This is a genomic window from Lysinibacillus sp. FSL L8-0312 (genome assembly GCF_038003285.1).
GTDB lineage: Bacteria > Bacillota > Bacilli > Bacillales_A > Planococcaceae > Lysinibacillus > Lysinibacillus fusiformis_D.
Map to the genome: position 1 here is coordinate 57,672 of NZ_JBBOOV010000001.1, position 461,373 is coordinate 519,044.

Here is a 461,373-nt window from a genome sequence, read left to right on the forward strand (position 1 = left end):
CGAGAAAAACGGGAAAAACGTTGCAGGTACACCGCCTCTAGGTCCGTTGGATGAATTTGAAGTACAAGAAAAAGATGGCTATTTAATGATTGGTCCAGCAAAAGCAAATACTCTAGTTAAATAAGTAAGGGGGTACGACAACAGTGCTAAATAAAATTTATGATTGGGTCGATGAACGCCTAGATATTACACCGATTTGGCGTGATATTGCCGACCACGAAGTGCCAGAGCACGTTAACCCTGCACATCATTTTTCAGCATTCGTTTATTGCTTTGGTGGATTAACATTCTTCATCACAGTAATTCAAATTCTATCTGGTATGTTCCTAACAATGTACTATGTACCAGACGTTGTGAATGCCTGGAAATCAGTTTATTATTTACAAAACGAAGTAGCATTTGGTGAAATCGTACGCGGTATGCACCACTGGGGAGCTTCATTAGTTATCGTAATGATGTTCTTACATACACTTCGTGTATTCTTCACAGGTTCTTATAAAAAACCTCGTGAGTTAAACTGGATGGTTGGTGTAGGTATTTTTGGTGTAATGATGGGTCTTGGCTTTACAGGATACTTATTACCATGGGATATGAAAGCATTATTCGCTACTAAAGTAGGTATCGAAATTGCTGCATCTGTACCGTTTATCGGTGGGATGATTAAAATATTATTAGCGGGTGACACTACGATTCTTGGTGCTCAAACGTTAACTCGATTCTTTGCGATTCATGTATTCTTCTTACCTGCAGTATTGTTTGGGTTACTTGCAGCGCACTTTATCATGATTCGTCGTCAAGGAATTTCAGGACCGTTGTAATTGTCTTGACGGTTCGATGATCTTTAAAAGGAGGGGACACTATGCATCGCGGAAAAGGAATGAAATTTGTCGGCGATTCTCGTATTAAAGCGAATCACAGAATGCCGAATGTTCCAAAGGATTATTCCGAATATCCAGGTAAGACGGAAGCTTTCTGGCCGAACTTCTTACTGAAGGAATGGATGGTAGGTGCTGTATTTTTAATTGGATACTTATTATTAACTGTCGCTCACCCGTCACCACTTGAAGGGCCGGCAGATCCAACTAGAGCATATACACCGCTACCGGACTGGTACTTCTTATTTATGTATCAACTTTTAAAATACTCATTTGCTTCTGGTCCATACAATGTAATCGGAGCTATTGTAATTCCAGGTCTTGCATTTGGAGCGCTATTATTAATGCCATTTTTAGACAAGGGTCCAGAACGTCGTCCATCTAAACGTCCATTACCAACAGCGTTCATGTTATTAACTTTAGCTGCTATGTTCTACCTAACTTGGGAGTCAGTTGTTAACCACGACTGGGAAGCTCAAAAAGCTATGGGTGCGATTGTAGAAACAGTTGAGTTCGATAAAGAATCAGAAGGTTATAAAGTTTACGCTGGTTCAGCATGTATTACATGTCACGGTGAAGGTTTAGAAGGTGGAGCTGGAGCGCCTACTCTAATGAACACAGGTTTAACTGCTGATCAAATTAAGGACATTGCTCATAACGGTACTGAGAGCGGTAAAATGCCACCAGGATTATGGACAGGTTCAGATGAAGATCTTCAAAAACTTGCTGAATTCATCGAAAGTTTAAAAGCAGAGTAATAGTAAAAGAGTCAGGGAACTGGCTCTTTTTTTCTACCTTGTTATACTATTGGGACTGAGAGCCAAGTTAAAAGGTTCCCTGGTATAAGAATTTTTAGCGAAAAATGTCGAAAAATATTATTTTGTCTGGATTCAGCAAGTATTAGTTGTATCGAAAGTGAAGCATCAGCGGCAAAATTAATGGGACAAATAAGCGCATTAAATCAACAAACTAACACATATTGATGGTGAGGAACAATTGAAATGTAGAGGGATTGCTCTAGGATTTCAGAACAATACATAACGAATGTTTTTTAAGAACGGAAGGAGTTGACTTCATGCAACTAACAAGAGCAAATATTTGGTATCTTCTGACCCATAAATCATTCTTATTAGCACTGCTCATTATTAATCTATTAGGGACAATTTACGGCTATTATTGGTACGGTTGGCAGCTGGCTATTACCAAGCCGATTTTTTATATTTTTGTTCCTGATAGCCCGACAGCTAGCCTATTCTTCTGTTTTGTGCTGATAGCATGGATTATAGGAAAAAGCTGGCCACTAATGGAGGTGCTCGCTCTCGTTACATTGGTGAAGTATGGTCTTTGGGCAGATGTTATGAATATTTGGACATTGATTGAAACTGGTACCATTGGCTGGCAGGGCTGGATGTTAGTTGGATCGCATTTTGCTATGGCAGTCCAAGCTATACTTTATTTGAAGAAGTATGTCTTCACTTATTGGCATGTAGCTATAGCAGCAGTGTGGACATTGCATAATGATGTCATTGACTATGTGTTTGGTCAAATGCCTATGTATCGAGATTTAGCTCAATACACAAGCTATATTGGTTACTTTACGTTTTGGTTATCCATTGCGTGTATTTTTCTTGCGATTTTCTCAATTAGGCAGCGCAAATATTTGCCGAATTAAGGTATAAATTATAGAATTATAGTATTGAGGTAGAAAGGGGTTAGAAAATTGTCAACTAGCATGTATATTGTTTATTTTGCCATTATTATGCTGCTCCCACTTTATGCACAGATGAAGGTAAAGGGGACGTATAAGAAGTTTGCAAAACAACGTACAATGAAGGGGCAGACTGGTGCAGAGGTAGCGCGTGCGATTTTAGATGCGAACGGCTTATATGATGTACGAGTTGTGCCAACGCAAGGTGTGTTGTCTGATCATTATAATCCGGCAACAAAAACAGTTGCTTTATCAGAAAGTAACTTTTATGAAGCGAGTGTTGCAGGTGCTGCGGTTGCTGCCCATGAGGTAGGTCACGCCATCCAACATAAAGAAGCTTATTCTATGCTTACATTACGTAGTAAGCTCGTTCCCGTAGCAAATATTTCGTCTAATATGTCTTGGATTTTTGTAATGATTGGTATTTTTGCAAGTAGTACGAATTTCTTGCTGTTAGGTATCATATTATTAGCAGCAGGTGTTGTTTTCCAATTAGTGACACTGCCAGTGGAATTCGATGCTTCAAAGCGTGCCTTAGTTCAAATGAATTCATTAGGTATTGTTACAAATGAAGAAGAACGTCCGGCACGAAAAGTGTTAAGTGCAGCAGCGCTAACATATGTAGCGGCGGCAGCAGTAGCCGTACTTGAGTTATTACGTTTAGTGTTAATTTTTACAAATATGCGTAGCGACGACTAAGAAAAAACTTGTTATAGTGGTACACCACTATAGCAAGTTTTTTATCTTCGTATGCTTAATGCAGTGGCTGCTTTTGATCGTCTAAGGTGAAGCCTTCCCCAGCCACATCTCGTACTTCTATAATGGAAACAAAGGCGTGCGGGTCGACTTCATGCACAATTGATTTTAATCGTACAACTTCATTGCGGCCAATGACACAATAGATCACTTCTTTAGGCTGTTTGGTAAAATGACCATGACCTTCTAAGATCGTTATCCCTCGCTCCATTCGTAGCGCGATCGTTTCAGCAATTGCACCAGACTTTTCAGATATAATAAGAGCACCACGTGCAGCGTAGGCACCTTCTTGGACAAAGTCAATAACACGAGCACCTACAAATACAGCAACTAGTGTATACATCATCGATCGAGCATCTAAGAACGTTAGCCACGAAAGGATGATGACAATGGCATCGAAGACAAACATAGTTTTCCCCATACTCCAGCCAAAATATTTATGACCAAGCCGAGCCAAAATATCGACTCCACCTGTAGTGCCGCCAAAGCGAAAAACAATACCAAGTCCAAGTCCGACGAAGACACCAGCAAAAAGTGCCACAAGTAACATGTCATCCTCTAAATGAATGGTAAATTGGTATTTTTGAAAAATCTTTAGAAAAAGAGAGACAGATAAAGTGCCGACAAGTGTATAGACAAATGATTTCTTTCCAAGCAATCGATAACCTATGATAAACATGGGAATATTTAATAATAGGTTCATTAAGGCGGGGTCCCATCCTAATGTAAAGTACAGTATGAGTGTAATCCCACTTAGCCCACCTTCACCCAGCTGATTTTGGATGTTGAAGTGAACAAAGCCGAAGCTAAAAACGGCGGCTCCGAGCATAATTGCGATAATATTACGAATTTTAATCTGTTTTAGCATTTGACCTCCTGTAGTTCCAAACAAATGAAGTAATGTTATCTATTATCTGACATTTTATTGGTTTTGACAACAATGGTGTAAATTTTATAGGATGGTAAATAGGAGCGTGATGATAATGACAGATCAATTAACAATGCAAGCATTGCAACAGCGTGTTGATGATTATATAGGACAATTTAAAGAAGGCTATTTCCCACCATTTGAGCTACTTGCGCGTTTAACAGAAGAATTAGGTGAACTGTCACGTGAGGTTCAGGATGTATATGGCCAAAAAAAGAAAAAAAGCACAGAGGACACAAATAGCATTGAAGAAGAGCTAGGAGATTTTCTCTTTGTACTAGTATGTTTTGCAAATGCACAAGGTATTAAACTAGATGAAGCACTTTTACGCGTCATACATAAATTTGAAACTAGAGATAAGGATCGTTGGACTAGAAAGGATGAAGAATGATGTCGATTCGTGTAGCCATTGCGGGTGCAAGAGGAAAAATGGGGGCTGAGGCTGTACATACGGTCATGAAACATGACAAAATGGAATTAGTAGCTGTACTAGATTATAAGGAAGTAGGAAAAACATTAGCTGATTTAGACATGTTTCCAGCAAGCTATACGGTACCTATATTTACTGAAATGCATGACCTTGTAGAAGTCACTGCACCAGATGTATTAGTAGATTTAACCAACCCACATGCAGTCTATAAGCATACTAAGGAAGCATTGAATTTAAATGTACGACCTGTAATTGGTACAACAGGATTTACAGATACACAACTAGAAGAATTATCAGCCATGGCCAAAGAAAAAGAGTTGGGTTGCATTATTGCACCAAACTTTGCGATTGGCGCTATCCTAATGATGAAATTTGCAAAAGAAGCGGCCAAATACTTACCAGATGTAGAGGTTATTGAAATGCACCATGATCAAAAGCTCGATGCACCATCTGGGACAGCGTTAAAAACAGCACAGCTAATACAAGAGGCCCGTATGCAAAAGACTCAAGGACACCCAGAGGAACAGGAAACCATTAAAGGTGCAAGAGGTGGAGACTTTGATGGCATGCGCATTCACTCCGTTCGTTTACCTGGTTTAGTGGCACACCAGCAAGTATTATTTGGAGGAGATGGGCAGCTACTGACGATTCGCCATGATTCATTAAACCGAAACTCCTTCATGTCAGGCGTTGCATTTTGCATAGAAGAGGTTATGAAAATGGATCAGCTTGTTTATGGTTTAGAAAACATCATCTAAAGATTGGGATGGAAGCTATATGAAAATCGCATTGATTGCACATGATCGTAAAAAAGACAATTTAGTACAGTTTGCTATTGCTTACAAAGATATTTTACTTGAACATACGCTATATGCTACTGGAACAACGGGACAACGTGTCATTGAAGCTACTGGTTTAGAAGTCACACGTTTTCGTTCGGGGCCGCTTGGTGGCGACCAACAAATTGGTGCTATGATTGCCAATAACGATATGGACATGGTTATTTTTTTCCGTGATCCATTAACAGCACAACCACATGAGCCAGATGTTTCTGCACTTATCCGTCTTTGTGATGTTTACCAAGTGCCACTGGCAACAAATATGGGAACAGCAGAAATATTATTAAAAGGCCTACAAGAGGGCTTTGTGGATTGGAGACTGATACAAGAAAGACGTAACTAATAAAAGACGTGATTTAGAAAGGATGATCATCGAATGAAAAAGCTAAAAATCGGCATTACCTGTTATCCTACAGTTGGTGGCTCTGGTGTCATTGCAACAGAATTAGGCAAAATGCTTGCAGAAAGAGGACATGAAATTCATTTCATCACCTCAAGCGTACCATTTCGATTGAATAAAATTTATCCAACCGTCTTTTTCCATGAAGTCGAAGTTAATAATTATTCAGTGTTTCAATATTCTCCATACGATATTGCATTAGCGAGTAAAATGGCAGACGTCATTAAGGATGAAGAGTTGGATGTGTTGCATGTGCATTATGCCATCCCACATGCGGTATGTGCGGTATTAGCACGTGAAATGAGTGGTCGAGATGTTGGCATCGTCACAACCCTTCATGGCACAGATATATCGGTGCTTGGGCAAGATTCTACGTTGTCACAAGCCATTAAGTATGGAATTGATAAATCTGATATTGTGACAACGGTGTCACATGCATTAAAAGAACAAACCTATGAATTGATTGATACAGTAAAACCAATTGAAACGATTTATAACTTTGTGGATGAGCGTGAGTACTATCCTCGTAATTCAGGAAATTTAAAAGAGCAATTTGGTATTCAAGAAGATGAAAAAGTGCTTATTCATGTGTCAAACTTCCGTAAAATTAAGAATCTTCCGGATATTATAGATGCCTTTATGAAAATTCGGGCTAATATGAAGGCGAAACTCTTATTGGTAGGAGATGGTCCAGAAAAGCATCGTGTCATGGATCAAGTAAAGGAAAGTCTGTATATGAAGGATGTTTTATTTTTAGGGAAACAGGAAAATTTAGCAGAATTATATGCGATTAGCGATATGAAACTACTACTTTCACAGCAGGAATCGTTTGGACTGGTTTTATTAGAAGCAATGGCTTGTGGCGTACCTTGTATTGGGTCAAATGTAGGCGGTATACCAGAAGTTATTGAACATGGTGTAGATGGCTATATTGTGGAATTAGGGGACACAGATGCAGTTGCAGCGTATGCGACCCATTTACTGCAGGATGAAGAGCTATTATTGCGTTTCCGGGAAGCGGCCATCCGTGCAGTAGATAACAAATTCCACTCATCTAAAATTGTTGAACAATATGAAAAAATGTATGAGAAGGTTGCGGAAAGAAATCATGCAAAACAATAAAGAATGGCAGGCAGCCTATTCAGTCATTGAACAACTAGAACAGGCTGGCTATGAGGCAGTTATTGTGGGTGGCGCTGTAAGGGATACTTTACTTAATCGCCCAGCTCATGATGTAGATGTTGCTACAAATGCCTTGCCTGAAGAAGTGAAATCGGTATTTCCACGAACTGTAGATATTGGGATTCAGCATGGGACGGTACTTGTTATCGTACCCGCTGGACCTGTTGAAGTGACTACCTATCGGACAGACGGGGAATACACGGATCACCGTCGTCCAGAAAAAGTACAATTTGTACGTTCACTGCAAGAAGATTTACAACGTCGAGACTTTACGATGAATGCCATTGCAATGCGTCTTGATGGCTCTTATGTGGATTATTACGGTGGTTACCAAGATATTGAAAAGCATATGATTCGAGCAGTAGGAGATGCACAACAACGTTTTTCAGAAGACGCTTTACGCATGCTGCGAGCGGTACGCTTTTCAGCACAGCTTGATTTTGCCATAGCAGCAGATACAATGTCTGCGATTCAAACTAGAGCATCTGATATTGCTTTTATCGCAAGGGAACGGATCAAAGCAGAGCTCGATAAGCTATGGGTAGGACAAGCAGTTTTTGGTGGTATTCAAAAATTAGAGGAAAGTGGTTTGGCTGCCTATTTACCAGGTGACTTTCAGGCTGAGTATTGGCGTGGCTTTCATACAGAGGACAAGCTCTTGGGCTGGGCTTATTTTGCCTTACTGCAAGGGACAGATTGGCGAGAGATAGTGAGAGATTACCGCCTATCTAATAAAGAAATGGCGTTTGTCAAATCGGTTTTGAGCGCATATGAAGCGTTAAAAGAGGGATGGACAAATACCCATTATTTTATGTACACAGCACAAGAGTTAGAGGCTGCCCAATATTTTGCACGGCTTCGCCAATTGGACGCAGCGCTACCACAGCTGTCTATTCGAGAATTACAGGCAATGCTGCCCATTCAGCAAAAGCAAGATTTAGTGGTGAATGGGGCGGATTTATTAAAATGGTCTGGAAAAAAGGGTGGACCATGGCTAAAAGATGCATTGGAGGACATGTTGAGCGCTATTATTCATCATGAACTCCAAAATGATCGACAACAGATTAAAAACTGGCTAGAGCAGCACTATTTCTAGGAAAGCGGGGCTGACTTATGGCTAACACAATATACAACAAGCAGCCGTCTCAGAAACATGGGACGGCTTTTATCTTTGGTGGTCATTTAGACTGATTTACAGTATGATAAAGACAAAATAGGTTACATAAAAAATAGCATAGTTGACTAAAGGATTGATGTGAAGATGACAATTTCCATGAAAGACGAAATTTTAAAAAGAATACTGGCTGCTGATGGTGAAGCAGTTTCAGGTCAGGAATTAGCAGATTCTTTGGGTGTCTCTCGGACGGCTGTCTGGAAGCATATGCAGACATTGCAGGAGGAAGGGTATACATTTGAAACCATCAAGAAAAAGGGGTATGTATTGACGGGTGTACCTAATAGCTTGAATCCAACCCAAATTGAGCTCTTTTTAAAGACAGCGCATTTTGGACGTGAAATCCATTATTATGATGTGGTAGATTCTACACAAACGATTGCGCATAAGCTAGCTCAAGAAGGAGCCCCACACGGTACGATCATTATTGGTGAGGAACAAACAGCGGGGCGTGGCCGTATGGCGCGTCCTTGGGAATCTGCACATGGTACTGGGATTTGGATGACCATTATTGTACGACCTGATGTTACCCCCCAACAGGCATCCTCCTATACACTTGTGGTGGCAGTAGCAGTTACAATGGCTATCAAAACATTATATAAGCATGTAGAACCAGCCATTAAATGGCCCAACGATTTATTAATTAATGGCAAAAAATGTACAGGTATTTTAACGGAGATGCAGGCAGAGGCTGATCTTGTGCAAGCTTTACTTGTTGGGATTGGCATAAATGCGAACCAAGCAGCAGCTGATTTTTCACCTGATATAGCAGATATAGCTACTTCATTACGATTAGAGGCTGGAGAAGAAATCAACCGCGCAGCCCTTGTGGCATCTATCTTGCACTATTTAGAACAATTTACAGAGTTATATGTGAAAGAGGGCTTCGCGAGTATCAAAACGCTATGGCAGCAATTATCCTGTACAATTGGTCAACGTATAGAGGTGAAGACATTACGTGAACGTTTTGAAGGGATTGCTAGTGGAATTACAGATGATGGCGTTTTACAGCTTACTCAGGACAATGGGATAATCCGAACGATTTATGCAGGGGACATTAAAATATTATAGAAAAGAAGCTGCAAGGAATTTTTCTTGCAGCTTCTTGAATTCAACTTTACTTCAGTGATACATCTAAATCACCATGTGATAAGGAAACATGCAGTTGATGGTCACCATTAGTTACTTGCGTCACCTTGCCACTTTGTTCTTCACCATCCATCGTAATATCACCGAAACTAGTTTTTAAGTCATAGCCTAAATCACTTTGTTTGTTTTGTAAGTGAAGTGTCATATCGCCAAAGCTAGAAGAAATGGTGGATTGACCATTTAATGTACCATCTATAGTGATGTCACCATGCTCACTTTCAATGCTAATGCCGTTACTAGCATATTGTTGGAGCGTCAAATCACCAAAGGACTGTGTAATCTCTGTTTTGTCACCAGTCGTGTTAGTGAAGGTAATATCTCCGTAATCTTGCATGAGTTGAAGCTCCTCATAATGTAATCCACGAACAGCTGTATCACCAAAATCACTGTCTATTACAACTGACTCTACTTTTGTATCTTTCGGGACATAGAGCTTGATAGAGGGAGAAGAAAAGTTATTAAAGCCAAATTGAAAACCATCCCTTTTCTTCGCCTTTGTTTCAATCGTTAAAACACCATTGTCTATATGATAGGTTACGTCTTGCTGCTCAAAGACCTGTGTCTCTAATCTATAGTCGTTATCTCTCGCAATAATTTCAATATCTCCATAGTCATTCACTATATTAATACTTGTAAACGTATCTAACTCATGTGATTGACTCACTAGATTTGTATGGCTTGGGACGTGAAGACCGTCGGCATCTTTGAAAATAAGCCAGCGACCGCCCGAAAAATAACCAACCAATGCAAGTAAAATACCTAATGCAATCATTGTCATGGCGATAAGGGTATTTTTAGATGTCATTTAGAAGCCCCCTTTCCGTTTTTTCGTTATTTTGTGGAATAGTCTTCCTAATGCTTCAACAGAAACAAGAACCGTTTTCTTAATAAAACGTGTGACAAAAGGAAAGAGTAGGACACCTAAGCCCGTTACAACCAATCCCGCACCCATAAAGAGCAGTGCAGTAGGCCAATGCTCTGTTAAAATCAAGAAGCCTGAAATAAGGGCTACGATGCCACCAGCAAAAATACTAATGACTGTCGCGATAATAGCCAGGATCAAGCTGACGATGACTGCGCCGAATGAAAAAATAAGTGCAATAGCTGTTGCCAGTAATGGCAGTGAAAGTGGCGCAGACAATATGGCTAGAATAATGAGCCAAATGGCTGACATATTCTTTTTCGTTGATTTGGCTGAGGAGGTTTCCAAATCCTTTAGTGCGAAATCAGCTAATATTTGTGAGGCGACATGAGAAGGGGAGCCAAGTTGCGACATGACCTGTTGCTCATTTTCCTCTCCAGCTTCCGCAAAGTATTCTTCATAATAAGTAAGTGCAGCATCTAACTCATGCGCAGGAAGCCGACGTAATTTTCCTCGTAGCTGTTTCAAATAGCTTGCTCTATCCATCTAAATTCCCTCCTAAAAGTACACAATCAACCTTTTCCTTATACACTTGCCATTCTTTTAATAGCTCTAATAATCGTATACGTCCTTGCTCTGTAATTTGATAATAGCGTCTATTTCTACCTTGATAGGGCTGATCGTATGTTGTTAAGTAATGTGCTTTTTGTAAGCGGCGTAATACTGGGTACAGTGTAGACTCCGAAATCTCCATGACCGATTGTACTTGCTGTGTTAAAGAATAGCCATAGGCGTCCTCTTTATCGACGATAGCCAATACACAAGCATCAAGTAAAGCTGAACCAAGCTGAAATGTCATCTCTCCACCTCACATATAGTACCTATACTTCATTTTATATTATATGACGTATAGTATGTGGATAGTATATGACGTATAGCATTAATTGTCAATTCTAATAAAAGATAAATTTTACCAATGTCGTTAAACGATGATATTGTAAAAAAATAATATTTGAAGATTAGTAGGAGAATCTGTTATAGTATGAGCTGAAGGGCAGTATCCATTGTGAACGGCACCTTCAAAAGCGCAAGATCCCATATTAACCAATATCTGCCTTGATCTTTTTAGACAGGGACGGAAGAAAACGATACGTTCAAATAGCTTTCTTTTTGTAAGCTATTGCCTCTTGATGAGGTTTTTCCAATGAACGAAACACTACCCTTCTGTCCTTTTTCGGCACAGAGGGGTTTTTCTGTTTTCTTCCCTTAAAAAAGGAGGACTACAACATGAAAACGACGACAGATTTTTTAAAGATGAAAGCAGCAGGCGAAAAAATCGTAATGGTGACGGCCTATGATTATCCGGCTGCTACATTCGCTGAAGACGCTGGTGTCGATATGATACTGGTCGGTGATTCACTTGGAATGGTCGTGCTTGGCTATGATTCTACAATGCCAGTGACTGTAGCGGATATGATTCATCATGCTAAAGCGGTTCGACGTGGAGCAAAGGATACGTTTATGGTCGTGGATATGCCATTCGGTTCTTATCATGGCGATGTCAATGAAACATTAACAACAGCCATTGCGATGATGCAACAAACTGGGGCTGATGCCTTAAAGGTAGAGGGAGCGGGTGAGGTTATTGCTGTCATTCGTAAATTAACATCAGCTGGTATTCCTGTCGTTGCTCATTTAGGTTTATTGCCACAGTCAGCAGGGGTGCTAGGCGGTTATAAAGTACAAGGAAAAACGGCTGAACAGGCTGCCACGTTAATTGAAGAAGCAAAACAATGCGAAGAAGCGGGTGCTTGTGCAGTCGTATTAGAATGTATCCCTCACCAGCTGACTGAGGTTGTCTCCGCTAGTTTAATGATTCCGACCATTGGCATTGGTGCAGGAGTAGAAGCTGATGGACAAGTGCTGGTGTATCATGACATGTTAAGCTACGGCTCACATCATGTGCCGAAGTTTGTTCAACAATTTGCCGATATGGGCAAAGAAGCAAGCGCTGGCATGGTTCGCTATGTTGAAGCTGTGAAAGCAGGTACTTTCCCTGCACCAAAGCATTTCTTTACGATGAAAGAAGAAGCATTAGATAAGTTATATGGGGGCGTCCAAGCATGAGAGTCGTAACTACCATACAAGCATTAGCTGAAGAAATAAACGCAGCCAAGCAGGCTCATCAAACCATTGGACTTGTTCCGACGATGGGCTATTTACATGAAGGTCATTTAACATTGGCACAAACAGCTCGTGCTGAAAATGATGTAGTCGTTATGAGTATATTCGTCAACCCAACACAATTTGGACCAAATGAAGATTTTGAAAGCTATCCTCGTGATTTACCTAGAGATACTGCATTGGCACAGTCTGTTGGTGTTGATATTATGTTTGCACCAAGTGTGGAAGAAATGTATCCCCACGATGGTGGCATCCGTATACAGGCTGGTGAGCAAGCAACCATTCTTTGTGGTGCGAGTCGTCCAGGCCATTTTGATGGCGTGTTACAGATTGTCTCGAAATTATTTCACTTAGCACAACCAACTCGGGCTTATTTTGGACAAAAGGATGCACAGCAAGTTGCCATTATTGCAACGATGGTACGTGATTTTAATTTCCCATTAGAAATACGTGTTGTCCCAATTGTCCGTGAGGAAGACGGTTTAGCGAAATCTTCTCGCAATGTCTATTTAAGTGAGACAGAGCGACAGGAGGCCCCAGCCATCTATGAAGCATTACAATTGGCACGTGATAGCTTTCTAGCGAATGGTGATGCTGTGCGTGCACTGGCTAAAGCAAAAGCTCATATTCATGCACGAACGCATGGTCAGATTGACTATATCCAAATATTAGCTTACCCAGATTTAACACCCGTGACTGCTACGACACAGCAAGCTCTGTTGGCAGCAGCTGTCTATATAGGTAAAACACGCTTAATCGATAATTGTATCTTTACTGTGAAAGAAGGACTGTAAATATGTTACGTATGATGATGAATAGTAAAATCCACCGTGCAACAGTGACACAGGCGGATTTAAATTACGTCGGCTCCATAACAATTGATGAAGATATTTTAGATGCAGTAGGTATGCTAGCAAATGAAAAAGTACATGTCGTGAATAATAATAATGGTGCTCGTTTTGAAACATATATCATTGCTGGTGAACGAGGTTCAGGCGTAATTTGTGTGAATGGTGCAGCAGCGCGACTTGTGCAACGTGGCGATATTGTGATCATTATTTCCTATGTCTATGTGGATAATCATGAAGCCAAAGAGCATAAACCAACAGTGGCCATTATGGGAGAGGGCAATACTATTAAAGAAATGATTGCACATGAGCCAGAAGCAACAGTGATGTAGTGAAGTGAGTAGCATTCATTAAGATGGACGCAGCAATTTATAATTTGATATTAGATAGGAGGATGGCAAAGTATAGCCGATCCTCCTTTTTTCTGTATTCGTATCCATTACAAAAGTTTTGGAAAAATTTTTCTTTTCTTACTATTAAACTAGTTTTAAGATTATAATTTTGTAAAAAAATTCGAATGTTCTAGTATTTTGTGTCATATTTATGTAGAATTTAGTTGTTAGTACATCATTTTACTAGTGGAGGTATCATTTGTAATGGAAAATAAACGTAACAAATTTTTAACAGCAACTGCCGCAGCGTTAGCTGTAACAGCGGTAGCAGTAGCACCAGTATCGGCAGCAAGTCCTTTTTCAGATGTAAAAGAAAGTCATGCAGACTTTGATGGCATCGCTACTCTTTATGCAGCGGGGATTATTAGCGGATACCCAGATGGTACATTTAAACCTGATACAAATGTCACACGTGGACAAGCTGCTAAAATGATTGCAGGTGCCTTAAAGCTGGATACGAAAGATGTTGAGAATCCTAACTTTACGGATATTGGTGCATCCAATCCATATTATGGTTCCATTGCAGCGCTTGTAGAGCTAAAAGTTATTTCAGGCTATGGGGACAAAACATTCCGTCCAAACCAAACAATTACACATGGTGATTTAGCAAAAATCTTGTCGTCTATTCCAACATTACCAGAGCTAGAAAGTGTAAAAAACCATGCGGCTAGCGAAAATGTTACACGTGGACAGCTAGCAACTGTGATTGCAGAAGCCCTAACAAAATCAACGCCAGAAGATGGATTTACTTTATCAATTTTACATGTAAATGATACACACGCTCGTGCAAATGAACTACCTAAATTAGCAACAGCTGTAAAGGAGCAACGTGCAGCAAAGGAGAATGTTCTAACATTACACGCTGGTGATGCATTTAGCGGTACACTATACTTTAACGAATTCCATGGACAAGCAGACTTAGCATTATTAAATGAAATCGGCTTTGACGCCATGGTATTTGGTAACCACGAATTTGATTTAGGTTCATCACCTGAAGGCCATCAAGCACTAGTAGACTTTATTAAAGGTGCTAAATTCCCATTTGTGGATGCCAATACAGATTTCTCAGCAGATGACAAATTCACTGGTTTATTTACAGATTTAATTTCAAGTGAGCCTGAAAACGGTAAAATTTATTCAGGTATCGTGAAAGAAATCAATGGAGAAAAAGTAGGTATTTTCGGCTTAACGACAGAAGAAACGAAAGATATTGCTTCTCCAAACAAAGTGAAATTTACAAACTATATCGAGGAAGCGGAAAAAGCAGTGGCTGCCTTTGAAGGAATGGGCGTCAACAAAATTATCGCTTTAACACATATCGGTTATAATGATAACCCTAATGTGGATAATGATATTTTACTAGCACAAAACGTACCAGGCATTGATGTCATTGTTGGTGGTCATGATCATACAAAATTAGAGGAACCATTTGTAGTTGACACAAACACTGTTGGCGAAGCAAAAGATGCTACATTAATTGTACAAGCAAATGAGTATGTAAAATATTTAGGTACACTCGATGTAACATTTGATGGAGATGGTGTTGTCACAAAGTATAAAGGTGAATTAATTGACCTTGGTAAAGTAGCGGAAGATAAGAAATTAGTGAAGCTGCTTGCACCATATAAAGCAAAAGTAGATGAAGTGAACAACAAAGAAATTGGTGTAACACTGAAAGAAGCATTAGCCAACCCTCGTTCAAGTGAAACTAGTCTTGAAAGTGTGCGTAGCAATGAAACAGCTCTAGGTAATATTATTACTGATGGTATGTTAGCAAAAGCACAAAAATTTACAGATAAAACAGTTGTAATGGCATTGCAAAACGGAGGAGGTATCCGAGAAGCAATTCCAGCAGGTAATATTACTGTTGGTCAGGTTATTACAGTCTTACCATTTGGTAATACATTAGCATTAATGGACGCAACTGGTGCTGAGCTAAAAGCTGCGTTTGAAGTATCATTGAAAAATGTACCGAATGAAAATGGTGGCTTCCTGCACATCGCTGGGGCAAAATTACAATATGATTCATCGAAAGAAGCAGGCTCACGTGTTGTATCTGTGGAGTACTTCGACAAAGCGACAGGTAAGTACGTTCCGTTGCAGGATGATAAACGGTATACAGTAGCAACGAATGCATACACGGCTAAAGGTGGAGATGGCTTTGATATGTTTGCGAAAGCATATGAAGAAGGTCGTGTTACAGATTTAGGCTTGTCTGACTGGGAAAACCTTCAAGAGCAATTACTATCCCTAAAAGAAGTGAAAACAACAACAGAAGGTCGTATTGTTGACCTAGCTAAAAAACAATAAACTTCTGATTGATTAGGTAAACAGGTAATCGTATTTTCTTTTACGCAACCTTAGGGGCTTCCTCTAAGGTTGCGTTTTTTGTATGGATGAAGTGGCTCACCGAAGGAGGAGAAAGGATGCCGTAAAGACAAATCTATGATAAAATTCAACTTATCTAATGTGAACTGTGAGTTGAGATGTATGATGGAAAGTCAAAAATATGCAATTGTAGATTTGGAGACAACTGGTCATTCACCAGCAAATGGAGACCGGATGATTCAAATCGCGATTGTTATTATGAAAGATTGGGAAATTGAGCGTACCTATACGAAGTTCATTAATCCAGGAAAAACCATTCCATCTTTCATTCAAGATTTAACGCATATCACGGATGAAGATGTTAAGGATGCCTTACCATTTGAGGCACATGCGGATTACATATATGAACTCTTAACTGATTGTGTGTTTGTCGCACATAATGCAGATTTTGACTTATCCTTTTTACAAGCAGAATTTAAACGTGCCGGACTATTGAAGTGGCAGGGTAAAAAAATGGATACGGTGGAGCTAGCTAAAATTTTGTTTCCGATGTCCCTCAGCTTTAAGCTAGGGGATTTAGCAGCAGATTTAAATATCGAGCTAGCCAATGCACATCGAGCAGACGACGATGCTCTTGCTACGGCAGAGCTATTCAAATATTGCTGGAAGGAGCTGTTAAATCTCCCACAGCTAACGCTAGAGCAGATGCACAAGCGTTCATTTCGCATGAAATCAAATATTGCTCAGCTTTTTTTCGAGGCATTACAAATTAAACGTCAGCATCTGACAGGTCATGAAAATGTGCATTATTACCGCAATTTTGCCATTTGTAATGGTCGTAATCAGCATGAGAATGAATCACAAACGATGGACTATCCGCAAACGGTGGATGAAAAAAAGGCATTCATGGCAAAGGCACTCCCAAATTTTGAGGTAAGACCTGCACAATTTGAGATGATGGACACGATTTGGCAGGCATTACATGAACAAAAAGAGTGTGTGATTGAAGCTTCTACAGGTATTGGCAAAACCGCTGGCTATTTACTTCCTGCGATTTTGTATGCACGAGCTGTCCATAAAAAGATAGCCATTAGCACCTATACTTCTCATCTACAGGAACAGCTTGTAGAGGAAGAGCTACCTAAGATTGAAAAAATTCTTGGGACAAAAGTGAATTTATGTGTGCTAAAGGGAATGCAACATTACATTGATCTGGAACGCTTTGAGCAATGTATGGCCCATGCTGATGAATCCTATGATGATACATTTACTATTTTACAAATACTTGTTTGGCTGACAAAAACAGAGACAGGTGTGTTAAGTGAGCTCAATGTTTCTGGTGGCGGCCAACTGTTTTTAGAGAAAATCCGCAAAATACCGAGTGACAAGCCTTCAAAGGGCTTTGATTTCTATGAACGAGCGTTAAAGAATAGCACTGTTGCGGACTGTATTGTGACGAATCATGCCATGGTATTGAGCGATTTAGTGCGTCAAACACCGCTCTTTACACAAATTGATGGCTGGATTATGGATGAGGCACATCAATTTATTCAGGCAGCAATGCAGCAAGATGAGGTTGTCTTCTCCTATACACAATGGAAGTATATTTTCGGCCAAATCGGCACGATGGAGGACAGTGCTTTATTTCAACAGTTTTGCCAGGCAGCAAAGAAAAAACAGCGAGTAGCTATGCAAAATTTACAGCGACTGGATGCACAATTTATCCGTCTACAACGAACATTTGATGAAACAATTCAGCAAGCGATTCAAAAAATGCAACAGCAAGTTAAAGGGAAGCAAACTGGTAGTAAATGTACCTTGTTTTTAGAGGATGTTTCATTGGCGAAAGAGCCATTTGCACTAGTCAGTAAACTGACACAGCAATGGTTGGATCTAGCTAGTGGAATTACGCAGGCTTTCGAAAATAATATCGAGCAATTAGATAAAAATGACCTTTTTGTATTGTCTGAATGGCAGTATTGGATTCGAGAAGTGAAAATAAAAATTGCAGAATGGGAAGATATTTTTCTCTCCCCGCAGGATGGCAATTCTGTTTGGTTAGAATTTGATGTACGAAGTGTTCCAGGCAGTCTCCATGTCTTTAAAAAGCCCGTCAATGTCACACCAATTATTGAACAAGTGTTAGCACCTCTACGTCAGCAAGCAAGTATTGTTTGGACATCAGGTACATTAACGGTACCTGGCAATGAACGTTTTATTACACGTCAGCTAGGCATCTCAAATGAAGTCAAAGTTATGAAACTACAAGCACCACCAGCCTATTATGCGGGCGCTAAGGCATTTATTGTAACTGATATGCCAGATATTCAGCATGTCAGCCAAGAAGAATACATTGAGGCTGTTGCCCATGCTATTACACGGACAGTTCGTATGACAGAGGGGCGTTGCTTTGTGCTCTTTACGGCACAGGATATGCTACGAAAAACGGTCGAGCTTATTCAAGATAGTGAGCTTTTAGATGACTATATGCTTTTTGCACAAGGTGTGACAGGCGGTAGCCGTATGCGCATTTTAAAATCATTCCAAAAATTTAGCCATGCCGTGCTTTTTGGCACAAATAGCTTTTGGGAGGGTGTGGATGTGCCAGGGGATGCCCTTGCCTCTGTCATTGTCGTACGCCTACCATTTTCTTCACCAGAAGAGCCCGTCTTTAAAGCGAGAGCAAAGCATCTAACAGCTCAAGGCCGTAATTCCTTTACAGAGCTTTCCTTACCAGAGGCCATTATGCGCTTTAAGCAAGGCTTTGGTCGATTAATTCGTTCTTCACAAGATAAAGGTGCGTTCATTGTACTAGATCGTCGTATTACTAGTAAGTCCTATGGAAAAGAGTTTATTAAGGCATTACCGCCCATCGACGTAAGGAAATTACAGCTACCCGAATTGTTAAAAGAACTAAATCATTGGCAAAAATAACAGTAACCCCTTTTAGCATAAGCTAGAAGGGGTTTTACTATTGTATTGAGGGGTTTGATAATATTATTTTGCTATCATAATCACTGTTGCTTATTTTTATTTTACACATAAAAAAAGGTTGGCGTTTCGAACAATCTCAGTAATATAGTTCATGACGATTTCCGTTGCTTGTTGAACATCATAGCCATTATTGGGTTTATTACAGTGGTCATTTGGCAACGTGTAACGAAAGAAAAACGACAAGAGATTGCCTTCCAGCGTAAGCATGCAAAGGAACAGGTGCTTACTTAATGTAGTTTGATTTGAAATAACATGAAAAGACGTCAGGACAAAGCGATTGTTTTGGACGTCTTTTTTGTATGCCCCTATTGCGTCCAACGAGACCATAATAGCAAGATTGAGGACGAAATAAGTGGAGAATTCCTGATAATATGAGGTCAATCAAACAGTATGGAGGCTTTCGCTATGTCAAAAATTCAGGAATTCAATGATTTACATTGTTCACAAGAGCTGTTGTTTTTAGGAAATGCTTGGGATGTATTATCGGCATTAGCATTAGAAAAAGCAGGTTTTCAGGCGATTGGCACAACTAGCTGGGGTATAGCGAATTCATTAGGCTATGCTGACGGTGAATGGATAGACTTTCAACACCATCTAAATATTATTCAAGCTATTGCAGAGCAGGTGAACATCCCCGTATCTGCGGATATTGAAGCGGGGTATGGTCATGATGAACAAAGTATTATCGACAATGTGTTAAGAACAGCTGATGTTGGAGTAGCAGGAATTAACATCGAGGATTCCTTTAAAAAGCAAACTGGATTAAGAAATATAACAAAACACTGTCACCTGCTAACAAATATGAGGGCAAGGCTAGATAATCATGGCTATAAAGATTTCTTTATTAATGCAAGAACAGATACGTATTTGCTGCTAAAGCATCCGTTCGAGGAAACCATGATGAGAGCACAAGCTTATAGCGAGAGCGGAGCAAGTGGGGTCTTTATCCCAGGCTTAATAGATATCAATGAAATAAGTGCTATCACAAGCAATGTAGATGCACCCATCAATCTTCTTTCTTTACCAGGATTGACAAATTGCCAACTATTAAAAGAATTAGGGGTAAGGCGTTTGAGCTTTGGCAATGCACTTTCAGATAAAATCATTGCCTATTTATCACAGCATGCTGCACAATTAGTAAAAGACCAAGATACTTCTTCTTTATATGTGTAATCTATGAAATCGAGGTGGTTCATTCGTGGACAATCCAATCAATTTATCCTTTGAGGAAAAGTGGGAAAAAATCATAGCATGTGATCAAACCTATGATGGGCTATTTTATACGGCAGTTAAAACCACTAAAATATATTGCCGTCCTTCCTGTAAATCAAGAAAACCGAAAAAGGTGAATGTTGAATTTTATGAAGATATTCAAGAAGTAGAAGCAGCCGGGTATCGTGCATGTAAACGTTGTCAGCCTGAAATCGAACATTCACCACATACCCAATTGATTAAAAATATTACAGCATTTATCATCAACGAGTATAAACAAAAGCTGACATTACAGGATATGGCGGCGCATGTCGGCATCAGTCCATTTCATCTTGAACGATTATTTAAACAAGAAACAGAAGAGACTCCCAGAACATATCTAGAAAAAATAAGAATTGATAAAGCTGCCCACTTATTAAAGCATACAGATGCTACAAATTTAGAAATTTGCTATGAAGTAGGATTTCAAAGTCCATCCAATTTTTATAAAGTTTTTCGACGGTTGAAAAATTGTTCACCTACACAATATCGACACCTTTCATAGAAAGGAGACCTATTATGAATTGGATAAATGCCGATTGTTATGTAGTCATCGAACCACCAAAAGAATTCAATTATATGGAATGTTTGCTGTTCTTAAAGCGCTCCAATCAAGAAAATTTGCATCATATAAAAAAGGACACACTCTTCAAATTATTAAAGATAAATGAACGGCTTATTTTATGTACCGTCACCGAGCAAGACAATAAAATAAAAGTATCCTTTCTGATGAATCAGCCAGCTGTCCATGAACGAGCAATCATCGTACAATATATAATAGAGTGGTTTGATTTAAACAGGAACTTGCAGGACTATTACCAGATGGCTGAACAGGATCCCATCTTATGTTCACTTACGAAAAAATATAGTGGATTACGTTTAATCGGAATTCCTGATTTATTTGAAGCACTGGTGTGGGCTATTATTGGACAACAAATCAATTTAACATTCGCTTATACGTTAAAAAAACGATTTGTAGAACATTTTGGAGAGCATGTTCACTTTAAGGGACAAAGCTACTGGCTCTTTCCGACACCAGAAAAAATAGCAGCCATTCAGGTAGAGGACTTGAGAAGCCTTCAATTTACATTGAGGAAATCAGAGTACATTATTGATATTGCGAAAAGTATAGCAAATGGCCAATTGACAAAAGATTTATTGCGTCAAAAAGACAGCTACGAGGATATGAAAAAAAGTTTAATGGCTATTCGAGGCATTGGTGCATGGACAGCCGACTATGTGTTGATGAAATGTTTACAAGAGCCATCCGCTTTCCCCATTGCGGATGTTGGATTGCATAATGCAATAAAAACACAATTAGCATTAGAGCGAAAACCAACGCTTGAGGAAATTCATCACTATGCGAAACATTGGCAAGGCTGGCAAGCTTATGCCACCTTTTATTTATGGAGGTCACTAATATGAAACGGTATAAATTAGATTACAAATCGCCCATTGGAATTATTGAAATCGAAGGTAGTGAAACAGCTATTGATGGGATTAATTTTGCAGAGCGAGGGGAGATTGTCAATGTCCCTCAACAAGATACTCCTCAAGTGCTACTAACATGTGCTAAGCAATTGCATGAGTATTTTATTGGTGAACGTCATGCATTTTCATTTCCCTACACCTTTAAAGGTACTGATTTTCAGCAAGCAGTTTGGCATGCCTTACCTAGTATAGGCTATGGTGAAACAGCTTCTTATAAAGATATTGCAATGGCCATTAATAATGAAAAAGCTGTAAGAGCTGTCGGTAGTGCCAATGGCAAAAATAACATAAGCATTGTTGTTCCTTGCCATCGAATTATTGGCTCCAATGGAACGTTGACAGGGTATGGTGGCGGGATGTGGCGCAAAGAATGGTTACTTCAGCATGAGCAAACCTATAAAAATCCATCCAAGTAATGTTCGTTCATCGTCGTACCTTTCTTTGGGATAATAGCATCACTGCAATTCCATGCTGTATAAAAAAGTAGTTATTGCAAAAAATAAGACCGTCAAAATGGCGGTTTTAATGACTAGTCTTTGTCATTTTATCGCTTCTTATGACATCTCCCTGCTGAAAATTTAGCTTGGAGTAAAGACGATAAAGGAGGTGTACGCATGAGCGTGCTTTATAGAATTGCCTTAGTATTAGTCATTATAGGTGCAATCAACTGGGGACTCATTGGATTCTTTAGATTTGATTTAGTTGCTTATTTGTTTGGTGGACAAACTGCGGTCTTATCTCGATGGATATATGCCCTTGTTGGACTTGCAGGTCTAATCACCATACCAATTCTTGTGAAACGATTTGAAGACGAGGATGATGTAGATACATTCACTCGTATGGACAGAAATCCTAGCTATGGCATGGAGGCTGGGGAGGAAGCGGATTTCACTGGAGTAACAAAGACAGAAGTGAAAAAAGTGGAGAAAAAAGAGAACGACTAATCAATCTGCAAAAACTGGTGACCAATTTGGTTCGTCAGTTTTTTTATATAGAGCAAAAACATTCGCATGGCTCCTTTAAGAAGCAACACGAATGTTTATTTTAGTGATTAGTCTTGATTACTCGGAAAAGCAAAGGATGAGGTTACATCATTTCCTTGTTCCACCCATCTTTCTGATATGGTTTTCGTTTTTGTGAAGAAACGTACTTGGTCAGGGCCAAACATATGCCCTTCACCGAATCTTGAACGTTTCCAGCCACCGAAATTGTGATAGCCTACTGGAATAGGAATGGGCACGTTGACACCTACCATTCCAACTTCAATTTCAGTGGTAAATTTCCGAGCAGCCGCACCATTGTTTGTAAAGATTGTCACACCATTCCCTAATTCATGGGCATTAATAAGAGCAATTGCCTCATCCAATGTAGCTACTCGAACAATATTCCGTGCAGGTCCAAATACTTCTTGCTCATAAATTTCCATCCCAGGCTTTACGTGATCGAGTAGGGTAGGACCCAAGTAGAAACCATTCGATTGCTTGGCGATATTAGGATTTCTTCCATCACAGACAATTGTAGCACCTTCTTCCACGCTACGATCGATAAAACCAATAATGGCATCCTTGGACTGCTGTGTAATAACTGGTCCAAAATCGACTTCGGAGTCTGTATACGGACCCACTTTTAATTTGGCAATTTTATCAGCAAGAATACTGACTAATTTATTGGCTGTATCCTCACCTACAGGAATAATAGTTGAAATCGCCATACAACGCTGAGAGGCAGCTCCAAAGGCAGCACCTAGAAAGGCATTGGCAACGTGCTCTAAGTCAGCATCTGGCATAACCACCATATTATTTTTACCACCACCTAACGCTGTCACACGTTTCCCATGTTTAGAGGCTGTGGCATAAATAGCTTCTGCGACGGGTGTAGAGCCGACAAAGGAAATTGCTTCAATGGCTGGGTTGCATAACAGCTCATTGACAGCCTCTTTATCGCCATTAATGACAGTCCAGACACCATCTGGTAAACCAGCTTCTTTCCATAGCTCTGATAAAAATAGAGCGGAGCAAGGAACACGCTCTGATGGCTTTAAAATCACACAATTTCCTACGGCTATCGCCATGCTTGTAATGGCTAGTGGAACCATGGCAGGGAAATTAAATGGCGAGATAGCCGCCACTACGCCTAATGGTACTTTCATCGAATAGGCATTGATATGACCACCTACATTAACGGAATATTCACCTTTTAGTAGATGTGGGGCATTAATAGCTAAATCTACTGACTCTAAACCTCGTGTAATTTCGCCTTTTGCATCCTCCATTGTTTTGCCACTTTCAGTACAGATCATATCGATTAACTCATCCATATTTTCTGTTAATAGTTGGCGAAACTTTAGGACGATTTCTGCTCGTTTCCCAATAGATAAAGCACGCCAAGCTGGGAAGGCAGCTTTGGCAGCAGTAATCGCTTCCTGCACCTCCGCTGTTGTTGCTAAAGGAACACGAGCGATGACAGTGCCAGTACTTGGGTTGTGAACATCTGATAACTGGCCACTTTTCCCTAAAATCGTTTGTCCATTGATAAAATGACCTAGCTCTTTTATGTCGGTATTCGTTACCATCTAGCTATTCCTCCTACAGTTTAATAGATTGTAATGCCTGCACAAATTTTTCAATAATAAAATCTTTCTCATCTGAGGAGATAATCAGTGGCGGAGATAATGTCAATACATTATTGAAACCTGCAACGGTTACACCATTTTTCCCAATGATTAATCCGAGTTCCTTACATTGCGCAATCACTTTGTTTACAAGCGTAACATCGAGTGGTGTTTTGCTGTCTTTATCTTGAACAAGCTCAACGCCAATCAATAAGCCTTTCCCACGAATATCCCCAACATATGGATGTTCCTTTAATTGCTCCTGTAAGGTAGCCAGAAGTGTTGCTCCTAGCGAAGCGGACTGGGCAAATAAATCTTCCCGCTCCATTATTTCAATATTTTTTAGTGCTACGGCACATGCCGCTGGTGATCCACCGAATGTGTTGACATGGCGGAAAAAGTCATATTCCTCACTCCCTGCAAAAGCCTCATAAATTTCACGGCGAACAGCTGTAGCTGACAGAGGCATATAAGCACTTGTTAAGCCTTTCGCCATTGTCACAATATCAGGCTGGATGCCGTAATTTTGAAATCCAAAAGCTTTGCCAGTACGTCCAAAACCACAAATTACTTCATCGACAATAAGCAATGCACCATGCTTTTCACAAATAGTTTTGACCCCTTGTAAGTAATGGTCATGGGGCATAAGCACGCCACCACCAGTGATGATCGGCTCCATAATGATAGCTGCAATGGAATCGGACATTTCCCATGTCATAAGATGATCAATCGCTTGAACGGATGGTAATGCACAAGGGTCCTTACTTTTAATATGGTCTTCATTTGCACGATACGTATCAGGCGGTGTGACATGAAGAAAACCAGGTGCCAGTGGCTCATATTTATATTTTCGCTGAGCTTGTCCAGTAGCTGCCAAAGCACCCATTGAGCTCCCATGATAGGCACGATAACGAGAAATAATTTTCGTTCGATTGGCATGACCTTTTTGTTGATGATATTGTCTAGCGATTTTGAAGGCAGCCTCATTTGCTTCAGAGCCACTATTGGAGAAAAAGACGACATAATCATCTTCTAAAAACTCACTAATTTTTTCGCTTAATTTAATGGCAGGGATATGCCCTACAGATAATGGTGTATACGTATTTTCAAGCAATTGCTCATAGGCAACTTTGGCAATGTCCTCTCGTCCATAGCCAACATTCACACACCATAAACCAGCCATAGCATCTAAATAGCGTTTTCCTTCAATGTCGGTAATCCATGCTCCTTTAGACGATTGGACAATCATCGTTGCATTCGGATTGTATGGCTTCATAGAGTGCCAAACAAATTGTTCATCTTTCACTTGCCAATTTGGGCTTGTTACATTAGTCACGAAGCTTCACTCCCTCTGTATAGGTGGTTGAATAGCATGCATATGTTTGTATCAGATGTGGACAACGAAAATGCACAGTTGACCCCATTTGTACTTTATATGTATGCCCTAAGTGTTTTAGAAGGGGTATTTATCTTGATTGAACTGAAGATTTCCTCCTACACTGAGGGAGATGAGTGTTTGCAGTGGGTGTTCAATCAATCGCTGAAAGAAAAGAACACCGTCAAAAAACACCACGTTCTGTGGCAATGACGGTGTGACCAATATCATGTTGCCTCACAATCTCAGGAGGATGTCGCAAATTTTGTAGCCGAGTTTTTTTGAAAAAATAGCAGAAGCAAAAAGATTGAAAAATCAGATAATTAAGTAATCTACTGATGTGTTAAAACATCCTCAATTAAAAAAGCAATATACAGGTTAGTTTTCGTAAAGGGATTACTTAAGTCCATGTCCAATAGCATTTCGATTTTCTTTATTTTATAAAGAACCGTATTACGATGAATAAATTGACGTTCACTAATCCTACTTGTACTGCCATTTTCCTCAACAAATATGCGTAAAAAAGGAACGTAATCTGTGTTGTGCAATTCATCATAGCGATAAAGCTGTCCTAAAATATCCTGACTGAAAGACTTCATCAAGGGCTGATTTTGCACAGCCATAAGTATTTTATAGGCACCAATTTCTTGATATTTGTATAAGTAACGGTTGTTATGAAGCTGTGCTAAATGAATGACAGTTAATGACTCATCATAGCTTTTACGAGCATTTTCTAGCTCTTTATAATAGTTCCCTTTTCCGATAATAATATCTAAGAAACCGTTTTTTAAGGTGATTTTTTCATAGATTTCTTCCACGACTTTTGAGAAGGGTACATTCGGTGTTATGATTTGAGCTTTATCAATTAGAAAAATGAGGTGATTTTTATGCTTTAATTTTAAGAAGCGTTGATAGCGATTTTGAAAAGCGAATTGCATCATCACCTCATAACGGTCAATAGAGGCTTGGGTGCCAATGGTTGTGCAAGTAATGATCGCTAATTCTCTCCCGTGGGGAAATCCTAGCTGTGCTAGTTGATCTTTCATCGTGTTAGCGTTTTGTTTGTAGTGAAATAGTAGATTGAAAAGTACCTTTTCTTCGATGGAGAGCTCTTGATGATGGTTGGCAATAAATTGAAAAGTAGTTTTTAATAGATCGGCAATACGATAATTCCATGGCATTTGAAAAATAGGGAAATCATGTTGATTAGCGAAAGAGATGACGGCTTCAGGAATATCAGGAATGAAAGGCCCTGTATTAATGATAAAGCCAGCTACTTTTTTGGTGTAGGCTTGTTTGACAAGCTGTTCTAAGGAAGCTGCTTGTGCATCTAAATGAATGCCTGTTGTGACGACTAATTCATTAGGTCTACAAAACATGATTAAATCACTGCTCTCCACAACGTTAATACCAGTAACTCTGCGATACGTACCACTATGTCCAGCGACTAATGTGAGCATTGGGAATTGAACACCCTCTACAATTTTACGAATCGTCCCCATATTTACCCCCCTTAATTATGAACATAACTTACCATATATGATGTGCAGTTGCACATATTTTTTTAGTTTACTATCCATATCTCACAAGTTTTATTTATTTTAGAATGTTTAATAACTACTGTGAAAGAGAGGACTTGCATATGTATAAATGTAATAGTAGACGATTGCAAGAGTTAATTGAACAATTTAGTCAATTTGGAGCCACTGACAATGGTGGTGTCACACGTTTGTCTCTTTCGGATGAGGACGTTTTAGCAAGAAACTATTTTTGTAAGTGTTGTGAGGCGTTAGGTATGAACATTCAGGTAGATGATATGGGGAATATTTATGCCACGCTTCCTGGGAAAAAGAATGTGCCGCCCATCGTTATGGGTTCCCATCTAGATTCTGTTGAAAAAGGTGGGAGATTTGATGGCGTGTTAGGCGTACTAACAGCTATCGAGGCCATTCGAACAATAAAGGAAAATGACATTGAAGTGGATATTCCACTCATGATTGTCAATTTCACGAACGAAGAGGGGGCACGTTTTGATCCAGCCATGATGAGTTCAGGGGTCATCACCTCGAAGTTTGATAAAGAAAAAATGCTGCAATCCACAGATAAAAATGGCATTCGCTTTCAAGAAGCATTACAAGCAAGTGGCTATGAAGGAGAGCAGGTCAATCGTCTAAAAGAAGCACTGGCTTATATTGAATTGCATATTGAGCAAGGGCCAGTACTAGAGGCAAAAAAACGTGAAATTGGTGTTGTTGAAGGTGTACTAGGTATGGTCTGCTACGAAATCACCATTACGGGGCAATCGAATCACGCAGGGACAACGCCAATGTCAATGCGCAAAGATCCGATGATTGTTGCATCGACGATCATAACAGAGCTCCATGAGCAATTAGGCAAGGTGGATGAACAGCTTGTGTTTACCTTTGGTCGTATGCATGTTTCTCCAAATATTCATACAGTTATCCCGAATAAGGTGACATTTACCATTGATTCCCGTCACCAAAAGCCAGAGGTCATGCAACTGGTTGAGGATATTCTCAATGCACTTCCAGAGACAGCAGGCGGATGCCATATTCAGCCTGTCAAGCTATGGGGAAGAGATACCGTGCATTTCGATAGCGCCATTTGCAATGAAGTAGAAAGAGCATGTCAAAGCTTTGGTTACTCAGCTCATCGTATGTTTAGCGGCGCTGGTCATGATGCACAGTATATGGCAAGTATGGTTCCTTCCGCGATGATTTTTGTCCCAAGTATCGAAGGCAAGAGTCATTGTGAAGAAGAGGAAACAACCTTTGAGGATTGTGCAAAGGGAGCAGATATTCTACTAGAAACGGTGTTAACGCTACAAACAAAGTTTAGTCTGGGCGAGACATATACACTGCATTAAACATCAAGGATTCTCTAATTTTGTGATGAAGGGTGAGGGGCACAATGAAAAAAATCATTAAAGGTGGACGAGTTGCAACTGCTGCTGACGTATTTGAGGCAGATATTTTAATTGATAACGGTAAAATTGTTCAGATTGGACAAAATTTAACGGATGCTAATGCTGAAATAATTGATGCAACAGGTAAGTACGTATTACCTGGTGGCATTGATCCCCATACGCATTTAGATATGCCATTCAATAATACGGTGACAGATGATGATTGGAAATCAGGTACAATTGCAGCGGCCTATGGTGGGACAACTACTATTTTAGATTTCTGTTTAACAGCTGGGGAAGAAAAATTGTCTACAGCGGTGGAGAAATGGCATGACAAGGCTAAAGGAAAGTCAGCTATTGATTATGGTTTCCACCTAATGATTGGCGACTTAACACCTGAAACGGAAGCTGAATTACCGAAGCTACTGGAGCAAGAGGGCATTACCTCTGTAAAAGTCTTTATGGCGTATGCAAAAGAATTCCAAGCAACAGATCGTACTTTATTTAAAGCCTTTAAAATCGCTAAAGATCTTGGTGCTGTGGTGATGGTACATTGTGAGAATGGCTCTGTTATTGATGAGCTGGTAGAAGAAGCTCGACGTGCTGGTCATAAGGAACCCATTTATCATGCACTGACTCGTCCAGCCGAATTAGAGGGAGAGGCAACAAAGCGTGCCATCGAATTAGCCCATATTGCTGGAGCAAAGCTCTATGTGGTGCATGTGACATGTAAAGAAGCAGTGGATGAAATTATTGCTGCTCGTGAAAAAGGCTATGACGTCTATGGTGAAACTTGTCCGCCATATTTAACACTCGATCAATCAGCCTTAGCACAGCCAGGCTTTGAGGGAGCCAAATATGTATGGTCGCCACCACTTCGTCCGAAGTATCATCAAGAGCATTTATGGCATGCATTAAAGGCGAAACAGCTTCAGACCATTGGCTCAGATCAATGCTCCTTTAGCTTTAAGGGCAAAAAGCAGCTAGGCTTAAATGATTTCTCGAAAATTCCAAATGGCGGGCCATTCATTGAAGATCGATTCAGTATTTTATATTCGGAGGGCGTAGCAAAGGGGAGAATTTCAATCCATGAATTTGTGGATATGATTTCTACTAGTGCGGCAAAAATATTTGGCTTATTCCCGCAAAAAGGAACGATTGCGATTGGTTCTGATGCGGATATCGTTATTTTTGACCCAGAGGCAAAACGCCAAATTTCGGCTAAAACGCATCATATGAATGTTGACTATAACCCATATGAAGGCTGGGAAGTGACAGGGGAGCCTGTTAGTGTCCTAGTCCGAGGGGAATATGTCATTAAAAATAAAGAATTTGTAGGCATACTTGGCAGTGGACAATACATTAAACGTCCATTAAGAACAGTAGTTGCGGAAGCGTTAAATATTTAGCTTCCTTCAGTAGACGACCGATTGTTTTGACTGGAGAACAAAACAATCGGTTTAGTAATTGATTCACGGAAAAAATGCTCACATGAGGGGGATGTGGAAATGGTTCCGATTCAAGAAAACGCGATGACCATACAGCTTAGACGTAATTTCATGGAATTAAAAGGAAAGATGACAAAGAATGAGGCTATTGAGGAAGCCAATCGTTGTCTATATTGCTATGACGCTCCATGTATTAAAGCCTGTCCAACAAGTATTCAAATCCCGAATTTCATAAAAAAAATTGCATCTGGTAATATGAAGGGTTCTGCTACGACTATATTAGAAGCAAATCCTATTGGTGCAAGCTGTGCGAGGGTTTGTCCAACAGAAGAACTATGTGAAGGGGCGTGTGTCTTAAATTCTTCAACAAAGCCAATTAAAATTGGTGAGTTACAGCGTTATGCAACGGATTGGGCAATGGAAACAAATGCCCAGCTATTCCAACCAGGCCAGCATAATGGACAGAAAGTAGCCATTATTGGAGCAGGCCCTGCTGGTTTATCGGCAGCACGTGAACTCAGCCGCTTAGGCTATCATGTAACGATTTATGAGGCGGAGGCAAAGGCTGGAGGTTTAGGTAGCTATGGCATTGTAGCGTTCCGTTTACCAAATGAAGTTGTAGATTGGGAAGTGGACCAAATTGAACAGCTCGGTGTGGACATTCAAACCAATACAGCTGTAGGTGTGGATATTACAGCAGCTGAAATTTTGGCGCAATATGACAGTGTGATATTAGCTGTCGGTATGGGGGCTGTGCCGAATCTGGGCATTAAAGGTGAAGAACTAGAAGGTGTACATGATGCCATTGACTTTGTGCGAAAAACAAAAATGGGACCGCTTACAAATGATATTGTAGGAAAACGAGTAGCTGTGATTGGAGCAGGAAATACAGCCATTGATGGTGCTACAAGTGCAGTGCGCTTAGGTGCTGACAATGTGCAAATTCTGTACAGAAGAACGCAAAAAGAAATGACAGCGTACAAATTTGAATATGAATTTGCTAAGCAGGATGGCGTGGAATTTAAATGGCTAACTGCACCGAAGAAAATTATTGGCAATGAAGCGGGCAAGGTGACAGGCATTGAATGTGTGAAAATGAAGCTTGGTGAGGCTGGTGCTGATGGGAGACAACGACCAGAAGAAGTTGAAGGCTCCAATTTTATCATCGAAGTGGATGCGGTGATTAAAGCCATTGGACAAACGCGTTTTGTATCGTTAATTGAAGCCTTTGGTTTAGCCCATACAAATGGGGTTGTCGATATTGATGAAACGACAATGCAAACGTCTCATGACAAAGTATTTGCTTGTGGAGATGTTGTCTTTGGTAATGGACAGGGGGAAGCGATGGTGGTGACCGCTGTACAACAAGGAAAAGATGCAGCATACAAGATTCATGAACGTTTAAGAAAACCAAGTGAGATTGCATAAAGTGAACCTTCAATCCGTGGAGGTTTTTCATCCTCCACGGATTGTTAGTTTCACCAATCGGGTTTTTACAGGCTGTTGATTCAGCATTTGAATATTTGGGCATACCTTTACATTCTGAAGTCGGGGTCTTACAGCTTATACCTGATGCTATGCTTTCGGTACAAAATAGCTTGTTAATAAGGGATAGAGGGGGAACTTATATGGCTGACTTACGCATTAATTTAGCGGGTATCAAATCACCTAATCCATTTTGGCTAGCATCCGCACCACCAACGAATTCAGGTTATCAAGTACAGCGTGCATTTGAAGCAGGCTGGGGTGGTGCTGTTTGGAAAACATTGGGGGAACCAATTTTAAATGTGTCCTCTCGTTTTGCAGCAGTTAGTTTTAATGGTCAACGTGTCGCAGGTTTCAACAATATTGAGTTAATTACAGATCGACCATTAGAAGTAAATTTACAAGAAATATATGAGACGAAAAAGAGATTTCCGAATCATGCGATTATTGCCTCGTTAATGGTAGAGCCAAAGCAGGAAAAGTGGCATGAAATTGTGAAACGCGTAGAAGATGTGGGGGTTGATGGTCTTGAGCTTAACTTTGGTTGTCCACATGGGATGGCAGAACGAGGCATGGGTTCTGCCTCTGGTCAAGTCCCAGAGTTGGTGGAAAAACAAACGTACTGGGTAAAGGAAGCAGCGCGTACACCTGTTATTGTGAAGCTAACACCAAACATTACAGATATTACTGTAACGGCGGAGGCAGCGACAAGAGGTGGAGCAGATGCAGTTAGTATGATTAATACGATTAATAGTTTAGCAGGTGTCGATTTAGATTCGTGGAATACAGTGCCTAATGTAGCTGGCAAAGGGGCACATGGTGGCTATTGTGGTCCAGCAGTTAAACCGATTGCCCTCAATATGGTTGCAGAATGTGCCCGTAATCCATTAGTCAATGTACCGATTTCGGGCATTGGTGGTATCTCGAACTGGCAAGATGCAGCAGAGTTTATTTTAATGGGTGCCACAGGCGTCCAAGTATGTACAGCAGCGATGCATCATGGTTTTAGTATTGTGGAGGATATGATTGATGGACTGAATAATTATTTAGATGATAAAGGCCTAGCTTCGGTCATGGATTTAGTAGGTCGCTCTGTGCAAAGATATTCAAGCTGGGGTGATTTGGATTTAAATTATAAAATTGTTGCAGAAATTAATAATGATGTTTGTATCAATTGTAATAAGTGCCATATTGCGTGCGAGGATACTTCCCATCAATGTATTGATCTCTATACAGAGGGTGATCGTCCAATGCTAAAGGTTCGTGAGGAAGACTGTGTCGGCTGTAACCTATGCTCCATTGTTTGTCCTGTCGACGGTGCCATTACAATGGTAGAACGTCCATCAACGATTCCGCCAATGACATGGAATGAACGTCAAGCCCTTCTGAGCAGTCTGTCAAAATAATGGCCTCTTTAGCTCAATACTGAATATAAGATAAAAGATGATTAAAATCGAAATTCCACCTTCCTTCAGCATTTGGTGGAGGAAGGCATAACTTCAAGTAGGTTGTCACGGAAATTAGAGAAAAAGGAGAGAAGTAGGATGGAACGTGAAGGGAATTATTTGAAATCCCCAGATTTACTTCCAGTGACACATCAACAAAGAAATATTGGAACATTTGGTTTTGCAGTGATTTGGATTGGCATGGCGATTGTTCTAGCAGCTTTTGCCATTGGTGGCTCAGCCATTATGAACTTATCACTACCAATGGTTATTGTAGCAACATTGGTAGGCTCTTGTTTAATCGGTGTCTTTATGACGTTAATTGGTGATATAGGAATTGAGCATGGGCTATCATTCCCAGTCTATATGCGTGCACCTTTTGGCACATTCGGTACACATATACCTTCCCTTGTACGTGGTGTCACAGCTGCTTGTTGGTTTGGTCTTAATACGTATTTCGGTGCTTTAGCGATAAATGGTATTTTAAATTTAATGTTTGGCTTTAATAATTGGTTTATCTGTTTCCTTGTATTTGCTGCTCTTCAACTTTTTAATACATCCCTAGGTATTAAATCCATTGAGCGCTTTGCTGATTTAGCAGCACCTGTCATTATTTTAATTTCTTGTTGGATGTACTACACATTAGCAGATAGTGCAACGTCACAAGGAAAAAATATTTGGACGTGGGTGGAAACCCCAACAACAGGCATTGCTGCTTTTACCGCTTTTATGGTAGTCGTGATGGCAAATATGGGCTTTTGGGCAACACTCGCAGCCGATATGCCTTCCCTATCTCGTTTCTTTAAGGCACCTAAAAATGAGCGAAATTGGTTTAAGCGTAATAAAACACAGCTTGTTGGCTCATTAATTGTTATGCCAATTACCAATACATTCATTGTCGCAATTGGAGCAGTTTGTTATATGGCTGTTGCATCGGCTGATCCGATCAACGCCCTACAACAAAGTGCAAGCGGCTTTATTTTAGGTATTTTATTGTTGATGATTGTGTTAGCGCAATGGTCGACTAATACCTCTGCCAATGTTGTGCCAGCTGCGACGATTTTCTCTAATATTGGCGGTCCTAAAGTACCGTTTTGGGTAGGGGTTGTCATTGCAGGAATTATTGGTATTATTGCACAGCCTTGGAGCCTATTTGATGTGATGGTCAATGTCCTATTAATAATTGGCGGTATTTTAACGGCCATTGTAGGTATTTTATTTGCTGATTATTACCTAATTCGTAAACGCCGTGTTCATGTTAAAGAGCTTTATGAGTTAGATGGGCAATTTAAATATTATAAGGGCTTTAATATGGCCGGGTTAATTGCCTGGGTCATTGGGGGAGCGGTCGCGAATATTTTTGCAACTTATTCCTCTTTAGTAGGATTTGTTGTTGGAGCGGCTGTATATTATGTATTAGCGAAGTATTGGTGGTTTAAAAAGTATCCACAGGCGGAGCTAGAAGACCCGAGTGATGCCAAATATTTAGGCATTACAGTCGGGCATAATTTGGATGAACTATTTGGGCAACCAGCATCTGCTCCAACGTCGGCCCTAGAGGAGGAAGAACTTGTGGAGCAACCAGATCCTCTGTTAGAAATGAAGGGCGCCGAGTAAGATAGACTACATCAAGACATTTTCAAAAGAAGGTGAGGTGATGACATGTCTGAATTCCAACAAAGCACAGAGGAAATCCAAAAAGTAGATCATTATTTAGATAGTGGCTTTAAAATCAAATATGTCTACGAAAATTTAAGTGGGATGTTTGTAGAATTTGCTCGTCAGGAAGAAGTGACATTGTTGCAAATTCTGACAGCGGATGCACGTAAATACTTCTCTGCAAAATTACAAGAACAAACATTATTACAATAATGACCTACACTCTATTCCTTTCAATGAGATGGGAATAGAGTTTTTTGTATCTTTTGAAACGATGCGAGGGTTCCAAAGAGCTTCTAGCTATAGACAAGAAAAAAAACCCTTTCGTACAATGAGGTCTAGTCAATCAACTTCGTACGAAAGGGAATCCAAATGGATTATAAAAGTTTAGCACACAACATGGAATTGTAAGTATTAAATCGTCTTTGCTCCCCAGTATAGAAGACAGATTATTTATGGGCAAATCAAAGCAGATATAGGTAAAGTTTTACGCCAGATGGTAAGCATAAGAAAGCTACTCCTGCTAGAAGCAGTAATACTAAAAGCCTATACATTTCATTACTTATTCCTTTGTTGCTTTAAACATATAGCCGCTATAAGATTTGTAGATAATCATCACAATACCCATTAGCATAAAATTTGATATTAGTGAACTTCCACCATAGCTTAAAAATGGCAGTGTCATACCAGTTACTGGTAGAAGCCCAATGGTCATACCAATATTTTGGGTAATTTGGAAGGCCAATAAGCTAGAAATTCCTGCACCCATCAGTGTCATAAATGGGTCTCTTGCTTGTACTGTAATAACAACAATACGGTAAATAACAAAAAATAAAAGTGCAATTATAAATGATCCTCCAATAAAGCCTAGCTCTTCGGCAATATTCGCAAAAATAAAATCAGTATGTTTCTCCACGACATAAACATTATTGTTCATGTATCCTTTCCCAGTAAACTCACCTGTACCAATTGCTAAAAACCCCTGCCTCGTTTGATAAGAAGAATCTGGATATTCATATGGCTGTAACCAACCATGAATTCGAGAAATTTGATGCCCTGATAATTTATTTAAAATTTTATCTGTAAAAAAATCGTGGGATTTTATATATAAAAGTACCACAACACTAATAATTGATAGAGGGACGGCTGTAAAGATGACAAGCAATTTTCTTTGTATACCTGAAAAGAAAATCATTGGTAAAATCATCGACATATAAAGCATGACCATGCCTGTATCAGGTTGCTTGTAAACGGCGAGCATCGGTGGAAGAGATATAATAGCAATTATGAAGAGAAGCCTCATATCCGTGAAAAAGGTAGGACGTTCGTATTTCTCTCGATGTGCGACGATAACCTTGCTGACAACGATTAAAAAGGCGAACTTTAAAAACTCTGACGGCTGAAATGATCCTAGCAAAGGAATTTGGTACCAGCGCTTCGCCTCGTTTATAGTTCTAGCTATACTTTCAGGTGCAATGAATAAGCTAAATGTTAATAACACCATTATCCAATAAAACGGCCAGCCAATTTTTTTAAGCTGTTCAATATCAAGTATGGCTATCCCATACATAGTTAAAAATCCGATTATGTAATAAATAAACTGCTTTATAATAAATGAGCTTGAATACTGTTCGAACACCGTACTACTGGAATGGACAAAGAGACAACTAATCATACCTAGTAGCATCAAGCTAATTACTAAACTTTTATCCAATTTATTGAAATGTAACATTCAAATATCTCCCCTTTGTTAGAAGCAACTATTAACGATAACGATTGGTAACTATGGAAGGTTGCGACATAACGGGGTAATAAATTTGACTTCAGATTATTTTGCTTAACTATTCATCCAATTTCCACAAAAATAGAACAAGTGATTTCTAGCTATATACTTTAATTATTGGTGATATATGGATAACTGTTTTTTGATACATATGGGAAAGACAAGCTACTTGTACTATCGAATGGATTATTAGGTATTTTTAATGTTGATAATTTAGGGAAAAGTTATACTAGCCTATTAATCAAATTAAGCGTTAAAAGAAGTCTCTACTAACCTAGTGGAGACTTCTCTTAGTGTGGAAAAACAAAACAGTCAATTGAAAGGGAGAAATGGATTTCCGTTGCAGGCTACTTGCTTTCCTGTGGGCGAGCGCCGAGCCGCTTCCTCCGCTACCGCTCCGTTTAGAGGCTCGCCTGTCTCGCTATCCCACGGGAGTCAAGTAGCCTTCCACTCCAGCCCACAAAAGTGTTACCTTTTTAGCGAAATTTTCAAATAAAGTGAAGGTGTTCACTACTTTTTATGAAGAGGTGTTGTCACGCATCACTTCTCCATATTGAAAATAAGAGCTTATTCCCTCTAAAAATAATGGGCTATTTAATCGCTATATTACTATGAAAAAAGTAAAGGCACTTTGCAGAATGGTTGATTGTAGTGGAGCCAGCGTCACTCCTAGGGGATTTAGCGTCACAGATGAGACCCTGGAGCGAGCGTAAGTGAGTGAAGCGGCTCATCGGACGCCCCCTGGAAAGGGCGCTGACGGAACGGAAATCAACCTCTCACCTTGCAAAGTTGCTTTTTCTGCCGTTGACATCATCTTTTTTCAACAACATGAGAAGTCTCTACTAACCTAGTGGAGACTCCTTTGCGTTATTTAGTAAAGTTATAAAATGAAAGAGCGGTATGAGCTAAATCTATCAAAATATCATTATTTTTTGTTTTTCCTAAAAATACATTTGTCTTTTTTAGAAAAATTGATTATGATTTTAAAGGTATTCAACGTAGAGAGAACATCAGAAAAGAGGCGTTAACGAGTGGCCAATAAGGAATTAAAACGAGGATTAGAAGCACGTCATATCCAAATGATTGCACTTGGCGGTACGATTGGTGTAGGGCTATTTATGGGCTCGGCCAGTGCAATTCAATGGACGGGACCTTCTGTACTCCTTGCCTATGGTATTGCAGGTATTTTTATTTTTTTCATTATGAGGGCAATGGGTGAGATGCTTTATATGGAGCCGAGTACAGGCTCTTTTGCAACGTTTGGCTATAAATATATCCATCCTTTAGCGGGGTATTTAACAGCGTGGAGTAACTGGTTCCAATGGGTTATTGTTGGGATGTCTGAAATTATAGCAGTCGGAACGTATATGCAATACTGGTATCCAGAATTACCAGCGTGGATACCAGGTCTTATTGCGATGATTATTTTAGGTTTGGCGAACTTTATTTCTGTCAAATCATTTGGGGAATTTGAATTTTGGTTTGCGATGATTAAAATTGTCACAATCATTTTAATGATTGTAGCAGGTGTAGGGCTGATCTTCTTTGGCTTTGGCAATGATGGTATTGCCATTGGTTTATCTAATTTGTGGAGTCACGGTGGCTTCTTTACAGGTGGCTGGACAGGCTTCTTCTTTGCCTTATCTTTAGTTGTTGCTGCATATCAAGGGGTAGAGCTTATCGGGATTACGGCTGGAGAAGCAAAAAATCCACAAAAAACGATTACTAATGCCATTCAAAGTATCATTTGGCGTATTTTAATTTTCTATATCGGTGCAATCTTTGTCATTGTGACGGTGTATCCTTGGGATGAGCTTGGGACAATAGGTAGTCCATTTGTAGCGACATTTGCTAAAGTAGGTATTACAGCTGCCGCAGGTATCATTAATTTTGTTGTAATCACAGCAGCTATGTCAGGCTGTAACAGTGGGATTTATAGCGCTGGACGTATGTTATATACTCTTGCGATGAATGGACAAGCACCAAAATTTTTCGCCAAGCTTTCAAGGAATGGCGTACCTTTATTTGGAACAGCAGGTGTGTTAGTCGGGTTATTCATTGGTGTCATCCTAAGCTATATTGCTCCTGAAAATTTATTTGTTTATATATATAGTGCGAGTGTTTTACCAGGAATGATTCCATGGTTTATTATTTTAATCAGTCAAATTCGCTTTAGAAAAGAGAAGGGTATGCAACTGGCTAAGCATCCTTTCAAAATGCCTTTCGCACCCATTACAAACTATGTAACGATTATCTTTTTAATCATGGTATTAGTTGGTATGTGGATTAATGATGATACACGTATATCATTAATTGTTGGTATTATTTTCCTAATCCTCGTAACAATTAGCTACTATGTGTTTGGGATTGGCAAAAACCGCTACAGTAAAGATTCTATAGAATAAGCTAGAGGGATGTATCTCAACGTGAGATGCATCCTTTTTTCTGTCTATTTTTACTAGCACAATTTTTACATAAATGAACGGATAAAAGCCAAACTACTAAAAAATGAATGACAATGACTGGTATTCATCGGAATTAAAGGGGTTGAAAGAAATGAACGAGATACCGGAACAAATTGTAGCTAAATTGACGCAGGAGATCAACGAAATTGATGATGTAAAACTGAAAATGGTGGCGACAGAAGAGGGAGATGTCACGGTCATTTATTTCTCCTCGCTCATTGAAAAAATGACCTTACAAACCATGGTGACGATTCCGTTGGCTAATAATTTAAAACAAATTCATCAAGTCGCTCAATATGTGGACCCAAAGGATGTCCAGGGAGCCGTTAAAAAATTGAATGCTGGGCAAACCCTCCTTTTTTTTCATGAAACGAATGCGTTGTTAAGCGTGGATACGTATAGTGCACCGACAAGGGCCATTACAGATACTGAAACGGAGTCCACAGTAATCGGTCCACAGGATGCATTTACAGAATCATTAGAAACAAATATTTCATTGGTGAGAAGACGCATACAAAGCGCTATGCTTAAAAACGAAAACCGTGTTGTCGGGTCTGAAGCCAATATTAAAATCTCGATTATGTATATGGATAATATTGTGAGTCATAAAAATTTAGAGGATTTAAGAAATCGGATAGATCAAGTAGATTATCCATTATTTACGGATATATCTGTGCTGAAGCAATTAATTGAGGATAATCCTTTATCACCCTTTCCGCAATATTATATGACAGTTCGTCCAGATAGTATTTGCCGTTATCTTCTAGATGGTAGAATCGTCGTTTTTATGGATAATAGTCAGTTAGCAATTGTTTGTCCTACGTCTTTTTTTGAAATGTTTGTGTCGATTGAAGATTATTACAACCGATGGACAACGGCAACTTTACTAAGGATGTTACGCTTTTTTGGTTTTTTCCTAACAATTATGATTACCCCCATGTATATATCAGCTCTAACCTTTCATCCAGAAATATTGCCCTATGAATTATTATTAAATCTTCAAGAGTCGAGGAGTAAAGTACCATTTCCACCGCTGATTGAAGTGCTATTTATCGAGCTGATTATTGAAGTGTTACGAGAAGCGGGTTCTCGAATGCCAGCCAAAGTCGGTCAAACAATTGGTATCGTAGGAGGTATTGTTATTGGTACTGCTGCTGTAGAAGCGGGATTACTCAGTAATATTCTCATCGTGCTAGTTGCGACATCTGCCTTATTATCGTTCCTACCGCCGATTTTCTTAATGAGTAATACTAGTCGGTTTGTGCGCTATATTTTTATTTTATCAGCGGGGCTCTTTGGCTTATTTGGCCAGATGCTCGCCTTTGCCTGGTTAATTCATCATTTATTAAGTTTAAAATCGTTAGGGACGCATTATATGACTCCAGGCATTCCAAGAAAGCCAAGCGATTTATTGGATGGTGTCATCCGATTTCCAACTAAATACCTAAAAAGTAAATCAGGTCTTTCAAAAGCACAGAAAAAATAGAACTAGAGGAATGAGGTGGTCAACTTTGAGTACAACGAAAGACAAAGTGTTAAATCGCTATCATGTCATTTTTTTAGCTCAAAGTGTAATGCTTGGTACGGGTATCCTTTCACTACCTCAAAAATTAAGTTCTATGGGATATTCTCAAACATTTATGCCACTTTTATATGGTCTGATAGCAACTCTTACACTGTTTGCAATGGTATGGCTGTGTTCAAAATTTCCTAATGATGATTTATTTAAGATGAACGAAATACTTTTAGGAAAATATATCGGGAAAACCATCAATTTTTTCATCATTATACAATGTATTGTTTTTAGTGCAGGGATTATAAGTAACTATATGCATTTAATACAAAGTACAGCGTTACAGGAACAAACGATTACATTACCTGTACTTTGCTTTTTACTTTTGCTTATTTACATCGTAAACGGCGGTATAAAATCAATTGCAAGATTTTGTATCATGACATTTTTTATTACGATTTGGATGTTCTATTTTACACGGTGGGCGATTGAAAAAGGGAGTGTAAGTCATCTTCTACCTCTCTTTAATTTTACGACTAAAGAGTTTTATGCAGCATTCAAGCAAGGCTATTTTTCATTTCTTGGATATGAATTAATTGTATTTTATTTTCCTTTTATCATTGATAAAAAGAAGGCTTTTCGTCATTCCTTATTAGGCGTTTGGATTAGTGTTTTTTTATGTTTTATCACAACGCTTATTAGTGTGATGTATTATTCGGAATGGCAATTGAAAAATGTAGAGTTTTCGGTGTTGAATTTATTTAAAGCAGGGGAATTTACCTTTATAGAGCGTATTGATATTATTGGCATTACACTTTGGGTATTTCTGATTTTAACTTCTATGACTGCTTATGTATGGTGTGCGAAACAAGGTGCCCATGCATTATTTCCGTTACCTAAAAAAAAGAAGAATTATTACTTATATATGATTACCTGTCTGATTTTTGTCATTATTAAAATGCCTGTTTCGCGAGAGGTTCAGGATAAATTATTTATGGCAAGTAACTATATAGGGTATATCTTAATTATTTGGCCACTATTTTTAATCATGATCTACTTATTTAGGAAAAAGCAGGTGCAAGTATGAAAACACGTCTATGTATACTCAGTTTGATTGTTTTAATTTTACTTGTGGGCTGTTCTCGAAAAGAACTAAAAGTGCCATTAGAGGATATTGGCATGGTTGATTCGATGGCATTTGATTACATTGATGAAAATGAGATGAGGCTTACAGTGGCTATTCCTCAATACTCTCCAGAGGCAGAGCAGGATACGCAAAATTTTTCCATTACGACAGATCTAGTGTCCAGTGGCATAGTCAAAATAGAAAAACAATCAGATAAAAAGATTGTTTTCAATCAATTACGTGTGGTATTAGTCAATGAGGATTTTGCACGAAAAGGAAATGTCAGAAAGATTATTCAGCATTTATATCGCAATGCAGAGGTGGGAAATAAAGTGCTCATCGCTGTTGTAAAAGATAACGCAGAAGCTATTCTAAAGGGAGATTATCCTGATAAACCTAATATTAACTTTTATTTAAATGATCTATTAGAACCTAGTATTAATACAGCCTTTAATCCAAACACCAATATCCATGATTTTATGTATACAATTACGAATCCAGTAATTGATACCATTTTACCTTATATTGAAAAGCGAGGGGATAAATTAGAGGTGGAAGGCGTTGCAATTTTCAAAGGAAATCAGATGCATGAACTGATTAAACCAGAGGAAGCACTGGTGATTCAAGCTTTGAATGGACGGAAAAATCTTGCTCCGTTACACTTGGACTTAAACGCAGGGCATGGGGAAGAGAAACTCATGATTGATTTAATTGAAAGCAGTGTAAAAAAAGAGAGTAATCAAAACGTGAATTCACCAAAATTAACGATTTTCTTAACAATCAAGGGTACATTAAGCGAGTATAAGGGTAAAAGAGAATCTCATTTGTTTACAGTTGAAAGCATTAGTAATTTAGAAAAAGATGTGAATAAACAGCTTGAACAGGATATTGGTGATTTTTTAGAGCGATTAAATAAAGCAGAGGTGGACCCGGCTGGCTTAAGTGAAGAATTTAGAATGTACTATCATGGGAAATGGACGACGAAAAAAACGAGGGCGCTTATTAGTAAATTAGACGTTAAAGTCCATGTAGAAACGTCCATTATTAGTACAGGTACATTAAAATAAATGGAGGCCAATTCGTCAAGAATTGGCCTTTGCTATTAGGATGTTTTCCGCATAATAAAGCTTAAATGTCTTCCTGCTTGTTTGTCCTGACGGTAGGAAAAGCCATTTGGGCTAAGGAACGTACAAGTTTCATCAATTTGAATTTGATGAGCTGGAATACCAGCAAGCTCACATTGTTTTTTTACTGTTTGCTGATTATCAATATGATATTTATTCGTTTCTGCATTGTAGTACATAAAGTCTTCCGCATAACCAAGGCTGTGAAACTTTTCGTAGACATCTGCGTCCACCTCAAACTTTTGCTGACTCAGCGCCATACCAATTTGGACATGAAAATCCTCTGGTCGACATTGTTCTTCATTCATCAGATGCTGAAACAATTTGGGCGTTATTTCTTTGACAGTTCCTTGCCAACCTGAATGAATAACGCCAACTAGTCCGTTCACAGCATTATAAAAAATAACGGGAACGCAATCAGCCGTAAAACTACATAATAATAAATTCGGCTCTATGGTATAAAGGGCATCGGTATTTTTAACTGCTGTATCGATTTGCTCAGCACCTCGCCCTTTATCAGCTAATGTGACTTTATGAAAGTTCGCACTATGTGTTTGCTCGGTGCAAATAAAATGCTGCAAATCACAGTTCAACGTAGCGGCTAAATGTTGCCGATTGTCGATGATAGCTTGAACATTATCACAAATATGCAAAGCCATATTGTTTTGCTCTAGTTCCATGTCATCTTTCAAGGTAGTCCCAGCGATAAATTGTTCATTATCCACATAAATTTTTGTTTTCATTCAATCACCTCGTTTTACTATATAGGATTACTTATGGAATGTATAGGTTGCATCTATTTGATATTTAGCTACCCCTTTACCCTTCTATTAAACTTTTAGACATAATGAATCGTTTTCCTCACATATAGTAGGAGGAATGCTATATAGGGGAGAGAACGAACATTGACTGAACTAAACCTATTATTAATTTGCCAATTAGGAATGGGTCTGTTTTGGATAATTACATACATACTCGTGATTTATAAAGGGTGGCAAGATAAAAAATATGGAATGCCTATGGCCGCTATTTGTGCCAATATTTCATGGGAGTTTATCTTTGCTTTTATTTACCCACAAAATGATCTCCAGCGATACATTACACTCATTTGGCTTGTATTGGATATCTTTATTTTAATGCAGTTTTTACGCTATGCGCCAAGTGAATATCGTAGGATACTTACTAAAAAAATATTGTATGGCTCCTTTTTGGTTACGTTTCTTTTCAGCATGTTGATGATTTTTGGCATCGTCTATGAGTTTCAGGATTTTGAAGGGAAGTACACAGCATTTTTCCAAAATCTTATGATGTCAGGGTTATTTATCGCTTTATTGTTGCAAAGAGGGAACTTAGCCGGTCAATCAATGGGAATTGCCGTCTGTAAAATGGTAGGTACATTGTTTGCTGCGGTTGGCTTTTATCTCTACTTCCGTACGCCATTGATTACCATTATTTCCATGGCAACGCTCTTTTATGATGGGCTCTATATTCTACTAATTTATCGATTAAAACGTAAACAATTAGCAAAATAGGCTATTTTGAGTCATTTTAAATAGCTGAATGTATTAGTAATGTATGCCAATTACAAAAAGATTGCAACTTGATGACAAAGCATATGATGAAAAATAGCGTAATAAAGGGTTTTGTTCGTTTGTGTTGTGTCGATGTCATACAATTGTAAAAATCCTTCCAAATATTTTGTGATGATTATGGCTCTGAAACTATTTACGATAATAGTAGAGCAAACAGGAAGGATGATGAACATGTTCAAAAAAATAAAAAAAGCAACACTCGCTTCAGTAATCGCAGCTTCATTATTAGTACCAGCAGCGGCAATGGCAGCCGAATCCTATACAGTGACATCTGGTGACACACTTTGGAAAATAGCGTTGAAAACTGAGACAGGCGTACAAGAATTAATAGATGCCAATCCACAGCTTGCCAATCCGAATCAAATTTCCCCTGGGCAAAAAATCAATATCCCTGTAAAGGAACAGGCCACGGTTGAGCAAGAGGTTGTTAAACTTGTTAATGCAGAACGCGCCAAAGCAGGTCTGCCAGCATTACAGGAAAATTGGGAGCTATCCCGAGTAGCCAAATATAAATCTCAAGATATGCATGATAAACAGTACTTTGACCATACAAGCCCAACATATGGCACACCTTTTACCATGATGAAAAACTTTGGTATTACGTACAAAGCTGCTGGTGAAAATATTGCAAAAGGTCAACGCTCAGCTCAAGAAGTTGTAACAGCTTGGATGAACAGTGCAGGACATCGTGCCAATATTCTCAATAAAAGCTATACCCATATCGGTGTAGGCTATGTGCAGGATGGTCATTATTGGACACAAATGTTTATTCAAAAATAAAATAGGACACTGTTCTGTACTTGAGCTTTTTTACAAGAGTTAAAAATGATAGAGCATCTACTGGCTCATTTGATAGCTAGTAGATGCTCTTTTTTTACGTAAACTTTGAACGTCATTTCTGTTGCTTCGCGAGTAATTTCCCTTTCTTCACGGGAATTCATCTTGCTTATCGACAATAGGCCGTGCTAATTAGTAGAAATAACTTTTCATGCGATACGGCTGAAAGTTAGTAATTAAAATTCCGATGATTTCTCTATAAATTAGAATGGACGAGGGTTTTCAGTTAAGATTCTATATTAAAAGTTGCACAACAATATATTAACCCTGTTCTAAAATTAGGACAGGGTTAACATTATTTTATTGTCCTTCACCATATAGGTGTTTCTCATTTACATAAAATAATTTGACGTAAAAAAGACTGTTTTTTAGCAATACATCGGTCAACTATCTCGAATCCAGCTTCTTCAATTAAGTCATCAATCGTATCAATTGTGGCAATAATAATTTTATTTGAAATTCGTCGAGCGTGCTTTAGTATCTCACTTTGTTCTTCCCTTGATGCGTGAGTAAATAAGTTATATGGTAAATCAACAATCGCTACATCATAGTGCTCCGTTACCTCTGAAATCGGTCCTAGTGTAATTTTACCTTCTAGTCCGAAATAAGTGATATTACTTCTGGAACCCTGACATACATGATAATTAATGTCTCGACCTTCAATATCAATTCCCATTGAAAGTCCCTCTATTATGACAGTTCCTATTCCACAACAGGGATCGATAGCACGTACATTTTCTATATGTGGAACTGCAATATTAGTAATAGCACGAGCAACTCTTGTGCTCAATGCGGTTGAATAATTGTGTGGCTTCTGTTTATGTTTAAGCCAAATGGGTTCACTTTTTGTATAGTTGCCAAAATACCAACGACCGTCTAACGTAATAATCCCCAAGATAATTTCTGGATTGTCTAAATCTGGTTCTCCGTTAATCGACAATCCAATTTCTCTTTCAATTTTACGACGCTCTGCATGGTTTATCTTATTAGTAGTATTTATGACCATTTTATTTAAACTAATTACTTTGTAAGTGTTTTCTCCTACATTGAAATGCTTAAGACGATCCTTTAATACGTCTAAATCATTCTCTTCATATAATATCTCAAGTCTCTCTTCAATAAATGGGCTACGGCTTGGATCAATTTTAACATCGCTAATTAAATAGTTTGAGTCAGAATCTTTTCCAAAAAATGAGCGCATCTCCATTCTACATAAATCATATTCATCAATATGATGAATATAAGTGTAGATATACTTATCACGTATTTTTAAATCATTAGTCAATTTATTTTTCTTCCTTTAAATTCCAGATTTTATTTATGGGAAATGTAGTTATAAGTAGTGTTTTAATATAAAACAAAATTTAGTCATTTATTTTAATCTAAAGAATCATTCTACTAAACTTTAGCCTTATTTGCCATTTTATTTCTTTGAGAAATAATGTTTTTAGGCTGTATAAATGATTCATGCGGAATAATCTTATCTAAATTAAGATAGCGAAGAGAAAATAGCTGCACCAAATAGTACTTACAATCCTCTATCGTCTAAAGGTTTATTCAATCATAAAATTTCACAGGTAATGGTGGCCTTCATATAGTGTGTTTTTGCAGTATTGACAAATAAAAATCATCAAAAAACAACACACTATGAGCAATCTACGAATAAGATGTCTCTGTAGTATGAAGATAGAGGTAGGTGTTCATGGTTGAGAAAGAAGTGGCTGGCTCTATGCGGCATTATCTGTACGCTTGGGCTAGTAGGATGTCAGGACAAAGCGGCAAACGATAACAAGCTAGAACAAGAAATTCAACAACATGAAGAAGCTCAGCAGTCTGTTACGTATGAACAAGAGCACCCAATTGAGCCTATTGTAGAGCTTATTGATCCCGTAACACAGCAGATGGTTCAAACAATCTCTCCTAAGGAATTTGGCTTTGACACAGATCCGCAAGCTTATTACCAGCAGCTAGAACAATTAGCAAAGGAATTGGCGAGAGGAACAGACACAATGACTGGCTATGATCAACGAATGGTGCTCGATCGATTGGGAGAAGAAGGGCAAGTAATCAAAGGAAGACCGCAAACTATTTTAAAAGAAAGCGAATTAGTAGAGCGAATTCTAGAGGCTTCAACGACGGGTGGTCAAGTGGAAATGCCGCTCTATGTAACAGAAAGTGGCTATTATTTAGAGGATCTTCCTTTATTAGAGGAAATCGTTGTTGCATCCTATACGACATATTTCAATAGCACAGATAGTGGAAGAAATAAAAACATCGAGCTGTCGGCTAGGGCGATCAATAATGTCATTGTAGGTAGTGGGGATTATTTTTCTTTTAATACGATTGTGGGTCCGAGGGATGAAGCGAATGGCTATCAACCTGCACCGGAAATTATTAATAAGAAGGTAGTCATGGGGATTGGCGGTGGAATCTGTCAAACGTCTTCAACACTGTTTAATGCTGTCGATCAAATTTCAATTAACTATGTGGAGCGTCATCACCATTCCTTAGATGTGGGGTATGTACCTAAAGGAAGAGATGCTACTGTTTCCTACGGCAGTTTAGACTTTAGGTTCCAAAACACGAATGATGTACCATTTTTAATAAAGGCTACCTATGGCAATGATTTTCTAACAATTGAAATCAGAACGGCAGCGAAATATGTAGAAAAATTGACAAAGTCATAATGGCATGACAAGACACCACTGGACGTTGGTGTCTTTTTTTAAGTGACATGATATAGTTAAATTGAGATATTTTACAAAAGCTTTGGGAGAAGGGGGAAGACAATGCATCCAAAACTACAGGCAGCGATTGATTCGATTGATTTATACCAAGCAACTTATCCAGAGGATGCTTGTGTCATCGTGGCAGATAGAGAGAAAGTTCTTGCCTATAAACCGGGGAAACGTGTTGATTTAAAAGTAGGGGTTGGTGAACCAGTACATAAATATCGAGGGACTGCAACGGAAATAGCCTTAAGCTCAGGCCGCTTTGTGAAAGAAGAGCGCGGGGCGGAAGGGTTTGGCATGGCATACATTGCCTCTGCACAGCCTATTTTTGACGGAGGTCAGGTAATTGGTGTAGTAAGTGCCATTATTTCCAATGAAAAAATGGATAGTATGCGCTTGTTGGCAACTGAGCTTTCAAGTGCTGTTGAAGAAATGACGACTACCAATGAAGGATTAGCTACTTCCAGTATGGATGTGTCCAATCGTTTAGAGGAATTATCGAACTTCTCGGAATCGATGGCAAGTGATATTAAGCAGATTAATGACATTGTGAATTTAGTAAAGGATTTGGCTATGAAATCCAAAATTCTCGGCTTGAATGCATCCATTGAAGCAGCACGTTCAGGTGAGCATGGTCGTGGCTTTGCCGTGGTTGCTTCAGAAATACAAAAAATGTCCCAAAGCAGTACAGAAAGTGCTGATAGCATTACAGTGCAACTAGAAAATATTAAACAATCCATCGATCAAGTCAATGCGTCAGCAAATCAAATTTCTGCGTTTACACAGCAATTTGCTGCGAGTATGCATGAATTAACAGATGCCTATAAAGGGGTTAATAGCACGGCAGAAAAGCTCATGCAGATTAGTGAGATGAAAGGATAATAATATAAAAAAAGGATAATAGACAGGTAACATGCTATTATCCTTCCCCATAATTAAATAATCTCTAAAATTTCCTGTGGTGTAGCGACCTTATATTCAGGATTTTCGTTTTGCACGACCTCTATGGCATCATAGCCCCATTCTACCCATACAATCGGGACACCTGCTTTCTTACAAGCCACGATATCCCTTTGTTCATCCCCAATATATAACACGTCAGCTGAGTTGACATTTGAGTCCTTTAAAAACTTTTTCATCACTTTATCCTTGCCAAAAATTCGATTGGAGCAAAGAACATCTGCTACACAGTGAATACCGTTCATTTTAAGAAATGCTAAAATATTTTCCTTAGAATTAGAGGAAATAATAATGATTTTATAGCCTCTCTTATCAATTTCCATCAGGACTTCCTTCATTCCATCAAAAAGATGAACATCATTTAATGATTGACGATACAATTTATAAAATTGCGGTAAAATCATGGGCAATTTATACATTGGGAAATCAAATAATTTACTGCGTTCAGAAATCGATAATTTTTTCAGTGTATCAATTTCCTTTAATTCGATGCCTTTAAATTTATATTTTTGCGCTAATGTATTCCATGCTGATGCAAACACTGCGGTTGAATCTGCCAGTGTTCCATCAAAATCAAAGATAATATGCTTCATTGCCAATTTTCTCCTTTTCCATCTCGTTGTAATTGACGTTTTATCTTAATTCAGCAAGTGTTTTTTGTACCAAAAGTGAAGCAGTACTTTAGAGAAAGAAAAATATTTGTGTTGTTTTCTCCAATGGGTGTTCAAATGCCCGCTAAAAAAGCTGAACTCAGGCTAAGAATGCCACATCTTGTGCCATATCTGAGTAATCATCATCATGTTAACCCGAAGCCTCGGCGGAAGTCACTGATTTTGAAGTTGACCTGCACGATGCAAGTCAGTTAACTGTCACAGGACGTGATGGTCTGAGGTTAACATTCTACTCATCAGCTCGAAAAAACGGGGCGCAAAGTTGATCTGCGCGAAAATGCAGAATCAGCGGCAATTACGTCAAAGGCGTAATTGATGTTTAAAGATATGACATAGGATGGGCGACCTAGTGTAGTGCATCATGAAACAACAACTATTTTGAGCGTACGTAAACATCTTATGGTAAATATTATCAGAAAATACTGCGATTGCAACGGAAATGACATAACAAAAGGAGGTGCCTTAAAATTCCTTCGAGACACCTCCCTTCTATACTTAAATTATTGAGTTTTTTTCAAAAAGAAAGAGAGTATGACATTGATGATTGCCAGAGCAAAACTGATTGCAAAGACAAATGCAGAGCCTGAAGCCGCCGCCTCTTGAGCATTAGTTGTACTGTCAGTTAAGAATTGCTGTTGCTTAGCTGAGAACAACGAGACCATTACAGCAATGCCTATGGCACCTGATACTTGTTGAGAGGTTTGTGTAATCGCAATACCATCAGGAAAATATTGTCTTGGCAAAGCATTGAGCGTATTCGTTTGGACAGAGGCTAATACCATACCAACCCCAAGCATCATGATGATATGTGTTAACACTAATGCCCAAGTAGCTGTTTCGGTACCATTTAAAGCATAAAGTCCATAGCCAATCACAACAAGTATGGTTCCGGGGGTAATGATTGCACGTGGTCCGTATTTATCGAAGTATTTACCGATGGTTGGTGCTAATAGGCAGTTTAGTAGACTACCAGGGAGCATCATTAAACCTGTTACAAAGGCCGATACCAAAAGTGCCGTTTGCATATACATCGGGAGCACCACTAGCATAGACAGCATATTGAAGAAGGTAATCATATTCATCAGAAGACCCAATACGAACATTGGATACTGGAAAGCTCTCAAATTTAACATAGGATGGTCCATTTTTGATTGACGCAACACAAATAAACATAAGGCAATTACACCTAGTAAAATGGTGCTAAGTACGTTGATGCTTGTCCAACCCAATTCTCCACCGCTACTTACACCATAGACGATGCCACCAAAGCCAATCGTAGATAAGATAATAGACCATATATCTATAGCAAGCTGCTTTCTTTCATTCACATTGGGAATAAAGATAAAACCAAAAATGATCGAGAATAATAAGAAGGGGACAGTAACCCAAAATATCCAGTGCCAGGATAGCGTGTCTAAAATCATCCCTGCTAATGTCGGGCCGAAAGCGGGTCCTGCTAAAATGACGAGACCCATCATCCCCATAGCACTACCACGTTTATTAGCTGGAAAAATCGTGAAAATCACATTTTGCGTTAATGGTAATATAATCGCTAAACCTGCAGCTTGAATAACACGTGCTATAAGTAAGACAGCAAAGATTGGTGCAACAGCGGCAAGTATGGTACCAATTATGGAAAAGAGTAAAGAGATTATAAACATTTGGCGAGTGGTAAATTTTTGCATTAAAATGCCTGTAACAGGTACTAAAATGCCTAATGTGAGAAAATAGCCTGTTGCTAGCCATTGGATAGTTGTGGCATCCACGCTGAAAAGTTGGCTAAGTTCCCCTAGTGCAATATTTAATGCTGTCTCACTAAATAGCCCTACAAAGCCGGCTACTAAGAGAGCAGCCATAATTGGACCTGTTTTTATTTCCTTATTCACTGTAAAAACTCCTTCAAAAATGTTCAACTTTCATAGAATGTATAAAAACAGAATATTCGGAAAAATAAAGTTGCGATGCTTCTACTATTTCATGTTCTGCATTATAAAAAAGTCTATGAAGATATAATCGTGATGTCGATTATCAGCGATCATGATTCCTTTTAGCTAGTACACCTCCGCGATACTAATTGCTCTGTTTTTTACTATAGCAAAAAAAAATTCTCAAATGTAAGTACTAATTTGAGCAATTACTATACGATTTCATCATTTAGACACATTTTTTTGAGATAGCATTCATTTTTTGAAGGAGAGGAGGAGATTTGTCCAGACCTCTCACAAATGAGTGATAGGTCTGAACTCTTTTATGAGAGCTTTTCGGTTTTTTCACGTGTTCGAATTAAGTAATAGGCATTGACGGAGGAGGCGATCGGAATAATCAGTGCAATACCGATGCCAGCACAAAAAATAGTCGTCATTTCAGCACTAAAAACCTTGGAGTTGACGATTTCACCAATCGAATAGGAGAGATCTTTGAACCATATTAATAAGCTTAAATAGCCACCAAAGAAAGCGAAGAATAACGTATTCGTATCGGTTCCTAAAATATCTCTCCCGATATTTAAGCCGGATGTAAATAATTTCTTTCTACTAATCGAAGGGTTACGATAAAAAATCTCATGCATGGAAGTAACAATGGAAATAGCGACATCCATAATTGCTCCAATCGTACTCATAATAATGACGGAGGCACCAATCTGCACAAAATCAACACCAATATAAAGGGAAAAGATGCTTATTTCTTCTGTTGATTCTTCACCAAATCCTTGAATCATCAACTTTTTCGTTACAAATGTAATAAAAAGAAGTAAGACAACAATCGTCACCATAGTAGAGATAAATGCTGTAATGGTTTTACTGTTTGTTTTATTGATATAGAAAAGGCTAATACAACTAATAATTGTACAGGCAACGAACGTTAAGATGATGGGGCTATTTTTAGGGTTGGTCATTAAAAAGATCGTCACAAAGAGCACACCGAAATTTAGGAATAAAGAAAGAAACGAACGTACACCTTGCTTCCCGCCAATTGCGACCATCAATAGACATAAAATAAAAGCTAATAACACAATTACATTCATTCTTGAACCCTCTTTCGATTAATGAAAAATAGAGCAGTATACTGACTGATCGGAATCGTGAGGACAACCCCAATACCACCTGCTAAGGCGCGAGCTAATTCTAAAGAAAGATTCAAGGACAGCGTGAGTCCTAAAGTAGAAGAATTTTTCAAATAGAGAATAACCATCGGTATGGAGCCGCAAAGGTAGGCAAAGAACAAAATACTCGTAATGGTGCCCATAATATCTTTCCCGATTTCATGCCCTGAAGATTTAAGTGCCTTCACAGAAATAGTAGGGTCTTGTTCATATAAAGCAAAGATTGAAGAAGCCATCGTAATAGAGACATCCATGACAGCCCCAAGTGAGCCAATAAATAAGCCAGCCATAAAGACTGTACGATAGGGGCGTGTTAAAAATTGCATTTCTTCATAGCGAAGACCGTTTTCACCAGTTAACCACATCACGACAGAGCTAATGATGAGTGCCATAACGGTTCCTAAAAGTGTAGACACAATAGCTGCATACGTTTTCGTGTTCAAGCCGCTAATCAGTAACAACGAAATGATCGTAAATAGAAGAGCGCAAATACCACTGATGACTAACAAGCTCAGGTTACCATGTTTCACATATAAATCTAACGCGAATGATAAAATCAATGCATTAACAATTAAACTAATGATGGAAAACAAGCCTTGTCTTTTTCCTATAAGGAGTAAGACAAAAATAAAAATCCACGCAATCATGAGAAGGGTTTGATCTCGTTTTAAATCGAGAATGGTCCCAGTTAGCCCTGACTGTGATGCGTGATTATCTATGGAGACAAAGATTTCATTGCCCACACGGTATTCTTGATCGAAAGCTCCAGAGGCGGAATAGTCATTCGTCAAATGGATGGATTGCCCTTTATGTGGTCCATTTTGTATCACGGCTGTAATATGCTGTGTAAATAAATAATCATCATTATCATACATATCTGTCATTGGTTCTGATTCTGCTACATCAGCTTTTATCACCTCAGCAATCGGTCGATCATAAAATGATTCATTATGATGAACGAACACAATCGAAAGCACGCAGCAGAGCATTAATAAGGCATAGAAAATACCTTGCTTCAATGGGATGTTTTTAAAAAATAGCAAGTAAATGACCTCCAAAGTGCTGGACTGAATTGTCACTTGTAAAGGAACGTTTTAGTGAAAGGGAAGTTCCATGCACAGTTTAAATGTTATCAGTTTAATGATTTCGTTTACATTTATCAAGTCATTGTTATATTAAGCTGAAGACTCCCTTGCTGACGAGTGATTAAACACCTGATAACACCATCAAAAAACGCCGCCTCCTGTGGCAATAATATTGCATGTAGCCTCAATGCCTCAGGCGGACGTCACAAACGCGAAAAACCTGGATGCATTGTTGATCTGCTATAATTCTTTTTGAAAAATTTTTAAAAAGAAGGATGGATAATAGAATAAAATAGTGTTATCGTAAGATTAGCTAAATAAAAAATCCTTCAGGGTAGGGTGAAATTCCCGATCGGCGGTGATGAAGTAATTCAAAGTCCGTGAGCGCAAGCTGATTTGGTGCAAATCCAAAACCGACAGTTATAGTCTGGATGGGAGAAGGGTAAAAATGCGAGCTTTTTAAATTGATTGTAATTTAGAAGGTTTATTTTCCTATGCATTTATTACACTACTTCCCACAAGCTTGTTGGGAAGTTTTTTTATTTAGTGCCAATCGAATAGAAGATGTTCTTCGGGGTAGGGTGAAATTCCCAATCGGCGGTGATGAAGTAATTCAAAGTCCGTGAGCGCAAGCTGATTTGGTGCAAATCCAAAACCGACAGTTATAGTCTGGATGGGAGAAGAACAAATGAGATGACAGTCTATGGAAAAAATAGTTTTCAATTAGGCTTATTTGTTGATGTCTTATTACTCCCAAACCCCTTTGCTGAAAGGGGTTTTTGTTTTTTATCGATAGCTAGAGAAGGAGGAGACGGATAAAACTAGAGAAGTGACGGATAGACCTTCGAAACTGATGGATAAGACTTCAAAAGTGAAGGATAGAAACCTAAATCAATGAAAAGTAGGTGATGGAATGTTTACAGGGCTTGTAGAGGATATTGGCATTTTAAAAGCCATGCAAAGCGATAGGGACAGTATGAAAATAACAGTTCAATCAGCCAAAATAGCAGAAGATGTCAAGCTTGGAGATAGTATCGCGGTTAATGGTGTTTGTTTAACGGTGACATATTTTACGGAACAGATGCTTACGATGGATGTGATGCCTGAAACAGTCAACGCAACCAATTTACAGCAGCTCGTGGTAGGGGATTCCGTGAATTTAGAGCGTGCCATGCCTGCTAATGGGCGATTTGGCGGTCATTTTGTTGCTGGACATGTGGATGGGGTCGGTAAAATTTTGTGCAAACGTCCAGTAGCCAACGCAGTCTATATCGATATCGAATTGTCAGAGGAACTAACCAAATTTTGCATTCCAAAGGGTTCTATTACGATTGATGGCACAAGCTTAACCCTTTTCCATGTTGACACGAACAGTGTCACGATTTCACTAATTCCCCATACGTACAAAGAAACCGTATTAGGCATGAAGAAGGCTGGAGCGATTGTGAATATCGAAACAGATTTAGTTGGTAAATATATTGTACAGCACCTGAAAAAAGGGCAAGCAACACCAATCATTACGAGAGATTACTTAGCACAACATGGTTTTTAACAAACTGAACGAGGAGATGACAAAAGTGCTATATGCAATTGAAGAGGCCATTGAGGATTTAAAGCAAGGCAAAATGATTGTAGTGGTTGATGACGAGGATCGGGAAAATGAAGGAGATCTTCTGGCACTCGCTGAATTCATGACACCAGCAACTATAAACTTTATGGCAACCTATGGTAGAGGATTAATTTGTACACCGATTTCACAGCAGCTTGCACAACAGCTAGATTTACATCCGATGGTTCAGCACAATACGGATAATCACCAAACAGCGTTTACCGTAAGTATCGACCATGAGGATACAACGACAGGAATTAGTGCCTATGAACGAGCATTTACGATACAAAAAATGATTGAAAAGCAAGCAAAGCCGATTGAGTTTCGTCGACCTGGTCATGTTTTTCCGCTCATTGCCAAAGATAATGGTGTTTTAGAGCGAAGAGGGCATACGGAGGCGACTGTCGATTTGGCAAAGCTTTGTCATAGTGTGCCAGTGGGTGTTATTTGCGAGATCATGGGCGATGATGGTCATATGCTACGCTTTGAGGAATTGATAAAGTACGCAGCACAGCATGACTTGAAAATGATATCAATAGAGGCACTTGTAGCATACCGCAGTCAATTGCTGACAACTGAAAATAAAATTTCTATTTAAAAAGGAGAAAGAACAATGGGTCAAACATTTGAAGCACAATTAATTGGAACGGGTTTAAAAATTGCAGTTGTGGTAGGTCGATTTAATGAATTCATCACAAGCAAATTATTGGACGGTGCAATGGACGGCTTAACACGACATGGTGTTGATGAAGCGTCTATTGATGTTGCTTGGGTTCCAGGAGCTTTTGAAGTTCCTTTTATTGCGAAACAACTAGCAGAAACAAAGAACTATGATGCCATTATTGGTTTAGGTACGGTTATTCGCGGCTCCACAACACACTATGATTATGTTTGTAATGAGTCAGCAAAAGGTATTGCCAATGTATCGTTATCAACCAATGTACCTGTTATTTTCGGTATTGTGACGACGGAAAATATTGAGCAGGCGATTGAACGTGCTGGTACAAAATCTGGTAATAAAGGATACGATGCTGCCATGTCTGCCATTGAGATGGCTAATCTAAAGAAAATGATTGGATAATGACCAAATGTTTCTTTGAATATTTTGCACAGCCATGGGAAAAATATGCTTAAGTGTATTTATTGAAGGTAATCGTTTTTCATAAATGTACTAATCTGGAGATGGCTCAGTAGGAGATGAGAAGTATTTCATCAATGGAACAAATGATCAATTTGAAAATGTTGAAATCACTATTTCAACGCTCTGCTGATGTGATTTTTCAACAATATAAATTTCAGCAATATACAGTACATTTGATAACTTGTGATGCAATGATCAACGAACAAATACTTCAGACGGTAGTTGTTCAGCGAGTCCAATCCTTATTAAGTGATGTCGCTGATGACATGTTAGAGGAACAAATCGACCAGCATTTACACATTCCCTATTTACAAAAGGTTTTAACGCAAGAGGATGCCATAACAAGAGTCTATAAAGGGCATGTATTATTGTATTTTGAAGAAAATCAATTACTATTTTCTAGTGATATTTCTAAAAAACCGAATCGAGAGCCCGGAGAAACATCGCTAGAATTAGTGGTCAAAGGGCCAAGAGATGACTTTATAGAAGATGTTTTTATTAATATTGCTTTATTAAGAAAGCGTTTGCCCACTAATTCTTTTAGTGTAGAAACATTAGAAATTGGGAGACGTTCCAAAACCACTGTAGCGGTACTCTATATGGATGACATTGTGAATTTAAATATGCTAGAACAAATCCGTCTACAATTACAAAAGATTGATACGGATATTGTTGTCAATGGTGATTTATTGATGGAAGCAATTGAACAAACAGCCAAAGTACTGCCCAGGCATGATTATACCGGGAGACCGGATTTTGCTATGCAGGCATTAATTAGGGGAAGAATACTAATAATGATTGATGGTGTTTCCTACGCATTGATCACACCTACGAATATAATGTTGCTCTTTAAATCGGGTGAGGATAATGATTTTCCTGTCATTGTCAGTTCAATGGAAAGATTGCTTCGTATTGTTGGGATATTAATTAGTATGCTAACACCAGGCTTTTGGCTTGCGCTGACGACGTATCATCAAGAACAACTTCCTTTTCTTCTTCTAGCAACAGTTGTTGAGTCGAGAACGGGACTGCCATTCCCAACGATTCTTGAAATACTAATGATGCTATTTATGTTTGAATTGTTTCGTGAAGCCAACTTACGTCTTCCGAGTGCAATTAGTGGATCAATTAGTGTTGTGGGAGGTTTAATTATCGGAGATGCAGCGATAAAAGCTGGCGTTACGAGCCCTTCAATGATTGTTGTCATTGCAATTTCGAGTATTGCGGCTTTTACATTGGTTAACCAATCATTTGTAACAGCCATGAGTATTTTTCGACTAATCATTATTATAGCCTCTGCCTTTTTTGGATTATTTGGTTTTTTTATTGCAGTATTTTTCATCATCTTATACGCAGCGAATATGCGTGTGCTAGGTGTACCCTATTTAAATTTTAGTGCACATTTGAAGAAGGAAAATCTAAAAAAATCATTATTAAGACTTTCATCAAAGGGCTACAGTAGACGACCTTCCTTTTTAAAGCCACAGGATCGAACACGTACTTCGAATAAAAAATAAACAAATTTCAATGAAGATCAGGTATTGTAGTAGGTACCTGATCTTTTTGTGACTTTTGCTTTAGGAAGGTATTACATTAGCCTATAGGATAGGAAATGAGACATAAAATGTTATTAGTTACCTTTTTAGTTTACTTTCTTGTAAAGGATTATTAAACTATTGGTTACGGTGTGTAATTTTAGTAGAGTTCAAGTAAAATGGATTTTCTGTTTTCATTTCTGTAGGATAATCAAGAAATGTTCACTTTACAAACAAAAAATAGAGTTAATTATTATATAATGATATTCCAGAATATTTATAGGTGAGGAAGTCCCGTTTTATATGAAAAATCGAAAAATAAAACTAATATTAATTCTATCAACGCTTTTATTATGTTTGTTTACAAGTTTAAACATCATTACATCCTATGTGAAAATTAAAAAGACCGTTGAAGAGTCAATTGCCAATCAAAGCTTAGAGGCTGCCAATTCCATTGCTTCTTCTATTGATACAGCTGCTTATCAGCAGTTTTTGAAGAATCCACAGAAGAATGATTATTATTGGGAAGTAAGAAGCTATTTAAATGATGCCAGAGTAAAACTTGGTGCATTGTTTGTTTATACGTTGAAGGTGGATAATCCAGAAGTATCAAGTGCGATGATTATGGGGCTGCCAAATGAACTGAAAAAAGGCTTTGATATAGGAGAGGTTTGTACTGTCCCAGCAAAGCAAGTGGCAAAAGCCTACAAAGGTGAAACCTATGTTACAGAGGTGATTCATGATTCTGTACATGGTTCTTATTTATCGGTTGGTACACCTATCAAAGATGAGAATGGTAAAATTATTGGGTATCTAGGCATTGATATCAGCGCAGACACATTAAATGGCATTAAGGGAAAAGTCATTGAAGACAATTTATTTATTTTTATTTTTAATGGTGTATTTATTTTAATTGTCATTGGTTCTTTTTTATTTTTACAACGATGGTATCAAAAAGAGGTAGCGAAAGAAGTCGGCGCTACAGAGGACACATATCAAGCAGAAATTAAAACTTTGATTACTTCGGTATCATCATTACGTCATGATTTCACTAATCATATTCAAGTGCTACATGGTCTTTTACAATTAGAAAAAACAGAGCAAGCAAAACAATATTTGTCTTCACTATCTAAAGAAGTTCAAGCGATTAAGTCTTTAAAATTAAATATTGACCACCCAGGTCTGTCCATCTTATTACAAACGAAAAAATTAACCGCTCAAAATCATAATATTGATATGGACTTTACCATTTCTCAAAATGACTTTAATAAGATTAAAACGACAGATTTAATCAAGATTCTATCCAATTTAATTGATAATGCCATTGATGCTGCGGTTGAATTACCTGAAGGACAACGTAAAATTATGATTTGCTGTACAGCTGATGAAGTACAGTATGAATTTAAAATTACTAATACAGGGCCAAATATTGTGGATGCTGACCACATATTTAAGCAAGGGTTTTCAACGAAAAGGCATGAGCAGGGTCGCATAAGAGGACAAGGGTTATTTATTGTGAAAGAAATTGTCCATAAATACAATGGTCATATTTCAATCGACTCATCGAAACATTTAGAAACAACTGCTATTGTCCATATTCCCATTAAATAACTGAAAATAGGCTTCCTACAAATTGTAGGGAGCTTTTTTCTATTTGTTAGACATACATTACAAAATAGAAAGTGTTATGATGAAGGGGATGAAAAAAATGGAAAAGGATCTCCTGACGTTATTGAGAAAGGGTGGGCTTCATTTATATGCAAGGCATGGAACGGCCACAGTTGGTGTAGATCAGGCATATGGCACGTTTCACAGTTGCCGCTATCAAAGAAACCTATCAGAGCATGGTCGTAGGGAGGCTGTTTACTATGGTCAAATGCTGCGTTATTGGCAAATTCCCATCCTTTCGCCCATTACAGCAAGTCCGTTCTGTCGAACAAAGGAAACGACTCTACTTGCATTTCCAACTAACGGTGTACAAATTGACCCTTTTTTGTTTGAGATCTTCATGTTAGGTGGCAATCTTACCAGTGCTGAGCAAACTAGCATTTTAACGACACTGACATCCAAGCTGGAAATAAAACCATCACAAGGCATGAATAATGTAATGATTGGTCATAGCTTTCCGAGAGACGTGGGCCTTGGCATCCTTTCGAATATGGGGACGGTTGTCATCAAGCCTAAAGGTCCAGGGCGTGGGTATGATATCGTGAAAAAACTAACCTTAGAAGATTTAGCGACATTAGATTCCATTTGAGAAGAGGGAAAATATGAAGGTCAAAACAGTTGAACAATGCACATTAGAGGAAGTATTGAAAGCATGGAACAAAGGCTTCGAAGGCTATTTTGTGGATATCCATATGACGGCCGAAATGTTTTTACATCGACTGGTTGGGGAGGGGCTGTCTCCTAAACATTCCATTGTCATTTTTGACCAAGATGAACCGATTGCGATTGTTATGAACGGTTTCCGTATCATAAATGGCAAGAAAACAGCTTGGAACGGTGGTACAGGTATTTCCCCAGCCTATCGTGGTAAAGGCATCTCACGTTTATTAATGGAGGAAACCTTAGCTATCTATAAACGAGAACATGTAGAAATCGCTACGCTGGAGGCAATTAAAGAAAATCAGGTAGCTATTGCTTTGTATGAAAAATATGGCTATGAGGTTGCTTCTTCATTATTATTTTTAAGTGGCGAATATGGAGCGAACGTAGAGCCTACAGCCGCCACTCACGTTGCAACCATTCGCCCTGAGCAGCTAGCATATCTCTCTTTTTATCAGGAAGATGTTCCTTGGCAGTGTGGCTGGCAGAGTGTGAAGCAGGGGGAAGCCAAGGTTTTCTATAATGACAACAATGAAGCCCTAGGCTATATGCTATACAAAACCGTGTGGAATGACAGCGGTGAGATGGAGCGTATTCTACTCTATCAATTGGTGATCCTAGCAGAAAGTCATATAGATTTAATACCGCAATTTTTAGCCAGCGTCACAACACATAAAGTTCAGATAACGACAGTGAACTTTTTAGCAAGCAATCCAGCAACAAGCTATTTATTAAAGAATGGGCTTAAGGTGACAACAGAGCAGGTACAGATGACAAGGAGATTCTAGGCATGGTTGCCAACCTCCTAAAAATCCAGTATACTAATGCGATAAAGAATGGAAATAAAGGATGAATGAGATGACTTTTGAAGAAGTATTACCACGCTTAAAAGCAGGAGAAAAAGTAATTCGCAATGGCTGGGGTGGTGCTGAGCTATATGTGAAGCTGGTTGGTCAAAGCCAGCATGATGGTGAGACATTGAATCCTTATTTTTTAATTAACGTTCGTGGTGAGGGCTATACAATGTTCACACCTACAGTATGTGATCTATTAGCGGAAGATTGGATAATCGTAGAATCGTAATGAGTGAAGTCATCTCTTCTAGTGAGATGACTTCTTTCTGTAAGGAGACACAATATGAAGTTTGATGAATATAGAGAAAAGACGGTTTTTATTACGGGGGCTGCTTCAGGCATTGGACATGCTCAAGTTATTGCATTTTTAGAAAATGGAGCAACTGTTTTTGGATTGGATGTAGAGGAGCAGGGGTTAATACAGTTACAGCAGCAATATCCTGATCGTTTTGCCTATAAGGTTGGCTCTGTAAGTAGCCAACAAGATGTGGAGCAGTCGTACAAAGAAGCTATTTCACTATTTGGGCAAATTGATATTTTATGTAATACTGCTGGGATTTTAGATGGTTTTGCGAAAACTTTGGATACAGACGAAGCGCTGTGGGATAAAATTATGAACACGAATGTGAAGGGCACGTTTTTTGTGACGAACATGATCTTACCACATATGGTAGAACGTGGCACTGGTACAATCGTCAATATGGCGTCGATTGCTGGACTTGTTGCTGGTGGTGGCGGTGCAGCCTACACAGCTTCTAAGCATGCCATTGTCGGTTATACGAAGCAGCTAGACTTAGATTATTGTCGAGCGGGTATTCGTGCGAATGCGATTGCGCCTGGAGCCATTCAAACACCGATGAATAAGGCTGATTTTGAAGGGGTCGGGGAAATGGCTGAATGGGTAGCTGAAGAAACGCCAGCAGGTCGATGGGCACAGCCTTATGAGGTGGCGAATTTGACTTTATTTTTAGCAAGCTCGGCTGCCGATTATATTCATGGGGCAGTGATGCCGATTGATGGTGGTTGGCTGACAAAATAGCATTGTTCAATTCGATATTCTTCTGCTATAATACGCAGGTAAGCAAAAACGGCTTGCACTACGGCACTTCAGATAGGGCGTGAAGCTCTCTTCCTTTGGTCGTAGTTATTACTAAAATAGCAACTAGCTATTTTACAAAGGAGAATAAAATTGAATACATCTATTGTAAAAGATTCTAGCCGTGTTTCTGTAAGTGAACTTACAAAAACGGCACTTGTTGCAGCCCTTTACGTCGCTGTAACAGTTATGTTGTCAGTCATTAGCTTTGGCGCTGTTCAGCTACGTTTGTCAGAAATGTTTAATTATCTGGCACTGTACAATAAGCGCTATGTGGTAGCGGTGACGATTGGCGTCATACTTGCAAACTTCATGTCGCCAACATGGATTTTAGATGTGCCAATCGGTGGAATTGCGACCTTTCTTGTCTTATTACTTTGTAGAAGCGTCACAAAACATATGACAAATGACATTGCAAAAATGGTTGTTACTGCTTTGATTTTTGCTGTCTCCATGTTTACGGTGGCTGGTCAATTAACTATCCTTTACGATCTACCATTTTGGGCGACCTGGTTCACAGTGGGCGTTGGGGAATTATTGTCTATGACTGTTGGTGGACTGACTATTTACTTATTAAATAAAAAAATTGATTTATCTAAATAAATTTGATGAATAAAAAAGACATTATCAGCGTAAGGGTGAGAGTATCGAATTTAGAATAACTCTAACACTTCTGCTGAGTTATCCGTTCAAAACTACCACTTTAGCTATTACTTCATCTACTTAATATAGTATTTTTCACTGAATATCAAAAAAGCCTCTTTGCCCGGATTCTGTCTAGCATTTTTCAGAACAAAATCCGGGCTTTTATTTATTTCCTCACGACCTAGGATATCCCAAATAGCAAACCAATAGCTAACACCTTATAAGCCGATTTTAGCTCACTTCCAAGCTACTTATGCCAAACAACATATCCAACTGCTAGAGCACAATTACCTTATTTCTATGATCCTTAAGCGGATAAGCGCATTTTACATATTATTAAACTGACTTTCACAACGACTTGATTGCTATCGATGCTTGTCAGACCAATCATTTGTGGGAGGGTCTAGAGACAATGTATTGCGCAGCACACAAAAAGAAAGGACTCCCGATGATCCATAAAGAAGCATTGGGAGTCCCTACTATAAAGAAATTCTTTGTCCTATTGATTAATTGGAGTGTCTTGAGACGGCTCAACATTGATATTATCAGGTTTTGCCAGAAGCTGCACCGAATTAATAGACGAGTTTGATAGTATATAATTTCCATTTACCACAGCTAAAACCTTAGCAACGTATTCTGTGGAGGAAGTGAGTGGGTTACCAAATGCATCCAATTCTATGCTTAGATCTTGACTTACATTGGAGAGCCCATTTTGATAAATTCTAGTACTATTATCATTATTCATTGCATTACTTTCTTTGAAACCATCTGCTGCATCTTTAGGTAACATAAACACTCTATACTCCGTTACGTTTTGTCCGTTTTTGACATCGAAGCTAATTTTAATATCGGAATATTTATTTTTGTCCCCTTGAACACTCAGTTTCACATTCTCCACCGCTACAGGTGCTGAATGATCCACTAAAGTAATAGCAGAAGATGCGAACGATAAGTTATACATTGCCTTGGAATTTCCATTACCTATGGACAATATATACACGCGATATTCTTGGCCATTTGTTATAAGTTTTCCATCCGTATCTTTACTACCAGTTCCCAAACTCATACTATATTGGCCTTTATTTATATCTGTATAATCAGTGACTTTAAGAGCTGCGTTCACATCAAAGCCATTTGCTTTTGATGCGGGTACGACAAGAATACGGTAATTACCTATATTGGATTCATCAGAAGGCTTCGAGAATGATATTTGTAAATCTCGACCATCTCCATAATCCCCAATATCGCTTACATTAATATTACTTACCGCCTGAACAGCTTTACTTTTACTAAGTGTAATCACAGGCGAAGCAGAGGATAGGGCATAAGTATTTGGAGTATTTCCATTGGCTACAGTTAGTACATAGACGCGATAGCTAGTTCCTTCCGTAATAAAATTACCGCGCACATCCCTAACTCCATCCAACGTTCTAGTTGCAGCTATATTCCCACCTTTGCCTTCTGTAATGTAATAATTGCTACTATTGGCTTGTGAAAGATTAAAGCTGCTGTAATAAGCTGTAGGTACGATTAGAATTCGATAATGATTGACATTTGCTTCATTAGAGGGCTTCGTGAACGTTACTTGCACATCACGCCCATCTCCATTATCAGCTATATCCGCCACATTCAGATTGGTTACAGCTTGCACATTAAAATTCTTATTTAGCGTAATCGTAGACGTCGGTGCAGATAGTGCATTGCTTCCTATTCCATTCGCTACAGTTAAAACATAGATACGGTAGCTAGTACCTTCTTTGATCGTATTACCGCGCACATCCCGAGTATTTTCAGCTAACGCCTGCTCATATGTGGACTTTCCAGATTTGTAGACAGTCGTGTAATTGTTGCTGGATACATTATTTGCTTCCGTCAGACTGAAGTTATTGTAATAAGCTGTAGGTACAACTAGAATCCGATAGTGACTAATAATTGACTCATCTACGGCCTTATTGAAAGAAACAAAGAGGTCACGCCCGTTGCCATAATCACTTACATCGCTTGCATTGAGATTCGATACTGCACCCGCATTGCTGCTAAATAGCGTAATCGTATTGGAGGCTGAAGACAACACGTTATTCGCTGAGTTATTTGCTACAGCCATAACGAATACACGATAGCTAACTCCATTCTGAATGGGATAACCATCAGTATCTCTTGCCCCTGAAGAGAGCACCTGCGTAATATTGTAGCCTGTCTTGTTCACTTGTGTGTAATAAGTGTTAGATAAACTGTTCGCCTTCGTCAATGTAAAGTTCGAATAGTTGTTAGCTCTTACAACAAAAATTCGGTAAGCGTTGATATTAGATTCATTGGACACATTATTGAAGCTAACTCTCAGGTCTCGACCATCCCCAAAGTCATTGACATCACTCACTTGTGTAATAATCGGAGTAGACATTGTATTTTGACTAAGTGTTACTGATGATGAGGCAGACGACAGTTTATTGCCTACTGAATTCGTATTACTTACAGACAGAACGACCGCTGTATAAGGTACGTTATTTCTAATGAACTCACCAGAGGTATCACGTGCTGAGGAAGACAAAGTTCCTACCAACGTACTGCCGTTACTTCCCGATTTATTCACTGTTGTATAGTAGCTGCTTGATAAATTATTCGCAGTAGTAAGACTAAAATTGCTAGCATCCTTGGTTTTTACGATAAACACACGATAATTGGAAATATTGTTATCATTCTGCGGACGAGTGAAGCTAACTGAGACATCGCGTCCATCGCCAAAATCGTTAATATCGTTAATCTTTACATTTGTTACCTCTGTAACAGAAGACAAATTGGTTAAGGTCATCTTCGGAGAAGAAGTCGATAAAACGCTAGAATAAGAACCTTTCCCAACAGCAAGTATACGAACCACATAAGGCTGATCATTTCTAATGTAGTCTCCGTCCACATCTCGTGAATTCTGCGATAAATTGATGGTACGGTTCGAACTTGAAGTAGTTACCACTGTATAATTAGAAGGGGAGACTTTCAAGGCAGATGCTAAATTAAAGCTTTTTGAAGCCTTCACAACCATAATGCGATAATGATCGACGTATGATTCTGTAGACGATCTGGAAAAGCTAACCTCCATGTCACGTCCATCTCCCTGATCATTAACATCGCGAACGGATACATGGCTCGCAGGAGCAATACTGATATTGCCTGGAATGTTTGGATTGCTTGGAGTGTCAGATTGAATCGTTACGGTCTGATTTACTGAGTTCCAGTCAACATCCTGACCAAGCGCTTCACTAACGAAGCGGACTGGTACCATTGTTCTGCCTCTTAAAATTTGTGCTGGTACATCAAGCGTAACTGACTTGCCATTAATAGTAGCTACCTTCGATTTCATCTTGAGCACTACTGTTGTATCTTCTTTATACCCTGTTACCGTTTGATTCTTTGAATCCCAATTTACACTGGCACCTAATGCCTCAAAGATTGCTCTAAGTGGCAGCATAACACGCCCTTGAATCATCGCTGGCGGTTGATCGGTCTTCAATTGAACCCCGTCCACAGTAATTGTGATGGCTTTTGCCGCTTGTGCGGTTGCCGGTTGCAGCAATAGCGGTACAATAAGCATTGCTGCGAAAAATAAAGTCCATATTTTTTTCATAAATTCCACCCTTCTTCATGCCATATGACTGACGCAGCATGACAATTAATTTAACGTATCAAAGGGCTAAAAGTTTCATCCTTTTACCTCGTAAAGAAAATTTAACCATTTTAGGCTATATCGATGCTATTTTCTGATTCACTTACCGTAACAAAGATTGAGAATTTTGAGGGGAGGTGCCCAACTATTCGGTGCAGGAGGATCGGTTAATAACGAGGATTATACTTAGAGTCTTTACGAAACAAAGGAAGCAACTCCCTTGCCCATAGTCGTTTCCACTAAAGGTTGTGGATTCTATCATCAGTTTCATTTTGTCAACTGAATCAGAGGTGTTTGACGTGACTATAGATAAAAGAATTGCCGAGAAATATCATATACTATGGCTTGAACTATAGAAGGGTTTACTTTTTAGTTTTTATTCCACTGTCACTGAAAGTTCCTTGACAAGTAGCGAAGAGGAGCCATAGCCTTTTGGCAGGAAGTAAAGCTCAGAGCTAGCTTCTTTGATATCATTTAAGAACTCGAAAAAATTTCCGGCTATTGTCATTTGCTTAACAGGGGAGGCAATTTTTCCATTTTGAATATGAAACCCTTTTGCAGCGACTGAAAAATCACCCGTAACCGTATTCGTACCAGAGTGAAGCCCAGATAATTCAGTAATAAATACTCCGTTACTAACCGAGTGGATTAACTCATCAAGAGATTTCTCGCCAGTTGAAATATATAAAATTTGGGGCGCAATCGTTAACGTTCCTTTGTAAGAATCTTTATGGGCATGCCCTGTTGTTTCACAGTTATCCTTTTTAGCTGTTTTCCTGTTATGCAAAAGTGTTTGGAGTGTACCCTCTAAAATAATTTCCTGCTCTTTTGTTGCAACACCTTCACCATCAAAGTTTGCTCCAGACAATGCGGCAGGATGGAATGGCGTACTCAGCAATGTAACTGCTTCTGATGCCACTTTTTGTCCGACTTTTCCTTTTAATAGAGATTGATCTTTTTGAGCATTTTCAGCTGATAGTATTGGCATAAAAGTGTCTAATAAAGAGGCTGATGCATCAGAGCGGAAAACGATTGGATATTTTCCACCTGGAATCGATTTTTCACCTAAATTGGCAAGGGCTTCCTCAGCTGCTTCTTTTGCAATATCATCAACATGAAGAGAATGGAAATCACGTGTCATTTTCAAATAACGGCCTGTTTTCATTTCTTCACCCTCCTTTACAACTGTGGAGAGGAAAATCACTAAGCCGTTCTCTTTATGTGATAAGTCAAGATTTTTACTATTTACTAATGAACGTTCAGCTGTATATTCTTGCAGTAAACAATAATCAAGAGCAATGATGCGTGAATCGTATGCACGAATCTTTTCTTCGATGGAACGAAGAAGCTCTATTTTTTCTGGAATTCCGATAGTCTCTAATTCTTCATTGTAATATTCATAAGATGGGTATTCAGAGCTACCATCAAAAATAGCTATGCCCTCATCCTCATCAAGTATGTTTGCATTTGCTTTGGCGCTATTGATTAAAAAGGAAATCGAATCATCGTCTAACTTTTCCGTATAGGAATAGCCCACTTTTCCGTTGTAAAGTCCTCGTAGACTTAGACCTCCGTCTTCAGATATTTCGTAGCTATCAATCTCGCCCTTGTAGAGCGTGCATCCAATAGATTTATTTTGTTCATAATAAACCTCAGCTTCTATAAAGCCGGCTTCTAGCGCCTTGTCTAATAGTCTTTCTTGAAATTTAGCAATGTTCATCAATTATTCCCCCTTCGTTCCACCAACTGTTATTTCACTTACGCGTATCATTGGCTGACCTACATTGACAGGAAGGCTCCCGCTAAGTGAACCACACATACCTGCTCCATGGGCGAGATTATTACCTACTCGATCAACAAGCTGCAATGTTTTTGCGCCATTGCCTATGAGTGTCGCGCCACGTACAGGGCGTTCAATTTTTCCGTCTTTGATGATATAGGCCTCCATTACCGCAAAATTATAATCGCCAGTAGCAGGGGAAACTTGTCCACCTCCCATATATTTTGCATATATACCATACTCTGTCGATGAGATAATATCGGCTGGTGTCGATGTGCCTGGTGCGATATACGTATTTGTCATCCGTGATGTAGGATTAAATCGATAGGATTGTCGACGAGAAGAGCCTGTGGGCTGAGCATTCATGCGTCGAGCATTAAATTTATCGATTAAGTAGCCCTTTAAAATACCATTTTCAATTAAAACATTCTTCCTTGTTTTTTCTCCTTCATCATCAATATTTAGAGAGCCCCACTCGTTCGGTAGTGTGCCATCATCGATATATGTAACAATTTCAGGAGCAACTCTTTCACCGATACGATTGGCGAAGACCGAATTGTTTTTGGCAACAGCAGTTGCTTCTAAGCCATGTCCACAAGCCTCATGGAAAATGACACCACCAAATTCATTATCAATAATGACAGGGAATTTACCGCTTGGACATTCATCTGCGTGAAGCATTGTGACAGCGATACGTGCAGCTTCTCCTGCATAATGGTTAAGGTCTAGCTTTTCAATAAATTCAAAGCCTGCATGTGCACCTGGGCCATAGAATCCTGTTTGTACTTCAGTCCCTTCTGTAGCCGTCGCTTGCATACTAAGTCTACTGTGAACTCGCGTATCCTCTACAAATTTACCCTCTGAATTTGCGATCAGGACGTTTTGTTGCTCATCAAGATATCGAACTTTTACTTGGTGAATCCGAGGATCATAATGTCTTGCAATAGCGTCTGCTTGTCGCATGACCGCTGTTTTTCTTGTGTGCTCCACTGTATGAGGCATGTGGAGAATTTGATGAATAGGCGTGATGATCTCTTTGTGAAGAGGGTGAATGGTACCCGATCGACCACCTTTGATGGCTAGGGCTGCACGTTCTGCTGCTGCTAGTAAACCTTCCTCAGAAAAATCATTGGTGTAAGTATAGATGCTTTGAAGTCCTGAAAAAATACGGATGCCGATTCCAAAATCACGCCCAGAAATACTTTGTTCAATCTTGCCACTTTGTAAGACAAAGTCATTTACATATTTATCTTCAATAAAAATTTCAGAAAAATCCCCACCAGTTGCTAGCGCGGCTTCAAGTACATTTTCAATAATGGATTGTTTAATCATATATCTTCCTCCTTTTCTTGATTGTACCAAATAGTTAAAAAATTCTGTATTATACTATCTTCTCAGATTTGAAGTTATGGTCACATAAAATTATGTATAGTACTTAAAAAATTTTTTTATGACATATTTCTCTAACCATTTCACCACACTAACGGAAAGAAAGAGGAAGGTGAAGAAATGCAACAACCATATAATGTCGGTGATATCGTTTATATTTTTTATCGGAATCCTCATATTCAGGATGTAGCGAATATACAGGAAGCCGCAGTGGTTTATCATCCAGAGCAACCAGAGGAGCTGGCTCTATTTTTATTTGAAACATATTATCCAATTTCAAATGATATGTTAATTTTTTCAAGCGAGATGGCGGCTGAGCAAGCCTATCATCAGTATTTTCATTGAGGGAGGGCTACTATGATCAAACCGTTTATCCCTCAGCTCGTCTATTTTGAGCCTGATGCGCTCCAGTATCCATTAGGTCAGGAGCTAAAAGAAAAATTTGAACAAATGGGGATTGAAATTCGCTATACGACTTCGCACAATCAAGTAAGAAATCTTCCTGGCGACAATGATTTTCAAAAGTATCGAGTAGCGAAATCGACATTAGTAGTAGGCATTCGAAAAACGTTAAAGTTTGATACATCTAAGCCCTCAGCAGAGTATGCGATTCCGTTTGCAACAGGCTGCATGGGGCATTGTCATTATTGTTATTTACAAACAACAATGGGCAGCAAACCTTATATTCGTACGTATGTGAATGTTGATGAAATTTTAGAGCAAGCAGATCTTTATATGGCAGGACGAGCTCCTGATATCACACGTTTTGAGGCATCCTGTACTTCAGATATTGTAGGGATTGATCATTTAACACATACGTTGAAGCGCGCTATTGAACATTTTGGACAAAGTGAGTTAGGCCAATTACGATTTGTGACGAAGTTCCATCACGTAGATCACCTATTGGATGCCAAACATAATGGTAAAACGAGGTTCCGCTTTAGCGTCAATGCCGATTATGTCATTAAACATTTTGAGCCAGGAACATCACCATTAGTGAAGCGTATAGAGGCTGCGGGGAAAGTGGCAAGGGCTGGATATCCGCTTGGATTTATTGTTGCCCCAATCTATCTTCATGAGGGCTGGCAGGAGGGTTACTATGAGATGTTTGAGCGTTTGGATGCGGAATTGCCAAAGGATGTACGTGACGACATCACATTTGAGTTTATTCAACATCGTTTTACAAAGCCTGCCAAACGCGTAATTGAAAAAAATTATCCCATGACGAAGCTAGAACTTGACGAAACAGTGAGAAGGTATAAATGGGGGAAATATGGGATTGGTAAATATATTTATCAAAAAGAAGAAGAGGAAGATATAAAGGAACACTTGTATGGCTATATGCAAAAATTCTTCCCTCAAGCAAAATTAGAATATTTCACATGACAATAAGAGGGAACAATGTGTTCTCTCTAACTTATTATTTGTGTATGTTAAATCATCTGATAAATCCAATAATGAAAAAATACCACATTGTCTCTGATTCACGGTAATTAATGACTAAATCATTTGTAGTATTCTTGTAAACTAAACGGCAGTTACAGAGTAAAGTTCATCGCCATTAGATAGTAATCAGGTCCAGAAAAAATAAAGATTAACTGTAAATCTGTGATGGCTAGTCCTGTTTCTTCTGGCCTCTCTCCTTTGTTAAGCTATCCATTAATTCCATCAAGTCACCTGGAAGCCCCAACCACTATATGAATTTATTTAGAAAATTCTTCTTATTTATTGTGCTTGTATAATCCAAATGTCAATGGTAACGCTAACGGAGATCGAATAAGAAGGGGAGAGTACTGGATGGATTCATTTCAAGTAAATTGTTGGTCTGAATATGACGAACTGAAGGTTGTGATGCTTTGTGCACCTTCGATAGTAGATGTAACAGATAGCACAATAGCGGAGCAGGTTGGATGGAGTGATACAGTCAACCATAATAAGGCGATGGACAATTTCATAGCACTCAAAACTATTTTAGAAAACGCTGGAGTAAAGGTTCTAGATTATGCAAATGAGCTAGCCCATGAGCAGCAATTGTTAAGTGAACAGCTTATAAATCGTTATTTTGTGCGTGATCTTGCCTGTGTCATTGGTAATCGACTTTTACCTGGAAGGGCTGAGAGCTCATTAAGGAGACCAGAATATCCTCTAGCCCATGCTCTTTTAGAGAAATGGTTTCCTCAACAATTTACGGCACAATCGCAAGCACTTCATTCATTTGAGTGTGGTGATCTGTTGATTTTAAACAAGGATGCTGTGCTCATTAATCTCGGAATGAGAACGACATTAGAGGCCATCGACAAGATAAAAGAAAGCATTTTTCAAGAGGGATTTTCGGAAATTGCTGTTATTGATTTACCGAAAAGTAATGACACACTGCATTTAGATATGAATTGTAATGTTGTGAACGTTAATTTGGTCATCGCTAAAAGCTTTGTGCGCCTTTTTCCAGTACAGGTATTGACAGCACAAAGCAGCCGTTTCGACATGATTGAGCCATTTTTAAAGCGTCATGGTTTTGATGTTTACTGGCGTGATACCTATAAGACAATACCAGATATTAATTTCATCAACCTTAATCCAGAAACACTATTGATTAGCAAGCAGGCGACGAAACAGCAATTCTTGGCGCATCCGCTTCTAAAGAAAAAGAACGTGCTTGAAGTCGACGTCACAGAGCTTGAAAAGGGTGGCGGTGGCATTCGTTGTATGACATTGCCATTAGTAAGAACGTAACGAAGGACTGATAAACATGACTTCTACTTCAAATAAAGGAAGGTTGTCTTGGTGGCAACTTTCGCTTCTCGGTATCGGTTGTACACTGGGAACAGGCTTTTTTCTTGGGACAAGTATGGCCATCCATAAAAGTGGATCGGCTGTGCTCATTCCTTTTTTGTTAGCAGCTATATGTACGTATATTGTGTATGAGGCACTTGTCAAAATGTCTGTGGAAAACCCTGATAAAGGCTCCTTCCGTACTTATGCCAAGCAGGCTTTTGGGCGATGGGCAGGATTTAGTAATGGCTGGGTGTACTTAATTTCCGAGCTATTAATCATGGGTAGCCAGCTGATGGCACTCGGTATATTTACGAAGTTTTGGTTCCCAGCGTTGCCACTCTGGGTTGCTGCATCGATTTATGCTGTCCTTGGCTTAGTCGTCATTCTTACTGGCATGAAGGGCTTTGAAAACTTTCAAAATATTTTCGGGGCATTAAAAGCCGCTGCGATTGTCATGTTTATTATCGTAGCGATCATCATCATCATAAGAGCTACACAATCAGCTCCAATCGAATCATTACAGTCAAATTATGAAGGATTTTTCTCACAAGGAATCAAAGGAATTTGGCTTGGCCTGCTCTATGCATTTTATGCCTATGGTGGAATTGAGGTGATGGGTTTAATGGTCATCGATTTAAAAAATCCAAAAGAGGCGCCAAAAGCAGGGAGAATTATGCTCATTGTCATTACTATTATTTTTATCATGGCTATTGCGCTTGCGTTGGCACTTGTTTTCTGGAAAGACTTTTCGATAGATGAAAGTCCTTTTATTACAGCGCTTCAAGGTTATCATATCCCTTTTGTGGCAGATATTTTTAACGGTGTTTTAATCATTGCTGGTTTTTCAACAATGGTTGCTTCGCTTTACGCGGTCATAACCATTCTCACTACACTTGCCGAGGATCATGATGCGCCTGCCATCTTAGCAAAAAAGGGGAAGATGAAAATTCCTTTTCCTGCCTTTTTATTTTTAACAAGTGGCTTAGTAATTACGATTGTCATTGGTTTTTTGATGCCCGAAAAAATCTTTGAATATTTGATAACGGCAGCAGGTTTAATGTTGATCTATAATTGGCTCTTTATTTTAATAACATATAGAAAGCTAATGGAGCTATCGAGGTGGGAGCAAATTAAGAACAGTCTTGGCATGTTGCTTATTGCTGTAACCGTGTCTGGTACTTTAGGCGAAAAAACGAGCAGACTCGGTTTTTGCGTGAGCCTGCTCTTTATTGTCCTAATCGGTGTGGCGACCTGGATCGTTGTGAAAAGGCAAAAAAACATTGCGTAATGTCCTATTTTCCTGTGACATCCGTAAAAAAGGGCATTCGGATGGACTATGATTGTCATCACTTAAAAAATATTGCTTCCATTCATAGCTATCCTCTTGACCATACCATTTTAAATCTGGATGCCCTGGAATCTCGTCATATTCTGCGATGCGCTGGCGGATAAGTTTTTTGATTTTTCGTCCAAATGCAGTAGCGTCGTTTATATCGTCAAATATCCAACGTGGCTGAATAGCCATTAGCAAAGTAGAAAAGTGACGACTCTTCCGCAATTGATGAGCTGGTGTTGCACAAGAAATAAAATAGGGTTCTCCATTAAAGCAAAACTCCCATTCATGATGGTCTGGATTTGTCGGTATTGCCTCAGGCCAATCCAACTCATCCATATTGGTTAAAATGTTTAAGATGGACCAAAATAATTGCTGGTAATCCGCCACCTTATAGCTATCAAGCATATCATGAGGGGTATGGAAGAACACCGTGAGCGTTGTATATTTTCCAAAAGATCTTGCTGTGTTCCCATATTCCTTTAAGCATTCAGCTAACATCTGAATCGATTGCTCCTCCCGTGGATCCCCTATAAAGCTATAGCGTAAATGGTTCGATAAAAACCCCATTCTGGCTGGTACACAAGGAAACGTATTCCCTTCATCGGCAATTGTGGCAGCAAAGTCAGTATAGGCTGACTGTTGCCACAACGGCAATGTCTCCAAATGTTCCTCAATCCACTTCCGATCAAACACGACTACTTCCACTGGAAACTCCTCCTTTTACTCACATTTATTCTATTAAAGAAAAAGCAAATGGGTTACGACTCTGTGCAGTGTGCAAGGATGTTCTTTTTAAGGAGATTTTTAAAGATTTAAGGTAAATCATCAATAGTCAATTTTTAGTTAAGGGATTGCTTTGATTAAGGGAATAGCTAAAAATCATCGTTTTTTGCAGAGGTTTGGGCTGTTGCGAGCGCTTCGGGCAAAGGAAAGAACGGTTTTAAAGCAAAAGAGAGCACTTCGAGCAAAGATATGAGTGGAATTGAGCCAAAAGAGAGCACCTCGAGTAAAGGGATGAGCGGTGTTGAGTCCAGGGTGAGCGCTTCGAGTCAAGGAATGGGCGGTATTGAGCCAAGAGAGCGCTTAAATCAACGTTAAGAGCGACTTTAACCTCAGAAAGAGTGATTCAAGCCGCTAACACACAATCGAGGCTTAGTCTTTTTGTTGAAAGACCTTTTGCTCAAGGATGGTTAGGGCATGCTGGATGTCCTTTAAATCATCCGATGTGGCATGCTGAATAAGCGCTAAAAAGCGTTCCTCAATACAGGCGAATGCCTCTGCCATCATTTTTTCACCTTCGGGTGACAGGCGTACATATTGCTTTCTTCGATCCTCTGTGTCGCTAAATTTTTCAATTAATTGGCGTTCTTGTAGTTTTCGTAATTCACGGCTTGTATTCGGTAAGGACATGTGCTGACATTCACTGATTTCGGTTGGTGTGACAGGTTGGCTTACTTTAATATATTCAAGAATTTTATAGTGAAGCGGTGTGATATTAGCTGTGGTTACATTTTGTGTGAGATCATGTGTCACTTGATGGATTGTGGCTGTGAATGATACAAACTGATGAAATAAAGTGCTTTTATTCAATGGGATCACCTCTACTGACAAGATAACAAATAACTTGTCCTAAAACAATTATCATTTGACAACTAAAAAGGGATGGTTTATTATTTTATTATCAAATGATAAGTAATTGGAGGGCACATGATGAAAACGTTAATTATTTATACATATCCAAATCATAAAAGTTTAAATTATGCTTTTTTACAGGAAGTATTAAAGGGTTGTCAAGAGAATCCTACCATCGAAGAAATACAGATACTAGATTTATATGAAGAGGAATTTGATCCACGTTTAATTTTCCATGAGCATAAACGACGTCGTGATATGTATCAGGATCCGAAATTGGAAAAATATCGACAACAGCTTTCCTGGGCGGATCAGCTTGTATTTGTTTATCCGATTTGGTGGGGAAGACCGCCAGCAATGTTGTTAGGTTATATTGATCAATTGTTTGCAGCTAACTTTGCTTATCGGGATACAAAGGGGTTATTTCCAGAGGGACTTTTAAAAGGGAAGTCGGTTGTTTGTGTGTCGACGATGAAGGGACCAACCAATTATCCGTTTTTATGGTTGAATAATGCGCATAAAATTTTAATGAAGAGAGCATTGTTTAAGTTTGTTGGGATGAAAAAAGTAAAGTTTTTTGAGTTTGGAAATATGGAAAGTAAAAAGGGGAAACAGCAGCAAAAATTGGATAAAGTATATCACTATTTTAGAAAAGTTGCTTACTAGTTAAAAATAACTCGTGCAGACCGCTTTTAGTCGTTTGCACGAGCTGATGTACTATCGATGGGCACTGTAACCAAAAAGCTTGTAAATTCAGCGAGCTTGCTCTCCACAGCAATAGTTCCATGGTGCATATCAATAATTTTTTTGACAATGGCTAATCCTAAGCCACTGCCACCATTAGCCGATGTTCGTGATTGATCAGCCTTATAAAACCTTTCAAAAATATGCATTTGTTGTTCTTCTGTTAGACCAATGCCAGTATCTTGAATAATGACAGTGATCGAATCTAACTGCTTCTTCATAGACAACGTGATGGTCCCTTTAGCAGGTGTAAATTTAATGCTATTCGTCAGCAAATTCATCCAGACTTGATTCATTAAATCCTCATCTGCTGTGATGCTTATATTGTCAAGATGGAGGTCAAAGTCAAGCTGTTTGGCTAGCCAATTCGGTTCAAGAGCTAGGACAACAGTGCGTAATTGTTTATCAAGCCGATAATTTTTAGGTTCAAAGGGATGGTGATGTGATTCTAAGGATGTTAGTTTGAGTAAATTATCACTGATTTTTGATAAACGATTACTTTCCAATTCAATAATGTCTAAATAATGCTGACGCTTTTCTTCGGGCAAATTAATATTTTTAAGTGCCTTCGCAAAGCCATTAATAGACGTTAAAGGTGACTGAATTTCATGAGAGACGTTTGAAATGAACTCTTGACGCATTCTTTCAAGTTCACCTAATTCAACGGCCATATGATTGATGCCATGGATTAATTGCCCAAATTGGTCTTTTTCATCTGCTTTCAAGTCTAACTGGACATCAAAATCACCTTTTGCCATGCGACTTAATGCATCAACGATTTTATCCCAGTAGTTACGTTGTCGGTTCAGTCCAATTAAAAAGATAATTGCTGCAGAACAGGCAAAGAGTACAAATACACCAATTACCGTGCCTAATTGTAGCCAGAAACCATGGGGCTCTGTCCCTAATCGAGCATACAGCCAAGTGGTTGCGTGATAGGCAATAAAAGCAAATACAGTATTGGCAATAAGGAACAGGCAAAAGACCATTGCCAATCTTACAAGGAATCTTCGTTTTCTCATAACATTAATTCCAAACGATAGCCAAGACCACGAATAGTGCGAATGACAAAGCCACTCAGCTCTTGTGGAAAACGCTCGCGTATTCTTTTAATATGAACATCTATTGTTCGCTCATCTCCCTCATAGTCATAGCCCCATATTTCTTCAATTAATTGTTCTCTTGAAAAGGTTTTACCAACATAACTGGCTAGGGTAAATAAAAGCTCGAACTCCTTTAAGCGAAGTAGAATAGTCTGTCCATCCATATCTACTTCATGTGTATGGCGATTGAGTTTGACATTACCAGCCTCGACAACCTGAGAGAGAGAAATGCGATATCTTTTTAAAATCGATTTTACACGCACGATTAGCTCGGCTGGCTCGAATGGCTTCACGAGATAATCATCTGTCCCTAAATGAAAGCCTTTGACCTTTTGAGAAGTTTCGCCCTTCGCTGTCAGCATCAGGATAGGGAGGTCTGTATCGAATGAACGTATTTCCTCACATAATGCCCAGCCATCCATATTGGGCATCATAATATCCATTATGACCATATCCACTTTTTCAGTGGCTAATTGGGACAGTGCATCCACACCGTCCATAGCCTCGATCACCTCTAAGCCTTCATTTTGTAGAAAGACTTTTACTAATTCTCGAATATGTGCATCATCATCCACCACTAATAGTTTTGTCATCTCAACAAACCCCTTTATTCATCCTCTTTAATACGTAATTGTTGCATCGCAAACTCACGGTACATAGCATGTGTTTCAAAGAGCGTTTCGTGTGTACCACATCCTGTAATATGCCCTTTCTCAATAAATAGTATTTGATCGGCATCTACTACTGTTGATAGACGGTGCGCAATAACCAATGTTGTGCGACCTTCCATTAAGTTGTCTAATGCTTTTTGTACATAAATTTCTGACTTACTATCTAAACTCGATGTTGCTTCATCTAACATTAATATTTGTGGATTACGTAAAAGCGCTCTTGCAATAGAGATACGTTGACGCTGTCCTCCTGAAAGCTTAATGCCTCGTTCTCCAACTTCTGTATCAAACTTATCTGGCAGCTCGTTAATAAATTGATCGGCATAGGCCATTTTGGCTACCTTTTCTAGCTCATCATCTTGCACATCTCGCTCAATACCATAGCAAATATTTTCTCGAATCGTTCCTGATAATAGGGCACTTTCCTGCGCCACATAGCCAATTTGACTGCGCCAAGAATGGAGTGAGAATGTTTCTATTGGTATATCTCCTAGCGTAATACTACCGCTCGTCGGCTGATAATATCTTTCTAACAGTGAAAATGTAGTTGTTTTACCACCACCACTTGGCCCGACGATGGCTGTTACTTTGCCTGGTTCAATCGTGAAGTTTATATCAGATAAAATAGGTTCTTCCCCATAAGAGAAATCGACATTTTTAACATAAATGGGTTGATTTACTTTTTCAACTGTTAAGCCTTCTTCAATATGTTCCTCTTCATGTTCAAGCAATGCACTAATACGTTCTGTTGCACCCATTGCTTTTTGCAGTTGAGTAAAGAACATTGTCAATTGCGTCATTGGCATAATGATTTGGATTAAATATAAAATAAATGCCACCATATCGCCAGCCGTCAGCTCCCCAGAGGAAACACGGACACCGCCATAGCCAATAATAGCTACAAGCACAGACATCAGCACAAATGAAATAAGCGGTGAAATCAATGCATGGATTTTTGCTTCTTTTAAGCCAAATGTAAAGAGATTAGAAATACCTTTTTTTCCACGCGCATATTCAATTTGTTCAGCATTGGAAGCCTTGACTAGACGTGTTTCGGGTAAAACTTGATTCAATACAGACGTAAATTTCGCTGTCTCATCTTGCATACCTTTTGAAATGACAAACATGCGTCGACCAAGCAACATTAAAATGACCATTGCCAGTGGTACAGCAATCAGCATCACTAACGTCATTTTCCAATCTAAAAATAACAGAATGATGATCGAACCAATAATCGAAATAACACCAGATAAACAATTTGCTAAATGCTCTGTAATCAGTTCTTTCACAACAGCTGTGTCATTTGTAACACGGCTCAAGGTTTCCCCTGTATCATGTTCATCATAATAGGGGATTGGTAAGTGTAGCAGTTTTCTCCATAATTGATCGCGTAATTTTGCTACAACATGATGACCAACTCGATTTAAATAGTAAATAGATAAGCCACTCGCAACAGCTTGTGCGATAAAGGCAATACCTAGCACAATGATTTGCCAATAATTAAGTGATTCTAAAGAAAAGCCATCCACTAATTGTTTTGTAAATAATGGAACAATAAAACCTACACCCGTTGTCGCTAAACTCATCACTAAAGCGATGACGAGTAGCCAAATCGGCGGCTCAGCCCGTTTTATTAATTGTATAAAGCGTCGCCAATCTTTTTGTTTTGTCGTATCTTTTGATGTCTCTTGCAAAGAAATAAGCCTCCTTCATTGTTCGAAAACAATGTTTTTCGTTTCTATGGCTTTACTATAGCATGCGATTATGAACTGAATATGAAATGAATCGTCATTAAAAAAGGTGATGTCACCATCATCTTTTGCTATTAGTCTGCGCATTCATCATGGTAGCAAGACTTCCCAAGCAAGCGATAGGTTCTAAGCTTTAGTTGAATTTGTAAAAGTTCCTCATAGCTTTTTAAATCAGTTTATAAAATTTCTTTAATCTATTCGATACGATAAATCAACATTTCCTTGGCGGTTTCGCTAATTTTCATATTTATGTAGATGCAATATGAATTGCAGAGGTACCCATTTAATGAAGGCCAACAAACGATTCAAAAATAAAAAGACGACCTACCTTGCTAGGAAGTCGTCTTTTTCATATGGATATGAGGTTGATTCTGATTGCCAATTTTTAGTTGAATTAGGACCATAGCTAGAACGATGATAATCATGCCAATAATCGCAACTGAAAAATTGCCTGTGAAGTCTCGTACTAGACCAACAAAAAATGGACCCAGGGCAGCGAATACGAAACCAACTGATTGTGTCATGGCTGCCAGGAAGCTTGCCTCGCTCATATCCTTGGCCTCATCGATAGGTAATGTTAATCCTAATGAGAATAGCCCACCTGCACCAATGCCAATCAACATACTACTTAACCAAGGATTATAAGAAAACAGTAGCATCAATAACCCAATTAATTCTAATGATGAACTGCTGATTAGCCATACAGCTCGATGCTGAAAACGATTATTTAAGATAGGCACTAAAAACGTGGCAGGCATTTGGGCGACGGTTAATAGTGTCAGCATCATGCCAGCATCGTGTTTGCTGTAGCCCATATTTTCAGCGATTGGTGGTAACCAAGCCATTATGGTATAAAACATGAAGGCCATTAAACCAAAAAAGCCTGTTAAAAGCCAAGCCTTTTGATTCGTTAGCATGTGCTTCACATTTATACCAGTACTAGATGGTTTAGCAGCGCCTGATTTTTGTTCGACTGGTTTCCACCAAAAGACTAAAGCAATCAGGGCAAGTATAGCCCATGAAGCGGCAGAAGCTTGCCATGAATGAAAGAGATTGCTCAATGGTATGGAAAGCCCTGAACCAAGTCCAGCGCCTACAACAAGTGCTAACGAGTAAAGACCGATTACACGAGACGGATTCGAAAACTTCTCCTTAATATAGCCCGATAATAAAGGACCCGCTATAGCAATACCAATGCCTGATAAAAAAGCCGTAACTAGCATCACCCAGGCAGAATAAGCAAAAAATCTTGCAGCTGTTGCTAGTCCAATAAGAATAAGGGAGTAAGCAATGGCTCTCTCAATGCTCCAACGATTGGCTAGTTGTATCGCAAAAGGAGCAAACAAGCCCATACATAGCACAGCTAAAGATGTTAATAAACTTGCAGTAGCCGCACTCATATGTAAAGATTCGCGGATGATGCCTAACAAAGGTGAGACCGAAGTAATCACAGGACGTAAATTAAATGAAGCTAAAATAATAGCGATAATGGGTATAATTGTTTGCTTTGCATTCATGTTATTTCAACTCCGATACAATTCATAGTAAGTTCAAATTGAAGTCTATACCAACCAAGATGATTGAACAATACTATTATTACTATTACAATAATAGATAAAAACTATGATTGGGTGTGATCGGTGTGGAAATACGTCATTTACACTATTTTATGGCAGTCTGTGAGGAGTTACATTTTACAAAAGCTGCTGAGAAACTTGGCATTTCTCAGCCAACATTAAGTCAGCAAATACGCGTGCTTGAGGACGAGTTAGGTATGCCATTGTTTGATCGGATTGGAAAAAAGATTGTTGTAACAGAGGCTGGCTCTCTATTATTTAGCTATGCTACGGAAATGCTCACAACATTACAAAATGTTAAAGATGCTATCAATGATTTACAGGAGCTGCAAAGAGGACAAATAAGTGTTGGCATTATGCCATCTGATTTAGATTATCGGATTACACAGCTTGTCATTGACTTTCATCAAAAATTTCCGAAAGTAAAACTGAAGATACTGGCTTCTATTGATATTATGCGGCAGGTTCTTGAAAATGAAGTGGATATTGGCATTGGGACGAATGTGGAGCCAGATGATCGTTTGGTAATCATTCCTTTACGTAGAGAGGAGTATGTGCTGACCGTTTCACAGGAGCACCCATTGGCGAATCAAACCGCTATCACCATTGCTGAATTGAAAGGCCTGCCTATGGTGATGTATCCAGAAGGCTTCTTTGGCAGAGAGATTGTAGAGGAGGCTGTAAAAAAACATGGTTTTCAGCTTCATTCTATTCTTGAAACAAGCTCTGTCACGTCGATTATGAATCTTGTCCGTGCCAATATTGGTGCGACAGTGCAACCATACCATCTAATCCAACAAATAAATGATCCTACTTTGTGTAGTATATGTATTTCAGATGGAGCACCTAGCCGTAGCTTGTCTATCATTTACCGAGTAGATCGCTATGTCAGCCAAGCAACAACAGCATTTATTAAACAAATTAAAGAATATTTCAAGGCTTGAAGCAAACGGTTAAGAAGATAAATTGCCAAATAAAGTTCCTTTTTTTGGTGAGATTACATATACTATTTATAAACCGACAGTCAGTCTAATTTGTGTAGGGCAAGATATGAAGCGTGTAAAGTTTCACTTGTGCCTACACTTTTTTTACACAAATAATGACCGACAGTCGGTCTAATAAATTGAAGAGGTGGTCATTAAATGGAAATAACAATAACAGAAAAGGGCTATTCGAAAGATTTTTTTATAATGGTAGTTGGGCAAATTATTTCTATTTTGGGCTCTGCACTTTTAAGATTTGCTTTGTCACTTTTTGTGTTAGATATGACAGGACGCGCAGATCTTTTCGCTTTGCTTTTTGCTATTTCATGCCTACCTATTTTACTTACGCCATTTGGTGGTGCTATAGCAGATCGATTCAATCGACGTAATTTAATGGTCCTATTTGATTTTATCAGTAGTGCTATTGTCTTTATTTTCTTTTTCGTGTTACTGACAGACAATCATTCCGTGTTATCGATAGGGTTTGTTATGGTACTGTTATCACTTGTCAGTGCAATGTATACACCAGCCGTAATGGCTAGTATCCCTATATTGGTTAGTGAACAGAAACTAGAACAAGCCAATGGCATTGTCAACGGAGTGCAGGCTTTGGCAGGTGTGACTGCACCTGTACTAGGGGGAATTTTATATGGTGTGCTCGGCCTAAAAATGCTGGTCATTGTAAGTGGTTTTTTATTCTTCTTTACAGCTATTGTAGAAATGTTTATGACGATTCCCTTTATAAAGCGAGACTACGATGGGCATTTGGTGCAAATATTAATGAAGGATATGAAAGAAGGCTTTACCTATGTCGTGAAGCAAACATTTATTTTAAAATGCACGCTACTAGCTGCTTTATTGAATTTATTATTGACACCGCTTTTTGTTGTGGGCGTGCCGATTATCCTTCGCGTCACAATGGAAAGTAGTGATGCATTATATGGAATAGGTATGGGTATCATTGATTTGGCAACCATTTTAGGAGCATTAACGATGGGCTATTTTGCACAAAAGCTTCGTATTCACAACCTCTACATTTGGGTGTTGCTGTCGGCATTATTAGTCATTCCTATGGCGATGGCTGTGTTGCCTCGAATGTTACTAGTAGGCTATTATCCTTCATACGGCATCTTTATTGGGTGTGCCGTTGTGATTGCAATGATGATGACGATCATTTCCATTTACGTGATGACCCTTGTCCAAAAGCAAACACCAAATGATAAATTAGGGAAGGTCATGGCAATTATGATGGCAGTATCACAATGTATGGCTCCACTTGGGCAAATAGGGTATGGTATGTTGTTCGAGGTCTTTCAAGGTAGGATTTATATACCTGTTCTCATGATAGCTGTATGTGTACTATTGTTAGCGTTCATAACGAACAGAGTATGGCGATTTGAGACTAAATGATTTGTTATAACAAAGAAAACCACCTTTTTAATGGTAGTTTTCTTTGTAAAGCTTAAAATCTTCTCGCTCTATGACGCCTCTGCCTGTTAGTAGGAGCCTGCGTAGGCAAGAATGGGAAGAGAAGTGGTGGCCTAAACTGTGCATTATTGCCTACATGGACAGCCAGCGATTCCTTTTCACTCGTAGGAGCCGCACTCTCTTCCTCCTGTGCTATGGCGTTTAATAGCGGTGCTGGAGACTCGTTATGATGTGTAGTACTGGTAGTTTCAGTAGGATTTGTTGTAGCAGTCGCTTCTTGATGTTGTGCTGGATGTTCGATGGCAGCATGTGGCTGCTGGACTGCATGGACGTCTTTCATGACGAGGATTGGCCGCATCATATCATGGTCCTCGTGCTCAAGGAAGTGACAATGCCACATATAATGACCAATATGATCTTTCCAATGCATAATAATTTTCGTTACCTTACCTGCATCAGCTTTCACTGTATCCTTCCAGCCTCGCTCATAGTCACGTGGCTCCTCAGGTGGCCCTGTGAATTCTATAATGCCTTCATTTTGATAAAGTTCCAGATTAAAGGGTCTTCGCTCCAAAATTTTAAATTGAATGAGATGTAAGTGAATAGGGTGAAGAAAAGGTGTAGCATTAATAAAATTCCATATTTCCACACTATCTAAAGATGGTTTTTCTGTTGCTGGGTCATGGTACATACGGTCATTTAATAATAACATAGGGCGTCCAAATTCATCAGTTGTAGCTGTCAAGGGCAGTTGTCTTTCAATATGTGCATGGTGTGTATGGAGATCCATCGTAACGGCTAGCCTTTCAGGAATATCACTTGTATCCTCACATTTTAAAGGTACTGTGACTCTAAACTGGATAATGACATTTGTATGTTCATTACTGAAATCTGTATCCGCATTGATTAAGGTGATTTCCTGTCCCGCACAGTTTGAAAAATCGATAATCACATCTGTACGTTCTGCTGGCAGCAACTCGACAGATTGGATCAGTTGGGGGGCGGATAAGAAACCGCCATCTGTACCAATTTGAAACATTGGCTGACCATTTGACAGGCTGATAACATAGCCCCTCCGATTGGAACCATTAAGAAAACGAAATCTATATTTACGTGGCTCTACATCTAAGTAAGGCCATAATTTTCCGTTCACTACGATTGTATTACCAACAAAACCAGGTGTAATGGAGGGGTGAACGGGGACTGGGAATGGTGGTTCATCAGGATAAAACAACGAGCCATCCTCATTAAAGGATTTATCTTGTATTAAAACCGGATATTCGTAGTCTCCACATGGTAAATTAGCGCGTTCCTCAAGTGCGTCTCTCAGTAAATAAAAGCCTGCTAATCCTGCATAGACATTTAAACGTGTTAAGGCCATTGCATGGTCATGATACCACATGGTAGTGCCAGGCTGATGATTTGTATATTCATGTATTTCCTTATTAAATTTTGGCCCAGTATGCCGATAGTCTCTTGTGTACCATGCTTCTGGATGACCATCACTCTCCCAATCCACATTGGCGCCATGTAAGTGAGTGACGGTTCTTACCTCTTGAGAATCGTTGGCGGCATGAAGTGTAAAATCTACGGGTAAAAAGTGCTGTAAGGGTAGCTGATTTTTATATTTCACGTAAATGGTTTTGTCTTTAGTAGCTTCAATGGTTGGTCCTGGATAAAGCCCGTTATAGCCCCAAATGTATGTTTTGGGGAAATGCTTATGAAAACGGTGCTCGCCTTCCATCATGACTAATTCATAATAATCATTTTTTTGTTGCCCTCTACTATATTTGGGTTTAGCTATCATTGGTTTTGGAAGTTCATCTACAAATTTTGGAATAGTTGCTGGATCAGAAGGGTTAATTTGCATACTCACAACATCACGTCCTTTTTCAATACTTAAAATGGCTAATTATTTCATCATATGGGTAAAAACAATAGGTAACGGGGACAATGATGGAGAAAAGTGTGTGAAGGCATAAAAATTTAACGACAACTATGAATGGAAAGCGATGATTCATTTTGAAGGTGTAGCGCAAGAAAAAGATGGTTGGACCTAGTAAGAGATTTTGAAATGCAGGAAATAGTTGGTTATCTAATGAAAAGGGCGGACGGAGTGAATAAATATACCTTATAATTGAGAAAGCACAAAGTGTATAGGGCTTGGAGAAGTGGTGAAACGGTGAAATTAACATTAGAAGAGTTAAATAAAACGATTATGGAAATGCGCACGAAGGGGTTTTTAACGGAAGCATTAAAACTAGCGGATCAAGGTCTTTTAGTCGCATTAGAGAGCGAAAATTATGCATATGTATTGGATTTGTACTATCAAAAAATACTAGTTCACCATTCTTTAGGTGACACATTAAGCATGGTCAGTCTTATGCATGATTATGAGGCGATTTGTCAAAAATATGGTTCTAGCAAAGATTTAATGCATTATCATTTAATCATGTCTTTAATCTATGACTTGGTAGGCATACGGGAAAAAACAGTAGAGATGACGAAGAAATCGATCGACTATGCACAAGAGTTGCAGGACGCCATCATGCTTGTTCGGTGTCATAATAATTTATGTTATTTAGAGGTGGAGAAGGGCTGTACGAAGGAAGCGCTTCAAGCAGGGCTTTTAGCTAGAACATATAATCAGTCCTTATCTAAGACAATGCCCGATCTTGCAAAATTACATGATATTCGTATTAATAATAATTTAGCAGATGTTTATATTTTAGAAGGGGATTTTAAAACGGGGAAGGCCTTGCTGGACAGCACGTTATCCTCTGACATTATTCATCAGCATAAACGCGAAAAAGTAGCTGCGTTGTTTGGCTATGGCTTTTTATATGAAAAGCAGCAAAAGCTTGAAGAAGCCGTCCCCTATTATAAAAAGGCTGTAGAGCTTGCTAAATCCTACGGGGATAAACCGACAACGAAAAAAGTCATGCGTTTACTGTTAGATGTATTGTATCAATTGAATTGGCGGGATGAAATTTTTGATGTACAGCGTGAATATATTGATCTTACAGAAAAAATGAGTGTTGCGAATTTACTACAGCAAGTCATGAATTTGGAATTTAAGCGTCAAAAGGAGAAGCTTGAGAAAAAAGCCCATTATGATCCATTAACGGGCGTGTTAAATCGTCATTTTTTGGATCATGAGCTACATGAATGGTTAAACATAGCCGAAATGACGCAATCATATGTGTGTATTACGGTACTAGATATTGATCATTTTAAATTGTTTAATGATATGCATGGTCATCTGTTTGGGGATATGGCTTTACAGCTTTTAGCCAAGGGCTTGAAGAACTTTTTACATAAGGAAGATGTGAAAATTATTCGGTATGGCGGAGATGAATTTATCCTTTGTATCAAGCATCAACAAAAGGACTATATCAAAACACTTGTCAACAACACGCATGCTTATTTACTCACTTTAAAGCTAGAACAAGAGCATCAAAGCTATCCGTTAAAGGTGAGTATGGGTGCTTGTGTCAACAATCAGCAAAATTATCAGTATAAAGAGTTATTTGAGCGAGCAGATAGCTGTTTGTACGAAGCGAAAGATAATGGCCGTGCCAGCTATGTTCTGTGCGAACTATCATAAATTTACGCATTCCTATTTACTTGGTTGAATAGGAATTTTTCAATGGAATTAAATTTGCTATACCAATCATTTGAAAACGTTATTCTAGCAACGTACAATATATGAAATTAGGAAACACGACAGTACAAAATTGTTGTATAATGTTGTGGTATGAGGAAAGAAAGCAGGTTGACAAAATGGAAAGCAAAATGAATGGTTATACAGTGATAGACATACACAAGCTTCAGCTATGTGTTATGCCAAAACAGCTCGATAGGAAACATAAGGTGAATAGATGAAAAACTGGTTAATTTTCATTTCTGTCTTTATTGTTTCATTGTCACTTGTCATTAGCATTTTAGTACTCTGGAAAGCCGAGGCTCCGTTCCGTTCAATTGAAGAGAAGGCTGAACAGTTGGCACTCGATGCCAAAGCCCTCGCAATTGTCTCGGAGTCCTACACATATAATGGCAAACATTCGTATGTTACTGTGTTCGGGGTAGACGAATACGGTGATAAAAAAGCTGTCTTTGTTCCAACGAATCTAGATGAGGATTCCATTCAGGAAGTGTTATTAGAAGATGGTATTACGGAAAAGCAAGCATTATCGGTTTTTAAAAATGAAGGAAATGTACAAAAAGTCCTCCACATGAAATTAGGTTATGAGGAACCTGGCGCTGTTTGGGAGATTACCTATCTAAACAACCATGATCAGCTCAACTATGTCTATATCATGTTTAAGGATGGCGACTGGTGGAAGCGCATTACGAATTTATAAGAGGAGTAGATCCCGGATGAAAAATTTATTAGCAACACGTGTAAAAACTTTAACACCATCTTCAACATTAGCTATTACTGCGAAAGCAAAAGCATTGAAAGAGCAAGGTATTGATGTTATTGGTCTTGGGGCTGGTGAACCAGACTTTAACACACCTCAAAATATTTTAAATGCAGCCATTGATTCAATGGAAAAAGGATTAACAAAATATACACCTGCTGGCGGACTTCCAGTTTTGAAAAAAGCTATTATTGATAAGCTTCAACGCGATAATAATCTTGCCTATCAATCAAATGAAGTCATTGTCGGCGTAGGGGCAAAGCATATTTTATATACGCTATTCCAAGTTATTTTAAACGAGGGCGATGAGGTTATCATTCCAATTCCTTATTGGGTGTCTTATCCAGAACAAGTGAAATTAGCTGGTGGCGTACCTGTATATGTTGAAGGTACACGTGAACAAAGCTATAAAATTACAGCGGATCAACTAAGAGCAGCTGTGACAGATAAAACGAAAGCTGTTATTATCAATTCACCTAGCAACCCATCAGGCATGATTTATTCTCGTGAGGAGCTAGCAGAGCTTGCAGCTGTTGCAGAAGAAAAAGATATTTTAATCGTGTCAGATGAAATTTATGAAAAGCTTGTATACAATGGTATTGAGCATTTTTCAATTGCACAACTTTCTGATGCAGTGAAAGCACGTACAATCGTTGTAAATGGTGTGGCAAAATCTCACTCTATGACAGGCTGGCGTATTGGGTATGCTGCAGGTGACGCAGACATTGTTAAAGCAATGACTGACCTTGCATCACATTCAACATCAAATGCGACAACAACAGCACAATATGCAACTGTGGAGGCGTATAATGGCCCTCAGGACGCAGTAGAAGAAATGCGTCAAGCATTTGAATCTCGTCTTGAAAAAATTTATCCACAGTTAAGTGCAATTCCTGGCTTCCATGTCTTAAAACCACAGGGTGCATTCTACTTATTACCAGACGTAGCAGAAGCTCTGGCTCACACTGGCTATGATTCAGTAGATACATTCGCTGCGGATATTTTAACAGAAGCAAACGTAGCAGTGATCCCAGGCTCTGGCTTTGGTGCACCAACTACAATGCGATTATCCTATGCTACATCTTTAGAATTATTAGAAGAGGCAGTCCGTCGTATTGATGCATTTGTAAAATCAAAATGGCAAGACTAATCCCTCTAGTCGACTTTGGAGGATTTCTATGAAAAAAATTATGATTAAAGATATGCCACAGCATATCGGTGAAACAGTCAAAATTGGCGTTTGGTTAGCTAACAAACGTTCAAGCGGAAAAATCGCGTTCTTACAGCTACGTGATGGTTCTGGCTTTGTACAGGGCGTTGTCGTGAAAGAAGAAGTAGGCGAAGCAATTTTTGCTACGGCAAAAGGAATGACGCAAGAAACGTCTATGTACGTTACGGGCGAAGTGAAAGCTGATGAACGCTCAAGCTTTGGCTGTGAGCTTGCTGTAACAGGTATTGAGGTACTACATGCAGCAACAGATTTCCCAATTACACCAAAAGAACATGGTCCTGAATTTTTAATGGATAACCGTCATTTATGGCTACGCTCTCGTAAACAGCATGCCATAATGAAAATCCGTAACGAAATTATTCGTGCCACATATGAATTTTTCAACAATAATGGTTTTACAAAAATGGACCCACCAATTTTAACAGGATCTGCACCTGAAGGTACTTCAGAGCTATTCCATACAAAATATTTTGATGAAGATGCTTATCTATCTCAATCTGGTCAGCTTTACATGGAAGCGGCTGCAATGGCGTTAGGAAAAGTATTCTCATTCGGTCCAACTTTCCGTGCTGAAAAATCTAAAACACGTCGTCACCTAATCGAGTTTTGGATGATTGAGCCTGAGATGGCATTTGTAGAATTTGAAGAAAACTTAGAAGTACAAGAGCAATATGTAGCGCACATCGTACAATCCGTACTGGCAAACTGCAAATTAGAATTAGAGCGACTTGGCCGTGATACATCGACACTTGAAAACATCAAAGCGCCATTCCCTCGTATTTCGTATGATGATGCGATCAAACTTTTACATGAACAAGGCTTCGACGATATCGAATGGGGCGATGATTTTGGTGCGCCACATGAAACAGCTATTGCGAATTCATTTGACAAACCAGTATTTATTACTTGTTACCCAGTAGGCATTAAACCATTCTATATGCAACCACATCCAGAGCGTGATGATGTTGTCTTATGTGCTGATTTAATCGCACCAGAGGGTTACGGTGAAATTATTGGTGGTTCTGAGCGTATTCATGACTATGAATTATTAAAATCACGTTTGGAAGAGCATAATCTATCATTAGATGCTTATGCATGGTATTTAGAGCTTCGCAAACATGGTTCTGTCCCACATTCAGGCTTTGGTCTTGGATTAGAGCGAACTGTAGCATGGATTTCTGGCACAGAGCATATCCGTGAAACGATTCCATTCCCACGTTTACTGAACCGCTTATATCCATAAGCTAATCAATTTAAAAGTCGCGTAGTGAAATATCTACGCGGCTTTTCTACTTACTAAAGAAGGAGTCTGGAGAAACATGAACGTAAATAATCATCGACTCCGTACATGGACTGAGCAGAGAATGATTCACATTCCTCAGCTTTTTTTTCAGTTTTATAAGGAGTTAAATATGGAAGATGAAGAGGCACTCATTGTCATGCACTTATTAGCCTTTCATATGGAAGGGAATGATTTCCCAACACCTAATGATCTCAAAAATCGCCTCACAATGTTTGACCATGACATCACATCACGTTTACAACGCTTAATGCAAAAAGGTTTTCTTGAAATTTCACGCGATGTTGATGCGGGAGGCAAGCTATATGAAAAATATTCCGTGTACCCACTATGGGAGCGCATTGTGCAGATGATGGATATGAAAGAGCAGCAAAAAACGGCAGTGACACTTCGACAAGAAGAAGGCGAGCTATTCCGTCTATTTGAAGAGGAAATGGGGCGTCTTTTATCTCCTTTAGAGCTTGAAAAAATAGGATGTTGGCTTGATGAGGACAAGCATAGTCCAGCGCTCATTAAGGAAGCACTAAAGGAGGCTGTCTTTGCTGGGAAACTGAGTATTCGTTATATTGATCGCATTTTATTAGAGTGGAAAAAGAAAAATATTACGACACCACAAGCCGCACAAAAGCAAAGCGAGCAGTTCCGTGAGAAACAGACATTTAACAGAGCACCAGCGCGGACAGCTCAACAAGAAACAACGCAACCAACGAATAAAGTACCATTTTACAATTGGTTAGAGGAAAGAGAATAGAGGGGGCATCTGGTTTGTTAACAAAAAAACAGTGGGAGCATTGTCTAGAAGAGATGGATCGAATGTTTCCAGATGCACATTGTGAGCTCGTGCATGACAATGCCTTTGAGCTGACGATTGCTACATTATTATCCGCACAATGTACAGATGTACTAGTCAATAAAGTAACGAAAACATTATTTCAAAAATATAAAACGCCAGAAGATTATTTAGCGGTATCCTTAGAGGAGTTACAGCAGGATATTCGTTCTATCGGTCTTTATCGTAATAAGGCAAAGAACATTCAGGCATTATGTCAACGATTGCTCACTGAGTATGGTGGTGAAATACCTGCAACACGTGAAGCACTTGTGACATTACCAGGCGTAGGGCGAAAAACAGCCAATGTCGTGCTTTCCGTTGCCTTTGATATTCCAGCACTTGCAGTGGATACGCATGTGGAGCGAGTTTCAAAACGGCTAGGGCTCTGTCGATGGAAAGATTCGGTGCTTGAAGTAGAAGAAACGATTATGAAAAAAACACCTATGGACAAATGGTCGAAAACACATCACCAGTTAATTTTCTTTGGACGTTATCATTGCAAGGCACAAAATCCTGGGTGTCATGCCTGCCCTTTACTCGCTGATTGTCGTGAAGGTCAAAAACGCTTAAAGAAAGGCTTGGTGAAGGAAGCGTGAACAATGAGGCTATCGCAAAAGATAAAGTAGATGCATGGTTTGCTCAATGGTCAACCTTGCAAGCAGCGATCCATACAGCCCACGATGCGAGAAACGGTACAGCTAAAGGGCTAATGGAACAAGCCATCGAGCTATTTGAACAACTTGTACAGGCAGCAGGCGATGAGGTGCTACCGATCAATGGTGTTGAAAGACTTTCCTTTATTAAAGCCAAGCCAGGCCAATACGCATGCTACCGTCAGCTAGATGAATTATTCAAAGAAACCAAAAAGCGCACAGCTCGATTGCGAATTCAAGCTAGCAAAAGCTAGGAGTCGATAGAGCACCAAGATGCGGATAAAGTGCAAGAAGTGGTGGATAGAAAGTCAAAAGTAGCGGATAGAATGAGCAAAGTGATGGATAGAGCGCCAGAATTGATCGATAGAGCGCCAGAATTGATCGATAGAGCACTAACAAAGTGTTAAGAACGAATTTAAAAAGCCGAGAAGCAAATTGCTGCTTCTCGGCTTTGTGTTTATTCTGAGCTTTGGTCTTCTTCTATTGGGTTGGTTGGTTCGGTAGGAGGGGTTGGCTGTTGATTGCCATCATTGTTACCACTGTTGCTACCGTTACCGTTATTACCTTGCCCATTGCCATTATTATTGTTGTTATTGCCATTGTCGTCATTCCCGTTGTCATTGTCTTCTTGACCAGGATCTGTTGGTAAATCGATTTCTGGCTCATCTGGGTCTTCTGTTTCTAAATCTTCCTCAGGCGTACTTGTGATTTGGAAGGTAGTTGTGCCAGGTTCACTGCGTGTGCCATCTACAATGGCTACGACAGAGATTGTGTAATTACCATCTTCAAGCGTGTTGCCAACAGTTAAGCCTTTGCTGTCTGTTGTACCAAGCGTTATTGATTCTCCGCCATCACGTTTGGCAGTTACTTCAAATGAAGTTGGTAATGGTTCATCTGTTTTTGGATCTAGGATCGCATCATGTTCCCAAGAGATATTAATAGACTGTGCTCCTAAATCTAGGCTTGCTGATACATTGTAAGGTGTAGATAATTCTGGAGCCTCGTACACACTCGACACCTCTGTTGGTTCAGTACCACGAACGAATAGTTCTGTTTGACGTAGTTCGCTAGGTGTATAATCACTTGCTAATTTAAGTGGTTTAGAGCCGACTTCAATCGTTGCTTCTACAACGGTATTTGGCTTTTTAAAGCTTGTATTTTCAACATTTGATGAAATATCTTGCATAATTGATTTAAATAAATTTTGTGGTAATCGACGTTCTTCCCACGTTGTAATTGGATCAAAGTGTTTTTCATAACCACTCCAGATAGCAATGGAGTAGTTTGTTGTGTAACCCGCAAACCATGAGTCTGGTACACTTGTATTTGGTAAATTATATTTGCTAAAATCTTCTGCTGAGTAGTTGGTTGTACCTGTTTTACCTGCGATATCTAAGCCAGGTACATTGGCAGCAGTACCAGATGCATCTGGTTTATTGCCAACGACATCACGTAGCATATCTGTCACCATATAAGCTGTGTAATCGCTCATAGCCACTTTAGGCTCAGGTGTGTAATTTTTAGATGTTTTACCGTCACGGTAGACGATTTTTGTAATGGCATGTGGATCTGTATAGACCCCGTTATTGCCGAAAGCAGCATAGGAAGCAGCCATTTGGATAGGGGAGATTGTAATGGCACCTCCACCAATCGCATCTGACTCATATAGATTTTCCGTTTCAATTCCTAAACGCCCTACAAATTCTTTTGCTTTGTCAGTACCAACCTCTTGTAATGCTTTGACAGCTGGTACGTTACGTGATGCATATAACGCTTTACGTGCCGTCATGGCCCCCATATATCTGCCATCCCAGTTCGTGATTGTTTGTTTTGAATTTGTATAGTTCATTGGTTCATCGACAAGTGTTTGACCTGTAGACCATTTTAAATATTCAATTGCTGGACCGTAGTCAACTAATGGTTTCATTGTGGAACCAGGTTGATTTTTTGTTAGGTCATCTGCATAGTTGAAACCACGCTCAGCACCGTAATGACGACCACCACCAACGGCTTGAATGGCACCAGTCTTTGTATCGATGACAGCTACACCTGACTGAATTTCTTCAGTAGGGAAATTACTGTCGTCGTTCATTACGTTTTCTACAACTTGTTGGGCATTCGGATCAAGTGTTGTATAAACTTTAATTCCTTCTGCCATCGCTGTTCCATCACCATTATTTTCTAATTCATTGATCACAATATCGAGGAAGGCATCATATTTCGAACCTGCAAATGATTGACGTGTTGCATCATCCGCTAGACCTGATTGGACTTCCATTTGTTTTGCTTCTTCCATCTCAGCTTTTGTAATTTTTCCATGTTGATGCATTAAGCCTAAAACCGTATTACGACGTTTTTTCGCAAGCTCAGGGTTTTTTAATGGATTATAAGCATTTGGTCGTTGGACTAATCCTGCTAATAATGCTTCTTCATCTAATGTTAAATCTTTTAATTCTTTACCATAGAAATATTGTGCTGCTGTTCCGAACCCGTAAATACGACCCGACATGAGCATTTTATTGAAGTACATTTCAAAAATCTCTTCTTTTGAATACTTACGTTCTAGTTGGAAGGCTAGCCAAGCTTCTTGTGCCTTACGCTTTAGTTTTTTCTCGTTTTGTAAAAATGAGTTTTTGACAACTTGCTGTGTCAGGGTAGACGCACCTTGTGCACCAAAGCCATCACGGAAGTTTGCCAAAATAGCACCGCCTAGACGATAAAAGTCCATGCCGTGGTGCTCAAAAAAGCGCACATCTTCCGTTGCGAGAATAGCATTGACCATATCTTCAGGTATATCTTCATACTTTATATATTTACGGTTTTCAGCACCGATTGTAGCAAATAGTTCACCGTTTTTATCGTAGAACTCTGAAGAAACAGGGTCCTTTAATAATTCTTCATCAAGCTCTGGAGCTGTGCTTGCATAGTAGGCAAACAATCCAGCGCCTCCAATGAAGCCCGCCACACCGATTGCTAAGAGTGTTAAGAAAATACGTTTAAACCACGTCTTAGCAGGTGAAGATGATGTTGTTTTTTTCTTACCTTTTTTATTTTTTTCAGCGAGAGCTTTTTGGTGCTCTCCACGTGTTCGACGACGTTCAGTCATTCTTATTTCTCCTCACTTTCAGACCTGAAGCATGTTGCATCGATCCATTGTTGGATAATGGGTAAGTAATCGATACGTGGATAATAACTTGTAGGAATTTCATATGCCTCTTCTTCAATCGTTGAAAAGGGTATCGATTTACGATCGCCATTCTCCATTGTTTGCCAGGCCTTTTGTAAAACTTCGTAGGGCACAATAAAATATCGTTCAAAGGCAGAAAAGCGAACGATAATAAAAGCCATACCATTTTGTTCCGTCACTTGCTGCATATGGATCATTTGATGCTCATGAATATTTTTTAAGGGGAAGCTCGTTTTGGAAGCCGTTTCCTTTGCATCAAAATCTATATAATGCCCATTCCAAACACCATTGTAGTCGGTTGTAGAGGGTGTTCGAAAATATGCTTCACGAATAACAGCAGCACTTCGTGAAGGGTACTCTACTTTGACGATTTGCACAGGAACAGGTTTCTTATGAATGATAGCAAGTCGCCTTTTTATATAATAGTCGTTTGCTTCATTAATTTCATCTTCTAGAGTCTTGCCACGATTACTAAAAGACAAATCTTTGCTATTCCTTTTTTTCTCTGTTTTCTGTACAGACACATTCGGCGTATACAATTTTCCGTTTGGATAACGAATTGTCATTCAACTCACCCTTTATCATACTGCTTTTCTATACACTAGTTTACCATGTTTTAGCGGCTATTCTCTACCTCCATCAGTCATGTTATTGCTAATAGAATCGTAGAGAACAGATGGGAAGTAGAAACAAATTACGTCGAAAAATCACTAGCTTCTATTTTACTCGAATCGTCAAAATAACTGATTAATTTTAGTCATGAATTGGCTGAAAATATGTCCCTTTCAGATCTTTCATAGAAGACGTTTTTTTAGGTTGAAGGTTCATTTTTAAAAATTTATCGAAAATCTTCTTCTTTCAGCTAACTTACGCTTATTTTGTCACGCTTGAAGGTAATTCTATACATACGAGGAATACTAAAGTAAAGCAAAGGAGGCGTTATATTGAACAAGTTAGAACAATTAGTTGCGCAGTTAGATCTGGTCAATCAATTACTTTTCACGAGAGTGTCCCTGGAAAACAATGCACATAGTTTGCACTTTTTTATGCAGCTTCAAGCGGTTAGCCAGAAAGTAAGCTTAGCAGAAAAGAACTGGCAAGTAAAGAATGCTTGTTCGCCTATTAGTAGTGAAAAATGATAGACTTTGGTACACTTATCTCATAAGCAATTGAACTAACACAATAGCATTAAAATTGATACATTATTTACCGTGAAATAGCGGTGAATAAAGATCAAGAGCGTGATATTTCCATAGTTGCTTTGTTGGACAAAATATACTCACCATGTATATGCAGTGACTACGAAATATATTTGCTTATGCGTAATTGATGAGAGATGAGGTGCAAAATTGTTAGTGATTCAGCAAACATCCCAATTAATAGATGAATGTGAACAATGTGTTTTACGATTCTGGCAAATGCGTGAGGAAGATCGGACACCTGATTTTTTCCAAGAGGTGAAACCACACGCTGATGAAATTCATCAACTATTGAAGGAATGGCAGCAAGAGGCCAATACATGGATTCAAAAAAATAAACCGAAATATATGCATACGCAGCAAATTGCTTCAGTGGTAGAATCGATGGAGCAATTTGTTGTGCAATCTTTTTATAAAGAAACTAGTAAAAAACGTTTTTTAGATGCGACCCATTCTACCTCCTATACTTTAAAAACCTTTGAACGATTACTAAAGGAGGAGGAATCGAATGCTATCGAAGAAACGAACGATTAGTGAGCTTTTACAGGAATGGAGATACGATGAAGAATTAAAAGAGCGTATTTTACATTGGCAAACACTAGAAAGTCGACCAGCCAAATATGCACCTTTCCCAGGAAATTTACACCCATCCCTAGTGAAAGCACTACAGGCAAGGGGTATCGAGCAACTATATACACACCAGCGAGAAGCCTTTGATTTGGCGCAGCATGGTACATCTTTTACAGCGGTTACGCCAACTGCTTCGGGTAAATCCTATTGCTATCATCTACCAGTGCTGCAAAAAATAATAGAAGATAAAAATGCGCGGGCCATTTATTTATTTCCAACAAAGGCATTAGCACAGGATCAAAAAAATGATTTAAATGAACTCATTGAGCAAAGTGGCGAGGAAATTTTAAGTTATACGTATGATGGAGATACGGCGCCAGGCATTCGCCAAAAAGTTCGAAAGGCAGGGCATATCGTTATGACGAACCCCGATATGCTGCATTCCGGAATTTTGCCACATCATACTAAATGGGTCTCACTCTTTGAAAATTTGCAGTATATCGTTATTGATGAATTGCATACATATAAAGGGGTATTTGGTTCGCATGTTGCCCACGTTATTCGAAGACTAAAGCGTATTTGTGAGTTTTATGGTAGTAAGCCGGTGTTTATTTGTACATCAGCTACCATTAAAAACCCGAAAGAACTTGCTGAGCTTCTGACGAATGAATCACATGCACTAATTGCTGATTCAGGCGCACCTGTTGGCAAAAAAACCTTCCTTTTTTATAATCCACCAATTATTCATAAAACATTTGGGGTGCGTAGAAGTGCCGTGTTAGAGGTTAGTGATTTAGCCAAAAGGTTGTACATAGCTGGTATTCAATCCATCATTTTTGCCAAAAGTCGAGTACGAGTCGAGATGATTGTCACATACTTAAAGGAGCTCACTCGCAATAAGCTACTCGATGAATCTGTGCGTGGCTATCGAGGTGGATACTTGCCCTCTGAGCGACGTGTCATCGAAAAAGGCTTGCGTGAGGGTACGATTCAAACAGTGGTTAGCACCAATGCATTAGAACTAGGTGTTGATATCGGTCAATTACAAGCTTGTATTATGACAGGTTACCCGGGAAATATTGCGAGTGCTTGGCAGCAAGCAGGACGTGCGGGAAGACGTCAGGATGAGGCATTGATTATATATGTTGCACAATCTTCTGCATTGGATCAGTATGTGGTCAATCATCCTTTGTTTTTGCTTGGTAGTACGCCAGAGGAAGCGCGTATCTATCCAGAAAATATGTTGATTTTAATGGATCATTTGAAATGTGCCGCCTTCGAGTTACCCTTTTCAATAGGCGATTCGTATGGAGAATATGACATACAGGAATTGTTGGATTACTTGGCGGAGGAAGGGGTTGTCTTTAAGACGAGTGACAAATGGCATTGGATGAGTGATCGTTTCCCTGCGCATGATATTAGCCTGCGTTCTGCGTCACAGGAAAATGTGGTCATAATTGATCTGTCCGTCCCTGCACAGACAAAGGTGATTGGAGAAATGGATCGTCATAGTGCCATGACCCTTTTACATGAAGAAGCCATTTACCTACACCAAGGTATTCAATTTCAAGTGGAGAAGCTCGATTGGGAAGAAAAAAAAGCCTTTGTACGTGAAGTAGATGTGGATTACTATACAGATGCCAATCTAGCAGTCGAAATGAAGGTGCTAGAGGAGGATCGTAGCCGTCCCTATGGAGGCGGTACAATTAGCTTTGGCGATGTTGGCTTAGTCGCACAAGCAACGATCTTTAAGAAAATCCGCTTCGGCACACATGACAATATCGGTTCAGGGCCTATCCACCTCCCGCCAGATGAAATGCATACAAGTGCTTCGTGGCTTTCGTTCAATAGGGTGTCTCAATGGTCAGAGGCAGAATTAACGGATGCTATGGTAGGAGCTGCTTATGCGATGAATGCTTTTATCCCGATTTTTATCCAGTGTGATAGTAGTGATGTAGCAGTTGTGCCGCAAGTAAAGGCATCACACAATGAGTTACCAACGTTCTTTGTTTATGATAAGTATCCAGGTGGGATCGGTTTAAGTGAGAGAGTATTTGCACTATGGGAAGAACTGTTAAACAAAACGCTACAACATGTATCGAGCTGTCCTTGTGAATCAGGTTGTCCGTCTTGTATTGGGGCGCAAGATAGTTTAGAGCAAGGGAAGAAAAGAGTGATAGATCTTCTTCGAATATTAAATTAAATAAAAAGGGCTTAGGGAATAAGCAAGTTCGTTCCTCAAGCCCTTTTATATTTTATAAATAGTATCATCTTATTTGTTAAAACGAGGGTTACCTACTATGCTTGTGGGAAGGAGGAAGTCGATTTGCTATTCGACCAAATGACACATTTTCTTTTTCATTTTCTTGATATTAAAATTTTATCAAGCAAGACGAAACGGCATTATCAACAAAGACTTGAGAGCCATTGCTTACTGTTTACCACAAAGGGGACTGCTAATTTGACTTTTGGAAATCACCAACACAGGCTGCTTAAAGATAGTGTCTACCTTTGCCCTGCTCAGAGCGAGCTTATCTTAAAGGTGGATTTAGAGAAGTTAACTACAGTTTACCTTATTACCTTTAATGCTCTCCCACAGATGGAGGCGAAGACTGATAGAGGAGAAGAGATAAATCTTGAACAAACAGAAGAAATCATCCGTCTTTGTAACAGTCTAATGGCATTGGTTGAGAGTCCTATCAAAGAGGACATTTTATTAAGCCAAGCACATTTTTACTTGCTTTTACATACCATCACTCAGCATCGTAAAACCTCTAATAGAGACTTGCAACATATGTTAGAAAAAACAAAACAACATATGGAGTATCATTTTCAAGAAGCCATTCAAGTGAAAGATTTAGCCCAAATGATGAATATAAGTGCAAAATATTATATGGAACTATTTCGAAAACAGTTTGGTATTAGTGCCATCCAGTATTTAATGAATATAAGAATGGAAGCGTCTAAATGGCTTTTAATAAAAGGAGGTAAAACCCTTCGAGAAATTGCAAGTGAGGTTGGGTATAAAGACGAGTTTTACTTCAGTCGTCGATTCAAACAACAAATGGGTATGTCTCCCTCTCTATTTATGAAAAGTCGTAGAAAAAACATCGCTGTTTTAGATAGTTCCTTTTTTGGCTTGCTTGCACCACTACATTATATCCCCATTGCAGCACCGCTCCATCCAACATGGCGATTTCATTACTATAAGACTTTTGGCAATCATGTACCTATTCAGCTAGCTGTGGGCAGAACGCCAGCCGTTTTAAATGAAAATATGGCGTTACTTCTACAAGAAAATCTGCAATATGATTATATATTTTGCTTAGATAATGTGACGGATGAGCAGTTGACGATATTACAAAAGAGAGGCCATGTTTATCGACTTGCGTGGAGCAGTTTATCATGGCGTGAACAGTTGCTAGAGGTTGCAAAAATCCTAGATGCAGAGATGGAAGCAAGGAAATGGCTTATAGAATACGAACAAACTGTACAAGAGGCGGTTGCTAGCTTAGCGTACATTTGCCATGAGCGAAGTATGTTATTTTTGTTAGTGAGAGAGGATGAATGCTATCTGTATCAGGATAGAAGTATTCAAGAAGTTTTGCTGGAGGACCTAGGACTAAATGTGATGATCTCTGACACACAAGAACCTATTACAATTGGGCAATTATCTGAAATGAATCCAGATTTCATCATGGTACTTGTTTATGAAGACGAAGAATCGATGATGAAATGGGACGAGCTTCAATCAGATGAGCTGTGGCTTGAATTGAAATCAGTGCGAAATGATTCCATCTATACACTTACTCATTTTCCATGGCGCGACTATGCTCCGTTGCCACATTTACTGATTGTAAAAGAAGTCATGCAATTGTTAACCGCAGATAGTTCATTATAAAATCCGCCTTTTCTACATGGACGCCAAAAGAACGCTTGTTTATTATTGATAATAGTTTTCATTCTCAATTGAGATTAGCGTAAAAAGGAGGCGTTCTTGATGAAAAAAACTATAGTCATTTTAAGCATCGTAGTATTAACTTTAACTTTATCTGCATGTACAAAAGATAAAGAAGAATCAACATCATCTGTCTTGCAAAAAAAGGAAAGTGAAGAACAGACAACAAAAATTACTTATTTAAATAATCATTACAGCGTTCCAGTAAAACCAGAGAAAATTCTCTTTTTAAATGCCTTTGAATCCATTGAGGATGCTGTGATTTTGGGCATAGAACCCTATGCAGCAAGTGCAATTGGTAGTGATGAGGAGCCATTCCCCAGTTTTTTTGGCGACGTTACGGCGAATACAATTCCTTTATTAACAACGAGTGGGGACAGTTTGGAGTACGTTTTGCAACTTGCACCAGATTTAATTATCAGTACAGATATGGAAGATCCAAAAGTTTTAGAACAGTTAGAGAAAATCGCACCAGTAATTCCAACCTCTCATTATGGACCAGATTGGCAGGAGAATCTTGAAATGCTAGCTGAGATTACTGGAAAGACTGAAAAAGCAAAAACACTTATTGATAAATACCATCAGGATAAGCAAAATGCTATCCATTATCTCGATTCATTCCAAGACAAGGATATAGTAGCCATACGTATTCGAGGTGGCGAAATGATGATTTACCCTAAAGACGTATTTCTCAATGATGTACTATACGGTGAATTGAATCTCCCTGTGCCAGAAGCTATTAACAAGGTGAATCAGCAAACCGTTATTACTTTGGAGGGCCTCTATCAAGCCAATCCAGATTATATTTTTATTCAGTATGATCTTTATGAAAATGATATGGATGGAAGTATACTTGAGGAGCTTCAACAAAGCCCAGTTTGGAAAGGATTAAAGGCAGTCGAAAGCAATCAAGTTTTTATTAATGCCATAGATCCATTGGTAATGGGTGGAGGGACATTGAATGGTCGAATTCGTATTTTAGAAGCAACTATGGAAGCATTAAGTAACTAAAATACGTAAAGGTGATAAGGAGCGATTGTGTGAAATTATCAGAGGAACTTAATCAACTATTTATGTCAAAATTTGAACAAGGGCTTTTCTCAGGCAATATTTTAGTAGCGAAGGAAGGTAAACCTATTTATATAGGTACTTTTGGCTTATCAAATTACCATAGTGGCAAGAAGCTTTCCGAAAATTCCTTATTTGAGTTAGCTTCAGTAACGAAGCCTATGACAGCCATGGGCATTATGATTCTCGAGGAACAAGGGAAACTTAATTATGATGACACTATCAAGAAATGGATTCCCTCATTTCCATACGAAACCATTACTTTACGACATGCATTAACACATACATCTGGATTGCCGGATTATATGGAATTATTCGAAAGCCACTGGGATCATCATTGTATTGCGACGAATAGAGATGTACTACGTTTACTAACGGAACATAGACCACCGCTCTATTTTGACTCAGGTGAAAAGTATCAATATAGTAATACAGGTTATGTTTGCCTGGCAATGATAATTGAAAAAGTATCAGATATGTCCTATGCCATGTTCATGTTACAGCATATATTTAAACCGTCAGCAATGCAACGAACAAGGGTCATGAATCGCAGGTATCATCCTGAAGATGTTGAGGATTTTGCTTTTGGCTATATCCGTGATGAGAATAGTGCATTAATCTCCTTGCCTGACGACCTTCCAGGTTATGAGTTTGTGAACTATTTAGACGGAATTCAAGGAGATGGAATGATTCATTCAACCATAATGGACTTACTTTCGTTGGATAGAGCACTAAAAAGGGGGGATTTGCTTTGTGCATCATCTCTTGAATTGGCTCTGTCCTCAATTGTGACAAAGGATGGTCAAAAGACACCATGTGGCTTTGGTTGGTTCATTGATCAATCACCAAAAACAGGGAAAAAGGTATTCCATAGTGGTGGTTGGCCAGGTTATACCACGATGTTATGCCGTTATATAGAGACTGATTACACCATTATTATCCTCAATAATGTAGAATGCCATACAGAAGATAACCTGCATGAAAGCGTATCAGATTGGTTACAGCAAATTGAAACATATATATTTCATTGAATGTGATACAGATAGAAACTCAGTGGGACTTTTTCCATTGAGTTTTTTTATCTTAATTCTGTGGATAGTATGCTATAGGTCGTGATAGTTTTAGGTTAACTTCTGCTCGTCAGTTTGAAAAACTAGACGAAATGACTTTGAATGAGTCTAACAATCATGGTAATCTTGCAAGAGAGTCTTATACTATAAGCAGAAAATGAGTGAAATGCATGTCTTACGAAAATAAAATACTACAAATGAAAAAAATGCTTGGTAAAAAACCAACAGCAGCTCAACAAAAGGTAGAAGAACCAGCTTATCAAAAGCCAACTAAGCCGAGCTATACCGAGCGCTGGGAAAAGGCGGGGCTTACGGTTGTAGAAAATGATTTTGGGATTGTGTTTAAGCGCCATGTGCAGTATCCGTTTTCTTATCAGCATGGTCATTATCAGCTACAGTCATTCTTTGATGCCTTGAAAAAATGGCAGGGTGCCGAGTTTGACCATCCTTATGCACTTGATTTACAGGAGCCTGTATTATTTTTTGATACGGAAACGACGGGCTTAAAAGGTGTTGGTACGCATATTTTTTTGCTTGGGTTTTTAGAGGTAGACGAAGAATGTTTTAAATTGACTCAATATATTCTTGCAGATCCTGCACATGAGGCAGCTTTCTTGTTTGAATCAAAGCTTTGGCAAAAATCAGCGACTGTGATTACCTACAATGGGAAAAGCTTTGATTGGCCGCAACTTGAAACGAGATGGACGCTCCATCAAAAAACATTACCAAAATTACGAGCGCAGCGACAGATTGATTTGTTGCATAGTTCGAAGCGTTTATGGAAAAATGATATGGAGCGCTTAAAATTAAAATCTGTGGAGGAAGAGAAACTTGGTTTTTCTCGTATAGGAGATATTCCAGGCCATCTTGCACCAATTATTTATTTAGATGCTGTGAAAAGTGGCATACCTGACGCTCTTATGAAGGTGCTGCTTCATAATGAGTGGGATTTACTGTCCCTCATCACACTTTATAGTCATTCAACGCAATTATTGTTTGAAGAGGAGCATGAGGAATCAGCAAAAACCTTCACCAATATTGGGAAATGGTATGGCGATTTAAAAGAAAGCACACAAAGCGTAAGGGTTTTAGAAAAGGTGACAATGCAATTTGATGCACTAGAAGCGGGGAATGCTCAATATTATTTAGCGTTACAGCATAAAAAGGGAAAACGTTATAATGAAGCTATTGACTCATTTGTAGCCTCTCTCCATTTTGTTGAACCAAGGACAAAGTTACATGCCCTTGAGCAGTTAGCCATACTTTATGAGCATCAAATGAAAGACTATGACCAGGCCCTTTATTATACGCAAGAAGGCATACGTCTTATTCAAAATCATGAGCAATGGAGAATAGAACAAAAACAAAAATGGGAAATTTCGTGGGAAAAGCGATTACACAGATTAGGAAATAAGAAATAATTTCCTGGGGAAGCGCAAGAAACGACAAGTTTAGCCTTACAATTGGTGTTTTCAGACGATATAATGTGATGAAGTATGCTATAATGTATTCGTGTATGTAGTGTGAGGAAGGGCGATGTGAATGGACATTAAATTAACGTCAAAAATGATCCTTGAAAAGGAATTTAAAAAGAACTTTAAAGGCTACAATGTAGAAGAAGTAGATTCTTTTCTTGATGAAATTATTCAAGATTATGAAACGTTTGAAAAAGCGGTGGCCCAACTACGTGAAGAAAATAGACAGTTAAAAGAAGAAATTGATAGTACCCCAAAGAGACAACCAGTTGCATCAGCAGCTGCTGGTACAACTAATTTTGATATTTTAAAACGTCTTTCTAATTTGGAAAAGCATGTATTTGGCAGCAAGCTATACGAATAATTTTTTATTAATTATATTGTATTTAACATAAAACTCTAGTATAATCTTTCGTATCATCATGAAATTCTGGTAATCGCTGCGGCGCTAGACGTCGTAGAGGAAAGTCCATGCTCACACGGTTCTGAGATGTCCGTAGTGTTCGTGCTTACTGAAAAAATAAGGTAAGGCAGCTGTTCAAGCTGACGGCGGAAGGAAAACCTAAGTCCTAGGATATGGTTGACACTTCCTGAAAGTGCCACAGTGACGAAGCTTGCTTGGAAACATGCAAGGTGGAACGAGGTAAACCCCACGAGTGAGAAACCCAAATTATGGTAGGGGCACTCTCTTGAAGGAATTGAACGGATAGAGGGACAGAGTATGCTCTGTAGATAGATGGTTACCACCTGATCGTACGAGGCGCAAGCTGTTTGAGTACTCAGGAACAAAACATGGCTTATGGAATTTTTTGATGCTTATCTACGAAATATCAAACGCTCTCCAATTCGGTGGAGAGCTTTTATTTTGAGTTCATGAGGAAAAAGTAACCTTGTTAATCAAGTCTTGGTATGCGCGATACGTTTGAAAATGGCGAATATATCGCTACCGCTTCTAAGTCATAACATCTGAAAACGGCTATCGCATCCACGTGATGTATTGCTCTTGATGGCATATTTTATCGGGTGTCTAAACACCCGTTGATCAAGATAAAGCCTCTGGCGAATGGCGCAGATTTTAGTAATTTGCAGAACATGTAAGTTCGAAAATATCTGGACACAATTAGCTGAGGCGGAATGGATTACATACCGGTTAACCTGACATAAATGCCCTTTGAGGGGGAGTATAGAGAGATAGGATGGAGCGGAAACATGAACGGAGTAAACAATTGGGAAAGTATGGATAAACTAAAGCTAATTTCTAAATATCCGACTACCTTAATACTTAAAATCTTCGAAAATGTATCTGAAGGTATCATGATTACAGATGAATTCAAAAAGATAGTAATGGTCAATCCTGCCTTTGAATTTGTTACAGGCTATACACGTGATGAGGTGGTTGGAAAAACGCCAGCCGTATTACAATCAGGTGTACATGAGTTGCCATTCTATTTAGAGATGTGGGAACAGATACGACAAGAAGGCATTTGGCAAGGTGAGATATGGAATCGTCGTAAAACTGGAGACGTATATCCTGAATGGTTAACAATTGTTTGTGTAACCAACGATGAGGGTGAGGTTACAAATTACTGTGGTATTTTCACAGATTTGTCTGAAAGAAAAATAGTAGAAAACGAATTAGAAAAGCGTTTGCTTACGGATTCATTAACAGATGTATCCAATCGTTTTGCCTATATTGAAAGAATGGATAATCTCTTAGAATCGACTTCTGCTATTTCTCATTCAGTGCAGCATGCGATCTATTTCTTAGATTTGGATCGATTTAAGCAAATTAATGATACATTAGGCCATGCTGTTGGAGATTTAATTTTGAAAGAAGTAGCAAATCGTCTAAAACAGCTACTAAAAAACAAAGACATTATTGCTAGATATGGTGGCGATGAATTCGTCATTACTTTAACCAATGTGAAAAATGTGAAAGAGGCTGCAAAATTTGCTGATCAAATTATTAGTTGTATTGAACAACCGATGATGATTAACGGTCAGGAAGTTTTTATGTCGACAAGTGTGGGTATTAGTGTTTATCCAGTAGATGGTAAAAATACAGAACAACTCATCAATTGTGCAGATCGAGCAATGACCTATTCCAAAAAGAATGAATTAAACGGCTATTCCTTTTATTTTGATGAACTACAAACAGACGCACAGCGCGTTTTATTGCTAGATTCAGAGCTAAGAAAAGCTATAGAAAACCGTGAATTTGAGCTGCATTTTCAGCCGAAGATTTCGATGGAAGATGAGCAAATTCAAGGCTTAGAGGCACTGGCTCGCTGGAATAGCGAGAGGTTAGGCTTTGTGTCACCTGCGGAGTTTATTTCCTATGCGGAGGATACGGGTTTAATCATTCCGTTAAGTGAGCTTATTATTGAAAAAGCATGTGAGGCAGTTATTCAAATGCAGCAACAGGGTTGGAAAATACCTGTTGCCATTAATATATCGAGTATACACTTTAAACAGCAGAATTTTTTAGAATCGATACAAGCCATATTAGAGCGCTATAATATGCCAGCTAATAATTTTGAAATAGAAGTGACGGAGCGAACGGTGATGAACAGTGCGAACGAGACGGTTAGTAAATTGGTTCGTTTGAAACAATTAGGCTTTAAAATCTCAATCGACGATTTTGGGACAGGCTATTCATCCCTAAGCTATTTAGTTCGCTTTCCATTAGATTGTTTAAAAATTGATCGAAGCTTTATTCAGCATATTGGCTCACTCGATGAAAAACAGGCAGTTGTAGATGCGATTATTCAAATGTCCCATCGCCTAAAAATGAAAGTTGTTGCTGAGGGTGTAGAACAGGCACAACAAGTGGATATACTACGTAAAATGAACTGTGATATTATCCAGGGCTATTATTACAGCAAACCATTACCATTAAACGATCTCATTGAGTTTATGGAGTTTTGGGAAATTGAGCATCAAGGAAGGAAATAAGTTATGGCAAACTATCAATTAGTAGCTACGTCAGCAATGGGCTTAGAGTCTATTGTGGCCCAAGAAGTAAAAGCTCTTGGCTATGAAACAACTGTTGAAAATGGCAAAGTATATTTTGAGGGCGATGAAACGGCTATCGCACGCACCAATTTATGGTTGCGTGTAGCGGATCGTGTCAAGATAGTCGTTGGACAATTCCCAGCAAAATCTTTTGAGCAATTATTCGAAAGTGTCAAAGCATTACCATGGGAAAAATATTTACCTGTGGATGCGGCTTTTCCGGTTTCAGGGAAATCTGTAAAATCGAAATTATTTAGTGTACCAGATTGCCAAGCAATTACCAAAAAAGCAATCGTTGAACGAATGAAACAGCATTATAAACGACTTGGCTTTTTAGATGAATCGGGTGCGACTTACAAAATTGAGGTTTCGATTTTAAAAGATGTGGCGACACTGACTATTGATACATCTGGCGCAGGCTTACATAAGCGTGGCTATCGTCAGGCACAAGGGGAGGCACCGTTAAAGGAAACGTTAGCGGCGGCACTTGTGCAAATTTCGAAGTGGAATCCAAATCGTCCGTTCGTTGACCCATTCTGTGGCTCTGGTACTATTACACTTGAAGCGGCAATGTTTGGACAAAATATTGCACCAGGGTATAACCGTGAATTTATTTCTGAGGATTGGCCTTGGATGAAAGCGGCCATCTGGGATCAAGTCCGTGATGAAGCGGAAAGTTTAGCCAATTATGATCAGCCATTAGAAATTATTGGTTCTGATATTGACCATCGTATGGTCAGCATTGCACAAGAAAACGCAATAGAAGCGGGCTTTGGTGAGTTAATCACGTTTAAGCAAATGCAAGCACGCGATTTTACAACACAGTTAACGGATGGTGTCATGATTGGGAACCCACCATATGGAGAACGTATTGGTGATGTAGAAGTCGTGGAGCAGGTAATCCGTGATGTCGGGAAAGTCATGAAAAACTATCCATCTTGGTCTGTGTATATGCTATCCTCCATGAAAAATTTTGAAGAATTATATGGACGCCAAGCGACGAAGAAACGAAAATTATTTAATGGTTTTATTGAAACAAATTATTATCAGTTCTGGGGTCAAAAGTCTAAAAGAGATTAACGAATAGTAACGGAAGATAAGATCTTTTCTTATCTTCCGTTTCGTCGCGTATAATAGCACCAGATAGTTAGAGGGGGAACATCAATTGCGTAAATCTTTACCATTTGCATTATCAAAGGACCGTTCATTTTTTGAATCATTAGGTGATTGGATGGGCGATGTCCTTTATGATGAATTACCTGAAAAAGGCTTTGAATGCCGTGATGAGCAAATTTTTATGGCTTATCAAATAGAGCAAGCACTGAAAGAAAAAAATATCCTCTTTGCAGAGGCAGGCGTAGGAACTGGGAAAACAATCGCTTATTTATTACCAGCCATCTCTTATGCACGCTACACAGGGAAGCCTGCGCTAATTGCTTGTGCAGATGAAACATTAATCGACCAACTCGTGAAAGAGGGGGGCGATATTTATAAACTCCAAAAAACGTTAGGGCTCGATATAGATGTTCGTCTTGCAAAATCGAGAGACCAATATTTATGCTTAAAACGCTTTGAGGAAGCAGAAAAAGTGGAGACTGATGAATGGATTGATGATATTGCTTTTTCCATCCCTGATGGTGTCTATGCGCAAGGCTCTATGATTGCTTTACAGCCATATGGAGAACGTAGTGACTATCCAACGGTTAGTGATGAGGATTGGCAAAAAGTGAATTACAATGCCATTATGCAATGTTCTGTTTGTGAGCTGCGTAATCGCTGTGGGCAAACGTTGCATCGCTCCCATTATCGTAAATCAACAGATCTTGTCATTTGTTCTCAGGATTTTTTAATGGAGCATTTGGCTACAAAGGAATCTCGTGAGCGTGAAGGTCAGCTTGCTTTACTGCCAGAGGTATCGATGATTGTGTTAGATGAAGGGCATTTATTGGAATATGCTGCGCAAAAGGCAATGACATATAAAGTTCAAGCAACTACCATCGTACAATTATTAGAGCGATTGATGGTAGATGGCGTACGCGAGCGTACACTGTATGCGATGGAAAAATTACAGGATGATCATGAGCTATTTTTTGATCAGCTTCGTGATGATATCGTTGCTTCAAATGAGGATCGTAAACGTATAAACAAATCGAAAGCATTGCTTGCTTATGGGAAGCAGCTAATAAATGATGTGGAAGTTTTGATGGAAGAATTCGTCTTTGAATCAGAAATGTATATGATTCCTGAATATGAGTTAAATATGGCGGAAGAATACTTAGAACAATATGAGGCTTCCTTACGTATTTTCATAGCACAGGGAGATGCGGTGGATTGGTTAGAGGAAACAGATGGCGAGGAAACGCTTGTCATTATGCCTCGTTTAATCACAGAAGTTTTAGCAGAAAAATTATTCTCTAAAAAGCTTCCAATCGTCTTTTCTTCTGCCACATTATCGGTCAATAAGGACTTTTCTTACATTGCCTACAGTTTAGGTATTCGCGATTACCAATCATTTTCTGTGCCTTCTCCATTCGACTATGAAGAAGTGATGAAAATTTATTTACATGAGCTTACGCAACGTGACAAAACAGCGCGTGTTCAGCAATTGCTGCGTGATAGCGAGCAAACATTGATTTTATTTAAATCAAAGCAAGCCATGCTAAATTTTAAGGCAGAATTGCCGATTATGGAGCGTATGTATGTAGCATTTGAAGGAGATCGAGAGCTATCCGCCATTGTTCGAGATTTCCAGCAGGGGACTATTAAAACATTATGCTCCTATCATTTATGGGAAGGCTTAGATTTACCTGAGGAAGCCTTAACACGTGTGATTATTTATGATTTACCATTTCCTCCACAGGATCCATTATTTGATGCGAAACGTACGTTTGCTGAAAATCCATTTGAAGAAGTGGAACTACCTTTCATGCAACTACGCTTGCAGCAAGGGATGGGTCGCTTAATCCGTACATCTAATGACCATGGAGATATTCATATTTTATTAAATGAAGAAGAACAAAAACAACGTGCAGCCTTTGAAAATATAGTAGCGGTTGTACCAGAAATAAAATAGAAAGAAGCGAGTTTGCCATAAAGGTAAGCTCGCTTTTTTAATATATTAAAATAACATTATGGGTATGGATATAATGTGGTGGTTTAAAAAACTGTTGAATATTTCTCTTTTAAGCTATATAGTTCTTTGTAATGCAACGAAATTTGGTGAAAGAAAATATTTTTTGTATTGAAAATAATTTCACAAAAGGTTTATAATAATGACAAGAATTTTTAAGAATAGTCAAATTGCTTGCTGACTATTCCTTGATAGGGGGCTTAAACCTGTCGAACATTCAATCATTGTGTAGAAAATATACAAATCTATCGGCAACGGATATTGACAAGTTAATAGAAATTGAAGCTACGCTAACGTATTATGCTGAGTTGACTGATTGTTATATGTTCATAGATTGCCTGCTGGAAAATTTACCGCATGCAATTGTTGTGGCAGAGGCATTCCCGAAAAAGGAAATTGGTTTATATGAAAAATCAGTTATCGGAAAATTCGTATTTGAAAGTTTTGAACCAGCTGTATTTGCTGCATTCAAACATCAAGAAAAATCTTCTATTTCCAGAGCGATTACGCAGGAAGGGATTACGGTAGAGCAAAATGTGATGCCTATTTTTAATGAGCAACAGCAAGTGATTGCTGTGTTGATTCAGGAAAAAATGGTGAAGATGCAAACGACACCGAAAGATGATTTTCAAAATATGCCTTTTGCTTTAATTGAGCATATTGTAGAACCGAATCCGCAACCGATACCCGTAGTTTCTGATTTACTTGTAGAGTCCATAATTCTCACCAATCATGAAAATAAAGTGATTTATAGCAATCCTGCTGGCTATCATTTTATTTCTGAGCTATCGGGATTAGAGAACTTTGACAATGTTGCATTGGATAAAATTTTACCTTTTTTACAAGAAGTCTATGATAAAGGCGATGATGTCTTTTTCTTAGAAATTACAATTGATCGTAAATCCTTTATTGTAAAGAAAATTCCGATTCGCAGTCAAAACGAGAAGGTCACTTTACTCATTATTCATGATCTAACAGAGCTTAAGCTGAAAGAAAATGAGTTAATGATGAAAACCTTTGCGATACGAGAAATTCACCACCGCGTGAAAAATAATCTTCAGACAGTGACAAGCTTATTACGCCTGCAAATGCGCAATGATCGGTCTGCTGCGAATGCAAGTGCTTTTCAAGAGGCATTAAATCGAATATATAGTATTTCATCTGTTTATGAGCTTATTTTAGAAAATGAAGATAACGCTGAAGAAAAAGTAGATGTTATCGCGTTAGCTAAAAAAATTGGTCATAAAATGATTGATACGTCCAATACAGCAACTATTCAACTAGCCTTTCAACATGATAATTTGCAGCTATTCTGTCATTCAAAAAAAGCGGTATCTCTCGCACTCATTATTTGCGAGCTCCTGCAAAATGCATTAAAGTATGCTTTTATCGGTCGTGATGAAGGAACCATTGATATTCAATTCATTCAGGAAGAGTCTACTATTTCACTCCATATTTCTGACAACGGCGTTGGAATGCAAGAGGTGAAGGCATCTTTTGGGATGGAGATTATCACAAGGCTTGTAGAGTATGATTTAGCTGGCTCATTTTCAATTATCCCTAGTGAAGAAGGTACACATACTCAAATTCAGTTTCCTGTAAGTGAGGAGGTATTTATCGTAAATGACTAGGAAAGTTATGATTGTCGAAGATGAATCACTGATTGCGATTGATTTGAAGTTTATGTTAGAAGACAATGGCTACGAAGTAGTAGCACAGGCGAGTAATGGGGAAACAGCCATTGAATTAGCCTTTTTACATAAACCGCAATTAATCTTAATGGACATTAAAATGCCTAAACTGGATGGGTTGAAGGCAAGTAAAATTATTGAACAACAGCTTGGTATACCCGTTCTTTTCATCTCGGCATACAGTGAAAAAGAATTGTTGCTATACATGAAGCAAGACAATATATTAGGCTATGTCATGAAACCGTTTTCTGAGAAAAATGTGTTGCCTGTGTTAGAGGTTGCTTTTCATCAAATTGATAAATTTAACCGACTCAATGGCGAGATCTTACATAAGCAAACACAATTGGAAAAACGAAAAATCATTGAACGAGCAAAGGGTTTGCTCATGCAGGCTGAAAACATTAGTGAGGACGAGGCTTACCGTAAGATTCGCAATGAAAGCATGCAAACACAACAGGAAATGGTACACATTGCACAGCAAATTATAAACACCTTACAAGTCAATAGTTGAAGCAAAGGCGCTTTAAAGAGATTTCTTCTTTAAAGTGCCTTTTTTTATATAAATTTAATAATGAAAAAGGGGTGATGAGTAAGATGGCAATGATAGGAACGATTATCGTTTATATTATTATGATTTGTGCTGTTTTAGGGGCAATCGGGGCTATCCGAGATGCTGAGTATGGGATTGGGAAAGAATTTATGAATGGGATTCATACCGTTGGGCATATTTTTGTCCCAGCAGCAGGGATCATGGCAGCTATACCTTACTTAACATGGTTTATTAGTCATTTTATTAGTCCGATTTTTGAGTTAATTGGTGCAGATCCTGCGATTGCAGCGACGACGATTTTAGCCTCGGACATGGGTGGTTACCAATTAGCCAATGCGTTAAAGGAGTCTTATGAGGGATGGGTAATGGCTCTTGTTGTTGGCTTTATGTCAGGTGCTACCATTGTATTCTCAATTCCAATGGGTCTTGCGATGTTAGATAAGCGTGATCATAAATATATGGCGCTAGGTATTATGGCTGGCGTATTAACAATTCCGATTGGTGCATTTATTTCTTCGATCATGATCGTGCTATTTAACACAGAAGTACGTGAAGTTATTAGTACAACAGAGGCACCTACATATGTGTTTGCCATTTCTGTTTTACAAATATTAATTAATTTACTACCGTTATTCATTTTCGTTATTTTAATCGCACTAGGCTTAAAGCTTATTCCGAACGGTATGATTGCAGGCTTCATGATATTCGGACGCGTGATGGATGCGGGGATTAAATTAGTGTTAGTGTTCTCGATTGTAGAGATTTTTACAGGTATTTTTACAAAGATATTTGGTGCGTGGGGCTTCGATCCAATCATGGCTGATGAAATCGACCAATTCCGGGCATTAGAAACAGCTGGTTATATTGGAATTATGCTAGCGGGTGCGTTCCCAATGGTGTATTTAATTCGAAAATATGCTTCCAAACCACTTGAAGCGGCTGGTAAAAAATTAGGTTTATCATCTGTAGGAAGTGCGGGGATTTTAGCAACAATTGCTAATATTTTGGCGATGTTTACACTGATTCGCCATATGCCACCGAAGGATAAAGTAATTAACATCGCGTTTGGTGTATGTTCGGCCTTTTTATTAGGCGATCACTTATCATTCACAGCTAACTTCCAGCCAACCATTATTTTACCTGTAATCGCTGGGAAGTTTTTAGCCGGTGTTATTGCGATTATTTTTGCTTATAAGCTTTCTGTACCAACTGCATTAAGGCTGGAAATTGAGGATCGCAAGGCAGGCATTATTAAAGAAGGCGAATATTTAACAGATCAAAAATCTTAATTGATTAAAAAGTGAGGTGATGACGTGTGAGTGAAGAGAAAAAAAGATTTATTCAGGAGTTTGTGCCGGGTAAACAGCTAACATTGAGTCACCTTATAGCCAATCCTGATCCCGATATGTTTCAAAAGCTGGGTATCCAAGAATCGGGCGCACTGGGCATTATGACGTGTACCCCAAGTGAAACGGTGATTATCGCAGGAGATTTAGCGACAAAGGCTGCCAATGTCAGACTAGGATTTTTAGATCGTTTTACAGGTAGTCTCGTTATTGTTGGTAGTGTATCAGAGGTGGAAATGGCGATGTTAGAAATTAATCGTTTTTTATCTGAGGTATTAGGTTATACACCATCAAAAATAACAAAATCATAGGATGTGTCATATGAAAAATCGAGTAATGATAATAGGCGGTGTGCAGGCAGGAAAGTCAACATTGATGAATACGTTGTTGGGTAAAGAAAGCAGTGCCAATAAAACACAAGCACTCGTTTATGATGACTGGATTGTTGATACACCAGGTGAATATGTTGAAAATCCAATGTATTACAGGAATATTATGGCAACATCATTGGAAGTAACCCATGTCATTTACTTGCAGGATGCCACCTCTGCAAGAAGTGTGTTCCCTCCGCAATTTAGCTTAGGGATTCCTAAAATACAGATTGGTGTTATTACCAAGATAGATGCCCCTAATGCCAATATGGAAAGGGCTATAGCCTTATTAAAAAATGTGATGACACATGGGCCCATCGTGAAAACCTCTTCCTGGCAAAAGTTAGGCATCGAGTTGATTGAACCATTGATTCAACTTACGACACAGGAAGAAATTCGTCAATTCGTCAAGGATCGCGATAGTCCGTATCTCATGTATTGCTCACAGTAGCGAGAGGGAGGTATAGGGTGAAAACTGAAAAAATATTTAGTGCAGGCATTGATATTGGGACAAGTACTACCAAAATGGTGGTCAGTAGTTTTCTGTTAAAGAATGTGGCTGGTGTGACACATGTGCCAAGGATTGAAATTATTGAGAAAACGGTGTTACATCAAAGTCCAATCATTAAAACACCTTTTATCAATCGAGACATCATCGATATGAAAAAAATTGAAGAATTTATTTTTCAGCAATATCAATTAGCACAAATCGCACCAACTGACATTTCAACAGGTGCCATTATTATTACAGGCGAATCGGCCACGAAGGAAAATGCAAGCGAGGTTGTCCATACCATTGCCGATGGTGCAGGTCATTTTTTAGTTGCTACCGCTGGTCCTGATTTAGAGGCCATCATTGCTGCTAAAGGGGCTGGTACCCTACAGCAATCAAAGAATTCAGCTAAGGTGATTGCCAATATTGATATTGGCGGAGGAACTGCCAATATTGCTGTGATGCAGTTTGGAGAAGTTATTGGTACATGTACCTTACATGTTGGTGGTAGATTGATTGAATTTAAGGATGGGAGGGTTCAATCAATTTCTCCGCCACTCATGCGACTAATGGAACAATGGGCTAATCCGTTAGCTGTCGGTGATGCGGCCGATGATGCTCGTGTTTCACAATGTATTGACGAAATGGTTGGAACACTTGCCATGATTCTTAGTGGACAGTGTACCGATGGAGAGCATCCATTATTACTAGGGCATTTACCGAACTGGCATAAACCAGTGGATGCCATCGTCTTTTCTGGTGGTGTAGCTTCCTGTATTTATGAAAATGAATGTACTCAGCGCCAATATGATGATATAGGCGAAAAATTAGCGAAAATGCTTATACAACATGAGCAACTACAATCGTTTTTATGGCTACGACCAGAAGAAACAGCACGTGCAACAGTCACTGGAGCGGGTACACAAACAACTGAAATTAGCGGGGCAACCATTCAGGTAGATGCCGAGGTGTTACCACTAAAAAATGTACCTGTTTTCAACTGCCATATGGAGTCAGCGAAAGATTTTAATACTACGGTGAAGACAGCCGTAGAGCGAGCAGATGATTTATTTTCCATCCAGGATAATCGTTCGCCTTTCGCACTCTATTTTAGCGAATTGCCGTATTTAAGCTTTCAGGATGTACATGCATTGTGCCAGGCTATTTTGCAACATTTGGCGACAAGATGCTCCAAGGACATACCAATTATCATAGTCATTCAATCAGATTACGCAAAGATTATTGGACAGACCATACAAGCCATTCATGCGACAGTACCAATTATTTGCATCGATCAAATTAAAGTGGAGACGGGCGATTATATCGACATTGGAGAGGCTCTGCCATCTGGCGTTGTTCCTGTTGTGGTGAAGACCCTTGCCTTCCACTCAAAGTAAGGAGGATGAATGTGAATCTATCGGTGATATTTGGTGGAGAAAAATATAATTTTAAATCATTAAAAGATGTAATGGCTAAGGCCAATGAAGAAAAATCAGGCGATCGGCTAGCTGGTATTGCAGCTGAGACGGTTCAACAACGAATCGCAGCTAAAGCTGTATTAAGTGAGCTTTTAGTCAAAGATATCCGAGAAAATCCATTAGTGCCGCAGGAAAATGATGAGGTTTCACGCATTATTGAGGGCGATATTAATGAGCAAATCTATGGAGAAATCAAAAACTGGAGCATCGAGCAGCTGCGTGAATATATTTTATCGAATGACACAGGGGATCGTGAATTAAAGCGATTAAGCAAAGGGATGAATTCAGAAATTATTGCTGCTGTCACAAAGCTCATGTCAAATCTAGATCTTGTTCATGCAGCCAATAAAGTAGAAATACTGTCAACGTGTAATATTACCATTGGGCAAAAAGGGACACTGTCCTCTCGCCTACAGCCAAACCATCCAACAGACAATATTGATGGCATCATCGCCTCACTAAAAGAAGGACTGTCTTATGGTATTGGAGATGCTGTTATCGGTATTAATCCTGTAGATGATTCAGTTGAAAGTGTCAAAAAGGTACTTACGGCTACAAAAGAATTTATCAATGATTGGTCCATCCCTACACAAAACTGTGTCCTAGCTCATATCACAACACAGATGAAAGCAATTAAGCAAGGCGCACCAGCAGATATGATTTTCCAAAGTATTGCTGGGACGGAAATTGCCAACCGTTCGTTCGGTATTTCTGCGGATTTAATAAGAGAAGCAGAGGAGCTCATTAAAAAGCAAGGAACGGGTACTGGCCCAAATTTATTCTACTTTGAAACGGGCCAAGGCTCAGAGCTATCGGCAGAGGCTCATATGGACATTGACCAAGTAACACTCGAATCTCGCAATTATGGATTTGCAAGACATTTTAATCCTTACATTGTGAACACAGTAGTGGGCTTTATCGGTCCAGAGTATTTATACAATAATAAACAGGTTATTCGAGCAGGTCTAGAAGATCATTTCATGGGCAAAATGCACGGTATTCCAATGGGTGTAGATATTTGTTATACCAACCATATTAAGGCGGACCAAAATGATGTTGAAGATTTAAGTGTGCTACTAACAGCGGCTGGCGTTAACTTTATTATTGCTGCGCCGATGGGTGATGATGTTATGCTCAACTATCAATCAATGAGCTTCCATGATGTGGCTACATTACTCCAAACATTTGGTAAAAAACCAGCACCAGAATATTTAGCATGGTTAGAGAAAATGGGCATTTATGAAAATGGTCGACTTTCAGCAAGAGCTGGCGATTTATCCATTTTTGAAAGGTAGGTGAGTCCAGTGAATGATCAATTAGTCTCTATGATTACACAGCTTGTTATGGAAAAGATGGAGAAAAGCACCGAGAGCCAAGTGCCTGAAACGGTAGCTACTCCAACAGAACAACCTCTTATTACGTTTTATGATACAGCAGCACATCAGGCAACAGAAACAACAACATCAAGAGCAACATCGCAGGAGCCATTAATTCAGCTGTATCAGCATGGAGCTCCACAGCAGGCGACGGTAGCTCCTACTGCTACTTTCGAACAACCCATCAATGTAGCTGTGTCGATTAAGCCTTTTCAGTTTGAGGCAGATACGTTAACGGATAGTGTACAAGCCGCTAAAAAACATACACCTGCTCGAATTGGCGTTGGAAGAGCGGGGACAAGACCAAAAACAAAAACTTGGTTAAAATTCCGACTCGATCATGCTGCTGCAGTGGATGCCGTGTATGGTGAAGTGTCCGAGGGTCTTTTACAAAAGCTTGATGTCTTTCAGGTCACAACGAAAGTCACGGATAAAGAGGAATACATTACAAGACCTGACTTAGGTCGTCGTCTATCGGACGAATCAAAAGCGTTAATTCAGCAAAAATGTAAGCCGCAACCAAAAGTACAGATTATTATTTCGAATGGCTTAAGTGCTAGTGCGATTGAGGAAAATGTGCAAGATGTGTACTTAGCCCTTCAGCAAAGTCTTAGCAATTTAAATATTGATATCGGCACAACTTTCTATATTGATAAAGGGCGTGTTGCTTTAATGGATGAAATTGGTGAGCTGCTACAGGCAGAAGTGATTGTTTATCTCATTGGTGAACGTCCAGGTCTTGTATCTGCTGAATCGATGAGTGCGTATCTATGCTACAAGCCAAGAATCGGTACAGTGGAAGCGGAGCGTATGGTGATATCAAATATCCATAAAGGTGGTATCCCACCATTAGAAGCAGGTGCTTATCTAGGAACCATTGTAGAAAAAATCTTGCATTATCAGGCAAGTGGTGTAGAGCTTGTCGCAAAAGAAGGTTAGGGGGCTGAACCATGAATCCTCAAAAAATTATGGCGCAAATTTTAGCGATGCAAACCATTCCAAGAGTGAACAGTGAACTAGCAGAGCAGTTAGATTTGAAGCCATATCAACACAGCATTGGACTTGTCACACTGACAATCGACGATGTGGGCTATGTTGCCTTAGACGAGGCAACAAAAAAGGCAGATGTCGATGTTGTCTATGCGAAGAGTTTTTATGCGGGAGCGGCTCATGCATCTGGCCCATTGTCAGGTGAAGTAATTGGCATCATTGCGGGAAGCTCACCTGATGAAATTCGTAGTGGACTTGATGCCATTCAACAAAAAATTGAATTTGATACGTACTTTGAAGCCATTAATCATAATGACAATCACGCCCTGTTTGCCCATACCGTGGCAAGCTGTGGTACGTATCTTGCCGAGCTTGCAGATGTAAAGGTTGGCACACCACTTGCTTATTTAATCGCACCGCCATTAGAGGCAATGATTGGATTAGATGCAGCATTAAAAGCGGCAGATGTGGAGTTAAAGGTTTTCTTTGGCCCTCCGTCTGAAACCAATTTTGGTGGCGGCTTATTAAGTGGTAGTCAATCGTCATGTGAGGCTGCGGCAAATGCTTTCAGAGAAGCTATTGAAAATGTAGCTAGAAATCCAGTGATCTAGAAAGGAGGCGGCTTTATGGCCACATTAGACAAAGACTTATTAGCGATTCAGGAAATGAGAGATGCTGTAAAACATGCTAATACAGCACAGGCTGCCTACATGCAATTTTCACAGCAACAAGTAGACAACATTGTGAAGGCTGTTGCGGATGCTGCCTTTAAGGAAGCAGACCGTTTAGCAAAAATGGCGGTGCAAGAAACAGGGATGGGTATTCCCAACCATAAAAAGATGAAAAATGAAGTGGCTTCAAGAGATGTCTATGAGGATATCAAAGACTTAAAAACGGTTGGCATTGTGGGCTATGACCGCATGAAAAAAGTAGCCGAAATCGCTAGTCCTTTTGGCGTCATCGCAGGTATAGTGCCAACGACGAATCCAACCTCTACAGCCATCTTTAAAACACTTATTTCTTTAAAAACAAGAAATGGCTTAGTACTTAGTCCACATCCATATGCCGTGAAATGTACGAAAGAGGCTTTAGATATTTGTCGAGTAGCTGCTGAAAAAGCAGGTGCACCAGAAGGTTTACTACAATGTTTAACGATGTCTTCTATGGAGGCAACACAGCAGCTAATGAAGCATCCTGACATTCATTTAATTTTAGCGACTGGTGGCGGTGCATTGGTGAAGGCAGCGTATAGCTCTGGCAAACCTGCTTATGGTGTAGGGCCAGGGAATGTACCAGCTTACATCGAAAAATCGGCTAATCTTCAAAAATCTGTACGTCAATTAGTGCAAAGCAAATCGTTCGATAATGGCACAATCTGTGCAACAGAGCAAGCCATTATTGTGGATAAGGCAATTGCAGAGCAAGTGCAGACAGAATTAAAGAAAAATGGTGCTTATTTATTAAATGCTGAAGAAAAGGCCAAAATGGAGAAATTGATTTCGCCTGTTCCTGGAAAAGTAAATCCACAGATTGTTGGCAAATCAGCTACTTGCTTAGCAGATTCTGTTGGCATTACGGTACCAGACGATACAAAAGTACTCGTTGGATTGGAAACGATGATCGGTAAAAATATTCCGTTTTCTCTTGAAAAATTGTCACCAATCTTTGCTCTTTATGTAGTAGAAAACAGTACAGAAGCAAAGCAAGTCATGATTGACCTGTTAAATATTGGTGGACGCGGACACACATGCTCTATTCACACAGAAAATGCAGCATTAGCAGAGCAATTCTCCGTTGAATTACCAGTATCACGCATTGTGGTCAATACATTATCATCTATCGGTGCAGTAGGTGGCACAACGGGGCTAGCCCCATCCTTTACATTAGGCTGCGGTACATTTGGCGGCAATATTACGTCAGATAATATAACAGCAAGACATCTATTAAATATTAAACGTATGGCGTACGGTATTAAAGATGTTGAAGTGCCAAAACCAGAATTTGAAGTACTGTCCGTTGTCGAGTCGGTTGTAGCACAAGAACCTTCTTTAGATACGACAATGGTTCAGCAAATTGTCGATCAAGTATTAAAACAAATCACATTACAAAATAAATAATTTGGAGGAATGACAAATGAGTACAGCATTAGGAATGGTAGAAACAAAAGGTTTAGTAGGAGCAATTGAAGCAGCGGACGCAATGGTAAAGGCAGCAAGTGTTAATTTAGTAGGCAAAGTACATGTTGGTGGCGGTATCGTGACAGTTCTTGTACGCGGAGATGTGGGTGCGGTGAAAGCAGCAACAGATGCAGGTGCAGCAGCAGCACAACGTGTAGGAGAACTATTATCTGTGCATGTAATCCCACGTCCACACCACGAATTAGAAATGATTTTACCAAAAGCAGAAGCATAATTTATCTTCTTTCAGTAGGAGACGCTTATTGCTATAGATGGTGTGAGATAAATGCCAATATAGCTTCCATTTACAAAACACGTACTGGATAAGAAGCCATTATGCCAAGACGTAATGGATCAGCATGAGAGCTGACCTAACCGTAGGAAAGCTCTTATCTTGTCCAAGTCAAAACAATTTATGAAATATAGAGGTGGCTAACGTGATAACAGCGACAAAAACATTTCCAGTGGCCATTTCGGCTCGTCATATCCATCTTAGTGAAGCGGATTTACAAGCACTTTTTGGTCCAAATGCAACGTTAACAAAGGATTTTGACTTATCACAGCCAGGGCAATTTGCTGCCAAGGAGCGTGTCTCAATCGAAGGGCCAAAGGGCATTATTCATAATGTCCGTGTCCTTGGACCTGTAAGACCAGCAACCCAAGTGGAAGTCAGCCGCACAGATGCGATGAAGCTTGGGGTTACCCCTCCTTTAAGGCAATCAGGAAATATTGAAAACTCGGCAGGCATTAAAATATTTTATCAAGACAAAGTGTTGGAGATACAGCAGGGGGTCATTATTGCACAGGCACACATCCATATGACAGAACAAGATGCCAAAGAATTGGAAGTACACAATAATGAATTGGTTTCAGTGGAAGTCATCAGTGATCGACCTGTCACTTTCCGTGGTGTCGTTGTACGTGTTTCAAATGACTTTAGTTTAGAGATGCACATTGATACAGATGAAGCAAATGCAGGCTTTATCGAACAACAAGCACAAGGTAGATTAGTAAAAGTATCATCGTAAGGAGGAGGCAAGATGCAAGAAAATTTAGTGCAAAAAATTGTGGAAGAAGTTCTGCAACAAGTTTTAAAAAATCAATCTTCCTCTCCACATGACGGTAAAATTCCCGTTGGCGTATCCGCTCGCCATGTCCATCTTGCACAAGCAGAGGTGGAGCAACTTTTTGGTGAGAATTATGAGCTTACACCAAAGTTTGAGCTTTCACAGCCAGGACAATTTGCTGCGGAGGAAACCGTTGTCATCGCTGGTCCCAAAGGATCGATTGAGCGAGTTCGTATTCTGGGCCCAGCTCGCTCCTTGTCTCAAGTGGAAGTAAGCTGGACAGATGCAATGAAAATAGGATTGAAGCCCCCGTTAAGAGTTTCGGGTGATATTCAAGGCTCTAGCCCTGTTACATTGATTGGTCCAAAGGGGAGTGTTGTGTTAAATGAAGGACTCATTGTAGCACAGGCACATATCCATATGTCCCCTGCGGATAGTGCGAGATTCAATGTAGTAGATGGACAGTCTGTACAAATCAAGGTAGGGGGTATTCGCCCCATTATTTTATCGAATGTGATCGTCCGCGTATCAGAGCGTTATCGATTAGAAATGCATATTGATACAGATGAAGCAAATGCAGGGTTCATTCAACAAGGAACGTTTGCTGAAATGATCCATCATCAAGTAAGCGAGCCAGCCATACCTGAGAAAGAACAGTCACCAGCTATACAGAAAGTAGCGCAACCATCTGTCTATCATTATGACAAAAAGCTACTTTCACAAATAGAAGTGCTAGATATCGATGCACAAGAAATTGTGGTCCCGAAGAAAACGATTGTGACAGCACTGGCTTATGATAAATTACGAGAGTTAAATAAAACATTAACAATTCGTTCGGAGTAATAAGAAAATCTGTGTCGCATAAAGAGGGTGAAGTTCATGCAAATGGGAAGAGTGATAGGCAGTGTATGGGCAACACGCAAGGAGGAAGGGCTGAATGGTTTAAAGCTACTCATCATTCAACCAATTGACTCCAATCAACAGCCGATTCGCACAGAAATGGTGGCAGCTGATCGTATTGGTGCGGGTATTGGTGATGATGTACTCATTACAAGCGGTGGGTCATCACGCTATATTATGAAAGAAAATCCGTTACCAATCGATGCAGTGGTCATTGGTATTATTGATTCTACTGAAGTGATGAGAGGTGAGGACAATGAGTAGTGCAATTGGTATGATTGAGACCAAAGGATTAGTTGGTTCATATGAAGCGGCTGATGCGATGATTAAAGCGTCAGATGTGACAATCGTTAAACAAGAATTCGTCGATGGTGGTATTGTGACGATAGTCGTAAAGGGCGACGTAGGTTCTGTACAAGCAGCAGTGGAAGCTGGTAAGGCTGCTGCCATGCGTGTTGGTGAATTATTAGGTGCTCACGTCATTCCGAGACCTGATGAAGAAGTATTCCAAATGATTAAAGGACCAGAGGCACCAAAGAAAAAGCCTGCCACTACAACAGCATCAACACGTGCTAAAAAAACAGCAGACACAACATCACCGACAGATAATAGAGGTGACGCATAATGGCATTTCGTAAAAATAAAATTGCTGTGATTGGTGCAGGTCATACAGGTGCTACATTAAGTTTATTTTTAGCACAGAAAGAATTAGGCGATGTGGTGCTAGTAGATATTCCAGAAGCGGAGAACCCGACAAAAGGGAAAGCATTGGATTTACTACAAACAGGCCCTATCGAAAAATTCAATGTGTCGATTAAAGGGACAAGTCATTACGAAGATATTGCTGGTGCTGATATTGTGGTCATTACAGCAGGTATCCCTCGTAAACCAGGGATGAGCCGCGATGATTTAGTCACAACAAATGCAAAAATCATTCAACAAGTGTCAAGACAGATTAAACACTATGCACCCAACAGTATTGTCCTTGTGTTAAGTAATCCGGTTGATGCCATGACCTATGTGTGTCATAAGGAAACAGGCTTTGCCAAAAATCGGATTATCGGTCAGTCTGGTGTATTAGATACAGCCCGTTTCAATACATTTGTTGCACAAGAGCTACAAATTGCTCCAGGGGATGTATCAGGCTTTGTGTTAGGTGGACATGGTGATGAAATGGTGCCATTAATTCGCTATTCCTATGCAGGAGGCATTCCATTAGAAAAGCTAATTCCCCAGGATCGACTACAACAAATCGTTGAACGTACACGTAAGGGCGGCGGTGAGATTGTCGGATTGCTAGGCAATGGTAGTGCCTACTATGCACCAGCAGCAGCGTGTGCACAAATGGTAGAAATTATTATGAAAGATCAACGGAAAATTATCCCCTCTATTGCCCTATTAGAAGGAGAGTATGGCTACAACGATCTGTTTTTAGGTGTACCAACTATTTTAGGTGGCAATGGGATTGAATCTGTGATTGAATTGCACCTAACAACTGAAGAACAAGCAGCTCTCCAGCATTCAGCTGAGGCTGTGAAGCAAGTGATTGCTATTTGCCAAAACATTGAATAGGGTAAACAGACTCTGTTCTTTGATAGAAAGAAAGTATCCCCAACTTTCTTTCTTATTGCTCTTAATTAATGTTTGATTGGAAACCGAACATGACTTGAAAGCTAGTTAAAATCCCCTAATAATATATAAAGCTCTTATTTGTAAGAGGATAAACTGTAGCAAGCTCAAAAGTTTGCTACAGTTTTTTTATTGCACATTCACAACTTATATCATAAAAACAATGATGCCTTCTACTATAATCAAAGTAGGAGGGATGTGGATGAACAACATCGTACAGGAGATGATTGATTGCATTGAAGGTCATCTCTTAGAAGGGTTTTCGTTAGAGCAATTAGGGAAGGAGATGGGCTATTCTCCTTATTATTGTTCTTTCAAATTTCATCAGATGACGGGGATGACGATTAAAAAATATATGTCATTACGAAAAATCTATCTTGCATCCTTGGTATTAAAAGAGACAGAGGAGAAAATTATTGATATTGCTTTCTGCTATGGTTTTTCATCTCAGGAATCCTTTTCAAGAGCATTTAAAAGGGTCTTTGGCATAAGCCCGTATGATTATAGGAGGTCTCCTCAGCCTATGCAAACATTTGTGAAGTTAAATTTAAATGATGAAAGAGGCTGGTTTATAATGGACATTTCTCAAAAATTGAAAATTAAGGAATTACAAGAAAAGATTTTTGAGCAATTTGATCAAGAGACTTTGAATGTATTAAATGGTCAGATGATGTATGAAGAATTTGCAAAACATCAATTAATGGGAAATAGTGATTATGTACCTTTCAATGAAGCCATGTGTACGAATCCGACTGCTAGCCCGATTTTCAGCGAGGAATTCAATCAAATCCGAGCGGCTGGGCATCAAGTGTCATTACAGGCATACGAGCAAATGACATTGAATCCTTTGAAGCCTCTATGGACAAAAGGCTATCAATGCATTGTGTTATGGTTTGGGGATGATATGTTTTGTCAGATGAATTTATTGACCATGCTTGCTTTTCTCGAACAACAAGGATATCAAGGCAAGGTCTATTTCCATATGGTCAAGGAAACGACCTATGATGTGGAGGAAACAGAGCTGGAGTTAGGAGGCTATCTAGAGGTCTATCAAGAAGTTTTCATGCACCATCGTTTTCCGAAGGCTACACTTTTACCCGTCATGTATCAGGGCATTCAATTATATTTTAACTATTTACAGGAAGAAAATGATATTACGACGTATATAAAAAAGCATCTTGAGCAGCCGCTAGGGGATTTAATGAAGCAATTATTTTCTCTCTTCCCTCACTATGGGTTAGGAGATAGTCAATATTTAAAAATAATAGAGAAAGTAAAAGACGAATATTCTGAATAAAAATACTAAAAAGTCCACAATATACAAAATTTTCGAAAATATGATAAACTTATAATGTAAAAGGAGGATGAATGCATGACAGTTCAACAATTTACAGACTATGTGAAGAAAATGCAGCATTATGAGGAAGCACTCAATGTCGTTTATTGGGATATGCGTACGGGTGCACCGAAAAAAGGTTTAGCACAACGTTCAGAGGTAATCGGTACATTATCTGCTTCTTTATTTGATATGCAAACAAGTGAAGAATTGGGGGAGCTTTTAGTAGCTTTAGAGTCACAAAAAGCTAATCTTGACTATGTAACATTACGTTTAGTGGAAGAAGTAAGAAAGAATTATGATCAAAACAAAAAAATTCCAGCTGACGAGTATAAAAAATACGTCATTCTTCAATCGAAGTCTGAAACTGCTTGGGAAGAAGCGAAGGCAAGTAATAATTTTGCATTATTCCTTCCATATTTAGAGGAAATCATTCAATGGCAGAAAAAATTCATTCACTATTGGGGAATTAAAAATGGATCTCCTTACAATACATTACTCGATTTATATGAACCAGATATGACGACTGATGTTTTAGATCAAGTATTTGGTGACCTACGTACATCCATTGTGGAACTTGTCCAAAAAATTGCCAATTCATCGAATAAACCAGATACAAGCATGTTATTTAAGCATTTCCCACGTGAAGCACAGCGTGAATTATCGTTAGAATTGCTTGCTCAGCTTGGTTATGATTTTGATGCAGGGCGCTTGGATGAAAGTGTGCACCCATTCATGATTGGCTTAAACTATGGAGATGCTCGTATTACAACAAAATATGATGAAAATGACTTCCGTTCAGCCATTTTTGGTACAATTCATGAGTGTGGTCATGCGATGTATGAGCAAAACATTGATGAAAAGCTTGCAGGTCTGCCATTGGCTACTGGTACTTCAATGGGTATTCATGAATCTCAATCATTATTTTATGAAAACTTTGTCGGCAGAAATGAAAAGTTCTGGGAGCATAACTACGAGCGCCTTCAACACTTTTCACCAGCACAGTTCGGGGATGTGGCATTAGCTGATTTCCTACGTGCCATCAATATGGTAGAGCCATCATTCATTCGTATTGAAGCAGATGAACTAACGTATCCTTTACATATCATGATTCGCTATGAAATTGAACGTGATCTGTTCAATGGTGATTTACAGGCGAAGGATCTACCGCAAGTTTGGAATGATAAATATGAGGAATATTTAGGTATTCGTCCTGAGACAGATGCACAGGGAGTATTACAAGATATGCACTGGTCAGGGGGCATGTTTGGCTATTTCCCATCCTATGCTTTAGGTATGATTTATGCAGCGCAATGGAAGCATGCGATGGACAAGGATATTCCAAACTTTGATGAATTACTAGAAAAGGGAGAGCTACTGCCAATTCGGGAGTGGCTAACTGAGAAAGTTCATCAATATGGAGCATTGAAAAAGCCATTCGAATTGCTAAAAGAAGCGACAGGGGAAGGCTTAAATGCTAAATACTTAGCAGACTATTTACAAGATAAATATAGGAAGCTCTATCAACTATAAAAAAACAAGCGATTTCTCGTTTCTGAGAAATCGCTTTTTATGTCTAAATGCTTACCACAATTGATAGCCTTTGGAGCCAGCCGGTGAGTTCGAAATAATATCGATAATTGGCACTGTGTAAGCGAATAAAATTAACGCTACTAAAATAACAAGCCATACTTTGAAGTTTTCTAAAATAGCTGGTGTTGGGCCGCTAAGCTCATGTACATCACCAATAGGGAATTCTTCTTCACCTTTAGGTGCAAACCAAGCTAATTTCACGACGATATACATAATGACTAGAATCGCGATAAAGAGAATCGTTCCGCCTACAGCTTGTGCGATTTGATAAGGAATCCAATCATAGGCCTGTGAAGCACCACCATATTCTGAGTAATCTGAGCGACGAGGTGCACCGATAAGACCAGCAATATGCATCGCAGAAGACATAATCGTCATACCAGTAGCCCATAAGATACCAGCGAAATTACTAAGATTATTTAATGATTTCGTCAATGTACGACCTGTTAAATGTGGAATTAACCAGAAGGCCGCACCGAAGTAAGTTAAAACAACAGCTGTAGCAATTGTTAAATGGAAATGCCCTGTAACCCAAATGGTATTATGGATTAATTGGTTCATTTGATAGGAGGCATTGACAATACCACCTGCACCACCAGGAATAAATGCCACCATACCGATAAATGGAACGAAGAAACGAGCATCTTTCCATGGTAATTTTTTAAACCATCCGAACAGCCCTTTACCACCTAATTCACGACCACGTAACTCGAACATGGCAAACATCGAGAAGGCTGTCATAAGAGATGGGACAATTACAGCGAACGTTAATACAACTTGAATGAACTTCCATGTACCATCAATACCAGGCTCTGTTAACTGATGGTGAATCCCAACAGGAATAGAGAAGAGTAAGAACAGCATGAACGAAAGTCTTGCTAAAGAATCGGAGAAAATTTTTCCGCCAATTACTTTTGGAATAATCACGTACCAAACCATGTAGGCAGGTAATAGCCAGAAGTATACAAGTGCATGCCCGAAATACCAGAAGAGGGTACGGGATAATGCAACATCGACACGTTCAATTAAACCTAATGACCATGGTAACAGTTGAATTAATACAGAAGCTGCTACACCAAGTGTTGCCACGAACCACATTAAATTATTGACAACTACCATAAACGATAATAATGGGCTGCGTTGTCCGCTACCTTTATTTTCTTTGCGCCACTGTACATAACGTAAAATTTGACCTGCGCCGCCAACCCAAGAACCAACCACGACTAATGTAAGGCCTAAATAGAAAATCCAGTGTGCCTTTAGAGGTGCATAGAATGTATAAAGTACAGTTGCTTTATTCAATAAAACCATGGTTGCTGAAGCAGCTGTACCAATTGTCATTAACCAAAAACCGATCCAGCCAAGTCTACGTTGACTAGCAGTGAATGTACCAGATGTACGACTTACACTAGCAATTTGGAAGCCGTAAATAAAGAATGTAGTTAAAATAAGACCAAGTAATACACCGTGTACTGTTAAAATTTGATAATAGCCAATGCCTGCTGGTAATGTAAATTGACCAGAACGCACAAATACTTGTAATAAACCTGCAAGACCACCTAATAGCAATGAGATGAATGCCACATAAATATGTGCCATTGCTAGCTTTGCATCGCGACGATCTACTTTTGTCATCGAATTAGTGTGACTCATTTGAATCCACCACCTTTAGCATAGAGTGCATCATCGTATGTCCTGTACCACAATACTCATTACATACGATTAAAAACTCGCCTACTTTGTTAACTTCTGTTACGTATTCCGAAATATAACCAGGCTCAAGCATCATGTTGATATTCGTACCTGCCACCTCAAAACCGTGCATAACATCTTCGCTTGTTGCGATGAATTTCACCTTTGCACCAAGTGGTACCTCAATTTGTGGAGGATTATAATTGAATGCAGAAGCTACTACTACCACTTCATAATCCCAATCTTTTCCCTCGACCTTATGAACTCCTGGATTATCAAAAGGTGCTGTCTCTTTCACTTTCTCGTAATCTAGTGTTTTTTTACCATTGTTCGGATGGGAGCCTTGATGAAATGCCCCGATACCGAGAATGATCAGGAATGCAACTAAAGTAGCAACTCCGAACACAAGCCAATACTTCTCATACTTATGTATGTGCATATGTTTCTGTCCCTTCTTTATATATTAAAATCTTCCAATGAACAAATCGAAGCAGTACACCCAAAGTAAAATGATGATAATACCAACTCCAAAAACTGCATAGAGTGAACCTTTTAAATTTTCATCTGACTTCTTTTTGTTGTTTGCCATTTTTGCCCCTCCTACGCTTTTTATTGTTGTGTTTCTTACTGTCATCATATAAAAATCCATAGCATTTTGATGTGAAAAAAATCACACTTCTACACGTATTATGTGAAGAAAGTGTGAAGAATTAAAAAAAGAAAAAAACAAGCCATCTCAAAAGTCATTGAGAGAGCTTGTTATCTTATTATATTTTGCTTAATTTTAATAAAAACAATAGATGAAGAAAGACTTGCACATTCCTTCCCGTTTTTTCTACCTATACATGAAGGCTGTAGGCTTTTGCATACAATGATCCATTCTAGTTTTTTATCCTTCTTCCTCGATGGTTAATAGAACTGTTAATGCACCAATGCTTGGAACCGAAACTGGGAGAACAAATGCTTTTTCAAAGCCGTATAACTTTGTATTGCCCACCATCACGGTTGGAGGAGTGATATCAATTTCTAAGCTTTCTTGCCCAACAGTTGTACATAAATTTCCTGCAATCATGTTACCAAATTCTCCAGTAAAGGATTCTAGCATTTCTCCCTCCAGTGGCATACCGAACATGGTACTCCCAATCCCGCTAAACACATCGGGGGATGAATCAATGATAACGCGACCCTTTACATCTCCAATTAAACCAATTAATACGCCCATTTGCTGCTGTTGAAAGGGTTCAGAAATAATACTAGGCGACTTTACTTCTATATCCATAGGAAGAATGGATTTTAAAGCGTGAATAGTCCCGTTTAAAATAGTTTGAAAGTACTTCGAATTACTCATCATTACCGCATCCTTTTTCCGACTTTTCTACATCTTACCATGTAAAAAGGGTAAGATGAAAGTATGTCTTGACGAATTAACGTGAAATTTATAATATAATAATGAGAATGATTTTCAAATTCAATGAGATGGTCTGAAAGCCTAATAAAAAAATACATAATTTATATGAAAAGGAGCGGTTAGCAATGACATTCGTATTGATTGGAGCAGCTGTAGTGATCTATATTGGTGTTGGGAAATACGTCATGAAACAGGCGACTGCACATTTGAAATAATTACAGCCAAAAGAGTATGGAGCATCAGCGCTTCATACTCTTTTTACTTGCCCAAATGAAGAGAAATATTTATTTTTTCAGAAAATTGTTGTAAAATAAAGCCAATCCTTTAGGGTTATACATAAAGAAATCAGGTGACTAACATGACAAAACTATTAGTAACGGGGTTTGAGCCATTCCTTCATTATAAAATAAATCCAACGATGCAAATTGTCGAAAATTTAGATGGAGAAACAATAGGAGACTATCGCATTGTTGGACGAATTCTTTCTGTAGATTTTCAGCAATCGGCGGAACAATTAAAGCAGTATATAGAGGAAGTAAAGCCACAAATTATTATTTCTTTAGGATTAGCAGGAGGGCGTTTTAAAATAACGCCAGAGCGCATTGCCATTAATGTGAAAGATGGTGAGCCTGATAATAATGGCTACACGCCGGTCGATGAAAGCATTGATAAGGATGGAGCGGATGCTTATTTAACGAATTTACCGATTCGCAATATGGTGAATCGCTTACAGGCAGCGGGGTATCCAGCAGAAATTTCAAATACTGCAGGTACGTACTTATGCAATAATATTATGTATGAAGGACTTGTTTATGCACAGCAACACGAAGGGGTTCGTGCTGGCTTTATTCATATTCCGGCATCATTTGACCTGGCCATCCAACATGGCAAAATTCCTGGCTGGCATATCCGAGATTTAATAGCTGCGGTAAAGCTTTGTATTGAGGAGAGCATACGTGCAACCAATCATTGAATTTCCTCATGCGATGTGGATTAGCCAACATACTATTCGCTTTGCATTCAAGGAGGAAATCTCCCACGCCAACTTTCAGGCAGTCCAAGCATTTAATCGGTTTCTGAAACAGCAGCTACAGCATAATCTCGTCGAAAGTGTTGCAAGCTATCATACAGTTACAGCCTATGTCAAACAGCCTCTAGATATCGATTCATTGAGAGGGCATTGGCTAGAGATGCAAACTCTCACAGCAATGGCAGAAGGAACGAAGAAAATTTTAAGAATACCCGTTTGCTATGATGAGGAATTTGCCTTAGATAAGCAGCGAGTCATGAACTATACAGGTTTATCATTTGAAGACTTTAAAACATTACACTTATCGAAAAGCTATTATGTTTATGTTATGGGCTTTTTACCAGGTTTTCCTTATTTAGGTGAATTAGATACTAAGTTGTGTGTACCACGCTTAAAGAAGCCACGAGCTACTGTTTCAGCTAGTTCTGTTGGTATAGGCGGTAGGCAAACAGGCATCTACCCTGTTGAGTCACCAGGTGGCTGGAATATTATCGGGAAAACTCCTCTAGATTTATTTAATGTTGATCGCCAAGAGCCATTTTTATTGGCTCTTGGCGATGAAGTTCAATTTTATGAAATAACTAAACAACAGTTTTGGGAAATGAAAAGCAAAGGAGTGTAGCGATTGAAGCCACTTCTGCTCGTCACTAAACAAGGTGTCTATGGTAGCCTACAGGACCAAGGTAGATTTGGCTATCGGGCATTTGGTATTCCGTTATCTGGACCGATGGACAAAGTATCGTTTCAAGCAGCACAGCTAATCTTAGAAAATCCTCATGACCAAACATCCTTTGAAATGTTTGTGGGTGGCTTTGAATTTGAGGCATTGGCAGATGGAGTCTATGTATTAACAGGTGGACATTGTACATGCTTGGTCAATAATACACCGATAGAGATGTGGAAAACATTCCACTTAATGAATGGCGATCAGTTGGTGATTAAACATGTGAATCAAGGCGCGATTGTTTATTTGACACCTCTTGGCGGGTTTACTTCACAAGTTAAGCTTGGTAGTCGCTCAAACCTGTCACTTGGTCAACTAGGAACAAACATCACAAAAGGTAGCATTTTGTATGGGCAAGACTCAGCGCCATTCCATTATAATCGAGGTCTTTATGCGCCATATCGTCCAACTTTTGATCGTGCTATTTCAGTTAGAGTGCTGAAAGGCCCTCATTTTCATTTATTTAGGGAAGAGAGTCAACACCATTTTTTACAAAATGCTTTTCAATTTATTGGTGGTAATCGCATGGGCTATTACGTAAAGGGAACTGTTTTACAGCTGCAAGAAATGAAAGATATTTTGTCAGAGGCGACCCAGTTCGGCACCATTCAAGTGCCGCCAAGCGGTCATCCTATCATTTTAATGGCCGATGCCCAAACGGTAGGGGGTTATCCTATTATTGCGACGGTACATGAAGACGATTTACATAAAGTAGCTCAAATGCGTATGTTTAACACGATACGATTTGCACTGGAGGTAAGAGGATGCCAATAGATATTAACTGTGATTTAGCTGAATATGATGATGCTTTTCTAACAGGAAAAGAGGAAGAAATATTGGACTATGTCACATCCATTAATATAGCATGCGGCTATCATGCAGGGCATCATACGTTGATGCATCAAACTGTTCGCAGTGCCATTCGTAAAAATGTTCATATTGGTGCACATCCAGGCTATCCTGATCGAGAGGGCTTTGGTCGTCGAAACATGGCATTTAGCGCAGCAGAAATTTATGATATGATGGTCTATCAGATTGGCGCATTACAAGCCTTCGTTCAAATTGAAAAAGGCATGCTCCATCATATTAAGCCACATGGCGCACTCTATAATCAATGCGTAAATGATCGGGAAAAAGCGTCAGCTGTCGTCGATGCAGTCTATGATCTTAATCCACAGCTTATTTTATATTGTTTATCTGGTAGCCAAATCGTAGAGATTGCAAGAGGCAAGGGGCTTCAAGTATATGAGGAAGTTTTTTCGGATCGACGTTATAACGATGATGGCACTTTAGTGGATAGACAGGAGCCTAATGCCTTAATACAAACAGAGCAAGAAATGCTGATACATGTAAAAGGTATTTTAACGGCCAATGAAGTCTTGTCTGTGCAATCTAAAAAAATAAAAGTCGCTGCTCAAACTCTATGTATTCATGGAGATGGCCCCCGTGCGCTAGACTATGCAAAAAAAATTGCCGCGCTCAGACAGCAACTATAATAGTAAAATGGATGCCCTAAGGAGAGTTTAGGGCATCCATTTTATTTAGATAGTTTGCAGCTTCAAACACAATAATTGCAGCGAGGTTTTTTTATGCAATGATGGTTGGGGCATATAAAAGTTCGCATCCATTGCGAACTTTTTAAATCTAAAGACCTCTTACTTTGCATATATTTTCTTGCGTAGCAAGGTAGATTCAAAAAGACGACCTAGTAACATAACTATGTAAGTTACCCCTAATCCAATACATGCGCCTGCTAACACATCTAGAAAGTAGTGCACACCGATAAAAATTCTTGAAATGGCCATTAAGCAGGCCAGCAGGATGAGTACAGTGCCCATTTTTCTTCGTTTCCAAAACAAAGCGAATGCCAGGGCAAATGAACCAGCAGCATGATTACTTGGAAATGAAGGATCCAGAGTTGATTTTTCGAGTAATAATGTTACGCTATGATTGACAAATGGGCGAGGTCGAAAATACGCCATTTCTATAATTTTATCTATACCAAGTGTAAGAATAACAATCGTTAATGCATATAATACTATTTTTCTATTTTCCTGCTGATTTTGGGATTTTGAAAACCATAGCCATATAAATACCAGTCCAAATAGAATGGGCCCATACTTTGAAAACAAGAGGACAAGTTGATCTAAAATCGGATATTTTCCTGCAAACTGGTTTAGTAGTTTGAAAAGTTGATAATCTATATTCATATTCTCTCTAAGATGAAACTCCTTCTAATTTAGTCACTTGTACATTGTCCTCTGATGATAAAAACTCTTCTAATGCACTTTTGTTCTTTTCCAAATCAATATCTAGCACTGCGCCTACATTTACATGTTTGTTGTCAAAAGAACTGGCGACAGGAATTCGTAAAGTATCCACACCATTAGATTTCCCATCCATTAAACCTTTCCCAATAGCAAGAATGGTTTTATTGTCAATATTAGTATCGATATATGCCTCTGCAACACCAAGTATTTTGGGTAAATTTATTAAACTTTGAAAGCTAATTTGTTCTTTGACCTTTGTCATAACTTCCTGTTGGCGTTCAACTCGCCCGAAATCACTTAAACGATCGTGGCGGAATCGTACATAAGCTAATAACTGGTCACCGTGTAAAGTTTGTTCTCCAGGAAATAATGTCATACCAATTCCATATGACATTTCATAAGGGATATCAACTTCAATCCCATTTGGTGCTAGAAGATCCACAATTTTAGGGAATCCTTCAAAATCAACGATAGCGTAGTAATTGACATCAATATCAAAATTCTGCTTAATTGATTTCCTTACAAGTTCTGGGCCTCCAAAAGCAAATGCAGCGTTTATTTTATTCATCCCGTAATCTGGGATGTCAACATACGTATCTCTCATAATCGAAACGATTTTTACATTATTCGTAGTTTGATTATAGTGTGCAATCATTAAAGCATCAGATCTACCTTCGTCTCCTCTAGAGTCACTGCCTATCAATAGCACATTAATCTCACCAAATTGCGGGTCTACACCTTTGAATGGCTCAAAAGTCTCTTCATCTTCTTTATTGATATCGTCTTCTGCCATAGCCAATCCACTATTGTACTGATATATCCAATAAACAATCCCTATTGAGATGATCAATGCAAATGCTAAAAACGAATTTCTTAGCCATCTACGGCTCGTTTTACTATGTTTCATAAATTAATTAATCCACCTATCAGTTATTTTTTAACAAACCTTTTGCAGTAAGTTGTACAGCTATCGCATCGTCCAAATAACCAATAGGAAATAGATAATCCGGAATGACATCCACTGGAATAATAAAATACAATAATGTACTTCCAATTATTGTTAATTCAAATAGTGTACCCTTATTTGTTGTAAATTTTTCATATAACTCTTTCAACTTGCTAATAAATGGTCCAACGCTACCTACACTCTGAATCTTTTCGTTAAAACTCTTATGAATTGTATTTTTTCCTTCTTCTGTTTGAGCAAATAATCCATAATCGTCTAATTTTTTTTCAACATCTTGCACTGAAAATTGATTGTCATAAACATTAGAAGCCTTAAGAAAAGTCTGTATTGCATCAACAGAAGTATGAATATCTGATTGAGACTCTTCATGTCTCTGTTCGATAGGATACCCTGCAGCTTCAACAAGATTAATGAAAGGAATACCAAGACATTCAGCGAATTTTTCTAAATGTTGAGGTGTTGCCTTTCGTTTATTATTGATAATCCGTGAAATCGTAGCTGTATCGACCCCTGTAAGTTCACTAAACTTCCGCATGGATAATGAGCGTTCTTTTAGTAATTCTTTCAACAATAAACCTAGAGTAGTACTTTCTCTATTTTCTGCCATATTCGATTCTCCCTTCTGTTAGTTCCTTAATGATTGTCTAATGGAAAATTACCGTTGTACAGAAGTGTAATATTGTGTTGACAAAATGTCAACACAATATTAATAAAATGCTGCAAAAGCAAGCAGTAACATCAACAAACCACTAATTACTGTGCCAAATTGCCCTATAGTAAATGAACTAACCTGAACATCAGCGACCTTACTTCCTAATTTGACTCCTGCCCAAACAGTAATAAAGCTCCCGATTGCAGCTGTTAACGAAATGACAACAGGTGAAAGTCCGAGTAGGCCAGCGCCCACACCATTTGTAAGTGCATTTGCTGATAATGCAATACCAAGAAGTATAGATTCTCCCCAGCCGATTTCATCAGACTTATTAAAATCAGCTTCCTCAGGGTTTTTAAAAATACTTTGCCCATTTTTGGGCTGTAACGCCTCTTTTGAAGGTTCATTTTTACGTGGTTTAGCTAAAAGAATGATGCGAATTCCAATGATAAATAACAATAAGGCTCCAAAGATTACAGGAAGCATACCTGGAAGAATAGTCGAGAGCCAAACCCCAAACGTAATGCCTCCCATACTCATAACAAAGCATATAATTGCTATTAATAAATTTTTCCCAAAACTAACATGTATCTTTCGAATCCCGTAAGAGAGCCCTACGCCTAAATTATCTATACTTGATGAAAGCGTAAAAGCTAAAATGATTAACCAAGTCACAGCTTACACCCCTTATTTTTTTATATCATATTATTTATGTTGACAATTGGTGCCTGTTTTCCTAAAATTGTTGACAAAAAAGCAACGGTTATGCCACTTAAAAAAACTCGTCCATTATTGAGTACCATTGTTTTGTTTCATGTACTTACAATGTATTAATTAAGTGTCCTTTGATTTTGGAATAAAAAAAAGACCCAATCTAAGCCTAATAGACAAAGAATCAGAGTTTTCGGTTTTCATTATTTTTTTACTTATTTTAACAGGGGAATCCAAACTACCACCTTGTACAATATTCCGAACAGTTTTCATTTTTGTTAGAAGTATTGGTTCGAAGTCTATTGCCTGTAAATTTTTTCTTCAAGTGACTTAGATTTCTGTGAATCAATGGACAGAGCAGAAGTACCTGTTACATTAACATGACTATTGATAATGGAAAGTACCACCGATTTACGCCCTTTAGGGTCTTTATTTCATGGTGAAGCCTGTCTGTGCAATCTAAAAAATAAAAGTGGCTGCTTAAACTCTATGTATTCATGGAGATAGGCGTCATGAGCTAGACTATTGTAAGGTTCAGAGAGCTACTACAATTGTAAAATAGATGCCCTAAGAGAGTTTAGGGCATCTATATTAGTTAGGTTAGGTAGTTGTGACTAATTCAACTGCTTCAAGCACAATTGGTGTACCAGCAGAAAGTGATGCTGTAACAGTGTTGAATGTAACTTCAGTTGCAGAAACTGTATAAGCATCACCCTCCTGTAGAACGCCATTGATATATAAATTATAGTAGCCGTTTGTAACTACTGGAAATGCAGTTGCCGCTGTACCGCTATCATCTAAAAAAGTTGTAGCAGCGACTGTAGTACCATCTGTAATGGCAAGAGGTGCAGCTAAAACGTTAAAAAATCGTGTAGATGTACCTGTGACATTGACATGAATATTAATAATGGAAAGTGCCATATGATTCACCTCCTTTCTTGGATATTAATTTGTCATAAAGCCAAGCGATTCAATGATAATGGGTGTGCCTCTATACAAAGTGGCATTGTAGGATACGATTGTTAAGGCGGCTGGTGTTATGGTGTAAATGCCACCTTCTTGCATCACCGCATTAATATAAAGATTGACGTAACCGTTTGGCGAGAAGAGGGTAAACTCTGTAATATTGTCAGCATTATCATTCCAGAAGAGAGTCGCTGGCAGCGTGACCCCATTTGTTAGATCAAGATCGGCTGTGACGATATAAAAATAGCGGTGGATAATCGGCAAAATAGTGCCCTCTGGAACGATAGGAGGAGGGACGATGGGCGTGCCGTTTGTTGCTTTGATACGGGGCCAGAAAAATCGATCCTCACAGTGACACGGACAACTTTTTTCTATGATTCGATGAGACTTAGGATTCAGCATGTGCGATCACACTCCATTCTTAAAAAATAACCTTTGCCCCGAATACATTTACTATAAAATATGAAGAAAATAGCAAGAGAACTAGTTGACCATCTATCATTTGAGGAAGATTATTTCGGATCATCAAGATTTTATGATGGGACTTATTAGGATAGAAACGTTGGCATACATGCTTTTTACCGTAAATTAGTGTTATACTTTGCTAGTTGAATAAGGTAGAATACTAATTATGAATAATTAACGAAAAAGGGGTAACTGGTTTCATGAAAGATTTTGAACAACAATTGGAGGAGCTATTAAAGCAAGCTTCTTTGCAATACATAATCTATCAGCATAATGGTGATACAGAACGCATGGATAAAACCTCTCTTTTTGCTCGAAAAATTCAGCAAAAAGAGTATGTGATTGGCTTTGCGGGTCATTTCTCTGCTGGGAAGTCGAGTATGATTAATGCGCTGTCTGGTGAAAACTTACTGGCATCTAGTCCAATTCCAACAAGTGCGAATATCGTAAAAGTGCATAAATCAGAGGAAGATTTTGCAATTGTCTATATGCACAATGAAAAGCCTGTGAAATTTGAGGCAGGCTATGATTTTAAAACAGTAAAAGAGCTTAGTAAGAATGGGGATTTAGTGTCACAAATCGAAATTGGGCACAGTGCCTCTACACTACCACTAGGCGTTACTGTCATGGATACGCCAGGAGTAGACTCCACAGATGATGCACACCGTATGTCAACGGAATCGGCGCTCCATATTGCAGATATCGTATTTTATACAATGGATTATAACCATGTGCAGTCGGAACTGAATTTCCAATTTACAAAGCAATTAATGAAATACAATCCAAACGTTTATTTAATTGTCAATATGATTGATAAGCATAAAGATAATGAATTGAGCTTTGAAGACTTTAAAGCAACGGTTCATCAATCCTTTGCCGCATGGGGCGTTGTGCCGAAGGGTGTATTTTTCACATCATTGAGAGAGCCTGAACATCCACATAATGATTTTGAGGTCGTAAAGAACATCGTGATGGACAGTATGAATGATTGGCAGGAGCAGCTTGTACAAACGGCAACGAATACATTGCGTTTACTGCAAAGTGAGCATGACCATTATTTAATGGAAGAAAGACAGGATCGTTTAACTATTGATGAAGAAATTTTAAGTGCGGACGACTGGGCACACCATCAAGATATTTTAGAGCAATACAATAAATTAAATCGTCAAGTTGAATTATTCTCAGTAGAGGCATGGAACGAAACATTTGAGGAGCAACGGAAGGAACTACTAGCCAATGCAGCCATCATGCCAGCTGATGTACGTGATCGCCTCCGCCTTTATTTAGAAAGTGTGCAGGAGGGCTTTAAAGTAGGGGGACTCTTTACAGCGAAGAAAAAAACAGAGGAAGAACGTAACCGTCGTAAAGAGGATGCATATAGTGCCTATCAGAACGTCGTTCATGCACAAATTACTGGGCATTTAAAAGGACTTATGAAAAAAGCATTAAAAGATGTAGGTGCATTAAATGAAGAGCGTGCTTCCGCCATTGATGCCTATGTATTTGACTTACCTTTTTCATTGATTGAGCAGCAAGTTCAAACTGGTGCCCTGTTAACAGGTGATGCTGTGTTAAACTTCGCCAACCGTGTCGCGGAGGCAACGAAGCGCTACTTTATTCAGGAAACAGATAGCTGGAAAAATGCGCAAGCAACAACGCTTGAAGCTGTGGCAACAGAAACGGCTGCACCATCAAAATTAAAAATGGCGGGTATGCAAGACAAAGTGGATGCAATTAAGGCAGTGCTTGAAATCGAAGGCTATCAGCAATATAGTGCAAGCATTATGCATCAAGCGAGCAATGAAATCCGTAAAGTTGCGAATCAGCAGCTAGCCAATTGGGCACAGTCATTTAAGCAAGATTTAGCCGATATTCGTTTGTTTGATGAGTCCATGCTGAAGCCAAAAGAGCAGGTCATCGAACAAGAGGAAACGCAGCAAGCCATCAGTGCAACGACTCTTCCAATCGATGGTGTGATTAATCGCGCACTGCATACAGCCAATGCAGTCAAAGAGGTTCAAGGCTTTGCAGAAGTTGCCCATTACCTTGAAAATAAAGTGGAACGTTTACAGAAAAAAGATTTTACGATTGCTTTGTTTGGCGCATTTAGTGCAGGGAAATCATCCTTCTCCAATGCCTTAATGGGTGCAAAGGTGTTACCTGTATCACCGAACCCAACAACAGCAGCCATCAATAAAATTCGTCCAGTAACACCAGAGCATCCACATGAAACGGCCGATGTACAGCTTAAAACAGCCGAGCAAATGCTAGAGGATATTCAAGGCTCGTATGCGGCAATTGGCTTGTCTGTAGCTTCGTTGGAGGAAGCCTATAATCGTGCTGATGAAGGGCTTGCCGTTCAGTTAACGGATGAACGTTTAAATGTTCATAAGTCATTTATTCGTGCCTATAAGGAAGGCTATCCAACATTTAAATCTGAGCTTGGTACGATCATTCGTGTAGGCCGTGAAGAATTTGAAAAATTTGTGGCGCAAGAAAACAAATCATGCTTTGTTGATAATATTGATTTCTATTACGATAGCCCATTGACACGCATGGGTGTGACACTTGTTGACACACCAGGAGCGGACTCGATTAATGCTCGTCATACAGGTGTAGCCTTTGAATATATTCGTAATGCTGATGCCATCCTATTTATTACGTACTATAACCATGCCTTTGCTAAAGCTGACCGTGAGTTTTTAATTCAGCTTGGTCGTGTCAAGGATGCATTTGAACTTGATAAAATGTTCTTTATTGTAAATGCCATTGATTTAGCAACAACAGAAGAAGAACAGGAAGACGTAAAAGGCTATGTTCGTTCAGAGTTACAACGTTTTGGCATTCGTTTCCCACGACTGTATGGGGTATCCAGTCTTTTAGCATTAAAAGAAAAAGTAGAAGGTGCTGATTTAACATCTGGCATGCCACCATTCGAAAGCGACTTCCATACATTTTTAAATGATGAATTAAGTGCCTTAGCAGTACAGGCTCTTGCAGAAGAAGTCGATAAAACAGAGCAACGTTTAGCCGATTTAATCGCACAAACGGAGGAAAACTTAAAACGTAAAGATGAGCGTTTAGAGGAATTAACAACACTTGAACAACATATCCAATCGAAGTTCAGCGTGCTCAATACAAGCATGCTAGAGAGTGAAACAAAGCAAGAGCTTGATGAGCTCCTGTATTATGTTCTCCAACGTGTCTATTATCGTTATCCTGAGTTCTTTAAGGAAGGTTATAATCCTTCGACATTTGCTGCGATGCCAGCACAGCAAGCATTGGAGCATGCACTGAAGGAAGTGATGCAAAGCTTGCGTTTTGATTTTACACAAGAAATGCGTGTCACAAACTTCCGTTTATCACAGTTCATAGGCAAGAAAATGCAACAACGCTTCAAAGATGAGGTGCGTGAGCTGAAAGAGTTGAATAGAAGCTTCTCGTTCCTAACCTTTGAATCTTCAGAGCCAAATTTACTGGATTTTGAAGGGCCATTCACAGATATTTCAAAATATACTAGCGTAAAATCTCACTTCCGCAATCAAAAAGCTTTCTTTGAGAAGAATGAAAAAATAAAGTTGAGCGAGGCGCTGGAAGCTGTAACAAAACCAGATGCACAAGATTATTTAGATGCACAGAAAGTTTTTCTTATGACATGGGCCATTACGTTTATTGCAGAGGAAGCCGAAAAATTACGTTTATATATTTATCATCAAGCGCTTGAACAAATTGAGACAGAAAGACTTGCCTTACAAGAAGAGAGCCGTTTAGCTTCTTGGAAAGCAATTTACGCACAATTACAATACGCATGAGGTGATTTATATGGGAAGAGTATTCAAATCAGTGGATGAAATACAGTTTGATGGCGTCCGTTTTATCGATGCTCGCTTCGATCTTCTGGACAAAGAAGCTGGAAAAAAAGCATTTGAAGAAGGACATGCAACTGGTGCTATTTATATTGATTTAGAACAACAGTTATCCGATATGGACAGTAAGGACGGCCGTCACCCGATGCCGAGCAAAGAAAAGTTGACTTCCGTATTTCAAGAATTAGGTTTACGCTATGAAGATCAAATTGTTGTCTACGACCAGGGAGCAGCCCCGTTCGCTCCGCGCGCCTGGTGGATGCTGACATACGCTGGTTTCCCAAATGTAGTGATTGTCAATGGCGGTGCCCCTGAGCTAGAGGCAAAAATTCCGTTCACCAAGGATATTATAAAATATCCCCCAACGATCATAGAATTTGATTGGAAGGATGAACTATATGCGCCACGCCAAGCGGTAAAGGCAATAGTAGACGGCGAAGTACAAGCAACCTTGCTCGATGCACGTGCAGCTGAACGTTATCGTGGCGAAATGGAACCACTGGATAAGGTAGCAGGCCATATTCCAACCGCAAAAAACTTTGACTGGGAGCAATTAAAGACAGACGGCCAATTAAAAGCGAACGACGCATTACGCCAAAAAGTTACGCCTGATGAGCAGATTGTCGTCTACTGTGGTAGCGGCGTGACAGCCTCACCGTTATATGCAGTGCTAGCAGATGAAGGCTATGAAAACATCCAATTATATGTAGGCAGCTTCAGTGATTGGATTACCGCGTATGATGTGGAAAAAGGCACAAATGAATAATTAAATTGAAACGCTCACTTCGGTGGGCGTTTTTTTAGCGCTTAGAGAAGTGGATAGAATGCATAAATTGATGGATAGAACAGAAAAAGTAGTGGATAGAACGTGCAAAGTGATGGATAAAACAGAAAAAGAGGTGGATAGACTGCTCGAAGTATCAGATAGCACGATTAAAATAGAAAAACGTACCTAGAGAATTAAAAATGAACACTGTTTACTTTTTAAATTTAAGATGCTAAAATATTCTTAAAATTTAGAAAAGGAGTGTGTGTATTGGTGCATGTTGGAGAAAAAACATATAGTTTTCGAGAATTTATAGACAAAAGAGATGCTATGAATGATTTAGATAATCCTTTTTTATTACAAGTTTTGCAACAGTTTTGTCATGAAACATGGGATGAGATGCTGCCGAGACTGGAGCCTTTTGTGAAAAAACTATCATCGGACTGGCGTGCAATAGCTGCTGAAAGTGCACGTCCGGAAAATCAGCCTAAAATAAGACATTACAATGCATATAATGAGCGCATTGATCGCATTATTCGTTCAAACCAGATGCAACAAATGGAGAAAGACATATTTGGACAGGGTCTATTTTCTAAGGAACAGTTGAAAAATGAAGGGATCATTAAGCGCTTTTTTTTACATGGTAATGGAGAAGCTGGTATTACTTGTCCACTAGCATGTACAGACGGACTAGTTGCTTTAATCGATCATTTCGAGGAGGAGGTTCCTGATGAAGTAAAGCGTATATATGAGCATGTGACAGAAGGCTATGAGGGACATTTTGGCATCGGTGCACAGTATATGTCAGAGATTCAAGGGGGATCAAACATTCCAGCGAATGTACTAATGGCTAAGCCTGAGGGTGATCATTATCGGTTATTTGGCAATAAATTTTTCTGCTCAGCGGTGCATGCCGATTATGCTGTAGTGACTGCGCGCATCGAGCACACTGATGATATTGCGGTGTTTATTGTACCTACTTGGCTTCAAGGGAATAAGGAAAAAGAGAAAAGAAATCATCACGTGATCAATCGTTTGAAATGGAAAATTGGTACTGCAGAGTTACCATCAGCAGAAATCGATTATCAAGGAGCTATTGCTTATCGCGTAGGCCCACAAAATAGAGGTGTTGCTCTTGCTGTTAGTATTGTTTTAACCCGCTCAAGGTTGGATATTGGATTTGCTAGTGGTGCTTTTTTAATGAGAGCAGCACAAGAAGCTAAGCTATACGCAAGCTTTAGATCAGTATTTGATCGGCGCATTGATGAATTTCCAATGGCTGCAGCACAGCTTGAGGATTTAGAATATGCCGCTAAACGTATTGTAGGCTCAGCCTTTCATATTTACCAAGCGTTTCTTCAAACACAACAAGAACCTAATACTCTTGAAGCGTTCGTTGTGCGTGAATTAATTTTATTGCAAAAAATTTATGCTTCTAAAGAAGCTGTAGATAAGCTAAGGTTGGCTATTTCTATTTTTGGTGGACATGGGGCGATTGAAGATTTTTCAGTCATTCCAAGATTGTTTAGAGATAGTCTAGTGAATGAATTATGGGAGGGGCCTAGAAATGTTTTATTATCTCAGATATATAGAGATCTTGTGAAGATGAGACCGCAAATTTCTATTTATGATTTAATTGCTAGTATTCTTGTAGATAGCTCGGCGAAGGAAGTAAAGCGGTTTGCAGAGCAAATCGAACAATTAATGCAGGTGAATTTAACCGCGTTACCAAACTTTGAAAATCGACAAGCAGCAAGGAAATGGGAACAAATCTGGGAAGAGATATTTACCTTATTCCAGGAGCAAACGATAAAGGATATAAAGGATTTACCAATTGCACTAGATTAATATGTAGACAAAAATTGTTTAGGGGTGACAATTATGAACATTAATATTGGTAAGTTATTACAGGATCGTGCAGTTTTAATGGGGGAGAAGGAGGCTTTTATTCACAAAGACAAGCGGTGGACATTTCAACAAATGAATGCGAGGGCCAATGGCTTTGCTCATTTTTTAAAGAAGCAAGGTTTTGCTAAAGGGGATCGTCTAGCGATTTTATCCAAAAACAATGAGGATTTCATTGCAGTGTTAATGGGAGCAGCGAAAATTGGTGTCATCACCGTTGTTTTAAATTGGCGTCTACAAGTGCCGGAGCTTCAATATATTGTGGAGAATAGTAAAGTAAAACTCATTGTTTATGATGTTGATTTTGCGTCAATGATGCAAGCATTACAAGTACAAGGTGTCAATACTGACATTCTATCACATGCAACTGTCCCTTCCTTGCAAGCTATTTTTGAAGAGAACAGTCAAGAACCTGTTTATGATGCAAGTAATGATGACGTAGCGCTTATTATGTATACATCGGGTACAACAGGTAAGCCAAAGGGAGCGATGATTTCCCATAATAATTTATTGGCTGCTGGGATGGGGTTATCGCAAACCATCGATTGGTGGGAGGATGATCGTTTTTTAATGGTGGCACCATTTTTTCACATAGGTGGCATCGCTCCGCTCATCACAAATATTCTGTGTGGTTGTACAATGGTACTCATGGAAGCGTTTGAACCTATGGCAGCTTGGAAAATTGTCGAACAAGAAAAGATTACGACCATGATGACAGTACCAACAATGTTAGCATACTTATTAAAAACGTATGAGGTTGCTAACGCTGACTCATCTTCTATTCGTAACATTACCTGTGGTGCTTCATCTGTGCCTGTGCCACTTATTTTAGGATTTCGTCAACTAGGTATTCCGATTCAGCAGGTATATGGTATTACGGAATACACAGGGGCAGTGACAATATGGAAGGAGCAGATGAATAAAGATAAGTATGATTCTATGGGCAAATCGATGATGCATGGTGAAATAGCCGTAGTTGATGTGAAATCAGGCGAAGTGTTACCTGCAGGTGAGGTAGGAGAAATCCGCTTACGTGGCCCACAAGTGTTTGTTGGCTATTTCGAAAATAGGGAAGCGACAAAGCAAGTATTAAAGAATGGTTGGTACCATACTGGAGATGTTGGTTATATAGATCGTGATGGCTACTTATATGTTGTTGATCGAATAAAAGATATGATTATTAGTGGCGGAGAAAATATTTATTCTGCAGAATTAGAATTAGCTCTTGCCAACCATCCAGCTGTTGCTGATGTAGCGGTGATTGGCATGCCGGATGAAAAGTGGGGCGAGATTCCAAAAGCTTATATAGTGGTAAAACCAAACATATCGATAACAGAAGCGGACATAATGGCGTTTTGTAAAGAAAATTTAGCTTCTTATAAAGCAGTGAAAGAAGTAGAGTTTGTTGAACAGCTTCCTCGCAATGCTGTTGGAAAATTACTCAAGCATCAGTTAAAGCAGGTAGTCAAACAACCATAAAAAAATAAAAGGCAGGTATTATTTTTCCTGCCTTTTTATTGTATGGACCAAAAGATTTGTTAGTTGCTTAATATGTTGCAAATTGGAGTCTGATGAACGACCAGGTAAATTTTTATAGGTAATTAATAGGCCATTTAACGATGCGAAAAAAAGTTGAACAGTATGTTTAAGATGGTCATCAGGGAGATGTTGTCTTAAAGCTTCTCTGAAAAGTGAAAATAACTCATCGATTATGTCATGTAGCTCTTGTGAGACATTGCCATGTTGTTCGTTTTCTAGCATGAAATAGGTCATCATATGATATAAATTATCGTGCATATACATGTATTCTATATATTTTGTTGCCAGTAATTCGAGTTGATGATCTTGTCCCTCGACGGTTTGGTGCAATACGTTTAAAAGGCTGGAGCTTTCAATTTTAAATGCCGTCATAAATAAATGTTGTTGATCATCAAAATATTGATAGATTAGACCTGGAGAAACGTTTGCATGTTTAGCGATAGCCCGCATGCTCACCTCAGCAAATGACTTTGAACTAAATAATTCGATAGCGGCATTAATAATATTTTCTCTATTGATCGTTTTCTTCTGTTGTCGCTTGGATACATGCTGAACCTCTTTTGTCTCCATAAGTATTGCTCCTTTACACTTTATATAAATAAGATTCTATAAAAAACATCAGATATTGACAATCAAATTACGTGATACTCAGTGTAATAAAATTGTATTTTTTAAGATAAATGGATTTTTTTGTGTTAGCAGGGAGGTAAGCAAGCCCAGTAAACACGCAACTGTAAGAGCGTTAAAAACTTTTCATCATTGTTAGTTAGAAATTTTTACAAATGACTGGCAGGTAGTCATACATTGCTTTTGCTGACTGTCAATATATGTTTATTTCTTTATGTGTTAGCATTTCGGAAAACATGTAAAGAAAAATTCCGTTGTTGTTACCTATTCGCAAAAATGACTCGCCATTCATTATATGCTACACTTTTTTGTACAAGGGGCAAAGGGGGAAGAGGATGTTTACACGTGAGAAAAGTATAGAGATTGAACAGCATCGTGATGTACGATGTGCACATGGTAAAGTAGCAGTTCAGGGGATTGGCATGAGTGTGTACAGTTTTTTTGTGGATGGGTTACTGATTGATACAGGCTCCTATTCGCTGTCGCAGGAATTCCAATCCTTTTTTAATGAAATACCGATAGAGCAATTGGCCTTAACGCATTCTCATGAGGATCATGTAGGCAATGCTGCATGGATTCAACACCATCATAAAAATGTACCTATCTATATACACCGAGATTCAGTCAGCATTTGTGCAGTGGATGGAGATTATCCGCTTTATCGTCAGGCACTGTGGGGGGAACGACCGGCGTTTGTTGCCCAAGCAATTGGCGATACTATTCAAACGAAATCAGCTACATGGGATGTCATTGAAACACCTGGGCATACAACAGATCATTTGTCGTTTTACAATCGGGAAACAGGTGCTATGTTTACAGGAGATTTGTTTATCCAGCCAAAGACGAAGGTTGTGCTTGATGAAGAAAACATCGTACATACCTTGGCGTCTTTGAGGAAAATAGTCAACTACGATTTCGATGTCGTCTATTGCTGTCATGCGGGCTTTATAGCAGATGGGCGAACAAAAATACAGGAAAAAATTTCTTATTTAGAAGACATGGAGGGAAAAGTAAAGCAATTGTTTATGCAAGGTTATACGATTGAAGAAATGACCAAAACAATTTTTCCTCGTGATTATCCGATTACGAAAGTATCTGGGGAACAATGGTCTTCCAAGCATATTATCACGGCTTTTATCCATCACTTTACGCAGGAGTCCTTAACATAAGGGCTCTTTTTTTGTTGGTTAGCTGTGACTTACATAAATACTTTGAGATACATAATAAAAAACTTTGTGAAAAAATGTGAATAAATTGTGACAAACTCAATTAAGACAATGGATGCGCTTACATAAGTTTGTGAAAAAATTCTCATTTACATAAGAAAAATACTATGTGAAAAGATGAACAGGTGAAAAGGCTACAGTTGTACATTTTATGCGACGTAATATAGAACATTAATTATCTTAAAATAATTGATTGTGAAGTGTTTAATTTGACAGAAAAATATATTCAAAGGCATTAAATACTGTATTTTTGAAGGATAAAATAAATTGACAGAAAATTTGTTGACTATGTTTTCACAAAGTATTATGATTCTGAAATATAATGAAAAACAAAGGGAAAAGGATGGGATGGAATGGACGTAATGAAAAAAGCATTAGAAATGCATGCACACTATAGCGGAAAATTAGAGGTTATTTCGAAGGTGCCAGTACAGGATTCTTATGATCTTAGTTTGGCTTATTCACCTGGAGTAGCAGCTCCATGTGTGGAAATTGAGAAAAACCCATCACTTGTCTATGACTATACGATGAAAGGCAATATGGTAGCTGTTGTTTCGGATGGCACGGCAGTTTTAGGCTTAGGGGATATTGGACCTAAAGCGGCATTACCAGTAATGGAAGGGAAGGCGATTTTACTAAAGCGTTTTGCCAATGTTGATGCTTTTCCAATCTGTTTAGATACGAAAAATACGGATGAAATCGTCAGTATTGTGAAGGCGCTTGCCCCGACATTTGGTGCTGTGAACTTAGAGGATATTTCAGCGCCTAGATGCTTTGAAATTGAAGATCGCCTACGTCAGGAATGTGATATTCCAGTATTTCATGACGATCAGCATGGAACAGCAATTGTTGTAGGAGCAGCCATGATTAATGCCAACCGTATTGTGAAGAAGGATGTTGCAACGATGAAGGTTGTGATAAATGGTGCTGGTGCTGCGGGGATTGCGATTTTACGAATTCTTGTACAAATGGGCTACAAAAATATTTATATGTGCGATACAAAAGGCATTATTTATGAGGGACGTACAGAAGGGATGAATCCGATTAAAGAAGCAGTGGCTCATTTAACTAATCCAGAAAAACTGCATGGCACACTGGAAGATGCGCTAACAGGTGCGGATGTCTTTATCGGGGTTTCTGTCGCAAATTTATTAACAGAGGCACACATTGCATCCATGAATGAAAATCCAGTCGTCTTTGCCCTAGCCAATCCAAACCCTGAAATTACCTATGAAAATGCTAAAGCTTGGGGTGTGCGTATTATGGGCACGGGTCGTTCAGATTATCCAAATCAAATTAATAATGTTCTAGCATTCCCTGGTATTTTCCGGGGGGCTTTAGATGTGCGAGCAATGGATATTAATGAAACGATGAAATTAGCGGCAGTTGAAGCCATTGCTTCTCTTGTAAGTGACGCCGAATTAACAGAGGAATATATTGTACCGAAATCTTTAGATGAGCGTGTTGTGGCAATCGTTTCACGAGCTGTAAGTGGCGCTGCTGTTGAATCGGGCGTATCGGAATTATTCCAACAAAGTACGGCTCTATCTGTCTAGTGAATAACCGCTTTCTAAAAATAGATAAAGAAAAGTGATAAACTTTTCTTTATCTATTTTTTTGTGATTTAATGGCGAATATGCTCGAAAAATGTTGTTGTTTGATTTTTTATGTAATAAAATGAATATGAATAATGTAATAATTTACATTTTCTGTTTTAGAGGAATAACTGCTTAATTTTTCAATTTTATTGTGAAAATTAGGTCTAAAGTACATATAAAATGAAAGAGGTGTTGGCCATATGAAATCATTATTTCAATTTCGATCCATTAAGGCGAAGCTGATTGCTTTCTCTTTGCTGCTTTTATTGATTCCCCTTATTATTCTTGGCTTTTCAAGCTATCAACAAAGTAAAGCAAATTTAGAGACAGTAGGAAAAGAGAATTTACGAAACAGTGTAGAAATGACCATTGCCATGATTGAGCAATTCAATCAACAGGTAGAGGCAGGCAATCTATCCTTAGAGGAAGCGCAAGAAAAAGTAAAGATTGCGATTTTAGGTGAGAAGGATAGCGAAGGAAAACGACCGATTAATAAAGAGATTAAGCTAGGCGATAACGGCTATATATTCGTCGTAGACCAAAAAGGGAACTCCATCGCACACCCTAACATAGAGGGCTCTAATGTCTGGGATGAGCAGGATGATAGTGGCTTTAAATATATGCAAGAAATCATTGCCGTTGGGAATGATGGTGGTGGCTTTGTAAGCTATGAATGGGCATTACCAAATACAGATCAATTGGAAGAAAAGGGTGTTTATACAGAAACAGACCCTTATTGGGGATGGGTTATTGGTGCGAGTACTTATTTAATGGATTTCAATAAACCAGCAGAAAGTATTTTAAAATTAACAATCATTGTGATTGCTATTGCGGTTATTGTGGGCATATTTGTGATTTGGCAATATGCAAGTAGTATGGCAAAACCGATTAACCGAGTGGCTCAAGCTATGGAACAGTTTGCGCAGGGTGATTTATCTCAAGACAGCATATCTATTCGATCAAAGGATGAAATAGGCAAGCTGGCAAATGCAATGAATCAAATGCAACAGAAATTGAAGGATATGATTCATAATATCGCGCAAGCTTCTGATTTGATTAATACTTCTAGTAAAGAACTGACACAATCAGCAAATGAAGTGAATATGGGAGCGGAGCAAGTGGCGATTACGATGCATGAATTAGCATCAGGTGCAGAAGGACAAGCTCATCATTCGAATGAATTAACATCCTTGATGGAACGCTTCACGGCGGATTTACAGGAAACGAATCAGCATGGTGCTCATATTCATCAATCCTCTGTGGAAGTATTAGCATTAACAAATGAAGGAAGTCAGCTAATGACATCCTCCAATTCTCAAATGGTGAAGATTGATAGCATTGTGCAAAATGCGGTAGAGAAAGTGAAAAATTTAGATGCCCAAGCTCAGGAAATTTCAAAGCTGGTCGTTGTTATTAAAGATATAGCAGATCAAACGAACCTGCTGGCTTTGAATGCTGCGATTGAAGCGGCTAGAGCTGGTGAGCAGGGCAAAGGATTTGCAGTGGTGGCAGATGAAGTACGCAAGCTGGCAGAACAAGTAGCGTTTTCAGTTAACGACATTACATCAATTGTCACGAACATTCAGCGGGATTTTGATGTTGTCACAACCTCTTTAGAGGATGGTTACCAAGAGGTAAAAGAAGGAACGAATCAAATAAAAGCTACTAGCGAAACGTTTAATACAATTAGTTATTCCATCAATGATGTAGTAGAAAGTGTTAAACTAATTTCAACGAATTTATCGAAGGTTACAGAAGATGGCCGTAAAATGAACAACTCGATTCAGGAGATTGCTGCGGTAGCAGAGGAATCTGCTGCAGGTGTTGAGCAGACAACGGCTACAACGGAAGAGACAAGTAGCTCTATGGATGATATGGCAGGAAAATCTGCCCAATTATCAGAGTTAGCCTTACAATTGAAAGCGTTGATTGCCCAATTCAAACTATAGCCAAAAATCTCCCGCTCTCTTCAGAGAGGGGAGATTTTTTTAAATCATACCAACACCGATAATGCCGATGAGAATGATAAAGAAAAGAACAAACAATACAACGAAAAGAATAATTCCTGGAATAAAAATAGTGAAGAAGGCCATCCAGTTAGAGATTTGATGTGCTTCGGCAACAACACCTACTGAAATAACAAAAGACCAGATACTAACAACGATGGTTACTAAAATAGTTGGCCAAAAAATCCAAGGCAATGAACCGATAAAGTTTGGGTCTAATAAAGAATCTGGGGAAGTTATTAACCAAATTAAATAAAGTGGAATTAGTACAATAAATGGAATGGCTGTAAGGCTCAATCCTTTAAATAAGTCCGAATAAGTACCAGTGCCTTTGAATAATTTACCAAATAGCCATGAAATGAGGGCGGAAAAAGCCGTACCAATAATCCCAGCGATTGGCGCAAAAATAACACATAATAAGGCTAAAATCCATGGTGAGAGATTAGGGAATAATTCCGAATCAATCAGCCCTGACATAAGAGAGCCGATATAACCAATAGACAAAACCAAAATGGCAAAGCCAATCGATTTTTCATTAATCATATAACGAGCTGCTTGTTTTGGATGCATCCAAACTGCTAAAAACGGATTTAGTTTAGGCCTCTCTTCTTTCGGTGTCTCCGTATAGTTTTCCATTAAACTACCTCCAAAATTATAGAATAATTGCTTATTACAATAGTTAATATACGAGTGGTGGAAGGAAAAGTTTCGTCAAAAATAAAAAAAGAGCCGCAGCCGACTCTTTTTCATAATGGCTTCTATTATTCAGCTAACATCATTTTTTCAAGCTCTAACGGTTCAATATATTCTTCGCCTTTGTAAGCACGCATATTACCGCCAGAAATTTCATCAATTAATAAAATATCATTTGTTTTAGCATCACGACCGAATTCTAATTTAATGTCATACAGTGTTAAGCCTTTTTTAGCAAGCTCTGCCGCCACAAATTTTGAAATTTCAATTGTACGTTGTTTTAAAATGGCGTATTCTTCGTGAGTTAACAGGTTTAACATAGCTAAAGCATCTTCAGAAATAGGGGGGTCTAAACGATCATCATCTTTAATCGTTACTTCCACAAAAGAGTCCAGCTCCTGTCCTTCCTTTACATAAGCACCATAACGGCGTAGGAATGAACCGACTGCCTTGAAGCGGCAAATGACCTCTAAACCTTTCCCAAAAACAGTTGCTGGTTTCACGGTCATAGTGGCATCCTCAAAGTTTGCGTCAACATAGTGCGTAGGTACACCTTGGTGATTTAATTTCGAATAGAAATAAGAAGTTAAGCGCAAACCAGCTAAGCCCGCACCGTCAATCGTTAAACCAACAGTATTAGCACCTGGGTCAAACACACCATTTTCTCCTGTAACATCATCTTTAAATTTTAATAAATAATGGCCGTCTTCTAATTTGAACACATTTTTTGTTTTACCTGTATACAATAATTCCACAAAAAAACCTCCAATATTTCATAGTACCCCAAAATTATAACACGAATATTTCAAATATTTAATAATAAAAATGTTCGTTTAAAACGTTTATTTACATGTTTTATAACGGAATTTCTAATAAAAAATAAGATGATAACGAATGTTCGTTACCATCTTGCGTGAAATTAAGAATATTCCCAATTCAAATGTTAGGAACCTGTTAAAAAAGAATGTTATTAATAGACACCTTCAGTAAGCATGCCATCTGCTACTTTGATAAAGCCAGCGATGTTTGCACCAACTACTAAGTTCCCTGGGAAGCCATATTTTTCAGCTGCTGCTTTACTGTCTGTATAAATATTTTTCATAATTTGGTGAAGTTTCGCATCTACTTCTTCAAATGACCAAAATACGCGACTTGAATCTTGTGCCATTTCAAGAGCAGATACAGCAACTCCACCAGCATTCGCCGCTTTTGCAGGACCAAATAAAACCCCTGCATTTAGGAATTCATTGATGGCTTCAAGGTCTGATGGCATATTTGCACCTTCACCAATTGCTTTAACACCATTTGAAATTAATGTACGAGCTGACTCTCCGTTAATTTCATTTTGCGTAGCACATGGTAGGGCAATGTCACAAGGAATTGTCCAAATACCTGTACAACCTTCTGTAAAAGTAGCATTTGGTCGGTAATTAATGTAAGTTGAAATACGGTCACCTTTAACTTCTTTGATTTCTTTAATAGCTTCTAGATCTAAGCCCTCTGGGTCAAAGATATAGCCTGAAGAATCCGAACAAGCAACCACTTTTGCACCATATTGTTGTGCTTTTTCAATCGCATAAGTAGAAACGTTACCAGAACCAGAAACAACTACTGTTTTTCCTTGGAATGAATCGTTCGCATCTTTTAGCATTTCATTAACAAAATAAACCGTGCCGTAACCTGTTGCTTCTTTACGTGCTAAAGAGCCACCATAGCCAGGCGTTTTACCTGTTAATACACCAGATTCATTTGCTTTTGTTAAACGTTTATATTGGCCCCATAAATAACCTACTTCACGAGCACCAACGCCAATATCACCAGCAGGAACATCGACATCTGGACCAATATGACGGTATAATTCAGTCATGAATGCTTGGCAGAAACGCATAATTTCTGAGTCTGATTTGCCTTTCGGATCGAAGTTTGAACCGCCTTTACCACCACCGATTGGTTGCCCTGTTAAAGCATTTTTAAAGATTTGCTCAAAGCCTAGGAACTTAATGATGGATTCATTCACGGAAGGGTGGAAACGAAGACCGCCTTTGTAAGGTCCCATTACATTGCTGTATTGAACGCGATAACCACGATTTACCTGTACTTGGTTGTGATCATCTTGCCATGCTACACGGAAAGAAATAATGCGATCTGGCTCCACGATACGAGATAAAATATTGGCCTTGATATATTCAGGATGCTGTGTGAATACAGGTACTAATGAGATGAAAATTTCTTCAGCTGCTTGTAAAAATTCCGCTTGATGACTGTTCTGTTGTTTAAGTTGCTCAAATACGCCATCTACGTATTCTTTTGCTAATTGCTCGTTGCTAACAGTTGTCATTGTCATAGTTAAAACCCCCATTTAGTTGATAGGTGTATCGTATATCTATTTTTCAAACTATTCAATAAAATACTTTTTAAGTTTGTGAAAAATTGAGCAAGAGAGGTTACGAAAATAATATATTAAAATAATTTTATTTAAAGTGATTTATCTAATTATGAGAAAGGAATGATGCTTTATTGTGAAGATTCTAATTGACGCAGATGCTTGTCCAGTCGTGGATTTGGCGCTATCTATATCATCTGAATTTGAGATTGAAACTATCTTGTTTTGCGATACATCCCATCGGGTGGAACGTGATAATGTAATAACAATTATTGTACCCAAAGGTCCAGATTCAGTTGATTTTACGCTAGTGAACGCGCTTTCAAAACACGATATTGTTATAACACAGGATTACGGATTAGCTGCAATGGTTTTAGCAAGAGGAGGCTATCCAATTGATCAAAATGGACGAGAAATGTCTGATGAAAATATCGAACGTTTGCTCGATATGCGTCATGTTGGTCAAAAAATTAGACGGGCAGGAGGAAGAACAAAGGGACCTAAAAAAAGGACACAAGAAAACAATAATTCGTTTGAAATGAAATTTCGACAAATTTGTGAACGAGCAATTTTAGCTCATAAAATGGAGGAATCTACAGGTGAAAAATGAACGTAAACGCGAACTATTTCAGCAATATCCACAGCTAAAGGAAATAGCAAATAAGGGAACTGTATTGTGGGAAAATACAAATTGGATGGAAAATCCAGAAACAAGACTCTTTACTATGGCCGAAGTCGAGGATGCGGAAAACACACTACAACGATTTTCTTCTTATTTAAAAGTGGCATTTCCTGAGCTCGTAGAAAGTGATGGCCTAATTGAATCCACGATTCAGGAGATTCCAGCGATGAAAAAGGCACTTGAACAAAAATACGGTGTGTCTATACCAGGTCACCTGCTATTAAAATGCGATCATGCGCTACCCATCTCAGGCTCAATCAAAGCACGAGGTGGGATTTATGAAGTATTAAAACATGCAGAAAGGCTAGCGATGGCAAGTGGAAGGCTCAAAGTAGAGGATGATTATGCACTTTTAGCAACAGAGGCATTCCAGTCGTTTTTCCAGCAATACACGATTGCAGTAGGCTCCACAGGTAATTTAGGTTTAAGTATCGGCATTATGGGCAAGAAGCTCGGCTTTAATGTCGTTGTACATATGTCGAGTGATGCTAAGGAATGGAAAAAAGCCTTGCTCCGAGAGAAGGGAGCTACTGTAATTGAATATGAGGCTGATTACAGTGTAGCCGTAGAACAGGGTCGACAAGAAGCTGAGCAAGATCCGATGTGTCATTTTATTGATGATGAAAATTCAAAGGATTTATTTGCAGGCTATGCAGTAGCCGCAAAACGATTAAAAGACCAGTTAGAAAAGACGAATATTACAGTCCATGAAGAGCAGCCATTGTTCGTCTATTTACCATGTGGTGTCGGTGGAGGACCAGGGGGGGTGGCCTATGGATTACGGGAAATATTCGGCGAGCATGTGCATATTTTCTTTGCTGAGCCAGTCGCCTCTCCTTGTATGACGATTGGTCTAATGACTGGTTTACATGATGCCATTAGTGTGGAGGATATTGGCCTTGACAATAAAACAGAAGCAGACGGTCTAGCTGTTGGTCGTGCATCCAAGTTTGTTGGCAAAGTGATGGAAACCTATATAAGTGGCTGCTATACAGTGTCAGATCAAGAATTATTTACATCATTAGGGTTAGCTATGGACAGCGAAGCATTGTTTTTAGAACCATCGGCAAATGCCGGAATGTTTGGCGCTATCCGCTTACTCCAAAAAGGTTCGTCCTATTTCGAAAAGCACAACCTCGTCAGCCACCTATCGCAAGCCACACATCTTGTGTGGGCAACAGGTGGCAGTATGGTCCCTGCCACAATGCGTGCCGCTTATTTGGCGAAGAGCAGGGAGTTGGATTAAAGGCAGTGCTTTGTTTTTATTGGGGGGATGATGGTAGTAGATTCGCTCCATTTTGATGGAGGAAGTGGGAATGCCTGTAAAATGTACTGGACCCGCTCAAGAGGAGAGTCAAGTGCTCAAGAAGTATACTGAACCGCTCAAAAAGAAGGTCACAATGCTCGCCAAGATGTTACCTCACTCAAAAAAGGAAAAGCCCTCACCAAGTATAACTAGAACACCGCTCACTGCAATTTCAAAATAATGTTGAACCTAACCAAAAAACAGGTGGAGAAATTTTTCTCCACCTGTTGGTTGTTTTAACGTTGCAGTGCTTTGCGTTGTGCTGCTAGAAATACTTCGTGTGCAGCAAGGACGCTTGCCCCTGGCTCAAAATCGTAGGAGAAGTCTTGGAGGGCAGCTTCCATTAGGGAAACGGCTTGTAAAATGTCACTTGGGAAGCAGTAGCCCATATGACCGAATCTGAAAATTTTCCCTTGTAGATGACCAAGCCCGCCAGCAAAATCTAGATGATAGTGCTGTTTCAGATGGGCTAAAAATTCGCCAAGATCGATTCCTTGAGGGGCCTTGATTGCTGTAATGGTTGGTGACGCGTATTGGTCCTCTGTTAATAGCTCAATGTGTAAGGCTTTCATAGCGCTACGTACCATATTTTTCATAAGTTCATGACGATCTACAGTTTGCGCAAAGCCGCCTTCCTGCTCAATCAGTTGACATACTTCGTGCAATCCATAGATCAGTGTGATGGCTGGGGTATTTGGCGTCATGCCCTTTTCGGCCCAGCTTCGATAGCTTAATAAGTTTAAATAGTAAGCGGGTGTTTGATTGTCCTCGATGACTTTCCAAGCTCTTTCGCTGACGCTGATAAGGGAAAGTCCTGGAGGTAGCATCATAGCCTTTTGAGAGCCTGTCACCAAAATGTCGATGCCCCAAGCATCCATTTCAGCAGGGGCACCACCAATACAGCTTACGCCATCTACAATAACAAGGGCATCTGTTTCGTCGCGGATTACCTGCGCTAAGTCAGCAACGGGGTTTATAATGCCTGTAGATGTTTCATTGTACGTAACAAAAACGGCTTTAACGTTGTGCAATGGCTGTAAAAATGCTCGTAGTTCCTCGGCTGTGCAAGCTTGTCCCCATTCTTTTTCAAGCTTATGTACATGGAAGCCATATTGCTCACAAATGGACACGAAATAGTCACCAAATGCTCCAACGGTAATGACCACAACTTCATCACCCGCAGTGACGGTATTGACTGCCGCAGCCTCCAAGGCAGCTGTTCCACCTGATGGCAAAAGTAAGATGTCTTGTGTCGTACCAAAAACAGGTTTTACTAATTCGATTGTTTCTCGGTATAACGTTACAAATTCTTGACTCCGATGACTAAAAATATCCCGATTCATCGCCAACTGAACCCTTTTTGGTATCGGCGTTGGCCCTGGGTGTCTTAAAATATTTTCATACACATTCATCAATCCCTTTCGTTGTGAATTCGAAATTTTCTAACTATAATAATACCATATTTATGATGATAGCTAGCTGCTATTTTAAAAAATGTTGGAAGAGATTAACATTAAGATGCAATAAAAAAGGGGACTGAACAGATGGAAACAATCATGCATTATCCATATATTTATTTTTTGTACAAACCAAATCAGGTATTGGTATATAAAATTCAAACATTTGAATATATCAAGCTAGCGGATGTGATGGAAAAGGGTGAATGGACGAGCTATGCACTGCAGCCATCTGAATCATTTACAGCTTTTCACCATGAACAACGTCAGCTGCAGGAGGGTTGGACCTTTTGGATGGAGCAGGAACAGCTTTATTTTTTGGTAGAAATGATTAATGACTATATTCAGCAGGTCATGATCACAACTACTGCACAAGCGGTACATATTGTTTGCTCTGAAGCTGTAGCTGGCTCTTTACGAGGGGCCCTTGCTCCACCGAAATATGTTATCGGGTTTCCAGAGGATTTGTCGATCGGCCCTCTCTGGAAACTCGATGAAGAAAGAGGACAGGCATTTCGTCATGAATGGTTAAGGGAAAATATAAATGATGGGTTGGACGATTTTGTCAATGACAATCATTTTAAGAATACGATAAGAGAAATACAGGATATTCCAAGTCATCTACCCATCTATATTTGGTATGGACATAATGCAGAAGAACAATGTGGCCTTCGTTTTTTCCTTTGTTTATTGCGCGATAAAAGCAATGACATCATGCTCATTAACACGGGTGAACAGAATGTGATTAATCGTCAATGGGACATAGCGCTATATGACAACAAGCCATTGACTACTAAAGAACACCTGATGTTTCAACAGCAATGGCAAGATTTGGCCCAAACAAAGGATGTATGCCGTTTATGGCGGCATCAGCGAATACAAGGAGTGTCAGAGAATCACTATGATTCCGTCATTATATCGATGCTAGGACAACTTCATCATGAACAAGGAAGTATCGATTTTATACAAACAGGCGTATTCCTTTCAGAGCTACTTGTAAGAATGGAAGAACCACCAAATATCTTCTTTTTAGAGTATAGAATTCGAACTTTAGTCTATAGTGGGGAGTTTGAATTAAAGGGGATTCCTAAATCCATGCGACATTATCAGGTGAGATTACGTCAAAAAACCTCTTTAGCCTGAAGGCATAAAGAGGTTTAACAAGTTGTATTAAGCGGCAACGAATGGTTTGTTCATACGCATTAAACCGTAAATGGCAAAGAATAATCCGCCCGTAATAACCGTTAAAATTGTGTATAGTACAGCCTTACCTGTTTCGCCACACCAGCGATAGAATAGACGATACATGAAATAAATTGAAAAGCCTACCATACCTAGAGAAGCGAGTATGCCGAGAAATGGAATAAACGAAACGATGAACATGCCCGCATAAATAAGCGTATTTTTTAACGCTGTGGCACGTACCGTTTCCCGATTATCCCCACCAGCAGTCAGTAGGAAAAGACTGTATACATTAATAATAGGAATCCAAGCGATATAGGCTACATCTCCAAAACCATTTGTTTTAGACGTCATAAAATAAATGAGTGCACTAATAATGTAGGCGATTAAACCAAGAACAAGAGCTGCTAAAATAAGTATTATAAACAGACCACCCATAGCTGCATCCCAATCATTAGAGTAATAAGAACTATCGTAATTATACATCAGTGAAACCTCCCTTCATTTGAAAATACCAACTAATCATAACAAGCCTAGCCTGTTTAAGCTACAACGAATTTAATGTAATATTTAGTAGAAATCGCACGAATGTACTAGAATATAATTTATTTTTAAGTCTTTGATGATGATTTTTTGAGTAATAAATACAAAAAAAGCAAAAAATATCATTGTGAAAATTATTGTGCTAGTTTTGGAGAATCATTTTTAGTGTTTTTCATTTGCTTTATACAAAACATTACTATCCTATGATGATAGAAGGTCAGAACATGCCATCGAATTCTAAAAAAAGCCATCCTACTAAAATATAGGGTGGCATTTTTGCTTGGATTAAATGAATTTAGCGATATGCTCTAGCTCAATACGAGAAGAATTATATGCAGGAGCTGCTGCTTTACCAATCGCAATTAAAATGACGGGTACGATATGGTCTTCTAATGCAAAGTGTTGAGCGAAGGCTTCTTTATTAAATCCGCCCATTGGGACTGTATCATAGCCCATGTCTTTTGCTAAAAGCATAATTTGCATAGAAATTAGACCAGCATCAAATGTAACGATATTCTTTAACACTTCTTGTGGAAGCTGAGAATATAAGTTTATCGAGTTATTGATCATTAAATCTTTGGTTGCTTCATCAATATAACCAAGATCAAAGTTTTTCGTATAAACAGCCTCGGCATTTTCGTACATTTTTGTATCGCCTAAAACGGCAATAATCGCTGAGGATGTTTCGATTTGTTCTTGATTGTTTGCGATGGCACGTAATTCTTTTTTGATTGCCTCGTCTTGAATTACTAAAAAGCGCCAAGGTTGTAGGTTGCTAGATGATGGAGCAGAAGTCGCTTCTACAAGTAATTGTTCTAATTGCTCTTGTGGAATTTTATAGTTTTCGTCGTATTTACGAACAGATTTACGTTCATGCATAATTTTATTTAAAGAACTTTTTGTCACTGTCATAATTTTTTGTCTCCTTCATTATATGATGCGTTTTTTACTATACGATAAACGCATTCATTTTCCAAGTAAATTGCTCGAATTAAAGAGTCTTGAAAACAGGATTTATTATCTGCCTATCATTTAAAAAGTTACAAAAAAATATATTTTTATAGAGGTAATCCATTTATACTAGAAGGTAAATAGAGCAAAAATAACAGGTATGGAGTGACAGACAGATGAAAAAACTATTGGGAAATTTAAAGCTTATGGCAAAAATAGGGATACTTATTCCTATTATTATTGTTTTTCTAGGTGGTATGTCCTTCCTTAATTATTTGAGTGCATCACATGAACTTGAAAGCTCTATTGAAAATGAAATGTCTTTACTGGCAGATGATGTAACGGGCTCTGTTGAGAGCAAATTACATGCGCATATTCAGTTGATTTATAGTGCAAAGACAACGATAGAATCAGCTGACAGTATGATGACGAGAGAGCAATTTATTCGCTATGTACAGCAGCTATTGCCATACAATAAGGAAACTTATGGTATGGGGTTATGGCTAGAGGAGGATGTGGCAAAGGGGGAAATTTTTGGCCCGTATGCCTATAAAGAAGGAGAAAAAATTGTCTCTACGGATACGTATGAAGATCCAGCCTATCATTTTCATGAGCAGGAATGGTACCGCAACAGCATCCACTCGAATAGCATTGTCCATACAACACCTTATTTTGATGAGGCCTTAGGAGAAATGTTTATTTCATTTGGCACACAAATTGTGAAAGATTCTAAGCCAGTGGGGGTTATTACAGGGGATTATGTGTTAGATTCTATCCAATCCATTGTCTCTGATGTGCAAATTCGACAGAGTGGCTATGCCTTTTTAATAGATGATAGTGGGAATTTTTTAACGCATCCTGATGTAGATAAAGTAAATAAAGAGACGATTCAGCAATTTTTAAATATTCCTGTTGAGCAGCTAGCTGAGCAGAAAAAGCTAATACAGACAACGATTGATGGGAATGACTTTACGCTACAATATCAGCAAATTCAGAACATGCCGTGGAAATTGGTTTTACTTGTTCCTACAGATGAGCTTTACAGTGAGGTACAGGCGATGCTTCAGCAGCAAATCGTGATTAGTGTGGTGCTTATTGCCCTGATCACCATCATTATTTATTTCCTTGCTCGCTATATACGTACGGAAGTGAAAACGATGAATACATATTTAGGCTACCTTGCTACGGGTGATTTAACGAAACAAATGGCCATTCATACAAAGGATGAATTTGGTGAAATGGCACAGTACTATAATGAGTCTGTGGAAGGGTTAGGGTCTATGATACAGCGCATTGTTGCTGAAACGGAGACAGTTGCCTCCACTGCCGAAGAATTAACAGCCAGTGTACAAGAGGTCAATAAAACCGTCACGGAAGTAGCTGTTTCTATGCAAAATGTGGCTGAAAATACGAGTTCACAGCAGCAGGTGAGTAGTCAATTAACAGGTGTCACAACACAATTAGGTGATGACATGAAGACTGCCATGGACGATTTACAAGAGGCAGTGCAACAGTCGGTAACAACCTCTCATCTAGCTACAGGGGGCTCGCAAAAAATACGGGCTTTTGTGGATGACATTGTCCAGCTGCATGCACAGGTAGACAGCAGTGCTAATCTGGTGAGTAGCCTGAAGGTGCAATCCGCTCAAATTGAGCAAATGAGTCAGCTTATTTCTGCTATTACTGACCAAACTAATTTATTATCTCTCAATGCGGCTATAGAGGCGGCACGAGCAGGCGAGGCAGGAAAAGGTTTTGCCGTTGTAGCTGGTGAGGTTAAAGCACTTGCTGAACAGACAAGTAGAGCCTCTTTAGACATTGCGAAGGTCGTGCTGACGATTCAGGACCAAATGAATGAGGCGGTGGACATGATGGAGCAAAGTCGAAAAATTGCTCACCAAGGTATTGGTTCTGTCCAGCAAGCAGGTACTACCTTTGATACGATTGCTAGTGCCATTGAAGGGCTCCAGATGACGATACGAGAAACGAGTAATACAACAGCAGATGCTTTTAAAAACTTGCAGGAAGTGACAGCACAAGTGCAGATGATTAACCAACAGGCGATGGCAACAAATGATTATACATTAAATGTTTCGGCCATCACTGAGGAACAAGCCTCCACCATGAATGAAATGGCTGTAGCCTCTGAGCAGTTAGCACAGCTTGCTCAAAATTTGCAGGAAGAAACAGCTGAATTTACTGTCTAATAGTAGGGCGTACATCGATAGGAAGATGTACGCCTTTTTAGGATCTAAATGAAAAAGCTTCCCACTCCACGCTTTTTGTAGGCAGAGCCGATTTGAATTGTTTAATCATTTTTGGGGGTCCACAAATAAAAACACTTGTTTCAGCAGATAGTGACAGCTGATGGAAGGATAGCTTTTCTTCATGAGCTGTATTAATAAAGGTGACAGTGAAATGATCGTTCATTCGAGCATAGCTCTGTAGAAAATCTTTGTAGATGGCATTGTCTTGACCATGGAAGGAATAATACAAGTCAATTTTCTTATCAGGCTTTGTTTGTAAATAGGCAAGAAAAGGTGTAATGCCCATGCCACCAGCAATCCAAATTTGCTGATTGGCCACTCGATCAAAGTCAAAATGACCATATGGCCCAGCTATGGCAACTGGTGTATTGAATTGAAGATCGTTGTAGAGCTGTTTCGTATAATCTCCAATGGCTTTGATTGTTACCGTGATTTGTTCGCCATTACCACCAGTAATAGAGAAGGGGTGTGGCGCTTTTTCGATACCCTCTTGAAAAATTTTTAAAAAGAGAAATTGTCCTGGTCGATAGTCGAGTTTTTTTATGAGTGTCAGCTCAACTTCAATCACATGGGCGTTCAGCCTTTGAATGGCTGAAACATGACCTGTATATGGAAAGAACATATCTTGATACATTGTCAACATATACAGAGCAGACATAAAACCAATCGTTGTTGTCAGTGCTGTGAAAATGCCTAAAGGAGAAGGTTGTAATAAATCATATTGGCTAGAAAAATAAGCATGATAAATACCGAAAGTATAAGGTACAAGTAGTAAACGATGTAGCCAGCGCCAATGCTCATACTTTAAAAACTTTGCAATGAACGCTAGGACAATCAGGGCAATAAAGCCATATTGGGCAAGCTCACCAAGGTCTTTAGCGAAGTCTTTTAGTGAGGTTTCTTGTATGACTGCCTCATCAGTAATCATTTTTTGCAACTGACCATGCAAGAGGATGAATCCAAGTGAAAGGATTGCGAGTAATTTATGATAAAAATAAACATGCTCAAGACTAGAAAACCAACGCTCTAACAGTTTCATTCTGGTAGCCAATAAGAACACAAGAAATAAACTAGTCATGGCTAAGCCTCCAATGAGATGGCTTAGTATGTTCAATGGATGGATGGGCTCCATAGGTGTAGCGACATACCAAAGAAAAGCACTAGTGCCCATTATGCAAAAGATAAAAAGTAGTCCTTTATAAGCTCTCATATATAACCTCCATCCCTATTTTTATCCATATTCTATATCGCTATACAAATAATGAGTTGAAAAATATTTTCGAGCGTATGTTCGGAATGTACGTTCCCTTTCGGGCGGAATTATGGTACAGTAAGAAGGAAAAAATAGAGAGAGAAGGAGTGGAAGTAATTTATGCAAGGGAACACCCATATTGTTGGGGGCATCACAGCAAGTCTCGCCTTTGCACAGTTTTCAAATGATAACCCACTTGTCTTAGTAGGGGCAGGTGTTATCGGTGCATTACTTCCAGATATATGTCATAGAGGTAGTAAAATCGGTCGAACATTTCCCATCCTCGCGAAGCTGGTTAATACAGTGTTTGGACATCGTTCCTTTACACATAGTTTGCTTTTCCTATTGTTCGTTATGGTGGCGTTACATACTTTAGTTCCTTACAAAGCAATTTCCATTGGGATTATTATAGGGATGGCTAGTCATATCCTGCTTGATATGTGTACAAAAAAGGGCGTTAAACTATTTTTCCCAGCGACTGTATCCATTCGTTTTCCACTTACAACGAAAACGGGTAGCAAGGTGGAAGGGATCGTACTTATGTTGCTTTCGATGCTGTCCATCTATTTGAGCTATGAATTGATTGTCAAATTTATAGATTCGATATAAATTAAGAAGAGCCCCAGTATTGGTTTACTGGGGCTTTTGATGTTAGTCAGCTTGTACCTCTTCCACAGTCTGCTCTACTTCGGCGCGCGTCATTTTTTCTCGACCTTCTTGCATCGCCTTCAACGTTTTGTGGGCTAAGGCAAGTGGTAGGCGGCAAAACAGCAGAATGGTACGTTTATTAATATCTTTCATATAGAGGTCTGCTTTGGCTAAATTTTCTTCAGCATAGACAAACAAATCTTCGCGTGTCCAGCCATCAGGCACGAAGTTGACACCACGTTCATCTAAATCCTCATGCTGATTACGTAAGATGTTGACAGCCTGGAGTCCACGACCATAGCCTATTGCTAGCTCACGATCAGTTTGAACGTTGGCACCCCACGCCCAAAGCTCAGACAGCATCGTCCCTACAAGCCCTGCCACGTAGTATGTATAATCATCCAAATCCTCGCGTGTATGCACCTGCCAATTGGCCTTTGCCCATTTGGCCATACCAAAAGCCATTTCGCTTGTGGAAGCCTGAACAATTTTTCGCGATTCCTCAGGACAAAATGTTAGCCAATCTGCTAATCGAAGGGATACTTCTGGCAGTTGATCGGCATAAGGTGCTAATAATGCTTGATAAGCTTCTTTATTAAATGTGTCCTTTAATAATTCACTTGTTGCGGACAATAAATTAAATTTCACATCATTCGAAAGCTGTTCATGATCTTCAATTTCATCAATGGCACGCATGGCTAAATAGGCAGCAGCCACCGATATCTTTAAATCATTTTTTAAAAAAGTAATAGGTATATAAAACGTGCGGCTTGTATCTTTTAAAACCTGCATCGCTTCTTTGTAAAGTCTTTTTTGTTCGTTCACTTGTATTCCTCCGTTCAAATGGTTCCATATCTATAGTATATCGTATCGTAAAAAAAGGGAAAGATAAAACAGATTGTTCATATTTAGAGAGATATTCTTTGAAAACGATTACTACAAATGATATAGTTTAATAATAAACTATTTAAATCTATACTTTTATGGTGGTCAATAAGAGTGGATTTATACTAGTATAGCTACATCAATTTCAAATGAGAGGAAGTTTAATGAAATGGGACGTTTAAATAATAAAATTGCTATGATTACAGGCGGCGCTTCTGGTATGGGTGCAGCGATGGCTAAACTGTTTGCACAAGAAGGTGCTACAGTAATTGCAGCTGATATTAATGAAGAAAACTTAGCAAAAATTTCTGAGCTAGAAAATGTAGAGGGAATGAAATTAGATGTTTCCTCTGACGAAAACTGGGCAGATGTAACAAAAGCAATTGTTGAAAAATATGGTCGCATTGATATTTTAATTAATAATGCGGGTATTTCATCAGAAAAAGGACCCGATCAAATTACACAGGCAGACTGGTCAATTATGCATAATATCAATGCATTTGGACCATTTCTTGGCATTAAACATGCTGCGCACTATATGAAAGAAGCAGGCAAAGGCTCCATTGTTAATACATCGTCTTACACAGCGATTATTGGGGCAGGCTTTAATGCCTATACAGCCTCTAAAGGTTCTTTACGTGCGATTGCTCGTGCAGCAGCTTCAGAGCTTGGTGCTTTCAATGTCCGTGTGAACACGGTATTCCCTGGTGTCATCGAAACACCAATGACAGCCAAATTATCAGAAGCAAAAGAGGCAATGGATATGTTAGTAAGAGCTACACCAATGGGGCGTCTTGGTCAACCAGAGGAAGTAGCAAATGCTATTTTATTTTTAGCATCAGACGAGGCTTCTTACATTACGGGTGCCGAGCTTGTCATTGATGGTGGCTATTCAGCACGCTAGTTAAATATAGTAATTGAAAAGTGGAAATGCCTGTTCAAGCAGTGCATTTTCACTTTTTTTGTTTTTTTAGTAGAATGATGATAAAGCTTTAGAAATTCGTCAAAAAACAGCTATTGATTAGATAAATTTTGATATTTTTCGTGATTTTTTCAAGAAAGTGTACGAAGTTATTGCACAATCATTTCAACAGCGTTAAAGTTTAGAAAGGGCAAAATGTCATTACACGATTTGGGGGACTGTACTGAGCGTTTAGCTTTTGTACGAACAAAATCAGGAGTCAGGATTTTGGCATACATAACTCCTTGCAAAATCCTGGATACCAAAGAGGGCATGAATTTGATGAATTGCCTGAATCATAGCGTAAACCGTCATCATAGTATGAGAAAATTACGTAATAAAAACAAAGGAGAATTGTATGCCAAAGGCTATAGGTATTGATGCAGGCGGCACATTGACAAAGGTTGCTTATTTAGATCAAGACAATGAACTTGTGTTAACAACCTTTCCGTCGAATGATTTGCAATCTGTCACAAAATGGATTATTGATCATCCAGATATTGAGGATATTGGTGTTACGGGGGGACGTACAGAGCAATTACTTGATGTCATTAAAACAATGAAATCGATTCATTATATAGTGGAATTTGAAGCTACATTAAAGGGTGTCCGATTTTTGCTTAATAAAGAAGGCTACTTTTTTGAGCGCAGTATGATTACCAATATTGGGACAGGTACGTCCATTCATTATATGGAAGGTAATACACATATTCGCGTTGGTGGGACAGGCGTTGGTGGTGGGACACTAATTGGTTTGTCAGCGCTTACAACGGGCATTACAGATTACAATGAAATCCGTGAAATGGCTGCCAATGGCAATCGTGAAGGAATCGATCTATTGGTCAAGGATATTTATCAAGGTATGGATACACCGATTGACGGTCATTTAACGGCTAGTAATTTTGGGAAAGTAGGCATTACAAAGTCGATAAAGCATCCTGCTGAGGATATTATTGCGACCGTTCAAGGACTAGTAGGCGAAGTCATTACAACACTCAGCATTCAATATGCGGAGGAAAAAAATGCACAGCATATCGTTTATATTGGCTCCACATTAAGCAATAATGATCATCTTACCCGAGTGATTGCAAATTATACACGCACGAAAAAGCATACACCTGTCTTTATTAATGACCATGGCTTTTCTGGTGCTGTCGGAGCATTACTTAATATTACAGAATATACAATTGTCTAACGATTTAAGGACATAACATATTGTATGACAACTAGTTATGTCCTTTGTTATTCAACTACAATAAGAAGTTATTTAAACACTTTATCTATTTTGTCTTTATCATAATCTAATATCCAGTCATTGTATGTATAATAAATGTCTCGTATAGATTCAGGTGAGGTAGCAAGTAAATCACAGCCTCTATCATCGTAAACGTGAAAAATGGTTTTCTTTTTGATATTTAAAAAATATATCCTATGAAAAATACTTGGTTGGATTCCTAAATCTTGATTACATACTGCTTTTAACAATGGAATGTACTTCAAATCAGATGTTTTACATGCAAGTGTAAACCTATGTGTTTTATATTTTCCGTCCTCATCATCTTCGGGGAAAATAGAAGACATTTCTGTATGCTTCAATTTATATAAGACTGATTTATCATAGATATATGGAGAAAAAATTCTCGCTTTGTGCTGATAGGTTTTTCTACCTCCAAAATCATTGACATCTACTACCATAAAAATTTCCTCGTCTTGTAAATGTAGTGCTTCAAACAGCGTGACAGCCCTTTTATAAACCTCCTGTATATAAAGACGATCTTCATAATCGCAATCTCTAGCTCGCTCTACCCCTAGTTCGAACCGTATGCCAATTTCCCAGTTATAAAACAAAGGTGGTCTAAGAAGTAAGGAAGGAAAATTTTCATTCATATAGTCATTTAAAAGCATATTTGCACCTCAACTTTATTTTTAAAATTTTACCTTTAACAAACCGCCAGAATAATAGTCAAAGAAGAAAATGACTCTACCCATTAATTTAGAAATTATATTTCGCTTTCGTTACTGCATTGGGGTAGATGATCAATTTGCCAGTTAGCATCTACAAATTCAATATTACTAATATAAGCATTTATCAATTTTGTTTTACCTGAACCTATTCCACCATTTAAAAATTGAGCTAGGAAAGTATTGATAACGCCTCCGTAAGCTACTATTAACAGCTTCCATTCTACTAACGATTTTTACATAATCCATTAAGAACACCATCATTTAATCCAAACGCTTATAAATACATAAACATGAGAAAACTCGCCATTGGGACTTTTAAGATAATCAATTGGTGTCGAAGAATTAATCAGTATTATATACCATTCGTCATAACTCATTCCTGTTGTAGTTTTAAACCTTACTTCTCCTTTTGTTTCCTATATTATACATAATATTGCAATTATTCGATATATATTTAACATCAAATTGGTCATGTTCATTTTTTTTACAAATAGCGAAGAAACTTACCTACATTAAAACATCTCTAACTGAACAAATTAGGTAGTAGGAGGTGAAGCTACGTGGGAAAGCGTAATAATCGAAACAACAGTAAAACCATGAATATGAGAACACATAATCCTTTTGGCACTTACAAAAGCAAAGACCTCGATCGAAGTAATAGCAATAATAACAACCCAAATGACAACTTGAATGAAGAGTTCGCGGCAGAATTTGATGCAAAGGCTAAAAATAAAAACAATAAAACGAATCATGATAAAAACCAACAGTCGAATAAAACAAAATAGTGGAGGTACAAATCATGGCAAAAAAGAATAAGACAAGCTTTAAAAAGAAAAAGAAGGAAGATACACACAAAAAGAATGATCGTGAGGAATATTCAGCAGAATTTAATCAGGTCATTCATAATAATCCCCAACAGCCAAAGCAATAAACACAAGCTGCTCTAAAGTCTTTTGGAGCTCTTATTTTTTACTGTTTGTGCTGCTTTATACAGTCAAAAAGGGAGTGATTCAAGTGAGAAAATTTTATTTACTTGGGCTTCTTTTTGTTTCTCTAGCAATGTTTATACAAATACCAGTGGTTGCCAATGCACAACAAGAAACACCAGCTTATGCAAAATGGGGACAGCTGGCTATCAAAGAGGTAAAGGCGAAATATCCTACGGCTAAAATTGTGGATTATTTGCATGAGGGCAAGGAAGTACAGGGGGCATCAACCATTGAGAAATTTAAGCTTTGGCTCAAGCAGCCTGACAAGGAATTTGGTGTTCATGTCAGAATCAGCTACCAAACGACAACGCAGGAAGTAGAAAAAATTGAATTTCAAGAAAGTACTTCATAAAATAAGGATGCCCTATTTTAGGCATCCTTGTTCTTTAACCCTCTAGCTTTTGAATAAATGCACGCATTAAGCCTGGTAAATCAGGCCATGCATGCCCACTTATTAAATTACCATCTGTGTGAAGGTTGGCATCAATGTAAGTTGCTCCTGCCACCTGCACCTCAGGCTTGCAGGCAATATAGGCTGTTAGCTCACGCCCTTTTAGCACTTCAGGAATGGTCGCGAAAATTTGCGCTGCATGACAAACGGCTGCAATTGGTTTATTCGTTTCAAAGAAGTGGCTTACTAGTGCTGGGACATGCTCATTCAAACGAATGTATTCAGGTGCACGTCCACCAGGAATAATGAGCCCATCGAATTGTGTTGGATCAATAGCAGCAAAAGCAGCGTGGGCCTCTAATCCATAAGCAGGACGCTCGATATATGTATCGACACCCTCTACAAAGTCGTGTAATACGGTTTGTAATTTCTTAGCGGATGGTGCTGCAATTGTGACATCATACCCTGCTTCAAGACAACGATAATAAGGATAAAAAATCTCTAAAGCCTCTACTGCATCTCCTGCGAGTATTAAAACCTTTTTCCCCATGCTTCCATCTCCTTTACATTGTAAATCTACTAAGTTTTATTCGACACTTGCAAAAAATTTCCTGCTTACAGTAGGGTTACCTTTCCAAATTCCTTGCTTTACAAAGAAAAAAATGAAGCGTATAGTATTTATTTAACTAGGTAAATAAATTCGCAGGAGGTAAACAATATGAATCCAATATTTCATGCTTTATTCCAAAAAAGTCGGTATTTAACGAACTGCTTAAATGAAGTATTAAAGCAACATCATTTATATAGCTCCCAATGGGCCATTTTATATTGCTTACATAAAAACGGGCCAATGACCTTAACACAAATTTGGAAATATTTAAATGTGGAAGCGCCCAGTATTACAAGAGCTATTACACGACTAGAAACATTGGGCTGGGTCCAACGATTAGATGGAGAGGATAAGCGAGAAAAAATTGTGACTCTTTCCGCTCTAGGGGAGGAGCGCTTACCAGCGATCACCGTAACCATATTAGCATTTGAGGAAGAAATGGTGGGCTCTTTAACTGTTGAGGAGCAGCAGCAATTTCTGAAGTTATTGGAAAAAATGAAAGGTTGATGGACATGCAGCAAGAAGAAAATACACAAATATGGACGAAGCGTTTCATTAGCCTCTTTTTAACGAATATCTCTGTATTTTTTGTTTTTTATGGACTTGTAACGACTTTACCACTCTATGCGATTGGTGAACTACATCAGACAGATAAGGAAGCGGGCCTATTATTGTCAGGCTTTTTATTGTCAGCTATTATTGTACGCCCGTTTTCAGGTAAGTTATTAGATGTTTTTGGCAAGAAAAAACTGTTAGTCCTATCTATAGTGGGCTATTTTATCTGTACCGTTTTATATTTATTTATTCATCCGTTTGGACTTTTACTTGGTCTTCGCTTTATTCAAGGGATTTTCTTTAGTATTATCACAACAGCTGCAGGATCTTTAGCGGCTGATATCGTTCCTGCTAAACGAAAAGGGGCAGGGCTAGGCTACTTTACGATGTCTACGAATCTAGCTGTCGTCATTGGACCATTTATCGGCTTATTATTAATTCAATATAGTACCTTTAATGTCTTATTCATAGTCATGAGTATATGTATTCTAGCAGGAGGAATTTTAGCATTAACGGTCAATACAGATGATTTACCGAAGCCAGTGCATGAAGGAAAACTAACTTTTAAATTGAATGATTTATTTGAGCGTAAGGCGCTTCCTGTTGCAGCAATTGCCAGCCTCGTCGCTTTTTCGTATGCCAGTGTGCTATCCTTTTTATCGGTCTATGCACAGCAAAAGGATTTAATGGCTGTAGCTAGTCTCTTTTATGCAGTATTTGCAGCGGCAATGCTCATTACACGTCCATATACAGGAAAACTTTACGATACGAAGGGACCGCAATTTGTCATTATTCCTGGCATTATTTCCTTTGCCATCGGTCTAGTCATGCTAGCATTTGTTGAAGGACCAATGTTATTTTTAAGTGCTGCTATTTTTATAGGCTTTGGCTATGGAGCTGTAACGACTAGCTTGCAAGCATTAGCAGTTCAATCCACTGCCATTCAACGAAGCGGCTATGCAACAGCAACCTATTTTACGATGTTTGACCTGGGTATCGCACTAGGTTCGTATATTTTAGGAATGGTAGCTGTACAGGCAGGCTATGCTTCTGTCTATTTATCGGGGGCAGGCTTACTGGGGGTTGTCTTTATTATTTATCTATTACGCCTTGCAAGGATGAAACCGAAAAAAGTAGTGCATATATAGTCAAACAGTTGGGGTTGTGCCCAACTGTTTTTATAATTGTCCCAGCCTCATCAAAATAAATTTTGTTCATTTATAAGAAAGATACGATTTATAAAAAGTTTTAATGAGCTCTTTTTCAAAATGAGTATTACTTTTGTCCTTTTTAAATCTAACGAAAACTACTTTTTGTTTACTTATCTTTAATAATGTTGACAATTGTCGGAAATTCTAATCGATTTCTTAAAACGCAGTACTGGTATTGGATTCATGATAAAAATTATATAATAGACGATTAAAGGAGAGCCACCCAAGCATGCTCTCCATTTTTATATTCTTATTTCTTTATCCTAGTCCAACATTAAAGCCTGCAGCTTAACTAAATTTTTCATTTCAAGCTTTTTAGCATAAAGAATGCATAGAGAAAAACACTAAGAAAATCTTAAGAATTGATGTCGGAGTTTGTTAAGATTTAATTAGTATTATATCCTTATACGAATCCTATAGGGGTGATGACATAAACCTAAAGCGGTGGAGGAGTGAATGTAGTTGAACATTTTGATTTGTGATGATGATAAAGAAATTGTTAGGGCGATTAGCATTTATTTAGAAAATGAGGGCTATCATGTATTCAAAGCTTACAATGGTATAGAGGCAATCGATCTTATTCGGGATCACGTTATTCATCTTATTATTATGGATATTATGATGCCAAAAATGGATGGGATTACGGCGACGATGAAGATTAGGCAAGATAATATGATTCCGTTAATAATGCTTTCTGCTAAATCGGAGGATTATGACAAAATACTCGGATTAAATATTGGAGCAGATGATTATATGGCTAAGCCGTTTAATCCATTAGAACTTGTGGCTAGAGTGAAATCACAGCTAAGAAGGTATACGACATTTGGGAGCCTAGAGATGAGCAGTTCTGTATTTCAAACGGGCGGGCTTGTGATTGATGATGAACAAAAAGTCATTACTGTTGATAAACAAGAGGTTCATTTAACACCAGTGCAATATAAAATCTTAAAGCTTCTGACAGCCAATGCTGGTAGGGTGTTCACGATTGAAGAGATTTATGAAAAGGTATGGAATGTCAGGGCTATTAATCCTGAAAATACGGTTTCGGTTCATATTCGAAAGATTCGAGAAAAAATTGAAATTAATCCAAAAGAGCCAAAGTATTTAAAAGTTGTATGGGGAGTTGGGTATAAGGTTGAGAAAGTTGAGAAGTATTAGTCATGCACTTATAACGAAAATAGTTGTGTTTCTAATTGCCATCGCTTGTTTAATTGGTATAGCGAGGGTAATGATCAACATGGAATTTAATGGAATTCATCTTAGTAGTTTAAATCAAGATAATTATTTTGAAAGCCGAGCATTCGCTGATGAAAGTTACAGCATTATGGCTCCTTTAGCGCAATTAATCGGGAAATATAAAAGTGAAGAATATATTTTAAGTGGTAAAACACTAACAGAAGAGGATAATAGAAGAATCGAAGAGGAATTATATTATGATTTTCGTAATTCTTACAGATATAATTCGAATTTGAGTGAAGAGGAAAATAAGCATATCTATCAAGAAAAATATGCAAATGACATTGCTAGAACAAAAGATGAAAGCATAAATGAACAGGTAAGAAATTTTTATCAGTTACGTAGTACGTTAGAAGCTTATGAAGGAATTGTGTTTTATGCGAGTGACGGTGAACATGAATTTTCCAATAGTGATCTCAAGAAGAAAGAACAATTTAAATCCTTTGATGCATATATGCTATTTGAGGATTACCAACAAAAGCTTTATCCAAATGAAATGAAAGAAAGTCAATACTTGGGTTACATTACACACGAAGTTGACACGTTGAACCCACAGACAGATGTTATGTATGTGGCGTTTAAAGATTCTTTCTTACAACAAAAAATGGCGGAATGGGAAAAAGATAAAGAGAATGCCCAAAGTTTTCTGAATGAATTCATGGTATTTTTAGCAGGGTTTATTTTATCTTTTGTTTATTTAATCATAGTTATTGGAAGAAGGTCATTTAAAGATAAAGAAATTCATTTCCATGTCATGGATAAACTCTATAATGATTTCAATATTGTGCTAGTTGGTTGCTTAACAGCGATGTGGATCACCATGATTGTTGAAGTGCTCCATGATATGTACATGTTCTTCACCGTGCCTATTTTTATCATTGCCTTACTATTGATTTTATCGCTCGTAAAGCATATTAAAAATAGATCGTTATTTCAGCATACACTGCTCTATCAAGTTTTCAAAAAGCTATTTATTTGGGTGAAACATGTTTTTGACAGTGGTAGTACAGGCGTGAAAATTGTGCTACTAGTCATTGGCTATCCATTAGTTGTAGCGGCAACATTTTTTATATTTCCCATTACGATAGGTGTAGCTGCCTGGTTGGCGATGCGAAAGGTGAAGTCATTTAATCGCATTAAAGAGGGCGTAGAGCAAATTAAGAATGGGGATCTTCATCATCGAATTGAAGTCGATGGAAAAGGGGAGTTTAGTCAACTTGCAGAAAATATTAATCGTATTACAGATGGGTTAAAAAAGGCAGTGGATAGTGAAATCAAGAGTGAGCGTTTAAAAACAGAGCTTATTACGAATGTTTCGCATGATATCAGAACGCCTTTAACATCAATTATTACGTATGTCGATTTATTAAAATTAGAAAACGATCCTGAAATGATTGCTGAATATGTAGACGTGTTAGATCAAAAGTCGAAAAGACTCCAGCACTTAACGGATGATTTATTTGAAGCGGCTAAAGCATCAAGTGGTAGTATACCTGTCCAGTTAGAGCGGATTGATATCGTATCATTACTAACACAAGGAATCGGAGAAATGGATGAAAAAATTGAAGCCTCGTCATTAGATTTTAAGTTAGCCCATCCAACAGAAAAGGTGTATGTGAAGGCTGATGGTAAACTTCTATGGCGTTCCATCGAAAACTTATTCTCGAATATTTTTAAATACGCACAGCCTACATCAAGGGTATATATTAGTGTTGAAGATTTAGGGAATGAAATACTTGTGACATTTAAAAATATTTCAGCATACGAATTAAATATCTCAGTCGATGAGCTAATGGAACGTTTTAAACGAGGAGATGAATCGAGATCAAGTCAAGGTAGCGGATTAGGGTTATCGATTGCTGAAAGCCTTATTCACATCCAGAACGGCAAGTTCTTAGTTCAAGTAGATGGCGATTTATTTAAGGTCATGATTTATCTACCGAAATTTCCAAATGAATAATGTCCTATTCCTTTATGACTGTAGACAAACTCAACGAATTTTGAGTTTGCTTACAGTCTTTTTTCTTTTACAATGAAATAAAGTAAAGCCGTTGATTTCCACTACGGGCGGGGTCGAGCTGCTTCCCTCGCTTCGTTACTGTCGCTTCGCTTTCGTACAGAAAACATCCGCTCAGTCCATTTTCTATCGTATATTAAAAGAGATTATGCATCAGAGACTCCTCCTGCAGACCATCTATTTATGGATTCTACGCATGTGAAAGCGAGTGCGAATAAACGGAAGTATGATAAAAAGGTTGTGCGAAAAGAAACACGGGCTTATGAAGAGAAGCTTCAATTAGAGTTAAATATGGATCGTGAAGAACACGGAAAAAAGCCCTTTCCCCCAGAGAAGTTTGAAAAGGAAGAATGGAAAGAAATAAAGGAAAGCACGACAGATCCTGAAAGTGGCTATTACGTGAAGGATGAACGTACGAAACACCTCCTTGAAACCGAATAAGAGAGCAACATTTCAAATGATGTTCCTTGATATAATTCTCTATGTAATATAACTATGTTTGAACAAGGAGATGGAAGCATGAGTAAGTTAACAGGGAAAATCGCTTTAGTAACAGGATCAAGTCGAGGAATTGGCCGCAGTATTGCATTGCGTCTGGCACAAGAGGGGGCCTTTGTCGTCGTTCATTACGGGAAAAGACGTAATGAGGCAAAAGCAGTTGTTGACAAGATCAAACAAAGCGGAGGGAATGCTTGCGCGATTGGTGCTGACCTTAGTACTCTAGATGGTATTCAAGATTTATTTACTACTTTGGATGATACTATTCGGGAATATATGGGCGGTGGCGGATTCGATATTCTTGTCAACAATGCTGGAATTGGTCAAATTATTAGTTTAGAAGAGACGACGGAAGAATCATTTGATGAGGTAATGAAGATTAATGTTAAAGCACCACTTTTTGTTACTCAGCAAGCTTTGCCACGTTTAAAAGATGGAGGACGTATTATTAATATTTCATCTTTTGTGACTCGTGCAGCCTCGCCAAGTGTCTTTACGTACAGTATATCCAAAGGTGCTATCGACACATTTACGCGACTTCTAGCCAAACAGCTAGGGAGCCGTAATATTACGGTAAACGCCATCCAGCCTGGAATTATTAATACAGAAATGAATGCTGAGACATTGGAAAATCTTGATGGACAAAAATATGCTGCTGGTCTTTCCATTTTCAACAGATGGGGTGAACCCGAGGATGTGGCAGATATTGCCGCCTTTCTTGCTTCCTCAGACAGCCGTTGGGTAACAGGTCAGTTGCTTGATGCAAGTGGAGGATCTCATCTATAACAAATTTATAAGGAACTTCAAATGAAGTGACTCCAAAAAGTTAGACACATATTTTAAGCAGTTACTGAGGAATGAACTCTGTATTGGGCAGGTCTCATTCCTTTTTGCGATAAATTTCTCAACACGTATTGTTTCTGTGCTTGCATTGTTATTTACTTTTGCACAAAAAAGTAAACCGCCCCTGCCTCGCCAGCATGTGAGAGGGTTTACTTTCATCACTTGGCAAATCGCCTTTGAAGCGATTCGTATTTATTAATATACATGGATAAACGTTTTTTTTAATATTGTAAATTTAATAACTCTGGATAGAAACAACGAGTAAAAGAGTTCAGCTATTTAAGAAGTATATTTAAAAATGCTTATTAGTTAAATGAAAGAGGAGCCCTCATTGATATATAAGAACATTGTCAATATAACAATTCTTTTTCAATAGCTTAATTTCAAAGCTTTCAATATCCCCTCTGATTACGTTACTTATCTTTAATACCACCGAACTTATTATATTTTTTCTAATCAAGATTGTTTAATTTTAAAAATTATGAAAGCATAGTAGTAATTTAAATAATGAGAAGAACCCGCTTCAAAAATCTATTTGTCGTAACTTTTTTGTTATGGCTACTTGATGGTGTTTTGAAGCGGGTTCTTTCATTTTATTAAAATCTTTTTCAGGAATGAGGGGACTAACTAATGACCTTCGGGAATTTGATAGATCCTCTAAAAATGGTAAAATTAGAGTATACAAGAATCTAATTCATTTGGAGGGAATAAATATGAAACGTGGTACTTTTAGAAAGAGCTCAAACAAATTATTACTTGCGACTTTAGCTCTAGCTGTGGCGACTCCGGTGTACGCTATACCTGCTACATATACTGTTGCAGAAGCGGCAACGAAAACGACATTCAAAGATGTTCCTAAATCGCATTGGGCATATGAGTCAATTAAACAAGTAGCAGAAAAAGGGCTTGTGGCAGGTTACAGTGACGGTACATATAAACCATCTGCACAGGTAACACGAGCAGAGTTTGCAACATTCCTATCACGCGTATTCGACGGAAACGACCGTACACCATCTAAATTTTCAGATGTTGGAGCTTCACATTGGGCAAATGACGCTATTCAAGAAGGACTAGCAGTTGGATTCATTAAAGCTAGTGATTTCTCAAATAACAAATTTGAACCAAACAAAGCAATGACTCGCGGTGAAATGTCTCGTTGGTTAGCAAATGGCTTAGCACATGCGAACGCTGATTATGGTAAAGCGATTGAGGAAATGGCGAATTCAAGCCTTACAATTATTCCGATTCCAGAGTTTTATGGTGGCGGGGTAAATAAGAAGGATCTTCCGTATATCGGGGTAGCACTTGGTACTGGATTACTTTCAGGTTATGAAGATTTCACATTCAAGCCAAATGGCAATACAACACGTGCCGAGGTAGCAACCATCCTTATCCGCTTCATGGATGCTATGAAGAAAGCACCATCCGATTTCACAGGGTTAAAAGAGCTTCGTGAGGTTTCTGAAACAGGAACAAACATTTTAACTATTTCTAACTTCAAGAAATCAAAATATGGTGGATATGAAGATATTCTTGGTAAACCTCATACGTATTTAAATAACACAGGTGTCGCTACAATTGAACATGCCATTTTTGTGGATACGACAGGCACTAAACCAAAAGGTATTTTTAAAGATATGTTTTTTAATGAAAAAGGTGAAGATAAAATTCTACTGAATAAAGGGATTTATGCAATCTACTATGAATACACATTCAAGCCAAGTAGGGACGTAAGTGTTCAAAGTGTTAAGAATGGCTCTGATATGAACTTTGCTTCAAACTTATTAGTTGATAAAAGTAAAATTGCGCTGTTTAATTTATCATCCCCAAAAAGTACATCTAAAAATGAATTTTTAAAGGGTGAAACATATCGCTATTGGGCATCTAACGGAGTATTGCCTAAACCTGGTGAAATGTTTGGTAGCAGAACAGATGATGATAGCATGTTCTATTATGAACTGAAATAGGAGTTGATAATTTAATTGAAACTATTAAAAAAAGGTACGATTGTGATCGTATCTTTTTATAGGTCTTTACATGTCAGTAGGGAAATATAGGGATTTTAAAAAACTTAACGAGTTTATAAACAATTTATTTCGAAGCATACACAAGGAAGAAAAATAAAAAGTAGAGCGACATAAACACGCTCTACTAAAGATTCTTCTGTAAAAATGCCTTGGTGCGGTCGTTTTGTGGGTTTGTAAAAAAGTTGTCTGGATGATTAGATTCAATGATCTGACCATCATCCATAAAGACGACCTTGTTCGCTACCTCACGCGCAAAGCCCATTTCATGTGTGACGACAATCATCGTCATGTGGTCTTCAGCTAAGCTTTTCATGACCTTTAAGACTTCTCCTGTCAGTTCAGGGTCTAGGGCAGAGGTTGGTTCGTCAAATAATAAAATTTGAGGATTCATCATCAAGGCACGGGCAATGGCTACACGCTGCTTTTGACCCCCAGATAGATTGGCAGGATAGGCCTTTGCTTTGTCGGCAAGTCCAATTTTCTGCAGTAAATCCTGACAGCGGCTCGTAATAGCCTCCGCTGATTCTGTTTTTAATAAGCTCGGCGCCATTTCGAGGTTTTGCTGGACTGTTAAGTGGGGAAACAGATTGAAGTGTTGAAAGACCATCCCCATTTTAGCTGTTATCGCTTTGATGTGCTGTGGCTTAGCATATTGACCGTTTTGAACAAGAAAATCGCCATCAATCACTATACTGCCACCTTCAATTTCTTCTAAATGTATTAAGCTGCGAAGCATGGTACTTTTCCCAGATCCAGACGGGCCGATGACAGCAATGACATCGTTTTTCTCCACTGTAAATGTAATTTGTTTCAGCACTTCCACCTGATCAAAAGATTTCTTTAAGTTTGTTACTTGCATCAATGCCATATGTGTCACCTCTATTCAAATGTAAAACGTTTTTCAAGCCATTTAAAGAACATCGTCAAGACAAGCGTCATAACTAAATAAATAGCACCCGCGATAAAGAACGGCGTAATCGTGAAGTCACGATTTACGGCTGTTTGCGCAAAATGGAGTAATTCAGGCACAGCTACTGCATAGAGTAGGGCTGTATCCTTAATAAGTGTAACGGATTCATTTGATAATGCGGGTAATGCGACGCGGAACATTTGTGGCAAAATTACACGCGTCGTCGTTTGCCACTTGGATAAGCCAAGTACCTGAGCTGCCTCATATTGCCCTTTATCAATGGCAAGAAGACCGCCACGGAATATTTCTGCAAAGTAGGCAGCATAATTTAAAATAAAGCCAAGGCAAGCGGCCACAAAACGATCAAGTACTAAGTATTCACCGATTACTGGCAGCATAGGTAAACCAAAGCAAATTAATAATAATTGTAGTAATAGTGGTGTACCACGCATGATATAAATATACGTATGTGCAAGCCAAGAGATTGGTTGAATGCGACTTTTTACTGCGAGTGTTAGTAAAAAGCCTAATGGAATCGAAACCAGAATAGCGATGAAAAACAGTAACACTGTCGTTTTCGCACCTTCTAGCATCGGCCATATCATAGTTTGCCAGTAATCCGCCATAAAGATGTCCCTCCAAAAAGAGTAAGAGTTTCACAAAGGAAACTCTTACAAATGATGTGTCCTGTCATTACTTTAATACTTTATCTTCACCGAACCATTTGGTAGAAATTTCAGCAGCTGTACCATCTTCGTTCATTTTGTCTAATGCGGCTTGTAATTTGTCCAATAGGGCTTCATTGCCTGGTTTCACGCCAATTCCATACTGTTCTGGTGCAAGTGATTCCTCTAATAATTTAAATGTATCAGGCTCCTGTGTCATATAATATTCTGCAACAACCGCATCGATAACAACGGCATCAACACGACCTGTTTTTAAGTCGGATAAAGCTAAAACATTATCCGCAAACTCTGTAATTTTTTTCACTTCTTTATGAATTGGATGCCCGTTTAGTGCATCTGCCGCAGAAGAAAGAGATTGAATACCTACTTCTTGTCCAGCTAAATCACTTAGTTTCAAAATCTTTGAATCTGCTTTTGTCATGACAACTTGAGCGTTTTCAAGATAAGGCTTTGTAAATAGTACTTTTTCTTTACGCTCATCTGTAATGGTATAACCGTTCCAAATTAAATCAATTCGCCCACTTAGTAATTCTGCCTCTTTTGTTTTCCAATCGATTGGTTGAAATTCTGCTTCGACGCCCATATGCTCAGCTGCCGCACGGGCTAAATCGATATCGAACCCAACGATGTTGTTCTTGTCATCACGGAAGCCCATTGGCGCAAATTTATCGTCAATGCCAATAATCATTTTTTCTACATCAGCAGCTTTGTCATCTTTCTTTGCTGCATTTTCTTTCGATGTACCACACGCTGCTAAAACGATCACAGCTGTCAGCATCATGAATAAAGTCAATACTCGTTTCATTTTGTTTCCCCCTATAATCTATCGCTTTCGTTTGCTAAACTACTAATGTGTTAAAGGATATCATCGTGATCTAACAATGTCAATATCGTTTTGGATTAATCAGAAAATTAGCTGCATTTCCTAGCATTTTTTGAATGAAGCTTATTTTCATAAAAAGTTTGAATAGGGGGAATAGTAAACAACGGGAGAAAAAGGGGAAAAGAAAACGAGACTGTACATGACGGACAGTCCCATGAAATAGGATTAAGTATTTTTACTTTGAATTGCTTTTCGAGCCAAAGCATCGGCAGCTTTATTTTGTGAGTCGGGCACCCATTTAATAAAGAATAAATCAAAGCTAGTGGCTAGGGCTAAAGCTTTTTCAAGATAAGGTTTAAATTCCTCGTTTTTAACATATTCTTTTTCCATAGAAGCGACAACGATTTTAGAATCCGAGCGTACGGATACTAGTGTTGAGCCTAGCTTTTGTGCTTCTTCAAGACCGCGAACTAATGCAGTGAATTCAGCGATATGATTATTTGTTTCGCCAATATACTCACTAATTTGGATATGATGGCCTTCACCTTTAATAAATAGCCCGATCCCACTTGGACCAGGATTTCCTGCACTGGCAGCGTCTATATAAACTTCTAACATACCATCCCTACTTTGCAATGTGACTTCTCTATAATTGTACAACAAGGATCAGAATCATAGTCTGTAAAAAATGGAACAAACAAAATAGTTGCTTGTTCAAATTGAACGCTTCATAATAATAAGAAGTGAATTTTGGACGTGAAAGGAGCGGGGGCTCAACATGGATAAAGTGACGGTTATGAGGGATATTGACGAACTGCATGATACGTATTGTGCGGATTGCTTGGTGATTAAGCAATTACGTAAAGAACGTGGTAAACCAGGAGCTCACCGTTTCTGTATTGAGGCGTGTTCAGTTGGAGAAAAGTTACAGTTTTTGGGAGAAGAGCTTTTGAAAGTGTATAGTAAATAAAATACGAACCTCATGAGAAAAAGCTACATTGATTAGCAATCCGCTGGTCAATGTAGCTTCTTTCATTATTACTTTTATTTTGTTTCAGCATAACTGCTTAGGTCTTGATAATATTTTGTCAGAGACGAAGCAGAAATATCAAAAGTTGCAGCAATTTCCTTTACGGTCATGGATAGGGATTCGAATAGCTCTTTTTCCTGACCATAACGAATCGCACCAGCTGCAATAGCCGCTTCTTTGCGAGCAGTCGGTTGTCCTTCGATTAAATAGTCCTCTAAAAGTTCAAGCATCGGAGCTGATTCACGCTCATTTTGCTCTAAGAAATCTTTTACTTGTGTCAGGACATTGCTTTCGAAGTTTGAAAATTCCTCACCTTTATAGCCATTCGATACTAATAGCTCCCAGAATGTTAGATGCTCTTCTTTTAAGAATGAGCTTACTTTCTTCTCGGATGCCTCATAGTTTTTCTTAAATTCTTCAAATACTTTTGCATGATCCTCAGGGAAGAAAATTAGGGTAGACACAGCTAAATAATGTGTCGATTTCTTCGTTCCATCTGGTAAGATAAAGGCAAATACATGCATACCTTCAGGAATCGGTTTATTATTTTCACGACGAATAGAAAGCTCTTCATTCGTAAGTAAATGATTAGCCTTGAAATATTTTTCCTCAACAACAGACACCGTACCAATAAATAAAGCCGGCTGAGACCAGTCTTCAAGTACCTTGACAGTAGATGGTCTTACTGCCTTTTTCTTCGTTTTCTTTAAGTAACTTTTCCAAATAGATGGCTCTTGATGGAAGAAAAAGTCGTCTAAAGCGATTGCTTCAATGAGCTCACGCTGTAGCACACTCTCTAATTTAGGCTGCCATGTGCCGACATGCTCAATATATGCACGAACATCTTTACGTTCGGGATATTCTAAGTAAAAAGTTTGTAGCACACGCTCTAATTCTTCGATTTGTACTGTTTCCACTGTTACTTGCTGTTTGCCTTCACAACATTTTTTATATTTTTTGCCGCTACCGCATGGGCATGGATCATTACGTTTTACCATAATTAGAACACTTCCTTTAATAATTGTTAATCGTATATTGCTAAATAATTTGCGTACTCTTAATAATAACGGTACTTTTGTATGAAGAAAAATGATTGTCTATTTTGAAATATCTAAAAAATGTAGAGGGACGCCCTGATTCTATTATATGTACGTATTTTTCCACTTAGAACTAAAAAAAGAAAACGATCTGCACCTTTAGCATGCAGGACCGTTTTCTTGCTAGATTATTGCTGAACCGCTTCAATTTCCAAAGTTAGGCGTTCAAGCTCATCAATCAAATGACCGATATAGGCAATCGTATCACGAAGCGGTTGGTCTGTTGTAATATCGACACCAGCCATTTGTGCTAATTCTACTGGTGATTTTGTGCCACCAGCCTGTAAGACAGCTAACCATTCTTCAACAGCTGTGTCGCCCTCTTTTAAAATACGTTGAGACACTTGTGTAGAGATGGTTAACCCAGCACTATATGTGTATGGGTAAAGACCCATATAATAGTGAGGTTGACGCATCCATGTAAGTTCTGCACCTTCAGAAATGTCGACTGTATCACTCCAGAAATCTTCTAGCACAGAGCGTTTTAATTGATTTAAAATTGTTGCATTAACAGCTTCACCAGCATCAATTAATTCATACACTTTACGTTGATAGGCTGCTTCTAGTAAATGAGTGACAAAGTTATGATAATACGTTTTCGACACAATATTTGAAATCACCCAACGTTTAAACCGTAAATCATCGTTATGTGTTAGTAAATAATTCGCTAACAGCATTTCATTCATTGTTGATGGTGCTTCAATAAAGTATAGAGAAGGTCGGCTATTAAGATAAGATTGATGTTCATGCGTATTCGCAAAATGCCCTGCATGACCAAGCTCATGAATAAGAGTAAAGACTTCATTCATGCGTTCGTTCCATGACATTAAAATATAAGGATGGCTACCATACGGACTTGAGCAAAATGCCCCTGTAGATTTTCCTTTGTTTGGTGCATAGTCAATCCAACGTTCATTGAAGGCTCTATCCATTAAATGATTATAGTCTTCCCCCATAACAGCTAATGCTTTTTCAACATATTCTTTCGCCTCAGCCATCGATAATTTTGGATCATAATCAGAATCAAGCGCTATTTTTAAATCTGCAAATGTCATTTTATCGATACCATTGGCTTTTTGAATTAAAGCTGCATAACGACGCATATGTGGGGCAAGCTCTGTCGTAATTAAATCAATTTGACGATTATAGAGTGAACGATCGACGTCCTGATCAAAGAGTAAATAATCAATGACCGAGTTAAAGCCTCGTAGGTCTGCCATTGTTTTTTCCTGCTGAATATGCGTGTTATACACTTGTGCTGTTGTATGCTGGTAATCGCGTAGCTTGCTTGAAAAGGCTTTAAAGGCAGCGCGGCGTATTTCTGTATTCGCTTCAAACTCCCAGTCATTTTCGTAAAGGACGAAGCTAAGTGGATGCTTTTCACCATTGGCTTCAAATTGACCAAAGTTCATGTCTACTAATTTCGTCGTATTGTATATTTCATATGGTGCATCGAATGTAGCACTAAATGCGGCCAATGCTTTTTCGACTTCAGGATGTAGCTGGTGAGGCTTTTGCTTTAACAGTTCCTCTAGATAACGTTTGTAAAGAGGGCTTGATGCTGCCGCTTCTTGTAAAATAGCTTCATCCAACGCTAGTAACTCACTGCGCACGAAGGAGAGAGCGCTGCTTACCTTTCCAATAGCTGTAGCAAATTTTGCAGCCCGCATTTGCGCTCCATCATTTGTACGATCTGTTTCAAGGTTTAAGCTGGCATACGTGCCAATCGGAACAAACCTTTTCTGTAGCTCTTCAAAGGCAGATAGCACGTCAATAACTTTTTGTGCATCTGTAATCGTTCCTTGGTATTGCTGCTCGAAGCTAAGTGCGTCTTCCACCAATTGTGCTAAAGTAGGTTCAAAATCAGCATCATGGCTCAATAAATCTGTTAAATCCCAAGTTTCTTCTACTGCTACATCTTTTCGTAATGGTAAAACTTCCATTCATAGACACCCCTTTACATGTAAGTGATTTCATTATAACGAAACTATTTCGGAAAGTGAAATAATTTCATAGAATAGTTGCAATATTCTTAATGTAGATCGTTTGTCGAAGACATGTTTGAAATATTGTCGGGCGGGAACAATAGATGTATAGCCGACATCATTTGTTACACATATTAAAGGCTAGAACAAGACATATTGGAGGAGAAAGTGATTATGACACAAAACTTAAACAAACAATTAAATAAGCTAGTGGCTACATGGTCTGTACTTTATACAAAGCTGCACAATTATCATTGGTATGTGACAGGACACTCATTCTTTACACTGCATGCAAAATTTGAAGAGTTGTATAATGAAACAACCTTGAATTTAGATGAAATTGCAGAGCGTATTCTTTCAAAGGATGGCAAGCCAGTCGCAACATTAAAAGAACATCTAGAGCTTTCCTATGTAGAGGAGGCGGCAGGAAATGAGACGACAGAGGAAATGGTCGCTACGATAATTTCGGATTTCCAAAAGCTCATGAAAGCATTAAATTCCACAATGGAGCTAGCAGCAGAAGAAGGGGACGATCGTACAGAGGATTTACTTAACGCCATGTACCAATCTCTTGAAAAGCATACATGGATGTTAAAAGCCTTTCTTGACAAGTAAAAACGACAGTTACAGCATGTTGGAGATATTAAGTACTCTGGCATGCTTTTTTTCTGCGATTAATGCTTGATGTCAAAGCCATAACATGTATTAAGGGTTCATAACAATTATGACAGTTTGGTAAAAAGCGTTTGCTTGTATATAGCAAGGGTAATTATCTAGTAAGCCATATAAATTAGGAGGAATTGAACATGATGAATGAACAAAACCCACAAATTGAGGTGGCCCATACGAGGGATGAAATGCTTCACATTTTAGAAAGTATGCGGTTAGAAGGTTATCAACAAGAGGATATTCATATTATTGCGAAAGATTCCGAACAGTTTGAGGATGTAAAATGGGATGCTGATGTCCAAACACATGAGGCTGGTAATTGGGTGGACCAATTTAAGTCTTGGTTTACAGGTGACTCGGCTGTGACAGAGGGCTTAAAACGATTTAATCTATCAGAGGGACAAATCGCTTATTATGCACATCTTGTGGAGCAAGGTAGTATCGTCTTATATGCGGAACGTGAGGATGATGTAGATCCGCTACAAGCACATTCTGAGACAGTTGCCGAGCAAGAGGCACGTTTAAAACAGCAAGAGCGTATGATAGAGGCAGAGCAATATAGAAGGTTTTTATAATGATCAAACCAGTGAGATATGGCTCTGGCTTGCTGGTTAAAATATAGACAAAGTCGTTTTATTCGACTTTGTCTATTATTTTATTTAATATTGTTGTCCTTTAAATCCCATATCTATATTTAGCAATGTTATCCTTCGCATTTAAAATCGAAAGTATCGGGTCACTTGTAGGCTTTTCAAATGGCTGCTTAAACAGGTTATGAGGCATAGTATGTAAATGGCTAGCTTCTTTATTGTCATGGCTTTGTTTAGTTTCCATCAGGAGTACTCTTTGTCCATTTGGTTTAACAAGATATTGACGCACATAGCCATTTTCGTGTCTGACTTCAATTTTCGGTTTGTTCTTTTTGGCGTCTTCCTCTTCACTGCCATCCACATATTTGAGTAAATCCAATAGGTTTTCTGTTTTAATAGGTTGATTGACCTTAGCTGGTAAATAGTATGATGTATTTCGGGGTTGAATTTGCATAGATGACTCTCCTCCAATTAGTTTCTGTAAAAAATAGACTGTATAGTAAACTATTTTACATGTAGTGATGCTATAAATTCAATACATAGTAGAAAAGGAAGCTTGAGATATAACTCTCAGCTTCCTTTTTCATTCGTAAATGAAGTGACATGACACACTATTTTATTGTATGACTTTTTCCTGTGCTTCTTTTTTAATAAAACGTAACGCATGGAAGTGCTCTAATTGAGCCACTAAATTACCGATAAGGATAAAGCTACCGCCAATCACTAATTTCACTGTTAAACTTTCACCAATAAACATCATGGCAAACATGGCTGCAAAAATTGGTTCTAATGAAAAAATAAGTCCTGTATGTGTAGCAGAAGTATACTGTTGTGCAACAGTTTGGCCAACAAAGCAAAATGCACTACAAATGATACCGAGCCCTAAAATAGCCAGCCAGGATGACATTGAATTTGGCAATGTCGGTGTTTCAAATATAAATGTTAAGACAAGGGCATAGATACCAGCAAAGCCGAGCTGATAAATTCCGTATGAAATGGATTCAACATTTCGTGTAAATGAGCTATTCAGTAGTAAATAAATGGAATAGCATAGTGCTGCAATGGCTACTAATAAATCCCCTTTATGGAAGGTGAATGAGCCATGTGCTGTTAAGACTGTAATACCAATCATCGTGCAAATGACCGCAAAGCTAACGGCTCTCGATGGTAATTTTTTTTCAATGAAACTGCTGAAAATCGGCACTAATACTACGGTTAGGCTTAAAATAAAGCCTGCATTTGAGGCAGAAGTAGACTGTAAACCAAATAAACTTAACGCGAACACAATGAATAATAAAAATCCTTGAATAGCCGCATATTTTAATGTTTTACCATTTACTTTGATCATCCGTTTATAAAAAATAAGTCCTGCTACGAAAAATGCAATGATACAACGCAATGCCACCACATTATAAACTGCCAATGTTTCAAGCCCCATGACCATAAAGGTATAAGATAGTCCCCAAAACATTGTGACAATAACCATCAATACATTTGCTTTTCCTTGGATACTCATTATGTTCACCTACCATCTGTGTACTAAAACAGTTTTTATACTAAAATTTACTATATATCTTGTATTGTGATTAGTAAAACGAATGTTTATAATGAATAGGATTAAAAAAATTCATGTATATAGAGGGATGACGAATGAGCTTAGTTAAATATGAGATTTTAACAAAGGTGGCAGAGGTAGCAAGCTTTACAAAAGCAGCGGATGCACTAGGACTAACGCAGTCTGCTGTGAGCCATGCCGTGTCTAGTTTAGAAAAAGAATTTGGCTTTGCTCTCATTCATCGAAGTCGTGCAGGTGTAACACTGACGAGTGAGGGGCAGACCATGCTAAGGGCGATGCGTCAGGTTCTGGATGCCCAGGAATTATTGCAGCAGGAAGCGGCCCATATACTGGGTGTAACACGCGGAAAAGTTCGAATTGGCGTTATTTCAAGTATTTCCTCGAATTGGATGCCAGAAATTGTTCGTATTATGGATCATCAATTTCCAGGGATACAAGTAGAGTTACGAGAGGGAGATTATTACGAAATTGAACAATGGCTGCTAAGTGGGGAAGTCGAGGTAGGATTCTTGAATGGTCAAAAATCAGAGCAATATCAATTTATGGAATTACAACAAGACCCTTTATTATGTATTGTTTCGGATAAAAGCCCTTTATTTCATAAGACAGAAATTGATATTGTTGACCTAGAAGATATGCCTTTTATCATGACTTCCTATAAAGGGACAAATGATGTAAAGGTACTGTTGGAGCAATATCATGTAAAGCCCCATATTCGCTTTGAGCTTTCTGAGGAGGTAGGGATTCTTTCAATGATTTCCCATCATTTAGGCATTAGTATTTTGCCTCAATTGGTCATTCAACATTTACCATCAACGTTAAAAGCAATCCCGCTAAAGCAAGGAGGCTACCGTACCATTGGAATTGCGATGAAGCACCATGCTTCCCCTGTTACCAAGAAATTTGCGGAAATATTAAGTGCTTGGTTAAAAGAGCAAAATAGTACGCTATGATTGTGGCTATTGAAGCACATCCTTACATTACGTTAAAATAGTATTTGTATATATTGTAGAAAATAGGTGAGTGTATGGGGACATTACAAGGCAAAACCGTACTCATTACAAGTGGGGGAACACTTGAAAAATGGGATCGTGTACGAGGGCACACGAATTTATCAAAAGGGACAATGGGCTGTTATTTAGCAGAGGCCGCATTGGCTAAGGGTGCGAATGTAATATATATGCATGGCTACTTTGCACAGCTTCCAGCAAATCACGACAAAATGACATTGGTAAAATTTGAAGGTATTGAGGATTTAGGAGAAAAGGTACGTCATGCGGTTCAGCTACAACAAGTCGATATTGTTATTATGGCTGCTGCTGGCTCCGATTGGGTTATTGACAAGGTTTATGATCAATCCGGTAATTTAATGGAGGAAGCGGGGAAAATGCCTTCTGACGAACCACCTATTATCCATTTTAAAAAGGCACCAAAAGTATTAGGGCAAATCAAGGGCTGGCAACCGAATGTAACGCTAGTGGGCTTTAAGCTAGAAGCTACAAATGATGAGGATTTTTTACTCGCTCGTGCAAGACTGCGTATGGAAGCCGCGCATGCTCAATTTATGGTTGCAAATAGCTCGCAGTCTTTATATGGCGGGGATGAGCCTCATTGGATCGTGCCTGCTGAGGGACAACCAATTAAGGTGATGGGCAAGCAACAGACAGCACAAACTTTAATGGAATGTTTGCATAGGGAATAACGTGATGAACTGTGGAGAAGGTCATGCTTCTACACAGTTTTTTTCTTTGCCATTGTGGTTAGATAGACTGACATAGCATACAATACGATAGGATTATGAGTGAATTGTAACAGAGAGGATGCTATTACAAAGTATTCAGCTAGGTTTTCTAATATTTTATATTGACATTCGGATAACAGAATTATAGAATTATTTTCAAGAAACGCAGTACTCTTATCAAGAGAGGTGGAGGGACTTGGCCCCATGAAGCCTCGGCAACCGAGAAGATAGGTGCCAAATCCAACAGATGGTGTCTGAGAGATAGGAGGGGCTATCAATCGGTTTGATGCGTTGGCCTCTTTTGTACAACTAGGAGAATAAAGAGGGGGTGTATCGTATGGCTCAATCGGCAAAGGTAGATGATAAAAAATTAGAGGCAATTGCTAAGGCAATTCAAAATCTTGAATTTGGTGAAGTGAATATTACGATTCAAGATGGTGTGATTGTGCAAATTAATAGGCTTGAAAAGCAGAGATTTCCACAGAAGAAATAATGCTCATTTCAGTTGAACGATGTGAAAAGGCCACTAATAAGCATGGTTTCCATTGCTTACAAGTGGCTCTTTTTTATGGAAATTAGCTATAAAAGCTTTTTGGAATTGGACCGATATGACGACGATGATAGAGAAGGGGTTCTTTTTGAGAATTTGTAATGTCTAGCACTTGCCCAATAAAAATAGTATGATCGCCTGCATCTATTTGCTGAAATGATTTACATTGTAAAATAGCTGCTGTATCATGTAAAATCGGTAGCCCAAAAGTAGAAGTAGACCATTTAGCTTGAGCAAAGCGATCCGGGACTTTACTTGCAAATAATGTACATAAATGCTCTTGATTACTCGCTAAAATATTGACAGCGAATTTTTCCGCACCCATAAAGTAAGAATGGAGCTGAGATTTTTTATCAAGTGACCATAAAATAAGTAGTGGGTCAATGGAAACAGATGCAAAAGAATTGACTGTTAAGCCAATTGGATTCGTTTCATGACATGCTGTCACAACCGTTACACCTGTAGGATAGTTACCTAATGCCAATTTAAAAGCAGCTACTTGATCTGTCATTCAAATCACCTCTTTATAGTTAGTCATAAATTAGTTAACGGAGTTAGTAGGTAAATTGCACTTTTTTTCATACCATATAGTAACTCCTTTTCTTAAGTAAATTTTAAATCAATTAAACATCCAGGTAAAGCTAATGGGGGAAAGAAAGGGGAATTGCCATGACTTTATATTTTGATCATCTGGTACATCAAGTAGAATCACCAGAAAATATAAAGGTTTTCTTCAATAAACGAAATGTCCGTACAGTGAACGGTGGTCAACACACGATGTGGGGGACTTATAATACGCTAAGCTATTTTGGCTTAAGCTATATTGAACAAATCGCTATTTATGATCGTGATTTATTTGAGCAAGCGGCTCTGTACCCTTATTCCCTACATTATACGTTTAAACGTGATCGTGAGCGCCAAGGATTTTCACGAATTGCCTTACGCACCAAAAATATTGAAGACGAGGGTCAACGATTGCGTGCATTGGGCTTTGAAGTATATGGTCCCGATGCTTGTAGCCGAACAAGACCAGATGGCACGACACTAGAATGGAAGCTATTGCATTTTGGCATGCCCAATCTTTCATTGGATTTTCCATTCTTAATTGAATGGGCAGATGAAGATGAGGAACGTTTGGCACAATTAAAAGCTAGTGGTGCAATCGATGAAAACCAAGCCATCACAATGGAATCTATTCAGTTTTTTGTCAAGGATGTGGAGGAGACGGTTCAGCTTTGGCAGAAGGTATTGCAGCTACCCGATTCTGAGCAGCATGAGCAATTTGTGTCACTACAGCTACCAAATATGCGCTTGGATTTTTATGAGGAGGCGGCAGCATCTGCCATGACGCTAGGGCATTTAAAGGAAGGACCCATCGGTGTAACATTGAAAGATCCACACCGAACAAAGGAAACATTAGTTTGTCCAGGTGCTTTTTATTGGATTAATAGATAAATTAAAAATCCACTTCAATTGTTGAAGTGGATTTTTATGTGCAAACATGTCAAAAAGCGGATTGAGCACTATTCATCTACCTCATCCACTTTCAATTTTGGAGCTTATAATTTTACAACATTTGATGCCTGGGGTCCTCGATTGCCTTCCACAACATCAAATGACACCTTCTGACCTTCTTCAAGTGTACGGAAGCCTTCCTCCTGGATGCCCGTAAAATGTACAAATACATCTTCTCCATCATCACATTCAATAAAGCCATAACCCTTTTCATTATTGAACCACTTTACGATCCCCTGTTGCATAAGCATTCGCCTCCAATGCGCTTGAATGTAAAATAAAGTTAACTAAGTTGTGCTATCATTGAGAAAATGTGAAAAATTGCATTTTCTCTTAGAACATACATGAATTGAACAAAGATGTCAATTGATTGTCGAAATGCTTGTGTATCTGGCTTTCTTTTTTTTCACAATTAAGACTATAATGGAAATGAACAACATAGAAAGTAGGATGCCAAATGACAACGAAAAATCAACCATTATCAGATTTAGAAATCGCTAGTCAAGCAGTAATCAAACCGATTACGGAAATTGCCAATGCTGCGGGTATTCCAGAGGATGCTCTTGAGCAGTATGGACGCTACAAAGCAAAAATTGATCCTTTAAAAATTACAGCTCAGGGTGAGGACGCAAAGGTTGTGCTAGTTTCAGCTATTAGTCCGACACCAGCAGGTGAAGGGAAGTCGACGGTTACTGTAGGACTAGCAGATGCTCTTCATCAATTAAATAAGAAAGTAATGGTCGCTTTACGGGAACCTTCATTGGGTCCAGTTATGGGCGTAAAAGGCGGGGCAACTGGCGGCGGCTACGCACAGGTTGTACCAATGGAGGATATTAATTTACATTTCACTGGTGACCTTCATGCGATTACAACAGCCAACAATGCTTTATCCGCATTCATTGATAATCATATCCATCAAGGAAATGCATTAAACATTGATCCACGACGCATTATTTGGAAGCGTGTGATGGACTTAAATGATCGTGCCCTTCGTAAAGTGGTTGTGGGATTAGGTGGCCCTGTTCAGGGCATGCCGCGCGAGGACGGCTTTGATATTACAGTGGCCTCCGAAATTATGGCGGTGTTCTGTTTAGCGACAAGTATTGAGGATTTACGTGAACGCATAGCTAGCATTGTGGTTGGCTATACATTTGAGCGTGAGCCTGTCTTTGTACGTGATTTACAAGTAGAAGGTGCCTTAACATTATTATTGAAAGATGCCTTCAAGCCAAACTTAGTTCAAACATTAGAAGGAACACCAGCTATTATACATGGTGGTCCATTTGCGAATATTGCCCACGGCTGTAATTCCATTATGGCGACACAAACTGCTCGCAAGCTAGCGGACATTGTCGTAACAGAAGCGGGCTTCGGCTCCGATTTAGGTGCTGAAAAATTTATGAATATTAAAGCACGTAAAGCGGGCTTTAAACCAAGTGCAGTCGTTATCGTAGCAACGATTCGTGCCTTAAAAATGCATGGTGGTGTACCGAAAACGGCACTTGTTGACGAAAATGTGAATGCCCTGCTACAAGGAATTGAAAACTTAGCTAAGCATGTTGATACGGTACGTACATTTGGTGTTGAACCGATTATTGCGTTAAATCGTTTTATTACAGACTCAGAGGCGGAGCTAGAGGCTGTTCTGAACTGGTGTCAGGAAAATCAAGTACGTATTGCCCGTACAAATGTCTGGGAAGAGGGCGGGAAAGGCGGATTAGCGCTAGCTGAACAAGTATTAGCTGTGCTTGAAGAAGAAAACAACTTCTCTCCTTTATATGATGTAACGGAGTCCATTGAAGAAAAAGTGCGTACGATTGTGCAAAAGGTATATGGCGGAAAAGATGTACAATTCACTGATCAAGCCAAAAAACAAATTGCTCAAATCGAAAAATTTGGCTGGGACTCTCTGCCAGTTTGTATGGCGAAAACACAGTATTCTTTATCCGACCAACCAAGTTTACTCGGTCGACCAGAAGGCTTTACGATCACAATTCGTGAAGTTATTCCAAAGCTTGGTGCAGGCTTCCTAGTTTGTCTGACAGGCGATATTATGACCATGCCAGGACTACCTAAAACTCCAGCTGCCCTTCGCATGAATGTTGATAATGAAGGCCATGCGGTAGGATTATTCTAATATCTTCTTTAAAGCTGCCCAACTTAAATGGGCAGCTTTTTTTAATGGATAAAGGGGAAAACTTGGTTCCTAGATGATCTCTGCATAATTTGGAAGAGAGCTACTATTTATTTTCCGCACGACTCATCGTCTATCTATAATTCAAGCATGGCATAAATGTGAAATTTTAGTTGATTTCTTCATCTACTACATGATTGAAAATTCATAAAAGTTAATTTTTTTAAAAGATTTTAAGATTCTAGTGAAAACTAGGATCTTTTTTATGTTGCAAAAAAATCATGAGAACTTTCCTTATATAAATGTGTTTGGTATTTTTTATTAATAGTTCTCTGATTTTGGAAAGATAGAGCGGATTTTTACAACGCAGATTAATTGTCAAATGAATTTTTATTTAAAAAATACATTGAATTTTCTTTTTCTTTTAAATATAATTTACTTAATTCTAATTCGGAACACTGTTCCGATAATAGGAACACGGAGGGATGCAGTCTTGAAAATCGCAACAGATATTGGCGGTACTTTTACCGACTTAGTTTTCACAGATGAAAAAGGAAATCTTCATTTTGATAAGGGACATACAACACCTGGTCACTTTGAGGATGGCATATTAAATGTATTAGGACGACATGTTACAGAAGAATCTCTGATTGAATCATTTATTCATGGTTCAACGGTTATTATCAATACATTAACGGAAAGAAAAGGGGGCGTAGTTGGGTTAATTACAACTAAAGGCTTCCGTGACGTCATAGAAATTGCACGTGGGAATCGACCGGACTTATATAACTTTAAATATAAAAAGCCACAACCATTTGTAGAACGTTACTTACGACAGGAAATGGATGAACGCATCGATTTTAAAGGAAATATTATGAAAGCGCTTAACACCGAAGAAGTCGATGAAATCGTTCGTAAATTTAAAAAATTGGGTGTTGAGGCGATTGCCATTTCATTCATTCACGGCTATAAAAACCCTATTCATGAACAACAGCTAAAAGAGGAAATTTTAAAAATTTGGCCTGAGGTGTATATCACACTTTCAAGTGAAACCATTAAAGAATATCGTGAGTATGAAAGAACGAATACAACGGTGTTGAATTCTTATGTAAAGCCGATTGCCCATGCCTATTTAAAAAGCTTAAAAGAAAAATTAAGTACGATCGGTATTACAGACCATTTAAAAATTATGCAATCAAATGGTGGGACGACAAGCTTTGATAAAGCAATGGAGCTACCGATCAATTTAGTGGAATCTGGTCCTGTTGCGGGGATGTTTGGGGCAGCCAAATTAGGGCAGCTACTCAATGAATCGAATATTATTGCGTTCGATGTTGGTGGGACGACGGCAAAATGCTCCCTTATTACAGATGGCAAAGTAAATGTGACAACAGATTACTATATCGAAAGAAATGAAAAATTTGCGGGTTATCCAATTAAAACGCCTGTAGTGGATATTGTTGAAATCGGTAATGGCGGTGGCTCCATCGCACGTGTGGATCCATTTGGCTCGTTAAAGGTTGGTCCAGATTCTGCTGGTGCAAACCCAGGGCCAGTGGCATATGGCTTAGGCAATACACAGCCGACGATTACCGATGCAAATGTGTATTTAGGAAGATTATCATTAGAAAACTTTGATAATCCAGTATCCATTGACAAAGTAGAGGAGGCTCTTGTGGAAGCCATTGCGAAACCGTTTAATGTAACGGCAGAAGAAGCGGCTCAAGGTATTTTAGATATTGCGAACTCTAATATGTTAAATGCACTGAAGTTGATTTCGATTCGTAAAGGCTATGATCCAGAAGACTTCACAATGGTAGCATTCGGTGGTGGTGGCCCACTACATGCGATTAACCTAGCAGAAGAATTAGGTATGAAAAAAGTGATTATTCCATATGGTTCTTCCGTCTTTTCAGCATTAGGTATGATGATGACAGAATACCGACAAGATTATATTCAAACAAGTTTAATGGGCTTTGATGCCAACCATCTTGCGGCAATTCAAGAAAATATTGATCAGGCGATTGCCAATGCCTATGCGGATGCCCCTTTATCAAAGGATCATTATTATTTTGAGATTAATTATGATTTACGATACAAAGGACAAGAGCATGCAGTGAAATTGAACGCATCGACTAGCACGATTACAGAAGAGGGGCTACGCGAATTAGCGGAGGCTTTCCATGTTAAACATAAACAAGAGTTTTCATTTGATTTACCAGCTACGCCCATTGAGTTAGTCAATTTACATCTTACAATCTACGGAAAAGATGAGGCAGTTCAGTTTAAGGAACTAGACTTCTCACAGGTCGACGCTTCCACATGTATCAAAGCACAGCGTAATTTATATGTGAAGGGAACAGGTTGGGTAGAGGTCAATGTCTACGATCAACAAAAGCTCGTACCAGGTTATGTCATTGCAGGTCCTGCTATTGTGGAAAATCCAACATCTACGGTCGTAATCAATGACAAGCAATCCATTGAAATTGATAAATATGGCAATTTGATTGTAGAGATGGAGGGGAAATAAAACATGAAAAAAGACGTTTTTGCAGTAGAAATTATTCAAGATTCATTGCTAGCCATAGGGGACGAAATGTTTGTGGCTCTAGCACGTTCATCCATGAGCCCAGTTATTTATGAAGTATTAGACTACGCTTGTGGTTTAACGGATGCCAAAGGTAATTTAATTAGCCAAGGGAATGGTGTCACAAGCTTTATTGGGATGCTAAGTCCAATGGTGCAACGTGTTATTGAAAAATTCGATAATGGAAAGTTGCATGAAGGCGATGTCATTATTATTAACGACCCATATGTTGGGGGTGGATCGCATTTATCGGATGTGGGCTTAGTATTACCGATTTTTTATAAAGGTGAAATTATTGCTTACTCTGCCAATAAAGCACACTGGACAGAGGTAGGAGGGATGGACCCAGGTTCGTTTACAAGTAATTCTAATGAAATCTATCAGGAAGGTTTACAGCTACCGGGTGTCAAACTTTATCATAAAGGGGAGTTGAACGAGGCGGTCTATGAAATTATAGCAACGAACGTTCGTTTACCAGAGCTTTCAATTGGCGATATGTTTGCACAAGTGGCAGCCTTAAAAACAGGTGAAAAACGCATTGCAGAGCTTTGTCAGAAGTTTGGTGCTGAATCGGTGAAATTGTCCATTCAAAGATTATTGGACAAGGGGGAGAAAATTGTAGAGCTTGAGCTTCAACATTTACCAAAAGGTGAATTTTATGCGGAAGACTTTATTGAAGGGGATCCATTAAAGGGCGGACCCTATCCAATTAAAGTGAAAGTAACGATTAGTGATGAAGAATTTATTTGTGATTTTAGAGGCTCGCATCCTGCGGTCAATGTGCCAGTGAACTGTTCACAATTTGGTTTAATGGCAAGTGTGCGCGTTATGTTCTTAGCTTTACTTGGCGATATTGATGTAATTAACGAGGGTGTCTTTAAACGCTTAACGATTATCACAGATGAAAATTCGATTGTTTCCGCTAAACGTCCACATCCTGTATCCATGAACTTTGAGGCGCGTATTGGGGCTGCGGATTTAATTTGGAAAGCTCTTGCACCGCATTTGCCAGAAAGATTATCGGCAGGGCATTTACAGTCCGTTTGTACATTTATCTTAACAGGTAAAAACCCTGAAAATGATGAGTCGTTCCTAATTGTTGAACCATCTGTTGGTGGTTGGGGAGCAGCAAATGATGAGGATGGTCAAAGTGGGCAATACTGCATGGGAGATGGTGAAACCTATAACCTTCCTGTGGAAATTGCAGAAACAAAATACGGTATTCAAATTGACGAATATAGTTTAAACTGCGATGGTGCTGGTGTCGGTCAATTTAGGGGTGGCTTAGGTGTACGTCGTGTCTATACAGTCAATCATGATGGTCAAAAGGTTTCTGTGAACCTAGGCAGACATCAATTTGCGCCATTCGGTTTAAATGGTGGTGGGGAAGGCTCTCACAACTATTTAATCGTTCATAAAAAGGATGGAACGAAGGTTGGACCAGTAGGTGTACTTGCCAATTATGAATTGCAAAAAGGAGACCGTATTGAGCTTGTTACAGCAACTGGCGGTGGTTACGGCAATCCATTAGAAAGAAGCACGGAAGCCATTGAACGTGATTTATTAAATGAATATATTTCTGAAGAAGTGGCGAGAAAGCAATACGCTTATCAAAACGCTTAAGGGAGAAATAAATGACTGTCAAGACATTAAAAAACTCATTGGATATACTAGAATGCTTTGCTACGACAGAAAACGCATTAGGTGTTCGTGAAATTTCACGCATGATGAAGTTGCCGACAAGTGTTGTGCAAAGAACCATTAATACATTTACAGAAGCGGGTTATTTAATACAGGATGAATACACTAAAAAATATAAATTAGGTTACAAAATGTACCTTTTTTATGATGTGCTATCGAATTCAAAAGACCCACACTCGACCATTTATGAATTAATGCAAAATCTTGCTAGTGAAATGAATGAATCAGTATTTCTTACTTATATGGACAATGAATATGGTGTCACAACAAAAATAGCCGAAAGCAATAAAAATGTAAAGTATGCGGTGTCTTTAGGAACGAAGACACCCCTTTACATCGGTGCTTCCTGTAAGGTGATGTTTGCCTATTTAGAGGAGAACAGACAGCTCGAATTAATAGCCTTCTTTCAAGAGGAACAATCGAAAGAAGAACATAAGTCCTACCTTGAATCATTAAAGGGAGAGCTGCAGCAAATCCGTCGCAACAACTTGTGTGGAACGGTTGGGGAGTATAATGAACATGCATTTGGCATCAGTGTACCATTATTTAACTATAAAAAAGAAATCATCGCATCTCTTACAATTTCTGGTTTGGTATATGATTTAAATGATCAAAGGGAGAAATATATGCTTGAACAGTTAGTGAAAGTAGCTCAGCAAATACAATCACACATTTCAAAACTATAACAACAATAGGGGAGCTGTCACTATGAATAATAAAGTATTACATCCTAGGGCTTTAGAGCCTGTAACGTTACTAATGATCGTCTTAACATCTGTCGTTGGGGCTATTATTGGGATTCAACTGATTACAACTTTAGGGATTTCTGCTAATACATCGATCGTTGGGGCAATATTTGCGATGATTCTCGGAAGATTACCAATAGGAAAGCTCATTGCATTCAAATCCGTGCACAGACAAAATATTATTCAAACGGCGATTTCATCGGCTACATTTAGTGCAGCAAGTAGCTTAATGCTGCCAATCGGTATTCCATACGTTTTAGGTTATGAAAATTTAGTTTTACCATTATTTATCGGTGTTATTTTAGCGATGTTTGTTGATGCTTTATTATTATATAAATTTTTTGATACAAAGATTTTCCCGGCAGCAGGTACTTGGCCACCAGGGATTGCAACTGCTGAAGCTATTAAAGCTGGCGATAAAGGCGGTAAAAATGCAAAGGTATTAGTTGGTGGTGTATTAATCGGTATCGTGGGAGCTGTTCTTAAAATTCCAATGTCAGCTTTTGGGGTGGCGTTCATCGGCAATATTTGGGCGCTGACGATGTTTGGAATTGGTCTTTTACTAAGAGGCTATTCTGTTCAATTATTTAATGTTGATTTAAATGCCTATTATATTCCACATGGTATTATGATTGGTGCCGGAATTGTGGCTCTTTTCCAAGTAGCATTTACATTAATGAATAAACGCTCTGCTAAAAAGTCAGAAGAGTTAAGCTATTCAAAAGATGCTAAAGAAATTCGCCAAGGTTTTGGTGTAGGTTTTATTGCTTATTTAGTCATTGCATTATTAATCGCCCTTTTAGGCGGAATAATTACACATATGTCATTCGGTATGTTAATAGGCTTCATCATTTTCGCAACAATTGCAGCATTTGTCCATGAGCTAATCGTTGGTATTGCAGCGATGCATGCAGGTTGGTTCCCAGCATTTGCAGTGGCATTTATTACACTAATTGTTGGTATTTTAATAGGTTTCCCAGCACCAGCACTTGCTTTATTAGCAGGCTATAGTGCCGCTACGGGGGTAGCATTTGCCGATATGGGCTATGATTTGAAAACAGGTTTCATTTTACGTGGAAATGGTAGTGACCCAGCTTTAGAAAAAGAAGGACGCAAGCAGCAAATGATTGCAGGTATGTTAGCCTTCTCGATTTCAGCAGTAGTTGTTCTACTTTCCTATAAATCTTATTTTGCACAAGGTTTAGTAGCACCAGTGAATCATGTCTATGCAGCGACAATTCAATCAGGTGTTACAGGCGATGTAGCGAAACAATTAATGATTTGGGCGATTCCTGGTGCATTGATTCAATTAATAGGTGGTTCAAAACGACAAATGGGTATCCTGTTTGCTACTGGTTTATTACTGATTAACCCGATTGCTGGTTGGGCTGTATTAGTGGGTATCTTGCTTCGTGTTATTTTCACGTATATGACGAAAGGCAAGAGAGAATCTGAAATGACGGTCTTTGCAGCGGGTGTCATTGCTGGAGATGCGTTGTATAGCTTCTTCTCTTCTATTCTAAAAATAGGGAAATAGAAAGGAGTAAGGTTGAATGGTAAAAGTATTATCATATGAGGATGGGATTGCTGCAGTTTATGGAGGAGCAATCCTTGGTGGTGGCGGAGGTGGTCTCCTAGAGGAAGGGCTCAAGCTAGTGGAGGAAATCTTTGCTGCTGGGACACCTCAATTAATGGATATCTCTGAATTAAATCATGAGGACTTAGTGGCATGTGTAGCAATGGTCGGCGCACCATCATCAGCCGATCAATACATTTCTAGCGAGCAGCTTTGTTGGAGCTACCATAGTATGAATCACTATTGCGATCAACGTCTGAAGGGCATCATTACGAATGAAAATGGTGCCAATACGACGATTAATGGCTGGTTACAGTCGGTCCTATTAAATGTCCCAGTCGTTGACGCTCCTTGTAATGGACGAGCACATCCGACAGGTATTATGGGTTCTTTAAATCTACATGAACAATCAAATTATCAATCCGTACAATTTTACGCAGGAGGAAAAGCTCATTTTGCAGTTCAAGGTTTTGTGGAAGGAACTTTACACAATACGGCAAAAACAGCACGCCAAGCCTCTATTTTAGCGGGTGGGCTTGTAGGCGTAACAAGAAATCCAGTGACGATTGACTATCTACAGAAGCATGGTGCACCAAATGCCATCACAATGGCCATTGAGCTTGGCTATGGCTTTTTAAAGGGACAAACTTTTGAAGAAAAATTAGCTCATGTTTTACAGCAATTGAATGGGGTACACATCGTTTCAGGTGCAGTAAAGAAATATTCATTAACGAAGGAAAATGGCTTTGATGTTGGGAAATTAGCAGTTGGTGATTATCACCTAACTTTCTGGAATGAATATATGACGTTATCGAAGGAAGGACAGGTGCAATCGAAATTTCCAGATCTCATTATGACATTCGATATCGAAAAAATGATCCCTGTGCCAAGCGCAAGTATTCAAGAGGGGATGCATGTAGCAGTTATCCACGTAGACCAAGCTAATTTGAAATTAAGTTCAACGATGCAAAATGAAGCCCTTTTACAGGAGATTGATGCAATCATTCAAGACGTACTGTAAAGAAAAAAGACAAAACAGTAAAAGCTGCCATCATCTACTTGATTGTAAGATGGGCAGCTTTTATTTGTCCTTCAGCGGGAGGGTCATACTTTTTATCAAAATTGTTCCTACTTCCTTTATCGCTTCATACATTTATGGCTTACATGTTTTTCATTCTAATGAGCACAACTCATTGAACATGGTGTTCACAAGCTGTAAACAAGGATCGTGCACGATTTTCATTAATGGGAGGAGCTACGTTCATACATACTCAAATAATTGACTAGAAGAAGGTAACAACCATTAATAAAAAACAATTCACTTTTGCTACATCTAGTGAAATCCTTTTGGTCATGCATCAAACTAACTTGTTGTTCATATTTTTTGGCATGTACATATGGCTATGCGGGTTAAACAAAGAATTTCTAAGGGAAAGTGTTCACTTTTATTTGTTTAGATGATTGGTTTTCAATACGCACGTCATCTTTAAAACAGGTTATTCAATTGTAAGCCCGCTGAAGTTGATGTTCCATTTGTCAAACACATAGCTGTTGTACACGACTAAAAAAATATGAGATACAGAACAAATAGATTGTTCTGTACGTTTATCATATAATATTCAGAAAAATTTGTCAATTGAAATGGTGTTGTTTTTTTATTTTACTACATTACCTTTTACTCGAAAAAGTACAGTATAATCTTATAGGAAAGGAATGAGAGTACATGATGGATCATTTAATGAATAAAGTACGTGAAGTATATGCACAATTTGATGCTAGTCATGATTTTCAACATATTGAACGCGTTTATCAAAACGCATTAGCTATCTTACATACCGAGCCTACAGCAGATGTTGAGGTGGTCAAAATAGCGGTGCTTTTGCATGATGTTAGTGACAAAAAGTATACTGATAGCAAGGAACAGGAAGAACAGCTTATTGCAGAGTTACCTGTTAGCGAGGAAAAAAAGCGGCATATTCGAGACTGTATCGCACAAGTGTCGTTTAATGGTGGAAATGAGCTAGAAGCAACCTCATTGGAAGCAAAGATTGTTCGAGATGCTGATCGTTTAGATGCGATTGGGGCTATTGGCATCGCTAGAACATTTGCTTACGGTGGAGCAAAAGGTCGCAAGCTATATGATAAGGACGAAGACGCACGTACAAATATGTCTGAGTCAGAATATCGTCAAAAAAATACTGCATCTGTTACGCATTTTTATGAGAAATTACTACTACTAAAAGATTTAATGGTGACAGAAAAGGGCAAGCAAATGGCCTTAGAGCGTCATCAATTTATGGAAAGCTTTTTAAAGCAATTACAGCACGAAATCGGTCAATAGCACAAAGAACCGCCTTTCATTAGAAGGGCGGTTCTTGTTCATTCGGGTATTTCTTTCGTAACACCAAAATTGTGAAGAATGCGTTCAGTATGACAAAATAAAAGACTTCTATCGCAAATAGCATTTTCGTTTTCACATCGATGGCCGTATCATTTTCTGTGACAGCATCGAATTGGCTAATAGCAAAAGCAAATTGCAGCAAGAATATACCACAAGCTAATGATAGGAAATTGAGTAAGGTAAATATAATTTTCCCCTTCAGTACACTGCTGTTTTTTACATTTTTTTCTAAAATAAACACAGTGTTGGCAATATATAAAACTAAATTTATGACGACTGCAAGCTCCATAAAAAATTCCCCTTAAAAAATAGGATAGTTGTTGTTGACATAACCCTTTTATTGTAATGAATTATTTGAAATTTTCTTAATAAAATCGGCCGTACTTGATAGACAATGTATTTTTGATCCGATGGGAAACCAGAAATAAAACCTTTATTTTTTATGATTATATCCATGGCATATTTGTCTTTTATAAAGATTTTTACTTGTCGATCATCATTTTCACTAAAAATATATAAAAAAAGCACCTACCATCAAAGTAGGTAGAACGACAACGAGTCGGGAAATTTTCATCATGCTACTCTTCTAAAAATGGATTGGAATATTATGTTACACTAATGTTTTCGTTATCTCAAACGGTAATTTTTACCATTGCAGTACATCAGCATAAAAATGCAATAAGTGGCTATAAAGGGCCTTATACATTTTAGCGTGATAGATTAGAGGAATCCATGGAAAATAGATGATCTTACTAGCGTAAATGCTTCTCAAATAATAATCAGGTCTTCTGGGGAAGTGCGCCAATTGCTGAAAGCCGAAAGTATGTAGGAAAGCTCTAATATGAAAATCAGTTATTCCTATTCTAAACCACACCACATAGAACAAGGAATCATCAAGCTTTGTCTGCTTATGCACACGAATTTACAGGACATTCACCCATCGTAAGTACGGGTTGTTGTTCTTTGTTTACCTGTCAAATGATGTTATGATGAATAATGGATATCAATAATCGTCTACATAAAAATCGTGTGGGCATGAACAATACCTAACATGAAAGAGATGGAATAGTGGAATGAGTCATTTAATCGTACAAAATCTAACCAAAACGGTGGGCGATAAAACGCTTTTTCAAAATATTGAATTTACCATTTATGAAGGAGAGCGAGCAGGCTTAATCGGTATTAATGGAACGGGCAAATCAACCCTGTTATCCATTTTAGCTGGAGATATAGAAGCAGACATGATAACAGTCGATCGTCCGAATAAATACCGTGTTGCCTATTTGCCACAGGAGCCGACATTTAATGCTGGAGAAACGGTTTTACAGGCTGTCTTTGCAGGCGATTCACCGATTTTACAACTCAATCGCCAATATGAAGATACAGTAGCTGCACTAGCTGTCAACCCAACATCCGAAAGTTTACAAAAGACATTGTTTAGTCTGCAACAGCGCATGGATGAAGAGCAGGCATGGGATGTTAATGCCCTTGCGAAAACGGCATTAACGAAGCTAGGCATCGAAACATTCGATAAAGAGGTGTTAACGCTATCAGGTGGTCAGCAAAAACGAGTTGCCTTAGCCAAAGTGTTAATTGAGCCTGCAGATCTTTATTTATTGGATGAGCCTACCAACCATTTAGATGTGGAGTCAACGGAGTGGCTTCAAGAAATGGTGCTACGTCTAAAGGGTGCAGTCATTTTCATCACCCATGATCGTTATTTCCTCGATGAATTATCGACACATATTTACGAGCTTGCAGATCAAACGTTGTATCGTCATACAGGAAATTATGGTGATTATTTAGAGTCACGTGCTATTCGTGAGGAAATGAAGGCTGCCTCTGCCCAAAAGGATCGCAACCGTTATCGTTCAGAGTTGAAATGGATTCGTCGTGGTGCGAAGGCACGTTCAACTAAGCAAAAAGCGCGTATTCAACGCTTTGAAAAGCTGGAGGATAACCTAGAGCGCAAATCAGAGGATGTTTCATTGGAATTGGGCCTTGCAACTACACGCCTTGGTCGAAAAGTACTGGAGGCTGAAAATATTTCGAAAGCCTTCGGACAGCAAAAAATTCTTGAACACTTTTCATTTTTACTACAGCAGGGGGACCGTATCGGCATTATTGGTGCGAATGGTGTAGGAAAATCAACTTTATTGAACATGCTGGCAGGGGAGCTAACACCCGATCAAGGTGAAATTCTTGTAGGGTCAACAGTGAAGCTGGCACATTTCAAGCAAACATTGCCGAAAATGAATGAAAATGAGCGTATGATTGAATATATACGTGAGGCTTCTAATGATATTACCGATGCAGAGGGCGTTCGCTATTCAGCGGCTCAAATGTTAGAGCGCTTTTTATTCCCGCTGCACGCCCATGGTACACCAATTGGAAAATTATCTGGTGGTGAGCGCAAACGTCTTCATTTATTACGTTTATTAATGGAGCAACCAAATGTTTTATTACTTGATGAGCCAACCAATGACCTGGATATTGAAACATTGGGTGTGTTAGAGGATTTCATTGAGCATTTCCCTGGCGTTGTCATCACGATTTCCCATGACCGTTTCTTCCTAGACCGAATTGCGAAAAAGTTATGGATATTGGATGGACAAGGACAGGTAGAGGAAACGCTGGATCTATACAGTGAGTATTTAGAGAAGCGCGAGCAGGCAGCTACTGTCAAAGCAGAGGCGCCAAAAGTCGAAAAGGCGAAGACCGAAAAGCCAAAATCAGACAAGAAAAAGCTATCGTTTAAAGAGCAAAAGGAATGGGAAACGATTGCAGATGACATTGAAAAGACGGAAACAGCCATTATGGAGACCGAAGACGGAATCGCGAATGCGGGCTCAGATTTCACGAAATTACAGGAATTAACAGCTAAGTTGGATGAGCTAAATGCTCACTATGAGCATCTGATTGAAAGATGGTCTTATTTAGATGAAATTGTCAACGGATAAGGAGCGATAGACATGAAGATTATTACAATTGAACCGACGCCAAGTCCCAATTCGATGAAGATTGTCGTTGATACAGAGCTACCGTTCGGGAAAAGCTATAATTTTACAAAGGATAATAAAGACGAGGCAACTGGCGAGGCTGCAGCCATTTTAGCTATTGAAGGGGTAAAGGGCGTTTACCACGTAGCCGATTTCTTTGCTGTTGAGCGTAATGCCAAATATGCATGGGAAGGTATTCTCGCAAGCATTCGTCAAGTGTTAGGGGAAGATGTTCAAACACAGGATGAAACCGTTGTAGCCAATGAATTTTATGGTGAGGTTTATGTGCATGTACAGTTTTACAAGCAGGTGCCACTACAAGTAAAAGCTTTTGATAATCAGCGCGAACATCGTGTTAGCTGTGGCGACCGCTTTGTTGATGCCTTTAATCAAATTATTGAGTCGGCAGTAGATGAAAACTATATTTTCCAACGCAAATGGATTGATTATGGTGTACGCTATGGCGAGCTTGAGGATATAGCAGAAACAGTCAAGCAGGAGATCGATGTCACGTATTCTGCGGAGCGTTTAGCAGAAATTGTCACAGCTATTAATAATGATGATGAAAAAGCAGCTATTAAAACAGCTAAAATAAAAGTGACAGTGGAGCAGTTCAATCAACCAGAATGGGAGAAACGCTTCCAGTTGCTCGACCAAATGGCTGATCCAGAGCTAGATGATTTACCATTACTTGATTTAGCCTTACAGGATGAACAGATGTCCATTCGTCGACTAGCGACTGTCTACTTAGGCATGATTGAAGATGTGGCTGTTGTGCCTTATTTAGAAAGAGCCTTACAGGATAAAAGTGCAGCAGTACGTCGAACAGCAGGCGACTGTATGAGTGATCTTGGCCTTGTAGAATTTGAAGAAGCCATGCAGCAAGCCTTGCAAGATAAAAACAAATTGGTTCGCTGGCGTGCAGCGATGTATTTATATGAGGTCGGCACGGAGCAATCTTTACCAGCACTAAAAGCGGCTGAGGATGATAAAGAATTCGAAGTGAAATTACAAGTGAAAATGGCTATTGCTCGTATCGAACAAGGTGAGGAAGCAAAAGGCTCGGTCTGGAAGCAAATGACCGAATCCCGTCAACAATAAACAGGAAAAAACCAGCAGCTGCTGGTTTTTTTCGTTTTAGGAGGGGATAGGGTGGTTGTTCGCTCTCAAATAAAAGAAAAGGTCGCTCATAAGTAGCGTGAGGCTCAGCTCTAAAAGGAGAACAAGTCTTTCAAAAGTAGGATGCACCGACTCACTCACTATAAAATCAAGCACCCCAAAATCGAACCATAAACTCTTCTTTATTCAAAAAATCTATCAAAAATTCACGTAAAACAGAATAATTTGTCATTTTCTAGCGTTTTATTGCTAAACAAAAAGTTAAGGTCATTCTAGGAATCATTAACATATTGTCTAGTTTCATAGAGAAAGGACAATGATAAAATAACATAAATTCAGAATATTCTATAAAAATAGGAGGCCTTTGCATGACAGTAACTAGTTTGAAAGCAACGAAATCGTATGTGCGTGATCGTGAGGCGGTCATTGCATTAACACAGAAGCTTGTGCGAATTGAAAGCGTTTACCGTGAGAACGATCCGAAGGGTAATGAGCAAGAGGTGGCAACTTTTGTAGCCTCTTATTTACGAGATATTGGCATCGAAACGCATGTAGAGGAAGTTGTGCCAGGGCGACCGAATGTAATTGGCATTATTGATTCGGGCAAGCCTGGGAAAACATTACTTTTCGAAGGACATACAGATGTCGTGACAGAGGGCAATCGAGAGGCTTGGGCTTATGATCCATTTGGAGCAGAGATTGTGGATGGGCGTATGTATGGCAGGGGAACGAATGATACAAAGGGGAATCTGGCTTGTATGATTACGGCTTGCCAGTCATTGCTGCTAGATCGAGAGGAGTTTACTGGCAAGATTATTTTATGTATTCCTTGTGATGAAGAGGGGCTAATGCTTGGCATTAAGCATTTTATTAAAAATGGCTGGGCTGATGGAGTGGATGGCGCGATTATCTGTGAGCCACAGGAAAATAATGTATGTATTGCACAGCGTGGGGCCATACGTTTACAAGTAGATATTTTCGGTAAAATGGCGCATGGTGCTATTTCGTGGAGCGGTATAAATCCAAACTGGCGCATGGCGCGTTTTATCGTAGAACTTGAAAAATTGGAAAAAGAGGAGCAAGCACGATTAGGGCGTGATCCAATGCTGAATTGGCCATCTATCACACCAACGATTTTACGTGCGCCGGTTAAAGGTGATGCACAAATCAATGTCATTCCAGATCATTGTATGACGACGCTCGACATCCGCACGGTGCCTGCTCAGGATCATGGTGAGCTAGTAGGCAAAATCGAGACCATTATTAAACGGTTACAAGCAGATGACCCTGATTTTAAAGTCGAACTAACGGTGCTTGATAATCGGCCGGCTACTGCAACGGCTAAGGAAGATCCTGTGGTACAGGCTATTTATGAGGCAGTGGCAGAGGTGACGGAGAAAGAACCGAAATATAATGGTGTTCCGGGTGCGACAGATGGTACGTTTCTTCATGTTCATGGCATCCCGATTGTGACGGTCGGTGCTGGAGATCGCGAAATCCCTCATCAAATCAATGAATATGTAGAGCTTGAAGAATTAGCAGAAACAACGGCTATTTACCGTTTAGCAGCATTAAAATTTTTGGCGGGTGATGAACAATGACGTCAATAAAAATGGCCGTCATACCAGGGGATGGCATAGGAAAAGAGGTAATGCAGGAAGCATTAAAGGTGCTGACATGTTTGCAGGAACAGGACAGTTCCTTACACATTGAAACGACCATTTTTCCTTGGAGCTCTGATTATTATGTGCAGCACGGCTGTATGATGCCCGAGAATGCATTGGAAACACTTCAAACATATGATGCGATTTTATTTGGTGCAATTGGCGATGCTCGTGTGCCAGATGATGTCACGGTTTGGCAATTAATTATGCCTATTCGGAAACATTTCCAGCAGTATGTGAATTTCCGTCCTATTAAATCGTTGCCAGGGATAGCATCTCCCTTAACGAATGGTAAAGACATTGACTTTGTCATCTTCCGTGAAAATGCGGAGGGCGAATATTCGGATAGTGGTGGTCGACTGTATCAGCAGCAGCCACAGGAAATGACCATTCAAAATACCATTATGACGCGGATTGGCATTGAAAAAATTGTCCGAGCTGCCTGTAATTATGCCAAGCAACATGGTAAAACCAATATCACCAGTGCGACAAAATCGAATGCCATTATTCATTCGATGAGATTTTGGGATGAACAGACAAAAAAAACGGTGGCACAAAGCTCATCAGACCTACAGTTGAAATCCATTTATATTGATGCTTTGGTAGCCTATTTTGTCGAACGTCCACAGGATTTCGAGGTGGTTGTGGCGTCCAATTTATTCGGCGATATTTTATCCGATTTAGGCTCAGCTATTGTCGGGGGACTTGGTCTGTCTCCATCGGCAAACCTGAATCCAGAAAAGGATTTTCCATCGATGTTTGAGCCTGTTCATGGGTCTGCACCAGATATTGCAGGTAAGGGCATTGCTAACCCCATTGCACAAATTTGGTCGCTTGCCTTACTTCTTGGACATCAAGGTAGAAGCGATTTAGAACAGCTCATTGTTAAGGCGATTACAACAGTGCTACAGGAAGGTATCGTAAAGACAGCAGATATTGGTGGACAAGCGACAACGGCACAAATGGGCGATGCAATTTGTCAGGAAATCATTAATAGGACTTTAACAGCAGGAGGTGTTTAGGATGGCAATCGAGCAAAAGGTGGTCGTAGTTACAGGTGCAGGAGGCGGTATGGGAAAAGCGATTATTCAAGAGCAGCTAAAGCAGGGTAATCAGGTTGTAGGGCTTGATTTATCAATAGATGCACTATCAGATATCGCCCATGATTCATTACAATGTGTTGAAGTCAATGTATTGCAGGAGGAACGTGTTCAAAGCATTTGCCAACAGGTTTTTGACAAGTATGGCAGAATAGATGGCCTTGTCAATGCACTAGGAATTGCCCAGTCAGCGACACCGATTGAGCAGGTCACGATGGATGAGTGGAACCGTTTAATGGATGTCAATGTAAAAAGCTTGTTTATCACGACAAAAGCAGTTGTTCCTTTTATGAAAAAACAGCAAGGGGGCTCCATTATTACAATAGCCTCTATTTCTGCCGTGCGTCCTAGACCAGGCTTACAGGCTTATATTGCCTCAAAGGGGGCGGCAGAAAGCTTTACAAGAGGGCTTGCAATTGAACTTGCATCAAGCCAAATTCGCGTTAATACGATTCATCCAGGCCCAGCTGACACACAAATGCTTGGTCAATTTGCTGCACAGGATGCTGATATAGAGCAAACGAAGCAAAATGTGTTTGTGCAGTCTGTCCCACTTGGGCGCTTAGTACAGCCAGCGGATATAGCAGGGGCAGTCAGCTATTTATTGTCTGATGCGGCAAGTATGGTCACTGGAACGACATTGCATGTAGATGGTGGTCGTGGATTATAGGAGGGGTACGATGAGAAAAATTCCTATGTTAATTAATGGGGAGTGGGTTCATGGTGAAGAAGAGACACACCTAGAAGTTAAAAATCCCTCGACAGGGGAAGTGATTGCACAAATTAGCAATGCAAGTAAAGCGCATGTGGAACAAGCAGTACATTCAGCCCGTCTAGCGTTTGAAGGACAAGACTGGCGTCAATGGAAGGCCTATGAACGGGGGCAGTTATTAATTGAATTTGCCCATTATATTCGACAGCATGCAGAGGAATGGAGTTTACTAGAATGTCGAGACGTAGGAAAGCCCTTATCACAGGCAAGAGCAGATATTGAAGCAGCGGCTCGCTATTTTGAATTTTATGGTGGTGCGGCTGATAAGGTGATGGGGGATACCATTCCGATTGAGGATGGACTATTAAATGCGGTAGTGCTAGAGCCAGTTGGCATTACGGTACATATTGTGCCATGGAATTATCCGATTCAAATTACGGCAAGAAGTGTCGCAGCGGCTATAGCAACTGGTAATGCTGTGATTGTGAAAAGTGCAGAGGATACACCCCTGACAACACATGCCATCGCTGAATGGTTTGCCAATAAAGTGCCGAAAGGGATTTTCCAGCATATTACAGGATTGGGGCGAGAGGTTGGGCTCTATTTAACGTCACATCCCGATATTAATCATATTACGTTTACGGGTTCTGTGCCGACAGGGATAGCGGTGATGAAGGCAGCAGCAGAAAATGTTGTGCCTGTGACATTAGAGCTTGGAGGAAAATCGCCTAATATTGTGTTTGCAGATGCCGATATGGAGCAAGCATTAGAGGGGGTTGTACGTGCCATTATTCAAAATGCCGGTCAAACTTGCTCTGCAGGGGCACGTTTACTCATTGAAGAAAGTATTAAAGATACATTCATTGCACAACTAGCGCAAAAATTCCAAGCGATACAAGTTGGACCTGGGGAAGCGGATATGGATATGGGACCGCTATTAAATGAACGCCAATATACGAAAATCACGACATTATTACAACAAGCAAAGACAGATGGCTATGTGATTACGGGTGGCGAACCAGTGACGATAAAAGGCTATGAAAAGGGCTTTTATGTACAGCCAACTATACTGGATGGCGTTGATCCAAATGATCCATTAGCGCAGGAAGAAATTTTCGGCCCTGTCTTAACCGTCCTGCCATTTTCCAGCGCAGACGAGGCCATTGCATTAGCCAATAGCACTGACTATGGCTTAGTCGCTGGTGTTTGGTCACAGCATATTGATACAGCTCATTATGTGGCAAGTCGCGTGCAGGCTGGACAAGTATTTATTAATAATTATGGGGCTGCAGGTGGCATTCAAATGCCATTTGGCGGCTATAAAAAAAGCGGAATTGGTCGAGAGAAGGGCTTTGTTGCACTGCGAAACTATACGCAAATGAAAAACATCGCTATACGCTATGCACCACCTAATCAACAGTGAGATGGAGGGACGCATATGGAACAGCCAAAAGAAAAAGAAGTGCTTTTAGAGGTCAATCAATTATCCATCCAATTCCAGTTGAAAAATGGCAAAGAGGCGAAGGTTGTTGAAGATGTAAACTTTACTATTCATAAAGGAGAAACCGTTGCACTGGTAGGTGAATCAGGAAGCGGCAAAAGTATCACCTCCTTAGCGATTATGCGTTTACTGCCCATACCACCAGGTGAAATTACAGCAGGTTCCATTGCCTTAAACGGTAAAAATCTACTCGCCTATAAACAGAAAGAGATGAGCCGTATTCGTGGTAATGAAATTAGTATGATTTTTCAAGAACCTATGACCTCTTTAGATCCCGTCTTTACGATTGGCAATCAAATGATTGAGGGCATTCGCAGACATCAAAAGGTATCGAGAAAAGAGGCATGGAAGAAAGCATTACTACTTTTACAGGAGGTAGGGATTGCCAATGCAGAAAAGGTGATTGCTGAATATCCTCATCAACTATCAGGGGGAATGCGGCAACGTGTCATGATTGCTATTGCGATGTCTAATAATCCGCAGCTATTGATTGCAGATGAACCAACCACAGCACTGGATGTGACGGTACAGGCACAAATTTTAAAGCTGATGCTGAAAATGAAGAAAGAGCATCAGTCGGCCATTTTATTTATTACACATGATATGAGTGTTGTTGCAGAAACAGCCGATCGTGTCATGGTGATGTATGCAGGGCAAATTGTCGAGGAAGCTCCAGTGAGAGAGCTCTTTTTAAATCCGCAGCATCCTTATACAACTGCTCTCTTAAAAACGATGCCTAGCCTTGATTCAGATGTCAAAAGGCTGCCGTCGATCCCTGGCACCGTACCACCAGCGTATGCATTGCCTGGTGGCTGTCGCTTTGCCCCACGCTGTCCACATGCGATGGCACATTGCCATGTGGAGCAACCGGCTATCCATTACATTCAAGAGGCACATAAAGTACGCTGTCATTTATTCACAGAGAAAGGGGAGCTGGCTCATGATGGAGAAAGAAGTTTTGCTGGAAATTAATCATTTAAAAGCCTACTTTCCTGTGAAACGCAAATCGATGAAGGAAGAAAAAAAGGTCATCAAGGCGGTTGACGATATTTCAATAGAGATTTTTAGAGGAGAAACATTGGGCATTGTAGGAGAATCAGGCTCAGGCAAATCAACCTTTGGGCGAACGATTTTAAAGCTCGTTGAACCAACAGCAGGGGAAGTATTGTATAAAGGGCAGCCAATCCAGCATTTAAAGGGCAGTAAGCTACAAAGTTATCGCAATCAAATGCAAATGATTTTTCAAGATCCCTTTTCCTCCCTTAATCCTCGGATGCGGGTAGGCTCTATTATCGAGGAACCGATGAAACTGCAATTAACATTGACGAAGGAACAACGAAAAGAGCGTGTGAAGGAGCTCTTACAAAAGGTAGGGCTACCTGAGGATGCCATGCATAAGTTTCCGCATGAATTTTCTGGTGGGCAGCGACAACGAATTGGTATTGCCCGAGCATTAGCGATACACCCAGAATTCATTATTGCTGATGAGCCGGTATCTGCTCTGGATGTGTCGGTGCAATCGCAAGTTCTTAATCTCATGATGGATTTACAAGATGAATTTCAATTAACCTATTTATTTATTTCACATGACTTAAGTGTTGTGAAGCATATTAGTGACCGTGTGGCAGTGCTGTATTTAGGAAGAGTTGTGGAGATTGGGACAAAGAAGGAGCTCTATGACAATCCATTACATCCCTACACACAAGCATTGCTATCTGCTATACCAGTCGTTAATTTTGATGAGCCGAAACAAGAAATACTTTTACAAGGTGAATTACCAAGTCCAATGAATCCACCTGTTGGCTGTGTCTTTCATACCCGTTGTCCATTTGTGATGGAAAGATGTCATCAGGAAAGACCGATGCTTCAACATGAAAATGACCATCAACGAGTGGCTTGCTTTTTATATGATAAATAATCAGAAAATTAAATTTATTCTAGAGTGGAGGTGTTGCAGATGTTTGGCAATATAACGGATGTGCCAGGTGTCAAAGTCGGACATCGTGAAAATAAGGAAGGGATTACGGGCTGCACGGTGCTATTAGTAGAAAGTGGGGCGGTGTGTGGAGTGGATGTTCGAGGCTCTGCACCAGGCACTCGTGAAACAGATGCATTAGACCCTATTAATGAAATTGATCGAGTCCACGCCATCTGTTTAGCTGGGGGCAGCGCCTTCGGATTAGATGCTGCCACAGGTGTCATGCAATTTTTAGCCGAGCAAGGAATTGGTGTCGATGCAGGTGTGGCAAAAATACCGATTGTGCCGAGTGCTGTTCTCTTTGACTTATTTATCGGTGATCCCCATGCTCGACCTACTGCGCAAATGGGCTATGAAGCGGCACAAGCAGCACAAGTTGGCCCATTTACCAATGGCAATATAGGTGCTGGCTATGGCGCAACTATTGGCAAACTAGCAGGACCTAATTTTGCGATGAAGGGTGGGCTTGGTAGTGCTTCCTATGCGGGGAAAGATGGTCTCGTAGCAGGAGCCATCGTGGCAGTGAATGCCGTGGGAGATGTCAAGGACCCTGCTACACGGCAAATTTTAGCAGGAGCCAGAGATGCGCATTCTGGTCAGTGGGTGGATTGCTGTGCCTATTTAGAGCAGCATGCACAATCAGAGGCATTAGCTGGCACTAATACAACGATCGGTGTGGTAGCAGTGAATGCCAAGTTAACGAAGGCAGAGGCTAAAAAAATTGCACAGCTTACGCAAAATGCTTTAGCACGAACGATTTATCCCGTTCATACCATGCTGGATGGCGATACGATTTTTGTGCTAGGGACAGGCGATCAACCTTATGCACTTGATTATCTAGGACATTTAGCAACAAAGGTAATGGAGGAAGCTATTCTTGCTGGCATTAAAGGCGCTGATAAATTGGCAGATGTTGAAAGCTATACAAGCATTCAAAGATAGGCATATAGGAAAAGGGGGAACGACTATGCAATGGAAAAAAAGAGGACTGATGCTCGTGACATTGTTATTAGCAATTATCATGACAGCATGTTCAGGTGATGGAAAGAAAAATACGACAGGTTCAAGTTCTACAGATGGTCAAACAGTAGCCGATGTTCCACAGGAAATCGTTGTACGTGTCAATGACGATCCAGATTTTTTAGATCCACATAAGGCTACAGCGTCTATTTCCTATCAAATGATTCTTAATCTGTTTGAGGGGCTTATGGCACCTGAAACGGATGGTTCCTTGAAAGAGGGGCTTGCTGAGAGCTACGACATCTCGGAGGATGGTTTAACGTATACGTTTAAAATACGCCAGGGTGTGAAGTTTCATAATGGTGATGATTTAACGATGGAGGATATCCAATATTCCTTTGACCGTTTAATGGGGAAAAATGGTGGGGAGAAAATGTCTAATAACTTTGATAATGTAGCATCTACAGAGGCACCTGATGCGACTACATTTATTATCAAGCTAAAAGAGCCGAACTCTAATTTCTTGTATTCATTAACAGCAAGACAATCAGCTATTATTCCTAAAAGTAATGATGGTAAGCATAATGAAAACCCAATTGGGACAGGACCGTTTGCCTTTGTAAAATACGCACCTGGCACCAATTTAGAGCTCAAGAAAAATGAGCAGTATTGGCAGGAAGGATTGCCTTATTTGAATAAAGTAACCTTTGCCTTCCAATCAGATGATCAAGCAGCCATTATGAGCTTGATGGCGAATGAGGTAGATTTAACGAGTGTTCCTTGGCATCGTGTTGGTGAGGTAGAGGGTAGCTATAATTTATCCCATCAAAATAATAACTCATCATTAATCGTTACTTTTAACGAAACAAAGGCACCTTTCGATAATGTGAAGGTTCGTCAAGCGATCAATTACGCCATTAGTAAATCCGATATTATTGATTCTGTATTTGCGGGCTATGCTGTTCCTCTAGGATCTAATATGAGTCCAGCAATGGGAGACTTCCAAAAGAAGGGCTTAGAAAGCATGTATGAACGAGATGTGGAAAAAGCGAAAGCCTTATTAGCGGAAGCGGGTTATCCTGATGGCTTTAAAACAAAAATAACGGTGTCTTCACATAATGATATTTACTCAAATATTGCCCAAATTGTAGTGGCTAATTTGCAGGAAATTGGCATTGATGTAGAAATTGAAGTAGTTGAATGGGGTATCTGGCTAGATCGTGTGTACTTTGGCCGCGACTATGAGATGACAACGATTGATTTAACAGGTCGTGCATCTGCCTTTGAAATTTTGAATGACTATATCTCCACAAATGATAGTGAAAACTTCTTCCTGTTTAAAAACGAAGAATACGACAAAATTATGGCTGATGTCTTGAAGGAAACTGATCAAGCTAAACAAATCGACTACTACCATCGTGCACAGGAAATTTTAGCAGAGCAAGCTACTGCGGTTTACATTGCTGATTATCAAATCGTGTGGGGTACTGACAAACAAGTGACGGGGCTTAAGAGTTATCCATTCTGGTTCCATGATATGTCTGAGGTTAAGTTTTCAAACTAGAAAGGGATGAATGCTTATGATGTATATCCTACGTCGAATCATCCTGTTAATAATCACCATCCTTCTAGTATCCATCATTACATTTGGCGTTTTTCAAATATTACCTGGTGATCCGGTTCGCACGATGTTAGGGACGGAGGCGGATCCCACACAAATTGAAAATTTACGATCTGAGCTCGGCTTGGATCGTCCTCTTTATGAACAATATGTAGATTGGATGAAGGGCTTATTGACAGGGCAATTAGGGAATTCCATTCGATTTTCCATGCCAGTAAAAGAATTATTATTTGATCGACTTCCTGTCACCATGTCATTAGCAGGGCTTACCCTTATTATGGTCTTAATCATTTCCTTACCTTTAGGGATGTTTGCTGCAAGAAGACAAAATAAATTAAGTGATGTGTCATTATCCACTATGACGCAAATTGGGATGGCAGTACCATCCTTTTGGCTAGGGATGATGCTTATTCTTTACATTGGCTTACAGTTTAGCTTCTTTAAAATTAGTGGCTATATTCCTTGGACCCAAAGTATAGCAGGAGCACTTAGCACGCTTATTCTTCCAGCTTTAACGATTGCCATTCCACAAATTGCGGTGAATTTCCGTTATGTCCGTACAGCTATTCTAGAACAAGTCCAACTCGATTATGTCCGTACAATTCGCAGTAAAGGGATGTCTGAACAAAATGTAATGTATAAGCATGTATTAAAAAATTCGATGATCCCGATTTTAACGGTTTTTGGTTTGATCATGGCAGAGGTAGTAGCAGGAACGATTATTGTGGAGCAGGTGTTTTCCTTGCCAGGTATCGGTCAGCTACTAATTACGGCTATTAGTAATCGTGATTTTCCACTTGTGCAGGGGATTGTCATGTATATTACAGTAGCTGTCGTCATGATTAATTTTATCGTTGATGTTTTATATTCTGTGTTGGACCCTAGAATTCGATTACGTTAAGAGGTGGCTACCATGAAACAACTACAGCGCTATACTAAAAAAATCAATTTAGTCATTGGTCTCCTCGTTATTGTCGGCTTTTTGCTCGTCATGCTTGTTAGTTTCTTTTATACACCACATGATGTCAATGCGATGAATATACCTGAAAAATTGCGTGGACCTGGTGGTTCCTATATATTTGGAACAGATGAATTCGGGCGTGATATTTTTAGCCGCATTATGAAGGGGACACAAACAGCCTTTGCTGTGGGTCTATTAACCGTGGCAATTGGAACGGTGTTTGGCATTCTTATCGGTGGTATTGCGGGCTATATTGGTGGCTGGATCGATGAAATCTTTATGCGGACGATGGACGCTTTAATGGCTTTTCCAGGCATTATTTTAGCCTTAATGCTTGTAGCAGTATTCGGTCCAGGGATTACGAATACCGCTATAGCGCTTGGCATTATCGCTATTCCAGCTATTGCAAGGATTGCACGTAGTGGCTTTGTGCAGCAACGTGACTCGGAATATGTACTGGCAGCGAAATTAATCGGGGTCAAGCCTTATAGCATTATGTTCCGCCATATTTTACCGAACATTTCGTCGCAAATTATTGTGGCTGCAACCGTGACATTTGCGACGGCGATGTTAGCCGAGGCAGCACTAAGCTATTTAGGGCTTGGAGTACAACCACCAAACCCTAGCTGGGGCAGAATGTTAAAAGATTCACAAGCCTATTTAATCGGTGCCCCTTGGTATACGTATGCGCCAGGAGGAGCCATTACCATTCTTGTTCTTGGTTTATATATGCTCAGTAATGCTTTACGAGATTTTATGGACCCACGTTCAAAATCGTAACAAATCAGGTGCTGTTTTTTGTAAGAGTTCATATGCCTTAACAGCCATTTCAATATTGAGGCGATGGGGAGCTTGTAAAAAATCAGCACCTAATATACTTTCTAGCCGTTCAATTCGTTTATAGAGTGTTTGACGGACGATAAACAGCTGTTCTGCCGTGTCATTTTTAGCCCCGTTACAGGCCAAATAAACAGCTAATGTTTGAAATAAATCAAGGCTGCTTTTTTGATCTAATAACAATATCTCTTGTAAATAATCTTTCACAAATTGTAGGAGGGCTGTCTGATCCTGCTGTAATAATAATCGATAGACACCTAGATCCTTATAATAGATGGAGCTAGCCAATTGCTGATGTTGCATTTGAATGGCCGATTTCGCCTCTTTATAGCCAAGATGAACACTTTCAATCGACTGATAGACATTGCTAATGCCACAGCTAAGGATAAGCTGCTCAAAAAACTGTGCTGCTTTTCTCGCTATAATCTGTGAAATGGCTTGATCGAAGGAATCACGATTGTCTTTCATATAATCTGCGGCAATAAAAAAGGCTAAAATAATAATCTCATGCTGTCGTACCGAAACAGTAGGGAAAAATCCGAGCTTTTTTAAAATTGAGCGAATATACATGGCATTTTGGAGCTGTATTTCCTGCCATTCTTCTTCAGACACTGTATTAGCTTTATCATGAAGATTGAATACGACGACTCGGTAAAATAAATTACGACTCTCGATTGGCAAATAGCTTTGATAGTATGGTATATCAACGGGCTGTCCTTGAATTAAGGCAAGGATAAATTCATCCTCACGGCTTTGCTGTCGCTCCTGCAGCATGCGATTACGCATTAAAATATGGGCTATTGACATCGTAGCCCGTTCTAGATTCAACAAGGTGTAATCACTCGGCTTTGGCAGTCCAGAATGCATACATAAATAGCCCCAAACTTGTCCAAGTCCATTCACAGGGATGATGACAAAATGATCCTTATCAATGGATAAAAGGTGCAGAGGCTCTTGTATTTCTAACTGCTGACAATGCTCCTCCATAACACGCAAGTATTTTTTAGCCTCCACAGGATAATAAAAGCTTTTTGTATCTTCTGAGACAAATAAAAAGGGCGCATCCGTATCTTGGTGGAGAACTTGTAATATTTTTAAAATTCCATTTGGCATTAACGATAATTCCATAAATGTTTTGGAGAGTGTATCTAGCTGTGTTAGTGCCTGCTGGTGTTGATTAATTATGTACGTGTGTAAATCTTGCGTAATATCGATAAATCGTACAATGTCTTCAAAAATAATAATTGGGAAATGATGGGCGTTCGCCATAGCAATCAATTCTACAGGGACATGATCGAAATAGTCTCCAATTTCTATACAAAGACCAGCAGCTTCATTGCGAATAAGGTTTTGTAAGTAGGCGATTTGTGTTTCACGTTCGAGCTGTAAACCAACACCAGTAGTTAAAATCAATTCACCACCATTAATTAATGTATCAAAATCTTTGATTTCTAATATATGTGTCCATAAAACTTGGCGATCAAGACCATGCTGCCCAGCGATAAGCTTCGCTGATTCAAAATGCTTGCGCTTGAGGACATCACGTACGAGTAGAGGATGTTTCGCCATCAATTAGCACCTGCCCTTCGAATGTACAATGTCTATTTCATTATGTTAGAGAAATCAGAAAATTTCAATATTAACTAGTTTAATAGGGAAAATGGTGATAGATAAAAAGACATCGATGATCACGATTGGAGGTCATGATATGGAGCAGAACGATCAATTCACACATGATTTACAGCAAAAAGACCATGAAAATGTTTGGCATCATATGTCTATGTACAATGACAATGCGCCCCCTATTATTGAACAGGGAGAAGGAGCATGGATTACCGATAGTTTAGGCAACCGCTTTTTAGATGGCATGTCAGGCTTATGGGCAGTGAACGTAGGCTATGGCCGTGAGCGTCTTGCTAAAGTTGCGTATGAGCAACTGAAAAAGCTATGCTATGCCCCTTTAACCCAAAGTCATGAACCGGCCATCAGACTCGCTGAAAAAATGAACAGCTTACTAGAAGATGACTATATGATGTTTTATTCCAATAGCAGTTCGGACGCGAATGAAGTGGCCTTTAAGCTAATACGTCAATACCATCAACAAAATGGGGAAGGAACTCGTTATAAAATCATTGCTCGTTATCGAGGTTATCATGGCAGTTCACTGGGGGCATTGGCAGCCACAGGACAGGCCTTACGTAAATATAAATATGAACCCTTAACACCAGGCTTTTTGCATGTTGCCCCACCTGATCATTATCGTCGACCAAAAGGGCAGCCCGTGGAAGCGTATAGTTTAGCATGTGCTCGTGAAATCGAGGAAAAGATCATTTGGGAGCAAAAAGAAACAATAGCGGCCGTTATTATGGAGCCACTGATTACTGGTGGTGGCGTTCTTATTCCACACCCTACTTATGTTAAGGAAGTCGAGCGCATTTGTAGACGACATGGGGTATTACTTATCATTGATGAAGTCATATGTGGCTTTGGACGAACAGGGATGCTATTTGGTCATCAGCATTTTGACATTCGACCAGATGTCATTACCCTGGGAAAGGGGTTAACAAGTGCCTACCTACCGTTATCCATCACGGCTGTACGCAAAGACATTTATGAAAAATTTAAAGAGATGGACGGCTATAGTCATTTTCGGCATATTAATACGTTTGGTGGTAATCCAGCAGCCTGTGCAGTGGCTTTAGAAAATATAAAAATCATAGAAGAAGAAGGGCTCGTACAGCGCGCAAGAGATTTGGGTATACAATTGCTACATGATTTGCAAGACTTATTGGAGCTACCCTTTGTTGGAGATATACGAGGGCTTGGGTTGCTCATAGGCATCGAGCTTGTCGAAGATAAACCATCACAAGCACCCGCAAAGCCAGAGCGAATAGCGAAAATTATAGCTGATTGTCAAGCAAACGGGTTAATTGTTGGGAGAAATGGCGAAACAGTAGAGGGCTATCATCATATCATTATATTAAGTCCGCCACTTTGCTGTACTGATGAGGATCTTGATTTTATGGTAGCCGTGTTAAAAAGAGTATTGGCAGCCAATGTTTAGTACGTGGCGATTCCAAACATGTGGAAATACAAGGAATCGCCTTTAATAGTGTCGTTTATGCCCCTTTTTTACATCCTCCCAGTCAATCTCGATGTTATGCAAAACACGCGTTAGTAGATTGTGGATGCTGTCGATCTCTTCAGTGGAAAAACCTGCAAGTGCACGAGCATTGGAATATTCGCCCTCTCGTTTCAAAAAAGGATAAATCTCTAAGCTTTTTGTTGTTGGGAAGAGCAATTTATTTTTTTTATTTCCTTGTTCAATACGCTTTTCAATAAAGCCCTTGGTCTCTAATTTTTGAATAGCCCGTGAAGCAGTCGTACGATCCACCTTTAATAGCTCTGCGACTTTTTCTTGAATGATACCAGGATTTTCACAAATTCGGATGACATATAAATATTGTCCCTTTGTTAAATCCAACTCCTTAAATTCAATATTACTAATTGAGTCTAATGCCCGTGCAATAGCACCTATTTCACGTAAAATTTCTTTCATGGTCGATCCTCCTGAAATTTTTATTGTATTTGCAATAAAAATTATTCTATACTAATAGTATCATCTTCGAAGTGAAATTGCACCTAGTGAAGATGGTCAATAGGAGAAACTAGGAGGAATATTCATGAGCATAAAAAAAGTGACAACTGAAGAAGAATTACAAACAGCGTTCGATTTTCGTCGACATGTTTTTATTGAAGAACAACAAGTACCTGAGGTAGAAGAGTACGATGAATTTGATTCGCTCGATGCACCATGTGATCATATTCTTGTGTATTACAAGGAGCAACCTGTTGGAACAGGCAGGCTTCGCATTGTGGAGGGCTATGGCAAACTAGAACGTATTTGTATATTGGAACAATACCGTAAATTTGGCCTGGGGAAAGAAATCATTATGGGCTTAGAGCAAATCGCACGAGACAAAGGTTTAACAAAAGTAAAGCTGAATGCCCAGTCCTATGCAGAAGGTTTTTATGAAAAATTAGGCTACCAGCGTGAAGGCGAAGAATTCATGGATTGTGGCATCCCACATATTTTAATGAAAAAATATTGGTAGTGGACGAAAGCGTCTTTTCAATAACCTTCCTCATTAGTGCTAGATTTTGCCACTTAGTATTCGTTTGCAGAGAGAAGGCGGAAGATCTGTTTTCGATAAAGTATACAATTCAATGGCACTACTTATGTTTAGCTGCCATTAGAAAAGGCTCCTCCTTAGCTAAGGGGAGCCATTTTTTTGCACGACGGATTCTAGTTTCAATTAAAAACTACCTTCATAAAGAAAGTTGGGCAGCTTTCAATTATTTTTCTTTGACAATCGTACCTGCGAAATTGTCATGAGGTAGACGTTGTCCATGCTGTTGCTCAAAGGTCTGGCGATTTTTTAGATAATCAAACGTACTGAGAGTGTCTCGATAAGCCATTCGTTTAATTATTTGACCGTCTGATAGTGGATGGCCATCTTCATTTTCGAGTGCCAGTTTCATTGCTTTGTAGCCAATGGTTTGTCCATTTTGACGGAGCTGTGCATATTCTAGTGCCCATAGCACGGCTGTTGGCGTAACGAGCGCATGAACGACTTCGTTTTTCACTTTTTTTCGTAGGAAATATTCAACACCCAACGTGACTGCGGTTGATATCGCTGTATCGATTAAAAATGCTGCTGTTCGTCTTTTTGTGATCGACTCCATGTATGTCCTCCTTTATTACTCTGTCACTAGTACATACGAAACATAAGGACAAGAAGTTTCGCGTTAATCTTGATTTATTTCCAATGGCAATACGGGATAAGAGGGAATGGCCCCATGCTTCGTTGTCGAAATCCCTGCATAACGGTTTGCAAAAGTGAGCAGGGACATCGCATGCTGTTCGCAATAGGCTTCAACATCAGCTACTGCTAGTTGATGTTGAAGGAATTTACTTAAAACTGCCCCAATAAATGCATCTCCAGCCCCTGTCGTATCGACAGTTTGTACCTCCTTAGCAGGAGCCTTTACATGAAGCTTTTTCGTATATAAAGTAGCCCCAGCAGCGCCATGTGTAATGATGATGACGGCTACATGCCCCTGAAATAATGCTTGGACGGCCGCCTGTTCCTCCTCTACTGCTGTTAAAAACAATAGCTCCTCCTCTGAAAGCTTCACAATATGTGCTTTAGGTAGAAAGGCGAGGATGGTTGCCCGACACGCAGTCTCATCCTGCCATAAAGGTAAGCGCACATTTGGATCAAAGGAAACAAGACTACCTGCTTGATGTGCCTGTTCAATAAAAGCAAGATGTGCTTGCTTCATAGGGCTTTCCACAAGATTAACAGAGCAAAAATGAACGATATCTTGTGCAGTGAGTAATTGTAAGGGGAGATAGTCTTGCTTGTACAATAAGTCAGCAGCATGTCGGCGATAAAATTGAAAATCACGCTCACCGTGACCATTTAATGAGACAAAAGCAAGACTTGTTTCTCCATCAGTTGTTTGGCGAATGTACTGCGTGTCTACACCTGTTTGCTGTAACGTTTTTATTAGGAAATCGCCAAAGGCATCCTGACCGACCTGTGTTAGAAGAGCTGCCTGCTGACCCAGCTTTGCACAGACCGCTGCTACATTTGCAGGTGCACCACCCGCATGTTTAGTAAAGTGCTCGATATCGGCAAGGGAGCCATGCTGCTCTGTTGGCGTAAAATCAATTAGTAATTCCCCTATAGTAAAGAGCTTGCTCATGAGGATGCCTCCTGTGGCAGCCGCTTTTTCTTCGGAATGTAAACTGTATAGAAAATACCTCCGAAAATAAGCAGGATACCTAACGTTTGCATAATGCTTGGCATAAAATCAAGCAACAGCATATCCAGTAAAATCGCGACAACAGGGTCAACGAACACTAATACGGATACAAGAATGGTCGTAAGATTGCGAATACTATCAAAAAATAAATAGTAAACAAATCCTGTATGAATAAAGCCTGTGCCCAAAATATAAAACCAATTGGAAGTGGTTAATCCCTCAAACAAGGAGAAGTCGATGAAAGGCAGTAGTATGACGATACCAACCGTTGTTTGAATATAGGTTAACGCATAGGAGCTAAGCTTCGTAATGGTTTTGCTTGTTAGCATGGTGAGGGCATAAAAGACCGCTGACAGTAATGCCCACACAAAACCAGATTGCATAAACTCTGAGAAAGACACAAAGTTATGGAGACCAATGATGAAAATACTACCAATAAAGCAAGTGATGGTTGCTACAAGTGCTTGAATGGTCATTTTTTCCTTTAAAAAGATAGCGCCTAAAATTAAGACAAAAATAGGGGCTAAATTATAGATGGAAATGGCAATCGAAATCGACATTTCTTCAAAGGCTTTAAATAAAAATACCCAGTTTAAAACGATAAAGACGCCACAAATAATTGTTTGGAGAATTTCCTTCTTATCCCAAACCTCTGATTTATGCCCCCCTGTAATAAGCCACATTCCTCCTAGAAAGAGGGTGGCACAAATGCATCGAACAAAGACAAGCTCTGTAGCAGGAACACCAGTATGAACCGTAAAAAAGCCTATGGAACCAAACAGTGCCATGGAGACGGTTAGTTTAATCATTGCGGAGATGTTCATACGACACCTTCTTTCTATTTTTTGTAAAATTATTAAAGCAAATAAGTAACGGGCGGCTTCCTTTTATTCACGAATTTGGCCGTTGCCATATATGAAATATTTAGTTGAGGTTAACGCGGGCAAGCCCATTGGCCCACGAGCATGTAGTTTTTGCGTACTAATGCCAATTTCTGCACCATAGCCAAATTCAAAGCCATCCGTGAAGCGGGTAGAGGCATTATGATAAACAGCCGCTGCATCGACATTATTTAAAAATGTTTCTGCGACCAATTGATCTTCTGTAATGATCGCTTCAGAATGGTGTGTGCCAAAGCGATGAATATGCTCAATTGCTTCATAGACATTTTCCACCAATTTAACACTTATTGTTAAATCAAGATATTCCATCGCATAGTCTTCCTCCGTAGCTGGAAGAGCAGCCTCAAATAGCTGACAAACTTGTTCATCACCGATGATGGTCACACCTGCGTCATGTAGTGCTGTTAACAGTTGCATACCATGAGACTTAAACCAAATAGGATGAATGAGTAAGCTTTCTGCTGCATTGCAAACAGAAGGGCGCTGCGTTTTAGCATTTAGGCAAATTTTTTCTGCTTTTATGTAATCCGCCATTTGATCTACGTAAATGTGACAGTTGCCCGCACCTGTTTCAAGTACAGGGACAGTTGCTTCCTTCACAACTAAATCAATAAGCGCTTTGCCGCCACGAGGAATTAATACATCTAAGTACTCTTTTAAATGAAATAATTCTTTCACCGTTTCACGACTTGTATCCTCAATTAATTGCACAGCCTCTATAGGAATAGATGTTTTAGCAAGTGCACGGTGGATACTTGCCACTAGGGCGGTATTTGAAAATTTAGCGGAGGAGCTACCACGTAAAATGACGGCATTGCCCGTTTTCAGAGAGAGAGTCGCTGCATCTACTGTGACATTTGGGCGTGCCTCATAAATCATACCAATGACCCCAAGCGGTACAATCCGCTTTTCGATGTGTAAGCCATTCTCTTTATCAATCTGCTCAATAACTGTGCCTACTGGATCTTGTAGGGAGACAAGTAAATGAATGGCATCGGCCATTGCCACTATTCGTTCTTCATTGAGCATCATTCGATCTAGTGTAGAAGCAGGCAAGCTCTGTTTCTCACCCAGTGCTAGATCTTTGGCATTTTCAGCCATAATAGTATGTTGGTCAATGATTAACTGTTCCGCAATTTTTGTCAGCGCCTCATTCTTTTCGCAGGTCGTTTTAATATTTAATATGTAGCTGGCAGCCTTTGCCCGTTGTCCTTTTCCTTGAATTTCACTTGTCATTCGTCATTCCTCCCTCATTCGTTTGAATTTTCAGCCATTTATCTCTGTGTATCACCTCAATAGGGCATTTCGACAATGTATCCGTCCGTTTTCCCATTGCTACAGTTAGCTCTAGGGAAGAGTACAGTACTTCGCCACGTCCTAATAAACCTTGTTCACTATAAACTTCTACAACATCCCCATTGTCAAAATCACCTTCTACACGATATACGCCAGCGGGTAATAAGCTTTTGCCATTGTCCATTAACGCCTTTTCAGCACCACTATCTATAAAAATTTTACCAGAAACTTCCGTAAGTGCAATCCACTGTTTATGATTTGTTAAAATCGCAAGTTCATCATGCTCGACATAAGTGCCATCCCCATGGCCTGCTAAAATAGCAAGTAGTTTATGTGCACCTTGACCTGTTCCGATAAATACTTTCACACCTGCACGTAGCGCTGTTCGGGCTGCCAATAGCTTAGATGCCATGCCACCCGTGCCAACCTTTGAACCTGTACCATCAGCAAAGCTTAACATGTCATCGGTAATAGCTGTTAACCGATCAATACGTTCCGCCTGCGGATTTTTAGCAGGATTGGCATTATATAAGCCATTGATGTCTGTTAAAATGATCAGCTGATCTGCATGGACAAGACCACTTACAAGTGCGGACAGCATATCATTATCCCCAAATGTCAATTCACTAATAGATACTGTATCGTTTTCATTAATAATTGGTAGCATGGAACGTTCTAATAATTCCTCGAAAGTAGCATAGGCATTTTTATAGCATTCTTTTTTAGAAAAATCTGTGCGTGTCAGTAAAATTTGAGCAGGCGTTATATCGTAAATGCTAAATAAGGCACTGTATGTTTGGATCAGTAAGCTCTGTCCAACAGCTGCCGCGGCCTGTTTTCCTTTTACCGTTACAGGACGAGCAGGGTAGCCAAGTTGTTTAAAACCAGCGGCTACTGCACCCGATGATACAAGCAAAACTTCATGACCCTGCTTCTTTAATTCGGCGATTGCCTGCACATGATCCATTAAACGAACTTTATCGATTTCGCCTTTTACATTTGTTAAAGAGCTACTGCCAATCTTCACAACAATCCTTTTTCTCTCCATCACACTACCTCCAGTTGTCTTATGTTCGTCATTGCTTTGTTAAATAGAGCAATGACGTTTCATCTTTGACACCAAAATTTTGCTGAATCAAGATAAAAAAAGCCTTTTCATCCTAAAAATTAGGACGAAAAGACTTGCCTTCCGTGGTACCACCTACATTGAACATCATGCGACATTCCACTTTTCTCATAACGCTAGAGACTGCGCCTAGTTTGGCCAGGACGTTTTACGAAGTAGGTTCATCAGTCTTCCTTGTACAATGCCTTACAGCCGATGGGCATTGCTCTCTTTTCAAGCAGTGGCTAACTACTAGTCTCCGTTCGTTTTCTCATCATGGAGTTGGTAACTATTGACTAAAGAATGCACTACTTCCTAAAGTCTGTCAAGCTGAATAGTGAAATTACTTGAAAGTTTTGATAAATTAAGAAGGAGAGATTCAAAAATGCTAAAGAGGCAACCTATTCGATTATTTAAACCACCAAATGGCAATGAACAGGGGAAGCATAGCCAAAACAATGACAAAAAAACTCCAAATAACTTGTTTACCTGTTGACATATTTCTTGGTTTAATACTCATTTGTTCATAAAGCTGGTTAATGGCACGTTGCTCTTTCGAATAAAGCATTGCTTGAAATTCTTCGTAATCTTGAATATAGCTGGAGGGGGGACGTGGACTAAAGCGTAAATTTCGAATGGAGTCCGTAATCTCTTGATCGCCCATCCAATAGGTGATCACTGGAGCAAGACCTGCGTTTTGTGCGGCCTTGACGTCAATGTCATGTGATTTCATTTTATAGTAAATCTGTCCATGCTCATCCTCATACTGCGTAACAATATCACTTACTGCCATTAACAATCACCTCTTATGGAAGTTATCTATTTTTTCATGAGTTTCTACTATTATAATGGATTAGGTGAGAAAAGTATCGCATGAACGAGCAGAATTTATGAAATGAAAATTTGTGAAAAATTTTTGATAAAGTCATAAACTTACTTCTAATGAGTACAACGTCATGTAGTATAATGTAAATAGTTTTTTAAAAGAAGTTGAAAGAAGGGAAAGTTTTGGAAATTTCAACGTTATTCGCGTTTTTAGGGGCTGCTATTATTTTAACCATTATGCCAGGGCCAGATAATTTATTTGTACTTGCCCAAAGCATTACACAAGATAAAAAGGCTGGTATTGCTACATCCCTTGGTCTATGTACAGGGCTCCTTGTCCATATTAGTGCAGCAGTACTTGGTATATCGGCGATTATTTATCAATCCACAATCATTTTTTCAATTGTCAAATTTGCAGGAGCAGCCTATCTATTATATTTAGCTTGGCAATCATTTCGAGCCAAAGGAGATCCATTTACCTTACAGCAACAAAATACACAAGCTTATATTACATTATATAAAAAAGGTATTTTAATGAATATTTTAAATCCAAAAGTATCATTATTTTTCTTAGCGTTATTACCACAGTTTGTGAATCCCACACAGGGACATGTTGCGTTTCAAATGCTTATTTTGGGTATAGTATTTTTAGTGCAAGCACTCGTATTATTTTCGTTATTTAGTATATTTGCAGGGAAAGTCAGAAAACTCATTATTGGTCAACCTGCAATTGCCAAGCGATTAAATGTGATTCAAGGTATCCTCTTCACATTTATCGGGATACAAATTGCCATCAGCAAACAGTAGGAGGAATGGTCATGGCTATTTTACATATTACCTTTAGCTTAGCAACGCAGGGCTCCCTGAAGCTTGCAATTCGTCAGCATCATTTGCAGCGTAATGAAACGGTTTTAAGTGTCCATGATGATTTCTCAATTGGGCCACTTCAACACTTAGAAGAACGTAAAACTTGGTTAAACACTCATATTTTTAAGGATAATGAAGATCAGCAATTGTATGATGATATGTATGAGAACTGGATGAAAAAAATCGCAAGTTTACCTTGTGATTTGGATGTATGGATTTGGTATAGTCAAAACACACACGAACAAATTGGCCTGCGCTATGTGATGAGTGAGTTGATTCATAAATGTAGTATGGTTTATGGAATTGATACAACTGAGGGTCTGAAACGATTGCAGCCTAATATGAGTATTCGTCATACAGGGGAACTTTCCTCCAATATGCTCATGAAGCTTCGCCCTGAGGCCAAACGATTTTCTGTTCAAGCATGCCAACAACTCGCGAAGGAATGGGAAGATATCAAAAAACAGCCAAGTACGTTGCGATTGTGGAAAAATGAGCTAGTGCATGTAGAGGAAGATGCGCTGGATACACTCATTATGGCTAGTGCAAAAGAGTTGCAGATCCAGTACAAGGAAGAATGGCTGATGCCTACACATATTTTGGCTCAAACATTTGGGGCAATTGATCATTATGTCGGGGATGAATTTGTAGAGTATCGCTTAAGAACCCTCGTCGAGCAAGGATTGTTTGAGATTCAAGGTGATATAACGGACATCTTTTCATATCAGGTTAAAGTACGTTAGCATATGGAAAATAACAACACAACTAAATGAACGAGCAATAAAAAAGATCAGGAGCGCAAAGCCTGATCTTTTCTATTGCTCCAAATTCATGAAGCAGTTGTTCTATGCATAACAGGATATTTAAGTCTCTATCTAGTTATACGAAGTGCTTTCATGTTGATAGCACGTTACATATTCATCTTTCATTAACAAACTTTGACAAGCCAAACCATTTTCGTGATAAATCTCTTTATCCACATTTAATTCTATACTTCTATTTGAATTTGTATACTTAGACTCATGATTAACAATAGATAATTTAACCTCGTCTAGCCATTCCATTGAAAATTGACTTTTTGCAGCTGCATAATAGATGGTTTTGATTGTATGATTCTCGTTATTTGAAATTTCTACCCATACATTGACACTACTACTTGGACCTGCACCACCATAGGGTTCATAATAAGCGTTCGCTGTGTATTTTCCAGAAGGGGATGATACAGATTCGGGTCCTTTTTGCATCAGTTTTTTATCTATAGTTCTAAATGTAAAAAAGTATTGGATAGATATAAATAGGCCAAAAAACAGGACTAAACCCGCCACAAATGCTGTTAATGTTTTTTTAGGGAAATGATTCCGCTTAAAAAAGAAAATGATTAATTTGCTAACAAAAATGAAAAATAATAGCAATGTAAATAAAAATACAAAGAAGCCAATCGTGTTAAGGTATAAATGCAAATTATTACCTCCTTAGTATGATGAACAGGTTAATAGATTGTATAGTTGTAATTAGAAATTTAACATGTTTTTCTACAGTTATCGTTAAAAATCTTTATGTTCAAACCAAAAATCAAAATAAAGCGAGTAACATTGACACCGAGGTGATGTTGTTACTCGCTCTTTTTCTATTTTTTTTCATAAAAATCGAAGACAAACTGTTTAAATTGGCGTGCAGAGGGGGGAAGATAGCGATTGTCAATCCAAGCCATGCCGATAATTCGTTCACATACCATATCCTCAACATGGATTTTAACGATTTTCTTCGGATTTAAATCCTCATCATCTGGAAGTAAGGAAACGCCCAGCCCCGCACCTACAAAACCAGCAATGGTCGATACTTCGTCCCCTTCATAAGAAATTTTAGGCTTTATGCCAGCAGCATTTAACAATCGATCAGCAGAGCGGCGCAGTGCATAGCCCTTTTTCATGAGCACAAAGTTTTCATGCTCCAGCTCTTTCATTTTAATGCTTTTACGATGTGCAAGCGGATGATCAATCGGTACCATAATAAAAAGCTCATCTCGCCATAATTCCTTCCAACATACTGGCGGCTCTGTATCAATGGCTGCCAATAAGCAAAGATCTAATTCACCAGCCAATAATTGTTTTAATTGTGAGTGAGAGTAGTTTTGCGTGAAATGAAAACGAATATGGGGGTGTTTCTGACGAAAAGCACGAATCAAGTCTGGTACGATACTCGTTCCAAGCGTATGTAAAAAACCGAGTGATACATCGCCGAGCTCTGGATTATTAAGCTCTTGTAATTCTAAAACAGCCTTTTCATATTCTTTGCGCATTCGCAGTACACGATATAAAAACAGTTCACCATATCGGTTAAGCATAATTGAGCGCCCTTGTCTGTCGAAAAGCGGTACACCTAATTCTTCTTCCAGCTTTGAAATAGAACGACTAAGTGCTGGTTGTGAAATCGCTAATGCTTCAGCAGCTCGTGTCATATGCTCTAACTTTGCCACGGTTACAAAATATTCTAATTGTTGCCACTCCATTTTTTCACCTCTTTTCTCGTTATTTTTAAGTTATCTGCATTATAACGGGAAACAGAGTGGAAGTATAGGTTGCAAATTATTTTTAAAAGGACGTTGCATTTTATTAGCAGAATGGAAAAGTTAAGTAGCAAAAGTGTGATAGCACAGCGGTTAAGTTGACATCATTCATGCATGGTACACATTGATTTGATAAAAACTATAAATTATACATTATGAATAAAGGGTGGTAAGATAGACACATAAAATACACAATTATAAATTTCCGTGAAGGGGATATCATAAAATGAAGTTAACTAAGCCACAACCTCTAACTATTGAGGGAGGCAAAAAAGCCGTACTATTACTGCATGGATTCACAGGTAGCACAAAAGATGTGAAAAAACTAGGAGAATTTTTATCTCAACGAGGTTATACCGTTCATGCACCAATTTATAGTGGGCATGGTGTAGAACCAGAAGCATTATTAGAAACAAAACCAGAGGACTGGTGGAACGATGTAGTGGAAGGTTATAACTTCCTCCAAGAGAATGGCTATGAAGAAATCGCTGTTGTTGGGATTTCACTTGGTGGCGTCTTCTCATTAAAAGTAGCAGAGACGTTTCCAGTGAAAGCGTGTGTAGCGATGTGTGCACCAATTACACGTGATAATTCAAAAGGCTTATTTACACGTTTGTACCATTATGCTCGTTTATATAAACACTTTGAAAATAAATCAAAAGATCAAATCATTTCAGAATTACATGAATTACGCATTACACCAAAAGATTCTTTGGATGGCGTAACACGTTTAACAACTGAAACTCGTGAAGAATTATCAACGATCAAAGCACCTACACTTGTGTTACAAGGTTCACTAGATGATGACCTATACCAAGAAAGCGCACCTTTCATTTTAAATACAGTAGAAACAGATGACAAAGAAATCATTTGGTATGAAAATTCTGGTCACATTATTACATTAGATAAAGAACGTGATAAAGTGTATGAAGATGTTTATAAATTTTTAGATCATATTGAATGGTCAGTTGCAAACTAAGGAGGGGCTGTCAGCAGGCAGCTCTTTTTTTGTTCAATCAACTGAACTTTGTAGCATTCATCTAGATAAACGAAAAAACTATTGTAATTATAATAAATGCTTGATAACATGATGAAATTATAGTGAAAAATCATTCGATTAAAATAATTTGCTATGGTCTAAAACTTCTAAGGAGCACATCAATTATGCAACAAAAAATACCTTTTTCAACCTATGCAGTCATCGGAACAATGTTATTTGGACTGTATTTTGGAGCAGGGAACCTCATTTTTCCTATTCAAATGGGCCAATTTGCTGGAACTAATTTTTGGTTTGGGTTAATCGGATTTTTAGTTACTGCCATCGGGCTACCATTCCTCGGAATTTTAGCGATTGGTTTATCAGGTAGTAATGGTTTACGTGATTTAGCGAACCGTGTTCATCCTATATTTGGCATTGTTTTTTCATTGGCACTGTATTTAACAATCGGTCCGTTTTTTGCCATTCCACGTACAGCAACCGTACCATTTGTTGTAGGCTTTGAGCCATACATTCAACCACAACATGCAACGCTGCTACTAGCAGTATTTAGCTTTGTATTTTTTGCCGTTGTCTATTATTTCTCTTTAAATCCAGCAAAAATTATGGATTACATCGGTAAATATTTAACGCCTGCTTTTTTAGTCGTCTTATTTATTATAATTATCACAAGCATCATCAAACCAATGGGTGATTTCCAGCAGCCAGTCGGTGATTATTTGGATGCTGCTTTTATGACGGGCTTTAAAGAGGGCTATAATACGATGGATGCCCTAGCATCGCTGGCATTCGGGATTGTTGTTATCAATGCTATTAAAAGTGCAGGAATTACAGATCGCAAGGAAATAGCCAAGGCTACATGGACATCGGGTATTTTTGCGATGGCTTTAATGACACTTATTTACGGCTTAATTACGTATATGGGAGCTTCTAGTATTGATGCTGTTGGTACTTTTGACAATGGTGGTTTAATTTTTGCCGCAGTAGCAGATCACTATTTTGGCTCTTTTGGGGCCATTTTATTGGCGCTTATTATTGTCCTCGCTTGTTTAAAGACAAGTATAGGGTTAATTACGTCCTGTAGTGAATTTTTCCACGAAGTGTTTCCAAAAATCAGCTATAAATGGTTTGTGTTTTTACTTTGTCTTGTGTCCTTTACGATTGCAAACTTCGGCTTAAACAATATCATCCAATTTGCGATCCCTGTTTTAATGTTCTTATATCCACTAGCCATTGTATTAATTTTGCTTGCTCTTTGCTCATCCTTCTTTAAGAATAAGCAAACAGTTTATGCCATTGCGATGATTTTTACATTTTTCATCAGTTTAATTGATGGCTATAAAGCCTTGGTGGAAAGTGTGCCAGGAGCGAAATTAGGCGTTTTGGACGCAGTGGAGAAGCTGTATTCAACGATCCTTCCTTTTTATGACATCGGATTAGGTTGGATACTACCAGCTCTTGTAGGAGCAGTGATTGGGAGCTTGTTCCCGTCTAGAAAAGTCATATAAATGAATAACCACGCACAGACATGATTCACTGTGCGTGGTTTTTTATGGCTTAATAAGCTGTCCAGCCACCATCCACCGCAATCACTTGTCCATTCACAAAGCTTGCTTCGTCTGAACCAAGGAAAATAGCTAATTGTGCGATTTCTTCTGGTTGACCAGCACGAGGATTAATCGATAGTCCAAGTGATTGGCGTGCAGCACCCGCTTCACTCATACTAGTCATAGAAGAGGCGATATTAGTCATAACTGCTCCTGGTGCAATCCCATTACAACGAATATTTTTATCAGCATACATAAACGCTGTATTTTTTGTTAAACCGACAACGGCATGCTTCGAAGCTGTATAGGCTGCCCCTGCGCGTGCCCCGTATAAGCCACCAGCAGAAATATTATTCACAAAGACACCATGCCCTTGCGCAAGGAAAATTTCTGTAGCCATACGCATAGAGCGCATAACGGCTGTAGTATTCACGGCGAATACTCGATCCCAACGTTCATCAGAAATTTCACCAACTGGCTCCATCCCATCCATAATGCCCGCATTGTTCACTAAAATATCTAATTGACCGTAGTTCGTGTTCGTTTCGTCAAATAAACGTTGTAAGTCTTCTGTTGATGCGACATTTGTTTGAATGGCAAATGCTGTACCCCCAGCTGCTTGAATACCGTCCACAACTGCTTGGGCACCTTCTAAATTTAAGTCTGAAACGACAACCTTAGCGCCCTCTTTTGCATATCCTTCAGCAATGGCTTTCCCCATGCCTGAAGCTGCACCTGTCACAATGGCTACTTTACCTTCTAATCTCATCTCAAAGACCTCCTCATGTATGTCGATAGTTATTGAACATCTGTTCATTAAAATCATATAATAAATATGAAAGCGATTTCAATATGCAAATTATCATGATGTGTTGAGTATTCAACACTTTTGGAAAAACTGTTGAATAAGGAGCTGAAAAAATTGCGTACGACAGATTTACGGATTATTAAAACGAAACAAGCCCTGCACAACGCCTTATTGACCTTGCTCAGCCAAAAGCCATTGGAGCAAATATCGATTGCAGAAATTTGTAGAGAGGCGAAGATTAATCGAGGAACATTCTATTTACATTACGAGCAAAAAGAGGGGCTCTTTGAAGAATACTTTCAGGAAATTATGGAGGATTTATATCAATCCTATGAAGAACCCTACCGTGCCGTCCCAACCTTAGACACCCATCAACTCGATCCAACAACCATTCGGATTTTTCATCATATTGAACGCTTTAAAATGTTTTATCGTATCGTATTTTCTAAAAATGTCCCGTTGACCTACTATTACATGCTATTTGACGGTATTTATTCACTGTTAAAGCGAGACATTACTACTCACCATGAACATCAAATAGCGGACCATATTTCGATCGACTATTATAGTGCCTATCAAGCAAACGCCATCATCGGACTCATCATCCAATGGTATCGCGGCGATTTTAGCGACAGTGTAACAGTTCTAAACCAGCAACTAGCTTCGATTTTAAAAAATGTCCGGAGTGAAGGGTAGAGAGACAAGCGTAGGATAGAACCCGAAAAGAGATGGATAGCCTGTTGAAAGTGGAGGATAGGAAAGGAAAAGCGGTGGATAGAACGCTCGAAGTGAAGGATAGGGAGAGAAGCGAAGGATAGCCTGTTAAAAGTGGAGGATAGGAAAGGAAAAGCGGTGGATAGAATGCTAAATAATGAAGGATAGGGAGAGAAGTGTAGGATAAAACCGGAAAAGCAGAGGATACTCTGCTCAAAACGAAGGATAGCTTATCTCTTTCAAAGTGATAAAGCGATGGGCTACTAGCAACGTAGCCCATCGCTTATTTGAATTATGGAATTGGAGCAGGTTTCAGAGCGACAACGATTGTCACAAGGATGATGAGCTGTATAGCCCTTTTCACTTATCAATTGTAGAGCAGCTTCGATAATTCGTTGTGCAGTTCCTTTCGTGCAAGTAATTACTTACATGCTAACGAAGTATATTTTTATTTGCAACATAATGGAAGAGCATTGACAACTATATCGACTGCTGATATATTTTAATTATATCGACTGACGATATATTGATGGGCGATATAAGGGGGGATTTAGATGACACAGGAACATCCGCCATTAACAGAGGGCGTTTATTATATTTTATTAGCATTATACGAGGCTAGGCATGGCTATGGCATTATGCAATTAGTGGAGGAAATGAGCAATGGGCGAGTGCGTTTAGGCGCAGGTACCATTTATGGTGCGATTAAAACATTGCTAGAACGAGGCTGGATAGAGGCGCTTGATGAAGATGGGCGAAAGAAAGAATATATCATTACCGCTACTGGAAAAACGGTCATTGAATATGAAATTTTGAGATTAAGGGAACTTTTTGACAATGGTATCCGTATAACGAAAGGAGTTGAATAATATGCATAAATATCGCTTGATGATTAATCCCTATGCAATAGAGAAGTGGGTTAATGACATGGCTTGTCAGGGCTGGCATTTAAAAAAATTCACATGGATTCGGTTTACGTTTGAACGAGGAGAACCAGGTCGCTATATTTATCGCCACGATGAATTGGAGCGATTTGGCAGTCACTATGAAGAGGACTACCTGGAATTTCTTCAATCCTCTGGCATTGAACAGGTTGATCGCTCTGGCAATTTTGTGTTTTTTAGAAAAGTAGCACAGGAAGGTCCATTTGAGCTCTATACAGATAAAAAAACCAAAATTGGCAACTTGTCAAAAAAGATGACACTGTTATTTTCCCTTATTCTACTAAATTTGTTCATTGGTATCATCGGTTTAATGGGCGATTTTTCGGAGCAAATGACTGACTGGGTTGGTTTCACATTGAATACGTTGAATCTAGTTGTTGTCGTATTATTCTCTCTCCCACTCTATAAGCTTATGCGTGTACGTAATCGATTAAAGAGAGAATTAAATGTATTTTCAGATTAACAAGCGAGCATTATTTTCCGGGAAATCAGAAAATAATGAAAATTTAAGCATGACTTCATAGTAGAGGTGAGATTAGATGAAAAAAAGGATGTATCGTTTTTTTATGGATTACGAAAAGGAAGAACGATGGGTCAATAATATGGCGGATCGGGGGTGGAATTTAAAAAAAGCAGTGGCAGGTTACTTTGTATTTGAAAAAGGCACACCAGAACTATATATTTATCGAAATGAATTTGTGAGTAGAAAATCAAAGGATTATTTTGAGTTTCTAGAAGCAATGAATATCGAGTGTGTGTCCAAATTTGGTGGATGGGCCTATTATCGAAAACTAAAATCAGAGGGACCCTTTGAAATATTTACAGATACCACTTCTAAATTTAACTATATAAAATCAATGAATCGCTTTTTTATACTCGTGTTACTGTTAAATTTAATGACTGGTATTTATAATATAGCGCTAGGTTTATGGGAATCTGCTGCAGGACTAGTGAATACTAGTGTAGGATGCATGAGCTTGATCGTAGCCTTACTGCTGGTCATTCCTATTGTGAAAAATGAAAACCGCAAAAAGGGCTTAAAACAAGACTTACATATATTTGAAGGATAAGGAGGATGACAACATGACATTACAGTTACAGCGTGTTACAAAGAAGTACAAGGATTTTACAGCTGTGGATGATTTGAATTTTACCATTGAAAAAGGTGAAATTTTTGGTCTGATTGGACAAAACGGTGCAGGGAAGACAACGACATTCCGAATGATTTTAGATTTACAGGAAACGACGGCGGGTACAATTACTTGGAGTGGTCAGCCAGTCAATGCCATTAACCGAGATATCCTTGGCTATTTACCCGAGGAGCGGGGTATTTTCCCAACGATGAAGGTAGAGGAGCAGTTGTACTTTTTTGGTGAGCTACGTGGTATGAAAAAAGCAGCGCTAAAAAAAGAAATAGATTTTTGGATTCAACGCTTTGAACTGGAAGAAAAACGTAAAGATAAGGCAGAAACATTATCAAAGGGGAACCAGCAAAAGGTTCAGCTCATTGCAAGCTTTATCCATAAACCAGCGTTTTTAATTTTAGATGAACCATTTAGTGGACTAGATCCCGTTAATAAAGATTTACTGAAGGATGCGATTTTACTATTAAAAGAGCAGGGTACGACCATTTTATTCTCCAGTCACCAAATGGATAATGTCGAGGAGCTTTGTGATCATTTGTGCTTATTAAAACGAGGTGTCTCTTTATTTTCTGGAAGCTTACTAGATTTAAAGAAACAATATGGCAAAACAAAGCTTGCAGTTCGTACGGATTGGTCGACGACACAGCTATTGGCACTAGAAGGCGTCAAGGATGTGCGTGTAGAGAAGGAGCAAACGGTTCTTACATTAGCAGACGAAAGCTTTGCCCAAAGTATTTTTGAGCAGCTGTCCAATGGGAAATATATTGAAAAATTCAGCTTGGATTATTTATCGTTAGATGAAATCTTTAAAGACAAGGTAGGTGGCCATGTTGTCGAAGTTTAGTTTACTAATGAAGCAATTATATAAATCTAAAATCAAGTCCAAATCGTTTATCTTAATGACCTGTTTATATGTCCTTGTCATGTCTGTAGCTGTATTCTGGTCAGAAATTAAAGAGCTATTTACGGGTGATGATGAAGCACAGCAAATCGCCATTATTAATGAAACTTCTGCAGATTTAAGTGGAATCTTTGTCTCCAATGGGGATATGGCCTTTATTCAGGATGAACAGGATGTTTCAAAACTTGAAAAAAAAGTAAAGGATGGTAAGCTTGATGCGATTGTGACGATTAACGATCAAGATGGTCAGCTACAAGCAGAAATAGCGACGTTCACACCATTGAAATTGAACGATCAATCCACATTGTCATCCTTATTGCAGTATGCTGGTCAGCATTATGCCGTACAGCAATTATCGTTATCACCTGAGCAAGCAGCACAAATTATGGCAGCTCAAACAACGATTTCAACGAAAAACTTAAATGAGGAATCAGCAGGTGGGAAAAGTGAGGAAGAAAAACAATCAGGGTTAGTTGTTTCCTATGCTGTCGGCATTTTAATCTATTTCTTCATTTCTACATTCCTATCGATGATTACGACTGAAATTGCCTCTGAAAAAGGCTCACGAGCAATGGAAATGCTCCTAGTAAGTGTCAAACCAGCGACACATTTTAAAGCGAAAATTGCTGGTGTATTATTGCTGGCTTTAACACAGATGGGTATTATTGCAGCAGTTTTCCTCATCTATGCGAAATTTATTAAAGGTGGCATGGTATGGGATGCGGCTGCTAGCATTATCAAGGAGTTATCTATTGGCTATGTAATCTATGCTATCGTATTCCTGTTGTTAACGGTCATTCTGTATTTAATCATTGGTGCATTATTTGGTTCATTGGTATCAAAGGTAGAAGAAGCGGGTCAAGTTTTAATGCCAGCGATGATTATTACGATCATTGGCTTCTATGTCATGCTTACAGGCATGGGGAATCCGGATACATTAATCATTAAAATTTTCTCTTATATCCCGTTAACTTCTGGTATGATCATGCCAATGCGAATTGGTGCTACAGATATCGGAGGTATTGTTCCACTATTATCCTTAGGTATTTTAATCGCAACGATTGTTGTCGTGTACCTATTTAGTTTATCGTTCTATAAACGCAGTGTATTGACATATAGCTCTGGCGGTGTCATTCAAAAAATTAAAACGGTATTAAAGGTAACAACATAACACAAGACCAAAAGCAGCTACATGGATGATGTAGCTGTTTTTTTGGTCATTAGATGCCATTGCTAGCAAACAATGCAAAGGAATTTACGGAATCAGTCGAATTTTGTATAGAAAGAAGCTATAATTTAAAAAAGGGGTGAGACTATGTTAACTAAATCAGAGGTGGACGCGCTTCTTGCCCTAAAGCCAAAGTGTCGTTTAACAACACCTGAGGAAAAAGCTCAGTTCTTTCAAAAACTTCAACAGCGATGTCCCATCAATAAAGAAATGGAAGACATTCTCCTTCATCGTGCCCAGATAGAGGTTTTTATTCATAATGCTCACCCTAACCAATATAGCTTACAATATGGGCTTCACCAGAATGACTATAATGTAACAAACTCGTATTTTTTCATACTGTAGGAAATGAAACTTTTTTACATGGTAATCGTAAGTAATTAGTAGAGATAAATTGCAGGGGGTAAAACGTATGTCTGAATTCAACAATGATCTTTTAAAATCCAAGGACCCATTCGCTTCAGAAAATCCTTTATTACAGCCAAATCCACTAGTTCAACAGGCATCTGAGCAAAAGCCGGTACTTGTGTCAGAGCAGGAGTTATCGCAAATTGCACAAAATCAGCTGGTGTTAAAGCAAGATCCTGAGGTTCATGCACTGGCACAAAAAATTGATGTGAAAGATCAAATTGCTATGCTTGAGCTTGGTAAAGAAACAGCAAGTGGCATTTCTACCTTTTCAGATAAAATGCTCGCAACGATGAAAGCCAGTAAGCTGGAAGAGTCGAGTGTGCTATTAAATAATCTTAATAAAATTATGGATAAGTTCGATCCACAAGATTTTGCGGAAGAGAAAAAGGGAGGTTTCATCTCCAAGCTCTTTAATAAAGGGAAAGAGCAATTGGAAAGGTTCTTATCTAAATATGACAGCATGAACAAAGAAGTAGATGTTATTTATCGTGAAATTCAAAAGTATGAAGGTGAAATGAAGCGTAATACCATCGACCTTGAAAATCTGTATGACCAAAATTTAAACTACTTCCAGTCATTAAGTAAATTTGTTGCAGCGATTGAAGTAAAAACAGAAGAGGTTCGCGCATCATTACCTGCACTTGAGCAAAAGGCACAAACAGGTGATCAACTGGCAGCAATGGAATATGAAACAATGCTACGCGCTGTAGAATTATTAGAGCAACGTCGCTATGATTTAGAAATGGCACAGCAAGTATCATTCCAATCAGCACCTCAAATTCGCTTAATGCAGCAGGGGAATAACCATTTAATTGGTAAGATTAACTCTGCCTTTGTAACGACGATTCCCATTTTTAAACAAGGGTTAATTCATGCAGTCACATTGAAACGCCAAAAGCTAATTTCCGATTCGATGGTTGAACTGGACCGTCGTACAAACGAAATGCTTGTTCGCAATGCTGAAAATATTAGTAAAAACAGTGTGAATATTGCACGTCAAGCTGGTAGCCCGAGCATTAAAATCGAAACGATTGAAACAACATGGCAAACGATTATGGCTGGTATTCAAGAAACGAAGCAAATACAAGCAGAAACAGCTAGAAACCGTGAAGAAGGTCGTAAACGAATTGAACGTTTGCAATTGGAATATGAAAAACTGAAAAAAATGTAAGTCTAAAGCTTCCTGCAATCATTTTGCAGGAAGCTTTTTCTATGCCATGTATGACGTGACTCTGTCTCAAATGGAAGTATTACGCCAAGTGAAAATTGTTTTTTGACAAAAAGCAAAATACTGATTATGATAAAATTAAATGAGAATGATTATCAAATGAAAAAGGAAGCGGATAAATGTTACTTCAAGCAATAGGATTACATGAATTGATTCGTGGAGGAGTGAAAAACGAATGCCAAATAAACTAAAGCCCTCTACATTGTCGTATGAGCCTTTTAAAGATGGCACAATTGCTCTCTATACGACAGATAGCTTAATGATCGTTCCGCAAAGCCGCTATTTAGAACTGTTGCATATGGAAGAACTGTACAATACTATGCATACAGATTTAGATAACAAGCAAACTAGTTTAGAACGAGAACGAAAAATGCTAAAAAAACAAAATGCTCAGCTTACAGAGGATTTGCAAAAGGTCAAGCAGCAAAATATGGTGCTACAGAAAAAGGTAACCGAATACAATTGTGTGATAGAGGAGATGAAGGTGCTCCGCCAACAAAATACGGAGCTACTGATTGAATTAAGTAAATATACAGCTATGTCTAGAGAGTCACTGACGGGTCCTTTGAAGTCGATGATTCGAGATATGCGTGAACAAGGGGTTGGAATTAAAGAAATCCATATTCGCATCAAACGCCAGATCAATCCAGATATTAGCTATAGCACCGTGCGAAGATACATTTCCGAGCTAGAATCTGAGCCAAAAGGCTAACAGCTATTGTCAGGCACTTGAAATTTGGCATTTACAGTTGCCACACAAAGTCCTATAATGGGTCTATTCTTTAACTAGTTTAAGAGTATGTGAAGTCGTTCATCGATTTCAATAAGAGTAGGAGCGTTATTGGCCATGTCAAATGAGAAAAAAGGGGTTTTGGCTGCTATTTTAGCCTATGCCTTTTGGGGAGCATTCCCTTTATATTGGAAACTACTTGAACATGTACCAAGTATGGAAATTTTATTATCCCGTGTCATTTGGTCTTTTGTCTTTACGGTACTGGCTGTCATCGTCTTTCGAATGCGGAAGGATCTTGTTGCAGATTTAAAATATTTATGGTCTCATCAAAAGCATTTTTGGCAGCTTGCGGGTGCATCCTTTGTTATTTCAATGAACTGGTATTTGTATATTTGGGCAGTCACACATAACCATTTAATTGAAACAAGCTTAGGCTATTATATTAATCCGCTCTTGTCTGTTATTTTTGGAGTGATTTTCTTTAAAGAATCGCTAAGTCGTGCACAATGGGTAGCGACGGGAATTGCTTTTATTGCGGTAATTATTTTAACGATTAATTATGGCTCTGTGCCATGGGTAGCATTGTTGATCGCGCTATCTTTCGCTATTTACGGTGTACTGAAAAAGAAAATTACACTGGACCCTACAAGGGGATTAGCGATTGAAACATTATTGATTTTACCGTTTGCATTAGGCTATTACATTTATCTGTTTACAACCCATCAAGCCTCATTTTTACATGTCGATGTCAAAACAGACATTTTGATGATCTTCAGTGGGTTAGTCACAGCTGTGCCGCTTATTTTATTTGCGAAGGGCGCACAAAATATTCCTTTATATTTACTAGGCTTTATTCAATATGTGGCGCCAACCATTGTCTTGATTTTAGGCATCGTGCTATACAAAGAGCCGTTTAGTCAAGTAGAGTTCCTCGCATTCAGCATTATTTGGGCGGCTTTACTACTATTCTCAGGGTCTAAAATCATAGAAACAAGGAAGGCCCATCATAAATCCGTTTCGTAAAAGACTTGTAGAGTTTCTACAGGTCTTTTTTGTGATGGAATTATGACGTCCACGATAACAATAATGGAGAAGTAGAAAAAGAGGTGTTTTAAATTGGAGGAACTTTTCCTTTTCAACCTTTACTTCCATGCTAGCATATAGTAAAATGTCAATAATTAGATAACAATGATAATTTAATGCGAGGTGCATGTTTGTGAGTGCGGTAGGTTCTAACTAGGTAAAAATTGAATGAAATAAAGGCTATGACGACAGGGGATATATGTCATGAACACACCCCTTAATTTGTCATGGATTTATTTCAAAAACCTATGTAGATACCTACAATACTTTATGAAGCGTGGCACACATGCTTGGAACTTCAATTAGATGAGGTTTTATTTGTGATGCTAAAAAACTCGCCTTTTAAAGATGAAGCTGTGGGGAATCCTCACAGCTTTTTTATGTTGCTGTACCCATATGCTTTTGTGCCGAAAGTGAAGCGTCCATTACTTAGAGACGCAATTGCTATGTTTAAAAAACCATCATTGCTATCTAATATTGGGTAGGTATCTTCATGTATGATAAAACATTACAATGAGGAGCATAAACAAATGAATAGTACGACTCTTGATAAATTACAATATGATGAATTAAAAGATATCGTTAAATCCTACTGTGTTAGCGGATTAGGAAAACAACTTTTAGATAAATTAATGCCCAGCTCAAGCTTAAAGGTAGTCAAAACGCGCTTGAATGAAACAACAGAGGCTCGTGCGATTTTAGATGCAGAGGGTCATGTACCCTTTTTAGGGGTATCGAATATAGAGCATTTGATGACGAAGCTTGAAAAGGGCATGATTTTAGATCCAAGTGAGCTAGTCAGTATGTCAGACTTTTTACGAGGCTGTCGTAACATCAAAAAATTCATGCTGGATAAGGAATTTTTTGCACCAGTTCTTTCATCTTATGCCCATTCCATGGCTGAATTTAAAAGCGTTGAAGAAGAAATTAATTTTGCAATCAAAGCCAATCGTGTGGATTCGGCTGCTAGTCGCGAATTAAAGCGTATTCGCCATCATATGGAGACGACAGAGGAAAAAATGAAAGAACGCTTAACGAAATTTTTGAATAACAGTGCCAATAAAACATACATTCAGGAGTTTTTTATTAGTCAAAAAGATGATCGTTATACGATTCCGATAAAGGCTTCTTATAAAAACCATGTACAGGGGACAGTGGTGGAAATTTCCTCAAAAGGGGCAACCGTTTTTATGGAGCCGAGTGTAGTGGCTAAATTAAATGTAGAATTGGCGACCTTAAAAGCCGAGGAAGCGGTAGAGGAGTATCAAATTTTAGCAACTTTATCTGGGCTTTTAATGGAACATCTACAAGCCATCCATATTAACATGGAGTTAATTAGCCAGTATGATATGGTCTTTGCCAAGGCAAAGTTCAGTAGACAAATTGGTGGTATGGAGCCACGTATTAATGATTATGGCTTTATCCAATTAATCAATGGCAAGCATCCTTTACTACCAGGAAATGCAGTACCTCTACAGTTTTCTATCGCGAGGGACTACCGTAGCTTAATTATCACAGGACCAAATGCTGGAGGGAAAACGGTCGTGTTGAAAACAATTGGTCTCTTAACATTAGCTACGATGTCAGGCTTTCATATCGTGGCGGATAAAGGAACTGAAATGGCGATATTTGATCATATCTTTGTTGATATTGGCGACAATCAAAGTATAGAAAATGCCTTAAGTACGTTTTCGTCCCATATGAAAAATCTGTCCGACATTATGAGCGCAGCAAATAATCATACACTTTTACTGTTCGATGAAATAGGCAGTGGAACAGAACCAAATGAAGGAGCTGCACTGGCAATTGCAATGCTAGAGGAATTTTACCAGATGGGCTGTATCACCGTAGCGACAACACATTATGGCGAAATTAAACGATTTTCAGAGATGCATCCTGATTTTATGAATGCGGCAATGCGCTTTAATAGTGAAACACTAGAGCCTTTGTATCAATTACTAATTGGCACGTCTGGAGAGAGTAATGCCCTATGGATTTCTAAAAAAATGAATGTCCGTGAAACGGTTTTACAAAGGGCAAAGGATTATTTGAATAATAAGGATTATCAGCTAATGCTTGTTCAAGACAGCAAAATTCGTAAGCCACAAGCAGAGAAAACGAGCATGGGGGCGACATATGCCTTTGCCAAAGGCGACCGTGTAAAATTATTGGATTATGATGATGTAGGCATTGTATACGAAGAAATGAATCCATACAATAATGTCAGCGTATTCTATAAGAGGCAAATGCTAGAGGTGCATGTCAAACGACTTACCTTGGAATTACCAGCAGAGGAGCTATATCCTGAGGGGTATGATCTCGAAACATTATTTGTAGACTATCATGAACGTAAGCTTCAGCATGATATCCAAAGAGGCTCCAAAAAGGCGTTGCGTAAAATCCATAAACAAATGAAGAACGATCGTCAGCAGTAAAAATAAGGGATTGCACGAGGCTGTGCAATCCCTTTATTTTAGGATATGGAATCAATTTGTGCCTTAATCGTCCGATAGACTTCCTCAATTTTGTGTTTATAGGGTAAATCAACTAATTCCAGTGAATCCGTGTAGGCCATTTTCGCAATGTCATAGGCTGTTGTCAGCTCCCCAAAATGGGCATAGCAAAGGGCTTTATAGGAAAAGCACTCATTTAAAGCTAGGATGTCATACGGATGGCTAATAAAGATCGGTTTTTTTGTAAAGTGTTCAAATGCGGCCTTCGCTTCCTCATAATGACCAAGTAAATAGAAGGACTTTCCTTTTTCAGCATAATAATAGTTTGCATCCAAAATTTCAAAATCTTCATGTATGAGCTCATTAAAACGCTCTATTTCTATCAGAGCCTGCTCATAATTAAGTTTGTAATTATTATAATAATGTGCTCGTAAAATAAAAATTAAAGCATCTACTTGAACACGTTCGGCAAATGCCCGATACTGTTCCAACTTCATAAACATATGCTCCGCTTGTTCAAAGTCATGGTCAATCATGGCACAATACGCACCAATACGATACATATCATCAATTTTATAGAACAGTTGGTTTTTATGTGCGTTGGCAATTGTCTCGTTTATTAACTTTTTCCCTTCCTCATGCTCCCCAATGGCAAGCTGTAAAACGCTTGAATAATAAGTCATTAACAGGGCATCCCGTGAATCAAGCTGATAGTCCTCTTGTTCAATGATTTCTTTTGCCTGTAAAATACAGCTATAAGCCAATTTATATTGCCGTTTTTCAGCGAAAATGGTCATTTGTAGAACGAAGGTTTTAAACCAATGGCTCAGTAAATTAATTTCTTTAAAGATGATACGTGCTTGTTGAAGTGGGGATTCCCATGTCGTTAATCCCGCTTCATACTGTGCATCAGTGTAAATATACAATAAACGGCCTGCTTCATAACTAAGCGGAAGCCCCTCTATAGACGGCCTAATCAAATCTACAATTTTTTGATGATGGTCTGCATCACCACGTTTTACTTCTGTAAATAAAATTTCAACCTGCTCTAAAAGCTGGCGAATGGAGGATGAGGTTACTTCTTCCAGTAACTCACTAGCCTTTACACCTAAACGCTCAGCAATATAGTCAAGGCTTTCCATTGAAGGCTTGGCCTTATCATTTTCTATTTGACTTAGCATTCCTTTTGTTAGACGATCACCAGCAAGTGCTTCTAATGTTAATTTTTGTTCTTTCCTTAATTTGCGAATGCGTGTGCCTAAAGAGTCCATTGCCTCGCCTCCTTTTGTTTAATTATATTAAACTTTTTATTGCGTGAAAAGGGGAAGTTGTGGTATATTTTGTTTAATATAATTAAACTTTTTAATTTAGTTAAAAAACGGAGGGATTTATGGATGAATGAAGCGGATAAATTAAAGAAGGCGACCTACCATTTATGGACATTCACGGCAAGCAAAATGATTGCCATGCTAGGAGCGAATGTCATGGCGTTTGGCTTCAGCTTGTATATTTTAGCGATGACAGGATCGGCGATGAGCTTTGCAACGAATATGATTTGTTCTGTATTACCACGTGCACTTGTAGCCCCTTTAGCAGGCTATGTTGCGGATAACTTTTCGAAAAAACGAACGATTTTAATCGCACAGGCAGGGACTATTTTGACCGTAGGGGGTTTGCTGCTCTATACAGAAACAGTAGGAATGTCTGTTTATGCCATTTACATAGCTACTGTTTTTAATACGATTTGCTCAGCATTTTCTGGTGTAACGTTCTCATCTGCCATTGCAACGCTAGTCAATCCAGAGCGTTTACAGCGTGCGATGTCCTTTAATCAATTGTCGATGTCTGTGGCTGCGATTGGGGGACCAGTCATCGGTGGTATGATGTATGGATTTTTTAACATGGATGTATTTTTAATGGTCAATATGGTGGCCTATACGATTGCCTTTTGTTTAGAGGCTACGATGGATTTTAATCTTTATAGTACAAGAGGGGCAGATGTGATAAAAGAAAAGATGTGGGATGGACTGAAAAATGGGTTTCATTACATCAAGCAACGTACAGTTATTAAAACCATTATGTGGGTGGCATTATGGATTAATTTGTTCTTTTCTGCTATCGCTGTAGGGGGAACATACATTATTATTGAATTGCTAAAAGTAAAATCCATGCATTTTGGTTTTATTGAGGCTTCAGGAGCAGCGGGTATGCTTGTGGCATCCCTTTATTTCGCAACAAGACCAGAAGTGAAGGTGCCGTTACGCTTTTCGAAAATGAGCTTATTGCTATTGGCTGGAAGTGTTGCCTTAGCAATTATCCCATTACTCACAAGCTTTTCCTATATAGCCATCATCATCTTTTATTTAATCATCTACTTTATTTTCGCAATTTTCGAAATGGGCATTAATATGCCGATTGGGGTGTATATGCAAAAAATTATTTCAGAGGAGTATCGTGGGCGTGTCTTTGGCTTAATGGAGACAATGGCGATGTCCATGATGCCAATTGGTATGGTGGTCTATGGAATGTTATATGATACATTACCAGCAACTATTATTTTACCAGTAACAAGCATCATTATTATTATCCTTTCGCTAGCACTGCTACGTCCATCTATCTTGAAGGAAGCACATCCAGAGTATTATGAAAAAGAAAACTCAAGTGAAAACGTTCCAAATACAACAACATAGCTCGAGGAATTGAAAACCCAAACGATCAAAAACACTTCAGCGTTTTGTAGATCGTTTGGGTTTTTTGATGAAGCCATTTCAACGATCCTCAATAACCAAATAAGTAGCTTGAATAGGGCCATGTACACCAACGATGAGAATCATTTCAATATCTGCTGAGTTGCTGGGACCTGTTATAAAGTTAATGCAGGAAGGAATGTTGTCACCACGACGGATTTTTTCGCTAATCCAACGTGCCGCTTGTGTCATACGAGGGACAATCGTACTTTTTGGGATTAAAATAATCGATTTTTCTGGTAAAAAGCTAACGCTTCTCCCTCGATTCTTACTACTAAAAAGCACAGCAGTTCCTGATTCCGCCAAAGTCATTTCACTTATCGTAATGCCAATATTTGCTTTTTCTGCTTGCCTAATATTTTCCTCAGGTTGCTGTGCATTCCATTCATAGAGTTCGATATTGGCTTGTGGCCATTGTTCGGTCATTAGTGGAGATAGTCCATAATCTTTCCATCTTTCGTCCTTCCATGTAATGACGGACTGACCACCATAATGGTCAACAATAGCTTGTAAATCCTGGGGAAGTGTGGACGTACTAGATATTTTAATATCCGTATGAATGTTAGCACATTGCTTGATTAAAACCTCTACTAATTCATCCTGTGTCGACTCCTTGAGCACACGATCTTGTGGCTGATACTGCCAAGTTGGGCGTGGAAGTTCTGTTTTAGGAGAACGGCCAAGCTGTTTAGCAATGTTAGCTAAAAAGCTCTCTCGGTGTTGAATCATACTTGTCATTCATGCTTGCCTCCTTTTGTACGCTGCTTCATCCAATCTCGGAAACTATCTTTATTTGGTGCTGGGAAATCCCTTGCTTCAGTCCAAGCCTTTAATGGGCCTGGCCCCTTTGAAATGGTATGGTCCTTCGTAAAAGGGGACATAGCTGGAGCAGCTATTTTTGTTGCCATTTTATAGAGAGTAGGGGAGGAAGCCCCTAAACCGAAAGCCTTCATTAAAAGCTTTTCAGACACGGGTGCTTTGCCTTCATTCTCTACAATAACTTGACGATGTCGATGAATCAGCTGATGTAAAGGAATTTTAACAGGGCATGCATCCGTGCAAGCACCACACAATGTAGAAGCGTATGGCAGTTCTTTAAAATCATCATAGCCTCCTAATAACGGAGACAGGACAACCCCAACAGGACCAGAATAGATAGAGCCATACGTATGCCCGCCAACATGTCGATAGACTGGACAAGCATTGACACAGGCAGCACAGCGAATGCATTGTAAAATAGGTTGAAATTCGCCACCTAAAATCGCAGAGCGCCCATTATCAACTATGACTAAATGGAATTCCTCAGGTCCATCCGTTTCGCCCTCGCCTTTAATCCCTGTTAGTGTGGTAATATAGCTTGTTAGCTTTTGACCAACCGCACTTCTAGTTAGTAAGCTAACAAGGACCTCCATATCTTCAAATGTAGGAACAATTCTTTCCATCCCCATGACTGTGATTTGCGTTTTCGGCAGCGCTGTTACTAAATCCGCGTTGCCCTCATTTGTGACGAGTGTAATCGAACCACTTTCTGCGATAGCAAAGTTGCAGCCTGTAATACCGATATCTGCGGTTAAATATTCCTGTCTTAATTTTTCCCGCACATAGAGAGCAAGCTCCTCAGGCTTCCCGGTTTGACGATAGCCTTGTTTTTCTTTAAAAACATCGCGAATTTGTTCCTTATTTTTATGCAAGGCTGGCGCCACAATATGGGATGGCGGCTCGTGATCTGCGACCTGCAAAATATATTCGCCTAAGTCTGTCTCAATCACTTCACAACCAAGCGCCTCTAAAGCCGTGTTTAAGTTAATTTCTTCTGTCACCATGGATTTTGACTTCACAATTTTTGTCGCATTCTTTTGTTTCGCAATACTTTGAATGTACGCTGTTGCTTCTTGTGCGGTTTGGGCAAAGAAAACATGTCCACCTCTTTTAGCAACATTTTCACTTAATTGATAGAGGTAATAATCTAAATTAGCTAAAACATGCTTGCGAATTTCCTCACCATGCGAGCGCCATTCTTCCCAATGTCCCAATTCTCTTGTTTGTTGAAGGCGGCGTGTTTGGAAACGTTCTTGGGCACTCGAAACAGCATGACGCATAAATTGATTTTCCAGCTCTTTCGTTACACGTTGATGAAAGCGATCATCACTTGTTTTCATAGCCATTCTAATTTCCCCCTCTTAACGGCAGTTTAAGACTTCTGCAATATGCATCACTTTAATCGGCTTGCCTTGACGGTGAATGCGGCCACCAATATTCATTAAACAGCCAGCATCTGCCCCAATTAAAATATTTGCCCCTGTTTCTTCCACATTGTGTACTTTTTCATTGACCATTTCTCCAGAAATATTGCCCATTTTGACTGAGAATGTACCACCAAACCCACAGCATCGATCTTTGCCAGGGAGGTCCACATAGTGTAAGCCCTTGACATTTTTTAATAATTGAAAAGGTGCATCTGTTACACCAAGCAATCGTGTCATATGACAGGATGTGTGATAAGTAGCTTTGCCTTCTAAATGAGCTCCGACATCGTTTATCTTTAAAACGTTGACAATAAACTCTGTAAATTCATAGGTTTTATCTGCTAATGCTTGTGCCTTTGTTGCCCAGATCAGGTCTTCTTTAAAAACCTCAGGATATTCTTTTAACATATAAGCACAAGAACCTGAGGGGGAGACGACGTATTCAGCATGCTCAAAGGCTGTAATCATTTTTTTCATCGCATTTTTCGATTCCTTCACATAGCCGCTATTGTAGGCAGGCTGACCACAGCAAATTTGATCCTCTGGAAAATCAATCTCACAGCCAAGTCTCTCTAACACCTCAACAACGGCTTTCCCTACATCCCCTTGAAACAAATCCACTAGGCAAGTGGCAAATAGTGTGACTTTCATCTTTATCGCTCCTTTTAAAAAACAACTGGTCATCTGATGACTTATCGGTGATTTTATCATACAACAAATTTTACAGAGAATAAAACTATTTTTCATGAATTTTCGGAAAATAAAAAAACTACCTAGTGAGTGCTAGGCAGTTTACTATGATTGAGACTCAGTTGTTTCAAAATATTGTAAGAGCACTTTTTCAACATTGCTTAAATGAGACGCCATGGCATGTTTGGCTAGCTCCTCATTTTGTTGTTTAATTGCGAGGAAGATTTGCATATGTTCGTCATATAATTGTTCACTCGTTGTTTTCTGGGAGTACAACCATATTCGTCGCGTTTCTTTCATCGTGTCTATCATTAGGCCAGAAATTTGATCTAAGATTGTAGCGAGTAGAGGGTTTTGTGAGGCAGTGGAAATAGCTGCATGGAATTGATAATCTACTTTTTCACCGAGTTCACCATCCCCATGTGCTTGCTTCATGTTCTCTAAAATTTGTAACATCGCTTGTACATCCTGTTCTGAACGATGGATTGCTGCACTTGCTGCTGCTCCTACTTCAATTATTTTACGCACCTCTAATAAATGTGCAATATCCTGTTTATTTGTTAACATGGCAGTGGATAAAGGAAAATCAAGTTGCTTGGCTGGTACACTTTTGACAAAAGTTCCAGAGCCTTGCTTGATTTCAATTAACCCCATAGCTTTTAATGCAGAAAGCGCTTCTCGAACGGCGGATCGACTCACTTGTAATTGTTCGGCAAGCTGTTCTACAGAGTCCAGTCGATCGCCTGGTTTTAGGACACCAGCCCTGATTTTTTCATGCAGGATTTCGGATACTTCTTCATAAATCTTTTTTGGTTTAATTTTTCTTAATTTCAAGGGCTACACCTCTTTTTTTCGATCCATTGCACATCGGTTATCAATATTATACATGAAAAGTAGTCATATACTCATGGTTAACATGAACACTTTGTGGAGTAGGGGATACTTGTCGAAATGTAAGATAATAATATTGTTAATGTTACCTTATAATATGGTCATCTGATGACTTGGTGTTATGATGAATCTGTTCGTCTGAATAGTTTCTTACAATAATTAAGAGGGTTTCACTACTAAAGCCTCTTTCAACAATAACGGCAAGCAATCGACAATGTCAAGGCTAGAGGAAAGGAGTGAGCGATAACCTCTATAATAGGGTAGAAGAATGACGGATTATGTTGACAGAAAATCAAGAGGAGGGCATAATGCAGAAGGAGCTTGATGGAACTTCTTAAAAACCTCATTATTTTGCCATGAAACGTTCACAAACAGAAAGGACGCTTTTTAGCCTTTTTTTTGGTACGATGAATGCAGTAACTGTAAGGAGCGATTAAAAAATATGGGATCTGATATTAACGTATTTTTAGCTTTTGGTGCAGGGTTTTTAAGTTTTATTTCACCATGTACTCTTCCACTATATCCAGCATTTTTATCGTACATAACGGGTATGACACTAGATGAGCTAAAATCAGAAAAAGGCATGCTTCAAAAACGTGCCATTTTCCACACATTATTCTTTTTACTAGGATTTTCAATTATCTTTATCATTATTGGACTAAGCGCTTCATTTGCGGCGGAGTTTTTCCTAAATTATCAAACTTTATTACGACAGGTTGGCGCTATTTTAATTGTAGTATTCGGTTTAATGATTGTCGGATTATTGCAAGTAGACTTCTTAATGAAGGATCGAAAGTTCCAATTTAAAAATAGACCGTCTGGCTATTTTGGATCTGTCTTAATTGGTATTGCCTTTGCGGCAGGTTGGACACCATGTACGGGACCAATCCTTGCGTCTATTATTATGTTAGCTAGTACAAATCCTGGTGCGGGCTTTAGCTATATGCTTGCGTATTATTTAGGATTTGCGATTCCATTCTTCGTGCTATCTTTCTTTATTTCACGTATGACATGGATTCGTACACACAGCCAAAAAATTGTGAAAATCGGTGGTTATGTCATGATTGCCGTGGGGATTTTATTATTCTTTGACGGCTTAACGTATATTACCCGCGTTTTACAGCCTATTTTCGGTGGATTTACAGGCTTTTAATTTGTTAAACTAAAAGGCATACCGAACTTTAACGCGGAGGGAGATGAACATGTGCCTACAGTTTTAGTAGTGGATGATACGCTATTCATGCGTGTTGCAATCAGTAATATGTTTTCAGAATGGGGTTATGAGGTAGTCGGTAAAGCAGCAAATGGCAAAGAAGCTGTGGCGATGTATCGTGATTTACAACCAGATTTAGTCACAATGGATGTAACGATGCCCGTTATGACCGGTATTGCGGCAGTAAAAAAAATCGTCCCAGAATTTCCAAATGCAAAAATTATTATGGTGACAGCATTAGGTCAGCAAAAATTAATCGTAGAAGCGATTGAAAGCGGCGCCAAGGATTTTATCACAAAACCTTTCGAGCCAGAAAGATTAAAGGCTGTCGCCGATCAATTACTTGGACAAAATTGCTAATTAGACATTAGAGGAGGATTTTTATGTTGAGCAGTATCCCTTCTCACTATTATGTTATAGGGTCAACTATCATGGCCATTCTTATGGGCGGCTTTGTGATGATCATACGAATGAGAGCTTCCAAAAAGCCGACAAATGAGAAGAAAATTATTATCCCACCAATTGCCATGTCTTCTGGTGCACTCATGTTTTTATTTGAGCAATTCCGCGTGCCAGCCATGCAAATTTTAGAAGCAGCCGCGGTGGGCATGTTGTTCTCGACAATCTTAATTGCTACTTCGAAATTTGAAGTAAAGGGACGAGACATCTATTTAAAACGTTCCAAAGCCTTCGTTTTTATTTTATTCGGTCTGTTAATATTCCGAGTCGTAGCGAAAATGATTTTAAGTAGTTCCATCGATGTCGGTGAATTAGCAGGTATGTTCTGGATACTAGCCTTCGCCATGCTATTACCTTGGCGAATCGCTATGCTGATCCAGTTTAAAAGAGTCAAAAAAACAATCCCAAAACTACACTAGTGCAGAAGCTAGTGTAGTTTTTTTGTGCTTGAACAGCAAAAGTGGTGGATAGAAGCTTAAAAGTAGAGGATAGAATTTTGAAGCGTGGATAGAAGCTCAGAAGTGGTGGATAAAACAGCAAAAGTAGCGGATAGAATGAGGAAAGCGAAGGATAGCTTTGCGAAAGAAGAGGATAGAACCTAGAGCGTGGATAGAAGCTCAAAAGCGAAGGATAGCCTTTCAAAAGCAGCGGATAGCCACGAACACCCACATTATAAATAAGAAAAAACGCTGCACATAGCTTCGTGCAGCGTTTTTTTAATCAAATAAATGTTCGTAGGGGGCGATGTCAATGTGCATTTGTTCTAATTTTTTGCGTAAAAATTTGTGATCGCGTTTTGGTGTGGCCTGGATATATCCACGAATAATAAGGTCATTATTGATGGCAGCAGCCTTTTCTTCTAATGCGAGCTCGCCAATTTTTCCTGCAATTTTTTCCTTTGCTACTTGTCTAAAGAGCTCAGGTACAGGGCTTACTAGCTCATAGAGTAAGTCTTTTTCAGCTTGTCCCCATAAGTGAATCGTTCTATCTAAATAATATTCTTGCCAATCTAAATCTGATTTTCCATCTTGTTTAGGGAGTGCCTTTAAAAATTTTCGGAACATGAAGAATCCGCCAATAGCCATCAATGAAATGAGGACGACAACCCAAAATAAAATAAACCATAAAAACCAACCTTGTAACAAATCGTTCACCTCTTTGCCTTCTCTTATTCTATTATAAGAGCTTCCGAAAAAAAATTCATCCTATAATGTCCCTTTTTTAGCAATTCGCCATTATATAGTGTGCAGAAGGGAGGTGAGACTCGATGGTAGACGTTCACTTTTTAAATGCAACACTGCGCCTTAAGTATGTGACGGGCTATGATGAACAAAATGAACCAATATTCATCACAAAATCATATCGAAATATTAGCCCCTCGCATAATGAGGGCGACTTAGTAGCGGTTGCACATGTCATTGCTAGTCTTTCATCACAGACATTGGCTAGTATTGTCAAGCAAGAAACAAACGAGTTATCTTAAGGAGGAATCAAACATGACACAAGTTTTAGAGTTACTCTTTGCAACGACTGATGGGAAAACGACAACACTTACAATTGATGCACCAAAGCCGCATATCACAGCGGCTGAAATACAGCAGGCTATGACATCGATCATAGGTAAAAATGTCTTTGCTGGACAGACTGGTGCTTTATCTTCCATCAAGGGTGCACGCATGGTAGATCGCCAAGTAACAGAATTTGATGTAGCAACAGAATAATTCAAAACAGGTCTTTGCAATGAAACCGCAAAGACCTGTTTTACTGTAGGAGAGAGGGGGAGACAAATGGAACCGTGGCTGAACATGATATCCGATATCGGTTTTCCGATTTTAGTGTCATTTTATTTATTGCACCGTGTCGAAGTAAAGCTTGATGCGATTCATGCGGCGCTCGTTTCGTTAAAATGAAATTTATTTCACAAAGATGTACGAAAGCTGTCACGTAGAAGTTCTTGTCAACGTTTACAACCTACGGTAGGATGAGGGTAGTGTAGGTTAGGGAGAGTGTTGACATGAAACGTAAGTTAATAGGGCTAGTTCTACTTTTAGCCTGTGCATCTGTGCTTGGCGCATGTGGAAATTCAAAATTTAAAGCAGACTACAGCCTCGAAATACCCGATTTTGAACATATTAATCAACGTGGTGAAACCGTTTCGCTCGAAAGTTTAAAAGGTAAGCCTTGGATCGGCATGTATATTTTCACGAACTGTATATCGATTTGCCCGCCGATGTCATTGAACATGGCACAAGTGCAGGAAAAGCTCCAGAAAAAAGGAGTAGAGGATTATCACATCGTTGCCTTTTCAGTAGATCCAGACGTTGATAAACCAGAAGTGTTAGCTAATTATATCAGTAAATACAATGTGCCAGATGAATCTAAGTGGAATCTTCTGACAGGCTATTCACAAAAATATATTGAACAGTTTGCAGTGAAAAATACAAAGATATTAGTGAAAAACGACCCTAACAGTGACCAAGTCATTCATGGCAATCAATTTTTCTTAGTGGACAAAGATGGTGTAATGGTCAAAATGTATAATGGCTTTGCTGAAAATATTGAAGATGTACCAATTGATACGATAGCTTCCGATATCGAAACATATATTGATGAAAATTTATAAAGAAGCAATAAACCGTCTCGAATTTTAGAGGCGGTTTTTTTATGTCATTTTAAGCTGGAAAAATAATCTTTCTCTGGTTGGGAATCGTTTATAGTGTGGAAGGAGGGAAATTACATGTCAGATAACGAAAAATTAGAGCAGCTAATGGCTATACACACGGAGCAAATGCTTCGAATTGCTTATTACTATACGAAGGATTTACAAATAGCCGAAGATATTGTGCAGGACGTATTTATTAAATTTTATCATCAAAAGGATTATGAAGAGAGAGGGGAGATGAAAGCATATCTTGCCCGCATGACAATCAATAAATGTAAGGATTACTTAAAAAGCTGGGCATACAGAAAAATTACAATGCAGCATAGATTTTTTACAAAGCAAAAAATGGTCTTACAGGACACACTGATTCGTCAAGATGAGCAAGCCTTACTAGATGAAGCGATTTTACGCTTACCAATCAAGCAACGCGAAGCAATCGTTTATTTTTATTTAGAGGAGATGACGATTAAAGAGATTGCGGAACTACTTACAATTCCTGAAGGTACTGTGAAATCTCGTTTAAAGAAGGGGAAGGAGCTATTAAAAATAGATTTGCAACATATTGAATGGGAGGTACTTTTCCATGGATAAGCATACAATGCAGGCGTTACAAGATGTTTCAGCACATAAAGAAGCAATCATACATAAGGTTCGCCAACAAATTCAGCAAGAGCCTTATCCGTCCAAACCAAAGTGGACGTATCGTGCAGTTACCATCATGATGACATGCTCTATTTTATTTTTCATTGCCTGGCAAGCAGCCAAACCGTCTAATCAACTGACGACACAGGTAATGAATGAAGAAGAAAAACCTCCTTTTACGGATTTGTTTCAAACAGAAGTGGAAGGAACAGATACAACATACAGTCAGTTTTTCCCGCTAGCCAATTTTTTAAGTCAGGCAAAAAATATCAAATATTATGCACCACTTCAGGGTTTCGCGGCTATGCAATCAGTAGCAACCTCACTGGGCAATGTCGTTCATCTTACTACACCGGAAGAGTTGCCATTTCAACCAAATATTCAGGAGGTCTATGCGGTATCATCCAAAATGGATGATGGCAGTCAACAAACGCAATTTCAATTTAGCTATAAAGAAAAATCCTCCACTGGCAGGGATCTACAATACATTAATTTCTCAGTGACAAATGTAGATCGTAATCCCTTATCAACATATATTAAATCGAAAGATATTGAGGAAACTTTAGGGATTAAAGTTTCAAATGTAGGTTTAAATTTTATGAATCCTTTATATTATCGGGAGATGACACCAGATCGAGGTTTTGTTTACATTTACTATAATTACGATGAAACAGATAAGCGGATCTTTCAAATGACTACAAATGCCAATGAATTTTATACGTACTATAACGGCTATGTCTATCATATTGGTTATCAATTAGATGGCGACCCACAAGAAGTCCAAGAAAAAATGGCGACCATCGTAAGAGCGTTTATTCTTGGCGATTAGTAAAGCACAGATGAGACAATCCCTTTGAACTATTATAGAATGATAGAAAAGAGGGGATGGGTACAATCATGACAATCGCACACACTTATTTACAAGTTGTTCAAAAAAGATTTAACAATGTGAAAGAGCAAGGGGATAAGGCGCTTGCCCAATTAGAAGAGGCACAGTTACATTGGGCGTATAATGAGGAATCCAATAGTATCGCAGTTATTGTGAAGCATGTTAGTGGCAATATGATTTCACGCTGGACAGATTTTTTAACGACGGATGGTGAGAAGTCTACGCGTAATCGAGATGATGAGTTTATGGATAGTCTTCACACGAAAGAGGCCATGCTCGTAGCTTGGGAAAAGGGTTGGCAAGTGTTTTTAGACGCCTTAGCGAGTTTAACAGAATCTGATTTGCAGCGATATGTCACAATTAGAGGAGAGCAGCTAGCAGTCATTGATGCCATTGAAAGACAGATGGCGCATTATGCACAGCATGTCGGTCAAATTATTTATATTGCGAAACAAGTTAAGGGCTCTGCTTGGCAAACGCTTAGTATTCCAAAAGGACAGTCACAGGCTTTTACAGAATCTATGCTAGATAAACAGCAACGTTAATAAAGAAAGATCGTAGCCAATAACATGTGCTACGATCTTTTTATGTTAAATATAGCTTGTACATGGCCGTTTCTGCATCAATAGCTTGGGCGAGTTCGAATGCTTCCTGCTGATTTCTTTGATTCGTGATGATCTCATAGAAAAAGCGAATAAGAAACATGAGATTTGCGTTACCTTCTATATAATCATCGGGTGCTAAATAGGAGTGACAGCCACTTTCTAAAAAGGCTGTCGCTAGCTGTTGCCAGCCTAATGTACAGCCAGCTGCTATCACCTTGACATCCTGTAGCTGACAATAGGATAGGACATCCTGTCGTTCAAAGTAGATACTTTTAGGTTCATTGTCTTCATATACATCTTCGCCTAACTCGGGTAAACAAAAGCGTCCCTCATTACCGTGGAAGTTTAAAATAAGATAGTCCATTTTGCTTGGCAGATCCTCTCCAGACAAGACATCAATCAAATCATTTGGTCTTCCGATTAAATGAATTGTCACCCGTGCATCAAAGGATTCTAGTGCCGCTCTGATGGCCATGGATTCGAAATCACAATCAGGTCCAATGACTAAATGTACGTATAATGCTGGTTTACTCATATTTGCTTCACCTCTATTATTAGTATAGATGAAACTTATTGGGAGTGTAAACCGTATATTACAATAATTACTATATATAAAAGTCTGTAAAGGAGGCGTAGGGATGCACAAGGGAGGCCATATTTATACACTGTTACTAGGCATTATTCTTAGTATAAGTACACTTCTACTTTTCAGTTACAATGAAAGGCAGCGAGAGGAGCTAGTATCCCTGCATCATAGTGAATTTCAAACAATTCAAGAGGCTTGGTATTTGTCTGGAAGTGATAGCAAGGAGCAATATTTGTATCCATTAAAGCAAGTGTTCTACATCAACCGTTATGAGGTGAAAGACAAGGAACATCTCCAACAAGCATTACAGTCCCCAAAAAATCCGGTTAGTCGACCAGCTAATGCTACTACGGTAAGCGACTTATATATACGTCTTTATAATGGCAAGGAAATGGCCGTGAAGATGATTAGCAAGGATGAACGATTATTCCTAATGGATCAGAAAACGATGCAGTATTATGAACTAAAGGCACAAGATATGGTGGATTATTTTCATTTGTTGAATGAAGAAAGTAGAATGCCGTTTCTATTATTTATTGTGTATACAATTATATTTTTCAGTCTAGCCTTTATGCTAGCAAAGAAACTTACAGGGGCTAAATCGATAGAAAAAGAAACGGCTCCTCCCATATATTTAAACAAAGCGAAGAGCAAGAGACCGTTAGCAGATTTTATTTTTCCAGCCGCCTTGCCATTCGTTATTACATTTTCTTTGCAGATCTATGGGGCTCAGCATAGCTTATTGTTACTAAGTGCTATTATGCTTACTTCAGGCATTCGAGAATATGTTGAAAAAAGAGGGCTTTTTCTTAAAATGGTTCTGTTGCTCCCTCTCTTTTGGGTTTACCTCTACGGTTTCCAAATGCTTTCTACCTATTTAAACTAGCGATATAGTGGATATTATTGTCAATAGATTGAGCGTGGAGTTCTTATTTTTGTTAAATTTTAGCGATAATTTATGAGGATAGATACATATTATATAGGTTAATAGGTTTAGGTAGGCTATACTCAATATGATTATAGTAGAATTGAGGGAATCATATGAGACTAACTGTGGAACGAAAACTACAAATTGCTTTTGGCATTGTACTCGTCTTCCTACTGCTTATTTCAGGTATTGCATTATACTACTTGAATCATAATAATCAGACTCTAGCAGAAATTGAAGACAAGACAGAATTTATTCATTTATATCAAGATATCTCGTTCCAAACAGTTCGAGCAAATGCAGCTATTCGTGGGTATATATTATATGGCAAGGAAGAAATGCTTAACAACCACCATGAAATCCGCGAGACCTTACATACGTCGATTAATCGTCTCCAAGAAAAAGGCGATAGCAATGAAGAGTTTGAGCAGTTTTTACAGCAACTAGCCGATTGGGAAAAGGCGATAGATGGGCAGATAGTGCCACTTTATCAACGAGGAGATCATCAACAAGCCCAACAGCAAGCATTGCCAATTTTAGGTGAAGGTTCTCTGAAGTTAGTTGTCTTTGGTAAGACGATGGCAACGGCTCAACAGGAAGAGATGCAAGCTCATATTGAAGCAACCAAGCAAGAAGGAGAAAGAAGCGGGGTAGAAATTACAATACTAGCCGTTATTTCTTTGATTGTTAGTATCATCATTGCCACAGTATTTGGGAGACGAATCGCTAAAAACATTCAGCAAACAGTAATAGAAATGGATAAATTCTCTGAAGGGAATTTGCACACGCATTTACAATTTAAAACCAAGGATGAATTCGCCCATTTGGCCGAGTCCTTTAATAGTATGTCACAAAAGCTTCGACTGATGATGAAACAAGTAGGCAACTCCTCCGAACAAGTTGCAGCCACATCAGAACAACTGACGGCTAGTAGCATGGAGGTTACACAGGCGACAGAAGTGGTGACGGAATCTATTCACGATATTGCACAAGGAATTGACCAGCAGGACACTTTAACAAGCGATGTACGGAATTTATCAGCTCATATTTTAAAGAAAATGAATGATATTTCTACAAGTATCCATAACGTGAATCATGCAACCGTCGAAACGAAAAATATGGCGAGTATAGGGCGTTCTTCTGTGCATGATGTGACGGAACAAATGAATGAAATTTCTGCCAATACAAGCGAGTTAAATACCCGTGTGCAAGATTTAGATGACAATACAGCGGCGATTGTAAAAGCCGTGAATGTCATTAAAAGTATTGCGACACAAACTAATTTACTGGCAATCAATGCCTCGATTGAAGCGGCAAGAAGCGGCGAACATGGCAAAGGCTTTGCGGTTGTTGCAGAGGAAGTACGCAAGCTAGCAGATGAGTCCAATCTTGCAGCGGGGGACATTGAAAAAGTAGTGGCACAAATTACCGATAGCACGAGAGTCATTGAAGAGGATATGGTCAATAGCAATGATTCGGTCCATGTAGGACGTGAAAAGGTCAATGTGGCAAGAGATAATTTTATACAGATTGATGATGCCATTAATGATGTACAAGCACAAACTGAGATAGTGACAACAGCCATTCGGACTATTCATCAGGATGTAGAAAAGTTAGTCAAAGAAATTGATTATATTAGTGAAGTCTCAATGAAATCGAGTCGCCATGTACAAAGTGTTGCAGCCTCTTCAGAAGAACAAAATGCAGCAATGGAGGAGGTAGCAGCTTCCTCTACACATCTAGCGAAAATGGCGATAGATTTGCAAGAGTCTATACAGTCATTTAAATACTAAGGAAACACTACCTCTGTATATTTACAGGGGTTTTCTAGTTGTCTGCAAAGCCTGAATAATAAGAAATTCAAAAATATGTTTGAAAAATAATATTTCATCCGATAAAAGCTTTGGGAGAAATGTGAAGCAGATAAAGAGAGGGAAATACTGTGGAAAATAGCTTGCTATTTTTTCACAACAAGAATCAAAAGGAGATTGATATATGAAGAAACTATTTAGCAGTTTTAAGGGCAAGCTTTATACTTTATTTGCGCTAGTATTACTAATTCCTGTCATTTCTGTTGGGAGTTTATCTTATTTATCTGCAAAAGACTCAATAGAAGAAGAAATATTATTTAGTGCCAATGAAAGTGTGGGCATTTTAAATAAGCTTATTGATAAAACCATTAGCGAAAAAATGGATGATATCAATGTATTTAGCAGTGAATTAGATGCAGGAAAATATCAGCAATCCCAAGCCTCTATTGAGACGAATTTGCATCAGTATGTAGAGCTAAATCCAGATGTGCTAAGTATTTATATTGGCATGAACGATGGCTCCTTTACACAAGAGCCAAAATTAAATGATGCAGACTATAATCCACTAGATCGAGATTGGTATAAAGAGGCAACAGCCCTCAAAGGAGAAACGTTAATCACAAATCCTTATAAAGATGCAGGAACTGGCGATATGGTTGTGACGGTTGCCAAACAGATTAAGGATCATGCTGGGGTTGTGGCTATTGATATTAAACTGACAGACCTTCAAAAAATTGCAGATTCCATTCGAATCGGGAAAAATGGTTATCCTTCTATTTTTGGTGAAGAAAATATGGTTATCTCACACCCTACGCTTGAAGCTGGAGGAAAACTAAAAGAAAGCTTCCTCGATCAAATGTACGAAAATCCTTCTGGTACCTATAAATATGTCTTTGACGGTGATAACCGAATCCTGTTCTATACAACAAATGAACTGACTGATTGGAAAATCACAGGGACCATTTTTGCCAAAGAAATTGATGAATCGGCATCTAAAATTTTATACCATACGATTTTAGTGCTGATTGCGGCTATTGTTATTAGTACGATTGTCTTTTATTTTGTTATGAGGGCTGTGTTAAAGCCAATTAAAGCTTTAAAGGATAGTGCTGTGACGATCAGTAAAGGCGATTTGACAGAAACGGTGACGGTTACGTCGAAGGATGAAATTGGTCAATTAGGACAAGCCTTTAATGATATGCAAGAAAGCTTACGGACACTTATTCAAAAAATTGAGCAAAATGCAGAGGAAGTGGCTTCGTCAGCAGAGGAGCTAACAGCCAACGCGAATCAAACAAGCATTGCAACGGAAAAAGTGGCGATTTCTATTCAGGATGTTGCCTCAAGTGCTGATTCGCAAACGATCAGTGCCAATAAAAATGCAGAATCACTGCATGAGCTTTCAACAGCTATTTTGCATATTGCCGAAATATCCTCTGCTGTGACAGACCTTTCGCAGCATGCAACATCACAAGCAGATGAGGGTGGACAAGCTGTGCAGAATACGAAGGATCAAATGCAATCCATTCATTTATCTGTAGCAGATTCCAATGCGAAAATTCAAACCTTGCATGAACGATCTCAGCAAATTACGTCCATCTTAGATGTCATTACGAGCATTGCCGATCAAACGAACTTACTTGCATTAAATGCAGCTATTGAGGCGGCAAGAGCAGGTGAGCATGGGAAAGGCTTTGCCGTTGTGGCAGATGAGGTTCGCAAGCTAGCAGAACAATCACAAGAATCGGCCAAACAAATATTTGAGCTTATTCGAGGTATTCAGCAAGAGACGGAGCAATCTGTCAGTATTATGGCGAAGGTAACGGAGGATGTGCAAAGTGGTCTGCATATTTCGGATGAAGCCATTGCAAAATTCCAAGTCATTATGGCAAGCATGAATGAAATTACACCTAAAATGGAGGAAGTCTCTTCAGCCTCTGAGCAAATGTCAGCAGGCGTCCAAGAGGTGGCAGCCGTAACAGAAGATTTGGCATTCTCTGCAAAAGGCAATGCTTCTGCATCCGAGGATGTAGCGGCATCAACAGAGGAACAATTAGCCTCAATGGAAGAAATCAATGCCTCGGCACAAGCACTCGCACATATGGCGGATGAATTAAAGCAACTGATTAGTCAATTTAAATATTAAAGCACAAACGCCACTCCTATCAAAAGGAGTGGCGTTAGCTGTTTATCGATCTTCTTCCCAACAGTCTGTATTTTTTAAGGTTGGAATTGATTTTGCATAAAAGACAGGATTTTTACCAGCTTTACGTTGCTGTGTAAAGTCGTCTAATACAAGGAAGGCAATTTTACCGAGAATAATAATAATGGCTATATTGATGAGCGCCATTAGACCCATAAATAGGTCAGCTAAATTCCATACAAGCTGTACCTGAGCTACAGAGCCAAACATGACCATAGCTAACACTAATATACGATAGCTAAACATCCAACCTTTATGCGCATCCATAAACTCAATATTGGATTCACCATAATAATAGTTTCCAATGATCGAACTGAAGGCAAAGAAGATGATGGCGATAGCAATAAAGTAAGGAGCCCAGTCCCCAACTTGGACAGCTAAAGAATTTTGCGTCAAGATAATGCCGTCACTTTCGCCTTTATCATATAAGCCAGCTAAAATAATGATAAAGGCAGTCGCTGTACAAATCATGATCGTATCAAAAAAGACACCTAAGCTTTGTACTAGCCCTTGTTTGGCAGGGTGTGAGGTATTGGCAGTTGCCGCCGCATTAGGTACACTCCCCATACCAGCCTCGTTGGAAAATAAACCACGACGGACACCTTGCATAATAGCCGCCCCAATTGCACCACCAGCAGCTTCCTGTAGGCCAAATGCATGCGTGAAAATTAAGTTAAAAACATGCGGGATTTCCGAGAAATTTGTCACTACAACGAAAAGGGCTACAAGTAAATAGAAAATCGCCATGACAGGTACAAGAATTTGCGTCACCTTCACAATTCTATGAACACCGCCAAAAATAATTAAGGCTGTTAAGGCGACAAGTATTATCCCAATGATCGCTGGTTTGATATCAAATGCTTCTCCAACTGACGTGGCAATTGTATTGGACTGTACAGCATTAAAAATAAACCCAAAGCTAAATGTTAATAAAATACTAAAAATAATTCCTAGCTTTCGTTGACCTAACGCTTTTTCCATGTAGTAGGCAGGTCCACCCCGGAAGGTATTACCATCCTTCACTTTATAAACCTGTGCTAAGGTACTTTCAATGAAGGCAGTAGCCATCCCTAAAATAGCGATGATCCACATCCAAAAAACAGCACCTGGCCCTCCTACACCAATGGCTAAGGCAACACCTGTAATATTCCCTGTGCCGACACGTGAAGCAGCACTAATAGTAAAAGCCTGGAACGGTGATACACCTGATTCGCCCTCTCTTTTTTCTACAATTAAACGAAACATTTCAGGAAACAGACGAATTTGTACAAACTTCGTACCAAATGAAAAATATAGTCCTGCTACGATCAGTAAAATAATTAGGATATATGTCCATAAAATATTATTTCCACTATTTACAATACTTGAAATCCATTCCATAAGTTGTCCTCCTTTCACAATACGCTTTAGTCTACACTGTTTTTTTATAATAAATCAACATTTCTAAAATAATGGAAATAATCATAATATTTTGCGATTTAAAAATATTTAAATGGATAGAGTTTGCTTCACATACTATTTTTCTGTCATATTCGATAGGGAGATAAAGCATTAAATTTGGAAAATTCTCTTATTTCATTGCGAGTTATGCGTATAATAATAGAAAAGGAGTGTGATGTTGATGAAAATAATCGGCTTAATTGGTGGGATGAGCTGGGAATCCTCCGCTGCCTATTACAGGCTCATGAATGAGCAGGTCAAACAGCGACTAGGAGGCTTACATTCTGCGAAATGTATTTTATATAGTGTGGATTTCCAACAAATTGAGCATTTTCAAGCGAAAGGAGAGTGGGACAAAGCGGGGAATGTTCTGGCACAAGCAGCGCAATCACTTGAGCGTGCAGGTGCAGATTTCGTTATTATTTGTACGAATACGATGCATAAGGTCATTGATATTATAGAGGCAGCGATTACCATCCCGATTTTACATATTGCGGATGCAACAGCTAGACAAATTAAAGAAGCAGGTCTACAGAAAATAGCCCTTCTTGGCACGAAGTATACGATGGAGCAGGCGTTTTATAAAGCAAGAGTGGAGGGTTTCGGTATTGAGGTTATTGTGCCAGACAGCCACGAACGAATGGAAGTAAATCGCATTATTTATGAAGAACTGTGTTTAGGTATCATTAAGCAAGACGCCAAATCGTACTATATCCAAGTTGTTGAGGAGCTTGTGCAAGCGGGGGCACAAGGAGTGATTTTAGGCTGTACGGAGATTGGTTTATTGATTCAGCAGGAGGATATTAGTGTGCCAGTGTTTGATACAGCAGCCATTCATGCACAAACTGCGGTGTCCATGGCGATTCAGGAGGAGTTGTAATATGCCAGGCAAGGTACGACAAATGGGCATCAAGATTGGCAAGTTACCAGTTGGACCAAAAAACTGTATGACCGATGTAGCGGGAGTTCAGGTGGGACATGTCACATTGGATGAGCCATTAGATCAGGACGGTGCTTATGCGTGTACAGGAGTCACAGCCATTTTACCGCATGGTGGTAATTTATTTCAGCAAAAGGTAACGGCGGCAAGCTATGTGTTAAATGGTTTCGGAAAAACAACGGGACTTGTGCAAGTCAATGAGCTTGGTGTGATCGAATCACCTATTATGTTAACGAATACCTTTGGCGTGCCAGCCGTTACACAAGGAACACTAAGCTATATGTTGGACTTGAATGAAGATATTGGGCTCATAACAGGAACGATTAATCTTGTTGTAGGCGAATGTAATGATAGTTATTTAAATTCGATTCGAGCGTGTCCCGTGACACCAGAACATGCAATAGCAGCCATTCGTCAAGCCTCTACGGATATAGTACAGGAAGGAGCCGTTGGAGCAGGGAAAGGTATGATGTGTTTTGGCTATAAAGGGGGGATTGGTTCGTCTTCTCGCCTTGTTAAAGTTGAACAACAGGAAATTAGCTATACAGTAGGTTGTCTAGTTCTCAGTAATTTTGGTCAAAGCACTGATTTTTTAGCCGAGCGTTACAACGCTTCCAATAGGCAAAGCCAATCAACATTATCTCCTACAGATGGTTCAATACTTATTATTCTTGCAACGGATGCCCCGTTGAGTAGCCGCCAATTGCTGCGTGTCATTAAACGCTGTGGTATCGGTCTCGGTCGGACAGGTAGTCACTTTTCACATGGTAGTGGAGACGTAGTCATTGGTTTTACAACGGCACACAGTATTCCTCATACGACAGATCAGCTGATGGAAACAAGAACACAGCTACGTGAGGATCACCCCATCATGAATCAGTTGTTTGCCGCCGCAGCTGAAGCGACAGAGGAAGCGATACTCAATTCATTATCTCAGGCCCAGACTACAACGGGGCGCAATGGCCATACAGTGGAAGCTTACGCTTTTCATAAGGCATAACGATTAAAGCTATTGAGACATCATCCATGTTTCGATAGCTTTTTTTGTACTTCGTTAGCATGAGCGAGCAATGCGATGAATAAAATCCTTAACTAGAGGACAAAAGTGATTTTTCGACAGTGTTTTGCTGGAATATGAATCATTATAGGAGAAAAACTATTATATTGTAATTATTCCTTTTTTATCTAGTCAATGCTAGAGAGATATGATAACATTCATTTTAAAAAACTGAATTATCTAAAAATTAAGGAGGTGTGCCAATATCATCAACCTATTTCAACCAATAGCGGCAGCTATAAATAGGAATCCACCTCTATCTCCGTTTGTTCGTGAAAACGGTGAGCCGCTTATCCAGGTCACAGCTACACATCCGAGACTATTCATGGAGCCTATCTACTATCAGCAACAGATTCCTGATAGTTTGCAAGTTATTTATGTGCGAGAAGGGGTCTATAAGCGTTTGCAGCAGGCGTTAACGTTATTACCACAGGAATATAGTCTCTTACTTTATGATGGGTATCGTCCGTTTCAAGTACAGCAGTATTTGTTTACCCATTTTTCAAAGCAATTAGCACAACAAATGCCACAGGCAACATCACAGGAGCTTGTGCAGGCTACGAAAAAATATGTAGCTTTGCCAAGTGAAGAATTCGCCCATTTAGCCCCACATTTAACAGGTGGTGCAATTGATGTCACGCTGGCTGATGTCCACGGTAAAGCGTTGGATCTTGGTACAGCTTTTGACGAAATGCATGAAAAATCTGCGACACGTTATTTTGAACAGCACTTGAAGGAAAATCCGCTAGCCTGTCAGCATCGGCGTCTGCTGTACAACTGCTTGTCACTTGCTGGATTCACGAATTATGCAGAAGAATGGTGGCATTACGATTATCACAATGTGGCATGGGCAAGACGTGTGCAAGCGCAGGTAGCCCATTATGGAGCAGTACACGCAACAATACAAAATCATAATGTAAAGGAGTTGCGATTTCTATGAAGGTTTATATTAGCGCAGATATTGAAGGGATTACAGGTACAACATCATGGAGTGAGACCGAGTTAAACGCACCGGACTATCTGTTTTTCCAAAGACAAATGACACGAGAAGTAGAAGCAGCCATTGAAGGAGCGATAGCAGGAGGCGCCACAGAAATTTTATTAAAGGATGCCCACGATTCTGCTCGCAATCTCGACATTTCCAATTTACCAATCAATTGTAAAGTCATCCGTGGCTGGACATATGATCCAATGTGTATGGTGGCAGGTCTCGATCAAAGCTTTGACCGTGCCATTTTTATTGGCTACCACAGTAAAGGAGGAAGTGAGCGCAATCCACTTGCCCATACACTTTGCACATATGCCGACGTCAAAATTAATGGTCATTATGCAAGCGAATTTTTAATCAATACGTATGCGGCGGCTTTACATGATGTTCCTGTATCCTTCGTTAGTGGGGATGTGGGGCTAACAGAGGAAATACAGGCCTTGAATGAACATATGATTACATTTGCCACAAAGGAGGGCATCGGAAATGCAACGATTAGTGTCAGCCCACAGCTAACCATTATGGAAACCAAACGTCTGGTAGAGTCTGCAATGAAAGTGCCACGTGCTGATTTGCAGGTAGCGTTACCAGAACGCTTTGTGGTGGAGATTATTTATCGAGACCATACACGAGCTTATCGCAATTCTTTCTATCCAAATGCCACATTCAAACCACATAATACCGTAGAGTTTATCACCGATGATTTTTATGAGGTGCTTCGTATTTTACAATTTTTAACATGATGCTACTGAGCTTGCTTTATCAATGAATGATCAATAGTGATAGCTTCGTTCCAAAATAGGAATAGAGTGCTCATTCAGGAAAAGCCTTACTCATGGAAAGGTGAAAAGCGCTCATCGAAGCGATGAGCTCGCTCAGAAAGAGGAGAGGCGCTCACCCGAGTGAAAAATTTGCTCAGTAAAGCGCTTGCCCCGATCACAACAAGGCAAAATCGCTCATTCCAGCGAAGCCACCACTCAAAGATGTAGTCAAAAAGCAGTGGGACACGCTGTCCAATATGTTTGATTTGATAGAACCTACAAATTTATCTCATTACCGTGACAACGAGCATGGAATCGTTGTGCATTTCATCGATAGTGGGTCGATTTAGAAGGACCTAGCTTATGTTTGAAAGATCCTATTGAAGGTGCATCCGTCCTTGCAATAGGATTTTCATTATAAAAAGATGATTAGGGGGATGCTTGTGAGAAAGTCTTGGTTGCTGTTCATATGTCTGGTCGTATTGTTTTGTGTAGCCTGCAATGATGAATCATCGAGTGAAAAGGCATCGGAATATCGTGTTGTGTATTCGGGAGAAATTAAAACGTTAAATTATTTAAAGACGTCTGAAACAAATGAATTTGCGGTGGCCGCAAATATGGTGGATGGACTCATAGAATACGATCAATATGGAGTCGTTCAGCCAGGATTGGCGAAGGAATGGTCTGCTAATGAGGATGCTACTGTTTGGACGTTCAAGCTACGTGATGATGCTAAATGGGTCACACATGAGGGGAAGGACTATGCAGATGTTGTGGCACAAGACTTTGTGGATGGCTTACATTATGTGCTTGATGCTAAAAATGAATCATCGACGTCTTGGATTGCGACGGTCGTAAAAAATGGGGAGGCCTTCTATAACGGCGAGTTGGCTGATTTCAAGGAGGTTGGCATAAAGGCGCTAGATGAACATACAGTAGAATATACTTTAGAAGCCCCGACACCCTATTTCCTTTCTATGTTGAACTATGTTTGTTTCTTCCCGGTGAATGGCAAGTTCATTGCCGAGAAAGGGAAGGATTTTGGTACGACGCGTGAAAATTTCCTTTATAATGGCGCTTATCTTTTAGATAAAATTGAACCGCAAAATGAGCGTGTTCTTGTGAAAAATGAGTCGTATTGGGATAAAGACAAGGTGCTGATTGATCGCATTCGCTATAAATACAATAAAGAAGCGGCAACAGTGGCACCAGAGCTGTTTTTACGTGGAGAAATTGATTCTGCTAGTATTCCAACCTCTATTATTGATGAATGGTTTAAAGACGAGAAGAAAAAATCCCAGGTTCGTCAAACACAAAATAACTTCTATACCTACTTCTATGCACTTAACTTTAATCCACAATTTGACGCCCAATATGAGCCAGATAACTGGAAGGTTGCAGTCAATAATAAAGATTTCCGTAAATCCTTATTCCATGCACTGGATCGGGTGTCCGCAATGCTGACGGTTGAGCCTTATAATCCAGCAGATTTGCTGAGCAATACTATTACACCGAAAAACTTTGTCGATGTGGAAGGGGTGGATTATACCCAATTAGCGCCACTTACGACCATTTCCAATGAAGATTCCTTCAATAAAGAGCTCGCTCTAGAGTACAAAGAAAAAGCGAAAACAGCATTAGCAGGTAAAGCCACGTTCCCTGTAAAAGTATTAATGCCCTATAATGCAGGCAGTCCAGATTGGGCCAATCGTTCTCAAGTAGTGGAACAGCAGATTGAAAAATTACTAGGGACAGATTATGTCGACATTATTGTAGAGGCTGGTCCATCGACAGGCTTCTTATCAGAGGTGCGTCGTCCTGGCAAGTTTGCGCTTTTAGAAGCGAACTGGGGTCCTGACTTTGCAGATCCCTCTACGTATACAGATCCATTCACAGTGGACGGTACTTACAATAAACCAGAATTAGCAGAAGGCTATAAAGAGGCAAATGGCAAAACGACGTACCAAAACCTTGTGGATCAAGCGAAAGAAACGATTGATGCCGCAAAACGCTATGAGCTATTTGCAAAGGCAGAGGCCTTTTTAATTGATGAAGCCTTTGTGATCCCTTATTCAGTAGGGGGGAGTGGCTATGTGGCGTCTAAATTAAATCCATTTGAGGCGCAATATTCGCCATTCGGTGTAACGGCAGAGAAATTTAAAGGACAGCAAGTGCTGGAGAAGCCAATGAGTAATGAAGAATTTAAAAAGGCGCTCGCGCAGTGGGAGCAAGAACGTGCGGAAGCGTTAGCGAATGCTGAAAAGTAGTATGGCTTCGTAGAGGAAAAGGAGATACCGAAAGAATAGTCGGCATCTCCTTTAGTCTTTTGGATAAAGGAGGATAGCGCCATGTTGCAGTATATAGGAAAACGTCTCTTACAATCCGTGTTCACCCTTTTTATTATCATCACGATCGTCTTTTCATTATTACGATTAATGCCGGAGGAAGGATATTTAGGAGCGGCAGCCGATAAAATGTCACCGGCTCAGCAAGAAGTTTATTTAACAAATCTTGGCTTGCGTGATCCATTGCTTGTTCAGCTAGGAAATTTTTATAAAAATTTGTTGCAAGGGGATTTAGGCAAATCGGTCACTTATCGTACGGATGTACCGGTTGTGACGATTATTGCGGATAAAATTATGTATTCTCTGCTCTTTGGTTTGGGGGCAGTAGCTTTATCGCTACTCATTGGTGTGCCGTTAGGGATTTTGATGGCCTATCGTAAGGGGCGTTGGCTAGATCGGCTAGGGACAGGCTATATCGTCTTTGTCGTTGCTGTCCCTGCAGCAGTCTACTACTTAGTCATTCAAATGTATATTACGGAACTCTTTCAATTACCGATGCTGTTTGATGCGTACAGGCCGATTACTTGGATTTTGCCACTTACCTCCATGGCGTTGGCGCCGACAGCCTCCTATGCGATGTGGATGCGACGATATATGGTAGATGAACTGAACAAGGACTATATTAAGCTAGCAAGGGCGAAGGGTGTGAAGGAGCGGACATTGATGTTCCAGCATGTACTGCGAAATGCCTTTATTCCAATGGCACAATACTTACCTGCCACCATTCTATTTACGATTACAGGCTCTATTTATATCGAATCGCTCTATTCCATTCCAGGGATGGGGGGCTTACTCGTGGATGCCATTCAGCGTCAGGATAATACGATTGTGCAAGGCTTAGTGCTAGTATTCTCTTCTCTTGGCATCATCGGACTTATTTTAGGGGACATTGCCATGGCACTTGTCGATCCACGCATTAAATTAGGCAAGGGAGGGGGTGTACGCTAATGGGTATGTATACAGATGAAATCAATAATATTTCGAATAAGTCCCGTCAAACATTGTTTGAATTTGCTGAAGTTGACACAAGACAGGCAGAGGAAACTGGCTATTCCAATTACTCTTATTGGCGGTCTACATGGCAATCCTTTTTAAAAAATAGACTAGCCGTTTTTTTATTAGTGGGAGTGTTTATTATTGTCAGCTTCACCATTCTCCAGCCTTATTTACCAGCGCAAAAATCACCAACTGAAATTTACTTGGATGAACAAACAGGGATGCAGGCACGCAATATTACCCCCAATGCAGAGTTTTGGTTTGGCACGAATTCCATTGGTCAGGATTTATGGTCTCGTATTTGGGCGGGCACAAGAACATCTCTCTTTATTGGCTGTGTCGTAGCCTTGGTAGAGGCAGTAGTCGGTATTACAATCGGTACACTGTGGGGCTTTTCACGAAAATTAGAAGCACCGATAACGCAGCTATATAATGTTGTCGATAATATCCCCACAACCATTGTGCTCATTTTAATGTCTTATATTTTACGCCCAAGTATTTCGACGATCATTATAGCTATGTGTATAACGGGATGGGTGGAAATGGCGAGATTTATTCGCAATCAAATTGTTATTTTACGTGACCGTGAATACAACCTAGCCTCAAAATGTTTAGGCACTCCTGATTATCGTATTATCCTAAAAAATTTATTACCATATTTAATTTCAGTGATTATGTTGCGTATGAGCCTCGCTATTCCCTTTGCGATAGGAGCCGAAGTATTTCTAACATATATCGGTTTAGGGCTACCAATCAGCGAGCCGTCCTTAGGAAATTTAATTAATGAAGGACGCGTACTCATGATGTCACCAGATTTACGTTATCAGCTGATTTTTCCAAGTATTGTGTTAAGTGTCATCACGATAGCATTCTATATTATTGGTAATTCTTTTGCAGATGCAGCAGATCCGAAAAACCATGTGTAAGGAGAGGAAATAAGTGACATTGAAAAAATCGCGCATATTAGTCATACAAAATTTAATCATTCAGTTTACGCTACGGGGTCGTGTCTTAACAGCTATCCGCGATATTTCACTCGACCTTTACAAGGGAGAAAGCTTAGCCATTGTTGGTGAATCAGGTTCGGGAAAATCGGTGCTGATGAAATCCATTATGGGCTTGCTAGATAAAAATGGCAGCATTCAGCAAGGACGAATCATTTACAATGCACAGGATGTAACTCAGTTTACGACAGAGCAAGAATGGTTGCGTATTCGAGGTAAGGAAATTGCGATGGTAACGCAGGACCCAATGACATCGTTGAATCCGCTCAAAACCATTGGGAAGCAAATTGAGGAATGTGTCGTCATGCATCAAGGCTTAAGAGGCAAGGAAGCCTATGAAGAAACATTAAAGTTGCTAACAGATGTAGGTATTACAGATGTGAAAAAACGCTATAAGCAATACCCACATGAATTTTCGGGAGGCATGCGCCAACGTATTGTCATCGCTATTGCGATTGCCTGTAAACCGAATATTTTAATTTGTGATGAACCAACAACCGCTTTAGATGTGACCATTCAAGCTCAGATATTACAACTATTAAAGAATCTTCAGCAGAAATATGGCTTATCGATTATCTATATTACGCATGATTTAGGCGTTGTTGCAAAGGTGGCTGATCGTATTGCCGTGATGTATGCGGGTGATGTCATTGAGGTCGGGGAAACGCATGAAATTTTCTTTAATAGTAAGCATCCTTATACGTGGGCACTTATTTCCTCCTTACCTCAGCTTGGCTCAAAGGGGGAACAATTATATTCAATTAAGGGCACGCCACCGAATCTTTTTCAGGAAATAAAGGGTGATGCCTTTGCACCACGCAATCCATATGCATTAAAAATTGACTTTGTGGAGCGTCCACCTTTTTTTCAGGTCAGTGACACCCACTATGCGCGCACATGGTTATTAGATCCACTTGCACCAAAAGTAGAGCCGCCAGCCGCTTTACAAGCATTTTTTGTAGAAGGGAGGCAGTATGCTAATGACCGATAAAGAAGTGCTAGTAGAAGTGCAAAATGTATCCGTCGTATTTGGTAAAGGGAAACATAAATTTACAGCGATTGATGATGTCAGCTTTCATATTTTTAAAGGTGAAACATTTGGCATTGTAGGTGAATCAGGATCTGGGAAAACAACGATTGGTCGGGCTATTATGCGCATTAATGAGGTGACAGAAGGACAAATTTTGTATCATGGCAAAAGTATACAGGGCAAAATTTCGAAAGAGTGGGATAGAGAAATTACGCAGAAAATCCAAATGATTTTTCAGGACCCGATGGCCTCTCTCAATGAGCGAGCAAAAGTGGATTATATTATTTCGGAAGGATTATACTCTTCAAAGAAATATAAGGATGAGGCAGACCGTCAGCAAAAGGTTCGCAATGCTTTATTAAATGTAGGCTTGCTGCCAGAGTTCTCTAGCCGCTTTCCTCATGAGTTTTCAGGAGGACAACGCCAGCGTATTGGCATTGCTCGTGCTTTAGTGATGGACCCCGAGTTTATTATTGCAGATGAGCCTATCTCTGCCCTAGATGTGTCCATCCGAGCACAAGTATTGAATTTATTAGCTAGTCTGCAACAGCGTAATCATTTAACGTATTTATTTATTGCCCATGATTTATCAATTGTCCGTTTTATTACCGATCGGACAGCGGTCATTTATAAAGGGAAAATGGTTGAGCTGGCAGACACAGAAAAGCTATTTGCCCATCCGCTGCATCCTTATACAAAGGCACTGTTATCTGCAGTACCAGAGCCGAATCCCTATAAGGAACGAGGGAAAATCGTTGAAGTGTATGATCCGTCACAGCATCGTTATGAGGAAAATCCACCTTCATTTGTTGAAGTAGAGAAAGGTCATTTTATTTTGGCCAATGAAGAGGAACTAACGCATTATCGTACTTCACTGAAAATGGAGGGAAAAACATGATTCGTCCAAAGGCATTGAAAAAAGGTGACACTATTGGTCTTATTAGTGCTTCTGGGGCAACACCACCAGAAAAGCTGCAGCCTGCTATTGCGAGTATTGAGAAGCTAGGGCTCAAGGTGGTCGTTGGGGAGACCTGTCACGCAAGGCATGGTTATTTAGCAGGTGCTGATGATGTGCGGGCGGCAGATGTCCATCGCATGTTTGGTGATCCGACCATTGACGGCATTTTTTGTATACGTGGAGGCTATGGGGCGACGAAGATTTTAGCACAATTAGATTTTGAGCTGATTCGAGCAAATCCTAAAGTATTTGCAGGCTATAGTGATGTGACTGCCTTACATATAGCCTTTCAACAGCTATGTGGCTTTGTTACGTATCATACCCCGATGCCATCCACGGAATTTATTAGACAGGAAATGGACGACTACACATGGCAATCCTTCAGGCAGCAGATTATGGACAATGACAAAACGTCGTTCTACTTAGAAAATCCCTCTAACCAGCCCATGTCAACACTTGTCAGCGGGAATGCTACAGGTCAGCTAATTGGTGGTAATTTAACATTGATTACAGCGTCACTTGGCACACCCTATGAAATTGATACAAGAGGTAAAATTCTGTTTTTAGAAGATGTCGATGAAACGCAACAACGGGTCGATCGTATGTTGACACAATTAAAACTGGCGGGGAAGTTGGATGACGCGGCAGGTATTTTGTTAGGAGCATGGACTAATTGTGGGCCTGAAAATCTGCAAAGGCCAGAGCATAGCTTATCACTACACATGATTTTCCAAGAAATACTAGTGCCTCTAGGTAAGCCAATTATAGCCGAAATGGCATGTGGTCATTGCTTACCAACGATGTCGCTGCCTTTAGGAAGAACGATCTCAATGGATGCGGACAACCAGCGAATCCATGTGATTGAGTAGGTATTATATGGAGCAGATTATTGAAAAAATGGTTCAGGAATCCCCTTACAACGTACATCTATTTGTTCATAATCTCACAACCAATCAATTGCTTACGAGTCATCAGCTAGAGACTGCATTTTCTAGTGCCAGTGTCATAAAAGTTCCAATTCTAATAGCCTTGCTCTCATATATAGAGCATAACAAATTATCACTTGATACTACGCTGCCGATTTCACCAGACGATTGGGTGGGTTTTAGCGTGATAAGTGAGCAACGGCTTACCCAAAGCACTTTATATGACCTTCTTGTATGGATGATTATTACGAGTGATAATACAGCTACGAATGTCTTAATTGATGAAGTAGGGATGAGCTTTTTGAATGACTATTTTCGGCATATTGGGTTACAGGACACGGTGTTACAGCGAAAAATGATGGATGTAGAACGGCTAGCTCAGGGCATAGACAATCGCACGTCAGCACGGGATATGGCGCATCTTTTTACGCGTATCTATCGGCAAGAGCTACTAACAGCCCCTTACAGTCAACTGGTCATTGATATCTTAAGCCGTCAGCGTGTGCACGACTCCTTAAAGCGTTATCTTGTGGAGGATGTGAAGCTGGCACATAAAACAGGCGGGCTTGATACGGTCGATCATGATGTCGGGATTGTTTATAGTAGCACAATCGATTATAGTATCGGTGTTTTTATGACAAACGTGATGGATAATGAGCAGGCTCGCCAACTAATCGGTCGTCTATCAAAGGTTGTTTATGCGCAGTTGGTGGAGGGAAAGGAGGGACACAGTTGAAGGCTATCGTGACAGCAATGGTTGCCAATTTACAGGCCAAGCCAGATGCAGCTTCTGAATTAGTCGATGAGGTACTTTATGGGATGACAGTAGATATTGTCAAAGAGGTGAATGAAGCTTGGGTATATGTCCAAACAGCCTATCGCTATGAAGGCTATTGTCAGAAGACAGATTTACTGTTAGATGCAGCAATCGCCTCCACGTGGCAACGGGAAGCACAGCATGTCATTCGTCAAAGCTTTGCAGATGTTTTGCAGCAACCACGTATCCAAAGTACCAAACGACTCACGCTTGTAAAGGGCTCGTTCGTCAAAGTCATGTCTTTAAAGGATGTACCAGAAGAATGGTCGGCCATTCAACTCGTATCGGGACAAACAGGATATGTTCGGACAAAATGGCTGCAGCCGAAAATTTCAGTTCAGGCATTATCGGAGGCACAGTTTCGAGAAAACGTTGTGGAAACGGCACTTAGCTATTTAACAGCACCCTATCGATGGGGTGGTAAATCGCCTTTAGGGATTGATTGCTCTGGCTTATGTTCAATGGCCTATCTGTTCAATGGCGTTTATATTTTTCGAGATGCCAAAATAGTAGAGGGCTTTCCGATTGTCAAAATAGACCAAGACCAGATGCAAAAGGGTGATTTAATCTATTTCCCTGGTCATATTGCTTTATATATGGGCGATCAGCTTTATATCCACTCATCACTAGGAGGCAATGAAGTGACCATTAATAGTCTAGATGAAAAACATCCGCTCTTTCGACAGGATTTAGCTACGACGATAGTAGCAGTAGGTACTTTTTTTCAGGAGAAGCCAAATATTTAGGCTTCTCTTTGAGTTTTTATAAGAGAAAAATCGATGGCATGTCTGTCCAATCAACAATGAGATTTAAGTCGATCCAGTTTTTTTAAGGACATCCCAATTTTGGTGATAACTAATGTACTAACATTCACAAGCAGTAACGCTATTAGCTGCCACACACCGATAAAAAAAGTAATCATACATAAATCAAAGGCTGCTTCACCTGGGGGGCATGTCTGGATAGGGCTCTAATTGCCAATAATGCAACACAAAATAACAGGCTAAAGCTGTTCCTTGACCGACATAGATAAAGATCCAATGGATAGAGGATGCTATTTTGAGTCGACAACACCAAAGCGCTAAATTTAGCAAAAGGATAAGTAGCGGAAACAGCAACAGTTGAAACATACTTTCAGCTATGGTCGTAATGAAAAATAGGTTATAGCTTAGCTGCATGACTGGCAAAAGGATTAAGTTGACGGTGATAACACTGAGCAGTTGTATGCGCGTCATGATATGTCTACCCTTTCCGTATTTTTACATAAAGACGTTTTGACAAAAGAAAGGGTTTCGTCCACTATAAGAAACCCTCCATACGCTTGTTTGTTGGCTGAGTACGGAGGGTTTTGGATTAATAATGATAGATATTAAGTTGTTGGCCTGCTTCAAGGCGATCTGATCGCAGCTGATTCCATTGTTTAATTGATGTCACCTTTACATTATAGACCTCTGCAATCTTCATAAGTGAATCCCCATCAGCCACCGTAATCGTTTTCTTATCTTTCACAGGGGTGTCATATTGTTGTAGATCATATTTTGCAATTAGTGCATTTAATTTTTCACTGTATGATGAATCAGTAGCATAGGAGCCTGTTAAAAACGCCGTCGCATCTGTATAGACTTTTGTGTTGCTTTTGAAAACGCCCGCGTAAAAATCCTTGTTCCATGAAACGCCATTACGCATTAACTTTACATAATCTTGCATGGATGCCTCATAGGAAGGGTATTTGCGGAAGGCAGCCATGATTGTGGAAAGATTACCAGAACCATCATCCTCTGATGTTTCGAGTGTTACGGAATCATTTTGGTAGCTGCCTTTCATACCAAATAAATTATAATTGGGTGCAGAACCTAGTCCACTTTGACCATGCTCACTTTCTAGAATCGCTTGGGCAATCATGACGGATGCGTATAGGTCATTATCAGCACCAAGGTCCCGAGCAGTTTCGGCGATTTCACCAATAAACTCCTCCACACTTGGGCCATTATCAATGACGACAGGCTCTTCTCTGTCAGTCGTATTCAATAACTGTGTTACCATATAAAACGAAATACAAATAACAACAATGGTAATCATAAGTCCTTTAAAAAAGTTTAGCACGTATTTCATTGTAGCTGGATGTTGGTCGTGACCACATCTCCCTCCCTTCTATTAAAAGTTTAGCTATCTCTCATTATTACAGAGAGTTTAAAAGAAATAAAGAGCAGTCTAAATAAATAGATTTCATCATTAATAGAACGCTACCAGTGCTAATTAGTTCCTCGTTATTGCTCACTTATACTTTAAAATTTTGGGACATAAATTGTTTGAATCTCTCAAAATATTGCTCGGAGGCTTCCCATTGTCTAGTGTTCAAATAAGATAGCTCTTGAAGACCATAATAATGAGGAGGCTGATAATAACGGGAAACATAGGAGTGATTTTCAAGTGTATAAAAATAATACGCTTCGTCAGGCGTCTGAATTTCAATGCGAGCATGTATCCTATCACCATCCTCATCCAGATAGGCTTGACGGAAACTATAGCATTTGGAACCATCCCAGAAACCATCATGGTCTTCTTCTAATTCTTGGATTGCTGACTGCTGGAAAATTTGTCGTACATATTGTATCTCGATAGTATGCAAGTAAAGCTCTGCTACATTGATGCACGTTAAAAGCATGAGCCAGTGATCGTGAATATCCACTAAATGCGCCTGCGATGATTCTGTAATATCCCACCATTCAGCTTCTTCCTCTAGTGTTTTTCTCAAGAGGGAGACGGATTGATCCTCATTAAGCCAAATAAAATAGTGATACTGAGAAGTCTTCATATAAACACTATCATTGCGTTTGTCTCCATCAGCATTGGTATGTGCGCGCTGGATCATGAAATAAACATCCTGTTCCGTCAAATCAAAAGAAGGCTTGTCTGGTGTCATCAAAATACATGTAGTCAGTTTCAGTATGTTTTCCGCATTAATCGAATGGTGCGTGAAATAAACAGAAGATGCTATCGTCCTTTGAGGAACGCTTGTAAAATGAGTGAGTGCGGAACGTTCTTCTTTAAAAATTTGCACCAGTGAAGCGAATGAAAAGCCGACCTCATCCTCATCTTCATCCTCGTCTAAAAATACTTCATCGATTAATATGTCCTGAATACGAATGGGGAGTTCTTGAAAAATACCGTCTCCGTGCCAAATATTTACGATACACTGAAGCGACCTCTGGCCATTTACATTGATGCGATACTCGTCATCCTGAACTAATGTTGCTGCTTGAAGATTGCCGTTAACAATAGCTTCTCCATGATTGTATGAGCCACATAAAATATTCTCGACCGTCAGATTTCCATGTACATAGATTTCCTGACCACCGACCGCTATATTTTTAGCCATTAAATTGCCCATCACCATCAGCCCAATTGCACCATCTGTTTCTAAATTGTATAGGTTGTCAACGGTTAAATGGCCATTGATGAAAATAAGAATGGTCTTATCTTGCTGTGGAAAAGGCATACCCCAATCCAAATCAAGAGAGGGAAGTGTCAAATCGCCCTCATAGTACGCTACTAGATCATCCTCACTAAAATCCTTGTAAAACTTTGCCCACCAAGAGTCTGCTGGAAATCTTTCAGCTAGTTGGGAAATCGCCATGAATTGATAGACATTGTGCATACGTCACGACCTCTCTATTGCTATTTTTTTTATCTTCTCACAGCGAGTAATTGGCAGTCAATTTCATAGATTGGTAGAGACAAGCACAATTTAATAGAAAATGGTATTATGAACCTTTAAAATGATTAGTTGAAAGGAAGTTTTGATTGAATACGATTTTTAGTGTTACACAAAAACAACTATACGATTTTCTACTGAATGTAGCGACGATACGACCTGTCTTTATTTGGGGAGCGCCTGGCATAGGGAAATCAGCGATTGTTGAAAATTTTGCTAGCGAATTAGGCTTGCCCTGTGTTTCGTTATTGGGCAGTCAGCTAGCACCCGAGGATATCATTGGCGTTCCGCAAATTAAGGATGGCTACAGTGTTTTTTGTCCACCCAAAATGATTGCGCGCAATGAGCCTTATTGCCTTTTTTTAGATGAATTAAATGCTTGCTCACAGGAAGTACAAAAAGCTTTTTATAGTCTCATTCATGAACGCAGAATTGGAGAGTTTACGTTGCCAGAGGGCACGATTGTCATTGGCGCAGGCAATCGTGCTCAGGATAATGCGATTGTTAAACCGATGTCCTCAGCATTAATCAATCGTATGGTCCATGTTCAGCTAAGGGCATCGCACAAAGATTGGCTTGAATGGGCCTATGCACATGAAATACATCCCTATGTGATTGAGTATATTCAAATGCGTCCCGACCATTTATGGAGCGAACCGCCGAAAACAGAGGAACCATTCTCTACACCACGTTCATGGCATATGCTAAGTGATTGCTTGTATGCATACGGCAATAGCTTGCCAGAACAAACAATCGATCTATTAGCAAGCAGCTGCCTATCTGCACATATTGCCAGTCAATTTAAAGCCTTTATCAAACAAGTGCAAAGTAAATATGATCTAGCCAAAATTATCAATGGTGAATTGCGTTGGCCAGATCAACCGGAAGAAAGAGATTTGCTTTATTTCATGGCGCAATCCTTCCGTGCGCAGTTACTGAAGGAGCTTCCAAACGAGCATACGACATTGAAGGGGAATCAACGACAATTAGCCTTTCGTGCCAAAGATTTGATCAAGGACTTAGCGTCCATTAGCTTAGAAATTGCACAGATGGTTGTGTCAGAGCAAAAGGGTGAAGCTTTACCCGCTTGGTTTATGCTGGAGGTTATTCGGGATTTACCACGTTTAGTAGCCAAAAAGGACGGTTAACATATGGCCAAAAAAAAGAAAGCATCACAGCAGGAGCAGAAAAATGAGAAAGCGATCGCGCGTGGGCATGAGATTGTCAGTACACATCCCTTGTTCGAGGCGTTATGTCATGCTGTGTACATGCAATATGAAAGTATGTCACAAAAGGATTGGGCTTACGTCACAAGCGCGGGTGTCATCTGTGTTAATCAAGATAAAAAAGGACAGCCCAACGAATGGGCCTATGTCATAGCGCATTGTTTGCTACACCTTGGCTTACATCATCATCAACCAAAAGAGCAGCAGGAACTGTGGAATATCGCCTGTGACTGCTATATTACAAAGTTTTTAGCAGAGCTAAAATTTGGTCAAGCACCTAAAGAAATGAGTAATCCGCTTTTTGAAGCTTTTAGCTCGGAGGAAAAATTGTATGACAGATTTTTACGCGAAGGTGTGCCAGACGATTTGAAAGGTTATAGTACAATGCCAGGACAAGTGGACTTTATTATTTCACAAAATAAAACGAATGTTCTTTATAGAGGCGTTAGCAATTACGCTGCTTTATTTGCAGAAGGTTTATCGAAAGCAGTGCAAAGCGCCATTCGTGTAGCAGGTGGGGTAGAAAACACATTTGGAGGAACAACGAGGGTAACACAAGCACAACGCGCAAAGGCTTGGTTTATGAGCTCATATCCCTTATTTGGTGCTTTAGCTGCGGATTTTACGATAATTGAAGACCCACTTGTTTGTACAAGAATGGATATCTCTGTTGCCGCCATCGCAGTGGAAACGAAGGAGATTTATTTGAATACGGCTGTAGGGATGACCGATGAGGAAATGCGCTTTTTAATGGCACACGAACTGCTGCATGCGGGATTAAGCCATGCTACGCGCAGACAAGGACGTGATCCCTATCTATGGAATGTTGCTTGTGATTATGTCATCAATGGCTGGCTCATCGATATGAAAATTGGCGAGATGCCAGCATTTGGTGGGCTATATGATCCAGCCTTAAAAGGGCTCTCGGCAGAATCTATTTATGATCGCATTGTTACGGATATCAGGATGTATCGCAAATTAAGAACCTTTCGAGGGCAAGGCACCGTAGATATGATTGAAACGAACCCACCAGACTTTTGGGAAGGTAAGGCAGGTGTGGATTTGGATGCTTTTTATAGAAGAGCATTGAGTCAAGGATTAAGCTATCATATGGCACAGGAGAGAGGATACTTACCACAAGGACTCATTGAGGAAATTCGTAGTCTAGCACAGCCACCTATTGCTTGGGATGTGGCCTTAGCCAAATGGTTTGATCGGATGTTTCAACCGATAGAGAAAGTGAGAACATATGCCCGTCCAAGTAGAAGGCAAGCATCGACACCTGATATAGCTAGACCAAGATGGGTTCATCAAAGCGGAGAGGAAGATGGGCGTACTTTCGCAGTCCTTATTGATACCTCAGGCTCTATGGATCGTCTCTTACTAGGAAAAGCACTCGGCACAATCGCGAGCTATAGTATTGCCAGAGATGTTCCCCTTGTACGAGTGATATTTTGTGATGCCGTTGCCTATGATGCAGGCTATCTAGCACCTGAAGAGCTATTGTCTAAAGTGAAAGTAAGAGGCAGAGGAGGCACCGTGCTACAGCCTGGTGTCCGTTTACTAGAAGAAGCGCAGGATTTTCCAAAGGATGGTCCTATCCTTATTATTACGGATGGTCAATGTGATCGTTTAACCATAAAAAGAGAGCACGCCTTCGTATTGCCACAAGGGGCCAAGCTACCGTTTGTGCCAAAAGGCGAAGTATTTAGAATGAAATAGTCAAACCTACCTGCACATGTTTGAAAGAACTGTTGTTGGTGAAATATAGAAGTGAACTTATTCTCATTTCATTCGCAAATTTAAAAGGAGATGACAGATGATTACATTTGACAATGTCTCAAAAAAATATGATAACGACCATACAGCTGTCAAAGCTCTAAATGTCGAAATTAAAAAGGGTGAATTTTTTGTCATTATCGGCCCTAGTGGATGTGGCAAAACTACTTTATTGAAGATGATTAATCGATTAATTCCATTAACAGAAGGAACGATTTGGATCAATGGTAAAAGAATCAGTGACTATAATATCCATGAGTTACGTTGGAGTATCGGTTATGTATTACAGCAGATCGCCCTGTTTCCACATATGACGATTGAAGAAAATATTGCGATTGTGCCAGAATTGAAACATTGGCATAAAACAAAAATTCAAAAGCGTGTGGAGGAACTGCTGGAGATGGTTGGGCTTGAACCAGAAAAATATCGCCAGCGTAAGCCACAGGAGTTATCAGGTGGCGAACAACAAAGAGTGGGCGTTATTCGTGCCTTAGCGGCTGACCCATCGATTATCTTAATGGATGAGCCGTTCAGTGCCTTAGACCCCATCAGTCGTACAAAACTCCAGGATGATTTACTGGAGATGCAACGTACGATAAGGAAAACCATTGTATTTGTCTCACATGATATGCAGGAGGCACTGAAGTTAGGGGATCGCCTCTGTATTATGAAAGATGGCGAAATTGTCCAAATAGGTACGCCACAAGAATTGATACAAAACCCTGCCAATGACTTTGTACAACAGTTTATTGGTAGCAAGCATCAGGTAGAGCATGCGTTTACTATCCATGCCATCATGCAACCAATCATGACAACAAGCGAGTTCCAAGATACGATACTTGTGGATGCTTCACTTGCGACAATTTTTGACAAGCTAGCCCAGCATGACTTATTAGGTGTCGAGGAGGATGGCAAGCTCATCGGTATGGTGACAAGAGCCTCTATGCTGCACTATTTAGCAAAGGATTCAAAGGAAAGAGGTCTTGCGCATGACTAATGTGATGGAGATGTTTCAAGAACGGAAGGCACAACTGCTAGCGGCATTGCTAGAACATATCCAACTATCCTTCATCGCTTTATTTTTTGCTGTTCTCATTGCCATTCCTCTAGGTATCTATTTAACCAATAAAAAGAAAATAGCTGAAAGTATCATTGGCATCAGTGCCGTTTTGCAAACGATCCCTTCATTAGCTTTACTGGGCTTATTAATACCTCTATTTGGCATTGGGAAAGTTCCCGCCATTATTGCGTTAGTCGTCTATGCGCTATTGCCTATTTTGCGAAACACCTATACGGGCATTAATGAAGTCGATCCATCATTAAAGGAAGCGGCATTAGCCATGGGGATGAATAGAACGAAGCGTTTATTGAAAGTAGAATTACCACTGGCCATGCCTGTCATGATGGCAGGTATCCGAACAGCGATGGTGTTAATTGTGGGGACCGCCACATTAGCTGCTTTAATTGGAGCTGGAGGATTAGGAGACATCATTTTACTTGGAATTGACCGTAATAATACAGCCCTCATTTTAATAGGAGCTATACCGGCAGCCATGTTAGCATTGATTTTTGATGTGTTGCTCAAAAAATTAGAATCCCTGTCCTTTAAAAAAACATTGACTACATTGAGTCTCGTTAGTTTGACGGCATTCATCATTATTTTCTTCCCGCTATTTAGTAATAAACCACAAGATGAAATCGTGATAGCAGGAAAGCTAGGCTCTGAACCTGAGATACTCATCAATATGTATAAATTATTGATTGAACAGGAAACGGACTTAACTGTGCAACTAAAGCCAGGGCTTGGTAAAACCTCGTTTGTATTCAATGCGTTAAAATCGGGGAGTATTGATATTTACCCTGAATTTACGGGCACAGCTATTACGGAATTTTTAAAAGAGGAAGCGATCAATCATAACCAAGCCGATGTCTACCATCAGGCAAAAGATGGCATGCTGGCGCAATTTGATATGGTCATGCTAAGCCCCATGAACTATAACAATACGTATGCATTGGCCGTATCACAGGATTTGGCGGAGACGTATCAATTGCAAAAAATTTCTGATCTGCAAGCGATAGAGCAGAAGGTGAAGGCAGGCTTTACATTAGAATTTAATGACCGTGAAGATGGCTATGTTGGCATTCAAAAACGTTATGGGATTGTGTTTCCAACACTTGCAACGATGGAGCCAAAGCTTCGCTATCAGGCGATACAATCGGGCGATATCAATTTACTGGATGCCTATTCAACGGATAGTGAAATTCGTCAATACAAGCTACATGTATTGGAGGACGATCAAGCATTGTTTCCACCCTATCAAGGAGCACCATTACTAAGAAAAGAAACGCTAACAAACTATCCAGAGATTGAAAAGGCATTAAATCAACTAGCAAACCACATTACAGACGATGAAATGCGAGAAATGAATTATCAAGTAAATGTGGAAGGAAAGCTCGCAGCAGACGTAGCAAAAGCATTTTTAGTAGAGACAGGATTATTAAAATAAAAGCCAGGCCCTCTAGCATTAGAGGGTTTTATTTTTATCGATAATTATTGATAGGGATAAAAAAGGAAGGAAAGGGGATGCTGATTTTTGGCTTGACGATGCTTGCGATTCTTTTGGTAGGAACAATGAAGGTATCAGAACAATTAGTAGCCAAGGGGAGTATGGCGGCTTCTATTCATTTTAAAGGGTTGGAAATGCTGTTGTCCGATTAGGTAGGCAAGGATATGCATTATGCAAAAAAGATGTCATGACCCTTTTATTTACTGCTACAATATACATAGCTATTGTCTTATTGATTGTTGTCTAATTTACAAAAGGTATCCTATTTTCGTTAGCTAATAGTGAAAATGGAAATAATTTCATGCTGTGTGATCGTGTTGAGCTTGATAGCTAATGCATTCCATACCTATTTCCCCTATCTGATGATGCAACAGCTTAGGAAGTGAGAACATGACCATAATGATTCGCTTAGATTGTATGCAAGCGGATCGTAAAATGCAGCTAGGTGATGGTCAATCTCTCTAATTTAAAAACGGGTAAGGTAATACGATTGGTAAAGCGCAATCTATTGGAGTATGTTGAGGAAGAAGATGACAGATAGAAGTGAACTAGAAAGGATTTTCAAGAATGATGGTTTTTAGTTTTTTATTGATCGCCATTGTAGCAGAGGTTTTTGCAAGCTCCATGCTAAAGCGCACAGAAGGTTTCACGCGCATTTGGCCATCTGTTGGTGTGGTGGTTGGCTACGCAGCGGCATTTTATTGTTTAGCCTTGACATTACAGGTTATCCCTATCGGCACAGCCTATGCCATATGGGCAGGTTTAGGGACAGCGTTAACGGCTATTGTCGGGGTTGTCCTTTATAAGGAACAATTTAATCGCAAGAAGGTCATAGGGATACTATGTATTATTTTGGGTGTCGTAGTACTCAATCTTGCAGGTGGACATTAGGAGGCGAACAGCATGAAGGGCTATTTATTTTTAACATTATCGATTATAAGTGAGGTTTTTGCGACAACTATGCTCAAGCTTTCTGAAGGCTTCACCGTGCTGGGTCCCTCTTTAGCGGTGGCACTTGGCTATGGTATTTCATTTTATAGCTTATCCTTATGCCTAAAAACATTGCCATTAAGCCTAGCCTACGCTATTTGGTCAGGTGTTGGGACAGCTTTAACCGTTCTCGTAGGTATGATTATTTGGCACGACATGTTTAATCTCTACTCGGCACTTGGCATAGCCCTCATAATCGGCGGCGTGATTTTGTTAAATCAAGGGGATAAACGTGACAAGGTGATGGATAGTTTGCAGGAGTAGGTGGATAGAGTTATCAAAGTACTGGATAGCAGGAAAAGAAGGATAGAGTTGCAAAAAAGGTGGATAGAACAGCGAAAGCGGTGGATAGAAATGCAAAAGTAATGGATAGAACAACAAAAGTGATGGATAGAGTTATAAAAGTACCAGATTGAAGGAAAAGAAGGATAGAACAGCAAAAGCGGTGGATAGAAATACAAAAGCAACGGATAGAAATACAAAAGCAACGGATAGAAATACAAAAGCAACGGATAGAACAACAAAAGTGATGGATAGAGTTATCAAAGTACTGGATAGCAGGAAAAGAAGGATAGAGTTGCAAAAAAGGTGGATAGAACAGTGAAAGCGGTAGATAGAAATGCAAAAGCAACGGATAGAACAGTAAAAGCAGAGGATAACATGCTGTATAGAAGTACGATAGCGTTGGATTAGTTCAAAGGGGGAAAGTAGGATGTTGAAAGCGATTGTTTTTGATTTTGATGGTACGATTATTGATACAGAAACCGCGTGGTATACCGTTTTCAAGGAGGCCTATGCTCATTATGGTGTTGCGTTATCGTTGGAAATGTATGCAAAATGCCTTGGTACAAATCTTCAAGCCTTTAATCCTTATACATATCTTGTTACACATCATCACATCAAATTGGATGTGGAGGCATTTCGAGCATCTATTCAACAAAGTCATGCACAATTAATGGAAAAGGAAACGCTCAGACCGGGTATATTAACACTGCTGCAGCAAGCAAAGGAAGCGAGTTTACAAATTGGTCTTGCTAGTAGCTCGAGTCGTCAATGGATTGATCAGTATGTTGATAAGCTTGGCATTCAAGATTTTTTTGATTGCTATTGTACCGCGGACACCGTGACAAATGTTAAGCCTGATCCAGAGCTATACTTGCAGGCGCTTAAACAATTAGGTGTAAAGGGCAAGGAAGCGATAGCGATTGAGGATTCACCGAATGGCGCACAAGCAGCTGTGGCGGCGGGCCTTTATACAGTGGTTATCCCAAATGCTATTACGAAGCAATTACCATTCGGCACAGGGCATCATACAATGGATACATTAGAACCGAATAATGTGCAAGAACTGCTGACATGTTTCTCTCAATGATCTCATGAAGAAAGCCTCTCCATTCTATGGTAGAGGTTTTTTTAGTTTCTGTGTGAAAAAGTCGTCATATTTTTTGTCGCTACATATTATAACGAGAGGGCAACTTACATGGACCAACAGACATATACAAACTAGAGAGGGGGCTACAATTTGAACAGTGAGAAGAAAAGAAATCACTTTTTATGCGAAGCTTTAAGTGATTTGAAGGATCTTCAGGATATTATGATGAATTTTCATTCTAAATATTTCGGTCAGCTACTTGTCAAAATAGTCGGTAGTGATACGATTCCATTTTTTTTAATTACACATAGTGGCGCTCATTTAAGGTTAATGGATACAGTGAAACAATTTGAAACGGAGTATTTCCGTATCGAGGCGATTGATAAAGAGCGTTGCCGTGGCACAGTGTCGTTGTTGCGCGCTTTTGATTATGAAGGAAATGATACCAATTCGATTGCTGACGTAGTGAGGTTAGAAAAAACAAGTACGCACAAATCGATTGAACTTAGTGGGATATCGGCGATTCAGCTCTTAAAGCCAGACATGTTGAAGGGGAAATTTATCATTGAGCCTAAATGGTAGCGCCATATTAAACTACTAAAGCTAGAGCATCTGTCTATATGTGAGGGATACAAAGTGAATGTAATAGAGAGAGAATCTAATGAAAGGAAGTTTAACTATGACGATTATTGGTATGCTGCATCATCGACTTGATCCAACTACAGTTCTCAAGTCATATGCCTATGCAGCAGTTGCGAAAGCAGAAGGGGCAAAGTTTTTTTACTTCACCCCTAAAAGTGTTGACTTTGCCAAACGCTCCATTCAAGCAAAGGTCTATGAGAATGGCGAGTGGCAGGAAAAAACGATGCCCTTTCCTGATGTGATCTATAATGCAGGGAGCCCAGAGAAATTATCTGTTTCCAAAGATATTATCGATCGTTTAAAAGAAGAGATTCCATTTACGACCTATTCGATAGGGAATAAATGGAATGTCATGAAGCGATTGAAGGAAGCAAAGGAATTTGAACAGTATTTGATTCCATCGGAAATTGTAAAGGATGTCGATTTATTTCACAAGTTCATTAATTATTATAAACGGGTTGTCTTCAAGCCGATTGATGGACGTAAGGGGAAGGGCATTTATTTTATTACGAAGGCGGGAACTAAGCATTTCGAGGTTCGAAAGGATAGCACCAATACGGTTTATTCAAAGCCTCAATTAGATGCATTGATAAAGGAGCAGCTTGCGTCTGGTACGTTTATTATGCAGCCCTATATTCAATCGGTCACAAAGTCGGGTCAGGTTTATGATTTCCGTTTGCATGTTCAGAAAAATGGTGAAGGAAAATGGGTAGTGACGACAGTGTACCCACGAATTGCACCAAATGGTTCCATCATACCGAATATTAATAATGGGGGCTATACGAATTATTTAGATCCATTTTTAGAACAGGAATTTAAGGAAGAGGCTTATAATATTCGGCGAATGCTGGAGCATTTCTCCTTAGCGCTAGCTCATCACCTGGATGAAATTCAAATGGTGAAGTTTGGGGAAGTGATTGATGAAATTGGGATTGATGTTGGCCTAGATCAGCAGCAAAAAATTTGGATGTATGAGGTCAATTGGCGACCAGGCTGTCCTCCTGCCTTTTACTTGGAGCTAGATGTGGTCATTCATTCCATCCGCTATGCGATGTATCTTGCGAAAAATCAAAAACCTCTAAAAAAGAAAATTGTCCAACAAAAAAGTAAGCAACAGGCTGACAAGAAAAACTTGCCGATTATTGCCATTACGGGAAGTGCAGGCAAAACAACAACAAAGGCATTTGTCGGCTCGATTTTATCGAAAAAGTGGAATGTTTTTGAGTCGAAGGATTATTGGAATACGACTGAGCATACGAAAAAGCATAAGGAAGAAATCAATGATACACATCAGGCTGTCGTATTAGAGTATGGTATGGCCTACCCAGGTATTATTACCAACCACTGTAGTATAATTCAGCCGAATATTAGTATTGTAACGAATATTGGCTTAGCGCATGTGGGGAACTTTGATGGGGATGTAAGAGGCGTTGCCAAGGCGAAATCCGAATTGATTCATGGTATGGATCAGCAGGGCTTACTCATTGTCAATCAAGATGATGACAATTCCAGATACTTAGAGACAGAGCAATTTAAAGGGAAAATCTTGACGGTGGGTATTAAAAAAGAAGCCGATTATCGTGCCTATGATTTGCAGTATAAGGATATTGGCATGTCCTTTAAAATGAAGCTACATGGGGAAGAAATCGAAATGTATATTCCAATTTTAGGGGAACATCATGTTTACAATGCGCTCAATGCAGTGGCAGTGGCAGATCTTTTAGGGTTCACGCCCTTTGAAATTCAGGCGGGGCTCAACTTTAAAAAACCACCAAGACGTTTAACGATCTATAACTTGCGTGATGATATTACGGTCATTGATGATACGGTTCACTCTCATCCACAAGGGGTTCGAGCTGCGATTGATGTACTAACGAATATCGCGAAGGAACGGAAAGTAGCGATTATTGGACAAATGCGAGAGCTCGGCGTCTTGAGGGAGGAAGAATATAAAAAGGTTGGGGAGTACATTTACGAGGTAGGCATTGATGAATTCATTACCTATGGCTTTAGGACGGAAGAAATGAGCAATGCCGCCATTGTGAAGGGCATGGACCCATCCAAGGTACATCATTTTATCAATAAAGACGAATTGCATGTCCTACTAGAAACATTGGTAGAGCCTCATGATACCATTCTTGTAAAAGGTGCTAGTAAAACGAATATGTTTGAAACTGTGAAATTTTTAGACGAAACGTTTAAGGAAGAATGAAGTATGCTCTGATGTAATTGCGGCTGACGCTTCGCTTCCGTGCAGATACAATAATGCGTCCAACTTCATATTGAATAATGAACAGACCTGCATCGTGCAGGTCTCTCTTTCATGATATCTGTCAAATCAAGATAAAAAAGCCCGAGTAACTGTCCACTGGCAAGCGGCAATTATTCGGGATATTTTTTTCAAACTCTCAAAATAAATTTAATTTCTTTTGCTGCATTTGTTGCATGATTTCTAGCTTCCCTCAATGTTGACCCTTCTGCAATTACATAAGCATAACGATGTCCCATCGATAAAGGTGGCATTAGCAGTGTCCCTTTTCTCGGTTTGACATACACTTCTACGACACCTGTTGATCTTGTCGCTCTTGCCTTGCCAATCACCTTCTCTAAAATGCCTTTACTTTCCACAATAACATATTTTGTATAAACAAATTTTTTATGTCTTGGCTCGAGATTAGGCTGTTCACCAAGTAATAGTTTCAATGTTTCTTCCACTAAACTAAATCCTAGTGCTGCCTGTAGCATATTGTTCATGGCACCACCAGAAATCCGTGGATTGATTTCGATAAGCTTCCAACCATTTTGCGTTAATCGAAGCTCTAAATGGAGTGCTCCATTTTCGATATCAAAGGCCTTCACAATGGAATGGAGTACCTCTTCGATTCCTGATTGGATGTCTTGCGGAGCTTTCACTAAAACACCGTAGCCTGTAATAATAAATCGTTTTCCTTGCGTAATTTCCTGTTCAATAATGCCAATGACATGTGGTTGTTGTTGGTACACAACCGCTTCTACTAAATATTGTGGACCATCCAAATATTCTTCAATCATGATGGATTCGTAGGGGTTTTTACTGCGTAATGCTTTGAGGTGATGATTAAGTTGCTCTGCATCTGTTGCTAATAATACATCTTTTGAACCTGTTGATTTTGGTGATTTTACGATTAATGGGAAGGTCAAATTTTTAGCAATAGGTTCCTGGGGCTTCAGAAGTGAAAACTTTGGTGAGTATGGTTGGTCTTTTAAAAAATTTCTTGTTTTCTCTTTATCCTCCATCATTTCAATAGCAGTGGAGGATGCATAGTTATGACAAAATTCATCACATAGCATAGAAGCAACATGGACAAATGGATCAACAAAACTAACGATACTTTTAATCTCTAATCCGGTTTTCCCTAGTTTATCAATTTCCTCTTTCATTCTCTCTATATTCAAAGTATCAATGAGTATCATTTTGTGGATGTCGGGGTAGGCACGTCGCTGCTGAAGTTGTTTTTCATTATTTGTGAAAAGTACTGTGAAGTAGCCTAGTTTTTCTGCTGCTCTTGTTGCTTCACGACTAGACCCGGATTTGTTTGTACCGATAAATACAATGGCTTTCAGGTATATCACTCCTTCTATTGGTACTTAGATACTTAATCACCTTTATATATATGCAGTGAAATAGTTTTCTTCTAGTTATGTATCTTGTCTACATCCAAGCAACTTTTAAGAGGTTACATATACTAGAAAAGAAAGGAGGGAGAAAAGATATGAAGCCTCTTTCGGTGAAAAATTTAGCAATGATTACGGCAGGCTATCTAGTGCAAGGGTCAGAGGATGTACTGATTCAGCATGGGGCTTATCGATTAAAACAAGTGAAAAAGTCCAATACGGCACTATTTACAAGTAAACGTATTGTGAATTGGAAAAGTCTTGAGCCGCTTTCTCCTCTAGTGCTAGTGACCGATAGAGCTTATCGGCCAAATGACATTCCAAACCAAGTCATTATGATACAGGTAGCGAATGCAGAAGAGGCCTATTGGAAATTTGTTCATTTTTATCGCAATCAGTTTCATATTCCGATTGTAGCGATTACAGGTACTTCAGGTAAAACAACGACAAAAGAGATGATTAAACATCTTCTTTCTGCTGATCGGAAAGTGACAGCAACGACATTAAGCAGTAATTCTAGAACCGCTTCATTGCAATATTTATTGGGCATTGAGGAAGAAACAGAGGCAGCCGTCTTTGAAACAGCAGTTGGCTCGCCAGGAGATGTCACGAATGCGGGAAAATATTTTAAACCGACCATAGGAATTATTACTAATATCGGAGCTCACCACTTAAACTATTGCAAAACATTAGAAGGCTATATACAAGCAAAGGGAGAAATGCTAGATATCATTCACCCCAAAGGTACATTAATTATTAATGCGGAAGATAGCAATACGCAGAAGCTAGATATTTCTAGATTCCGTGGTCGTTTGCTTAAAGTAGGGAAGCATGAGTCCTGTGATTTTCGAGCAAGTCATATCCACTACTATCAAAAGGGGATGAAATTCGTTCTTCAGCACAATAAAAAAAGCTATGACATTCTTGTGCCAGGATTTGGAGAACACCAGGTCTATAATGCGCTTGCTGCCATCGCAGCCGTCTATGACATGGGAATGCCCATTCCAGTCGCAGCCAAACTACTCCAATCATTCCGTCAATTGAAAAAACAATTACAACTTTTTGAGGGCATCAATCATTCCATGCTATTGGATGATACCTGGAGTATTACAACCACTTCCTTGGAGGCAGCCTTAAAAGTGTTGAATGAGCTAGGAGATGGCAAGAAAAAGATTGCTGTCATTGGTACGATTACCGACTTAGGTTCATGGGGTTATATTATTCACGAGCAAGCGGGGGAATTAATAAAACGCATTGGCGTGGATGTCTTGATTACCATAGGGGAGCATGCAAGGATTATGGCTGATCATGCAGTCAAGTTAGGATTTAGCGAGTCGGTCTATACATTTAAAAATAGTACACTCGTCTATCCGTTATTGCAGAAGATTGTCGATGACAATACGATTGTGCTCATAAAGGGAGATATGTATAGCAAACAGATTTCTAAACTAGCAGCGGAGCTAAAGCTGAAACCTACCCCACCTGCTGATTAGTCAGCTTCTTTCTATATAGGATATTGACTGTGCCACATAGAAGAACATTCTAATAAGGTATAGTAATTGATCAGAATATAACACGCTGAATCAAGAGAAGGAGTAAGTCATGTACAAGATTGATAAAGAGAGGAGGCGCAGTACACTTGCAACCCATTAGTGTGCAAAAACTTAGAACCGTTCTACAAGGAAAGCTCATTCATGGATCAGAACAATGGTCTGTGCAGCAGGCCATTTACTATAATCGGCATGACCTAACAAAAAGTCATTCCCTCATGTTTGTTAGTCGAAACGATAAAATCAACTGGCAAGAGGTTGATCGGAAGGGACCGTCTTTAATCATCTCCGATAAATCGTCTACAGAATTGAAAAGCGCTTTAGCTAATACAACCGTTTTACAAGTGAAAAGTGTTGCACAGGCCTACTGGACATTTATCGAGTATTATCGTGGTCTTTTTCAAATTCCTGTTGTGGCTTTAACAGGAACTTGTGGTAAAACAACGACAAAAGAGATGCTAAAACATATCGCTAGTAAGCATTGGCAAGTGCAGGCATCCGTTAGCAGTAAAAACGAGCCAAGGCAATCATTGCCTTATTTAACGGGTATTGAAGAAAAAACACAAGCCGCTATCTTTGAATTAGGTTTAGGCAACACAGGGAATATTAAACATCAGTGTATGATCTATCAACCGACTATTGGTATTATTACAAATATTGGTGTGCATCATTTAGATGGCTGTCTCAACCTAGAAGGCTATATAAAGGCCAAGGCAGAAATTGTGGAAGGCATTAAGGAAGATGGTACGTTAATTATTAATGCCGATGATACCAACATCAAAAAAATTTCGCTGAAAAAGTTTAAGGGGAAAATTATTAAGTTTGGTTTACATGAGACGGCAGACTTTAAAGCGACGAATGTAGAGTTTGCCAATACGGGCATGAAGTTTACTTTAGAAGTAGATGCTATTACGTACAATGTATTTGTCCCTGGCTACGGAGAGCATCAAGTCTATAATGCATTAGCCGCGATTGCAGCTTGTCGTGAAATGGGGCTGACAATTCGTCAGGCTATAGCTGGGTTACGAACGTTTAAACAGATGGCAAGACATTTAGAATTTACGACAGGGCTTGGTGACAGTACGATTATTGATGATACGTGGACAAATAACCCGACATCTGTAGAGGCAGCCTTAAAAGTGCTAGATATGGTAGGAAAAGAGAAGAAAGTCATTCTCGTTCTAGGGGATATTAAACGATTAGGTAATTTTGAAGAAAAATACCATCGCGAAATTGGCTCCATGGTAGCAGAAAGAAAGATTGATACATTAATTACCATCGGCAAAAGGGCGGAAAAGATTGCCGATCAAGCTCAAAAAGATGGAACCAGCGCAGAGGTTCATACGTTTAAAGAGGTAACAGGCGTTTTAGAATTATTGAAACCAAAGCTCGATGCAGACACAATTGTCCTAATAAAAGGACCAATGTCGAGTAGATCAATGATTGAATTTGCCAATACGCTTAAAAACTCATCCTAGCAAAAAAGGGTGTCTCAACCTCATTGAGACACCCAACCATTCTTATTTTAAAACACGTCGAGCTGTTACAAAATTCTTTTGTGCCCAAGTGGAAGAAATGTTTTGTTTCACAATACCATTAGTAGTCATACTAATATATTGATTATTTCCTAAATAAATACCAGTTTGCGTGATATCTTGTCCACCATTATTCGTTGAGAAGAACAGTAAATCACCTTTTTGAAGCTGTGATTTTTGGATACGTGTCCCTACTAAAGCTTGCTTACTTGCTAGCTTATCCTTTAAATCAATACCATGCTTTTTAAAGACATAGTACGTAAAACCAGCACTTGTAAAAGTCAGTGCACTTTCGTTGTACGTATAGCCGAATTTTGCTTTGCTTGTTAACCCGGTAGCTGTTGCAATAATTTGATTGGCTGAAGTACTAGCTGAAGGTGCACTTACACTGGGAGATGAGTTGGAATCAGAGAAAACGCGCTTCGCTGTAATATAATGTTCAGTATAATAATCTACAAATAACACTCTTGTCATCACACCGTCTGAATTAGGAATGATGATTCGATGATCGCCCGCATAAATCCCTACAAGCGAAGGTGTCTTAGAGCCTTTAACACTATTAAAGAAGACTAAATCGCCCTTTCTCAAATTAGCACGAGCCACTGTTGATCCTTGGTTCATTAAATTGCTTAACGTAGTAGCGCCGAGTGTCACGCCACTTTTACGATAGATGAAATCAACAAATGCTGGAGCTGTGAAGCGTAGGCTTGACTCGCTTGTTGAAGTGCCAATCGTTACTTTGTTTTTATACGTCAGGGCATTCTCTACAATTTTATCGCCTTTTGTTGCAGGATTGGCTGATAGTAGGGTAGGCAATACTCTACGTGCAGATACATAGTTTTCTGTATAATACGGCTTACTGTTTAAATCAGAAATGACAATATTTTGTTTGGAATCAGCCATGTGGATGATTTTATTGTCACCGATATACATGCCGACATGATCGGGGTCAGTCCCTGTTTTTTTACTTTTAAAGAACACTAAATCGCCTTTTTGTAATTGGTTCCTTGCTACATATGTCCCTTGCTGAATCATATAATTTTCATTATATGTCCCAAGGTCTACACCATTTTTCTCAAAGATGTACATTAAAAATGAAGCACAAGAAAATTTATATGGATATGTAGACTTGTAAACCGAATTGCTATATGTCGCTTGACCCATCAAGCTTTTCCCTGTCTGAATGAGTTGATCTGCTTTCGCTGCAACAGCCTGTGCGTTGTTTTGAGCATTTGTTGTAGCAGCCTCGACCTGTATCGGCTGGATGGCTGTGTGCACCATTCCGAATGAACTGAAGCCAATTGTTAAGGCAAGTGTTGTAGATAAAAATCGTTTATTCATGTTGTTATAACCTCCTGAAGCATCTAGTAGAATTTCTCCTGTATAGCTTTGCCATGGAAATAATCGTAGCATGAAAATAGAGGGCTTCCGGGAGGTAAATGTTACCAGGGTAACTAGAGGGAGGGCTTCAACACTTGCTATAAAAGGCTTTATCAAGGGAATTTACAGTTTTATTACAAATGTTTCAGCAAGATGTAATATGGAACAGTTCCATGAAAAAACTGCCCTAATAGGTAGTGACCCCTTAAAGTTAGAGTTTTTATTTATGCAGCTAATTGGCTGGCATGAGTTCGGTATTTTACCGGACTCATGCCGGCCAATTTTTGTTTAATACGTTCGTTGTTATAGTAGTGGATATATTTTTCAATTTTCTTTTTTAACACGTCATATGAGACTAATTCTTCCCCGTGATACATTTCTTGTTTGAGTAAGCCAAAGAAGTTTTCCATTGCTGCATTGTCTGCACACGTTGCTTTGCGAGACATGCTTTGGAAAATCTTGTTCTGCTTTAATGTTTTCACCCATTTATTATGTTGATAGTGCCAGCCTTGATCTGAATGGATTGTTGTTCGATATTCTGCACGTTCTCGAATGACTGGAAGGGCTTGTTTCAATGAGTCCAGCACAAAATCCATTGTAGGCCGTTTAGACATACTGAACCCAATAACCTCTCCGTTATATAAGTCCATAATTGGGCTCAGATATAGTTTTTCATCATCTGTACATTTGAATTCAGTTACGTCTGTCACCACTTTTTGTACGGCGTAATGCGTATAGAAACGGCGATTTAAACGATTTTTCGCCACTTTTCCAACCGTACCTTTATACGATTTATAGCGCGACTTGCGGACGAATTTCTCACATTTCAAATCTAATTCCTGCATAATGCGCTGTACTTTTTTGTGATTAATGATGTAGCCTTGCGCTTTTAACTCCGTATGTATACGACGATAGCCATATCGTCCTTCATGTTTCTTAAACGTCTCTAAAATCAACGTTTGCCATCCCTTATCTGGATCTTCCTGATGCAGTTGCTTGATGTGATAATGATACGTAGCTTCTGGAATATCTACACGCATTAAAATGTCTTTTAATCGGAATCCTTCTTCTTTGAGTTCAAAGGCAATGACTGCTTGTGCTTTCCGAGGAATGCTTCCGGGTTCTCTCGAAAAGCCTTCAACTTTTTTAAGTATGCCACCTCTAGACGAAGCAGTTCATTTTCACGTTCTAACTGCTCCTCACGTGACATTTCTTTTTCTTGTTTAGTTGGTTTTGATTTTTTCGACATAGATGGGCGCCCCTTTGCTTTTTCTTGCAGGCCCTCTATCCCTTCTTCCAGAAATTTTTGGTTCCATTTAGCGATTAAACGTGGATTGTTCATCTTAAATTGAATCGCTGTCTCTTGATAGGAAGCACCTGTTTGTTTCATAAAGTGTAATACATCTACTTTAAATTGAACAGAATAGACTTCCTTACTTCTTTTTCGTTTAATACCATTATTCCCATATGCTTTGTAGGCAGCTACCCATGTTCTAATTGCTGTATTAGATGGAATGGAATATTTTTTAGCTAATCGTTTAAGACCTATTTTTCCTGTTAAATACTCTTTCACAACCTTTAACTTAAATTCATCGCTATATTTTGCCATAAAAAAACACCCCAAAAGTTTTTTACTCTAACTTTTGGGGTGCAGCACCATAGCAGGGCAGTTTATCTTAATTTTTGAATCATTTCGACGCGATTACCAAACGGATCTCGAAATTCAAATCGCTCATAATGAGGGATTGGCACAGAATCCAGTATGTCTATTTGATGTTCTGCTAGTTTCCTCTTCCAGTACTCAATATCTTCTACTTGATACGCAATATGCGCCTTTGTTGTCAAGCGATCAAAGCCATCTTCCGTGCCCACATGAACCTCCTGCTGACCAAGCTGTAACCAGAATCCGCCTCGTCCCTTCAGCGACCCAGGCTTCTCCAATTCCTGCAAACCTAAAACCTGACAATAAAAAGCTTTCCCCTGCTCCTCTAATCCTTGTGGAATGGTAATTTGCACATGATGTAAACCGATAATCATCTCATAATGCCCCCTTTTTCTTTAAGTATAGTTTAATTTTTGAATATTTAAAATGTTAGCAATGGGAAAGTGATGGATAGCTTTTCAAAAGAGGAGGATAGAATCTTCGAAGAGAAGGATAACCTTCAAACAGAAGGAAAGCCCATTAAAAGTGATGGATAAAATCTCAAAAGAGGTGGATAGAACCTTCTAAGTGCAGGATAATCCATCAAAAGAAGTGGATAAAACCTGCAAAGAGAAGGATAACCCTCAAACAGGAGGATAGAACCTTCTAAGTGCAGGATAATCCATCAAAAGAAGTGGATAAAACCTGCAAAGAGAAGGATAACCTTCAAACTGGTGGATAGAATCTTCTAAGTGCAGGATAACCTATCAAAAGAGGTGGATAAAACCTGGAAAGAGAGGGATAACCCATCAAAAGAGGAGGATAGAACCCCTGAAGAAAAGGATAACCCTCAAAGAGGTGGATAGCACCTTCGAAGAGAAGGAGAACCTATCAAAAGAAGTGGATAAAACCTGCAAAGAGAAGGATAACCCTCAAACAGGGGGATAGAACCTTCTAAGTGCAGGATAATCCATCAAAAGAAGTGGATAAAACCTGCAAAGAGAAGGATAACCCTCAAACAGGGGGATAGAACCTTCTAAGTGCAGGATAATCCATCAAAAGAAGTGGATAAAACCTGCAAAGAGAAGGATAACCTTCAAACTGGTGGATAGAATCTTCTAAGTGCAGGATAACCTATCAAAAGTAGTAGATAAAACCTGCAAAGAGAAGGATAACCCTCAAACAGGAGGATAGCACCTTCTAAGTGAAGGATAAAATCTCAAAAGAGGTGGATAGAACCTTCGAAGAGAAGGATAATCCATCAAAAGAAGTGGATAAAACCTGCAAAGAGAAGGATAACCCTCAAACAGGAGGATAGCACCTTCTAAGTGCAGGATAATCTATCAAAAGAAGTGGATAAAACCTGCAAAGAGAAGGATAACCTTCAAACTGGTGGATAGAATCTTCTAAGTGCAGGATAACCTATCAAAAGAGGTGGATAAAACCTGGAAAGAGAGGGATAACCCATCAAAAGAGGAGGATAGAACCCCTGAAGAAAAGGATAACCCTCAAAGAGGTGGATAGCACCTTCGAAGAGAAGGATAACCTATCAAAAGAAGTGGATAAAACCTGCAAAGAGAAGGATAACCCTCAAACAGGGGGATAGAACCTTCTAAGTGAAGGATAAAATCTCAAAAGAGGTGGATAGCACCTTCGAAGAGAAGGATAACCTATCAAAAGAAGTGGATAAAACCTGGAAAGAGAGGGATAACCCATCAAAAGAGGTGGATAGAACCCCTGAAGAGAAGGATAACCATCAAAGTATGGATAGAACTAAAAAAAGGGGGATAGAGCCCCCAAAAGCAAAGGATAGTCACTCATACAACACCTACATATTCGCTATTCTTCAGCTCCAAAAAGATTCAAATTATACTTTTCTGAAAGGGATATGATAGTATTCCATGATTTGTTTAGTTCCTGTAAAGATTGCTCATACTCTTCTTTAGCATTTACTCTATCAATTTGGTATGTTGCATCGACTAATCTAATAGTTGGAAAGTCATGAGAGCTTTTTTTTTCTTTAAAATCAATTATCGCATTATAGAGTTCTTTTTCTTCTGGGGAGCTTGTTTTAGGTTTGAAGTCTATTTTATTATGTGAATAGTCTATTGCATCTTCATAATATGCTTGCTGTTGTGAGAGTGCCTTTTTTATTCCATCGCTGGAATGGGCCATTGAATATGTTTGTGATTCATATAAATTATTCAAGTTATTTATATTATTTTCTTCTATGTTTTTATATTTCGCTTCTACTTGAATATAGTCTTTTAAATCAGCGATAAATTGATCATCGAAGCCTGTCTCATTTTCTTTACTACAGCCAGATAAAAGTAAGATAAAGAGTAAACTTTTCAACAGTAGTATTGCGGTCTTATTGCGTTTCATATGTATTCCTCCTGAAATCTATGTTTCTTTATATGGTAACATAGTAATAAAATAGAAGAAAGTTAAGTGTAAATGGAAGTGCCGATCAAGTCATTACATCTATCACAGTATTTTATGAAGATCGGGTCTGTGCACACAAATCTTTATGGTATAATAATAAAAACGGAATAATAGGATAGAGGTACAAATCAGATTTTAGGATTTGTTTAAAAGGGAAGATCGGTGTAATTCCGACGCTGTCCCGCAACTGTAAATGGGAGCACTTTTCAAAAGGCCACTGTTACGTGTCGTAATGGGAAGGTGAAAGGTGTGATGAACATAAGCCAGGAGACCTGCCTTTATCTAGTACAGCCAAAAAACCTACGCGGATAGGGGGTGTTGAGTGTGACTAGAGAAATTCTCCTGCATGCTCATAGTACGATGACTGCTAAAAAGGTAGCTTCTATGTTGAATAGAAAGCTTATTTCCAGCTGGCAATCACCGTATTATGTCATGTATTTGTCATAGTAGACATCTTTCTAATAAGAGAAAGATGTCTTTTTTATGTAAAACATTAAAGGAGCGGTCCACATGAATCCACAAGTTGTTGAGTATTATGAGAGCCTATTAAAAATTGAAATTATGCAAGAGCCTTATGCTGCAAAGCCTCTAAAGGAGCTTGTTGAACAATATGTTGGGCATGATGCTGCACATGAGCAATCCATTTTAGCAGCGTATACCAATGTTTTAAAAGAATTACTTGGATAGAATGGTTTTGGCTACTTCGTTTTTCGAAGTAGCCATTTTTAATAAGCGCATGCTTTGACAATTAGTACGAGGAGGCGTAAAATTTCGTTGAACAATTGTTTTGAACGTTTGTTCAAAAAAGAGGTGAGTACAGTCGATCAGAAAGAGAACGTATCAAAAGAAAAAAATAAAGAGGTAAAGGATCAAATTTTACAGGCCGCGAAGTCGTTGTTTTCGTCCAGAGGCTATGATGGGACGACGGTGAGACAAATTTGTGATGAGGCAAATGTGTCACTTGCGCTTGTTTCCTATCATTTTGGTGGCAAAGAAAATGTATTTAATGCATTGTTTGAACCGCTACGCCACACCTTTATGAATGCCCATTATGATATCCATGATTCACTTGGTGCACTTCGTAGCTTTTGCCGAAACTTTGTGCTTTATCGCATTCATGAGCATGAATTAATTGATATTTTACAGCAAGAGATTGTTATGAATAGTCCTAGGTTAGAGATGCTTAAAGATGTTTTTTTACCTTCCTGGGAGCAACTTCGGACGATTTTATTAGCTTGTCAGGAGCAGCAGACCATTCGCTTTGAGTCGCTTGATGTTGCGCTGAACTTTATTATGGGGACGTTAATGTACTCCTTGAACAATCCATTTTTAAATCGTTCTTCCTTACAATCAACACCTGAACAAATTGCAGAACATGCAGTCAACTTTGTGTTATACGGTCTTCAAACTAAATCATAAAAAGAAGGTAATTCTAATGAAAGCAGGAAAATTTTACGGTATTCAAGATATTCGAGTAGAGGAAGCACAATTGCCAGCACTAGAACCAGGCATGGTAAAAGTAAAAGTCGCATTTGCAGGAATTTGTGGTAGTGATTTACATGAATATGTAGGGGGTGCCTATGCATTTCGTACACAACCTGTATTAGGTCATGAATTTGCAGGTGTTGTTGTAGAGGTCGCAGCAGGCGTTACTCAAATAAAAATAGGGGATCGTGTAGCAGTGGAGCCACCGATTCCTTGTGGTAAATGTAATAATTGTCGACGTGGGTATACTAACTTATGTAAACGTGGACAATCCTACGGTTATACGATTTCAGGTGGATTTGCTGAATATGCTATTGTGCAGGAAGAAAATATTCACCACCTTCCGGATGACATGAGCCTAGAGCTAGGCGCACTTGTTGAACCTACAGCAGTAGCCGTTCATGCAGTGCGTCAAAGTCAATTAAAGCTGGGCGATACAGCAGCTATTTTTGGCGCAGGTCCTATTGGTTTATTAGTCTTACAGGCTGTGAAGGCAGCGGGGGCAAGTGAAATTTTTGTCGTGGAGGTTTCTGATGAACGACGCCAAAAAGCACTTGAATTAGGCGCAACCTATGTCATCAATCCAATTGACACAGATGCTGTCGCGTTTATTCGTGAAAAAACAAATGGTGGGGTGGATGTTGCGTATGATGCAGCAGGTGTGCAGGCAACGTTTACAAGTGGTGTCAGTGCGGTACATCCAGGCGGCGAATTTAAAATCGTTAGCGTCTGGGAAAGACCAGTAGAATTTAATCCAAATGCGGTCGTTTCTCCAGAAGTGAAAATTAGTGGCTCATTTGCTTATGTTAATATTTTCCCCGAAGTAATTCGTCTACTCGCTCGTGGGGTCATTGATGGTCAAGCTGTTATTACAAGCCAAATCGCTTTAGAGGATATTGTGGAAAAAGGTTTTGAAGCATTAACGAAAGACCGTAGTCAATGTAAAATTCTTGTCAATATGAATCTATAAATCTTACTGAAAATCGTAGCCAAACTTGCGTTAAAACAGGTTTGGCTACCATTATTTTTGGTCTATTAAATAGCATAATACCAATTGGATTACATTTATTTGTCATAAAACTGTCTTTAGGACTTCATTCATATTTCACTTTTACTTTATATAATAAATTTGCTATTTATAAATAGAATGGAGATCAAATATGAAAAATCTGCTTTATTCAAGGTTTTGGCGATTGCATTTTTTCGCAGCACTTTTTATTACACCATTACTGCTATCTCTCACATTAAGCGGGATTGGCTATTTATTTTTCACAGATGTAGAAAATCGATTATATGATGATTACTTCTTTGGCGAAAGCCATAAAGAAGAGGTTTTAACGATTGATGAAGCCGTGGAAAAAGCGGAAGCGGCATTTGCAGGCTACTCCACTACGAAAGTTATTATGCTGGAAGAGCCTTATAATACGCGTTTAACTTTATCAAATGGCAAAGAACAGAAGTACGTATTTTTAGATGATCACAATCAAATGGTTGGTAGTCAGGATGCGAATTATACATTTTCTAATATTATGAGAAATACACACAGCTCCCTATTTATTGGCGGTACTTTTGTCAATTATTTAGTGGAACTAGCGGCATGCTGGACAATCTTTTTATTATTGTCAGGACTTTATATGACATTTAAAGGAAATCTTTTGAAGAAGCCAAAGGCAGAGAATAAACGACAAAAAAGTAAGAGATTGCATGCACTCGTTGGGACAATCATTACAATTCCAATGGTGCTGTTTATTTCTACAGGGCTATTATGGTCTGCTTTTCAAGGGTCGATTCTTGTGAATATAGCTTCAGAAAGTCCAACTTTTGGTTACCCATTATTACAGCAAAAGCCACCAACATCGGATGTCTCTGAAATTCCTTGGGCCACTCGACAATTAGAGGCGCCTATATCAGAAGGTGAACATGCGCAGCATCATGGAGGCGGAGCTGTCCGTTATACAAATGACAGCCAAATTTCGATTGCTGATCTTGAAAAAGAAATCAATGTCATGAATATCACAAAACCTTATTCGATTATTTACCCGTCAAATGAGGAGGGCGTATATACAGTGGCGAAGGCGAGTAATTCAGGTGTAACAGGTCTGGATGTGAAGCCTTCAGCAGAAGCAACGATGTATTTCGATCAATATAGTGGGAAGTTTATCGATCAAGTAAATTATGCTGATTATGGCATGTTGGCTAAATTCTTTACATGGGGCATTCCTTTACATGAAGGTCACTTATTTGGCTGGCCTAATAAGATTCTAAACTTAGTGGTTTGTCTAGCCTTTTTAGCCGTCATTATGTGGGGCATTCGCACATGGATTTTACGTAGAAAAAAAGGGGAGCTTTCTGCACCACCGCAAATTTCTCATAAAATGTCCATGCCGTTTATCATTTTCCTTGTTATTTTAGGCATTATAATGCCGTTATTTGGCGCCTCCTTGATCGCTGTCGTATTGATGGAGCTCATCATTATAGGCTGGCAAACAAAGAAGAAGTTAAGAGCAGAAGAAACTAAATAATGCGAATGGATACGGTACAACAGGATTGTGCCGTATCTTTTTTGTTTATTTCGTTTATATGAACGCAATACTATACTGAAGCTGCAAAAATGTTTATAGATTTTTCAGCCCAATTTTATAAAGTTTTAAGATTTGTATGGTACATTGCTAGTAGTTTCAGCTTATTGGGGGAGTGTAGATGTCAATTAAAACGAGGTTTTTGCTATCTTATGTGGGTGTTATTATCATTGCTATCACGCTTTTACTTGCAGCCGTTTTTCTTTTTTCCTTTGCGATTACGGGTGATATCAAAGCAATAGAGCATTTTTATAAAAAATCCTATGTACAAAAGCCTTTGACGACGGTAGAAGAAAACGCTTTTCTAGATTTAAAATTACTAGCTAAAAATAATCCCCAGCAGCTTTTAGATCTCGAACAGCTAGAAAAAATCAATGCACCTTCGATTGAGATTGTGGTACGAAAAGATCATCAAATTGTTTATTCAACGCAGAAAGAGCATGAACAATTATTACTTCAAAGCTTACCTGGCTTTGAAGCGACCAATATTAATTCACGTGATACCATCATGATTAATCAAGCCTTTTATACGTATGTAAAATTTGATTTTTATTTTCCAGATAAAACCGAGGGAAGTATTTTCGTTTTAAGAGAGGTTAGTTCTCATGCGGAAGTAACGCGTGAACTGTTGCCCATTCTTTTAGGAATCTTATTTGTACTATTTATGATGATTATTGGCTTATTAAATTATTTAGTTTCAAGAAGTATTATTAATCCAATCTCAGCTTTAAAGGATGGGGCTGAACGCATTAAATCGGGCGACTTAGATTTTGAAATTACGTCTCATTCCAATGATGAAATTGGTCAGTTGAATCGATCGTTTGAGGAAATGAGAGTTAAGCTAAAAGAATCAATCCAGCTTCAGCTTCAATATGAGGAAAATCGGAAAGAGCTATTATCGAATATTTCCCATGATTTAAAAACGCCTATGACTTCCATTATCGGCTATGTAGAGGGCATTAAAGATGGCGTGGCTAATACAGAGGAGAAGATGGATAAATATTTAACAACCATCTATACAAAAGCAAAGGATATGGATGTATTAATTGATGAGCTGTTCTTATTTTCTAAATTGGATTTAAAAAAGGTTCCATTCCAAATGGAAAGCGTCAATCTCCAGCAATATATGCATGATTATGTAGAGGATGCGAGCTTTGATTTTATTGCACGAGACATTCATTTACAATATATATCAGCAGGTTCTCCTCTTTTGGCCATGGCTGATCGTGATAAATTAAGACGTGTCCTGTCAAATTTACTAAGCAATAGTGAGAAATATATGGATAAATCCTATAAGCAAATTATTATTTCGTTGCACGAGCGAACTGAGGATGCGATTATTCAGGTAACAGATAATGGTACGGGCATTGATCCTGCTGCGTTACCTCATATTTTTGATCGTTTTTACCGTGCGGAGCCTTCCCGTAATTCGCAAACAGGGGGCAGTGGCTTAGGGTTAGCGATTGCGAAACAAATCGTCCTTGAAATGGGCGGCGACATTTGGGCGAAGAGTGAATTAACGAAGGGAACGAGCATATTCATTTCATTGAAAAAGGCTGAGGAGAAGGGGAGTCATCATGAAAAAAATTCTGTTAATTGAAGATGAAGTGAGCATAGCAGAGCTCCAACGAGATTATTTAGAGATTAATGGTTTTTCAGTAGATATCCATCATAACGGAGACGATGGCCTGAAGCAGGCACTAAAAGGTGATTATGCTTTAATCATTTTGGATATTATGCTGCCTGGGATGAATGGCTTTGATATTTGTAAACAAGTTCGAGCAGTGCACAATATGCCCATTTTATTTGTTTCAGCCAAAAAAGAAGATATTGATAAAATTCGTGGCCTTGGTCTAGGGGCAGATGATTATATTACGAAGCCCTTTAGTCCAAGTGAGCTAGTAGCAAGAGTCAAGGCACATTTAGCCAGGTATGAGCGCCTCGCTACAAATCAGCAAGCAAACAATATGATGTCCATTCATGGCATTACGATCGATACATCTGCTAGAAAGGTTTTTGTCAACGGGGATGAAATTGCCTTTACAACAAAGGAATTTGATTTACTCGTTTTTTTTGTTAAACACCCAAATCAAGTATTAAGTAAAGAGCAGTTATATGAGCGAAACTGGGGCTATGAATCAGCTGCAGATGTTTCGACCGTTACCGTTCATATTCGCAAGCTACGTGAAAAAATTGAACGTGATCCCGCACAGCCAAAGTTTTTGGAAACGGTATGGGGAGCAGGCTATCGTTTCAATGTTTAAGAGCAAAATATCTCGTCCATGTGGCGAGGTATTTTTTTGGCAAATTTTTAGACTTTTTTAAGAAATGGTTAATGGAATATTTAGCATTACCACTTACACTAAAATGAGGAAGACAGCAATAAATCAGAGAGTGTGGTGCAAGGGGTGAAAAAAATACAAACGGTTATGATCGCATTATCATTTTTGCTTCAAGGATGTGCCTCCAACGAATCAGAGGCAATACAGCTTGATAAAGGGGAGAGTGAAGTGGTGAAATCAAATTGGAAGAGTGAACTGTTTAAAGCAGCCGAAATGGGAGATATGGAAGCGTTACAACGTGCTTTGGATCAAAAAGTTGATATCAATGTCCAAGATTCAAACAGCAGAACAGCTTTGATGATTGCAACCTATAATCAGAATGTCGAGGCAGCACAATTATTAATAAATGCTGGGGCCGATGTCAATATACAGGACAATAGGCAAAATACGCCCTTTCTTTATGCTGGAGCAGAAGGCTATCTGGATATATTAAAGATGACGATTCAAGCTGGTGCTGATCCTACTATTTTGAACCGATATGGAGGAACCGCATTAATCCCAGCAGCAGAGCATGGTTATGTGGAGGTCATCGAGGAGTTGTTGCGTAACAGCGACATCGACGTCAATCATGTGAATCATTTAGGATGGACAGCGCTGATGGAGGCGATTGTGTTAAATAACGGCAATCCAACACAGCAAACGGTAATTCAGTTATTGATTGAGCATGGTGCTGATGTGAATATTCCGGATCAAAATAATGTGACACCATTACAACATGCGAGACAGCGAGGATTTAACGAGATTGAACAAATCCTGATTGCAGCGGGAGCGAAGTAATGCAAACTGTAGGGATTTTTTTGAAAGCCCATTACAAATTTTGTAGTGGGCTTGGAAACATTAATTCAGTATACGTATTACCAATTGCAGTTTCAGTACGTCTTTTTTTACACCAACACGGCTATATTTATTAGGATACAGCGATAACGAAGATTTTAAAAAAGGTGGCATAAGAGTGGCGAATAACAGTCGGATTTTTTGTGCTTTACTTGGACTATTGTTTACGCAAACGGCTTGTAGCAACGGTGTGAGAGTTGATTATGAAGAGGAATTTGTAATTTCGGAAACCGCGCAATTAGAAAATGTAAGAGTACTAGAACTGGACACTAATGACGAAGATAATCAAAAGGTACTTAACGTATTTAGAGGAGACTTAAAAGATGGCGTTTATGCTTATGACGAGAATAAGCATAAAACCTATATCTTGATAAATGCCAATACTAGGAATTATGCTGATTATTCGTTTAAATTAGATAAGGAAAATAAAATTCTAACACTTTTCTATACAACTACAGAAGGAAGTGTTACAAATAAAAAAACGCTATTCCTTATAGAAAGTAAAAACAAGCATCCACTTGAGGAAATAAAATTGATTAACAACGGAAATGATGATGGTTTTTTAGGAGTGTATACTAATTAAAGAAGGGCTGACATCATTTATAATTATCCATTGATTGTGTGGCTAAAAATAGCCCCACTTCAAACCAACAATTGCGTGAAGTGGGTAAACTATTAATAATCAAGCGAAGTATCTTATTTTAAAATGGTGAAAATCTCGTCACGGCTGTGGCGAGATTTTTTGTTATAGCCAGCCTTTGTCACTTGCTATCTGAGCAGCCTGCTGTCTTGATTCCACTTGCAGCTTTTGAATAGAGGTAGATAAATAATTGCGAATGGTACCCTTTGTTAAAAACAATTGCTTGCTGATTTCATTTGTGGTCAAACCCTCTTTGACAAGCTGTAGTACTGCAATTTCTCGTTCGTTTAAAGGGTTTTGCTCCTTCATAAACAAGGTAGCGGCTAGATCCTTACTAACCACCTTTTCTCCCTGCATGATTTTTCGAATGGTAGCGATTAAATAATCGATCGGTTCATCTTTCAATAGATAGCCGTGTACCTCGCAATCCATAGCCTTTTGTAAATAGCCAGGACGAGCAAAAGTTGTGACAATCATCACTTTACACGGTAGGTTAGCCTGTTTAATTTTTTCAGCTAGCTCTAGCCCAGACAGATGGGGCATTTCAATATCTACGAGGCAAACATCTGGTAGCTCCTGTTGGATGTAGTCCCATGCTTTTAGCCCATCTGCGACCTCGGCTATGACTTCAATATCTGGTTCAAACGATAAGAGTGATGTTAAGGCACCACGTAGCATTTGTTGGTCCTCCGCTAGTAATACACGTATCATGATGTGGGCTCCTTTCCTTCTTGAATTGGTAGCGTAAGAGTTACGCTCGTGCCTGTAGGTGTATGGCTGTTAATCGTGGCATAACCTTGCAGGATATGCATTCTTTCCTTCATCGAGTGGATGCCATTGCCAAATCCTTTTTGCTGTAAGCCTATGCCATCATCTTTCATGATTAGCGTGTATTGTCCCGTGTGATATTGAATGATGATGTGGCATTTTTTTGCCTGACTGTGCTTGAGTATATTGGTCGTAGCCTCTCTTACACATAATGCGAGCATCGTTTCCTCCACACTAGAAAGAACAATTTGAGGGCATTGATTGTGAAGGCTTGTTGTGATATTTGCACTTTGTAAAAGCTGTTTGCAATGCACCAGCTCCGTCTGTAACGAAATGAAATTCATATCAGATACTAGCTCACGCACTTGTTTTAAGGCTGTACGTGTAGTGGCTAATATATCATCCAATTCTTGCTTCACCTTTGAAGGATCTCGGTCAATTAGTTTTGTCGTTAGTTCCGTTCTAATTTTAATCATTGTGAGTGTATGACCAATTGTATCGTGAAGGTCTCTAGCAATACGCTGTCGCTCCTCCTGCTGAACAAGCTGCATATTGACGTCTGCCAATTCAGCTTGCAGATTTTTCGACTTTTCCACAAAGTAAATAAGAATTGGCAATACTAGCTGAAACATCATGATAGGTACTAACACCTGTGATTCCTTCTGTAAAAAGGAGTCTGTCGCCAGATACATGACCGTCAAAAACATGATCGCGATGGCTAATATTCCACAGCCGATATGCCATTTTGATTTCGCCCGTCCAAGTAAATCGGCAAAGGTAAAGCCAAAAATAAGCATAAAGGGCTCTATATAAATACTTAGTATAGTGATAACGATGAAGCCTACTAATGATGCGACAAGGAGTCTCCCATTTTTATGCCATAAAGCATTATAGAAAGCTCCTAAGTATAAAAGGAGCAATGTTATTTTCATAGCTAAAGGAAGTGATCCAGACCATAGTACTATTGCGATGAGAAAAATCACAGAAGCTACATCGATGATTAAATAATGCTTTATTTGTTCTCTAGGATATATTTTTATTGCCTACACCTTCCTTTGTTGCAAATTGTTGCGTCATTGCTCGAATGGATTTTTGACGAATCCATTCCATAGGACCCAATTGAAAATGCTGTAACCAAATAGACGCTATGACCAGTTGTAGGAATGACAAAGTTAGCCAAATGCAAATGACGATCACGCTATTGACATGCCCTCCTAAGCCAAGGCCCCAACCATAAAAAATAAATGATGCAAGTATGTTTTGAAGGACATAACAGCTTAAAGACATTTTACCGACTTGTGCAAAACGTTGCCAAAGCCAATTGAACCTCTTATATTCTACCAGTTTCCCTAAAATTCCAATATAGCCAATCGAAAGAATAGGGGCACATAAATAGCGAACAGGAAAATCAAAAAGTCCACCTGGTATAAAGATAAGTAGATTGAGGGGAATGCCAATGTATATACCAATCGTAAACAGCTTTTGGCGTATTTGCCGTCCTCTGTCTGTTTGTGAAAATACATCGTTGCGCATAAGCTTCACACCAAGTAAAAATAAAAAGATATTCATAGGGATAATGAAAATAGCCTCTGATCGATAGAATAAAAAATTTGTCAGACGATGCTGTACTTGTGCTAGCCATGAGCCGTTTTCATACAATGTGGCAACGCTCTCCATTCCATTTAAGGAAACACCAACACCTTGTAATGTACTGATAAAAATAAGGAGGATTAGTAGGACATGAAGGCTGCCAAAAAGATAGAAAGCCCATGTCATGGCTTTGTTACCTAATCGGATGAGAAAGGCAACGATGAAGGCTGTAGCAGCATAGCTCATTAAAATATCATATTCCATGACAAGGGTATAATGAAGCAGTCCCTCTAGCCCTAAAAAGACGATTGTCCAAAGATAGACCCCAGGCCAAGCATTGCCTCTGCGTAAGGCTTGCTGATATTTTAATTGTAAACCTACCCCAAACATAATCGTTAACAAGCCTAGTAGCTTACCGTTGACGAAAAATAAAACTACCATTCGTAAAAAATCCTGGAAGGACCACCAACCAGAGTAGTTGCTTGTTGTGATATACGATAAATCACCTAAATAAGCAAAAATCCAAATATTGGTGCCGAGCGTTCCTAAAACGGCGAAGCCTCTTAACATATCGATAAAGGGAAGTCTTTGTTGCATTTGCATATGTTCAATCACTCTTTCTGTATTTTCTTACCTCCAGGATAAGAAAATACGAAGAAAAAACCTATTCACACCAGTCAAAGGAATTTTATGACAGGTGTCATAAAGTGATTGGGATCACATAAAAAACCAGCACGCTTTGGGTGCTGGTTCGTTTATTTCGTACAAGTATAGATGCGATATTCTAAAAATGGCTGGTATTTTTCGTTCATGGCAAGATGCTGATCCATGACCTCATAAAACTTGGATTCAATCGCTGCGGAAACATCAAATTCAGGCTTGGAGGAGATGGATTGATTTTTTTGTATGCGAATATCGTGAAAACCAGCCTGTTGCAGTAGCTTTACCCAATCCTTTTTCATCAGGAGGGACTTGAATCCGTAAAATTGTTGGATGTCGTCTGCTAGCTCAGGGGGGAGAGTTGTAGGTTTGGTGAATTCAATAGCAATGAAGCGTCCACTTTTCTTTAATAAACGATAAATTTCTTGCAAAGCCTGTTGCTGATTTACAAAGGCTAGTACTGATTCAGCTAGAATCAAGTCAAATGATTCATTTGGTAACGAAGTTTTTTCAATTGAGCCTTGCAATAGACGGACGGGTAAACGTGCTTTTTGCATTCGTTTCTGCGCCTTTTTGATCATGACGGGGTGAATATCGATGCCTGTGACACTAGCTTGATAGGCAGTCGCCAAATAAGCAGCCGTTTGTCCTGTACCACACCCTACATCTAAAATATCGGCGCCTGGCGTAATGTTCTCTGTTGAAAAGAGAGCCTTTGATAGATTAATTCCTCCTGGATGCGCTCCTCCAATGCCGAATTGAGCTAAAAAGGTAAGATAATGTGAGCCTTGAATGCGTATCACCTTCTTTTTTCTTATAGTATGACAGGGAAACTAGTCTTGTTCCCTCAAACATCTTGAGTGGGCAAGAGAATATTTTTACAGCCTTCTTCAAAAGTCTATTTCACTACTAAAATTCCCACATATACTAGTTAGAAGCTTTCAGACAGGAGGTGTATAAATGCCATATTTTCAGCCGAATGCTAGAAGGGGTCCCTATCCGCCAAGCAATAGACAATATTTTGGCCCACCTTTTCGAGGTAGAATGGTGCAACCTTACTATTCTCCCTATCAACAACAAGGATCCAGATTAGGCAGTTTGCCAGATCATTTAAATACGATTATGGGGCATGCTGGGACGATTACAAATGGAGTCAATATGTTGAGGCAGATGGGATCGTTACTAAGTTTATTTAGATAAAGCTAGAAACCCTCTTAAGAAAATATCTTAAGAGGGTTCATGTTCGTGCTTAATCGGCTTGGACAAATTGTTTTTCAATAATCGAGCGATTCTTTTCTTTAAATAGCTCATTATGAGACGATACCATGCCATGACGATAGGCTGTTGGCTCCAAATACGTTTTAATGGAGTTGACCGCATTGGCTGCATCTTGGAATGTTCCTAGTAGCAAGTGGATTTTTCCTTCAAATGATAAAATATCACCAGCCGCAAAAATACCTGGCTGTGCCGTTTCACCTGTTGCTTTCCCTTCAAAATAATAATCATCCTTTTTGGGAATAGCAATGGCTTCATCAAATGCGAGAGATGCCTCACGGTTATAGCCATGACTAACGATCACCTCATCGATTTGACGGGTATAACTTTGCTGCGTTTTCGTATTTTCACATGTTACTAATTGAATAGCCGTTTTATCAGCATTCGCTGACAGCTTTGTAATCGTCGTATTGCACTCTATATTTACTCCCGCATCAAGTGCTTCCTGTACCGTTGCTTCATGCGCTGATAAATGCTCTTTACGGTAAACTAGGGTCACGCTTTTAGCAATTGGGCTTAACTCAACAGCCCAATCGATGGCTGCATTACCACCACCAGAAATCATAATATCTTTGTCGACAAAACGTTTATAGGATTGAACGGTATAATGTAAATTTGACATTTCATATTTTTCAGCGCCCTCAAGCGTCAGTTTTTGAGGGTTAATAATACCACCACCTACAGCTAGCAGCACCGTTTTAGAATAATGCTTTTCACCAGCTGCTGTATGGATAATAAAAACATCATTCTGGCGTTCAATCAAATCTACTTTTGTATCTGTCAAAATGGTAGGATCGAATGTTTTGGCTTGCTCGATTAATTGTTTGACAAATTGCTCGCCTAAAACAGGAGGATGTCCGCCAATATCCCAAATCAGCTTTTCAGGATAAAGTAATACTTTTCCACCAAGCTGTGATTGACTCTCAATCAATTTTGTTTCTAATCCACGCAGACCGCTGTAGAAGGCACTATATAAGCCAGCAGGGCCGCCACCAATAATTGTCACATCATATACATGTTGCATTTTTATTGCCACATCCTTAAAAAATAGTAAAAAGTAATTGACAAATTCTTATCAGAAACTAGACTAAATCTAGTGATAATGATTATCATTTTAAGCTGTGAATAGCATAGCATGGAAAGATGTAAAAAGAAAGAGAGGCTCCGATTTACAGGATGCGCTAGTGACTGCTGCTGTCTCTATAACAGATGGTGTAGCCTTGTTGGTTCGCGCTACTAATATTGCCACTTTTCAGTGGAGCGAGCTTGCTGAAATGGTTATGTCGGCACACTTCTTGTATTTATTGAATGACTAGAAAAGTATTAGCAAATGTTAGTTGCTGCTCGAAAGAACAGACTTTTGATCTAATAAAAACTGTGAAAAATTAATTTTACAACATCGACCTTTCAAGTTTTTGGGAACCTCATTTGTTGTGGTTCTTTTTTTATATAATCAGGGCAGGAGGTGAATACATGATTCTATTAGCACGGCAACCATCAGATTCGCAGAAAATACTGGAGGCGATGCTACAAAGATTGCCTCAGACACACAAGGAATACGCGTATGTACGAGAGCGTTTAGGACGTGTCAAAGCAGGGCTCGCTGGTGAACAGCGTGTCGATGCAGAATGGCTTGAGCTGGACTTACCAACCCCCCATTATTTTCTCCATGATTTTCAAACAATGAATGACTTCGGTTCAACACATCAAATGGACACCATCTTTCTCTGTCCCCATTTTTTACTGATCCTAGAAATCAAAAATATAACAGGCATTCTCTCATATGATGCTTCATACGCTCAACTAACACGCACGACTATAGAGGGTACGGTCGAAGGGATGGCTGATCCATTTCTTCAACTGGAGCGGCATGTGGCCTGGATGAAAAAATTATTACAGCGTGAACGTTTTCATTTACCAATTGTGCATGCAGTTGTACTGGCAACGAGAAATGGAATTTTAACAAAGGGGTTTGAGGGGCAGCCTATATTTCATGTGACGGGGCTGCGTTCTTGTATCCAAAGATGGACAGAGATGTATCAACCCGTAAAGGCAGAAACCCTCTTACCCTTTGCGACACGTTTATTGTCGATGCACACAAGGTTAAAAAAAGAGATGACTGTGCCTTTTAAGGAAATGATGAAAGGCGTAGTATGTCCTCATTGTGGGAATGGACAGCGATTACAGTATCACTATAGAAAATGGACTTGCCCTCGCTGTGGATTGGTGGATCACAATGCATTAAATCGAACATTGGAGGACTACCGATTACTAGTCGGACCACAGCTGACCAATCGAAGCTTTCGTGAATTCTTCGCCATTGAATCCCCAAACCTAGCGTACAAGTTGTTGCAGCAACTACCTTTGAAAGCGGAGGGTGAAAAAAAGTATAGGAAGTACTGGATTATAGATTAAGGATTTAAAAGCCCAGCAACCATTCAAGCGGTCTGACTGTGTTGCTTGGTGGATAGAACGCGCAGAGTGGTGGATAGAGCGGAGAAAGTAGAGGATACGCATGAAATTGGTGGATAGGAAAAGAAAAGTGTTGGATAGAACAGAGAAAGTAGTGGATAGAACGCGCAGAGTGGTGGATAGAGCGGAGAAAGTAGAGGATACGCATGAGGATGGTGGATAGGAAAAGAAAAGTGTTGGATAGAACAGAGAAAGTAGTGGATAGAACGCGCAGAGTGATGGATAGAGTGGAGAAAGTAGAGGATACGCATGAAATTGGTGGATAGGAAAAGAAAAGTGTTGGATAGAACAGAGAAAGTAGCGGATAGAACGCGCGAAGTGATGGATAGAGCGGAGAAAGAGGAGGATACGCGTGAAATTGGTGGATAGGAAAAGAAAAGTGTTGGATAAATTAGAGAAAGTAGCGGATAGAACGCACGAAGTGATGGATAGAGTGGAGAAAGAGGAGGATATGCGTGAAGTTTTTGCATAGAACAAAGAAGCGTATACGCTTGCTTCAATTGGACAGGATAGAACTCACAAAAAGAGCGCTATAACCTGTCTTGCTGAGCAAGGGTTCGCTTATTTCCTACTAGACAAATGGATTTTTTAAGTATATAGTTAGCTAGGCTAACTAATTTAAAAGGAAGTGATAGTGTGACAATTGAACAGGAATTTTTTAATCAGTACCGCTTAATGTATAGGCCATTTATTAATCAGCTGAATGTGCAGCTTGAACCTTATCAGTTATATAGCTCGCAGTGGGCAGTGCTTCGTTTCTTGAAGGATAAGGGTCCACATTCTTTTGTAGATATCGCTAACTTCATGTCTATAGAGAAGCCAAGTGTCACGAAGCTTGTACATAAATTGGTGGAGCTAGGCTATGTGGAAACGATGACGGGCAAGGATAAGCGTGAAAAACTGGTACATCTATCAAAGCATGGGGAAGAGCTTGTGCTGGAAATAAAGTCGCATCTAAATCCGTTTTTTGTGCAGGCATTGGCAGGTGTGCCGAAGCAAGATATTGACATTGCGACACAGGTTTTAGCAAGAATTTGTATGAATATCAATTAGTAGGAGAGAGTAACGTGGAAGCAACTAGAAAGAAACTATGGACAAAGGATTTTTTAATTGTCTCACTTATTAATTTTACCATTACGTTAATCTTTTATTTATTAATGGTGACCATCGCGGCTTATGCTGTGGAGCATTTTAATGCTTCTACAAGTACAGCGGGGCTGGTATCGAGTATTTTTATTATTGGAACATTGTTAGGGCGGCTTGGTACAGGGCGTATTATTGGTGATTGGGGTAGCAAAAAAACATTGTTTTGTGGCTTGCTGTTATTTATGTTATCCACGATGTCTTATTTTGTAGCAGGCAATTTACCGCTGCTTATGGTTAATCGTTTAATACAAGGGATTGCTCTTGGGATAGCTAGTACAGCAACGGGAACCATTATTGCACAAATTCTACCGCCGGAACGACGTGGCGAAGGGATTGGTTATTATAGCTTAAGTGCGATTTTAGCGACAGCTATTGGTCCATTCATTGGCATTTTATTAACACAATTATTTGAGGATTATCGCATGATCTTTGCAGTCGATTCGGTTTTAGCTATTATTTGCTTTTTTATGTACTTCATAGTGACCGTACCAGATGCACCGAAAAAAGCGACGGATACAGCTGTGAAGGCAGGCTTTAAGGTGACAAACTTTATTGAAATGCGTGCGGTGCCGATTGCCTTTGTGGCACTTGTTATTGGCTTTGCCTACTCAGGTGTTATGTCCTTTATGACGTTTTATGCAAAAGAGCTACATTTAGTATCAGCAGGAAGCTATTTCTTTATTATTTATGCCATTGTCATTTTGGCTACCCGCCCATTTACAGGGAAATTATTAGATACGCAAGGGGCTAATATTATTATTTATCCTTGCTTAGTGCTTTTTGCGATTGGCATGTATGCCTTTAGTTCAGCGACAACAACGATCGCCTTTTTAATCGCTGCTGCCTGTATTGGGGTTGGCTATGGAAACTTCAACTCCGTTGCGCAGGCGATTGCTATTAAAGTGACACCGAATGAGCGTTTAGGACTTGCGACATCTACGTATTTTATATTTTATGATTTAGGTTTAGGTGTTGGGCCTTATTTCTTAGGGTTATTTGTTCCTTCTATGGGCTACAGTGCGATCTTCTTTGCTATGGTCTTTGTCATTTTTGTATCGATTGTGCTTTATTATTTCTTACATGGAAAACATGAAAATTTGAAACAAGCAAAAATCTTGTAGATTAGAATCATTATATTGTATAAAAAACGTTATTTTTCTAGTTGTGTATACAGATCAACTGAAAAATGACGTTTTTTTCTATTTCAAAAAATAGTTGTTGCAATAGATGATGATAATCATTATCATCACAAATATAAAACTAATTCGGAAGTAGGTACTAAGTATGAAAAACAGATCATTTTTGTCGGTATTAGTAGCAGGGGGCATTTTAATGGCTGGCTGTGGCAATACAGAAGAAGCTAAAAAAGAGGACAAGCCGGCAACAGAACAGGCAGAGCAAGCGACACAAGAGGTGGATTTATCTGCTGAACTATCAGCCTATCAGCAATTTGCTTTAGAGCAAATGGATCAATTTTTACTGGACACAGAAAAATTCGTGAATTTATTCAAGGCGGGCGATATTGAAGGCGCTAAAGCAGCGTATGCGCCAGCACGTATGTATTTTGAGCGCTCAGAGCCAATCGCAGAAAGCTTTGGTGATCTTGACCCTCGCATTGATGGACGTTTAGCGGATATTCAAGAAGAAGGAAAAGGCGAGGAAGAATGGACAGGCTATCATAAGCTTGAGTATGCATTATGGGAAGAAAATACAACTAAAGGTTATGAGGCTGTAGCAGATCAACTGCTTGCGGATGCGAAGGAATTACATGCACTAGTGCAAACGGTGGAAGTGACACCTGATTTAATGATTACTGGTGCAGTAGATTTATTAAATGAAGTTTCAACATCTAAAATTACTGGTGAGGAAGAAATTTACTCACATACAGACCTGTATGATTTTAAAGCGAATATTGAAGGCGCAGAAAAAATCTTTGAAATTTTACGCTCAAAATTAGAAGCGAAAGATTCAACATTAGTGTCAACACTTGATGAAAAATTTAAAGCGGTAGACGATTTATTAGCGCAGCATGCAACGGCTGATGGTGGTTATGTATCCTATGAGGAATTAACGGAAGACAATACGAAAGCACTTGCGGCAGCGGTGAATCAGCTTGGTGAACCATTAAGTCAAATGGGGATCATTTTGGAGTGAAAAAAATGACAACGTCCAATGAAGAAAAATTGATTAATAAAAAAATTTCTAGACGTGATATGTTGAAGCTGACAAGCATCGGTGTGGCAGGTGTTGCCATCGGTGCCTCCGGTTTGGGTGGTGTCATGAAAGCGATGGGCTATGATGTTTTTGAGACAGCAGCAGATAGCACGACGGCTAGCAATAAGATCAATTTCTATGGCGAGCACCAGTCGGGTATCGTGACACCTGTTCAAACGAATATTTATTTTGCTTCTTTAGATGTGTTAGTGACATCGAAGAAGGAACTACAAGAGTTGTTCCAGCAATGGACACCTCTTGTTGTGCGTTTAATGAATGGTGAATTAATGGTCGATGTTTCGACGAATACGAGAGTACCAACAGGTGATACAGGAGAGGCAGAGGGCTTAGATGCAGCCAATTTATCGATTACTATCGGTGTAGGTCCTTCACTATTCGATAAACTGGGAATGCAGCATGTAAAACCAGCGGAGCTAAAGGATTTACCACATTTCCCTAAAGATCAGCTACAGAAGGAATATACAGGTGGTGATCTGTGTATTCAAGCCTGTGCAGATGATCCACAGGTGGCATTCCATGCAGTGCGCAATTTAGTACGAGCTGCTTCTGGTAAAGTAGAGATTAAATGGTCACAGGCTGGCTTTAACTCGTTTCCAGCTGGTGGAGGGACACCTCGAAATCTCTTTGCCTTCAAGGATGGTACGGTGAATCCAGCCATTACGGATGAAAAAGACTTAAATAAGATTGTGTGGGTGGATAAAGGCTGGCTAAAGGGCGGCTCTTATTTAATCGCACGAAAAGTTCAAATGCATCTTGAAACATGGGATCGCACATCATTGAAAGATCAAGAGGCTACATTTGGTCGTTATCGTGACAGTGGTGCACCATTTGGCAAAACAAAGGAATTTGATGATTTTGATGTAGAGGCAAAGGATGACAAGGGCAATTATATTATGCCTGATACGTCACATGTTCATTTAGCACGTAAATCGGGTGCACGTGTTTTACGACGTTCTTACTCGTATGCATCGGGTGTCATGTCGAATACAGGAACCCATGATGCAGGGCTAATCTTTATTTCTTTTCAAAAAGACCCAGCCCAATTTACAACAATCCAAAATAGCTTAGGGCGTATGGATAAAATGAATGAATACATTACCCATCGAGGCAGTGCCGTGTTTGCTTGCTTCCCTGGTGTACAAAAGGGGAGTTATTTAGGTGAAGCACTTTTTAACGCGCTGTAGTATTATCATTGCCTTAATCCTAACTTTAGCTCTACCTGTGCAGGCAGCGCAATCTTATAGCCATTTATATATTGCGATTAGTGATGCACTGATGAATACGAAGCAGGATAAAGAGACGGAGGCCAAGCAGGCGCTCGAACAATTTGCTGCGGACTGGGCTAAAGTTTCTTCAGAGCAGAAAGATGCCAAAGCAAAGGTCGATGAAATGCTTGAGCAGGCTACTGAAGCAACATCCAAAGACGAGCGTTTAGAGGCGTTGTCGGCACTGTCGAATGCATTACGTGCCCTAGAAAAACTTGAAAATCCAGTGGACGAAGCGGCACAGCGAGCAGAGTTTGGGCAAAAGTTTAAGCCGATCATGGCAGACTTCGAAAAAGCTTTAGCCAGTGGGGACATTCAGGCTATTGATGAAGCCTACAAAGATTTTAATAGCAAATGGAATAAAAATGAGCGCCCTGTGCGTGAGCAAAGCATTGCGATGTATGGGCAAATCGAAACACAAATGGCGTTTCTACGTATCGCCATTTCGGCAGAGGAGCCAGATATAGCCCTTATGCAATCTCAATTTGAGGATTTGCAGCAAACGATTGAGGATTTTGTGGCTGGCAACGAAACAGCTGAAGTGGTTGAAGGGGACTATTCGTTAGCGACATTGATTGCTTATATCGATGAGGCAAAGGACTTTGTTGATGCTGGTGATTATCAGGCGGCTTCTGATAAAATACGTGAGTTTATTACCATTTGGCCAAGTGTAGAGATTGAAATTTCCACACGTAATGGCAGTCTTTATACGAAAATCGAAAGTGATATGCCGATTATCGCAAGTGATTTATTAAAATCCAACGTCGATCAGCAAGCGATCACAAAAAAATTAGATACTTTCCGTACTGAAATCGAACTGATTCAAGGGGATTCAGATTATACAATTTGGGATGCTGCATTAATTTTGCTGCGTGAGGGACTAGAGGCGCTACTGATTATTTTAGCCTTAGTATCATTCCTCAATAAATCAGGACAGAATAAGATGCGCAAATGGATTTATGTTGGAGCGTTTGTCGGCGTTCTATTATCAGCCATTGCTGCCATCCTCATGTCCACGATTTTGAATTCAGCAACAATTGATACGAATCGAGAATTAATGGAAGGTTATGTTGGGCTAGTTGCAGCAGCGATGATGATCGGTGTTGGTATTTGGCTGCATAGTAAATCAAGTGTAGTCAGTTGGAATCGCTATATTTCGAAACAAATGGGCAATGCCATTTCTAGTGGTTCTATTTTTGCGATGGCTGCCATTAGTTTCTTATCGGTCTTCCGTGAAGGGGCCGAAACACTAGTCTTTTACGCGGGTATTGCACCGAAAATGGAGACTTCGCAATTTATTCTTGGGATTGTTATAGCACTGCTTATACTTACTGTACTGGCTATTGTATTATTTAAAGCAAGTGGCAAAATCTCCATCCATAAATTTTTTGCTGTCGCAACGGTGCTTATTTATGTATTAGCCTTTAAAATTATTGGTACCAGTCTGCATACATTGCAGCTCACGGATAATCTGTCCACGACGATTGTTGATGGCTTACCTGTCATTAGCCTGATTGGCTTCTATCCAACAGCGGAAACCATCATTGGGCAGGCAATCTTACTTGTGTTAGTGGCAGCTACTATAATCTATAAAAAGAAACGAGCCTAACGATAAAGGGTAGATGAGCGTACGTAAACCGCCATCTACCTTTTTGATTGCCAATGGGCAGGTCGTTTCAGATAGGAAGGCAATTTAGTAGAGCGGTCACCTTGTGCGGCGTTCATTTGCATTTGTGTTAAAAACAGACTTGTCGAAAGGTCAGCTCCACGTAAATCAGCCCCGATGAAGTCTACTGCTTGTAAATTAGCATCTTGAAGATTGGCTGCGATTAAATAGCTACCCCTTAGATCAGTCGCTCGTAAATCCTTGCCTTTTAAATTTTTGCCCATCCAATCCGCTCCACGCTGATTCAAATGTCGCGTGATTTTGCCTTTCAGCCTCTGTTGACGAATTTGTTCGCTTGTTTGTAGTAATAGCGCATTGACAGGCATACGAATAGCCATCATATCGAGTGCTAATAAGGCATCGGCATCAAGTGATTTTGCTTGTTGTAGCTGCTCCAATTGCGTTAGAAGCTGCTCATCAAGCGTGCTGTTCACCTGATAGGATAAGGCCTCAGCTACATAAGCAAGCATTTCGTAAAGCTGTTCCATGATTGGGAAAACCCGAAACAACTTGTCAGCATGCTCACGGGATTGTCGCCAATCTTGTCCATGAAACGTGACCTGTGACACTTGCTGCCCAGCACCCAAGCAATCAAAAACCGTACAGCCTTTAAAGCCTGTGTCTTGTAGCTTGCTATGGATATGACAGCTATAGTCATCCTGTAAATTAGGGCATGGGGAGCCAGCTGGTTTATTGATGGCAAAGTCACTGGAAGCAACGATATTTAAAGCGGTACAGCATAAGCCGAAACAGCTTTGGCAATCCGCCTGTAAGCTTTCACGGATTTTTTGCCAACAGAGGTAGCTCTTTTTGTCTGATGTGACATCCTCATTGTCCTCTCTTACCTCATTCATATAGTTAATAGTTTATTATTAACGACAGGCTAGCAGTTAAAATAAGGATAAAACTGTATTTTGAAAGATCGTAGGGGATATGGTATTCTTCTTCAAAAGAGTTGTGAAGAAAAGTGGTGGTGAAGCATGGGGTAACGGTCAATGAATTATTACAATTGCCATCCTTTCGGGGGGCAGAGGTGCTAACAGGTCGAAATAATTTACATCGTACGGTATCTTCCTTATCTGTATTAGAGGTATCCAATGTTGATTTTTATTCTAAAATTATTAATCGTGTGCAAGAGGAATGGTATGCAGAAGAGATTGTCATTAGCTCTTTTTACTCCATACGAGATAGTGTGGAGCAGCAATGCGAAACGATTCAGCATTTACATGATTTAGGAGAGCTTGGTCTTATTTTATATTATGTCGGTATTGTCTTGCCCGATATTCCAAAGGAAGTGCTTGACTTAGCGGAGGCGCAAGGATTTATTATCATTTGTATGCCAAGAAATGATTATTCACTGCGTTATAACGAGGTAATTTATGAGGTAATGGAGGCAATTGTTAGCAATCAAGGTGTGAATGATCATTTTGTGAAAGAAACGTTGGAAAAGGTATCCTTACTGCCAGAGCATTTAAGAAGTGTTGAAATTACGCTGAAAATGCTCTCAGATCGTTTGAAAGCCAATATTGTGCTCACAAATAATCATTTTGATATTGTGAATCAAGTGATGTGGCCACGAAATTCATCATTAGATGTAGCGAACGTTATTGAAGAATGCTCGCAGGCCAACTTCCAGCACGAAACAGGAAAGCTAGAGCTAGAAAGAAGTGATGTCTCCTGTGTCGTTGACTATAAAAGAGTGCATCAGAAAAATGGCGAGCCCCTCTTTTTATTCTTAATTAAAGAAAATACAAAACTGCCTGCCAAAACGATTGAAAAAGTAAGTGAGGTTGTGCAAGTAGCCATTAATTTATGGGGGGACAAGCATGATGAGGTAAGTGAGTATGCCTTAGTGAAAGCCATTATTAATGATGAAAGTGAAAAAATGAGAAGATTAGCGAATCTCCTTCATATAGATGTTTCCGCCATTCAAATGATGTGGCTCGTCTACATGCATGATTTAGCGGACGAAAAAAGAATTCGCGATGAATTAGAAGAGCAGCTGTCCAAGTATTACCAAACAAGAGTGATACAATGCATTGATCATTGTATAATTGTGTTACTAGGGAATTGTTTGTATAAACATCATGAATTTGAAATTGCCACTGAATTTAACGATACTACAAGCTATACTGCTCAAATAGCGGAAATTGTTTATGCGCCCAAAATGAGAAATACAAAGTCTGTTCGTCAAATGTATCAATTGGTCAATCAGGTGGGGGACAAGGCCCATACCATTTATCCAATGCAAAAGCTGTTTACGGCAGCGGAAGTACGCTCCATGAAAAGGGCGATGGATGTCAGTATACAGGGAGAAGAAATGATTGAAGAGTATTTGTCTGTCATTGAACCTATCTTGCGCGATCATGATTCCTTACAGACCTTAATTACCTTTTTATTAGACGCAAATGCTAGTGTGGAGCGCTGTGCAGAGCTACTTTATATTCATAAAAATACAGTGAAATATCGCATTAAAAAAATTAGTGAGTTGATTGGCACAGATGTCACAGTATACGCAGAATTTTATGATGTGTATATGGCTTGTATGCTGTATCGATTGATTAATGATTGATTAGAATAATCTGAAATTTTGTCATTTTGAACAAAATTTCAGATTATTTTTTTCATTTACGCAAAAGACGTGAAACCACCCTTTCTTTTATAATGAAGAACATTAACCAATCAAACAATAACAAGGTGGGAGTCATATGCAAAACGAAAACAAAGGTCAATCATGGTATAGCTTAGGCATTATTTGGGCGGGTGCCATGATTTGTATTCCCAGTTTATTAGTAGGTAACGCACTCATAACAAATATGAGTCTAGCAAAGGCACTTGCTGTCGCTTTTGTAGGCTACGCGATTGTCGTATTCATTATGATTTTACAAGGAATGCAAAGCAGTGATTTAGGAAAACCAACTGTTCATGTGGCAGGGCAAGTGTTTGGTAAAAAAGGCTCTCGTACTATTTTGTCCATTATTTTAGCCATTGCTTGCTTAGGCTGGTTTGGTATTCAGGCCAATGTTTGTGGCGTTGCCTTAGCGAATTTACTAGCAATCTATCATTTGAATATACCTATTCCGCTTGCTTCATTGATAAGTGGTATGGTGATGGTCGTATCCGCTCTTTATGGAATGAAAGTGTTACGTGTATTAAGCTATATCGCCGTACCATTACTTGTCATCATTTGCCTTTACGGTTTAGGGCAAACATTAACGGGCGATCAGCTACAGCTTATTCGAGACTATCAGCCACAGGGGAATATGAACTTTATGGATGGTTTAGCTGTAACGATTGGATCTTTTGCTTTAGGGGCTGTCATAGCGGGAGATTATTCGCAATTTTCCAAAAAACGTTCAGATGTAGTCAAGGCTGCTGCATTTGGCATTATTCCAGCTGGTGTACTAATGATTGCAGTAGGAGCCATCTTAACGATTGCCTATCAGACAAGTGATATTACAGCTGTCTTTCTGCATATCGCAACACCGTTTATTGGCGGGGTTGGCTTGATTTTAGCGACATGGAAAACGAATTTGGTCAATGCCATTTCTGGCGGTATCGCTTTAATTAATGTGTTCGATGTTGCCAAAAACAAAGAGCGCTTAGCGATTGGGGTTGCAGGAACAATTGGCACAATTTTAGCGGTAGTTGGGATATTAAATTATTTTACACCTATTATGTCGATCTTATCGGCCATGATTCCACCTGTTGCAGGGGTGATGATTGCCTCCTATTGGGTGATTCATAAAGGCAAAGCAGCTAGCTGGCATGAGGTGGAAGGGGTCAATCGATTAGGCGTATTTTCTTGGTTAGTAGGGGCTATGATTGCCTGTATGCCAGTGGTATTCTCTTTATTCCCTGAGTTGCCATCACTGCCAAATCAACCGATGATTGGCATTATTATTTCATTCGTTATTTATTATATTGGGTATCGTCTATCCATACAAAAAACGGTCATACTGGAGGAACATAGATGAGATATTTAGATCAAGCAGCTATTGAACATATTGCCATTGGTGCAGCATTTCTAGGAACAGGTGGAGGCGGAGATCCATACATTGGGAAACTTATGGCGCTTTCTGCCATCGAAAAAAATGGGCCTGTGAAGTTGTATTCGGTGGATGAAATTGGGGATGATGACTTTTTCATTCCAGCAGCGATGATGGGTGCACCTTCCGTGTTAGTAGAAAAATTTCCACGTGGGGATGAATTTGTCAAGGTATTCCAAAAGCTTGCTCAATATTTAGGAAAAGAAAAAATTGCAGGCACTTATCCAATGGAAGCGGGCGGCGTCAATTCGATGATTCCGATTGTAGTAGCTGCACAGCTTGGATTACCGCTGATTGATTGCGACGGGATGGGTCGTGCATTCCCGGAATTACAAATGGTGACCTTTAACCTAGATGGAATTTCGGCAACCCCAATGGCCATCACAGATGAAAAAGGGAATATTGGTATTTTTGAAACCATTGATAATAAATGGACGGAGCGTCTCGCCCGAACTGCAACGGTAGAGATGGGCGCAAGTTCATTAGTGAGCTTGTATCCTACGACCGGTGCACAAATTAAGAAAAGTGGTGTTCATCATATTGTGACGCTTTCTGAAAAAATCGGTGAAATTATTGCCTCTAAAGATCAAGAGGTGAACGATAAGCTAGAAAATCTTTTAACGCTTGTAGAGGGCTATGAGCTATTCCAAGGAAAAATAGTAGATGTTATTCGTGAAACAAAAGGTGGCTTTAATCTAGGTAAAATGAATCTTGAAGGGATTGATTCCTATAAAAACGATCAAATGAAGGTTCATTTCCAAAATGAAAACTTATTAGCAGAGAAAAACGAGCAGGTTGTTGCGATGACGCCAGACTTAATTTGTTTGGTGGATTATGAAACATTATTGCCTGTTACAACAGAAAGCTTAAAATATGGTAAACGTGTGCGTGTGATTGGCTTACCAGCACATGAAAAGTGGCGTACAGCAAAAGGCATTGAAACAGCAGGACCAAGATACTTTGGCTATAATTATGATTACATGCCAATTGAGGAAATGGTGAAAAAGGAGGTAGCAAAACATGTATAAAATTGGAATTGATGTAGGCGGAACAAATACGGATGCCATCCTTTTAGATCATAATAGTCAACTTATTTACAGTGTGAAATCACCAACAAGCTTAGATATTAAAACGGGTATTGAAAAGTCCTTGCAACAATTACTCAAGGGTGCAAATATTGATAAAGCAAAAATAACACATGCAATGTTAGGGACAACCCAATGTACAAATGCCATTGTTGAACGTAAAAAGCTAGCAAAAGTCGGTGTTATTCGGTTAGGCTATCCAGCAACGGCATCAGTACTTCCTTATACAGCTTGGCCAGCGGATATGATTGATCAATTGTCGGGTCATTATGCGATTGCACATGGTGGCTATGAATACGATGGTCAATTATTAAGTGCTCTTAATCAAGAAGAAATTAAAAAACTAATAGAGGAATGGCACGACCAAGTAGAATCGATTGCAATTGTTGGTGTCTTTTCTTCTATTAAAAACGATCAAGAATTACAGGTTCGTGAATGGATTCAAGAGGTCTATGGCGAGGAATTTCCTATTTCCTGCTCCTCATTAATTGGTTCTGTCGGGCTAATTGAACGTGAAAATGCAACGATTCTCAATGCGGCATTATGTAAGGTCATTGAGACAACAACACAGGGCTTTGTCCAGGCGCTTCAAACGGAAGGTATTTTTAATGTAGACGTTTATTTATGTCAGAATGACGGTACGTTAATGTCCATCGATTATGCAAAACAATTCCCAATTTTAACGATTGCCTGTGGGCCAACAAACAGTATTCGTGGAGCGTCGTATTTATCCCAAATTCAAAATACAATGGTGCTGGACGTTGGGGGAACGACTTCAGATATAGGCGTATTACAGGATGGATTCCCACGAGAATCTTCAGTTGCTGTGGAAGTAGGAGACATTCGGACAAACTTTAGGATGCCAGATATTATTTCAGTTGGTCTTGGCGGTGGTAGTATTGTTCGTGTGAACGGTGACAAAATTACAGTTGGACCAGATAGTGTAGGCTATCAAATTAGTGAGGAGGCACTTGTCTTTGGTGGCTCGACTTTAACAACAACGGATATCGCTGTCCGTCTAGGCTTAGCAGAAGTAGGCGACCCCACTTTAGTCGCACATATAGATGAAGCATTTGCCAAAGCCGTTCAAGAAGAAATTTCTTCCTTACTGGAACAGGCCATTGATAAGATGAAAACCTCCTCAGAGGATGTATCACTGGTCTTAGTAGGCGGTGGGGGGATTATCGTGCCAGAGCAGATTCGAGGCGTTTCCACTATTGTGAAAAATGAATATGGTGGTGTGGCGAATGCCATCGGTGCCTCTATTGCGCAAATTAGTGGTCAATATGAGCAAATTTATATTTATGCCAAGGAACCTCGCGAGGAATCATTAAAGGATGCCCAAAGTAAAGCGGTGAAACAAGCAGTATTAGCAGGAGCCATTAAAGAGACGATTGAGCTGGTAGAAGTAGAAGAAACACCACTAGCCTATCATCCAGAAAATGCAACAAGATTAAAGGTAAAAGTAGTAGGGAAAATGGTCTAACACATAAAGGAAGAGTCCTAGTCAAACAGGGCTCTTCCTTTTGCTAATGGATCAAACGAATGAATCTCTGCATAGGGTCTGATGTCAGTATCATTTTTGCGCCTATATGGATTGAACCATATACCCTTGATCTTTGCATGCTGACAGCCGCCGATATCCTTTTCTAAGTCATCTCCAACGATTAATGCATCTTCTGGTTGCACTTGAAGCTTGTTTAAGGCAAGTTCAAAAATGCGCTTGTCAAGCTTGCTGTAGCCCACTTCCTCAGAAATAATGAGGAGATCGAAACAGCTAGTTAAATGAGTGTGCATGATTTTTGCTTTTTGTCTCTGAGCCGACCCGTTTGTGATAATGCCAACTTGTACATGCTTTTTGATAGAATGGATAATATTCAACGTATTTTGATTGATAGAAAAACAACAAGGAAACTGTCGATTCCAAAAGTCTTCGATTCAGTAATGTATCGTCTAAATCAAATAGCATCGCTTTCAACTAGCTGTGAATTTGTAAAAATTTATTAAAAATCATTTCAGCTTCGTAGATTTCTGAAAGTGAAATAGTTTTTTGAAGTTGCTATAAAGATTGTGAAGGAAGATATTGAAACGAACCAAAGCAGATTTGCTGAATAAGGTTACACAAAAGTTTTTAAACTTTCCCTCTAAAATTTTCAAGATATTGTTAGGCAGTAAATAAATGTCTCAAGTTGTAACCTCCAAAATATAATATTGTAAAAAATATGGAATAATGGTATATTCAAATAGTAATGGGTTTTTTATGCAGATGAGAGGTGAATATATTTCCTTTATAATGAGGAAAATTCCATTACATTAAGATATTTAATTTACTATTTTCTCAAAAGTTTTATCCTTTACTCATTCTAGAGATTGAAAATTTACCGAGTTATAGTTGAATTAAGTGGAAAAACTATTAGTTGGAGGGAGAAGTTAAGATGAAAAAAAATAGCAAAGTAATAGCGGGAGTACTTTCCTTGGGTCTTTTAACAACTGGCGTGTTAAACGTACAAGCTCTTACAGAGCCCCGTAACATCAATGCGTCTGTTCCTGGTTTAAATCAATCATCAGCTGATGGATATCAACAGAAATCTATCTCAGATAAGGATGGATATTTATTTATTGATTCTATCTCTAACGAGAGTAAACTAGATGCAAGAGCAGAGACGGCAAAACTTACAAATACGGGTCCTTGGGTACGTTTATCTCATGTTAATAAGGGCTATCTATTAGAAAATTCAATTAAAAAAGATAAATATATACAAGCAAGATTCAGTTCTGATGTAACATCATTTTTACCTATCACCGTTACTGGAACATTCCAAGGTAACTAATTCACGGATTTTGTCAACCTGTTTAAACAGATTTAAAGACCATGAGGATTTTAAATCCACATGGTCTTTGTTAATAAGTAAACTTTATTTTTTATTTTACTCCTTTCATTAATTACTATTTAATCTATCTTTTTTAGAGTTGATACTATTAATTAGGGAAACTAGAATTTTGTAAAGTTACCGTTATTTTAGATGTTTGTTATTTTAAGTCGAAGAATAGGAGAGAGAGATGTTAAAACAACAAATAGGGGTTGAATTTAAGCAAATACTTACGTTTAATAGAGTTCTAACTTGGTTTCTTATTATTATTTTACCCGTATGGATACAATATTTAATAATCCATGAAGGCTATTCCTTCACTGACAATATTGATCTCTATGGGCGTTTGCTCAATGGTATTGGAGCAATGATTTTTCCAATTTTAGTATTATTCGTTTTTGCAGATACAATCATTCATGAGAGAAATAATAATTATTTAACATATACCAAAATAAGAATAGATTTTAATATCTATTTGAACGCTAAAATCATAGTAAATGCACTTCTTTCATTTGGGGTTTCATTTTTGTATGCGTTTTTACCATTCCTCTTTGCTCAATATATAAACCCCCAATTTGCATTCATCACTAATATTGGAGATAGTGGGAATATGCCTGGTACGGTAACATTCGATCAACTCTTAGTTTACGGACCTTTTATGTATGGATTTATATACTCCCTCTGGGTAGGTATCAATGGAGTTTTATATGCTACTTTACCTTTAATCTTATGCTTGATCTTAGATAATTCCTTTGTTGCTTTATCGATACCATTTGTATGGTATCAAGCAATGAGCTTTGTTTCTGCTGTGTTAGGTATTTCGAAGTTTGCACCATTATATACAGTTTTTCCGTACTCTATAATGCAACAAGACTTATGGACTGTATTTGTACCATTTATGTTTTTATTAATAATTGTGATTGTGAGTTATGTATATCTTAAGAGAAGGAATTCGACAGAATGGTTATTTTGAGAAGTCTTATCAATGAGTTGCTGCAGTTAAGGTGGAATGTGTTGGGTTTCGTTATTTTTATTTATTGTTTTGGAATAAGAAGAACAATTATTGAAAGTTATGCACCTGTTAATGCTTGGGATCTACTAATAATATTACTAAGTGATGTTAACTTAATTATTTATTTCGTTTTACCATTCCTCTTATATTTCTATGTAACTTTTTTAGTAAAAGGCTTTGAATATCATATATTGATCAGATTAGGCTCATATAAAAAGTGGGTACTCATCGCTTCTAAGAAAATTTTATTGTATTTAACTTTGACGATTATAGTTTGGCTATTAGTGGCATTCATCATGAGTATAGGGCTTCCCTTTGCAAGTGAATGGAGTTCTGGAAGTAAATTATTCGAACCTACTGCCATTATGAGACAGTATTTTGATCTCCCTCTTCTTGCTCTTTTATATCAAATAGTTATGTTCGTTATTACGACATTTATTATTTTAATGTCGGTTACTACTATATATGTCTTTCTTCAGTCATGGAGATGGATAAGCTTTGTTGTTACGGTTCTATATATATTTTCTTTTGTATCCTGGAAACTTTTCCCTGAGTATTTAGCGAAATTGTCTTTATCAAACTATGTTGTTATGTTCCAAACATTAAATCTTTGGAATAACACATTAACTATCCCTTTAATAGCAATTGTTTCTCTTGGATTAATCTATTTAGCCGTGCAATTTAAAGATGGAAAACAAATAGTCAGCTTTACTTCTTTTCAGACGGGCATAGTAGTATACCTTTTTGTATTAGTATTAGGAACTTACTTTATGGCAGATACCCGAAGTAATACTGTAATTGATCTATTTCTCCTTAATTTTTTCGGTACATCATCTGAGGGTTATACTTTTTTGTCGTATTTGTATTACATAGTAATTTTCTTCGGCTTTTTATATTTGGCACAAATCTATTTAGCAAGTGAGTTTTCTGAGTTGAGCTACTACAAAATTATTCGCTACAACTCTATGTTTAAATGGATGGGCGAATGGTTGCGTAATATTTTATTAATGGCAATATTGTATTTGTTTTTTATATTTATATTGACTTTAACAGTGGCATATTTTAAGGGCATTGAATTTTCCTTTCGAGTGACAGTAGTGGAAGATATGAAATTTACTTCTTTGCTATATCACTTTTTTATCAATGGCTTTCTACAAATAAGCATTTACATTCTGCTGTCGATTACATTACAAATAGTTTCAAAGAGCAGTTCAACCAATTTGGTTACTATAGGCATCTTTATCGCATTATTATTCCCTGGTTATAAATACATTCCAGTGGGTTTAAATGGGTACAGCCATTTGATATATGGCACATCACCAATGATCGTATCATTGTATTTGATCCTTATAGTATTAGTTGAAGGGGTATGTATATTTTATTTACTTAACAAAAAATATATATTTGAGGGAGTATGACTATATATGAGCCTTATTGAAGTAAGAAATGTCAAAAAGTCCTATAAGGGCTTAACTATATTTCAAGATATAGATTTAACTATTGAAAAGGGGAAAATATATGGAATTGTAGGTCCTAACGGTTCTGGGAAATCTGTATTATTTAAGTTGATTTGTGGATTTGTTAGACCCGATCATGGTGAAATAGTAATCAGGGGAGAATATTTACATAAGGATATAACTTTTCCTAAGAACTTTGGAGTCATAATTGATAGGCCAGGATATTTAGGAAATAAAACGGGTTTTGAAAATCTAAAATCTCTGGCTATGATACAGAATAAAATTGATGATGAGCAAATCATTAAAACAATGGAATTAGTTGGACTTCAGCCCACAGCTGAACAGAAAGTACGGAAGTATTCACTAGGCATGAAGCAAAAGCTAGCTTTAGCACAAGCATTTATGGAAAATCAAGAAGTATTAATATTAGATGAACCATTTAATGCTTTAGATTTTGAAAGTGTAGAAAACTTACGTAGCCTCTTACTTAATTATAAAAAGGAAGGGAAAACAATTATTATGACCAGTCATAATCAAGAGGATATCGATCTTCTTTGTGATGAAGTTTATAGAATAAATAAATTTAAGTTAGAGAAGTTATAAAAGTAATATTATTAACAATTTAACTCAGAAGCTATAATTAGAAGGATCAACTTCTAAAAGCTATAAGTGAATAGAGGATCTTTCTCAAATAGCAATTGATTATAAGTGTCCAAAACATGATGAAGATTTTTACAGACTATGGTATTTTAATAAATTGAAGAAGCATTAGAAGCTCATTTAATTGATTAAATATTCTTATAAAAATTCCATACTTAGTTAGAAAGATTAACTCCATTTTGATCATTTTTTTCAAAATGGAGTTTTTGCATTTGCTGATAAATAAAGGATGAAGGGAATTTTTAAATCAAAAGCAATACTAGCTCCATATCCTTTCTTATTACTCATTAAGAGTGCTTCGTTTATGCTTTTCAGTAATAATTTTCTTATTGAGGATTTGCACCTTATCTACCATAAGCAAGCGCATATCTTCCACAATATACTTTGCTAGCTCTTCGTCCGATATATCATCTCCATTAAGATCAAGACGGAATTCCTGCCCTTGTATGCCACCTCCATTTGTAAACTCAATTTCAAAGTCAAAGACAACTCTTTTCTCCATTCAAATACCACCTTATCTCTTAGAATGCTATCAATATATTCTGTTTTTCACATGCGAATACCTTCGAGAAGCGACGTTTAGATAAAGAAGTATTCCTGCATGCACAAATGAGCCCCGTTTATTCAATCAAATATTCATTCATATTGCAAAAGAATAAAGGAATGGAAGGCTTTTTAAAAGGACAGACCTAAAGAAAAAGTTTTTTCCTTTTTCTTGTATTTGCCACTTGAAAATTAAAAAGTCATAGTGTACTATTTGACTAGTACACTATGACATGAGGTGTTGAGGTTGAAAAGTTTTGCAGGGCTTTTAAAAAAAGAATGGGTACTTTACCGATCATGGTTTCTAGTGGGGATATTTATTGGTCTCATGTTATCTTGGATCGTTCCCTATGTATTACATCAATATGTTGATCTCTTTGCGCATGAGAATCAACTAGCATTTGCCTTTACGATGCTCGTCCTTGTTCTAGGCGGATTTTATTCTGTCTTACAATTTTTAGCGACGCTGCGTTTGGATATTAAAGCAAAGGAGAGCTGGTTACATTCAACAAGCTCTATCACGAAGCTTATCGGTGCAAAGTTGGTTTGCTCGTTAATAGGCTATGTCCTCTTCAATACACTTTTTACGAGTATAGCCATCTACAATATTAAAGATGAACTGATTGTAAGTACTGGACAAATTTTATTGACTTTGGTATTAGTTGTTATTGTGTTAATGATTTTCCAATTAATGCTATTTATCCTTCTTTTATTCTTTTTAGCTTTTTATTTGCAGTTGAAGCGCGTAATAGGACGTTTTTCGATTGTGCTGACAATGGCTGCATTTTATTTAACGACAGCTGGTTGGGTGCGAATGACGGAAAGTGAGCTGTACCAAACGATCTTCCTCCGTGGAGAAGTTTCGCTTCGCCATATCGAACAGTACTTACCAAAAGGGAAAGAGATGACAATGGAATGGATGCTAGGTTCGTTTTATGTTGTCGAAGAAGTGGCAATGACATTATTCATGCTACTGCTCTTTTTAGCAGCATCCAAATGGCTTGAAAAGGTGGTATTACGATGACAATGGATTTTTCACGTGATAAACCGATTTATAGCCAGCTTGTCGATCGAATTTGTGGGGACATATTGAAGGGAAAGTTACGGCTGGGAGATCGACTGCCGTCCGTTCGAGAATATGCAGTTGAAACAGGTGTGAATGTCAATACGGTGCAACGTGTCTATAAGGAGTTAGAGGCGATGAAGATAACGGAAACCAAACGAGGTCAGGGTACATTTATTACAAGCAATGAGGAACGCATTGAATTATTACGAGAAGAAATGAAAAATCAGCTAGCTGAAAACTTTTTAACATCGATTGAGGCACTAGGCTTTTCAAAGGAAGAAATGCTTGATGTTTTGAAAAATAAAGCGTGAGGTGAAGGGTATGTTAGAGCTATCAAATGTGTCTTTTCAATATAAGAAACAGCCGATTTTACAGGATATATCCTTTTCCTTCCCGATTGGACAAATCATTGGGCTTGTAGGGGAAAATGGAAGTGGTAAATCTACGCTAATGAAAGTATTAGCGGGTTTATTACGACCTTCCGCCGGTAAAGTCACACTGAATGGCAAGCCTGTCACACGTAGAAGTGCGGATCAAATTGCTTATTTACCCGATACGGATTTGTTTTTTGAGTATTATACGGGCGAACAGCTATTCCAGTATTATGCCTCTCAATTTGAAGATTTTTCCTATGATAAGGCCTGTATCGTCGCACAATTTTTACAGGTGAATAAAAATACGAAGCTACGTCAATTATCAAAGGGTAATCGTGGTCGGATGAAAATGGCTGCTACGCTTGGTCGAGAGGTTCCTTTTTATGTCATGGATGAGCCATTTGCTGGGCTTGATCCCATTGTGAGAGAACAGCTGATTAAGGGCTTAATTCAATTTACAGATATCGAAAATCAAACGATTTTGCTATCAACACATGAATTATATGAGGTAGAACCTATTTTAGATCAAATTATTTTATTGCAGGCGGGGTCCATCACGGCTTATGAAGAAGTTGAAACCTTACGCGATGTGGCGAATAAGGACGCAGTCGAGTGGATGAAGGGATTTTATCGTCTTTGAGTACAAGATACCGACCTCTCAAAGTGAAGAAAGGATCGTCAGTAAGCATTTTAGCAGTGTTGCTTCAATAGCATCCACTGATTGAGGATATAGTCGCTGGCAGATGTCATAGATTTTGATCGTGGAAGAAGTACCATCAAAATCTGGACACCATTATGCCAAGGCGAAATGGATAAGAAAGGGTGAAAAAATATGACAGAACCAATTGTACAATTGCAAAATTTATCGAAAACAATTCGAGGCAAGCAATTAATTCAACAGTTAAACATTGATTTATATCCAGGGCAGATTACAGGATTTTTAGGACCGAATGGAGCGGGGAAAACAACAACCATACGAATGATGACCGGGCTGATGCATCCAACAGAGGGCAATGTCATTATTGATGGGCTTTCCCTACAAGAGCATTATGAGGAAGCCATTAGTAAGGTTGGCGTAATTGTCGAAAATCCAGAGATGTATAAATTTATGTCAGGCTATAAAAATTTACTCCATTTTGCACGTATGCATAAAAATGTGACGAAAGAACGAATTCAAGAGGTCGTTCAACAGGTGGGTCTTGAAAACCGTATACATGAAAAGGTTTCTACGTATTCACTAGGGATGCGCCAACGACTAGGATTAGCGCAGGCGCTGCTACATCGACCAAAGTTTTTAATTTTAGATGAACCAACAAATGGCTTAGACCCTGCTGGTATTCGTGAGTTCCGTATGTACCTGCGCAAGATTGCTTCGGAAGATGGCGTATCCGTTTTTGTATCGAGTCATTTATTATCTGAAATTGAGTTAATGTGTGATCGCGTGGCAGTGATTCAAAATGGGCAACTCATTGACCTCCGTGATATTCACAATGAAAGCTCATCCTTTTATTATGTGGAGGCACAGCCAAAAGAACAGCTGTCTGCTCATTTTGAACAGCATGATTACCATTTCGTTGCTGAAAATGATGGCTATGTAGTGGAAATGAAGAAAGAGGATGTTCCTGCATTGACGACTCAATTAGTGCAAGCGGGTATGCAACTATTTGCTGTACAGCCACATCAAAAAACATTAGAGGATCAATTCTTAGAAATGACTGGAGGCGGACAAATTGCTGAAGCTAATTCAAAATGAGTGGATGAAATTATGGTATAAAAAGGGAACCTGGGCAATGGTGGCGATGCTCATTCTTGTTATTCTTGTTCCTGGTGCTATCATGAAATATTATGAAGTAAAATCAACAGATGAAGGCTCCTGGCAGGAGATCGAGCAGCAAGCAATCCAAGCGAACAAGGAGATGCTTGCAAGTGATGATTCAATGGAGGAAGATAAGGCCCGTTATGAAGAGCAAATCGCTATTTCTGAATATCGTTTAGCTAATGATGCGCCTAGTCAAAAGGATAATAGTCTTGCGAGCTTTATGTCCTTTACAAGTGGTATGCTCACACTTGTTACGTTATTTACGGTTATTACAGCGGCTAGTATTGTGTCGAGCGAATTTTCAACGGGTACGATTAAAATGCTGTTAACACGTCCGATGTCTCGAGCGAAAGTGTTAACGTCTAAACTACTGTCAACCTTCCTATTTGGTTTATTCTTATATGCTGTGAATGTGGTGGTAAGTGCTCTTGTGGGCTTGGTCTTGTTTGGTATGGGAACAGGTGTCGAATTAGAAATCGTCAATGGTCAAGTAGTTGAAAAGGCTATATGGGGGGATTTAGCGTATCATTATCTACTTTCTGGTGGTGATTTTGTTATGTCTACATTATTTGCCTTTTTAGTAGGTTCGGTGTTCCGTTCAAGCTCATTAGCGATTGGTTTAACGATGTTCCTCTCCTTTACAGGTGGCATGATTGTTATGTTCTTGAGTAGATACGATATTGTCAAATACATTTGGCTCACGCATTCAGATTTAACACAGTATGAACATGGTGGTGGCTCCATGATTACGGATGTTACGATGCCTTTCTCTTTAACTGTGCTTGCTGTTTATGCATTCTTGTTCCTTGTGATTAGTTATACAACCTTTATGAAACGTGATATAACTGCATAATCTAAAATAAGAACTGTGCCCTAATTGAATTAGGGTGCGGTTTTTTTATTGGGCAACACGAAATATTAAAAAAGTATTTATTTTTTTTTGAATTGCGCCTATAATAATAGCAACTTAGTGAAAACGCTTTTTTTTTACTAAAGTGGTCTAGACAACTATACCAAAGGGGGATAAATAATGTTTGCTTTCTTACAAAAAATCGGTAAGTCTCTCATGTTTCCAATCGCTACATTACCAGCAGCAGCATTACTATTGCGTTTAGGTTCAGGGGATATGCTTGGAGCCGTACCGAATGAAGCAATCCAGTACATTGCTAGTATTATGGCCGCTTCGGGCAATGCTATACTTGGCAATTTACCAATCATTTTTGCGATTGGGATTGCGATGGGATTTGCACATGATAGCAGTGGGGGCGCAGCACTTGCAGGTGCGATTGCTCATCTTGTATTAGTGGCCGTTTTAGGAACTGTTAATGAAGAATTAGATATGGGTGTGTTTGGTGGTATTATTGCCGGTATTACGGCAGGCTTATTATATAACAAATATTATAATGTGAAATTTCCAGAATGGTTATCATTCTTTGGCGGACGGCGCTTTGTACCGATTATTACGTCCATTACCATGGCGATTTTAGCTAGTATTTTAGCGATTGTGTGGGGACCAATTCAAGGTGGTATTGATTCTGTCGGCAATTGGATGATTGGCGCAGGATCACTTGGTGTTGGAATGTATGGTTTCTTCAACCGTCTATTAATTCCAGTTGGTTTACACCATGTCATTAACACAGTCATTTGGTTTGATTTTGGTGAATTTACGAATGCTGCGGGCGAAGTGGTGAAAGGGGACATCCACCGTTTCTTAGCGGGAGACCCATCAGCTGGACATTTCCAAGCTGGTTTCTTCCCAATCATGATGTTTGGTTTACCAGCAGCATGTTTGGCGATGTACTTTGCAGCGAAAAAAGAAAAACGTCCTGTTGTTGGTGGGATGTTCTTTTCCATCGCTTTGACAGCTTTTTTAACAGGTGTTACAGAACCGATTGAGTTTTCATTTATGTTCTTATCACCAGTTCTATATGGTATTCATGCTGTACTAACAGGTATAGCACTCGCTGTGGCCTATATCGTTGGATTCCGTGATGGCTTTGGATTCTCGGCAGGTTTAATTGACTATTTGTTAAACTTAGGTCTAGCAGATAAACCATTGCTCTTACTGCCTTTAGGCTTAGGCTTTGGTGCGATTTACTTTGTTGTATTCTATTTCTTAATCAAAAAATTAGACTTAAAAACACCTGGACGTGAAGACGACGAGGAAGAGGATGGAGAAGCAAATGCTGCCATTTCTGACGATGTTGATTTACGTGCCTACTATACAATTGAAGCATTAGGTGGAAAAGAGAATATTCAGCAAGTGGATTACTGTACAACTCGCTTACGACTGTCTGTACAGGATGCCGATGTTGTAGATGAAAAAACATTGAAGCAAACAGGTGCACGAGGGGTAATGCGCATTAGTAAAACGAATGTTCAAGTGATTATTGGTACATCTGTTGAGTTTTTAGCAGAGGCTATCAAAGATCGTTTGAAAAAAGGCAATCCAGCACCTACAAATACACAAGTGCCAACAGCACAGTCTGTAGTGCAAGAAGCAGTCAAAAATGAAACAACGAACTTCCATGATTTTGAAATGCCCATGACAGGTGATTTATTGCCATTATCAGCAGTGCCAGATGAGGCATTTTCGGCAGGGTTGATGGGTCCAGGGTTTGGTATTCGTCCAATGGATGGCACAGTTTATGCACCGTTTGATGGGGAAGTGGTGATGATTTTTCCAACGAAGCATGCGATTGGCTTGAAATCAGATGCAGGTCTGGAAGTATTAATTCATGTTGGTTTAGATACAGTTAAACTTGATGGTAAAGGCTTTGACCTGTTCGTCACGGATGGTCAAAAAATTCAGCGTGGAGATATGCTTTTAAAGGCTGATATCAATCAGATTAAAGACCAAGTACCTTCTGTGATCACACCAGTTGTTTTCACAAGTTTAATGGGTCAAGAGATTACACTCGGAAAATCTGGCTATCAACGAGCGGGCTCTACCAATATTATTGCAATGAAAAAGTAACAACAAATAGGGCTGTTTGCAAAAGCTACACATAGGCAATAGGAAATGGCAAATGGACACCTTTTCAACAGCCCTTGTTCAAGAAGAGGAGATGTTTTTCTTGAGTTTAATAATTCGGAACATCACAGTGGTCAACGCAAATGGTCGAGATGAGCAAGTGGATGTGTGGATGAAGGATGGCAAAATTGCACAAATTGCTACACAGCTCAATGTCAATCATGTGGAACAGCTAGATGGTTCAGGGAAATTTTTATTGCCTGGATTTATTGATATGCATATTCATGGGTCCGCTCAAATGGATACAATGGATGCCTCAGATGAGGGACTTCATATAATGGCACAATCGTTACTAAAAGAAGGTACGACAAGCTTTTTAGCAACAACTATGACACAAAGCTATGACAAAATTGAGCGGGCCATTGCCAATGTGGCACAGTTCCAGCCACAGTCAGATGAGGCGGAAATATTGGGGCTTCATATTGAAGGACCATTTGTTTCAAAAGAGCGGGCGGGAGCACAACCTCTTGACTATATTGTCCCGCTTGATATGGCTATATGGACAAAATGGCAGGAATTAAGTGGCCATAAAATTAAGCAAATTACGCTAGCACCAGAGGAAACGAATGGCATGGCAGCAGTGCAAAGCATTTCTGCAAGCGGTGTCATCGTATCGATTGGTCATTCAGATGCAACATTTGAGCAAATGCAAGAAGCGGTTCAATTAGGTGCTTCACAGGGGACACATTTATACAATCAAATGCGTCCATTCCATCATCGTGACCCAGGTGTCGTTGGTGGCGTCTTGTTGCTAGATGCCATCAAGGCTGAGCTCATTGTTGATTTTATTCATATGCATGAAGGGGCAGTGGAAATGGCCTATCGGTTAAAGGGAGCAGACGGTCTTATATTAATTACTGATGCGATGCGCGCAAAGGGTATGCCATATGGAGCGTATGATTTAGGCGGCCAAATGGTTCATGTGACTGAAGCGGGCGCTCATTTATCAAACGGTGCTTTAGCGGGTAGTATTTTAAAAATGGATCAAGCTATACGAAATATGCGTCATATTACGAAATGTACAATGGAGGAGCTTGTGAAAATGTCAAGCTTCAATGCTGCTCAGCAATTGAAATTAACCAATAAAGGGCAGCTTGTGCAAGGCTATGATGCAGATGCTGTGATTATGGATGAACATTTAAAGCTTTATCAAACAATTAAGGCAGGCAAGGTCTTATATGATGCCATGCAATAGGCGATGACCGTTAACGTCAGAAGGCATGCAAACATCTAGCATGGAACGATCGAAATGAAAAGGTGATAGAACATGAATACCTATTTTCAACAAGTCAATCGATATTTAACAATGGTGGCACAGCAGGAAAGTGAACAAATTAGACATGTTGCCCAGCAAATTGTTGAACGTCTCACAAGGGGAGGCATTATCCAGCTGTTCGGCTCTGGTCATTCCATGTTATTAGCACAGGAATGTTATTACAGAGCGGGTGGCTTAGTGCCTGTTAAACCGATACACATTGAATCGTTAATGCTGCATCAGGGTGCACGGCAATCCTCGCAAAATGAAAAAAAACAGGCATTTTTAGCCTCATACAAGGATCAGCTACAGTTTGATGACCACGATGTTTGTATCATCATTTCGACATCTGCCAATAATCCAGCACCAATTGATATGGCTATCTACGCTAAGGAAGCGGGTGCTTTCACTATATCCCTGCAATCACTGGAGTATCAGCAACAGCCATCACGACATCCATCAGGTAAGCGTTTAGAGCATGTGGTCGATGAAGTATTGAATACGCATGTTCCATTAGGGGATGGTGTGTTAACTGTTAATCAGTTGCAATATGCACCTGTGTCCACCGTCTTAGGTGCGACATTATTAAATGCTTTATTCGCACAAATTATTGAGCTAATGCATGAACAGGGTGCAAATATACCAGTGTTTGGTAGCAATAATCTAGGTAAAAATAATAACGATGCGCTCATTGATCAATATGGTCAGCGTATTCATTTTTAAGGCACGAATGAAGGAGGATGAACGGTGAGATTAAAAAGATTTTCCTCAATTGATGATTTATATGCACAAGCCGTGGCAACAATCGTTGAAGCTAAAAATAATGGGGCGACAACTTTCGGATTGGCTACTGGTGGAACAATGGAACCGTTATATGCTAAAATCTGCAAAACAGATCTCGATTTTTCACATTGCATTAGCTTTAATTTAGATGAATATGTGGGGCTTGAGGCAACTCACGAGCAAAGCTATGCCTATTATATGAACAAACATTTATTTCAGCAAAAACCATTTCGAGCATCCTATTTGCCAAATGGTCTAGCAGCAGATCCTTTAGTGGAGGTAGCTCGCTATGAAGCCTTACTGCAACAGTATCCCTTAGACTTCCAATTGCTTGGGATTGGTCAAAATGGTCATATCGGCTTTAATGAACCAGGCACGTCATTTGCTTCCTTGACGCATCTTGTCACATTGGAAGAATCTACTCGTCAAGCCAATGCTCGTTTCTTTTCATCCATTGATGAGGTGCCGACACAGGCATACACGATGGGGATTCAATCAATTATGCGTGCAAAGTGCATTTTGTTAATCGCAGTGGGAGAAACTAAGCGTGAGGTTTTAGAGCGCATGCTGGCATCTGATTATACAGAAGATGTTCCAGCAAGTGTGTTGTCCAAACACCCAAACGTTATCATTTTGACAGACTTACAAGAAGAGGAGAATATATAATGAAAACACAACAATTTACAGTAGTCGATCCTTTAGGAATTCATGCACGTCCAGCAAGCCAACTTGTGGCAAAAGCAACACCATTTACTTCATCAATTGAAGTGCGTACAGAAGAAAAAGCAGCTAATTTAAAATCCATTTTAGGTGTGATGGGATTAGCCTTGAAGCAAGGCTCACAATTTACACTTGTTGTAGATGGGGAAGATGAAGAGCAAGCATTAACAGCTTTAACGACACTCATAACAGAAATGGGGCTTGCACAATGACACAACTCACTGGTATTGCCGCTTCAGACGGCATTGCCATTGCCAAAGCATATCGTTTTGTCCAACCAGATTTAACATTCACGAAAACAACGGTTCAAGATATCGAGGCTGAGCAACAACGTTTAGCAGCCGCTCTTGCCAAAGCAGAGCAAGAGCTGGTGGTCATTCAACAGCAAACATTGAAAAAATTCAGTGCTGAAGAGGCTGCGATTTTTGAGGCGCATTTATTAGTGGTGAATGATCCAGAATTAATTGGGCCGATCAACCAAAAAATTGCAGATGAGGCGGTTAACGCAGAGTATGCCTTACATGAAGTATCGTCTATGTTTGTGGCATTATTTGAAGGTATGGACAACGAATACATGAGTGAGCGTGCATCCGATATTAAAGATGTGACAAACCGCATATTAGCACATTTGCTCGATGTACATATTCCAAATCCAAGCAGTATTAACGAACAGGTGATTATTGTTGCGAATGATTTGACCCCTTCAGAGACAGCCCAATTAGACCGTAATTATGTCCTTGGTTTTATTACGGATATCGGTGGTCGTACATCCCATTCAGCCATCATGGCACGCTCGTTAGAAATTCCAGCAGTCGTAGGGGCAGGGACGGCAACGACAACGATTCAAGATGGCGATTGGTTAATCGTCGATGGTTTATCTGGTCAAGTGCTTGTAAATCCAACAGCAGATGTCATTGTTAATTATCAAGAAAAAGCACAACATTATCGTACACAACAGGCGGAGTGGTCTACATTAGTAAACGAACAAACTGTGTCCAAGGATGGCGTACATGTTGAACTAGCTGCGAATATTGGATCACCAAGTGATTTGGACGGTGTGCTGCGTCATGGTGCTGAAGGAATTGGCCTGTATCGTACAGAGTTTTTATATATGGGTCGAGAAAACTTGCCATCAGAGGACGAACAATTCACCGCATACAAAACAGTCATTGAAGGAATGAAGGGTAAGCCAGTAGTTATTCGAACACTGGATATCGGTGGTGACAAACACTTACCATATTTGCCATTGCAAGAAGAAATGAACCCATTTCTCGGTCATCGTGCCATTCGTCTATGCTTAGAGCAACAAGAGCTATTCCGTACACAATTACGCGCTTTATTACGGGCTTCGGTATATGGTAACTTAAAAATTATGTTCCCAATGATTGCGACCATCCAAGAATTTCGGGAAGCAAAAGCCATTTTGCTGGAAGAAAAAGAAAAGCTTGTAGCGGCATGTATTGCTGTAAGCTCAGACATTGAAATCGGAATGATGGTTGAAATTCCAGCCACAGCAGTAATGGCAGACATCTTTGCGAAAGAAGTGGATTTCTTCTCCATTGGTACCAATGATTTAATTCAATATACAATGGCTGCGGATCGTATGAATGAAAAGGTTTCTTATTTATATCAACCGTATAACCCAGCCATTTTACGCTTAATTCAAATGGTTATCGAAGCTGCCCATAAAGAACAAAAATGGGTAGGGATGTGTGGTGAAATGGCAGGCGATGAGTTTGCTGTTCCACTATTGCTAGGATTAGGCTTAGATGAATTCTCCATGAGTGCTGCATCTATTTTAAAAACACGCTCCTTGCTGAAACAATTATCTGCCACAGAAATGCAAGCTTTAGCAGCACAAGCCCTCCAATTAGCAACAGCCGAGGAAGTGCTGGAAAAAGTAAAGCAGGCTGTGAAATAAGATAGACCAAAACCCATCTACCTATACACAATTATGGTAGATGGGTTTATGTTGTTAAAAAATAATATTAAAAACCATTATAGCAAGGCTAGGGGTCGATTTCCGTTCCACCAGGGTCCTTTCCAGTGAGCACGTAGAAGTTATATTGCACTCTAATCAACCATGCTACCAAAATAATCGAGAAAGGATTAGACATAACATCAATAAAATAAGTAGTTTTTTACCTTTCATAATAGTTCTATTCTAAATAGAATTTAAATAAAAAGTAGCTGAAGATAAGCTTCAACTACTTTTTTAGTGAATTATGCATGTTTTGAAATGATTTGCTGAAGCTTAGCTTGCAGTGTCGGTAGGTCATGCATCGTAATCGTTGTTCTGACATAGCGTTCATCCATATCTAATGCCTCTGCAAAAAAGCTACCAATGCCTCTTACCTTGCGATCAATTTGCATTAAAATTTCCGCTGAATGATTAGACTGGGAGAGGAAAACGATTTCCAGCTCATCTAAATGCCCTCTATATTGTCCAGTTGGTACAAATTCAAATTCCTGTACAAATGGATAGTAGCCACGGAAGCGGGAAGGGGCTTGTTCGCATTCAGCTTCCCGTAAACGGAAACCTAGGCTTTGAATTGTATCCAATATATGCCCTGCAAGCGTTGTTGGCTCCACACGAATATAATCCTTATCACTTGGATCGACAGCATTTTTAATATCAAGGCCGGTTTGAATCCAAACCTGTGTTTTACCAGCACTAATCGGTGTTTCAAATGGCAGTGTTATCGAAATAGGAAAGGCCTTTTCTTCACCTGCCGCCAGTGTGAAAGGCTCTGTTACTTTGACTTTTTGTAGAGCAGCAACCTCTGTATGTTTATGATCATTGGACTCGCGAATATAGGTCGTATTAACTGACAGATAAATAGCATCAACTTGTTGGTCAATTTGACCGCCACGCACGATGATTTCCCCCTGCATAACCTCTCCAGCGCGATAAGTATCCTTTGCCAATCTTGTATCCACTGTTGCTGCACCTATTCCAAAACTTGCTAATGCTTTATGAAAAAAAGACATCTTTCATTCCTCCTACTGACATGGTTAGCTATACATACGCTCGTGTTGAAAAAAGGTTTCAAGACTGGCAAATTTTTCGCTATACTAGTTGGAAAATGAAATTTTTACATGCGTGTTGTTTTTGTAAGAATACTAAGGTAAGTAATGATTTCTGCACCGATTATTCATATTTAGCCTTTATACTAAATGAATGTAGGTCTTCTCAATGATGAAAGATAGAGGGTGATTAAATGTATAGTGTGATGTCCACCATTAGTCAGTTTATTAGTGAGCCAATTACGCAATTATTACATGGCTATGAGCATTCTGCATGGATGATGGCCGTTCTGCTTGGCTTGATAGGTGCACTTGCTCCATGTCAAATAACAGGGAATATGAGTGCCATTACGTTTTATGGCAGTCGAACGCTTCATAGGAGCAGTATTTTGCAGGAGATTATGTTTTTTATGATGGGCAAAGTGGTTGTTTTTAGTGGGCTTGGACTGCTAGCTTGGCTGTTGGATCAATCGTTTGAAACGAAGATGACGCTATATTTTCCAATCTTTCGTCAGGCAATCGGACCAATGCTGCTATTAACAGGATTCGTGCTAATCGGTTTAGTGAAATTCACCTTTCTGCAACGCTTGTCATCGAAATTACCACCTATAGTAAAAGAAGGGAATTTGGGTGCTTTTTTGATGGGTGCTAGTTTTTCGATTGCCTTTTGTCCGACCATGTTTGTCTTGTTCTTTGTGTGGCTCATGCCCGTTGTAGCAAGCACTTCCTATGGCTTCATCCTACCAAGTATTTTTGGCGTGGCAACGGCTGTACCGCTTATAATCATGCTCCTCTTGCTATATGTTTTTAATGCCAAACGTCTTATTGTAAGGACAAGCATGAAGATGGGGAGAAGTATGCAAATGATTGCTGGTTTATTATTACTATTAGTCGGCATGATAGACACGATTACATATTGGGGATTATAAGGATAAAGAGAACATAGTCGAGTGTTTTTGCTTGGAAACAATAAGGTAAATCGTCTGTGCCAAAGTGACATCTTACAATATACTCGATTTTTGCAGAGCTAGATTTTCGATTAAACATATACCCAATTTGGCAACGAAATTTAGTTTTTCACCATATCACGTCATCATCTTTGCGTATGCAGATGCTGGCAATATACCGATTAGTCTCTTCATGGTAATTACTAATAAGATGGTTGAGTGAAAGGGAGATGAATGGTTATGGTATATCCTGCAAAAGTAAACAAGGTTCCGGTTATATTGAGCTTCTTAATGGTCTGGCTCATGGCGGCTATGGCACTGTGGCTTTTCGCAACATCTTTAATGGTCATGATTATGTCTGTGTGTTTTATTCTTTCAGCAAGCGTCGTCTGGTGGTACGCCACATCTATTCAGTTTGTTTTTGATGAAGAATAGCTATTAGTGAAAAGTGGTCCATTTAAAAGTAAAATCCCGTACCAAGGCATCACAAAGATTGCTCCTACAACTGCCGAATTTACGGGTTATCAGATTTCTACAGCTGATAAGGGATTAGAACTTTTCTATCAAACGCCAGCTCAAGGGAGTGTAAAGATGTTGCCACAGGATAAATGGGCATTTCTTAGTGAGCTAACAAAGCGATGTCCCCATGTACAGATTCCACAAGCCCAACATTTCAAGTAATGCTAGATAAGTTAAAAAAGGTAGCTGATGTGTTGATCAGCTACCTTTTGTTATTGATCAAGCTTTGTTAACGTTTTGCCGCTCCAACCAAAAATAATCGTTAGAATGGGACCTAGTAAGCAGAAGAAGGTGAAGGGTAGATAATCCAGTGTGGAGATACCGAGGACACTTGTGATGAAAATACCACAAACACTCCAAGGGACTAGCGGATTGACGACCGTACCAGCATCCTCCATGACACGAGAAAGGTTTTTCGGCGCAAGACCTACCTTGGCAAATTGCGCTTTAAAGGCTTCACCAGTTAACAGAATGGATAAATACTGCTCACCGATTAATGTATTGACACCAATGCCCGTAATCGCAGCACCTGTTATAACGGAGCCAGCACTTTTAAATAAGCTTTCAACTTTCCCTAAAATACTTTGAATAATGCCGAGTGTAAATAATAATCCACCCATTGTTAAAGCAAGTAAGACAAGCGCGATTGTAAAGAGCATACTATTCATGCCACCACGCGTTAGCAAGGCATCTACTTCCTCATTACCAGTTTGAGAGACATAGCCATCAAAGAGAATTTTGAAAACATCTGCAGCTGGTAACGGGTCAAGCATATAGGAAAGACCTACACCGATAATGGATACGACTGCCAAAGTAATGACAGCAGGTGCTTTATAAAAGGTCATGATTACAAGGACAACAATTGGCAATAATGTATACCAATGAATCAATCCTGTCGACAGTAGTCCTTCTTTAAATAGCTCCACGGTCTCAAACGATGTTGAAGCACCAGATGGCGATAAAATAGCGTACAGCACAAAGGAAATGATGAAAGCAGGAATAGTGGTCCAGCCCATATTTTTAATATGCTCAAAAAGATCTACCCCAACCGTACCTGAAGCAAGATTGGTTGTATCCGATAAAGGAGACATTTTATCACCAAAGAAGGCACCAGAAACAATCGCTCCAGCCGTGATCGTTAATGAAATGTCCATCGCACCAGCAATGCCCATAAATGCCACACCAACTGTTGCCACCGTTGTTAACGAGCTCCCAACAGAGATGCCGACGACGCTACATATAAGGAAAACAATCGCAAAGAAAAAGTTCGGTGAAACGGTTAAAAAACCATAGTAGATGAGCGTTGGGATCGTTCCACCCATAATCCAGCTCGAAATTAAAATACCAATGAAGAAGAAAATAAAAACGGCACCAAGTCCAGCACTAGCACCAGCAATCATACCGCCTTCCAGGTCACGAAAAGATACTTTCTTCCATAACCCATAAGCCAGCAAAATGGCAATCACTAAAAAAATCGGGATGTGGGGTGCTGCTTTTAAATAGCCAATACTATAAGCCATTGTGATAATAATTAACAGTATAATAAAGAATGCCTCTATAAATCGAGGGTTACTCTTTGCTTCTATTCGAAACATGTGAATCCTCCTAATACGAATAAATACTTCTGCGCTTCAATGCGGTGAAGCCCAAAAGTATTATAGCACGCTAATATTTTTTGTCAATTGACTGAAAACAGAAGGCCCACATGTTTTCATGCATTTATTGTATAAGCAACTCTAAGGACGAGCATAACAAGAAGGAATACGTTTGCGCGTACGATAAAATACAAAAAATAACAATGAAATTCCAGCATTTTCATGTAAATTTCGTTTACAATTCCTTAACATTTCACATCATAAACAAATAAGCGAAAAAAAGTTTATTTCAAGTATTTTTATAAAAATAACAGAAAAAACGGTTATATTTAAAGAAAAAACGGTGATTTTTAATATTTGATTTCCAACGTTTGCAACTTGAAAAACAGCTTAAAAATAAATGTGGCAAAATTTATATTACATTTTTGTAAAATCAACATCTGCATGTTTAAAATTTTGTTGAATTGTGTAAATGTTTTGTTATGATGATTCAGAAATCGACAATATTTATTTCACAGGAGGAACAGGATGTTCAACTCAAATAAGCAAGATCCATTTTTTCAGTCATTATTAAAAATCGCAAAAAACGTGAATGAAGGTATTTATTATGCACATAATGCCCGCATTCAAGATATAGATGCGTTAAAAGAAATTGCCGATACAATGAAGCAATATGAAACAAGTGGCGATAAACTAATTCATGAACTTATTGTGATGCTAAATAAATCTTTTATGACGCCTATCGAGCGTGAGGATATTTTAGCATTAGCGAATAAGCTAGATGATGTGATTGACGGAATGGAGGGCTGTATTGCTCACTTCAATATGTACAACTTAACGGAAGTGACTGAGCCAATGCGCCAATTCCTCACATATATTGCAAAAAGCACAGATGAAATGGTACAAGCCATGGAACTGTTAAATAGTAAAAAGCTTGTAGAAATGCGTAAACATGCTATTCAAATTAAAGATAATGAACGTGAATGTGATGAAATTTTCCGTTCTTCCATGAAACAGTTATTTATCCAAGAAAAAGATCCAATGCGTCTGATTGTTTTCAAGGATATTTATGAGCAATTTGAAGATATTGCCGATAGCTGTCAAACAGTAGCTAATACAATTGAAACAATAATTATGCGTAATGCGTAAGATGGAGTGTACGAAATGGATACGATATTATTAATCACCATACTAGTCGTTATTTTCGCACTTGTGTTCGATTTTATTAACGGCTTCCATGATACAGCAAATGCCATTGCCACTTCTGTATCAACCCGTGCCTTAAAGCCACGTACTGCGGTTTACATGGCAGCGGTAATGAACTTCGTCGGAGCCATTACCTTCGTTGGGGTAGCGAAAGCATTAACAAAGGATATTGTGGACCCGTTTACTTTAAATGCCTATGACGGCGATATTACAGGTTCTGTAGTGATTTTAGCAGCTTTATTATCTGCCATCACATGGAACTTGTTAACATGGTACTTTGGGATTCCATCCAGTTCTTCTCATACTTTAATTGGTTCTGTTGCAGGCGCAGCCATTGCCGCTGCAGGATTTGATATTTTGAACTATGCTGGGTTTATTAAAATTCTTCAAGCACTTATTTTTTCACCATTGCTAGCATTCGCAGCTGGTTTCCTAATGATGACAATATTGAAGATTATCTTCAAAGATATGAATTTATATCGCACAAATAAAGGCTTCCGCACCATGCAAATTGGGACAGCTGCCTTACAATCTTTTACACACGGAACAAATGATGCTCAAAAAGCGATGGGGATTATTACACTAGCTCTAATCGCGGGCGGCCTACACCATGGGGACGATATCCCATTCTGGGTACGTTTTGCAGCAGCAACAGCGATGGGTCTTGGTACATCTGTAGGTGGCTATAAAATCATCAAAACAGTTGGTGGTAAGATTATGAAAATTCGCCCAGTAAATGGAGTAGCGGCAGATTTAGCTTCTGCTTCTATCATCTTTGGTGCGACGTTGATCCACTTACCAGTATCTACAACACATGTTATTTCTTCATCCATCATGGGTGTAGGAACAGCGCACCGCGTCAAAGGCGTTAAATGGGGCATGGCACGCAAAATCGTCACAACTTGGGTCATCACAATGCCAATCTCAGCCGTTATGGCAGCCTTGATTTACTATTTTTTAAGTTTATTTTTCTAGTACGATAAGAGGAATGCACAGCAATTGTGCATTCTTTTTTTATTTGCGTAGATAAGTGAAGGATAGCGAGAGCAAGAAACAGGATAAAGGAGAGGAAGAGGATAGGAAGAGCAAAGTGGAGGATAGAACGAGAAAAGTAGTGGATACAACGCTTAAAGTGGAGGATAGAGCGAGGAAAGTAGTGGATACAACGCTTAAAGTGAAGGATAGCGGAGAGGAAGTGGATAGCAAGAGCAAAGTGGAGGATAAAACGAGAAAAGCGGAGGATAGAACGCTCAAAGTAGAGGATAGCCTGAACATAGCGGTGGATACAACGTGCAAAGTAAAGATTACACCTAGTAAAATGCTGGGAACATTCCTACTTGTGCGAGGAACGGATTCCCTCTAAGGTTAATTATAAAGAAAGTATAAACTTCGGAGAAAATCACTTTTTCCATAGTAAGGTGGAAATAGGAGGAGAACGAATGAAGGAAAAGTTACTACTGATTGAGGATGATGTCGCTATTGGTCGGATTGTCAAAGAGACGCTAGAGCAGGAGGGGTACGGTGTGGCGTGGGCGACTACGGGCCTTGAAGGGTTAGCAGATTTTCAGGCGGATTCCTTCGATTTAGTGTTGGTGGATTGGATGCTGCCAGAGATGGATGGGCTTGCGGTTTGTCAGAATATACGCTGGGAAAGTGATGTGCCGATCATCATGATGAGTGCTCGTAAGGAAGAAGCGGATAAGGTGGAGGGCTTGCAGGGGGCAGATGATTATATTGCAAAACCGTTTAGTTTAGAGGAGTTGAAGGCACGTGTGGCTTCCCATCTTAGGCGCTGGAAACGTTATAACAAGCTAGATGAAGTAGAAGATCGGACTGCCTATGCCTTTGGATTAATGATTGATTGGCAACGAGCGATAGTGAGTGTTAATCAGCAAGAGCTAGCGTTAACCCAAAAAGAATTTGCTCTTTTCAGGCTACTTGCTAAAAATCCGAGTCAAACCTTCACAAAGGAGGAACTGTATCAGCATATTTGGCAGCAGCCGAGTATAGAGGACACACATACGGTCACAGTACATATCAAGGCATTGCGTGAAAAGCTCAATGATTCTGTGAAAAGCCCCCATTTTATTCAAACTGTATGGGGCAAGGGATACCGTTTTATAGGTGAACCATTATGAAAATTAAAACATGGTTACTCCTTACTTTTTTTCTTGTCATGGTGTTACCGATTGCAGGGGCATACAGCCTTTATGTATGGATAAATGCTTATTATCAAGATAAAAATGTTGCGGAATACTTTGATAAGTGGACTGAGCTGAACCAAATAAAAGCAACCATTGACAATCCAGCGCTCTATCAAAAAAACGCGGATTTACAAGAGTTAGAAGAGCTGACAAATGAGCAGCTAGGAATTACCCTTTATACAAAATCTGGCTTTATTTTATATTCCTCCAATCCTTTGTTATCAGGCTATGTTGGAAAAGAGCGCATGTTTAAAGGATTATTTGATTTACAACAAACATACAACGCCTTTACCTATAAGGAGCCTGTCTATCAACAGGGCGATTTATTGGGTGTCTATGAAATTCAATTAGTTAGGGCAGATTGGGTAAAGGGTGTTGAAAATCGTTCATGGCTTGTTATAACAGGTTCCATTCTACTATTCCTTGTCATCTATTTAGCTGTCCTGTTCGTGCTTAACCGTAGACTAAATCGACCATTAAAAGAGCTGATGCAGCAAATGCGCATTTTTGCAAAAGGTGGTCATGTGGAAACAAATCTTAGCGCAAGAAAAGATGAAATTGGAGAATTAGCTCAATCATTTGTGGCCATGCAGAATGAAATTGAGAAGACAAGAGCTTCCTTAAAAGAGGAGCAGCTACAAAAAGAGTTGATGATTGCAAGTATTTCCCATGATTTAAAAACGCCCCTGACTGCCATTCAAGCCTATGCAGAATCTTTACAAAGCAGGGGGCTTACAGAACAGCAACAAGAGGAATATCAGCAGGTCATCGTAACGAAGGCTGATCGGATGAAGCATATGCTAGAGGATTTACTCATGTATACATTGCTCCAATCAACGAATTATGAATTAGAGCTGGTTGCTGTTGATGCTGCAGAATTTTTTGAGATGGCATTGTCTGACTATGAACCATTATGTGAGGAACAAGGATTTACTTTAAACGTTTTCTGCGATGTAGATGGGCTATATGCGGTTCACCCGAAACAATTACAGCGTGTGATTGATAATTTAATGAGCAATGCTTGGCGCTATGGTGACATCGGTACATCTATTGGCTTAGCGGCCGTCAATGCTGGGAGTTATCCAGTATGGAGTTTTGATTTCCTGAAGTCAACTTTGAACAAGCAAGAAGGTGTATATATCATTGTACAAAATAGTGGTCAAGGTATTTTGCAGGAGGACATCACAAAATTATTCGAGCCCATGTATCAAGCAGATCGTGCAAGAACGAAGGCTGGAGAACGAGGGACAGGTCTAGGTTTAAATATTACAAAACAAATTATCGAAAAACATGGTGGTACAGTAGAGCTGTTTTCGCAGGAGAATATCGGAACAGCTGTAGTATGCTGGCTACCACCTTTTAAAGGAGCAATTAAAAATGAAATGGAAAAAAACATGCCGAACAGCGGGCTTAATTGCTGTGATGACATTTAGCTTAGTGGGCTGTAATACGGAGGCATCGTATTCACCACAGGAAATTATTGAGCAAGCACTACAAGAATCCAAAGAACCACTAACTTATTATGGCGAATACACGTTAGATATGGGGGAGCTTGGTGGCAAAGCCCAAGTGAAAGAGTGGGTCAAGGATGGCAATAGACGTATGGAGATGACAGGTGACAATGGTGAACACGTCATCTCAGTCATGACTGATTCACAAGTGATAAGCTATGATGTTGCTGAAAATACAGCCTATAAAATGGCCTTTCCACAAGGCGGACTAGATGGGCTTCAATCACCTAGAGATCAAGTACAGCTTATTTTTAAGTTAATCAAGGATACACATGAGATTAAGATCGCAGGTGAGGAAAAGGTAGCTGGTAGAGACACGTATAAAATTGTAGCCAAAACGAAAAAAAGCGAATCGTTATTTGGGGATATCGAAGTATGGATTGACAAGAAAACATGGCTGACATTAAAAACGAAGACAGATAATGCAGGAAATCAAATGATCACGGAATTTACAAAGATGGAGGAGGGTAAAAAAATAGATGACCAACAATTTACACTAGATCTACCTAAGGATGTAACGATTGAAGAAATTAGTGGGGAGGATACTTCAGAATCTGTTTCGTTAGAAAGTGCCAAAGAAAAACTAGGAGCTTTTTTAGTAGTCCCACAAGAAAATGATCTTACGCTAGACAAGATTTCCATGGCTAAAGGATTAGAAGATCGACCTGAATATTCGTTTGACTATGGATTAGATGGGCAGCCAGCATTTTTTGTTACTATTTTCAAGGCAGATCCGAGTTTGGCAGAAATTGAGCCAATATTAAATGAAAAAGAGATGGTTATTCGAGGGCAAAAAGGAACTGTTATGGATGATGAAAATTTCCGTTCCATTTCTTGGCAGGAAAATGGCTATCAATACAATATCGTTGGGGAAAATCCAGCGTTAACGCTTGAGGATCTTTTAAGCTATGTGCAACAAATGACACTTGTTCAATGAGGTGATGCTATGAAAAGAGCAGAAGGGCTGAAATGTCTTGCATTGTTTTTATTTACCACTATTTTCTTATATGGAGTAGGGGAAACCTATGGAGTATCTTGGCTACAATTTCACTTTTTAGGTCAGTATGATGATGCAGGTTTTTATTTTAGTTTTACATCCCTGATTCCCATCGTGATTGGCCTATTTATGGTAGGGCTTTATGAATCCATCTTAAAACGTTTCATCTAAATAGAACAGTGGTAGGATCACAGATGGATGATCCTGCCTTTTTATGGTTTAATTTAAAAAAGGAGGTTTTTGACGATGTCTACATTTATAGTTGGCGTACTCCAACAATTGACCTCACCCCTGTTGATGGTTGTATGCTTTTATTTTACATTAACTTATTTTCATCATCTAAAGATAGGTGATGACAGGGGCATCAAGAACACAAAATGGGCAGCGGTGCTGTGCTTAGCGCTTGCTTTGATATTACCGTTTATTTACAACTTTCTTATCTTCATCATGAGGGGATAAAGTGATCCGTACATAGTAAATGTAGCAGGTTTATGATTTATAAATAGATGATCTATTAGTTTAAAAACAACCACTCTATACGGTCACCGAACCATGTAGAGTGGTTGTTTTTTTGTAATACTTACGTAATTTGCTGTAAATGTGTTTTCTGAAAGGCTTCCTCATATTTTAAACCGTAGCCAAGTGCGCGATCTAAGAAAATATGTGCGAGCCAAATTAAAGCAACCATCAGAAATATAGAGCTAGACATCATAAAGCCTATTACTAGAAGGAGGGCAGGCAATACAAAGCTATGCCCAATATTATAGAAAACAGCGCCTATTTTCGGATTGAGGAGATAGCCGATCATAGTGATGTCAGGGAGTAATAAAAACACCATAAAATACAGCCATGAAAAATCCAAGTGCCCATAGAAAAAGACGGTGATAATCAAGGCAATCACATATTCTAAAGAGATGATTTTACGTAATTTCATCATAAGCCACGACCTTCCAATAAATTTTGATACATCCCCTCTATGAGAGAGGCAATTTTTTCTTGATTTTTTTCATATTGTCCGTCAGCCATTAATGTTTTAGTCAATTGTAATGATTGCAGTGCGTGCTGATAAAAACGTAGTTGTTGCTCGATTTGTGCTATTTTGACTGAAAATAGCTGTACGGTTTCTTCATTACAAGCTGTGGAGATAGGTTTTTGTTCCAATGTCAGTAAATGTTTAATTTCTTGTAAGGTAAAGCCGAGTTGACGTAAGACGATGATGAATTTCATTGTCTGCTCACATGCGGGATCATACACACGATAGCCATTGTCCTGTTTTCGGGGATGTAAAAGACCCTCTTTTTCGTAGTAACGGACTGTATCAGTTGTGAAGTGAAATTTTTCGGCGAATTGTTTAATTTTCATACGAGCACCTCCTAAATTAATCCTAACATTGGAGTATGCTCCAAGGTCAAGGTTCTTTTTGAATAATAGTAAAAAAAATGAAACGGTTATTTAGTGGCAGTCGTTTATAGTGTAAGAAGGGGAGGTGGACGGCATACTTGAAGAAATAATCGATGAACATGCAGAACATTTATTACGTCTCGCCTATTTTTACGTGAAAAACCGGCAAACAGCCGAGGATATTGTGCAAGAGGTCTTTATTAAATTTTCTCAGCGTGGCTATGAGGAGCGAGGGCAGCTACGTGCATACTTATCCACGTTAACGATTAATCAAAGCAAAGATTATTTAAAAAGCTGGCATTATAGAAAATTACTATTCCAAGAAAAACTATTTCCGTTACAGGGGCATAAACAGCGGGATGAGCTCGTTGCAGCAGAGGAACGATCTCAGATTGGGGCAGCCATTTTAAAATTGTCCTTAGCCTATCGTGAGCCCGTCATTCTTTATTATTTTGAAGAAATGAAGATTCGTGATATTGCGCAGCTACTAGGAATTGCAGAAAATACGGTGAAAACAAGGCTGAAACGGGCAAGAGAAGCATTAAAGCCCCATCTAAAGCAGGAGGAATGGGAGGTGCTAGGGCATGAATGATATACAGAAGGAATTAGTCAATGTAGCAGGGGATGTGACAGTGAGCAAAGAAAGCGTCAAAAAACATGTGTTACAACAGCCGACTAACAGAAAAAAATCTGTACGATTCACGCTATTAACGGTTGTGCTCACTCTTTGTGTTGTGGGTTTTATAATGATGCAGCTTTTAACGAATGAAACAAAGCAGACGACCGCCCTATTCCATGAAAGGCAACTGGAGCACTTTGAGCGTATTAGCCATATGATACGGTCAGGGCAAGAGCAGGCATATTATAAAGAGGAGGCGTATTTTTCATATGAAAAACTTGTTGCCTCCTACTATTTTGCGAAATCATTAGGGGTTACCTATTCTAAGAAAGAGTTAGAGGCAGAAAGAAAGAAACAGGTTGAGCAATTGGAAATGCTACAGCAATCGCCTGAATCTAAAGCTTTTTTTCTCGGACTAGAGCCGAAACAATATGTGAAAACATACCTTGAACCCCTTCTACCAATGTATACCGCTAGGACGAAGCTGTATGCGATATATCAAGAAAAATATCCAACCTTTTATGCTTATCAAGAGGTAGCCAATATTGATGCCAAACGGTATTTCCAAGCGCATTTTGCTGAGCAGGCAAGAACCTTTCAAAAGGAGCATAACATCGAAATACGTACCAGTGTACATGGCTCTTCAATGGTCGGCACAGTTGCGAAGGTCGAATCGAATGTTTTCTTATTTATAGAAGGAGTGATTCCTGAGGATCTAAATCATATGACGGAGGGACAGCTTGCGGAAAAATATGAACAAGCCGATTGGTATCCTGTGCTGGATGAATTTCCTGTCAAGCAGGGGGATTATATTACTTTCACTTCAATGGGAACAGGGAGCATTGAGGAAAACGGAGTCGTAAGAAAATATGGTTTATTAACTAAATTGGAAAAACTAGAGCCAACCATTACAAAGGTGCTTGAGCTGGAAAATGAACAAGAAGTCGCTCAGTTTTTGCAGGATGTCCCGTGGCAGCCAGCCAATAAGATAGCAAGACCTCCCGAGTATTCTTTTCAGGTTGATGGCGTGCGTATCGAAATGTGGAAGGGCTATGGTGGATCTCTTTATCTTCAAAAGGTAGGGAGTGGAGAAATCCAGCTGAATGCTAAAAGAGCAATGCAGTTAAAAGCGCTAATAGGTTTACAGGAATCTTAGCAAGTCTCTTTGAAAGAGGCTTGTTTTTTGTTGAGGAGAAAATTATAGTGAAAGTACCATGTTAAAATAACTTTTCATTACATCTAGGATAAAATACATAGAGATATTTGTTGTTAGGAATAATTGCTTAATGATGGGAAATTAAATGAGTCCAAAGAATTGTAATATTTTGTGTGCAAAGGTAGTATTAAAGAAGTAAGGGTGAAAATAAGGGGGAGCGGTATGAACACACAAGAATTTGAAGAATTATGGATTACGCTCAATGAATTATATAATGCTGATCGCTTTTTAGAATATATAGAAATAAGTAGTGCCGCAATCGAGAGTGCCATTGAGCTTGGAATGTATGATAAGGCTATCCTGCTATTGCGCTATAGTTGTGCTAGTTATTTTCAAACGGGTGATCTACAGCTTTCCATCAGTGTCCTTGAACAATATCGTGAGCTAACCTTTCAACATGGCAATGATATCGATTTAATTCAATACTACAATTTAGCCGCTATTTATTGGGGAACATTTGGTCATTTAAAGAAATCAGAAGAGTTAATGCTGAAGGGCTTAAAAATAGCTGAAACGATTCATCATGTGGAGAGTATGGGGAAAATTTACAATAACCTAAGTGATTTAGAAATTTCGATGGGCAACTATCGCACAGCCAAGGAATTTGCCCTAAAAAGTCTTTACTATTCGAATGCATTTGAAGTGAAGCATAAAGAGCCCTATACAGGGGTTATGTATCCTAAAACGAACCTAGCTGTTGCACTTATCTGGCTGGAAGAATTTGATGAAGCGAACGAACTCTTACTAGAATTGCTGGCAACGATTCAAGATCCGCCTTATTCGAAAGTACAACTAGAGGTATTCAATGCGTACGCCTTCCTATGTGAAAAACAAGGGCGTATCAGTGAAGCCATTGATTTATATCAAAAGACGAAACATTATGCCCTGCAAAACAATGACCTGTCCTTGCTGCAAATCATTTATAATTCTTTAGTGAAATTAATTGAGGCACAGGGCAATAAAATTGTGTTATGTGCTATACAAAAAGAATTTATAAATATTTTATTAGAAATTCAACGTGAAAACTATTCACATGTATTGTTTGAAATGGAATACAACGATCATAAGAAGCAATTTGAAAAAAATGCCTATATGGATCCGCTGACAAATATCTACAATCGACGCTATTTTGATGAACAGGCGAAAAAGATGGTTGAAAAAGCGGCCGAAAGTAATCAGCAACTAGCTTTAATGATGGTGGATTTAGACCATTTTAAAGAAATCAATGATATGAATGGACATTTAATTGGCGATGATGCGTTGACCAGTACAGCCAAAGCATTAAAGGACTATTTTGAACCGTTTGAGTCCATTGTTGCTCGTTTTGGTGGGGATGAATTTATTGTGCTAAGTCAGGTTAAGGAAGGGGAATCGGTGCAAATATTGGCTGATAATCTTTATCACGCATTAACGGCATTGTCTCTGGTAGTGAATAATGAAAAGGTTCATTTGGAATTTAGCATTGGAGTAAGTACCAATCAGCGAGGCAGCATTGTAAAAGTGGAAGAACTAATCCAACATGCAGATGAAGCGCTCTATAAGTCCAAGCGCAATGGTCGCAACCAAATTACGCACTATAATCATTATTCCGATGTGGGAAATGGTATATAAACGAGGGAGAGGCATATCTGCATAGGAAGTGCCTCTTTTGTGTAAGTTGTCAACTAATGGTTTGGATTGATTAAGCCATAATAAACAATATCTTCGAAAGCACCATTTTTATACACATGCTGTTTTAAGGTTCCCTCATAATGCATCCCGCATTTCTCCATGATTTTGCCGGATGCAGGATTGGATTGAAAATACTGAGCATAGACACGATGATACTTTTTCTCTTGAAACGCAAAGGCGATGATTGCTTGGGTTGCTTCTGTCCCATAGCCATTTCCCCAATAGGGCTCCCCAATCCAATAGGCGATTTCGCCCCTTTGATGTGGCTGCTGATTGGACAACCCTATCGCCCCATATAATTGTCCACTGTGTTTATCTGTTATAGCCCATTCGTAGAGGCGATTCTCCTCAAAGTTTTGTTGATGAGTGGCTATCCATGACAATGCACAATCTATTGTGTAGGGATAAGGTACGTTCAGTGTGCTTTTGTAAATGGCATAATTGTTACATAAAACACTTACCTCAGGTGCATCTGCTTCTGTAAAAGGGCGGAGTAATAAACGCTCAGTCTCCATTGTTTTTTCTGCTGCTCGGTAAATCATCGAATTCCTCCTTTGTCTTCAGCGATATTTTTTAAAGCTTGAGAAGATGAATCGATTATAGCACAATAAAAGGGAAAATAAACCAAATAACAGTTAAAAATACATCTTGAATCAGAATAAATATTTATTGAAAAACGATAAAAATTATGATAAATTGTACAGGAGAATAAATAAAAGAGGTGCGTCAGATGAAACGAGAAACGCTCTTTTTAAAGATAGCTGTTTTTCTAATGGGAATACCGGTTCTTGCCTTATGTCTATTGGTAGTTCCTCGTGTAGCGATAGGGGCAGCACAGCATTTTCCGAAAACAACCATTTTTGCTTTACTAGGTGTTTATGCAACGGCCATCGCCTATTTTGTTGCTCTGTATACGACGATTAAACTACTAAGCTATATCGATCAAAATATTGCGTTTTCAGAACGATCCGTGAAAGCTTTAATCAATATTAAATATTGTGCAATTATCATTAGTGGTGTATACGTGGTAGGCATGCCACTGATATACTATGTGGCGGAAGTAGATGATGCCCCTGGTCTTATTATTATCGGAATGGTTATTATTTTTGCTTCCTTTGTCGTGGCAGTCTTTGCTGCTGTGCTGCAAAAGCTTCTAAAAAATGCCATCGATATCAAATCAGAAAACGATTTAACGGTTTGAGGTGAATACTATGGCAATGATCATCAATATTGATGTAATGCTGGCAAAACGAAAAATGAGCGTAACAGAGCTTTCAGAAAAAGTGGGCATCACGATGGCAAACCTTTCTATTTTAAAAAACGGCAAGGCCAAAGCCATTCGTTTTTCAACGTTAGAGGCCATTTGTGAGGCATTGAATTGTCAGCCTGGCGATATTTTGGAATATCGAAAGAACGAGGACACGCAAAAATAAGAGTCTGCTTCATGCAGATTCTTTTTTTGTAGGAATTATTGCCAGTAATGGTCGTCCTATGATACGATAAAGAAAAGATATATCGACAGGCAGTCGGTCAAATGTAAGGGGTTGTGATTATGAGGGAAATGAAGAAGGCGGAAGAGCGTCGCAATGAAATATTAGATGCAGCAGACGAATTATTTACACAGAAGGGGTTTGACGGTACTAGCACCAGCAATATTCTTGAAAAAGTGGGCATTGCACGGGGCACGCTTTATTATCACTTTAAGTCTAAGGAAGATATTATGGATGCCCTCATTGAGCGTTATACAAGTACGATGCTTGCAAAGGCAAGAGCGATTGCAGAAGACAAAAGCATTGCTGTGAATGAGCGCATTCTACGTGTTGTGATGGCATTAAACATACAGCATGAAAATGGTGGTCAGGAGATTATGGAGCATGTGCATAAGCCACAAAATGCATTAATGCATCGAAAAATACAGCAGGTGGTGATGAATCAAGTGCCACCAATCCTTACGGCCATTATTCGTGATGGTATTGAACAGGGCGTTTATCATACTCCCTATCCATATGAGTGTATGGAAATGATTATCGCCTATACCAATGCTGTATTCGATGATGATTTAGTGCTGATGACAGATGAAGAACGAGCGGCACGCATTCCAGCATTTATCTTTAATGTCGAACGAATGCTTGGAGTGGAAAATGGTAGTTTGCTCTATATGATGCAAATGTTTGGCAAGGATGGCGAAGGTAGTACGACATAAATACGAATGAGGGTCTTATTGGGTTTGACGGTAGTTAAAAACTTCCAAAGAGGTGACCTATGTATTGGAAATTTGTGCGAAACGATATGGCAAAGAGCAAGCTTATAGCAGGTATCACGATACTGTTTGTGGCAGCTGCTGCTATGCTTGTCACGCTCTCGGCAATGCTCATTGTCCATTTAACAAGTGCGATGGAAACGATGATGGAGCAAGCAGAAACGTCTCATTTTCTACAGATGCATGCAGGCAAAATTGATCAAGCACGACTCACTGAGTTTGCGGAACGTGATGAACGTGTAGACGAATTTCAGGTCAATGAATTTCTCAATGTAGATGGGGCCAAGATCCATATTGCTGGCACCACACTAGCGCATAGTGTACAGGACAATGGCTTTAGTACGCAAAGTGAGAAATTCGATTATTTACTGGACCTGGATGGTCATGTAATTGAAGTGGCGAATGGCGATATTTATGTGCCAATAGGCTATTGGAAGGATGGGACAGCCAAACTGGGTGACACCGTGATTGTTCAAGATAAGCACTTGACGATTGCAGGATTTTTACGAGATTCACAAATGAATGCTATGCTGGCCTCTTCAAAACGCTTTCTTGTCAGTGAACAGGACTATGCAGCCATTCAGGGAGCGGGCACGGTTGAATATTTGATTGAATTTCGGTTAAACGATTTGGCTGAATTAAAAGATTTTGAAGAAGCCTACACACGTGCAGGGTTAGAAGCGAATGGACCATCCATTACGTTGCCGCTCTTCAAAATGCTAAATGCACTATCGGATGGGCTAATGATTGCTGTCATTTTATTAATCAGCCTTCTTGTAGTATTCATTGCTTTTATGTGTATTCGTTTTACATTACTCACGAAGATGGAAGAGGATTATCGCGAAATTGGTGTCATGAAAGCGATTGGCATTCGAGTTGCGGATATTCAAAAGATGTATTTTGCCAAATATGCTGTGATCACGGTAATAGGCTGTATGCTAGGGTTTGCTAGCTCTTTCTTGCTTCGAAATAGGCTACTTGAAAATATCCGTTTGTTCATGGGGGAAACGGGCAATACCTCACTGATTTGGCTGTTCACCTTCATCGGGCTATTGCTCGTATTTATCGTGATAATGGGCTATGTACAATCTGTTCTGAAACAATTTCGCAAGCTATCAGCCACTCAGGCGTTGCGTTTTGGTACAACACAAGGAAAAACACAGCATACAAAATGGTTGAACCTCAGCTCAAATAAAAGACTTCCCATTAATCTCTTTCTTGGGGTGAAGGATGTCCTGTCACGGAAAAGGCTGTATGCCACTATGCTGGCCGTCTTACTCCTGGCAACATTTATCATCATCGTACCTCATAATTTACACAATACGATTGCCGCCAAAAGCTTTATGACGTATATGGGCATTGGCAATAGTGATATTCGAATAGATGTCCCACAAAGCAAGCAAACTGCCCAGCAGGTGGCAGCTTTCATTAAGACATTAGAACAAGACAAAGCAATCGAGCATTATAGTGTGTTGACGACAAAAAAGTTCGCGACAATGGCCGATGATGGCTCGGAAGCAAGCTTAAAAATAGAGCTGGGCGATCATACAATCTTCCCAGTAGAATATGCACATGGCAGGGCACCAATTGCCCACAATGAAATCGCGCTTTCTGTGCTAAATGCTGAAGAGCTTCACAAAAAGGTTGGCGATGCTATGTCATTGATCATTCATGGTGAAGTGAAGGATTTGATTGTTAGCGGCATTTATTCTGATATTACGAATGGTGGCAAGACAGCAAAGGCAGCTTTCTTTGACCATTCTACAGAAAGTATGTGGAGTGTCATCTATGGAACGATGTCTAAGCCATCGCAGGTCGAGGAGAAGCGAAAGGAATATGCAGAAACATTTTCTTTTGCAAAGGTCTCAGGCATTGATGATTATATCAACCAAACCTTTAGCACGACCATCCATGCCATTGAAAAAGCATCTCGTGCAGCACTTGCCATAGCCCTCTTGCTATGTTTGCTCGTCACACTGTTATTTATGAACATGCTAATGGCGAAGGATCAAACATCTATCGCTATTATGAAGGCATTAGGCTTTACCAACAGAGATATCGCTACACAATATGCGGCTCGAGCCGTGTTTGTTTTACTATTGGCTATAACAATGGGGACGTTCCTCGCCAACACGCTAGGTGAGCTTGTGACAAGTACGGTTATCGCATCATTTGGTGCGGCTTCATTTAAGTTTACGATTCAACCTCTAGCGGCCTATGTTTTTTGCCCATTAGCGCTCACAAGCGTTGTTCTGCTAGCTACACTCATAGGTACGTCCAGGGCGGGGCATGTCAAAATGATGGACCATATAAAGGAGTAGAACCTTATGAAACTAGTGAGTGGTAAGCAAATAGCAAAGTCATTTCAGGTCGGCGATGAACAGTATAATGTGTTAATGAATATTTCCGTTACAATAAATAAAGGGGAGTTCGTTGCCATTATGGGGCCCTCTGGCTGTGGGAAATCGACACTCTTGTATGCACTTAGTGGGATGGACACTATCGATCATGGGCAAGTGATCTTTGATGGCATGGATTTAGCCTCACTTCGTGACAATGAGCTTGCGGATTTGCGCAGAACAAGAATGGGCTTTGTGTTTCAGCAGCCGACCTTTCTAAAAAACTTAAATATCCTTGATAATATTTTGTTACCTGCGATGCGTGATCAACGAAAAAATGTGAGCATCTTAACAGACAAAGCGCTGTCCATCATGGAAAAAATGGGGATTGCGGATTTAGCAAAGCGAGATTTGACACAAGTTTCTGGCGGACAATTGCAACGAGCAGGCATCTGTCGTGCATTGATTAGCGATCCTCTAATGATTTTTGGAGATGAACCAACAGGTGCTCTAAATTCAACGTCTGCACAGGAAATCATGGATTTATTCACGGTCATCAATAACGAGGGCACAACAATCATGCTCGTGACACATGACCCAAAAATTGCTGCCAGAACGGAGCGTATTCTCTTTATGTGTGATGGAGCCATCGTAAATGAGCTACGATTGCCCATCTTTACAGGCATAGATTTAGACGATAGAATGGCCAAAGTAGTGGCTACTATGCGAGAAATAGGTATTTAAATAGATGAGAATCCGTAATGATTAAAAAATTACGGATTTTTTTTGTGAAAATTGAATCGTAATGGCAGTGGCGTCCGTCAGTAGTGTAGAAAGAAGGTGAGAGCAATGATGGATATTGAACAGATAATCGAGGAGCATGGTGATTACTTGCTAAAGGTCGCCTATCTATATGTGAAAAATAAGACGACAGCAGAAGACATTGTGCAGGATGTGTTCATCGCCTTTTATCAAAAGCAGGAACAGTTTCGCCAGGAAGCATCATTGCGTACATATTTAGTGAAAATGACGGTTAATCGAAGTCATGATTATTTACGGAGTTGGAAAAGCAAACGGCTGACACTGTTTGAAAAGATTACAGGGCGCACGACAACGGTTACACCTGAAAAGGAGATGCTAGAGAAATCCGTCAAAAAAGAGCTAATGGAGGCATTGTTTACGTTATCAGTCGCCTATCGAGAGGTCTTGATTTTGTATTATTTTGAGGAGATGACGACTGTGGAAATTGCCCAGCTCGTGCATTGTCCAGAAGCAACAATTCGTACAAGACTACAGCGAGCTCGTAAACAGCTGGCAGCAGCAATGGGTGACTTTGATTGGGAGGGGCTACGTCATGAATCAATTTAAAGAGGATTTGCTTAAGGAGCTACAGGATGTCAAGCTCTCACAACAGCGCAAGCAATTAATCGCTGACAAAGCGCGACGACAAGGGCAACGTAAAACAGGAGGGGAATGGACATATCGTCTCGTGCTGGCAACCTTTACTGTTTTCGTCATTGGTTTTAGCTATATTTTGACACAGCAAAAGGAACAACGTACCACAGGACAGCAAGCAGCTAGTACATCATCAGATACATGGCACTGGTGGTCCCTTTTTGACTCCGATTATGTAAGAGGCATGTTATTGCTTGGTATATTTATCGGAGCAACTTTTATTGTCAAGCGTTTGTTAGTGAAAAAAGGATATGGCCTACCTGTTTGTATTGAATGTGGGGAGAGCTGGTCTGAGAAAGATGCACGTAAGTTGTATCGCAAAAATGGTGAAATTGTGTGCCCTCATTGTGGACAAAAACAATATCGCACAAAAAAATCCATTCAAATCAGTGGTGTGATGACGATGCCAGTGCCGTTATTGATTATGCTGCAGCATGTTTTCCAACATTTTGTTATCGGACTTATTTTCTTTTTAGTGGGCATGTTCTTTTATCATCATCAAATTGCGCCATATGTGTTTAAGCTGCAAGAAAAAGATCCAATGAATGAACCTTTATGGTAATCATTTTGAAAGGAAATTGCTATTGTAATCTAGCAATTTCCTTTTTTATTCGAAAATAGATTGACAACGGTTTTTATTTGCTTTATCTTTGTGTTAACTTATTTTAATTATTGGTTAACGCACAAGGGGAGGCTTTTTACATTGAAAAAAGGAAGTACATATCAATACGTGTTAGCAGCATTTGGGGCAGCGATTATCGCCGTTCTAGCACAAGTAACGATTCCACTACCACTTATTCCGATTACAGGACAAACTTTAGCGGTTGGAATTGTCGTAACCATTTTAGGGACAAGATTAGGGACGATATCTGTCCTGCTTTATATACTATTAGGCGCAGTAGGTTTACCTGTATTTAGCGGAATGTCAGGCGGACTCGGGATTTTAGTTGGTCCAACAGGCGGATATATCGTCGGTTTCCTTGTCACAGCGATTATTATGGGCTTATACTTAGATCAATTTGGTATTACATTTGTTCACGCTATTATTGCGAATATTATTGGCATGATCATCACATTAGCGTTCGGAACAGTGTGGTTAAAAATTGTAGCAGAATACACGTGGACAGCTGCCTTTATGGGTGGTGTTGCGCCATTTATCGTAGTGGGGATCGTCAAAGCGGTACTTGCAGCATGGATTGGTGTCATTGTCCGTCGTCGCTTAGAGAGCGCACATTTAATTGAAGCAACAGCATAGGACATGGGAGGAATTGTTTTGGCAACATTATGGACAGGTGGCAAGATTTACACGATGGCTCAGGTTGGTGAAACAGTGGAAGCAGTCCTTGTAGAAGATGGAAAAATTGTGGCGACAGGCTCAGTGGAGAGCTTGTCGCCACTAGCTGCTTCTATCCAACATTTACAAGGACATGTAATGTATCCAGGCTTTGTCGATAGTCACTTACATATTATTGGTTACGGTGAAAAGCTCAAGCATATTGATGTCTCCACAATTACAAGTAAAGAGGCATTACTGAAGAAGCTTCAAGAGCGAATGTCCAAAGCTACGGCACAGGAATGGGTCATTGCAATCGGGCTAAATGAAAACCAATTTGATGAACCGATTTTGCCGACATTAGCGGAGCTGGATGCACTTGGAGAAGCCTATTTAATCATTAAACGGAGCTGTCATCATTTAATTTTAGCGAATTCCAAGGCACTTGCCTTTGCTGGCATTACCAATGATACACCTTCACCAGAGGGCGGTGTCATTGACAAAGTCGACGGTCAGCTCACAGGTGTACTAAAGGACGCAGCATTGTATTTAATTGTCAACCATATGCCGCATATTACACCTGCGTATATCGAGGATGCTTTGGCAAAAGCGGTGGCCTCGCTCCAAACCTATGGTTTAGTAGGAGGGCATTCTGAGGACTTAAGCTATTACGGACCACCAAACCAACCGATTCTGGCTTATCGTAAAATCGTGGAGGCACAGCAATCCTTTAAAGTTCATTTATTACAGCATCATACGGTCTTTGAAGAGGTCGCAAAAATGGATTTAGCCTCATCACCATTTTTAGAGTTTGGCGCTATGAAAATTTTTATTGACGGAGCCTTTGGCGGTCGCACGGCGGCGCTACGTCAACCGTATAGTGATGACCCTAACAATGCTGGGATGCTCATTCATACAACAGAGCAATTAACAACCTATGTTCAGCTTGCTCGTCAGTACGGACAAACTGTGGCCGTGCATACGATTGGAGATTTAGCAATAGCAACGATTTTAGACGTTTTTGCGGCCTATCCGCCGCAGGATGGTCAGTTTGATCGCGTGATTCACTGTAGCTTAGTTGATGATGAACTATTAGCCAGACTAGCTACTTTACCTGTTGCGGTAGATATGCAGCCGCAATTTGTACAGGGAGAATATCAAGCAGAGTTATCGAGACTTGGAGAGGCGCGCGCTCAAGGCTTACATCCTTTAAAATCACTTCTTGACCGAGGGCTGATTGTGGCAGGGGGCAGTGACGCCCCGATTGAGGTTCCCAATCCGCTACAAGGCATTTACGCTGCTGTCACAAGAAGAAATATTGGCGAAAGCCATGAGGGCTATAATCCGCAGGAGAAAATTTCACGGTTTGAGGCCGTCCATCTGTATACCGTAGGAGCAGCCGAAATAATCGGTCAGTCACATAAACGTGGCAAAATTGCAGCAGGCTATGCAGCCGATTTTACGGTTTTACAGGAGGATCTTTTTACTGTAGATATTGAACAACTACCACATATACAAGTAGCTTGTACGGTGGTGGATGGGAAGATGGTATATGAAAATCGCTGTGAAGGATAACCTTTGCAGCGATTTTTTCTCGGTCTATTGTTTGTCAGCAAAATTTTTTACTTGCTGCTCTAAGCTCGATACACGTTTTGTTAAGTCCTCTACTTGCTGTTGCATGGTTGGTGGAGGAGGCACAGGGACGGTTGACTTCATTTTTTTAATCATATGAATCATCACGAAAAAGATAGCTAGAAACATACATAAAAGAACAGTTGTACTAATGATATCGCCAAGAGTGAATTTCATGTTTGCGCTCCTTTCTCTAGTGGGTATCTAGTTATATACTGGATAGCAACATGAAAAGTTTCAAAAAAATGGAGAAAGTCACGATAAATACACAAATCTTCTCTTACTTTGATGCATAGGATACTTGAACAAATTGCTATTTTAGCGGCTTTCAGTACTGTGCTATAGCTATTTGAACATACGTTAGAAGAGAGCTATTCTAACAGCATGACAGGGGTGAGTACGTGCACAAGGCAGGACAAGTAATGCGACAGGCTGTCCACAATATTTATGCGTATCGGTTAGATTATGTACAAGTTTTCGCATTGATTAGAATTTTTCAGTTTTTATTGATAATCCCTGTAACCTCGATCGTCTTGAAGCTCATGCTCCGAGTAACAGGGTATACACATATTACTGAGCAAAATTGGCAAAGCTTTGTGGCGCATCCCTTTGTCATCATGATGATTTGTCTATTAATTTTGCTGTTTTTATTATTTGTTTATTATGAAATGGGCTTTCTCTTTCTTATGGCCTTTCATCAGCAAAGGGGGATGCGCTATCGCTTTCTTCCTTTATGGCAGCAATTGAATCGAAAGGTTATTTATTTTTTTAGTGTCCAAGTCTTATTTTTAATTGTCTATCTTGCCCTATTAATGCCATTAGCTTCCTTTATGCTACCACTTACCTTAACGCAATCCGTTTCTCTGCCACATTTTTTAACAGACGAAATAATGAGCAGTCGAGCTGGTAGGCTAGCATATGCTGCGGTGGCAAGCATCGTAGTGATGATTGGCATTCGTAGTATTTTAACGTTACCAATTTTTACAATTCAGCCCAACATCTCGATTCTACGTTCCTTTAAGCAAAGCTGGCGTTTTTCTAAACGAGGTTTATTTGAACTGTTAGTATTATTAGCGATGCTTTTAACAGGTCATTTGCTAATGATGCTAGGAATAACGGTCATCAGTACGTTTCCGCTCTATTTAATAGAGCGCATAATGCCGAGCGCAGCATTGGTCACAGCGGGGCTTACACTTGCCTTGTTGGAAATGGTCTTTGTAGTGCTATTTAGTTTATTACAGGCTATGTTTTCACAAGTCATGGTTGCCATTACGTATAACACGCCAGTGCTAGGCAAAGTCAGAGTGGCTACCAAGAGACAGCGACGCTATAAGCCATTACTATTGATCAGTTTCATCGTTTTTATCGTATTAAGTATGATGAACATCAATTCTTTAGAGAAAAGTGTTTATGCCCCAGATACTAAAATTATTGCCCATCGAGGCTATGTTGCAGGTAATGTAGAAAATACGATTAGCGGGTTAGTAAATGCAGCGAATGCGGGGGCAGATTTAATTGAAATCGATATTCAGCAAACCGTAGATGGTGAATTTGTTGTCTTTCATGATCGAACATTAAGACGGCTAGCCGGTAAAAATGGTGTCATTGCGAATATGACCCTAAGTGAACTAAAGTCATTAACCATTCACCAAAATGGCTATAGCGATAAAATTGCATCTTTAGAGGATTGTATCGAAATTGCCAAAGCGTTAGATGTGGCGTTATTAATCGAATTAAAGGTGCACGGCCAAGAAACGGAAGATGTTTTACCTAAATTAGTTGAGAAGCTACGTCAATACAAGGTGCTGGATTCCTACTATGTGCAATCCGCTGATGTACAGAAAATGGCGCAATTAAAAAAATTGGTGCCCAATTTGCGAGTGGGCATTGTCTATGCACTCAACATCGGACCAATGGAGGAAAATGTTGATTTTATCGCATTAGAAGAATCCTGGGTAACCGAGCAGCTGATTGAGGAATTAAAGCAGCACCCAACTGACTTATTTGTTTGGACACTCAATGACGACCGTTCCTTGCAAACCTTTATTGAAAAAAACGTCAGCGGCGTCATCACCGACCACCCCGACGTCGCCCGCGAGCTAAGAGCACAACAAAGCGAACATCAATACTTCTTACAGCGCATCCTCAATCGACTGCGATTTATCTTTTGAGGAAGCGAAGTGAACGTTCGCGAGCGAAGTGAATACTCGCGGAGGAAGTGTGAATACTCGCGCAAGGAGAGTGAATACTCGCGGAAGGAGAGTGAATACTCGCGGAAGGAGAGTGAATACTCGCGGAAGGAGAGTGAATACTCGCGGAAGGAGAGTGAATACTCGCGGAAGGAAGGTGAATACTCGCGGAAGGAGAGTGAATACTCGCGGAAGGAGAGTGAATACTCGCGGAAGGAAGGTGAATACTCGCGGAAGGCAAGCGAATACTCGCGGAAGGCAAGCGACAACCCGCGAAAGTAAAGCGAACACCCAGATGCCCTCAAATCAAAGCGAACAACATAAGCGTTTCATCATACGCAACCGTTCAATAGCAGTGTGACTTCGCTGAAAATAAAAAAATCGGTCAGATTGTAACCTTTTTCATGCAGAGGCGACTACTTCTATGAATTCGAGATATGAAGGAGATGCTTTTTTATGAAAATGACGAAAGTCGTACCATTTGCTATGTCAGCATTATTATTAGGGGGCGCGATTGGAGCTCCAACTGCATCAGCTAACGAAGGTGAGGCTGTGGTGACGAACGCAGAAACTACGGAGCAACAAGTGCAGCCGACTTTTATTAAAGTAACGGGTACCGTGGAAAATGTAGATGTTCGTGAAAACGGAACGTCCTATACAGTAATGGACGGTGACAATACGAACATTGTCATCGCTAATAAAGAGTCATTCATTTTCGATAATACAGGAAAAGAAGTCAAGCTTCAAAAAGGGGATAAGGTGTCGGCTTACTCTTATGCCAAAAAACCTATGCTTGCAATTTATCCACCGCAGTATAACCCAGAAGTAATTATTGTTGAAACAGAAGCAATGGGTAGCGTGGAAGTTGATTTCTTCGATAAAAATTTAATCGATACAGACAACAACTTAAAATTAAATGTTGGAGAAGATACTAAATTAGTAAGTGCTTCTGGTAAAGATGTAAAATTGGATGATTTAAAAGAGCAGCATTTAGCCGTGTTCTACACAATTGCTACGATGAGTATTCCTGCTCAAACACCACCTTCAAAAGTCATCGTGTTGGACACGATCGAGAAGGAAGAACCAATTGAAGTAGATCCAGAGCCAACTCCTGAACCAGCACCATCGAATCCAGCTGTTCAAGAAATCATCAAGAAAGACTTTTATGAAGTAGAAGGGACGAAAATGGTGCCACTACGATTAATCGCAGAAGAACTTGGCTTTAAAGTAGAAGTTACGCCAAAAGGTGCTATTGTTTCGAAAGGTGCCGTTTCCTATACCATTACTCGTGGTCAAAAGGAATATGGCTACAATAAAGCGCTTCGCCAATTTAAAGTTGCGCCCGCTTTATTAGAAGCTGGCAAAACATATGTACCAGTTGAATTAGCAGAAGAACTAATGAAATAATGACATTGAAGTATCTGGCAATTCGCTAGGTACTTCTTTTTTTATTTCCTTCTAATGGAAAATTCAGTACAATGAAAAAGAAAAGTCGAAGCATAAAGGAGAACGTTATGAAGCAAGCACTCATTATTATTGATATCCAAGAGGCTTTCTTTTTGGATAGCCAACAAAATCTATGGAATGATGAAACGATTATTAAAAATATCAATACGGTAATCACATGGGCACGTCATAAAGAAGTCCCAATTATTTTTATTCAACATACAGAGGCCAATGATGTTGATTTTGCAAAGGGTCAGCCAGGGTGGGAGCTGTATCATGGACTGCTTAGACAGGCACAAGATAAAGTGATTCAAAAAACAACTTGGGATGCTTTTTATCAAACGGATCTTGCACAATATTTGAACGAACAGCACATCGATCAGTTGATTTTCGCAGGTGCTCAAACAGAGTTTTGTCTTGATACGACGATTCGCAGCGCTTTTAGTCATGGCTACCATCATAATATTTTAATCGAAGATGCACATAGCACCTTAAATAGTCAAGTACTCGCAGCACCTCAGATCATTCAGCATCACGAATCCGTATGGCGTAATCGCTTTGTAAAAATTCAGCCAGTTGAGGAGTTCCCAAATGCTCATTGACCAAAAAGCGTTTCATATAAAAGAGCTAGACTATATTATTCGCTGTGCACAACTTGAGGATGCTCAAGCTTTATCGGATTTGCGCCTACAATTGGACGGTGAAACAGAAAACTTCGACCGAGAGCAGGGGGAGGCATTCATCGATCAAGCGGGCTTCGAGCAGCTTATTCAGCAGGATACAGCAAGTCCGAAAAATCTGTGTTTAGTAGCGGTTGTAGGTGATCAAATCGTTGGATACTCCAGATGTGAGGGCTCTCCATTAAAGAGACTTGCCCATAAAGTAATATTTGGCGTCGGTGTTAGGAAGGCTTTTTGGGGCTATGGTATTGGAAAAGCTCTACTACAAGTATCTATTGATTGGGCGGATACCAATGATATACGGAAAATGGCATTAGAAGTGCTAGAAACGAATGAAAAAGCTATACAGCTCTATGAAAAATGGGGCTTTATAGTAGAAGGTATTTTGAAAAATGATAAATGCCTTGCAGATGGTAAGTACTATCACACAATCATAATGGGTAGATGGCAACCCTAGTTAAGAAGGAACAGATATGACCAATTTTATGTATATTTTTTGTTTAATTGTCTGGGGACTTAATTTTATTGCAGTAAAGATTCAAGGAACCCCAGTCAGTCTAGAATTATCTTTAACCTATCGTTTAGTTATAACTGCTTTTTTATTTGGCCTACTTGCTTGGTTGATGAAACCACAGGGTAAGCCACAGCAGCATGATTTTCCATTTATTATCGTCTTTGGTATTTGTAATTTTGCCTTCAGTTATTTAGCTCTATACTATGCGACGATGTTGAGCTCCGCTGCGATTGTCACTTTAATTTTTTCATTAAAAGTAATTTTAACGCCCATAGCTCTACGATTATTTCTTAAAGAACCATTACATCGTCGCGTTTTAATCGGTGGTACTTTAGGGGTAATCGGTGTTGGGGTATTAATCTATCCCACTTTACATAGTTTTTCAGGTTTGGCTGATTTAAAAGGGGTCCTAATTGCTTTACTCGGTACTGTCCTAACAGCAATCGGGGATGCAAGCTCTGCAAGAAATGCAAAGCGCCAGATTGACCCCATTTATGCCAATGCCATTGGTTTTACAGTCGGCAGTGTAGTCATGTGTGGTATTGTCTGGATACAAGGACAAAAAATCGTCTTGCCTACATCCATTACCTATTTATCAGCCCTACTGTATTTAACGATCATCGCATCATTTCTTGCCTGGCTATTTTATTTAAAGCTAGTAGAAAAAATTGGCGGGGCGAAGAGTGGCTACATGGTTGCGTTGTTCCCTGTGATTGGCGGGATTGCTTCTGTTGTCATAGGGGAATCTACGCTTAATCTGTATTTAATCATAGGCTGCCTCTCTAGCTGTATAGGAGCTGCAATTGCCTTAGGCTTTCAATTTAAGCCTTTTTTACGAGGAACGAAAACCTCCTCCCCTTCATAAAATAGAGAAGAACGCTTGAAAAGGGTGAGGACAAAATGTCATTCGTTCAATCGAGTACAATGGCAAGTAGCAGAGAAAAAGAAGAGGATCATTGGGACATTGACCGTTGGGAAAATGATGGTGGCAGAAGTTTGCAGACGTAAGGGGGGACGAAAATTTGTCTCCCTTATAAAATGTTGAAACCTTTTTTCGTGTTGCTCGTATGATTAAGTAGACAAGTTTTAATAGCAGATTTGAAAAAAGGGAGAAATATTTTTTGAACCATTGAACAAAACGATTATTATTCATTATTTATTTGATTGTTATTGCGGATGCATATTACACAACATTGTATATTGAACAAAAAACACCACCGCAATATCAAACCATCAAAGCATCAGCCATTACAGTTAACATGGTACGGTAGCAAGCCTCACAAAAAGAAGCGGACAACCCGTCGCTTGAAGCCTATGTCCTTCAAGCCATTGCTTCAGAGAGTGACCTATGGCATGGTGACACAGGTAAGGAATTTAGAACATCGTACAAAAATGCACGTCTTTTTACGATACCAACAGCTACGTTGCTGACACCCTGTACATTTACAGGGTGTTTTTGATAAGGAGAATGAATGAAATGAGCATGGTAACCTACATAGGATTAAATTTCCAGGCTGCAATAAATGACGACGATACGGAAGATGAAGTTGAAATAACAGATTTGTTCCTTAGTAGCGAAGAGCGTCAAATGCTTCAGCATCAACATTTTACAACGCCATACCTATATGAGCTTGAAGCAAAAGGGAGTCCCATTTGGCAAATGCATAACGACAATAAAGTGCATTCGCCACATAACTACGAAAAATCCAAAAGCACATTTCTTCTTGTTTGTAACTTCCTGAAAAAACTTCTGCCAAAAGGTGATTATTGCGAAATCTACATTTGCTGGAAGGGGGAAGAAGGGGAGGATAGCGAAAAGAAATTCGAGCTCCTGTTAGACCAACTCTCAATCCACCAGCTCGAAATGAATGAAAAATACTTGATTACAATAAAAAATCAATTCTAATAAAGATTGAAGCGAAAAGCCTCACCCTTTATTAGAATTGTTTATTGGAAGTCGATCGGAATAAAATCGTCCCCGAAGAATGCTAGGATATTGCAAAGATACTCAAAGACATTCGTGAAACTCGTTTCTCAGATGGCTTGTCTTGTCTACATTGTGTTAGTATATCGGTATAGTTAGTTGCAAAAAGTTTATTTGTTTCGTATTATGAAACAATCTCACATTTCAAGGTGTTTCGATTTACTGTGATATATTCCCCAGTTGATTTATTCATTACTTGTGACACTTTCTTGGTATGCGTTATCTCGCACCAATCATTTTGTACATCCACCAATATTTTTATTTCCACACCACTTTCTCCATATTTTAAACCACTATAAGATAATTTCGTCATGATCATCATTCCTTTCTTAATCTTTAATATATTGTCAAATATGATATTTCAATCTACCTGTTTCTATTATACTGCACATTTATTGATTTATAAAAAAGCAATAATCTTTACGAAACCAGCCTAAAATAAAACGAGTATAGATATTATTAAACTGCCAGGGCAGTTTGGTTTAATAATCGTACAATTGTTAGAATTTGGTATAATTATTTTGGAGGTGAACGTTTCATATATGATAGTATTTGTGTTCATTAGTATTTATTTAATGCCGATTTTAGCAATTATATTTTGTCTAAACCTTGTAGAAATAATAAAGAAAGTAAAAAAAGAACAACCAACTACTGCTAACACAGTTTGGTTAACAATCTCTTTTGCATTAATTAGTATGGAGCATTGCTGTTACATCTTTTGGTGAATAATAGAAACGCTTTAGCCAAAGCAATCAACAGCTCTCCCTTAAAAATAAAATTTAACAACCAGCCACGATTCTGCTAAAAGAATTGTGCCTTTTCTTTAGGGGAAGGAACAGATTGCTAAACGGATAGTAGTTTAAGGCGAGGGGAAAATAAATTTCAGTTAATCGTTCAAGTTGCATACAAATATAAAGTGTGATGAATATTAGTAACTCATTAGCTATAATTATTCCAGAAAAAAGCGCTATTTGTGAGTTGAAAAAAATCCCAATTCCTCAATTTGAACACTAGGAAATTGGGATTTTATTTGATATAACAGTCAGATTTGCTTTTAAATCGCTTTGTTGTATGCAATAGTCAAGCAATTTTAAGCATCGTTTATAAATAGGAGCGTTTAGCTGGCCATGAACCTTGTAGTTTACGAAGTTGTACAATTTGTCCTGTATGATAAGCATCGTGCAAAAGGATATTTAGATATTGTTGCCAAACTGGAAGAGAAGGACTAGGTTGATCCAATTCTGCTTCTTGAAGGGATGCTAATGAAGATTGTAAGGCATCATGTACGTGAAGTGTTCGCTTCACAGTTTCTTGCCAAGCATCCTCATCATTCGCTCCACCTTGGACAAACGTTTCATCATTATTTTGTGGAGTAACAAATGAGTGATCTTTATGTAAGCGAGAAAGTAAGCGCTCTTTAAAGGCTAGTAGATGGTTAGTATTTTCCCAAATCGTATTAGCGGCCTTTCCTTCTGGTTGCCAACATGCTTGTGCAGCAGTGAGATTCTTTAATGCTTCTGATAGTGGTGGATACCATTCTTCTTCGAAAAAAACTTGATTGACTCCATTTTGCAAGAGTTCCTTTTTACTCATTGAGATAGCCCCCTCTTTTGTAACCTTCTAAACAGTACTTACTATTAATTTATCAAATTTTCCGAAAAGAGTATATAGGAGTGAAAATATACTAACAGGGACGTTAACTAAAGAGCATTGAGTTGCTTAGGCTCAGTGCAGGTTAGAAGAACAAGAAAGGCTATTGAATGACGTTCTGTTTTGTATCGGGATCTGATGGATTTGCTTAAATATTTATTTATAATATAAGGGAAAAATACTTACAAAATTTACATTAGAGGTGGCGATAATTCTTGAGAAGGTTGGTCATACTAGTCATGGTGATTTTTGGATTATTTTTCCCGATACAATTGCTATTAGTAAAGGCGAGTATTCAACCAAAATTGGAAAAAGTAGATGTTTCATTTATTCAAGTAAATCGTTTAAACGGGGAAACTCGTTTGTTTAAGGAAAATGATGGATATGAGGAAGTGATTATCGATAAGATTGTTAACTGGATAAATACATCAAGCCCTTCCGAAGAAGCAAATGAGTTAGAGTTAAATCAAACTTCCATCATCTCGATAATGAAAATAAAACTAAAAAACGGAGACGTTGCAGTTATTGAACCAGCTTATAATTGTGTATCCCAAAACCAAGTAAAAACATGTACGATTGCAGATGGTGAGGTTATCTATACAAGTAATAATAAAAAGCTTCGATTGAAATCAGTAGAACTTTATGATTGGCTCTTAGTTGGCTGGAAATATGAAAGTGTTGGAGCACCAAAAGATGAGTTGCTTGAAGAAACTTTATATAGCAAATATTTTTCCTATCTCGATGAAACTTACGCAGATTTTATCATGTGTCCAAAAATCGATAAAGTTGAAACAATAGATGGCAATACAAGGAGACATATTGTTCAGGCAAGTGCGTTAAATTATAGTGCACATCATGGTGATGTTCCTTTTGATAGAATCCATATAATGTTGACTGATACGCCAGAAAATGGAGTGAAAATAAATAAAGTGACAATACAAAAGGGGATTATTGAAAAAGAAAGCGCTATACAATGTAGGCGAGCGAGCTAAAGGATGACAGTGTGAATGGATGGAACAATTGATAAAGGAAATAATGTCTCAGAGTAGCCAATATAAAGTTCAAATTATTAAACGTAAGGATTGTCTCTATACTATAGAAGTATTTATGTGGCAAGAAGAGTATGGATATGAGTATTGGCGTCCAATAAAAAAAGATTTGACTTTGGTTGAAACGGAGGAAGGTGCAATAGCATTAGCCATTGAACATTTAAGCGTGTACTCTGGAGAACAATGCTTTTATTAATGTGCCCAATTTTGGATTGATGTTTTAGAATGCACTTGCTTCGGCAGGTGTTTTTTTCATTATCGATGCTCAGATATAATATGTTTAATAATACAAAAATGGTTAAATATTGTATAATGAAGTTAGGATATTTTGATATTAGTAGCTTGTAGAAAAGAGAAAGTGGTTGAGAAAATGAAGAATAAAAAAGGCATAGTTATTGCTAGTATTATATTATTATACTGTGTGATTTCAGTTATCTATACGCTTTTACTGGATGGAAAAATCAATTGGTCTCTATTATTTTTAGCAATATGTATGATTTATATTATAGAAGTTGCTATATCTAATAATAAATTACTTAAAAAGAAATTGACTAAGTAGGGCCAATACCAAAAGCTTAACAGGTTAAATCAGTTTTTACAGTTAAGTTACATCTGTTGGTAGGGCATCCACTCACATTCCAACGGTTTTATTATTCTCCATTTGCATTTAATACCTCACATTATCAGGTGAATAAGAAGGTGGGTATGCTATTGTTTAAAGAAGTTTCAAAGCTACAATTGGTACTATCTTTTTTGATGGCTTTTATTGGCTTCTCACAAGCATTTAACAACTGGGGAGAAAAGAGAATGTTATCTTTATTCTTTTTGATTGCTAGTATGTTCGTTTTAATTGTTGCGAGTTTAGCTCTGATTTTTTATAGAAAACGGCAAATCATTAAAGAGTAATGATGGGCTTCAAAAAGAAAAAGATTGAAGCTTTTTAGCTCCAATCTTTTTTCTTGTGCAATCATACCGTATTTTCTAGCCGAGGCTCAAAATAGGGGACATGATCTAAAACATTGATATATCAACTTGCATTTATTTTATTTGACGTTTGGATAAATCATCGTTGCTGGGTCTACATATTCATCGAATTGCTCTTCTGTTAGTAAACCACTTGCGATAGCTGCTGCTTTTAAAGTAGTGCCTTCTTTGTGCGCTTTTTTCGCGATTTTTGCTGCGTTTTCATAACCAATGTATGGATTTAATGCCGTTACAAGCATTAATGAATTTTGTAAATTATGATCTAGTACTTCTGTGTTAGGCTCGATTCCTACAGCACAATGGTCGTTAAATGATTTCATTGTATCGGCTAATAGGCGAGTCGATTGTAAGAAGTTGTAAATAATAACAGGTTTAAAGACGTTTAGTTCAAAGTTCCCTTGAGAAGCGGCGAAGGCAATTGTCGCGTCATTGCCGACTACTTGTGTGACAACCATAGTCATAGCCTCACTTTGAGTAGGGTTTACTTTACCTGGCATAATCGATGAGCCTGGCTCGTTTTCAGGGATTGTGATTTCGCCAATACCAGAACGAGGGCCACTCGCAAGCCAGCGAACGTCATTAGCAATTTTCATTAAATCAGCTGCTAATGCTTTTAATGCACCATGAGCAACAACAGCTTCATCATGGCTTGTTAAGGCATGGAATTTATTCGCAGCCGATGTGAACTGTTTGCTTGTTAGTTCACTAATCTCTGCTGCTACACGATCACCAAATTCAGGATGAGCGTTGATACCAGTACCAACAGCTGTGCCACCAATCGCAAGCTCCTTCATGTAGTCAATATTTTGGAGTATCATATGCTCGGATTTTGCTAGCATGGCTGCCCAGCCGCTAATTTCCTGACCTAATGTAAGAGGTGTCGCGTCCTGTAAATGCGTACGGCCAATTTTAATAATATCTTTAAATTGGGCTGCTTTGTCTTCTAACGTTGATTTTAATAGACGAAGTCGTGGTAATAAGTAATCTTCCACTTTTAACACAGCTGCAATATGCAATGCTGTTGGGAATGTATCATTTGAGCTTTGTGATTTATTGACATCATCATTTGGATGAACAATATCAGCTTCGCCAGCGTCCTTTAATAATTGGTTCGCACGGTGTGCAATGACCTCATTCACGTTCATGTTGGATTGTGTACCGCTACCTGTTTGCCAAACAACAAGTGGGAATTGATCGTCCCATTGACCATTTAAAATTTCATCTGCAGCCTGTACGATGGCATTCGTTTTAATATCAGAAAGTTTGCCTAGTTTGTTGTTCGCAATCGCAGCACTTTTCTTTAAAATAGCCATGGCTTGCACAAGCTCAATCGGCATTTGCTCTGTACCAATTTGGAAATTCTCTTTACTGCGCTGTGTTTGCGCACCCCAAATTTTATCAGCAGGTACTTTAATTTCACCCATTGTGTCTTTTTCAATACGATAATCCATGTTCAAACAGCTCCTTTATTATGTAAAACTCTCCTAATATACAGATAAAAACGGATACTCTTAGTCTGATGTAAGAATATCCGTTTGATACATGCTTATTCAAAAAAGAGGGGGATTCTGAATTAAGCAATTTGGAGAAAAGAAATAATCTACTGATAATGATAATTGTTATCAATTAAAAAGTCAACGGTTTTTCTTGAAGAAATTAATGATGAGAATAATTCGCAATCGTTATCTTTGGTTTTCCCGAATTTCTAAGAAATAAACGGCGCTTTGAGGCGTTATCTCTTTTTCTTTCCGATTTCTTTCAACGGTTGTTTTTTAGGGATTTTTTCAAATAAAACCTTAACCTGAAAATTATGGTCATCCATTTGAAGTACCTCTATCACCTTGGCTTTGCGCCCTTTAATTCGAATATCCTCTTCCACTGTAGGCAGTTTAACGAGCAATTGGCTTAAAACAGACGTCTTGTTTTCATAAAAATGAGTCACAAACATCGCTCTTCTCCTTCTAACATTTGATGTTACTCAATTTATGAGTGGGGCATAGTAGATAGAACTTTTGGTGAAGTGGGTGATTAGATTGGAACTTCTTTAAGCGTTCATCAATTGAAGGGACTCGCTCACCGAGATTTCCAAATTGCTCATCATGTGAGAGAACCATGCTTCATAAAGCATTCCCCATAAGTAATCTCCCAAAATGTCTGCGCAATAAAATCATTACAATGAGCCAATTGCTAGGAAAACCAATGATTGTTGCGGAGAAAGCGTGGTTCATTCTGAAATACTTCACCAACAAAAGGTTTTATTTTATTTGAAAATCAAAAATATGACATAATTCTACGTATGAGAATTGCAACTTTCGACATATCCTTTATTTATTTCTCGGGAAATATCTCATAGGATTATGAGGGAATAGTAAGGATTTCGTAAGCTATTTCAGACAATGATTTGATTAGGGATTCAGATGGGTTCTTTTAGAGAAATATAATGTGTTTATGATTTGATTGACTATTCTTATTTTTCTTTTGACTCATGAGATAGGTGTATTATGTTTCAGCTAGGGCGATGTTCGTTATAATAAGAGAAAGGAGGAAACGAGATGTATTTAAAATCATGTAAGGTATTACAGGACACGATTCCGAATAAACAAATGTATCCTTTTAATATCCCAAGCTTGCAGGATTTATATGAGCTGGAGTTTCCGACAAATGTAACGTTCTTTGTTGGAGAAAATGGGTCGGGGAAATCAACATTACTTGAAGCAATTGCAGATCGCTGCGATTTTAATACAGCGGGTGGTGGTCGCCAGAATTTATATGACGTACATAAGGCAGAGTCTTCACTGGGTGAATATATCCGCTTGTCGTGGATGCCGAAAATCTCGAATGGCTTTTTTCTACGATCAGAAACATTTTATCAATTTGCCAGTCATATTGATTTGTTAGAAGATCCAAGGAAATATAACGCTTTTGGTGGGAAGTCGTTGCACCACCAATCTCATGGTGAATCTTTTCTTGCATTATTTATGAATCGTTTTAATGGCAAAGCTATCTATTTATTGGATGAGCCTGAGGCAGCATTGTCTCCAACGAGGCAGCTAAGCCTGCTGAAAATTATCAAGGATCTAGAGCATGAAGCCCAATTTATTATTGCCACACACTCGCCCATTTTACTGGGCTATCCCAATGCTACAATATATAGTTTTGATGAAGGAGAGATTGAATCGATTCGCTATGAGGATACCATTCATTACATCGTCACTAAACGTTTTTTAGATGCACCGCAATCCATTTTACGTGAGTTATTTGATGAGGAGAGGGAATTATGAATCAACGAAAAGGCTTAGTCATGCGAGAAATTCGATTAGACGAAATGGCACAGTCCATTGATTTACTGAATTATGTATTTCAGATGTCTATGTCCATTCACAAGGATCGCCGTTTTGTAAATGCCAAGAGCAGGCAGTTTAATGAAGGGCATGCCATTGGTTGGTTTGATGGCAAACAGCTTGTATCCCAAATTTTAAGTCTACCTTTTGAGGTTAATGTACATGGCAAAATTTATGAAATGGGCGGCATCACAGCAGTTGGCACATACCCTGAGTATTCTGGGCATGGCTTAATGGAGAGCTTGATTATTGAAAGCCTGCAAAGTATGCGAAATGAAGGACAATGCATTTCCTATTTATTTCCATATTCTATCCCTTATTATCGCAAAAAGGGATGGGAAATTATGAGCGATATTGTAGAGTTTCAGGTGAAGGATACACAGCTTCCGCATTATGCGGGACTCACTGGTAAAATTCGTCGTGTTGATCCCAAACATGAGGATGTTGTAGATATTTACGCACGTTACGCACAGAAAACGCACGGGGTAATGGTGCGCAATAGTATTGCGTGGAATGAAAAATTTCAGGAGGATTTCTGGGAGGAGAAATTCATTGATAGCGATGTCCAACTACAGGCAGCGGTCTATTATGATGAAGATGATGTAGCGCAGGGCTATATGTTCTACCGTATAATGGAGGAAAATTATTATATTGATGAAATCGTTTATTTACAGGAAGAGGCCCGTAAAGGCTTATGGAACTTTGTCTCGGCACATAGCTCGATGGTTTATAATGTTTACGGGAAAACAACGGGAAATGAAGCTGTGGCCTTTTTATTAGAGGATAGCGAGATTATTCAAAAGGTCTCTCCTTATTTCATGGCGAGAATTGTCGATGTCAAAGAGTTTTTACTACGCTATCCCTTTGTCGGTCAGGATTTCGAGCTTCAGCTTGCTGTCAGTGATCGCGTTGTGGCGTGGAATAATGGTACATTCATCATCAAAATGAAAGATGGAAACCTGTCTGTGCAAAAGGTAAGTGAGACGTTAAACGATAATGCTGTTCATTTAACTGTGCAAACATTGGCTACGATGCTGTTAGGCTATAAACGCCCAAATTATTTAGAAAAAATTGAACGGCTACAGGGTCGTGCTGAGGAAATTGCGTTGCTTGAAGCCGTCCTACCAGTGGGTATCCCAACATTTATTGATTATTTTTAAGCCTTTTAGTGTGCGAGGGGGAGAGCCATAACGTTGACAGTTATGGCTGCCACGCCTCTTTTAGCCGTTCGACACCTAGTTTGATTTCTTCCATTGTTAACTTACTAAATCCTAATTGTAGCAATGGGTCCTCACTTGTTTGATTAATAAAAAACGGGCTTGTCGGATAAACCTTCACACCATAAGTCTCGGCTCGCTGGATGAGCTGTTGTTCTGAAAGGGGAGACTTGACCTTCACTACTATATAAAGCCCCGATTGCTCGCCCAATATAGCTATTTGTGGACCAAATTGTCGTTGCAGCTCCTGAACAAGGTGCTGCATTTTTTGTTTATACGTCAAGCGCATTCGTTTAATATGACGTGTCCATTCCCCTTGTGCCATGAATTGGGCCATTGTCCGTTGATGAAGGGACGAGGCATTTTGTTCAAAATGAGCAAAGCGCTCTTTAAATGGCTGTACTAGCGTATTCGGCAAGACCATATAGCTTAATCGTACACCAGGTAAAAACGATTTTGAGAAGGTGCCGAGATAGATTACCTTTGAAGGGTCGATCGAGGCAAGGGCAGGAAATGGTTGTTGTGTATAGCGAAATTCGCCATCATAATCATCCTCAAGAATATAGCCATTGACTTGCTGCGCCCATTGAATTAAGGTTTGTCGCTGCTGAATGGTCATGGACACACCGTATGGGAAATGATGTGATGGGGTGACATACAACAAGCGAGATTGACAGTGTTGGAGTACATCAAGTTGTGCTCCTGTTTCCATTACTGGCAATGCCTCTATTTCGAAATGGTGTAACTGGAAGGCTTCACGTGCACCGTTATAGCCAGGGTCTTCCAGAAGAATGCTTGGGAAATGGTCTTTTAATAAAAAGCCAAGATACAGTAGCATTTGCTGTGTGCTACTGCCGATCATGATATTTTCGCTCGTTGTCGATACGCCTCTTGCTTGTAGTAAATACGGTACAAGCTGCTCCTTGAGCAAGGGATCTCCAAATAGCTCTCCATATTGATAGCATGATGGTTCCTGTAGCACTTGATTGGCTAATTGACGCCATGTTTTCATAGGAAAATATGTCTGGTCAACAGCCCCAGCACGAAAATCTACAAGCAATGATGTTGTGTTGCTGGTTGGCTGTGATAGAACTGGCTGTTCCTGTTCCTGCAAGAAAACTGGCTCTAATGCATTGACGAAATAGCCTTTGCGTCCTTCTCCACGTATATATCCCTCAGCTACAAGCTGTTCGTAAGCAGTTAACGTTGTATTACGGCTAACCTGTAACGTTTCTGCTAATTTTCGAATGGAGGGCAGAGAATCGTTTGTTTGAAGTGTTCCTTGTGTAATGAGTATTTTCATTTGCTGATACACTTGTTTATATTTAGCCTCTTTTTCTGTTAATAGAAAGATAAAGTCATCCATATGATACCACCTTGACATGTTGAAATATTTGAAATTGTTTCTTTTGGAATGTCAGATTATTTACTACCATCATATAAGAAGGACAATGAAAAAGAAATGGGGAATCGAAACATGAAAATTTATACAGTGACACAGGCAACCATTGAGGATGTTGTGCCTTTATTTAATGCCTATCGGGAATTTTATGGGCAACTGTCTAATATACAGAAAGCGGAGCAATTTATACGTGAGCGAATAGAACGGGCAGAGTCCATTATTTTTCTTGCGTATCAGGAGGATGAGGCAGTAGGGTTCGCTCAATTATTTCCTCTCTTTTCATCCGTAGCCATGAAAAAAGCGTTTATCTTAAACGATTTATTTGTTGCCAAACAAGCCAGACAACAAGGGGTGGCACAGGCTTTAATGGAACAATGCTACGTCTACTGTAAGCAGGAAAATGCTCGTTACATGATGCTTGAAACTGCAACGGATAACATCAATGCACAGAAGCTCTATGAAAAGATGGGCATGACGATTGATAACAATGTCTATTATTATAGTATTTATTGGTAATTAAGCTGTATGGTTGCTTAAGCGTGGAGCTCGATTGGTTGGTGATGGGATTGCTCATAAAAGGACGAAAGTGCTAGACCTCGCCATGTCTAATTAGACATAGCGGGGCCTTGTGTTAGGCATGACTCATCCAGCCTGCGAAAAGACCAGAGGAGAAAAAGCGGGTAATGTTTTTGAATCCAGCTTCACTTAATAATTGTTGGATTTCTTGATCGGAAATGAAAGAGATATTCATGATGACTTTGCCCATATTTTCTACTTTCTCTTTTGTGTAGCCAGCGTCTAAAAAGACACTTTGCCAGATTTTGATACGATCTTGTAGTTCGTCACTTTCTCGGTCTCCATAGGCACAAGCAAGGACGAACGGTTTTCCGGGCTTTAATTGATCGTGAATGTTTTGTAGTAGATGTAGTTTTTCCTGACGATCTACAATGAAATGAAGGACGAGGATACAGCTGGCCGCATCGAATTTTGGCGTGGTTTGTGGCAAGCTCTCAATAGTTCCTTGTAGCAGTCGAACTCGGCTTTCTAATTCGAGTTGTACGGCCTTGTGTTGAGCGATTTGGAGCATTTCCTCAGCTGGGTCAATGCCTGTGAATGTCCACAGAGGGTTCGTTGGTCCCCATGCGGAAAGTTCATTGCCACCGCCAGCCCCCACAACTAGCAGGGATGCCTCTTGTTCACCTAAATGAGAACGGAAATAGGCTTGAGCCACGGCAAATAATGTGTCATAGGCAGGCACCGAAATACGAGTACTTTGCTCATATGTACGTGCCTTTTCTAATAAATGTGTTGATAGTTTATCCATCGATATAGCCTCCATTGCTTTATTATATACATTACAGACCCTTATTGTCTGTAATTGAGTATAAATGAAAATGATTGAAAGGACAAAGAAATCGCTTTTTATTGAAGAGATTGGCGAAATCTTTTGGTTTTCAAATGAGCAATTTCATGCAGGGCATCGTGTTTGGCTGAGCTATGTTGTGGGGACACTTCCCGTTCATGTGACCTTGTTAGCCGTGCTTATGACGGCCTTTGCGGGCTATGTCATATGATAGATGAATGAGCGGATGACAGGAGGCTTCATAGTATCGCAAATTTGGTAGCGGCAGGTTTTTCTATGTTTCCAATGCTATCATGATGACATTTTGACTTATTTGCATTTCTTGACGGACGCTTGCATAATAGGGCAGAGAAGATTTTTTCATGAAGGGACGTGCAAGCATGACAGAATGGCCTAAGGGAGTAGCAAAACCAGCAATTCGTGCATTACAGGCAGCGGGTTATACAGAATTGAAGCAGCTGGAAAAAGTGGACCTTACGACACTAGCTCATTTACATGGGATGGGACCAAAAGCGTTAGCGGCGATTGAAGCGGCTCTAAAGGAAGGTAGTGAGCCTCGTGAATAAGCTAACATTGTTTTTACTAGCTATGGTTGTCTACTATATTATCGTTGTATTCCTTATTAGCAAGCTGTTTATTATTCCAATCATGAAAGTGATGGCCTTGATCTTTTTTATAGGGGCAGGCTATATTTTTTCTCGTAAAATGCGTAGAAAATTACAGTAGGAGGCAATATGAAAATTGTAAATCTAACATTCTTTTATGGAGCAGTTATTATCTTAGCGATTACGCTGTCATTAGCAGGTGTTCGACTATCCATCTCACTCGGGATATTTGCGTTATTCGCAATAGGGGTAATTTATCGTCATATACATATTTTATATCGCACCAACAATATGGAGCAGGTGGATAAATGGGTGAAAAAACATAGAAAAGAACCCATCTTTGCTGCACTTTATGCCAATGCTTATGAGACGAAGGAAGAACAGATTCGTGCAGTTGATGCTATCATCGACTATTACAAGCAACCTGCCGTAAAGTATAATTATCAATTTATTAAAGCAATCATGGAAGAGAATTTGGGTGACGCGAAAGTAGCGGCAACAAAAATTGGCAAAGAACCTTTAGCTAGCTATGCACATTGTTATATCGCTGCACTCGAAGGCAGAACAGCTGACATGACAAGTGATAAGCTAACACAGCCGTGGATGCAACCCGCAATCGAAGCAGTCTATGCCTATACAGTAAAGGATCAAGCAAAGTTTCGCCAATTTGCAGATGCGAGCATCGAACACGCTCGTGGCATACAGAAATATGGTCTTATACATAATTTCAAGCAACTAGAAGAAGATTTGGTCATTCAATAATAGTTGGGCTACTTGGTAACCAGTACATACGGTATCGAGTAGCCTGTTTTCGTGTAGCTTACAATAAATGAAAAAATGATTTTATGAGGTGACAATGATTGTCTAAAATTGATCATATGATGCAGATTCTATGGATGCTGCATGCAGGCAGGAAAATTACCGCGAAAGAAATAGCTGAAAAATTAGAGATGAATATAAGGACAGTATACCGATATATTGACGCACTTTCTGCCAGTGGTGTACCGATTATAGCAGAAGCGGGTCATAACGGAGGGTATACCCTGTTGAATAATTTTATTAAAAGTCCTCTTCTATTTGAGATTGATGAGAAAGCGGCATTACTTCATGCTGCTATTTTTGCAAAAGAAGCTGGTTATTTTTTAGATGAGGCATTAAATAGTGCAACATCAAAGCTAACAAAATTTTCAAATCAAGAGCAAGAAGAAATGATTAAGCAACATTTAGAAGGATTCGAGATTGTAAGTCCTAATGCTCAATCATCTATGGAGCCGATATTGAAAAAAATAGAGGAAAGTATAGTAAACGAAACATCTGTTGAAATGGAGTACCGTACAAATAATGAAGAACAACCTAAACATAGGTTGATTAACCCGTATGGCTTAGTTTATTGGAATAATAACTGGTATGTCATTGCCTATTGTCATTTAAGGAAGGGGATCCGTAATTTTAAAGTAAGCCGCATTATCAATATGAACCAAACAGCCATTACCTTCCAGCGACCACAACCTTTCTCGGCAAGTGATTTTTTTATGAAAAGCATTCTACCACAAGTAGAAGATAAACGGGAACTTACACCTTTCATCATTTGTGGTAAGACGGATGCGGTAGATGACATAAGTCAGCATTGGTTTTTAAGGGATCACCTCAAAGAACGGACCTCAAAGAAAGCGATATTTCTAGTAGAGGAAGAAGCGTTACATAAATATGTTCCCTATTTGCTATTACCATATGGAAAATCAATACAAATAGTAGAACCAATAAGCTTAAAGCAAAAAATGATTGACGTACTTTATGAGCTAATTAATTTTTATCAAGTTGAAAACTTTACTGACGGAGAATGTCAGTGAAGTTTTTTTATAATAAGCGTAATTCATTTAAAAGGAGTGCTTATTATGCATACAAGAAGAGTGTATCTTTATGTATTTAATACGATGTCAGACTGGGAAATAGGCTATTTAATTGCTGAACTGAATTCAGGAAGGTATTTTAAAAAAGGATTAGCGGCTTTTGAGGTAATTACGGTAGGTATTGATAGAAGTCCTGTTACTACGATGGGAGGAATTACAATACTTCCTACTATTTCCATTGATGAATGTCAATTGAATAGTACGGATGTCTTAATTCTTCCAGGAGGCAATACATGGCTTGAGTCTATACATGATCCTCTATTGAAGAAAGTATCCATAGCGTTGAACGAAGAAATTATCATAGCTGCAATATGTGGCGCAACTATGGGTCTCGCAAAGATTGGTTTGCTAGATTCAAGAAAACATACAAGCAACGATTTAGAATACTTGAAAATGTTTTGTCCACATTATATAGGGGATAAACATTTTGAGGAAGGCCCTGCTATAACGGATGGAAATTTAGTTACGGCATCAGGTACAGCCCCACTGGAATTTGCTGTTCATGTTTTGAGGCTACTTGACGTGTTTAGACTAGAAACATTACAGGCGTGGTTGAATCTTTATCAAACGCATGAAAAAAAATACTATTTTGAATTAATGTCTTCTATTGAATAATTAAGGTCTCAGTGGAGCATGTGTAACAACATGCTCCTAAATTTATTCTTATATAAAGAGGTACACTATCGCATTTTCTTTTCCAACAAAATGCCTCGTACGATGCCACCAATAAAGAGGATGCCTAACACGAAAAGAAATAGGTAGGCATGCCACTGCTGTAAAATACGCTCGTGACCTAGTGCCACTGTCAGGTCATTGAAAAGGGAATAAGTAAAATACAATAAAATACTATTTTTTATGAGACAAAACGTCATAATGCCATTTTGTCGCTGTCTATGGGACAGGGGTGCTTTATTTTTGCGCATGACAGGGTAGGCAGCTTTCATTTCTAAATAATGTAAAAGTAAAAATAGCATAAGTGCGATAAAGGGTAAATAAAAGATCGCAATTTTCGGTCCAAACTGGGCTTGCTCATTCGTAAAGCTTTGTAAGACAGGAATCGTTGCAGGGAGCTTTGAATATTGGATTAGAGTGGCGGTGATGCCAGCTCCAAAAATAGTGGCCGCTATAACAGTCAGCTGGTGACAAAAGCGCGGTGTGGGTGTTTTTTGTTGTGTATGCATCCTTGCCCCTCATTTCTCATCATTCAAAATGTTAATCTGTTATACTGTAACATAGAATGATTGCTTTTTGTGTTAGAGAAAGAAGGATACTATGGAATACTTGTTGTTTTTACTAATTGGCATCATTGGGAATGTCGTGGGCACATTAGTGGGTGGTGGCGGCTTAATTACCTTGCCTACCATGATGCTTATGGGCGTGCCCGTCCATTCGGCTATTGGCGCGAATAAAGTGTCCAATATGGTGAGTGCCTTTTCCAGTTTTTATACGATTTATAAACGAAAAGAATTAGCCTGGACAGAAATGCGTGCTGTCCTACTTGTATCCTTGATTGGAGGCACACTTGGTGGACTTTTCGCTTCGTTCATGAGTAGTCAAACATTGACGTTCATTGCCATTATGTTACTAGGCTTTGCACTCATCATGTCCTTTATGGGTGGAGCTGATTTTGGTGACAATGAATGCTTTACAATGAATCGAAAAAACGGTCCAATCCTTCTTGGGGTTGGTTTTTATGATGGTATGTTTGGCCCTGGCAGTAGCACATTAGCTCTTTATACATATGCACATGAGAAGATTTCCTATATCAAAGCAGTAGGGCTCTCACGGGTGGGGGTATTTGCCATGTGTTCAGGAGCGGCGATTACGTATATTGCGACGGGAAAAATTGAATGGCCATTAACACTTATTTTGATGATTGGCTCAACGATTGGTGCACAAATTGGGCTCGTGCTTGCGAGAAAAGTGAAAGCGAACCAAGTGAAGCTATTATTGCGGATCGTAACGATTGTGCTGATTGTACAGCTTCTTTATGATTTTATCCATCAGCTTTAGGAGGCGATTGTCCTGTTTGAAATAACACCATACCCAACCTTTTCGTGGTCACTCTCGCGTCATAAAACATTGACAAGCTGCGCTCGCAAATATGGCTATGAATATTATTTTTCACATAACGGCTGGCTCAGCTATAATGTAGAGCCTTACCATCAACAGGTGTATCGCTTAAAAAAGCTACAATCGATGCCTATTTTATTTGGGCAAATTGTCCACCGATATATTGAACAGGCCATTAATGATTATCTACAGACAGGGAAAGCTTCTACACTGGAGGAGCTGATGCAAGGGGCACGTGGACAGCTTAATGCAGCCTTTATTGATTCTACACGCCATGTGGAGTTTTGGAGGCAAAAGCCGAATAAATACTATATGATGCAGGAAATTTATTATTACGGCACACTTTCTTCAGAGCTTGTGCAGGACTATAAAGAACGTTTACAGCTTGTGTTTGACCATTTTTTGATGAGCGAAACATTCCAGCAAATCACGGCACAAAAGGGCGCTCTCCGTATTGGGGAACCAGAGCAATTCCGCTCGATGAAAATAGACGGCATCCAAGTATTCGTCGTCATGGACTTTCATTATTATAATGAACGAGCAGATAAATGGATTATTGTTGACTGGAAAACGGGCGGGGAGTCTGATGATGACCGCCAGCAATTAGCGCTCTACGCCTACTATGTTCAGCAAAAATACCGTGTATCCTTGGAGCAAATTGAGGTCTATAACGAATATTTATTAACGGGAAAACGGAAGAAATATAGGTTTACTGCCTACGATATGGATAATATTTTGCATACATTTCAACGCAGTGTCTTAGCAATGAAAAAATACCAAGCCGATATTTTTTCTAACGAGCCTGTGGACTTGGAAGATTTCGAACAAACACAAGAAAAATGGCATTGTCGAGGTTGTAATTTTAGAGAGTTGTGTGGGACAAGGTGAGAAAGTAAAAGAAGCGAGTGCTAAAATAGCCACTCGCTTCTTTTTATGTCATTTAGGGATGACAATCCAGTACTTCTTCAAGAGACCTTTGTAGTGGTTTTCCTAATAAAATAGAGAAAAATGAGCTGAATGAGCATAACAACTAGAAACACGATGCCCAAAATAATGAATGACACCATTTTAATGGCAGGAGTTTGCACCATCCCAGCAGCATCAACATTTCTTACCCCAATAAATACTGCGAGGGCAGAAAAAATCAATAACCATACAATATTTATAGCCCACCATATAATTTTCGTAAACAAAATGAACATCCTCTTCCTATTTATAATTTCCTTTTATGGTTTTATTATATTGTTTTTGTTTGTTTTTGGAAACACACTTTAGACGGTGTTACCTCTCCGCCTTGAGACGGATTGACTTATTACTCTTCGGTTGGTGTGTAGAAGGTAAAACAATTTTGCCATTTGTCTAGAGCTAAAAAGGCTTTATTCCTTATTTAGGGTATATATGGTAAATTTGGTATATGTAAATATTTAGGTATAAAAGGGGGAGAGAGTATGTTACATAAGAAATCATCTAACCATCACTTAATGGGTATAGCACTGGTAACAAGTGAGGAGACTTCGCAATGCCCAAACAATTTCAAAACACTTTCTGGAGAGGGGGGAGAAAATGATTAATAATAAAAGGGCGCTTATTCGTTCAATCGTAATTTTAGGTATATGTATGTGTCCTTTTTTCCATATCCTTCCAATAAAGTGATGCATGCCCAATCTTCCTTTATGTCGTTTCCTATACAAACACAAGATGGCTATGTGTTGCTCGGCATCATTGGCTCGATTTTATTTATATTTGCGATGATTTTACTAGCTAGGAGCATAAACAAATATCACCTTACAACAATTGTTTCCGTAGTGTTACTCTATTCATTTTTACCCCATTTTCTCATAATGGCGTATCAAGAAACCTTAGCTACTGGTATTATGGCCATTTCATACAAAGGGGATGGCAACTGTGATTTTGAGATGGTGAGCAAAGATTTAATGAATGGGGATTGTACCCTTATCTTACATAATCGAAGCAATGAAGCTGTGTCATTTGATTTAGTATTTTTAGATAGCCATTTCTCGAAAGAAGACGTGCGTATACCATCACTTATGAATATAGCAGGTCCATATCATGTGACAATCGAGGCCAATCGTGAAAAATTGATTCATCTGAAGAAATTACTCGATTTATCAAAAGTTCCCCATCCTATTTATGGTGGAGGTTCGTCCAATGTGCAGGTTAAATTATTGGATGGAAACAATGAAAGAACTTTATAAATAGTCAAGGAGGGGGAAAAGTATGAGTAAATTATCATGGTTTTACTATGCTACCAGCTTAATCATAACGGCTATCATTTTTAGTCTTATACATATTTTCACTGAACCAATTGTGATAGGAAGCTCCAATGGTATAAGTAATGGTAATCCAGGACTCTTTCCCTTAGTATTTTTCACACCGTTCTTCATTGTTTCCATTATGGGTACATATAAACTTGCCAATAGACTGGCTCTAAAAACGATGAAGACGATGCCATTTTACAGCATGATAGTGCTATCCTTTCTGTTTCCAAGTATTGTCTATTCATGGATTTTGAAAAAAGCACAAGAGCTAAGAGTGTTCGTGTTTGAACATAATCAGTTAGTTACGGAAATAGCTGAAATTCCATTGTTGAACACTTATTCCAATTCTATCTTTTTTACTGGATGGACCTTCCTTGCGCTACATTTTACAGTCATTTGGATCGCTTATGTATTAGCATTTCTAAAGCATAAAGGTTAAACAGTTAGCCACTCCAAACAGTTGCAACCTTAGCTGAACCAGATAGGATGGGTTGTGGATATTAATGCTTCTACATTACAGTTTACTCGTTATCATCACTACTCTAGCACTCTGTGTGGGAACACAATTTCCTAGTATAAAATTGATTCGTTCAACATATACAAATAGTAGAGAACGTATTCCTTTTGACATAATAGAGGAGGATGTAGATGAGTAAACAAATGTCTATGTTTGAGCTTTTGGGAACACCAAAGACCGTAGATGAAGCTATCAAAAGTGTGGAAAAGAAAAATGTAGTCGTACCTCGTAAGGTGGGCTATATTGTGCAGCGATAAAACATGCCGTGTAACAGTAAATTAAAACGCTGTATTTGCTTTTATGAGTTACTTGTATTAAATTATAATAAGCTATTCATAGATTTTTAGAGAGGAGGCAAAATGTGATGGAAACTGTTTTCAGAAGAACTGCCGTTGAAGTAAAGACATTTTTACAATTAGATGATTACTGTTCAAAGGGACCAGTCTGTGATTTTTTAGAAAAACACCATATAGAACTCAGTAACCGGAAGCTTTTTGCCTTTGTATGTCATTCGTGAAATACGTATTTTAAAAACGATACAAAGTAATGCTTAGACGCCGGTTTTATGGCGTCTTTTTTGTTGTGATAAAACTTAGAGAGGGTGAGCAAATTGCTGAAAAAACTAAGGCAATTAAGGGATGTTTCAGTGTTCCAAGCGCTTCTAATTTAGCAAAACAATTAGAAGCGAGGAATTTTAACTATGAAAAAACAACCCATTTTTACTACATCATTTCTTTTTCTATTTATAAGTAATTTTTTCATTTTTATAGGATTTGAAATGTTACTGCCTATCTTACCGGCCTATTTATTAAGTATAAACGCCACTCCTATGCAAGTAGGTTTGGTAACGACGGTATTTACACTAGGCGCCATTATAATAAGACCTTTTATAGGTTATTATTTAATCGATCATAAGCGAAAACATCTAGCTATTGGGGCGGGCATCATGTTGCTGATGATTACCATGTTATATCCTTTTCTTAGCACGATTTGGATTTTTTTATTGTTACGGTTTTTCCATGGAACAGCGTGGGGGATTTCTACTACAGCCAATAGTACAATGGCTGTAGATATCATTCCTAAAGCTAGATTAGGAGAAGGAATGGGTTATTTCTCGGTTTCAACAACAGTCGGAGCTATTGTTGCACCAAGTTTAGGTATCCTTATATATAATTCCTTTTCCTTTCATACGCTGATTTGGTCATCTGCATTACTCTGTTTATTTGCGGTTATAATGCTTCCATTTATTCATTCAGCTACACCTAAACAATTTGACAAGCAGCCATTTCGATTTATGGAAGCGATTTTTGAAAAAGATGTATGGTTTCAGTCTTTATTGACTGTAGTGACGACGCTTGGTTTTGGAGCCGTCATTACATTCTTAGTCCTTTTCGGAGAGCAAAAGGGATTAGATCATATTTTTCTATTCTTTTTTATCAACGCAATTGTTTCCACTTTATTACGTCCATTTACAGGAAAATGGTTTGATAAAAATGGACCATGGTCTATTATCATTGTGTCAGCAACACTTGGTTTCTTATCACTAATTGTGTTGTCCTATACAACAAATAATCACACTCTTATTTTGGCAGCCATTTTATTCGGTGCAGGTTATGGGACCGTTATGCCATGTTTACAAACATGGACTGTTCAAAAAGTAAGTGAAGCCAAAAGCGGTGCAGCCAATGCTACTTTTCTTTCAAGCTTTGATGTTGGTGTTGGCGTTAGTGCATTTTTCTTAGGGATTTTAGCAGAATGGATGAGTATAGCAATGATTTTCCGTCTTGTTAGCTTAAGCTTTCTTTTTGTTGTCCTGTTAGTATACTGCGATTACATTACCAATAAGAAAATGAACCAGTAATATAATAATAGGGACCAGTCTCAAATGTCTGGTCCTTTTACTATGATTCATTTCCTAATGATAAAAATAAAGGAAGAAAGCAGGGAATCCTTATTAAAAAACAGAAACTAGCTAAATGCCATAATTTATAAGAAACGGTGAAGGAGGCGCATGTTATGCAAATGGCGAACGGGATAGCAATGCTGGAACTCCATTATCAGGGCTTTGTGATTCATCCTACATTGGTGTGGGACCAGGACATGGCGGTGTTGATTGACACCGGTTTTCCTGGGCAAATGGAAGAGCTGCATGAGGCGATAGTACAGGTGGGTGTGTCGTTAAATCAGCTCAAAGCGATTATCTTAACGCATCAGGATGTGGATCATATCGGCTGTCTACCTGATTTATTACAAGTGTGTGGGCCACATGTTCAAGTATATGCACATGCTCTCGACAAGCCCTATATTCAAGGAGAGCTGCCGCTAGTAAAAGATGGACATTTAGAGAACCCTCCGAAGGGTAAGGTGGATGTGGTGCTGAGTGATGGTGAAGAACTACCATTTTGTGGCGGGATTCGTGTTATTCATACACCAGGGCATACACCAGGTCATATTAGCCTGTATTTAACACAGAGTAAAACATTGGTGGCGGGTGACGCGATGTATAGTGTAGACGGTCATATTGCGGGCGTTCATGAACCAACTGCATTGGACGTAGAAGAAGCTCGTCAGTCTTTACAGAAATGCCTAGATATCGACCTTGAAGCGGTGATTTGTTATCACGGAGGCATCAGTAGGGGAGCAGTCCTTGAACAAATGAAAAAAATATTGTCATGATAAAAAGACCACGCCAAGAAGGGTGGTCTCTTCCATTATTCGGCGATGGTCTCTTCAAATGTTTTACGGCCAGGGCTTACTTTATTAATATGAATATCGATTTTACGGATGGAATCCTTCGTTAATGGAATTTTGCCATCCTTTTCTAGTTTCTTCCATGCCTTTACATTATCGCGGTAGAGGTATTCTGATAAGCGAAAGACATCCGCATCCATTTTCAAGCCTTCCTCGAAGGTAGCCATAATTTCATCTTTGACTGCTTTTTCTACTTTTTTTCTTACTTGATCGGGTGTCAGCTTCCCTTTAAAGCCATTTAAAATTGTGTTGAATTTTAAATACACCTCAAATTGGACTTGATTGTTTTGGACGATAGGTTTGACATCGACATCTAACTTTTGAATATCGACAGTTAAGAAATCACTTTTCTCGTTATTTTCCAATTTAACAGTGATTTCCCCTTGCTTTGTTTCATCGTTCATCCATTCAATACCGCGAGCGGCTTTACCTTTAATATAGCCTTTAAAACTATCCTTTGAGAGGATACCGACACCTGCAAAAACGGTTTCTGTTTTGGTACCATCTATGGTTTCCCAGTTTTCATTGACAGTTACGTAAGGGATTTTCATTTCATGGTTTGGCTCATTTAAGCCAATCACTAGCTGTCGCAAATTAACAGGCTCTACAAAGGACTCCTGCTTAGCCGTATTTTTAGGATTACTTAATTTCGCGGCAGTCGGTGACTTCTCTAATAAAGGGGAAACTAATAAAACATCCTCGATTGGGTCTTGTGTACAGTAGACCCAAATATGATATCTAGTTTCACGAAAGCGTAAAAAAGTATCGATTACAGCAATGGCATGCTCATCCTTCATCGCATTCTCTGAGAAAAGAAGATAGGTCATATGCCCCCAAAATACTTCTTGGTCCATGGAACGATATAATTTGTAAATCGCTTCTTCTATTGTTTTTCCCTTCGCTTGACCAATTTCTGTAGGTGAGGCTTGAGGGTTAGATTGTTCTGTTTTCGCTACGTTGGCAAAGTTGATAATTTGTAAGTACACAGTATATTCATTATCCTTATAATCAACCCCAACACCTTGCACATAATACATTCGTTGAGGCTCTGTAACATCCCAGCAGCCTGACATGAGTAGTGTAGTCGTAAGCATTAAAATAACAATCGCAATATTTTTTTGACTCATATGTCTCCCTACTTTTTCTAGTTCATGTATAGTAGTTTGGACAAGAACACATGGTATTATAAGTACAGATTATGTAGGAATGACAAAAGAAAGTGCTATCCCCAGTCAATGTGACATGGTGACAGCACTTGTTGTTTTAGTGGAAATATTTTCCGACACGTTGAATGACGTCATTTGCTGACAAGCCATCTGCATCAATGACAGGGCCTGCCATGACAGGATCACTAATGCCCATCACGTCTCTGTCCTGACCTGTAATGATACAAGCATCACATTTTTTGGCATCCTCTTCATTGCGAAGCTGGATGACCTCATAGCCTTTTGCTTTTAAAGCATCCTCGATATTAGATAATGATTGTTCCACACCAATAATTCTAGACATTTTTTTGTCCACCTCCTATAAATAATGTGCCATTTCAGCTTGTTCATTATTCATATTATTTTTTAGGGGAGATGGATAATGTCTATGCATTTGTCCGTAATAGTGGTTGTGTACTACATCTAAACGAACCACCAAAGCTTCGGGAGATGTTAAAATCAACGTATTCTACAGTGACACCTCTTTGTACTAATTGCTCGCCAATCCATGTAAATTCTTTATCTGTAATGTAAACCTCTTCATTGATAGGGAGACCGTTTGTTGCAAGTCGTGAGGCATCTTCTAGGGAAACATGAATTTTATCCCAATCCTTCAGCTGTTCGGGGATTCCCTCTAAGAAAGCATCCTCGCAGACAATCATTAGACCATCCCTTACCAAACTAAGTGCACAGTCTAGATGGAGAATCGTTGGATGAAGTGGAACCTCGACCACTGTAAAATCAAAATGACTGGCTAAATTACGCAGCCACTGCACGCCATTTTTATTGGAGGCTAGCCCTGAATTTCCTACGAAAATCGTTTTATCTAGCACTAACACATCGCCACCCTCTAAAAATGGGCCAGCCTCAGAATCCAGCCCGTCTGCGATATCAGGCTTTGGAATGGACACATAGAAACATTGGTTATCGTTTGCTTCCTGAGCTAAAATATTACGCACTGGCAAGATTTCGTTCCGTCTATGAGGAAATCGAAGGGAGCCTTCAATTAAAAAATGACCGATAGTGAAAAAGGGATCACGAACAAAGAAATTGCTATAGCCATCCTCTTGTCCTAGCTCTTTTTCATAATCTGTTAAAAGTCGTGGCACCTGTACTTCCACACCATATTTTTCAAGTACTTTTTTTAAATTTGCTCGTTCTAATTCCCATTGCTGCTGTCTTTCTGGAAAGACCTCTTTGAAGTTTTTACCGAGCGTATCAACGCCTGCATAAATGGCTAGCGTTTCTTCTGTTAAAAATTCGTCATCTGTTGGATTGCCTGTAGCGGGAAAAGCAAACTCTGATTGAGCCATAACAACTCTTTTTAACGGAGCAAACTCACTTTTTACAAAAATATTCGTCATAGTACGACCTCCTGTTATATCATTTAGAGAAAATAGTGAAATTTTTTCCTGCGTTGTTCCATATCGTAAGGGATATAGTTACTACATAGTCAAGAAAGGTTGTAGGGTGGTGAAAAGATGGGCATTGCAGAAGTGTTGACCATTGTCTTTGTCGTTTTAAAGCTAACAGATGTGATTGCTTGGTCGTGGTGGGTCGTTTTATTACCAGCCATACTCTCATTCAGTTTGTATGTCATTGTGGTAGTAATAAAGCTTATGACGGTCCTTATTGCGGTAATCGCTGTTAAAAGGCGGGAAAAAAGGGTGGATCAATAAAACAAGGAGAAAATCGAACAAATTCGAAGATCACCTTATTCGTTGAAGTAGCTTGATTTCATAGTCAAAAATTATTGTACAGCGTTCCTCTGGATTCGCTAAAGAAAAAATGATAGAAGCATCTGTATGAGGGAATGAACTTCTTTTTCATTACGAGCTTATCTAATATCGAGATCAGTTACGCTGTTTCCGCTGGATCAGTATAATACGATTTTTCCCTCGTATCTGAAATTAATACAGTATTGACTTCAGATATAGCATCATACTAGTGGTCTACGATAAAATGATAGTAAATAGTAATCGGAAAATAACCAAGTCCATCTTCTTTTAAGAATCGCGGTCGCCTCCCAGTTCTTGCGCCAATATAAATTAATTTTGGAAGTGGGGGAATGATGTTGTCAAAAACTTCAAAGTGGTAAGATCAGCCCGCCTAGGGCCAACCTTACCACTTCACTATTTGCTTAATTCATAGGTTTTCACAGCCGGAGCAACAAAGCTTTCACATTTATCTAAAAGCGTTGCAGTGTCTTCAGCGACAATTAATGCTTCACGATTTTGAGCTTTTAAAAATTGTTCATTTTGCATATGGTCAAAAAATGAGATTAATAAATCAAAATAGCCTTCCATATTGAAAATCGCACAAGGCTTTTGAAGCAGCCCTATTTGATTCCAAGTAAACACTTCGAAAAATTCCTCTAAAGTACCAGGACCACCAGGAAGGGCAATAAAGCCATCAGCTAGCTCCATCATTTTACTTTTCCGTTCATGCATCGTGTTCACAACAATCAGCTCGGTTAAGTGCTGATGCGCAATTTCACGTTCTTCTAATAATGTAGGAATGACCCCTATAACCTTGCCACCTTCTTGTAGCACGGTATTCGCTACTGTAGCCATGATGCCAACTGAAGCACCACCATAAATAAGGGTAATTTGTCTTTTAGCTAATTCTTTTCCTAGTAGAATCGCACCTTCACAATAAGCATCAGAAGCGCCAAGACTTGATCCGCAAAATACAGCAACACTGTTCATAGTAGATTTCCTCCATAACTGATTAAATTCTTCTTGTACCGAAAGCAGTGTAAACGCCCGTTGAACTTAGGGAATAGCGTAAAAACGCCACGCCTTTAGTAATGACAGTCTCATGCTGTTCCCAAAGCCTCCCATGGGTAGCATAGATTTTAACAAGGGCTTTGGCTAAGGCACAAATAATAGTATAATTTATTTTGAAGAGGAAGGAAATGGAGGAAAAGGAATTGGAACTAAATGAATTTCAACGTTGGGTAAAGGATTATTATGAAGCACGAGGCTGGTCAGAGCTCAATATTTTTACACGTATTGGCTTCTTGGCAGAAGAAACTGGTGAGGTAGCGAGAGCCATTCGAGCGATCGAGATTGGTAGAGATCGACCAGATGAAAAAACACAATCCTATGAGGAACATAAACAAGAGCTTATTGAAGAGCTAGGGGATGTACTAGGCAATCTTATTGTCATTGCCAATCAATATGATATTCCATTAGAAGAAATATTTGCGGCTCATCAGGACAAGCTAGTAAAACGCTATCAGGACTAGGAGGAACTCGATGGAATATCAAGTTGAGGTTTTACATAAACAGCATGAAGCGTTTACGAATTTTTTAAGTGAAAAAATTCGCGCCTATAATAATGAACATTCCTCTTATCATCGTGCAAGTAGACAGCAGGGGGCAATCCAACCATTGCAATTGATAGTCACAGATTTACAGCAGCAATGGGTAGGTGGTATAACGGCTGAAGTCTACTGGGGATGGGTGGAAATACATAAGTTTTGGTTTAGTGAAGAGTATCGTGGAAAAGGAATTGGCACAAAGCTCCTAGCCAAGGCAGAGTTAGTAGCAAAGGAAATGGGTGCTACAAAAGCTCTGCTGACAACCTACGAGTTTCAAGCTCGCACATTTTATGAGGCACAAGGCTATCAAGTGGTAGGAGAAATTAAAGATTATCCACCAGGTAGTAGTTATTATACGATGGTGAAAAATCTAGTGTAAGAGCGGTCAATGAGGATAGAAGCCGGCTTTAATTGACATCTCCTAAATAAATCGCTGTTTGTTGTCCTTGGATAAAGTGCTGTAGAGGGCGGATGAATGCTTTAGGATAAAATCTATAAGTGTGTAGCTCTTCTATAGGTATCCACTGTGTGCCGATTTGATGTTGATCTGGATTGGTTGGCTGACAAACTTGCCCATTGAATTGACATTGAAAATAATATTCTACCTGGTGGACATTTGCGTCAAAGGCGGCATGCTCATGATTTTTTCCAATATATTCTCGGATAAAAAGAAGCTCTCCAATCTGAACAGAGGAGCCGATTTCTTCGAGGCATTCTCTTTGCAGTGTTTTAGGGAATGTCTCACCATGCTCTTGTCCACCACCTGGGCAAAGATAAAAATAGCCCTCGTCATCTTGATTTTTTATTAGCAATATATTGCCATCAACGATAATGATGGCTTTTACAGAATTTCTAATCATAGGTATCTCCTTTGGATAGTTATTTTTCGTGGTCATGACTAAAATGCTTCATGAATGTCTACCTTAGTAAAAAGGGGAGATCAAGCGTGTATTCAATGTCCAATTTTAAACTACTTGTCGAAAAACAGGCTGAAATCGATACAATTTATCAGCGTTGTGATGATTTAATTGAGAAGACTGTTACACCGCAATTAGATGAAAAAGTAGAGCAGTTTTTAAAGATGGTCGAACAACATTTAACAAAGCAGGGCTTTAAGGTTACGAATACATCCACAGGTGTAATTGCCAATTATCAAGAAGCCGTCATTAATGTAGATAAACATTCCAAGCATTTGGAAGAATGCTTTTTTATCAATTTAAATAGCTATGCTGAGGATCAAGTATCCATTGTTTTGAACATCTCACCCACGATGCTACCGAAAATATCTAATCAACTCGATGGCTACACGGATATTATCGAGCAAATGACCGATAAGCTAAAGCAAGCCAAAAGTCTAGAAAAAGCCTGTACGAATCCAACATTTCTTTATAAAACGCAAAGCAATAAGGTTTTTCATTCGGCACAGGAAGTATTGGATTATTATTTTCAATAATGTCGTCAATAGGAGAAGCCACCTTAATTATTTAAGGTGGCTCATTTTTATGCTGACGATAAGATGCCCGCTTTCATCGATTATCGTATAAATTTTCTCCCACAAAGCCACATCGTCAGGGATAGACCTAAGAAATAGAGTGGCATTGTTAATAAAGAACCGTTGTGTAGCAAACTCATACCCGTTGTGATGGCACTGACTAATAGGTAATAGCCGAGACTAAAAATCGCGCCTGCTGTCCCAATAACATCCTGAAAGTCTACTAGTGCAAGACTTAGGCAATTAGGAAGTGCCATGCCAGAGCCGAGCAGTAGGACGAAAACGGTCAGCAAGATGCCGATTTCTACGAGTAATGCATGCAGTGGCATCAAACAAACGATAGTCAACAGCACAGCACCCAAAAGCATCACCAGACAGCCGAGGTGAATGATTTTTTGCGGTGGATGGTTGATGACCAGTCGTTTTGAAATCATGGCCCCTATGATAGAAGCCAATGCCACAATGATACCAAGAAAACCGTATAGGCCTGGTGACATTTGAAAATGACCAATGAAGATAAAGGGTGCTTCGGCATAGTAGCTAAATAGTACACCATTGATGCCCCCAATCAGTAGTCCATAGACAAGAACGGTTGGCGAAGCAACAATGCGTTTGACGACAGGCCAAATCGCTATTCGTTGTCTTGCGGCTGGATCTGTTGTTTCAGGAAGTCTGTAATAAGCATACATGAACAACAAGATACTCATCACCACAAGGACAAAAAACACGGCTCGAAAGCCAAGTGCTTGATCGACCCAGCCACCAATCAACGGCCCTACCGCAGGGGTAAAGGCAATGACAGCTGAAATTTGTGCGAACATAGCATGTCGCTGGCTACCTGCTACGCTTTCACGCAAAATGGTCTGTGTAATAATGGAGCCAGTGGCAGCCCCAAACGCTTGAATAAATCGACTTGCAATTAGAAAAGGAATCGTCTCTGCGTAAACACAGAGCAAGCTCCCTATACCGTAAAAAAGGAGACCGGCTAACATGGCAGGTCGACGGCCAATGAAATCAGAAATCCATCCCCAGCAAAAAACACCTAATGCAAAGCCAATAAAATAGATGCTTAAAGTTAATTGGACAGCGCTATTGGATACACCAAGTGCAGCTGCAATATCCGGTAGAGATGGTGTGTATATCGTTTCACTAATTTGTGGAAATGCCACAAGAACAATCATTAATAATAAAGATGGTACTGCCTGTTTTTTCAACATATTGCCCTCCTACAAGCAAAATCTACTTTGTTCGTTACAAGTAGATAGCGTAGCTAGGGAAACGGCGGGACCATTATAAGTATACGTTCATAGGATGTCATGTTGAAAATCACCTTTATCTATACTCAGCAAAAATGGTATACCGAAAAATACGGAAGCTGAGCTGTAATGGATATGCATGTAGTAGGAGTGCATAGTCTGATTACTATTATAAGCTATTTTATAATACCTTTATAGTAATAATTGCTAATCTTATCAATTTTTAAGAGATAGAGCTAGTGTCAAAAAGGATTTTGAAAGTGGATTAGAGAAATGGTAATGGGTGGTAGAGGAGGAGAAGGGAATGTTTCCAGTTTTAGAAACGGCAAGACTTAGGTTAAGAGAGCTAACTTTAGAGGATGTACCAGCCATTTTCCGCTGCTTTTCGAATGAGGCTGTAACACGCTATTATGGGCAGGAACCCTTTGTCGATACACAGCAGGCTAAACAGGCTATTAAGCAGTTTGCTAAAAACTTTGAACAAAAAAGAGGGATTCGTTGGGGCATTGAACGCAAAGATTCGAATGAAGTCATTGGTACGATTGGCTTCCATTTATGGTCGGCTGCGCATCATCGAGCAGAAATTGGCTATGAAATTCATCCCGATTACTGGCGACAAGGTTATATAAAAGAAGCCGTGCAAAAAGTGATAGCCTATGGCTTTCAGGACATGAACCTGAATCGCATTGGAGCTGTTGTCTTTTTAGAAAATGAAGCTTCCAGTCAACTATTGATGAAGCTAGGGTTCCAACAAGAAGGCATCCTAAGAGACTATATGTATCAAAATGGGCAAGCCTATGATACATTCATTTATTCTTTATTAAAAAAGGAAGAATAATGCCACTTTTTTATTTTAAAAGAATAATATTTAGTGAAAAAAGGATGATAAATAATGATTTAGGCTGGGTTTCGATGCTGTTTTTTTCGGCTATAGTACTAATATGAACAACAATTCATTTGTTCGTGTAAAAAGTATCTGACGAGGGGCTGGGTGTTATGGAGCAATATAGCACAGCTTATTTTCAAAAGCTAGATTTACTAGCAAGCTTATACGCAGGGCATGCCGCTTTAAAGGATTCAATATCAACAGAGAAAGTCAACCAAATGGAGCGCTATCAACAAATCGAAGCGGCAATTGCCAAGCTAAATAATGAAATAAGACTGATTGAACGGACTATTTTAAAGTCCTCAAGAAATCGTTAATAGCAGCTCAACCCATGCGTGTACATGCATGGGTTTTTATCTGTAGAGGGGAGAAAACATTGCAACATGCATCGATGAATAGAAGATCTTATTGTTGTATAGTTAGAGATCATTTCTAAGATAGACAGAAAATTCATGGAAGGAAGCATTAACAACCCATATTCCTTTTCAACATGTGGCACAGGTGGTTGATATCTGCTGTGGAGGCGGCATCTATACCAAGTCACTTATCAATACGAGGGTATCCTCTGTAACAGGAGGAGATTTTTCACAAGCCATGATAGAGGGGCAAAAGAAAATTGCCGAGCTTATCCACAATTTGTCCAAGGGGATACTTTAGCAGCAGGCCCTGCAGAAAATACTTATGTTGTTGTGCTTAAACGGGTATTGATACATTATCTAAAAGATCTCAACGCATTCTTTCAAGTGGCTTATCGTCTCATTCAAAAGGAAGTGGTGCGTCGACATAGCAGTCAGGTAGTAATAGAAAGCTTAAAAGAAGTGGGTTTTCATGAAATTAAGGAAATCACACTCTGGGAACAAGACAGGTTCATACCAATAAGGAGCATTTGTAAGGAAGAACGAGACATAGTCTTTTGCATGAATTAAATGACGTATAATTATAGGCCCTTCTTGAGGATATAAAGAAGGCCATTACCATAGAAGGCTCTATCTTTGAAAAGGATCGCTGGACAATTTGGATTGCTAGAAAAAAGAAATAAGATCCATTTACTACTATAAATAGTAAAGAAATGTAGAAATTTAAGAGAAAGGAGAATAATGATAGTACGCTTAAGATGTAAAAGTCTACTTATAAGAAAAAATGTGGAAAATAGACGAAAAATATATATAATTTTTAACAGATAGTATAGTAAATGGAAATGCTGTGAATTGTAATCGCTATTATTATAACTATAGGGGGTGAGGATGATGTAACCACTATTCTTCTAGTTGTTGTATTAATTTCCTTAGTCAGTGACAAACCTAAATTAAAGGAGAGGGCAAAATTATGTCAAAATTTAAACATGTATTAATGGTAAGTGCTTTATCACTAGGTTTTTTAGGAGCAATGAATGGAGAAGCGTTAGCAAAGGATCCACAAACATTTACAAATTTCACAGTTACATATTCTGGGGCTGAGAAGTTTGCTCCTTACTCAGTAAGACATTCTGATACTGACGCAATTGTTAATCTAGCAAACGACTCGGGTACTGCATGGATTACTGCGACAATGAAAAATTCTAATGATGTTTATCGAGGAGGAACGACTCTTCAACGAGGCGAAAGAAAAACGTTTGCAGCTGTAAACGCAGCAGTTAACCATCAGTACAAGTTAGGACTTCGAAAAACAAACGACACTGGTGGCGGTTCAGTGACAATTAGTGGTTCATGGGCGGCAAGTAACTAAGCCAGATTTAAATATCGTCCAACTAGAGATAACCTAGTTGGACGATATTTTATCTATTTATGTAATGGAGACAGGAGGTTGTTTTATGCCTAGTTTAAAAGTTAAAAGCAGATACATATTACTGAATGTCCTTTTTCTTGTTGGAGGACTAGCCTTATCGTGGGGCTTTGCCAGTCATTTTTTTGAGATTCTAACAATGGACTATAATGCGGAAGATTTAGTTGGTACAAAAGAAGAAATTAGACGTAATTTTATTTCCCAAATTTCAACGTGGGAAATATTTGTAGACTCTTCTATGTTTTATTTGATTAATTTTATTCCTGCCTTATTTATTTTAACGACTTTAGGTTTGTTTTCGGAGAAAAGGAGCTTATATGTTTTTGGAAGGAATCGCTATAAATCTTTAAAAAAGGCGATTTACAAAGATGTAATTCAATATGTGTTACTCTCAACAAGCATCGTTGTAGGCTCATTTCTTATTTTTTATTCAATTGGAGCCATATTTGTCTATCGAAGTATTGAGAATATAGGTGGTTTTGCATCAATGCTTCCTAAAGACTTTTATAGTAATCATCCCTATTTATTTTTTATTTTCATGACTTGCACCATATACTTGGCACTAGCATTTGTATTTAGCTTATTATCTTGTGCTTTAATACTATTAACAGATCGTGAATATAAAGTTATTTTATTAGTAGTAGTTATTTATTTTGTATATGGGAGAATTGGAAGTTATACAGGAAGTGTATGGTTTGATATTTTTGCAAGTTTCACGGCATTTAATACTTTATACACAACAGTGGAAGTTTTTCTGCCACTGATTCTATTATTCATTATTTCTTTATGTTTACTTGTAGTTGGTGTCAATAAAACTGTACGCAATATGGAATATTAGGAAGTGAGTTAGATGGAGGCAAAGGGAAAGCTAATCAAATATGGCGTGATTATTCTTTCTGCACTTACATTGGGGTATATCAATTTTAAACAAGGGTTTCAAAAGATCATTATCTACATGGATGACTATGATGTAATTTTACCGAAAGAGGCGGTATTTGATAGAATTTTTATCAATATCAATTTCTCAATGTACGAATATATGGAAGGGAATAGCCCGTTTCACTATATAGGACCATTTATGTTTTATTTATTGGCTATATTTTGGGGGGCATATCACTTTTTATTGTTAAAAAAAGGATATTATCAATTCGTTTTCCTTCGAGCCCATACAAAAAAAGAAGCATTTAGATTTATTAAAGGATCGTATATAAAAAATAGTATCGTATTTATTTTTGTTTACTATGTTTCAATTTTCGGTTTTATTTATACAATAAATAGCTTGGAATTTCTAGATGTGCAAACACTCCTGTTAAAAATGATCTTTTTAGCCCTAACGAGTGTTCTATTAGTGATTGGCCTAACACAATTAATGTTTTGTATTTATTTAAAATTTAATGAGGTTATCGCATTATTTGTAATGTTTATAGGTATTCTTTGTCTATTTGCAATAAATCTAAATATCAATGGACTAAGTCTTGTTTTTATAGGAGAAGATCCTTTCTTTAAAAGTGGTATTACTTTAGGGGTGCTTATCATTGTTGTTTCAAAAATTATGCTAAGGAACGCAAAATATGAAATAGGGTAGGGAGTCAGCGTCATGATTGAAATAAAAAAAGTTTCTAAAAGTATAAAAGAACAAGCGATTTTAAAGAATATTACCATTACAGTTAAAGATGGTAATTGTATAGGTTTGGTTGGTCATAATGGTTCGGGCAAAACAATGCTGTTAAAGGCAGTTAGTGGTTTTACAAAAATTGATTCAGGAGAAATTTGGGTTGACGGTAAACAAATTGTTTTTGGTAAAGAATATATCAAAAATACAGGTATTATCCTTGAACAACCTCCGTTTATTACATATTTAACAGGCTTAGAAAATTTATTAATTTTAGCAAATATCCAAAAAAAGATTACGAAAGAGGACGTCATACAAACATTAAAAAAAGTCGGATTAAGCGAAGCTCAAAATAAAAAGGTACGAAATTATTCATTAGGCATGAAACAACGATTAAGAATTGCACAAGCCATTATGGAAAATCCACAAATTCTGATTTTAGATGAACCGTTTAACGGGTTGGATAAGGAATCGGTAAAAGAAATTCAAGAGCTTTTGATTGAATATAAAAATAAAGGAACCACAATTTTATTAACAAGTCACGATGAACGTCATATTGATTACCTATGTGATCAAGTATACGAATTAGAACGAGGTGAACTAGTTGAATAAATTAAAGTATTGTCTGGTAGTTGGAACATTGTTATTAACCGCATGTGCACCGTATGGGGTGAAGGGAAATCCTCATAATACGTCAACAACTGAACAGACTTCTGATGATCAGACAGATGAATCACTTGCCAATCTGAAGACTTTCCCCATGACAATAGGGGAATTTGAACGTCATGTACAAAAATATGATGTTTCTAAGTTTCTGAGCGAAACAGAGACGGGTTATGAAACTGGTAAACAAATTATGATAATTGAATATAAAAACAATCACAGTAAAGAGAATGATAAATTAGGAAACATTAATATTTTGATTAACCAACCTGGAAAAAAACTAAGTGAGATAGAGGACGATGTACTGCGTTTATTTGAAGTACTATTTACATCGCTGAATGTTTCATATGAACCAGAACAGTTAATCACGAATATAAAAGCAAATCAAATCAAACTTTTAAGTTCCGAAGAAATTGAATTGGAGTTAACAAATTATGTTGATGATATCCAAGTAATTATTGAACCCAAGTAAATAAGCAGCTGTAGGGCAAAAAATTTATAAGCTGACCTAAGTGAAGCTTAAAAGTAATATTCAAAGTGGGTGAATGAATCACTAAGTACAATTATGCTATCGACAATTTAGAGTTAGATTAATATGGGGTGATTGATTGCAGTTCTTTGCCTATGAAGAAAAGCTGTTAAATAAATTTATAACAGATTCGATGGATTCGAAAGAGCAAGTAAAGTTGAAATTCGGATTTTATATCGTAGCAGATATTATTAAAAAAGGCTTAGTTGTTTATATTTTAGCGGCTTTACTAGGAGTATTTTTGAAAGTGTTAATTGTCCATTTTAGTTTTTTATTCCTCCGACAGGTGACTTACGGATGGCACAGTCGTACAAATAAAGGGTGCATTTTGGGAAGTGTGTTTGTATTTGTAATTTTCCCTTACTTTTTAAATCTTGTTGATTTGTCAGCAACTATGGTTTATGGAAGTAGCTTAATTGTCATTGCTTCAATTTATTTAATAGGACCTCTTGGAACACTGATAAATCCAATTCAAGATGAAAAAAAAAACTTTTACAAAATAAGCTTCTAATACGATTATTTTTATTATTGATTCTCATGGTTGTCATTCCTCTAGGAGTGTTTCAGTACATTCTTATTGGTATAACTATTCAATTGACAACATTACTTATTCAAACTTTAAAAAATGGAGGTGTTACGTATGGCTAAATTTTTTATCAGAACTTTACGTAGTTTATTTTTATATTTAGGAGCTTTAGGAGCCTCTCAGATGTGTTTTGGTTATCTTCATGAAGTATCAGTACCAGAAGATTTAAAAGAAGATAGAATATTATGAAAATTGATCTAACCCCTTTTATACTTTATTATGTATAAAAGGGGGATTTTTCAAAATGTTGCACGAATGGACCATCAACCTTATTAATTTACCTATACAGTATGCTTTATTAATGGCCTCTTTTTATTACTTAGTAAATGAACGGCCATCATGGAAAAGAGTTTTATTCAGTTCACTAGTTATCTTTCTTCCATCAGTATTTCTATATCAAATGATATTTTGGAGCGGAATACTTTATCTACTAGTTGGAATGACTATCTTCTTTTTATGGGGGAATCCAAAAACAAAATGTCTGTTTTATTGGGGGATTGTTATTATTGTCGCTATAATTTCTGATCATTTGGCTACAATTATTATTTTCAATCTGTCATTTAAGGATGAATTATTTCAATTTTTTTTAAGAACAGTTGTATTTATCTGTATACATATTTTCATCATTTACCTATTGTCCTTACTAATTAAAAAGATATACTTCAAATTGCCGAAAAAAGAAATTTGGCTGATTAATGTGGCTATAGTATGTACTATTGGTGTTTTTTATTTTAATATTTTTCGTGTATTTAAGTATTCGAAAATTGAAGTATTAAGGTTTAATACAATTTTGTTAACAGTATATTTTATATTATTAATAGTCTTAATTGGGATTATCATTAGTATTTATCTAAAAAAATATGAGTTAACGGTTAAGGAAAAGGAACTTTCAAACTTTAGCGTTTATATTCAATCTTTAGAGCAAGTGAATAAAGATATGCAAAAGTTTCGACACGATTATTTAAACATTTTACTTAGTTTGAAAGGCTATATAGCGGATAAAGATTGGGAAGGTTTAGAAACCTACTTTGAACAGGGAATTTTAAAGTTTGAACAAAAAACATTGGAGAGTAATAAAATTCTAGCCCATTTAAACAATATCCAAAACCTTGCATTAAAAGGTTTAATTTTCAATAAGGTAAGTAGTGCTATTGAACAAAATTTGAAAGTATCACTAGAGGTTCCCAATCCGTTAAAGTTAGAGGAAGATTTGATTGATTTAACTCGAATTTTAGGTATTCTACTGGATAATGCAATCGAGAATTGTGTAGAAGATCGTCAAGAATTTATTCAACTGGCTGTAATAGAACAAAAGGATTCTACGCTTTTTGTTATTCGAAATAAAATGAATAAGAAAGTTATTGATATAAATAAACTTTTTTGGGAGGGGTATACCACTAAAGAGCAAGGTCATGGCTTAGGATTGAGTACCGTGAAAAAAATAGTAGATTCCTCGTCAGATATGTTACTAAATATAAGCGTAGAGGATAATTGGTTTAATGTAGAGTTGTTGATCTTGCGTCAGCAGAAGACTTCCTCCTTTAAAGGGAGGAGATGAATACTTGTTTTGCTTTTTCAGTGGGTCTTCAAGCCAAACACTAGCTGAAATAGGAGTACCGTTAAAAAGCGCATAATTTGAGGTAATGATGGGTGTTACCCACATCATCTCATTAAACCATCATTATTAGCTCTATAAAATGTGCGTAGCTACCTTACTAACCTACGTAATGGATAAAAGGAGAGAAATTATGAAAGTGGCAATCTGCGAAGATAATGTAGTATTTGCAAAGCAAGTAGAATCCTATATTAATAATTATACGTTTATTGAGGAAAACGGTATTAAAGTAGTATTAAATACGGCATCTCCAGAAGAGTTAGCAAAGTTTATTCAAAAAGAACAGGTGGATTGTTTCTTTTTAGATATTGATTTCGGTACAGCTATAAACGGACTAGAATTAGCGAAGATCATTCGGGCAGCTCTACCTTTAGCAAGTATAATTTTCATTACTACACATAATGAAATGCTGCACTTAACATTTAAGTACCAAGTAGAAGCCCTTGATTTTATTATAAAAGACGAGGAAGAAGACTTACAGCATAGTATTATCAGCGCTCTAAATTCTGCTTTTACAAAATATCGAAATATAGGTGAACGACTTGACACCCACTATTTTCAAATTAAGGTAGGTGAATATGTAAAAAATATAAATTTAGATGATATTTTATATTTTAAAGCTGCAGATGTCCCTCATAAATTGACTTTATCGACAAAGCAAGGGTTTTATGAGTTCTACGCAAAATTGAATGAGATAGAAGAGAAGGAGGGTTTTGATGAAATATTTTTTCGCTGCCATCGTAGCTACTTGATTCAATTGAATAATGTCCTCGAAATAAATTGGAAGTCAAAGATGATTATTATGCTAAATGGCGACAAGTGTCCTATTTCATTCCGAAAAGTTAAACTTTTAAAGGAAAAATTAACAGCATTTAAGTCATGATAAATCTTTCTCAAAGAGCCGTTTCTCATTTCTAGTCAAAACGTAAGGCGGAACATGCATTTTCTTTATTAACCATTTGGATAATTATAAAAAATATCTATGAGACCGTCTGTATCTGTATGTTTCGTCACCGCCCTTCGTTACACAAAAAACCCTCATAGACTAGCTATAAGGGCATATATCCTTTATTCTTGAACAAGCGTCAGTAAAAATTGATCGCGTTCTGCTTCCTCTTGCATTTTACTATCAATAAGCATTGCACCAGATTGGACACTTGTGATGGCATTGTCTACAAGAAATTGCACATTGACCTTGGCTATTTCATTGTCAACGGGGCAATCCCCCTTGAACTCTACGACGTCCTGTCCCTTTTGTGTTTCAAAATAAACCCAATATGGATTTTCACAGGCAGCGGCAAAGGCACTTTCTAATGTTTTTGTACTATTTTCATACGTATAGTTTTGTACATATGTAATATATTCATTGTTTGTAATATCCTTTTGTGGGCCATAAAAGTACCAAAATACCCCTAAAATACCGATAGGCACAATCCATAATATATTCCTTTTACTTAATTTCCCCATGCTTTGCTTCCCCCTTTATGTGAATATTTTAACATCTTCTTTTGCATTTTTGCTAGCTTACGATAATATTTTCTATAGAAGGCCGTGATTCTGTTCATAACGTGAGCTTTGAATTCAAGTGGCAGTTATGATAACGTTAGTTGATAGATTTGTTTCGAAGTCGCCATTTTGTTTGGTGAAGGAGGTTTTTGCATGCATAAAAGAAGACGTGGTTTGCTCCTAGTTCTCGTGCTGATATTACTGGGTTTGTTCTTTTTTCTCGGCACAAAAATGCGGCCGGCCACACAAACGACAAGAAATTCTGAGCCATCCCCAGTCCAAGAGGAAGTATCTGAACAAGAGGGGGTGTCAGAAAATGTGGAGGTCATCCTACAGGACATAGCCAGTTTAGCACTAGAAGGAAGAGTCCCTTATGTGCCGTTTGCAGCAGGTGAGGCGGATCAACAAGTGGTTCATCAGCAATGGGGGGAGCCTCAGCAAGTAACGGAGTCAGTGAATGGACGATATGAAGCTTATCAGGATGTGACGATTGGCTTTCAAGGTTCACATGCTTTTGATATTCGTTCATTTAAAGAGGATATCAAGAAAATTCATTTAGCCGATATTAAAAATAAGTTAGGTGAACCCGATGAGGTTCGTTATTATCAGGATACAACGACCAATCAAATCATTCTTGTCTACCAAGTGAATGCCGACTATCAATTAAAATGGATTTTACCAAAACCGACTGACAGTGATCCTAATCCTGTCGTTCATCATATTTCGGTCTATACTGAATTAAAGCAACAAGCAGCTGATACGGTCAAGCAGATGACATTGGACGAAAAAATTGGTCAAATGATGTTTGCAGGTGTGTCAGGTACGACGCTTCAGCAGGACACAACAAGCCTCATTCAAGATGACAAAGTGGGTGGTTTGATTCTTTATGGTAATAATCTTGAAACCCCTCAGCAAACAGTCACATTGATGAATGACTTAATGGCTGCCAATACCAATAATCAGGTGCCCCTTTTCATAGGAACCGACCAAGAAGGTGGGAAGGTGGTTAGATTACCAGGGCCTTTAAAAAACTTCCCAACGAATAAAAGCATTGGGGATATCAATCAATCCCAATTGTCATTTAAAGTAGGTCAATTGCTAGGGGAACAATTAAAGGCATTTGGCTTTAACCTTGATTTTGCCCCTGTACTAGACGTCAATAGCAATCCGAATAATCCGATTATAGGAGATCGCTCGTTTTCGAATCATCCCGATATTGTCAGCAAATTAGGCATTCAGACAATGAAAGGGCTAGAGTCCAAGCAAGTAATTCCAGTAATCAAGCATTTCCCTGGGCACGGTGATACTTCCGTGGATTCCCATTTAGAATTGCCAAAGGTGACGAAAAGTTTGGCCGATTTAAAGCAACTGGAGCTTGTCCCCTTTAAAGATGCCATTGATAACGGTGCCGATGTGGTCATGGTTGCTCATATTTTATTACCAAAGATTGACCCACAATACCCTTCATCGATGTCGAAGGAAATTATCACAGGTATGTTAAGGGAGCAGCTAGGCTTCGATGGGGTTGTCATGACAGACGATATGACGATGAAAGCTATCACGAATCATTTTGCTATCGGTCAAGCGGCTGTAGATTCAATCAAGGCTGGCAGTGATATTATATTAATCGCCCATGAGTACACGAATGTCGCATCAGCCATAAAAGCTGTGAAGGCAGCCGTCCATGATGGAGACATAACAGAGGAGCGCATTAATGAGAGTGTCCGTCGAATCATGCAGCTAAAACAAAAGTATCAGCTTGTCAATCAACCCGTGACAGCAGTTGATATCAACAAGCTCAATACAGACATCGAAAACGTATTCAATATGTATAAATAAAGATGGAGAGGGACATACAGCAAGTAATGTATGTTCCTTTTTGTGAATGATGGATAAGGGTGAGAACGTGGATAAGGAATTCAAATTAGCTAGTCGATTATTAACGCTGTTAGATGCTGAACAAAGATGGTTTACTTTAGCGGAGGTTGAAAAAAGTTTACATGTTTCAGATAAAACCATCCGTAAGCTAGTAGAAGAAATCAATAGGCAATTGCCAGCAGCGATGACTATTGAAGTGTCTAGAGGAAAGGGAATCTTTCTACAACGCGATGGGCGAAGTACAACAGTTAGTGAAGTGGTTTCAAGCATGCTTAGACAAACAATCTTCTATCGACTAATGCATTTATTGTTTACAAATGGGCATCAATTCACCATGGAGGAGCTTGCAGAAGCTATGTTTATGAGTACCTCATCTTTGAAGAAATTGATTATGCAATTAAATAATCACGATTTGAAGCCATATAAGCTACGAATTACATACTCGACGCCAGCCGTAAAGGGAAATGAATTGAATATCCGTTATTTTTACTGGAAGTTATATGGTGATGCTTATGAGTTTACAGGATGGCCATTTACGAATAGTGACTGTGATTTTATCAATCAATCCATTACGAATATAGAGAATGAGAAGAACATTGTTTATTTTATCAATTCCAAACGGAAATTATCGTTTTTAATAGCGATTGTACTTGAAAGAGTGAGAAAAGGGAACTATGTCAAAATTGCTGAGGGTGATTATCTTTGGGAAAGTGGGATTTTCTATTTGCCAGTAAAAGAATTTGCGCTGGCACTGGAAGAAAGATTCTCTATAGAATTACCAAAAAATGAATTGTTTTTCATGCAATCCCTATTTAGCCTAAGCCAATATCATTATTATGAAGGGTCTGACATGACGCCGAAGAAAGAAATTGAATTGTACAAGAATAAAGAAGTCGATCAAATGGCGCAGCAGTTATTAACAATATTGGCTAAGGCTTACCCCAATCTAGATAGGCAAGAGCGTTTTATCTTGGAAGTATATGAGTTTCTTGACAAGCTTTTAATCGATAACGCCATTCCTGAATGGTTGACGATTGCAAAAAGTAATTTAACAAACTATGTTCAAATCGAGTGTCAGCAAATTTATCAAGATATGCAGAACTGCATGCAAAAGTGGCAAAAAACATACCCTTCTGTCCTGTATAATGACTTTCATTTAACCAAACTCACCTTACTTGTTCGTTCAGGACTACGCTATAAAAGTAAACGAGCCTTCTTGGTCATTGGTGAGGAGTTTTCTATCCGTCATTATATAGCTAATTTGATAAAAAACGAAATTGGAGACCAGCTCATTATTAATACTTCCATTATGAAGGGGCTAACCGACGAAATGGTGGAGCAGCATCACATTGATTTTGTCATAAGTAATTTTCCTGTTGCCTTAACGACAGTGCCCGTTGTTATTATTTCAACGATTCCTTCAAAAAGGGATTTAGATAATATTCGCCAAGAATTGCTTCAGTAATTTGGTCAATTATTTCCTGTACACTACGTAACAATCTGGTCTAGTTTGTTATGATAAAAAAATCTTATACTCATAGTAGTTTCTGAACCGATTTCTTTTAAGAGAAATTGGTTTGGAAACAGCTATGGGTTTTTTTGATGGCAAATGAAAACGTTTACCTTATGGAATTTGAGATAAATAGTTGGAGGGATAAAGATGAGTAGGCATTTAGGTGCAAAAAAGGGAGAAATAGCAGAGCGTGTGCTGCTTCCTGGAGATCCTCTGCGTGCAAGATTTGTAGCAGAGCATTTTCTAGAGAAGGCTTATTGCTATAACGAAGTAAGAGGGATGTATGGTTACACAGGAATGTACAAAGGTGTGCCGATTTCAGTTCAAGGTACTGGGATGGGCAATCCATCGATGAGTATATATGGTACGGAATTGGTCAACGATTATGGCGTTAAGAAACTGGTTCGTATCGGAACATGTGGTGCGATGCAAAAGGATATTAATATCCGTGATATTATATTAGCCCAAGCAGTGTCCTCAGATAGCAATTTGACGGAGAAAATATTCTACGGTAATAATTACGCACCAACAGCAGATTTTTCTTTATTAATGAAGGCGTATCAACAAGCACAAGACAAAAAAGTAAATGTCTTTGTTGGCAATATTTATAATTCTGATGAATTCTATCGTGAAACACTAGACACGCTTCATAAGTTTATGGAATTCGGTGTGTTAGGTGTAGAAATGGAAAGTACATCCCTCTATACTTTAGCTGCTAAATACGGGGTAAAAGCATTATCTATTTTGACGGTAGGTAGTCAATTATTAACAAATGAAAGCTTATCTCACGAGGAAAGTGAAAAGTCCTTTTATGAAATGGTGGACATTGCACTTCAGACAATCATCGATGAGTAATGCAATAGTAATCGTAAGAAAAGGGGAAGACCGTAATGAAGGCAATATTGTCTGGATTACAGTGGATGGTATTTATGCTCGCTGGTGCTATCGCAGCGCCGATTGCTATCGCAGATGTATATAATCTAACATCTATTGAGACGTCTGGGCTAATCCAAAGTACGATTATTACTTTAGGGATAGCTGGTTTTTTACAAGGGCTGATTGGTCATAAATTACCAATCCATGAAGGGCCAGCTGGTTTATGGTGGAGCATTTTTACCATTTATGCGAGTTTGGTAGGGGTATTATATTCTTCTCACATGGCTGCCTTACAAGCTTTATGTGGAGGAATGATTATAAGTGGTATTTTATTTATCCTACTTTCAGCACTTAAGCTAATGGATAAAATTGCTTGTTTATTTACACCGACCATCACTTTTATCTATTTGCTTTTATTAATCTTTCAATTAAGTGGCTCCTTTATGAAAGGAATGATGGGTATTTCATCAAGCCACGCAACAGTAAATATTAAAGTATTTCTACTTAGTACGATGGTCATTTGTATCACCTTTTGGTTAGGCAACAATCGCTATACTATTCTGCGACAATTTTCAATCATCATTAGTATATTGATAGGTTGGTTATTATTTGTGATTTTTGGTCAGACATCTGGGATTTCACAGGTAAATACACTAGTTAAGCTCCCTGAATTATTCCCATTTGGAAGGCCGAGATTTGACAGTGGAACCATCACTACAGCATTCTTGTTAGCATTGCTATTAATAGTTAATGCGATTGCATCAATCCGTTTGATGGAGACAGTCATGAAACAAAAACAATCAAGGGATGATCGCCGTTATTTGCGTGCTGGATTTATGTCAGGGATTACACAACTAATTTGTGGAGGCCTGGGTGCGATCGGCTCAGTGCCAATTTCGGGGGCAGCAGGATATGTTGAACAAACAGGTATGAAGGAACGCAGGTCGTTTTTAATTGGGTGTTGCTGCGTTATCTGTATCTCCTTACTGCCACCCTTTATGAATATATTAGCGGGTATTCCAGCACCAATAGGCTATGCTGTAACATTCGTTATTTTTGTCAAGATGGTCGGAATCTCCTTGAAAGAATTGAAAACGGTTACGCACGAGGAACGAACGTATATCGTGAGTGGCGTGTCTCTTTTAGTTGGTGTTGGTTTAATGTTTATTCCTTCATCTGCGACAAGCCAATTATCTCCTATCGTGATTGCTATTTTAAACAATGGGTTAATTTGTGGAAGTTTTTTAGCGATTATTTTAGAACAAGGATTAATCTGGAAGGAAAAACATTCGAGTAAGTCTATATCTTAAACAGAGTAAAACACGGAGGGGACAAGATGCATTATTTAATTTCTATAGTAGGACTCATGCTAGTTCTATTATTAGCATGGGTTGCAAGTAATAATAAGAAAAAGATTAAATATCGCCCCATCATGGTGATGATTGCTATCCAACTTATTTTAGGCTTTCTTTTACTTAAAACGGGTATCGGGGAATTTCTAATTAAAGGTTTTGCTGATAGTTTTGCAAAATTACTTGAATACGCCAATGAAGGTACTAATTTTGTATTCGGTGGGATGGCCAATGAAGGTGCACATACATTTTTCCTTTATGTATTAATGCCAATTGTATTTATGTCAGCAATAATTGGAATATTGCAACATTATAAAATCCTCCCATTTATTATTAAGTATATTGGTTTAGTATTAAGTAAAATAAATGGGATGGGTAAACTAGAATCATATAATGCAGTTGCAGCAGCTATAGTAGGACAAAATGAAGTATTTATTTCCGTGAAAAATCAAATTGGATTTTTACCGAAACATCGTCTGTATACATTATGTGCTTCTGCGATGTCAACGGTATCTATGTCGATTGTCGGCTCCTATATGACGATGTTAGAGCCTAAGTATGTAGTGGCAGCATTAATATTAAACTTATTTGGCGGCTTTATCATAGCCTCCATCATTAACCCGTATGACGTAAAAGCCGAAGAGGATATAATTGAAGTACAAGAAGGTGAAAAGCAAACCTTCTTTGAAATGCTAGGCGAATATATTATGGATGGGTTTAAGGTAGCCATCATCGTTGGGGTCATGTTAGTAGGTTTTGTTGGGTTGATTGCCTTGATTAATGGTTTATTTAGCGGTATATTCGGCATCTCGTTCCAAGACATCTTAGGCTATATCTTTGCTCCAATTGCCTTTGTCATGGGTGTACCTTGGCATGAAGCTGTCAATGCCGGAAGTATCATGGCGACAAAGCTTGTGGCAAATGAATTCGTTGCCATGCTGGATTTTGTTAAAATACAAGATAGTTTCAGTGAGCGCACAACAGCCATCGTATCTGTTTTCCTTATATCCTTCGCGAACTTTGGGTCCATTGGTACCATCGTGGGTGCGGTGAAAGGGTTAAATGAAAAGCAAGGGAATGTGGTTGCGCGCTTTGGATTAAAATTGCTATATGGTGCTTCACTTGTAAGTGTTCTATCAGCTATCATTATCGGCATTGTATTTTAAATAGGCTCATAAGATTTGAATGACTTAAGAGTATCTACACCATTTCCTATCACCTAAAATTGCTCAGTTACTTGGAAAAAGGGAGGGTAGATCTCTATAAATAGCTATAATTTTTAACCCTTTCGTTGATAAGAAAGGGTTTTTGCATATTATGTAAAAGGCTAGGAACATTCATAACATATAGACCTTTCACATATGGCAAAATTCTTTTTATCTCCTTGTAATATTTCTCCCTCTCAAAGTACCATATATTAATAACCTCTTAATATCCTCCAAGAAAAGGCAACAGCTTCTACACTTTTACCTATTTCGATGGTTTAAATTGCCATATAGGTCTTTAGACAGTTGAGTCATTTCTGTCTTTCTTATAATATGTAATTATTGTTGAAAATGATAATCATTATCAACGTTTGTCAACAATTCAATTGTTTCCATTTACTTCTTATCATCTCATCAGTCTTTTTAATTTGGAAGACTCATTTTTTTAACAGTGAATGATAATAATTATCATTTGATAGGGAGAAGGCTCTGTGAAAGGATGGTTAATGAATGCAACAGATGGCTAAACAGATTGCAGAAAATGCAACGTTTCAAGCGTTTATGAATTGTTATATACGAGAGGTGAGTAGCGGACACTGGGTCAGAAAGGAGGAATGGATAAAAGAACAGCGACTATCTATCCTGATGACAGAGGAATATATATTAGAAATCGAGTTGCCATTACAAAACACACGTTTTGCATTTGGCATGGAATACAAATCTCTTGTTGGAAGACATAAATTTGGTGACTCGTTGAAGTATTGTACGAAACAAAAACAATGGCTTGTCGAAGATAAATTAACGATACTCATCACATTTATTCAGGAACTCCATTTTATGGCTAAGAAGGACGGATGTCATGAACTTTCCTCCCATTTTGATGAACTCATTCTTCGCATAATTGAGAGCTATCAAACGATGACAAATTATATTGAAAAGCGTCTGGAAAATAAGAAACAAAATGGAGCTAACGGTACGTTTATTGAAGCTGAGCAATCTCTCTTACTTGGACATTGGCTTCATCCGACACCTAAAAGCAGACAAGGGATGTCAGATTGGCAGCAAACGAGTTTTGCTCCAGAGTTACAAGGTTCTTTCCAGCTTCACTATTTTCGTGTCGACCGTAAAAATGTGAAAGAGTCCTCTGTATTAGAAAAAAGTGCAAGTGAACTCATTTCTCAGTCTTTAACAACATCACAACCTGATTTTGTGATGTCAGAGAAGGATTGCCTCATTCCGATGCATCCGCTTCAAGCACAATGGCTTTTGCAGCAACCGCATGTAAAAAAAGCGCTTGCTGAAGGATGGATAAAATACGAAGGTGCACTTGGGGCACTTTATACAGCAACCTCCTCGATAAGAACGGTATATAGCACAAATGAAGAAATGATGTATAAGTTTTCAATTCCAGTCAAAATAACGAATTCATTGCGGGTGACTAGAACGCATGAATTAAAAGCTGGGATTGTTATGGCTCGGTTAATGAATAAGATTGATTTCTTACAGAACCATCCATCTTTCCGGATGATTGATGATCCAGCCTATATGACTGTAGAGTTCCCAAATCAGACGGAATCAGGGTTTGAGGTTATTTTTCGCTCAAATGTATTTCCTGAAGGACAGGATGAAGGAATCTGCATGATCGCTACGCTTTTGCAAGAGCCCCTACCAAAAGAAAAATCAAAATTATGTCAGCTCATCATGAAAATCGCTCAATCAGAATTCCGATCAATAGAGAGCGTAAGCTTAGATTGGTTTAAGGCTTATTGGAAATGTTCGATTGAATCGTTATTAAGATTATACGATGAGAATGGAATAGCTCTCGAAGCACACCAGCAAAATAGTTTGTTAAACATTTCTTCCAGTTATCCAACTACTTATTATTATCGTGATAACCAAGGTTATTACTTGTCAAAAACATATAAAGAAGTACTTCTTTCAATAGAGCCTTCTTTACATGAAACAGAAGAGCTATTTTACGAAGATGCCCTTATTCATGATAGATTTACATATTATTTATTTATGAATCAATTGTTTCCCGTTATTTCCCGATTTGGAGCCGATCAGCTAATCGATGAAAAAATTCTTTTGAAGTGGTCTATCGATCAACTGCACTTATTAGAAAAAGAATTTACAGGTTTCGGGAAGGCATTTATTCGTAACATTCTAAAGCAAGAGGAGCTTGCGTTCAAAGCAAATTTATTAACAAGATTTCATGATGTAGATGAACTAGAAGCCGAGCTTGAACAAGCGGTATATACGAAAGTGCCAAATCCGTTCGTTGTTCAGTATAAGGAGGCAGAATATGAAGCAGCTACAGCCTTTAGTTACTAAACAAGAAGAGCTACGTGTAAGGCGGCAGCTTGTAGAAGCAATGATGTTTGAAAGACTAATCAAATATGAAGAAACGCCTCTAGATAAATGGTCTTCCATTTTTACTCTTGTTGGACAGAAATGTACCTATCGTTGTGAAGGGCGAAGAATGGCCTTTGATCGTATCCGAATAAAGGGCGATAGTATTTTTCTAGTAGGAAAAGATGAGACGTTACTAGAAGCTACGCTTGAGGATCTAGTAGATGAATTACTATCTACTCGTAAAGACAAAGTTCGTTTACTGGAAGAACTTCATTTAACGAGTAAGCTTTGTCAATGGAATGAGCGTCATCTCCAAATGCCCATGTCGAGAAGAAATTCGAGCTATGAAGAATTAGAATCAGAAATCATGGAAGGGCATCCCTATCATCCTTGTTTCAAATCTAGAACTGGTTTTACAATTGACGACCATAAAAACTATGGCCCTGAGGCAAAGCAATCATTTACCCTTCAATGGGTTGCGGTGAGAAGAAGCTACGTACGAATCACCGTTCTTGAGGAAGAGAGCTTTTGGAAAAGAGAGCTAGGACATTTGCTGTGGGAAGACCTTCTAGCAAAGCTTGCGATTTTCGGTGGAACATTTGACGACTATACGTTCCTCCCTGTTCATCCTTGGCAATGGCATAACCTGAAAATGGAACTAGCTGGATTAATTGAGCAAAAAGATTTAATCCCTCTAAATGTGAAAGGAGATTACTATAGGGCAACCCAATCAGTACGAACATTATGGAATGTTTCACATCCTGAAAAGGCGCAATTAAAATGTGCAATGAATATGGTGAATACTTCTTCCTTGCGAAAGTTACATTCTCATGCTGTTTGTGCAGCTCCTCCTATTTCATCATGGCTTAAACAGGTGATTCAATTAGATGCCTATTTACAAAAGGAAGCATCGCTTATTGTACTGGAGGAATATGCAGGTATTATTTTTGAACCGAATGCCCAAAAGCATAGTAGCAAACTAGAAGGTCAGCTTGGTACCATATGGCGAGAAAGTGTGCGCTTGTATATGAAGGATGAAGAGGAAGCGGTTCCTTTTACAGTACTAATGATGATGGAGAGAGATGGGCGTCCATTTATTGATGATTGGCTTTCCCGATATGGAGCAGAGGAGTGGGTAAAACGCTTGATCGAAGTGAGTGTTATTCCTGTGTGGCACTTGCTGGTCGCTCATGGTATGGCGGTGGAGGCACATGCGCAAAACATGATTTTATTGCATCAAAATGGGTGGCCCACTCGGGTTGTACTGAGGGATTTCCATGACAGTATCGAATATATGGAAGAATTCATTGCAGACAGAAGCCTCGTTCCAGACTTTGCAACGATACACGAACGTTTTAAAGATGCACCTGTCGATCAGTATTATTGGATGTCTTCTCTAGAGGCTTTACGAGAGTTAATTATGGATACACTATTCGTATTTCATTTAAGTGAACTATCGTATTTGCTAGAGGAGCAGTATGACTTTGCAGAAACACATTTTTGGTGTCAAGTTAAGGACAGCTTACAGAAGCACTTGGAACGCTTTCCATCGTTATGTGCAAGACATGAACAGCTTCAGCATACTAGCACACATATTTATGTTGAATCTTTGCTAACTAAGAAAGTTCAAAATCAAGAGGAAGGTAATTTTCGACATATCGTCAACAATACGTTGGCGCAAGCGGATAAAAAGGAGAAATGATGATGTTTTATGTCAATGATCAATTTTATGCAGTAGAAGATATTGAGAAGCAATTTGAAATATATGAAAGCTTACCTCATTTAAGGGAGTGTAACAATCGCAGACTAGCTATTTGTACGGATGATACTTTCCAATATATAGCTCTTTGTTTATACATTCGCGAAAAAGGGGGATCAGTTGTCCCCATCCATTCAGCAACGCCGAAAGAGGGAGCTGTGCGACTTGCTTCTTCAGCAGGTAGTCATCTGCTGTTGTTCCAATCGATTGATACTTTCATTGAACTATCAAATCATTGCAATAACCAAGAGGGCGTATTAGTTCAAATGAGCTCAGGCACAACAGGCGCTCCGAAATGTATTGAACGAACGTGGGGCTCTGTGGAAAAAGAGATTGAAAGTTATGTGACGATGTTACCTGTCGATTCCTTGACAAATTCGGTTGTTGCTTGTCCAGTAACTCATTCCTATGGCTTCATTTGTGGTGTTTTGGCTTGCATAAGAAGGGGAGCAAAGCCAGTTATTATTACGAATAATAACCCTAAATATATTTTGAAAAAGCTAAAAGAATATCCTCAACACATACTCTATGGGGCCCCAGCGTTACTTTATACATTAAGTCGATTATTACCGATGGGTGAACAATTTGATCGTGTTATGACGTCAGGAACTTTGATGCCGCATAGCTGGCTGACAACATTAAGGGAGAAATCTCGCCAAGTACTCCAGCAGTATGGCTGCTCTGAAGCAGGCTGTGTTGCGATTCACCCTAATGTGGAAGATCCGAAAGAAATGGGCTACCCACTTCCTCATGTAAAGGTAACAGCCGGTGATAAACAAACACCGAGCGAAATTATTATTGAATTGTCGACACAAACGATTTATACGAAAGATCTTGGCTATATAGAAGATAATGTTCTGTCTTTTCTAGCAAGAATAGATGACACGATTAATGTAGCAGGCTTGAATGTGTATCCGCAAGAAGTGGAAACCGTGTTAATGGATGACCCAAGAATAGTCGAAGCAGTTGTATATAAGAAACAAGATAGCCTATCAGGAGAGCGGGTATGTGCACTATATGTGTCTACTGAACCAATCGATAATATGGAGCTTCGAGAATGGTGCCGAAAATTTCTAGCTCCACATCAAGTTCCAATAGAGTTTTTGCCTGTTCAAGAAATTGAAAAGCTGCCTAATGGAAAAATAAGTAGAAAAAAACTTGGAGGCATACCAGTATGACGCGACAACAATTGATTCAGAGCATCTATGATATTATGGAAAATTCATTAGAGTTGCCGACACTGTCTTCTTTCAATGAAGATGCCCGATTAAATGAGGATTTGTATATGGATTCCATTATGGTCCTTCAACTGATTCTTCATATAGAGCTGGATCTTGGCATTGCCATCCCCGATGAGGTTCTTGTTCCTAAAGATTTCAAAACAGTAGGAACATTAGCAAGCTTTTTAGAAAAACAGCAAAAGGTAGAATAATCGGAGGCCAAAAATGATAAAAGTTCATTGTTTTGTAAGCTGTGTTTGTGAGGTTATTAAGAAAACGAAAGGTGTCGATCATAGGCCCTACTATTTTGGGGTATGGGACGCAGATTTTGATGTGCTTGATAATGGTGTGCTAACATACCATTCTGATCAAATCGATCATGATTTCTTTCAAACATGGTATGAAATGCTCTATGGCATCAAGCTTTATAAATGGTATGACGAAAAGCAGTCTAAACAAGAAAATATAAACAAATTGCTAGGGCTAGTAGAGAATAAATCGCCACATCAGCATGTGATGGTGATGCTGGATTTATCGATGCTGCCAGAGCGAGAGAATAAATTTCATCAACGTCCATTCCCTCATTATGTGATGCTAGAATCGACCGAAAATGAAGAAGAGTGGTTTATGTATGACCCTGATTTTCGCTGGGAAGGAATTTTACCGAAGGAGCGAATTTTAGCTGCAATCCAAGAGCCAACTGTCAAAGGTGGCTATTACTTTGATTCTGAGACGATTATTGCTCCTACTACAGAGACGGTTGAAGCCTATTTTAATACATGCATCAAGCTTGATTGTAATCCGTTGACAGATGCCGTTACCGAAATTATGAAAAAGTCTATCGCAGGAAAAGAACGTCTGTCAAAATTACCGACTGCCTTAAAGCAATTGCCAGTTATCGCGATTAGAAAGTATGCATATGAGCATGCATTTGCATTTTTTTGGGAAGCACTTGGGCGAGAAGAGGAAGGCTTTGACACATGGTGTGATGAAATTGAGCGTCTAGTGACTGGCTATACAACGATTCAGTATCGAGCGATGAAGCTGGCGATGACGCAAGATTTGTTATTGGTGGAAAATATTTTTGTGAAGTTAGAAGAACAAAATCAGCTTGAGTTCAAAATCAAGCAAGGATTACAAGAATGTTTTCAAGCATGGTTAACATTACAGCACAAGAAAGAGGTCATGTTATGAAACTATCAATTTGTACAATCTCATTTCGGCACCATCTCCACTCGATGGAGCAATTAGCTCAATTTGCTAAAACACAAGGCTTTCAAGGAATCGAGCTCTGGGGCATTCATGCAAAGAACTTGGCAGATGAACCTCATTATGGAGCAGATTGGCTAAGCTCCTACGGTTTGGAAACGAGCATGCTTAGTGATTATTTGCCATTAGATGCACCCGTTTCGGAGATGATGGCTGAAACAGAAAGATTATCTGCACTTGCCAAGCGCTGGGGAACAAATAAAATTCGTACATTTGTAGGAAAGCAAGGCAGCTCAGACACGAGTAAGAAAGAAAGGGTAGAACTTATTGTCAGACTTACAATGCTCTGTGATTATCTTGAGTCACAAGGACAAAATTTGCTGGTAGAAACTCATCCAAATACATTAACAGATAATCTACCTTCAACGATGCAGTTACTTGAAGAAACGAATCACTCCAGCCTACGAGTGAACTTTGACGTTTTACATATATGGGAATCAGGAATGAACCCGATTGTCGCCATGAAGCAACTACGTCCTTATATCTCACATTTTCATTTTAAAAATATTGCCTCACGTGCTCAACTAGATGTTTTTTCACCAAACAATGTGTATGCGGCAGCAGGGTCTAGGGAAGGAATGGTTCCTTTGTTTGAAGGTGCTATTGATTATGGTGAATTCCTAGCAGAAGCAGTTTCAACGATGGAGGTAGATGCATCATTGGAATGGTTTGGATCGAATGTGATGAGCGTATTAGCAAAAGATAGTCAAGAGGTTAAGAAGGCGTTGCAGTTGGTGCAAATATAGTGTAAGGCTGTTTATACCCAGCAATTGATGATGGGGTATATGGCTGCTGAGTTGGTTAAATCACAGCAACCTGATTCCTCAACGATTTGAAGGGTCCTTTTAGTTCATAGATTTTAATAAGTGATATTTTTAATTGTTTAAAGTAAAATAGTAGTAAGGTATTCACCATCAACTCAACTAATCTGATTAGTTGAGTTTTATGTTTTTATAGAAAAGCTACGAAACTATTTTAAAGAAGATGTGATGATCAATGGGGAAAATCGCCATTTTGGCAGAGAAGCCATCTCAAGCAAGGGCTTATGCAGATGCATTTAAAATAAAGAAAAAAGAGAAAACATTTATTGAACTGGAACCTTGTTCAACTTTTCCTAATGGTGCAGTCATTACCTGGGCAGTGGGTCATCTTGTTGAATTAAAGGAACCAAAAGAATATCAGAAGGAATGGGAGAAATGGTCACTGGGATCATTACCGATCATTCCACAAAAATTTGAAGATAAAGTTGTCTCTAAAATGTATACACAATTTCATGCAGTCAAAAAAATCTTTAATGATCCGCAAGTAACCATGATTTATAATGGCTGCGATAGTGAACGTGAGGGTTCAAATATCTTCTACTCCCTTTTAAAAATGACGAAAGTCAATAAGCCTGTTAAACGATTATGGATCAATTCATTAGAGGTTGAGGAAATTCGAAAAGGTTTTAATCATATGCAAAGTAATGAGCGTGATTTGCTCATGTACCAAGAAGCAAAAACACGTCAAATTAGCGATTGGTTAGTAGGGATGAACTGTAGTCGGTTGTATACGTTGCTGCTACAACAAAAAGGATTTAAAGGCAGTATATCAATTGGGCGAGTACAATCGCCAACAGTTTATTTAATTTATAAAAGACTACAAGAAATCGAAAATTTTAAACCTGAAAACTTTTATGAGGTTGAAGGCGTATTCAAGGCGCAAAATGGTGTTTATAAAGGAAAAGCGAAAATAAAGACAAAGGTAAAAGAAGAAGCAGAGCAGCTGTTATACCAGCACGATATTCAACCAATTGATACAGGACAGATTGTGAACGTTACAAATAAAACAAAGCGTGTCCAGCCACCAAAGTTGCATGCATTATCAACTCTTCAGGCCGCAGCCAATAAACGTTGGAAATATAGTCCAGCGCATGTGTTAAAGTTGACACAATCGCTGTACGAAAAAAAATTAGTATCGTATCCACGTACTGATTCGCAGCTCATTACACAAAATGAATTCGAATACTTAAATAATGCTTTACCAAGATTCCAACAGCTTATTGGACAGGCGTTTGCACCAGTACTGAGAGGCCAAAATAAACGCTATGTTGATGGCTCTAATGTCGGTGAACACTATGCAATTATTCCAACTAAAAAGGTCCCGACAGAAAAAGCACTGCAAACAATGCCTGCGGATGAACGTAATATTTATTTCGAAATTTTGAATACAACGCTAGCAATGTTTCATCAAGATTATGAATATGATGAAAAAATGATTTTGACAAGTGTGAGAAACCTAGAGTTTAAATCGATAGGTAAAACGGAACTAGTGAAAGGATGGAAAGAGCTTTTTACAAGTGATAAGGACTTTAAGGAGCGCGAGGAGGTGCTACCCGCAGTTTCCCAAGGTGAAATGGTACAATGTAAGGTTAGTGTTATTGAAAGCACTACAATACCTCCAAAGCCTTATACAGAAGGTCAACTTATTACAATGATGAAAACATGCGGGAAATCAGTTGAAGATGAGGAAGAAATCGAGGTTCTAAAATCCATAGAAGGTATTGGTACTGAAGCAACTCGAAGTGGAATTATCGAAACAATTAAAAAGCATGGATTTATTGAGGTAAAGAAAAATATTGTTAGTATTACTTCTAAAGGAGAACTTTTATGTAGAGCAATTGAGGGTACCTTGCTTTCAAGTCCCTCAATGACAGCAAAATGGGAAATCTATCTACAAAAGATAGGTCGAGGGGAAGGTTCAGCAAAACACTTTATTGAGAATATTGGGAAGTTTATAAATCAGTTAATTGGTAATGTACCTAAACAGATTGATGCTCTTATTATAGAGACAGAGCGGTTTACGAAGCCGACTGCTAAAGATATTGCTATTTGCCCAACATGTAAAGTAGGTAAAATTAGTTTACGTAAGAATTTTTATGGTTGCTCAGAATATAAAAATGATTGTAAACAAGCATTCCCCGAGCGATTACTTGGAAGAAAGTTATCTGAGAAGAACATTAAAGACTTATGTGCAATCGGTAAAACGTCAGTTATTAAAGGATTCAAGGCTAAGAGTGGTAAGCAATTCAGTGCTGCACTTCGTTTAGTTGAAGGGAAAATTGAATTTGAGTTTAAAGATAAATAACAAAATTTCTTTTATGTTTCACTAAGATAAGTTAATTAATTAAATGAACATGGAAAAAATGTTGTTAAAAATTGAATTTTATTAAGATAACCAATCAGAAGAATATTATGAGGCTTAAAAATAAATACTCTTCTATCCCAAAATATTTCAGATAGAAGAGTATTTTCATATAAAGCAAGCTAATTCCAATAATATTATAATTTCACTTCGTTTCATTAATTGTGAATGGTAGTTGCACGTATAGTCCCAGATAGTAATTTACTCTCATTTAAACTAATCCCTAGGAAATCGTAAATAGTCTTTAGAGTTGCTAATTTTCCTAATAAAAATAAAGCTAAATTATATGAATTTAGAATTAATTCCTGACTATTTGTAGAAGCCACTCTATTTAAATCACTATTCATTATGATATTTAATTTTTCCTTACAGAAGCCGCCGTGTTCCTCATGCTCTATTGTACAAAATTTAACGCTACTCCAAGATGCTGAAGTTATTCCGTTCTTCTTGAAAATTGATGTGTAAATTGAAGAGTTGATTAATGCACTATTAGAAATAATCTCTTCAGCAAGTATAGCTTCTTGAGCCCACATAGTAACAGGTGGATTAGATTCAAAATGATGTCCTAAAGTATGACCACAATCTTTTTTAATAGCTAATGATAATCTACTATAAGTATATTTTATTATTAATTCTTGTAGCTGTGCAGGCACGTTGCTGTATGAATTTAAGTTTACACTTAATTTACTAAAATATTCATGTAGTTTACTCAACAAAATTCCCTTATTGAAATTAACATCATACAAAGTACGATAATTATCTCTAGACATAACTCTATCATGACTTTCATGATGTAAATAATGATTTTTGTAAGTAGGCTTGTTTGAAATATTAATTAGATGAAAATCATCGATTATTTTATTAGTAAATTCTACAATGTAACCTTTATCTAAAATTTGATTTTGGAGTTCGGTTTTTAATACGTTTTCTTCTTGTTTATATAACGGTTTCTCAAGCATATTATGTAACCTAGTTTGAAGTTCTTGGTTAAACTTTTGCTCGGCAAAATTTACTCTTTTTTTATGGAAATTCCCCATAGGTATTACGGATTTTATAGGATTTAGTAATTCAATGCTATTTTCAATTATAGAGTTTGTTTTTAGAATCGCTAATTTACTTTCAAAATCTTTCATTGCTTTAATGGTAGTATTGAGCGTTTCTTTATAATCTATATCATCTAATATTTCATCACGAATATTATAAATGAATAGTACTCGTGCGCCACCTATAATCGGTTCCATTTTTTTTACTGACTTTTCATATTCAGAAAGGTTATCTGATCGCATCATAAACAGATATAAATCAGCATCATTAATATTTTCTAACCCTTCAACATTCCCCGATACCCCGGGAGTGTCAGTAATAATTAGACTTTGGATTCTATTCCCCATGATTTCTGTGGCTAATTGACTAGGTCGAGAATTAATTTCAATTACGTCCAATTTTGGATCTAATTGTTTATTTTCTCCAGCATTTTCTGAAGAAAGTTTTGAGAAGGTATTATTATGTGTAATTTGATATTCAAAGTCTTTTAATCCTTCCTCCGTTAAAGGATATCTAATCCCATTTAAAGATGAATTAGGACTAATAAACCGAATAGTTTGTTGTTCTGATGAAAGATTATTATTTAAAACATATTGAATATTAATTTTAGTGAAATCACCTCCATCTGATGCGAAGTGTTGTCTAATCAAATTTGAATCCTCACAAAATCTTGAACATAATAAACTTTTCCCTACACGAGCACGTCCCACGATACCGATTTTTTTAATCATTAATTTCGCCTCCTTGGTAAAATTTAACCATATTTATTTTTATTTGTATATAACACTTATTTTGGTTGAATTAGAAAATGTAAAAATGAAAGATATCTAAATTTAGAGATAAAAGGATTTAAAGCTAAAAGTGGGAAACAGTTTAGTGCTGCACTTCGTTTAGTTAAAGGTAAAATTGAATTTGATTTTAATGTAAATAAAAAATAATAATTAAGGCGGTTTGTATTCGTACAAACAGCTTTTTATATTGTGAATAATTGTTTCTAGAGATAGTGTTAAAAAATGAAAATTTAAAAAGTGTAGTAAAAATTCGTACCCTGTCAGTAAAAGAGCTAGAGGACTATATAGAAAATCTGTTAACCATCAATTTGCTTGAGCTTTTTCCTAACAAAGTTATTTGTAATTTGCAAATAATTGAAGAATAACTAATAATTATGGAGCTGGTTGTTGTTCTTACTTTCCCCTATTCATAAAATGCTAAAGAAAGCTTAGAAGTATTATTAATGATAGGCGTTATTCCGTATTCGCCACTATTTATATGTTTATCAATCAATTTTGTGAATAAAACTTTTGGCATCGGTCTCCCTAGAAGTGAAAATGTAAAAAGTTCATTGACTATTAAATTACAAAGTATCTTGATATTTCCAATTTTCGACTCTTTGCCATTACGTATTGCATTTTCGCTTTTTATGTATCTTAACCGTAAAATCTAAGTAGGAAGGCGTGTAAATCAATCTTAAAAAATGTAATTATGTTCAGTGAGATTAATGAATATAACATTTCCGGATAAAAAAGCGGTAGTAGAGTGCTTAATATAGGAAATTCTCATAACAACATCAAGAATTGGATGGATCAATTTCATTTAAAATCGAGTAGAAACGATGGGGAACTAACAAATTAGATATACCTTGTCGTATAATAGGTATAGAACATCCCCAAGTCTGTTAATGTTTGTATACAGGAAATCGAACATTTCAAGCCTGAAAAATTTTATGAAATTGAAGGGGTTTTCAAAGCACAAAATGGTATATATAAAGGGAAGGCAAATTTAAAAACGAAAGAGCGTGCAGAGGCTGTGCAATTATTGCAACAGCATGGGATTGAACCGCTGGATACGGGTCTAATTACAAGTATAACGAATAAAAAGAAGCGGATCGCACCACCTAAACTACATGCGTTATCAACATTACAAGCTGCTGCCAATAAGCGTTGGAAATACAGTCCATCGCATGTGTTGAAACTTACGCAATCACTTTATGAGAAAAAGCTCGTTTCTTATCCACGTACTGATTCTCAGCTCATTACACATCATGAGTTTGCCTATTTAAATGACTCATTGGCCAACTATCAGCAGCTCGTGGGAAAGTCATTTCATGCAATCAACCGAGGGAATAACAAACGCTACGTCGATAGTGCCAACGTTGGGGAGCACTATGCTATTATCCCAACGAAAAAAGTGCCGACAGAAAAAGCGTTACAATCCATGAATGCGGATGAACGAAATATTTATTTTGAAATCGTCAATACGACACTCGCTATGTTTCACCAAGATTATCAATACGACGAAAAAACGATCATAACGAATGTCAAAAACGTTGCGTTTAAAACGGTAGGGAAAACAGAGCTTGTAAAAGGTTGGAAAGAATTGTTTTCAAATGAGAAAGAGTTGCAGGAGCGTGAAGAGTCGTTACCTGTTGTTTTCCAAGATGAGATGGTACAAAGTAAGGTTTCTATTTTAGAAGGCACGACAACGGCTCCTAAGCCTTATACAGAAGGTCAACTCATTACGATGATGAAAACATGTGGTAAATCGGTTGAGGATGAAGAGGAAATCGAGGTGCTGAAGTCGATTGAAGGTATTGGGACGGAAGCAACTCGTAGTGGCATTATCGAGACGATTAAAAAGCATGGATTTATTGAAGTACGAAAAAATATCGTGAGTATTACGTCTAAGGGTGCGCTTTTATGTCGAGCAATTGAAGGAACATTACTGTCAAGTCCATCGATGACGGCAAAATGGGAAATTTATTTACATAAAATTGGTCATGGAGAAGGGTCAGCCAAACATTTCATTGAAAGCATAGGCAAGTTTATTAATCAATTAATAGCGGAAGTGCCTAAACAGTTAGAGTCACTTACAATTGAAGCGGAGCAGTTTAAACCAGCTGTTGTGAAAGATATTGTGATGTGTCCGACATGTAAAGTAGGAAAAATAGGTTTGCGTAAAAGTTTTTACGGTTGTTCGAATTATAAAAATGGTTGTAAGCAAACGTTTCCAGGAAGGCTATTAGGAAAAAAACTAACGGAGAAGAACATTCATGATTTATGTAAGATTGGTAAAACAGCTGTGATGAAAGGGTTTAAATCAAAGAATGGCAAACAATTTAATGCGTCACTCCGTTTGGTAGAAGGGAAAATTGAATTTGAGTTTAATGAAAAGTAAAAGCGGGAGAGCTTTATGATCTATGGTGCAAAAAAACCGATCAATTGAATTCATTTTATAGTTTTTGCTAACGGTCTTATGTGTATCGAGCAATATAGACAGAAAACCCGAGCTATTCAAATCATATAGTTCGGGATTTTTTATGGGCTAATGTGAGGTTAATTTTTGATAGTGATGAAGGAGATTCTCTACTTGGTCTTGAATCATTTGTTGTAATGCTTTGGGCTTCACGGAGATAATATGCTGACCATACCTCATAAAATAATTGCTGATAAATGTTTCTTCTCCTAGGGTATAAAAGCCCTTAATCACAGTTTTATCACCCATTTCTAGTGTCATAGAAGGGTAATGTTCTTTATAAAAAATATCCTTTGCCTGTGCTGAAATTTCTACCTCAAATGCAATACGTTTCTTTGGTTGATCCATTTCTAATGACCGATTGATTAGTGCGTCTAGAGAAAAGTGCATGCTACTATCTATTATTTCAATGGACGTTATTTTATCACATCTGAAAACCTTCACCTTCTTCGTATCCACTTCTATGCCAGTTACATACCATTGCCCAAATTTAGCAGATATTTTGAAAAATTGAACATGGTAATCTTTTTGCTCATTATTTTTTTGATATTGAAATTGACAGCTATATTCATGAAGAATACTCATTAAAATCTTATCTAAAAAAAGACTAATATGATGATGCTGGTTAGCTTCAAATTGCAGGACTTTTTTCATTTGATGCATCTGTTCTACTTGATGTTTAGACAGACAGCTTTCAAATTTTTCATTTAATTGATTAACACTTAGATGAAAAGGTGTTGATTGGTAAGATTCTAATGTTAGCATAGCAAAGTACAAAGCATACACCTCATCCAATGTAAAAACAATAGGGGATAATAGCCTGTTTTTTAAGATGCCATACCGTCCATGTCTTCCATGCTCGGCAAAAATCGGCATGCCTAATTGCTCTAAAGAATGAACATCACGTAGCGCTGTACTTTTAGAAATGCTGTAGGTAGTCATTAAATCTGTTAAATTAAAAAATTCCCGACCATTTAAGTATCTGATCATATCATTAAGTCGTTCTGATTTTTTCATGGTCATCTCCTTAAAAGGTGTCATGTTTTGATACCTTTATATTCTAAAATAAGAGTTAGGTAATATCAATGGAGTTATTATCTAACTATTTTACTAAGGGAGATTGATACGATGAGTGCCACACTTGAAGTCGCTATTTTTTTATCCATGAACGGAAAGGCAAAAGAAGCTGTCCAATTTTACAAAGAACATTTGAATGCGGAGGAACTGTTGCTTGTGACATATGAGGATATGGCAAAACGTGACAAGACAATGCGTCTTACAGAAGAAAATAAACAGCATATAGCACATGCTGTTTTATTAATTGGCAAAACAAAGCTAATGCTAGCAGAAGCTACAATGGATGTTACGGAACACTATGTAGTAGGAAATCATTCCTCATTATGTATACAGAGCGCAGACCTAGAAGAAATGGAGCATTTTTATAAGAGCTTAACGTCAGATGAAAGAGTAAGAATCATTGTTCCGTTATCCAGTAATGTTTTTAGTAAAGCTTATGGCATTATCGAAGACCCGTTCGGCATTCAAATACAATTAATGTTTGATGAAAGATTACTAAATGGCGCATAGGTAAGTCCTTTGGGTATGGGCTTAACCTATACCCAAATCTTCTTTACTTTTCAAAGGGATTGTCAATATAAGGCCCTTTAATGGTAATACGCATGAGCTGGGTCGCCATAAATTTTGGTGTATACGGCATATCATGTTCCAACCACCAAACAATCACTTCAAGAAAGGCAGCGGCATAAAACCGTACAGCCATCTCACGGGGCACTGTTAGCTTTTGATCGTTAGGCTCCATAATTTGAATGCCACTTGAGACGAAATTGATAATAATGTTTTTCAAACCATCAGAGAAATAAGGGATATTCTTTTCCGTGAGATAAACCTTATAAAGCTTACTATTCAGCGCTATTTGTTCAAATAAATGCATAAATGTCTCGTGAGGCTGGTCATAATTTGGTAATAAATCAAAATCCTTTTTCTCCTCAAAGTTTGGACGAATACTACTGACAAGCTCATGCAAAGTTTCTTCTGAGCTTTGATAGAGGAGGTCCAGCTTATCACGGTAATGTAAATAAAAAGTGGCACGATTTAATGTGGCTCGTTGTGTAATATCTTGAACTGTAATCTTCTCATAGCCTTGTTCATCAATTAATTCCACCAGTGCATCTCTTAATAATTGGCGTGTTCGGATGACGCGGGGGTCCATTTTTTTCGACATTTTTATGCTCCTTGTATCAAATTTTCTATTTAAACAACAGATTTATTGTGAATGTTGTGTAAGCATCATAACAGGTTTTTGTGTTGTTTGCCCTTTTTAAATAGCGAGTTATAATTATATTAACGACACGGTGTCGATAATACAACTGGTTGTTAACGTGTTCACGAATTGTTCATTTATATAGAAGGAAGGAAGTTTTTATTATGGGTCGTTTAAATGGAAAAGTAGCAATTATTACAGGAGCAGCGATGGGGATGGGTGCATCCGAAGCAAAATTATTCGCACAAGAAGGCGCAAAGGTAATTGCAACAGATGTGCAAATCGAGCCATTGCATAACTTAGTTAAAGAAATTAAAGAAAATGGTGGAGAGATTATGGGGCTTTCACATAATGTCACTTCAGAAGACGAGTGGAAAGCAGTAATTGCGGAGGCTGTAAAGGCTTACGGCAAAGTCGATATTCTTGTCAACAATGCAGGCGTTTCATCACCAAAAACGATGGCTGACATGGAAATGGCTGAATGGAATAAAATTATGGATATCAACCTGAATGGCTGTGTTATTGGTATGAAATACGTGATTCCTGAAATGCAAAAAGCGGGCGGCGGTTCAATCATTAATATTTCTTCCATTGGCGGAATCGTTGGGATGGCTGGTACAAGCCCCTATACAGCAGCAAAAGGTGCGCTGCGTGTACTTTCTAAATCGGCTGCTATCGAATACGGCAAAGATAAAATTCGCGTGAATTCTGTGCACCCAGGCATTATCGTCACACCGATGACAGCACCGACAATGGTAGAGGGGGGCGCACTGCCATTCTATCAAACTTACACACAACTACCATACTTCGGTGAACCGGAAGATGTAGCCTATGGTGTAGTCTTCCTAGCATCTGACGAATCTCGTTTCATGACAGGCGCAGAGCTAGTGATCGATGGCGGCTGGACAGCCATGTAATTCAATAGCGCAAGTAAAACTAGGCATCACATAACGTGAGCCTAGTTTTTTTATGTAGAAGAAGGCGGCTGCTCATGAAAGAGTGTTGCATCCAAGCAATTGAGCGAGAACTTCAATGATTAATAGAATACTCGCGGAAGGAAGAGAAATACTCGCGGAAGGAGGAGGAATACTCGCGGAAGGAAGAGGGATACTCGCGGAAGGAAGAGGAATACTCGCGGAAGGGCAAGAAACTCTGTGAATGAGCGATAACGCCCCTGAAATCAAGCGTTAGAACTCTGCTCAAGTCGTCTTTTTTACATATAAAATAGCACAAACATAGTGGCTGTTTGTGCATATCATAGTTGGAGTAAGCGTTTTCTTCATTATATAGAAGAAAGTCAAAATGGAAAATTTCACGAATATGTGAATGTCACGAAAAAAAATTCATAAAAACCTTAACTATTTCATGCGAAATCCGTATAATAAATCAAACAGTACGAAAATTGTCCATATTTCTCGATAAATTGCGTGAATTTTTTAAATTGTATTGACGTAGGAAACGATAATTTGTACACTGTGTACATTCAATTGTTTTTTGGAGGAATACAATTAATTTGAAAAGTTAGGATTTGATAGATATGATCGTGTGTAAATTTGGTGGAACATCTGTAGCAAGTGCAGAACAAATTCAAAAAGTGGCAAACATTGTGAAATCTAATCCGGCACGTAAGATTGTTGCCGTTTCAGCACCAGGGAAACGTTCTGATGACGATATAAAAGTAACAGACCTATTAATACAATTAGCAAATGCAGCGTTACAACATGAGAATACGGAAGAAAAATTGCAAACTGTTGTGAATCGTTTTCGAGCGATTGCAGATGGTTTGGGATTAGACCATGCCATTTGTGACGTAATTGCGGAAGATTTACGTGAACGTGTACAAGGTGACAAAACGAACGTGGAATTATTCATCGATAGTATTAAAGCAGCAGGTGAAGATAATAATGCCAAGCTGATAGCAGCTTACTTTAATGCCATTGGTATGCCCGCACGCTACATTAGTCCAAAAGAAGGTTTAGTGGTCAATGATTTGCCTGAACGCACATTTGCTTTACCCGAAGCGTATGCTAATTTAGCCCCTTTAAAAGATACAAAAGAAATTATTGTGTTCCCAGGGTTCTTCGGTTACACTAAAGCGGGCGTATTGCGAACATTTGACCGCGGTGGCTCTGATATTACAGGTTCCATTTTAGCAGCAGCCGTTGAAGCGGAGCTGTACGAAAACTTTACGGATGTGGATTGTGTGTTCTCTGCGAATCCGAAAGTTGTCAATGATCCAGTGGAAATTAAAGAAATTACGTATCGCGAAATGCGCGAATTATCATATGCAGGCTTTTCAGTGTTCCATGATGAAGCGTTAATGCCTGTCTACAAGATTGGGGTGCCCGTTAACATAAAAAATACAAATAATCCATTAGCCCCAGGTACTCGTATCGTACCAAGCCGTCCTGCAACAGGTCGTCCCGTTACAGGAATCTCGGCAGACAGTGGCTTTTCAACTTTATATGTTTCTAAATATTTGATGAATCGTGAAGTAGGCTTTGGACGAAAGCTGCTCCAAATTTTAGAAGATGAGAATATTTCTTATGAACACACACCGTCTGGCTTAGATGATATTTCTGTCATCATGCGTTCAAATCAACTAACTCCAGAAAATGAAGCACGTATTATTAGTCGTGTGAAAGAAGAGCTACATGCTGAGTATGTAGAAATGCGTCACGGTTTTTCGATGATCGTGATTGTTGGCGAAGGGATGCGTCATAATACAGGTTTAGCTGCCCGTGCTGCCACAGCGATTTCAGAAACTGGCGCAAATATTGAAATGATCAATCAAGGTTCTTCTGAAGTCAGCCTCGTATTTGGGGTTCTTCAGGAATATGAAAACCGTATTTTACAAGCATTATATGAAGAGTTTTTTGCTCATGCGAAAGCAAAATGACACAATCATCACTAATCCAAGTGTTTCTTGCTTGGATTAGTGTTTTCTTTTTGCTTAGAATACGGTAAAATCGAGGGCGTACATAAGTTGGGAGGGTTTTTCGTGAAGAATTTAACAATTGGGATGCTTTTCTCCATCCTTGGGATACTTTTTGTCTGTTTAACGATTATGGATATTTTACCGTCATCGACCAAAACAATGAAAATTGTTTACATTGGCATTGGCTGGGTCTTTATTATTATAGGCTCTGTGATCCGCTTTAAAAATCTCAAACAAAAGCAACAATAACGCTTTGAAATTGGAATTGTGACAATAGCCAAAGTTATGATACAATTTCAAAGAAAATAAATAATTTGAGTATTATGAAGTTGTTATTCTGTACATACGTTCAGAAGGTTCAAATTTGAATAAAGAATCGACAGTACAAATTCTTCTTTGTAAGAATTTGTTTTTTTATGTTCCGTAACTATCTCGTGCGAGGAGGCGATGAAATGCCTATACTGACGAAAGACCATATTCAACTATTTGATCATTATGTTGCTCTTCAAACAGCTTCACCTATGAAGGTTGTATCCTCCGCCATGCATAATCCAGGCTTTGGACATTATACGCATCTCATGAATCGAACAGTACCCATTACTTATGATGAACGGCAACCCCATCAGGAATTACAGCAATTTTTGCAGGCACAGGGCTTTCCGCTCCACAACACTGTAGCCATGATAACGGCCGTTCAGGCCCAATTTGCGACCATTCGCGACTTTACATTTGAAGGCATCCAACTTGTCATTATGATTACTGCGGGGCTAGGTAATGCGGTCGATATTACACGTGCTTTTCATCGGGAGGAGCAGTACCATGCAGGGACGATTAATACATGGGTGCTCATCAACGGAAAGCTATCGGATGAAGCACTATTTCAGGCAATGATTTCAACAACAGAAGCCAAGGTGAAGGCGTTAGTGGATGAAGCTATTACAGACCCAACAACAGGTACGCAAGCTACAGGTACTTCTACCGATAGCTTGCTAATTGCCTCCACAGAAGAGGGGGACTACCATCAGTATGCAGGCCCCATTACGATGCTCGGCAAGGTCATTGGCTATGGCGTCTATGAAACGATGCGTGAGGCTGTAAGGAAATACAAAAAAGATAAAGAGGAGAGAGCTTGATGATTGCTATCGTAATTGCCTGTATCATAGGGCTTGTTTTCGATTTATTAGTAGGAGACCCTCCAAAGCTTCCCCATCCTGTACGCTGGATTGGACATTTGATTCAATCGCAAACAGCTCTATGGAATAAGGGCAAATGGCGAAAGCTGCGTGGGATGGTGATGGCACTTGCTGTTGTTGGGACGACCATGTTTATAGTGACATTGATTCTGCTCCTTAGTTATCAGGTAAGTATCATTTTTGGCATTCTAGTAGAAGGGCTTCTCATTGGGATTGGACTGGCACAGCGTAGCTTGAAGGAGGCGGCAATGGCTGTCTATGAGCCGCTTGTCAAAGGTGATTTTGCGGAAGCGCGTGTCAAGCTGTCGTGGATTGTTGGACGTGATACCGAGAAGCTGGATGAAGATGAAATTGTGCGTGGTGTGGTAGAAACGGTTTCTGAGAATACAAGCGATGGCGTGACAGCACCGCTCTTTTATGCCTTTTTATTTGGGGCAATTGGGTTATGGGGCTATAAGGCTGTCAATACATTAGATTCGATGGTCGGCTATAAAAATGAAAAATACAAAGACTTTGGCATGTTCTCTGCCAAGCTTGATGATGTGCTAAATTTTATTCCAAGTCGTATTACAGGCTTGCTAATTGTGCTTGGCACAAAAAATGAAACAAATTATTCGCTTGGCAAGCGTTTAAAGCGATGGGCACAGGATGCGAAAAAGCATCCAAGCCCAAACAGTGGCTATTTAGAGGCAGCGACGGCTGTGCAGCTCGGTGTACAGCTCGGTGGAAAAAATACATATAAGGGAGTTGTCTCTCATCGAGCAATTATGGGAGAAAAATTAGTTCCTTTAACAAAGGAGCATATTGCTACATCTATTCTTCATATGCGTATTGCCACAGTTCTCTTTACGCTTGTCATGCTAGCAGTGGAGGTGTTCATTTATGCCATTACCTAATCACGGAGCAAATCCGCATAATGTGTATCAGCAATTAGGCTTAACTATGCCTGAAGTAGTGTATGATTTTAGTGAAAATGTGAATGCCGCGGGACCGCCATCCTTTGTGGAGGCACGGTGGCGTACATTTTATCCGCTAATTCAACGTTATCCAGATCCTGATGGAGAGCCCTTTTTAACGAAGGTTGCAGCTTTTCATCAAGTGGCAAAGGATACGATTCTATTAGGTAACGGGGCTTCAGAGCTTTTTAGTGTGCTAGCAAGCCGCTATACGAAAAAGCGTGTCATCATTGTGCATCCGACTTTTTCTGAATATGAGCGAACATTGCGTGCAGCGGGTGCTGATATTGTGCCCGTTTTGGTGACAGACTTCATCGAGTACACATTACCTATGGAGCAGTTACAGCTTGAAATGGTAGAGGCAGACGCAGTTTATATTTGTACACCTAATAATCCGACGGGCGTCCTGCCGAAAAAAGAAGATTTACTTGCCTTAATAGAGCATGGAGCTGCCGTTAACTGTGAGCTTGTCATTGATGAAGCCTTTATGGATTGGGTAGATGAGGCGTATTCGCTAATTCATAATAGTACACAACAACCGCATGTCATTGTCGTACGTTCGATGACTAAAATGTATGCGATTCCAGGTTTACGTCTAGGTTATTTAGTTGCACATGCTTCCATTGTGAGCACTTTAAAGGACATGCTGCCTCATTGGAATTTAAATGCCTTTGCGCTTGTTATTGGTGCGAGCTGTTTAGATGAACAGCATTATTGTCAGCAAGCCATTAGCTATGCGACAGCGCAAAGAGAATGGCTGCATCGTTATTTACAAGAAAATGGCTGTCAAGTAACCAATAGCGTTACCAATTATGTGTGCTTCTCACTACCAAAAACACAGCAGGCAGATACCTTTTTCACCTATTGTCTAGCACAAGGTATTGTTCTGCGTCATACGAAAAATTTTCAAGGTTTACAGGGTGAATGGTTCCGTATTGGAATAAAAGATATTGCGGCCATGACTTCTTTACATAATTGTCTGCAAGCTTGGTTTAGCGCAAATAAGGGGAGAGAAAAGTGACAACTTTTTATCTAGTAAGACATGGGGAAACACAATGGAATCAAGAGCAACGACTACAGGGGTGGCTGGATTCATCATTAACAGAAAACGGTAGGGCAGCGGCTGAACGGCTACACAAGCAACTGCAACAAATCCCTTTTGCTGCTGCTTATTGTAGCTCAAGTGGTCGTGCGAGAGAGACGATGGCTATTCTCACAGCCAATCGCCAGCTGCCTATTGCCTATGAAGATGATTTACGAGAAATCTATTTAGGGGAATGGCAAGGTCATACCATTGAGGAGATAATGGCGACGAATAAGCTGGATTATGAGCTATATACAAACTATCCAGCACAGTTTATTGCTACTCATACCGAAAGCTTTGGCGCTGTGACAGAAAGAGCGATGTTTACACTCAAAAAAATAGCAGCCCAATATCGGGATGAATCAATCCTCATTGTCTCTCATGCCGTCACCATTAAATGTATTATCAACGCTATTTTACAGCGTAGCATTAGTGAGCTGTGGGCAGCGCCATATATTCATGGGACGAGTGTGACAGTGATTGAACGACAAGCTCAACAATGGCTTGTCCAAGATATCGGTAATTTGCATCATTTACAATAGGAGGTGCCTGAAAATGCCACTCATTTTTATTACAGGTGGTGTGCGTAGTGGTAAATCTCATTTTGCTGAGCAAGCAGCGATGCAGCAATATCAAGCGCAGTTTAATACTGCAAAACGCTTGATATATTTGGCTTCTGGTCTTGCTGTAGATCGTGAAATGGAGAAGCGGATTCATCGTCATCAGGCAGATCGACAGGCACAGCCTATCCAATGGCTGACGGTGGAGGCCCCATATGCGATAGCAGAGGTGTTTGAGACACTTCAAGATGGGGATGTGGTGCTGTGGGATTGCGTCACAACTTGGCTGACCAATGCTTTTTATGAAGGCTATGACAGTGGGACACCGTGTGTACAACGGCCTGGGTGTTTAGAAAATAAGCTACAGATTGTTAAACAGGCTATTCAGTCACTACTAAAGAAGAACATGACTTTTTTTGTTGTCTCCAATGAACTGTTTGATGAGCCACCTTATAATAGTGATGAAGTAGAATTATACCGACGAACACTCGGACAATTCCATCAATGGTTCGTTGCAATGGCACAGGAGGCCTATGAGATGAATGACGGTATTGTGAAGAGGTGGAAATAAATCGAGAAAGAGGGCAAGACGATGAAAAATTTTTGGCATAGCCTGCTATTGGCATTTCAATTTTTTACGGTTTTGCCAGTACATAAAGAGTTGCCATTAACGAGGTTCAACATCACAGGCATGTTCGCTTGCTTACCGTGGATAGGGGCTTTGATGGGGACGACGGTGGCAGCCGTGCTGTATAGTCTCACGCAGTGGACCGCAAGCAGTGAAGTGATGCTAGCTTTTATTGTCATAGGGCTATTTGCTTTATGGACAGGTGGTTTACATTTAGATGGCTTTATCGATATGGGCGATGCCTATTTTTCTTATCGAGATCGAGAGAAACGATTGGAGATTTTAGATGATCCTCGTGTAGGGGCATTCGGGGTATTGTCTGTCGTGTTTTTATTAATGGGTAAATTTGTCATTCTAAATGAGCTATTTGTACAGCAGCAATTCGCTTTATGGATGGTGTTATATGTGCCATTTCTAACGAGGGTGGGTATGAGCTTTTATTTTATGTCACTCCACTGCTCCAAGGAAAAAGGCCTTGCCTATTTTTTTAAGTCTCATATTAATGCCAAGCTATTGCAAATATGGTTGCTGTTATCGCTCCTCTTAGCTATGACGGCTGTATTTGTCTTTACTGAGTTCTTTCTGCTGCCCATTGTATTAGTGATCGTTTTAGCCATTGCACTTTTTATTTTTCGCCAATTTACGTTGCGTAATTTTGGTGGCGTATCAGGTGATTTACTAGGTGCATCGATTGAAGGGATGGAGGTTGTGCTATGGGTGACATTGTTACTGTGTGCTTAATGAGGCATGCACCAACGAAAGAAAATTTAGAAAAGCGCTATCTTGGTTGGACGGACGCACCATTAGCAGCGACAACCGAGCTTGCTGTTGTAGATGCGAATGTCGATAAGGTTTATGGCAGTGATTTACTACGCTGCCGAGAAACAGCGGCTCATTATTTTCCGAATGCAAGCTACCAGACAGAGCCACGCTTTCGTGAGACAAACTTTGGTGCGTTTGAAGGGCAAACTTATGAGGAATTAAAAATGAATGCCCATTATTGTGCATGGCTTGACGATCCGATTCACACGCCCCCACCACAAGGCGAAGCGTTTGATGATTTTGTAACGCGTGTTATAGACGGCTTCAACCATTTACCAAAGGATGAGGATCATTATTATTTAGTTGTTCATGGCGGGGTCATTCGTGCGTTACTCGTTGCTTTTGCCCCAACAGAGCAGCCTTTTTGGTCCTATCAAGTGCCACATGACAAACAATTTGTTTTAACGTTTTCAAGAAAGGCTTGGGAGGAGGGAGCAAGATGCATGTCTTTATCGGAGGCGCCTATAACGGCAAAACCGACTATGTGAAGGGTTTGTATGAACAGCATCAGATGGTAATGCTTGATGGCGAATTACCAGAGGTGGCACCAGCCTGTGATGTCCTCGTCATAAAAAATTTAGAAAAATGGCTCGTGACACAAAATTTGGAGGAAGATAAACAAGTGGTTCAAACGGTGCTAGCAACAGTACAGACATTAGAACAACAATGTAGATTAGTGCTCATTGTCACGGATATGGGGCGTGGTGTTGTGCCGATGGAAAAGCAAGCACGTCTACTAAGAGATACATGTGGTCGTTTATACCAAGCTTTGTTCAAGGAAGCAGAGCAAGTTGTACGAATTTGGTATGGATTGGCTGAACAGCTGAAATAAGGTAAGCACTCAATAGAAAAGAGGAAAAGGCATGGAACGACAAAGATTAAGGAAATGGATATTGACGGCAATGGTAGCGGCCATTTGTGCTGTAGGGGCAATGATTAAAGTGCCAACATTTATTTCAACGGCGGCTCTAGACTCGGCTCCAGCCTTTTTAGGGGTTGTCTTTTTATCACCGCTACTAGCAGGTGTCGCTGGGCTGATCGGTCATTTTATTACAGCGCTCACGGCTGGATTTCCACTAGGTCCTCTACATTTACTAATTGCCGTAGAAATGTTGATGGTTGTCTGGATCTTTGGTGTGATGCATAAAAAAGGCATGCATTTTTGGAAATGGCCCGTTGCCCTAGTATTAAACGGCATTGTGGCGCCACTTCCGTTTTATTTTATTATTAGCCCAGCATTTTTCTGGGGAGCGTTAGGGAGTATTCTGATGGCAACGGTAATCAATTTAGTGATTGTCGCTGTAGTTATGCCCGTTTTGTCAAAGGTTTTTGTGCGTAAGGAAGGTCGTGTACAGTGAGAAATGCGATGAAAGTAGGCTCGTTGGTTGCGACAATGGATAATGCGGCAGCCATTGGGGAAAAACCTCAGGATATTGTGTCTGCATCCGATCAATTGACAGCCTATATGACGGCACGTGTATCGTTTTTAGAGCAGCTTGCCGCGCAGGCATTGCCCATCCAAATACTACTTGCTAATTTTTCTGGTGATGCCGCATGGTCACGCTATGAGAAAGGCATTCAGCAAGTGTTTGAAGAGGCGGGTCTTACATGTCCAGCCATTGCAGGTAGTACAGAATCCAATATGCCCACACTGCAGTCAGGTTTAGCTATTACGATGCTAGGGGAGAGCCAACAGCGCTGTGCATTTGACCATGAACAGCTTAGCTGGTACACCTATGGCTTGCCACTTGTGGGCGAGGAAGTGTTGGCGCAGCCTGAAGATGTTGCACAGTTGCAGCCAATTTTTCAGGCATGGCGAGCGGAAATGGTTCAGCAAGTATGGCCCGTTGGATCAAAGGGGCTGCAAGGAGAATTCGCCCGTCTATTTAGGGGGCAGCGTGTTGAAAGTTCTGTTGATTGTACAAAATCCGCAGGGCCCTGCACGGTCATTTTGCTAGGCATTGATCCTAATAAAGAGCAACAGGCACAAAAGCTTTTCCTGCGAAACTTCGAAAAACTACACATCACTACACTGTAACAGGGCTTGCTTCGAGCAATGGTCATCCTAAGTAAATGCAAGGAGCATGGCCAGGAAAACGCAGCTTTATTGGCATAACAATGGGAACGTCCACATCCGGGCGTTCCCTTGTTTATTACAAAGCTTTTATTTTCAAGGTTTATGTCCTGCGCATATAAGCATGTAGTGTGAGAGGGGCCAAGATTGCCACTATCACTACACACCGTAGATGCTTCCAGCACGAACGTTCAAATCGACACCATCAGCAGCACGATTATTTCCAAAAAGCTTAACCAAACCAGTGGCTTCAATTGCCCACTCGACATTCGTTGCTAGTAATGCTCCCATGGAATTTCCCCTTATATCTACAAACAGATCATACATGACATTTATGAACTGAATATTAACTGGCTAAAAATATGCTAGATAGCGATAGGGTTGTAAATATTACGAGACCCGAAAAATTATTGCCAAATGGGAATGATTTTCAGTTATAATGAGGAACGAATGGGATTTAAATAGAACGGAGACGAATGTATGCAAGTAATTAAACAGTTAGGGCAGTATTTGGGGCCTTATAAATTTTTCACTTTGATTGCGCCGTTATTGATGGTGCTAGAGGTGACGATGGATTTAATTCAGCCAACCATCATGCAGCATATGATTGATACAGGGATTGTCAATGGGGATAATCGTTATGTATTGACTATGTTTGTCTGGATGCTTGGTAGCGCAGTGCTGGGGCTTATTGGTGGAGTCGGTTGCTCGTACTACAGCTCGAAGGCTGCGATTCATTTTGCATCGGATGTTCGACAGGCTCTTTATGAGAAGATGATGACGTATTCAGCCAAGGAGCGGGATGCGTTTACGACAGGGAAGCTGATTACGATTTTAACAAGTGATGTGGAAAGTATTCAGCGCGCATTTATGATGACGCTACGTATTTTTGTGCGTGGGCCTTTGCTTTTTATCGGAGCAGTGATTATCGTGTTTGTGACAGCGCGTGAGCTTTTTTCCATCCTTCTCATTATCGTGCCATTGTTGATGATCGCCATGTATTTTTTTACGAAGTATTCTGGTGTGCTGTATCGTCGTGTTCAGGAGGCGATTGATGGGGTCAATACGAAGCTACAGGAAAATTTGGCGGGTATTCGTGTGGTCAAAGCGTTTCGTCGTGAGACACAGCAGGTGGCACAATTTGGAGAATTAAATGAGGCGCTGACAAAGCGTTTCATCACTGCAGAGCAAATCGTAGGGGTACTTGTGCCCTTTACGATGTTTATTGTCAATCTGGGCATTGTAGCTGCACTTTGGCTTGGGGCCATTAAGGTAGAGGCGGGTACTTTGAAAGTTGGGGTCATTCTGGCGTTTATCAACTATTTAACGATTATTTTAAATGGCTTAATGTCTTCTAGTATGGTGCTAATGCAAATTGCACGAGCATTGCCTTCAGGCGAACGGATTGTGGATATTTTAAATAAAGACATAGCGGTGAAGGAATCGGAACAGGCGATTTCTGCATCCATACAAGGTGCGATTGACTTCGATCAGGTGAGCTATCGATACTATGATACAGCAGAGGATGTCCTCAAAAAAATTTCTTTTTCTGTAAAGCCTGGGCAAACGGTAGGCATCATTGGAAAAACAGGTAGTGGTAAATCAACGCTAGTAAAGCTGCTTCCTCGCTTATTTGATCCAACAGATGGTGAAATTCGCCTAGATGGCAGACCACTCAAATCGTATGCCCTCGCTACATTACGTGCGCATATCGGCTTTACCTCCCAAAAAGCGTTATTGTTCTCTGGAACAATTGAAGAAAATATTCGACTCGGCAAGGATGAAGCGACAGCCGAGGAAACACAACAGGCAATAGAGGCAGCCTGTGCGAGTGAATTTGTGGAGCGACTTGATAAAGGCTTAGCCCATGAATTGTCACAGGGAGCTACAAATTTATCGGGCGGGCAAAAGCAGCGCCTTGCTTTAGGCCGTGCATTTATTCGTAAGCCTGCCATTCTAGTGCTAGATGATACTACCTCCGCGCTCGATAGTGCGTCGGAGCAGCATGTGCAGCAGGCTATTGCCACACAGTATCAAGACACAACGACATTGATCGTAGCGTCGAAAATTGCCTCGATACAGCAGGCTGATATGATTTTGGTCTTAGAGGATGGCGACATTGTTGGGCAAGGAACCCATCAGCAGTTACTACAAGCCAATACGCATTATCAAGCCATTTATGCGTCGCAGCAAAAGGCTGGTGAACAAAAATGAGTCAAAATCAACCAAAGCAAATGAATTTTGGACGTGGCCCACGTATCGGAGGGCCATCTGAGAAGGCGAAAAATCAAAGAGCAACACTGTTCCGAATATGGCATTATGTCAAACAGCAAAAAGTAGGGATGTTTTTAGCCATCTTTTTTGTCGTTGCTTCTACCTTTTTAAGTCTAGCAGGGCCCTATTTGATTGGGCATATTATTGATGATTATATTATGAAAAAGGATATCGACGGCACGATCCGTTTAGGTATCGTCTTAGCTGTTATTTTTACGGTAGCATCTATTCTGACATGGCTGCAAACCTATGTCATGATTCATGTGGCGATGAAAACAATTCGGACATTGCGGCTGGAACTGTTTCATAAGCTTCAAACGCTCACATTACGATTTTTTGATCAGCGTGCACTTGGTGATTTAATGAGCCGTGTCACAAATGATATTGATAATTTAAATACGGCCCTTGCGCAAAGTGTGACGCAAATCGTGTCATCTATTTTAACTGTCATTGGTGTCAGTATCGCGATGTTCACATTGAGCTGGCAGTTAGCCATTGTGACATTGATTATTATTCCGCTTATTGTGTTCACAACCAAGCAAATTATTAAGCGCAGTAGTAAAAATTATGCAGCAAGGCAACGGGATCTTGGCAGGCTGAACGGCTATATTGAGGAAATGATTACGGGTGCGGAGGTCCTCACGCTTTTTGGGAAGGAGCAGCAAACGATTGATACGTTTCATCAGCAAAACGAAAATCTGCGAAACTCCGCCCAACGAGCAGAAATTACTTCTGGCTTATTAGGACCGATTAATAACTTTATGAATAACTTGGGCTTAGCTGTCGTTATCGGAACGGGTGCCTTTTTAGCCGTGAAGAGCATCATTACAGTTGGGATCATTGCCGCCTTCGTGACGTATACACGGCAATTTTTCCGTCCGCTTAATCAGTTATCGAATCTGTTAAATACCTTTCAGTCGGCCATTGCTGGTGCAGAGCGTGTGTTTGAGATTCTAGATGAACCATCCGAGGTAGCAGATCAGCCTCATGCCATCGAGGCAGCATCGCTCAAAGGGGATGTTATTTTCCAGCAAGTATCTTTTAGCTATGAGCCAAATAAGCCTGTGTTAAAAAATATTCACTTCCATGCCAAGGCAGGAGAGACCATCGCTCTTGTTGGTCCGACAGGCTCAGGGAAAACGACGATTATTAATTTACTGACGCGTTTCTATGACGTGGATCAAGGGGAAATTTTGATTGATGGGCACAATATCGAACACTATCAAATGGCGACCATTCGCCAAAGAGTAGGCGTAGTTTTACAGGACACGTATTTGTTCTCTGGCACCATTCGTGAAAACATTCGCTTTGGGAAGCTAGATGCCACAGATGAAGAGGTCGTGGAAGCGGCGAAAATTGCGAATGCCCATCACTTTATTAAATATTTACCAGCCCAATACGATACACCTGTGCAGGCAGGTGGCGCTAATTTAAGTCAGGGACAACGCCAGCTCATCGCCATTGCTCGTGCTATTTTAGAGAATGCTGATATTTTAATTTTGGACGAAGCGACATCGAGTGTGGATACGCAAACAGAGGTCGATATTCAAAAAGGCTTACAGCATTTAATGCAGGGACGCACAAGCTTTGTCATAGCCCATCGTTTAAAAACAATCGAGAATGCCGATCAAATTCTCGTCATTCAACAGGGGGAAATTGTCGAGCAAGGTAATCACCAAACGTTAATGCAGCAGCAGGGCATTTATCGTCATCTCCAGCAAAAATTATTGTTAGAGCAGGTAGAATAGGGAATAATAAAGGTACATCTTCCAGAAAGCGAGGGATAGACATGTATGAATTAAAAATGAAAGAAACAGATGCAAGTGTCATTGAATTTATTGAAAATGTGGACCATCCACAAAAACGAGAAGACGCCTTTCGGTTATTGGACATTTTTACAGAGGTCACAGGCTATGAAGCCAAAATGTGGGGACCGAGTATTATCGGCTTTGGTAGCTATCATTACAAATACAAAACAGGCCATGAAGGGGATGCACCCCGTATTGGCTATTCCCCACGCAAAGCAAAAATTAGCCTGTATTTCGCCCCAGGTGATGAGCGAGAGCAGCTATTACAGCACTTTGGCAAGCACACAACGGGGAAAGCCTGCGTGTATATTAATAAGCTTGCGGATGTGGATGAAGACATCCTAAAAGCCCTTATACAACAAACCATCGACTTTGTACAAAAAAACTATCCAGATGCTTAGTACTAAGAAAGCTGCCTATCTCAATGTAGGCAGTTTTTTTGATGGAATCACGAAACGTATATTGCAAATGGTCTCAATTTAATGCCTTGGCTAAATCATTTGTAACGTATATATACAGGATACGTCTAAAAATACTAACAAAAAAGAGGGTGTAACATTATTGCGGCCTTCATTGTATTTAAATAAAAGGAAGTGGTAAGAGCAGTAATACTAGATATTACAGAGAAGTTAAAAAAAGTAAACAGATGATATTTAGAGATAGCTAGTCCAAATGCTTTAACAGTGTCCTATTATACTACTAATGATTTTACTATTGGAATAAAGTGTCCATTTAGACTACAGGTACTTATAATGAATCGTTCAAAGCTATGCAGCCATCTGGTGCCGATATTCAATCGGGGTCAGATGGCTGAGTCATTTTAGGAAGTGTGCAACTATAATTTTTCTCCAAAAATTAATTAGAAATTTATTTTTAATGTGTATCCTTGCAAGTATGAACGGAGAGGAGCTACGTATGAAGAAATTAAAGAAATTATTGGTATACATAGGAGCATTAATCATGCTTGGAATGGTGGTTGTTTGGATCTACCATTATCATTTAGTACAGAAGGAATCTGCTATTTTACAAAATAATGGCACACTAGTAGACGTCGATGGTCATCAAATTAATGTCTATCAGGAGGGAGTTGGCGAGGACACGTATGTATTTATGGCAGGCTCAGGTATTGCAGCCCCAGTGTATGAGTTAAAGGGGCTGTACCGTAAGTTTTCACAGCACCATCAAATAGCCGTAGTGGATCGAGCTGGCTATGGTTATAGTGATGTAGCCCATGATGCAAGAGACATTGAGACAATCCTAGCGCAAACACGAGAGGCTCTGCTACAAAGTGGTCTTCGGCCTCCTTATATACTCGTACCACATTCCATTTCAGGGCTAGAAGCCATTTACTGGGCACAAAAATACCCCGAAGAAGTAAAGGGAATCATCGCGCTGGACATTGGTTTACCTAGTCAATATGTAAAGCATCCAATGGGAACCGTCGATAGATGGATGGTGAAGGGGATGAGTCTAGCAACTAGAATGGGTTTACACCGACTTCTGCCATCACAGGTCTATAATCCGCAAGTATTGAAAATGTCCTTTTTAACAGCAGAGGAAAAGAAAATGTATCAGGCATTGTCCTTTAGACAGTTTTTTAATGAGGATATGAAAAATGAGCTGTTACAGGTCTATGAAAATAGTTTACAATCAGAACAGCTTCCAAAGCCGCAAAACACGCCAATCTTGCTGATTGATGCCATTGCAGAAGACAATAAAGATTCGCAATATACGAAGCAGAAAAGGCAGGATTATGCAGACTTTGCACAGCAATTCACCTATGCACAGGTGGAAGAGGTCAGTGGCACACATAGTATTTATCTTTATCAACCCGATGAAATCTATCAACTAGCCATGATATTTATGAAAACGAATGCTGATAAGAAAGGTCGATAATATGAAAGGATTTACCATTTTAATTGTAGAAGACGATCAAATGATTGGGGATTTGCTACAAAAAATACTACAGCGAGAAGGCTATGAAGCGATTTGGAAAACAGATGGTCGAGACATTATGTCACTCATTCAGCAAGTGGATTTAGTCATTATGGATATTATGCTGCCAGGAGAGGATGGCTATCAATTAAGCAAAAATATTAAACGATTAGGCTTAAATATCCCCATTATTTTTCTATCGGCACGAAATGATATTGATAGTAAGCTAGAGGGCTTAACGGTCGGGGAGGATTATTTGACAAAGCCATTTGACCCGCGTGAGCTTTTGCTTAGGATGCAAAAAATGTTGAGCCAGCAATATGGTACATTGACGCAAATCCAGCATTTATTTATTGATGGGGAGCGGCGTAAAGTGTTTAATCAAAATCTTCATGATGAAATTGCATTGACAGCGACAGAGCGGAAAATGTTCTTTTATTTATTTGACAATCGAGACAGAGTGTTAACAAAGGATCATTTTTTCGACTATCTTTGGCCACTGGATGAACGCAATCATAATATTCTCAATGTCCATATTAAAAAGATTCGAGCAAAGCTACATGATCCAGCAGGCGGCATTGTGCAAAATATTTATGGAGAAGGGTATCGTTTGAATACCTACATCAAAAAATGACCTTAAAAACGAAATACCGTACTTTATTATTTATGGCGATTGCTAGTGTACCAATTGTGTTATTAAGCATTAGTGTGGCTATAGCTCTTGTTTATGACAAGGTCTTTAAATTGAAAAATGAAGGCATTCCGTTTCATGAATCTTTTGCCTATCCTATTATGCTCGTAGCGTTTGTGCTGTCATTAGGACTGTTAGCATTATTATTCTCAACAACTATCCATTCTTTATTGTCAAAAATCACGATGCTCAATAAAACGATACGGGAATTAGCTAGTAATGAGCGGATACCAAATACGTTAACAGTTAGTAGTGAGGATGAAATAGGACAGCTTATGCAGTCTGTCAATCTCTTAATTGAGCGGACGACTTACCGAGAATTAGAGTTAGCGCAGCAGCAGGAGCTCCAAAAAGAGCTGCTGCAAAAGTTACGACATGACATCCATACGCCCTTGACGGCCATACGTTTACAGTTATTTTTTCTAGAAGATCAATTACAAGGGCAGCCGAAATTGGTGGAATCCTTAAATGCACAAATCCACTATATAACGAATTTAACAAATGCATTTCAGTTACAAGCCTTTGATACAAGTGAAAATTCCTTTGTTGTCCAGGAGGAAATCCAGCTTGTACAGCTACTAGAAACGATGATGAAGAAGTGGCGTTATTTATATCGCATGCAAAACATAGCCCTGCATTTTCACCATGATGACCCACATGCTATTTGGATTAGCAATGAATTATGGCTACAACGTTTATTTGATAATGTCTTCCAAAATACATTAAAGCATGCCCAAGCAACGCAGCTAGAGGTTTCAATAAACAATGGTCAAGTGTTCATGTGTGATGATGGAGTTGGCTTCAAGCCTGATGCCGATCATGCAGGACTTGGGCTCAAAATTATACAGGACATTGCCAAAACATTGAACATCGACGTTTCATTACAATCAAACGACACGGGGACTTCCTTTGGCTTTGCCCAAAAGTCCCCGCAATAACAAAACAACGGCAGCCTTTGCCGTTGTTTTGTCTTAATGAGATTTTCGTTGTTGCAGTAAAAAGAGCGCAAGTCCTAGTAAAATGACGATAATGCCGATCCCTTGTTGAATAGAAATCATCTCATCTAAAATAAAATAAGCTAATATACATGTACCGATCGTTTCGCCTAAAATGCTCATCGAGATAACGGTTGTACTTAACCATTTCAATAGCCAATTAAAAATGGTTTGCCCAAAAATCGTTGCAATAACGGCTAATCCTACAAGAGACCACCAAGTGGATGCTGAATAGTCGAAGAACGATTCCTGCATAAAGAGGGCGTATACAGCTAAGAAGATGGAGCTGCTTCCATAGCCAATAATCGAATAAGGAACAAGTGATAAATCCTTGCGAACAGATTGTCCGATAAAAAAGTAGGCCGTAATAATACCTGCCGCTATAAAGGCAAGGATATCGCCATAAAGAGCTTGTCCACTAATCTGGAAATCCTGCCAGCCGATGATGAAACAACCGATAATGGCTACGCAACAGCCAACAATTGCTCCTTTAGAAAAACGTTCTTTAAATAAAAAATAGCTTCCCACTAAAGAGAATAAAGGTTGTAGCGTCACAATGACTGTTGAACTAGCCACCGATGTGTAGTTTAATGATTCAAACCATAAAACATAGTGACAGGCTAAAAATAATCCTGATAAAATGCCCAGTCCCCACTGTTTTTTGGAGAAGCTCGTCATTTCCTGTCGCAATCCCTTTTGCGCTAATAAAAAGGGGAGTAGCACTAGTAGCGCAAAAAATAATCGATAAAAGGCCGTAATGGCTGGTGGCGCATCGGCAAGCTTGACAAAAATAGCTGAAGTCGATAATGCAAAGACAGCAAAAAATAAAGAGATGTAATAAAACATGATGAACTCCTATGTATTTGTTTATAATAATAAACAAGATTAATAATATTGCCTAACCTATTATAGTGTAGTCTTCCTCAATAAAATAGGGTTTTTAGAATATCAGCACAAAACTAGAAAAATACACATTATGATAAAAAGGAGTCGTGCCATGCAGTATCATCAATTAGGACAAACCGTACTAAGTTATCGGAAGAAAAATGGTATGACCATTAGAGAGTTTGCAGATTACGCAGGCATTAGTACTTCTTTAATTAGTCAAATCGAACGTGGACAAGCGAATCCATCGTTAAGTGTGCTGGAGTTAATTGCAAAGGCTTTACATGTACCATTGTTTACACTTTTTATTCATGATATCGATACAAGTACACTTATTTCACGCAAGCACAACCGCAAAAAAATATATCGAGAAAACAAGGATCATATTGTCTATGATGTATTAACACCTGACTTTATGAAAGCTCGAATTGACATGCTCATGATGGAATTAAATCCCCATGCAGTGACCACGGAAAGTCATTATTGTCACAATGATAAAGAAGAGATAGCAGTGATGATGAGGGGGCAAGGCTATGTAGAGCTAGAAGGAGAAGAGTATGAGCTATTGGAAGGGGATGTTGTGCGGATTCCGCCGAATGTTCGACATCGTTTCCTCAATAAAAGCAATGACAGCATCCACGTATTATTCGTTCTAACACCTTCATTAATATAGAATAAGCAAGGACTAGCGAAGCCTTGCTGTATTCGATACTATTCCGTTTCAAGCAAGGACTCTATTACCTGCTTTAATTGCATAATAGAGGAATGCTTGCTGTCGTTTTCATGATAAATAAAGACCGTTTCAATTACTTTATTGAGATCATCCATGTCATAAAAGTGCAGGTCAGGGCAATGATAAAGTGCCAATAATTTCGTATTTAAGACTGCAATCGTATGCTCAATTTCTAAAAAATCAAGAATACTACTAACGGATTTAATTTCTTTCATTGTGAAAGGAACTTGCTTCATTGTTAGCCATTGTGCCAATGCATGTGTATACATACAGCCTTTACTTAAGACGAGTAGTGTTACTGGCGTTCGTTGCTCAAAATCGATGACATGAGAAGGGCTTGAAATGACCTCAAATGTTTCTGACGCAATTAGATCATAGTTTAAATCGGCATACTGTTTAGTTGGATTACTAGTCAGTGCACAATCCAGCTCAGCATTATGTACTTTGTGATTTAAAGATGTACTTGATTCGACAGTGAAATCGACATCAATTGGACTATGACTCGTTTGGAGTTCGTTCATAATGGATGCACCATAAATTTTAATGGTTGTATGAGAAGTTCCAAAATGGAGGCTCGTTTGAGCAGGTCCGATCATTTGTAAAAATTCTTCATAGTTTTGGGCAACCTGTTTTAAAAATTGTAAATAATGGCTACCTACCTCCGTCAGCTTTAAACCTTGTGGTGTTCGTTTAAAGATCTCCTGTCCAATTTCACTTTCTATTTTTTTTACCTTCGAAGTTAAGGCAGATTGTGTATAATTAGTGATTTCAGCGGATTTACTTAAGTTTTGCCTTTCTAAAAGCTCTATTTTTAAGGCAATGTCTTCAATGTTCATATTGTTCGTCACACACCTATTAAATTTTTTGATAGCTGCTATCATTTTCCTCCATTTTACGTATGCTATCAGTCAACGTAAACTCTAGGTAGCGACAAGGTATACTGCATAAATAAAGCGGTATCAACCTGATGGAGGGTTAACATGCATACATATTATCAATGGGTTATTTTACTAGTGGCTACACTGTCACAGACAGCTTCAACCTTTGTCACCTATGGGATGGGGCCAGTTGCCTCTTTTTATCAAATGGAATGGCACTTAACGTCCTTTCAAACTGGACTGATTGTTTCAGCCGTCAATATAGGGCCGATTTTCTCCATGCTGTTATTTGGCTACCTTATGGATAAAAAAGGAGAAAAGCGGATTATTGGATGGGGCTCCGTTATACTGGGCCTGTCAGCCTTCCTGTTAATACCTGTGAACCATTATACGACATTGCTCCTCGTATTAATAGTTGTTGGTATCTGGTATGGTAGTGCACAAACTGGCGGCAGTACCGCTATTGTGAAGTGGTTTCCAGATAAGCATCGTGGGCTTGCTATTGGTATTCGCCAGACAGGTATCCCCATTGGTGGGGCACTTTCTTCTATTGTACTAACGTATTTATATCAACAGCACCATCTGTCCACTGTGCATTTGGTACAGGGGTTAGTGGCGATAGGTGGGGGACTTTTATTTTTACTGCTGTATCATGAACCAAAACAGCACGTAACCGTTGCCGCAAATCCTATTTCCTTTAAAGAAAAGATGATGGCTATTCAACATAATCGAGCGCTCTATCCTCTATTTTTTGTCGGCATTGTCATGATGTCCTTACAAATGGTCATCATTGCTCATTTTATGAGCTATTTACATCAAGAGGGCGGCTATACATTAACAGAGGCAGGGAGCTATTTAAGTTTGATTTTGCTGGGAGGCATGCTAGGGAGAATTGTGCTTGCTTGGCTGGGTGACCGATATTTCGCTCATAAACGTGCGTCATTGTTAGTGCTTGTCATGGTTGCCACATTTATGATGATTGGCTGTTTGCCCTTTGTCATACATGGGAAGAGCTTGATGATTATTTTTTGTGGTGTGTTTGGTTTTTTAGCACTCGGCTGGTATTCCTTATATATTACCTGTGTCACCGAGCATTCTGATCCTCAAGCTGTGGGACTTACCGTGAGTGCAGCTTTAACGATTAATCAATTTTTTATTGTCTTAGCACCAACGTTGTATGGTTTTTTAGTTGCTGTTTTCTCAAGTCATCAAATAGCCTTGGATTTCATGGCCATGTTCATCATCATTGGGGCATTTCATTTATACCGAACATCCCAAAGTAGTCTATCGTTTGAAAATTCGGTAAAATAATGGAAAATAGAAAAAGGTGGTAATGGTGAATGACCAGTTCGATTTGGATTGATGCGAAAATAGATAGCGTGTGGCAAGCGATTACAGAGGAACAACTCCTCTCGCAATGGTATGCACCAGGCTCCACCTGGGATATCCCTAAACTCGCAGATGGTGAAAAGATAACGTTTACGTTAATGCCTAATGCGCATAATCAGCTATCTGAAAAGCTACCTATGCAGCTCACGATTCAGCACGTAAAAAAACATGAGGAGTTTTCCTTTTACTTAGAGGTGCCGGAAACGTTGATTGCCATTACGCTAGTACAACAGCACGAGGGGACAACTGTAAGCATTAACTCACCAGGCTATGAGGCTTCGCTGGCTAATTTAAAGGCATTGCTGGAAGGGGGAGATATCCCTTATCAGTAGCGAACCCTACGTCTTAGGTCTTAGATAAATTTCGAGCGCAGGGTCGTATTTTAAAAGGTTGACTCCTATATAATGAAATTATTGGTAGATTATATGGTGGGAGGAAATCATGTTGAAAAAATTAGTTGGTTTAGGTGTCATAATGGGTACATCTGTATTGGTCTTATCGGGGTGTTTCTCCTTTATTCCAAACAACAAGATGCGAGAGGAAGCCATCTTGGTAGAAAAGGATAAAGTGAAAGCATTAGAGGTAGACATTGATCTAGGTGTTGGTGAACTGACAGTATCGAGCGGTGCGAAGGAATGGGTAGAGGGCAAGGCCGACTATAATATTAAAAAGCTAGCCCCACAGGTAGACTATGATGTCCACGGCGATACGGGAGAAGTGGATATTCAGCATAAAGGCTCTACAAAGCTAGGAATCTCAAATATTAAAAACACTTGGGCAATCCAACTGAATGACAGTATCCCGATGGATTTGACAGTTGAAACAGGCGCATCCCTTGCAAACCTA

The 461,373-nt window shown here is 39.0% G+C and carries 458 protein-coding genes, 1 other RNA gene, 4 pseudogenes and 4 riboswitches (2 of these 467 running past the window's edge); of the genes and pseudogenes, 343 read left to right on the plus strand and 120 right to left on the minus strand.

The window, feature by feature from the left end; all coding sequences use genetic code 11:
• The 5 genes from MHI22_RS00320 to MHI22_RS00340 form a co-directional block, all read left to right on the plus strand.
• A protein-coding gene (locus tag MHI22_RS00320; RefSeq protein ID WP_036123187.1) for a QcrA and Rieske domain-containing protein crosses the window boundary here: on the plus strand, positions 1 to 124 show its 3' end. Its footprint begins 383 nt before the window's first position; the window shows 124 of its 507 coding nt (coding positions 384-507); its start codon lies off the left edge, out of view; its stop codon occupies positions 122 to 124.
• Positions 125 to 143: 19 nt separating this feature from the next.
• Positions 144 to 818 carry a menaquinol-cytochrome c reductase cytochrome b subunit gene (gene qcrB, locus MHI22_RS00325; protein WP_036123184.1) on the plus strand — a complete coding sequence of 225 codons (675 nt, stop codon included), beginning with the start codon at positions 144 to 146 and terminating at the stop codon, positions 816 to 818.
• A gap of 41 nt (positions 819 to 859) precedes the next feature.
• A complete protein-coding gene (locus MHI22_RS00330; RefSeq protein WP_036123182.1) occupies positions 860 to 1,633 on the plus strand; it encodes a menaquinol-cytochrome c reductase cytochrome b/c subunit in 774 nt (257 codons plus the stop codon).
• A 317-nt stretch (positions 1,634 to 1,950) separates the two neighbouring features.
• A complete protein-coding gene (locus MHI22_RS00335; RefSeq protein ID WP_249646082.1) occupies positions 1,951 to 2,547 on the plus strand; it encodes a DUF1405 domain-containing protein in 597 nt (198 codons plus the stop codon).
• Positions 2,548 to 2,607: 60 nt separating this feature from the next.
• A complete protein-coding gene (locus MHI22_RS00340) occupies positions 2,608 to 3,282 on the plus strand; it encodes a zinc metallopeptidase (RefSeq protein ID WP_058844265.1) in 675 nt (224 codons plus the stop codon).
• Between the two features lie 55 nt (positions 3,283 to 3,337).
• Here the strand turns inward: MHI22_RS00340 and MHI22_RS00345 are convergent, their stop codons facing one another.
• Positions 3,338 to 4,207 carry a YitT family protein gene (locus MHI22_RS00345; RefSeq protein WP_004232676.1) on the minus strand — a complete coding sequence of 290 codons (870 nt, stop codon included), beginning with the start codon at positions 4,205 to 4,207 and terminating at the stop codon, positions 3,338 to 3,340.
• Between the two features lie 115 nt (positions 4,208 to 4,322).
• Here MHI22_RS00345 and MHI22_RS00350 point away from each other — a divergent pair, with 115 nt between their 5' ends.
• The 6 genes from MHI22_RS00350 (at position 4,323) to MHI22_RS00375 (ending at position 9,363) form a co-directional block, all read left to right on the plus strand.
• Positions 4,323 to 4,658 carry a nucleotide pyrophosphohydrolase gene (locus MHI22_RS00350; RefSeq protein WP_036124534.1) on the plus strand — a complete coding sequence of 112 codons (336 nt, stop codon included), beginning with the start codon at positions 4,323 to 4,325 and terminating at the stop codon, positions 4,656 to 4,658.
• Positions 4,658 to 5,455 (plus strand): 4-hydroxy-tetrahydrodipicolinate reductase, encoded by a 798-nt coding sequence (gene dapB / locus MHI22_RS00355; protein WP_036124532.1) that lies wholly within the window; start codon positions 4,658 to 4,660, stop codon positions 5,453 to 5,455. Before MHI22_RS00350 ends, dapB begins: the two co-directional genes overlap by 1 nt.
• Positions 5,456 to 5,474: 19 nt before the next feature.
• On the plus strand, positions 5,475 to 5,879 hold the full coding sequence (gene mgsA / locus MHI22_RS00360; RefSeq protein WP_036124530.1) for a methylglyoxal synthase: 405 nt from the start codon (positions 5,475 to 5,477) through the stop codon (positions 5,877 to 5,879).
• 33 nt (positions 5,880 to 5,912) lie between these two features.
• Positions 5,913 to 7,058: an N-acetyl-alpha-D-glucosaminyl L-malate synthase BshA gene (bshA, locus tag MHI22_RS00365; RefSeq protein WP_101966333.1), complete on the plus strand. Its 1,146-nt coding sequence runs from the start codon at positions 5,913 to 5,915 to the stop codon at positions 7,056 to 7,058.
• On the plus strand, positions 7,045 to 8,214 hold the full coding sequence (locus MHI22_RS00370) for a CCA tRNA nucleotidyltransferase (RefSeq protein WP_036124526.1): 1,170 nt from the start codon (positions 7,045 to 7,047) through the stop codon (positions 8,212 to 8,214). The genes bshA and MHI22_RS00370 overlap by 14 nt, the downstream gene beginning before the upstream one ends.
• 165 nt (positions 8,215 to 8,379) lie before the next feature.
• Positions 8,380 to 9,363 carry a biotin--[acetyl-CoA-carboxylase] ligase gene (locus tag MHI22_RS00375; RefSeq protein ID WP_036124524.1) on the plus strand — a complete coding sequence of 328 codons (984 nt, stop codon included), beginning with the start codon at positions 8,380 to 8,382 and terminating at the stop codon, positions 9,361 to 9,363.
• A 46-nt stretch (positions 9,364 to 9,409) separates the two neighbouring features.
• On the opposite strand, the gene MHI22_RS00380 is transcribed toward MHI22_RS00375, so the two are convergent.
• The 3 genes from MHI22_RS00380 to MHI22_RS00390 are packed head-to-tail and all read right to left on the minus strand — an operon-like array spanning position 9,410 to position 11,162.
• The gene (locus tag MHI22_RS00380) at positions 9,410 to 10,246 is read right to left on the minus strand and encodes a DUF4097 family beta strand repeat-containing protein (protein ID WP_271912790.1); all 837 of its coding nucleotides are present in this window, start codon (positions 10,244 to 10,246) and stop codon (positions 9,410 to 9,412) included.
• A complete protein-coding gene (locus MHI22_RS00385; protein WP_036124520.1) occupies positions 10,247 to 10,849 on the minus strand; it encodes a DUF1700 domain-containing protein in 603 nt (200 codons plus the stop codon).
• On the minus strand, positions 10,842 to 11,162 hold the full coding sequence (locus tag MHI22_RS00390; protein ID WP_036124518.1) for a PadR family transcriptional regulator: 321 nt from the start codon (positions 11,160 to 11,162) through the stop codon (positions 10,842 to 10,844). Before MHI22_RS00390 ends, MHI22_RS00385 begins: the two co-directional genes overlap by 8 nt.
• A 428-nt stretch (positions 11,163 to 11,590) precedes the next feature.
• Here MHI22_RS00390 and panB point away from each other — a divergent pair, with 428 nt between their 5' ends.
• The 11 genes from panB (at position 11,591) to MHI22_RS00445 (ending at position 22,735) form a co-directional block, all read left to right on the plus strand.
• Entirely contained in the window at positions 11,591 to 12,430 is an 840-nt protein-coding gene (gene panB, locus MHI22_RS00395) for a 3-methyl-2-oxobutanoate hydroxymethyltransferase (RefSeq protein ID WP_271912793.1), read from the plus strand.
• Positions 12,427 to 13,281: a pantoate--beta-alanine ligase gene (panC, locus tag MHI22_RS00400; RefSeq protein WP_036124514.1), complete on the plus strand. Its 855-nt coding sequence runs from the start codon at positions 12,427 to 12,429 to the stop codon at positions 13,279 to 13,281. The genes panB and panC overlap by 4 nt, the downstream gene beginning before the upstream one ends.
• A gap of 2 nt (positions 13,282 to 13,283) precedes the next feature.
• Positions 13,284 to 13,667 carry an aspartate 1-decarboxylase gene (panD, locus tag MHI22_RS00405; protein WP_036124512.1) on the plus strand — a complete coding sequence of 128 codons (384 nt, stop codon included), beginning with the start codon at positions 13,284 to 13,286 and terminating at the stop codon, positions 13,665 to 13,667.
• A 264-nt stretch (positions 13,668 to 13,931) separates the two neighbouring features.
• The gene (locus MHI22_RS00410; protein ID WP_036124509.1) at positions 13,932 to 16,037 is read left to right on the plus strand and encodes a 5'-nucleotidase C-terminal domain-containing protein; all 2,106 of its coding nucleotides are present in this window, start codon (positions 13,932 to 13,934) and stop codon (positions 16,035 to 16,037) included.
• A gap of 180 nt (positions 16,038 to 16,217) precedes the next feature.
• Positions 16,218 to 18,989: an ATP-dependent DNA helicase DinG gene (dinG, locus tag MHI22_RS00415; protein ID WP_271912797.1), complete on the plus strand. Its 2,772-nt coding sequence runs from the start codon at positions 16,218 to 16,220 to the stop codon at positions 18,987 to 18,989.
• A gap of 168 nt (positions 18,990 to 19,157) precedes the next feature.
• On the plus strand, positions 19,158 to 19,280 hold the full coding sequence (locus MHI22_RS00420; protein ID WP_255358821.1) for a hypothetical protein: 123 nt from the start codon (positions 19,158 to 19,160) through the stop codon (positions 19,278 to 19,280).
• A gap of 174 nt (positions 19,281 to 19,454) precedes the next feature.
• Positions 19,455 to 20,222 carry an isocitrate lyase/PEP mutase family protein gene (locus MHI22_RS00425; RefSeq protein WP_340810784.1) on the plus strand — a complete coding sequence of 256 codons (768 nt, stop codon included), beginning with the start codon at positions 19,455 to 19,457 and terminating at the stop codon, positions 20,220 to 20,222.
• Between the two features lie 25 nt (positions 20,223 to 20,247).
• On the plus strand, positions 20,248 to 20,805 hold the full coding sequence (locus MHI22_RS00430) for a bifunctional transcriptional activator/DNA repair enzyme AdaA (RefSeq protein WP_036125187.1): 558 nt from the start codon (positions 20,248 to 20,250) through the stop codon (positions 20,803 to 20,805).
• 14 nt (positions 20,806 to 20,819) lie between these two features.
• On the plus strand, positions 20,820 to 21,725 hold the full coding sequence (locus MHI22_RS00435) for a DNA-3-methyladenine glycosylase family protein (RefSeq protein WP_058844637.1): 906 nt from the start codon (positions 20,820 to 20,822) through the stop codon (positions 21,723 to 21,725).
• Positions 21,722 to 22,207: a methylated-DNA--[protein]-cysteine S-methyltransferase gene (locus tag MHI22_RS00440; RefSeq protein WP_058844636.1), complete on the plus strand. Its 486-nt coding sequence runs from the start codon at positions 21,722 to 21,724 to the stop codon at positions 22,205 to 22,207. The genes MHI22_RS00435 and MHI22_RS00440 overlap by 4 nt, the downstream gene beginning before the upstream one ends.
• 198 nt (positions 22,208 to 22,405) lie before the next feature.
• Positions 22,406 to 22,735: a DUF378 domain-containing protein gene (locus MHI22_RS00445; protein ID WP_058844635.1), complete on the plus strand. Its 330-nt coding sequence runs from the start codon at positions 22,406 to 22,408 to the stop codon at positions 22,733 to 22,735.
• Positions 22,736 to 22,842: 107 nt separating this feature from the next.
• On the opposite strand, the gene MHI22_RS00450 is transcribed toward MHI22_RS00445, so the two are convergent.
• Entirely contained in the window at positions 22,843 to 24,363 is a 1,521-nt protein-coding gene (locus tag MHI22_RS00450; RefSeq protein WP_058844634.1) for a CoA-acylating methylmalonate-semialdehyde dehydrogenase, read from the minus strand.
• Positions 24,364 to 24,376: 13 nt separating this feature from the next.
• Positions 24,377 to 25,738, minus strand: a complete 1,362-nt coding sequence (locus MHI22_RS00455; protein ID WP_058844633.1) for an aspartate aminotransferase family protein — start codon at positions 25,736 to 25,738, stop codon at positions 24,377 to 24,379.
• A 36-nt stretch (positions 25,739 to 25,774) separates the two neighbouring features.
• On the opposite strand from MHI22_RS00455, the gene MHI22_RS00460 reads away from it, so the two are divergent.
• Entirely contained in the window at positions 25,775 to 25,990 is a 216-nt protein-coding gene (locus tag MHI22_RS00460; RefSeq protein WP_036118696.1) for a hypothetical protein, read from the plus strand.
• Positions 25,991 to 26,109: 119 nt separating this feature from the next.
• Here the strand turns inward: MHI22_RS00460 and MHI22_RS00465 are convergent, their stop codons facing one another.
• A complete protein-coding gene (locus MHI22_RS00465) occupies positions 26,110 to 27,279 on the minus strand; it encodes a PucR family transcriptional regulator (protein ID WP_036118693.1) in 1,170 nt (389 codons plus the stop codon).
• Between the two features lie 140 nt (positions 27,280 to 27,419).
• On the opposite strand from MHI22_RS00465, the gene MHI22_RS00470 reads away from it, so the two are divergent.
• The 7 genes and pseudogenes from MHI22_RS00470 to MHI22_RS00500 form a co-directional block, all read left to right on the plus strand.
• Positions 27,420 to 28,664 carry a Zn-dependent hydrolase gene (locus MHI22_RS00470; protein WP_058844632.1) on the plus strand — a complete coding sequence of 415 codons (1,245 nt, stop codon included), beginning with the start codon at positions 27,420 to 27,422 and terminating at the stop codon, positions 28,662 to 28,664.
• A gap of 44 nt (positions 28,665 to 28,708) precedes the next feature.
• Positions 28,709 to 30,112, plus strand: a complete 1,404-nt coding sequence (gene hydA, locus MHI22_RS00475) for a dihydropyrimidinase (RefSeq protein ID WP_058844631.1) — start codon at positions 28,709 to 28,711, stop codon at positions 30,110 to 30,112.
• Between the two features lie 99 nt (positions 30,113 to 30,211).
• Positions 30,212 to 31,579 (plus strand): NAD(P)-dependent oxidoreductase, encoded by a 1,368-nt coding sequence (locus MHI22_RS00480; RefSeq protein WP_089933262.1) that lies wholly within the window; start codon positions 30,212 to 30,214, stop codon positions 31,577 to 31,579.
• 200 nt (positions 31,580 to 31,779) lie between these two features.
• On the plus strand, positions 31,780 to 33,042 hold the full coding sequence (preA, locus tag MHI22_RS00485; RefSeq protein WP_036118683.1) for an NAD-dependent dihydropyrimidine dehydrogenase subunit PreA: 1,263 nt from the start codon (positions 31,780 to 31,782) through the stop codon (positions 33,040 to 33,042).
• A gap of 138 nt (positions 33,043 to 33,180) precedes the next feature.
• The gene (locus tag MHI22_RS00490) at positions 33,181 to 34,698 is read left to right on the plus strand and encodes an NCS1 family transporter (protein ID WP_036118680.1); all 1,518 of its coding nucleotides are present in this window, start codon (positions 33,181 to 33,183) and stop codon (positions 34,696 to 34,698) included.
• A 45-nt stretch (positions 34,699 to 34,743) separates the two neighbouring features.
• On the plus strand, positions 34,744 to 34,953 hold the full coding sequence (locus MHI22_RS00495) for a hypothetical protein (RefSeq protein ID WP_016995612.1): 210 nt from the start codon (positions 34,744 to 34,746) through the stop codon (positions 34,951 to 34,953).
• A 205-nt stretch (positions 34,954 to 35,158) separates the two neighbouring features.
• A pseudogene (locus MHI22_RS00500) lies at positions 35,159 to 35,272 on the plus strand (IS200/IS605 family transposase); the annotation flags it as partial.
• A 30-nt stretch (positions 35,273 to 35,302) separates the two neighbouring features.
• Here MHI22_RS00500 and MHI22_RS00505 read toward each other — a convergent pair.
• A complete protein-coding gene (locus MHI22_RS00505; protein WP_271912815.1) occupies positions 35,303 to 36,472 on the minus strand; it encodes an FtsW/RodA/SpoVE family cell cycle protein in 1,170 nt (389 codons plus the stop codon).
• Between the two features lie 1,082 nt (positions 36,473 to 37,554).
• Here MHI22_RS00505 and MHI22_RS00510 point away from each other — a divergent pair.
• The 4 genes from MHI22_RS00510 (at position 37,555) to MHI22_RS00525 (ending at position 42,694) form a co-directional block, all read left to right on the plus strand.
• Positions 37,555 to 38,928 carry an amino acid permease gene (locus tag MHI22_RS00510; protein ID WP_036118664.1) on the plus strand — a complete coding sequence of 458 codons (1,374 nt, stop codon included), beginning with the start codon at positions 37,555 to 37,557 and terminating at the stop codon, positions 38,926 to 38,928.
• A gap of 151 nt (positions 38,929 to 39,079) precedes the next feature.
• The gene (locus MHI22_RS00515) at positions 39,080 to 40,474 is read left to right on the plus strand and encodes a spore germination protein (RefSeq protein WP_058844602.1); all 1,395 of its coding nucleotides are present in this window, start codon (positions 39,080 to 39,082) and stop codon (positions 40,472 to 40,474) included.
• 25 nt (positions 40,475 to 40,499) lie between these two features.
• The gene (locus tag MHI22_RS00520; RefSeq protein WP_058844603.1) at positions 40,500 to 41,588 is read left to right on the plus strand and encodes a GerAB/ArcD/ProY family transporter; all 1,089 of its coding nucleotides are present in this window, start codon (positions 40,500 to 40,502) and stop codon (positions 41,586 to 41,588) included.
• Positions 41,585 to 42,694 carry a Ger(x)C family spore germination protein gene (locus tag MHI22_RS00525; protein WP_089933254.1) on the plus strand — a complete coding sequence of 370 codons (1,110 nt, stop codon included), beginning with the start codon at positions 41,585 to 41,587 and terminating at the stop codon, positions 42,692 to 42,694. Before MHI22_RS00520 ends, MHI22_RS00525 begins: the two co-directional genes overlap by 4 nt.
• Positions 42,695 to 42,729: 35 nt before the next feature.
• Here MHI22_RS00525 and pgeF read toward each other — a convergent pair whose 3' ends face one another.
• Positions 42,730 to 43,494, minus strand: a complete 765-nt coding sequence (gene pgeF / locus MHI22_RS00530; RefSeq protein WP_089933253.1) for a peptidoglycan editing factor PgeF — start codon at positions 43,492 to 43,494, stop codon at positions 42,730 to 42,732.
• Positions 43,495 to 43,656: 162 nt separating this feature from the next.
• Here pgeF and MHI22_RS00535 point away from each other — a divergent pair, with 162 nt between their 5' ends.
• Together MHI22_RS00535 and safA are read left to right on the plus strand one after the other, a co-directional pair.
• Positions 43,657 to 44,283 (plus strand): transmembrane-type terpene cyclase, encoded by a 627-nt coding sequence (locus tag MHI22_RS00535; protein ID WP_340810790.1) that lies wholly within the window; start codon positions 43,657 to 43,659, stop codon positions 44,281 to 44,283.
• Between the two features lie 231 nt (positions 44,284 to 44,514).
• On the plus strand, positions 44,515 to 45,123 hold the full coding sequence (gene safA, locus MHI22_RS00540) for a SafA/ExsA family spore coat assembly protein (protein ID WP_058844606.1): 609 nt from the start codon (positions 44,515 to 44,517) through the stop codon (positions 45,121 to 45,123).
• Between the two features lie 385 nt (positions 45,124 to 45,508).
• Here the strand turns inward: safA and MHI22_RS00545 are convergent, their stop codons facing one another.
• Complete coding sequence (locus tag MHI22_RS00545) at positions 45,509 to 46,465, minus strand: TRM11 family SAM-dependent methyltransferase (protein WP_445668833.1); 957 nt, start codon at positions 46,463 to 46,465, stop codon at positions 45,509 to 45,511.
• Between the two features lie 421 nt (positions 46,466 to 46,886).
• Between MHI22_RS00545 and MHI22_RS00550 the strand changes: the two genes are divergently transcribed.
• Complete coding sequence (locus MHI22_RS00550; protein ID WP_340810791.1) at positions 46,887 to 47,867, plus strand: VanW family protein; 981 nt, start codon at positions 46,887 to 46,889, stop codon at positions 47,865 to 47,867.
• A gap of 102 nt (positions 47,868 to 47,969) precedes the next feature.
• Positions 47,970 to 48,794: a methyl-accepting chemotaxis protein gene (locus tag MHI22_RS00555; RefSeq protein WP_058844608.1), complete on the plus strand. Its 825-nt coding sequence runs from the start codon at positions 47,970 to 47,972 to the stop codon at positions 48,792 to 48,794.
• Between the two features lie 53 nt (positions 48,795 to 48,847).
• Here the strand turns inward: MHI22_RS00555 and MHI22_RS00560 are convergent, their stop codons facing one another.
• From MHI22_RS00560 to MHI22_RS00575, 4 genes are all read right to left on the minus strand, one after another.
• Positions 48,848 to 49,465, minus strand: a complete 618-nt coding sequence (locus MHI22_RS00560) for an HAD-IA family hydrolase (protein ID WP_058844609.1) — start codon at positions 49,463 to 49,465, stop codon at positions 48,848 to 48,850.
• Between the two features lie 578 nt (positions 49,466 to 50,043).
• Positions 50,044 to 51,429, minus strand: a complete 1,386-nt coding sequence (locus tag MHI22_RS00565; RefSeq protein ID WP_058844610.1) for a DHA2 family efflux MFS transporter permease subunit — start codon at positions 51,427 to 51,429, stop codon at positions 50,044 to 50,046.
• A gap of 362 nt (positions 51,430 to 51,791) precedes the next feature.
• A complete protein-coding gene (locus MHI22_RS00570; RefSeq protein WP_340810792.1) occupies positions 51,792 to 52,568 on the minus strand; it encodes a YibE/F family protein in 777 nt (258 codons plus the stop codon).
• Positions 52,565 to 53,635, minus strand: coding sequence for a YibE/F family protein (locus tag MHI22_RS00575; protein ID WP_180957774.1), 1,071 nt, complete (start codon positions 53,633 to 53,635; stop codon positions 52,565 to 52,567). The genes MHI22_RS00570 and MHI22_RS00575 overlap by 4 nt, the downstream gene beginning before the upstream one ends.
• 417 nt (positions 53,636 to 54,052) lie before the next feature.
• Positions 54,053 to 54,178: riboswitch (FMN riboswitch) on the plus strand.
• 116 nt (positions 54,179 to 54,294) lie between these two features.
• A riboswitch (FMN riboswitch) is annotated at positions 54,295 to 54,420 on the plus strand.
• Positions 54,421 to 54,644: 224 nt separating this feature from the next.
• Between MHI22_RS00575 and ribE the strand changes: the two genes are divergently transcribed.
• From ribE to MHI22_RS00625, 10 genes and pseudogenes are all read left to right on the plus strand, one after another.
• Entirely contained in the window at positions 54,645 to 55,283 is a 639-nt protein-coding gene (gene ribE / locus MHI22_RS00580; protein WP_340810793.1) for a riboflavin synthase, read from the plus strand.
• Between the two features lie 25 nt (positions 55,284 to 55,308).
• Positions 55,309 to 55,935 (plus strand): annotated as a pseudogene (gene ribB, locus MHI22_RS00585) (3,4-dihydroxy-2-butanone-4-phosphate synthase); the annotation flags it as partial.
• An 18-nt stretch (positions 55,936 to 55,953) separates the two neighbouring features.
• Positions 55,954 to 56,421 carry a 6,7-dimethyl-8-ribityllumazine synthase gene (gene ribH / locus MHI22_RS00590; protein ID WP_036118550.1) on the plus strand — a complete coding sequence of 156 codons (468 nt, stop codon included), beginning with the start codon at positions 55,954 to 55,956 and terminating at the stop codon, positions 56,419 to 56,421.
• 134 nt (positions 56,422 to 56,555) lie between these two features.
• Entirely contained in the window at positions 56,556 to 57,998 is a 1,443-nt protein-coding gene (locus MHI22_RS00595) for a spore germination protein (RefSeq protein WP_080717029.1), read from the plus strand.
• Between the two features lie 321 nt (positions 57,999 to 58,319).
• The gene (locus MHI22_RS00600) at positions 58,320 to 59,627 is read left to right on the plus strand and encodes an ATP-binding protein (RefSeq protein ID WP_036118547.1); all 1,308 of its coding nucleotides are present in this window, start codon (positions 58,320 to 58,322) and stop codon (positions 59,625 to 59,627) included.
• Between the two features lie 97 nt (positions 59,628 to 59,724).
• Complete coding sequence (locus MHI22_RS00605; RefSeq protein ID WP_340810794.1) at positions 59,725 to 60,273, plus strand: histidine phosphatase family protein; 549 nt, start codon at positions 59,725 to 59,727, stop codon at positions 60,271 to 60,273.
• Positions 60,274 to 60,286: 13 nt separating this feature from the next.
• Complete coding sequence (locus tag MHI22_RS00610) at positions 60,287 to 61,132, plus strand: GNAT family N-acetyltransferase (protein ID WP_101966321.1); 846 nt, start codon at positions 60,287 to 60,289, stop codon at positions 61,130 to 61,132.
• 70 nt (positions 61,133 to 61,202) lie between these two features.
• On the plus strand, positions 61,203 to 61,427 hold the full coding sequence (locus MHI22_RS00615; RefSeq protein WP_036118538.1) for a DUF2829 domain-containing protein: 225 nt from the start codon (positions 61,203 to 61,205) through the stop codon (positions 61,425 to 61,427).
• Between the two features lie 54 nt (positions 61,428 to 61,481).
• On the plus strand, positions 61,482 to 62,237 hold the full coding sequence (locus tag MHI22_RS00620) for a 3-oxoacyl-ACP reductase (RefSeq protein ID WP_340810795.1): 756 nt from the start codon (positions 61,482 to 61,484) through the stop codon (positions 62,235 to 62,237).
• Between the two features lie 150 nt (positions 62,238 to 62,387).
• On the plus strand, positions 62,388 to 62,897 hold the full coding sequence (locus tag MHI22_RS00625; RefSeq protein ID WP_101966319.1) for a QueT transporter family protein: 510 nt from the start codon (positions 62,388 to 62,390) through the stop codon (positions 62,895 to 62,897).
• Between the two features lie 541 nt (positions 62,898 to 63,438).
• On the opposite strand, the gene MHI22_RS00630 is transcribed toward MHI22_RS00625, so the two are convergent.
• From MHI22_RS00630 to MHI22_RS00640, 3 genes are all read right to left on the minus strand, one after another.
• Complete coding sequence (locus MHI22_RS00630; RefSeq protein ID WP_058845070.1) at positions 63,439 to 66,558, minus strand: copper amine oxidase N-terminal domain-containing protein; 3,120 nt, start codon at positions 66,556 to 66,558, stop codon at positions 63,439 to 63,441.
• 415 nt (positions 66,559 to 66,973) lie between these two features.
• Positions 66,974 to 68,317 carry a TldD/PmbA family protein gene (locus MHI22_RS00635; RefSeq protein WP_058845071.1) on the minus strand — a complete coding sequence of 448 codons (1,344 nt, stop codon included), beginning with the start codon at positions 68,315 to 68,317 and terminating at the stop codon, positions 66,974 to 66,976.
• 3 nt (positions 68,318 to 68,320) lie between these two features.
• Complete coding sequence (locus MHI22_RS00640; protein ID WP_340810798.1) at positions 68,321 to 69,709, minus strand: TldD/PmbA family protein; 1,389 nt, start codon at positions 69,707 to 69,709, stop codon at positions 68,321 to 68,323.
• Positions 69,710 to 69,886: 177 nt separating this feature from the next.
• Here MHI22_RS00640 and MHI22_RS00645 point away from each other — a divergent pair, with 177 nt between their 5' ends.
• The 4 genes from MHI22_RS00645 to MHI22_RS00660 all read left to right on the plus strand — a co-directional run bounded on the left by MHI22_RS00645 (position 69,887) and on the right by MHI22_RS00660 (position 73,829).
• Positions 69,887 to 70,111 carry a transcriptional regulator SplA domain-containing protein gene (locus MHI22_RS00645; protein ID WP_036118524.1) on the plus strand — a complete coding sequence of 75 codons (225 nt, stop codon included), beginning with the start codon at positions 69,887 to 69,889 and terminating at the stop codon, positions 70,109 to 70,111.
• A 12-nt stretch (positions 70,112 to 70,123) separates the two neighbouring features.
• Positions 70,124 to 71,152 (plus strand): spore photoproduct lyase, encoded by a 1,029-nt coding sequence (gene splB / locus MHI22_RS00650; RefSeq protein WP_101966315.1) that lies wholly within the window; start codon positions 70,124 to 70,126, stop codon positions 71,150 to 71,152.
• A gap of 411 nt (positions 71,153 to 71,563) precedes the next feature.
• The gene (locus tag MHI22_RS00655; protein WP_101966314.1) at positions 71,564 to 72,499 is read left to right on the plus strand and encodes an arginine deiminase family protein; all 936 of its coding nucleotides are present in this window, start codon (positions 71,564 to 71,566) and stop codon (positions 72,497 to 72,499) included.
• Positions 72,500 to 72,515: 16 nt separating this feature from the next.
• Positions 72,516 to 73,829 (plus strand): amino acid permease, encoded by a 1,314-nt coding sequence (locus MHI22_RS00660; protein WP_340810799.1) that lies wholly within the window; start codon positions 72,516 to 72,518, stop codon positions 73,827 to 73,829.
• On the opposite strand, the gene MHI22_RS00665 is transcribed toward MHI22_RS00660, so the two are convergent.
• Together MHI22_RS00665 and MHI22_RS00670 are read right to left on the minus strand one after the other, a co-directional pair.
• Positions 73,776 to 74,582: a YqcI/YcgG family protein gene (locus MHI22_RS00665; protein ID WP_058845075.1), complete on the minus strand. Its 807-nt coding sequence runs from the start codon at positions 74,580 to 74,582 to the stop codon at positions 73,776 to 73,778. The genes MHI22_RS00660 and MHI22_RS00665 overlap by 54 nt on opposite strands.
• Before the next feature lie 447 nt (positions 74,583 to 75,029).
• Entirely contained in the window at positions 75,030 to 75,467 is a 438-nt protein-coding gene (locus MHI22_RS00670) for a MarR family winged helix-turn-helix transcriptional regulator (protein ID WP_036118507.1), read from the minus strand.
• 120 nt (positions 75,468 to 75,587) lie between these two features.
• Between MHI22_RS00670 and MHI22_RS00675 the strand changes: the two genes are divergently transcribed.
• A complete protein-coding gene (locus MHI22_RS00675) occupies positions 75,588 to 76,175 on the plus strand; it encodes an NAD(P)H-dependent oxidoreductase (RefSeq protein WP_340810800.1) in 588 nt (195 codons plus the stop codon).
• Between the two features lie 26 nt (positions 76,176 to 76,201).
• On the opposite strand, the gene MHI22_RS00680 is transcribed toward MHI22_RS00675, so the two are convergent.
• The 4 genes from MHI22_RS00680 to MHI22_RS00695 form a co-directional block, all read right to left on the minus strand.
• The gene (locus tag MHI22_RS00680; protein ID WP_338653488.1) at positions 76,202 to 77,275 is read right to left on the minus strand and encodes a sensor histidine kinase; all 1,074 of its coding nucleotides are present in this window, start codon (positions 77,273 to 77,275) and stop codon (positions 76,202 to 76,204) included.
• Positions 77,272 to 77,949 carry a response regulator transcription factor gene (locus tag MHI22_RS00685; protein WP_340810802.1) on the minus strand — a complete coding sequence of 226 codons (678 nt, stop codon included), beginning with the start codon at positions 77,947 to 77,949 and terminating at the stop codon, positions 77,272 to 77,274. Before MHI22_RS00685 ends, MHI22_RS00680 begins: the two co-directional genes overlap by 4 nt.
• 14 nt (positions 77,950 to 77,963) lie before the next feature.
• Positions 77,964 to 79,721, minus strand: a complete 1,758-nt coding sequence (locus MHI22_RS00690; protein ID WP_058845078.1) for an ABC transporter ATP-binding protein — start codon at positions 79,719 to 79,721, stop codon at positions 77,964 to 77,966.
• Positions 79,722 to 80,110: 389 nt separating this feature from the next.
• Positions 80,111 to 81,295 carry an MFS transporter gene (locus MHI22_RS00695; protein WP_058845079.1) on the minus strand — a complete coding sequence of 395 codons (1,185 nt, stop codon included), beginning with the start codon at positions 81,293 to 81,295 and terminating at the stop codon, positions 80,111 to 80,113.
• A gap of 125 nt (positions 81,296 to 81,420) precedes the next feature.
• Between MHI22_RS00695 and MHI22_RS00700 the strand changes: the two genes are divergently transcribed.
• Both MHI22_RS00700 and MHI22_RS00705 read left to right on the plus strand, forming a co-directional pair.
• Positions 81,421 to 82,299, plus strand: coding sequence for a LysR family transcriptional regulator (locus tag MHI22_RS00700; protein WP_340810803.1), 879 nt, complete (start codon positions 81,421 to 81,423; stop codon positions 82,297 to 82,299).
• A gap of 198 nt (positions 82,300 to 82,497) precedes the next feature.
• Complete coding sequence (locus tag MHI22_RS00705) at positions 82,498 to 83,748, plus strand: MFS transporter (protein ID WP_101966311.1); 1,251 nt, start codon at positions 82,498 to 82,500, stop codon at positions 83,746 to 83,748.
• A gap of 52 nt (positions 83,749 to 83,800) precedes the next feature.
• On the opposite strand, the gene MHI22_RS00710 is transcribed toward MHI22_RS00705, so the two are convergent.
• The gene (locus tag MHI22_RS00710) at positions 83,801 to 85,636 is read right to left on the minus strand and encodes a multicopper oxidase family protein (protein WP_340812686.1); all 1,836 of its coding nucleotides are present in this window, start codon (positions 85,634 to 85,636) and stop codon (positions 83,801 to 83,803) included.
• A gap of 312 nt (positions 85,637 to 85,948) precedes the next feature.
• On the opposite strand from MHI22_RS00710, the gene MHI22_RS00715 reads away from it, so the two are divergent.
• From MHI22_RS00715 to MHI22_RS00745, 7 genes are all read left to right on the plus strand, one after another.
• Positions 85,949 to 87,373, plus strand: coding sequence for a tetratricopeptide repeat-containing diguanylate cyclase (locus MHI22_RS00715; RefSeq protein ID WP_330493893.1), 1,425 nt, complete (start codon positions 85,949 to 85,951; stop codon positions 87,371 to 87,373).
• A 274-nt stretch (positions 87,374 to 87,647) separates the two neighbouring features.
• Positions 87,648 to 88,130 carry a cell wall elongation regulator TseB-like domain-containing protein gene (locus MHI22_RS00720; RefSeq protein ID WP_036118471.1) on the plus strand — a complete coding sequence of 161 codons (483 nt, stop codon included), beginning with the start codon at positions 87,648 to 87,650 and terminating at the stop codon, positions 88,128 to 88,130.
• Positions 88,131 to 88,146: 16 nt separating this feature from the next.
• The gene (locus MHI22_RS00725; protein WP_340810804.1) at positions 88,147 to 89,340 is read left to right on the plus strand and encodes a pyridoxal phosphate-dependent aminotransferase; all 1,194 of its coding nucleotides are present in this window, start codon (positions 88,147 to 88,149) and stop codon (positions 89,338 to 89,340) included.
• 28 nt (positions 89,341 to 89,368) lie between these two features.
• A complete protein-coding gene (gene asnS, locus MHI22_RS00730) occupies positions 89,369 to 90,664 on the plus strand; it encodes an asparagine--tRNA ligase (RefSeq protein ID WP_036118465.1) in 1,296 nt (431 codons plus the stop codon).
• Positions 90,665 to 90,740: 76 nt separating this feature from the next.
• On the plus strand, positions 90,741 to 91,472 hold the full coding sequence (locus MHI22_RS00735; protein WP_340810805.1) for a DnaD domain-containing protein: 732 nt from the start codon (positions 90,741 to 90,743) through the stop codon (positions 91,470 to 91,472).
• Positions 91,473 to 91,486: 14 nt separating this feature from the next.
• A complete protein-coding gene (nth, locus tag MHI22_RS00740) occupies positions 91,487 to 92,149 on the plus strand; it encodes an endonuclease III (RefSeq protein WP_036118459.1) in 663 nt (220 codons plus the stop codon).
• A complete protein-coding gene (locus tag MHI22_RS00745; protein WP_036118455.1) occupies positions 92,146 to 92,460 on the plus strand; it encodes a YpoC family protein in 315 nt (104 codons plus the stop codon). Before nth ends, MHI22_RS00745 begins: the two co-directional genes overlap by 4 nt.
• Before the next feature lie 203 nt (positions 92,461 to 92,663).
• Here the strand turns inward: MHI22_RS00745 and MHI22_RS00750 are convergent, their stop codons facing one another.
• Both MHI22_RS00750 and recU read right to left on the minus strand, forming a co-directional pair.
• The gene (locus MHI22_RS00750; RefSeq protein WP_089933188.1) at positions 92,664 to 95,312 is read right to left on the minus strand and encodes a penicillin-binding protein 1A; all 2,649 of its coding nucleotides are present in this window, start codon (positions 95,310 to 95,312) and stop codon (positions 92,664 to 92,666) included.
• A 2-nt stretch (positions 95,313 to 95,314) separates the two neighbouring features.
• Positions 95,315 to 95,959 carry a Holliday junction resolvase RecU gene (gene recU, locus MHI22_RS00755; protein ID WP_340810806.1) on the minus strand — a complete coding sequence of 215 codons (645 nt, stop codon included), beginning with the start codon at positions 95,957 to 95,959 and terminating at the stop codon, positions 95,315 to 95,317.
• 378 nt (positions 95,960 to 96,337) lie between these two features.
• Here recU and MHI22_RS00760 point away from each other — a divergent pair, with 378 nt between their 5' ends.
• The 30 genes from MHI22_RS00760 to MHI22_RS00905 all read left to right on the plus strand — a co-directional run bounded on the left by MHI22_RS00760 (position 96,338) and on the right by MHI22_RS00905 (position 127,815).
• Positions 96,338 to 96,532, plus strand: a complete 195-nt coding sequence (locus MHI22_RS00760) for a hypothetical protein (protein ID WP_036118439.1) — start codon at positions 96,338 to 96,340, stop codon at positions 96,530 to 96,532.
• Between the two features lie 216 nt (positions 96,533 to 96,748).
• Positions 96,749 to 97,126, plus strand: coding sequence for a YppE family protein (locus MHI22_RS00765; RefSeq protein ID WP_230593757.1), 378 nt, complete (start codon positions 96,749 to 96,751; stop codon positions 97,124 to 97,126).
• Positions 97,101 to 99,365: a DEAD/DEAH box helicase gene (locus tag MHI22_RS00770; RefSeq protein WP_340810809.1), complete on the plus strand. Its 2,265-nt coding sequence runs from the start codon at positions 97,101 to 97,103 to the stop codon at positions 99,363 to 99,365. Before MHI22_RS00765 ends, MHI22_RS00770 begins: the two co-directional genes overlap by 26 nt.
• Positions 99,366 to 99,503: 138 nt before the next feature.
• Positions 99,504 to 101,063, plus strand: coding sequence for a helix-turn-helix domain-containing protein (locus tag MHI22_RS00775; protein ID WP_197413030.1), 1,560 nt, complete (start codon positions 99,504 to 99,506; stop codon positions 101,061 to 101,063).
• A gap of 99 nt (positions 101,064 to 101,162) precedes the next feature.
• Positions 101,163 to 102,131 carry an ABC transporter substrate-binding protein gene (locus tag MHI22_RS00780; protein WP_340810811.1) on the plus strand — a complete coding sequence of 323 codons (969 nt, stop codon included), beginning with the start codon at positions 101,163 to 101,165 and terminating at the stop codon, positions 102,129 to 102,131.
• Between the two features lie 29 nt (positions 102,132 to 102,160).
• On the plus strand, positions 102,161 to 103,219 hold the full coding sequence (locus MHI22_RS00785) for a serine hydrolase domain-containing protein (protein WP_340810812.1): 1,059 nt from the start codon (positions 102,161 to 102,163) through the stop codon (positions 103,217 to 103,219).
• 209 nt (positions 103,220 to 103,428) lie between these two features.
• Complete coding sequence (locus MHI22_RS00790) at positions 103,429 to 104,679, plus strand: ribonuclease H-like domain-containing protein (RefSeq protein WP_036118422.1); 1,251 nt, start codon at positions 103,429 to 103,431, stop codon at positions 104,677 to 104,679.
• 121 nt (positions 104,680 to 104,800) lie between these two features.
• Positions 104,801 to 105,097, plus strand: coding sequence for a cell division regulator GpsB (gene gpsB / locus MHI22_RS00795; RefSeq protein ID WP_036118417.1), 297 nt, complete (start codon positions 104,801 to 104,803; stop codon positions 105,095 to 105,097).
• Between the two features lie 61 nt (positions 105,098 to 105,158).
• Positions 105,159 to 105,538, plus strand: an RNA gene (gene rnpB, locus MHI22_RS00800) — RNase P RNA component class B.
• Positions 105,539 to 105,942: 404 nt separating this feature from the next.
• A complete protein-coding gene (locus MHI22_RS00805; protein ID WP_036118414.1) occupies positions 105,943 to 107,688 on the plus strand; it encodes a putative bifunctional diguanylate cyclase/phosphodiesterase in 1,746 nt (581 codons plus the stop codon).
• Positions 107,689 to 107,691: 3 nt separating this feature from the next.
• Positions 107,692 to 108,828 (plus strand): THUMP domain-containing class I SAM-dependent RNA methyltransferase, encoded by a 1,137-nt coding sequence (locus MHI22_RS00810; RefSeq protein WP_036118413.1) that lies wholly within the window; start codon positions 107,692 to 107,694, stop codon positions 108,826 to 108,828.
• Between the two features lie 85 nt (positions 108,829 to 108,913).
• Positions 108,914 to 110,821, plus strand: coding sequence for an ATP-dependent DNA helicase (locus MHI22_RS00815; protein WP_058845093.1), 1,908 nt, complete (start codon positions 108,914 to 108,916; stop codon positions 110,819 to 110,821).
• 281 nt (positions 110,822 to 111,102) lie between these two features.
• On the plus strand, positions 111,103 to 112,509 hold the full coding sequence (locus MHI22_RS00820; protein ID WP_231745136.1) for a sensor histidine kinase: 1,407 nt from the start codon (positions 111,103 to 111,105) through the stop codon (positions 112,507 to 112,509).
• The gene (locus MHI22_RS00825) at positions 112,502 to 113,080 is read left to right on the plus strand and encodes an ANTAR domain-containing response regulator (RefSeq protein WP_036118407.1); all 579 of its coding nucleotides are present in this window, start codon (positions 112,502 to 112,504) and stop codon (positions 113,078 to 113,080) included. The genes MHI22_RS00820 and MHI22_RS00825 overlap by 8 nt, the downstream gene beginning before the upstream one ends.
• Positions 113,081 to 113,163: 83 nt before the next feature.
• Positions 113,164 to 114,408 (plus strand): ethanolamine utilization protein EutH, encoded by a 1,245-nt coding sequence (eutH, locus tag MHI22_RS00830; RefSeq protein WP_036118404.1) that lies wholly within the window; start codon positions 113,164 to 113,166, stop codon positions 114,406 to 114,408.
• Positions 114,409 to 114,434: 26 nt separating this feature from the next.
• On the plus strand, positions 114,435 to 114,776 hold the full coding sequence (gene eutS / locus MHI22_RS00835) for an ethanolamine utilization microcompartment protein EutS (protein ID WP_036118401.1): 342 nt from the start codon (positions 114,435 to 114,437) through the stop codon (positions 114,774 to 114,776).
• A gap of 10 nt (positions 114,777 to 114,786) precedes the next feature.
• The gene (locus MHI22_RS00840; RefSeq protein ID WP_036118397.1) at positions 114,787 to 115,287 is read left to right on the plus strand and encodes a EutP/PduV family microcompartment system protein; all 501 of its coding nucleotides are present in this window, start codon (positions 114,787 to 114,789) and stop codon (positions 115,285 to 115,287) included.
• A gap of 17 nt (positions 115,288 to 115,304) precedes the next feature.
• The gene (locus tag MHI22_RS00845) at positions 115,305 to 116,726 is read left to right on the plus strand and encodes an ethanolamine ammonia-lyase reactivating factor EutA (RefSeq protein WP_036118394.1); all 1,422 of its coding nucleotides are present in this window, start codon (positions 115,305 to 115,307) and stop codon (positions 116,724 to 116,726) included.
• Positions 116,727 to 116,731: 5 nt separating this feature from the next.
• Positions 116,732 to 118,102, plus strand: a complete 1,371-nt coding sequence (locus MHI22_RS00850) for an ethanolamine ammonia-lyase subunit EutB (protein ID WP_051891580.1) — start codon at positions 116,732 to 116,734, stop codon at positions 118,100 to 118,102.
• Positions 118,103 to 118,111: 9 nt separating this feature from the next.
• Entirely contained in the window at positions 118,112 to 119,122 is a 1,011-nt protein-coding gene (eutC, locus tag MHI22_RS00855; RefSeq protein ID WP_330493849.1) for an ethanolamine ammonia-lyase subunit EutC, read from the plus strand.
• A gap of 11 nt (positions 119,123 to 119,133) precedes the next feature.
• Entirely contained in the window at positions 119,134 to 119,784 is a 651-nt protein-coding gene (eutL, locus tag MHI22_RS00860; RefSeq protein WP_036118375.1) for an ethanolamine utilization microcompartment protein EutL, read from the plus strand.
• Positions 119,785 to 119,799: 15 nt separating this feature from the next.
• Entirely contained in the window at positions 119,800 to 121,290 is a 1,491-nt protein-coding gene (locus tag MHI22_RS00865) for an aldehyde dehydrogenase family protein (protein WP_051891579.1), read from the plus strand.
• Positions 121,291 to 121,306: 16 nt separating this feature from the next.
• Complete coding sequence (locus tag MHI22_RS00870) at positions 121,307 to 121,585, plus strand: BMC domain-containing protein (RefSeq protein ID WP_004269321.1); 279 nt, start codon at positions 121,307 to 121,309, stop codon at positions 121,583 to 121,585.
• A gap of 202 nt (positions 121,586 to 121,787) precedes the next feature.
• Positions 121,788 to 122,378, plus strand: a complete 591-nt coding sequence (locus MHI22_RS00875; protein ID WP_058845096.1) for a phosphate propanoyltransferase — start codon at positions 121,788 to 121,790, stop codon at positions 122,376 to 122,378.
• Between the two features lie 12 nt (positions 122,379 to 122,390).
• Complete coding sequence (locus MHI22_RS00880) at positions 122,391 to 123,260, plus strand: phosphate propanoyltransferase (protein WP_058845097.1); 870 nt, start codon at positions 122,391 to 122,393, stop codon at positions 123,258 to 123,260.
• A 36-nt stretch (positions 123,261 to 123,296) separates the two neighbouring features.
• The gene (locus MHI22_RS00885; RefSeq protein ID WP_036118365.1) at positions 123,297 to 123,581 is read left to right on the plus strand and encodes a EutN/CcmL family microcompartment protein; all 285 of its coding nucleotides are present in this window, start codon (positions 123,297 to 123,299) and stop codon (positions 123,579 to 123,581) included.
• Positions 123,574 to 123,942 carry a BMC domain-containing protein gene (locus tag MHI22_RS00890; RefSeq protein ID WP_058845098.1) on the plus strand — a complete coding sequence of 123 codons (369 nt, stop codon included), beginning with the start codon at positions 123,574 to 123,576 and terminating at the stop codon, positions 123,940 to 123,942. Before MHI22_RS00885 ends, MHI22_RS00890 begins: the two co-directional genes overlap by 8 nt.
• A complete protein-coding gene (gene mdh, locus MHI22_RS00895) occupies positions 123,942 to 124,889 on the plus strand; it encodes a malate dehydrogenase (protein ID WP_340810813.1) in 948 nt (315 codons plus the stop codon). Before MHI22_RS00890 ends, mdh begins: the two co-directional genes overlap by 1 nt.
• A 259-nt stretch (positions 124,890 to 125,148) precedes the next feature.
• A complete protein-coding gene (locus tag MHI22_RS00900) occupies positions 125,149 to 126,243 on the plus strand; it encodes a helix-turn-helix transcriptional regulator (RefSeq protein ID WP_271912863.1) in 1,095 nt (364 codons plus the stop codon).
• Between the two features lie 75 nt (positions 126,244 to 126,318).
• On the plus strand, positions 126,319 to 127,815 hold the full coding sequence (locus tag MHI22_RS00905) for a carboxypeptidase M32 (RefSeq protein ID WP_340810815.1): 1,497 nt from the start codon (positions 126,319 to 126,321) through the stop codon (positions 127,813 to 127,815).
• Positions 127,816 to 127,866: 51 nt separating this feature from the next.
• On the opposite strand, the gene MHI22_RS00910 is transcribed toward MHI22_RS00905, so the two are convergent.
• From MHI22_RS00910 to MHI22_RS00925, 4 genes are all read right to left on the minus strand, one after another.
• Positions 127,867 to 129,528, minus strand: a complete 1,662-nt coding sequence (locus MHI22_RS00910) for a b(o/a)3-type cytochrome-c oxidase subunit 1 (RefSeq protein ID WP_340810816.1) — start codon at positions 129,526 to 129,528, stop codon at positions 127,867 to 127,869.
• Positions 129,515 to 130,006, minus strand: a complete 492-nt coding sequence (locus MHI22_RS00915; protein WP_036118325.1) for a cytochrome b5 — start codon at positions 130,004 to 130,006, stop codon at positions 129,515 to 129,517. Before MHI22_RS00915 ends, MHI22_RS00910 begins: the two co-directional genes overlap by 14 nt.
• A gap of 24 nt (positions 130,007 to 130,030) precedes the next feature.
• Positions 130,031 to 130,156, minus strand: a complete 126-nt coding sequence (locus tag MHI22_RS00920) for a hypothetical protein (RefSeq protein ID WP_255358839.1) — start codon at positions 130,154 to 130,156, stop codon at positions 130,031 to 130,033.
• Positions 130,157 to 130,456: 300 nt separating this feature from the next.
• On the minus strand, positions 130,457 to 130,915 hold the full coding sequence (locus tag MHI22_RS00925) for a chemotaxis protein CheX (RefSeq protein ID WP_036118321.1): 459 nt from the start codon (positions 130,913 to 130,915) through the stop codon (positions 130,457 to 130,459).
• A gap of 418 nt (positions 130,916 to 131,333) precedes the next feature.
• Here MHI22_RS00925 and pcp point away from each other — a divergent pair, with 418 nt between their 5' ends.
• The 4 genes from pcp to MHI22_RS00945 are packed head-to-tail and all read left to right on the plus strand — an operon-like array spanning position 131,334 to position 134,225.
• Positions 131,334 to 131,948 (plus strand): pyroglutamyl-peptidase I, encoded by a 615-nt coding sequence (gene pcp, locus MHI22_RS00930; protein ID WP_058845108.1) that lies wholly within the window; start codon positions 131,334 to 131,336, stop codon positions 131,946 to 131,948.
• Positions 131,932 to 132,627 carry a 5-oxoprolinase subunit PxpB gene (gene pxpB, locus MHI22_RS00935; RefSeq protein ID WP_036118314.1) on the plus strand — a complete coding sequence of 232 codons (696 nt, stop codon included), beginning with the start codon at positions 131,932 to 131,934 and terminating at the stop codon, positions 132,625 to 132,627. The genes pcp and pxpB overlap by 17 nt, the downstream gene beginning before the upstream one ends.
• Before the next feature lie 3 nt (positions 132,628 to 132,630).
• Complete coding sequence (locus tag MHI22_RS00940; RefSeq protein ID WP_340808751.1) at positions 132,631 to 133,503, plus strand: 5-oxoprolinase subunit C family protein; 873 nt, start codon at positions 132,631 to 132,633, stop codon at positions 133,501 to 133,503.
• On the plus strand, positions 133,494 to 134,225 hold the full coding sequence (locus MHI22_RS00945) for a 5-oxoprolinase subunit PxpA (RefSeq protein ID WP_036118299.1): 732 nt from the start codon (positions 133,494 to 133,496) through the stop codon (positions 134,223 to 134,225). Before MHI22_RS00940 ends, MHI22_RS00945 begins: the two co-directional genes overlap by 10 nt.
• 159 nt (positions 134,226 to 134,384) lie before the next feature.
• On the opposite strand, the gene MHI22_RS00950 is transcribed toward MHI22_RS00945, so the two are convergent.
• The 6 genes from MHI22_RS00950 to MHI22_RS00975 form a co-directional block, all read right to left on the minus strand.
• Entirely contained in the window at positions 134,385 to 134,939 is a 555-nt protein-coding gene (locus MHI22_RS00950; RefSeq protein ID WP_058845111.1) for a phosphatase PAP2 family protein, read from the minus strand.
• A 7-nt stretch (positions 134,940 to 134,946) separates the two neighbouring features.
• On the minus strand, positions 134,947 to 135,906 hold the full coding sequence (locus MHI22_RS00955; protein WP_338653553.1) for an LCP family protein: 960 nt from the start codon (positions 135,904 to 135,906) through the stop codon (positions 134,947 to 134,949).
• Between the two features lie 19 nt (positions 135,907 to 135,925).
• On the minus strand, positions 135,926 to 136,573 hold the full coding sequence (locus tag MHI22_RS00960; RefSeq protein ID WP_036118291.1) for a helix-turn-helix domain-containing protein: 648 nt from the start codon (positions 136,571 to 136,573) through the stop codon (positions 135,926 to 135,928).
• 99 nt (positions 136,574 to 136,672) lie between these two features.
• Positions 136,673 to 137,293 (minus strand): sporulation membrane protein YtaF, encoded by a 621-nt coding sequence (gene ytaF, locus MHI22_RS00965; protein WP_036118287.1) that lies wholly within the window; start codon positions 137,291 to 137,293, stop codon positions 136,673 to 136,675.
• Positions 137,294 to 137,929: 636 nt separating this feature from the next.
• Positions 137,930 to 138,250 carry a DUF4183 domain-containing protein gene (locus MHI22_RS00970; protein WP_036118284.1) on the minus strand — a complete coding sequence of 107 codons (321 nt, stop codon included), beginning with the start codon at positions 138,248 to 138,250 and terminating at the stop codon, positions 137,930 to 137,932.
• A gap of 24 nt (positions 138,251 to 138,274) precedes the next feature.
• Positions 138,275 to 138,559 (minus strand): DUF4183 domain-containing protein, encoded by a 285-nt coding sequence (locus tag MHI22_RS00975; protein WP_340810817.1) that lies wholly within the window; start codon positions 138,557 to 138,559, stop codon positions 138,275 to 138,277.
• Positions 138,560 to 138,960: 401 nt separating this feature from the next.
• On the opposite strand from MHI22_RS00975, the gene MHI22_RS00980 reads away from it, so the two are divergent.
• The 5 genes from MHI22_RS00980 (at position 138,961) to menE (ending at position 146,776) form a co-directional block, all read left to right on the plus strand.
• Positions 138,961 to 142,572 carry a dynamin family protein gene (locus tag MHI22_RS00980; RefSeq protein WP_340810818.1) on the plus strand — a complete coding sequence of 1,204 codons (3,612 nt, stop codon included), beginning with the start codon at positions 138,961 to 138,963 and terminating at the stop codon, positions 142,570 to 142,572.
• Between the two features lie 10 nt (positions 142,573 to 142,582).
• The gene (locus tag MHI22_RS00985) at positions 142,583 to 143,392 is read left to right on the plus strand and encodes a sulfurtransferase (RefSeq protein WP_340810819.1); all 810 of its coding nucleotides are present in this window, start codon (positions 142,583 to 142,585) and stop codon (positions 143,390 to 143,392) included.
• Positions 143,393 to 143,450: 58 nt separating this feature from the next.
• Complete coding sequence (locus MHI22_RS00990) at positions 143,451 to 143,582, plus strand: hypothetical protein (RefSeq protein WP_340810821.1); 132 nt, start codon at positions 143,451 to 143,453, stop codon at positions 143,580 to 143,582.
• A gap of 83 nt (positions 143,583 to 143,665) precedes the next feature.
• Positions 143,666 to 145,240 (plus strand): acyl-CoA dehydrogenase family protein, encoded by a 1,575-nt coding sequence (locus MHI22_RS00995; RefSeq protein ID WP_340812687.1) that lies wholly within the window; start codon positions 143,666 to 143,668, stop codon positions 145,238 to 145,240.
• Between the two features lie 33 nt (positions 145,241 to 145,273).
• Positions 145,274 to 146,776: an o-succinylbenzoate--CoA ligase gene (gene menE / locus MHI22_RS01000; RefSeq protein WP_340810823.1), complete on the plus strand. Its 1,503-nt coding sequence runs from the start codon at positions 145,274 to 145,276 to the stop codon at positions 146,774 to 146,776.
• Positions 146,777 to 146,794: 18 nt separating this feature from the next.
• Here the strand turns inward: menE and MHI22_RS01005 are convergent, their stop codons facing one another.
• The gene (locus tag MHI22_RS01005) at positions 146,795 to 147,406 is read right to left on the minus strand and encodes a TetR/AcrR family transcriptional regulator (RefSeq protein ID WP_058844658.1); all 612 of its coding nucleotides are present in this window, start codon (positions 147,404 to 147,406) and stop codon (positions 146,795 to 146,797) included.
• 392 nt (positions 147,407 to 147,798) lie between these two features.
• On the opposite strand from MHI22_RS01005, the gene MHI22_RS01010 reads away from it, so the two are divergent.
• From MHI22_RS01010 to MHI22_RS01020, 3 genes are all read left to right on the plus strand, one after another.
• Positions 147,799 to 148,632: an MBL fold metallo-hydrolase gene (locus MHI22_RS01010; RefSeq protein WP_340808756.1), complete on the plus strand. Its 834-nt coding sequence runs from the start codon at positions 147,799 to 147,801 to the stop codon at positions 148,630 to 148,632.
• A gap of 410 nt (positions 148,633 to 149,042) precedes the next feature.
• Complete coding sequence (locus tag MHI22_RS01015; RefSeq protein ID WP_340810824.1) at positions 149,043 to 150,245, plus strand: NAD(P)-dependent malic enzyme; 1,203 nt, start codon at positions 149,043 to 149,045, stop codon at positions 150,243 to 150,245.
• A gap of 242 nt (positions 150,246 to 150,487) precedes the next feature.
• Complete coding sequence (locus MHI22_RS01020; protein WP_340810825.1) at positions 150,488 to 152,236, plus strand: methyl-accepting chemotaxis protein; 1,749 nt, start codon at positions 150,488 to 150,490, stop codon at positions 152,234 to 152,236.
• 39 nt (positions 152,237 to 152,275) lie between these two features.
• Here MHI22_RS01020 and MHI22_RS01025 read toward each other — a convergent pair whose 3' ends face one another.
• The 3 genes from MHI22_RS01025 to gdhA form a co-directional block, all read right to left on the minus strand.
• Positions 152,276 to 152,929, minus strand: coding sequence for a Yip1 family protein (locus tag MHI22_RS01025; RefSeq protein WP_036118261.1), 654 nt, complete (start codon positions 152,927 to 152,929; stop codon positions 152,276 to 152,278).
• A gap of 125 nt (positions 152,930 to 153,054) precedes the next feature.
• Complete coding sequence (locus MHI22_RS01030; protein WP_340810826.1) at positions 153,055 to 153,741, minus strand: phosphoribosylaminoimidazolesuccinocarboxamide synthase; 687 nt, start codon at positions 153,739 to 153,741, stop codon at positions 153,055 to 153,057.
• 215 nt (positions 153,742 to 153,956) lie between these two features.
• Positions 153,957 to 155,330: an NADP-specific glutamate dehydrogenase gene (gene gdhA / locus MHI22_RS01035; protein ID WP_271912882.1), complete on the minus strand. Its 1,374-nt coding sequence runs from the start codon at positions 155,328 to 155,330 to the stop codon at positions 153,957 to 153,959.
• A gap of 175 nt (positions 155,331 to 155,505) precedes the next feature.
• Here gdhA and MHI22_RS01040 point away from each other — a divergent pair, with 175 nt between their 5' ends.
• The 3 genes from MHI22_RS01040 to MHI22_RS01050 are packed head-to-tail and all read left to right on the plus strand — an operon-like array spanning position 155,506 to position 157,538.
• Positions 155,506 to 155,979, plus strand: coding sequence for a YaiI/YqxD family protein (locus tag MHI22_RS01040; RefSeq protein ID WP_340810828.1), 474 nt, complete (start codon positions 155,506 to 155,508; stop codon positions 155,977 to 155,979).
• Positions 155,969 to 157,297 (plus strand): D-serine ammonia-lyase, encoded by a 1,329-nt coding sequence (locus tag MHI22_RS01045; protein WP_340810830.1) that lies wholly within the window; start codon positions 155,969 to 155,971, stop codon positions 157,295 to 157,297. Before MHI22_RS01040 ends, MHI22_RS01045 begins: the two co-directional genes overlap by 11 nt.
• A gap of 55 nt (positions 157,298 to 157,352) precedes the next feature.
• The gene (locus MHI22_RS01050) at positions 157,353 to 157,538 is read left to right on the plus strand and encodes a hypothetical protein (protein WP_197413018.1); all 186 of its coding nucleotides are present in this window, start codon (positions 157,353 to 157,355) and stop codon (positions 157,536 to 157,538) included.
• Between the two features lie 55 nt (positions 157,539 to 157,593).
• On the opposite strand, the gene MHI22_RS01055 is transcribed toward MHI22_RS01050, so the two are convergent.
• A complete protein-coding gene (locus tag MHI22_RS01055; protein WP_340812688.1) occupies positions 157,594 to 158,763 on the minus strand; it encodes a pyridoxal-phosphate-dependent aminotransferase family protein in 1,170 nt (389 codons plus the stop codon).
• Between the two features lie 138 nt (positions 158,764 to 158,901).
• Here MHI22_RS01055 and MHI22_RS01060 point away from each other — a divergent pair, with 138 nt between their 5' ends.
• Positions 158,902 to 159,957 (plus strand): DUF1835 domain-containing protein, encoded by a 1,056-nt coding sequence (locus MHI22_RS01060; RefSeq protein ID WP_340810832.1) that lies wholly within the window; start codon positions 158,902 to 158,904, stop codon positions 159,955 to 159,957.
• Positions 159,958 to 159,984: 27 nt separating this feature from the next.
• On the opposite strand, the gene MHI22_RS01065 is transcribed toward MHI22_RS01060, so the two are convergent.
• Complete coding sequence (locus tag MHI22_RS01065) at positions 159,985 to 160,482, minus strand: hypothetical protein (protein WP_230593752.1); 498 nt, start codon at positions 160,480 to 160,482, stop codon at positions 159,985 to 159,987.
• Positions 160,483 to 160,824: 342 nt separating this feature from the next.
• Positions 160,825 to 161,451 carry a nitroreductase family protein gene (locus tag MHI22_RS01070; protein WP_036118238.1) on the minus strand — a complete coding sequence of 209 codons (627 nt, stop codon included), beginning with the start codon at positions 161,449 to 161,451 and terminating at the stop codon, positions 160,825 to 160,827.
• A 215-nt stretch (positions 161,452 to 161,666) separates the two neighbouring features.
• Here MHI22_RS01070 and MHI22_RS01075 point away from each other — a divergent pair, with 215 nt between their 5' ends.
• Complete coding sequence (locus MHI22_RS01075) at positions 161,667 to 163,697, plus strand: methyl-accepting chemotaxis protein (protein WP_340810833.1); 2,031 nt, start codon at positions 161,667 to 161,669, stop codon at positions 163,695 to 163,697.
• A gap of 37 nt (positions 163,698 to 163,734) precedes the next feature.
• Here the strand turns inward: MHI22_RS01075 and MHI22_RS01080 are convergent, their stop codons facing one another.
• The gene (locus MHI22_RS01080; RefSeq protein WP_340810835.1) at positions 163,735 to 164,835 is read right to left on the minus strand and encodes a ferredoxin reductase family protein; all 1,101 of its coding nucleotides are present in this window, start codon (positions 164,833 to 164,835) and stop codon (positions 163,735 to 163,737) included.
• 294 nt (positions 164,836 to 165,129) lie between these two features.
• Between MHI22_RS01080 and MHI22_RS01085 the strand changes: the two genes are divergently transcribed.
• The gene (locus MHI22_RS01085) at positions 165,130 to 165,618 is read left to right on the plus strand and encodes a metal-dependent hydrolase (RefSeq protein ID WP_101966840.1); all 489 of its coding nucleotides are present in this window, start codon (positions 165,130 to 165,132) and stop codon (positions 165,616 to 165,618) included.
• A gap of 42 nt (positions 165,619 to 165,660) precedes the next feature.
• Here the strand turns inward: MHI22_RS01085 and MHI22_RS01090 are convergent, their stop codons facing one another.
• A complete protein-coding gene (locus MHI22_RS01090; protein WP_089932545.1) occupies positions 165,661 to 166,482 on the minus strand; it encodes a squalene/phytoene synthase family protein in 822 nt (273 codons plus the stop codon).
• A gap of 229 nt (positions 166,483 to 166,711) precedes the next feature.
• Here MHI22_RS01090 and MHI22_RS01095 point away from each other — a divergent pair, with 229 nt between their 5' ends.
• On the plus strand, positions 166,712 to 167,446 hold the full coding sequence (locus MHI22_RS01095) for an SDR family NAD(P)-dependent oxidoreductase (RefSeq protein WP_036118224.1): 735 nt from the start codon (positions 166,712 to 166,714) through the stop codon (positions 167,444 to 167,446).
• 415 nt (positions 167,447 to 167,861) lie between these two features.
• A complete protein-coding gene (gene coaW / locus MHI22_RS01100; RefSeq protein WP_036118221.1) occupies positions 167,862 to 168,698 on the plus strand; it encodes a type II pantothenate kinase in 837 nt (278 codons plus the stop codon).
• A gap of 68 nt (positions 168,699 to 168,766) precedes the next feature.
• On the opposite strand, the gene MHI22_RS01105 is transcribed toward coaW, so the two are convergent.
• Entirely contained in the window at positions 168,767 to 169,408 is a 642-nt protein-coding gene (locus tag MHI22_RS01105) for a DUF3885 domain-containing protein (protein ID WP_036118218.1), read from the minus strand.
• Positions 169,409 to 170,028: 620 nt separating this feature from the next.
• Between MHI22_RS01105 and MHI22_RS01110 the strand changes: the two genes are divergently transcribed.
• The 3 genes from MHI22_RS01110 (at position 170,029) to MHI22_RS01120 (ending at position 170,809) form a co-directional block, all read left to right on the plus strand.
• A complete protein-coding gene (locus MHI22_RS01110; protein ID WP_004269369.1) occupies positions 170,029 to 170,253 on the plus strand; it encodes a hypothetical protein in 225 nt (74 codons plus the stop codon).
• Positions 170,254 to 170,267: 14 nt separating this feature from the next.
• Positions 170,268 to 170,399 carry a hypothetical protein gene (locus MHI22_RS01115; protein ID WP_255358822.1) on the plus strand — a complete coding sequence of 44 codons (132 nt, stop codon included), beginning with the start codon at positions 170,268 to 170,270 and terminating at the stop codon, positions 170,397 to 170,399.
• A gap of 83 nt (positions 170,400 to 170,482) precedes the next feature.
• Positions 170,483 to 170,809, plus strand: coding sequence for a DUF3889 domain-containing protein (locus tag MHI22_RS01120; RefSeq protein WP_036118210.1), 327 nt, complete (start codon positions 170,483 to 170,485; stop codon positions 170,807 to 170,809).
• Positions 170,810 to 170,843: 34 nt separating this feature from the next.
• Here the strand turns inward: MHI22_RS01120 and MHI22_RS01125 are convergent, their stop codons facing one another.
• Positions 170,844 to 171,398 carry a DJ-1/PfpI family protein gene (locus tag MHI22_RS01125; RefSeq protein ID WP_036118205.1) on the minus strand — a complete coding sequence of 185 codons (555 nt, stop codon included), beginning with the start codon at positions 171,396 to 171,398 and terminating at the stop codon, positions 170,844 to 170,846.
• Positions 171,399 to 171,566: 168 nt separating this feature from the next.
• Between MHI22_RS01125 and MHI22_RS01130 the strand changes: the two genes are divergently transcribed.
• The 7 genes and pseudogenes from MHI22_RS01130 to MHI22_RS01160 all read left to right on the plus strand — a co-directional run bounded on the left by MHI22_RS01130 (position 171,567) and on the right by MHI22_RS01160 (position 179,785).
• Positions 171,567 to 171,965 carry a MarR family winged helix-turn-helix transcriptional regulator gene (locus tag MHI22_RS01130; protein WP_036118202.1) on the plus strand — a complete coding sequence of 133 codons (399 nt, stop codon included), beginning with the start codon at positions 171,567 to 171,569 and terminating at the stop codon, positions 171,963 to 171,965.
• A 5-nt stretch (positions 171,966 to 171,970) separates the two neighbouring features.
• The gene (locus MHI22_RS01135) at positions 171,971 to 173,161 is read left to right on the plus strand and encodes an MFS transporter (RefSeq protein ID WP_445668834.1); all 1,191 of its coding nucleotides are present in this window, start codon (positions 171,971 to 171,973) and stop codon (positions 173,159 to 173,161) included.
• 525 nt (positions 173,162 to 173,686) lie between these two features.
• Entirely contained in the window at positions 173,687 to 174,382 is a 696-nt protein-coding gene (locus MHI22_RS01140; protein WP_036118196.1) for a response regulator transcription factor, read from the plus strand.
• Positions 174,369 to 176,420: a HAMP domain-containing sensor histidine kinase gene (locus tag MHI22_RS01145; RefSeq protein ID WP_340810838.1), complete on the plus strand. Its 2,052-nt coding sequence runs from the start codon at positions 174,369 to 174,371 to the stop codon at positions 176,418 to 176,420. The genes MHI22_RS01140 and MHI22_RS01145 overlap by 14 nt, the downstream gene beginning before the upstream one ends.
• Before the next feature lie 172 nt (positions 176,421 to 176,592).
• Positions 176,593 to 176,897, plus strand: a pseudogene (locus MHI22_RS01150) (IS5/IS1182 family transposase); the annotation flags it as partial.
• A 99-nt stretch (positions 176,898 to 176,996) separates the two neighbouring features.
• Positions 176,997 to 177,761 (plus strand): SDR family NAD(P)-dependent oxidoreductase, encoded by a 765-nt coding sequence (locus MHI22_RS01155; protein ID WP_340810839.1) that lies wholly within the window; start codon positions 176,997 to 176,999, stop codon positions 177,759 to 177,761.
• A 770-nt stretch (positions 177,762 to 178,531) separates the two neighbouring features.
• Positions 178,532 to 179,785 carry an S-layer homology domain-containing protein gene (locus tag MHI22_RS01160; RefSeq protein ID WP_340810840.1) on the plus strand — a complete coding sequence of 418 codons (1,254 nt, stop codon included), beginning with the start codon at positions 178,532 to 178,534 and terminating at the stop codon, positions 179,783 to 179,785.
• 184 nt (positions 179,786 to 179,969) lie between these two features.
• On the opposite strand, the gene MHI22_RS01165 is transcribed toward MHI22_RS01160, so the two are convergent.
• From MHI22_RS01165 to MHI22_RS01180, 4 genes are all read right to left on the minus strand, one after another.
• Positions 179,970 to 180,713, minus strand: a complete 744-nt coding sequence (locus MHI22_RS01165; protein WP_036127795.1) for an amino acid ABC transporter ATP-binding protein — start codon at positions 180,711 to 180,713, stop codon at positions 179,970 to 179,972.
• Between the two features lie 11 nt (positions 180,714 to 180,724).
• On the minus strand, positions 180,725 to 181,381 hold the full coding sequence (locus MHI22_RS01170) for an amino acid ABC transporter permease (protein ID WP_036127793.1): 657 nt from the start codon (positions 181,379 to 181,381) through the stop codon (positions 180,725 to 180,727).
• Positions 181,382 to 181,448: 67 nt separating this feature from the next.
• A complete protein-coding gene (locus MHI22_RS01175; RefSeq protein WP_340810841.1) occupies positions 181,449 to 182,246 on the minus strand; it encodes an amino acid ABC transporter substrate-binding protein in 798 nt (265 codons plus the stop codon).
• A gap of 243 nt (positions 182,247 to 182,489) precedes the next feature.
• On the minus strand, positions 182,490 to 182,882 hold the full coding sequence (locus MHI22_RS01180; RefSeq protein WP_058844683.1) for a ribonuclease HI family protein: 393 nt from the start codon (positions 182,880 to 182,882) through the stop codon (positions 182,490 to 182,492).
• 160 nt (positions 182,883 to 183,042) lie between these two features.
• Between MHI22_RS01180 and MHI22_RS01185 the strand changes: the two genes are divergently transcribed.
• Positions 183,043 to 183,234, plus strand: a complete 192-nt coding sequence (locus MHI22_RS01185; protein ID WP_036127782.1) for a zinc-finger domain-containing protein — start codon at positions 183,043 to 183,045, stop codon at positions 183,232 to 183,234.
• A 74-nt stretch (positions 183,235 to 183,308) separates the two neighbouring features.
• Here MHI22_RS01185 and MHI22_RS01190 read toward each other — a convergent pair whose 3' ends face one another.
• Together MHI22_RS01190 and pepF are read right to left on the minus strand one after the other, a co-directional pair.
• Complete coding sequence (locus MHI22_RS01190; RefSeq protein WP_058844684.1) at positions 183,309 to 184,292, minus strand: SEC-C domain-containing protein; 984 nt, start codon at positions 184,290 to 184,292, stop codon at positions 183,309 to 183,311.
• A 227-nt stretch (positions 184,293 to 184,519) separates the two neighbouring features.
• Positions 184,520 to 186,334, minus strand: coding sequence for an oligoendopeptidase F (gene pepF / locus MHI22_RS01195; RefSeq protein WP_340810842.1), 1,815 nt, complete (start codon positions 186,332 to 186,334; stop codon positions 184,520 to 184,522).
• 216 nt (positions 186,335 to 186,550) lie between these two features.
• On the opposite strand from pepF, the gene MHI22_RS01200 reads away from it, so the two are divergent.
• Positions 186,551 to 186,991 carry a Dps family protein gene (locus MHI22_RS01200; protein ID WP_058844685.1) on the plus strand — a complete coding sequence of 147 codons (441 nt, stop codon included), beginning with the start codon at positions 186,551 to 186,553 and terminating at the stop codon, positions 186,989 to 186,991.
• Positions 186,992 to 187,182: 191 nt separating this feature from the next.
• Positions 187,183 to 187,620 carry a general stress protein gene (locus MHI22_RS01205; RefSeq protein ID WP_036122993.1) on the plus strand — a complete coding sequence of 146 codons (438 nt, stop codon included), beginning with the start codon at positions 187,183 to 187,185 and terminating at the stop codon, positions 187,618 to 187,620.
• Positions 187,621 to 187,720: 100 nt separating this feature from the next.
• Here the strand turns inward: MHI22_RS01205 and MHI22_RS01210 are convergent, their stop codons facing one another.
• Together MHI22_RS01210 and MHI22_RS01215 are read right to left on the minus strand one after the other, a co-directional pair.
• Positions 187,721 to 188,089, minus strand: coding sequence for a hypothetical protein (locus tag MHI22_RS01210; RefSeq protein WP_089932535.1), 369 nt, complete (start codon positions 188,087 to 188,089; stop codon positions 187,721 to 187,723).
• A 162-nt stretch (positions 188,090 to 188,251) separates the two neighbouring features.
• Complete coding sequence (locus MHI22_RS01215) at positions 188,252 to 189,151, minus strand: DMT family transporter (RefSeq protein ID WP_036122999.1); 900 nt, start codon at positions 189,149 to 189,151, stop codon at positions 188,252 to 188,254.
• 134 nt (positions 189,152 to 189,285) lie between these two features.
• On the opposite strand from MHI22_RS01215, the gene MHI22_RS01220 reads away from it, so the two are divergent.
• The 3 genes from MHI22_RS01220 to MHI22_RS01230 all read left to right on the plus strand — a co-directional run bounded on the left by MHI22_RS01220 (position 189,286) and on the right by MHI22_RS01230 (position 191,445).
• Positions 189,286 to 190,164, plus strand: coding sequence for a LysR family transcriptional regulator (locus tag MHI22_RS01220; protein ID WP_036123002.1), 879 nt, complete (start codon positions 189,286 to 189,288; stop codon positions 190,162 to 190,164).
• 74 nt (positions 190,165 to 190,238) lie between these two features.
• Complete coding sequence (locus MHI22_RS01225) at positions 190,239 to 190,913, plus strand: phosphopantothenoylcysteine decarboxylase domain-containing protein (protein ID WP_036123004.1); 675 nt, start codon at positions 190,239 to 190,241, stop codon at positions 190,911 to 190,913.
• Between the two features lie 210 nt (positions 190,914 to 191,123).
• A riboswitch (SAM riboswitch) is annotated at positions 191,124 to 191,220 on the plus strand.
• A gap of 69 nt (positions 191,221 to 191,289) precedes the next feature.
• Positions 191,290 to 191,445, plus strand: a complete 156-nt coding sequence (locus tag MHI22_RS01230) for a YezD family protein (protein WP_080717081.1) — start codon at positions 191,290 to 191,292, stop codon at positions 191,443 to 191,445.
• A gap of 82 nt (positions 191,446 to 191,527) precedes the next feature.
• Here the strand turns inward: MHI22_RS01230 and MHI22_RS01235 are convergent, their stop codons facing one another.
• Positions 191,528 to 192,013: a flavin reductase family protein gene (locus MHI22_RS01235; RefSeq protein ID WP_036123007.1), complete on the minus strand. Its 486-nt coding sequence runs from the start codon at positions 192,011 to 192,013 to the stop codon at positions 191,528 to 191,530.
• Positions 192,014 to 192,171: 158 nt separating this feature from the next.
• On the opposite strand from MHI22_RS01235, the gene MHI22_RS01240 reads away from it, so the two are divergent.
• Entirely contained in the window at positions 192,172 to 192,957 is a 786-nt protein-coding gene (locus MHI22_RS01240) for a VOC family protein (protein ID WP_036123010.1), read from the plus strand.
• A gap of 104 nt (positions 192,958 to 193,061) precedes the next feature.
• Here the strand turns inward: MHI22_RS01240 and MHI22_RS01245 are convergent, their stop codons facing one another.
• Entirely contained in the window at positions 193,062 to 193,262 is a 201-nt protein-coding gene (locus MHI22_RS01245; RefSeq protein ID WP_004269397.1) for a cold-shock protein, read from the minus strand.
• Positions 193,263 to 193,474: 212 nt separating this feature from the next.
• Here MHI22_RS01245 and MHI22_RS01250 point away from each other — a divergent pair, with 212 nt between their 5' ends.
• The 7 genes from MHI22_RS01250 to MHI22_RS01280 all read left to right on the plus strand — a co-directional run bounded on the left by MHI22_RS01250 (position 193,475) and on the right by MHI22_RS01280 (position 204,102).
• A complete protein-coding gene (locus MHI22_RS01250) occupies positions 193,475 to 195,154 on the plus strand; it encodes a formate--tetrahydrofolate ligase (protein WP_089932530.1) in 1,680 nt (559 codons plus the stop codon).
• A 490-nt stretch (positions 195,155 to 195,644) separates the two neighbouring features.
• Positions 195,645 to 197,681, plus strand: a complete 2,037-nt coding sequence (locus tag MHI22_RS01255; RefSeq protein WP_089932528.1) for a hydantoinase/oxoprolinase family protein — start codon at positions 195,645 to 195,647, stop codon at positions 197,679 to 197,681.
• Between the two features lie 3 nt (positions 197,682 to 197,684).
• Positions 197,685 to 199,361 carry a hydantoinase B/oxoprolinase family protein gene (locus tag MHI22_RS01260; RefSeq protein ID WP_271912916.1) on the plus strand — a complete coding sequence of 559 codons (1,677 nt, stop codon included), beginning with the start codon at positions 197,685 to 197,687 and terminating at the stop codon, positions 199,359 to 199,361.
• A gap of 11 nt (positions 199,362 to 199,372) precedes the next feature.
• Positions 199,373 to 200,125: an IclR family transcriptional regulator gene (locus MHI22_RS01265; protein ID WP_340810843.1), complete on the plus strand. Its 753-nt coding sequence runs from the start codon at positions 199,373 to 199,375 to the stop codon at positions 200,123 to 200,125.
• Between the two features lie 22 nt (positions 200,126 to 200,147).
• Positions 200,148 to 201,722, plus strand: coding sequence for an OPT/YSL family transporter (locus MHI22_RS01270; RefSeq protein ID WP_340810844.1), 1,575 nt, complete (start codon positions 200,148 to 200,150; stop codon positions 201,720 to 201,722).
• 16 nt (positions 201,723 to 201,738) lie between these two features.
• Positions 201,739 to 202,782 (plus strand): S-methyl thiohydantoin desulfurase domain-containing protein, encoded by a 1,044-nt coding sequence (locus tag MHI22_RS01275; RefSeq protein WP_101966832.1) that lies wholly within the window; start codon positions 201,739 to 201,741, stop codon positions 202,780 to 202,782.
• A 705-nt stretch (positions 202,783 to 203,487) separates the two neighbouring features.
• Positions 203,488 to 204,102: an HD domain-containing protein gene (locus MHI22_RS01280; protein ID WP_036121558.1), complete on the plus strand. Its 615-nt coding sequence runs from the start codon at positions 203,488 to 203,490 to the stop codon at positions 204,100 to 204,102.
• Positions 204,103 to 204,121: 19 nt separating this feature from the next.
• On the opposite strand, the gene MHI22_RS01285 is transcribed toward MHI22_RS01280, so the two are convergent.
• Complete coding sequence (locus MHI22_RS01285; protein WP_058844693.1) at positions 204,122 to 204,451, minus strand: hypothetical protein; 330 nt, start codon at positions 204,449 to 204,451, stop codon at positions 204,122 to 204,124.
• Positions 204,452 to 205,235: 784 nt separating this feature from the next.
• Here MHI22_RS01285 and MHI22_RS01290 point away from each other — a divergent pair.
• The 12 genes from MHI22_RS01290 (at position 205,236) to MHI22_RS01345 (ending at position 219,557) form a co-directional block, all read left to right on the plus strand.
• Positions 205,236 to 207,122: an ABC-F family ATP-binding cassette domain-containing protein gene (locus MHI22_RS01290; RefSeq protein WP_036121545.1), complete on the plus strand. Its 1,887-nt coding sequence runs from the start codon at positions 205,236 to 205,238 to the stop codon at positions 207,120 to 207,122.
• Between the two features lie 12 nt (positions 207,123 to 207,134).
• The gene (locus MHI22_RS01295; RefSeq protein WP_330493837.1) at positions 207,135 to 208,262 is read left to right on the plus strand and encodes a conserved virulence factor C family protein; all 1,128 of its coding nucleotides are present in this window, start codon (positions 207,135 to 207,137) and stop codon (positions 208,260 to 208,262) included.
• A 386-nt stretch (positions 208,263 to 208,648) separates the two neighbouring features.
• Positions 208,649 to 209,881, plus strand: a complete 1,233-nt coding sequence (locus MHI22_RS01300; RefSeq protein ID WP_340808772.1) for a M20 family metallopeptidase — start codon at positions 208,649 to 208,651, stop codon at positions 209,879 to 209,881.
• Positions 209,878 to 210,966 (plus strand): tartrate dehydrogenase, encoded by a 1,089-nt coding sequence (locus MHI22_RS01305; protein ID WP_340810845.1) that lies wholly within the window; start codon positions 209,878 to 209,880, stop codon positions 210,964 to 210,966. The genes MHI22_RS01300 and MHI22_RS01305 overlap by 4 nt, the downstream gene beginning before the upstream one ends.
• A 1-nt stretch (position 210,967) precedes the next feature.
• Positions 210,968 to 211,714 carry an SDR family NAD(P)-dependent oxidoreductase gene (locus tag MHI22_RS01310; RefSeq protein WP_036127354.1) on the plus strand — a complete coding sequence of 249 codons (747 nt, stop codon included), beginning with the start codon at positions 210,968 to 210,970 and terminating at the stop codon, positions 211,712 to 211,714.
• Between the two features lie 10 nt (positions 211,715 to 211,724).
• Positions 211,725 to 213,179 carry an aldehyde dehydrogenase family protein gene (locus MHI22_RS01315; protein WP_340810846.1) on the plus strand — a complete coding sequence of 485 codons (1,455 nt, stop codon included), beginning with the start codon at positions 211,725 to 211,727 and terminating at the stop codon, positions 213,177 to 213,179.
• A 15-nt stretch (positions 213,180 to 213,194) separates the two neighbouring features.
• A complete protein-coding gene (locus MHI22_RS01320; RefSeq protein ID WP_089932516.1) occupies positions 213,195 to 214,229 on the plus strand; it encodes an ABC transporter ATP-binding protein in 1,035 nt (344 codons plus the stop codon).
• Positions 214,198 to 215,175 (plus strand): ABC transporter ATP-binding protein, encoded by a 978-nt coding sequence (locus MHI22_RS01325; RefSeq protein ID WP_340810847.1) that lies wholly within the window; start codon positions 214,198 to 214,200, stop codon positions 215,173 to 215,175. Before MHI22_RS01320 ends, MHI22_RS01325 begins: the two co-directional genes overlap by 32 nt.
• Before the next feature lie 39 nt (positions 215,176 to 215,214).
• Positions 215,215 to 216,177 carry a P1 family peptidase gene (locus MHI22_RS01330; protein WP_089932512.1) on the plus strand — a complete coding sequence of 321 codons (963 nt, stop codon included), beginning with the start codon at positions 215,215 to 215,217 and terminating at the stop codon, positions 216,175 to 216,177.
• Positions 216,178 to 216,202: 25 nt separating this feature from the next.
• A complete protein-coding gene (locus MHI22_RS01335) occupies positions 216,203 to 217,759 on the plus strand; it encodes an ABC transporter substrate-binding protein (protein ID WP_089932510.1) in 1,557 nt (518 codons plus the stop codon).
• Positions 217,760 to 217,775: 16 nt separating this feature from the next.
• Complete coding sequence (locus MHI22_RS01340; RefSeq protein ID WP_036123050.1) at positions 217,776 to 218,717, plus strand: ABC transporter permease; 942 nt, start codon at positions 217,776 to 217,778, stop codon at positions 218,715 to 218,717.
• A 12-nt stretch (positions 218,718 to 218,729) separates the two neighbouring features.
• Positions 218,730 to 219,557, plus strand: a complete 828-nt coding sequence (locus MHI22_RS01345; protein WP_340810848.1) for an ABC transporter permease — start codon at positions 218,730 to 218,732, stop codon at positions 219,555 to 219,557.
• Here MHI22_RS01345 and MHI22_RS01350 read toward each other — a convergent pair.
• Positions 219,546 to 221,183, minus strand: a complete 1,638-nt coding sequence (locus tag MHI22_RS01350; RefSeq protein ID WP_036123056.1) for a PucR family transcriptional regulator — start codon at positions 221,181 to 221,183, stop codon at positions 219,546 to 219,548. The two genes, MHI22_RS01345 and MHI22_RS01350, sit on opposite strands and share 12 nt — an antisense overlap.
• 139 nt (positions 221,184 to 221,322) lie before the next feature.
• Here MHI22_RS01350 and MHI22_RS01355 point away from each other — a divergent pair, with 139 nt between their 5' ends.
• Positions 221,323 to 222,678: an aspartate aminotransferase family protein gene (locus MHI22_RS01355; protein ID WP_340810849.1), complete on the plus strand. Its 1,356-nt coding sequence runs from the start codon at positions 221,323 to 221,325 to the stop codon at positions 222,676 to 222,678.
• Positions 222,679 to 222,720: 42 nt separating this feature from the next.
• Here MHI22_RS01355 and MHI22_RS01360 read toward each other — a convergent pair whose 3' ends face one another.
• Positions 222,721 to 223,173: a MarR family transcriptional regulator gene (locus tag MHI22_RS01360; RefSeq protein WP_141903033.1), complete on the minus strand. Its 453-nt coding sequence runs from the start codon at positions 223,171 to 223,173 to the stop codon at positions 222,721 to 222,723.
• Between the two features lie 124 nt (positions 223,174 to 223,297).
• Between MHI22_RS01360 and MHI22_RS01365 the strand changes: the two genes are divergently transcribed.
• The gene (locus MHI22_RS01365; RefSeq protein ID WP_058844702.1) at positions 223,298 to 223,729 is read left to right on the plus strand and encodes a GNAT family N-acetyltransferase; all 432 of its coding nucleotides are present in this window, start codon (positions 223,298 to 223,300) and stop codon (positions 223,727 to 223,729) included.
• A gap of 241 nt (positions 223,730 to 223,970) precedes the next feature.
• Here MHI22_RS01365 and MHI22_RS01370 read toward each other — a convergent pair whose 3' ends face one another.
• The 6 genes from MHI22_RS01370 to MHI22_RS01395 form a co-directional block, all read right to left on the minus strand.
• Entirely contained in the window at positions 223,971 to 224,360 is a 390-nt protein-coding gene (locus MHI22_RS01370; RefSeq protein WP_141903034.1) for an RDD family protein, read from the minus strand.
• Positions 224,361 to 224,423: 63 nt separating this feature from the next.
• On the minus strand, positions 224,424 to 225,386 hold the full coding sequence (locus MHI22_RS01375) for a carbohydrate kinase family protein (RefSeq protein ID WP_340810850.1): 963 nt from the start codon (positions 225,384 to 225,386) through the stop codon (positions 224,424 to 224,426).
• Positions 225,383 to 226,270: a DMT family transporter gene (locus tag MHI22_RS01380; RefSeq protein WP_058844704.1), complete on the minus strand. Its 888-nt coding sequence runs from the start codon at positions 226,268 to 226,270 to the stop codon at positions 225,383 to 225,385. The genes MHI22_RS01375 and MHI22_RS01380 overlap by 4 nt, the downstream gene beginning before the upstream one ends.
• Positions 226,271 to 226,333: 63 nt before the next feature.
• On the minus strand, positions 226,334 to 227,584 hold the full coding sequence (locus tag MHI22_RS01385; RefSeq protein WP_340810851.1) for a glutamate-5-semialdehyde dehydrogenase: 1,251 nt from the start codon (positions 227,582 to 227,584) through the stop codon (positions 226,334 to 226,336).
• The gene (gene proB, locus MHI22_RS01390; RefSeq protein ID WP_101966825.1) at positions 227,574 to 228,692 is read right to left on the minus strand and encodes a glutamate 5-kinase; all 1,119 of its coding nucleotides are present in this window, start codon (positions 228,690 to 228,692) and stop codon (positions 227,574 to 227,576) included. Before proB ends, MHI22_RS01385 begins: the two co-directional genes overlap by 11 nt.
• A gap of 466 nt (positions 228,693 to 229,158) precedes the next feature.
• Positions 229,159 to 229,542: a hypothetical protein gene (locus MHI22_RS01395; protein WP_036126554.1), complete on the minus strand. Its 384-nt coding sequence runs from the start codon at positions 229,540 to 229,542 to the stop codon at positions 229,159 to 229,161.
• A 215-nt stretch (positions 229,543 to 229,757) separates the two neighbouring features.
• Here MHI22_RS01395 and MHI22_RS01400 point away from each other — a divergent pair, with 215 nt between their 5' ends.
• Both MHI22_RS01400 and MHI22_RS01405 read left to right on the plus strand, forming a co-directional pair.
• Positions 229,758 to 230,381: a LysE family translocator gene (locus tag MHI22_RS01400; RefSeq protein ID WP_036126556.1), complete on the plus strand. Its 624-nt coding sequence runs from the start codon at positions 229,758 to 229,760 to the stop codon at positions 230,379 to 230,381.
• Positions 230,382 to 230,392: 11 nt separating this feature from the next.
• A complete protein-coding gene (locus tag MHI22_RS01405; RefSeq protein WP_340810852.1) occupies positions 230,393 to 231,184 on the plus strand; it encodes a DUF1835 domain-containing protein in 792 nt (263 codons plus the stop codon).
• Between the two features lie 132 nt (positions 231,185 to 231,316).
• On the opposite strand, the gene MHI22_RS01410 is transcribed toward MHI22_RS01405, so the two are convergent.
• Both MHI22_RS01410 and MHI22_RS01415 read right to left on the minus strand, forming a co-directional pair.
• Positions 231,317 to 231,901 carry a DUF5412 family protein gene (locus MHI22_RS01410; protein WP_089932497.1) on the minus strand — a complete coding sequence of 195 codons (585 nt, stop codon included), beginning with the start codon at positions 231,899 to 231,901 and terminating at the stop codon, positions 231,317 to 231,319.
• A 167-nt stretch (positions 231,902 to 232,068) separates the two neighbouring features.
• The gene (locus tag MHI22_RS01415; RefSeq protein ID WP_089932495.1) at positions 232,069 to 232,950 is read right to left on the minus strand and encodes a LysR family transcriptional regulator; all 882 of its coding nucleotides are present in this window, start codon (positions 232,948 to 232,950) and stop codon (positions 232,069 to 232,071) included.
• 283 nt (positions 232,951 to 233,233) lie between these two features.
• Between MHI22_RS01415 and MHI22_RS01420 the strand changes: the two genes are divergently transcribed.
• Complete coding sequence (locus MHI22_RS01420; RefSeq protein ID WP_036129148.1) at positions 233,234 to 233,986, plus strand: alpha/beta hydrolase; 753 nt, start codon at positions 233,234 to 233,236, stop codon at positions 233,984 to 233,986.
• A 185-nt stretch (positions 233,987 to 234,171) separates the two neighbouring features.
• Positions 234,172 to 235,512, plus strand: coding sequence for a branched-chain amino acid transport system II carrier protein (gene brnQ, locus MHI22_RS01425; RefSeq protein ID WP_340808779.1), 1,341 nt, complete (start codon positions 234,172 to 234,174; stop codon positions 235,510 to 235,512).
• 49 nt (positions 235,513 to 235,561) lie between these two features.
• Here the strand turns inward: brnQ and MHI22_RS01430 are convergent, their stop codons facing one another.
• Entirely contained in the window at positions 235,562 to 236,320 is a 759-nt protein-coding gene (locus MHI22_RS01430; RefSeq protein WP_058844711.1) for an SDR family oxidoreductase, read from the minus strand.
• A 153-nt stretch (positions 236,321 to 236,473) separates the two neighbouring features.
• Here MHI22_RS01430 and MHI22_RS01435 point away from each other — a divergent pair, with 153 nt between their 5' ends.
• From MHI22_RS01435 to MHI22_RS01490, 12 genes are all read left to right on the plus strand, one after another.
• Positions 236,474 to 237,055 carry a TetR/AcrR family transcriptional regulator gene (locus MHI22_RS01435; RefSeq protein WP_036129161.1) on the plus strand — a complete coding sequence of 194 codons (582 nt, stop codon included), beginning with the start codon at positions 236,474 to 236,476 and terminating at the stop codon, positions 237,053 to 237,055.
• Between the two features lie 572 nt (positions 237,056 to 237,627).
• A complete protein-coding gene (locus MHI22_RS01440) occupies positions 237,628 to 237,942 on the plus strand; it encodes a PadR family transcriptional regulator (RefSeq protein WP_036129164.1) in 315 nt (104 codons plus the stop codon).
• A 1-nt stretch (position 237,943) separates the two neighbouring features.
• Positions 237,944 to 238,480: a DUF2812 domain-containing protein gene (locus MHI22_RS01445; RefSeq protein ID WP_340810855.1), complete on the plus strand. Its 537-nt coding sequence runs from the start codon at positions 237,944 to 237,946 to the stop codon at positions 238,478 to 238,480.
• Between the two features lie 103 nt (positions 238,481 to 238,583).
• Complete coding sequence (locus MHI22_RS01450; protein WP_340808782.1) at positions 238,584 to 239,087, plus strand: DUF2812 domain-containing protein; 504 nt, start codon at positions 238,584 to 238,586, stop codon at positions 239,085 to 239,087.
• A 13-nt stretch (positions 239,088 to 239,100) separates the two neighbouring features.
• Positions 239,101 to 240,006, plus strand: coding sequence for an ATP-binding cassette domain-containing protein (locus tag MHI22_RS01455; RefSeq protein WP_141903045.1), 906 nt, complete (start codon positions 239,101 to 239,103; stop codon positions 240,004 to 240,006).
• 7 nt (positions 240,007 to 240,013) lie between these two features.
• Positions 240,014 to 241,234 (plus strand): ABC transporter permease, encoded by a 1,221-nt coding sequence (locus MHI22_RS01460; RefSeq protein WP_257982914.1) that lies wholly within the window; start codon positions 240,014 to 240,016, stop codon positions 241,232 to 241,234.
• A 144-nt stretch (positions 241,235 to 241,378) separates the two neighbouring features.
• The gene (locus MHI22_RS01465) at positions 241,379 to 241,636 is read left to right on the plus strand and encodes a hypothetical protein (protein WP_058844714.1); all 258 of its coding nucleotides are present in this window, start codon (positions 241,379 to 241,381) and stop codon (positions 241,634 to 241,636) included.
• A 67-nt stretch (positions 241,637 to 241,703) separates the two neighbouring features.
• Entirely contained in the window at positions 241,704 to 242,873 is a 1,170-nt protein-coding gene (locus MHI22_RS01470; protein ID WP_058844715.1) for a toxic anion resistance protein, read from the plus strand.
• 232 nt (positions 242,874 to 243,105) lie between these two features.
• On the plus strand, positions 243,106 to 243,642 hold the full coding sequence (locus MHI22_RS01475; RefSeq protein WP_036129188.1) for a hypothetical protein: 537 nt from the start codon (positions 243,106 to 243,108) through the stop codon (positions 243,640 to 243,642).
• A 135-nt stretch (positions 243,643 to 243,777) separates the two neighbouring features.
• Entirely contained in the window at positions 243,778 to 244,686 is a 909-nt protein-coding gene (gene rarD, locus MHI22_RS01480; RefSeq protein ID WP_058844716.1) for an EamA family transporter RarD, read from the plus strand.
• Positions 244,687 to 245,036: 350 nt separating this feature from the next.
• Positions 245,037 to 245,231: a hypothetical protein gene (locus MHI22_RS01485; RefSeq protein WP_036129195.1), complete on the plus strand. Its 195-nt coding sequence runs from the start codon at positions 245,037 to 245,039 to the stop codon at positions 245,229 to 245,231.
• Between the two features lie 45 nt (positions 245,232 to 245,276).
• A complete protein-coding gene (locus MHI22_RS01490) occupies positions 245,277 to 247,181 on the plus strand; it encodes an endonuclease MutS2 (protein WP_330493830.1) in 1,905 nt (634 codons plus the stop codon).
• A gap of 38 nt (positions 247,182 to 247,219) precedes the next feature.
• On the opposite strand, the gene MHI22_RS01495 is transcribed toward MHI22_RS01490, so the two are convergent.
• Entirely contained in the window at positions 247,220 to 248,470 is a 1,251-nt protein-coding gene (locus tag MHI22_RS01495) for a helix-turn-helix domain-containing protein (protein ID WP_340810858.1), read from the minus strand.
• A 123-nt stretch (positions 248,471 to 248,593) separates the two neighbouring features.
• Between MHI22_RS01495 and MHI22_RS01500 the strand changes: the two genes are divergently transcribed.
• The gene (locus tag MHI22_RS01500) at positions 248,594 to 249,889 is read left to right on the plus strand and encodes an MFS transporter (protein ID WP_330493829.1); all 1,296 of its coding nucleotides are present in this window, start codon (positions 248,594 to 248,596) and stop codon (positions 249,887 to 249,889) included.
• A gap of 78 nt (positions 249,890 to 249,967) precedes the next feature.
• On the opposite strand, the gene MHI22_RS01505 is transcribed toward MHI22_RS01500, so the two are convergent.
• The 4 genes from MHI22_RS01505 to MHI22_RS01520 all read right to left on the minus strand — a co-directional run bounded on the left by MHI22_RS01505 (position 249,968) and on the right by MHI22_RS01520 (position 253,716).
• Complete coding sequence (locus tag MHI22_RS01505) at positions 249,968 to 250,684, minus strand: LutC/YkgG family protein (RefSeq protein WP_340810859.1); 717 nt, start codon at positions 250,682 to 250,684, stop codon at positions 249,968 to 249,970.
• Positions 250,681 to 252,111 carry a LutB/LldF family L-lactate oxidation iron-sulfur protein gene (locus tag MHI22_RS01510; RefSeq protein ID WP_340810860.1) on the minus strand — a complete coding sequence of 477 codons (1,431 nt, stop codon included), beginning with the start codon at positions 252,109 to 252,111 and terminating at the stop codon, positions 250,681 to 250,683. Before MHI22_RS01510 ends, MHI22_RS01505 begins: the two co-directional genes overlap by 4 nt.
• A gap of 15 nt (positions 252,112 to 252,126) precedes the next feature.
• Complete coding sequence (locus MHI22_RS01515) at positions 252,127 to 252,843, minus strand: (Fe-S)-binding protein (protein ID WP_089932483.1); 717 nt, start codon at positions 252,841 to 252,843, stop codon at positions 252,127 to 252,129.
• 144 nt (positions 252,844 to 252,987) lie between these two features.
• Positions 252,988 to 253,716 carry a FadR/GntR family transcriptional regulator gene (locus MHI22_RS01520; protein ID WP_036129236.1) on the minus strand — a complete coding sequence of 243 codons (729 nt, stop codon included), beginning with the start codon at positions 253,714 to 253,716 and terminating at the stop codon, positions 252,988 to 252,990.
• Positions 253,717 to 254,215: 499 nt separating this feature from the next.
• Here MHI22_RS01520 and MHI22_RS01525 point away from each other — a divergent pair, with 499 nt between their 5' ends.
• Genes MHI22_RS01525 through MHI22_RS01535 form a run of 3 tightly spaced genes read left to right on the plus strand, consistent with a single transcriptional unit; the run spans position 254,216 to position 255,864 of the window.
• Positions 254,216 to 254,926 carry a cytochrome c biogenesis CcdA family protein gene (locus tag MHI22_RS01525; RefSeq protein ID WP_058844721.1) on the plus strand — a complete coding sequence of 237 codons (711 nt, stop codon included), beginning with the start codon at positions 254,216 to 254,218 and terminating at the stop codon, positions 254,924 to 254,926.
• Between the two features lie 51 nt (positions 254,927 to 254,977).
• Entirely contained in the window at positions 254,978 to 255,346 is a 369-nt protein-coding gene (locus MHI22_RS01530; protein WP_036129242.1) for a response regulator, read from the plus strand.
• 23 nt (positions 255,347 to 255,369) lie between these two features.
• Positions 255,370 to 255,864, plus strand: a complete 495-nt coding sequence (locus tag MHI22_RS01535; RefSeq protein ID WP_036129247.1) for a CcdC family protein — start codon at positions 255,370 to 255,372, stop codon at positions 255,862 to 255,864.
• A gap of 297 nt (positions 255,865 to 256,161) precedes the next feature.
• Here the strand turns inward: MHI22_RS01535 and MHI22_RS01540 are convergent, their stop codons facing one another.
• The gene (locus tag MHI22_RS01540; RefSeq protein ID WP_141903346.1) at positions 256,162 to 256,590 is read right to left on the minus strand and encodes a DUF2621 domain-containing protein; all 429 of its coding nucleotides are present in this window, start codon (positions 256,588 to 256,590) and stop codon (positions 256,162 to 256,164) included.
• Between the two features lie 122 nt (positions 256,591 to 256,712).
• On the opposite strand from MHI22_RS01540, the gene MHI22_RS01545 reads away from it, so the two are divergent.
• The 7 genes from MHI22_RS01545 (at position 256,713) to MHI22_RS01575 (ending at position 260,183) form a co-directional block, all read left to right on the plus strand.
• Entirely contained in the window at positions 256,713 to 256,928 is a 216-nt protein-coding gene (locus tag MHI22_RS01545; protein ID WP_058844042.1) for a DUF1659 domain-containing protein, read from the plus strand.
• A 13-nt stretch (positions 256,929 to 256,941) separates the two neighbouring features.
• Positions 256,942 to 257,166 (plus strand): DUF2922 domain-containing protein, encoded by a 225-nt coding sequence (locus MHI22_RS01550; protein ID WP_141903056.1) that lies wholly within the window; start codon positions 256,942 to 256,944, stop codon positions 257,164 to 257,166.
• Positions 257,167 to 257,232: 66 nt separating this feature from the next.
• Positions 257,233 to 257,355, plus strand: a complete 123-nt coding sequence (locus MHI22_RS01555; protein ID WP_080717186.1) for a YvrJ family protein — start codon at positions 257,233 to 257,235, stop codon at positions 257,353 to 257,355.
• Between the two features lie 104 nt (positions 257,356 to 257,459).
• Positions 257,460 to 258,068: an SCO family protein gene (locus MHI22_RS01560; RefSeq protein ID WP_036129262.1), complete on the plus strand. Its 609-nt coding sequence runs from the start codon at positions 257,460 to 257,462 to the stop codon at positions 258,066 to 258,068.
• 114 nt (positions 258,069 to 258,182) lie between these two features.
• Entirely contained in the window at positions 258,183 to 258,698 is a 516-nt protein-coding gene (locus MHI22_RS01565; RefSeq protein WP_036129265.1) for an RNA polymerase sigma factor, read from the plus strand.
• The gene (locus tag MHI22_RS01570; protein ID WP_058844043.1) at positions 258,691 to 259,578 is read left to right on the plus strand and encodes a hypothetical protein; all 888 of its coding nucleotides are present in this window, start codon (positions 258,691 to 258,693) and stop codon (positions 259,576 to 259,578) included. Before MHI22_RS01565 ends, MHI22_RS01570 begins: the two co-directional genes overlap by 8 nt.
• Positions 259,579 to 259,646: 68 nt before the next feature.
• Positions 259,647 to 260,183 carry a DUF1572 family protein gene (locus tag MHI22_RS01575; RefSeq protein WP_036129271.1) on the plus strand — a complete coding sequence of 179 codons (537 nt, stop codon included), beginning with the start codon at positions 259,647 to 259,649 and terminating at the stop codon, positions 260,181 to 260,183.
• 40 nt (positions 260,184 to 260,223) lie between these two features.
• On the opposite strand, the gene MHI22_RS01580 is transcribed toward MHI22_RS01575, so the two are convergent.
• Complete coding sequence (locus tag MHI22_RS01580) at positions 260,224 to 260,778, minus strand: hypothetical protein (protein ID WP_058844044.1); 555 nt, start codon at positions 260,776 to 260,778, stop codon at positions 260,224 to 260,226.
• Between the two features lie 103 nt (positions 260,779 to 260,881).
• Here MHI22_RS01580 and MHI22_RS01585 point away from each other — a divergent pair, with 103 nt between their 5' ends.
• The 3 genes from MHI22_RS01585 (at position 260,882) to MHI22_RS01595 (ending at position 265,714) form a co-directional block, all read left to right on the plus strand.
• The gene (locus MHI22_RS01585) at positions 260,882 to 261,715 is read left to right on the plus strand and encodes a hypothetical protein (protein WP_340810861.1); all 834 of its coding nucleotides are present in this window, start codon (positions 260,882 to 260,884) and stop codon (positions 261,713 to 261,715) included.
• Between the two features lie 155 nt (positions 261,716 to 261,870).
• The gene (locus MHI22_RS01590; protein ID WP_271912975.1) at positions 261,871 to 263,550 is read left to right on the plus strand and encodes a methyl-accepting chemotaxis protein; all 1,680 of its coding nucleotides are present in this window, start codon (positions 261,871 to 261,873) and stop codon (positions 263,548 to 263,550) included.
• Positions 263,551 to 263,752: 202 nt separating this feature from the next.
• The gene (locus MHI22_RS01595; protein WP_036129282.1) at positions 263,753 to 265,714 is read left to right on the plus strand and encodes a methyl-accepting chemotaxis protein; all 1,962 of its coding nucleotides are present in this window, start codon (positions 263,753 to 263,755) and stop codon (positions 265,712 to 265,714) included.
• A gap of 42 nt (positions 265,715 to 265,756) precedes the next feature.
• Here MHI22_RS01595 and MHI22_RS01600 read toward each other — a convergent pair whose 3' ends face one another.
• Positions 265,757 to 267,151 carry an alanine/glycine:cation symporter family protein gene (locus MHI22_RS01600; protein ID WP_340810862.1) on the minus strand — a complete coding sequence of 465 codons (1,395 nt, stop codon included), beginning with the start codon at positions 267,149 to 267,151 and terminating at the stop codon, positions 265,757 to 265,759.
• A gap of 241 nt (positions 267,152 to 267,392) precedes the next feature.
• Between MHI22_RS01600 and MHI22_RS01605 the strand changes: the two genes are divergently transcribed.
• From MHI22_RS01605 to MHI22_RS01660, 12 genes are all read left to right on the plus strand, one after another.
• On the plus strand, positions 267,393 to 268,091 hold the full coding sequence (locus MHI22_RS01605) for an aspartate/glutamate racemase family protein (protein WP_340810863.1): 699 nt from the start codon (positions 267,393 to 267,395) through the stop codon (positions 268,089 to 268,091).
• 1 nt (position 268,092) lies between these two features.
• The gene (locus MHI22_RS01610; RefSeq protein ID WP_340810864.1) at positions 268,093 to 269,151 is read left to right on the plus strand and encodes a DmpA family aminopeptidase; all 1,059 of its coding nucleotides are present in this window, start codon (positions 268,093 to 268,095) and stop codon (positions 269,149 to 269,151) included.
• A 382-nt stretch (positions 269,152 to 269,533) separates the two neighbouring features.
• The gene (locus MHI22_RS01615; protein WP_340810865.1) at positions 269,534 to 270,148 is read left to right on the plus strand and encodes a M15 family metallopeptidase; all 615 of its coding nucleotides are present in this window, start codon (positions 269,534 to 269,536) and stop codon (positions 270,146 to 270,148) included.
• Positions 270,145 to 270,939, plus strand: a complete 795-nt coding sequence (locus tag MHI22_RS01620) for a M55 family metallopeptidase (RefSeq protein ID WP_058844953.1) — start codon at positions 270,145 to 270,147, stop codon at positions 270,937 to 270,939. The genes MHI22_RS01615 and MHI22_RS01620 overlap by 4 nt, the downstream gene beginning before the upstream one ends.
• 461 nt (positions 270,940 to 271,400) lie before the next feature.
• The gene (locus MHI22_RS01625; RefSeq protein ID WP_340810866.1) at positions 271,401 to 273,224 is read left to right on the plus strand and encodes a peptide ABC transporter substrate-binding protein; all 1,824 of its coding nucleotides are present in this window, start codon (positions 271,401 to 271,403) and stop codon (positions 273,222 to 273,224) included.
• A gap of 81 nt (positions 273,225 to 273,305) precedes the next feature.
• The gene (locus MHI22_RS01630) at positions 273,306 to 274,250 is read left to right on the plus strand and encodes an ABC transporter permease (protein WP_089932476.1); all 945 of its coding nucleotides are present in this window, start codon (positions 273,306 to 273,308) and stop codon (positions 274,248 to 274,250) included.
• Positions 274,250 to 275,224, plus strand: a complete 975-nt coding sequence (locus tag MHI22_RS01635) for an ABC transporter permease (RefSeq protein ID WP_340810867.1) — start codon at positions 274,250 to 274,252, stop codon at positions 275,222 to 275,224. The genes MHI22_RS01630 and MHI22_RS01635 overlap by 1 nt, the downstream gene beginning before the upstream one ends.
• Positions 275,225 to 275,237: 13 nt before the next feature.
• Positions 275,238 to 276,293 carry an ABC transporter ATP-binding protein gene (locus tag MHI22_RS01640; protein WP_080717001.1) on the plus strand — a complete coding sequence of 352 codons (1,056 nt, stop codon included), beginning with the start codon at positions 275,238 to 275,240 and terminating at the stop codon, positions 276,291 to 276,293.
• A complete protein-coding gene (locus tag MHI22_RS01645) occupies positions 276,283 to 277,230 on the plus strand; it encodes an ATP-binding cassette domain-containing protein (protein ID WP_340810868.1) in 948 nt (315 codons plus the stop codon). The genes MHI22_RS01640 and MHI22_RS01645 overlap by 11 nt, the downstream gene beginning before the upstream one ends.
• Positions 277,227 to 278,159 (plus strand): S66 peptidase family protein, encoded by a 933-nt coding sequence (locus tag MHI22_RS01650; protein ID WP_340810869.1) that lies wholly within the window; start codon positions 277,227 to 277,229, stop codon positions 278,157 to 278,159. Before MHI22_RS01645 ends, MHI22_RS01650 begins: the two co-directional genes overlap by 4 nt.
• A 7-nt stretch (positions 278,160 to 278,166) precedes the next feature.
• Complete coding sequence (locus tag MHI22_RS01655; RefSeq protein WP_036116855.1) at positions 278,167 to 278,952, plus strand: serine hydrolase; 786 nt, start codon at positions 278,167 to 278,169, stop codon at positions 278,950 to 278,952.
• A complete protein-coding gene (locus MHI22_RS01660) occupies positions 278,949 to 279,779 on the plus strand; it encodes a C40 family peptidase (RefSeq protein ID WP_058844947.1) in 831 nt (276 codons plus the stop codon). The genes MHI22_RS01655 and MHI22_RS01660 overlap by 4 nt, the downstream gene beginning before the upstream one ends.
• Before the next feature lie 607 nt (positions 279,780 to 280,386).
• Here the strand turns inward: MHI22_RS01660 and MHI22_RS01665 are convergent.
• Positions 280,387 to 281,145, minus strand: a complete 759-nt coding sequence (locus tag MHI22_RS01665; RefSeq protein ID WP_036116860.1) for a glucosaminidase domain-containing protein — start codon at positions 281,143 to 281,145, stop codon at positions 280,387 to 280,389.
• A gap of 166 nt (positions 281,146 to 281,311) precedes the next feature.
• Positions 281,312 to 282,691, minus strand: coding sequence for a hypothetical protein (locus tag MHI22_RS01670; RefSeq protein WP_340810870.1), 1,380 nt, complete (start codon positions 282,689 to 282,691; stop codon positions 281,312 to 281,314).
• A 146-nt stretch (positions 282,692 to 282,837) separates the two neighbouring features.
• Between MHI22_RS01670 and MHI22_RS01675 the strand changes: the two genes are divergently transcribed.
• From MHI22_RS01675 to MHI22_RS01725, 11 genes are all read left to right on the plus strand, one after another.
• Entirely contained in the window at positions 282,838 to 283,896 is a 1,059-nt protein-coding gene (locus tag MHI22_RS01675; RefSeq protein WP_340810871.1) for a MoxR family ATPase, read from the plus strand.
• Positions 283,897 to 283,899: 3 nt separating this feature from the next.
• Entirely contained in the window at positions 283,900 to 285,696 is a 1,797-nt protein-coding gene (locus MHI22_RS01680; protein WP_340810872.1) for a vWA domain-containing protein, read from the plus strand.
• A gap of 97 nt (positions 285,697 to 285,793) precedes the next feature.
• Complete coding sequence (locus tag MHI22_RS01685) at positions 285,794 to 286,750, plus strand: ABC transporter ATP-binding protein (RefSeq protein WP_036116868.1); 957 nt, start codon at positions 285,794 to 285,796, stop codon at positions 286,748 to 286,750.
• Positions 286,743 to 288,260, plus strand: a complete 1,518-nt coding sequence (gene opuFB / locus MHI22_RS01690) for an osmoprotectant update ABC transporter permease/substrate-binding subunit OpuFB (protein WP_271912987.1) — start codon at positions 286,743 to 286,745, stop codon at positions 288,258 to 288,260. The genes MHI22_RS01685 and opuFB overlap by 8 nt, the downstream gene beginning before the upstream one ends.
• A 77-nt stretch (positions 288,261 to 288,337) precedes the next feature.
• Positions 288,338 to 288,472, plus strand: a complete 135-nt coding sequence (locus MHI22_RS01695) for a hypothetical protein (RefSeq protein ID WP_340810873.1) — start codon at positions 288,338 to 288,340, stop codon at positions 288,470 to 288,472.
• Between the two features lie 415 nt (positions 288,473 to 288,887).
• Positions 288,888 to 289,211 (plus strand): DMT family transporter, encoded by a 324-nt coding sequence (locus MHI22_RS01700; protein ID WP_058844942.1) that lies wholly within the window; start codon positions 288,888 to 288,890, stop codon positions 289,209 to 289,211.
• A 12-nt stretch (positions 289,212 to 289,223) separates the two neighbouring features.
• Positions 289,224 to 289,574: a DMT family transporter gene (locus MHI22_RS01705; protein ID WP_036116874.1), complete on the plus strand. Its 351-nt coding sequence runs from the start codon at positions 289,224 to 289,226 to the stop codon at positions 289,572 to 289,574.
• A gap of 148 nt (positions 289,575 to 289,722) precedes the next feature.
• Positions 289,723 to 289,914, plus strand: a complete 192-nt coding sequence (locus MHI22_RS01710) for a hypothetical protein (RefSeq protein ID WP_340810874.1) — start codon at positions 289,723 to 289,725, stop codon at positions 289,912 to 289,914.
• Positions 289,915 to 290,022: 108 nt separating this feature from the next.
• Positions 290,023 to 290,682, plus strand: a complete 660-nt coding sequence (locus tag MHI22_RS01715; RefSeq protein ID WP_089932467.1) for an HAD family hydrolase — start codon at positions 290,023 to 290,025, stop codon at positions 290,680 to 290,682.
• Positions 290,683 to 290,832: 150 nt separating this feature from the next.
• Positions 290,833 to 291,264, plus strand: a complete 432-nt coding sequence (locus MHI22_RS01720) for a hypothetical protein (RefSeq protein ID WP_036116879.1) — start codon at positions 290,833 to 290,835, stop codon at positions 291,262 to 291,264.
• Between the two features lie 79 nt (positions 291,265 to 291,343).
• Positions 291,344 to 293,536, plus strand: a complete 2,193-nt coding sequence (locus MHI22_RS01725; RefSeq protein ID WP_340810875.1) for a YheC/YheD family protein — start codon at positions 291,344 to 291,346, stop codon at positions 293,534 to 293,536.
• 188 nt (positions 293,537 to 293,724) lie between these two features.
• Here the strand turns inward: MHI22_RS01725 and MHI22_RS01730 are convergent, their stop codons facing one another.
• The gene (locus tag MHI22_RS01730; RefSeq protein ID WP_036116881.1) at positions 293,725 to 294,936 is read right to left on the minus strand and encodes an ATP-grasp domain-containing protein; all 1,212 of its coding nucleotides are present in this window, start codon (positions 294,934 to 294,936) and stop codon (positions 293,725 to 293,727) included.
• A gap of 140 nt (positions 294,937 to 295,076) precedes the next feature.
• On the opposite strand from MHI22_RS01730, the gene MHI22_RS01735 reads away from it, so the two are divergent.
• Both MHI22_RS01735 and MHI22_RS01740 read left to right on the plus strand, forming a co-directional pair.
• Positions 295,077 to 296,471: a UDP-N-acetylmuramoyl-tripeptide--D-alanyl-D-alanine ligase gene (locus tag MHI22_RS01735; protein WP_330494054.1), complete on the plus strand. Its 1,395-nt coding sequence runs from the start codon at positions 295,077 to 295,079 to the stop codon at positions 296,469 to 296,471.
• 146 nt (positions 296,472 to 296,617) lie between these two features.
• On the plus strand, positions 296,618 to 298,006 hold the full coding sequence (locus MHI22_RS01740; protein WP_340810877.1) for a UDP-N-acetylmuramoyl-tripeptide--D-alanyl-D-alanine ligase: 1,389 nt from the start codon (positions 296,618 to 296,620) through the stop codon (positions 298,004 to 298,006).
• 42 nt (positions 298,007 to 298,048) lie between these two features.
• Here the strand turns inward: MHI22_RS01740 and MHI22_RS01745 are convergent, their stop codons facing one another.
• The 4 genes from MHI22_RS01745 to MHI22_RS01760 all read right to left on the minus strand — a co-directional run bounded on the left by MHI22_RS01745 (position 298,049) and on the right by MHI22_RS01760 (position 301,480).
• Positions 298,049 to 299,404, minus strand: a complete 1,356-nt coding sequence (locus MHI22_RS01745) for a C40 family peptidase (protein ID WP_058844939.1) — start codon at positions 299,402 to 299,404, stop codon at positions 298,049 to 298,051.
• Between the two features lie 263 nt (positions 299,405 to 299,667).
• Positions 299,668 to 300,597: an IS3 family transposase gene (locus MHI22_RS01750; RefSeq protein WP_340812689.1), complete on the minus strand. Its 930-nt coding sequence runs from the start codon at positions 300,595 to 300,597 to the stop codon at positions 299,668 to 299,670.
• A complete protein-coding gene (locus MHI22_RS01755; protein WP_141903571.1) occupies positions 300,495 to 301,052 on the minus strand; it encodes a helix-turn-helix domain-containing protein in 558 nt (185 codons plus the stop codon). The genes MHI22_RS01750 and MHI22_RS01755 overlap by 103 nt, the downstream gene beginning before the upstream one ends.
• A gap of 62 nt (positions 301,053 to 301,114) precedes the next feature.
• Positions 301,115 to 301,480: a VOC family protein gene (locus MHI22_RS01760; RefSeq protein WP_271912996.1), complete on the minus strand. Its 366-nt coding sequence runs from the start codon at positions 301,478 to 301,480 to the stop codon at positions 301,115 to 301,117.
• 1,221 nt (positions 301,481 to 302,701) lie between these two features.
• Between MHI22_RS01760 and MHI22_RS01765 the strand changes: the two genes are divergently transcribed.
• Positions 302,702 to 302,977: a hypothetical protein gene (locus MHI22_RS01765; protein WP_340810878.1), complete on the plus strand. Its 276-nt coding sequence runs from the start codon at positions 302,702 to 302,704 to the stop codon at positions 302,975 to 302,977.
• Here MHI22_RS01765 and MHI22_RS01770 read toward each other — a convergent pair.
• Entirely contained in the window at positions 302,925 to 303,470 is a 546-nt protein-coding gene (locus MHI22_RS01770) for a hypothetical protein (RefSeq protein ID WP_036117815.1), read from the minus strand. The genes MHI22_RS01765 and MHI22_RS01770 overlap by 53 nt on opposite strands.
• A 162-nt stretch (positions 303,471 to 303,632) precedes the next feature.
• A riboswitch (cobalamin riboswitch) is annotated at positions 303,633 to 303,824 on the plus strand.
• A 30-nt stretch (positions 303,825 to 303,854) separates the two neighbouring features.
• Between MHI22_RS01770 and MHI22_RS01775 the strand changes: the two genes are divergently transcribed.
• From MHI22_RS01775 to MHI22_RS01815, 9 genes are all read left to right on the plus strand, one after another.
• Positions 303,855 to 303,977, plus strand: coding sequence for a hypothetical protein (locus tag MHI22_RS01775; RefSeq protein ID WP_255358843.1), 123 nt, complete (start codon positions 303,855 to 303,857; stop codon positions 303,975 to 303,977).
• 63 nt (positions 303,978 to 304,040) lie between these two features.
• Positions 304,041 to 304,217 (plus strand): hypothetical protein, encoded by a 177-nt coding sequence (locus tag MHI22_RS01780; protein ID WP_170829809.1) that lies wholly within the window; start codon positions 304,041 to 304,043, stop codon positions 304,215 to 304,217.
• Positions 304,218 to 304,325: 108 nt separating this feature from the next.
• Positions 304,326 to 304,949: a TetR/AcrR family transcriptional regulator gene (locus MHI22_RS01785; RefSeq protein WP_089932573.1), complete on the plus strand. Its 624-nt coding sequence runs from the start codon at positions 304,326 to 304,328 to the stop codon at positions 304,947 to 304,949.
• A gap of 16 nt (positions 304,950 to 304,965) precedes the next feature.
• The gene (locus tag MHI22_RS01790; RefSeq protein WP_340810880.1) at positions 304,966 to 305,985 is read left to right on the plus strand and encodes a 2,3-butanediol dehydrogenase; all 1,020 of its coding nucleotides are present in this window, start codon (positions 304,966 to 304,968) and stop codon (positions 305,983 to 305,985) included.
• Positions 305,986 to 306,175: 190 nt separating this feature from the next.
• The gene (locus tag MHI22_RS01795) at positions 306,176 to 307,537 is read left to right on the plus strand and encodes a PepSY-associated TM helix domain-containing protein (RefSeq protein WP_058845271.1); all 1,362 of its coding nucleotides are present in this window, start codon (positions 306,176 to 306,178) and stop codon (positions 307,535 to 307,537) included.
• Between the two features lie 178 nt (positions 307,538 to 307,715).
• On the plus strand, positions 307,716 to 309,194 hold the full coding sequence (locus tag MHI22_RS01800) for a sensor histidine kinase (RefSeq protein WP_036117805.1): 1,479 nt from the start codon (positions 307,716 to 307,718) through the stop codon (positions 309,192 to 309,194).
• Positions 309,172 to 309,858: a response regulator transcription factor gene (locus MHI22_RS01805; protein ID WP_340810882.1), complete on the plus strand. Its 687-nt coding sequence runs from the start codon at positions 309,172 to 309,174 to the stop codon at positions 309,856 to 309,858. The genes MHI22_RS01800 and MHI22_RS01805 overlap by 23 nt, the downstream gene beginning before the upstream one ends.
• A gap of 144 nt (positions 309,859 to 310,002) precedes the next feature.
• Complete coding sequence (locus MHI22_RS01810) at positions 310,003 to 310,713, plus strand: ankyrin repeat domain-containing protein (protein WP_082673785.1); 711 nt, start codon at positions 310,003 to 310,005, stop codon at positions 310,711 to 310,713.
• A 175-nt stretch (positions 310,714 to 310,888) separates the two neighbouring features.
• Positions 310,889 to 311,353, plus strand: a complete 465-nt coding sequence (locus MHI22_RS01815) for a hypothetical protein (protein WP_340810883.1) — start codon at positions 310,889 to 310,891, stop codon at positions 311,351 to 311,353.
• Between the two features lie 162 nt (positions 311,354 to 311,515).
• Here MHI22_RS01815 and MHI22_RS01820 read toward each other — a convergent pair whose 3' ends face one another.
• The 5 genes from MHI22_RS01820 to MHI22_RS01840 all read right to left on the minus strand — a co-directional run bounded on the left by MHI22_RS01820 (position 311,516) and on the right by MHI22_RS01840 (position 316,727).
• Positions 311,516 to 312,121 (minus strand): response regulator transcription factor, encoded by a 606-nt coding sequence (locus tag MHI22_RS01820; RefSeq protein ID WP_058845269.1) that lies wholly within the window; start codon positions 312,119 to 312,121, stop codon positions 311,516 to 311,518.
• Positions 312,118 to 313,110 (minus strand): sensor histidine kinase, encoded by a 993-nt coding sequence (locus tag MHI22_RS01825; protein ID WP_249645805.1) that lies wholly within the window; start codon positions 313,108 to 313,110, stop codon positions 312,118 to 312,120. The genes MHI22_RS01820 and MHI22_RS01825 overlap by 4 nt, the downstream gene beginning before the upstream one ends.
• A 91-nt stretch (positions 313,111 to 313,201) precedes the next feature.
• The gene (locus MHI22_RS01830; RefSeq protein WP_340810884.1) at positions 313,202 to 314,371 is read right to left on the minus strand and encodes a DUF418 domain-containing protein; all 1,170 of its coding nucleotides are present in this window, start codon (positions 314,369 to 314,371) and stop codon (positions 313,202 to 313,204) included.
• 152 nt (positions 314,372 to 314,523) lie between these two features.
• Positions 314,524 to 315,231, minus strand: a complete 708-nt coding sequence (locus MHI22_RS01835; protein ID WP_340810886.1) for a class I SAM-dependent methyltransferase — start codon at positions 315,229 to 315,231, stop codon at positions 314,524 to 314,526.
• Positions 315,232 to 315,677: 446 nt separating this feature from the next.
• Positions 315,678 to 316,727 carry an NAD(P)/FAD-dependent oxidoreductase gene (locus MHI22_RS01840; protein WP_340810888.1) on the minus strand — a complete coding sequence of 350 codons (1,050 nt, stop codon included), beginning with the start codon at positions 316,725 to 316,727 and terminating at the stop codon, positions 315,678 to 315,680.
• Positions 316,728 to 316,824: 97 nt separating this feature from the next.
• On the opposite strand from MHI22_RS01840, the gene MHI22_RS01845 reads away from it, so the two are divergent.
• The 7 genes from MHI22_RS01845 to MHI22_RS01875 all read left to right on the plus strand — a co-directional run bounded on the left by MHI22_RS01845 (position 316,825) and on the right by MHI22_RS01875 (position 324,430).
• Positions 316,825 to 317,019, plus strand: a complete 195-nt coding sequence (locus tag MHI22_RS01845; RefSeq protein WP_139149509.1) for a hypothetical protein — start codon at positions 316,825 to 316,827, stop codon at positions 317,017 to 317,019.
• A 157-nt stretch (positions 317,020 to 317,176) separates the two neighbouring features.
• On the plus strand, positions 317,177 to 318,118 hold the full coding sequence (locus tag MHI22_RS01850) for an NERD domain-containing protein (RefSeq protein ID WP_340810890.1): 942 nt from the start codon (positions 317,177 to 317,179) through the stop codon (positions 318,116 to 318,118).
• A 693-nt stretch (positions 318,119 to 318,811) separates the two neighbouring features.
• On the plus strand, positions 318,812 to 319,228 hold the full coding sequence (locus MHI22_RS01855; RefSeq protein WP_036117167.1) for a MarR family winged helix-turn-helix transcriptional regulator: 417 nt from the start codon (positions 318,812 to 318,814) through the stop codon (positions 319,226 to 319,228).
• A gap of 14 nt (positions 319,229 to 319,242) precedes the next feature.
• Entirely contained in the window at positions 319,243 to 320,442 is a 1,200-nt protein-coding gene (locus MHI22_RS01860; protein ID WP_340810891.1) for an MFS transporter, read from the plus strand.
• Positions 320,443 to 320,605: 163 nt separating this feature from the next.
• Positions 320,606 to 321,475 carry an iron uptake system protein EfeO gene (gene efeO / locus MHI22_RS01865; RefSeq protein WP_340810892.1) on the plus strand — a complete coding sequence of 290 codons (870 nt, stop codon included), beginning with the start codon at positions 320,606 to 320,608 and terminating at the stop codon, positions 321,473 to 321,475.
• Positions 321,476 to 321,480: 5 nt separating this feature from the next.
• The gene (gene efeB / locus MHI22_RS01870; protein WP_036117173.1) at positions 321,481 to 322,740 is read left to right on the plus strand and encodes an iron uptake transporter deferrochelatase/peroxidase subunit; all 1,260 of its coding nucleotides are present in this window, start codon (positions 321,481 to 321,483) and stop codon (positions 322,738 to 322,740) included.
• Positions 322,715 to 324,430 (plus strand): FTR1 family iron permease, encoded by a 1,716-nt coding sequence (locus tag MHI22_RS01875; RefSeq protein ID WP_340810894.1) that lies wholly within the window; start codon positions 322,715 to 322,717, stop codon positions 324,428 to 324,430. Before efeB ends, MHI22_RS01875 begins: the two co-directional genes overlap by 26 nt.
• 35 nt (positions 324,431 to 324,465) lie before the next feature.
• Here MHI22_RS01875 and MHI22_RS01880 read toward each other — a convergent pair whose 3' ends face one another.
• Positions 324,466 to 325,341 (minus strand): pentapeptide repeat-containing protein, encoded by an 876-nt coding sequence (locus tag MHI22_RS01880; protein WP_340810895.1) that lies wholly within the window; start codon positions 325,339 to 325,341, stop codon positions 324,466 to 324,468.
• A gap of 113 nt (positions 325,342 to 325,454) precedes the next feature.
• Between MHI22_RS01880 and MHI22_RS01885 the strand changes: the two genes are divergently transcribed.
• From MHI22_RS01885 to MHI22_RS01900, 4 genes are all read left to right on the plus strand, one after another.
• Positions 325,455 to 327,059, plus strand: a complete 1,605-nt coding sequence (locus MHI22_RS01885) for a PucR family transcriptional regulator (protein WP_036117176.1) — start codon at positions 325,455 to 325,457, stop codon at positions 327,057 to 327,059.
• 136 nt (positions 327,060 to 327,195) lie between these two features.
• On the plus strand, positions 327,196 to 328,464 hold the full coding sequence (locus MHI22_RS01890; protein ID WP_340810896.1) for a cytosine permease: 1,269 nt from the start codon (positions 327,196 to 327,198) through the stop codon (positions 328,462 to 328,464).
• The gene (locus tag MHI22_RS01895) at positions 328,461 to 329,564 is read left to right on the plus strand and encodes a DUF917 domain-containing protein (protein WP_036117181.1); all 1,104 of its coding nucleotides are present in this window, start codon (positions 328,461 to 328,463) and stop codon (positions 329,562 to 329,564) included. Before MHI22_RS01890 ends, MHI22_RS01895 begins: the two co-directional genes overlap by 4 nt.
• Positions 329,557 to 331,107, plus strand: a complete 1,551-nt coding sequence (locus MHI22_RS01900) for a hydantoinase/oxoprolinase family protein (protein ID WP_340810897.1) — start codon at positions 329,557 to 329,559, stop codon at positions 331,105 to 331,107. The genes MHI22_RS01895 and MHI22_RS01900 overlap by 8 nt, the downstream gene beginning before the upstream one ends.
• Before the next feature lie 17 nt (positions 331,108 to 331,124).
• Here the strand turns inward: MHI22_RS01900 and MHI22_RS01905 are convergent.
• Positions 331,125 to 331,559, minus strand: a pseudogene (locus tag MHI22_RS01905) (HAD family hydrolase); the annotation flags it as partial.
• A gap of 497 nt (positions 331,560 to 332,056) precedes the next feature.
• Between MHI22_RS01905 and MHI22_RS01910 the strand changes: the two are divergent.
• The 4 genes from MHI22_RS01910 to MHI22_RS01925 all read left to right on the plus strand — a co-directional run bounded on the left by MHI22_RS01910 (position 332,057) and on the right by MHI22_RS01925 (position 335,563).
• A complete protein-coding gene (locus tag MHI22_RS01910; RefSeq protein ID WP_051891561.1) occupies positions 332,057 to 332,452 on the plus strand; it encodes a hypothetical protein in 396 nt (131 codons plus the stop codon).
• Between the two features lie 229 nt (positions 332,453 to 332,681).
• Positions 332,682 to 333,464: a hypothetical protein gene (locus MHI22_RS01915; protein WP_036117185.1), complete on the plus strand. Its 783-nt coding sequence runs from the start codon at positions 332,682 to 332,684 to the stop codon at positions 333,462 to 333,464.
• Positions 333,465 to 333,505: 41 nt separating this feature from the next.
• Positions 333,506 to 334,921, plus strand: a complete 1,416-nt coding sequence (locus MHI22_RS01920; RefSeq protein ID WP_145991320.1) for a hypothetical protein — start codon at positions 333,506 to 333,508, stop codon at positions 334,919 to 334,921.
• A 6-nt stretch (positions 334,922 to 334,927) separates the two neighbouring features.
• A complete protein-coding gene (locus MHI22_RS01925) occupies positions 334,928 to 335,563 on the plus strand; it encodes an ABC transporter ATP-binding protein (RefSeq protein ID WP_089932440.1) in 636 nt (211 codons plus the stop codon).
• 337 nt (positions 335,564 to 335,900) lie between these two features.
• Here MHI22_RS01925 and MHI22_RS01930 read toward each other — a convergent pair whose 3' ends face one another.
• Entirely contained in the window at positions 335,901 to 336,122 is a 222-nt protein-coding gene (locus tag MHI22_RS01930; RefSeq protein WP_036117191.1) for a hypothetical protein, read from the minus strand.
• Positions 336,123 to 336,401: 279 nt separating this feature from the next.
• On the opposite strand from MHI22_RS01930, the gene MHI22_RS01935 reads away from it, so the two are divergent.
• The 11 genes from MHI22_RS01935 (at position 336,402) to ptsP (ending at position 347,135) form a co-directional block, all read left to right on the plus strand.
• A complete protein-coding gene (locus MHI22_RS01935; RefSeq protein WP_230593740.1) occupies positions 336,402 to 337,187 on the plus strand; it encodes a hypothetical protein in 786 nt (261 codons plus the stop codon).
• Positions 337,184 to 337,540 carry a GntR family transcriptional regulator gene (locus MHI22_RS01940; protein ID WP_036117195.1) on the plus strand — a complete coding sequence of 119 codons (357 nt, stop codon included), beginning with the start codon at positions 337,184 to 337,186 and terminating at the stop codon, positions 337,538 to 337,540. The genes MHI22_RS01935 and MHI22_RS01940 overlap by 4 nt, the downstream gene beginning before the upstream one ends.
• A gap of 10 nt (positions 337,541 to 337,550) precedes the next feature.
• Positions 337,551 to 338,243, plus strand: a complete 693-nt coding sequence (locus tag MHI22_RS01945) for an ABC transporter ATP-binding protein (RefSeq protein WP_340810898.1) — start codon at positions 337,551 to 337,553, stop codon at positions 338,241 to 338,243.
• 192 nt (positions 338,244 to 338,435) lie between these two features.
• Positions 338,436 to 339,356, plus strand: a complete 921-nt coding sequence (locus MHI22_RS01950; protein WP_036117199.1) for an ABC transporter ATP-binding protein — start codon at positions 338,436 to 338,438, stop codon at positions 339,354 to 339,356.
• Positions 339,334 to 340,275: an ABC transporter permease gene (locus MHI22_RS01955; protein ID WP_340810899.1), complete on the plus strand. Its 942-nt coding sequence runs from the start codon at positions 339,334 to 339,336 to the stop codon at positions 340,273 to 340,275. The genes MHI22_RS01950 and MHI22_RS01955 overlap by 23 nt, the downstream gene beginning before the upstream one ends.
• A gap of 177 nt (positions 340,276 to 340,452) precedes the next feature.
• Positions 340,453 to 342,399 carry an N-acetylglucosamine-specific PTS transporter subunit IIBC gene (gene nagE, locus MHI22_RS01960; RefSeq protein WP_340810900.1) on the plus strand — a complete coding sequence of 649 codons (1,947 nt, stop codon included), beginning with the start codon at positions 340,453 to 340,455 and terminating at the stop codon, positions 342,397 to 342,399.
• A gap of 100 nt (positions 342,400 to 342,499) precedes the next feature.
• Entirely contained in the window at positions 342,500 to 343,651 is a 1,152-nt protein-coding gene (gene nagA, locus MHI22_RS01965; protein WP_340810901.1) for an N-acetylglucosamine-6-phosphate deacetylase, read from the plus strand.
• 72 nt (positions 343,652 to 343,723) lie between these two features.
• Complete coding sequence (locus MHI22_RS01970) at positions 343,724 to 344,434, plus strand: SIS domain-containing protein (protein WP_340810902.1); 711 nt, start codon at positions 343,724 to 343,726, stop codon at positions 344,432 to 344,434.
• Between the two features lie 24 nt (positions 344,435 to 344,458).
• The gene (locus MHI22_RS01975) at positions 344,459 to 345,160 is read left to right on the plus strand and encodes a glucosamine-6-phosphate deaminase (protein WP_058843732.1); all 702 of its coding nucleotides are present in this window, start codon (positions 344,459 to 344,461) and stop codon (positions 345,158 to 345,160) included.
• Entirely contained in the window at positions 345,160 to 345,426 is a 267-nt protein-coding gene (locus MHI22_RS01980) for an HPr family phosphocarrier protein (protein ID WP_036117208.1), read from the plus strand. The genes MHI22_RS01975 and MHI22_RS01980 overlap by 1 nt, the downstream gene beginning before the upstream one ends.
• Positions 345,423 to 347,135: a phosphoenolpyruvate--protein phosphotransferase gene (ptsP, locus tag MHI22_RS01985; protein WP_340810903.1), complete on the plus strand. Its 1,713-nt coding sequence runs from the start codon at positions 345,423 to 345,425 to the stop codon at positions 347,133 to 347,135. The genes MHI22_RS01980 and ptsP overlap by 4 nt, the downstream gene beginning before the upstream one ends.
• A 302-nt stretch (positions 347,136 to 347,437) precedes the next feature.
• Here ptsP and MHI22_RS01990 read toward each other — a convergent pair whose 3' ends face one another.
• Positions 347,438 to 348,205 (minus strand): sporulation protein, encoded by a 768-nt coding sequence (locus tag MHI22_RS01990; RefSeq protein ID WP_340810905.1) that lies wholly within the window; start codon positions 348,203 to 348,205, stop codon positions 347,438 to 347,440.
• 230 nt (positions 348,206 to 348,435) lie between these two features.
• Between MHI22_RS01990 and MHI22_RS01995 the strand changes: the two genes are divergently transcribed.
• The 3 genes from MHI22_RS01995 to MHI22_RS02005 all read left to right on the plus strand — a co-directional run bounded on the left by MHI22_RS01995 (position 348,436) and on the right by MHI22_RS02005 (position 349,869).
• Complete coding sequence (locus MHI22_RS01995; protein ID WP_340810906.1) at positions 348,436 to 349,170, plus strand: urease accessory protein UreH domain-containing protein; 735 nt, start codon at positions 348,436 to 348,438, stop codon at positions 349,168 to 349,170.
• 258 nt (positions 349,171 to 349,428) lie between these two features.
• Entirely contained in the window at positions 349,429 to 349,623 is a 195-nt protein-coding gene (locus MHI22_RS02000) for a hypothetical protein (protein ID WP_340810907.1), read from the plus strand.
• 6 nt (positions 349,624 to 349,629) lie between these two features.
• On the plus strand, positions 349,630 to 349,869 hold the full coding sequence (locus MHI22_RS02005; RefSeq protein ID WP_340810908.1) for a PH domain-containing protein: 240 nt from the start codon (positions 349,630 to 349,632) through the stop codon (positions 349,867 to 349,869).
• A gap of 50 nt (positions 349,870 to 349,919) precedes the next feature.
• Here the strand turns inward: MHI22_RS02005 and nhaC are convergent, their stop codons facing one another.
• On the minus strand, positions 349,920 to 351,302 hold the full coding sequence (gene nhaC, locus MHI22_RS02010) for a Na+/H+ antiporter NhaC (protein WP_058843728.1): 1,383 nt from the start codon (positions 351,300 to 351,302) through the stop codon (positions 349,920 to 349,922).
• Positions 351,303 to 351,830: 528 nt separating this feature from the next.
• On the opposite strand from nhaC, the gene MHI22_RS02015 reads away from it, so the two are divergent.
• From MHI22_RS02015 to MHI22_RS02050, 8 genes are all read left to right on the plus strand, one after another.
• Positions 351,831 to 352,451: a DUF47 domain-containing protein gene (locus MHI22_RS02015; RefSeq protein WP_004229078.1), complete on the plus strand. Its 621-nt coding sequence runs from the start codon at positions 351,831 to 351,833 to the stop codon at positions 352,449 to 352,451.
• Positions 352,452 to 352,466: 15 nt separating this feature from the next.
• A complete protein-coding gene (locus MHI22_RS02020; RefSeq protein WP_058843727.1) occupies positions 352,467 to 353,483 on the plus strand; it encodes an inorganic phosphate transporter in 1,017 nt (338 codons plus the stop codon).
• Positions 353,484 to 353,598: 115 nt separating this feature from the next.
• Positions 353,599 to 353,871: a hypothetical protein gene (locus tag MHI22_RS02025; RefSeq protein ID WP_340810909.1), complete on the plus strand. Its 273-nt coding sequence runs from the start codon at positions 353,599 to 353,601 to the stop codon at positions 353,869 to 353,871.
• 76 nt (positions 353,872 to 353,947) lie between these two features.
• On the plus strand, positions 353,948 to 354,646 hold the full coding sequence (locus MHI22_RS02030) for a response regulator transcription factor (protein WP_089932426.1): 699 nt from the start codon (positions 353,948 to 353,950) through the stop codon (positions 354,644 to 354,646).
• Positions 354,643 to 356,145 carry a sensor histidine kinase gene (locus MHI22_RS02035; protein WP_330494081.1) on the plus strand — a complete coding sequence of 501 codons (1,503 nt, stop codon included), beginning with the start codon at positions 354,643 to 354,645 and terminating at the stop codon, positions 356,143 to 356,145. The genes MHI22_RS02030 and MHI22_RS02035 overlap by 4 nt, the downstream gene beginning before the upstream one ends.
• The gene (locus tag MHI22_RS02040; protein WP_340810910.1) at positions 356,090 to 357,160 is read left to right on the plus strand and encodes a LolA family protein; all 1,071 of its coding nucleotides are present in this window, start codon (positions 356,090 to 356,092) and stop codon (positions 357,158 to 357,160) included. Before MHI22_RS02035 ends, MHI22_RS02040 begins: the two co-directional genes overlap by 56 nt.
• 9 nt (positions 357,161 to 357,169) lie before the next feature.
• Positions 357,170 to 357,391 (plus strand): hypothetical protein, encoded by a 222-nt coding sequence (locus MHI22_RS02045; RefSeq protein WP_036117260.1) that lies wholly within the window; start codon positions 357,170 to 357,172, stop codon positions 357,389 to 357,391.
• 75 nt (positions 357,392 to 357,466) lie between these two features.
• On the plus strand, positions 357,467 to 357,679 hold the full coding sequence (locus MHI22_RS02050) for a hypothetical protein (protein WP_036117262.1): 213 nt from the start codon (positions 357,467 to 357,469) through the stop codon (positions 357,677 to 357,679).
• A 121-nt stretch (positions 357,680 to 357,800) separates the two neighbouring features.
• Here MHI22_RS02050 and MHI22_RS02055 read toward each other — a convergent pair whose 3' ends face one another.
• Both MHI22_RS02055 and MHI22_RS02060 read right to left on the minus strand, forming a co-directional pair.
• Complete coding sequence (locus MHI22_RS02055) at positions 357,801 to 358,157, minus strand: DUF4260 domain-containing protein (protein ID WP_230593744.1); 357 nt, start codon at positions 358,155 to 358,157, stop codon at positions 357,801 to 357,803.
• Positions 358,154 to 358,582: a MerR family transcriptional regulator gene (locus MHI22_RS02060; RefSeq protein WP_340810912.1), complete on the minus strand. Its 429-nt coding sequence runs from the start codon at positions 358,580 to 358,582 to the stop codon at positions 358,154 to 358,156. The genes MHI22_RS02055 and MHI22_RS02060 overlap by 4 nt, the downstream gene beginning before the upstream one ends.
• A 124-nt stretch (positions 358,583 to 358,706) precedes the next feature.
• Here MHI22_RS02060 and MHI22_RS02065 point away from each other — a divergent pair, with 124 nt between their 5' ends.
• The 3 genes from MHI22_RS02065 (at position 358,707) to MHI22_RS02075 (ending at position 362,067) form a co-directional block, all read left to right on the plus strand.
• On the plus strand, positions 358,707 to 359,213 hold the full coding sequence (locus MHI22_RS02065; RefSeq protein WP_101966791.1) for a sigma-70 family RNA polymerase sigma factor: 507 nt from the start codon (positions 358,707 to 358,709) through the stop codon (positions 359,211 to 359,213).
• Positions 359,206 to 360,396: a hypothetical protein gene (locus MHI22_RS02070; RefSeq protein WP_340810914.1), complete on the plus strand. Its 1,191-nt coding sequence runs from the start codon at positions 359,206 to 359,208 to the stop codon at positions 360,394 to 360,396. The genes MHI22_RS02065 and MHI22_RS02070 overlap by 8 nt, the downstream gene beginning before the upstream one ends.
• Before the next feature lie 222 nt (positions 360,397 to 360,618).
• Positions 360,619 to 362,067, plus strand: a complete 1,449-nt coding sequence (locus tag MHI22_RS02075) for a tetratricopeptide repeat-containing diguanylate cyclase (protein WP_036117270.1) — start codon at positions 360,619 to 360,621, stop codon at positions 362,065 to 362,067.
• A 53-nt stretch (positions 362,068 to 362,120) separates the two neighbouring features.
• Here the strand turns inward: MHI22_RS02075 and MHI22_RS02080 are convergent, their stop codons facing one another.
• Positions 362,121 to 362,669, minus strand: coding sequence for a GNAT family N-acetyltransferase (locus MHI22_RS02080; protein ID WP_036117273.1), 549 nt, complete (start codon positions 362,667 to 362,669; stop codon positions 362,121 to 362,123).
• Positions 362,670 to 362,857: 188 nt separating this feature from the next.
• Between MHI22_RS02080 and MHI22_RS02085 the strand changes: the two genes are divergently transcribed.
• The 9 genes from MHI22_RS02085 to MHI22_RS02125 all read left to right on the plus strand — a co-directional run bounded on the left by MHI22_RS02085 (position 362,858) and on the right by MHI22_RS02125 (position 371,029).
• Entirely contained in the window at positions 362,858 to 363,328 is a 471-nt protein-coding gene (locus tag MHI22_RS02085; protein WP_036117275.1) for a DUF2975 domain-containing protein, read from the plus strand.
• 10 nt (positions 363,329 to 363,338) lie between these two features.
• On the plus strand, positions 363,339 to 363,560 hold the full coding sequence (locus MHI22_RS02090; RefSeq protein WP_036117277.1) for a helix-turn-helix domain-containing protein: 222 nt from the start codon (positions 363,339 to 363,341) through the stop codon (positions 363,558 to 363,560).
• A gap of 119 nt (positions 363,561 to 363,679) precedes the next feature.
• The gene (locus tag MHI22_RS02095; protein WP_058843719.1) at positions 363,680 to 364,330 is read left to right on the plus strand and encodes a TetR/AcrR family transcriptional regulator; all 651 of its coding nucleotides are present in this window, start codon (positions 363,680 to 363,682) and stop codon (positions 364,328 to 364,330) included.
• A gap of 59 nt (positions 364,331 to 364,389) precedes the next feature.
• A complete protein-coding gene (locus tag MHI22_RS02100; protein ID WP_340810915.1) occupies positions 364,390 to 366,708 on the plus strand; it encodes an ABC transporter permease in 2,319 nt (772 codons plus the stop codon).
• A 6-nt stretch (positions 366,709 to 366,714) separates the two neighbouring features.
• Positions 366,715 to 367,470: an ABC transporter ATP-binding protein gene (locus tag MHI22_RS02105; protein ID WP_340810916.1), complete on the plus strand. Its 756-nt coding sequence runs from the start codon at positions 366,715 to 366,717 to the stop codon at positions 367,468 to 367,470.
• Between the two features lie 105 nt (positions 367,471 to 367,575).
• On the plus strand, positions 367,576 to 368,094 hold the full coding sequence (locus tag MHI22_RS02110) for a sigma-70 family RNA polymerase sigma factor (RefSeq protein WP_089932412.1): 519 nt from the start codon (positions 367,576 to 367,578) through the stop codon (positions 368,092 to 368,094).
• Positions 368,081 to 368,743, plus strand: coding sequence for a TIGR04104 family putative zinc finger protein (locus MHI22_RS02115; protein WP_036117294.1), 663 nt, complete (start codon positions 368,081 to 368,083; stop codon positions 368,741 to 368,743). The genes MHI22_RS02110 and MHI22_RS02115 overlap by 14 nt, the downstream gene beginning before the upstream one ends.
• A gap of 141 nt (positions 368,744 to 368,884) precedes the next feature.
• The gene (locus MHI22_RS02120) at positions 368,885 to 369,436 is read left to right on the plus strand and encodes a biotin transporter BioY (protein WP_036117296.1); all 552 of its coding nucleotides are present in this window, start codon (positions 368,885 to 368,887) and stop codon (positions 369,434 to 369,436) included.
• 18 nt (positions 369,437 to 369,454) lie between these two features.
• Positions 369,455 to 371,029: an amidohydrolase gene (locus tag MHI22_RS02125; RefSeq protein ID WP_340810918.1), complete on the plus strand. Its 1,575-nt coding sequence runs from the start codon at positions 369,455 to 369,457 to the stop codon at positions 371,027 to 371,029.
• Positions 371,030 to 371,053: 24 nt separating this feature from the next.
• Here the strand turns inward: MHI22_RS02125 and MHI22_RS02130 are convergent, their stop codons facing one another.
• Complete coding sequence (locus MHI22_RS02130; protein ID WP_089932408.1) at positions 371,054 to 371,263, minus strand: hypothetical protein; 210 nt, start codon at positions 371,261 to 371,263, stop codon at positions 371,054 to 371,056.
• 224 nt (positions 371,264 to 371,487) lie between these two features.
• Here MHI22_RS02130 and MHI22_RS02135 point away from each other — a divergent pair, with 224 nt between their 5' ends.
• From MHI22_RS02135 to MHI22_RS02165, 7 genes are all read left to right on the plus strand, one after another.
• Positions 371,488 to 373,257, plus strand: coding sequence for a glycerophosphoryl diester phosphodiesterase membrane domain-containing protein (locus MHI22_RS02135; protein ID WP_058843713.1), 1,770 nt, complete (start codon positions 371,488 to 371,490; stop codon positions 373,255 to 373,257).
• A gap of 9 nt (positions 373,258 to 373,266) precedes the next feature.
• The gene (locus MHI22_RS02140; protein ID WP_340810920.1) at positions 373,267 to 373,557 is read left to right on the plus strand and encodes a hypothetical protein; all 291 of its coding nucleotides are present in this window, start codon (positions 373,267 to 373,269) and stop codon (positions 373,555 to 373,557) included.
• Between the two features lie 174 nt (positions 373,558 to 373,731).
• The gene (locus tag MHI22_RS02145; RefSeq protein ID WP_340808819.1) at positions 373,732 to 374,682 is read left to right on the plus strand and encodes a stalk domain-containing protein; all 951 of its coding nucleotides are present in this window, start codon (positions 373,732 to 373,734) and stop codon (positions 374,680 to 374,682) included.
• A 107-nt stretch (positions 374,683 to 374,789) separates the two neighbouring features.
• The gene (locus tag MHI22_RS02150; RefSeq protein WP_036127627.1) at positions 374,790 to 375,323 is read left to right on the plus strand and encodes a cysteine hydrolase family protein; all 534 of its coding nucleotides are present in this window, start codon (positions 374,790 to 374,792) and stop codon (positions 375,321 to 375,323) included.
• Positions 375,313 to 375,858, plus strand: coding sequence for a GNAT family N-acetyltransferase (locus MHI22_RS02155; RefSeq protein ID WP_058844961.1), 546 nt, complete (start codon positions 375,313 to 375,315; stop codon positions 375,856 to 375,858). The genes MHI22_RS02150 and MHI22_RS02155 overlap by 11 nt, the downstream gene beginning before the upstream one ends.
• Before the next feature lie 16 nt (positions 375,859 to 375,874).
• Positions 375,875 to 376,780, plus strand: a complete 906-nt coding sequence (locus MHI22_RS02160; RefSeq protein WP_089932398.1) for a DMT family transporter — start codon at positions 375,875 to 375,877, stop codon at positions 376,778 to 376,780.
• Positions 376,781 to 377,392: 612 nt separating this feature from the next.
• Positions 377,393 to 377,821: a hypothetical protein gene (locus tag MHI22_RS02165; protein ID WP_340810921.1), complete on the plus strand. Its 429-nt coding sequence runs from the start codon at positions 377,393 to 377,395 to the stop codon at positions 377,819 to 377,821.
• A gap of 202 nt (positions 377,822 to 378,023) precedes the next feature.
• Here the strand turns inward: MHI22_RS02165 and MHI22_RS02175 are convergent, their stop codons facing one another.
• Both MHI22_RS02175 and MHI22_RS02180 read right to left on the minus strand, forming a co-directional pair.
• Positions 378,024 to 378,212: a hypothetical protein gene (locus MHI22_RS02175; RefSeq protein ID WP_089932394.1), complete on the minus strand. Its 189-nt coding sequence runs from the start codon at positions 378,210 to 378,212 to the stop codon at positions 378,024 to 378,026.
• 788 nt (positions 378,213 to 379,000) lie between these two features.
• The gene (locus MHI22_RS02180; protein WP_340810922.1) at positions 379,001 to 379,492 is read right to left on the minus strand and encodes a DinB family protein; all 492 of its coding nucleotides are present in this window, start codon (positions 379,490 to 379,492) and stop codon (positions 379,001 to 379,003) included.
• Between the two features lie 281 nt (positions 379,493 to 379,773).
• Between MHI22_RS02180 and MHI22_RS02185 the strand changes: the two genes are divergently transcribed.
• From MHI22_RS02185 to MHI22_RS02195, 3 genes are all read left to right on the plus strand, one after another.
• On the plus strand, positions 379,774 to 380,541 hold the full coding sequence (locus MHI22_RS02185; protein WP_340810923.1) for a hypothetical protein: 768 nt from the start codon (positions 379,774 to 379,776) through the stop codon (positions 380,539 to 380,541).
• Between the two features lie 19 nt (positions 380,542 to 380,560).
• A complete protein-coding gene (locus MHI22_RS02190; RefSeq protein WP_340810925.1) occupies positions 380,561 to 380,794 on the plus strand; it encodes a hypothetical protein in 234 nt (77 codons plus the stop codon).
• A 515-nt stretch (positions 380,795 to 381,309) separates the two neighbouring features.
• Positions 381,310 to 381,504 (plus strand): hypothetical protein, encoded by a 195-nt coding sequence (locus MHI22_RS02195; protein ID WP_036127597.1) that lies wholly within the window; start codon positions 381,310 to 381,312, stop codon positions 381,502 to 381,504.
• A 137-nt stretch (positions 381,505 to 381,641) separates the two neighbouring features.
• On the opposite strand, the gene fumC is transcribed toward MHI22_RS02195, so the two are convergent.
• Both fumC and MHI22_RS02205 read right to left on the minus strand, forming a co-directional pair.
• On the minus strand, positions 381,642 to 383,033 hold the full coding sequence (gene fumC / locus MHI22_RS02200; RefSeq protein WP_058844968.1) for a class II fumarate hydratase: 1,392 nt from the start codon (positions 383,031 to 383,033) through the stop codon (positions 381,642 to 381,644).
• 281 nt (positions 383,034 to 383,314) lie between these two features.
• Positions 383,315 to 383,530, minus strand: coding sequence for a hypothetical protein (locus MHI22_RS02205; protein ID WP_089932385.1), 216 nt, complete (start codon positions 383,528 to 383,530; stop codon positions 383,315 to 383,317).
• Between the two features lie 604 nt (positions 383,531 to 384,134).
• On the opposite strand from MHI22_RS02205, the gene MHI22_RS02210 reads away from it, so the two are divergent.
• Both MHI22_RS02210 and MHI22_RS02215 read left to right on the plus strand, forming a co-directional pair.
• A complete protein-coding gene (locus tag MHI22_RS02210) occupies positions 384,135 to 384,863 on the plus strand; it encodes an AAA family ATPase (RefSeq protein WP_036127582.1) in 729 nt (242 codons plus the stop codon).
• Positions 384,860 to 386,083 (plus strand): GNAT family N-acetyltransferase, encoded by a 1,224-nt coding sequence (locus MHI22_RS02215; RefSeq protein ID WP_340810926.1) that lies wholly within the window; start codon positions 384,860 to 384,862, stop codon positions 386,081 to 386,083. Before MHI22_RS02210 ends, MHI22_RS02215 begins: the two co-directional genes overlap by 4 nt.
• 40 nt (positions 386,084 to 386,123) lie before the next feature.
• Here MHI22_RS02215 and pdxR read toward each other — a convergent pair whose 3' ends face one another.
• The gene (gene pdxR / locus MHI22_RS02220; RefSeq protein ID WP_340810927.1) at positions 386,124 to 387,506 is read right to left on the minus strand and encodes a MocR-like pyridoxine biosynthesis transcription factor PdxR; all 1,383 of its coding nucleotides are present in this window, start codon (positions 387,504 to 387,506) and stop codon (positions 386,124 to 386,126) included.
• 111 nt (positions 387,507 to 387,617) lie between these two features.
• On the opposite strand from pdxR, the gene MHI22_RS02225 reads away from it, so the two are divergent.
• On the plus strand, positions 387,618 to 388,058 hold the full coding sequence (locus tag MHI22_RS02225; protein WP_271913073.1) for a GNAT family N-acetyltransferase: 441 nt from the start codon (positions 387,618 to 387,620) through the stop codon (positions 388,056 to 388,058).
• Positions 388,059 to 388,173: 115 nt separating this feature from the next.
• Here MHI22_RS02225 and MHI22_RS02230 read toward each other — a convergent pair whose 3' ends face one another.
• Positions 388,174 to 388,866 carry a class I SAM-dependent methyltransferase gene (locus MHI22_RS02230; RefSeq protein ID WP_036127562.1) on the minus strand — a complete coding sequence of 231 codons (693 nt, stop codon included), beginning with the start codon at positions 388,864 to 388,866 and terminating at the stop codon, positions 388,174 to 388,176.
• 70 nt (positions 388,867 to 388,936) lie between these two features.
• Between MHI22_RS02230 and MHI22_RS02235 the strand changes: the two genes are divergently transcribed.
• From MHI22_RS02235 to MHI22_RS02260, 6 genes are all read left to right on the plus strand, one after another.
• Positions 388,937 to 389,116: a hypothetical protein gene (locus tag MHI22_RS02235; RefSeq protein WP_058844973.1), complete on the plus strand. Its 180-nt coding sequence runs from the start codon at positions 388,937 to 388,939 to the stop codon at positions 389,114 to 389,116.
• 169 nt (positions 389,117 to 389,285) lie between these two features.
• On the plus strand, positions 389,286 to 389,471 hold the full coding sequence (locus MHI22_RS02240) for a hypothetical protein (RefSeq protein ID WP_036127572.1): 186 nt from the start codon (positions 389,286 to 389,288) through the stop codon (positions 389,469 to 389,471).
• Positions 389,464 to 389,631, plus strand: a complete 168-nt coding sequence (locus tag MHI22_RS02245; RefSeq protein ID WP_170829807.1) for a hypothetical protein — start codon at positions 389,464 to 389,466, stop codon at positions 389,629 to 389,631. The genes MHI22_RS02240 and MHI22_RS02245 overlap by 8 nt, the downstream gene beginning before the upstream one ends.
• Positions 389,632 to 389,639: 8 nt before the next feature.
• Positions 389,640 to 390,272 carry a hypothetical protein gene (locus MHI22_RS02250; RefSeq protein WP_058844974.1) on the plus strand — a complete coding sequence of 211 codons (633 nt, stop codon included), beginning with the start codon at positions 389,640 to 389,642 and terminating at the stop codon, positions 390,270 to 390,272.
• Between the two features lie 98 nt (positions 390,273 to 390,370).
• Positions 390,371 to 391,360 (plus strand): helix-turn-helix transcriptional regulator, encoded by a 990-nt coding sequence (locus MHI22_RS02255; protein WP_340810928.1) that lies wholly within the window; start codon positions 390,371 to 390,373, stop codon positions 391,358 to 391,360.
• A gap of 45 nt (positions 391,361 to 391,405) precedes the next feature.
• A complete protein-coding gene (locus tag MHI22_RS02260) occupies positions 391,406 to 392,035 on the plus strand; it encodes a type 1 glutamine amidotransferase family protein (protein ID WP_340810929.1) in 630 nt (209 codons plus the stop codon).
• 65 nt (positions 392,036 to 392,100) lie between these two features.
• On the opposite strand, the gene MHI22_RS02265 is transcribed toward MHI22_RS02260, so the two are convergent.
• Positions 392,101 to 392,601 carry a DUF1648 domain-containing protein gene (locus MHI22_RS02265; protein ID WP_036127545.1) on the minus strand — a complete coding sequence of 167 codons (501 nt, stop codon included), beginning with the start codon at positions 392,599 to 392,601 and terminating at the stop codon, positions 392,101 to 392,103.
• A gap of 91 nt (positions 392,602 to 392,692) precedes the next feature.
• Between MHI22_RS02265 and MHI22_RS02270 the strand changes: the two genes are divergently transcribed.
• Entirely contained in the window at positions 392,693 to 393,433 is a 741-nt protein-coding gene (locus MHI22_RS02270; RefSeq protein ID WP_058844977.1) for a sulfite exporter TauE/SafE family protein, read from the plus strand.
• A gap of 21 nt (positions 393,434 to 393,454) precedes the next feature.
• On the plus strand, positions 393,455 to 394,381 hold the full coding sequence (locus tag MHI22_RS02275; RefSeq protein WP_340809793.1) for a PD-(D/E)XK nuclease family protein: 927 nt from the start codon (positions 393,455 to 393,457) through the stop codon (positions 394,379 to 394,381).
• 77 nt (positions 394,382 to 394,458) lie between these two features.
• Here MHI22_RS02275 and MHI22_RS02280 read toward each other — a convergent pair whose 3' ends face one another.
• Positions 394,459 to 394,686: a DUF3923 family protein gene (locus tag MHI22_RS02280; RefSeq protein WP_089932368.1), complete on the minus strand. Its 228-nt coding sequence runs from the start codon at positions 394,684 to 394,686 to the stop codon at positions 394,459 to 394,461.
• 420 nt (positions 394,687 to 395,106) lie between these two features.
• On the opposite strand from MHI22_RS02280, the gene MHI22_RS02285 reads away from it, so the two are divergent.
• The 5 genes from MHI22_RS02285 to MHI22_RS02305 all read left to right on the plus strand — a co-directional run bounded on the left by MHI22_RS02285 (position 395,107) and on the right by MHI22_RS02305 (position 398,965).
• Positions 395,107 to 395,709, plus strand: a complete 603-nt coding sequence (locus MHI22_RS02285; RefSeq protein WP_340810931.1) for a hypothetical protein — start codon at positions 395,107 to 395,109, stop codon at positions 395,707 to 395,709.
• A 22-nt stretch (positions 395,710 to 395,731) separates the two neighbouring features.
• On the plus strand, positions 395,732 to 396,211 hold the full coding sequence (locus tag MHI22_RS02290; protein WP_340808826.1) for a hypothetical protein: 480 nt from the start codon (positions 395,732 to 395,734) through the stop codon (positions 396,209 to 396,211).
• 209 nt (positions 396,212 to 396,420) lie between these two features.
• A complete protein-coding gene (locus tag MHI22_RS02295; protein ID WP_255358833.1) occupies positions 396,421 to 396,546 on the plus strand; it encodes a hypothetical protein in 126 nt (41 codons plus the stop codon).
• 443 nt (positions 396,547 to 396,989) lie between these two features.
• The gene (locus tag MHI22_RS02300) at positions 396,990 to 398,150 is read left to right on the plus strand and encodes an MFS transporter (protein WP_340808827.1); all 1,161 of its coding nucleotides are present in this window, start codon (positions 396,990 to 396,992) and stop codon (positions 398,148 to 398,150) included.
• 155 nt (positions 398,151 to 398,305) lie between these two features.
• Positions 398,306 to 398,965: an MBL fold metallo-hydrolase gene (locus MHI22_RS02305; protein ID WP_340810932.1), complete on the plus strand. Its 660-nt coding sequence runs from the start codon at positions 398,306 to 398,308 to the stop codon at positions 398,963 to 398,965.
• 35 nt (positions 398,966 to 399,000) lie between these two features.
• Here MHI22_RS02305 and MHI22_RS02310 read toward each other — a convergent pair whose 3' ends face one another.
• From MHI22_RS02310 to MHI22_RS02320, 3 genes are all read right to left on the minus strand, one after another.
• Positions 399,001 to 400,167, minus strand: a complete 1,167-nt coding sequence (locus MHI22_RS02310) for a Ger(x)C family spore germination protein (protein WP_330493913.1) — start codon at positions 400,165 to 400,167, stop codon at positions 399,001 to 399,003.
• 136 nt (positions 400,168 to 400,303) lie between these two features.
• The gene (locus tag MHI22_RS02315; protein ID WP_340810933.1) at positions 400,304 to 400,549 is read right to left on the minus strand and encodes a YkuS family protein; all 246 of its coding nucleotides are present in this window, start codon (positions 400,547 to 400,549) and stop codon (positions 400,304 to 400,306) included.
• 82 nt (positions 400,550 to 400,631) lie between these two features.
• Complete coding sequence (locus MHI22_RS02320; RefSeq protein WP_340810934.1) at positions 400,632 to 401,609, minus strand: dimethylarginine dimethylaminohydrolase family protein; 978 nt, start codon at positions 401,607 to 401,609, stop codon at positions 400,632 to 400,634.
• A 117-nt stretch (positions 401,610 to 401,726) separates the two neighbouring features.
• Here MHI22_RS02320 and MHI22_RS02325 point away from each other — a divergent pair, with 117 nt between their 5' ends.
• Positions 401,727 to 401,924: a Fragile-X-F protein gene (locus MHI22_RS02325; RefSeq protein ID WP_036127503.1), complete on the plus strand. Its 198-nt coding sequence runs from the start codon at positions 401,727 to 401,729 to the stop codon at positions 401,922 to 401,924.
• A 453-nt stretch (positions 401,925 to 402,377) separates the two neighbouring features.
• Here the strand turns inward: MHI22_RS02325 and MHI22_RS02330 are convergent, their stop codons facing one another.
• Positions 402,378 to 402,953: an LOG family protein gene (locus MHI22_RS02330; RefSeq protein WP_036127500.1), complete on the minus strand. Its 576-nt coding sequence runs from the start codon at positions 402,951 to 402,953 to the stop codon at positions 402,378 to 402,380.
• A 224-nt stretch (positions 402,954 to 403,177) separates the two neighbouring features.
• Between MHI22_RS02330 and MHI22_RS02335 the strand changes: the two genes are divergently transcribed.
• Both MHI22_RS02335 and MHI22_RS02340 read left to right on the plus strand, forming a co-directional pair.
• On the plus strand, positions 403,178 to 403,495 hold the full coding sequence (locus MHI22_RS02335) for a MazG nucleotide pyrophosphohydrolase domain-containing protein (protein WP_036127510.1): 318 nt from the start codon (positions 403,178 to 403,180) through the stop codon (positions 403,493 to 403,495).
• Positions 403,496 to 403,505: 10 nt separating this feature from the next.
• Positions 403,506 to 403,949: a GNAT family N-acetyltransferase gene (locus tag MHI22_RS02340; RefSeq protein ID WP_082673767.1), complete on the plus strand. Its 444-nt coding sequence runs from the start codon at positions 403,506 to 403,508 to the stop codon at positions 403,947 to 403,949.
• A 28-nt stretch (positions 403,950 to 403,977) separates the two neighbouring features.
• Here MHI22_RS02340 and MHI22_RS02345 read toward each other — a convergent pair whose 3' ends face one another.
• Positions 403,978 to 404,430 (minus strand): NUDIX domain-containing protein, encoded by a 453-nt coding sequence (locus MHI22_RS02345; RefSeq protein ID WP_036127498.1) that lies wholly within the window; start codon positions 404,428 to 404,430, stop codon positions 403,978 to 403,980.
• A gap of 95 nt (positions 404,431 to 404,525) precedes the next feature.
• Between MHI22_RS02345 and MHI22_RS02350 the strand changes: the two genes are divergently transcribed.
• Positions 404,526 to 405,023, plus strand: coding sequence for a hypothetical protein (locus MHI22_RS02350; protein ID WP_230593953.1), 498 nt, complete (start codon positions 404,526 to 404,528; stop codon positions 405,021 to 405,023).
• An 80-nt stretch (positions 405,024 to 405,103) separates the two neighbouring features.
• On the opposite strand, the gene MHI22_RS02355 is transcribed toward MHI22_RS02350, so the two are convergent.
• The gene (locus tag MHI22_RS02355) at positions 405,104 to 406,276 is read right to left on the minus strand and encodes a multidrug effflux MFS transporter (protein ID WP_340812690.1); all 1,173 of its coding nucleotides are present in this window, start codon (positions 406,274 to 406,276) and stop codon (positions 405,104 to 405,106) included.
• A gap of 346 nt (positions 406,277 to 406,622) precedes the next feature.
• Between MHI22_RS02355 and MHI22_RS02360 the strand changes: the two genes are divergently transcribed.
• The 11 genes from MHI22_RS02360 (at position 406,623) to MHI22_RS02410 (ending at position 414,874) form a co-directional block, all read left to right on the plus strand.
• The gene (locus MHI22_RS02360; RefSeq protein ID WP_340810935.1) at positions 406,623 to 407,156 is read left to right on the plus strand and encodes a GNAT family N-acetyltransferase; all 534 of its coding nucleotides are present in this window, start codon (positions 406,623 to 406,625) and stop codon (positions 407,154 to 407,156) included.
• A gap of 158 nt (positions 407,157 to 407,314) precedes the next feature.
• On the plus strand, positions 407,315 to 407,521 hold the full coding sequence (locus MHI22_RS02365) for a hypothetical protein (RefSeq protein ID WP_271913097.1): 207 nt from the start codon (positions 407,315 to 407,317) through the stop codon (positions 407,519 to 407,521).
• 1,009 nt (positions 407,522 to 408,530) lie between these two features.
• A complete protein-coding gene (locus MHI22_RS02370; RefSeq protein ID WP_036127472.1) occupies positions 408,531 to 408,929 on the plus strand; it encodes a hypothetical protein in 399 nt (132 codons plus the stop codon).
• An 85-nt stretch (positions 408,930 to 409,014) separates the two neighbouring features.
• A complete protein-coding gene (locus MHI22_RS02375; protein ID WP_036127469.1) occupies positions 409,015 to 409,824 on the plus strand; it encodes a hypothetical protein in 810 nt (269 codons plus the stop codon).
• Between the two features lie 12 nt (positions 409,825 to 409,836).
• Positions 409,837 to 410,571 (plus strand): hypothetical protein, encoded by a 735-nt coding sequence (locus tag MHI22_RS02380; RefSeq protein WP_036127466.1) that lies wholly within the window; start codon positions 409,837 to 409,839, stop codon positions 410,569 to 410,571.
• Positions 410,572 to 410,583: 12 nt separating this feature from the next.
• A complete protein-coding gene (locus MHI22_RS02385; protein WP_340810936.1) occupies positions 410,584 to 411,210 on the plus strand; it encodes an ABC transporter ATP-binding protein in 627 nt (208 codons plus the stop codon).
• Positions 411,203 to 411,733, plus strand: coding sequence for a hypothetical protein (locus MHI22_RS02390; protein ID WP_036127458.1), 531 nt, complete (start codon positions 411,203 to 411,205; stop codon positions 411,731 to 411,733). Before MHI22_RS02385 ends, MHI22_RS02390 begins: the two co-directional genes overlap by 8 nt.
• Before the next feature lie 136 nt (positions 411,734 to 411,869).
• Positions 411,870 to 412,301, plus strand: coding sequence for an accessory gene regulator B family protein (locus MHI22_RS02395; RefSeq protein WP_036127456.1), 432 nt, complete (start codon positions 411,870 to 411,872; stop codon positions 412,299 to 412,301).
• 129 nt (positions 412,302 to 412,430) lie between these two features.
• Entirely contained in the window at positions 412,431 to 412,565 is a 135-nt protein-coding gene (locus MHI22_RS02400) for a cyclic lactone autoinducer peptide (protein WP_196243770.1), read from the plus strand.
• Between the two features lie 55 nt (positions 412,566 to 412,620).
• Complete coding sequence (locus MHI22_RS02405) at positions 412,621 to 413,934, plus strand: sensor histidine kinase (RefSeq protein ID WP_036127453.1); 1,314 nt, start codon at positions 412,621 to 412,623, stop codon at positions 413,932 to 413,934.
• 190 nt (positions 413,935 to 414,124) lie between these two features.
• Entirely contained in the window at positions 414,125 to 414,874 is a 750-nt protein-coding gene (locus MHI22_RS02410) for a LytR/AlgR family response regulator transcription factor (RefSeq protein WP_036127449.1), read from the plus strand.
• 185 nt (positions 414,875 to 415,059) lie between these two features.
• On the opposite strand, the gene MHI22_RS02415 is transcribed toward MHI22_RS02410, so the two are convergent.
• Positions 415,060 to 415,458, minus strand: a complete 399-nt coding sequence (locus MHI22_RS02415) for a hypothetical protein (RefSeq protein WP_058844985.1) — start codon at positions 415,456 to 415,458, stop codon at positions 415,060 to 415,062.
• Between the two features lie 192 nt (positions 415,459 to 415,650).
• Here MHI22_RS02415 and nagZ point away from each other — a divergent pair, with 192 nt between their 5' ends.
• From nagZ to topB, 12 genes are all read left to right on the plus strand, one after another.
• Positions 415,651 to 417,336, plus strand: a complete 1,686-nt coding sequence (gene nagZ, locus MHI22_RS02420) for a beta-N-acetylhexosaminidase (protein ID WP_036127443.1) — start codon at positions 415,651 to 415,653, stop codon at positions 417,334 to 417,336.
• Between the two features lie 46 nt (positions 417,337 to 417,382).
• Positions 417,383 to 418,840, plus strand: coding sequence for a helix-turn-helix domain-containing protein (locus MHI22_RS02425; protein WP_340810939.1), 1,458 nt, complete (start codon positions 417,383 to 417,385; stop codon positions 418,838 to 418,840).
• A gap of 195 nt (positions 418,841 to 419,035) precedes the next feature.
• Positions 419,036 to 419,743 carry a purine-nucleoside phosphorylase gene (gene deoD, locus MHI22_RS02430; RefSeq protein WP_340810940.1) on the plus strand — a complete coding sequence of 236 codons (708 nt, stop codon included), beginning with the start codon at positions 419,036 to 419,038 and terminating at the stop codon, positions 419,741 to 419,743.
• 35 nt (positions 419,744 to 419,778) lie between these two features.
• Positions 419,779 to 421,074, plus strand: a complete 1,296-nt coding sequence (locus MHI22_RS02435; RefSeq protein ID WP_089932336.1) for a purine/pyrimidine permease — start codon at positions 419,779 to 419,781, stop codon at positions 421,072 to 421,074.
• A 26-nt stretch (positions 421,075 to 421,100) separates the two neighbouring features.
• Positions 421,101 to 422,282 carry a NupC/NupG family nucleoside CNT transporter gene (locus tag MHI22_RS02440; RefSeq protein ID WP_330493908.1) on the plus strand — a complete coding sequence of 394 codons (1,182 nt, stop codon included), beginning with the start codon at positions 421,101 to 421,103 and terminating at the stop codon, positions 422,280 to 422,282.
• 558 nt (positions 422,283 to 422,840) lie between these two features.
• Positions 422,841 to 424,655, plus strand: coding sequence for an IucA/IucC family protein (locus MHI22_RS02445; RefSeq protein ID WP_340810942.1), 1,815 nt, complete (start codon positions 422,841 to 422,843; stop codon positions 424,653 to 424,655).
• Positions 424,627 to 426,378, plus strand: a complete 1,752-nt coding sequence (locus MHI22_RS02450; protein WP_340810944.1) for an IucA/IucC family protein — start codon at positions 424,627 to 424,629, stop codon at positions 426,376 to 426,378. Before MHI22_RS02445 ends, MHI22_RS02450 begins: the two co-directional genes overlap by 29 nt.
• Before the next feature lie 2 nt (positions 426,379 to 426,380).
• A complete protein-coding gene (locus MHI22_RS02455; protein WP_340810946.1) occupies positions 426,381 to 427,613 on the plus strand; it encodes an AMP-binding protein in 1,233 nt (410 codons plus the stop codon).
• Positions 427,610 to 427,867, plus strand: a complete 258-nt coding sequence (asbD, locus tag MHI22_RS02460; RefSeq protein ID WP_036127419.1) for a petrobactin biosynthesis protein AsbD — start codon at positions 427,610 to 427,612, stop codon at positions 427,865 to 427,867. Before MHI22_RS02455 ends, asbD begins: the two co-directional genes overlap by 4 nt.
• Positions 427,868 to 427,880: 13 nt before the next feature.
• Positions 427,881 to 428,849, plus strand: coding sequence for a DUF6005 family protein (locus MHI22_RS02465; protein WP_089932327.1), 969 nt, complete (start codon positions 427,881 to 427,883; stop codon positions 428,847 to 428,849).
• The gene (locus MHI22_RS02470; RefSeq protein WP_058844991.1) at positions 428,846 to 429,670 is read left to right on the plus strand and encodes a sugar phosphate isomerase/epimerase family protein; all 825 of its coding nucleotides are present in this window, start codon (positions 428,846 to 428,848) and stop codon (positions 429,668 to 429,670) included. The genes MHI22_RS02465 and MHI22_RS02470 overlap by 4 nt, the downstream gene beginning before the upstream one ends.
• A 250-nt stretch (positions 429,671 to 429,920) precedes the next feature.
• On the plus strand, positions 429,921 to 432,050 hold the full coding sequence (gene topB / locus MHI22_RS02475) for a type IA DNA topoisomerase (RefSeq protein ID WP_340810948.1): 2,130 nt from the start codon (positions 429,921 to 429,923) through the stop codon (positions 432,048 to 432,050).
• 215 nt (positions 432,051 to 432,265) lie between these two features.
• Here topB and MHI22_RS02480 read toward each other — a convergent pair whose 3' ends face one another.
• Complete coding sequence (locus MHI22_RS02480; RefSeq protein WP_340810950.1) at positions 432,266 to 433,882, minus strand: hypothetical protein; 1,617 nt, start codon at positions 433,880 to 433,882, stop codon at positions 432,266 to 432,268.
• 108 nt (positions 433,883 to 433,990) lie between these two features.
• Between MHI22_RS02480 and MHI22_RS23355 the strand changes: the two genes are divergently transcribed.
• Entirely contained in the window at positions 433,991 to 434,089 is a 99-nt protein-coding gene (locus MHI22_RS23355; protein WP_445299960.1) for a topoisomerase C-terminal repeat-containing protein, read from the plus strand.
• Positions 434,090 to 434,846: 757 nt separating this feature from the next.
• Positions 434,847 to 436,325: a type IA DNA topoisomerase gene (locus MHI22_RS02485; protein WP_340812691.1), complete on the plus strand. Its 1,479-nt coding sequence runs from the start codon at positions 434,847 to 434,849 to the stop codon at positions 436,323 to 436,325.
• Between the two features lie 147 nt (positions 436,326 to 436,472).
• Here the strand turns inward: MHI22_RS02485 and MHI22_RS02490 are convergent, their stop codons facing one another.
• Positions 436,473 to 437,420, minus strand: coding sequence for a helix-turn-helix transcriptional regulator (locus tag MHI22_RS02490; protein ID WP_340810951.1), 948 nt, complete (start codon positions 437,418 to 437,420; stop codon positions 436,473 to 436,475).
• A gap of 111 nt (positions 437,421 to 437,531) precedes the next feature.
• Here MHI22_RS02490 and MHI22_RS02495 point away from each other — a divergent pair, with 111 nt between their 5' ends.
• Positions 437,532 to 437,990 (plus strand): VOC family protein, encoded by a 459-nt coding sequence (locus MHI22_RS02495; RefSeq protein WP_036117320.1) that lies wholly within the window; start codon positions 437,532 to 437,534, stop codon positions 437,988 to 437,990.
• Positions 437,991 to 438,033: 43 nt separating this feature from the next.
• Here the strand turns inward: MHI22_RS02495 and MHI22_RS02500 are convergent, their stop codons facing one another.
• A complete protein-coding gene (locus MHI22_RS02500) occupies positions 438,034 to 438,645 on the minus strand; it encodes a TetR/AcrR family transcriptional regulator (protein WP_036117321.1) in 612 nt (203 codons plus the stop codon).
• Positions 438,646 to 438,848: 203 nt separating this feature from the next.
• Here MHI22_RS02500 and MHI22_RS02505 point away from each other — a divergent pair, with 203 nt between their 5' ends.
• From MHI22_RS02505 to MHI22_RS02565, 13 genes are all read left to right on the plus strand, one after another.
• Positions 438,849 to 439,601 (plus strand): glucose 1-dehydrogenase, encoded by a 753-nt coding sequence (locus MHI22_RS02505; protein WP_036117323.1) that lies wholly within the window; start codon positions 438,849 to 438,851, stop codon positions 439,599 to 439,601.
• Between the two features lie 620 nt (positions 439,602 to 440,221).
• A complete protein-coding gene (locus tag MHI22_RS02510; protein WP_036117325.1) occupies positions 440,222 to 441,583 on the plus strand; it encodes an aspartate kinase in 1,362 nt (453 codons plus the stop codon).
• A 102-nt stretch (positions 441,584 to 441,685) separates the two neighbouring features.
• Positions 441,686 to 441,871 carry a hypothetical protein gene (locus MHI22_RS02515; RefSeq protein WP_036117327.1) on the plus strand — a complete coding sequence of 62 codons (186 nt, stop codon included), beginning with the start codon at positions 441,686 to 441,688 and terminating at the stop codon, positions 441,869 to 441,871.
• A gap of 203 nt (positions 441,872 to 442,074) precedes the next feature.
• The gene (locus tag MHI22_RS02520) at positions 442,075 to 442,755 is read left to right on the plus strand and encodes an adenosylcobinamide amidohydrolase (protein ID WP_340810952.1); all 681 of its coding nucleotides are present in this window, start codon (positions 442,075 to 442,077) and stop codon (positions 442,753 to 442,755) included.
• The gene (cbiB, locus tag MHI22_RS02525; RefSeq protein WP_249645787.1) at positions 442,755 to 443,711 is read left to right on the plus strand and encodes an adenosylcobinamide-phosphate synthase CbiB; all 957 of its coding nucleotides are present in this window, start codon (positions 442,755 to 442,757) and stop codon (positions 443,709 to 443,711) included. The genes MHI22_RS02520 and cbiB overlap by 1 nt, the downstream gene beginning before the upstream one ends.
• On the plus strand, positions 443,698 to 444,792 hold the full coding sequence (locus MHI22_RS02530; protein WP_340810953.1) for a pyridoxal phosphate-dependent aminotransferase: 1,095 nt from the start codon (positions 443,698 to 443,700) through the stop codon (positions 444,790 to 444,792). The genes cbiB and MHI22_RS02530 overlap by 14 nt, the downstream gene beginning before the upstream one ends.
• A complete protein-coding gene (locus MHI22_RS02535; RefSeq protein ID WP_249645785.1) occupies positions 444,789 to 445,397 on the plus strand; it encodes a histidine phosphatase family protein in 609 nt (202 codons plus the stop codon). The genes MHI22_RS02530 and MHI22_RS02535 overlap by 4 nt, the downstream gene beginning before the upstream one ends.
• Positions 445,398 to 445,410: 13 nt before the next feature.
• Positions 445,411 to 445,986 carry a bifunctional adenosylcobinamide kinase/adenosylcobinamide-phosphate guanylyltransferase gene (locus MHI22_RS02540; protein ID WP_340810955.1) on the plus strand — a complete coding sequence of 192 codons (576 nt, stop codon included), beginning with the start codon at positions 445,411 to 445,413 and terminating at the stop codon, positions 445,984 to 445,986.
• A gap of 21 nt (positions 445,987 to 446,007) precedes the next feature.
• On the plus strand, positions 446,008 to 446,784 hold the full coding sequence (gene cobS / locus MHI22_RS02545) for an adenosylcobinamide-GDP ribazoletransferase (protein WP_340810956.1): 777 nt from the start codon (positions 446,008 to 446,010) through the stop codon (positions 446,782 to 446,784).
• A complete protein-coding gene (locus tag MHI22_RS02550) occupies positions 446,757 to 447,353 on the plus strand; it encodes a histidine phosphatase family protein (RefSeq protein ID WP_249645782.1) in 597 nt (198 codons plus the stop codon). Before cobS ends, MHI22_RS02550 begins: the two co-directional genes overlap by 28 nt.
• Complete coding sequence (locus tag MHI22_RS02555; protein ID WP_340810958.1) at positions 447,305 to 447,697, plus strand: bifunctional adenosylcobinamide kinase/adenosylcobinamide-phosphate guanylyltransferase; 393 nt, start codon at positions 447,305 to 447,307, stop codon at positions 447,695 to 447,697. Before MHI22_RS02550 ends, MHI22_RS02555 begins: the two co-directional genes overlap by 49 nt.
• Before the next feature lie 31 nt (positions 447,698 to 447,728).
• Positions 447,729 to 448,223: an ECF transporter S component gene (locus MHI22_RS02560; RefSeq protein WP_058845017.1), complete on the plus strand. Its 495-nt coding sequence runs from the start codon at positions 447,729 to 447,731 to the stop codon at positions 448,221 to 448,223.
• Positions 448,220 to 448,903 carry a hypothetical protein gene (locus MHI22_RS02565; protein ID WP_340810959.1) on the plus strand — a complete coding sequence of 228 codons (684 nt, stop codon included), beginning with the start codon at positions 448,220 to 448,222 and terminating at the stop codon, positions 448,901 to 448,903. The genes MHI22_RS02560 and MHI22_RS02565 overlap by 4 nt, the downstream gene beginning before the upstream one ends.
• A 195-nt stretch (positions 448,904 to 449,098) precedes the next feature.
• On the opposite strand, the gene MHI22_RS02570 is transcribed toward MHI22_RS02565, so the two are convergent.
• Positions 449,099 to 449,230: a hypothetical protein gene (locus MHI22_RS02570; RefSeq protein WP_340812730.1), complete on the minus strand. Its 132-nt coding sequence runs from the start codon at positions 449,228 to 449,230 to the stop codon at positions 449,099 to 449,101.
• Positions 449,231 to 449,419: 189 nt separating this feature from the next.
• Here MHI22_RS02570 and MHI22_RS02575 point away from each other — a divergent pair, with 189 nt between their 5' ends.
• From MHI22_RS02575 to MHI22_RS02600, 6 genes are all read left to right on the plus strand, one after another.
• Positions 449,420 to 451,153 carry an ABC transporter ATP-binding protein gene (locus tag MHI22_RS02575; protein WP_340810960.1) on the plus strand — a complete coding sequence of 578 codons (1,734 nt, stop codon included), beginning with the start codon at positions 449,420 to 449,422 and terminating at the stop codon, positions 451,151 to 451,153.
• Positions 451,150 to 452,961 carry an ABC transporter ATP-binding protein gene (locus MHI22_RS02580; protein ID WP_340810961.1) on the plus strand — a complete coding sequence of 604 codons (1,812 nt, stop codon included), beginning with the start codon at positions 451,150 to 451,152 and terminating at the stop codon, positions 452,959 to 452,961. Before MHI22_RS02575 ends, MHI22_RS02580 begins: the two co-directional genes overlap by 4 nt.
• A gap of 41 nt (positions 452,962 to 453,002) precedes the next feature.
• Positions 453,003 to 453,422, plus strand: a complete 420-nt coding sequence (locus MHI22_RS02585) for a DUF1801 domain-containing protein (RefSeq protein ID WP_340810962.1) — start codon at positions 453,003 to 453,005, stop codon at positions 453,420 to 453,422.
• A gap of 514 nt (positions 453,423 to 453,936) precedes the next feature.
• Positions 453,937 to 454,917 carry an alpha/beta hydrolase gene (locus tag MHI22_RS02590; protein WP_340810963.1) on the plus strand — a complete coding sequence of 327 codons (981 nt, stop codon included), beginning with the start codon at positions 453,937 to 453,939 and terminating at the stop codon, positions 454,915 to 454,917.
• Position 454,918: 1 nt separating this feature from the next.
• Positions 454,919 to 455,590 (plus strand): response regulator transcription factor, encoded by a 672-nt coding sequence (locus MHI22_RS02595; protein WP_058845021.1) that lies wholly within the window; start codon positions 454,919 to 454,921, stop codon positions 455,588 to 455,590.
• The gene (locus tag MHI22_RS02600) at positions 455,587 to 456,585 is read left to right on the plus strand and encodes a sensor histidine kinase (protein ID WP_340810964.1); all 999 of its coding nucleotides are present in this window, start codon (positions 455,587 to 455,589) and stop codon (positions 456,583 to 456,585) included. Before MHI22_RS02595 ends, MHI22_RS02600 begins: the two co-directional genes overlap by 4 nt.
• Positions 456,586 to 456,618: 33 nt before the next feature.
• On the opposite strand, the gene MHI22_RS02605 is transcribed toward MHI22_RS02600, so the two are convergent.
• Positions 456,619 to 457,488: a DMT family transporter gene (locus MHI22_RS02605; protein ID WP_340810965.1), complete on the minus strand. Its 870-nt coding sequence runs from the start codon at positions 457,486 to 457,488 to the stop codon at positions 456,619 to 456,621.
• A 151-nt stretch (positions 457,489 to 457,639) separates the two neighbouring features.
• Here MHI22_RS02605 and MHI22_RS02610 point away from each other — a divergent pair, with 151 nt between their 5' ends.
• Positions 457,640 to 458,200, plus strand: a complete 561-nt coding sequence (locus MHI22_RS02610; protein WP_036128998.1) for an XRE family transcriptional regulator — start codon at positions 457,640 to 457,642, stop codon at positions 458,198 to 458,200.
• Between the two features lie 38 nt (positions 458,201 to 458,238).
• On the opposite strand, the gene MHI22_RS02615 is transcribed toward MHI22_RS02610, so the two are convergent.
• The gene (locus tag MHI22_RS02615) at positions 458,239 to 459,096 is read right to left on the minus strand and encodes a LysR family transcriptional regulator (protein WP_101966775.1); all 858 of its coding nucleotides are present in this window, start codon (positions 459,094 to 459,096) and stop codon (positions 458,239 to 458,241) included.
• Between the two features lie 144 nt (positions 459,097 to 459,240).
• On the opposite strand from MHI22_RS02615, the gene MHI22_RS02620 reads away from it, so the two are divergent.
• From MHI22_RS02620 to MHI22_RS02630, 3 genes are all read left to right on the plus strand, one after another.
• Positions 459,241 to 460,449 carry an MFS transporter gene (locus MHI22_RS02620; protein ID WP_036128996.1) on the plus strand — a complete coding sequence of 403 codons (1,209 nt, stop codon included), beginning with the start codon at positions 459,241 to 459,243 and terminating at the stop codon, positions 460,447 to 460,449.
• 29 nt (positions 460,450 to 460,478) lie between these two features.
• Positions 460,479 to 460,859 carry an SRPBCC domain-containing protein gene (locus MHI22_RS02625; protein ID WP_036128994.1) on the plus strand — a complete coding sequence of 127 codons (381 nt, stop codon included), beginning with the start codon at positions 460,479 to 460,481 and terminating at the stop codon, positions 460,857 to 460,859.
• A 109-nt stretch (positions 460,860 to 460,968) separates the two neighbouring features.
• Positions 460,969 to 461,373: the 5' portion of a toast rack family protein gene (locus tag MHI22_RS02630; RefSeq protein WP_230594005.1), read on the plus strand. 318 nt of this gene lie beyond the right edge of the window; the window shows 405 of its 723 coding nt (coding positions 1-405); the start codon lies at positions 460,969 to 460,971; its stop codon lies off the right edge, out of view.

Coding starts and splice junctions, on each gene's coding strand:
- MHI22_RS00790 (WP_036118422.1), top strand. CDS start 103,429: ATGTCTTACGAAAATAAAATACTACAAATGAAAAAAATGCTTGGTAAA.
- MHI22_RS01020 (WP_340810825.1), top strand. CDS start 150,488: ATGAAATCATTATTTCAATTTCGATCCATTAAGGCGAAGCTGATTGCT.
- MHI22_RS00870 (WP_004269321.1), top strand. CDS start 121,307: ATGAGTACAGCATTAGGAATGGTAGAAACAAAAGGTTTAGTAGGAGCA.
- MHI22_RS01715 (WP_089932467.1), top strand. CDS start 290,023: ATGTTGAAAGCGATTGTTTTTGATTTTGATGGTACGATTATTGATACA.
- MHI22_RS01925 (WP_089932440.1), top strand. CDS start 334,928: ATGAGCCTTATTGAAGTAAGAAATGTCAAAAAGTCCTATAAGGGCTTA.
- nhaC (WP_058843728.1), bottom strand. CDS start 351,302: ATGTTTCGAATAGAAGCAAAGAGTAACCCTCGATTTATAGAGGCATTC.
- MHI22_RS02570 (WP_340812730.1), bottom strand. CDS start 449,230: ATGGGAGCATTACTAGCAACGAATGTCGAGTGGGCAATTGAAGCCACT.
- MHI22_RS01215 (WP_036122999.1), bottom strand. CDS start 189,151: ATGAGTATCCAAGGAAAAGCAAATGTATTGATGGTTATTGTCACAATG.
- MHI22_RS01205 (WP_036122993.1), top strand. CDS start 187,183: ATGATGAATGAACAAAACCCACAAATTGAGGTGGCCCATACGAGGGAT.
- MHI22_RS01095 (WP_036118224.1), top strand. CDS start 166,712: ATGGGACGTTTAAATAATAAAATTGCTATGATTACAGGCGGCGCTTCT.
- MHI22_RS02250 (WP_058844974.1), top strand. CDS start 389,640: ATGAAAATTGTAAATCTAACATTCTTTTATGGAGCAGTTATTATCTTA.
- MHI22_RS00340 (WP_058844265.1), top strand. CDS start 2,608: ATGTATATTGTTTATTTTGCCATTATTATGCTGCTCCCACTTTATGCA.
- MHI22_RS02190 (WP_340810925.1), top strand. CDS start 380,561: ATGGAACAATTGATAAAGGAAATAATGTCTCAGAGTAGCCAATATAAA.
- MHI22_RS02595 (WP_058845021.1), top strand. CDS start 454,919: ATGAAAGGATTTACCATTTTAATTGTAGAAGACGATCAAATGATTGGG.
- MHI22_RS00805 (WP_036118414.1), top strand. CDS start 105,943: ATGAACGGAGTAAACAATTGGGAAAGTATGGATAAACTAAAGCTAATT.
- MHI22_RS01160 (WP_340810840.1), top strand. CDS start 178,532: ATGAAACGTGGTACTTTTAGAAAGAGCTCAAACAAATTATTACTTGCG.
- MHI22_RS02315 (WP_340810933.1), bottom strand. CDS start 400,549: ATGTCTAGAATTATTGGTGTGGAACAATCATTATCTAATATCGAGGAT.
- MHI22_RS01880 (WP_340810895.1), bottom strand. CDS start 325,341: ATGAATGAGGTAAGAGAGGACAATGAGGATGTCACATCAGACAAAAAG.
- MHI22_RS02520 (WP_340810952.1), top strand. CDS start 442,075: ATGCCTATACTGACGAAAGACCATATTCAACTATTTGATCATTATGTT.
- MHI22_RS00470 (WP_058844632.1), top strand. CDS start 27,420: ATGTATAAATGTAATAGTAGACGATTGCAAGAGTTAATTGAACAATTT.
- efeB (WP_036117173.1), top strand. CDS start 321,481: ATGACAACGTCCAATGAAGAAAAATTGATTAATAAAAAAATTTCTAGA.
- MHI22_RS02300 (WP_340808827.1), top strand. CDS start 396,990: ATGAAAAAACAACCCATTTTTACTACATCATTTCTTTTTCTATTTATA.
- MHI22_RS01370 (WP_141903034.1), bottom strand. CDS start 224,360: ATGGAGTCGATCACAAAAAGACGAACAGCAGCATTTTTAATCGATACA.
- MHI22_RS02045 (WP_036117260.1), top strand. CDS start 357,170: ATGAAAAGAGCAGAAGGGCTGAAATGTCTTGCATTGTTTTTATTTACC.
- MHI22_RS00460 (WP_036118696.1), top strand. CDS start 25,775: ATGCATATGTTTGTATCAGATGTGGACAACGAAAATGCACAGTTGACC.
- MHI22_RS02480 (WP_340810950.1), bottom strand. CDS start 433,882: ATGATTAAAAAAATCGGTATCGTGGGACGTGCTCGTGTAGGGAAAAGT.
- MHI22_RS01225 (WP_036123004.1), top strand. CDS start 190,239: ATGGGGACATTACAAGGCAAAACCGTACTCATTACAAGTGGGGGAACA.
- MHI22_RS01585 (WP_340810861.1), top strand. CDS start 260,882: ATGCACAAGGGAGGCCATATTTATACACTGTTACTAGGCATTATTCTT.
- MHI22_RS00880 (WP_058845097.1), top strand. CDS start 122,391: ATGCAAGAAAATTTAGTGCAAAAAATTGTGGAAGAAGTTCTGCAACAA.
- MHI22_RS02550 (WP_249645782.1), top strand. CDS start 446,757: ATGGGTGACATTGTTACTGTGTGCTTAATGAGGCATGCACCAACGAAA.
- ptsP (WP_340810903.1), top strand. CDS start 345,423: ATGACACAACTCACTGGTATTGCCGCTTCAGACGGCATTGCCATTGCC.
- MHI22_RS01085 (WP_101966840.1), top strand. CDS start 165,130: ATGCAAGGGAACACCCATATTGTTGGGGGCATCACAGCAAGTCTCGCC.
- MHI22_RS02285 (WP_340810931.1), top strand. CDS start 395,107: ATGTATGTGTCCTTTTTTCCATATCCTTCCAATAAAGTGATGCATGCC.
- panB (WP_271912793.1), top strand. CDS start 11,591: ATGAAAACGACGACAGATTTTTTAAAGATGAAAGCAGCAGGCGAAAAA.
- MHI22_RS02130 (WP_089932408.1), bottom strand. CDS start 371,263: ATGAAATTCACTCTTGGCGATATCATTAGTACAACTGTTCTTTTATGT.
- MHI22_RS00620 (WP_340810795.1), top strand. CDS start 61,482: ATGAAGTTTGATGAATATAGAGAAAAGACGGTTTTTATTACGGGGGCT.
- eutL (WP_036118375.1), top strand. CDS start 119,134: ATGAATCCTCAAAAAATTATGGCGCAAATTTTAGCGATGCAAACCATT.
- MHI22_RS02530 (WP_340810953.1), top strand. CDS start 443,698: ATGCCATTACCTAATCACGGAGCAAATCCGCATAATGTGTATCAGCAA.
- MHI22_RS02500 (WP_036117321.1), bottom strand. CDS start 438,645: ATGTCGAAAAAAATGGACCCCCGCGTCATCCGAACACGCCAATTATTA.
- MHI22_RS01650 (WP_340810869.1), top strand. CDS start 277,227: ATGATTCGTCCAAAGGCATTGAAAAAAGGTGACACTATTGGTCTTATT.
- MHI22_RS02205 (WP_089932385.1), bottom strand. CDS start 383,530: ATGTTTGTGACTCATTTTTATGAAAACAAGACGTCTGTTTTAAGCCAA.
- MHI22_RS01345 (WP_340810848.1), top strand. CDS start 218,730: ATGAAACAACTACAGCGCTATACTAAAAAAATCAATTTAGTCATTGGT.
- MHI22_RS02370 (WP_036127472.1), top strand. CDS start 408,531: ATGTCAAAATTTAAACATGTATTAATGGTAAGTGCTTTATCACTAGGT.
- MHI22_RS01155 (WP_340810839.1), top strand. CDS start 176,997: ATGAGTAAGTTAACAGGGAAAATCGCTTTAGTAACAGGATCAAGTCGA.
- MHI22_RS00770 (WP_340810809.1), top strand. CDS start 97,101: ATGCTATCGAAGAAACGAACGATTAGTGAGCTTTTACAGGAATGGAGA.
- MHI22_RS02465 (WP_089932327.1), top strand. CDS start 427,881: ATGATAAAAGTTCATTGTTTTGTAAGCTGTGTTTGTGAGGTTATTAAG.
- MHI22_RS01295 (WP_330493837.1), top strand. CDS start 207,135: ATGAAGATTATTACAATTGAACCGACGCCAAGTCCCAATTCGATGAAG.
- MHI22_RS01565 (WP_036129265.1), top strand. CDS start 258,183: ATGTCAGATAACGAAAAATTAGAGCAGCTAATGGCTATACACACGGAG.
- dinG (WP_271912797.1), top strand. CDS start 16,218: ATGATGGAAAGTCAAAAATATGCAATTGTAGATTTGGAGACAACTGGT.
- MHI22_RS01705 (WP_036116874.1), top strand. CDS start 289,224: ATGAAGGGCTATTTATTTTTAACATTATCGATTATAAGTGAGGTTTTT.
- MHI22_RS01325 (WP_340810847.1), top strand. CDS start 214,198: ATGATGGAGAAAGAAGTTTTGCTGGAAATTAATCATTTAAAAGCCTAC.
- MHI22_RS01830 (WP_340810884.1), bottom strand. CDS start 314,371: ATGCAAATGCAACAAAGACTTCCCTTTATCGATATGTTAAGAGGCTTC.
- asnS (WP_036118465.1), top strand. CDS start 89,369: ATGAAAAAAATTATGATTAAAGATATGCCACAGCATATCGGTGAAACA.
- MHI22_RS02310 (WP_330493913.1), bottom strand. CDS start 400,167: ATGAGTCAAAAAAATATTGCGATTGTTATTTTAATGCTTACGACTACA.
- MHI22_RS01280 (WP_036121558.1), top strand. CDS start 203,488: ATGGATCATTTAATGAATAAAGTACGTGAAGTATATGCACAATTTGAT.
- cbiB (WP_249645787.1), top strand. CDS start 442,755: ATGATTGCTATCGTAATTGCCTGTATCATAGGGCTTGTTTTCGATTTA.
- MHI22_RS02040 (WP_340810910.1), top strand. CDS start 356,090: ATGAAATGGAAAAAAACATGCCGAACAGCGGGCTTAATTGCTGTGATG.
- MHI22_RS01135 (WP_445668834.1), top strand. CDS start 171,971: ATGCAGCAAGAAGAAAATACACAAATATGGACGAAGCGTTTCATTAGC.
- MHI22_RS01655 (WP_036116855.1), top strand. CDS start 278,167: ATGGAGCAGATTATTGAAAAAATGGTTCAGGAATCCCCTTACAACGTA.
- MHI22_RS00865 (WP_051891579.1), top strand. CDS start 119,800: ATGGCCACATTAGACAAAGACTTATTAGCGATTCAGGAAATGAGAGAT.
- MHI22_RS01535 (WP_036129247.1), top strand. CDS start 255,370: ATGTTGAGCAGTATCCCTTCTCACTATTATGTTATAGGGTCAACTATC.
- MHI22_RS02450 (WP_340810944.1), top strand. CDS start 424,627: ATGAAGCAGCTACAGCCTTTAGTTACTAAACAAGAAGAGCTACGTGTA.
- MHI22_RS00825 (WP_036118407.1), top strand. CDS start 112,502: ATGACTAGGAAAGTTATGATTGTCGAAGATGAATCACTGATTGCGATT.
- MHI22_RS00955 (WP_338653553.1), bottom strand. CDS start 135,906: ATGAAACATAGTAAAACGAGCCGTAGATGGCTAAGAAATTCGTTTTTA.
- MHI22_RS00480 (WP_089933262.1), top strand. CDS start 30,212: ATGGTTCCGATTCAAGAAAACGCGATGACCATACAGCTTAGACGTAAT.
- MHI22_RS00990 (WP_340810821.1), top strand. CDS start 143,451: ATGCATAAATTGATGGATAGAACAGAAAAAGTAGTGGATAGAACGTGC.
- MHI22_RS01700 (WP_058844942.1), top strand. CDS start 288,888: ATGATGGTTTTTAGTTTTTTATTGATCGCCATTGTAGCAGAGGTTTTT.
- MHI22_RS01620 (WP_058844953.1), top strand. CDS start 270,145: ATGAAGGTTTATATTAGCGCAGATATTGAAGGGATTACAGGTACAACA.
- MHI22_RS01190 (WP_058844684.1), bottom strand. CDS start 184,292: ATGGTAAAACGTAATGATCCATGCCCATGCGGTAGCGGCAAAAAATAT.
- MHI22_RS01800 (WP_036117805.1), top strand. CDS start 307,716: ATGTCAATTAAAACGAGGTTTTTGCTATCTTATGTGGGTGTTATTATC.
- mgsA (WP_036124530.1), top strand. CDS start 5,475: ATGAAAATCGCATTGATTGCACATGATCGTAAAAAAGACAATTTAGTA.
- MHI22_RS01115 (WP_255358822.1), top strand. CDS start 170,268: ATGGCAAAAAAGAATAAGACAAGCTTTAAAAAGAAAAAGAAGGAAGAT.
- MHI22_RS01635 (WP_340810867.1), top strand. CDS start 274,250: ATGGGTATGTATACAGATGAAATCAATAATATTTCGAATAAGTCCCGT.
- MHI22_RS01275 (WP_101966832.1), top strand. CDS start 201,739: ATGGTAAAAGTATTATCATATGAGGATGGGATTGCTGCAGTTTATGGA.
- MHI22_RS01420 (WP_036129148.1), top strand. CDS start 233,234: ATGAAGTTAACTAAGCCACAACCTCTAACTATTGAGGGAGGCAAAAAA.
- MHI22_RS01755 (WP_141903571.1), bottom strand. CDS start 301,052: ATGGCAAAATATAGCGATGAATTTAAGTTAAAGGTTGTGAAAGAGTAT.
- MHI22_RS00505 (WP_271912815.1), bottom strand. CDS start 36,472: ATGTTACATTTCAATAAATTGGATAAAAGTTTAGTAATTAGCTTGATG.
- MHI22_RS01770 (WP_036117815.1), bottom strand. CDS start 303,470: ATGAAACGCAATAAGACCGCAATACTACTGTTGAAAAGTTTACTCTTT.
- MHI22_RS01065 (WP_230593752.1), bottom strand. CDS start 160,482: ATGTATAATTACGATAGTTCTTATTACTCTAATGATTGGGATGCAGCT.
- MHI22_RS00725 (WP_340810804.1), top strand. CDS start 88,147: ATGAAAAATTTATTAGCAACACGTGTAAAAACTTTAACACCATCTTCA.
- MHI22_RS02110 (WP_089932412.1), top strand. CDS start 367,576: ATGATGGATATTGAACAGATAATCGAGGAGCATGGTGATTACTTGCTA.
- MHI22_RS02400 (WP_196243770.1), top strand. CDS start 412,431: ATGGCTAAATTTTTTATCAGAACTTTACGTAGTTTATTTTTATATTTA.
- MHI22_RS02290 (WP_340808826.1), top strand. CDS start 395,732: ATGAGTAAATTATCATGGTTTTACTATGCTACCAGCTTAATCATAACG.
- MHI22_RS00560 (WP_058844609.1), bottom strand. CDS start 49,465: ATGAAGCATATTATCTTTGATTTTGATGGAACACTGGCAGATTCAACC.
- MHI22_RS01590 (WP_271912975.1), top strand. CDS start 261,871: ATGAGACTAACTGTGGAACGAAAACTACAAATTGCTTTTGGCATTGTA.
- MHI22_RS02555 (WP_340810958.1), top strand. CDS start 447,305: ATGCATGTCTTTATCGGAGGCGCCTATAACGGCAAAACCGACTATGTG.
- MHI22_RS01460 (WP_257982914.1), top strand. CDS start 240,014: ATGAAGCAATTATATAAATCTAAAATCAAGTCCAAATCGTTTATCTTA.
- MHI22_RS00950 (WP_058845111.1), bottom strand. CDS start 134,939: ATGAATATAGATTATCAACTTTTCAAACTACTAAACCAGTTTGCAGGA.
- bshA (WP_101966333.1), top strand. CDS start 5,913: ATGAAAAAGCTAAAAATCGGCATTACCTGTTATCCTACAGTTGGTGGC.
- MHI22_RS01595 (WP_036129282.1), top strand. CDS start 263,753: ATGAAGAAACTATTTAGCAGTTTTAAGGGCAAGCTTTATACTTTATTT.
- MHI22_RS01220 (WP_036123002.1), top strand. CDS start 189,286: ATGAGCTTAGTTAAATATGAGATTTTAACAAAGGTGGCAGAGGTAGCA.
- MHI22_RS01525 (WP_058844721.1), top strand. CDS start 254,216: ATGGGATCTGATATTAACGTATTTTTAGCTTTTGGTGCAGGGTTTTTA.
- MHI22_RS00890 (WP_058845098.1), top strand. CDS start 123,574: ATGAGTAGTGCAATTGGTATGATTGAGACCAAAGGATTAGTTGGTTCA.
- MHI22_RS01970 (WP_340810902.1), top strand. CDS start 343,724: ATGAATACCTATTTTCAACAAGTCAATCGATATTTAACAATGGTGGCA.
- MHI22_RS01245 (WP_004269397.1), bottom strand. CDS start 193,262: ATGCAACAGGGGATCGTAAAGTGGTTCAATAATGAAAAGGGTTATGGC.
- MHI22_RS01505 (WP_340810859.1), bottom strand. CDS start 250,684: ATGACAAGTATGATTCAACACCGAGAGAGCTTTTTAGCTAACATTGCT.
- MHI22_RS00380 (WP_271912790.1), bottom strand. CDS start 10,246: ATGACATCTAAAAATACCCTTATCGCCATGACAATGATTGCATTAGGT.
- MHI22_RS01070 (WP_036118238.1), bottom strand. CDS start 161,451: ATGACAGTGACAAAAAGTTCTTTAAATAAAATTATGCATGAACGTAAA.
- MHI22_RS02180 (WP_340810922.1), bottom strand. CDS start 379,492: ATGAGTAAAAAGGAACTCTTGCAAAATGGAGTCAATCAAGTTTTTTTC.
- MHI22_RS02235 (WP_058844973.1), top strand. CDS start 388,937: ATGATTGAAAGGACAAAGAAATCGCTTTTTATTGAAGAGATTGGCGAA.
- MHI22_RS01130 (WP_036118202.1), top strand. CDS start 171,567: ATGAATCCAATATTTCATGCTTTATTCCAAAAAAGTCGGTATTTAACG.
- MHI22_RS02150 (WP_036127627.1), top strand. CDS start 374,790: ATGAAGCAAGCACTCATTATTATTGATATCCAAGAGGCTTTCTTTTTG.
- MHI22_RS02365 (WP_271913097.1), top strand. CDS start 407,315: ATGGAGCAATATAGCACAGCTTATTTTCAAAAGCTAGATTTACTAGCA.
- MHI22_RS02270 (WP_058844977.1), top strand. CDS start 392,693: ATGGAATACTTGTTGTTTTTACTAATTGGCATCATTGGGAATGTCGTG.
- MHI22_RS01355 (WP_340810849.1), top strand. CDS start 221,323: ATGGAGCAGAACGATCAATTCACACATGATTTACAGCAAAAAGACCAT.
- MHI22_RS00960 (WP_036118291.1), bottom strand. CDS start 136,573: ATGGCAGAAAATAGAGAAAGTACTACTCTAGGTTTATTGTTGAAAGAA.
- MHI22_RS02000 (WP_340810907.1), top strand. CDS start 349,429: ATGGTATATCCTGCAAAAGTAAACAAGGTTCCGGTTATATTGAGCTTC.
- MHI22_RS00705 (WP_101966311.1), top strand. CDS start 82,498: ATGGAAATAACAATAACAGAAAAGGGCTATTCGAAAGATTTTTTTATA.
- splB (WP_101966315.1), top strand. CDS start 70,124: ATGATCAAACCGTTTATCCCTCAGCTCGTCTATTTTGAGCCTGATGCG.
- MHI22_RS02035 (WP_330494081.1), top strand. CDS start 354,643: ATGAAAATTAAAACATGGTTACTCCTTACTTTTTTTCTTGTCATGGTG.
- MHI22_RS02405 (WP_036127453.1), top strand. CDS start 412,621: ATGTTGCACGAATGGACCATCAACCTTATTAATTTACCTATACAGTAT.
- MHI22_RS00445 (WP_058844635.1), top strand. CDS start 22,406: ATGAGCGTGCTTTATAGAATTGCCTTAGTATTAGTCATTATAGGTGCA.
- MHI22_RS00695 (WP_058845079.1), bottom strand. CDS start 81,295: ATGAATGCAAAGCAAACAATTATACCCATTATCGCTATTATTTTAGCT.
- mdh (WP_340810813.1), top strand. CDS start 123,942: ATGGCATTTCGTAAAAATAAAATTGCTGTGATTGGTGCAGGTCATACA.
- MHI22_RS01510 (WP_340810860.1), bottom strand. CDS start 252,111: ATGGCTATGAAAACAAGTGATGATCGCTTTCATCAACGTGTAACGAAA.
- MHI22_RS00885 (WP_036118365.1), top strand. CDS start 123,297: ATGCAAATGGGAAGAGTGATAGGCAGTGTATGGGCAACACGCAAGGAG.
- deoD (WP_340810940.1), top strand. CDS start 419,036: ATGAGTAGGCATTTAGGTGCAAAAAAGGGAGAAATAGCAGAGCGTGTG.
- MHI22_RS00390 (WP_036124518.1), bottom strand. CDS start 11,162: ATGACATTTCAGCTTGGTTCAGCTTTACTTGATGCTTGTGTATTGGCT.
- MHI22_RS02060 (WP_340810912.1), bottom strand. CDS start 358,582: ATGAAAATTAAACAATTCGCCGAAAAATTTCACTTCACAACTGATACA.
- MHI22_RS00490 (WP_036118680.1), top strand. CDS start 33,181: ATGGAACGTGAAGGGAATTATTTGAAATCCCCAGATTTACTTCCAGTG.
- MHI22_RS00680 (WP_338653488.1), bottom strand. CDS start 77,275: ATGAGAAAACGAAGATTCCTTGTAAGATTGGCAATGGTCTTTTGCCTG.
- MHI22_RS01575 (WP_036129271.1), top strand. CDS start 259,647: ATGACAATCGCACACACTTATTTACAAGTTGTTCAAAAAAGATTTAAC.
- preA (WP_036118683.1), top strand. CDS start 31,780: ATGGCTGACTTACGCATTAATTTAGCGGGTATCAAATCACCTAATCCA.
- MHI22_RS00920 (WP_255358839.1), bottom strand. CDS start 130,156: ATGGCAAACAACAAAAAGAAGTCAGATGAAAATTTAAAAGGTTCACTC.
- hydA (WP_058844631.1), top strand. CDS start 28,709: ATGAAAAAAATCATTAAAGGTGGACGAGTTGCAACTGCTGCTGACGTA.
- MHI22_RS01025 (WP_036118261.1), bottom strand. CDS start 152,929: ATGGAAAACTATACGGAGACACCGAAAGAAGAGAGGCCTAAACTAAAT.
- MHI22_RS01630 (WP_089932476.1), top strand. CDS start 273,306: ATGTTGCAGTATATAGGAAAACGTCTCTTACAATCCGTGTTCACCCTT.
- MHI22_RS00720 (WP_036118471.1), top strand. CDS start 87,648: ATGAAAAACTGGTTAATTTTCATTTCTGTCTTTATTGTTTCATTGTCA.
- MHI22_RS01015 (WP_340810824.1), top strand. CDS start 149,043: ATGGACGTAATGAAAAAAGCATTAGAAATGCATGCACACTATAGCGGA.
- MHI22_RS01495 (WP_340810858.1), bottom strand. CDS start 248,470: ATGGACTCTTTAGGCACACGCATTCGCAAATTAAGGAAAGAACAAAAA.
- MHI22_RS01995 (WP_340810906.1), top strand. CDS start 348,436: ATGTATAGTGTGATGTCCACCATTAGTCAGTTTATTAGTGAGCCAATT.
- MHI22_RS01795 (WP_058845271.1), top strand. CDS start 306,176: ATGAAAAATCTGCTTTATTCAAGGTTTTGGCGATTGCATTTTTTCGCA.
- MHI22_RS01080 (WP_340810835.1), bottom strand. CDS start 164,835: ATGACTAGTTTATTTCTTGTGTTCTTATTGGCTACCAGAATGAAACTG.
- eutH (WP_036118404.1), top strand. CDS start 113,164: ATGGCAATGATAGGAACGATTATCGTTTATATTATTATGATTTGTGCT.
- MHI22_RS01825 (WP_249645805.1), bottom strand. CDS start 313,110: ATGAAAATAACATTGCTCCTTTTATACTTAGGAGCTTTCTATAATGCT.
- fumC (WP_058844968.1), bottom strand. CDS start 383,033: ATGGATTATCGTATTGAAAAAGACACAATGGGTGAAATTAAAGTACCT.
- MHI22_RS00575 (WP_180957774.1), bottom strand. CDS start 53,635: ATGCTCTGCTGCGTGCTTTCGATTGTGTTCGTTCATCATAATGAATCA.
- MHI22_RS01515 (WP_089932483.1), bottom strand. CDS start 252,843: ATGAAAGTCACACTATTTGCCACTTGCCTAGTGGATTTGTTTCAAGGG.
- MHI22_RS01385 (WP_340810851.1), bottom strand. CDS start 227,584: ATGACAAGTGAAATTCAAGGAAAAGGACAACGGGCAAAGGCTGCCAGC.
- MHI22_RS02260 (WP_340810929.1), top strand. CDS start 391,406: ATGCATACAAGAAGAGTGTATCTTTATGTATTTAATACGATGTCAGAC.
- dapB (WP_036124532.1), top strand. CDS start 4,658: ATGTCGATTCGTGTAGCCATTGCGGGTGCAAGAGGAAAAATGGGGGCT.
- MHI22_RS01310 (WP_036127354.1), top strand. CDS start 210,968: ATGGCAATCGAGCAAAAGGTGGTCGTAGTTACAGGTGCAGGAGGCGGT.
- MHI22_RS02360 (WP_340810935.1), top strand. CDS start 406,623: ATGTTTCCAGTTTTAGAAACGGCAAGACTTAGGTTAAGAGAGCTAACT.
- MHI22_RS01250 (WP_089932530.1), top strand. CDS start 193,475: ATGACAACGAAAAATCAACCATTATCAGATTTAGAAATCGCTAGTCAA.
- MHI22_RS01180 (WP_058844683.1), bottom strand. CDS start 182,882: ATGTTAGAAGTTTATATAGACGCTGCCAGTGCAGGAAATCCTGGTCCA.
- MHI22_RS01745 (WP_058844939.1), bottom strand. CDS start 299,404: ATGAATAAACGATTTTTATCTACAACACTTGCCTTAACAATTGGCTTC.
- MHI22_RS02225 (WP_271913073.1), top strand. CDS start 387,618: ATGAAAATTTATACAGTGACACAGGCAACCATTGAGGATGTTGTGCCT.
- MHI22_RS01125 (WP_036118205.1), bottom strand. CDS start 171,398: ATGGGGAAAAAGGTTTTAATACTCGCAGGAGATGCAGTAGAGGCTTTA.
- MHI22_RS00375 (WP_036124524.1), top strand. CDS start 8,380: ATGACAATTTCCATGAAAGACGAAATTTTAAAAAGAATACTGGCTGCT.
- MHI22_RS01365 (WP_058844702.1), top strand. CDS start 223,298: ATGAGCATAAAAAAAGTGACAACTGAAGAAGAATTACAAACAGCGTTC.
- MHI22_RS00675 (WP_340810800.1), top strand. CDS start 75,588: ATGAAAACGTTAATTATTTATACATATCCAAATCATAAAAGTTTAAAT.
- asbD (WP_036127419.1), top strand. CDS start 427,610: ATGACGCGACAACAATTGATTCAGAGCATCTATGATATTATGGAAAAT.
- MHI22_RS00750 (WP_089933188.1), bottom strand. CDS start 95,312: ATGACTGAACGTCGTCGAACACGTGGAGAGCACCAAAAAGCTCTCGCT.
- MHI22_RS01290 (WP_036121545.1), top strand. CDS start 205,236: ATGAGTCATTTAATCGTACAAAATCTAACCAAAACGGTGGGCGATAAA.
- MHI22_RS00555 (WP_058844608.1), top strand. CDS start 47,970: ATGCATCCAAAACTACAGGCAGCGATTGATTCGATTGATTTATACCAA.
- MHI22_RS02580 (WP_340810961.1), top strand. CDS start 451,150: ATGAGTCAAAATCAACCAAAGCAAATGAATTTTGGACGTGGCCCACGT.
- rarD (WP_058844716.1), top strand. CDS start 243,778: ATGTCAAATGAGAAAAAAGGGGTTTTGGCTGCTATTTTAGCCTATGCC.
- MHI22_RS02375 (WP_036127469.1), top strand. CDS start 409,015: ATGCCTAGTTTAAAAGTTAAAAGCAGATACATATTACTGAATGTCCTT.
- MHI22_RS00980 (WP_340810818.1), top strand. CDS start 138,961: ATGAAAGATTTTGAACAACAATTGGAGGAGCTATTAAAGCAAGCTTCT.
- MHI22_RS02305 (WP_340810932.1), top strand. CDS start 398,306: ATGCAAATGGCGAACGGGATAGCAATGCTGGAACTCCATTATCAGGGC.
- MHI22_RS00900 (WP_271912863.1), top strand. CDS start 125,149: ATGAACAACATCGTACAGGAGATGATTGATTGCATTGAAGGTCATCTC.
- MHI22_RS01930 (WP_036117191.1), bottom strand. CDS start 336,122: ATGGAGAAAAGAGTTGTCTTTGACTTTGAAATTGAGTTTACAAATGGA.
- MHI22_RS02155 (WP_058844961.1), top strand. CDS start 375,313: ATGCTCATTGACCAAAAAGCGTTTCATATAAAAGAGCTAGACTATATT.
- MHI22_RS01010 (WP_340808756.1), top strand. CDS start 147,799: ATGTTTACACGTGAGAAAAGTATAGAGATTGAACAGCATCGTGATGTA.
- MHI22_RS02090 (WP_036117277.1), top strand. CDS start 363,339: ATGGCAATGATCATCAATATTGATGTAATGCTGGCAAAACGAAAAATG.
- MHI22_RS01840 (WP_340810888.1), bottom strand. CDS start 316,727: ATGCAACATGTATATGATGTGACAATTATTGGTGGCGGCCCTGCTGGC.
- MHI22_RS02165 (WP_340810921.1), top strand. CDS start 377,393: ATGAGCATGGTAACCTACATAGGATTAAATTTCCAGGCTGCAATAAAT.
- MHI22_RS00570 (WP_340810792.1), bottom strand. CDS start 52,568: ATGAATGTAATTGTGTTATTAGCTTTTATTTTATGTCTATTGATGGTC.
- MHI22_RS02410 (WP_036127449.1), top strand. CDS start 414,125: ATGAAAGTGGCAATCTGCGAAGATAATGTAGTATTTGCAAAGCAAGTA.
- MHI22_RS01915 (WP_036117185.1), top strand. CDS start 332,682: ATGTTAAAACAACAAATAGGGGTTGAATTTAAGCAAATACTTACGTTT.
- MHI22_RS01405 (WP_340810852.1), top strand. CDS start 230,393: ATGGCTATTTTACATATTACCTTTAGCTTAGCAACGCAGGGCTCCCTG.
- MHI22_RS00465 (WP_036118693.1), bottom strand. CDS start 27,279: ATGGGGACGATTCGTAAAATTGTAGAGGGTGTTCAATTCCCAATGCTC.
- MHI22_RS01670 (WP_340810870.1), bottom strand. CDS start 282,691: ATGCACAATGTCTATCAATTCATGGCGATTTCCCAACTAGCTGAAAGA.
- MHI22_RS01270 (WP_340810844.1), top strand. CDS start 200,148: ATGAATAATAAAGTATTACATCCTAGGGCTTTAGAGCCTGTAACGTTA.
- MHI22_RS01375 (WP_340810850.1), bottom strand. CDS start 225,386: ATGAGCAAGCTCTTTACTATAGGGGAATTACTAATTGATTTTACGCCA.
- MHI22_RS01060 (WP_340810832.1), top strand. CDS start 158,902: ATGGAAACAATCATGCATTATCCATATATTTATTTTTTGTACAAACCA.
- MHI22_RS02505 (WP_036117323.1), top strand. CDS start 438,849: ATGGGTCGTTTAAATGGAAAAGTAGCAATTATTACAGGAGCAGCGATG.
- MHI22_RS01350 (WP_036123056.1), bottom strand. CDS start 221,183: ATGGCGAAACATCCTCTACTCGTACGTGATGTCCTCAAGCGCAAGCAT.
- MHI22_RS01610 (WP_340810864.1), top strand. CDS start 268,093: ATGCCAGGCAAGGTACGACAAATGGGCATCAAGATTGGCAAGTTACCA.
- MHI22_RS02080 (WP_036117273.1), bottom strand. CDS start 362,669: ATGATTTACCGAGCAGCAGAAAAAACAATGGAGACTGAGCGTTTATTA.
- MHI22_RS01820 (WP_058845269.1), bottom strand. CDS start 312,121: ATGATACGTGTATTACTAGCGGAGGACCAACAAATGCTACGTGGTGCC.
- MHI22_RS00525 (WP_089933254.1), top strand. CDS start 41,585: ATGAAAACACGTCTATGTATACTCAGTTTGATTGTTTTAATTTTACTT.
- MHI22_RS01105 (WP_036118218.1), bottom strand. CDS start 169,408: ATGCTTTTAAATGACTATATGAATGAAAATTTTCCTTCCTTACTTCTT.
- MHI22_RS01200 (WP_058844685.1), top strand. CDS start 186,551: ATGACACAAAACTTAAACAAACAATTAAATAAGCTAGTGGCTACATGG.
- MHI22_RS00615 (WP_036118538.1), top strand. CDS start 61,203: ATGACTTTTGAAGAAGTATTACCACGCTTAAAAGCAGGAGAAAAAGTA.
- ribE (WP_340810793.1), top strand. CDS start 54,645: ATGTTTACAGGGCTTGTAGAGGATATTGGCATTTTAAAAGCCATGCAA.
- MHI22_RS02145 (WP_340808819.1), top strand. CDS start 373,732: ATGAAAATGACGAAAGTCGTACCATTTGCTATGTCAGCATTATTATTA.
- MHI22_RS02210 (WP_036127582.1), top strand. CDS start 384,135: ATGTATTTAAAATCATGTAAGGTATTACAGGACACGATTCCGAATAAA.
- brnQ (WP_340808779.1), top strand. CDS start 234,172: ATGCAACAAAAAATACCTTTTTCAACCTATGCAGTCATCGGAACAATG.
- topB (WP_340810948.1), top strand. CDS start 429,921: ATGGGGAAAATCGCCATTTTGGCAGAGAAGCCATCTCAAGCAAGGGCT.
- MHI22_RS02610 (WP_036128998.1), top strand. CDS start 457,640: ATGCAGTATCATCAATTAGGACAAACCGTACTAAGTTATCGGAAGAAA.
- MHI22_RS01475 (WP_036129188.1), top strand. CDS start 243,106: ATGCCAAATAAACTAAAGCCCTCTACATTGTCGTATGAGCCTTTTAAA.
- MHI22_RS02455 (WP_340810946.1), top strand. CDS start 426,381: ATGTTTTATGTCAATGATCAATTTTATGCAGTAGAAGATATTGAGAAG.
- MHI22_RS02320 (WP_340810934.1), bottom strand. CDS start 401,609: ATGACGAATATTTTTGTAAAAAGTGAGTTTGCTCCGTTAAAAAGAGTT.
- MHI22_RS02215 (WP_340810926.1), top strand. CDS start 384,860: ATGAATCAACGAAAAGGCTTAGTCATGCGAGAAATTCGATTAGACGAA.
- panC (WP_036124514.1), top strand. CDS start 12,427: ATGAGAGTCGTAACTACCATACAAGCATTAGCTGAAGAAATAAACGCA.
- MHI22_RS00810 (WP_036118413.1), top strand. CDS start 107,692: ATGGCAAACTATCAATTAGTAGCTACGTCAGCAATGGGCTTAGAGTCT.
- MHI22_RS02615 (WP_101966775.1), bottom strand. CDS start 459,096: ATGAACATTGAAGACATTGCCTTAAAAATAGAGCTTTTAGAAAGGCAA.
- MHI22_RS02605 (WP_340810965.1), bottom strand. CDS start 457,488: ATGTTTTATTACATCTCTTTATTTTTTGCTGTCTTTGCATTATCGACT.
- MHI22_RS01900 (WP_340810897.1), top strand. CDS start 329,557: ATGTATAAAATTGGAATTGATGTAGGCGGAACAAATACGGATGCCATC.
- MHI22_RS02115 (WP_036117294.1), top strand. CDS start 368,081: ATGAATCAATTTAAAGAGGATTTGCTTAAGGAGCTACAGGATGTCAAG.
- MHI22_RS01445 (WP_340810855.1), top strand. CDS start 237,944: ATGCATAAATATCGCTTGATGATTAATCCCTATGCAATAGAGAAGTGG.
- MHI22_RS01570 (WP_058844043.1), top strand. CDS start 258,691: ATGGATAAGCATACAATGCAGGCGTTACAAGATGTTTCAGCACATAAA.
- MHI22_RS02240 (WP_036127572.1), top strand. CDS start 389,286: ATGACAGAATGGCCTAAGGGAGTAGCAAAACCAGCAATTCGTGCATTA.
- MHI22_RS00850 (WP_051891580.1), top strand. CDS start 116,732: ATGAATGTGAATCTATCGGTGATATTTGGTGGAGAAAAATATAATTTT.
- MHI22_RS02265 (WP_036127545.1), bottom strand. CDS start 392,601: ATGCATACACAACAAAAAACACCCACACCGCGCTTTTGTCACCAGCTG.
- MHI22_RS01490 (WP_330493830.1), top strand. CDS start 245,277: ATGAATAGTACGACTCTTGATAAATTACAATATGATGAATTAAAAGAT.
- MHI22_RS02620 (WP_036128996.1), top strand. CDS start 459,241: ATGCATACATATTATCAATGGGTTATTTTACTAGTGGCTACACTGTCA.
- MHI22_RS01850 (WP_340810890.1), top strand. CDS start 317,177: ATGATTCTATTAGCACGGCAACCATCAGATTCGCAGAAAATACTGGAG.
- menE (WP_340810823.1), top strand. CDS start 145,274: ATGAACATTAATATTGGTAAGTTATTACAGGATCGTGCAGTTTTAATG.
- MHI22_RS01470 (WP_058844715.1), top strand. CDS start 241,704: ATGTCTGAATTCAACAATGATCTTTTAAAATCCAAGGACCCATTCGCT.
- MHI22_RS02575 (WP_340810960.1), top strand. CDS start 449,420: ATGCAAGTAATTAAACAGTTAGGGCAGTATTTGGGGCCTTATAAATTT.
- MHI22_RS01615 (WP_340810865.1), top strand. CDS start 269,534: ATGGAGCCTATCTACTATCAGCAACAGATTCCTGATAGTTTGCAAGTT.
- MHI22_RS01185 (WP_036127782.1), top strand. CDS start 183,043: ATGGATAAAGTGACGGTTATGAGGGATATTGACGAACTGCATGATACG.
- MHI22_RS00370 (WP_036124526.1), top strand. CDS start 7,045: ATGCAAAACAATAAAGAATGGCAGGCAGCCTATTCAGTCATTGAACAA.
- MHI22_RS01560 (WP_036129262.1), top strand. CDS start 257,460: ATGAAACGTAAGTTAATAGGGCTAGTTCTACTTTTAGCCTGTGCATCT.
- MHI22_RS00515 (WP_058844602.1), top strand. CDS start 39,080: ATGAACGAGATACCGGAACAAATTGTAGCTAAATTGACGCAGGAGATC.
- MHI22_RS01175 (WP_340810841.1), bottom strand. CDS start 182,246: ATGAAACGAGTATTGACTTTATTCATGATGCTGACAGCTGTGATCGTT.
- MHI22_RS00645 (WP_036118524.1), top strand. CDS start 69,887: ATGCAACAACCATATAATGTCGGTGATATCGTTTATATTTTTTATCGG.
- MHI22_RS01285 (WP_058844693.1), bottom strand. CDS start 204,451: ATGGAGCTTGCAGTCGTCATAAATTTAGTTTTATATATTGCCAACACT.
- MHI22_RS01685 (WP_036116868.1), top strand. CDS start 285,794: ATGATTACATTTGACAATGTCTCAAAAAAATATGATAACGACCATACA.
- MHI22_RS01340 (WP_036123050.1), top strand. CDS start 217,776: ATGATGTATATCCTACGTCGAATCATCCTGTTAATAATCACCATCCTT.
- MHI22_RS00385 (WP_036124520.1), bottom strand. CDS start 10,849: ATGGATAGAGCAAGCTATTTGAAACAGCTACGAGGAAAATTACGTCGG.
- MHI22_RS01300 (WP_340808772.1), top strand. CDS start 208,649: ATGACAGTAACTAGTTTGAAAGCAACGAAATCGTATGTGCGTGATCGT.
- MHI22_RS01665 (WP_036116860.1), bottom strand. CDS start 281,145: ATGAAATACGTGCTAAACTTTTTTAAAGGACTTATGATTACCATTGTT.
- panD (WP_036124512.1), top strand. CDS start 13,284: ATGTTACGTATGATGATGAATAGTAAAATCCACCGTGCAACAGTGACA.
- MHI22_RS01330 (WP_089932512.1), top strand. CDS start 215,215: ATGTTTGGCAATATAACGGATGTGCCAGGTGTCAAAGTCGGACATCGT.
- MHI22_RS01165 (WP_036127795.1), bottom strand. CDS start 180,713: ATGGCATTGATGCAAGTAACAAACTTAAAGAAATCTTTTGATCAGGTG.
- MHI22_RS00945 (WP_036118299.1), top strand. CDS start 133,494: ATGCCAATAGATATTAACTGTGATTTAGCTGAATATGATGATGCTTTT.
- MHI22_RS02340 (WP_082673767.1), top strand. CDS start 403,506: ATGGAATATCAAGTTGAGGTTTTACATAAACAGCATGAAGCGTTTACG.
- MHI22_RS02425 (WP_340810939.1), top strand. CDS start 417,383: ATGATGGATAAGGGTGAGAACGTGGATAAGGAATTCAAATTAGCTAGT.
- MHI22_RS00635 (WP_058845071.1), bottom strand. CDS start 68,317: ATGAACATTGCTAAATTTCAAGAAAGACTATTAGACAAGGCGCTAGAA.
- MHI22_RS00345 (WP_004232676.1), bottom strand. CDS start 4,207: ATGCTAAAACAGATTAAAATTCGTAATATTATCGCAATTATGCTCGGA.
- MHI22_RS00495 (WP_016995612.1), top strand. CDS start 34,744: ATGTCTGAATTCCAACAAAGCACAGAGGAAATCCAAAAAGTAGATCAT.
- MHI22_RS02440 (WP_330493908.1), top strand. CDS start 421,101: ATGCATTATTTAATTTCTATAGTAGGACTCATGCTAGTTCTATTATTA.
- MHI22_RS01440 (WP_036129164.1), top strand. CDS start 237,628: ATGACACAGGAACATCCGCCATTAACAGAGGGCGTTTATTATATTTTA.
- pcp (WP_058845108.1), top strand. CDS start 131,334: ATGACAAAACTATTAGTAACGGGGTTTGAGCCATTCCTTCATTATAAA.
- MHI22_RS01450 (WP_340808782.1), top strand. CDS start 238,584: ATGGATTACGAAAAGGAAGAACGATGGGTCAATAATATGGCGGATCGG.
- MHI22_RS01235 (WP_036123007.1), bottom strand. CDS start 192,013: ATGACAGATCAAGTAGCTGCTTTTAAATTGGCATTAGGTAACTATCCT.
- MHI22_RS02345 (WP_036127498.1), bottom strand. CDS start 404,430: ATGATTAGAAATTCTGTAAAAGCCATCATTATCGTTGATGGCAATATA.
- MHI22_RS00780 (WP_340810811.1), top strand. CDS start 101,163: ATGAAAAAAACTATAGTCATTTTAAGCATCGTAGTATTAACTTTAACT.
- MHI22_RS01380 (WP_058844704.1), bottom strand. CDS start 226,270: ATGAACATCTCCGCAATGATTAAACTAACCGTCTCCATGGCACTGTTT.
- MHI22_RS01940 (WP_036117195.1), top strand. CDS start 337,184: ATGACAATGGATTTTTCACGTGATAAACCGATTTATAGCCAGCTTGTC.
- MHI22_RS01305 (WP_340810845.1), top strand. CDS start 209,878: ATGACGTCAATAAAAATGGCCGTCATACCAGGGGATGGCATAGGAAAA.
- gpsB (WP_036118417.1), top strand. CDS start 104,801: ATGGACATTAAATTAACGTCAAAAATGATCCTTGAAAAGGAATTTAAA.
- MHI22_RS01780 (WP_170829809.1), top strand. CDS start 304,041: ATGAATCCACAAGTTGTTGAGTATTATGAGAGCCTATTAAAAATTGAA.
- coaW (WP_036118221.1), top strand. CDS start 167,862: ATGCCAAAGGCTATAGGTATTGATGCAGGCGGCACATTGACAAAGGTT.
- MHI22_RS02560 (WP_058845017.1), top strand. CDS start 447,729: ATGGAACGACAAAGATTAAGGAAATGGATATTGACGGCAATGGTAGCG.
- nagZ (WP_036127443.1), top strand. CDS start 415,651: ATGCATAAAAGAAGACGTGGTTTGCTCCTAGTTCTCGTGCTGATATTA.
- MHI22_RS00335 (WP_249646082.1), top strand. CDS start 1,951: ATGCAACTAACAAGAGCAAATATTTGGTATCTTCTGACCCATAAATCA.
- MHI22_RS02015 (WP_004229078.1), top strand. CDS start 351,831: ATGTTCAACTCAAATAAGCAAGATCCATTTTTTCAGTCATTATTAAAA.
- MHI22_RS00840 (WP_036118397.1), top strand. CDS start 114,787: ATGAAAAATCGAGTAATGATAATAGGCGGTGTGCAGGCAGGAAAGTCA.
- MHI22_RS02325 (WP_036127503.1), top strand. CDS start 401,727: ATGGGCATTGCAGAAGTGTTGACCATTGTCTTTGTCGTTTTAAAGCTA.
- MHI22_RS00595 (WP_080717029.1), top strand. CDS start 56,556: ATGGAACAAATGATCAATTTGAAAATGTTGAAATCACTATTTCAACGC.
- MHI22_RS02380 (WP_036127466.1), top strand. CDS start 409,837: ATGGAGGCAAAGGGAAAGCTAATCAAATATGGCGTGATTATTCTTTCT.
- MHI22_RS02590 (WP_340810963.1), top strand. CDS start 453,937: ATGAAGAAATTAAAGAAATTATTGGTATACATAGGAGCATTAATCATG.
- MHI22_RS02495 (WP_036117320.1), top strand. CDS start 437,532: ATGAGTGCCACACTTGAAGTCGCTATTTTTTTATCCATGAACGGAAAG.
- MHI22_RS01210 (WP_089932535.1), bottom strand. CDS start 188,089: ATGCAAATTCAACCCCGAAATACATCATACTATTTACCAGCTAAGGTC.
- MHI22_RS00970 (WP_036118284.1), bottom strand. CDS start 138,250: ATGGCACTTTCCATTATTAATATTCATGTCAATGTCACAGGTACATCT.
- MHI22_RS01230 (WP_080717081.1), top strand. CDS start 191,290: ATGGCTCAATCGGCAAAGGTAGATGATAAAAAATTAGAGGCAATTGCT.
- MHI22_RS00330 (WP_036123182.1), top strand. CDS start 860: ATGCATCGCGGAAAAGGAATGAAATTTGTCGGCGATTCTCGTATTAAA.
- MHI22_RS00605 (WP_340810794.1), top strand. CDS start 59,725: ATGGAAAAGGATCTCCTGACGTTATTGAGAAAGGGTGGGCTTCATTTA.
- MHI22_RS01360 (WP_141903033.1), bottom strand. CDS start 223,173: ATGAAAGAAATTTTACGTGAAATAGGTGCTATTGCACGGGCATTAGAC.
- MHI22_RS01050 (WP_197413018.1), top strand. CDS start 157,353: ATGGAGGAAGTGGGAATGCCTGTAAAATGTACTGGACCCGCTCAAGAG.
- MHI22_RS02075 (WP_036117270.1), top strand. CDS start 360,619: ATGAACACACAAGAATTTGAAGAATTATGGATTACGCTCAATGAATTA.
- MHI22_RS02330 (WP_036127500.1), bottom strand. CDS start 402,953: ATGAACAGTGTTGCTGTATTTTGCGGATCAAGTCTTGGCGCTTCTGAT.
- MHI22_RS00440 (WP_058844636.1), top strand. CDS start 21,722: ATGAAACGGTATAAATTAGATTACAAATCGCCCATTGGAATTATTGAA.
- MHI22_RS01790 (WP_340810880.1), top strand. CDS start 304,966: ATGAAAGCAGGAAAATTTTACGGTATTCAAGATATTCGAGTAGAGGAA.
- MHI22_RS02295 (WP_255358833.1), top strand. CDS start 396,421: ATGAGTAAACAAATGTCTATGTTTGAGCTTTTGGGAACACCAAAGACC.
- MHI22_RS00905 (WP_340810815.1), top strand. CDS start 126,319: ATGACAGTTCAACAATTTACAGACTATGTGAAGAAAATGCAGCATTAT.
- MHI22_RS02100 (WP_340810915.1), top strand. CDS start 364,390: ATGTATTGGAAATTTGTGCGAAACGATATGGCAAAGAGCAAGCTTATA.
- nagE (WP_340810900.1), top strand. CDS start 340,453: ATGTTTGCTTTCTTACAAAAAATCGGTAAGTCTCTCATGTTTCCAATC.
- MHI22_RS02020 (WP_058843727.1), top strand. CDS start 352,467: ATGGATACGATATTATTAATCACCATACTAGTCGTTATTTTCGCACTT.
- MHI22_RS01910 (WP_051891561.1), top strand. CDS start 332,057: ATGAAAAAAAATAGCAAAGTAATAGCGGGAGTACTTTCCTTGGGTCTT.
- safA (WP_058844606.1), top strand. CDS start 44,515: ATGTTCAAAAAAATAAAAAAAGCAACACTCGCTTCAGTAATCGCAGCT.
- MHI22_RS01725 (WP_340810875.1), top strand. CDS start 291,344: ATGAAAGGAAGTTTAACTATGACGATTATTGGTATGCTGCATCATCGA.
- MHI22_RS02050 (WP_036117262.1), top strand. CDS start 357,467: ATGTCTACATTTATAGTTGGCGTACTCCAACAATTGACCTCACCCCTG.
- MHI22_RS01545 (WP_058844042.1), top strand. CDS start 256,713: ATGGTAGACGTTCACTTTTTAAATGCAACACTGCGCCTTAAGTATGTG.
- MHI22_RS00640 (WP_340810798.1), bottom strand. CDS start 69,709: ATGATTAAACAATCCATTATTGAAAATGTACTTGAAGCCGCGCTAGCA.
- efeO (WP_340810892.1), top strand. CDS start 320,606: ATGAAAAACAGATCATTTTTGTCGGTATTAGTAGCAGGGGGCATTTTA.
- pepF (WP_340810842.1), bottom strand. CDS start 186,334: ATGGAAGTTTTACCATTACGAAAAGATGTAGCAGTAGAAGAAACTTGG.
- MHI22_RS00630 (WP_058845070.1), bottom strand. CDS start 66,558: ATGAAAAAAATATGGACTTTATTTTTCGCAGCAATGCTTATTGTACCG.
- MHI22_RS00685 (WP_340810802.1), bottom strand. CDS start 77,949: ATGACAAAACTATTAGTGGTGGATGATGATGCACATATTCGAGAATTA.
- MHI22_RS00610 (WP_101966321.1), top strand. CDS start 60,287: ATGAAGGTCAAAACAGTTGAACAATGCACATTAGAGGAAGTATTGAAA.
- MHI22_RS01735 (WP_330494054.1), top strand. CDS start 295,077: ATGAAGCCTCTTTCGGTGAAAAATTTAGCAATGATTACGGCAGGCTAT.
- pgeF (WP_089933253.1), bottom strand. CDS start 43,494: ATGAAAACAAAAATTTATGTGGATAATGAACAATTTATCGCTGGGACT.
- MHI22_RS01550 (WP_141903056.1), top strand. CDS start 256,942: ATGACACAAGTTTTAGAGTTACTCTTTGCAACGACTGATGGGAAAACG.
- MHI22_RS02175 (WP_089932394.1), bottom strand. CDS start 378,212: ATGACGAAATTATCTTATAGTGGTTTAAAATATGGAGAAAGTGGTGTG.
- MHI22_RS01455 (WP_141903045.1), top strand. CDS start 239,101: ATGACATTACAGTTACAGCGTGTTACAAAGAAGTACAAGGATTTTACA.
- MHI22_RS00910 (WP_340810816.1), bottom strand. CDS start 129,528: ATGAGTCACACTAATTCGATGACAAAAGTAGATCGTCGCGATGCAAAG.
- MHI22_RS01075 (WP_340810833.1), top strand. CDS start 161,667: ATGAAAAAACTATTGGGAAATTTAAAGCTTATGGCAAAAATAGGGATA.
- proB (WP_101966825.1), bottom strand. CDS start 228,692: ATGGAGAGAAAAAGGATTGTTGTGAAGATTGGCAGTAGCTCTTTAACA.
- MHI22_RS02095 (WP_058843719.1), top strand. CDS start 363,680: ATGAGGGAAATGAAGAAGGCGGAAGAGCGTCGCAATGAAATATTAGAT.
- MHI22_RS01945 (WP_340810898.1), top strand. CDS start 337,551: ATGTTAGAGCTATCAAATGTGTCTTTTCAATATAAGAAACAGCCGATT.
- MHI22_RS01500 (WP_330493829.1), top strand. CDS start 248,594: ATGAATGAAGCGGATAAATTAAAGAAGGCGACCTACCATTTATGGACA.
- MHI22_RS02445 (WP_340810942.1), top strand. CDS start 422,841: ATGGCTAAACAGATTGCAGAAAATGCAACGTTTCAAGCGTTTATGAAT.
- MHI22_RS00735 (WP_340810805.1), top strand. CDS start 90,741: ATGAACGTAAATAATCATCGACTCCGTACATGGACTGAGCAGAGAATG.
- MHI22_RS01430 (WP_058844711.1), bottom strand. CDS start 236,320: ATGAGATTAGAAGGTAAAGTAGCCATTGTGACAGGTGCAGCTTCAGGC.
- MHI22_RS02510 (WP_036117325.1), top strand. CDS start 440,222: ATGATCGTGTGTAAATTTGGTGGAACATCTGTAGCAAGTGCAGAACAA.
- MHI22_RS02585 (WP_340810962.1), top strand. CDS start 453,003: ATGTATGAATTAAAAATGAAAGAAACAGATGCAAGTGTCATTGAATTT.
- MHI22_RS01680 (WP_340810872.1), top strand. CDS start 283,900: ATGGCCAAAAAAAAGAAAGCATCACAGCAGGAGCAGAAAAATGAGAAA.
- MHI22_RS01890 (WP_340810896.1), top strand. CDS start 327,196: ATGCAAAACGAAAACAAAGGTCAATCATGGTATAGCTTAGGCATTATT.
- MHI22_RS00925 (WP_036118321.1), bottom strand. CDS start 130,915: ATGAGTAATTCGAAGTACTTTCAAACTATTTTAAACGGGACTATTCAC.
- MHI22_RS00710 (WP_340812686.1), bottom strand. CDS start 85,636: ATGCAAATTAACCCTTCTGATCCAGCAACTATTCCAAAATTTGTAGAT.
- MHI22_RS02600 (WP_340810964.1), top strand. CDS start 455,587: ATGACCTTAAAAACGAAATACCGTACTTTATTATTTATGGCGATTGCT.
- MHI22_RS02625 (WP_036128994.1), top strand. CDS start 460,479: ATGACCAGTTCGATTTGGATTGATGCGAAAATAGATAGCGTGTGGCAA.
- MHI22_RS01415 (WP_089932495.1), bottom strand. CDS start 232,950: ATGGAGTGGCAACAATTAGAATATTTTGTAACCGTGGCAAAGTTAGAG.
- MHI22_RS01760 (WP_271912996.1), bottom strand. CDS start 301,480: ATGATTATCGGTTTACATCATGTGCAAATTACCATTCCACAAGGATTA.
- MHI22_RS01465 (WP_058844714.1), top strand. CDS start 241,379: ATGTTAACTAAATCAGAGGTGGACGCGCTTCTTGCCCTAAAGCCAAAG.
- MHI22_RS00985 (WP_340810819.1), top strand. CDS start 142,583: ATGGGAAGAGTATTCAAATCAGTGGATGAAATACAGTTTGATGGCGTC.
- MHI22_RS02085 (WP_036117275.1), top strand. CDS start 362,858: ATGAAACGAGAAACGCTCTTTTTAAAGATAGCTGTTTTTCTAATGGGA.
- MHI22_RS02070 (WP_340810914.1), top strand. CDS start 359,206: ATGAATGATATACAGAAGGAATTAGTCAATGTAGCAGGGGATGTGACA.
- MHI22_RS00775 (WP_197413030.1), top strand. CDS start 99,504: ATGACACATTTTCTTTTTCATTTTCTTGATATTAAAATTTTATCAAGC.
- MHI22_RS01265 (WP_340810843.1), top strand. CDS start 199,373: ATGACTGTCAAGACATTAAAAAACTCATTGGATATACTAGAATGCTTT.
- MHI22_RS01335 (WP_089932510.1), top strand. CDS start 216,203: ATGCAATGGAAAAAAAGAGGACTGATGCTCGTGACATTGTTATTAGCA.
- MHI22_RS00410 (WP_036124509.1), top strand. CDS start 13,932: ATGGAAAATAAACGTAACAAATTTTTAACAGCAACTGCCGCAGCGTTA.
- MHI22_RS02030 (WP_089932426.1), top strand. CDS start 353,948: ATGAAGGAAAAGTTACTACTGATTGAGGATGATGTCGCTATTGGTCGG.
- MHI22_RS02415 (WP_058844985.1), bottom strand. CDS start 415,458: ATGGGGAAATTAAGTAAAAGGAATATATTATGGATTGTGCCTATCGGT.
- cobS (WP_340810956.1), top strand. CDS start 446,008: ATGAAAAATTTTTGGCATAGCCTGCTATTGGCATTTCAATTTTTTACG.
- MHI22_RS02490 (WP_340810951.1), bottom strand. CDS start 437,420: ATGAAAAAATCAGAACGACTTAATGATATGATCAGATACTTAAATGGT.
- MHI22_RS00600 (WP_036118547.1), top strand. CDS start 58,320: ATGAAAAATCGAAAAATAAAACTAATATTAATTCTATCAACGCTTTTA.
- recU (WP_340810806.1), bottom strand. CDS start 95,959: ATGACAATTCGTTATCCAAACGGAAAATTGTATACGCCGAATGTGTCT.
- MHI22_RS00425 (WP_340810784.1), top strand. CDS start 19,455: ATGTCAAAAATTCAGGAATTCAATGATTTACATTGTTCACAAGAGCTG.
- MHI22_RS01555 (WP_080717186.1), top strand. CDS start 257,233: ATGGAACCGTGGCTGAACATGATATCCGATATCGGTTTTCCGATTTTA.
- MHI22_RS01990 (WP_340810905.1), bottom strand. CDS start 348,205: ATGTCTTTTTTTCATAAAGCATTAGCAAGTTTTGGAATAGGTGCAGCA.
- MHI22_RS01320 (WP_089932516.1), top strand. CDS start 213,195: ATGGAACAGCCAAAAGAAAAAGAAGTGCTTTTAGAGGTCAATCAATTA.
- MHI22_RS01260 (WP_271912916.1), top strand. CDS start 197,685: ATGAAAAAAGACGTTTTTGCAGTAGAAATTATTCAAGATTCATTGCTA.
- MHI22_RS01950 (WP_036117199.1), top strand. CDS start 338,436: ATGACAGAACCAATTGTACAATTGCAAAATTTATCGAAAACAATTCGA.
- MHI22_RS01600 (WP_340810862.1), bottom strand. CDS start 267,151: ATGGAATGGATTTCAAGTATTGTAAATAGTGGAAATAATATTTTATGG.
- MHI22_RS01695 (WP_340810873.1), top strand. CDS start 288,338: ATGCTGATTTTTGGCTTGACGATGCTTGCGATTCTTTTGGTAGGAACA.
- MHI22_RS02470 (WP_058844991.1), top strand. CDS start 428,846: ATGAAACTATCAATTTGTACAATCTCATTTCGGCACCATCTCCACTCG.
- MHI22_RS01005 (WP_058844658.1), bottom strand. CDS start 147,406: ATGGAGACAAAAGAGGTTCAGCATGTATCCAAGCGACAACAGAAGAAA.
- MHI22_RS02230 (WP_036127562.1), bottom strand. CDS start 388,866: ATGGATAAACTATCAACACATTTATTAGAAAAGGCACGTACATATGAG.
- MHI22_RS02350 (WP_230593953.1), top strand. CDS start 404,526: ATGTCCAATTTTAAACTACTTGTCGAAAAACAGGCTGAAATCGATACA.
- MHI22_RS02385 (WP_340810936.1), top strand. CDS start 410,584: ATGATTGAAATAAAAAAAGTTTCTAAAAGTATAAAAGAACAAGCGATT.
- MHI22_RS01580 (WP_058844044.1), bottom strand. CDS start 260,778: ATGAGTAAACCAGCATTATACGTACATTTAGTCATTGGACCTGATTGT.
- MHI22_RS02055 (WP_230593744.1), bottom strand. CDS start 358,157: ATGATGAAATTACGTAAAATCATCTCTTTAGAATATGTGATTGCCTTG.
- MHI22_RS00660 (WP_340810799.1), top strand. CDS start 72,516: ATGACTTCTACTTCAAATAAAGGAAGGTTGTCTTGGTGGCAACTTTCG.
- MHI22_RS00435 (WP_058844637.1), top strand. CDS start 20,820: ATGAATTGGATAAATGCCGATTGTTATGTAGTCATCGAACCACCAAAA.
- MHI22_RS01980 (WP_036117208.1), top strand. CDS start 345,160: ATGAAAACACAACAATTTACAGTAGTCGATCCTTTAGGAATTCATGCA.
- ribH (WP_036118550.1), top strand. CDS start 55,954: ATGGGTCAAACATTTGAAGCACAATTAATTGGAACGGGTTTAAAAATT.
- MHI22_RS02540 (WP_340810955.1), top strand. CDS start 445,411: ATGCCACTCATTTTTATTACAGGTGGTGTGCGTAGTGGTAAATCTCAT.
- MHI22_RS01805 (WP_340810882.1), top strand. CDS start 309,172: ATGAAAAAAATTCTGTTAATTGAAGATGAAGTGAGCATAGCAGAGCTC.
- MHI22_RS01645 (WP_340810868.1), top strand. CDS start 276,283: ATGACCGATAAAGAAGTGCTAGTAGAAGTGCAAAATGTATCCGTCGTA.
- MHI22_RS02160 (WP_089932398.1), top strand. CDS start 375,875: ATGACCAATTTTATGTATATTTTTTGTTTAATTGTCTGGGGACTTAAT.
- MHI22_RS00915 (WP_036118325.1), bottom strand. CDS start 130,006: ATGCACATACATAAGTATGAGAAGTATTGGCTTGTGTTCGGAGTTGCT.
- MHI22_RS02105 (WP_340810916.1), top strand. CDS start 366,715: ATGAAACTAGTGAGTGGTAAGCAAATAGCAAAGTCATTTCAGGTCGGC.
- pdxR (WP_340810927.1), bottom strand. CDS start 387,506: ATGGATGACTTTATCTTTCTATTAACAGAAAAAGAGGCTAAATATAAA.
- gdhA (WP_271912882.1), bottom strand. CDS start 155,330: ATGACAATGACAACTGTTAGCAACGAGCAATTAGCAAAAGAATACGTA.
- MHI22_RS01315 (WP_340810846.1), top strand. CDS start 211,725: ATGAGAAAAATTCCTATGTTAATTAATGGGGAGTGGGTTCATGGTGAA.
- MHI22_RS01240 (WP_036123010.1), top strand. CDS start 192,172: ATGACTTTATATTTTGATCATCTGGTACATCAAGTAGAATCACCAGAA.
- MHI22_RS01895 (WP_036117181.1), top strand. CDS start 328,461: ATGAGATATTTAGATCAAGCAGCTATTGAACATATTGCCATTGGTGCA.
- MHI22_RS01170 (WP_036127793.1), bottom strand. CDS start 181,381: ATGGCGGATTACTGGCAAACTATGATATGGCCGATGCTAGAAGGTGCG.
- MHI22_RS02435 (WP_089932336.1), top strand. CDS start 419,779: ATGAAGGCAATATTGTCTGGATTACAGTGGATGGTATTTATGCTCGCT.
- opuFB (WP_271912987.1), top strand. CDS start 286,743: ATGACTAATGTGATGGAGATGTTTCAAGAACGGAAGGCACAACTGCTA.
- MHI22_RS01395 (WP_036126554.1), bottom strand. CDS start 229,542: ATGGCAGTAAGTGATATTGTTACGCAGTATGAGGATGAGCATGGACAG.
- MHI22_RS00655 (WP_101966314.1), top strand. CDS start 71,564: ATGGATTCATTTCAAGTAAATTGTTGGTCTGAATATGACGAACTGAAG.
- MHI22_RS01605 (WP_340810863.1), top strand. CDS start 267,393: ATGAAAATAATCGGCTTAATTGGTGGGATGAGCTGGGAATCCTCCGCT.
- MHI22_RS00450 (WP_058844634.1), bottom strand. CDS start 24,363: ATGGTAACGAATACCGACATAAAAGAGCTAGGTCATTTTATCAATGGA.
- MHI22_RS00350 (WP_036124534.1), top strand. CDS start 4,323: ATGACAGATCAATTAACAATGCAAGCATTGCAACAGCGTGTTGATGAT.